The sequence below is a fragment of the Pseudomonas sp. BR20 genome, assembly GCF_050780135.1.
In the GTDB taxonomy this organism is placed as follows: Bacteria; Pseudomonadota; Gammaproteobacteria; order Pseudomonadales; family Pseudomonadaceae; genus Aquipseudomonas.
Genome location: NZ_CP172012.1, coordinates 3,735,963 through 4,197,335, shown reverse-complemented (window position 1 = coordinate 4,197,335; position 461,373 = coordinate 3,735,963). Strand labels below are relative to the sequence as shown.

348 protein-coding genes, 17 pseudogenes and 2 riboswitches (2 of these 367 running past the window's edge) are annotated in these 461,373 nt (G+C 62.0%); of the genes and pseudogenes, 203 read left to right on the top strand and 162 right to left on the bottom strand.

The window, feature by feature from the left end; all coding sequences use genetic code 11:
• On the bottom strand, positions 1–15 hold the 5' end (the start) of the coding sequence (locus ACHPFG_RS19130) for a LysR family transcriptional regulator (RefSeq protein ID WP_431700141.1). The gene continues 924 nt to the left of window position 1, outside the view; the window shows 15 of its 939 coding nt (coding positions 1–15); it begins with the start codon at positions 13–15; its stop codon lies beyond the left edge, outside the window.
• Between the two features lie 109 nt (positions 16–124).
• Here ACHPFG_RS19130 and ACHPFG_RS19125 point away from each other — a divergent pair, with 109 nt between their 5' ends.
• From ACHPFG_RS19125 to ACHPFG_RS19100, 6 genes and pseudogenes are all read left to right on the top strand, one after another.
• Entirely contained in the window at positions 125–1,624 is a 1,500-nt protein-coding gene (locus tag ACHPFG_RS19125; RefSeq protein WP_090402496.1) for a CoA-acylating methylmalonate-semialdehyde dehydrogenase, read from the top strand.
• Positions 1,625–1,867: 243 nt separating this feature from the next.
• Positions 1,868–2,806 carry a pectate lyase gene (locus tag ACHPFG_RS19120; RefSeq protein ID WP_431700140.1) on the top strand — a complete coding sequence of 313 codons (939 nt, stop codon included), beginning with the start codon at positions 1,868–1,870 and terminating at the stop codon, positions 2,804–2,806.
• 251 nt (positions 2,807–3,057) lie between these two features.
• Positions 3,058–4,308, top strand: coding sequence for a glycoside hydrolase family 68 protein (locus ACHPFG_RS19115; RefSeq protein WP_131698804.1), 1,251 nt, complete (start codon positions 3,058–3,060; stop codon positions 4,306–4,308).
• A gap of 284 nt (positions 4,309–4,592) precedes the next feature.
• Positions 4,593–5,720: pseudogene (locus ACHPFG_RS19110) on the top strand (HAMP domain-containing protein); the annotation flags it as partial.
• 144 nt (positions 5,721–5,864) lie between these two features.
• Entirely contained in the window at positions 5,865–6,578 is a 714-nt protein-coding gene (locus ACHPFG_RS19105; protein ID WP_390620716.1) for a methyl-accepting chemotaxis protein, read from the top strand.
• Positions 6,579–6,595: 17 nt separating this feature from the next.
• Positions 6,596–7,516, top strand: a complete 921-nt coding sequence (locus ACHPFG_RS19100) for a substrate-binding domain-containing protein (protein WP_431700139.1) — start codon at positions 6,596–6,598, stop codon at positions 7,514–7,516.
• Positions 7,517–7,611: 95 nt separating this feature from the next.
• Here the strand turns inward: ACHPFG_RS19100 and ACHPFG_RS19095 are convergent, their stop codons facing one another.
• The 4 genes from ACHPFG_RS19095 to xylA form a co-directional block, all read right to left on the bottom strand.
• On the bottom strand, positions 7,612–8,748 hold the full coding sequence (locus ACHPFG_RS19095) for a sugar ABC transporter permease (protein WP_431700138.1): 1,137 nt from the start codon (positions 8,746–8,748) through the stop codon (positions 7,612–7,614).
• Positions 8,749–10,293, bottom strand: coding sequence for a D-xylose ABC transporter ATP-binding protein (xylG, locus tag ACHPFG_RS19090; RefSeq protein ID WP_431700137.1), 1,545 nt, complete (start codon positions 10,291–10,293; stop codon positions 8,749–8,751).
• Positions 10,294–10,298: 5 nt separating this feature from the next.
• Positions 10,299–11,300 (bottom strand): D-xylose ABC transporter substrate-binding protein, encoded by a 1,002-nt coding sequence (gene xylF / locus ACHPFG_RS19085; RefSeq protein ID WP_141157367.1) that lies wholly within the window; start codon positions 11,298–11,300, stop codon positions 10,299–10,301.
• 101 nt (positions 11,301–11,401) lie between these two features.
• Positions 11,402–12,718: a xylose isomerase gene (gene xylA, locus ACHPFG_RS19080; protein WP_184746577.1), complete on the bottom strand. Its 1,317-nt coding sequence runs from the start codon at positions 12,716–12,718 to the stop codon at positions 11,402–11,404.
• A gap of 139 nt (positions 12,719–12,857) precedes the next feature.
• On the opposite strand from xylA, the gene ACHPFG_RS19075 reads away from it, so the two are divergent.
• Entirely contained in the window at positions 12,858–14,030 is a 1,173-nt protein-coding gene (locus tag ACHPFG_RS19075) for a XylR family transcriptional regulator (protein ID WP_431700136.1), read from the top strand.
• A 63-nt stretch (positions 14,031–14,093) separates the two neighbouring features.
• Here ACHPFG_RS19075 and ACHPFG_RS19070 read toward each other — a convergent pair whose 3' ends face one another.
• Positions 14,094–14,402: a DUF6124 family protein gene (locus ACHPFG_RS19070; protein WP_150676184.1), complete on the bottom strand. Its 309-nt coding sequence runs from the start codon at positions 14,400–14,402 to the stop codon at positions 14,094–14,096.
• A 423-nt stretch (positions 14,403–14,825) separates the two neighbouring features.
• On the bottom strand, positions 14,826–17,234 hold the full coding sequence (locus ACHPFG_RS19065; protein ID WP_431700135.1) for a glucose/quinate/shikimate family membrane-bound PQQ-dependent dehydrogenase: 2,409 nt from the start codon (positions 17,232–17,234) through the stop codon (positions 14,826–14,828).
• A 243-nt stretch (positions 17,235–17,477) separates the two neighbouring features.
• Here ACHPFG_RS19065 and ACHPFG_RS19060 point away from each other — a divergent pair, with 243 nt between their 5' ends.
• Positions 17,478–18,779, top strand: a complete 1,302-nt coding sequence (locus tag ACHPFG_RS19060; RefSeq protein ID WP_074846027.1) for an Nramp family divalent metal transporter — start codon at positions 17,478–17,480, stop codon at positions 18,777–18,779.
• A 49-nt stretch (positions 18,780–18,828) separates the two neighbouring features.
• On the opposite strand, the gene ACHPFG_RS19055 is transcribed toward ACHPFG_RS19060, so the two are convergent.
• Together ACHPFG_RS19055 and ACHPFG_RS19050 are read right to left on the bottom strand one after the other, a co-directional pair.
• The gene (locus tag ACHPFG_RS19055; RefSeq protein ID WP_064052580.1) at positions 18,829–19,872 is read right to left on the bottom strand and encodes an LLM class flavin-dependent oxidoreductase; all 1,044 of its coding nucleotides are present in this window, start codon (positions 19,870–19,872) and stop codon (positions 18,829–18,831) included.
• Positions 19,873–20,065: 193 nt separating this feature from the next.
• Positions 20,066–20,551 carry a flavin reductase family protein gene (locus tag ACHPFG_RS19050; protein ID WP_115489020.1) on the bottom strand — a complete coding sequence of 162 codons (486 nt, stop codon included), beginning with the start codon at positions 20,549–20,551 and terminating at the stop codon, positions 20,066–20,068.
• A gap of 322 nt (positions 20,552–20,873) precedes the next feature.
• Here ACHPFG_RS19050 and ACHPFG_RS19045 point away from each other — a divergent pair, with 322 nt between their 5' ends.
• Entirely contained in the window at positions 20,874–22,280 is a 1,407-nt protein-coding gene (locus tag ACHPFG_RS19045; protein ID WP_431700134.1) for a purine-cytosine permease family protein, read from the top strand.
• On the opposite strand, the gene ACHPFG_RS19040 is transcribed toward ACHPFG_RS19045, so the two are convergent.
• The 7 genes from ACHPFG_RS19040 to ACHPFG_RS19010 all read right to left on the bottom strand — a co-directional run bounded on the left by ACHPFG_RS19040 (position 22,268) and on the right by ACHPFG_RS19010 (position 29,979).
• Positions 22,268–22,834, bottom strand: coding sequence for a sarcosine oxidase subunit gamma (locus ACHPFG_RS19040; protein WP_431700133.1), 567 nt, complete (start codon positions 22,832–22,834; stop codon positions 22,268–22,270). The two genes, ACHPFG_RS19045 and ACHPFG_RS19040, sit on opposite strands and share 13 nt — an antisense overlap.
• 3 nt (positions 22,835–22,837) lie before the next feature.
• Positions 22,838–25,735 carry a 2Fe-2S iron-sulfur cluster-binding protein gene (locus ACHPFG_RS19035; protein ID WP_431700132.1) on the bottom strand — a complete coding sequence of 966 codons (2,898 nt, stop codon included), beginning with the start codon at positions 25,733–25,735 and terminating at the stop codon, positions 22,838–22,840.
• Entirely contained in the window at positions 25,732–26,031 is a 300-nt protein-coding gene (locus tag ACHPFG_RS19030) for a sarcosine oxidase subunit delta (protein ID WP_431700131.1), read from the bottom strand. The genes ACHPFG_RS19035 and ACHPFG_RS19030 overlap by 4 nt, the downstream gene beginning before the upstream one ends.
• 13 nt (positions 26,032–26,044) lie before the next feature.
• A complete protein-coding gene (locus tag ACHPFG_RS19025; RefSeq protein WP_131698785.1) occupies positions 26,045–27,286 on the bottom strand; it encodes an FAD-dependent oxidoreductase in 1,242 nt (413 codons plus the stop codon).
• The gene (gene folD, locus ACHPFG_RS19020) at positions 27,268–28,173 is read right to left on the bottom strand and encodes a bifunctional methylenetetrahydrofolate dehydrogenase/methenyltetrahydrofolate cyclohydrolase FolD (RefSeq protein ID WP_167654913.1); all 906 of its coding nucleotides are present in this window, start codon (positions 28,171–28,173) and stop codon (positions 27,268–27,270) included. Before folD (ACHPFG_RS19020) ends, ACHPFG_RS19025 begins: the two co-directional genes overlap by 19 nt.
• Positions 28,170–29,036, bottom strand: coding sequence for a formyltetrahydrofolate deformylase (gene purU / locus ACHPFG_RS19015; RefSeq protein WP_090402534.1), 867 nt, complete (start codon positions 29,034–29,036; stop codon positions 28,170–28,172). The genes folD (ACHPFG_RS19020) and purU (ACHPFG_RS19015) overlap by 4 nt, the downstream gene beginning before the upstream one ends.
• Positions 29,037–29,379: 343 nt before the next feature.
• Positions 29,380–29,979, bottom strand: a complete 600-nt coding sequence (locus ACHPFG_RS19010) for a helix-turn-helix domain-containing protein (protein WP_131698783.1) — start codon at positions 29,977–29,979, stop codon at positions 29,380–29,382.
• Between the two features lie 282 nt (positions 29,980–30,261).
• Here ACHPFG_RS19010 and glnT point away from each other — a divergent pair, with 282 nt between their 5' ends.
• From glnT to ACHPFG_RS18985, 5 genes are all read left to right on the top strand, one after another.
• Complete coding sequence (gene glnT, locus ACHPFG_RS19005) at positions 30,262–31,596, top strand: type III glutamate--ammonia ligase (protein ID WP_431700130.1); 1,335 nt, start codon at positions 30,262–30,264, stop codon at positions 31,594–31,596.
• Positions 31,597–31,618: 22 nt separating this feature from the next.
• Positions 31,619–32,524 carry a class II glutamine amidotransferase gene (locus tag ACHPFG_RS19000; protein ID WP_431700129.1) on the top strand — a complete coding sequence of 302 codons (906 nt, stop codon included), beginning with the start codon at positions 31,619–31,621 and terminating at the stop codon, positions 32,522–32,524.
• A gap of 11 nt (positions 32,525–32,535) precedes the next feature.
• Positions 32,536–33,210, top strand: coding sequence for a protein glxC (locus ACHPFG_RS18995; protein ID WP_027603580.1), 675 nt, complete (start codon positions 32,536–32,538; stop codon positions 33,208–33,210).
• Positions 33,211–33,224: 14 nt separating this feature from the next.
• Positions 33,225–34,553, top strand: a complete 1,329-nt coding sequence (locus tag ACHPFG_RS18990) for an FMN-binding glutamate synthase family protein (RefSeq protein ID WP_078732729.1) — start codon at positions 33,225–33,227, stop codon at positions 34,551–34,553.
• Between the two features lie 205 nt (positions 34,554–34,758).
• Positions 34,759–36,084 (top strand): ammonium transporter, encoded by a 1,326-nt coding sequence (locus tag ACHPFG_RS18985; protein ID WP_167654911.1) that lies wholly within the window; start codon positions 34,759–34,761, stop codon positions 36,082–36,084.
• Between the two features lie 486 nt (positions 36,085–36,570).
• Here the strand turns inward: ACHPFG_RS18985 and folD (ACHPFG_RS18980) are convergent, their stop codons facing one another.
• The 9 genes from folD (ACHPFG_RS18980) to ACHPFG_RS18940 all read right to left on the bottom strand — a co-directional run bounded on the left by folD (ACHPFG_RS18980) (position 36,571) and on the right by ACHPFG_RS18940 (position 47,492).
• Positions 36,571–37,563 (bottom strand): bifunctional methylenetetrahydrofolate dehydrogenase/methenyltetrahydrofolate cyclohydrolase FolD, encoded by a 993-nt coding sequence (gene folD, locus ACHPFG_RS18980; RefSeq protein WP_431700128.1) that lies wholly within the window; start codon positions 37,561–37,563, stop codon positions 36,571–36,573.
• Positions 37,564–37,579: 16 nt separating this feature from the next.
• Positions 37,580–39,259, bottom strand: a complete 1,680-nt coding sequence (locus ACHPFG_RS18975; protein ID WP_145338780.1) for an APC family permease — start codon at positions 39,257–39,259, stop codon at positions 37,580–37,582.
• 74 nt (positions 39,260–39,333) lie between these two features.
• A complete protein-coding gene (locus ACHPFG_RS18970) occupies positions 39,334–41,643 on the bottom strand; it encodes a DUF1989 domain-containing protein (protein ID WP_431700127.1) in 2,310 nt (769 codons plus the stop codon).
• Between the two features lie 2 nt (positions 41,644–41,645).
• Complete coding sequence (locus tag ACHPFG_RS18965; protein ID WP_131698776.1) at positions 41,646–43,013, bottom strand: NAD(P)-binding domain-containing protein; 1,368 nt, start codon at positions 43,011–43,013, stop codon at positions 41,646–41,648.
• A 20-nt stretch (positions 43,014–43,033) separates the two neighbouring features.
• Positions 43,034–43,900, bottom strand: a complete 867-nt coding sequence (gene purU / locus ACHPFG_RS18960) for a formyltetrahydrofolate deformylase (RefSeq protein WP_431700126.1) — start codon at positions 43,898–43,900, stop codon at positions 43,034–43,036.
• A 30-nt stretch (positions 43,901–43,930) separates the two neighbouring features.
• On the bottom strand, positions 43,931–45,061 hold the full coding sequence (locus ACHPFG_RS18955; RefSeq protein ID WP_092488268.1) for an aminomethyltransferase family protein: 1,131 nt from the start codon (positions 45,059–45,061) through the stop codon (positions 43,931–43,933).
• Positions 45,062–45,091: 30 nt separating this feature from the next.
• A complete protein-coding gene (locus tag ACHPFG_RS18950; protein WP_145338778.1) occupies positions 45,092–46,108 on the bottom strand; it encodes a heme-dependent oxidative N-demethylase family protein in 1,017 nt (338 codons plus the stop codon).
• Positions 46,109–46,119: 11 nt separating this feature from the next.
• Complete coding sequence (locus tag ACHPFG_RS18945; protein ID WP_431700125.1) at positions 46,120–47,049, bottom strand: PDR/VanB family oxidoreductase; 930 nt, start codon at positions 47,047–47,049, stop codon at positions 46,120–46,122.
• Complete coding sequence (locus tag ACHPFG_RS18940; protein ID WP_145338776.1) at positions 47,046–47,492, bottom strand: dimethylamine monooxygenase subunit DmmA family protein; 447 nt, start codon at positions 47,490–47,492, stop codon at positions 47,046–47,048. The genes ACHPFG_RS18945 and ACHPFG_RS18940 overlap by 4 nt, the downstream gene beginning before the upstream one ends.
• A 250-nt stretch (positions 47,493–47,742) precedes the next feature.
• Here ACHPFG_RS18940 and ACHPFG_RS18935 point away from each other — a divergent pair, with 250 nt between their 5' ends.
• The 3 genes from ACHPFG_RS18935 to ACHPFG_RS18925 are packed head-to-tail and all read left to right on the top strand — an operon-like array spanning position 47,743 to position 50,158.
• On the top strand, positions 47,743–48,789 hold the full coding sequence (locus ACHPFG_RS18935; protein WP_431703495.1) for an ATP-binding protein: 1,047 nt from the start codon (positions 47,743–47,745) through the stop codon (positions 48,787–48,789).
• Positions 48,758–49,417 carry a response regulator gene (locus ACHPFG_RS18930; protein WP_131698771.1) on the top strand — a complete coding sequence of 220 codons (660 nt, stop codon included), beginning with the start codon at positions 48,758–48,760 and terminating at the stop codon, positions 49,415–49,417. Before ACHPFG_RS18935 ends, ACHPFG_RS18930 begins: the two co-directional genes overlap by 32 nt.
• Positions 49,418–50,158 (top strand): PAS domain-containing protein, encoded by a 741-nt coding sequence (locus ACHPFG_RS18925; RefSeq protein WP_131698770.1) that lies wholly within the window; start codon positions 49,418–49,420, stop codon positions 50,156–50,158.
• Positions 50,159–50,791: 633 nt separating this feature from the next.
• Here ACHPFG_RS18925 and ACHPFG_RS18920 read toward each other — a convergent pair.
• The 5 genes from ACHPFG_RS18920 to ribBA all read right to left on the bottom strand — a co-directional run bounded on the left by ACHPFG_RS18920 (position 50,792) and on the right by ribBA (position 56,057).
• Positions 50,792–51,946 carry an ABC transporter ATP-binding protein gene (locus ACHPFG_RS18920; protein ID WP_431700124.1) on the bottom strand — a complete coding sequence of 385 codons (1,155 nt, stop codon included), beginning with the start codon at positions 51,944–51,946 and terminating at the stop codon, positions 50,792–50,794.
• Positions 51,947–51,963: 17 nt separating this feature from the next.
• Entirely contained in the window at positions 51,964–52,773 is an 810-nt protein-coding gene (locus ACHPFG_RS18915; protein WP_010567348.1) for an ABC transporter permease, read from the bottom strand.
• 6 nt (positions 52,774–52,779) lie between these two features.
• Positions 52,780–53,697 (bottom strand): ABC transporter permease, encoded by a 918-nt coding sequence (locus ACHPFG_RS18910; RefSeq protein WP_259245030.1) that lies wholly within the window; start codon positions 53,695–53,697, stop codon positions 52,780–52,782.
• Positions 53,694–54,719, bottom strand: a complete 1,026-nt coding sequence (locus tag ACHPFG_RS18905) for an ABC transporter substrate-binding protein (protein ID WP_027603596.1) — start codon at positions 54,717–54,719, stop codon at positions 53,694–53,696. Before ACHPFG_RS18905 ends, ACHPFG_RS18910 begins: the two co-directional genes overlap by 4 nt.
• 228 nt (positions 54,720–54,947) lie before the next feature.
• Positions 54,948–56,057, bottom strand: coding sequence for a bifunctional 3,4-dihydroxy-2-butanone-4-phosphate synthase/GTP cyclohydrolase II (ribBA, locus tag ACHPFG_RS18900; RefSeq protein WP_184746033.1), 1,110 nt, complete (start codon positions 56,055–56,057; stop codon positions 54,948–54,950).
• Positions 56,058–56,126: 69 nt separating this feature from the next.
• On the opposite strand from ribBA, the gene ACHPFG_RS18895 reads away from it, so the two are divergent.
• Positions 56,127–56,420, top strand: a complete 294-nt coding sequence (locus ACHPFG_RS18895) for a DUF1330 domain-containing protein (protein ID WP_431700123.1) — start codon at positions 56,127–56,129, stop codon at positions 56,418–56,420.
• A 138-nt stretch (positions 56,421–56,558) separates the two neighbouring features.
• Here the strand turns inward: ACHPFG_RS18895 and ACHPFG_RS18890 are convergent, their stop codons facing one another.
• The 6 genes from ACHPFG_RS18890 to ACHPFG_RS18865 all read right to left on the bottom strand — a co-directional run bounded on the left by ACHPFG_RS18890 (position 56,559) and on the right by ACHPFG_RS18865 (position 61,447).
• The gene (locus tag ACHPFG_RS18890) at positions 56,559–57,122 is read right to left on the bottom strand and encodes an NUDIX hydrolase (protein ID WP_131698765.1); all 564 of its coding nucleotides are present in this window, start codon (positions 57,120–57,122) and stop codon (positions 56,559–56,561) included.
• A gap of 2 nt (positions 57,123–57,124) precedes the next feature.
• A complete protein-coding gene (locus ACHPFG_RS18885) occupies positions 57,125–57,877 on the bottom strand; it encodes a GntR family transcriptional regulator (protein ID WP_027603600.1) in 753 nt (250 codons plus the stop codon).
• Between the two features lie 130 nt (positions 57,878–58,007).
• Positions 58,008–58,493 carry a flavin reductase family protein gene (locus ACHPFG_RS18880; protein ID WP_053139508.1) on the bottom strand — a complete coding sequence of 162 codons (486 nt, stop codon included), beginning with the start codon at positions 58,491–58,493 and terminating at the stop codon, positions 58,008–58,010.
• Positions 58,494–58,505: 12 nt separating this feature from the next.
• Entirely contained in the window at positions 58,506–59,987 is a 1,482-nt protein-coding gene (locus tag ACHPFG_RS18875) for an aldehyde dehydrogenase (RefSeq protein WP_431700122.1), read from the bottom strand.
• Entirely contained in the window at positions 59,984–60,817 is an 834-nt protein-coding gene (locus ACHPFG_RS18870; RefSeq protein ID WP_131698763.1) for an alpha/beta fold hydrolase, read from the bottom strand. Before ACHPFG_RS18870 ends, ACHPFG_RS18875 begins: the two co-directional genes overlap by 4 nt.
• Positions 60,818–60,856: 39 nt before the next feature.
• Positions 60,857–61,447, bottom strand: coding sequence for an amino acid synthesis family protein (locus tag ACHPFG_RS18865; RefSeq protein WP_431700121.1), 591 nt, complete (start codon positions 61,445–61,447; stop codon positions 60,857–60,859).
• Between the two features lie 98 nt (positions 61,448–61,545).
• On the opposite strand from ACHPFG_RS18865, the pseudogene ACHPFG_RS18860 reads away from it, so the two are divergent.
• A pseudogene (locus ACHPFG_RS18860) lies at positions 61,546–61,921 on the top strand (NAD(P)-binding domain-containing protein); the annotation flags it as partial.
• A gap of 11 nt (positions 61,922–61,932) precedes the next feature.
• On the opposite strand, the pseudogene ACHPFG_RS18855 reads toward ACHPFG_RS18860, so the two are convergent.
• The 4 genes and pseudogenes from ACHPFG_RS18855 to ACHPFG_RS18840 all read right to left on the bottom strand — a co-directional run.
• Positions 61,933–62,202: pseudogene (locus ACHPFG_RS18855) on the bottom strand (DeoR family transcriptional regulator); the annotation flags it as partial.
• A gap of 22 nt (positions 62,203–62,224) precedes the next feature.
• A pseudogene (locus tag ACHPFG_RS18850) lies at positions 62,225–62,740 on the bottom strand (methyl-accepting chemotaxis protein); the annotation flags it as partial.
• A gap of 348 nt (positions 62,741–63,088) precedes the next feature.
• Positions 63,089–64,012: pseudogene (locus ACHPFG_RS18845) on the bottom strand (HAMP domain-containing protein); the annotation flags it as partial.
• Between the two features lie 300 nt (positions 64,013–64,312).
• The gene (locus ACHPFG_RS18840) at positions 64,313–65,203 is read right to left on the bottom strand and encodes a bestrophin family protein (protein ID WP_259244928.1); all 891 of its coding nucleotides are present in this window, start codon (positions 65,201–65,203) and stop codon (positions 64,313–64,315) included.
• Between the two features lie 261 nt (positions 65,204–65,464).
• Between ACHPFG_RS18840 and ACHPFG_RS18835 the strand changes: the two genes are divergently transcribed.
• The 5 genes from ACHPFG_RS18835 to ACHPFG_RS18815 all read left to right on the top strand — a co-directional run bounded on the left by ACHPFG_RS18835 (position 65,465) and on the right by ACHPFG_RS18815 (position 68,963).
• The gene (locus tag ACHPFG_RS18835) at positions 65,465–66,343 is read left to right on the top strand and encodes a hypothetical protein (RefSeq protein ID WP_431700120.1); all 879 of its coding nucleotides are present in this window, start codon (positions 65,465–65,467) and stop codon (positions 66,341–66,343) included.
• Positions 66,328–67,356: a GGDEF domain-containing protein gene (locus ACHPFG_RS18830; protein WP_431700119.1), complete on the top strand. Its 1,029-nt coding sequence runs from the start codon at positions 66,328–66,330 to the stop codon at positions 67,354–67,356. The genes ACHPFG_RS18835 and ACHPFG_RS18830 overlap by 16 nt, the downstream gene beginning before the upstream one ends.
• A 122-nt stretch (positions 67,357–67,478) precedes the next feature.
• On the top strand, positions 67,479–67,742 hold the full coding sequence (locus ACHPFG_RS18825; RefSeq protein ID WP_201144007.1) for a hypothetical protein: 264 nt from the start codon (positions 67,479–67,481) through the stop codon (positions 67,740–67,742).
• Positions 67,739–68,494, top strand: a complete 756-nt coding sequence (locus ACHPFG_RS18820) for a Fic/DOC family protein (protein WP_431700118.1) — start codon at positions 67,739–67,741, stop codon at positions 68,492–68,494. Before ACHPFG_RS18825 ends, ACHPFG_RS18820 begins: the two co-directional genes overlap by 4 nt.
• Before the next feature lie 7 nt (positions 68,495–68,501).
• Entirely contained in the window at positions 68,502–68,963 is a 462-nt protein-coding gene (locus ACHPFG_RS18815) for a metallophosphoesterase family protein (RefSeq protein WP_431700117.1), read from the top strand.
• Positions 68,964–68,971: 8 nt separating this feature from the next.
• On the opposite strand, the gene ACHPFG_RS18810 is transcribed toward ACHPFG_RS18815, so the two are convergent.
• On the bottom strand, positions 68,972–69,283 hold the full coding sequence (locus ACHPFG_RS18810) for an ArsR/SmtB family transcription factor (RefSeq protein ID WP_093546722.1): 312 nt from the start codon (positions 69,281–69,283) through the stop codon (positions 68,972–68,974).
• A 78-nt stretch (positions 69,284–69,361) separates the two neighbouring features.
• Here ACHPFG_RS18810 and ACHPFG_RS18805 point away from each other — a divergent pair, with 78 nt between their 5' ends.
• Positions 69,362–70,453: an NADH:flavin oxidoreductase/NADH oxidase gene (locus ACHPFG_RS18805; protein ID WP_431700116.1), complete on the top strand. Its 1,092-nt coding sequence runs from the start codon at positions 69,362–69,364 to the stop codon at positions 70,451–70,453.
• 189 nt (positions 70,454–70,642) lie between these two features.
• Complete coding sequence (locus ACHPFG_RS18800) at positions 70,643–72,769, top strand: TonB-dependent siderophore receptor (protein ID WP_431700115.1); 2,127 nt, start codon at positions 70,643–70,645, stop codon at positions 72,767–72,769.
• 62 nt (positions 72,770–72,831) lie between these two features.
• On the opposite strand, the gene ACHPFG_RS18795 is transcribed toward ACHPFG_RS18800, so the two are convergent.
• Both ACHPFG_RS18795 and ACHPFG_RS18790 read right to left on the bottom strand, forming a co-directional pair.
• Positions 72,832–73,554, bottom strand: a complete 723-nt coding sequence (locus tag ACHPFG_RS18795) for a FadR/GntR family transcriptional regulator (protein ID WP_065926379.1) — start codon at positions 73,552–73,554, stop codon at positions 72,832–72,834.
• 48 nt (positions 73,555–73,602) lie between these two features.
• The gene (locus tag ACHPFG_RS18790) at positions 73,603–75,339 is read right to left on the bottom strand and encodes an IlvD/Edd family dehydratase (RefSeq protein ID WP_027603618.1); all 1,737 of its coding nucleotides are present in this window, start codon (positions 75,337–75,339) and stop codon (positions 73,603–73,605) included.
• Positions 75,340–75,532: 193 nt separating this feature from the next.
• Here ACHPFG_RS18790 and ACHPFG_RS18785 point away from each other — a divergent pair, with 193 nt between their 5' ends.
• Genes ACHPFG_RS18785 through araH form a run of 7 tightly spaced genes read left to right on the top strand, consistent with a single transcriptional unit; the run spans position 75,533 to position 83,850 of the window.
• The gene (locus ACHPFG_RS18785) at positions 75,533–76,855 is read left to right on the top strand and encodes an MFS transporter (protein ID WP_131698749.1); all 1,323 of its coding nucleotides are present in this window, start codon (positions 75,533–75,535) and stop codon (positions 76,853–76,855) included.
• A 15-nt stretch (positions 76,856–76,870) separates the two neighbouring features.
• A complete protein-coding gene (gene araD1, locus ACHPFG_RS18780) occupies positions 76,871–77,863 on the top strand; it encodes an AraD1 family protein (protein WP_431700114.1) in 993 nt (330 codons plus the stop codon).
• A 10-nt stretch (positions 77,864–77,873) separates the two neighbouring features.
• On the top strand, positions 77,874–79,454 hold the full coding sequence (locus ACHPFG_RS18775; protein ID WP_431700113.1) for an aldehyde dehydrogenase (NADP(+)): 1,581 nt from the start codon (positions 77,874–77,876) through the stop codon (positions 79,452–79,454).
• A 19-nt stretch (positions 79,455–79,473) separates the two neighbouring features.
• On the top strand, positions 79,474–80,337 hold the full coding sequence (locus ACHPFG_RS18770) for an SMP-30/gluconolactonase/LRE family protein (RefSeq protein WP_431700112.1): 864 nt from the start codon (positions 79,474–79,476) through the stop codon (positions 80,335–80,337).
• Positions 80,338–80,368: 31 nt separating this feature from the next.
• Positions 80,369–81,373 (top strand): substrate-binding domain-containing protein, encoded by a 1,005-nt coding sequence (locus tag ACHPFG_RS18765; protein WP_090405878.1) that lies wholly within the window; start codon positions 80,369–80,371, stop codon positions 81,371–81,373.
• A complete protein-coding gene (gene araG / locus ACHPFG_RS18760; RefSeq protein WP_431700111.1) occupies positions 81,370–82,872 on the top strand; it encodes an L-arabinose ABC transporter ATP-binding protein AraG in 1,503 nt (500 codons plus the stop codon). The genes ACHPFG_RS18765 and araG overlap by 4 nt, the downstream gene beginning before the upstream one ends.
• Before the next feature lie 9 nt (positions 82,873–82,881).
• Complete coding sequence (gene araH / locus ACHPFG_RS18755; protein ID WP_131700749.1) at positions 82,882–83,850, top strand: L-arabinose ABC transporter permease AraH; 969 nt, start codon at positions 82,882–82,884, stop codon at positions 83,848–83,850.
• 124 nt (positions 83,851–83,974) lie between these two features.
• Here araH and ACHPFG_RS18750 read toward each other — a convergent pair whose 3' ends face one another.
• On the bottom strand, positions 83,975–85,123 hold the full coding sequence (locus ACHPFG_RS18750; protein ID WP_431700110.1) for an aldose epimerase family protein: 1,149 nt from the start codon (positions 85,121–85,123) through the stop codon (positions 83,975–83,977).
• A 136-nt stretch (positions 85,124–85,259) separates the two neighbouring features.
• Between ACHPFG_RS18750 and ACHPFG_RS18745 the strand changes: the two genes are divergently transcribed.
• Positions 85,260–86,027: an SDR family NAD(P)-dependent oxidoreductase gene (locus ACHPFG_RS18745; protein ID WP_131700751.1), complete on the top strand. Its 768-nt coding sequence runs from the start codon at positions 85,260–85,262 to the stop codon at positions 86,025–86,027.
• 138 nt (positions 86,028–86,165) lie between these two features.
• On the opposite strand, the gene ACHPFG_RS18740 is transcribed toward ACHPFG_RS18745, so the two are convergent.
• Positions 86,166–86,762 (bottom strand): glutathione S-transferase family protein, encoded by a 597-nt coding sequence (locus tag ACHPFG_RS18740; protein WP_431700109.1) that lies wholly within the window; start codon positions 86,760–86,762, stop codon positions 86,166–86,168.
• Between the two features lie 113 nt (positions 86,763–86,875).
• Complete coding sequence (locus tag ACHPFG_RS18735) at positions 86,876–87,838, bottom strand: cupin domain-containing protein (protein ID WP_431703494.1); 963 nt, start codon at positions 87,836–87,838, stop codon at positions 86,876–86,878.
• Positions 87,839–87,938: 100 nt separating this feature from the next.
• Here ACHPFG_RS18735 and ACHPFG_RS18730 point away from each other — a divergent pair, with 100 nt between their 5' ends.
• The gene (locus ACHPFG_RS18730) at positions 87,939–89,174 is read left to right on the top strand and encodes an MFS transporter (RefSeq protein WP_095186022.1); all 1,236 of its coding nucleotides are present in this window, start codon (positions 87,939–87,941) and stop codon (positions 89,172–89,174) included.
• Positions 89,175–89,218: 44 nt separating this feature from the next.
• Entirely contained in the window at positions 89,219–90,046 is an 828-nt protein-coding gene (yghU, locus tag ACHPFG_RS18725) for a glutathione-dependent disulfide-bond oxidoreductase (RefSeq protein WP_431700108.1), read from the top strand.
• A 68-nt stretch (positions 90,047–90,114) separates the two neighbouring features.
• Here yghU and ACHPFG_RS18720 read toward each other — a convergent pair whose 3' ends face one another.
• From ACHPFG_RS18720 to ACHPFG_RS18710, 3 genes are read right to left on the bottom strand one after another with little or no spacing between them, the layout of a single operon-like run.
• The gene (locus tag ACHPFG_RS18720; RefSeq protein WP_053139452.1) at positions 90,115–91,041 is read right to left on the bottom strand and encodes a sugar ABC transporter substrate-binding protein; all 927 of its coding nucleotides are present in this window, start codon (positions 91,039–91,041) and stop codon (positions 90,115–90,117) included.
• Positions 91,042–91,060: 19 nt separating this feature from the next.
• Positions 91,061–91,840, bottom strand: a complete 780-nt coding sequence (locus ACHPFG_RS18715; protein ID WP_431700107.1) for a TIM barrel protein — start codon at positions 91,838–91,840, stop codon at positions 91,061–91,063.
• Complete coding sequence (locus ACHPFG_RS18710) at positions 91,840–92,856, bottom strand: Gfo/Idh/MocA family oxidoreductase (RefSeq protein ID WP_431700106.1); 1,017 nt, start codon at positions 92,854–92,856, stop codon at positions 91,840–91,842. Before ACHPFG_RS18710 ends, ACHPFG_RS18715 begins: the two co-directional genes overlap by 1 nt.
• Positions 92,857–93,041: 185 nt before the next feature.
• On the opposite strand from ACHPFG_RS18710, the gene ACHPFG_RS18705 reads away from it, so the two are divergent.
• On the top strand, positions 93,042–95,015 hold the full coding sequence (locus ACHPFG_RS18705; RefSeq protein WP_431700105.1) for a sigma-54 interaction domain-containing protein: 1,974 nt from the start codon (positions 93,042–93,044) through the stop codon (positions 95,013–95,015).
• Between the two features lie 342 nt (positions 95,016–95,357).
• On the opposite strand, the gene ACHPFG_RS18700 is transcribed toward ACHPFG_RS18705, so the two are convergent.
• A complete protein-coding gene (locus tag ACHPFG_RS18700; protein ID WP_053128775.1) occupies positions 95,358–95,654 on the bottom strand; it encodes a DUF6124 family protein in 297 nt (98 codons plus the stop codon).
• Positions 95,655–96,055: 401 nt separating this feature from the next.
• Positions 96,056–97,105: a LacI family DNA-binding transcriptional regulator gene (locus ACHPFG_RS18695; RefSeq protein WP_431700104.1), complete on the bottom strand. Its 1,050-nt coding sequence runs from the start codon at positions 97,103–97,105 to the stop codon at positions 96,056–96,058.
• Positions 97,106–97,268: 163 nt separating this feature from the next.
• Between ACHPFG_RS18695 and ACHPFG_RS18690 the strand changes: the two are divergent.
• The 3 genes and pseudogenes from ACHPFG_RS18690 to ACHPFG_RS18680 form a co-directional block, all read left to right on the top strand.
• Positions 97,269–98,273: pseudogene (locus tag ACHPFG_RS18690) on the top strand (NAD(P)/FAD-dependent oxidoreductase); the annotation flags it as partial.
• Between the two features lies 1 nt (position 98,274).
• Positions 98,275–99,093: a sugar phosphate isomerase/epimerase family protein gene (locus tag ACHPFG_RS18685; RefSeq protein ID WP_184745998.1), complete on the top strand. Its 819-nt coding sequence runs from the start codon at positions 98,275–98,277 to the stop codon at positions 99,091–99,093.
• A gap of 49 nt (positions 99,094–99,142) precedes the next feature.
• Positions 99,143–100,105: a Dyp-type peroxidase gene (locus ACHPFG_RS18680; RefSeq protein WP_431700103.1), complete on the top strand. Its 963-nt coding sequence runs from the start codon at positions 99,143–99,145 to the stop codon at positions 100,103–100,105.
• Between the two features lie 79 nt (positions 100,106–100,184).
• Here the strand turns inward: ACHPFG_RS18680 and ACHPFG_RS18675 are convergent, their stop codons facing one another.
• Entirely contained in the window at positions 100,185–101,057 is an 873-nt protein-coding gene (locus ACHPFG_RS18675; protein WP_339453476.1) for an undecaprenyl-diphosphate phosphatase, read from the bottom strand.
• 178 nt (positions 101,058–101,235) lie between these two features.
• Between ACHPFG_RS18675 and ACHPFG_RS18670 the strand changes: the two genes are divergently transcribed.
• Complete coding sequence (locus ACHPFG_RS18670; protein ID WP_145338740.1) at positions 101,236–101,742, top strand: GNAT family N-acetyltransferase; 507 nt, start codon at positions 101,236–101,238, stop codon at positions 101,740–101,742.
• Here ACHPFG_RS18670 and ACHPFG_RS18665 read toward each other — a convergent pair.
• Positions 101,720–102,664 (bottom strand): GlxA family transcriptional regulator, encoded by a 945-nt coding sequence (locus ACHPFG_RS18665; RefSeq protein ID WP_053128789.1) that lies wholly within the window; start codon positions 102,662–102,664, stop codon positions 101,720–101,722. The two genes, ACHPFG_RS18670 and ACHPFG_RS18665, sit on opposite strands and share 23 nt — an antisense overlap.
• A gap of 172 nt (positions 102,665–102,836) precedes the next feature.
• Here ACHPFG_RS18665 and ACHPFG_RS18660 point away from each other — a divergent pair.
• The 3 genes and pseudogenes from ACHPFG_RS18660 to ACHPFG_RS18650 all read left to right on the top strand — a co-directional run bounded on the left by ACHPFG_RS18660 (position 102,837) and on the right by ACHPFG_RS18650 (position 105,341).
• Positions 102,837–103,464, top strand: a pseudogene (locus ACHPFG_RS18660) (TetR/AcrR family transcriptional regulator).
• A complete protein-coding gene (locus ACHPFG_RS18655) occupies positions 103,461–104,138 on the top strand; it encodes a type 1 glutamine amidotransferase domain-containing protein (protein ID WP_131700766.1) in 678 nt (225 codons plus the stop codon). The pseudogene ACHPFG_RS18660 and the gene ACHPFG_RS18655 overlap by 4 nt, the downstream one beginning before the upstream one ends.
• Before the next feature lie 78 nt (positions 104,139–104,216).
• Positions 104,217–105,341 (top strand): alkene reductase, encoded by a 1,125-nt coding sequence (locus tag ACHPFG_RS18650; RefSeq protein WP_431700102.1) that lies wholly within the window; start codon positions 104,217–104,219, stop codon positions 105,339–105,341.
• Between the two features lie 944 nt (positions 105,342–106,285).
• Here ACHPFG_RS18650 and ACHPFG_RS18645 read toward each other — a convergent pair.
• Complete coding sequence (locus ACHPFG_RS18645) at positions 106,286–107,284, bottom strand: NAD(P)H-quinone oxidoreductase (RefSeq protein ID WP_431700101.1); 999 nt, start codon at positions 107,282–107,284, stop codon at positions 106,286–106,288.
• Positions 107,281–108,513: a YbfB/YjiJ family MFS transporter gene (locus tag ACHPFG_RS18640; protein ID WP_431700100.1), complete on the bottom strand. Its 1,233-nt coding sequence runs from the start codon at positions 108,511–108,513 to the stop codon at positions 107,281–107,283. The genes ACHPFG_RS18645 and ACHPFG_RS18640 overlap by 4 nt, the downstream gene beginning before the upstream one ends.
• A 112-nt stretch (positions 108,514–108,625) precedes the next feature.
• On the opposite strand from ACHPFG_RS18640, the gene ACHPFG_RS18635 reads away from it, so the two are divergent.
• Both ACHPFG_RS18635 and ACHPFG_RS18630 read left to right on the top strand, forming a co-directional pair.
• The gene (locus ACHPFG_RS18635; protein ID WP_131700659.1) at positions 108,626–109,501 is read left to right on the top strand and encodes a LysR family transcriptional regulator; all 876 of its coding nucleotides are present in this window, start codon (positions 108,626–108,628) and stop codon (positions 109,499–109,501) included.
• An 81-nt stretch (positions 109,502–109,582) separates the two neighbouring features.
• The gene (locus tag ACHPFG_RS18630; protein ID WP_092489609.1) at positions 109,583–109,969 is read left to right on the top strand and encodes a DoxX family protein; all 387 of its coding nucleotides are present in this window, start codon (positions 109,583–109,585) and stop codon (positions 109,967–109,969) included.
• 42 nt (positions 109,970–110,011) lie between these two features.
• On the opposite strand, the gene ACHPFG_RS18625 is transcribed toward ACHPFG_RS18630, so the two are convergent.
• The 3 genes from ACHPFG_RS18625 to ACHPFG_RS18615 form a co-directional block, all read right to left on the bottom strand.
• Positions 110,012–110,830 (bottom strand): alpha/beta fold hydrolase, encoded by an 819-nt coding sequence (locus ACHPFG_RS18625; protein WP_027607561.1) that lies wholly within the window; start codon positions 110,828–110,830, stop codon positions 110,012–110,014.
• A gap of 90 nt (positions 110,831–110,920) precedes the next feature.
• Complete coding sequence (locus ACHPFG_RS18620; RefSeq protein WP_145338734.1) at positions 110,921–112,312, bottom strand: alginate export family protein; 1,392 nt, start codon at positions 112,310–112,312, stop codon at positions 110,921–110,923.
• Positions 112,309–113,205: a VOC family protein gene (locus ACHPFG_RS18615; protein WP_431700099.1), complete on the bottom strand. Its 897-nt coding sequence runs from the start codon at positions 113,203–113,205 to the stop codon at positions 112,309–112,311. The genes ACHPFG_RS18620 and ACHPFG_RS18615 overlap by 4 nt, the downstream gene beginning before the upstream one ends.
• 146 nt (positions 113,206–113,351) lie before the next feature.
• On the opposite strand from ACHPFG_RS18615, the gene ACHPFG_RS18610 reads away from it, so the two are divergent.
• Complete coding sequence (locus ACHPFG_RS18610) at positions 113,352–114,419, top strand: NAD(P)-dependent alcohol dehydrogenase (RefSeq protein ID WP_431700098.1); 1,068 nt, start codon at positions 113,352–113,354, stop codon at positions 114,417–114,419.
• 265 nt (positions 114,420–114,684) lie between these two features.
• Here the strand turns inward: ACHPFG_RS18610 and ACHPFG_RS18605 are convergent, their stop codons facing one another.
• Complete coding sequence (locus ACHPFG_RS18605; RefSeq protein ID WP_431700097.1) at positions 114,685–114,984, bottom strand: hypothetical protein; 300 nt, start codon at positions 114,982–114,984, stop codon at positions 114,685–114,687.
• A gap of 216 nt (positions 114,985–115,200) precedes the next feature.
• Here ACHPFG_RS18605 and ACHPFG_RS18600 point away from each other — a divergent pair, with 216 nt between their 5' ends.
• Genes ACHPFG_RS18600 through ACHPFG_RS18590 form a run of 3 tightly spaced genes read left to right on the top strand, consistent with a single transcriptional unit; the run spans position 115,201 to position 117,351 of the window.
• On the top strand, positions 115,201–115,845 hold the full coding sequence (locus ACHPFG_RS18600) for a secretin and TonB N-terminal domain-containing protein (RefSeq protein ID WP_431700096.1): 645 nt from the start codon (positions 115,201–115,203) through the stop codon (positions 115,843–115,845).
• Positions 115,842–116,387: an RNA polymerase sigma factor gene (locus ACHPFG_RS18595; protein ID WP_027607555.1), complete on the top strand. Its 546-nt coding sequence runs from the start codon at positions 115,842–115,844 to the stop codon at positions 116,385–116,387. Before ACHPFG_RS18600 ends, ACHPFG_RS18595 begins: the two co-directional genes overlap by 4 nt.
• A gap of 37 nt (positions 116,388–116,424) precedes the next feature.
• Entirely contained in the window at positions 116,425–117,351 is a 927-nt protein-coding gene (locus ACHPFG_RS18590; RefSeq protein WP_339543360.1) for a FecR family protein, read from the top strand.
• Between the two features lie 61 nt (positions 117,352–117,412).
• On the opposite strand, the gene ACHPFG_RS18585 is transcribed toward ACHPFG_RS18590, so the two are convergent.
• The gene (locus ACHPFG_RS18585) at positions 117,413–118,024 is read right to left on the bottom strand and encodes a type II secretion system protein GspJ (RefSeq protein WP_340054387.1); all 612 of its coding nucleotides are present in this window, start codon (positions 118,022–118,024) and stop codon (positions 117,413–117,415) included.
• On the bottom strand, positions 118,021–118,473 hold the full coding sequence (gene gspH, locus ACHPFG_RS18580) for a type II secretion system minor pseudopilin GspH (RefSeq protein ID WP_092489619.1): 453 nt from the start codon (positions 118,471–118,473) through the stop codon (positions 118,021–118,023). The genes ACHPFG_RS18585 and gspH overlap by 4 nt, the downstream gene beginning before the upstream one ends.
• A gap of 93 nt (positions 118,474–118,566) precedes the next feature.
• Between gspH and ACHPFG_RS18575 the strand changes: the two genes are divergently transcribed.
• Positions 118,567–118,998, top strand: a complete 432-nt coding sequence (locus ACHPFG_RS18575) for a type II secretion system protein N (RefSeq protein WP_339543363.1) — start codon at positions 118,567–118,569, stop codon at positions 118,996–118,998.
• Here ACHPFG_RS18575 and gspI read toward each other — a convergent pair.
• On the bottom strand, positions 118,985–119,350 hold the full coding sequence (gene gspI, locus ACHPFG_RS18570) for a type II secretion system minor pseudopilin GspI (RefSeq protein WP_092489620.1): 366 nt from the start codon (positions 119,348–119,350) through the stop codon (positions 118,985–118,987). The genes ACHPFG_RS18575 and gspI overlap by 14 nt on opposite strands.
• Before the next feature lie 148 nt (positions 119,351–119,498).
• Between gspI and gspG the strand changes: the two genes are divergently transcribed.
• From gspG to ACHPFG_RS18475, 19 genes and pseudogenes are all read left to right on the top strand, one after another.
• Positions 119,499–119,948: a type II secretion system major pseudopilin GspG gene (gspG, locus tag ACHPFG_RS18565; protein WP_053140795.1), complete on the top strand. Its 450-nt coding sequence runs from the start codon at positions 119,499–119,501 to the stop codon at positions 119,946–119,948.
• A gap of 8 nt (positions 119,949–119,956) precedes the next feature.
• The gene (gene gspK, locus ACHPFG_RS18560) at positions 119,957–120,835 is read left to right on the top strand and encodes a type II secretion system minor pseudopilin GspK (RefSeq protein WP_431700095.1); all 879 of its coding nucleotides are present in this window, start codon (positions 119,957–119,959) and stop codon (positions 120,833–120,835) included.
• On the top strand, positions 120,832–121,902 hold the full coding sequence (gene gspL / locus ACHPFG_RS18555) for a type II secretion system protein GspL (RefSeq protein WP_431700094.1): 1,071 nt from the start codon (positions 120,832–120,834) through the stop codon (positions 121,900–121,902). Before gspK ends, gspL begins: the two co-directional genes overlap by 4 nt.
• Positions 121,895–122,407 (top strand): type II secretion system protein GspM, encoded by a 513-nt coding sequence (gene gspM / locus ACHPFG_RS18550; RefSeq protein WP_131700673.1) that lies wholly within the window; start codon positions 121,895–121,897, stop codon positions 122,405–122,407. The genes gspL and gspM overlap by 8 nt, the downstream gene beginning before the upstream one ends.
• Positions 122,404–124,722, top strand: coding sequence for a type II secretion system secretin GspD (gene gspD / locus ACHPFG_RS18545; RefSeq protein WP_431700093.1), 2,319 nt, complete (start codon positions 122,404–122,406; stop codon positions 124,720–124,722). The genes gspM and gspD overlap by 4 nt, the downstream gene beginning before the upstream one ends.
• 31 nt (positions 124,723–124,753) lie before the next feature.
• Entirely contained in the window at positions 124,754–126,172 is a 1,419-nt protein-coding gene (gspE, locus tag ACHPFG_RS18540; RefSeq protein WP_431700092.1) for a type II secretion system ATPase GspE, read from the top strand.
• Positions 126,172–127,383, top strand: a complete 1,212-nt coding sequence (gspF, locus tag ACHPFG_RS18535) for a type II secretion system inner membrane protein GspF (protein WP_131700676.1) — start codon at positions 126,172–126,174, stop codon at positions 127,381–127,383. Before gspE ends, gspF begins: the two co-directional genes overlap by 1 nt.
• A gap of 474 nt (positions 127,384–127,857) precedes the next feature.
• On the top strand, positions 127,858–129,042 hold the full coding sequence (locus tag ACHPFG_RS18530; protein ID WP_184745958.1) for a substrate-binding domain-containing protein: 1,185 nt from the start codon (positions 127,858–127,860) through the stop codon (positions 129,040–129,042).
• Between the two features lie 205 nt (positions 129,043–129,247).
• On the top strand, positions 129,248–141,511 hold the full coding sequence (locus ACHPFG_RS18525) for a filamentous haemagglutinin family protein (RefSeq protein ID WP_431700091.1): 12,264 nt from the start codon (positions 129,248–129,250) through the stop codon (positions 141,509–141,511).
• Between the two features lie 1,212 nt (positions 141,512–142,723).
• Positions 142,724–142,820: pseudogene (locus ACHPFG_RS18520) on the top strand (transposase); the annotation flags it as partial.
• A 265-nt stretch (positions 142,821–143,085) separates the two neighbouring features.
• Positions 143,086–144,675 carry a ShlB/FhaC/HecB family hemolysin secretion/activation protein gene (locus tag ACHPFG_RS18515; protein WP_431700090.1) on the top strand — a complete coding sequence of 530 codons (1,590 nt, stop codon included), beginning with the start codon at positions 143,086–143,088 and terminating at the stop codon, positions 144,673–144,675.
• Positions 144,676–144,699: 24 nt separating this feature from the next.
• Positions 144,700–146,499 (top strand): DUF2341 domain-containing protein, encoded by a 1,800-nt coding sequence (locus ACHPFG_RS18510; RefSeq protein WP_431700089.1) that lies wholly within the window; start codon positions 144,700–144,702, stop codon positions 146,497–146,499.
• A gap of 11 nt (positions 146,500–146,510) precedes the next feature.
• Positions 146,511–146,936, top strand: coding sequence for an ExbD/TolR family protein (locus ACHPFG_RS18505; protein ID WP_010211136.1), 426 nt, complete (start codon positions 146,511–146,513; stop codon positions 146,934–146,936).
• 3 nt (positions 146,937–146,939) lie between these two features.
• Positions 146,940–147,644: an energy transducer TonB family protein gene (locus ACHPFG_RS18500; RefSeq protein ID WP_131700694.1), complete on the top strand. Its 705-nt coding sequence runs from the start codon at positions 146,940–146,942 to the stop codon at positions 147,642–147,644.
• A gap of 46 nt (positions 147,645–147,690) precedes the next feature.
• On the top strand, positions 147,691–149,391 hold the full coding sequence (locus ACHPFG_RS18495; RefSeq protein ID WP_431700088.1) for a putative porin: 1,701 nt from the start codon (positions 147,691–147,693) through the stop codon (positions 149,389–149,391).
• Positions 149,392–149,409: 18 nt separating this feature from the next.
• Entirely contained in the window at positions 149,410–150,036 is a 627-nt protein-coding gene (locus tag ACHPFG_RS18490) for a DNA repair protein (RefSeq protein WP_167655408.1), read from the top strand.
• 20 nt (positions 150,037–150,056) lie between these two features.
• Positions 150,057–150,518, top strand: coding sequence for a YbjN domain-containing protein (locus ACHPFG_RS18485; protein ID WP_167655409.1), 462 nt, complete (start codon positions 150,057–150,059; stop codon positions 150,516–150,518).
• Positions 150,515–151,456, top strand: coding sequence for a peptidylprolyl isomerase (locus tag ACHPFG_RS18480; protein WP_431700087.1), 942 nt, complete (start codon positions 150,515–150,517; stop codon positions 151,454–151,456). The genes ACHPFG_RS18485 and ACHPFG_RS18480 overlap by 4 nt, the downstream gene beginning before the upstream one ends.
• 51 nt (positions 151,457–151,507) lie before the next feature.
• On the top strand, positions 151,508–152,485 hold the full coding sequence (locus tag ACHPFG_RS18475; protein ID WP_431700086.1) for a LysR family transcriptional regulator: 978 nt from the start codon (positions 151,508–151,510) through the stop codon (positions 152,483–152,485).
• 27 nt (positions 152,486–152,512) lie between these two features.
• Here the strand turns inward: ACHPFG_RS18475 and ACHPFG_RS18470 are convergent, their stop codons facing one another.
• Positions 152,513–157,123 carry a dermonecrotic toxin domain-containing protein gene (locus tag ACHPFG_RS18470; RefSeq protein ID WP_431700085.1) on the bottom strand — a complete coding sequence of 1,537 codons (4,611 nt, stop codon included), beginning with the start codon at positions 157,121–157,123 and terminating at the stop codon, positions 152,513–152,515.
• 158 nt (positions 157,124–157,281) lie between these two features.
• Here ACHPFG_RS18470 and ACHPFG_RS18465 point away from each other — a divergent pair, with 158 nt between their 5' ends.
• Genes ACHPFG_RS18465 through ACHPFG_RS18455 form a run of 3 tightly spaced genes read left to right on the top strand, consistent with a single transcriptional unit; the run spans position 157,282 to position 159,368 of the window.
• Complete coding sequence (locus ACHPFG_RS18465; RefSeq protein ID WP_431700084.1) at positions 157,282–157,836, top strand: histidine phosphatase family protein; 555 nt, start codon at positions 157,282–157,284, stop codon at positions 157,834–157,836.
• A gap of 45 nt (positions 157,837–157,881) precedes the next feature.
• Complete coding sequence (gene cobF, locus ACHPFG_RS18460; protein WP_431700083.1) at positions 157,882–158,637, top strand: precorrin-6A synthase (deacetylating); 756 nt, start codon at positions 157,882–157,884, stop codon at positions 158,635–158,637.
• Positions 158,638–158,648: 11 nt separating this feature from the next.
• Positions 158,649–159,368 (top strand): alpha/beta hydrolase, encoded by a 720-nt coding sequence (locus tag ACHPFG_RS18455; protein WP_145338849.1) that lies wholly within the window; start codon positions 158,649–158,651, stop codon positions 159,366–159,368.
• A gap of 131 nt (positions 159,369–159,499) precedes the next feature.
• Here ACHPFG_RS18455 and ACHPFG_RS18450 read toward each other — a convergent pair whose 3' ends face one another.
• The 3 genes from ACHPFG_RS18450 to ACHPFG_RS18440 form a co-directional block, all read right to left on the bottom strand.
• Positions 159,500–160,054: a hypothetical protein gene (locus ACHPFG_RS18450; protein WP_145337217.1), complete on the bottom strand. Its 555-nt coding sequence runs from the start codon at positions 160,052–160,054 to the stop codon at positions 159,500–159,502.
• 72 nt (positions 160,055–160,126) lie between these two features.
• Complete coding sequence (locus ACHPFG_RS18445; RefSeq protein ID WP_131700705.1) at positions 160,127–161,935, bottom strand: monovalent cation:proton antiporter-2 (CPA2) family protein; 1,809 nt, start codon at positions 161,933–161,935, stop codon at positions 160,127–160,129.
• A gap of 126 nt (positions 161,936–162,061) precedes the next feature.
• Positions 162,062–162,919: an EamA family transporter gene (locus ACHPFG_RS18440; protein ID WP_131700706.1), complete on the bottom strand. Its 858-nt coding sequence runs from the start codon at positions 162,917–162,919 to the stop codon at positions 162,062–162,064.
• A gap of 103 nt (positions 162,920–163,022) precedes the next feature.
• On the opposite strand from ACHPFG_RS18440, the gene ACHPFG_RS18435 reads away from it, so the two are divergent.
• The 3 genes from ACHPFG_RS18435 (at position 163,023) to ACHPFG_RS18425 (ending at position 166,813) form a co-directional block, all read left to right on the top strand.
• Entirely contained in the window at positions 163,023–163,805 is a 783-nt protein-coding gene (locus ACHPFG_RS18435; protein ID WP_431700082.1) for a helix-turn-helix domain-containing protein, read from the top strand.
• Positions 163,806–163,898: 93 nt separating this feature from the next.
• Entirely contained in the window at positions 163,899–165,452 is a 1,554-nt protein-coding gene (locus tag ACHPFG_RS18430) for a DUF726 domain-containing protein (protein ID WP_431700081.1), read from the top strand.
• 41 nt (positions 165,453–165,493) lie between these two features.
• Positions 165,494–166,813 (top strand): Nramp family divalent metal transporter, encoded by a 1,320-nt coding sequence (locus ACHPFG_RS18425; RefSeq protein ID WP_339543276.1) that lies wholly within the window; start codon positions 165,494–165,496, stop codon positions 166,811–166,813.
• Positions 166,814–166,834: 21 nt separating this feature from the next.
• Here the strand turns inward: ACHPFG_RS18425 and ACHPFG_RS18420 are convergent, their stop codons facing one another.
• The 3 genes from ACHPFG_RS18420 to ACHPFG_RS18410 all read right to left on the bottom strand — a co-directional run bounded on the left by ACHPFG_RS18420 (position 166,835) and on the right by ACHPFG_RS18410 (position 168,619).
• Positions 166,835–167,206 carry a type II toxin-antitoxin system VapC family toxin gene (locus ACHPFG_RS18420; protein ID WP_431700080.1) on the bottom strand — a complete coding sequence of 124 codons (372 nt, stop codon included), beginning with the start codon at positions 167,204–167,206 and terminating at the stop codon, positions 166,835–166,837.
• A gap of 3 nt (positions 167,207–167,209) precedes the next feature.
• Positions 167,210–167,569: a type II toxin-antitoxin system Phd/YefM family antitoxin gene (locus ACHPFG_RS18415; RefSeq protein WP_431700079.1), complete on the bottom strand. Its 360-nt coding sequence runs from the start codon at positions 167,567–167,569 to the stop codon at positions 167,210–167,212.
• Between the two features lie 117 nt (positions 167,570–167,686).
• Positions 167,687–168,619 carry a LysR family transcriptional regulator gene (locus ACHPFG_RS18410; protein ID WP_131700712.1) on the bottom strand — a complete coding sequence of 311 codons (933 nt, stop codon included), beginning with the start codon at positions 168,617–168,619 and terminating at the stop codon, positions 167,687–167,689.
• Between the two features lie 118 nt (positions 168,620–168,737).
• Here ACHPFG_RS18410 and ACHPFG_RS18405 point away from each other — a divergent pair, with 118 nt between their 5' ends.
• The 3 genes from ACHPFG_RS18405 (at position 168,738) to ACHPFG_RS18395 (ending at position 169,942) form a co-directional block, all read left to right on the top strand.
• Positions 168,738–169,226 carry a DMT family transporter gene (locus ACHPFG_RS18405; RefSeq protein ID WP_431700078.1) on the top strand — a complete coding sequence of 163 codons (489 nt, stop codon included), beginning with the start codon at positions 168,738–168,740 and terminating at the stop codon, positions 169,224–169,226.
• 4 nt (positions 169,227–169,230) lie between these two features.
• Positions 169,231–169,683, top strand: a complete 453-nt coding sequence (locus ACHPFG_RS18400; RefSeq protein WP_167655416.1) for a DMT family transporter — start codon at positions 169,231–169,233, stop codon at positions 169,681–169,683.
• 88 nt (positions 169,684–169,771) lie between these two features.
• Complete coding sequence (locus tag ACHPFG_RS18395) at positions 169,772–169,942, top strand: metallothionein (RefSeq protein WP_131700715.1); 171 nt, start codon at positions 169,772–169,774, stop codon at positions 169,940–169,942.
• A 45-nt stretch (positions 169,943–169,987) separates the two neighbouring features.
• On the opposite strand, the gene ACHPFG_RS18390 is transcribed toward ACHPFG_RS18395, so the two are convergent.
• Both ACHPFG_RS18390 and ACHPFG_RS18385 read right to left on the bottom strand, forming a co-directional pair.
• The gene (locus ACHPFG_RS18390) at positions 169,988–170,251 is read right to left on the bottom strand and encodes a hypothetical protein (protein WP_145337223.1); all 264 of its coding nucleotides are present in this window, start codon (positions 170,249–170,251) and stop codon (positions 169,988–169,990) included.
• Between the two features lie 16 nt (positions 170,252–170,267).
• Positions 170,268–170,510, bottom strand: coding sequence for a DUF6555 family protein (locus ACHPFG_RS18385; protein ID WP_131700717.1), 243 nt, complete (start codon positions 170,508–170,510; stop codon positions 170,268–170,270).
• A gap of 117 nt (positions 170,511–170,627) precedes the next feature.
• On the opposite strand from ACHPFG_RS18385, the gene ACHPFG_RS18380 reads away from it, so the two are divergent.
• The 3 genes from ACHPFG_RS18380 (at position 170,628) to ACHPFG_RS18370 (ending at position 172,637) form a co-directional block, all read left to right on the top strand.
• The gene (locus ACHPFG_RS18380) at positions 170,628–171,404 is read left to right on the top strand and encodes an AraC family transcriptional regulator (RefSeq protein ID WP_431703493.1); all 777 of its coding nucleotides are present in this window, start codon (positions 170,628–170,630) and stop codon (positions 171,402–171,404) included.
• Between the two features lie 69 nt (positions 171,405–171,473).
• Positions 171,474–171,647, top strand: a complete 174-nt coding sequence (locus ACHPFG_RS18375) for a DUF1427 family protein (protein ID WP_431700077.1) — start codon at positions 171,474–171,476, stop codon at positions 171,645–171,647.
• A gap of 30 nt (positions 171,648–171,677) precedes the next feature.
• Positions 171,678–172,637, top strand: coding sequence for a quinone oxidoreductase family protein (locus tag ACHPFG_RS18370; RefSeq protein ID WP_431700076.1), 960 nt, complete (start codon positions 171,678–171,680; stop codon positions 172,635–172,637).
• 16 nt (positions 172,638–172,653) lie between these two features.
• Here the strand turns inward: ACHPFG_RS18370 and ACHPFG_RS18365 are convergent, their stop codons facing one another.
• From ACHPFG_RS18365 to ACHPFG_RS18355, 3 genes are all read right to left on the bottom strand, one after another.
• Positions 172,654–173,682, bottom strand: a complete 1,029-nt coding sequence (locus ACHPFG_RS18365) for a purine-nucleoside phosphorylase (protein ID WP_431700075.1) — start codon at positions 173,680–173,682, stop codon at positions 172,654–172,656.
• Positions 173,683–173,696: 14 nt separating this feature from the next.
• On the bottom strand, positions 173,697–174,644 hold the full coding sequence (locus ACHPFG_RS18360) for a nucleoside-specific channel-forming protein Tsx (RefSeq protein ID WP_431700074.1): 948 nt from the start codon (positions 174,642–174,644) through the stop codon (positions 173,697–173,699).
• Between the two features lie 155 nt (positions 174,645–174,799).
• Positions 174,800–175,738, bottom strand: a complete 939-nt coding sequence (locus tag ACHPFG_RS18355; protein ID WP_431700073.1) for a helix-turn-helix domain-containing protein — start codon at positions 175,736–175,738, stop codon at positions 174,800–174,802.
• Positions 175,739–175,949: 211 nt separating this feature from the next.
• Between ACHPFG_RS18355 and ACHPFG_RS18350 the strand changes: the two genes are divergently transcribed.
• Positions 175,950–177,260 (top strand): ABC transporter substrate-binding protein, encoded by a 1,311-nt coding sequence (locus ACHPFG_RS18350; RefSeq protein WP_431700072.1) that lies wholly within the window; start codon positions 175,950–175,952, stop codon positions 177,258–177,260.
• A gap of 21 nt (positions 177,261–177,281) precedes the next feature.
• Entirely contained in the window at positions 177,282–178,055 is a 774-nt protein-coding gene (locus tag ACHPFG_RS18345; RefSeq protein ID WP_408013016.1) for an L-iditol 2-dehydrogenase, read from the top strand.
• A gap of 192 nt (positions 178,056–178,247) precedes the next feature.
• Here the strand turns inward: ACHPFG_RS18345 and ACHPFG_RS18340 are convergent, their stop codons facing one another.
• Entirely contained in the window at positions 178,248–178,874 is a 627-nt protein-coding gene (locus ACHPFG_RS18340) for a DUF1349 domain-containing protein (protein WP_431700071.1), read from the bottom strand.
• Positions 178,875–178,975: 101 nt separating this feature from the next.
• On the bottom strand, positions 178,976–179,212 hold the full coding sequence (locus ACHPFG_RS18335) for a hypothetical protein (RefSeq protein ID WP_408013014.1): 237 nt from the start codon (positions 179,210–179,212) through the stop codon (positions 178,976–178,978).
• A gap of 225 nt (positions 179,213–179,437) precedes the next feature.
• Here ACHPFG_RS18335 and ACHPFG_RS18330 point away from each other — a divergent pair, with 225 nt between their 5' ends.
• Complete coding sequence (locus ACHPFG_RS18330; protein WP_431700070.1) at positions 179,438–180,220, top strand: DUF4253 domain-containing protein; 783 nt, start codon at positions 179,438–179,440, stop codon at positions 180,218–180,220.
• Between the two features lie 192 nt (positions 180,221–180,412).
• On the opposite strand, the gene ACHPFG_RS18325 is transcribed toward ACHPFG_RS18330, so the two are convergent.
• On the bottom strand, positions 180,413–181,105 hold the full coding sequence (locus tag ACHPFG_RS18325; RefSeq protein WP_431700069.1) for an NUDIX hydrolase: 693 nt from the start codon (positions 181,103–181,105) through the stop codon (positions 180,413–180,415).
• A 146-nt stretch (positions 181,106–181,251) separates the two neighbouring features.
• Between ACHPFG_RS18325 and ACHPFG_RS18320 the strand changes: the two genes are divergently transcribed.
• Genes ACHPFG_RS18320 through nadE form a run of 3 tightly spaced genes read left to right on the top strand, consistent with a single transcriptional unit; the run spans position 181,252 to position 183,942 of the window.
• Complete coding sequence (locus ACHPFG_RS18320) at positions 181,252–181,899, top strand: nicotinamidase (protein ID WP_431700068.1); 648 nt, start codon at positions 181,252–181,254, stop codon at positions 181,897–181,899.
• An 11-nt stretch (positions 181,900–181,910) separates the two neighbouring features.
• Complete coding sequence (gene pncB / locus ACHPFG_RS18315; protein WP_431700067.1) at positions 181,911–183,128, top strand: nicotinate phosphoribosyltransferase; 1,218 nt, start codon at positions 181,911–181,913, stop codon at positions 183,126–183,128.
• Position 183,129: 1 nt separating this feature from the next.
• On the top strand, positions 183,130–183,942 hold the full coding sequence (gene nadE, locus ACHPFG_RS18310) for an ammonia-dependent NAD(+) synthetase (protein WP_431700066.1): 813 nt from the start codon (positions 183,130–183,132) through the stop codon (positions 183,940–183,942).
• Here the strand turns inward: nadE and ACHPFG_RS18305 are convergent.
• Positions 183,932–184,420 (bottom strand): Hcp family type VI secretion system effector, encoded by a 489-nt coding sequence (locus tag ACHPFG_RS18305; protein WP_431700065.1) that lies wholly within the window; start codon positions 184,418–184,420, stop codon positions 183,932–183,934. The genes nadE and ACHPFG_RS18305 overlap by 11 nt on opposite strands.
• 185 nt (positions 184,421–184,605) lie before the next feature.
• On the opposite strand from ACHPFG_RS18305, the gene ACHPFG_RS18300 reads away from it, so the two are divergent.
• The gene (locus tag ACHPFG_RS18300) at positions 184,606–185,520 is read left to right on the top strand and encodes an NAD synthetase (RefSeq protein ID WP_431700064.1); all 915 of its coding nucleotides are present in this window, start codon (positions 184,606–184,608) and stop codon (positions 185,518–185,520) included.
• An 8-nt stretch (positions 185,521–185,528) separates the two neighbouring features.
• Entirely contained in the window at positions 185,529–185,993 is a 465-nt protein-coding gene (locus ACHPFG_RS18295) for a hypothetical protein (protein WP_431700063.1), read from the top strand.
• A 42-nt stretch (positions 185,994–186,035) separates the two neighbouring features.
• Here the strand turns inward: ACHPFG_RS18295 and ACHPFG_RS18290 are convergent.
• Positions 186,036–186,278: pseudogene (locus ACHPFG_RS18290) on the bottom strand (ABC transporter substrate-binding protein); the annotation flags it as partial.
• A gap of 31 nt (positions 186,279–186,309) precedes the next feature.
• Between ACHPFG_RS18290 and ACHPFG_RS18285 the strand changes: the two are divergent.
• A pseudogene (locus ACHPFG_RS18285) lies at positions 186,310–186,411 on the top strand (IclR family transcriptional regulator); the annotation flags it as partial.
• A gap of 9 nt (positions 186,412–186,420) precedes the next feature.
• Here the strand turns inward: ACHPFG_RS18285 and ACHPFG_RS18280 are convergent.
• On the bottom strand, positions 186,421–187,086 hold the full coding sequence (locus tag ACHPFG_RS18280) for a response regulator (protein ID WP_131700164.1): 666 nt from the start codon (positions 187,084–187,086) through the stop codon (positions 186,421–186,423).
• Entirely contained in the window at positions 187,061–190,444 is a 3,384-nt protein-coding gene (locus ACHPFG_RS18275; RefSeq protein WP_431700062.1) for an ATP-binding protein, read from the bottom strand. Before ACHPFG_RS18275 ends, ACHPFG_RS18280 begins: the two co-directional genes overlap by 26 nt.
• A gap of 215 nt (positions 190,445–190,659) precedes the next feature.
• Between ACHPFG_RS18275 and urtA the strand changes: the two genes are divergently transcribed.
• The 14 genes and pseudogenes from urtA (at position 190,660) to ACHPFG_RS18205 (ending at position 203,636) form a co-directional block, all read left to right on the top strand.
• Positions 190,660–191,868, top strand: coding sequence for an urea ABC transporter substrate-binding protein (gene urtA, locus ACHPFG_RS18270; RefSeq protein ID WP_431700061.1), 1,209 nt, complete (start codon positions 190,660–190,662; stop codon positions 191,866–191,868).
• A 103-nt stretch (positions 191,869–191,971) separates the two neighbouring features.
• The gene (urtB, locus tag ACHPFG_RS18265) at positions 191,972–192,889 is read left to right on the top strand and encodes an urea ABC transporter permease subunit UrtB (protein ID WP_431700060.1); all 918 of its coding nucleotides are present in this window, start codon (positions 191,972–191,974) and stop codon (positions 192,887–192,889) included.
• Between the two features lie 10 nt (positions 192,890–192,899).
• Positions 192,900–194,051: an urea ABC transporter permease subunit UrtC gene (gene urtC, locus ACHPFG_RS18260; RefSeq protein WP_145337229.1), complete on the top strand. Its 1,152-nt coding sequence runs from the start codon at positions 192,900–192,902 to the stop codon at positions 194,049–194,051.
• Positions 194,048–194,806, top strand: coding sequence for an urea ABC transporter ATP-binding protein UrtD (gene urtD, locus ACHPFG_RS18255; RefSeq protein ID WP_431700059.1), 759 nt, complete (start codon positions 194,048–194,050; stop codon positions 194,804–194,806). The genes urtC and urtD overlap by 4 nt, the downstream gene beginning before the upstream one ends.
• A 10-nt stretch (positions 194,807–194,816) precedes the next feature.
• Entirely contained in the window at positions 194,817–195,506 is a 690-nt protein-coding gene (gene urtE / locus ACHPFG_RS18250) for an urea ABC transporter ATP-binding subunit UrtE (protein ID WP_145337231.1), read from the top strand.
• A 431-nt stretch (positions 195,507–195,937) separates the two neighbouring features.
• Positions 195,938–196,915: a hypothetical protein gene (locus ACHPFG_RS18245; protein WP_431700058.1), complete on the top strand. Its 978-nt coding sequence runs from the start codon at positions 195,938–195,940 to the stop codon at positions 196,913–196,915.
• 145 nt (positions 196,916–197,060) lie between these two features.
• Positions 197,061–197,138, top strand: a pseudogene (locus ACHPFG_RS18240) (GntR family transcriptional regulator); the annotation flags it as partial.
• Positions 197,139–197,154: 16 nt separating this feature from the next.
• On the top strand, positions 197,155–197,277 hold the full coding sequence (locus tag ACHPFG_RS18235) for a hypothetical protein (RefSeq protein WP_431703543.1): 123 nt from the start codon (positions 197,155–197,157) through the stop codon (positions 197,275–197,277).
• A 118-nt stretch (positions 197,278–197,395) separates the two neighbouring features.
• Positions 197,396–198,625, top strand: coding sequence for a formamidase (fmdA, locus tag ACHPFG_RS18230; protein ID WP_431700057.1), 1,230 nt, complete (start codon positions 197,396–197,398; stop codon positions 198,623–198,625).
• Between the two features lie 2 nt (positions 198,626–198,627).
• Positions 198,628–198,975 (top strand): FmdB family zinc ribbon protein, encoded by a 348-nt coding sequence (locus ACHPFG_RS18225; protein WP_431700056.1) that lies wholly within the window; start codon positions 198,628–198,630, stop codon positions 198,973–198,975.
• Between the two features lie 15 nt (positions 198,976–198,990).
• Complete coding sequence (locus ACHPFG_RS18220; RefSeq protein WP_431700055.1) at positions 198,991–200,034, top strand: aliphatic amidase; 1,044 nt, start codon at positions 198,991–198,993, stop codon at positions 200,032–200,034.
• Between the two features lie 3 nt (positions 200,035–200,037).
• Positions 200,038–201,030 carry an AAA family ATPase gene (locus ACHPFG_RS18215; RefSeq protein WP_431700054.1) on the top strand — a complete coding sequence of 331 codons (993 nt, stop codon included), beginning with the start codon at positions 200,038–200,040 and terminating at the stop codon, positions 201,028–201,030.
• 37 nt (positions 201,031–201,067) lie between these two features.
• The gene (locus ACHPFG_RS18210) at positions 201,068–202,423 is read left to right on the top strand and encodes an MATE family efflux transporter (protein ID WP_431700053.1); all 1,356 of its coding nucleotides are present in this window, start codon (positions 201,068–201,070) and stop codon (positions 202,421–202,423) included.
• A 40-nt stretch (positions 202,424–202,463) separates the two neighbouring features.
• On the top strand, positions 202,464–203,636 hold the full coding sequence (locus ACHPFG_RS18205) for an MFS transporter (RefSeq protein WP_131700176.1): 1,173 nt from the start codon (positions 202,464–202,466) through the stop codon (positions 203,634–203,636).
• Between the two features lie 31 nt (positions 203,637–203,667).
• Here ACHPFG_RS18205 and ACHPFG_RS18200 read toward each other — a convergent pair whose 3' ends face one another.
• Together ACHPFG_RS18200 and ACHPFG_RS18195 are read right to left on the bottom strand one after the other, a co-directional pair.
• Entirely contained in the window at positions 203,668–204,033 is a 366-nt protein-coding gene (locus ACHPFG_RS18200) for a type II toxin-antitoxin system HicB family antitoxin (RefSeq protein WP_431700052.1), read from the bottom strand.
• Positions 204,030–204,280: pseudogene (locus ACHPFG_RS18195) on the bottom strand (type II toxin-antitoxin system HicA family toxin). Before ACHPFG_RS18195 ends, ACHPFG_RS18200 begins: the two are co-directional and overlap by 4 nt.
• Positions 204,281–204,491: 211 nt before the next feature.
• Between ACHPFG_RS18195 and ACHPFG_RS18190 the strand changes: the two are divergent.
• The 8 genes and pseudogenes from ACHPFG_RS18190 (at position 204,492) to ACHPFG_RS18155 (ending at position 244,586) form a co-directional block, all read left to right on the top strand.
• Entirely contained in the window at positions 204,492–218,525 is a 14,034-nt protein-coding gene (locus ACHPFG_RS18190; protein WP_431700051.1) for a non-ribosomal peptide synthase/polyketide synthase, read from the top strand.
• 3 nt (positions 218,526–218,528) lie between these two features.
• Positions 218,529–219,932, top strand: a pseudogene (locus ACHPFG_RS18185) (condensation domain-containing protein); the annotation flags it as partial.
• 21 nt (positions 219,933–219,953) lie between these two features.
• Positions 219,954–221,672 (top strand): annotated as a pseudogene (locus ACHPFG_RS18180) (amino acid adenylation domain-containing protein); the annotation flags it as partial.
• Positions 221,673–221,822: 150 nt separating this feature from the next.
• Positions 221,823–225,893: pseudogene (locus ACHPFG_RS18175) on the top strand (amino acid adenylation domain-containing protein); the annotation flags it as partial.
• Positions 225,894–226,055: 162 nt separating this feature from the next.
• Positions 226,056–226,310 carry a phosphopantetheine-binding protein gene (locus ACHPFG_RS18170; protein WP_390897267.1) on the top strand — a complete coding sequence of 85 codons (255 nt, stop codon included), beginning with the start codon at positions 226,056–226,058 and terminating at the stop codon, positions 226,308–226,310.
• Positions 226,311–226,320: 10 nt separating this feature from the next.
• A complete protein-coding gene (locus ACHPFG_RS18165) occupies positions 226,321–240,468 on the top strand; it encodes a non-ribosomal peptide synthase/polyketide synthase (RefSeq protein WP_431700050.1) in 14,148 nt (4,715 codons plus the stop codon).
• A 146-nt stretch (positions 240,469–240,614) separates the two neighbouring features.
• Positions 240,615–241,877: pseudogene (locus tag ACHPFG_RS18160) on the top strand (condensation domain-containing protein); the annotation flags it as partial.
• Positions 241,866–244,586, top strand: coding sequence for an amino acid adenylation domain-containing protein (locus ACHPFG_RS18155; RefSeq protein ID WP_431703492.1), 2,721 nt, complete (start codon positions 241,866–241,868; stop codon positions 244,584–244,586). The pseudogene ACHPFG_RS18160 and the gene ACHPFG_RS18155, both read left to right, overlap by 12 nt.
• Before the next feature lie 157 nt (positions 244,587–244,743).
• Here the strand turns inward: ACHPFG_RS18155 and ACHPFG_RS18150 are convergent, their stop codons facing one another.
• Positions 244,744–247,131, bottom strand: coding sequence for a TonB-dependent siderophore receptor (locus ACHPFG_RS18150; RefSeq protein WP_431703491.1), 2,388 nt, complete (start codon positions 247,129–247,131; stop codon positions 244,744–244,746).
• 154 nt (positions 247,132–247,285) lie between these two features.
• The gene (locus ACHPFG_RS18145) at positions 247,286–248,938 is read right to left on the bottom strand and encodes a cyclic peptide export ABC transporter (RefSeq protein ID WP_167655429.1); all 1,653 of its coding nucleotides are present in this window, start codon (positions 248,936–248,938) and stop codon (positions 247,286–247,288) included.
• A gap of 200 nt (positions 248,939–249,138) precedes the next feature.
• On the opposite strand from ACHPFG_RS18145, the gene ACHPFG_RS18140 reads away from it, so the two are divergent.
• Positions 249,139–249,969, top strand: a complete 831-nt coding sequence (locus tag ACHPFG_RS18140; protein WP_259243693.1) for a N(5)-hydroxyornithine transformylase PvdF — start codon at positions 249,139–249,141, stop codon at positions 249,967–249,969.
• Positions 249,970–250,090: 121 nt separating this feature from the next.
• Here the strand turns inward: ACHPFG_RS18140 and ACHPFG_RS18135 are convergent, their stop codons facing one another.
• From ACHPFG_RS18135 to pvdM, 3 genes are read right to left on the bottom strand one after another with little or no spacing between them, the layout of a single operon-like run.
• Entirely contained in the window at positions 250,091–250,963 is an 873-nt protein-coding gene (locus ACHPFG_RS18135) for a formylglycine-generating enzyme family protein (RefSeq protein WP_431700049.1), read from the bottom strand.
• A 31-nt stretch (positions 250,964–250,994) separates the two neighbouring features.
• Positions 250,995–252,266: an aminotransferase class V-fold PLP-dependent enzyme gene (locus tag ACHPFG_RS18130; RefSeq protein WP_431700048.1), complete on the bottom strand. Its 1,272-nt coding sequence runs from the start codon at positions 252,264–252,266 to the stop codon at positions 250,995–250,997.
• Positions 252,267–252,284: 18 nt separating this feature from the next.
• Positions 252,285–253,634: a pyoverdine-tailoring dipeptidase-like protein PvdM gene (pvdM, locus tag ACHPFG_RS18125; RefSeq protein ID WP_431700047.1), complete on the bottom strand. Its 1,350-nt coding sequence runs from the start codon at positions 253,632–253,634 to the stop codon at positions 252,285–252,287.
• A gap of 142 nt (positions 253,635–253,776) precedes the next feature.
• Between pvdM and ACHPFG_RS18120 the strand changes: the two genes are divergently transcribed.
• Complete coding sequence (locus tag ACHPFG_RS18120) at positions 253,777–255,408, top strand: PvdJ/PvdD/PvdP-like protein (RefSeq protein ID WP_431700046.1); 1,632 nt, start codon at positions 253,777–253,779, stop codon at positions 255,406–255,408.
• Here the strand turns inward: ACHPFG_RS18120 and ACHPFG_RS18115 are convergent.
• On the bottom strand, positions 255,344–256,627 hold the full coding sequence (locus ACHPFG_RS18115; RefSeq protein ID WP_431700045.1) for a methionine gamma-lyase: 1,284 nt from the start codon (positions 256,625–256,627) through the stop codon (positions 255,344–255,346). The genes ACHPFG_RS18120 and ACHPFG_RS18115 overlap by 65 nt on opposite strands.
• Before the next feature lie 123 nt (positions 256,628–256,750).
• On the opposite strand from ACHPFG_RS18115, the gene ACHPFG_RS18110 reads away from it, so the two are divergent.
• Both ACHPFG_RS18110 and ACHPFG_RS18105 read left to right on the top strand, forming a co-directional pair.
• Entirely contained in the window at positions 256,751–257,221 is a 471-nt protein-coding gene (locus ACHPFG_RS18110) for an Lrp/AsnC family transcriptional regulator (RefSeq protein WP_090405514.1), read from the top strand.
• A gap of 107 nt (positions 257,222–257,328) precedes the next feature.
• Positions 257,329–257,766, top strand: a complete 438-nt coding sequence (locus ACHPFG_RS18105) for a carboxymuconolactone decarboxylase family protein (protein WP_053133396.1) — start codon at positions 257,329–257,331, stop codon at positions 257,764–257,766.
• A gap of 52 nt (positions 257,767–257,818) precedes the next feature.
• On the opposite strand, the gene ACHPFG_RS18100 is transcribed toward ACHPFG_RS18105, so the two are convergent.
• On the bottom strand, positions 257,819–259,981 hold the full coding sequence (locus ACHPFG_RS18100; RefSeq protein WP_431700044.1) for a TonB-dependent siderophore receptor: 2,163 nt from the start codon (positions 259,979–259,981) through the stop codon (positions 257,819–257,821).
• Positions 259,982–260,173: 192 nt separating this feature from the next.
• On the opposite strand from ACHPFG_RS18100, the gene ACHPFG_RS18095 reads away from it, so the two are divergent.
• Entirely contained in the window at positions 260,174–260,953 is a 780-nt protein-coding gene (locus tag ACHPFG_RS18095) for an acetoin reductase (RefSeq protein WP_431700043.1), read from the top strand.
• A 176-nt stretch (positions 260,954–261,129) separates the two neighbouring features.
• Here the strand turns inward: ACHPFG_RS18095 and ACHPFG_RS18090 are convergent, their stop codons facing one another.
• Positions 261,130–261,624, bottom strand: a complete 495-nt coding sequence (locus ACHPFG_RS18090; RefSeq protein WP_431700042.1) for a DUF1543 domain-containing protein — start codon at positions 261,622–261,624, stop codon at positions 261,130–261,132.
• Between the two features lie 106 nt (positions 261,625–261,730).
• Here ACHPFG_RS18090 and ACHPFG_RS18085 point away from each other — a divergent pair, with 106 nt between their 5' ends.
• Complete coding sequence (locus ACHPFG_RS18085) at positions 261,731–262,552, top strand: aldo/keto reductase (protein WP_431700041.1); 822 nt, start codon at positions 261,731–261,733, stop codon at positions 262,550–262,552.
• 53 nt (positions 262,553–262,605) lie between these two features.
• Here ACHPFG_RS18085 and ACHPFG_RS18080 read toward each other — a convergent pair whose 3' ends face one another.
• Positions 262,606–263,121 (bottom strand): Hcp family type VI secretion system effector, encoded by a 516-nt coding sequence (locus tag ACHPFG_RS18080; protein WP_048729440.1) that lies wholly within the window; start codon positions 263,119–263,121, stop codon positions 262,606–262,608.
• Positions 263,122–263,592: 471 nt separating this feature from the next.
• Between ACHPFG_RS18080 and tssA the strand changes: the two genes are divergently transcribed.
• The 16 genes from tssA to ACHPFG_RS18000 are packed head-to-tail and all read left to right on the top strand — an operon-like array spanning position 263,593 to position 283,486.
• Positions 263,593–265,149 carry a type VI secretion system protein TssA gene (gene tssA / locus ACHPFG_RS18075; RefSeq protein WP_431700040.1) on the top strand — a complete coding sequence of 519 codons (1,557 nt, stop codon included), beginning with the start codon at positions 263,593–263,595 and terminating at the stop codon, positions 265,147–265,149.
• 32 nt (positions 265,150–265,181) lie between these two features.
• Entirely contained in the window at positions 265,182–265,679 is a 498-nt protein-coding gene (gene tssB, locus ACHPFG_RS18070; protein ID WP_431700039.1) for a type VI secretion system contractile sheath small subunit, read from the top strand.
• A gap of 27 nt (positions 265,680–265,706) precedes the next feature.
• Positions 265,707–267,182 (top strand): type VI secretion system contractile sheath large subunit, encoded by a 1,476-nt coding sequence (tssC, locus tag ACHPFG_RS18065; protein ID WP_131699307.1) that lies wholly within the window; start codon positions 265,707–265,709, stop codon positions 267,180–267,182.
• Positions 267,183–267,196: 14 nt separating this feature from the next.
• A complete protein-coding gene (gene tssE, locus ACHPFG_RS18060) occupies positions 267,197–267,598 on the top strand; it encodes a type VI secretion system baseplate subunit TssE (protein ID WP_431700038.1) in 402 nt (133 codons plus the stop codon).
• Positions 267,588–269,375 carry a type VI secretion system baseplate subunit TssF gene (gene tssF / locus ACHPFG_RS18055; RefSeq protein WP_431700037.1) on the top strand — a complete coding sequence of 596 codons (1,788 nt, stop codon included), beginning with the start codon at positions 267,588–267,590 and terminating at the stop codon, positions 269,373–269,375. Before tssE ends, tssF begins: the two co-directional genes overlap by 11 nt.
• Positions 269,339–270,346 (top strand): type VI secretion system baseplate subunit TssG, encoded by a 1,008-nt coding sequence (tssG, locus tag ACHPFG_RS18050; protein ID WP_167655814.1) that lies wholly within the window; start codon positions 269,339–269,341, stop codon positions 270,344–270,346. The genes tssF and tssG overlap by 37 nt, the downstream gene beginning before the upstream one ends.
• A 12-nt stretch (positions 270,347–270,358) precedes the next feature.
• On the top strand, positions 270,359–272,926 hold the full coding sequence (gene tssH / locus ACHPFG_RS18045; RefSeq protein ID WP_431700036.1) for a type VI secretion system ATPase TssH: 2,568 nt from the start codon (positions 270,359–270,361) through the stop codon (positions 272,924–272,926).
• The gene (locus tag ACHPFG_RS18040) at positions 272,923–274,455 is read left to right on the top strand and encodes a sigma-54 interaction domain-containing protein (protein ID WP_431700035.1); all 1,533 of its coding nucleotides are present in this window, start codon (positions 272,923–272,925) and stop codon (positions 274,453–274,455) included. The genes tssH and ACHPFG_RS18040 overlap by 4 nt, the downstream gene beginning before the upstream one ends.
• A gap of 42 nt (positions 274,456–274,497) precedes the next feature.
• Complete coding sequence (locus ACHPFG_RS18035) at positions 274,498–274,629, top strand: type VI secretion protein (RefSeq protein ID WP_083236517.1); 132 nt, start codon at positions 274,498–274,500, stop codon at positions 274,627–274,629.
• 16 nt (positions 274,630–274,645) lie between these two features.
• Entirely contained in the window at positions 274,646–275,815 is a 1,170-nt protein-coding gene (tagH, locus tag ACHPFG_RS18030; RefSeq protein ID WP_431700034.1) for a type VI secretion system-associated FHA domain protein TagH, read from the top strand.
• Between the two features lie 5 nt (positions 275,816–275,820).
• A complete protein-coding gene (gene tssJ / locus ACHPFG_RS18025; protein ID WP_431700033.1) occupies positions 275,821–276,306 on the top strand; it encodes a type VI secretion system lipoprotein TssJ in 486 nt (161 codons plus the stop codon).
• 1 nt (position 276,307) lies between these two features.
• Positions 276,308–277,636 carry a type VI secretion system baseplate subunit TssK gene (gene tssK, locus ACHPFG_RS18020; RefSeq protein WP_431700032.1) on the top strand — a complete coding sequence of 443 codons (1,329 nt, stop codon included), beginning with the start codon at positions 276,308–276,310 and terminating at the stop codon, positions 277,634–277,636.
• Between the two features lie 5 nt (positions 277,637–277,641).
• Positions 277,642–278,505, top strand: coding sequence for a type IVB secretion system protein IcmH/DotU (icmH, locus tag ACHPFG_RS18015; protein WP_431700031.1), 864 nt, complete (start codon positions 277,642–277,644; stop codon positions 278,503–278,505).
• 15 nt (positions 278,506–278,520) lie between these two features.
• Positions 278,521–281,892 (top strand): type VI secretion system membrane subunit TssM, encoded by a 3,372-nt coding sequence (gene tssM / locus ACHPFG_RS18010; RefSeq protein WP_431700030.1) that lies wholly within the window; start codon positions 278,521–278,523, stop codon positions 281,890–281,892.
• Positions 281,889–282,617, top strand: coding sequence for a PP2C family protein-serine/threonine phosphatase (locus ACHPFG_RS18005; RefSeq protein WP_431700029.1), 729 nt, complete (start codon positions 281,889–281,891; stop codon positions 282,615–282,617). The genes tssM and ACHPFG_RS18005 overlap by 4 nt, the downstream gene beginning before the upstream one ends.
• Positions 282,614–283,486, top strand: coding sequence for a serine/threonine-protein kinase (locus tag ACHPFG_RS18000; protein WP_431700028.1), 873 nt, complete (start codon positions 282,614–282,616; stop codon positions 283,484–283,486). Before ACHPFG_RS18005 ends, ACHPFG_RS18000 begins: the two co-directional genes overlap by 4 nt.
• On the opposite strand, the gene ACHPFG_RS17995 is transcribed toward ACHPFG_RS18000, so the two are convergent.
• Positions 283,462–283,791, bottom strand: a complete 330-nt coding sequence (locus ACHPFG_RS17995) for a DUF6388 family protein (RefSeq protein WP_131699320.1) — start codon at positions 283,789–283,791, stop codon at positions 283,462–283,464. The two genes, ACHPFG_RS18000 and ACHPFG_RS17995, sit on opposite strands and share 25 nt — an antisense overlap.
• 207 nt (positions 283,792–283,998) lie before the next feature.
• Here ACHPFG_RS17995 and ACHPFG_RS17990 point away from each other — a divergent pair, with 207 nt between their 5' ends.
• Positions 283,999–286,074, top strand: coding sequence for an EAL domain-containing protein (locus tag ACHPFG_RS17990; protein WP_431700027.1), 2,076 nt, complete (start codon positions 283,999–284,001; stop codon positions 286,072–286,074).
• Here the strand turns inward: ACHPFG_RS17990 and ACHPFG_RS17985 are convergent.
• From ACHPFG_RS17985 to ACHPFG_RS17975, 3 genes are read right to left on the bottom strand one after another with little or no spacing between them, the layout of a single operon-like run.
• Complete coding sequence (locus ACHPFG_RS17985) at positions 286,071–286,904, bottom strand: metal-dependent hydrolase (RefSeq protein WP_131699322.1); 834 nt, start codon at positions 286,902–286,904, stop codon at positions 286,071–286,073. The two genes, ACHPFG_RS17990 and ACHPFG_RS17985, sit on opposite strands and share 4 nt — an antisense overlap.
• Positions 286,905–286,919: 15 nt before the next feature.
• Entirely contained in the window at positions 286,920–287,810 is an 891-nt protein-coding gene (locus ACHPFG_RS17980; protein ID WP_431700026.1) for an SDR family NAD(P)-dependent oxidoreductase, read from the bottom strand.
• Entirely contained in the window at positions 287,807–289,345 is a 1,539-nt protein-coding gene (locus ACHPFG_RS17975) for a flavin-containing monooxygenase (protein ID WP_431700025.1), read from the bottom strand. The genes ACHPFG_RS17980 and ACHPFG_RS17975 overlap by 4 nt, the downstream gene beginning before the upstream one ends.
• Before the next feature lie 275 nt (positions 289,346–289,620).
• Between ACHPFG_RS17975 and ACHPFG_RS17970 the strand changes: the two genes are divergently transcribed.
• The 10 genes from ACHPFG_RS17970 to ACHPFG_RS17925 all read left to right on the top strand — a co-directional run bounded on the left by ACHPFG_RS17970 (position 289,621) and on the right by ACHPFG_RS17925 (position 303,204).
• Positions 289,621–290,610, top strand: coding sequence for an alpha/beta fold hydrolase (locus ACHPFG_RS17970; RefSeq protein ID WP_431700024.1), 990 nt, complete (start codon positions 289,621–289,623; stop codon positions 290,608–290,610).
• A 294-nt stretch (positions 290,611–290,904) separates the two neighbouring features.
• The gene (locus ACHPFG_RS17965; protein WP_431700023.1) at positions 290,905–292,185 is read left to right on the top strand and encodes an alkane 1-monooxygenase; all 1,281 of its coding nucleotides are present in this window, start codon (positions 290,905–290,907) and stop codon (positions 292,183–292,185) included.
• Positions 292,186–292,303: 118 nt separating this feature from the next.
• Entirely contained in the window at positions 292,304–292,798 is a 495-nt protein-coding gene (praA, locus tag ACHPFG_RS17960) for an alkane oxidation protein activator PraA (protein WP_431700022.1), read from the top strand.
• A 122-nt stretch (positions 292,799–292,920) separates the two neighbouring features.
• Positions 292,921–293,424: an alkane oxidation protein activator PraB gene (gene praB, locus ACHPFG_RS17955; protein WP_431700021.1), complete on the top strand. Its 504-nt coding sequence runs from the start codon at positions 292,921–292,923 to the stop codon at positions 293,422–293,424.
• Positions 293,425–293,553: 129 nt separating this feature from the next.
• Positions 293,554–294,969: an outer membrane protein transport protein gene (locus ACHPFG_RS17950; RefSeq protein ID WP_431703490.1), complete on the top strand. Its 1,416-nt coding sequence runs from the start codon at positions 293,554–293,556 to the stop codon at positions 294,967–294,969.
• A gap of 290 nt (positions 294,970–295,259) precedes the next feature.
• Positions 295,260–297,785 carry an acyl-CoA dehydrogenase gene (locus tag ACHPFG_RS17945; protein ID WP_431700020.1) on the top strand — a complete coding sequence of 842 codons (2,526 nt, stop codon included), beginning with the start codon at positions 295,260–295,262 and terminating at the stop codon, positions 297,783–297,785.
• A gap of 151 nt (positions 297,786–297,936) precedes the next feature.
• The gene (locus ACHPFG_RS17940; RefSeq protein WP_431700019.1) at positions 297,937–299,280 is read left to right on the top strand and encodes a 3-oxoacyl-ACP reductase; all 1,344 of its coding nucleotides are present in this window, start codon (positions 297,937–297,939) and stop codon (positions 299,278–299,280) included.
• A gap of 3 nt (positions 299,281–299,283) precedes the next feature.
• The gene (locus ACHPFG_RS17935) at positions 299,284–300,174 is read left to right on the top strand and encodes a MaoC/PaaZ C-terminal domain-containing protein (RefSeq protein ID WP_431700018.1); all 891 of its coding nucleotides are present in this window, start codon (positions 299,284–299,286) and stop codon (positions 300,172–300,174) included.
• On the top strand, positions 300,171–301,469 hold the full coding sequence (locus ACHPFG_RS17930) for an acetyl-CoA C-acetyltransferase (RefSeq protein WP_431700017.1): 1,299 nt from the start codon (positions 300,171–300,173) through the stop codon (positions 301,467–301,469). Before ACHPFG_RS17935 ends, ACHPFG_RS17930 begins: the two co-directional genes overlap by 4 nt.
• Positions 301,470–301,500: 31 nt before the next feature.
• A complete protein-coding gene (locus ACHPFG_RS17925; protein ID WP_431700016.1) occupies positions 301,501–303,204 on the top strand; it encodes an AMP-binding protein in 1,704 nt (567 codons plus the stop codon).
• Positions 303,205–303,260: 56 nt separating this feature from the next.
• On the opposite strand, the gene ACHPFG_RS17920 is transcribed toward ACHPFG_RS17925, so the two are convergent.
• Positions 303,261–304,376, bottom strand: a complete 1,116-nt coding sequence (locus ACHPFG_RS17920; RefSeq protein ID WP_340054143.1) for a Gfo/Idh/MocA family protein — start codon at positions 304,374–304,376, stop codon at positions 303,261–303,263.
• A gap of 298 nt (positions 304,377–304,674) precedes the next feature.
• Here ACHPFG_RS17920 and ACHPFG_RS17915 point away from each other — a divergent pair, with 298 nt between their 5' ends.
• Both ACHPFG_RS17915 and ACHPFG_RS17910 read left to right on the top strand, forming a co-directional pair.
• Positions 304,675–305,703, top strand: coding sequence for a WD40/YVTN/BNR-like repeat-containing protein (locus tag ACHPFG_RS17915; protein WP_431703489.1), 1,029 nt, complete (start codon positions 304,675–304,677; stop codon positions 305,701–305,703).
• A 15-nt stretch (positions 305,704–305,718) separates the two neighbouring features.
• Positions 305,719–308,094, top strand: a complete 2,376-nt coding sequence (locus tag ACHPFG_RS17910; RefSeq protein ID WP_131700569.1) for an efflux RND transporter permease subunit — start codon at positions 305,719–305,721, stop codon at positions 308,092–308,094.
• Between the two features lie 94 nt (positions 308,095–308,188).
• Here the strand turns inward: ACHPFG_RS17910 and ACHPFG_RS17905 are convergent, their stop codons facing one another.
• Together ACHPFG_RS17905 and ACHPFG_RS17900 are read right to left on the bottom strand one after the other, a co-directional pair.
• On the bottom strand, positions 308,189–312,844 hold the full coding sequence (locus tag ACHPFG_RS17905) for a hypothetical protein (protein WP_431700015.1): 4,656 nt from the start codon (positions 312,842–312,844) through the stop codon (positions 308,189–308,191).
• A 42-nt stretch (positions 312,845–312,886) separates the two neighbouring features.
• Positions 312,887–317,743, bottom strand: a complete 4,857-nt coding sequence (locus ACHPFG_RS17900) for a hypothetical protein (RefSeq protein ID WP_431700014.1) — start codon at positions 317,741–317,743, stop codon at positions 312,887–312,889.
• Between the two features lie 139 nt (positions 317,744–317,882).
• Between ACHPFG_RS17900 and ACHPFG_RS17895 the strand changes: the two genes are divergently transcribed.
• The 4 genes from ACHPFG_RS17895 (at position 317,883) to ACHPFG_RS17880 (ending at position 319,968) form a co-directional block, all read left to right on the top strand.
• On the top strand, positions 317,883–318,173 hold the full coding sequence (locus ACHPFG_RS17895) for a DUF5629 family protein (protein WP_131700572.1): 291 nt from the start codon (positions 317,883–317,885) through the stop codon (positions 318,171–318,173).
• Positions 318,160–319,335 carry a lactonase family protein gene (locus tag ACHPFG_RS17890; RefSeq protein ID WP_431700013.1) on the top strand — a complete coding sequence of 392 codons (1,176 nt, stop codon included), beginning with the start codon at positions 318,160–318,162 and terminating at the stop codon, positions 319,333–319,335. The genes ACHPFG_RS17895 and ACHPFG_RS17890 overlap by 14 nt, the downstream gene beginning before the upstream one ends.
• Positions 319,336–319,491: 156 nt before the next feature.
• A complete protein-coding gene (locus ACHPFG_RS17885; RefSeq protein ID WP_131700574.1) occupies positions 319,492–319,671 on the top strand; it encodes a hypothetical protein in 180 nt (59 codons plus the stop codon).
• Between the two features lie 171 nt (positions 319,672–319,842).
• A complete protein-coding gene (locus ACHPFG_RS17880) occupies positions 319,843–319,968 on the top strand; it encodes a hypothetical protein (protein ID WP_259242710.1) in 126 nt (41 codons plus the stop codon).
• Here ACHPFG_RS17880 and ACHPFG_RS17875 read toward each other — a convergent pair.
• The 3 genes from ACHPFG_RS17875 to ACHPFG_RS17865 are packed head-to-tail and all read right to left on the bottom strand — an operon-like array spanning position 319,965 to position 325,431.
• A complete protein-coding gene (locus ACHPFG_RS17875; RefSeq protein ID WP_431700012.1) occupies positions 319,965–320,558 on the bottom strand; it encodes a glutathione S-transferase in 594 nt (197 codons plus the stop codon). The two genes, ACHPFG_RS17880 and ACHPFG_RS17875, sit on opposite strands and share 4 nt — an antisense overlap.
• Positions 320,555–324,193: an AAA family ATPase gene (locus ACHPFG_RS17870; protein WP_431700011.1), complete on the bottom strand. Its 3,639-nt coding sequence runs from the start codon at positions 324,191–324,193 to the stop codon at positions 320,555–320,557. The genes ACHPFG_RS17875 and ACHPFG_RS17870 overlap by 4 nt, the downstream gene beginning before the upstream one ends.
• Complete coding sequence (locus ACHPFG_RS17865; protein ID WP_431700010.1) at positions 324,190–325,431, bottom strand: exonuclease SbcCD subunit D C-terminal domain-containing protein; 1,242 nt, start codon at positions 325,429–325,431, stop codon at positions 324,190–324,192. The genes ACHPFG_RS17870 and ACHPFG_RS17865 overlap by 4 nt, the downstream gene beginning before the upstream one ends.
• A 171-nt stretch (positions 325,432–325,602) precedes the next feature.
• Here ACHPFG_RS17865 and ACHPFG_RS17860 point away from each other — a divergent pair, with 171 nt between their 5' ends.
• Positions 325,603–325,848, top strand: a complete 246-nt coding sequence (locus ACHPFG_RS17860) for a hypothetical protein (protein WP_431700009.1) — start codon at positions 325,603–325,605, stop codon at positions 325,846–325,848.
• A 126-nt stretch (positions 325,849–325,974) separates the two neighbouring features.
• On the opposite strand, the gene poxB is transcribed toward ACHPFG_RS17860, so the two are convergent.
• From poxB to ACHPFG_RS17845, 3 genes are all read right to left on the bottom strand, one after another.
• Entirely contained in the window at positions 325,975–327,699 is a 1,725-nt protein-coding gene (gene poxB / locus ACHPFG_RS17855; protein WP_431700008.1) for a ubiquinone-dependent pyruvate dehydrogenase, read from the bottom strand.
• A 604-nt stretch (positions 327,700–328,303) separates the two neighbouring features.
• Positions 328,304–328,798, bottom strand: coding sequence for a DUF934 domain-containing protein (locus ACHPFG_RS17850; protein WP_003235539.1), 495 nt, complete (start codon positions 328,796–328,798; stop codon positions 328,304–328,306).
• Positions 328,782–330,440 (bottom strand): nitrite/sulfite reductase, encoded by a 1,659-nt coding sequence (locus tag ACHPFG_RS17845; RefSeq protein ID WP_145337275.1) that lies wholly within the window; start codon positions 330,438–330,440, stop codon positions 328,782–328,784. The genes ACHPFG_RS17850 and ACHPFG_RS17845 overlap by 17 nt, the downstream gene beginning before the upstream one ends.
• 422 nt (positions 330,441–330,862) lie before the next feature.
• Here ACHPFG_RS17845 and ACHPFG_RS17840 point away from each other — a divergent pair, with 422 nt between their 5' ends.
• On the top strand, positions 330,863–331,930 hold the full coding sequence (locus ACHPFG_RS17840) for an ABC transporter substrate-binding protein (RefSeq protein WP_431700007.1): 1,068 nt from the start codon (positions 330,863–330,865) through the stop codon (positions 331,928–331,930).
• Here ACHPFG_RS17840 and ACHPFG_RS17835 read toward each other — a convergent pair.
• Positions 331,927–332,145, bottom strand: coding sequence for a DUF2970 domain-containing protein (locus ACHPFG_RS17835; RefSeq protein ID WP_027606482.1), 219 nt, complete (start codon positions 332,143–332,145; stop codon positions 331,927–331,929). The genes ACHPFG_RS17840 and ACHPFG_RS17835 overlap by 4 nt on opposite strands.
• 52 nt (positions 332,146–332,197) lie before the next feature.
• Complete coding sequence (metH, locus tag ACHPFG_RS17830; protein ID WP_431700006.1) at positions 332,198–335,908, bottom strand: methionine synthase; 3,711 nt, start codon at positions 335,906–335,908, stop codon at positions 332,198–332,200.
• Between the two features lie 166 nt (positions 335,909–336,074).
• Between metH and ACHPFG_RS17825 the strand changes: the two genes are divergently transcribed.
• A complete protein-coding gene (locus tag ACHPFG_RS17825) occupies positions 336,075–338,369 on the top strand; it encodes a fatty acid cis/trans isomerase (RefSeq protein WP_431700005.1) in 2,295 nt (764 codons plus the stop codon).
• A 93-nt stretch (positions 338,370–338,462) separates the two neighbouring features.
• Entirely contained in the window at positions 338,463–339,047 is a 585-nt protein-coding gene (nfuA, locus tag ACHPFG_RS17820) for a Fe-S biogenesis protein NfuA (protein ID WP_027606479.1), read from the top strand.
• 250 nt (positions 339,048–339,297) lie between these two features.
• Here nfuA and cobM read toward each other — a convergent pair whose 3' ends face one another.
• The 4 genes from cobM to ACHPFG_RS17800 all read right to left on the bottom strand — a co-directional run bounded on the left by cobM (position 339,298) and on the right by ACHPFG_RS17800 (position 341,408).
• Positions 339,298–340,044, bottom strand: a complete 747-nt coding sequence (gene cobM, locus ACHPFG_RS17815; protein WP_431700004.1) for a precorrin-4 C(11)-methyltransferase — start codon at positions 340,042–340,044, stop codon at positions 339,298–339,300.
• Between the two features lie 70 nt (positions 340,045–340,114).
• Positions 340,115–340,507 carry a cobalamin biosynthesis protein gene (locus tag ACHPFG_RS17810; RefSeq protein WP_431700003.1) on the bottom strand — a complete coding sequence of 131 codons (393 nt, stop codon included), beginning with the start codon at positions 340,505–340,507 and terminating at the stop codon, positions 340,115–340,117.
• Entirely contained in the window at positions 340,504–341,208 is a 705-nt protein-coding gene (locus tag ACHPFG_RS17805) for a CbtA family protein (RefSeq protein ID WP_431700002.1), read from the bottom strand. The genes ACHPFG_RS17810 and ACHPFG_RS17805 overlap by 4 nt, the downstream gene beginning before the upstream one ends.
• Before the next feature lie 11 nt (positions 341,209–341,219).
• Positions 341,220–341,408, bottom strand: a complete 189-nt coding sequence (locus ACHPFG_RS17800) for a CbtB domain-containing protein (protein WP_027606475.1) — start codon at positions 341,406–341,408, stop codon at positions 341,220–341,222.
• Positions 341,409–341,505: 97 nt separating this feature from the next.
• Positions 341,506–341,710, bottom strand: a riboswitch (cobalamin riboswitch).
• Positions 341,711–341,752: 42 nt separating this feature from the next.
• Positions 341,753–341,952, top strand: a riboswitch (cobalamin riboswitch).
• A gap of 93 nt (positions 341,953–342,045) precedes the next feature.
• On the opposite strand from ACHPFG_RS17800, the gene cobW reads away from it, so the two are divergent.
• Genes cobW through ACHPFG_RS17780 form a run of 4 tightly spaced genes read left to right on the top strand, consistent with a single transcriptional unit; the run spans position 342,046 to position 348,526 of the window.
• Positions 342,046–343,107, top strand: coding sequence for a cobalamin biosynthesis protein CobW (gene cobW / locus ACHPFG_RS17795; RefSeq protein WP_131696626.1), 1,062 nt, complete (start codon positions 342,046–342,048; stop codon positions 343,105–343,107).
• A gap of 3 nt (positions 343,108–343,110) precedes the next feature.
• Entirely contained in the window at positions 343,111–346,872 is a 3,762-nt protein-coding gene (cobN, locus tag ACHPFG_RS17790) for a cobaltochelatase subunit CobN (protein ID WP_431700001.1), read from the top strand.
• Positions 346,872–347,870: an ATP-binding protein gene (locus tag ACHPFG_RS17785; RefSeq protein ID WP_431700000.1), complete on the top strand. Its 999-nt coding sequence runs from the start codon at positions 346,872–346,874 to the stop codon at positions 347,868–347,870. The genes cobN and ACHPFG_RS17785 overlap by 1 nt, the downstream gene beginning before the upstream one ends.
• A 53-nt stretch (positions 347,871–347,923) precedes the next feature.
• Positions 347,924–348,526, top strand: a complete 603-nt coding sequence (locus tag ACHPFG_RS17780) for a vWA domain-containing protein (RefSeq protein ID WP_431703488.1) — start codon at positions 347,924–347,926, stop codon at positions 348,524–348,526.
• Between the two features lie 126 nt (positions 348,527–348,652).
• Here the strand turns inward: ACHPFG_RS17780 and ACHPFG_RS17775 are convergent, their stop codons facing one another.
• A complete protein-coding gene (locus ACHPFG_RS17775) occupies positions 348,653–349,600 on the bottom strand; it encodes a DUF1853 family protein (RefSeq protein WP_431699999.1) in 948 nt (315 codons plus the stop codon).
• 145 nt (positions 349,601–349,745) lie between these two features.
• On the opposite strand from ACHPFG_RS17775, the gene ACHPFG_RS17770 reads away from it, so the two are divergent.
• From ACHPFG_RS17770 to ACHPFG_RS17725, 10 genes are all read left to right on the top strand, one after another.
• Positions 349,746–350,636, top strand: coding sequence for an NAD(+) kinase (locus ACHPFG_RS17770; RefSeq protein WP_003190745.1), 891 nt, complete (start codon positions 349,746–349,748; stop codon positions 350,634–350,636).
• On the top strand, positions 350,633–351,607 hold the full coding sequence (locus ACHPFG_RS17765; RefSeq protein ID WP_167655527.1) for a metallophosphoesterase: 975 nt from the start codon (positions 350,633–350,635) through the stop codon (positions 351,605–351,607). The genes ACHPFG_RS17770 and ACHPFG_RS17765 overlap by 4 nt, the downstream gene beginning before the upstream one ends.
• Positions 351,604–352,473 (top strand): rhomboid family intramembrane serine protease, encoded by an 870-nt coding sequence (locus tag ACHPFG_RS17760; RefSeq protein ID WP_431699998.1) that lies wholly within the window; start codon positions 351,604–351,606, stop codon positions 352,471–352,473. The genes ACHPFG_RS17765 and ACHPFG_RS17760 overlap by 4 nt, the downstream gene beginning before the upstream one ends.
• A gap of 14 nt (positions 352,474–352,487) precedes the next feature.
• Positions 352,488–352,748 carry a YeaC family protein gene (locus tag ACHPFG_RS17755; protein ID WP_078824408.1) on the top strand — a complete coding sequence of 87 codons (261 nt, stop codon included), beginning with the start codon at positions 352,488–352,490 and terminating at the stop codon, positions 352,746–352,748.
• Positions 352,745–353,575: a DUF2797 domain-containing protein gene (locus ACHPFG_RS17750; protein ID WP_065941225.1), complete on the top strand. Its 831-nt coding sequence runs from the start codon at positions 352,745–352,747 to the stop codon at positions 353,573–353,575. The genes ACHPFG_RS17755 and ACHPFG_RS17750 overlap by 4 nt, the downstream gene beginning before the upstream one ends.
• 13 nt (positions 353,576–353,588) lie before the next feature.
• Positions 353,589–356,246, top strand: coding sequence for an aminopeptidase N (pepN, locus tag ACHPFG_RS17745; RefSeq protein WP_431699997.1), 2,658 nt, complete (start codon positions 353,589–353,591; stop codon positions 356,244–356,246).
• Between the two features lie 148 nt (positions 356,247–356,394).
• Positions 356,395–357,111 (top strand): helix-turn-helix transcriptional regulator, encoded by a 717-nt coding sequence (locus ACHPFG_RS17740; RefSeq protein ID WP_431699996.1) that lies wholly within the window; start codon positions 356,395–356,397, stop codon positions 357,109–357,111.
• 51 nt (positions 357,112–357,162) lie between these two features.
• Positions 357,163–357,498 (top strand): nuclear transport factor 2 family protein, encoded by a 336-nt coding sequence (locus tag ACHPFG_RS17735; protein WP_131696618.1) that lies wholly within the window; start codon positions 357,163–357,165, stop codon positions 357,496–357,498.
• Positions 357,499–357,513: 15 nt separating this feature from the next.
• The gene (gene zapE / locus ACHPFG_RS17730; protein WP_431699995.1) at positions 357,514–358,617 is read left to right on the top strand and encodes a cell division protein ZapE; all 1,104 of its coding nucleotides are present in this window, start codon (positions 357,514–357,516) and stop codon (positions 358,615–358,617) included.
• Positions 358,618–358,790: 173 nt separating this feature from the next.
• Entirely contained in the window at positions 358,791–359,282 is a 492-nt protein-coding gene (locus ACHPFG_RS17725) for a GNAT family N-acetyltransferase (protein ID WP_131696616.1), read from the top strand.
• Between the two features lie 103 nt (positions 359,283–359,385).
• On the opposite strand, the gene ACHPFG_RS17720 is transcribed toward ACHPFG_RS17725, so the two are convergent.
• The 4 genes from ACHPFG_RS17720 to ACHPFG_RS17705 form a co-directional block, all read right to left on the bottom strand.
• The gene (locus ACHPFG_RS17720; RefSeq protein ID WP_431699994.1) at positions 359,386–359,595 is read right to left on the bottom strand and encodes a hypothetical protein; all 210 of its coding nucleotides are present in this window, start codon (positions 359,593–359,595) and stop codon (positions 359,386–359,388) included.
• A gap of 142 nt (positions 359,596–359,737) precedes the next feature.
• Positions 359,738–361,963, bottom strand: a complete 2,226-nt coding sequence (locus ACHPFG_RS17715; RefSeq protein ID WP_431699993.1) for a TonB-dependent siderophore receptor — start codon at positions 361,961–361,963, stop codon at positions 359,738–359,740.
• A gap of 129 nt (positions 361,964–362,092) precedes the next feature.
• A complete protein-coding gene (locus tag ACHPFG_RS17710) occupies positions 362,093–363,835 on the bottom strand; it encodes a phosphoethanolamine transferase CptA (protein WP_431699992.1) in 1,743 nt (580 codons plus the stop codon).
• Between the two features lie 160 nt (positions 363,836–363,995).
• Positions 363,996–364,175: a DUF6026 family protein gene (locus ACHPFG_RS17705; RefSeq protein ID WP_431699991.1), complete on the bottom strand. Its 180-nt coding sequence runs from the start codon at positions 364,173–364,175 to the stop codon at positions 363,996–363,998.
• 270 nt (positions 364,176–364,445) lie between these two features.
• Between ACHPFG_RS17705 and gnd the strand changes: the two genes are divergently transcribed.
• From gnd to ACHPFG_RS17690, 3 genes are read left to right on the top strand one after another with little or no spacing between them, the layout of a single operon-like run.
• Positions 364,446–365,429 (top strand): phosphogluconate dehydrogenase (NAD(+)-dependent, decarboxylating), encoded by a 984-nt coding sequence (gnd, locus tag ACHPFG_RS17700; RefSeq protein ID WP_131696612.1) that lies wholly within the window; start codon positions 364,446–364,448, stop codon positions 365,427–365,429.
• Entirely contained in the window at positions 365,426–366,949 is a 1,524-nt protein-coding gene (gene zwf / locus ACHPFG_RS17695; RefSeq protein ID WP_431699990.1) for a glucose-6-phosphate dehydrogenase, read from the top strand. The genes gnd and zwf overlap by 4 nt, the downstream gene beginning before the upstream one ends.
• A complete protein-coding gene (locus ACHPFG_RS17690; RefSeq protein WP_339452850.1) occupies positions 366,946–367,770 on the top strand; it encodes an HAD family hydrolase in 825 nt (274 codons plus the stop codon). Before zwf ends, ACHPFG_RS17690 begins: the two co-directional genes overlap by 4 nt.
• Before the next feature lie 65 nt (positions 367,771–367,835).
• Here the strand turns inward: ACHPFG_RS17690 and ACHPFG_RS17685 are convergent, their stop codons facing one another.
• Positions 367,836–368,096 (bottom strand): hypothetical protein, encoded by a 261-nt coding sequence (locus ACHPFG_RS17685; protein WP_032887053.1) that lies wholly within the window; start codon positions 368,094–368,096, stop codon positions 367,836–367,838.
• Between the two features lie 343 nt (positions 368,097–368,439).
• Here ACHPFG_RS17685 and ACHPFG_RS17680 point away from each other — a divergent pair, with 343 nt between their 5' ends.
• Positions 368,440–369,765 (top strand): sigma 54-interacting transcriptional regulator, encoded by a 1,326-nt coding sequence (locus tag ACHPFG_RS17680; protein ID WP_431699989.1) that lies wholly within the window; start codon positions 368,440–368,442, stop codon positions 369,763–369,765.
• Between the two features lie 76 nt (positions 369,766–369,841).
• Here ACHPFG_RS17680 and ACHPFG_RS17675 read toward each other — a convergent pair whose 3' ends face one another.
• The 7 genes from ACHPFG_RS17675 to ACHPFG_RS17645 all read right to left on the bottom strand — a co-directional run bounded on the left by ACHPFG_RS17675 (position 369,842) and on the right by ACHPFG_RS17645 (position 375,866).
• Entirely contained in the window at positions 369,842–371,149 is a 1,308-nt protein-coding gene (locus ACHPFG_RS17675) for a hypothetical protein (protein WP_065927886.1), read from the bottom strand.
• Between the two features lie 49 nt (positions 371,150–371,198).
• Positions 371,199–371,942, bottom strand: a complete 744-nt coding sequence (locus ACHPFG_RS17670) for a hypothetical protein (RefSeq protein WP_431699988.1) — start codon at positions 371,940–371,942, stop codon at positions 371,199–371,201.
• Between the two features lie 38 nt (positions 371,943–371,980).
• Positions 371,981–372,661, bottom strand: coding sequence for a C39 family peptidase (locus ACHPFG_RS17665; RefSeq protein ID WP_431699987.1), 681 nt, complete (start codon positions 372,659–372,661; stop codon positions 371,981–371,983).
• A 61-nt stretch (positions 372,662–372,722) separates the two neighbouring features.
• Entirely contained in the window at positions 372,723–373,472 is a 750-nt protein-coding gene (locus ACHPFG_RS17660) for a hypothetical protein (protein ID WP_431699986.1), read from the bottom strand.
• A 67-nt stretch (positions 373,473–373,539) separates the two neighbouring features.
• On the bottom strand, positions 373,540–374,091 hold the full coding sequence (locus tag ACHPFG_RS17655; protein ID WP_431699985.1) for an adhesin: 552 nt from the start codon (positions 374,089–374,091) through the stop codon (positions 373,540–373,542).
• Positions 374,091–374,540: a hypothetical protein gene (locus tag ACHPFG_RS17650; RefSeq protein ID WP_431699984.1), complete on the bottom strand. Its 450-nt coding sequence runs from the start codon at positions 374,538–374,540 to the stop codon at positions 374,091–374,093. The genes ACHPFG_RS17655 and ACHPFG_RS17650 overlap by 1 nt, the downstream gene beginning before the upstream one ends.
• Positions 374,541–374,867: 327 nt before the next feature.
• On the bottom strand, positions 374,868–375,866 hold the full coding sequence (locus ACHPFG_RS17645) for a FecR family protein (protein WP_431699983.1): 999 nt from the start codon (positions 375,864–375,866) through the stop codon (positions 374,868–374,870).
• Positions 375,867–376,008: 142 nt separating this feature from the next.
• On the opposite strand from ACHPFG_RS17645, the gene ACHPFG_RS17640 reads away from it, so the two are divergent.
• Complete coding sequence (locus ACHPFG_RS17640; protein ID WP_431699982.1) at positions 376,009–376,278, top strand: PepSY domain-containing protein; 270 nt, start codon at positions 376,009–376,011, stop codon at positions 376,276–376,278.
• 20 nt (positions 376,279–376,298) lie between these two features.
• Here the strand turns inward: ACHPFG_RS17640 and ACHPFG_RS17635 are convergent, their stop codons facing one another.
• The gene (locus tag ACHPFG_RS17635) at positions 376,299–381,461 is read right to left on the bottom strand and encodes a dermonecrotic toxin domain-containing protein (protein WP_431699981.1); all 5,163 of its coding nucleotides are present in this window, start codon (positions 381,459–381,461) and stop codon (positions 376,299–376,301) included.
• A 179-nt stretch (positions 381,462–381,640) separates the two neighbouring features.
• On the opposite strand from ACHPFG_RS17635, the gene ACHPFG_RS17630 reads away from it, so the two are divergent.
• Entirely contained in the window at positions 381,641–382,675 is a 1,035-nt protein-coding gene (locus ACHPFG_RS17630; RefSeq protein ID WP_431699980.1) for an Ldh family oxidoreductase, read from the top strand.
• Positions 382,676–382,761: 86 nt separating this feature from the next.
• Here the strand turns inward: ACHPFG_RS17630 and ACHPFG_RS17625 are convergent, their stop codons facing one another.
• Positions 382,762–383,082, bottom strand: coding sequence for a DUF883 family protein (locus ACHPFG_RS17625; protein ID WP_032887039.1), 321 nt, complete (start codon positions 383,080–383,082; stop codon positions 382,762–382,764).
• Positions 383,083–383,246: 164 nt separating this feature from the next.
• Here ACHPFG_RS17625 and ACHPFG_RS17620 point away from each other — a divergent pair, with 164 nt between their 5' ends.
• Complete coding sequence (locus tag ACHPFG_RS17620; protein ID WP_053135090.1) at positions 383,247–383,501, top strand: hypothetical protein; 255 nt, start codon at positions 383,247–383,249, stop codon at positions 383,499–383,501.
• Here ACHPFG_RS17620 and ACHPFG_RS17615 read toward each other — a convergent pair.
• Positions 383,473–384,393 (bottom strand): LysR family transcriptional regulator, encoded by a 921-nt coding sequence (locus ACHPFG_RS17615; RefSeq protein WP_431699979.1) that lies wholly within the window; start codon positions 384,391–384,393, stop codon positions 383,473–383,475. The genes ACHPFG_RS17620 and ACHPFG_RS17615 overlap by 29 nt on opposite strands.
• 92 nt (positions 384,394–384,485) lie before the next feature.
• On the opposite strand from ACHPFG_RS17615, the gene ACHPFG_RS17610 reads away from it, so the two are divergent.
• Complete coding sequence (locus ACHPFG_RS17610; protein ID WP_431699978.1) at positions 384,486–385,412, top strand: carbon-nitrogen hydrolase family protein; 927 nt, start codon at positions 384,486–384,488, stop codon at positions 385,410–385,412.
• Between the two features lie 28 nt (positions 385,413–385,440).
• On the opposite strand, the gene ACHPFG_RS17605 is transcribed toward ACHPFG_RS17610, so the two are convergent.
• Genes ACHPFG_RS17605 through ACHPFG_RS17595 form a run of 3 tightly spaced genes read right to left on the bottom strand, consistent with a single transcriptional unit; the run spans position 385,441 to position 387,902 of the window.
• Positions 385,441–385,992 (bottom strand): GNAT family N-acetyltransferase, encoded by a 552-nt coding sequence (locus ACHPFG_RS17605; protein WP_431699977.1) that lies wholly within the window; start codon positions 385,990–385,992, stop codon positions 385,441–385,443.
• A 7-nt stretch (positions 385,993–385,999) separates the two neighbouring features.
• A complete protein-coding gene (locus tag ACHPFG_RS17600) occupies positions 386,000–386,461 on the bottom strand; it encodes an LEA type 2 family protein (RefSeq protein ID WP_145337296.1) in 462 nt (153 codons plus the stop codon).
• A 13-nt stretch (positions 386,462–386,474) separates the two neighbouring features.
• Complete coding sequence (locus tag ACHPFG_RS17595; protein WP_431699976.1) at positions 386,475–387,902, bottom strand: nucleobase:cation symporter-2 family protein; 1,428 nt, start codon at positions 387,900–387,902, stop codon at positions 386,475–386,477.
• 232 nt (positions 387,903–388,134) lie between these two features.
• Between ACHPFG_RS17595 and ACHPFG_RS17590 the strand changes: the two genes are divergently transcribed.
• Positions 388,135–389,760, top strand: coding sequence for a methyl-accepting chemotaxis protein (locus tag ACHPFG_RS17590; protein WP_431699975.1), 1,626 nt, complete (start codon positions 388,135–388,137; stop codon positions 389,758–389,760).
• Between the two features lie 54 nt (positions 389,761–389,814).
• Here ACHPFG_RS17590 and ACHPFG_RS17585 read toward each other — a convergent pair whose 3' ends face one another.
• The 5 genes from ACHPFG_RS17585 to ACHPFG_RS17565 all read right to left on the bottom strand — a co-directional run bounded on the left by ACHPFG_RS17585 (position 389,815) and on the right by ACHPFG_RS17565 (position 394,961).
• Positions 389,815–390,792: an NAD(P)-dependent oxidoreductase gene (locus ACHPFG_RS17585; RefSeq protein WP_431699974.1), complete on the bottom strand. Its 978-nt coding sequence runs from the start codon at positions 390,790–390,792 to the stop codon at positions 389,815–389,817.
• Positions 390,789–392,087, bottom strand: a complete 1,299-nt coding sequence (locus ACHPFG_RS17580; protein WP_431699973.1) for an MFS transporter — start codon at positions 392,085–392,087, stop codon at positions 390,789–390,791. Before ACHPFG_RS17580 ends, ACHPFG_RS17585 begins: the two co-directional genes overlap by 4 nt.
• 45 nt (positions 392,088–392,132) lie before the next feature.
• Positions 392,133–393,074 carry a sugar kinase gene (locus tag ACHPFG_RS17575; protein WP_431699972.1) on the bottom strand — a complete coding sequence of 314 codons (942 nt, stop codon included), beginning with the start codon at positions 393,072–393,074 and terminating at the stop codon, positions 392,133–392,135.
• The gene (locus ACHPFG_RS17570; protein WP_092488627.1) at positions 393,067–393,849 is read right to left on the bottom strand and encodes a sugar phosphate isomerase/epimerase family protein; all 783 of its coding nucleotides are present in this window, start codon (positions 393,847–393,849) and stop codon (positions 393,067–393,069) included. The genes ACHPFG_RS17575 and ACHPFG_RS17570 overlap by 8 nt, the downstream gene beginning before the upstream one ends.
• Before the next feature lie 92 nt (positions 393,850–393,941).
• Positions 393,942–394,961, bottom strand: a complete 1,020-nt coding sequence (locus tag ACHPFG_RS17565; protein WP_431699971.1) for a LacI family DNA-binding transcriptional regulator — start codon at positions 394,959–394,961, stop codon at positions 393,942–393,944.
• 244 nt (positions 394,962–395,205) lie between these two features.
• On the opposite strand from ACHPFG_RS17565, the gene ACHPFG_RS17560 reads away from it, so the two are divergent.
• The 3 genes from ACHPFG_RS17560 to ACHPFG_RS17550 all read left to right on the top strand — a co-directional run bounded on the left by ACHPFG_RS17560 (position 395,206) and on the right by ACHPFG_RS17550 (position 401,858).
• On the top strand, positions 395,206–397,182 hold the full coding sequence (locus tag ACHPFG_RS17560) for a hypothetical protein (RefSeq protein WP_431699970.1): 1,977 nt from the start codon (positions 395,206–395,208) through the stop codon (positions 397,180–397,182).
• Between the two features lie 151 nt (positions 397,183–397,333).
• Positions 397,334–399,400: a hypothetical protein gene (locus ACHPFG_RS17555; RefSeq protein WP_431699969.1), complete on the top strand. Its 2,067-nt coding sequence runs from the start codon at positions 397,334–397,336 to the stop codon at positions 399,398–399,400.
• Between the two features lie 193 nt (positions 399,401–399,593).
• Positions 399,594–401,858, top strand: a complete 2,265-nt coding sequence (locus ACHPFG_RS17550; protein WP_431699968.1) for an autotransporter outer membrane beta-barrel domain-containing protein — start codon at positions 399,594–399,596, stop codon at positions 401,856–401,858.
• 52 nt (positions 401,859–401,910) lie between these two features.
• On the opposite strand, the gene ACHPFG_RS17545 is transcribed toward ACHPFG_RS17550, so the two are convergent.
• The 6 genes from ACHPFG_RS17545 to ACHPFG_RS17520 all read right to left on the bottom strand — a co-directional run bounded on the left by ACHPFG_RS17545 (position 401,911) and on the right by ACHPFG_RS17520 (position 409,090).
• Positions 401,911–402,510 (bottom strand): LysE family translocator, encoded by a 600-nt coding sequence (locus ACHPFG_RS17545; RefSeq protein ID WP_431699967.1) that lies wholly within the window; start codon positions 402,508–402,510, stop codon positions 401,911–401,913.
• 54 nt (positions 402,511–402,564) lie between these two features.
• Entirely contained in the window at positions 402,565–403,404 is an 840-nt protein-coding gene (locus ACHPFG_RS17540; RefSeq protein WP_431699966.1) for an AraC family ligand binding domain-containing protein, read from the bottom strand.
• Between the two features lie 72 nt (positions 403,405–403,476).
• Positions 403,477–404,118, bottom strand: coding sequence for a DUF1345 domain-containing protein (locus tag ACHPFG_RS17535; RefSeq protein ID WP_431699965.1), 642 nt, complete (start codon positions 404,116–404,118; stop codon positions 403,477–403,479).
• A gap of 103 nt (positions 404,119–404,221) precedes the next feature.
• Complete coding sequence (locus tag ACHPFG_RS17530) at positions 404,222–404,653, bottom strand: hypothetical protein (RefSeq protein ID WP_431699964.1); 432 nt, start codon at positions 404,651–404,653, stop codon at positions 404,222–404,224.
• 162 nt (positions 404,654–404,815) lie between these two features.
• Positions 404,816–407,920, bottom strand: a complete 3,105-nt coding sequence (locus ACHPFG_RS17525) for a multidrug efflux RND transporter permease subunit (RefSeq protein ID WP_431699963.1) — start codon at positions 407,918–407,920, stop codon at positions 404,816–404,818.
• A gap of 12 nt (positions 407,921–407,932) precedes the next feature.
• Positions 407,933–409,090, bottom strand: a complete 1,158-nt coding sequence (locus ACHPFG_RS17520) for an efflux RND transporter periplasmic adaptor subunit (RefSeq protein ID WP_431699962.1) — start codon at positions 409,088–409,090, stop codon at positions 407,933–407,935.
• A gap of 171 nt (positions 409,091–409,261) precedes the next feature.
• On the opposite strand from ACHPFG_RS17520, the gene ACHPFG_RS17515 reads away from it, so the two are divergent.
• From ACHPFG_RS17515 to ACHPFG_RS17500, 4 genes are all read left to right on the top strand, one after another.
• Complete coding sequence (locus ACHPFG_RS17515; RefSeq protein ID WP_053135156.1) at positions 409,262–409,963, top strand: response regulator transcription factor; 702 nt, start codon at positions 409,262–409,264, stop codon at positions 409,961–409,963.
• Between the two features lie 3 nt (positions 409,964–409,966).
• The gene (locus ACHPFG_RS17510; protein ID WP_431699961.1) at positions 409,967–411,271 is read left to right on the top strand and encodes an ATP-binding protein; all 1,305 of its coding nucleotides are present in this window, start codon (positions 409,967–409,969) and stop codon (positions 411,269–411,271) included.
• A gap of 58 nt (positions 411,272–411,329) precedes the next feature.
• Positions 411,330–412,100 (top strand): methyltransferase domain-containing protein, encoded by a 771-nt coding sequence (locus tag ACHPFG_RS17505; protein WP_431699960.1) that lies wholly within the window; start codon positions 411,330–411,332, stop codon positions 412,098–412,100.
• A 91-nt stretch (positions 412,101–412,191) separates the two neighbouring features.
• Complete coding sequence (locus tag ACHPFG_RS17500) at positions 412,192–412,977, top strand: sulfite exporter TauE/SafE family protein (RefSeq protein ID WP_027606416.1); 786 nt, start codon at positions 412,192–412,194, stop codon at positions 412,975–412,977.
• A 302-nt stretch (positions 412,978–413,279) separates the two neighbouring features.
• On the opposite strand, the gene ACHPFG_RS17495 is transcribed toward ACHPFG_RS17500, so the two are convergent.
• The gene (locus ACHPFG_RS17495; RefSeq protein WP_431699959.1) at positions 413,280–414,518 is read right to left on the bottom strand and encodes an acyl-CoA dehydrogenase family protein; all 1,239 of its coding nucleotides are present in this window, start codon (positions 414,516–414,518) and stop codon (positions 413,280–413,282) included.
• Positions 414,519–414,786: 268 nt separating this feature from the next.
• Here ACHPFG_RS17495 and sfnG point away from each other — a divergent pair, with 268 nt between their 5' ends.
• Positions 414,787–415,872 carry a dimethylsulfone monooxygenase SfnG gene (gene sfnG / locus ACHPFG_RS17490; protein ID WP_032886892.1) on the top strand — a complete coding sequence of 362 codons (1,086 nt, stop codon included), beginning with the start codon at positions 414,787–414,789 and terminating at the stop codon, positions 415,870–415,872.
• Here the strand turns inward: sfnG and ACHPFG_RS17485 are convergent.
• A pseudogene (locus ACHPFG_RS17485) lies at positions 415,868–416,317 on the bottom strand (N-acetyltransferase family protein); the annotation flags it as partial. The gene sfnG and the pseudogene ACHPFG_RS17485 sit on opposite strands and share 5 nt — an antisense overlap.
• A 94-nt stretch (positions 416,318–416,411) precedes the next feature.
• Here ACHPFG_RS17485 and ACHPFG_RS17480 point away from each other — a divergent pair.
• Both ACHPFG_RS17480 and ACHPFG_RS17475 read left to right on the top strand, forming a co-directional pair.
• Positions 416,412–417,998 (top strand): RimK family protein, encoded by a 1,587-nt coding sequence (locus ACHPFG_RS17480; RefSeq protein ID WP_131696574.1) that lies wholly within the window; start codon positions 416,412–416,414, stop codon positions 417,996–417,998.
• 6 nt (positions 417,999–418,004) lie between these two features.
• Positions 418,005–418,937, top strand: a complete 933-nt coding sequence (locus tag ACHPFG_RS17475; protein ID WP_131696573.1) for a magnesium transporter CorA family protein — start codon at positions 418,005–418,007, stop codon at positions 418,935–418,937.
• 84 nt (positions 418,938–419,021) lie between these two features.
• Here ACHPFG_RS17475 and map read toward each other — a convergent pair whose 3' ends face one another.
• Positions 419,022–419,783 (bottom strand): type I methionyl aminopeptidase, encoded by a 762-nt coding sequence (gene map, locus ACHPFG_RS17470; RefSeq protein ID WP_431699958.1) that lies wholly within the window; start codon positions 419,781–419,783, stop codon positions 419,022–419,024.
• Positions 419,783–419,983: a ParD-like family protein gene (locus ACHPFG_RS17465; RefSeq protein ID WP_027606410.1), complete on the bottom strand. Its 201-nt coding sequence runs from the start codon at positions 419,981–419,983 to the stop codon at positions 419,783–419,785. The genes map and ACHPFG_RS17465 overlap by 1 nt, the downstream gene beginning before the upstream one ends.
• Before the next feature lie 270 nt (positions 419,984–420,253).
• On the opposite strand from ACHPFG_RS17465, the gene ilvA reads away from it, so the two are divergent.
• The gene (gene ilvA, locus ACHPFG_RS17460) at positions 420,254–421,276 is read left to right on the top strand and encodes a threonine ammonia-lyase, biosynthetic (protein WP_431699957.1); all 1,023 of its coding nucleotides are present in this window, start codon (positions 420,254–420,256) and stop codon (positions 421,274–421,276) included.
• A 233-nt stretch (positions 421,277–421,509) separates the two neighbouring features.
• Positions 421,510–421,779: a DUF1652 domain-containing protein gene (locus ACHPFG_RS17455; protein WP_145337315.1), complete on the top strand. Its 270-nt coding sequence runs from the start codon at positions 421,510–421,512 to the stop codon at positions 421,777–421,779.
• Positions 421,780–421,840: 61 nt separating this feature from the next.
• Here ACHPFG_RS17455 and ACHPFG_RS17450 read toward each other — a convergent pair whose 3' ends face one another.
• The 10 genes from ACHPFG_RS17450 to ACHPFG_RS17405 form a co-directional block, all read right to left on the bottom strand.
• Positions 421,841–422,110 carry a DUF2790 domain-containing protein gene (locus tag ACHPFG_RS17450; RefSeq protein WP_431699956.1) on the bottom strand — a complete coding sequence of 90 codons (270 nt, stop codon included), beginning with the start codon at positions 422,108–422,110 and terminating at the stop codon, positions 421,841–421,843.
• 84 nt (positions 422,111–422,194) lie between these two features.
• Positions 422,195–423,133: a carbohydrate kinase family protein gene (locus ACHPFG_RS17445; RefSeq protein WP_167655499.1), complete on the bottom strand. Its 939-nt coding sequence runs from the start codon at positions 423,131–423,133 to the stop codon at positions 422,195–422,197.
• A 12-nt stretch (positions 423,134–423,145) separates the two neighbouring features.
• On the bottom strand, positions 423,146–424,627 hold the full coding sequence (gene xylB, locus ACHPFG_RS17440; protein ID WP_431699955.1) for a xylulokinase: 1,482 nt from the start codon (positions 424,625–424,627) through the stop codon (positions 423,146–423,148).
• Positions 424,628–424,765: 138 nt separating this feature from the next.
• Positions 424,766–426,247, bottom strand: a complete 1,482-nt coding sequence (locus ACHPFG_RS17435) for a mannitol dehydrogenase family protein (protein ID WP_431699954.1) — start codon at positions 426,245–426,247, stop codon at positions 424,766–424,768.
• A gap of 15 nt (positions 426,248–426,262) precedes the next feature.
• Positions 426,263–427,366 carry an ABC transporter ATP-binding protein gene (locus ACHPFG_RS17430; protein ID WP_090405114.1) on the bottom strand — a complete coding sequence of 368 codons (1,104 nt, stop codon included), beginning with the start codon at positions 427,364–427,366 and terminating at the stop codon, positions 426,263–426,265.
• Positions 427,367–427,402: 36 nt separating this feature from the next.
• Positions 427,403–428,233 (bottom strand): carbohydrate ABC transporter permease, encoded by an 831-nt coding sequence (locus ACHPFG_RS17425; RefSeq protein WP_027606403.1) that lies wholly within the window; start codon positions 428,231–428,233, stop codon positions 427,403–427,405.
• A gap of 10 nt (positions 428,234–428,243) precedes the next feature.
• On the bottom strand, positions 428,244–429,134 hold the full coding sequence (locus ACHPFG_RS17420) for a carbohydrate ABC transporter permease (RefSeq protein ID WP_184745764.1): 891 nt from the start codon (positions 429,132–429,134) through the stop codon (positions 428,244–428,246).
• Between the two features lie 154 nt (positions 429,135–429,288).
• Entirely contained in the window at positions 429,289–430,599 is a 1,311-nt protein-coding gene (locus tag ACHPFG_RS17415) for an ABC transporter substrate-binding protein (protein ID WP_145337318.1), read from the bottom strand.
• 190 nt (positions 430,600–430,789) lie between these two features.
• The gene (locus ACHPFG_RS17410) at positions 430,790–431,695 is read right to left on the bottom strand and encodes a helix-turn-helix domain-containing protein (RefSeq protein WP_431699953.1); all 906 of its coding nucleotides are present in this window, start codon (positions 431,693–431,695) and stop codon (positions 430,790–430,792) included.
• Between the two features lie 72 nt (positions 431,696–431,767).
• A complete protein-coding gene (locus ACHPFG_RS17405; RefSeq protein WP_431699952.1) occupies positions 431,768–433,057 on the bottom strand; it encodes a glycosyltransferase in 1,290 nt (429 codons plus the stop codon).
• Between the two features lie 158 nt (positions 433,058–433,215).
• Here ACHPFG_RS17405 and tpx point away from each other — a divergent pair, with 158 nt between their 5' ends.
• The 5 genes from tpx to ACHPFG_RS17380 all read left to right on the top strand — a co-directional run bounded on the left by tpx (position 433,216) and on the right by ACHPFG_RS17380 (position 442,915).
• On the top strand, positions 433,216–433,716 hold the full coding sequence (gene tpx, locus ACHPFG_RS17400; RefSeq protein ID WP_259243836.1) for a thiol peroxidase: 501 nt from the start codon (positions 433,216–433,218) through the stop codon (positions 433,714–433,716).
• A gap of 232 nt (positions 433,717–433,948) precedes the next feature.
• Entirely contained in the window at positions 433,949–435,247 is a 1,299-nt protein-coding gene (locus ACHPFG_RS17395) for an MdtA/MuxA family multidrug efflux RND transporter periplasmic adaptor subunit (RefSeq protein ID WP_431699951.1), read from the top strand.
• The gene (locus ACHPFG_RS17390; protein WP_431699950.1) at positions 435,244–438,345 is read left to right on the top strand and encodes an MdtB/MuxB family multidrug efflux RND transporter permease subunit; all 3,102 of its coding nucleotides are present in this window, start codon (positions 435,244–435,246) and stop codon (positions 438,343–438,345) included. Before ACHPFG_RS17395 ends, ACHPFG_RS17390 begins: the two co-directional genes overlap by 4 nt.
• A complete protein-coding gene (locus tag ACHPFG_RS17385; protein ID WP_431699949.1) occupies positions 438,342–441,449 on the top strand; it encodes an efflux RND transporter permease subunit in 3,108 nt (1,035 codons plus the stop codon). The genes ACHPFG_RS17390 and ACHPFG_RS17385 overlap by 4 nt, the downstream gene beginning before the upstream one ends.
• Positions 441,446–442,915: an efflux transporter outer membrane subunit gene (locus ACHPFG_RS17380; protein ID WP_131696558.1), complete on the top strand. Its 1,470-nt coding sequence runs from the start codon at positions 441,446–441,448 to the stop codon at positions 442,913–442,915. Before ACHPFG_RS17385 ends, ACHPFG_RS17380 begins: the two co-directional genes overlap by 4 nt.
• A 7-nt stretch (positions 442,916–442,922) precedes the next feature.
• Here the strand turns inward: ACHPFG_RS17380 and ACHPFG_RS17375 are convergent, their stop codons facing one another.
• Entirely contained in the window at positions 442,923–443,390 is a 468-nt protein-coding gene (locus ACHPFG_RS17375) for a hypothetical protein (protein ID WP_431699948.1), read from the bottom strand.
• Positions 443,383–444,234, bottom strand: a complete 852-nt coding sequence (locus tag ACHPFG_RS17370; RefSeq protein ID WP_431699947.1) for an NAD synthetase — start codon at positions 444,232–444,234, stop codon at positions 443,383–443,385. The genes ACHPFG_RS17375 and ACHPFG_RS17370 overlap by 8 nt, the downstream gene beginning before the upstream one ends.
• Positions 444,235–444,558: 324 nt before the next feature.
• Here ACHPFG_RS17370 and ACHPFG_RS17365 point away from each other — a divergent pair, with 324 nt between their 5' ends.
• Both ACHPFG_RS17365 and ACHPFG_RS17360 read left to right on the top strand, forming a co-directional pair.
• On the top strand, positions 444,559–446,655 hold the full coding sequence (locus ACHPFG_RS17365; protein ID WP_431699946.1) for a putative bifunctional diguanylate cyclase/phosphodiesterase: 2,097 nt from the start codon (positions 444,559–444,561) through the stop codon (positions 446,653–446,655).
• 52 nt (positions 446,656–446,707) lie between these two features.
• Positions 446,708–447,454 (top strand): SDR family oxidoreductase, encoded by a 747-nt coding sequence (locus tag ACHPFG_RS17360; RefSeq protein WP_431699945.1) that lies wholly within the window; start codon positions 446,708–446,710, stop codon positions 447,452–447,454.
• 51 nt (positions 447,455–447,505) lie between these two features.
• Here ACHPFG_RS17360 and mapR read toward each other — a convergent pair whose 3' ends face one another.
• The 3 genes from mapR to ACHPFG_RS17345 form a co-directional block, all read right to left on the bottom strand.
• Complete coding sequence (gene mapR, locus ACHPFG_RS17355; RefSeq protein ID WP_027606390.1) at positions 447,506–448,915, bottom strand: GntR family transcriptional regulator MpaR; 1,410 nt, start codon at positions 448,913–448,915, stop codon at positions 447,506–447,508.
• A 100-nt stretch (positions 448,916–449,015) separates the two neighbouring features.
• Positions 449,016–450,425, bottom strand: a complete 1,410-nt coding sequence (gene ccoG / locus ACHPFG_RS17350; protein WP_431699944.1) for a cytochrome c oxidase accessory protein CcoG — start codon at positions 450,423–450,425, stop codon at positions 449,016–449,018.
• Between the two features lie 183 nt (positions 450,426–450,608).
• The gene (locus ACHPFG_RS17345) at positions 450,609–450,848 is read right to left on the bottom strand and encodes a DUF3203 family protein (protein ID WP_145337325.1); all 240 of its coding nucleotides are present in this window, start codon (positions 450,846–450,848) and stop codon (positions 450,609–450,611) included.
• A gap of 120 nt (positions 450,849–450,968) precedes the next feature.
• Between ACHPFG_RS17345 and ACHPFG_RS17340 the strand changes: the two genes are divergently transcribed.
• Positions 450,969–451,460 carry an MgtC/SapB family protein gene (locus ACHPFG_RS17340; RefSeq protein WP_131696551.1) on the top strand — a complete coding sequence of 164 codons (492 nt, stop codon included), beginning with the start codon at positions 450,969–450,971 and terminating at the stop codon, positions 451,458–451,460.
• On the opposite strand, the gene ACHPFG_RS17335 is transcribed toward ACHPFG_RS17340, so the two are convergent.
• Entirely contained in the window at positions 451,438–451,614 is a 177-nt protein-coding gene (locus tag ACHPFG_RS17335; protein ID WP_167655506.1) for a hypothetical protein, read from the bottom strand. The genes ACHPFG_RS17340 and ACHPFG_RS17335 overlap by 23 nt on opposite strands.
• 205 nt (positions 451,615–451,819) lie before the next feature.
• Here ACHPFG_RS17335 and ACHPFG_RS17330 point away from each other — a divergent pair, with 205 nt between their 5' ends.
• The 4 genes from ACHPFG_RS17330 (at position 451,820) to ACHPFG_RS17315 (ending at position 460,703) form a co-directional block, all read left to right on the top strand.
• On the top strand, positions 451,820–453,808 hold the full coding sequence (locus ACHPFG_RS17330) for an alpha-1,4-glucan--maltose-1-phosphate maltosyltransferase (protein ID WP_167655507.1): 1,989 nt from the start codon (positions 451,820–451,822) through the stop codon (positions 453,806–453,808).
• A gap of 95 nt (positions 453,809–453,903) precedes the next feature.
• The gene (gene treS, locus ACHPFG_RS17325; protein WP_431699943.1) at positions 453,904–457,251 is read left to right on the top strand and encodes a maltose alpha-D-glucosyltransferase; all 3,348 of its coding nucleotides are present in this window, start codon (positions 453,904–453,906) and stop codon (positions 457,249–457,251) included.
• Positions 457,248–459,485, top strand: coding sequence for a 1,4-alpha-glucan branching protein GlgB (glgB, locus tag ACHPFG_RS17320; protein ID WP_431699942.1), 2,238 nt, complete (start codon positions 457,248–457,250; stop codon positions 459,483–459,485). Before treS ends, glgB begins: the two co-directional genes overlap by 4 nt.
• A gap of 51 nt (positions 459,486–459,536) precedes the next feature.
• On the top strand, positions 459,537–460,703 hold the full coding sequence (locus ACHPFG_RS17315; protein WP_431699941.1) for a diguanylate cyclase: 1,167 nt from the start codon (positions 459,537–459,539) through the stop codon (positions 460,701–460,703).
• A gap of 8 nt (positions 460,704–460,711) precedes the next feature.
• Here the strand turns inward: ACHPFG_RS17315 and ACHPFG_RS17310 are convergent, their stop codons facing one another.
• On the bottom strand, positions 460,712–461,373 hold the final stretch of the coding sequence (locus ACHPFG_RS17310) for a GAF domain-containing protein (RefSeq protein ID WP_431699940.1). It continues 1,525 nt past the right edge of the window; 662 of the gene's 2,187 nt are visible here — the last part of the coding sequence; the start codon falls outside the window, past its right edge — the gene reads right to left on this strand; the stop codon is at positions 460,712–460,714.

The window sequence follows — 461,373 nt, the reverse complement described above, 5'->3', positions numbered from 1 at the left end:
CTCGGATTTTTCCATGGGCTTATTGTTCGCTTGTGAGGACAATCAGTTCTTGATTCTGCTCTGGTTTGGAACAAACTGAAAGCCTATCGTGTGTCCCAACGCAACCCACCTGGGATCTACTGCCATGACTACAACAATCGAGCACTACATCAACGACCAGCGCGTCAGTCGTGATGATCGCTATCAGGACGTCTACAACCCGGCCACCGGCGAAGTGACCGGCCGCGTCGCACTGGCCAGCAGCCAGACCGTGTCCGAAGCCGTCGCCGCTGCCCAGGCCGCTTTTGCCGGTTGGGCCGACACTCCGCCCATCCGCCGCGCCCGCGTGCTGTTCGAATACCTGCACCTGCTGCGTGAGCGCAAGGACGACCTGGCGCGCATCATCGTCGCCGAACACGGCAAGGTCTTCACCGACGCCCAGGGCGAAGTCGACCGTGGCATCGACATTCTCGAATTCGCCTGCGGCATCCCCAACCTGCTCAAGGGCGAGCATTCCGACCAGGTCTCCCGTGGCATGGACAACTGGACGATGCGCCAACCCCTGGGCGTCGTGGCCGGTGTCACGCCGTTCAACTTCCCGGTGATGGTGCCGATGTGGATGTACCCGATCGCCATCGCGGCGGGTAACACCTTCATCCTCAAGCCAAGCCCGACCGATCCAAGTGCTTCGCTGTTCATGGCTGAACTGCTGCGTGAAGCCGGCCTGCCCAAAGGCGTGTTCAACGTGGTGCAGGGTGACAAGGAATCGGTGGACGCGCTGATCGCGCACCCGGACGTCAAGGCCGTGAGCTTCGTCGGCTCCACGCCGATTGCGCAGTACATCTACGAAACCGGTGCGCGCAACGGCAAGCGTGTGCAAGGCCTGGGCGGCGCGAAGAACCACATGGTGGTGATGCCGGACGCGGATATCGAAAAAACCGTCGACGCCTTGATGGGGGCCGCCTACGGCAGTGCCGGCGAACGCTGCATGGCCATTTCCGTAGCGGTGCTGGTTGGCGATGTCGGTGACAAAGTCATCGCCGCCCTGACCGAACGCGCCAAGCACCTGCGCATCACCGACGGCCGCGACCTCAAGGCCGAGATGGGCCCGATTGTGTCCCGCGCCGCACTGGAGCGCATCAGCGGCTACATCGAACAAGGCGTGCAGGCCGGCGCGCAACTGCTGCTCGACGGGCGTGACTATGTACCCACCGAAGCCGGCCTGGAAAACGGTTTCTGGCTCGGCGCGACCTTGTTCGACCACGTGACCAAAGAGATGAGCATCTACCGCGAAGAAATCTTCGGCCCGGTACTGGCCTGCGTGCGCGTGAATGACTTTGCCGAGGCGGTGAAGCTGGTCAACGACCACGAATTCGGCAACGGCGTCAGCTGCTTTACCCGCGACGGCAACATTGCCCGCGAGTTTGCCCGGCGTATCGAAGTGGGCATGGTCGGCATCAACGTGCCGATCCCGGTGCCGATGGCGTGGCACGGGTTTGGTGGCTGGAAGAAGAGCCTGTTCGGCGACATGCATGCCTACGGCACTGAGGGGGTGCGCTTCTACACCAAGCAGAAATCGATCATGCAGCGCTGGTCGGAGAGCATCGAGCAGGGCGCGGAGTTTGCGATGCCGGTGTCCAAATAACGCTTGGAAGAACACCGTAGGGCAAAAGTGGGAGGGGGCAAGCCCCCTCCCACTTTTGGTTGTTTTTCACTTGAGGGTTGACGGCCAGGCGAATGAAGAATACTGTACATAAACACAGTGTTTAAGCGCTGATCAACCAGGATGGCAACATCAGCCACGCCAAACACTGTGTGCAAGTTAATGGATTAACTTAATGCACAGGCTCGTTCTACCGAGCCGTTTTTATGTATAGAGAGGGAACTCATGTCGTATCCAGAAAGCAAACTCACCGGCTTGACCGGTTTCGCCCTTGCGGCAAAAGTGACCGGCGGCTGGTCTGGCCCTGTGGTCAGTATCACCAGCCTGGATCAACTCAAGGCCAATATCGGCGACACTACCCCACGGGTATTGGTGATCAACAGTAATATCTCGGCGTCGAGCCTGACCAAAGTCAACATGGGCGCCAACAAGACCCTGATCGGTTCGTTCCAGAACCGTACGTTGGAGAATATTCACCTGCGTGCAACCGCGCAGTCGCAGAACATCATTCTGCAGAATATTATCTTCAAGCATTCGGCGAGCATTAAGGCCAATGACGATATTCAGGTGTACCTGAACTACGGCAGCAAGTATTGGATTGACCATTGCTCGTTTGTCGGGCACAGCTGGTCCACCACTGACGGCAGTGAAGACAAACTGCTGTATATCGGTGAAAAGGCCGATTACGCCACCATCAGCAACTGCTTCTTTGGCAACCACAAATACGGCCTGATCTTCGGTCATCCGGCGGATGATAATAAGGCGGAGTTCAACGGTTACCCGCGCCTGACGGTGTGCCATAACCGCTTCGACAACATGGAAGTGCGCGCACCCGGCTTGATGCGTTACGGTTATTTCCATGTCTACAACAACTATATCAATAACTTCCACCTCGGTTTTACCCTGGCGCAGAATGCCAATATCCTCTCTGAAAGCAACTATTTTGGCGAAGGCAGCCAAAACAAAGGCATGTTGGATGATAAAGGCACCGGGACGTTCACTGATACAAACAGTGTGCCGCCGATCACCAACCAAAAGTCGCCCAAAGCACAATGGACGGCAAGTTCTAACTACGCCTATACCTTGAAGACGGCGGCGCAAGCCAAGGACTTCACACAGAAGAATGCCGGGGCTCAGGCTGCGGCGCTGGTATTCGGTAGTTGAGTAGCTAGCTTTTTACTGAGCTGTCATTTATTGCAAGTGCCACTGTCTTTATATCAAGGATATAAATACAGTGATGGCCTTTGTAATCTAAATAATTCTTCATGTTGCGATAAGCGGGTGCCCATGTTAAACCTTGGTGTGCACTTGCAGGGTCAACTATCTCTTGCTCTTTCAGTCAGTATTAAGTTGCTGGCTGCCAGGTGCTATTTAATCTTCGCTTGTCACTTAAGCGTTAGCAAAAGGACATCATCATGAAACATGCGAATCACACACCCACTCGCTGGACACGGGCCGATGCGCTGAAAGTTAATGAGAATGACCCGACGACGACACAGCCGTTAGTGAGTCCTGACTTTCCTGTCATGAGCGACACGGTCTTTATTTGGGACACCATGCCATTGCGTGAACTGGATGGCACGGTGGTATCGGTGAATGGCTGGTCGGTGATCTTCACCCTGACCGCCGACCGTCGCCCCCATGATCCACAATTCATCAATGCCGATGGCCGTTACGACATCAAGCGTGATTGGGAAGACCGCCATGGTCATGCGCGGATCTGCTACTGGTACTCGCGCACCGGCAAGGACTGGATCTTCGGCGGCCGTGTCATGGCCGAAGGGGTTTCGCCGACCACCCGTGAATGGGCGGGCACGCCGATCCTGTTGAATAACAACGGTGACATCGACCTGTACTACACCTGCGTCACGCCGGGTGCCACGATTGCCAAAGTCAGGGGCCAGGTTGTCACTTCGGACACTGGTGTCGAGCTGCGAGGCTTTACTCAGGTCAAGTCATTGTTCGACGCCGACGGTACCTACTACCAAACCGAAGCGCAGAATGCGACCTGGAACTTTCGCGATCCCAGCCCCTTTATCGATCCCGTCGATGGCAAGTTGTACATGGTGTTCGAAGGCAATGTGGCCGGCGAGCGCGGAACTCACGAAGTGGGCCCGAATGAAATAGGCCTGGTGCCGCCAGGGCATGAAGATGTCGGCGGTGCGCGTTATCAGGTGGGCTGTATCGGCATTGCGGTTGCCAAAGACCTCAACGGTGACGAGTGGGAGATTTTGCCGCCGCTGGTGACTGCCGTCGGGGTGAATGATCAGACCGAACGGCCGCACTATGTGTTCCAGGACAACAAGTACTACCTGTTCACCATCAGCCACAAGTTCACCTATGCGGATGGCGTGACGGGGCCGGATGGCGTCTATGGGTTCGTCAGCGATCACCTGTTCGGCCCTTATACGCTGATGAATGCGTCGGGGCTGGTACTGGGCAACCCGCCTTCGCAGCCGTTCCAGACGTATTCCCACTGCGTGATGCCCAACGGCCTGGTGACGTCGTTTATCGACAGCGTGCCCACCACCGGCGATGACTACCGCATCGGCGGCACCGAGGCGCCGACGGTCAGGATCGTGTTGAAGGGCGCTCGTTCGTTTGTGCAGGAGGCTTACGACTACGGTTACATTCCGGCGATGCGGGATGTGGTGTTGAGCCAGTGACCGCAGTGCAAACGCCAGCCTGATTCATCAGGTATAAACCGATCCAAATGTGGGGGGGGCTTGCCCCCGATGGCGGAGTGTCAGTCACTGTAGATGTCGACTGATCCACCGCTATCGGGGGCAAGCCCCCTCTCACATTTTTAATCGCGTTTCAGGCCGTCTTCAACGCTCAAGTCCCCGCCCACCTGGCCGATACAGGCACTAGCACCACGAGTGATCCCGAACGCGTAGGTGCACACCTGGTCGTCGCTCAGGTCAACGAATAAAAATCAAAAGGGGTGGCCATGACCATATTGCAGCGTGTGATCGGCGGGTTCGCAGTGCTGGTGCTGTTACTGCTAGTCATGGCGGGGATCAGCTATCAGAACACGCAGTCCATCAGCAGTCGTTTGAACATTATCACCGGCGAGTCGGCACCCTTGAGCCGGGCCGCCAGTGAGCTATACGTGCATATCCTGCGCGCCAACCAGGCGTTGCTGGCCATTCAGATCAGCACCGACCCCAAGCAGATCGAGGACGGCAAGCGACCGTTCACCGAGAGCATCGCCCAGTTCAATCAATTGCTCGACAGCACCGTTGCCTATACCGGCGAGCATGAGGCGCTGCGCGCGAACCTGGCGCAGCAGCGCCAACAGGTAGCGGCCTACGCCGAGCAGTCGCAGGCGTTGATGACGTCCCACGTGCAACACGTGCAGCAGCTGGCGCTGACGCGGCAACTGCAAGGCTACAGCAGTGCGCAGGCGATACAGCTGACCAGCTATCTGCGCGATTACATTGCCCTTGCCCGCAGTGTCGGCGAGCCGCAACAGGTGGCCGCAGCGGAAAAGCTGCTGTTGGAAGTCAACAAATCCTACGATGGCTTCGCGGCTCATACCGTCACGCCCGCCATTGATAAATTACAGCGCGTGCTCAACCTGCAGGACGAAGTGATCAGCACCCGGGCCCAGGCCCTGACGGCGATTGATCCCAGGGTCGGGCGGATTGCCGGCGTCATGGTCAATCGCCTGCTGACTGACCTGACCGCCCCTGACGGGCTGTTCCAGGCTTATCAGGTGGAGGCGAAACTGGCTGCGCAGGTGCAGCAGCAACGCAATGCGGTTGACGCGACCCTGAAAGCCACCCTGGACAGGATTGGCGAGTTCGGCAGCCAGTCCCTGGAGGTCGCCAACCAGGCCAGTCAGTCGGCCAATGCCACCATCGGCACCAGCCGCAGCTTGCTGTTGATCGCGTGTGTGCTGGCGGTGCTGGCGGCGGTGGCGATTGGTACGTGGGTCGCCTTCAGCCTGCGGCGTCCGCTGGCGGCGTTTCGTGAAGTCCTCAAGACGCTCACGGCGGGGGACATGCGGGTCAGTTTCGATGTCAGCCGCAAAGATGAGTTCGGTGAGTTGGGCGGCTACCTGAACGAACTGACCACGGCCCTGCGCAAAACCTTTCGTGAATTGATCAGCTCTGCCGATGCGCTGGCCGTTACCGCGGGCAGCAACGCCTTGAACAGCGAGCAGACCACCCGTGTGGTGGATGAGCAGAAGGACCGGTTGCAATCGGCAGCCTCGGCCATGACGCAGATGGAAAGCACGGTCGAAGAGGTGGCTCGGCGTGCGCAGGACACCCGCCAGGCCGTGGACGACACGAGTGAACTCACGCACAAGGTGCAGGCGCGCGTGGCCGAGACCATCGTCAACATCCGCCAGCAGGCCGACCAGGTGAACAAGGCCACGCAGGTGACCGATGAGTTGCAGAAGTACGGGCAGAATATCGAGGGCATTGTTGTCGCCATTCGCACCATTGCCGAACAGACCAACCTGCTCGCCCTGAATGCGGCGATTGAAGCGGCCCGTGCCGGCGAGCAGGGACGCGGTTTTGCGGTAGTGGCCGATGAAGTGCGCTCCCTGGCCAGCCGGACCCAGACCTCGACCAGCGAAATCCAGGACATGATCGGGCTCATGCAGGAAAAGATTCACTCGGTGGTGCACGTGATGAACGAAAGCCAGGCGCAGTCCACCCAGTGCGTGTCCCTGGCCTCGGGCGCGGGCGACTTGCTGCTGTCGATGAGCGATTCGGTCGACAGTATCCGCGACATGAATATCCAGATCGCCGCCGCCACCGAGGAGCAGAGCGCCACGGTGCAGGAAACCAGTCGGATGGTCATCCAGATCAACGATTCGGCCCAGCAGACGGCAAATGGCGCCGAGCAGTCCGCCATCAGCAGCCACGAGCTGTCGGACATGGCCAAGGTGCAGCGCGAGCTGCTCCATCATTTCAGCGTTTGAGCCGCGGGAGTCAGAACATGAAAGCATGGTTAATCCTCGCCTTGGGGGCGACGCTGTTCATACCGGGCCCAGTCCAGGCCGCCACGCCCTTGCTGGGTGTGGGCATGGCAAAGTACGACGATAACTTCCAGACCCTGCTGCGCAATGGGGTGCAGCAACAGGCCAGCGTCATGAACGTCGACATCTTTATGGAGAACGGTCAGGACAGCGTCGACTTGCAGATGCGCCAATTCCGCAACCTGGTCAACGCCAAGGTGGATGCGATTATCGTCGCGATGGTCGACGGCAAAAGTGCGGCGCAGATGATGCAACTGGCCACGGACGCAAAGATCCCGCTGGTCTTCGTCAACCGCAACCCGAACCCGCAAAAGTGGCCTGCGCAGACCGCGTTTGTCGGCTCCAACGAGCTGGAGTCGGGTACTTTGCAGATGGAAGAGCTGGCGCGCCGCGCCGGTTACAAGGGCAACGTGGTGATTCTGGTGGGCGACCCGGCCAACGCGTCCTCCTTGATGCGCACCGAGGACGTGGAGAAAGTCGTCGCCAAATACCCCGATATGAAAGTCGTACAGAAAAAAGTCGGTAACTGGGAGCGTAGCCAGGCCGCCACGATTGTCATTGACTGGGTCAAGCAGGGCGTCGATTTCTCGATCATTGCGGCCAATAACGATGAAATGGCGATCGGCGCGATCATGGGCCTGGAAAAGGCCGGCAAGCAGGCCAAGGACTATTGGGTCGGCGGCATCGACGGCACCCCGGACGGGTTGAAATTGATGGCTGAGGGCAAGATGGCGGTCAGCGTGTTCCAGGATGCCGCCGGCCAGGCCGGTGGCGCAGTGGACACCGCGCTGCGCCTGGTACGCGGCGAGGTGCTGGAGTCGACGGTGGTCTGGGTGCCGTTCAAGTTGATCACGCCAGAGAATCGCCAGGCGTTTGAATAGGACTGACCACCTCGCTCCAACCTTGGAATGCAGTCAAATGTGGGAGGGGGCAAGCCCCCTCCCACAGGGTTATGGGGTGTTAGTGAGAGCGGGCGTCAGCGCCGCCCCGTGCGCGTACTCACGTCCACCCACACCGCCAGCACCAGAATGCTGCCCTTCACAATCATCTGCCAGTAACTGTCCACGTCCAGCATCGACATGCCGTTATCCAGGCTGGTAATCACCAATGCCCCGAGCAACGCGCCGTACACCGTGCCCGAGCCGCCGCGCATCGACGTACCGCCAATAAAGCACGCAGCGATGGCATCCAGCTCGCCCATGTTGCCCGCTGACGGTGAGCCCGCCGCGAGACGCGCGGTGTTGACCAGGCCGGCGAGGGCGCACATCACGCCCATGATGCCGAAGATCCACAGTTTTACCGCCTGCACGTTGATGCCCGACAGGCGCGTGGCTTCCATGTTGCTGCCCACCGCGTATACACGGCGGCCGAACACGGTCTGGCTGGTGACGTAGCTGAACACGCCGAGCAGGACCAGCAACAGCAGCACCGGTACGGGGATGCCGTCGTAGCTGTTGAGGGTGGTGACGAACCCGGCGAGCACCGCGCCGATCACCCCCACGCGCAGCACATCGCGCACCAGGGAGTGTGGCGCCAAGCCATGCAGCGCGCGGTTGCGGCGTTGTTTCCAGGTCAGGAACAGGGTCAGGGCAAACAGCAGAACCCCAAGGCCAATCCCCACCGAATGCGGCAAATACCCCTGGCCTACATACACCAGCGACGGCGACACCGGCGCGATGGTGGTACCGCCGGTGATACCCAGCAGAATCCCGCGAAACGCCAGCATGCCACCCAGGCCAACGATAAACGACGGGATACGCAGGTAAGCGGTCATGTAGCCGTTGGCCAAGCCGATCATCAGGCCGCACAACGCCACCAGGCTGAGGTTGGCCAGCAGCGGGATGTGATAGACCACATCGAGGATCGCCGCGAGCCCGCCCAATAATCCCAGCAACGAACCCACCGACAAATCGATCTCGCCGCTGATGATCACCAGCACCATGCCGCACGCCAGGATGCCGGTGATCGACATCTGCCGCAGCAGGTTGGACAGGTTGCGCGGGGTGAGGAAGCCGCCCTCGGTCTGCCAGCTGAAAAACAGCCAGATAAACGCCACGGCGATCACCAGGGCGAGCATTTTGTAGCGCGTGAATAGCTGTTTGACCTGATTCATCTACGCGGTTTTCCGATTGTTATTATTTTGGCTGAGTGCGGCGGCGAGCACCTGTTCCTGGGTGAGCCCTTCATTGATGAAATCGCCACGCAACTGGCCGTCGCCGATCACCAGCACGCGGTTGGATACGCCGAGCACTTCGGCCAATTCCGAGGAAACCATGATGATCGATACGCCTTCGGCCGCCAGCGCGCCCATCAGTTTGTAGATCTCATACTTGGCGCCCACATCCACCCCGCGTGTGGGCTCGTCAAGGATCAGCACCTTGGGCTTGGTCATCAGCATTTTCGCCAGCACGGCCTTTTGCTGATTGCCACCGGACAGGCTGGTGATCGGCAGGAACGGGCTGGCGGTCTTGAGGTGCATGCGCGCGATCTGCTGGTCGATGCTGCCCAGTTCGGCCTCGGCGTCGATGCGGGTCAGGTGGGCATAGGTGTCGAGCACCGCCAACGTGATGTTCTGGCCCACGCCCAGGTCAGGGATGATGCCCTGGCGCTTGCGGTCCTCGGGCACCATGCACAGCCCGGCGCGGATCGATTTGAGCGGCGTGCGCGTGTCGATCACCTCGCCGTCCAACCACACCTCGGCGCTGTAGCGGCCGGGGTAGGCGCCGAACAACGCCGACACCAGCTCCGTACGCCCGGCGCCCACCAGCCCGGCTATGCCGAGGATTTCGCCGCGCTTGAGCACGAAGGAAATATCGTCGACGCGCTTGCGCCTGGGGTTGTCGACGTCATAGCAGGTGACGTTGCGCGCTTCGAAAATCACCTCGCCGATGGCATGGGGTTCGGTGGGGTAGAGGTTGCTCATTTCCCGCCCGACCATCTGCGTGATGATCTGCGGGATGTCCATGTCGGCCATGGCCGTGGTCGCGATGTGCTTGCCATCGCGGATCACCGTAATGGTGTCGCACACGGCCGCGACTTCATCGAGCTTGTGGGAGATGTACACGCAGGCCACGCCCTTGGCCTTGAGGCCGCGGATGATGTCGAGCAGCACCTCGATTTCCGAGCGGGTCAGGGCCGAGGAGGGCTCGTCGAGAATCAGCAGGCGCGCCTGTTTGTTCAGGGCCTTGGCGATTTCCACCAGTTGCTGGTAGCCGCCGCCGTACTGCGACACCGGCAGCGCGACGTTCATGTCTGGCACCTTGAGCTCACGCATCAACGCTTCGGCGCGGTGGAGCATCGCCGGGTAGTTCATACGCCCGCCGGGCAGGGTCAGCTCGTGGCCCATAAAGATGTTCTCGGCCACCGACAGGTCGGGCACCAGGGTCAGTTCCTGGTGAATGATGACGATGCCGGCGGCCTCGGTCTCGCTGATGGACTGAGCCCTGAGCGGCTGCCCATCCCAGAGGATTTCGCCCTCCCAGGTGCCGTGGGGGTAGACCGCCGACAGCACCTTCATCAAGGTGGATTTACCGGCTCCGTTCTCGCCGCACAGGCCGACACATTCCCCCGGCCGCACCTTGATGTCGATGCCGTTCAGCGCGTGGACACCGCCAAAGGTTTTGACGATGCCGTTCATTTGCAGCAGGTAGTCGGCCATGGCGGTCACTGCCCGCCGATCTGCTCTTTGGTATAGAACCCGTCCTTCTCCAACAGGTCGATATTGGCCTTGGTCAGCGGGGTCGGGGTGAGCAGGATGGTGTCGACTTTCTTGCTGCCATTGTCGTACTGCGAGCTGTAGGTGGGCTTCTCGTTACGCGCCAGTTGCACCGAGAGCTTGGCGGCTTCGGTGGCGATCAGCTTGAGCGGCTTGTACACGGTCATGGTCTGGGTACCGTCGATCACGCGCTTGACGGCGGCGAGGTCGGCGTCCTGGCCGGAGATCGGCACCTTGCCCGCCAGCTTCTGCGCGGCCAGGGCCTGGATCGCACCGCCGGCGGTGGCGTCGTTGGAGGCGACGATGGCGTCGATCTTGTTGCTGTTTCGGGTCAGGGCGTTTTCGACGATGCTCAGGGCTTCGGTAGGGTTCCATTCCTTGACCCACTGCTGGCCGACAATCTTGATGTCGCCCTTGTCGATGGCCGGTTGCAGCACCTTCATCTGGCCTTCGCGCAGTACCTTGGCGTTGTTGTCGGTGGGCGCGCCGCCGAGCAGGAAATAGTTGCCCTTGGGCGCCGCTTGCAGCACGCCGTTGGCCTGCATCTCGCCGACTTTTTCGTTATCGAAGGAGATGTACGCATCGATGTCCGCGTTGAGAATCAGGCGGTCATAGGACACCACCTTGATCCCGGCTTTCTTGGCTTCGGCGACGGCATTGGTCAGCACAGTGGCGTTGAATGGCACGATAACGATCACGTCGACGCCCCGGGAGATCAGGTTTTCGATCTGCGATATCTGCTTCTGCTCGTTGGCATCGGCGGACTGCACAAAGACCTTGGCATCGAGTTTTTCCGCAGCGGCGACGAAGTAATCACGGTCACGGGACCAGCGTTCCAGGCGCAGGTCGTCGATGGAAAAACCGATTTTCGGGTGGGCGGAATCGGCCATCACCGGCAGTGCGAGCAGGGCCAGGGCGGTGGCGAGCAGGGTACGTTTGAATGACTTCATGGTGGTGCGTCCTTTTATTGTTGTTGGAAAGACACAGCGTGATGCGGGTAGAACTGTAGAGCGTCCTTCGACGCTCCGTGCACAGATTTGTCGCGCAAATGTCACCGATAAATAAACCGGTTGACCACTCCCTCCAGCATCTCCTGCCGACCGCTCACGGCCTGCGGGTTCAGTTCGTGGGCAAACGCATGTTCGGCCAGCGACTCCAGGCTGAACTCACCGGCCAGCACGGCTTGGCCCAGCGGCTGTTGCCAACCGGCATAACGCTGGTCCTTGAACTGCTGCAACTGGTCGTTCTGCACCATGGCCGCCGCTCGTTCCAGGGCCAGGGCGAGTACATCCATGGCGGCGACATGCCCGTGGAACAGATCCACCTCATCCAGGCTCTGACGCCGTACTTTGGAATCAAAGTTATAGCCGCCGTTCTTGAACCCGCCAGCCTTGAGGATTTCATAGGTGGCGAGGGTCATCTCCTCGACGCTGTTGGGGAATTGGTCGGTGTCCCAGCCGTTCTGCGGGTCGCCCCGGTTGGCGTCGATGCTGCCGAAGATGCCCAGGGACACGGCCGTGGCGATCTCGTGATGGAAGCTGTGCCCGGCCAGGGTGGCGTGGTTGGCCTCGATATTCACCTTGATCTCGTGTTCCAGGCCGTACTCATGCAAAAAGCCGAACACCGTGGCGCTGTCGTAATCGTACTGGTGCTTGGTCGGCTCCTGGGGCTTGGGCTCAATCAGCAGGTCGCCCTTGAAGCCGATCTTGTGCTTGTGCTCCACCACCATGCGCATAAAGCGCCCGAGCTGTTCGCGCTCGCGCTTGAGGTCGGTGTTGAGCAGGGTTTCATAGCCTTCACGGCCGCCCCACAGCACATAGTTGGCGCCCTTGAGTCGCAGCGTGGCGTTCATCGCGCTGAACACCTGGGCAGCGGCGTAGGCAAACACCTCCGGGTCCGGGTTACTGGCGGCACCGGCGGCAAAACGTGGGTTGCTGAAGCAGTTGGCGGTGCCCCACAGCAACTTGATGCCGGTCTGTTCCTGATGGCGCTCCAGGTGGTCGACCATCTGCGCAAAGTGGTTGCGGTACTCCTTGAGCGAACTGCCTTCCGGCGCCACATCGGTGTCGTGAAAACTGTAGTAGTCGATGCCCAGCTTGGAGAAAAACTCGAAGGCCGCCTCAGCCTTGCCGATGGCCACGTCCATCGGCTCGCCGCTGCGCTGCCACGGGCGTTTGAAGGTGCCCATGCCAAACATATCGGCGCCGGGCCACACGAAGGTGTGCCAATAACACGCGGCCATGCGCAGGTGCTCGCGCATCGGTTTGCCGAGGATCAGCTTGTTGGCGTCGTAATGGCGAAAGGCGAGGGGGGCATCGCTGCTGGGGCCTTCGAAGCGAACCTTCTCGACACCGGGGAAGTACGGCATGGCGTTTTCCTTATTGTTCTTGGCGGTGTCTGGATACTAGCAACGGCTCCTGGCCCGCTGATTATGAAAATCATCAAGGTGTAGTGCGATTTTGAGTGGCAGGGGCTAGTCTGGTGTGACTGGCCTCAGGACAAAAACAATGAAAACCCTACCGCCCGTCCACCGCATCGCCCTGTTGTTCAACGGCAGCAAAATCTACGACCGCGGCATCATCGCCGGCATCGGCAATTACCTGAGCAGCACCCGCGCGTCCTGGGATCTGTTCCTGGAAGAGGACTTCCTCTGTCGCCTCAAAGGCATCGAGCGCTGGCAGGGCGACGGTATCATTGCCGACTTCGACGACCCGCTGATCGGCGAAGCGCTGGCCGACAGCACGTTGCCGGTGGTGGCGGTGGGTGGCTCGTATGAAGACGCGCGCGCCTATCCCAAGGGCATTCCCTACGTGGCCACCGACAACTATGGGTTGATGAAGCTGGCGTACGAGCACCTGATCGAGGCCGGGCTGACGCGATTTGCCTGTTTCAGCCTGCCAGAGGCCCAGGCCAATCGCTGGGCCCAGGAGCGTGAAAAAGCCTTTCGCCGCCTGCTGCAACGCGATGGTTTGCACGTCGAGGTGTATCGCGGCCTGGGCACCAGCGCGCCGTTGTGGGACAGCGCGGTGGAACAGCAGATTGCCTGGCTGCACAGCCTGCCCAAGCCCATCGGCATCATCGCCGTCACCGACGCCCGCGCCCGGCAATTGCTGCAAGCCTGCCTAACTGCGGGCATCGCCGTGCCGGAACAAGTGGCGTTGATCGGCATCGACAACGACCCCCTGACCCGCACCCTCACACGGGTGCCGCTGAGTTCGGTGATCCAGGGCACGGAAACCATGGGGCGCACGGCCGCCGCCTTGCTGCACCAGATGCTGCACGGCAAACCGTGCGTGGGCACGCAGGTCCTGGTGCCGCCGGAGGCGATCAATGTGCAGGCCTCCAGCTTGCATCAACCCTTGGGTAATCCGTACGTGATGCAGGCGCTGCTGTTTATCCGCCAGTACGCCTGCCAGGGCATCAAGACCGCGCAGGTGGCGGCCTATGTCGGCGTGTCGCGCTCCTCCCTGGAAGCGCACTTTCGCAAGGTGCGCGGCTGCAGCGTGCATGACGAGATCCTGCGCTTCAAACTCGCCGCCGCCGCCAAGGGCCTGGAAAGCCACGAACTGGCGATTGCCGATATTGCCGCCAGGTGCGGCTTCAAGTCGGCGCAGTACCTGCACACGGTGTTTCGTCGCGAGTTTGGTTGTACGCCGCGGGAGTACCAGCAGGGTGCGTAGTATGCGTTGCCCGTGCCTGAGTAAGGCCTTACATACACCGCCCCTCCCACCTTTTTAACGCGTTCAGGCAGTTGCTTTAGCGGGCTTCAGGCATTCGATGGAGCGATCCACGGTGGTCTTGGCAATTTCCAGCAAATGCCACACGGCCAGAATCTTCGCCCGTTCGGGGTTTGGTAGCAGGTCACCGCAATCCAGCGCCGTGGCGGAAGCGCTGTCGAGCAAGCTGGCGGTGTAAAGCAGGGCGTCTTCGAAGCTCAGGTCTTCGTTGACCGAGTGGAGGCCTTGGGTGGGTAGGTAGTGGTCGATGGCGCGGTTGAAGGCGGCGCGGTCTTTGGCGGGGTCGTGGGGTGGATCGGGGATAACTTTATTCATGGTGTACCTTCGCGTTGGATGAGGGGCCGACACCCTTCGCGACTAAACGAGGGTGGCGGCTGTACGCAGGTTAGTCGACCGGCTCCAACGCGAAAATACCGGCGCACCCGAAGGTGCCCTGCGCACAGCCACCATAAAACTCATGGAGGACCATGCACGCGTTGGAAGGTCAGGCGACTAAACCCGATCACTGATTTGGCAGTGACGGACCGCAGACTAGCCAGCGATTCCAACAGGCACAAGGCGGCAGGGATTGTCTAGGAAACGTCCTGCAATTAAAAGCGACCCGACTTGCTGGCGCTTTACAAACCATGACCAAATGCCACTAACGATGCCGCTCAGCTATTGAAATGCAGGCAATGTGGGAGGGGGCTTGTTGCCGATGCCGGAGCGCGGTGCAGGGGCACCGCGCGGACAGAGGGGTTATGGCAGGGCGTAGGCGATCACGTAGTCGCCACGGTCGGTGGACTGGCGCGCACCGCCGGCGGTGACGACGATGTACTGCTTGCCGGTTTTCGGCGACACGTAGGTCATCGGGCCGCCCTGGCTGCCGACGGGCAGGCGGGCCTTCCAGATTTCATCACCGTTGCCGCTGTTGAAGGCGCGCAGGTAGAAATCCTGGGTGCCGGCGATAAAGATCAGGCCGCCCTGGGTCGACAGGGTGCCGCCGAGGGTCGGCAGGCCGATCTTGATCGGCAGGTGCATGCGGATGCCCAGCGGGCCGGTGTCTTCAACGGTGCCAACCGGTACTTGCCACGCAACTTTCTGGGTCTTCATATCGATGGCGGTGAGGGTGCCGAACGGCGGCGCCTGGCACGGAATGCCGGCCACCGACAGGAAGCGGTTTTTGTTCACCGCATACGGCGTGCCCTTGAGCGGGACCGCGCCCATGCCGGTGTTCAGCGCTTCGCCACCGGACGAAGACTGGGCCTTGTTCTGCGACGGCACCATCTGGATCCACAGGCCCAGGCGCATGTCGTTGACGAAGATAAAGCCATGCACCGGGTCGGTGGAAATACTGCCCCAGTTCATGCCGCCCAGGGAGCCGGGGAAGCTCAGGGATTTATCGGTGCCCGGCGCGGTGTACAGGCCGTCGTAGCGCATGCCCTTGAAGTCGATGCGGCACAGCAACTGGTCGTACGGGGTGGCGCCCCACATGTCCGACTCGCTCAGGGTTTGCGCGCCGATCTGCGGCATGCCCACGGATTTCGGCTGGGTTGGCGAGTAGGGTTCGTTGGGGATGTTCGCGGCTTTGACCGGGACTTCCTTGACGTCGGTCAGCGGCTGGCCGGTGGCGCGGTCGAGCACGTAGATCTGCCCGGCCTTGGTGCCGATTACCACCGCGGGTACCGCCTTGTCGCTGCCCGGTGGGGTGAAGTCGATCAGGCTCGGCTGCATCGGCAGGTCGAAGTCCCACAGGTCATTGTGGACGGTCTGGTACACCCACTTTTCAGCACCGGTGGAGGCATCCAGCGCCAATACCGAAGCGCCGTATTTATGGTTGAGCGGGGTGCGCTCCACGCCATAGATGTCGGTGGACGAGCTGCCCATCGGCAGGAAGACCGTGTTCATCAACGGGTCGTAGGACATCGGCGCCCAGCTGTTGGGGGTGCTGCGCACATAGGTGCTGCCGGCGGCCGGTGCTTGTTTGTCTTCAGGGTTGCCCGGGTCGAAGGCCCAGCGCATTTGGCCGGTGATAACGTCAAAGCCACGGATCACGCCGCCGGGCATATCGGTTTGTACGTTGTCGGCCACGCGACCACCGACCACCACGGTGGTACCGGCGATCAATGGCGCGGACGACAGCTGGTAGTAGCTGTCCGGCACATTGCCCAGGCCGGCTTTCAGGTCCACCTGGCCGTGGGTGCCGAAGTCTTCGCAGAATTTACCGGTGTCGGCATCTACTGCGATCAGGCGCGCATCGATGGTGTTGGTCAGCAAGCGGCGCTGGCATTGCGCACCGGCTGGAACGCTGGCGGCAATGATCGGCGAGCTGTTGGGCTGGCTCGGTTGGGCAATCGGCGCGGTGGCGTCGAAATACGCCATGCCCCGGCAACGCTGCCACACCGCCGACTTGGCGTTGACTTCGTTCTTCCACAGCTCTTTGCCGGTGTCGGCGTCGAGGGCGATCAGGTTGTTGTGCGGGGTGCAGATAAACACCTTGTTGCCGATCTGCAGGGGCGTGAGCTGGTCTTCGGCGCCATTGCCGTCGCTGAGAGCCACGTCACCGGTGTGGTAGGTCCAGGCCACTTTGAGCTGGTTGATGTTGTCGCGATTGATCTGGTCCAGCGCGGCGAAGCGGCTGCCACCTTCGGTGTTGCCGTAGTGGGCCCAGTCCTTCTGCGCGTCGGCCGCGGCCACGGGCGTGATGCCTGGGCCTGCACCGGTTGGGGCGACACTGGGGTGGGCGACAAACATATTGCCCGCCGCCACTGCCACGCCCACCGCCACCACGGCGGCAACGCCATAGGCACCGCGCGCAGGTCGGCCCGCCAGCAGCGGATACACCAGCGCCACCACCAGGCCGATGACCGCGAACATGAACAGCCGCGAGAACAGCGGCCAGAACACCAGGCCCACATCCGCCACCGCCCAGATGGCCGTGCCGATCAGGAACGCCGCGAACAGCCATGCACCTGCGGTCTTTTGCCGGGCAATCAGCAGGCCGGAAACCGCCATGGCCACGCCGCCGATCAGGAAGTACCAGGAACCGCCGAGGCTGACCAGTTTGGCGCCGCCAACGGCCAGCGCGAGGCCGAGCAGGGCGATGATCACGCCCAGACCCAGGAGTAAGAATCTAGAGACGCCAGTGGCGCGCGATGCTCGTTTCATGTCGAAAGGACTCGAGTGAGAGAGGGCAAAGATGCGATTTTAGCAAGATAAGTAACCAGGTAGTACATTTTGCCGTGTGCACAGCGATCCAATCCTCTTTCTGTGCGGGCAATCAGCACTCAAGGGGGGCGCCCGCCAGGAAACATTTATTAATAAATACGCGTGCTGATTGGTTGTACGACGTCATATCAACTGTGTTCGACTATCTCCGCTCTCACAAAAAAAACAACGGAGACTCCCCCTATGACCGATTTCCCTTCGATAGAAGGCAAGTCTGCCGCACCCGTAAGCGGCCATGTTGTACGACTACTCAAGCTATTAGGCCCAGGCGTGATCGCCGTCCTGTCTTGGCTGGGTGCTGGCGATTTGATTACTTCCTCCGTTGCCGGCGCCAATTACGGCTACGCCATGATGTGGGTGCTGGCAGTTTCTCTGCTGCTCAGGTACCTGATCGTCAACATCATTGCGCGCTTTCAGCTGTGCAATAACCAAGGCATGACGATCCTTCAGGGTTATGCCCAGTTGAACCCGTTCTTCGCCTGGTTCCTGCTGGTGTATGCGCTGCTGATGGGGCATTTGATGAATGCCTACATGATCAAGGGTGCGGGTGAAGCCCTGGCCATGCTGTTCAAGACCGACTACGCGCTGCTGTGTTCGGTGGCGGTGGTGTTGGCGGTGTGGCTGCTGGTGGGGCGCAATATCTATTCGATGATCGAAGGCGTGATGAAAGGCCTGCTGGCAATCATGACCCTGGCGTTCATTGCCTTGGCGGTGATGTCCGGGCCGGATATGGCGGGCATTGTCAAAGGGACTATCGGTTTCAGCATTCCGCCGGATGAGGGCGTACACGGGGCGTTGCTGGTGGCTGTCTCGGTGATCGGCGCGGTGGCGGGCTCGATTGCCAACTTCGTGCACCCTTATGTCATGCGCCAGAAAGGCTGGGTCGGCCCACAGCACAAGCGCATCCAGCGTAACGACCTGCTATTCGCCGTGTTCGTCGGCATTGTGATCAACCTGGCGATCTGGATTGTGGGCGCCGAAATCCTGCGGCCCAACGGTATTGAAGTGAAGACCTTGGGCGACCTGGGCAAGGCGCTCGAAATCTTCTTCGGGCCGATCGGCTGGTACATTTTCTTTATCGGTGTATTCGCTACGCTGTTTGCCAGCATCTCCGGCAAAACCACGGCCTTCCCGATGCTGATCACCGATGCCTTCCAGCACGTACGGCCTGGACGCCGTGAGCGTTACGGCAAAGAGTTCCACCATGACCCGATGCACAAGTGGTTCATGTTGTTCATTCTGGTGACCCCGCTGATCTGGTCGCTGCCGGGCATGCCGGACTTTGTCACGCTGACCATCGGCGTCAGCGCGTTGAACATCATTGGCTTGCCGGTAATTTCCCTCGGCTTGCTGATTATGTCCAACCAGAAGTCGCTGCTGAGCAAGGAATACCGCAATAACCTGTTCGAAAATATTGCGCTGCTTTTCGCCACGGGGCTGGCGCTGTGGGTCGCGTTCCAATTGGGTGTCGAACTGTTCAGTTGATGCCGGGCGGGCAGGCGTCGCACCTGTTTGGAGCGACGCCTGCAAGCGATCAACGAAACGCCGGCACCACCTGCTCGATAAACAGCGCCAACGACTTCTTCTTCTCGGCATGGGGCAGGCTGTTGTCGCACCAGAAGCTGAACTCATCCACGCCCAGTTCCTGGTAGTAGCGGATGCGCGGGATGATTTCTTCGGCGGTGCCGATCATCGCGGTCTTGTGCAGGCTGTCCAGTTCGAACTCCGGGCGGGCGGCGAATTTTTCTTCCGGGCTCGGTGCCAGGAAGCCATTCACCGGCACCTCTTTATTGCCGAACCAGGCATCGAAAGTGCGATAGAACTTCGAGATCGCCTTGGCCCCGACTTTCCAGCCGTCCGGATCATCGGCGGCATGCACGTGGGTGTGACGCAGCACCATCAGTTGCGGGCGCGGTACGCCGGGGTTGTTGTCGAGGGCGGCCTGGAATTTGTTTTTCAGGTCGAGGACTTCTTCGTCGCCCTTCATCAGCGGCGTGACCATCACGTTGCAGCCGTTGGCGACTGCGAAGTTGTGCGAGTCCGGGTCGCGGGCGGCGATCCACATCGGCGGGTTGGGCTGCTGGATCGGCTTGGGCACGCTGGTGGAGGTGGGGAATTTCCAGATGTCGCCGTCGTGGGCGTAGTCGCCTTTCCACAGCGCACGCACCACCGGCACCATCTCACGCAGCGCCTGGCCGCCGCTGGAAGCGGGCATGCCGCCGGCCATGCGGTCGAATTCGACCTGGTAAGCGCCACGGGCCAGGCCGACTTCCATGCGCCCGTTGCTGATCACGTCGAGCAAGGCACATTCGCCCGCCACCCGCAGCGGGTGCCAGAACGGCGCGATGATGGTCCCGGCGCCCAGGTGAATGGTGGTGGTCTTGGCCGCGAGGTAAGCCAGCAGCGGCATCGGGCTCGGCGAGATGGTGTATTCCATGGCGTGGTGTTCGCCAATCCATACGGTGCTGAAACCGCCGGCCTCGGCCATCAGGGTCAGTTCGGTCAAGTCTTCGAACAACTGGCGGTGGCTGACACTTTCGTCCCAACGCTCCATGTGTACGAACAGGGAAAACTTCATGACGCTTACCTCGGATCTATTGTGATCGGCCTGTCGACTGCGGGCCCTTAGTGCTCTCGCCAATGTGAAGCATGCCAGTGATGATGGCTGTTCGGCGGATTGATTGTTGGTATACCATAATACGGAATATACGCAAAAGTTTTCTCTCAACCGGTTACCGGGCTGACACCCGCAATCAAACTGTGGGAGGGGCTCAGGCCGGCATCGGCAACGCGCCCATCTTGCCGTGGCAATACACCAGTGGCCCGGCGTTCTGTCGGGGCACGATCAGGTTTTTCACTGCGCCGACCATGATCGCGTGATCGCCGCCTTCATATTCTCGCCACAACTCGCACTCGATCACCGCCGTGGCATTGGCCAGGATCGGGTTGCCCAACTCACTGAGCGTCCATTCGATGCCCTGGGCCTTGTCCTTGCCCTTGCGCGCAAAGGCATAGGCTTCGGTTTGCTGCCCACCGGAAAGCACATGAATGGCAAAGCGTTTGTTCTTGATCAACACCGGGTACGAGTCGGAGCTGTAGTTGGGGCAGAACAGCACCAGGGCCGGGTCCATGGACAGTGAGCTGAAGGCACTGGCGGTCAGCCCGACGATTTGCCCGTCGTCATCGAGCGTGGTGATCACGGTGACCCCGGACGGAAACGAACCCATCACTTGTTTGTAGATAGCGGCATCGATCATGGGGCGGTCCTCTGCGGGTAAAGCGGTTCTTATGAGTTTGTAGGTCTGATGGTATACCGTAATACAATCGATGCAACCGCTTTTTGAGTCGCCCGATGAACGTCAATCCTGGGTCTTATAGCCAATAAATACGGGAGCCATGGCAGGAAATAACAGGGCGCCCTGTGGCACACTTGCGGATCAGATGCGTGCTGAAACTACGGATCAGCCTTGTGAAAATGTTGGAATACCATAATATGGTGTTCATCTGAGGGGCGGCCAGAGAGCTCCCCCGGTTTGGCGTCAAACAACTATAAGATCAGACAAACGCGAGTTCATTTCCATGCCCCAGATGTCCCGGCAAGACCCCCTGATCGAGCATCACACGGTCGATTACGTCCCCCTCGCAGAGCGCCATGGAAAGGCCCGCGACCTGTTCACCTTATGGTTCAGCACCAACATCGCACCGCTGCCGATCGTCACCGGTGCCATGGTCGCCCAGGTGTTCCATCTCAATCTGGCGTGGGGGCTGCTGGCGATTGCCCTCGGGCATCTGCTCGGCGGCATCGTGATTGCCCTCGCATCGGCCCAGGGCCCGCGCATGGGCATCCCGCAGATGGTGCAGAGCCGTGGCCAGTTCGGCCGTTACGGCGCGCTGCTGATCGTGTTCTTCGCCGCACTGATCTACATCGGCTTTTTCATCTCCAATATCGTCCTGGCCGGCAAGTCCATCGTGGGCATCGCACCGTCGGTGCCGGTGCCGGCGAGCATCCTGATCGGCGCCCTCAGCGCCACCGCCATCGGCGTGATCGGCTACCGCTTTATCCATACCCTCAACCGCATCGGCACCTGGGTGATGGGCAGCGCGTTGCTGGCCGGTTTTATCTACATCTTTGCCCATGACCTGCCGGCAGATTTCCTGACCCGAGGCGGCTTCAACGCGGCGGGCTGGTTGGCCACCGTGTCGCTGGGGGTGATCTGGCAGATCAGCTTTTCGCCCTACACCAGCGACTACTCGCGCTACCTGCCGGCGGATATCGGCATCACCCGGCCGTTCATTGCGACCTACCTGGGCGCCACCCTCGGCACCATCCTGTCCTTTGCCTTTGGCCTGGTTGCCGCACTGGCCACGCCCGAAGGCACCGAAGCCATGGTCGCGGTCAAGCAAGCCACCGGCTGGCTGGGGCCAATCCTGATGGTGCTGTTCCTGCTCAATATCATCAGCCACAACGCCCTGAATCTGTACGGTGCGGTGCTGTCGATCGTCACCTCGATCCAGACCTTCGCCAGTCACTGGACCCCGAGCATCAAGGTGCGCGTGGTGCTCTCAGGCGTGATCCTCACCGGTTGCTGCGTAGTCGCCTTGGGCGCCTCGGCGGACTTCATCTCGCAATTTATCGGCCTGATCCTCGCGCTGTTGCTGGTGCTGGTGCCGTGGGCGTCAATCAACCTGATCGACTTCTACATCATCAAGCGCGGGGTCTATGACATTGCCTCGATCTTCCAGGCGGATGGCGGGGTGTACGGACGTTTCAACCTGCATGCGATCGTGGCGTACTTCATCGGCATCATCGTGCAACTGCCGTTTGCCAATACCTCGCTGTATGTGGGGCCGTGGGCCAACCTGGTGGAAGGCGCGGACTTGTCGTGGCTGGTGGGATTGGTGGTGACGTGCCCGTTGTATTACTGCCTGGCGACACGTCAACACACCCAAAAGGTCAGGGCGGCGCGGTTGGGCTACACCGACTGAGCCACCCCGCCGAACTCCTCCAACGCATCCCGCAACGCGCCCTCGAAGTATTCCTTCGAGGCGCGATCCCAGAGGATATGAAACGCCGGCAGCTCCACACTCCCTGTGTGGATGACAATCGCATTGACCCGCGCCACCGACGTCTGCGCTACCGCCCCCGGCTTGAAGGCCGGGAAACTCAGATCCACCCCGCACAGCTTGGCCATCACCTGCGCAATCACGCCTCCGCTGAGCAGCACGCAGGCATGGCTGTCCTGGCGCGGCAGCAGGTAATTGGCGCTGTGGTCCAGTTCCCAACGCGCTTCTTCATCGGCAATCCGCTGCCCCTGATCCTGCGGGCTGCCCAGTAGCAGGTATTCGTTCTGCGACAGGCGCGCCACCCAACTGCCGTCCGCTTGCGCGCTGGCTTGGTTGGGCGCGCCCGGCAACGTGAAGCCGCGCGCCGTGAGGTACTCGGCGCTTTGTGTGCCGCGAAAGCCGACCCGGGGCAGGTCGGTCTGGTCCTGCAGCTGGCAGGGCGGCGTGAACAATTCGTGGGCTTTCAGACTGGTCATGGCTTAACCCTCCTGGCGTTGGTTGGTGGGGTCGAAGAACGGCAGTTGCACCACCTCGGCCTGGACGACGATGCCGCCTTCGACGCGAATCGGAATGCGCTGCCCCGGTGTGCTCTGGTCGATCCCGGCGTAGGCCAGGCCGATGATGCGGCCCAGGCTGGTGGAGTATTCGCAGGAGGTTACGTTGCCGCTGATGTCCGCGCCGTTGAGCACCAGGTGGCCTTCCAGCGGTTGCACACTGCCCTTGGGCAGGCTGAAGCCCACCAGTTTGCGTTTCAACGGCTGGGCTTCGAGGATGTCCACCGAGCGACGACCGACGAAGAACGGCTTGTTGCGGTTGACCGCCCAGCCCATGTCGATTTCTGCCGGGTGAGTCATGCCGTCAGTGTCCTGGCTGATGATCACGTGGCCTTTTTCCAGGCGCAGCAGGCGTTGGGTTTCGACGCCGAAGGGGCGAATGTCAAAGGCCTTGCCGGCCGTCATCAACGCGTCCCACAACGCCAGGCCGTGGCGTGCCGGTACGTGGATTTCATAGCCCAATTCGCCGACGAACCCCACCCGCAGCAAGCGTGCCTTGATCCCGGCCACCGTGCCCTGGCGCACGCCCAGGTAAGGGAAGCCTTCGGCACTCAGGTCGATGTCGCTGCACACCTGCTCCAGCACTTTGCGCGAATCCGGCCCGGCGATGTTCACCGCACAGATCGCGGCGGTGACGTTGGTCACGTCCACGTCCAGGCGCCACTGCGCGTTCCACTTGAGCATCTGCTGGTAGATGCGGTCGACGCCGCTGGTGGTGGCGGTGACGTAGAAATGGTTGTCGGCCAGCCGCGCGCACACGCCATCGTCGATCACCACGCCGTGTTCGTTGGTCATCAGCGCATAACGCGAACGGCCCACCGGCTGCTTGAGGAACGCAAAGGTGTACATGCGGTTGAGCAATTCGGCGGCGTCCGGGCCGCGTACGTCCAGGCCGCCGAGTGTGGACACATCGATCAGCCCGACCTTGTTGCGCACGTGCAGCGCTTCGGCCTGCATGCATGCTTCGCGGTCCTCGGCCTTGCCGTAATAGGCCGGGCGCTGCCAGATACCGGCGGGCATCATCTTCGCTCCGGCTTGCACATGGCGCGCGTGCATCGGCGTTTGGCGGTAAGGGTCGAAGGCGCGCCCGGCGACATGCGCGAGTTTCTCCGCCACGAACGGCGGCCGTGCGGTGGTGACCCCGGTTTCGCTGATAGTGCGCTGGGTCGCCCAGGCCACCAGCCGTGCGGTCGGCAGCGCCGAGTGACGCCCCTGGGACGGGCCCATGCCGACCGTGGAGTAACGCTTGACCAACTGCACATCGCGGTAGCCGATGCGGGTGGCGTTGACGATGTCCGCCACCTGCAGGTCTTCGTCAAAATCCACAAAATCCTTGCCTTTGGGGTGCGGGAAGATCGGCCAGTGGAAGTTGACCTGGGCTTCGCTGCGCAGCGCTGCAGGCGAGCCGGCGCTGTTCAAACCGAGGGCGAGCAGGCTGTCGGCGGCGGCGTTGGTCGCATCCGCCAGCACATTGTCCAGTTGATGCCGCCCCTGTACGGAACCGGCCACGCCCAGGTTACGCGGCAGGCCACTGAGGCTGAACTCTGCCCGCGAGTCGTCATAGGCCAGCTTGCCACCGGCCTGGCATAGCAACTGATAGACCGGCATATAACCGGCCGACATGCACAACAGGTCGCAGTCGATCACTTGCCCGCTGGCGCTGACCTGGCCCTGGCCGGTGATCTGGCGCACGTCGACGCCTTTCACATGGCGCAGGCCTTTTTCATGCAGGGCTTCGAACACCGTGCTGTTGCTCAGGCACGGGATCTTGCGCTGGGCCAGGGCGCCCGGCAGGGCTTTGTCCGCCGGGGCGTGACGCAGGTCGATCACGGCGGCCACGTCCACGCCCTGGTCATGCAGGTCGAGGGCGGCGAGGTAGCCGTCATCGTTGCCAGTGAGTACCACTGCGCGCTTGCCGGGCTTGACTGCATACAGCTTCATCAGGCGTTGCGCGGCGCTGGTGAGCATCACCCCCGGCAGGTCGTTGTTGCGGAAGACCACCGGTTGGTCGAACGAACCGCTGCACACCAGGCACTGTTGCGCGCGCACTTTGTACAGGCGCTTGCCCTGGATCACCGGCAGGTAGTTGTCGATGAACCAGGCATTGCAGGTGGCGTCGGTGAGCACCTGGATATTCGCGTGTTGCTGCACCGCGCCGAGCAACTCGCGGCGCAAGGTGTCGGCGCGGGTGCCGGCAATATCGAAGCGCGCGTAGGTCAGCGACCCGCCGAGGATCGGCTGCTGCTCGATCAGCAACACCTTGGCGCCGGCATTCGCGGCGGTCAGCGCGGCCTGCAAGCCAGCGGGGCCGGCGCCGATCACGGCGAGGTCGGTGAACAGGTAGGCCTTGTCGTAGTACTCGGGTTGGAACGTCAGGTCGAGCACGCCCAGGCCGGCTTTTTTGCGGATGATCGGCTCCCAGACTTTCCACATGCCCTTGGGCTTGTAGAACGAACGGTAGTAGAAACCCACTGGCATGAACTTGGAGAACTTGCCCAGGTAGGCGTCCTTGTCGTTGTCCAGCGAGCCATTGACGTTCTGCGCCGTCACCGCCAGGCCGGCGGACAGCGCGTGGGCATCGGCCAATACGTTGGGTTCGCGGGGCAGTTGCACCAGGCTGTTGGCGTCATGGCCGGCCATGGTCAATGGGCCGCGTGGGCGGTGGTACTTGAACGAACGCGACATCAGGAAGCGCCCGTTGGCGAGCAGCGCGCTGGCGATGCTGTCGCCCTGAAAACCTTGGTAGGGCAGGCCGTCGAAACTGAAATCGAGTGGCTGGTCACGCTGGATCAGCAGGCCCATGGGGGCGGGGAGGCGGTTCATCCGGCGATCTCCTTGGCGGTGGTGAAGTCGACGCGGGTGGTGAACACTTCGCGCGGATCGAAGGTGCGGACGATCTCGTCGGTGACCGTATGGCGCTCGGCGAGGAACCAGTAGCTGGACGGCGTGTGCATCCACCATTCGCGCACCACACCGGCGAGGTTGTCGGTGTTGAACACGTAGTCGGCCCATTCGGCATCGCTGCAGGACACCGGATCGGGCATCGGTTTGAATTCACCGCCGTAGGTGAACTCGCTGATATTGCGCGGCCCGTTGAGCGGGCAAATCATGATTTTCATCGTCTGCTCTCCGTCAGTGGCTGGCCGCTGTGGCGCCCATTTCGTTGACTTGCTGGAAGGTCGAAAAGCGCTCGAGGCCGAAGGGCTTGATCAAGTCCGGCACCTTGCCGCCGCTGGCGACCAGCTCGGCCATGGTCTTGCCGCAGATCGGCGTGGCCTTGAAGCCCCAGGTGCCCCAGCCGGCGTCGAGGTAGTAATTCTTTACCGGCGACAGGCCCATGATCGGGCTGTAGTCGGGGGTCATGTCGGTGATCCCGGCCCACTGGCGCATCAACTTGGCGTTGGCCAGGAACGGGAACATCTCGATGGCATGGGCCAACAGGCTTTCCTTGAGGTCCAGGGTCGAGCGCGTGTTGAACAGCGGGTACGGGTCGGAACCGCCACCGAACACCACTTCGCCACGGCTGGTTTGCTGCACGTAGCAGTGCAGGGCCGAGGAACTCACCAACGGGTCGAGGAACGGCTTGAACGGTTGGGTGACCATGGCCTGCAACGGGAAGGTCTGGATCGGCGAACGGATACCGGCCTTGGCCATCAGCAGCGAACTGTGCCCGGCAATCGCCTGTACCGCGCAGCCGCAACGGATGGTGCCGCGATTGGTTTTCACCGCGGTGATGGTGCCGTTTTCGATGATCAGGTCCTGCACTTCGGTGAGCTGGTGGATTTCCACGCCACGCTTGGCCGCCTGCTTGGCGTAGCCCCAGGCCACGGCATCGTGGCGTGCGGTGGCGCCGTCGATATGCCACAGCCCGGCGAGCACCGGCAAGTGGCCGGGGTCGAGGTTGAGGCTGGGCACCAGCTCGCGGATCTGCTGGCGGTCGATCATCTCGGTACGCCCGCCGAAGTGCTTGTTGACCTCGGCGCGCTGGCGGAACGAACGCACGGTGGCGTCGGTGTGAGCCAGGGTCAGTTGGCCGCGCTCGGAGTACATGATGTTGAAATCGAACTCGTTGGACAGCGACTGGAACATCTTCACCGACTCGGCGTAGAAACGAACGCCTTCGCTGGTGAGGTAGTTGGAGCGGATCACCGCCGTATTGCGCGCGGTATTACCGCCGCCCAGGTAGGCCTTTTCCAGCACCGCTATATTGGTGATCCCGTGGTACTTGGCCAGGTAGTAGGCCGTCGCCAGGCCATGGCCACCGGCGCCGATGATCACCACGTCGTAACTCGACTTGAGTTCCTTGGGCGGTGGCAGGTCCACCTCCACCGGGTACTCCGAACTCAGCCCGTATTTCAATAGATTGAATGGCATACGGCCTCCGATTGGCTGCGTAGGGCGTGGTGTTGCGCCAGGGCGGCGGCCACGGTGTTTTTCATCAGGAAGGCAATGGTCATCGGCCCGACACCGCCGGGTACCGGGGTGATGGCGGCGACATGGGGCAGGGCGCTGTCGAAGTCGACATCACCCACCAGGCGGCTGCGGCCGTCGTCGTCGATGCGGTTGATGCCGACATCGATCACCACCGCGCCGGGCTTCAACCAGCTCGCGTCAATCAAGCGGGCGCGGCCCACGGCGGCGATCACGATATCGGCCTGGCGACACAGGGCCGGGGCGTCGTGACTGCGCGAATGCAGCACGGTCACCGAGCAATCCGCCTTGAGCAGCAGCGCGGCCATGGGCTTGCCGACGATGTTCGAACGGCCGATCACCACCGCGTGTTTGCCACGCAGGTCGCCGCAGGTTTGCTCCAACAGATACAGGCAACCGCTCGGGGTGCATGGCGTGAGCACCGCGCGGCCCTGGCTGAGGCCGCCGACGTTCTGGCTGTGAAACCCGTCGACGTCCTTCTCCGGCGCGATGGCTTCCAGGGCGCGCAGTTCGTCCATCTGCGCCGGCAACGGCAATTGCAGGAGGATGCCGTGGATCGCCGGGTCGGCATTCAATTGGCCGATCAGAATCAATAATTGTTCGGTGCTGGTATCGCCGGGCAGGCGATGCTCCACGGAGCGGATGCCCACCTCTTCGGCGCGCAGGATCTTGTTGCGCACATAAACCTGGCTGGCCGGGTCGCTGCCCACCAGGATCACCGCCAGCGCCGGTTGAATATCTTGCCCATGCAGCCGCGCCACGTCCTCGCGCACTTGCAGCAGCACTCGCGCCGCGGCGGCTTTGCCGTCGATCAGTTTATGCGCGCTCACCGGAACACCACCGTTCTGTCCTGATTGAGGAAAACCCGGTGCTCCAGGTGGTACTTGACCGCCTTGGACAGGGCCACGGTTTCGGTGTCGCGGCCGATGGCGACGAGGTCGTCGGGCTTGTACACGTGGTCGACGCGCTGCACTTCCTGCTCGATGATTGGGCCCTCATCCAGGTCGCTGGTCACATAGTGCGCGGTGGCGCCGATCAACTTCACACCGCGTTGATACGCCTGGTGATAGGGCTTGGCACCCTTGAAACCGGGCAGGAACGAATGGTGGATATTGATCGCCCGCCCCGACAGTTGCCGGCACAGGTCGTCGGAGAGGATCTGCATGTAGCGCGCCAACACCACCAGCTCGGTGCGGGTGTCATCGACGATCTTCATCAACTCGGCTTCCTGCGCGGCCTTGTTGTCCTTGGACACCGGCAGGTAGATAAAGCGAATGCCCTCGCGCTCGGCCATCGGCCGCAGGTCGAGGTGGTTGGAGACGATGGCGGTGATGGTCATGTCCATCTCGCCCTTGTGGTAGCGGTAGAGCAGGTCGGTGAGGCAGTGGTCGAACTTGCTCACCATCAGCATCACGCGCATCGGCTCGCGGGTGTCGTACAGCTCCCACTGCATGTCGAAGGCCTGGGCGACATCGGCGAAACCGTCTCTGATCTCTTGCAGGTCCCCTGTGTGCCCATCGTTGAAGCGGAACACGGCGCGCATGAAGAAGCGGCCGCTGAAGTCATCGTCGAACTGCGCCATTTCCCCGATGTAGCACGCCTTGTCCGCCAGGTAAGTGGTGACGGCAGCGACGATGCCGGACACGGCGGGGCACGTCACCTTGATGATGAAATGGTTTTTTTCGTGTTGCATGACACGTCCTCGGGATGATGGCGGCAGCTCATCGCATAGCGAAAAAACGTCTGAGGACAGCAGGCTCATTCCTTGAGCGCATTTTCTTGTGAGGAATAAAATATTCCTGAAGTGGCTTTATAGGGGAATGGGGGCAGGGCGTCTAGGGGTTTTGGGAAAGTTTTTTAACTGAGGGGAATTTTTAGCGGGCAGGGCGGTATCGAATGCAGTCAAAAATGTGGGAGGGGGCTTGCTCCCGATAAGGGTGGGTCAATGACAAATGCATTCACTGACATTCCCTTATCGGGAGCAAGCCCCCTCCCACAGTTGAATCTCTGTGCTTCAGGTGTATCGCGAGTTCGGATTATTCCTTGTCGTTGCCGTAGTTCATGATCGACAACAACCGAATCGGCACCCGCACCAACTGCTCCGGCCCGTGCGGAATCTCGCCCTCAAACGTCAAGCTGTCCCCGGCCTCCATCCGATACAGCTGGTTGCCATGCCGATAAATCAACTCCCCCTCCAGCAAATGCAAAAACTCCGTCCCCGGATGGGCAAAGGTCGGAAACTCCTCACTGGCGTCATCCATGCTGACCATGTACGCCTCGAAGCTCTTCTTCGGTCCGCGCGTGTGGTTGAGCAGGTGATAGGTATGCCCTTTCTCGGTCCCCCGGCGCACCACTTCCATGCCCTGGTCGGCCTTGACCAGCAAGGCGCTGCCATCCTGCTGGTCGTATTCGCTGAATAACTTCGATAACGGCAGCCCGAGCACATCGCACAGGCGGCTCAAGGTATCGAGGCTGGTGGAGACCTGGGCGTTCTCGATCTTGCTCAACATGCCCTGGCTGATATCGGCAATCTTCGCCACGTCGGACAGCTTCAGGTCCTGGGCCTGGCGCTGGCGTTTGATCTGCAGCCCCAGGTATTGCTCGAGCTTGAGGCGCGGGGCGGTTTCGGTGGACATGATCATCGGCTCCTGCACGGTTTCCGTTCAGTAATATTATTTTCGCACTGGGAAAGTGCAAGGTCTGGCGCTTGAAGGCCACCCCGCTGTGCGTATTCCTGCGGGGAAAAGAATTTTCCCATATATACAGCACAAAAGCGCAGCGCCACCCACTTCGATGTGTCGATCGCGATTCTGGCAAGGGTATTGCATTCCTGTAGGGAAACTAACTTTCTTTTTAGGAATAAAAAGACAGCCTAGGCCCACCCACACGGTTTTGCCTTTCGCGAGGAGTGACACGCAATGTTGCCAGCAGAAACCCAGCGCCTCATCGACAAGCACGGGATCAAGTACGTGCTTGCGCAGTTTGTGGATATACACGGTGCGGCCAAGACCAAGTCGGTGCCCATCTGCGGGCTCAAGACCGTGGCCGAAGAGGGCGCGGGGTTTGCCGGGTTTGCCATCAGTGGCATGGGTATGGAGCCCCACGGCCCGGACTTCATGGCGCGTGGCGATCTGTCGACCTTGACCCCGGTACCCTGGCAGCCAGGTTATGGCCGCGTGGTGTGCGTCGGGCATGTCGACGGCAAGCCTCATCCCTACGACAGCCGCTACGTGTTGCAGCAACAAGTGCAGCGCCTGCAGGACAAGGGCTGGACGCTGAACACCGGCCTGGAGCCCGAGTTCAACCTGATGCGCCGCGACGAGCAGGGCAAGTTGCAATTGGTAGACCCCAGCGACAACCTCGACAAGCCTTGCTACGACTACAAGGGCCTGTCGCGTTCGCGGGTGTTTCTCGAACGCCTGACCGAAGCCTTGCAGGCGGTGGATTTCGAGGTCTATCAAATCGACCACGAGGACGCCAACGGCCAGTTCGAGATCAATTACACCTACAGCGACGCCTTGACCTCCGCCGACCGTTTCACCTTCTTCCGCATGGCCGCCGGCGAGATCGCCAATGACCTGGGCATGATCTGCTCCTTCATGCCCAAGCCCGACCCGAAACGCGCCGGCAATGGCATGCACTTTCACCTGTCGATCAGCAGCGCCGAGAACAAAAACCTGTTCCATGACGCCAGCGACCCGAGTGGCATGGGCCTGTCGAAACTCGCCTATCACTTCGCCGCCGGCTTGCTCGCCCATGGCCCGGCGCTGTGTGCGTTCGCCGCGCCCACGGTCAACTCCTACAAGCGCCTGGTGGTCGGCAACTCGTTGTCCGGCGCCACCTGGGCCCCTGCTTTTATTGCGTTTGGCGCCAACAACCGCTCGGCCATGGTGCGCGTGCCGTATGGCCGCCTGGAGTTCCGCCTGCCGGATGCCGGCTGCAACCCCTATCTGGTCAGCGCCGCGATCATCGCCGCGGGCCTGGACGGTATCGATCGCCAGCTGGAAATCGACCACGTCTGCAACGAAAACCTCTACAGCCTGAGCCTCGAGCAGATCGCCGAGCGCGGCATCAAGACCCTGCCGCAATCCCTCAAGGAAGCCTGCGACGCGCTGGAAGCCGACGCGCTGTTCGGCGAAATGCTCGGCCCGCAGATCGTGGGCGAGTTCATCAAGCTCAAGCGCATGGAGTGGGTGGAGTACAGCCGCCATGTGAGCGACTGGGAAGTCCAGCGCTATACCGAATTTTTCTGACACCGTGTGACGGAGACTTGTTATGTGTGGAATCGTAGGCCTGTACCTGAAGAATCCGCAGCTGGAACCCCAGCTCGGCAAGCTGTTTGAACCCATGCTGCAAGCCATGACCGACCGTGGCCCGGACAGCGCCGGTTTCGCCATCTACGGCGATGAAGTCGCCGATGGCTGGGTCAAGCTGACCCTGCAAGCCACCACCGAAGCCTTCGATTGGAAAGGCTTGATGGGCGAGCTGGAAGGGCGCCTCGGCTGTTCCCTGGACTGGTTCCAGAACGCCAGCGCCGCCGTATTGAAGATCCACGCCGACGAAGCTCCGGTGCGTCTGGCCCTGACCGAACTGGCGCCGAGCGTGCGCATCATGAGCGCCGGGCAGAGCATCGAGATCCTCAAGGGCATGGGCCTGCCCCAGGAAATTTCCCAGCGCTTCGGCCTGGCAAACATGCAGGGCAGCCACATCATCGGCCACACCCGCATGGCCACGGAAAGCGCGGTGACCATGGAGGGCAGTCACCCGTTTTCCACCGGCGCCGACCTGTGCCTGGTGCACAACGGCTCGCTGTCCAACCACTTCCGCCTGCGCCAGGAACTCAAGCGCGAAGGCATCCACTTCGAAACCGACAACGACACCGAAGTCGCCGCCGGCTACCTGACCTGGCGCCTGCAACAGGGCGACTCGCTCAAAGAGGCGCTGGACCATTCCCTGGAAGACCTCGACGGTTTCTTCACCTTCGCCATCGGCACGCGCAACGGTTTTGCGGTGATCCGCGACCCGATTGCGTGCAAGCCGGCGATCCTCGCCGAGACCGACGACTACGTCGCCATGGCCTCCGAGTACCAGGCGCTGTCGAGCCTGCCGGGCATCGAGAACGCGCGGATCTGGGAGCCGGCACCGGCCACGTTGTACATCTGGGAACGCCAGTCAGCTTAAGGAGCGCACACATGAAAACCATCGATCTTTCCACCGCCACCGTGCGTGACCTCAACCAGGCGCTGCACGCCCAGGCCATCGACAACGAGTGGCGCGTGACCCATTCCAACGGCAAGCACAACCTTGCGGTGGGGGTGAACCAGGCCGTGTCCATCGATATCGAGGGCCACGCCGGCTACTACTGCGCGGGCATGAACCAGCAGGCCTCGATCACCGTGCACGGCAATGTCGGCGTGGGCTGCGCCGAGAACATGATGTCCGGCTCGGTGCGCGTCAAAGGCAGCGCGTCCCAGGCGGCCGGGGCCACGGCCCATGGCGGTTTGCTGGTGATCGAGGGCGATGCGGGCGCACGCTGCGGGATTTCCATGAAGGGCATCGACATCGTCGTCGGCGGCAGCATCGGCCATATGAGCTGCTTCATGGGCCAGGCCGGGCGCCTGGTGGTGTGCGGCGACGCAGGCGATGCGCTGGGCGATTCGCTCTACGAAACCCACATCTACGTGAAAGGCACGGTGGAGTCCCTGGGCTCGGACTGCGTCGAAAAAGAGATGCGCAGCGAGCACCTGCAAGAGTTGCAGGAGCTGCTCGACCGCGCCGGTTTCGCCCACCAGGCGGCGGATTTCAAGCGCTACGGCTCGGCCCGTCAACTCTACAACTTCAAAGTCGATAACGCCTCCGCGTACTGATCAGGAGCTCCACCATGACTGAACAAACCCCTCCGGTCCTGCGCGAGTCGGCCACCTTCGACCGCCTGACCATCCAGGAAATCCAGCGTGCCGCCGAAACCGGCATCTACGACATTCGCGGTGGCGGCACCAAGCGCAAGCTGCCGCACTTCGATGACTTGCTGCTGCTCGGCGCCAGCGTGTCGCGCTACCCGCTGGAAGGCTATCGCGAGAAGTGCGGCACCGATGTGATCCTCGGCAACCGCTTCGCCAAGAAGCCGATCCACCTGAAGATCCCGGTGACCATCGCCGGTATGAGTTTCGGTGCGTTGTCGGCCAACGCCAAGGAAGCCCTGGGCCGTGGCGCGACCATCGCCGGCACCAGCACCACCACCGGTGACGGCGGCATGACCCCGGAAGAGCGCGGCCAGTCCCAGCACCTGGTGTATCAGTACCTGCCGTCGCGCTATGGCATGAACCCGGATGATTTGCGCAAGGCCGATGCCATCGAGATCGTCCTCGGCCAGGGCGCCAAGCCCGGCGGTGGCGGCATGTTGCTCGGCATGAAAGTCACCGAGCGTGTGGCCGGCATGCGCACCTTGCCGATCGGCGTGGACCAGCGCAGCGCCTGTCGCCACCCGGACTGGACCGGCCCGGATGACCTGGCGATCAAGATTGCCGAGCTGCGCGAAATCACCGATTGGGAAAAACCGATCTACGTGAAAATCGGCGCGAGCCGGCCGTATTACGACGTGAAGCTGGCGGTCAAGGCCGGTGCCGATGTGATCGTGCTCGACGGCATGCAAGGCGGGACTGCCGCGACCCAGGAAGTGTTTATCGAGCATGTGGGCATCCCGATTTTGTCGGCCATCCCGCAAGCGGTACAGGCTTTGCAAGAGATGGGCATGCACCGCAAGGTCCAGTTGATCGTGTCGGGCGGGATTCGCAATGGCGCCGATGTGGCCAAGGCCATGGCGATGGGCGCGGATGCGGTCGCCATCGGCACGGCGGCGCTGATTGCCCTGGGCGATAACCACCCACGGCTGGACGCGGAACTGAAAAAGATCGGCTCGGCCGCCGGCTTCTACGACGACTGGCAGAACGGCCGCGACCCGGCCGGTATCACCACGCAAGACCCGGAGCTGTCCAAGCGCCTCGACCCGGTGGAAGGCGGGCGGCGGTTGGCCAACTACCTGCGGGTGATGGTGCTGGAGGCGCAGACCATGGCCCGTGCGTGCGGCAAATCGCACCTGCACAACCTCGACCCCGAGGACCTGGTGGCGCTGACAGTGGAATCGGCCGCCATGGCGCGGGTGCCGCTGGCGGGGACCAGTTGGGTGCCGGGTTCGGGTAGCGGTTACTGAGGCGGGAGAAGAACCTGTGGCGAGGGAGCTTGCTCCCGTTCGACAGCGCAGCTGGAGCCGGCTTTTTAGGGCTGCTTCGCACCCCAGCGGGAGCAAGCTCCCTCGCCACAATAGATAGGTAAATCAAGGAGCCCGCCTAGAGGCTCTCCAAACAACAACTGCTCGCTGCCCGACACTTCCCATTTCTTTTGCAGGAGCTTTGAACATGGTCAATCGTCTTCTCGGCAAATCCCTCTTCGGTTTATTGGTGGCCAGTGCCTTTGCACCCTTGGCCCAGGCCGCCGACGCCCCCACCTTGAACACCGGCAGCACCGCCTGGATGGTCACCGCCGCCGTGCTGGTGCTGTTCATGTGCTTGCCGGGGCTTGCGTTGTTCTACGGCGGCCTGGTCCGTGCGAAAAATATGCTCTCGTTGTTCACCCAGTGCTTCGGCATTGCCGGGTTGGTGGGCGTGCTGTGGGTGATCTACGGCTACAGCATGGTGGTCGACACCACCGGCATGGTCGAAGGGCAGGTGACCTTCAACAGTTTTGTCGGCGGCCTGAGCCGCGCCTTTCTGGCGGGCATGACCCCGGAAAGCCTGGTGGGGGATATTCCGGAAGGGGTGTTCGTGACCTTCCAGATGACCTTCGCCATCATCACCCCGGCGCTGATCGCCGGCGCCTTTGCCGAACGCATGAAATTCTCGGCGGCGCTGCTGTTCATGGCCCTCTGGTTCACCCTGGTCTATGCCCCGGTGGCGCATATGGTCTGGGGCGGTTCGGGGGCCTTGATGCATAACTGGGGCGTGCTCGATTTTGCCGGCGGCACCGCCGTGCACATCAATGCCGGTGTGGCTGCGCTCGCTGCGTGCCTGATCCTCGGCAAGCGCAAGGGCTACCAGAACACGCCGATGCCGGCGCATAACCTCAGCCTGACCATGGCCGGCGCGGCGATGCTCTGGGTCGGCTGGTTCGGCTTCAATATCGGCTCCGGTGGCGGCCTCAGCGGCACCTCGGGCATCGTCATGCTCAACACTCAGTTGGGCGCCTGCGCCGGGATTCTGGGCTGGATGTTCACCGAGTGGTTCAAGGTCGGCAAGCCCAGTGCCCTCGGCCTGGCCAGCGGCGCGTTGGCCGGTCTGGTGGGGATCACCCCGGCGTGTGCCTACGTGGGCGTCGGTGGTGCGCTGGCCATCGGCTTGCTGTGCGGGGTGTTCTGTTATTTGAGCGTGACGGTGTTGAAGCGCCGCTTCGGCTACGACGACAGCCTCGACGTGTTCGGCCTGCACGGCATTGGTGGGATGATCGGCGCGGTGTTGACCGGTGTGTTCTGTGTACCGTCCATGGGTGGCCTGGTGGAAGGTGTGACCATGGGCGCTCAGGTAGTTGCCCAGCTCAAGGGCGTGCTGCTGACCACGGTGTACTGCTTTGTGATCAGTTGGATCATCCTCAAGGTGGTCAATGCCCTGGTTGGCTTGCGTGCCCATGAGTCGGTGGAGGAGATGGGGTTGGACCTGGCCGAGCATAATGAGCGGGCCTACAACCACTGATCATTCCCCCTGAGTAAACGCAGCTCAAAATGTGGGAGGGGCGGTGCGACGATTCGACTTGCTCCCGATGGCGGCCTTTGGGCCGACCATTTGTTGGAGTTGGAATGAGTACATATCCGTTGCTGCGGTAACGGCCACTTAGGGTTCCGCTCTTACAGCGGGTCACTTTTGGAAAAGAGCCCCAAAAGTAACCAAAAGGGCTCTTGCCCCACCACTCGGCACCTCGCCCAGGCTCGGTGTGCCCGTAATCCGACAGTGATTCGGGGGGCCGCCGCCACGCGCCATCCATGGCGCGGGGCGGCTAAACCGGCATCCCTGCCGGTTTACCCCCCAAATCACTATCGGATTCCGGCCAGCGTGGTTAACGGGGCGCCTGAGATCAAGATCTACAGCAAGATCAAGATCAAGATCTACAGCAAGATCAAGAGCGGCTCGCTTCGCATCGTGGTTACCGTTGTGGATACCTCGCCGACAGCGGTCTGTCAGTCAGCTTGGTTGTAGCTGAGCTACGGCCATCGGGGGCAAGTCCCCTCCCGCATTTGCCTTGCTGCGTTGCAGCTGGCTCGCCACCAGGGTGTTCTTCAGCAAGTAGGCAATCGTCATCGGTCCCACACCGCCGGGCACCGGCGTGATTGCGCTGGCAACGGTGCGTGCGCTGGCGTAATCCACATCCCCCACCAACCGTGTGCCGGTCTCGGTGGTGATGCGGTTGATCCCCACATCGATGACCACTGCGCCGGGCTTGAGCCAACTGGCGTCGATCAACTGCGGCCGGCCTACGGCGGCGACGACGATGTCGGCCAAACGGCACAGCGCCGGTGCATCGATGCTGCGCGAGTGCACCACGCTGACCGAGCAGTTGGCCTGCAGCAGCAGGGTTGCCATGGGTTTGCCGACAATGTTCGAACGCCCGATCACCACCGCGTGCAAGCCGCTCAAGTCGCCGCAGGTTTCGTGCAGCAGGCGCATGCAGCCGCTGGGTGTGCAGGGTGTGAGCACTTCGATGCCTTGCACCAGGCCGCCGACGTTTTCGCGGTGGAAGCCATCGACATCCTTGATCGGGTCGATCGCATGGATCACCGCCGCTTCGTCGATATGCGCCGGCAGCGGCAACTGCACCAGGATGCCGTTGACCGACGTGTCGGCATTCAACTGGGCAAGCAGGTCGAGCACCTGCGTCTGGCTGGCATCCTCCGGCAGCCGGTATTCCAGGGAGCGAATCCCGACTTCCTTGGCCCGCAGCAGTTTATTGCGCACGTAGACGTGGCTGGCCGGGTCATCGCCCACCAGCAATACCGCCAGGGCCGGGTAGATTTGCTGCGAGGCAAGCAGCAGGACCTCTTCGCGAACCTCGTCGAGCACCTGGGCAGAGATGGCCTTGCCGTCGATATCGCGGGCAAGCGTGGGGAGAGAGCTGGTCAAAAGCGTCACCGTTGTCTGGGGAAATAAGACGCTGAGGGATAGGAATCCCTCAGCCATAGGCAGGCCAGAAGGCTCAGGCTACCAGTTGATGGCAGGCATACACCACCAGCACACCGGCGACCAGCGTGGCATAGGGCAGCCAGCCGGCGCGGCGTTGGCCGTCATCGGCCTGGATATACAGGTCAGTGAGCATGGCGGCGGGGAAGCGGCCCTTGTCCTGCACATAGTGGCGGTAGCAGAACACCGGCAGGATCAGCAGCGCCAACAGCAAGCCGGTGACCAGCGTGCCTGCGCCCCAGATGTCCGCGCCCAGGCCCATGCAGGCCAGGTTGACGAAACTCAGCACGCCGCCGGCCGCCAGCAGCACGGTGGGGGCTTTGTACGGGCGCACCCAGTCGGGGCGGTCCAGGCGGTGGATCCAGCCGGCATTGAGGTTGAGGAAGTTGAAGATGATGTAGCTGACGTTGGACGCCGCAAGCACGAACACGTAGTCCGACATCAGCAACAGCAGCAGGTTGAACGACAGGTCGGTCCACATCGCCGCCGTCGGCGCGCCATGTTCGTTGGTGCGCCCCAGGTACTTGGGCAGCCAGCCATCCACCGAAGCCTGATACAGGGTGCGCGACGAACCGGACATCGAGGTCATGATCGCCAGCAACGTCGCCAGCACCAGCATGATCAATACGATATTGGCCACCACCTTGCCGCCGCCGATGCTGTCGGCCAGCACCTGGCCAACGCCCATGCCGCTGTAGATCGCCGGCGAGAGCAGGCCGCTGTACACCGCGGGCGTCACGGTTGCGCCACTGGCGTCGAGCACCGCCGGCGTCACCAGTTGGCCCAGCCCGAGGCTGCCTTGAAATGCCAGCGGCACCAGGGTGAATACCAGGATGCACAGCAGGCCGGCGTAGAAGATCGCCTTGAAGGTGTCGCGCTTGGGGTCCTTGAACTCACGGGTGTAGCACACCGCCGTTTCAAAGCCGTAGGTGGACCACGCCGCCATGAACAGCCCACCGGCCATCAGTGACCAGCCGGATATATCCCACGGTCCATCGATGACTTGACCGGCCGCGTCATGGGCCAGGGGGTACAGCGGCAGGAAGTTGGCCTGGGTCGCATCCCCGGTGAACAACGGCACCACGCCCACCAGCAGCAGCGGAATCAACGAGGTGACGCCGAGCACCAGGGTCAGGCGCGCCGACCGCAGGATGCCGCCGTGCTGCACGGCAAACACCGTGAGCAAAATCAACAAACCTATGGCGAACGTCGCGTTGATGCGCAACGACAGACCGCTTTTCACCCAGCCCAGGTCCAGCAGGGTCAGTTGCCAGGTGTTGATCAGCGCATCGGCGGGAAACAGCGCCGTGAGGATATACCCCGCCGCGAGCCCCGAACCGATGGACAGCACCGGCGACCAGGCCAGCCAGTTGCACCACACCGACACCGGTGCGATCAGCTTGCTGTAGCGCACCCAGGCCACCGCGCCGTACACCGAGGCGCCGCCGGATTTGTGCGGGAACAGCCCGGCGATCTCGGCGTAGGTGAAGGCCTGGATAAACCCGAACAGGATCGACACGATCCACACGATCCACGCCGGTTTGCCCACCGTGGCGGCGATCGCACCGATGGAGAACAACACCAGCGCGGGCACACCACTGGCGACCCAGAATGCCCCGCGCCAATCGATCTTGCGGTGCAGGCTGCCCACCGAGCCGGCAGCCTGCGGTACAGCCTCGAACGTCGTCGCTTCCATCTTCGTATTCCCATGTCTGAATAGCGGTTAGGTTGGGGCAGTCAAAATGGGGTGGCACACACGTTTCGGGACGATCAGCTACGCACCCGGCTTTTGTCCGGGTCGTAGAAAATCGCTGCGCTGACCGTGGCGCTGATGCGCTTCTGCAGGCCATCGACTTTGCCAATCTCAAGTTCAGTGCCGGGCTCGGCGCAGCTCACGTCGACCCGGCACAGCGCGATATTGCTGGCCAGCAGCGGTGAGCGGCAGGCACTGGTGATCACCCCGACCTGGGCCCGGCCCTGGTACACCGGGTCGCCATGGTGGGCGGTCTCGTTGCCGCTCAGGTGCAGGCCGACCAGCTTGTGGCTGGGATGGGCGCTGCGCCGCAGCAGGGCGTCGCGACCGATAAAGTCATCGGTCTTGCTCTTGAGCGGCACGCTGAAACCGATACCGGCCTCGAACGGATCGGTCTGGTCGCTGAACTCGTAGCCGGCGAAAATCAGCCCGGCTTCGATGCGCAGCAGGTCCAGGGCTTCCAGGCCCAGGGGCACCAGGCCCAAGGGTTGGCCGAGTTGCCAGATGCGGTCCCAGACCCGTTCGGCGTCTTCGGGCTGACACCACACCTCAAAGCCCAGTTCGCCGGTGTAGCCGGTGCGCGAAATCATCAACGGGCAGCCGTCGAAACCGTCCAGCCGACCGACCAGGAAGCGAAACCAGCCGAGGGTTTCCACACTCGGTTGCGTGGGCGGAGTCCAGACCATCTGCTTGAGCAGCTCGCGGCTCAGCGGCCCCTGTACCGCCAGGTTGTGAATCTGTTCGCTGGCGGACTTGACCCACACCTTCATGCCCAGTTTCTGTGCCTGCTCGCGCAACCACACGCCGGCGTAGTCTTCGCCGCAGATCCAGCGGAAGTTGTCCGGGCCCAGGCGCAGCAGGGTGCCGTCGTCGAGCATGCCGCCGTGGGCATGGCACATCGCCGAATACACCACCTGGCCCACCGCGAGGCGCCGTACGTCGCGGGTCAGGCAGTACTGCAACAGGGCTTCGGCGTCGGGGCCGATGATTTCGAATTTGCGCAGGGCGGTCAGGTCCATCACCGCCACCCGTTCGCGGCAACCGAGGTATTCCTCGGTGACGCCGTAACCGTCGTAGCGCAGCGGCAGCCACCAGTTGCGGTAGTCGGTGAAGCTGCCGGTGAGGGCGCGGGTACGTGAGTGAAACGCGGACTCACGGGTGAGGATCGGGTCGGCATCCGCCGTGGTTCGAGTGCTCATGGCGATGGAAAAACGCTCCTTCTCGCTGTAGATGCGGACATGGATGTCGGTCGGGTTCCAGCCATTGGCCGGGTCAATGTCATCCGGGCACGAGGTACTGCCACACAGCAGGTCGGTCATGGCCCGCAGCAGCACGTAATCGCCGGGCCGTGACCAGGGTTCATCCAGGGTCATCTGCTGGTGCGCATCGATACCGGTGTTGAAGAAGAAATTGATCGCCGGCCAGCCGTTGCGCGCCTTCACGCCATGGGGGGCGAGGACGCGGCTGAGGTTGTCGCTGCAGTTGTCGTGCCCGAAATAGCCATGGGTTTCGTAGTAGCGCGCCGCGCAGGCCAGGGCGAATGAATCGTGGCGCCCGACGGTGTCTTGCACCACCTCCAGCATCGGTTGCATATGGCGGTCGAAAAACTTCGAGAACAGCCCCGGTGCCGGGTAGGCGCTGCCGTTCAGGGTGCGCGTGACGGTCTGGTCCAGGTCCAGCTCGACGCCGCGATCCAGGGCTCGCCGGTCGAGGGCGACGAAGTCCGAACACTGGCGGCCTGCGACGTCCAGCACCTGGATGTACTGTCCTTTGGCGACGGTGTAGCTGTGGGCCGTGCCCGCGCGCAGGGTGAATTCGTCGAGTACATCGCCCAGCGGCTCGGGCAGGGCCGGTACCAGCAGCGGCGAGGGGTTGGCCCGCGTCACCCGCAGGCGCAGCTCGCTGGGCCGGTATTGCCGGTCGACGGCGGTGGCCTCGGCGGGGGCGGCGACGATTACCAGCAGCGCGTCCTCGGCGACAAACTGTCGGCTGTGGCCGGGCGGGCTGTCGGTATCCCACAGCGAGGCAGCCAGCGGCAATGCCTGTGTGTCGATACCGCGCCGCTGGAGCGCCTGGCCGATACGCCCAGGCACGCTGCACGCCGTTGACCCGCTCAGGCCCCAGCTCGCCAGGGCGCTGCGGCCGCCGGCGTCGAGGGCCAGCAGTGCGCAGGTTTGCCGGCCTTCGACGTCGATCACTTGCAGGCCGTCGCCAGGCTGCAAGTCAACCAGGGTCACGCCGCCGACGGCCACGCGGTAGCGTTCCAGGTTCGGCGCGCGGGCAAACAGCCCGGGCTCTCGGGGATGGGAAACACGCGGTGCATTCATCATCAGCCGACCGACTTGATGGGGGTCGCGGGCTCGCCCAGGTACGCCGCCATCGAGTCATCCAGGGCCTGCAACCACGGCGTGTGGTGCGGCGGTGACTGAGTGCCGGTCATCAGCGAGCGATAGGACTTGTCGCGATAGCCCATGATGTTTTCCGCCTTGTCGTGCTTCCAGTGCAGAAAGGTTTCGTTGACGGCGGCGATGTCGAAATTCGGGTAGTCGGTGGCGTCCACCAGTTGCTGGATATAGGCGCCCTGGTACTCGAACATCTGCTGATTGGTTTCCAGGGTCTGTTCCCGTGCGTGCCACGCTTGGCTGTCGGCGACCATGTCGGCGTGGCCGGGCAGTTGAATGCGCCCGAGGATCACATCGCGGGCATACCAGGCCTGGGCGTCGAACATGTTGAAGGAGTACCACTGGTCCTGCATGCCGAGGTAGATCAGGCGTGGGTTGGGTTCCCAGAACACGCCCTTGTAGAGGTTCATCGGCCACAGGCGGTTGTCGGTCTTGAGGCTCAGTTCATCGGGCAGGAACGGGAAGTGGTGCTTGTAGCCGGTGCACAGGATCACCGCGTCGATGTGCTTGCTGCTGCCATCGATAAAGTACGCGCGGTTGTTTTCCAGGCGCTGGAGCAGCGGTTTTTCTTCCCAGTTATCCGGCCAGGCATAGCCCATGGGCGCGCTGCGGTAGCAACTGGTGATGCTGCGCGCGCCGTATTTGTAGCATTGCGAGCCGATGTCCTCGGCCGAATAGCTGCTGCCGACGATCAGCAGGTCTTTGTCCTTGAACTCCAGCGCCTCGCGAAAATCGTGGGCATGCAGGATACGCCCGGCGAACTGTTCGAAGCCTTCGAAGTACGGCACCTTGGGCGTGGAAAAGTGGCCGCAGGCGTTGATCACGTAGTCGAATTCCTCGCAGGTCAAGGTGTCGCTGGTGTAGTCGTGGGCGTAGAGGGTGAAGCGCTGGCTCTGTTCGTCGAAGGTGACTTGGCGCACCACATTGTTGAAGCGGATGTAGTCGCGCACGCCGGCCTTTTCCACGCGGCCCTTGATGTAGTCCCACAGCACTTCGCGCGGCGGGTAGGAGGCGATGGGCCGGCCGAAATGCTCTTCGAAGGTGTAGTCGGCGAACTCCAGGCATTCCTTGGGACCGTTGGACCACAGGTAGCGGTACATGCTGCCGTGCACCGGCTCGCCGTTCTCGTCGAGGCCGGTGCGCCAGGTGTAGTTCCACATGCCGCCCCAGTCCTGCTGTTTTTCGAAGCACACCAGCTCAGGGATGGCGGCGCCTTTGTCGCGGGCCGACTGGAACGCGCGAAGTTGCGCCAGGCCGCATGGGCCGGCACCGATGATTGCTACACGTAGGGTCATGAGCGTGCCTCCTGAAGGTTTCAGCGAAAGATCACTGTCTTGTCCTGGTTGATGAACACCCGGTGTTCCAGGTGGTATTTCAGGGCTTTGGAAAGGGCCACGGTTTCGGTGTCACGGCCGATGGCGACCAGCGAATCGGGCAGGTGGGTATGGTCGACGCGCTGGATTTCCTGCTCGATGATCGGGCCTTCATCCAGGTCGCTGGTGACGTAGTGGGCGGTGGCGCCGATCAGCTTGACGCCACGGTCATAGGCCTGGTGGTAGGGCTTGGCGCCCTTGAAACCGGGCAGGAACGAGTGGTGGATATTGATCGCCCGGCCCGACAGTTGCTGGCACAACCCGTCGGACAGGATCTGCATGTAGCGCGCGAGCACCACCAAGTCGGTCTGGGTGTCTTCGACGATGCGCATCAGCTCGGCTTCCTGGCCGGCCTTGGTGTCCTTGGTGATCGGCAGGTAGATGAAGCGGATGCCTTCGCGTTCGGCCATCGCCCGCAGGTCCAGGTGGTTGGAGACCACGGCGGTGATGTGCATGTCCATCTCGCCCTTGCGGTGACGGTAGAGCAGGTCGGTGAGGCAGTGGTCGAACTTGCTGACCATCAGCAGCACGCGGGTCGGTTGGCGTGAGCTGAACAACTGCCAGTGCATGTCGAAGCCACCGGCGAGGTCGCCGAGGCCTTTGCGCAGGGCGCCGATGTCGCCGCTCACGCCGGTGTTGAAACGGAACACTGCGCGCATGAAAAACTGCCCGGTGAACTCATCGTCGAACTGTGCCAGCTCGCTGATGTAGCACTGCTGTTGGGCCAGGCAAGCGCTGATCGCGGCGACAATCCCGGACGCCGCCGGGCAGGTGATCTTGAGGATGTAATGTTCGCTGGAGGCGTCCATCGAAGGCTCCTGAATTGCGTGAAGGAAGGTTCAGCCCTTGGCCGTGCGCTTGGTTTTTTGCGGGTCGTCGAAGGGCAGGGCGTGGGTGCTGGCGCTGGCCTCAAGGCTGCCGCGAACCTGCAAGGCAATACCGGGTTCGGAACAGGCGACGCTCATGCGCGCGATGGCCATCGAGCGTTTGCTCAGGCGCGAATACATGCCGCAGGTGATCACGCCGACTTGCTGGTTGCCCTGCCACACGGTGTCGCCGGCTTCGGCGGCGCGGACGCCCTCAAGCAGCACACCGGTGATCTTGAAGCGCTCCTGGCCGCGCAGGCGCAGGTGTTCTTCGGCGCCACGAAAGGCGTTCTTGCCAGGTGAAACAGTGAAATCCAGGCCCATTTCCCAGAGGGTGTCGCCGGCCTTCTGGTCGGCGAAGGGGTACATCTGCGAGTTGTCGTAGGGGAAAAACATCAGCGAGCTTTCCACCCGCAACCAGTCCAGGGCGGTGAAGGCGCAGGGGATGATCCCCAGGCTCGCGCCTTGTTCGAGGATGCTGTCCCACAGGAACGGCGCATCGGCGGCCTTGCAGAAAATCTCATAGCCACGTTCTCCGGTGTAGCCGGTGCGCGAGATCATCACCGGGCGGTCGAACAGGCGGGTTTGCAGGTGGTGGAAGTACGCCAGTTGGCGGATGCCGGGCACGTGTTCGGCGAGGAAATCCACCGCCAGCGGGCCTTGCAGCGACAGGTCGTGCAGGTCGTCATCGAACAGCACCGCCACTTGCCGGCCCTGGGCCGAGCGCACGAGCATTTCATGCCCGGTGCCGGCGCCATGCACCACCATGAACGCGTTGGGGCCGGTGCGGTAGACGATGCAGTCATCGACGAACTTGCCGTCCTCATCGAGCATCGAGGCATACACCGATTTGCCGGGGTAGAGCTTGGCGATGTCGCGGGTGGTGGCCCACTGCAACAGGCTCTCGGCGTGGGGGCCCACGTAGTGGACTTTTTTCAGGCCGGACACGTCCATCAGGCCGGCGCGGGTGCGGATCGCCTGGTGGTGGTCGGCGAGGTCACTGCTGTAGGTCCAGGCAGTGCCCATGCCGTTCCAGTCTTCGAGGTGGGAGCCGAGGGCGCGGTGCCGTTCGGCCAATGCAGAAATACGCCATGAGTGGGTCATGTGAGGTTCCTTGTCGTAGAAGAAGGGGCGTCAGGCCTGTGGGTCGAACTGGCTCAGCCACTCGACCAGCGTGTGGCGGTAGCGGGTCATGCCCTTGTAGTCGGCGATGGGGTCGGGCAGGTCGCGCAGCACGCGGTGCAGGCGACAGCCCCAGCCGGGTTGGGTGACCAGCTCGTCCAGGCTGATCAGGTAGGTGCGGATGCTGAACATCACCGCGTGGCTGCGCGGCAGGCGCGCCATCACTTGCAGCTCGACCCGCAGGTGCACCTGTTGCCCGACGTTCTGCGCGGTGATCTGGCCGCGATCGGCGCCCCATTCATGGAAGGTTTCCGGCGACGAATCCAGGCGCGGATTGATGGTCAGTGTCCAGTTCAAGCGCCGTACCGGCTGGCCGACCTGCAGGTTGAGCAGGTACTTCAGCGCCCGTTCGAACACGCCCATCTGATGGGCCATGGGCACCGGTGCGTGCCACTGCTTGAAACTCATGCCGGCGTCGAACGCCAGCGACCAGTCGGCCGGGCTGGTGACCAGGCCGGCGTCCATGTACAGGTCGCCGTCGCGCTGGTCGAGCAGGGCGAAATCCCCCTGCACCTGACGGCCGATGTACTCCAGCGGCGCGCAGGGCAGGCTGGTGGCATCGCCGAAGATGAAGTGCTGGTCGATGTCCAGCAGGTGGTTGCGCCACTGCCAGCGCTCGCCGTTTTGCGTCAGGCTGAACGACTGCGGGTAGTCGGCGGCCAGGTGTTCCATGATCATCTGCAGCGCATCCCAGGCCGCCACTTGCATGTGCGGCATCACCAGGTAGCGGCGCGGGTCCTTGTCCAGCACCAGGGCGCGCTCGGCCATTTCCGAGCGGTAGTGCTCGTCGATGTCGAAGGCGTGCTCATAGATCGAGCCGGGGTCGCGGGAGATGGCCGGTTCGATGTTCACCGAGTACAGGTAGCTGTCCTCGATAAAGGGAAAGGGAAAACGCCGGATCGCTGCCGGGCTGTTGCGAAAGCTGAAATCGTCGCGATAGCTCAGCACGGGGCTCGTTTGCAGGGGCATGGCACTCACTCCTATAGGTCCAGCGAAACGCAGGGGCCGCTGCCGCGCGAGACGCAGGGCATCAGAAAGTCGGCCTGCTCGGCCGGGCTGAGAAAGCTGTCGCGGTGTTCGATGGCGCCGCCCTGGTGGCGCGTGATGCACTGGCCGCAGACCCCGCCACGGCACAGGTTGGGCACCTGTAATCCTGCGTGCTCCAGGGCTTCGAGCAGGCTTTGCTCGGCCTCGACCCGCAGGCGCCGGCCACTGCGCAGCAGGTGCAGGTCGAATGGCTGGCCGGGTTGTGCGCCCTTGAAGGCTTCCGAATGCACACGCCTGCTCGGCCAACCGAGGCGTGTGGCGTGTTGCTCAACCGCCTCGAGCAAGGGCTGCGGACCGCAGGTGTAGACGTGGCTGCCCAGCGGTCGATTGCCGAGGATTCGGTCTAGGTCCGGGCGCCGATCGTAGGTGTGCAGGCGCGGGCCGAGGCGCTCTTGTAACTCGTCGAGATAGGCGTCGCTGAGGCCCGGACGGAACAGGTAATGCAGTTCGAAGTCGGCCTGCTGTTGTTCCATCGCGGCGATATAGGCCATGAACGGCGTGATCCCGATCCCGGCGGCGATGAGGATATGCAGGCGCGCGGTGCCATGGGGGGCGAACAGATTGGCCGGTGGTGAAATCTGCAAGGTGTCGCCGACCTGCACCTGCCTGTGCAGGTACTGCGAGCCACCGCGCGAGGCGTCTTGCAAGCGCACGGCGATGCGGTAGTGCTGGGGGTGCGCCGGGTCGCTGGTGAGTGAATAGGCGTTGCGCACCGTGCCTTCGGCCAGCGGCAGGTGCACCTGCACATGGCTGCCGGGCGAGAAGCCGGGCAGGCTGCCCGTGGCGGGTGTCAGGGTGAATTCGCGCACCACCGGCGTGAGCATGCGTGCGGCGCTGACCTGGACCTTGAGGGCCGCGCTCATGGCTGGAACCCCGCGTAGGGCTGGTCAGGGTTGATGCACACGCCGAGATACGCCCCCAGGCGCCGGGAAAAATGCGTGCGGACCTCCAGCCCGACGTGGCAGCCGATGCAGTTCAACAGCGGCTCCGGCCCGGCCGCCTGGGTCAGGCCGCAGTGTGCGCAATACACCTGGCGCAGGCCCGGCGTGGTGCAGGTCATGTCGATCTCGTCGTCTTCCAGGCCAGCGGCACGGGCCTCGCCGTGCACACGCCAGATAAAGGCTTCGTCGCCCAGCAGGTAGAGCCGGCAGCCCACGGTGGCGCTGGCCAGCGCCTGTTGCAGGCGCCGCGCAAAGTCGGGGTGTTCGCCGTTCAACAGTACGGGCATGTGCAGTTCGCTGATGAACGCTGCGCTGGCGGCGGCTGATTGCATCACCACGATGGGGCGGCTGCGGGTAGGCGTCATGCGGGCTCTCCACGGTGTGTATTTGTTTCCTGTTGGGAGAGATACTTTCCTATGGGGAAAATCTTCTCAATCTGGAAAAAGGGCTATGCCTTTGGAGATAAGCCTTGCGCGCCGGCCATTCGGGGCATGGAAGTTGCTGGGCCTTTCGACCATGCAGAGCAACCGGACGGGGAGTTATCAAAGAGTGCTGACACGACCAAAAGGCTGGCCGCTCTGGTTGGGGCCTATACGCCGCGAACAGGCGCGCAGCGTGCGCAGGTTGTTGGCCGAGTTACCCCTGCACGCTGACGGTGCCTTGTCGGGTTTCCTGGACCGTTTCGACGCACTGCTGCCGCCTGCCAGGCTTAACCTGATCCTCGGCGGCGAAGACCTGGGCCCGACGCGACGAGGGTGGGTCGACGGCTGCCAGGAGATCGCGCGTTGCCCCTGGCGCGACGCCAGCGTGACGGACGCCCCTCAAGCCTGCGGACCTTGCCGGCAACGGGGCGTGCACCGTCTGGTGTGCGCCTTGCCCGAGGGTGAAAAGGGCGCATTGCTGCTCGACACCCCCCGGCGCGCCGGTGCCAGTTGGCGCCAGTTACTGGAAGAGGCGGCGCAGGCGGTAGGCGTGACCGTACGCCTGCGCAGCCACAACCGTGAGCAGCAGCGCAAACAGGCGACCTCCCGTCACGGCGCCCTGGCCCGTGAGCTGCACGATTCGGTGGCGCAGCAGTTGGGCTACCTGTCGTTCCAGGCCCATGGCTTGCAGTCGCAGCTGGGCGAGCCGGCACTGCAGGACCTGTGCACCGGCCTGAGCCAACTGCAACGCCAGGTGCGCGAGCTGATCACCAGTGCGCGCCTGACCATGGACGGGCGCTCGCTGCGCCAGGCCCTGGCCGACTCGGTCGCGGAGTTCTCGCGGCGCTGCATCATTGTCTTCGAACTCGACAACCGCCTGGCCGACGACGCCCTGAGCCCGGAAACCGAATTGCAGATCCTGCAGATCATTCGCGAGGCCCTGGCCAATGCCGTGCGGCACTCCCACGCGCGCCACGTGCGCATCGAACTGCGCCAGACCCAGGATGGCGACGCCTCGGTGTCGGTGGAAGACGATGGCATCGGCTTGATCCCGGCCTGCGACGAGCACAACCATTTCGGCCTGGCGATTATCCGCGAGCGCGCCGCCAGCATCGGCGCACGGCTGAGCATAGAAGCGATCCGCCCGCACGGGGTGCGTGTGCACCTTGGCCTGCGTCGCCACCACGATCTGCCACAGGGGAGTCTCGATGGACTGCACGACCTTATTACTGATCGATGATCACCCGTTGTTTCGCAAGGGCCTGGCGCAGTTGTTCGATGCCAGCGGCGACTTCGAAGTGGTGGGGCAGGCGGCCAGCGGCCGCGAGGGCATCAACCTGGCCGTGAGCCTGACGCCGCAACAGGTGCTGCTGGATTTGCACATGCCGGGCCTCAGCGGATTACAGGTGCTGGATGAACTGCGCCAGTTGCGCCTGGATTGCCAGGTGGTGGTGCTTACCGCCTCCATGGACCGCGCCGAGTTGCTCACGGCCTTGCGCCTGGGCGCCAGCGGTTATGTGCTCAAGGAAACCGAGCCGGATGCGCTATTGGCGTATATGCGCAACTGTCACAAGGGCGCGATCGTGCTGGACTCGACCCTGATTGCCTTGCTCGCCGACCAGGCCGAGCCCACGCAAGCGTGTGAGGCAGCGGGCAGCGAAAACCTTACCGAGCGTGAAGGCCAGACCCTGGCGCTGATCGCCGCCGGCATGAGCAACAAACAGATCGGCCGGGAGCTGGGGATCAGCGACGGCACGGTGAAAATCTACGTGCGCAGCCTGTTGCAGAAGCTCGGCCTGCATTCGCGCCTGGAGCTGGCGGCCTGGGTGCACAGCGGCGCCTTGATGAAACACGAGGAGCGCCACTAGATGAGGGACAGCCCCGAAGCGTTTGCGCCGCCGCCAATGGACTTGATGGATTGCTTTCCCGCCGCCTTATTGCAACTGCGCGACAACGGCCAGATCGCCCACTTCAACCTGGCCTGGGCCGAGTTGATGGGCCCGCCCGGCGCGGAGCGCAACCTGATGGACTACGTGCACCAGGAAGACCGCCCGCTATGGCGCCAGGCCCTGAATGAACTGCGCCGCCGCCCCGACACCTCATTCAACCAGCGCCTGCGCTTTGTGCACCCCAACGGCGAATTGCGCTGGTTCGAGATCAGCCTCAAGCGCGGCCCCCAAGGTTTCTATCTGGTCGCCGGCGATGTCACCACGCACAAGCGCCGCGAAATCGCCTGGCAGGCCAGCCAGCGCAGCAGCATGAGCTTGCTCGACAGCATGCCGGGCCTGATCTATCGCGGCCGCAACAACCGCGACTGGACCATGGAATTCGTCAGCGCCGGCTGCCTGGAACTGACCGGCTACCCCGCCGAGCGCCTGGTGGACAACCATGAGTTCACCTACAACAGCCTGATCCTGGCGCAGGATGCCGACTATGTGTGGCGCGAGGTGCAATATGCGTTGTCACGGCAGGAGCCGTTCGAGCTCAATTACCGGATTCGCTGCGCCGACCGGTCGATCAAGCACGTGTGGGAGAAGGGCGTGGGGATCTATGCCGATACCCGTGAGGTGTTGGGGATCGAGGGGGCGATTTTCGAGCGCCAGCTTTAACGGGTAAATGCAGCTCAAATGTGGGAGGGGCGGTGCGACGATTCGACTTGCCCCCGATGGCGGCCTGACAGCCGACCAGGATGTCAGGCCGAGTACATATCCGTTGCTGCGGTAACGGCCACTTAGGGTTCCGCTCTTACAGCGGGTCACTTTTGGAAAAGAGCCCCAAAAGTAACCAAAAGGGCTCTTGCCCCACCACTCGGCACCTCGCCTAGGCTCGGTGTGCCCGTAATCCGACAGTGATTTGGGGGCCGCCGCCACGCGCCATCCATGGCGCGGGGCGGCTAAACCGACATCCCTGCCGGTTTACCCCCCAAATCACTATCGGATTCCGGCCAGCGTGGTTAACGGGGCGCCTGAGATCAAGAACAAGATCCAAAGCAAGATCAAGGGCGGCTCGCTTCGCATCGTGGTTGCCGTTGGCGACTAGAACGTTGTGTAGATAGCCATGCTCTTCTCAAACTTAAAATAACTTACTGATTTTAAAAGTTAAAATTTCACCCTAAAGTCTTGAGTTTTGCTTAAGCAATTTCAGTCGACAGCATTCTTGTGGCGAGCGGGCTTGTCCCGCGTTGGGCTGCGCAGCAGCCCTACTTCGAAGCGGGAGTGGGGCCTCCCTCCCACATGGGTGACTCAATGCGCGCCTGCGGCCTTGTTCAGATCACTCTCGGCCCACTCCGTATACACACACGCATCCGCCGTCGCCCAGCGCACACGCACCGGGTCGCCGGCCTTGAGGGGCATGTCCGCAGCGGACAGCGCCTTGACCGTCATTGACGTGCCGCCGAGGGTTTTCACTGTGCAGGTCTGGCTTTCGCCGAGGAACAGCACCTCACCCACAATCGCCGACACTTCATTCCAGCCCGCCGCCAACGGTTGTTCAGCGGCCTGTTCGACACTCAGCGCCAGGGCTTTTTCCGGGCGCACCATCAGCAGCACATCCTGCTCGGTGCGCAGCCCGCTGGTCAGGCGGATCGACAGGGATTGGCCTTCGAACGCTGCCGCCGCGTTGCCCTGGGCCTTGAGCTTGAGGAAGTTGGAGTTGCCGAGGAACGACGCCACGAACGCGTTCGGCGGGTTCTGGTAGAGGTCGAAGCCGCTGCCCAGGCCGACGATCTTGCCGTGGCTGAAAATCGCGATGCGCTGGGACAGGCGCATGGCTTCTTCCTGGTCGTGGGTCACGTAGACGATGGTGATGCCCAGGCGCCGGTGCAGCTGGCGCAGTTCGTCCTGCAGGTCTTCGCGCAACTTCTTGTCGAGGGCACCGAGGGGTTCGTCCATCAGCAGGATGCGTGGCTCGTACACCAGCGCGCGGGCGATGGCGACCCGTTGCTGTTGGCCGCCGGACAGTTGCGAAGGGCGGCGATGGGCGAACTGCTCCAGTTGCACCAGCTTGAGCATGGCGTCGACGCGCTTTTCGCGTTCGGCGCTGGCCAGTTTGCGAATCGCCAGGGGGAAGGCGATGTTGTCGCGTACCGACAAATGCGGGAACAGTGAGTAACGCTGGAACACCATGCCGATGTCGCGCTTGTGCGGCGGTACATTGACCAGTGATTGGCCGCTGACCAGGATCTCGCCGCTGCTTGGCGTTTCGAAGCCGGCAAGCATCGACAGTGTGGTGCTTTTGCCCGAGCCGCTGGAGCCGAGGAAGGTGAGGAATTCGCCGTCCTGGATGTCCAGCGAGATGTTGTTCACGGCAGCAAATTCGCCGTAGTGCTTATTCAGGTTGCGCAGGCTGACCAGGGGTTGGCCATGGCTCTGCGCGACATCGTTGATCACTGCACTCATGTTCTTCTCCTCGGCGCTCAAGCGCGGGTTTCGGTACGCCGGCGAACGGCGGCGGCAATCACCATGACCAGCACCGAGAGGCCGATCAGCAGCGTCGACGCGACGGCGATCACAGGCGTCAGGTCCTGGCGCAGGGTGGTCCACATTTTTACGGGAAGGGTTTGCAGGGTCGGGCTGGCCATCATCACGCTGAGCACCACTTCGTCCCACGAGACCAGGAAGGCGAACAACGCCCCGGCCACCATCCCTGGACGAATCGCCGGAAAGGTCACCTTGAACACCGCCTGCAACCGCGAGGCGCCGCAGATCACCGCCGCGTCCTCGATCGACTGGTCGAATAGCTTCAGCGAATTGATGATCGAGATGATGGTGAACGGCAGCGCCACGATCACATGGCTGACCACAAAGGCGAACATCGTGCCTGTGTAGCCAAGCTTGAGGAACAGCGCGTACACCGCCACGGCGATGATCACCAGCGGCACGATCATCGGCAGGGTGAACAGGCCATAGAGCAATTCGCGGCCGGGGAAGCGCCCGCGCACCAGGGCAAAGGCGGTGGGCAGGCCCAGGGCGACGGCGAACACGGTGGTCAGCACGGCCACCTTGAGGCTGGCCATGGCTGCGTTCATCCAGTCAGCGTTGGAGAAGAACTGGCCGTACCATTTCAGCGTCCAGCCCGGCGGCGGGAACACCAGCCATTGCGACGAGCCGAACGACAGCAGCACGATAAACACGATCGGCAGCAGCAGGAACAGGCCAATCAACCCGGTGGTGGTGTAGAGGCCCAAGCGCATCCTGCGACTCATGGCATTGGGGGTCAGGAGCATGACGGCTTACCTCGCGTTGCTGGCGCCAACCGGGGATTCCGGCTGAAGCTTCAGGTAGAAGTAGAACAGCACCAGCGTGATGAAGATCAGCAACGCGGCGCCGGCACTGGCCAGGCCCCAATTAAGGAACGATTGCACCTGCTGGATGATGAACTCGGGCAGCATCATGTTCTGCGCACCGCCGAGCAGCGCCGGGGTGACGTAGTAACCGAGGGACATCACGAACACCATCAGGCCGCCGGAAAACAGCCCCGGCCGGCACAGCGGCAGGAAGACGCGGAAGAAGTTGGTCCACGGGCTCGCGCCGCAGATCGAGCCGGCCTGCAGGATCATCGGGTCGATGGCCTGCATGGTCGCCTGCAACGGCAGCACGATGAACGGGATCATGATGTAGCTCATGCCGATCACCACGCCGGTGAGGTTATGCACCATCTCCAGGGGCACATCGATGATGCCCATGGCCATCAGCGCCTTGTTGATCACCCCGGAGGCTTGCAGCAAGACCAGCCAGGAATAGGTGCGGGCGAGCAGGCTGGTCCACATCGACAGCAGCACAATATTCAGGATCCAGCGCCCCCAGCCCCGCGGCACCAGGGTGATCGCCCAGGCCAGCGGAAAGCCCAGCAGCAGGCTGAACAGGGTCACCAGGCCCGCCACCGAAAAGGTGTTGAGCAGCACCCGTGCATAGGCCGAGTTGGCGAACAGCTGTTCATAGTTACCCAGGCCCGGCACCGGCTCCAGTACGCCGCGCAGCAACAGGCCGATCAGCGGCGCCAGGAAGAACAGGCCGAGGAACAGCAGGGCCGGGATCAGGTTGCTCGAGCCCCGCCAGCGCTGTGCCACGGACGGCGCCCCGGCCTTGGGCGAAACCGCGCCGGCAGCGCCGAGGGCGCTCCCGGTCGGTGTGGTTGCCGTCATTTTCATTTGACTAGCCATTCATTCCACCGTGTCGCAATGGCCGGACCGTTCTTGGCCCAGTAGGCGAAATCGAGGGTGATCTGGTCCTTGACGTAGGCGGTCGGCAGGTTCGGCGCGAGCACCGAATCCAGGCGCTGCACGCTGTCGATGTTCACCGGTGCATAGGCGGTCAGATTAGAGAAATCCGCCTGACCCTTGGCGCTGCTGGCGTTGGCGAGGAACTTCATCGCAGCCGCTTTGTTTTTCGACCCTTTAGGCACGACGAGGATGTCGGCCATGACCAGGTTCTGCTTCCAGCTCACGCCCACGGGCGCGCCGTCTTCCTGCAGGGCGTGGATGCGACCGTTCCAGAACTGGCCCATGCTGACTTCGCCGGACGCCAGCAACTGTTGCGACTGCGCACCGCCGCCCCACCAGACGATGTCTTTCTTGATGGTGTCGAGTTTCTTGAAGGCGCGGTCCAGGTCCAGGGGGTAGAGCTTGTCGGCCGGGACGCCGTCGGCCAGCAGCGCCAGTTCGAGCACGCCGGGGCTTGGCCATTTGTAGAGGGCGCGTTTGCCGGGGTAGGTCTTGGTGTCGAACAGCGCGGTCCAGTCCTGGGGCTTGCCGGCGCCGAGCTTGCCTTCGTTGTAGCCGAGCACGAAGGAGAAGAAGAACGAGCCCACGCCATGGTCGGAGACGAAGCGCGGGTCGATCTTGTCGCGCTGGATCACCGAAAAGTCGAGGGGTTCGAGCAGGCCTTCGGCGGCGGCGCGCAAGGCGAAGTCGGCTTCGACATCCACCACGTCCCACTGCACGTTGCCGCTTTCGACCATGGCCTTGAGTTTTCCGTAGTCGGTGGGCCCATCCTGGACCACGGTAATGCCGCTGGCCTTGCTGAACGGGTCGGCCCAGGCCTGCTTCTGCGCATCCTGGGTGCTACCGCCCCAGCTCACGAAATTGACGCTCTCGGCCGCCATGGCCGCGTGAGTGGCCGTGGCCAATAAGCCCGCGAACAGCACCGCGGTTGCACGTTTGTTCAACACCATTTTCACGCCCTCATTTGTTTTGTTATTGAGCGGGCTTGGTAATGCCCGCCTATCGGGAGCAGTAGGTCCATCGGGGGCGTCTAATCGAGACCCCAAAAGGCGACCGTGCCAAGGGCTGTTATTGGTGCTCTCCCTGGCGGGCGCACTTGGCAGAAGCGTTCGGTCTATGGAATATCATATTATGGTATTCCAAACTTTGTGCAAGCATTTTGCCTTACCGGTTATCCGTCATTCGGTGAAGGGAATGCTCTCGACCACCTCCAGGTCGTAGCCAGTCAACCCGGCGTATTTGAGGGGCGGGCCGAGGTGACGCAGCTTGCCGACGCCGAGGTCCTGCAAGATCTGCGCCCCGGTGCCCACTTCGGAATAGATGCGCGACTGCGAACGGTTGAACTGGCGCGGTGCCTGCGTCAGTTGCGGCACGCGTTCCAGCAGGGCCTGGGACGATTCATGGTTGGCCAGCACCACCACTACGCCACTGCCTTCAGCGGCGACACGTTGCAAGGCCGCCCACAGCGTCCAGTTGGACGGGCCGCTGTAGTCGGCACCGACCAGGTCGCGCAGCGGGTCGATCACATGCACGCGCACCAGCGCCGGGGTATCGCGGTGCAACTGGCCCATCACCATGGCCATGTGCACGCCGCCGTCGATGCGGTCTTCAAAGGTGATCAGGCGGAATGTGCCGTGCACCGTCGGCAGGTCGCGTTCACCGATGCGCACCACGGTGCGTTCGGTGCTGAGGCGGTAGTGGATCAGGTCGGCGATGGTACCGATCTTGATGCCGTGCCTGCGCGCGAAGATTTCCAGGTCGGGGCGGCGGGCCATGGTGCCGTCGTCGTTCATCACTTCGACGATCACCGAGGCCGGGGTGTGCCCGGCCAGGCGCGCCAGGTCGCAGCCGGCTTCGGTGTGGCCGGCGCGCGTCAACACGCCGCCGTCCTTGGCGCGCAACGGGAAGATATGCCCCGGCTGCACGATGTCGGCCGGCCCGGCATTGCTGTCGACGGCCGCTGCCACGGTGCGTGCGCGGTCGGCGGCGGAGATGCCGGTAGTCACGCCGCTGGCGGCTTCGATGGACACGGTAAACGCGGTGCTGAACACGCTGCCATTGCTCGGCACCATCTGTTCCAGGCCCAGGCGCTGGCAGTGTTCGTCGGTGAGGGTCAGGCAGATCAGGCCACGGGCTTCGCGGGCCATGAAACTGATAGTCTCGGCGGTGCAGCAGGCCGCAGGCAGCAACAGGTCGCCTTCGTTTTCCCGGTCTTCGTCGTCCACCAGGAGCACCATCTTGCCTTGGCGGTAGTCTTCGATGATGTCTGCGATGCTGTTGAAGGACATGGAGAGTGCTCGATTTGTTGGTTGTATGTATTATGGTATACCACAAAAACTCAACAAGAGGATGTCACGATGAAGGCCTACTGGATTGCCCATGTGGATGTGTCCGATGCGGAGCAATACACGCAGTACACCCAGCGCGCGCCGGCGGCGTTCGCAAAGTTTGGCGGACGGTTCCTGGCCAGGGGCGGGCGCAGTGAAGCGATGGAAGGCGGGCCGGCACGGCAGCGTAATGTGGTGATTGAGTTTGAGAGCTATGAGCAGGCGGTGGCGTGTTATGAGTCCGCTGAATATCAGGAGGCGAAGACGCACCGTGAAGGGGCGGGGGTGGCGCAGATCATCATTGTGGAAGGGTTGGCGCCCTGATTTTTCAGGTATAAACCGATTCAAATGTGGGAGGGGGCTTGCTCCCGATAGCAGTATGTCAGTCAATACATGAAGTGACTGAACTACCGCCATCGGGAGCAAGCCCCCTCCCACATTTGGACCCGGTTTACCTGAAGATCAGCGGATGAAGTGGATCTTGCCGCTGTCGTCATTGCCGATATAGATGCCATACACCCCAGCCTGGCGTTCCTCGATATACCGTTCGAGGATCTGCCGGATCGCCGGGTAGTAGATGCTGTCCCAGGGAATGTCCTCGGGCGCGAAGAACTTGTAGTCGAGGGTCTCCGGGCCGAACTGGCCGGTGATCTCCAGCGCGATGGCGCGGAAGATGATGTACACCTCGCTGATTTTCGGCACGCTGAAGATCGAGTAGGGCGAGAGGATCTCGGCACGTACGCCGCTTTCTTCCCAGACTTCACGCAACGCCGCCTGCTCAGTGGTTTCGCCACCTTCCATAAAGCCGGCAGGCAAGGTCCAGGTGCCCGGGCGGGGCGGGATCGCCCGTTGGCACAGCAGGTATTTGCCGTCCTGCTCGATGATGCAGCCGGCGATGATCTTGGGATTGATGTAGTGGATATAGCCGCAGCCCCGGCACATCAGGCGCTCATGGGTATCGCCCGGTGGCAGCTGGTGACCGAGGTCACTGCCGCCGCATGTCGGGCAAAAGCTGGGGCTGGCCAAGGTCAGTGACCTATGCGCGGTTCTTTGAGTGCGATGGGCAGGGTGATTTCCGGGATCTTGCCGGTTTCTTCCTGTTTGCGCTTGAGGTAGTCCAGGGCCACGGCGGCCGCAGCACGCACGTGATCGACGCAGGCCTGGTGGGCCGCCAGCGGGTCGCCGCTCTTGATCGCCTGGACCATGCGTTCCATTTCCTGGTTACTGGTGCCGCGACGGTTTTCCTGGGACACCGAGGTGGCGCGCAGGTAGCTGATGCGGGCCTGCAACTGGCGCAACTGGGTGGCCGCCACATGGTTGCCGGAACCTTCGAGCAGCACGTCGTAGAAGCCCTGGACCGAGTCGATGACCTGCTGCAGCTCACCGTCCTTGAGGGCCTTGCGGTTTTCTTCCAGGGCTTTTTCCAGGGCCTTGATGTCCTTGGCCTTGGCGCGCAGGGTGAACAATTGCACGATCAAGCCTTCGAGCACGCACCGCAGTTCATAGATGTCGACGGCGTCGGCCAGGGTAATGATCGCCACCTGCGGGCCCTTGGCATCGGCGAATTCCACCAGGCCTTCGGACTCCAGGTGACGCAAGGCTTCGCGTACCGAGGTGCGGCTGACGCCGAGGCGGTCGCACAGGTCGCGCTCCACCAGGCGGTCACCGGGCAGCAGTTGGAAGTTCATGATGGCGCTGCGCAGTTTTTCCAGCACGATTTCGCGCAGGGTGACCGGGTTGTGATTGACCTTGAAGCTGTCGTCGAGGGGCGCGCGTTTCATGGGGTCTGCTCTGAATTTAGCGGTTAACTGGAGGCCTCGGCCGGCCGGGGCCGATTGAGGGCCGAAAATCGTGCCCAAGTTTATCATGCTGCGTTCCTTAAGCGACAAACCCTCACGGCCCCCGCGCGCCTCAGGCCAGCGCCGGCAGCGGGCCCAGCTTGCCCTTGTGGTAGATCATCGGCGTGACCGGCTCCTTGGGCAGGATCAGGTTCTTTACCGCACCGACGATGATCGCGTGATCGCCGCCGTCGTATTCGCGCCACAGCTCGCACTCGATGATCGCCGTGGCCTTGGCCAGCAGCGGGTTGCCCAACTCGCTCAGGTGCCACTCGATGCCCTTGGCCTTTTCCTTGCCCTTGCTGGCGAAAGCATAGGCCTCGGCGGTCTGGTCGGCGGACAGCAAGTGGATCGCGAAGCGCTTGCTGTCGCGCAGGATCGGGTAGGTGTCCGACGCATAGTTAGGGCAGAACAGCACCAGCGCCGGGTCGATCGACAGCGCGCTGAACGCACTGGCGGTAATGCCGACGATGCCGCCGTCCGGGTCGAGGGTGGTGACCACCGTGACCCCGGAGGGGAATGAGCTCATGACGTCTTTGTAAATGCCGGGTTCGATCATGGTCGGGGTCTCTTAACGCATCACGAAAGGATCAGGCATGGGCGCCTGGGAGAGGTTGATCCACACCGTCTTCAGCTCGGTGTAGGCGAGCACCGAATCGATGCCGCTTTCACGTCCGTAGCCGCTGTTCTTGAAGCCGCCGATGGGCGCCATTGCCGACACGGCCCGGTAGGTGTTGACCCAGATGATCCCCGAGCGCACGTCCCGCGCCAGGCGGTGGGCGCGGCCGAGGTCGCGGGTCCAGATGCCGGCGGCGAGGCCGAACTGCGAGTCGTTGGCGATGGCCAGCGCTTCGGCTTCGTCCTTGAAACGGATGACCGAGGCCACCGGGCCGAACACTTCTTCCTGCATGATCTTCATCGAGTTGCTGTCGCACTCGAACAAGGTCGGCTCGTAGAACCAGCCTTCACCGAGGTTCTGCGGGCGCTTGCCGCCGGTGCGCAGGCGCGCGCCTTCGGCGATGGCGTCCGCCACCAGGCGTTCGACCACGGCCAGTTGCTGCGCGGTGGCCATAGGCCCCATTTCGCTGGCGTCGTCCTGGGGGTTGCCGATGCGGATGCGCTCGGCGCGCGCCACCAGGCGCTCGACGAATTCGTCGTAGATCTCATCCTGCACCAGCAGGCGCGAGCCGGACACGCAGCTCTGCCCGGATGCCGCATAGATGCCGGCAATCGCGCCATTGATGGCACTGTCGAGGTCGGCGTCGGCAAAGATGATATTCGGCGATTTGCCGCCCAGTTCCAGGGACAGCTTGGCGAAGTTCTCCGCGCTGCTGCGCACCACATGGCGGGCCGTGGCCGCGCCGCCGGTGAAGGCGATCTTGCGCACCAGTGGGTGGCGGGTGAGGGCGGCGCCGGTGCTGGGGCCGTAGCCGGTGACCACGTTGACCACGCCCGGCGGGATCCCGGCTTCGAGGGCCAGGCGCGCGAGCTCGAGGATGGTCGCCGAGGCGTGCTCCGACGGCTTGATCACGATGGTATTGCCCGCCGCCAGGGCCGGCGCGAGTTTGATCGCGGTCAGGTACAGCGGGCTGTTCCACGGAATGATCGCGGCGACCACGCCCATGGCTTCGTGCACGGTGTAGGCGAACAGGTCGGGCTTGTCCAGCGGCAGGGTGCCGCCTTCGAGCTTGTCGGCCAGGCCGGCGGTGTAGTGGAAAAACTCCGGCAGGTAGCTGACCTGGCCACGGGTTTCGCGGATCAACTTGCCGTTGTCGCGGCTTTCCAGTTGGGCCAGTTGTTCCTTGTTCTCGGCGATCAGGTCGCCCAGGCGGCGCAGCAATTTGCCCCGTGCGGTGGCGGTGAGGCCACGCCAGGCCGGGCTGTCGAAGGCGTTTTGCGCGGCCTGCACGGCGCGCTCCACGTCGGCTTCGTCGGCGTCGGGCAGTTGCGCCCAGGGTTCGGCCAGCGCCGGGTTGAGGCTGTCGAAAGTCTTGCCGGACAGGGCATCGACCCATTCACCGCCGATGCACATCTGGAAGCGTGCGAGTGTCATGCAACGATCCCCTTGATTGGATTGTTTTGGGCGTACACCGTGTCGAGGAAGCCCAGCAGCAGCTGGTTGACCAGGCGTGGCGATTCTACCGGCATCATATGCCGTTGCTCGGCCAGCACCGCAACGGTGGCGCCGGGAATACGATCGGCCAGTTGCCGGGCCATTTCCGGGGTTGAACCGGGGTCGAGTTCGCCGGTGGCGACCAGGGTCGGTACGCGCAGACCTTTGAGGTCGTCGGCGCGGTACATGTCCTGGGTCGCAAACAGTTCGTAGGTGGTCAGGTAGCCCTGGGGGTCGTTGCCCGCCAGGGTTTCACGCAGGGCGGCGATCTGCGCCGGGTTGGCCGCCTGGTATTCACGGCTGAACCAGCGCGACAGCGCGGCTTCGGCATTCGCATCCGGGCCGTGTTCGGCGGCCTGGGCGGTGCGTGCGATCACGCCGGCACGCTGTTCGGGGCTGCGGTTGAACACACTGTTGAGCACTACCAGGGATTTGAGGCGCTCGGGGTAGTGCAGGGCAAACGCCCGGGCGACCAGGCCGCCCATGGAAAAACCGATCACCGTGGCCTGGGGCAGTTGCAGGTGGTCGAGCAGCTCCAGCAACTGGTCGGCATACCCCAGCAGCGGCGTGCCGGCGGCCGGGCGCGGGCTGGCGCCATGACCGAGCATGTCATAGCTGATCACGCGGTAATTCGTGGCCAGGCCAACGACTTGCCCGCCCCACATTTCTTTATTCAGGCCCACGCCGTGGATCAAAACCACAGGCTGGCCTTGGCCGGTCGCCAGATAACTGGTGCCAGCCGGGGTGCGTTCAGCGGTGAGCCGAATCATGGAGCGCTCCTGCATGCTTTTTGTGTTGGCCGGTCTTGCTTACTGGGCGTTTTCAGCGGCCAGCTCTTCCAGGTCGATATAGCGGTTGCCGATACGAGGGTGCAGGCGGCCGCCATCGGCGCAGCCCAATACCACGACGATTTCATCGGCACGCGGCGCATCTTCGATGTGCATTTCCAGGGTGATGTAGTGCGAACGCAGGCCTTCGTCGTCCTTGTGCATCATCGGGATCTGGATCGAGGTGCCCGGACCGCCGCGCTTGTTGGTGAAGCTCAAGTAGCTTTTGGCCTTGACCGCTTCACGGTAGTGATTGCCGAAGCGCAGGGTGTGGATGATCGCGCTGGCGTGTTCGATCTCGCCATCGGCACCGACCACGGCGGCTTTGCCATACGCCTCGATGTTTTCGGCGCCGCCAATGATGCCCACCAGGCGCTCGACCATCAGCGCGCCGAGGTCGGAGCAGTTGGCCCGGATTTCCGGCTTGAGGTCTTCGACGAAGCCACGACCCAGCCATGGATTCTTCAGCACCACGGCGAGGCCGACCATTTTCACCGGGGTGTCTGCGGCCTTGCCGCCTTCGATAAAGGTTTCTTCTACGTAGCTGACGATCTTGCGGATTTCGAAACTCATGAGCGGCTCCATCAGGTGTGGGGAGTGGATTGCGTATGATGGTATACCATAATACGCAAAGCACAAGCGCCGCAAATGAGTTTGCGTGGGGTGAGACGATAAATAAGATTGTCGGTGTGATCGGTCTGGGCGCGGTGGGGCTGGGCATTGCCCGCTCGCTGTTGCGCGCAGGTTTCAATGTGCATGCCTGTGATGTACGCGAGGCCGTCACCCAGCAGTTCGTCGGCGAAGGCGGGGTGGCGTGCGCGTCACCGGCGTAGATGGCCGCCGCCGGTGAGATGACCATGATGACCTCTGGCCAGCAGGCGGCCTATGCCAAGGTCGATGGGGGGGCTGGCGGGCATGGCCGGCAAGGTCCATCGCCTGGGCGACGTCCATAACCAGTTGCTCGCGGGTGTGCACATCGCGGCGTCCGCCGAAGCCCTGGCCCTGGGCCTGCGCGAAGTCGCGGACGGGCTGGATGACGACGCCGTCGTCATCGCCCTCAAGTCGCGCACCACGCCGGTCGCAGAGGCGGTCGAGGAATCCCTGGCCGCGCTGGACTGGACCCCGCCGGTGACGGAGTCCGCCTGGCCTTCCTGCTCCAGCAGTGCAATATCACGGCGCACGGTCATGTGCGAGCAGGCGAGCATCTCCATCTACTGGGGCACGCTCATCACCTGATGTTTGCGCAACTGCCGCAGGATTTGTTCGCGACGTTGCTCGGGAATCATCAGGGTGCTGCCGTCGGCGGCCGTGTCCTTGGGGTTGGGCATTAAGGCTTCGGTGTGACAACGGTCAGAACTTGAAGCGGCCCACCAACCCCTTGAGCTGACCGGAAATATCCGTCAACCGACCTGATCCGGTCTGCGCCGAGTGGGCAAAGCCTTCGACCAGTTGCGCATCGGCATGGATCTGCGCGATGTGGCGGTTGATCTCCTCTGCCACCTGGTGCTGTTCTTCAGCGGCCGTGGCGATCTGGGTGTTCTGGTCGCGGATCGAGTCCACCGAGCCTTGGATCTTGTCGAAGCTGTCGCGGGCCTGCTGGATGCGTTCCACGCTGGTGTGGGACACCAGCAGGCTGCCCTGCATCTGCTGGGTGACTTCCTGGGTGCGGCGGGCGAGGTTGCCCAGCAGGCTGTCGATTTCACCGGTGGAGTCGGCAGTGCGGCGCGCCAGGGCGCGGACTTCGTCGGCCACCACGGCAAAACCTCGGCCCTGGTCACCGGCGCGTGCGGCTTCAATCGCCGCGTTGAGCGCCAGCAGGTTGGTCTGTTCGGCGATCGAGCGGATGGTGTCGAGGATGGTGTTGATGTTTTGGCTGTCCTGCTCCAGCAACTGCATGGTCTGGGTCGACTTTTGCAGGTCTTCGCTGAGCTTGAGCACGCTGCCGGTGGCTTCGCCGATATGCTGCTGGCCATTGTGCACGTCGCGGTAGCCTTCGTCGGCACTCGCGGCGGCGGCGCTGCAGGAGCGCGCGACTTCGTTGGCGGTGGCCACCATTTCGTTGAACGCGGTGCTCACCAGCTCCACGGCTTCACGCTGGCGACCGGCGGCCTGGTTCATGTTGTTGGCGACTTCGCTGGTGTCGGCGGCGGCGGTTTGCAGGTCGGAAGAGGCATTGCCGATGCGCTGCACCAGTTGCGCGATCATGCTCAGGAACTGGTTGAACCAGCCGGCCAGGCTGGCGGTTTCGTCCTTGCCTTGCACTTTGAGTTGGCGCGTCAGGTCGCCTTCGCCTTCAGCAATTTCTTGCAGGCCGTCGGCCACCCCGCGAATCGGGCGCACGATCATGCTGGCAAAGCTGGCGCCGACAATCGCGAATACCACGGCCAGGGCGGCGGCAATCGCGGCGATCAACCAGGTGAGGCGGGTGGCGTCGGCCATGACTTCATCGCGCTTGATCAGGCCGATAAAGCGCCAGCCCAGATCCTTGGAGCTGACCACGTTGGCCATGTAGGCCACGCCGTCGATGTCGATTTGGGTCACGCCGTCGCCGCGCTTGGCCAGTTCGGCGTAGTTGGGGCCCAGGTCGGCCATCGGCTTGAAGTTGTGCTTGGCGTCGCTGGGGTCCACCAGCACGTTGCCGTTGGCTTCCACCAGCATCAGGTAGCCGCTGTCGCCCAGCTTGATGTTGCGTACCAGCTCGGTGAGCTGCTTGAGCGACACGTCCAGGCCGACCACGCCGAGGATGTTGCCGGTAGCGTCGGCGACGGTGTGCACGGTGCCGATCAGCACCACGTCGTCCGGTGCCCAGTAATAAGCGCCCGTGCGCACGGTGGCGCCCGGCGCGGCAATGGCGGCCTTATACCAGGGGCGTACGCGCGGGTCGTAGTTGTTCAGTTTGGTGTCGTCAGGCCAACTGGCGTAACCACCGTCGGCGAGGCCCAAAGACAAGTAGGCGGTGCTCGGGTGGCTTTTGGCGAACTGATCGAAAATCGCCAGCAGGTCTTTGTTGGTCTGGGTCAGGGGGATTTGCGCGGCGTCAGCGCCGGCGTAGCTCTTGAGGTCCTTGGCGGCGACGACGCGCGGGTCCTTGGCCACGAAGTCGACGTTCTGGCTGATGCCATCGAAAAACTGCTTCATGCCGTTGTCGATCTGACGGATCTCGCGACCGCTGCTGTCGAGGAAATTGGCCAGGGCCCCCTCGCGCAAGTTCAGCACAACCATAACGGCCACCAGGATGACTGGCAGGCACGCGATAGCGGCAAACGCCCAGGTCAACTTTTGCTTGATATTCATGACTTCACCCGCGGGTATTTATATTTTTGGCAAGGAGAAAACAGTGGCGTCGAGCGTCGCATGTGTTGTTTTGAGGGGATGTAGCCCATGCGTACTCCCTTTGTATCGACTGCGGGAGCACGCACTTTAGGCCGAAGGGCATGTTTATCCGATGCGCTCGCCACCCAGCGCATCACGCTGCATCGACTGCAGGTTTTTCTCGATGGTTTCGCAGATGGCTTCCATTTGGATCTGGTGTTCGCTGGAGCGGAACGGACTTTGCAGGTCGGTGCCGATACGCTCGATGGCCAGCAGCATAAAACCCACAACGGTGGACGCCAGCGGAGTGAACCAGCCCAGGGATTCCACCAGGCCCACCGGCACGATCAGGCAGAACAGCGAAATGAACAGGCGGGGGAAATACACGTAAGGGTAGGGCAGTGGCGTGTTGGCGATCCGCTCCATGCCGCCCTGGGCGTTGGACAAATCCACCAGGGTCGACTCCAGCCGCGCCAGGCGAATGCTGTCCAGGTGCCCGGCCTTGTATTCCTTGGCCAGCAACGCCGCCGAGCCGGTGAGGATGTCATTGGCAAAGTTATTGGTGGCGCCGTTGCGGGCGAATTCCTCGGAGGGGATAAAGGCGCGTACTTCATCAGGGCACGGTTCGCCCTTGAGGTGCGCGGCCAGGCAATTCACATACGCCACATGGCGGCGCAGCAGGGTGGCCTTGACCGGGTTCACTTCGCCGTCGGGATCGTCCAGCAGGGTTAATACCTGCCGGGCAAAGCTGCGGGAGTTGTTGACCATCGCCCCCCACAGCGTGCGTGCCTCCCACCAGCGGTTATAGGCGCTGCTGTTGCGAAAACTGATGAGCACGATCAGTGCCGAGCCCAGCAGGGTAAGGGGCATCAGCGGCAAGTTGATCTTGGCGGTGAGGAACAGCATGAAGTCTACGGTGACGGCGACGTCCCACAGCAACAGCCAGAACAACGACCAGCCCACATAGCCCATGGTCTTGATGATCAGGCGGTACTTTTTGATGATGGCGGCTTTCAAACGACAACCTCGCGGCGAGCGGTAAGCAACAGTGCCTTAGCTCGGACGTCGGCTTGCAGGGAAGGTTCGCAGCGCTGACTGAAACGGTTAAGCCGCGTGAGTTTTCTGGAACAATTTTGGTAGCGACGATGTCCCCTGCGCTAATCACGATAGATTGCGCTCAAGGCGAAACGCCATTATCGGTGCTGCAATTGAGATCAGTGAATCCAAGTTGTTTTATCAGGGCTCTTTCTCATGTGCAGTGGTTCGTTGAAGTTGGCGATGGAACAGTCGGCGCGGGCGTTTGAGCGCCATGTGGATTTTGAAGCGTGTATTCGTACCCATTATTCGATTTTGTTGGAGTCCTATTCAAAAAGACCGTTTTTCTATAAGACCGCACTGAAGTTCAGTCGCTTGATGGTGTCCTTTACGTTATTGAGCACGTATTTCTCCAAGCCGGTGCCATTACTGTCCGAGGTGAAAGAGTTTTGTATGGCGCGTGGGTTCTGTTCCAGGAACAGCCTGGAGTCGATCTTCCTGCTGTTCAGGGCGTTGGGGTTCATGACGGTGTCGAGGCATGCGGATGACAGCCGTTTGCGGGTATTCAGCCCGTCATCCCAAGCCTGCGAGGAGATCCGGCTGATGCTCACGTCCGTGGTCGAGCCGCTGGGCGTGATGTGCCCGCAAACCGCGGTTTGCAGCTCAATGAATGGGTTGGATGATCGCGCTTACCTGGCACGTTATTTCAAAGGGTTTTCGGTCCTTCTGTCCCATAACGTGACCATTGACCTGTTGATGCCTGATTGTTATTGGCTGGTAAAGCGTGATGCAGGGCATATGTTGATGTTGGCGATCTATAACGATGCGTGTGCGCTGGATAACCAGGGGGCAAGCTTCAGGTCTTCGTCCTACCTTTCCATCGCAGAGCAACTCTCGGTGTCCAAGACCCATGTTATTCGCTTAGTGCAAGAGGGGGCCGACCGGGGCTATTTCAAGATTCATTCCAAGACACTGCTTGAAGTCCTGCCACCTTTTATGGTGTTGGTAAGACGCTTCATGGCGTATTCGTTTGCGACCTGTCTGCACAGTCTTCAACTGAGTCATGCCGATAACAAAGCGGCCACTCAAACACAGGGAGTGACGGGATGCCGGCTAATGTGAAACTCAGGCCACGAATGCAAAGGCTGTTGTCGCCCGCCATTGCCCAGGCCGAACTGATCGGGATTTTCGCCTGGCTGGCGGTGTTGCTGGTTGATCGCGGGGGGAGGTTCGGCTGGCCGGTCGTGCTGGTCACGATGGGGCTGTGCGTGGTGTATAGGGTTCACCGGGCGGTGAGTCGGTATGTGCTGTGGCGGGCACTGGGCGTGGCCTACATGGTGCTGCTGTCCGCGGGTTTTGCCTATGTGGTTCACACCCGTCCCGAGCTGCAGGTATTCGCCTTGCCGCTGGCCGTGACATTGGTGATGAGCAGCGCAATCCTGTTTATCGTGGTTCAGGATTTTCTGGTCTGCGCCGCCTTGGTCTGGTTACTGACATGGCCCAGCATTCAGATGAGCCTTTACGAAGGCGTCGATATCTACGTGTTTATCTTTTGCGCCGCGTCGGTGGCGATCGGCTTTATCTTGAATGTCTACTACCTGAAGAACCTGCGTTCCGTGTTACTGGTGGAGAGTGAGTTTCGGGAGTTGGCCGAGACCGATTACTTGACTTCCATCCTGAATCGGCGGGCCTTTATGGAGAGCTTCGCCAAACTGATTGCGGCCGGTGATACCGGCTACTTCATGATGCTGGATATCGACAGTTTCAAATTGAAGAATGACCAGTTCGGCCATGACGTCGGCGACAGGATTCTCTGCGCCATGGCCGCTTGCCTTAAATCCACCCCAGGCAGCCACAGTTTCGGCAGGATTGGCGGCGAAGAATTCGGGGTGCTGCTGGTGGGCGATGACCCTGATGTCGCCAGCGATTTTGCGCTGCGGCTGTTGCATGGGATTCGCCACAGTGTCGCACCGCCCCATCACTACACCTGCAGTGCGGGCATGACGCGCTTTATGGCCGGAGACGATATGTCGGCGGTCCTCAAGCGTGCCGACCGCAATCTCTACGCCGCCAAGGGCAACGGTAAAGACCGCGTGTATTTGGATGGCGCGCCGGTCTGCCATGGAGTGCCTTAGCTCGGACGCCGGCTTGCGGGGAAGGTTCGCCCTGAACCAGAAACGTTTAAGCGGCGTGCGCTTCGGTTGAGGTGGAAGGAGGGCACCATGCTATGCTCTGGAAGCTAATTGAGGGATTTCAGATGACTAAAACAGCCGATATCAGTATCGCCAGCCACGTGCGCCGCCTGGCCAGGGCTCATCACGTTACAGCTGAGCGTGATGGCATAAGCCGAATGGCTGCTGCGATTACTAGCCTGGCTGGCGATGTGGTCGAGTTGGATGGTGTGGAGCAGTTGTTGGTCAATCTCAAGAGGAAGGGTGTTCTGAGCAAATCGGAAACCCTGGCGCTTCAGGGCAGCTACCTCCAAGAGAAGCGGCGCTCCAAGAAGAAGTTAAGCGCATGAATTTTGATCCCTTCGGCGATTTTGAGACCGCTGGGTACCTTCAAAATGCTCTACAGCTTAAAGATCCCATCGAAGTAAAAGAGTCAGAGCATCTATCGTTCGAACTGAGCATGGAAGACGCGCTTCGATACTTGGCTCAAAAAAAAAGTATCGATTACTCGTCCGTACTCAAAGTGCACGAGCTCCTGTTCTCTGATTTTTATCACTGGGCGGGTAAGGATCGAACTGAGCTTGTTCCACATCTTGCCGTTTTCAAAGGTTCTCAAGACGATCCACACCATACCCCGTTTGAGCATCCGGCATCGATCAAGCTCTCCGTCGACTATGCATTTGAACTGGCGTCGAACAAGAAGCGCTTCAGGGATCGCCCTGGTGACGTCATGGGCCAGTTGGCATTTGCGCATCCTTTTCTCGATGGCAATGGGCGCACGATTCTGCTTGTTTTCATGGAACTTTGTTATCGAGCCAAGTTCGCCATTGAATGGTCAAAAACCAACAAGGATGATTATCTTCAGGCACTCAGTGCGGAAATTAAGGAGCCGTTTAAAGGGCATCTGAATGATTACCTGCAACCCTTCGTGGTCGATATTGCACATCGTGATGAATGGCCAGGAATGATAGGTGGCCTAAAAGGTCTGGATGGGCTTGATAAGGAAATGATTACCTACGAAAGTCTTGATAATCCTGAGGTTCAAAAGATTTACACAACCTATAGAGCGCAGGCGCTCGCTGCGCCTTCATCCGAAAAATAGGACCGCGATGTCCAGAGTTGGCGTGATTTCCGATACCCATGGCCTGCTGCGGCCTGAAGCCGTGGCGGCGTTGCAGGGATGTGAACAGATCATCCATGCCGGTGATATCGGCAGCCCTGAGATTCTTCAGCAATTGGCACAGATCGCGCCCCTGCACGTGGTGCGCGGCAACAATGACCAGGACGCGCCGTGGGCACAGCAGGTGCCCGACTATCTGATGCTGGATGTGGGTGGATGGCGGACGCTGGTGGTGCATGACATCGCCGACGTACCTGCATTACTCGATACGTCTACGCGGCTGGTGATCACCGGCCATTCGCACAAGCCCCTGATCGAATGGCGGGGCGCAACGCTGTATGTGAACCCCGGCAGTGCAGGGCGGCGGCGCTTCACGTTGCCGGTGACGCTGGCGGTGCTGGAGGTGCGGGAGATGGCGATCGAGTCGCGGCTGATCGCGCTGCTGGACTGATCCGGGTTTTATTGTTGCGCCAGGATGCTCTGCAACAACCCCGGAAACCGTTCCTCAAGCACATCGCCGCGCAATGAATTCATATGGGTGGTGCCCACGCTGCGGGTGTGTACCAGGCCGGCATCGCGCAGGACCCGGAAGTGGTGGGACATACTGGACTTGGGGCGCCCGCCGTCCAGTTCGCCGCAGGTGGCTTCGGGCACACCGGCCAGGCAGCGCACGATTTCCAGGCGCACCGGGTCACTCAGGGCGTACAGCAGACGCTCCAGGGTCAGGTCTTCAAGGGGAGGGTGTTTAAAGGCTCGCATGAAACGAATCATAACAGGGGGGTATCATCGAATACCATAGTTCGATTACCATCGAACTATCGAATCATCCACTCGCTCCCGGAGTTCTCAATGCCCGCTTTGTTCGAACCGTTCAAACTCAAAGACGTCACCCTGCGCAATCGCATCGCCATCCCGCCCATGTGCCAATACATGGCCGATGACGGCATCGTCAACGACTGGCACCTCGTGCACCTGGCCGGTATGGCGCGTGGCGGCGCCGGTTTGCTGGTGGTCGAAGCCACCGCTGTAGCGCCTGAGGGGCGCATCACCCCAGGTTGCGCCGGTATCTGGAGCGACGCCCACGCCGCAGCGTTCGTGCCCATGGTCAAGGCCATCAAGGCCGCCGGCTCGGTGCCAGGCATCCAGATCGGTCATGCCGGTCGCAAAGCCAGCGCCAACCGCCCGTGGGAAGGGGATGACCACATGCCTGCCTCTGATGCGCGCAGCTGGGAAACCATCGCGCCGTCGGCCATCGCCTTCGGTGCCAACCTGCCGCAAGTGCCACGCGCCATGACCCTGGACGACATCGCTCGGGTCAAGCAGGACTTCGTCGACGCCGCCCGCCGTGCCCGCGACGCCGGTTTCGAGTGGATCGAACTGCACTTCGCCCATGGCTACCTGGGCCAGAGCTTCTTTTCCGAGCATTCCAACCAGCGCACCGACGCCTACGGTGGCAGCTTCGACAACCGCAGCCGTTTCCTCCTGGAAACCCTGGCCGCCGTGCGCGAAGTCTGGCCAGAGAACCTGCCGCTGACCGCGCGTTTTGGCGTGATCGAATACGACGGCCGTGACGAGCAGACCCTCACCGAATCCATCGAACTGGCCCGCAACTTCAAGGCTGGCGGCCTGGACCTGCTGAGCGTCAGCGTCGGTTTTACCATTCCCGACACCAATATCCCGTGGGGCCCGGCCTTCATGGGCCCGATCGCCGAGCGCGTGCGCCGCGAAGCGGGCATCCCGGTGACCTCGGCCTGGGGCTTTGGCACGCCGCAACTGGCAGAAGGCGCGTTGCAGTCTGGGCACCTGGACCTGGTCTCGGTCGGTCGTGCGCACCTGGCGGACCCGCATTGGGCGTACTTTGCGGCCAAGGAACTGGGCGTGGAGAAATCCTCCTGGACCTTGCCGGCGCCTTACGCCCATTGGCTGGAACGCTATCGCTAAGGTAAGCCAGGCAGTCTATAGGCCACTCAATTGAGTGGCTTTTTTTCGTCTCGGCATTGATACAAAACGGATGCTCAAAAAACAACGAATGAGAATAGATATCAAACGAGAATTCATTGATATACCATGCGCCGCGAATTCTTGGCAGGTTTGCCGCCCCTTCTGGCTCTTTCACTAGGTTCAACATCCATGCGTCGTACCTTGATTTCCCTCTGTGTGCTTCAGGCGTTTTCGCCTTTTACCTGGGCAGAGGTTATCCCTGCCGACAAGGCCAGTCTTGAGCTGCAGGCCACCAATGTCACGGGCGAGGCGGACTACGAGACGGCGCAAGGGCCGGTCAAGGGCTACCACGCCACACGTTCGGCGAGTGCGACGCGCACCGACACCTCGATTCATGAAACCCCGCAGTCGATCAGTGTCGTGTCCAAGGATGTGGTCGAAGACATCGGCGCCACCCGCTTGCAGGACGCACTGGACTACGCCGGCGGCGTGGGTCGTGCCAACAACTTCGGCGGGCAGGGGCTCACCACCTTCACCGTACGTGGCTTCACCACCGGCGAGTTCTACCGCAACGGTTTCCCGATCAACCGTGGCTACCCGAACATGCCGGATGCCAACACCATCGAACGCCTCGAAGTGCTGCGCGGCCCGGCAACCATGCTGTATGGCCGTGGCGATCCCGGCGGCACCTTCAACGTGGTGTCCAAGCAACCGCTGGCTGAGCCGACCGTGACCCTCGGCAGTCAGCTGGATGACCAGGGCATGCAACGCGCCACCCTCGACGCCTCCGGCCCGCTGGACGAACAAGGTCGCCTGGCCTATCGCCTGAACGTGGTGGGCGAGGGCGGTGACACCTTCCGTGATCATGTCGAGACCGAACGCTACGGCGTGACGCCGGTGATCACCTGGCAGGCCAGCGATGACACCAAGGTGATCTTTGAAGGCGATTTCATGCGCAACAACCACCCGCTGGACCGGGGCCTGACGCGCTACCCCAATCAAAAAGGCACCGCCTCGCGCGACACCTTCTGGGGTGAAAAAGACGTCGGCAAACTGCACAACGACAACAGCATGGCCCAGCTGCGTTTCGAGCACCTGCTCAATGACAGCTGGACCCTGGGCGGTGGTTTCCAGTGGCTGGACGGCACCTTGCAAGGCAATGCCATTGAAGCCAACAGCCTGGGCGCCGACGGTCGCACCCTGAGCCGCAACTTCAACTACCGCAAACTGGAGTGGACCGATAAAGACACCCAGCTCAACCTCACCGGGCATTTCTCCACCGGCGGTTTCGACCACACCTTGCTTACCGGCGTCGAGTTCGAAGACTACGACTACAAGTCGATTATCCAGCGTTCCAGCGGCTTGGCGGGTAGCTATCCCATCGACATATTCAACCCGGTCTACGGCCAGGCGCGCCCGAACCTCACACGCACGCCGACCCACGACAAGGAAAACCTCAAGACCTATGCAGCCTTTGTCCAGGATCAAGTTGCTCTCACCGAGCGCCTGAAAGTCTTGGCGGGCGCGCGTTTCGAGCGTTTCGAGCATGATTACGAAAGCTATGTGACCGGGGTTAAACCTTGGCAAGCCGCAGATAACGCCGTCACCCCACGCGTCGGCGTGATCTACGACCTCACCGACACCGTCGCGGTCTACGCTGACGCCGCGCGTTCGTTCAAGCCCAACACCGGCGCCAGTCGCCAGGGCGGTGGTTTTGAACCGGAGAAAGGCAAATCCTACGAGATGGGCATCAAGTGGGAAGCCCTGGACCGTCAACTCAGCGTCGACGCCGCGATCTACCAGATCGAGAAGAAAAACGTGCTCACCACCGACCCTCTCGACTCAACCTTCAGCGTCGCCGCCGGCCAGGTCCGCAGCCGTGGTTTCGACTTGAACGTGGCGGGCAACCTCACCCCTGAGTGGCGTGTGATCGGTGGCTATGCCTACGTGGACGCCGAAGTGACCAAGGACAACACCCTGCGCAGCGGCACGCGCTTGCTGAACATCCCGCGCAACAGCTTCAGCCTGCTCAACGTCTACGAGTTCCAGGACGGCGCCCTCAAGGGCCTGGGCCTCGGCGCGGGTGGCAAGTATGTGGATGAGCGGGCCGGGCAGACCTCCAACAACGCCTTCTCGATGGACGCCTACACCGTGGTCGACCTGCTCAGCTACTACAAGGTCAACGATAAGGTGCGGCTGAACCTGGACGTGAAGAACCTGTTCAATCGCGACTATGAAGAAGGTGCGTTTGGCAACGTATACGCCTACCCCGGCGAACCGCGCACGGTGCAGGTAGGCATCGCCTACACCCTCTAACGGCCTGCACAGTTTCAATGTGGGAGAGGGCAAGCCCCCTCCCACATTTAATTGCGTTTACATTACAACGGCGTGAGCACATTCATCACCGTATCCAACGCCACCCGCGTGTCATCCAGCTGCACCAGCGACGCATGCCGGGCGCCGAGGGCGTCGCGGTTCTGGATCGCGGTGAGGATCGCCTTGTGCCGGGGCAGGCTCAGGCCCTGGATGTCCGGGCGGCGGTTGGTGATGTTGATCGACTCGCGCAGCGGCAACGACAGCATGTTGCACATATAGGCGAGCAGGTCGTTGCGGGTGGCGTCGGCAATGGCGCGGTGGAAGTCCAGGTCGGCCTGCAACAGCTGTTCGTGGGTCTGCGCGGTTTCCATGCCCTGGTAGGCTTTTTCGATGGTGGCGATGTCTTCATCGGTGGCGGTGGTCGCCGCCATGGCGGCAATCTCCGGCTCGAGGATGCGCCGCACACCGGCCAAGGTATTGAAGAATTCACTGTGGGGCGTTGACTGCATCAACCAGGACAACACGTCCGGGTCGAGCAGGTGCCATTTCAAGCGCGGCCGCACCACCGCGCCCACCCGTGGCTTGGAATACACCAGGCCCTTGGCGCTGAGCACCCGGGTCGCCTCGCGCAACACCGAGCGACTGACCTTGTACTCCTCGCAGAGCGTGGCCTCCATGGGCAGCCGTTCTTCGGGCTTGAAGCGACCTGAAACGATGTGCATGCCCAAGTCCTGAACGATCTGGGCATGCATGCTCTTGCGCGGCTTGGGCGGCTGGTGATCCATAACGACAGGGATGCTCTGACTTAAATTCGCGGCATCATAGCATCCCAATTAGTGGGAATGCCGGGGGACTTCAGCCCCACGGCAACCCACCAGGAAGTCAAAGTCGCAACCCTGGTCGGCCTGCAGCACATGGTCGATGTACAACTGGCGGTAGCCGCCGACGATCAGGTTCTGCGGCGGCTTCAGGTCGGCCATCCGCGCCGCCAGCTCTGCGTCGGGGATGTCCAGGTGCAGGCGGCCATTGGCGCAGTCGAGTTCGATCCAGTCACCTTCCTTCACCGTGGCCAACGGTCCGCCGGCCGCGGCTTCCGGCGCCACATGCAACACAACCGTGCCGTAGGCGGTGCCGCTCATGCGCGCATCGGAGATCCGCACCATATCGGTCACGCCCTGGGCCAGCAGCTTGGCCGGCAAGCCCATGTTGCCGACTTCGGCCATGCCTGGGTAACCCTTGGGGCCGCAGTTTTTCATGACCAGGATCGAGTTGGCGTCCACGTCCAGTTCCGGGTCGTTGATGCGCGCCTTGTACATGTCGAAGTTCTCGAACACCACCGCACGGCCGCGATGCTGCATCAGCTCGGCGCTGGCCGCCGAAGGCTTGAGCACCGCACCGAGTGGCGCCAGGTTGCCGCGCAGTACGCAGATGCCACCGTCGGCGCGGATCGGGTTGTCGAGGGTGCGGATCACTTCGTCCTGGCCGTAGATCGGCGAGTCCTTGGTGTTCTCGCCCAGGGTCTTGCCGTTGACGGTCAGGGCATTCGGGTGCGGGATCAGGTTGGCTTCACCGAGGCGACGCAACACGGCGGGCAGGCCACCGGCATAGTAGAACTCTTCCATCAGGAAGCGCCCGGACGGTTGCAGGTCGACGATGGTCGGCATGCCACGCCCGATGCGGGTCCAGTCGTCCAGGTCGAGCTCGACGCCGATGCGCCCGGCGATGGCTTTCAAGTGGATCACGGCGTTGGTCGAACCACCGATGGCGGCGTTCACGCGGATGGCGTTTTCAAACGCTTCCTTGGTGAGGATCTTCGACAGCTTCAAGTCTTCGCGCACCATCTCCACCGCACGCATGCCGGACATATGGGCCAATACATAACGGCGCGCATCCACTGCCGGGATCGCCGCGTTGTGGGGCAGGGAAGTGCCCAGTGCCTCGGCCATGCAGGCCATGGTCGACGCCGTGCCCATGGTGTTGCAGGTGCCCGCCGAACGCGACATGCCGCCTTCGGCCGCGAGGAAATCATCCAGGGTAATGGTGCCGGCCTTGACCTGTTCACTGAGCTGCCACACCACGGTGCCCGAGCCGATGTCCTGGCCCTTGTGCTTGCCGTTGAGCATCGGCCCGCCCGTGACCACGATGGCCGGCACGTCGCAACTGGCGGCGCCCATCAGCAGGGCCGGGGTGGTCTTGTCGCAGCCGGTCAGCAGCACCACACCGTCAATCGGGTTGCCGCGAATGGCTTCCTCCACGTCCATGCTCGCCAGGTTGCGGGTGAGCATGGCAGTAGGGCGCAGGTTGGATTCGCCGTTGGAGAACACCGGGAATTCCACCGGGAAGCCACCGGCCTCGATCACGCCCCGTTTGACGTGCTCGGCGATCTGGCGGAAATGCGCGTTGCACGGGGTCAGCTCCGACCAGGTATTGCAGATACCGATGATCGGCTTGCCATGGAACTGATGGTCGGCAATGCCCTGGTTCTTCATCCAGCTGCGGTACATAAAGCCGTTTTTGTCGGCGGTACCAAACCACTGGGCGGAGCGTAGGCCGGGCTTTTTATCAGACATGATCGATTCTCTTATTGTATGACTATATGTTCTATGCGTGCTTAAACATAAGCGCAAAATCGATGCTTTGGAAGAGTTGTTTTGTAAATAGTCCTACTATATAGTCTGGCTTAACTGAGGTATGACCCTGGCGGATTTTCGCGAGAGGCGTCCCCCGAGCTTCTATAAGAACAACAATCGGAGATCGACCCCCATGAGCCAGGAACTGCGGCTTATTCGGCGCATCACGCTGAAACTGATTCCCTTCCTGATCCTGCTGTACCTGATCGCCTACGTGGACCGCTCCGCCGTGGGTTTTGCCAAGCTGCACATGGGCGCCGACGTCGGTATCGGCGATGCGGCCTATGGCCTGGGCGCGGGATTGTTCTTCATTGGCTACTTCCTCTTCGAGATCCCCAGCAACCTGATGCTCGACCGCTTCGGCGCACGGCGTTGGTTCGCGCGGATCATGATCACCTGGGGCGCGATCACTATCGGCATGGCCTTCGTGCAAGGGCCGCACAGCTTCTATGTGATGCGCTTCCTGCTCGGCGCGGCCGAAGCCGGATTCTTTCCCGGCGTCCTGTACTACATCACCCAATGGTTCCCGGTGCGCCATCGCGGCAAGATCCTCGGGCTGTTCATCCTCTCCCAACCGATTGCGATGATGATCACCGGCCCCGTGTCCGGCGGCCTGCTGGGCATGGACGGCATTCTCGGCCTGCATGGCTGGCAGTGGCTGTTCATCGTGATCGGCACCCCGGCGATCCTGCTCACCTGGCCGGTGCTGCGCTACCTGCCGGATGGCCCCAAGCAGGTCAAATGGATGAGCGACGACGAAAAGGCCTGGCTCACCGGTGAGCTGGACAAAGACCTGCAAGCCTACGGCCAGACCCGCCACGGCAACCCGCTGCATGCCCTAAAAGACAAACGCGTGTTGCTGCTGGCGCTGTTCTACCTGCCGGTGACCCTGAGCATCTATGGCCTCGGCCTATGGCTGCCGACCCTGATCAAACAGTTTGGCGGCACCGACCTGGTCACCGGCTTTATCTCCGCCGTGCCGTACATCTTCGGCATCATCGGCCTGCTGATCATCCCGCGCAGTTCCGACCGCCTGAATGATCGCTACGGCCACCTGGCGGTGCTTTATGTGCTGGGCGCCATCGGCCTGTTCTTCAGTGCCTGGCTGAGTGTGCCGGTGCTGCAAATGGCCGCGCTGTGCCTGGCGGCGTTTGCGCTGTTTTCCTGCACCGCAGTGTTCTGGACCTTGCCGGGGCGCTTCTTTGCCGGCGCCAGTGCGGCGGCGGGCATTGCCTTGATCAACTCGGTGGGCAACCTCGGCGGCTATATCGGTCCGTTCGTGATCGGTGCGCTCAAGGAATACACCGGCAACCTCGCCTCGGGCTTGTACTTCCTGTCCGCGGTCATGGTGTTCGGGCTGGTCTTGACCGGCGTGGTCTACCGCGTGCTGGAGCGCAAGCACGTACTGCCCGCCGATCAATTCGCCGCCAGCGCCCGTGGCGCCACACGTACTTAATCTGGGAGAAGTTTCATGCGTTTAGTTCAGTTCGAGTCAAGCAACGGTGAACGCCGGGTCGGCGTTGTAGAAGGCGCCACAGTGCGCGAAGTGCTTACCGCGCGCAGCGTGCGCGAACTGGCGCTGGCTGCCATCGAGGCGGGCGTCCAGTTGCAGCAGCAGGTCGAGAGCCTGGGCCTGGGCGACAGCCATGACTACGCCACGCTGCTGGCCGACCTGAAGATTTTGCCGCCGTTGGATCACCCGGACCCGGCCCATATGCTCATCAGCGGCACCGGCCTGACCCATCTGGGCAGCGCCTCGGCGCGGGACAAAATGCACCAGCAGGCCGGCGATGAAAGCACCTTGACCGACACCATGCGCATCTTCAAATGGGGCGTGGAGGGCGGCAAGCCCGCTGCCGGCCAGGCCGGCGTGCAACCGGAATGGTTCTACAAGGGCGACGGCAGCATCGTCGTGCGCCCAGGCGAAGCCTTCCCGGTGCCACCGTTTGCCGAAGACGCCGGTGAAGAACCGGAAATCGGCGGCCTGTATGTGATCGGCCCGGACAGCAAGCCCTATCGCCTGGGGTTTGCAGTGGGCAACGAGTTCTCCGACCACATCATGGAGCGCAAGAACTACCTGTACCTGGCCCATTCCAAGCTGCGCAGTTGCAGCTACGGTCCCGAGCTGCGCGTGGGCGAGTTGCCCCAGCACCTGGCCGGCACCAGCCGCATCCTGCGTAACGGCGAGGAAATCTGGCGGAACGAATTCCTCAGTGGCGAGGCCAATATGTGCCACAGCCTGGAAAACCTCGAGTACCACCACTTCAAATACCGCCAGTTCCTCAAGCCGGGCGATGTGCACATTCACTTCTTCGGCACCGCCACGCTGTCATTCGCCGATGGTATACGTACCCAACCGGGCGATGTGTTCGAGATCAGCCAGGCCGAGTTCGGCGCGCCGTTGGTCAATGGCGTCGGCAGCAGCGATGCGGCATTTGAACCCGGCCAAGTCACCCCCCTTTAAGGAGATCAACATGACCCAGTTCCTCGGCCACAACTACATCGGCGGCCAGCGCAGCGCCAACGGCAGCATCAAGCTGCACAGCGTCGATGCCAGCACGGGCGAGACCTTGCCGCAGGATTTCTACCAGGCCACGCCGGAAGAGGTCGATGCCGCCGCCAAGGCCGCCGCCGCGGCGTATCCGGCTTACCGTGCGTTGAGTGCCGCGCGCCGTGCGCAGTTCCTGGACGCGATAGCCGACGAGCTGGATGCCCTGAGCGATAACTTCATCGAGCTGGTCTGCCGTGAAACCGCGCTGCCCGCCGCACGTATCAAAGGCGAGCGTGGGCGTACCAGCGGCCAGATGCGCCTGTTCGCCACGGTGCTGCGTCGCGGTGATTTCTACGGCGCGCGCATCGACAAGGCGTTACCCGATCGCCAGCCGCTGCCACGCCCGGACCTGCGCCAATACCGCATCGGCCTGGGCCCGGTGGCCGTGTTCGGCGCGAGCAACTTCCCCCTGGCGTTTTCCACCGCAGGCGGCGATACCGCAGCGGCGCTGGCGGCCGGTTGCCCGGTGGTATTCAAGGCCCACAGCGGGCATATGGCCACGGCTGAACAGGTGGCCAGTGCAATCATTCGCGCGGCAGAAGCGACCGAGATGCCGGCGGGTGTGTTCAATATGATCTTTGGTGGCGGCGTCGGCGAGGCGCTGGTCAAGCACCCAGCGATCCAGGCGGTGGGCTTTACCGGCTCGCTCAAGGGCGGTCGCGCCTTGTGCGACATGGCCGCGGCACGCCCGCAGCCGATCCCGGTGTTTGCCGAGATGTCGAGCATCAACCCGGTGGTCGTGCTGCCTCAGGCCCTGCAAGCGCGAGCGGAAACCGTCGCACGGGATCTGACCGCGTCGGTGGTGCAAGGCTGCGGCCAGTTCTGCACCAACCCTGGCCTGGTGATCGGTATCGCGTCGCCGCAGTTCACCGCGTTTACCCAACAGGTCGCCCAACTGATCGGCGAGCAACCGGCGCAAACCATGCTCAATGCCGGCACCCTGAGCAGCTACGGCAAAGGCCTGGAAAAACTCCTGGCTCACTCGGGCATTCAGCATTTGGCCGGTAGCACCCAGGCGGGCAATCAGGCGCAACCGCAGCTGTTCAAGGCGGATGTACGCTTGCTGATCGATGGCGATGAAGTGCTGCAGGAAGAAGTCTTCGGCCCTACCACGGTGTTTGTCGAAGTTGCTGATCAAGCCCAACTCAGCGCCGCCTTGCACGGCCTGCACGGCCAGCTCACGGCGACGATCATTGGCGAACCGGCAGACTTTCAAGAGTTCGCCGAACTCACGCCGCTGCTGGAACAGAAAGTCGGGCGCATCCTGCTCAACGGCTACCCGACCGGCGTCGAAGTCTGCGACTCGATGGTGCATGGCGGCCCGTATCCGGCGACGTCGGATGCCCGTGGCACCTCGGTCGGCACCTTGGCCATCGACCGTTTCCTGCGTCCGGTGTGCTTCCAGAACTACCCTGACAGCCTGCTGCCCGACGCGTTGAAAAACGCCAACCCGTTGCGCATCCAGCGCCTGGTGGATGGCACGCCATCCCGCGACTCGCTGTAAACACTCATCAGGAGGCGTCATGTCGTGTACCGCTGTCACTGAGCACCGTGCGCAACTGGGGGAAGGCCCGTTCTGGGACGTGCCGACCCAGGCGCTGTACTGGGTCAATATCGCCGGCAAACAGGCCCTGCGCCTGATGGGCGGGCAGTTGCAGATCTGGCAGTTGCCCGAGCACGTTTCGGCGTTTATCCCGTGTGAAAGCGGTGATGCGCTGGTGACCTTGAGCAGCGGTGTCTACCGCCTGGACCTGGCCACCGAAGCGCTGACCCTGCTCTGCGTGGCCGACCCGCAACCGGGTAACCGTGGCAATGAAGCACGCTGCGATGCCCAGGGCCGCCTGTGGCTGGGCACCATGCAGAACAATATCGGCGAACACGGCGAAGACCTGCCGATCACGCGGCGCTCCGGCGGCCTGTTTCGCATCGATGCGGACGCACAGGTCACGCCGTTGCTCCACGGCCTGGGCATTCCCAACACCTTGCTGTGGAGCGAGGACGGCCGTCAGGTGCATTTCGGTGACAGCCTGGACGCCACGCTCTACCAGTATTCGATCCAGGCCGACGGTCAACTCCAGCCGCCAAGCGTGTGGTTCGGACCGCACGCGCGCGGCGGGCCAGATGGCTCGGCCATGGACAGTGAAGGCTACATCTGGAACGCCCGTTGGGACGGCAGTTGCCTGCTGCGCCTGACGCCCGAGGGGGAGGTGGACCGCATTATCGAGTTGCCCGTGAGTCGCCCCACCAGTTGCGTATTCGGTGGCACCCACCTCACCACCTTGTATATCACCAGCGCCGCCAGTCCATTGGATCACCCTCTGGACGGCGCGGTGCTGGCCATCGAAGTCGATGTACCCGGCATGCCTTGCCATCGCTTTGCCGGTTAATGCCTAAAAACAACAACAAGGAGTCACCCGTATGAATCGTCGTCGTGGTATCCGTTCCCTGTGCTGCGCCGCTGTGGCGGTCTCGGCCATGAGCTTGAGCGGGCTGTTGCTGGCCGCTGAAGAAGTGAAAATCGGTTTTCTGGTCAAACAGGCCGAGGAACCGTGGTTCCAGACCGAATGGGCCTTTGCCGAAAAAGCCGGTAAGGAACATGGCTTTACCGTGATCAAGATCGCCGTGCCCGATGGCGAGAAAACCCTCTCGGCCATCGACAGCCTGGCCGCCAACGGCGCCAAGGGCTTTGTGATCTGCCCGCCGGACGTGTCCCTGGGCCCGGCCATTGTCGCCAAGGCCAAGGCCAACGGCTTGAAAGTGATTGCCGTGGATGACCGCTTTGTCGACGCCAAGGGCAACTTCATGGAGGACGTGCCGTACCTGGGCATGGCCGCGTTTGAAGTCGGCCAGAAACAAGGCGCGGCCATGGCTGCCGAAGCGAAAAAACGCGGTTGGGACTGGAAGGACACCTACGCGGTGATCAACACCTTCAATGAACTCGACACCGGCAAGAAACGCACCGACGGCTCGATCAAATCCCTCGAAGAAGCCGGCATTCCCAAGGACCATATCCTCACCGCCGCGCTGAAAACCCTCGACGTTCCCGGCAGCATGGACGCCACCAACTCGGCCCTGGTCAAGCTGCCCAGCGGCGCGAAAAACCTGATCATCGGCGGCATGAACGACAACACCGTGCTCGGCGGCGTGCGCGCCACCGAAAGCGCCGGTTTCGCGGCGGCCAATGTGATCGGTATCGGCATCAATGGCACCGACGCCATCGGCGAATTGAAGAAAGCCAACAGCGGCTTCTTCGGCTCGATGCTGCCAAGCCCGCACATCGAGGGCTACAACACTGCGCTGATGATGTACGAGTGGGTCACCAAGGGCACCGAACCGCCTAAATACACCGCCATGGACGAAGTGACCCTGATCACCCGCGCCAACTTCCAGGAAGAACTGACCAAGATCGGGCTGTGGAAATGACCGCTGCGGCCCTGAGTTTCGAGGGGATCGGCAAGACTTTTCCCGGGGTCAAGGCGCTGGACGGCATCAGCTTCACCGCCCATCCGGGGCAGGTGCACGCCTTGATGGGCGAGAACGGCGCGGGCAAGTCGACGCTGCTGAAGATATTGGGCGGTGCCTATATCCCCAGCAGCGGCAGCGTGCAGATCGGCGCGCAGACCATGGCGTTCAAATGCGCCGCCGACAGCATCGCCAGCGGCGTGGCGGTGATTCACCAGGAGCTGCACCTGGTGCCGGAAATGACCGTCGCCGAAAACCTGTTCCTCGGGCATTTGCCATCGCGCTTCGGCGTGGTCAACCGGAGCCTGCTGCGCAAGCAGGCCCTGGCTTGTCTCAAGGGCCTGGCGGATGAAATCGACCCCGAGGAAAAACTCGGCCGCCTGTCCCTGGGCCAGCGCCAACTGGTGGAAATCGCCAAGGCGCTGTCCCGTGGCGCCCATGTGATCGCCTTCGACGAACCGACCAGCAGCCTGTCGGCGCGGGAGATCGACCGGTTGATGGCGATCATCACGCGCCTGCGGGACGAGGGCAAAGTGGTGCTCTACGTCTCGCACCGCATGGAAGAGGTGTTCCGCATCTGCAACGCGGTCACGGTGTTCAAGGACGGCCGCTACGTGCGCACCTTTGACGACATGAGTGCGTTGACCCACGACCAGTTGGTGACCTGCATGGTCGGTCGCGACATCCAGGACATCTATGACTACCGCCCGCGCGAGCACGGCGAGGTGGCGCTCAAGGTCGACGGTTTGTTGGGCCCGGGTTTGCGTGAACCGATCAGTTTTGAGGTGCGCAAAGGCGAAATCCTTGGCCTGTTCGGTTTGGTGGGGGCAGGGCGCACGGAGTTGTTCCGTTTGCTCAGCGGTTTGGAGCGCGCCAGTGCCGGCAGCCTGGAGTTATGCGGGGAGGCCCTGCAACTGCGCTCACCCCGCGACGCCATCGCCGCCGGTGTGCTGCTGTGCCCGGAAGACCGCAAGAAGGAAGGCATCATTCCGCTGTCCAGCGTCGCCGAGAACATCAATATCAGCGCGCGTGGAGCCCACTCTTCGTTCGGCTGGCTGCTGCGCGATGGCTGGGAGAAGGGCAATGCCGACCAGCAGATCAAGGCAATGAAAGTCAAAACCCCGACCGCCGCGCAAAAGATCATGTACCTGTCCGGCGGCAACCAGCAGAAAGCCATTCTTGGCCGCTGGCTGTCGATGCCGATGAAGGTGCTGCTGCTCGACGAACCGACTCGCGGCATCGACATCGGCGCCAAGGCCGAGATCTACCAGATTATCCATAACCTCGCGGCCCAGGGCATTGCGGTGATCGTGGTGTCCAGCGACCTCATGGAAGTGATGGGCATCTCCGACCGCATCCTGGTGCTGTGCGAAGGCGCGATGCGCGGCGAACAAACCCGTGAACACGCGACTGAATCCAACCTGCTGCAACTGGCCCTGCCGCGCGGCCTGGCGAACTGAGAGAAGACCATGACGACTCAAAACAACGCGCTGCCGACGGCACGCAAACCCCTCGATATGCGCGCACTGCTCGACAACTGGGCGATGCTGTTGGCTGCGGTGGGCATCTTTGTCCTGTGCGCCTTGCTCATCGATAACTTCCTCTCGCCGTTGAACATGCGCGGGCTGGGCCTGGCGATTTCCACGGTGGGCATCGCCGCCTGCACCATGCTGTTCTGCCTGGCGTCGGGGCACTTCGACTTGTCGGTAGGCTCGGTGATTGCCTGCGCCGGCGTGGTGGCGGCGATTGTGATGCGCGATACCGACAGCGTCATGCTGGGCATCGGCGCGGCGCTGCTGATGGGCCTGGTCGTGGGGCTGATCAACGGCATCGTGATTGCCAAGCTGCGGGTCAATGCGTTGATCACCACCTTGGCGACTATGCAGATCGTGCGCGGCCTGGCCTATATCTTTGCCGACGGCAAGGCGGTAGGGGTATCTCAGGACCAGTTCTTTATCTTTGGCAATGGCCAGTTGTTCGGCGTGCCGGTGCCGATCCTGATCACCATCGTGTGCTTTCTGTTCTTCGGCTGGCTGCTCAACTACACCACCTACGGGCGCAACACCATGGCCATCGGCGGCAACCCGGAAGCGGCGCTGCTGGCGGGGGTGAACGTCGACCGCACCAAGATCCTGATCTTCGCCGTGCACGGTCTGATCGGCGCATTGGCCGGGGTGATCCTCGCCTCGCGCATGACCTCGGGCCAGCCGATGATCGGCCAGGGTTTCGAGCTGACGGTGATTTCTGCCTGCGTGCTGGGCGGGGTGTCGCTGAGTGGCGGCATCGGCATGATTCGCCACGTGATCGCCGGGGTGTTGATTTTGGCGATCATTGAGAACGCGATGAACCTGAAGAACATCGACACCTTCTACCAGTACGTGATCCGCGGTTCGATCCTGCTGCTGGCGGTGGTCATCGACCGCATGAAACAACGCTGAACCCCTGTCATGTGAGGCTCAAAATGTGGGAGGGGGCTTGCCCCCGATGGCGGTGTATCAGAAGCAAATATGCAGACTGACACTCCGCAATCGGGGGCAAGCCCCCTCCCACAGTAAAGCGGTTTTAATCGGCGGTGAATTTGAAGACGGTGTTCTGGGTGTAGGTCTGTCCTGGGTTCAGGCGAGTTGAGGCGAAGTTTGGTTGGTTAGGCGCATCCGGATAGTGCTGGGTCTCCAAGGTGAAACCACTCCAGTGCAGGTAGGTCTTGCCACCTTTGCCCTTCACCGAACCATCAAGGAAGTTGCTGGTATAGAACTGCACGCCCGGTTCGCTGGTGTAGAGCTGCAAGCGCCGGCCTGACGCCGGGTCATGCACCTCGGCGGCCAGTTGCTTGACGTCGCCTTTGGTGTCCAGCGCCCAGTTGAAGTCAAACCCACCCTGTTTTGGCTCGGCAAACTTGAGCTGCGGATGATCCTCCTTGATGTGCTGCCCAATCGGGGTGGGCTTGAGGAAGTCCATCGGCGTGCCCTTGACCGGTGCGAGTTCGCCGGTCGGAATCAAGGTGGCGTTCACCGGTGTGTAATGGCTGGCATGCAAGGTCGCGACTTGCTTGAGGATGTCGCCGTTACCCGCACCGGCCAGGTTGAAGTAGCTGTGGTTGGTGAGGTTGAGCACCGTCGGTTTGTCGGCGGTGGCTTTGTAGTCGATGTGCAGTTCGTTCTTGTCGTTGAGGCGGTAGGTGACTTCGGTTTTCAAGTTACCGGGAAAACCCATCTCACCGTCCTTGGACAGGTAGCTCAGCTTCACGCCGACCGAGTCCTTGTCCTTGACCGACTCGGCCTTCCACACCTGCTTGTCGAAGCCCTGGGCGCCGCCATGCAAAGAGTTTGGGCCGTCGTTGAGCGGCACCTGGAAGCGCTTGCCGTCGAGTTCAAAGGCGCCGCCGGCCAGACGATTGCCGAAGCGGCCGATGGTTGCGCCGAAAAACGCCGTACCGCTTTGATAGCCTTGCACGTCGTCAAAGCCCAGCACCACATCGTCGACCTTGCCGTTTTTGTCCGGCACTTTCAGCGACTGCAACACGCCGCCGTAGGTGATCACCGTGGCTTGCATGCCGTGACTGTTGCGCAAGATGTACTGTTCGACGGCAGTGCCGTCGTTGGTTTTACCGAAAGGTTTTTGCTCGCTGCTCAGACCGGCCGCCTGGGCGCCGCCGCTGGCGATCATCATGGACAGCGCCAGGCCGGACAGCAGGTATCGAGGGTGCTTCATGGTCGAACTTCCTTTTGTTGTTTTGAGTGGAATAGTTCTACTAATAGCGATATTTTGTCGTTGTGACAGCGAATTTATAGCCTTTTACCCCGGTTTCGTAAAATAAAATAAGACTAATTGATCGAGGCATCCTTTTATGAGTACTGAACACGCCGTTTATCCCGACCTCAAGGGCAAGACCGTATTGATTTCCGGGGGCGCCTCGGGGATCGGCGAATTCATGGTGCGGGCCTTCGCCGTGCAGGGTGCCAAGGTCGGGTTTGTGGACCGCGCGCAAAGCCAGGGCGAACGCCTGGCGGCGCTGTTGAGTTCCCAGGGGCATGCCGTGGAGTTCGTGTGTTGCGACATCACCGATGAAATCGCCTACAAGGCGGCGATAGGGCGCTTCGAGCATTCCCTGGGGCCGATCACCGTGCTGGTGAACAACGCCGCCAATGACGTGCGCCACACCCTGGAAGAAGTCGATTCGGAAACCTTCGACAAGCTGATTTCAGTCAACCTGAAGCACGCCTTCTTTGCCGCCAAGGCCGTGGTGCCAATGATGAAACGCGCCGGCAGCGGCTCGATCATCAACCTCGGCTCCGTCGGCTGGATGATGGCCTCCGCCGGCTACCCGGTGTACGCCGCCAGCAAGGCCGCCGCCCACGGCATGACCCGCGCGCTGGCACGCGAGCTGGGGCCGAACCGTATCCGTGTGAACACGCTGGTGCCGGGTTGGGTGATGACCGAAAAACAGCTGGCCATGTGGGTGGATGACGCCGCCAAGGAACTGATCAGCCGCAGCCAGTGCCTGCCCGGCAGCGTACTGCCGGAACACATCGCCAATATGGCGCTGTTTCTTGCTTCCGATGCGTCGGCGATGTGTTCGGCGCAGAATTTTATTGTGGATGGCGGCTGGGTCTGAGCCGAACACCCTCTCTCAGACAACACAGACCAATGTGGGAGGGGGCTTGCCCCCGATAGCAGTCTTTCAGTAATACATCTGCTGACTGACACACCGCCATCGGGAGCAAGCCCCCTCCCACATTTGAAACTGTGTCGCTTATTCGATGGGGTAACGCCTGAACGCCGGATGCTGCTCCAGCCTTTCGGCATGCCGTTGCAGGTTGGGAAACGCATCCGCCTTGACCACCGACGCCACGGTGAACTGGCTGAACGACCACGCCACCGCCGCCGTAATCGACGCCTGGGTCAGTGCTTCGCTGTCGCCCAGTTGCTTGTCCAGCAACCCATAGGCCGCGAGCAATTGGCCGCTCACGCGCTCAAGCCAAGGTGCATGCAGTTTCTCGGCCGGGCGCAGGTTGTGTTCATAGACGATCTGCACGCTCTTCTCACAGGCTGCCAGCGCCAATCCCAGAACGTGCAAGTCCTTGGCCAGTGCCGCCGGTTGTTGGGGCAGCAGCTTCCTGTCAGCCGGGGCCAGGGCTTCGAGGTACTCCAGGATCAGGCTGGAGTCCATCAATACCGTGCCATCGTCCAGCACCAGGGTAGGGGCCTTGACCACCGGGTTGATCTGCGCGAATTCGTTGAAGGTGCGGAACACGGACAAGGGTTCATGCACGAAATCCACCCCATACAGGTCCAGGGAAATTGCCACGCGGCGTACGTAAGGCGAGTCCAGCATGCCGACCAGTTTCATGAAGCCTCCATTGCTATCAGGGTGATGGGCTCAAGAGATTAAGGTTACTCGGTCACCCTGCGCAATGGCCGTTACGTCTCCACCCACTGCCCAATCGGTCGGCAAGGATGTCCTCATGCCGGGCTTCTGAAGCCTTGGCGGCTGGCACCCGGCGGTTGCCCGGTGATGCGTTTGTAGGCGCGACTGAAGGCCGCCTGGGAGGTATAGCCGAGGCGGTACGCCACTTCTTCGATGGGCAGCCGCTCCAGGGTCAGCCACTGGCTGGCGAGGCGCATGCGCAGCTCGGTCACGTAACGCAGCGGCGGTACCCCCAGGGTCGCCTGGAAACGATCCGCGAACACCGAGCGTGAGGTATGACAGTGCGCCGCCAGTTCGGCCACGCTCCAGTCGCGCCCCGGTTGCTGGTGCAGGGCGAGCAGGGCGCCGGCCAGGCGGGTGTCGCGCAACGCGGCCGCGAGGCCCGACGCATTGGCGCAGGCGCACTCGACCCAGCCCCGCACGATCATCGCCGCCACCACATCGGCCAGGCGCGCAAGGATGCCGGCATAACCGACGCGGGCGCTGGAGACTTCGCGTTCCATCACCGCCAGGATCGGCATCAAGCCGGGGTAACGCTGGCCGCCGGCGTCGATCAGCATCAAGGCCGGCATCAGGTTGCCGAGGCCCTGGATGCTGTCGAGCTCGAACTCCATGCAGGCGCTGAACAGCAGGGTGCTGGAGGGAGCAAAGGGCGAGGCATTCACCGCGCACACGGTATCGCCCAGCGGTGCAGCGTCGAAGCTGGCGATGTCCTGCACGGGGTCATCCGGTTTGGACAGCAACGCATGGGCGCCACCGTGGGCGATAAACACCGCATTGCCGGCCGACAACTCAAAGAGGCTGCCGTCGTGCAGGCGCAGGGTCGCGCAGCCGGCGGCCAGAAAATGGAAATACGCATGGCCTGGCTTGGCCGCAAAGCTGATGCCGAACACCGGCCCGGCCTGGATGCGCCGGTACTGCACGCCGCGCAGGCGCATGCTGCGCAGCAGCTCATTGATCAGCTCGGAGGACAGGGTGAATGCGTTGTCGGCTGGCATATTCGGGGTTTCAGTCAAGAACTCAAGGGTTTGAATCATAGATCATCCTGATGGGCAAACCTAGACTGGCCATCACGTAAATGCCTGAGGATGTCCTGTGATGAATGATTGTGTGTCCCATGCCCCTGTCGATGGCAGGGCAGAACCGACCACGCCGGCCTGGATGGCGGTGTTTTCTCTGGCGATGGGCGTGTTCGGCCTGCTCACGGCGGAGTATCTGCCGGCCAGCCTGCTGACGCCGATGGCCTTGGACCTGGGCGTGTCGGAAGCGTTGGCCGGGCAAGCGGTCACGGTTACGGCAGTGGTGGCGTTGTTCGCCGGTTTGCTGGTGCCTGGCCTGACGCGCGGCATCGACCGGCGCCTGGTGCTGTTGGGGTTCTCCACGCTGATGATTGCGTCCAACCTGCTGGTGGCGTTCTCGTCCAGCCTCCTGGTGCTGTTGTTGATGCGTATCCTGCTGGGCATTGCCCTCGGCGGTTTCTGGAGCATGGCGGCGGCCGTTGCGATGCGCCTGGTACCGGCAGCATTGCTGCCGCGTGCCTTGTCGATCATCTTCAGCGGCATTGCGGTGGGTACCGTGGTCGCGGTGCCGTTGGGCAGCTACCTGGGGGACCTGTATGGCTGGCGCAGTGCATTCGTGGCTGCGGCCGCCGTCGGCGTGGTGACCCTGGCCTTCCAGCTGTTCACACTGCCGCGCCTGGCACCCAGCGGCACCGCGCGCCTGCGAACCGTGCTGGATGTACTGCTGCGCCCCGGCATTGCCATCGGCATGTTCGGCTGCGTGCTGGTGCACACCGGGCACTTCGCGCTGTTTACCTACATTCGCCCGTTTCTGGAAAGCGCCACCGGGGTCGGCACCCAGGGGCTGGCGTTGATGCTGCTGGGGTTCGGCGCGGCGAATTTTGTGGGCACGCTGCTGGCCGGGTGGTTGCTGGTGCGCAACCCGCGGGGAACCCTGGTGTTGATGCCGGTCCTGGTGGGCGTCGCTGCGTTGGCCCTGGTGTTGCTGCCCGCGTCACTGCCGGGTCAGGCATTGCTCCTGGCGCTGTGGGGCATGGCCTTCGGCGGGGTGCCGGTGGCGTGGTCGAACTGGGTGGCGCGTGCGGTGCCGGATCAGGCCGAAAGTGCCGGTGGCATGGTGGTCGCTTCGGTGCAATCGGCCATCGCGGCGGGTGCGGCGGGCGGGGGCGCGATGTTCAGTGCCACCGGCATCGACGGGGTGTTTCTGGGCGCGGGTTGCTTGATGCTGCTGGCGGCCTTGTTGATCGCGCTGCGAGTGCAGGTGCCCCGGCACGCTGCGGCGGGGAGTGTGACGCACCACCCGTCTTTGGTTTAGTCTCAAGCGCTTAGCTGATCGCAAACGCTTCTGGAGCCGTAAGCATGACCGAATATGTACCCCCGAAAGTCTGGACCTGGGACGCCGAAAGCGGCGGCACCTTCGCCAGCATCAACCGCCCCATCGCCGGTGCCACCCATGAAAAGGAATTGCCGGTCGGCAAGCATCCGCTGCAGCTGTACTCCCTGGCCACGCCCAACGGGCAGAAAGTCACCATCCTCCTTGAAGAGCTGCTGGCCCTGGGGCACAGCGGCGCGGAGTACGACGCCTGGCTGATCAAGATCGGCGACGGCGACCAGTTCGGCAGCGGCTTTGTCGGGGTCAACCCGAACTCCAAGATCCCGGCCTTGATGGACCACAGCGGCGCCCAGCCGATTCGTGTGTTTGAGTCCGGCGCGATCCTGCAGTACCTGGCCGAGAAGTTCGGCGCCTTTTTCCCCACCGAGCCTGCGGCCCGTGCGGAGTGCCTGTCGTGGTTGTTCTGGCAGATGGGCAGCGCGCCGTACCTGGGCGGTGGCTTCGGGCATTTCTATGCCTATGCGCCGAGCAAGATGGAATACCCGATCAACCGCTTTGCCATGGAAACCAAGCGCCAATTGGACGTGTTGGATCAGCGCCTGGCCGTGAGCGAATACATTGCCGGGGATGAATACACCATCGCTGACATCGCCATCTGGCCGTGGTACGGCGGGTTGGTCAAAGGCCACTTGTATGGGGCGGCAGAGTTTCTGTCGGTGCACGAATACAAGCACGTACAGCGCTGGGCCGACGCGATTGATGCGCGGCCTGCGGTGCAGCGTGGGCGGCGGGTGAATCGGGTGTCGGGCGAGGAGCAGTTGCCCGAGCGGCATGACGCAAGTGACCTGGACTGAAGGCCTGCACTGTAAAAAATGTGGGAAGGGGCAAGCCCCTCCCACATTTGGATGTCCTTATCTTCGATTTACTTGTAGCGCTGTTCGAACACCGCCACCTGTTCCGGCTTAATGAGCTCGAACGGCACCCACACCTCCGACTCGATCGGCTCGCCCTTGATCATCTTGATCGCCGACTGCACCGCTTGCGTGGCCTGGGCCTTGGGGTCCTGGAACACCGAGGCGGTGAGCATGCCTCGCTTGATCGCCGCCAAACCGTCGGGCAAGCCGTCGATGCCAATAATCGCGATCTCACCCTTGGCCTTGCCCGACTGTTGCAGGGCCATGGCCGCGCCAATCGCCATTTCATCGTTGTTGGCGACGATGGCATCAAACTGCGTGCCCGCCAGCAGCCAGTTGCTGGTCAGGTCCATGCCCTTGCTGCGTTGCCATTCGGCGCTTTGCTGCTCGACCACCTTGATGCCGGGAAAGTCCTTGAGCACCTGCTTGGCGCCTTCGGTGCGGTCATGGGTGGCGTTCTGCGCGAGGTCGCCCATGATGATCGCCACATTGCCTTTGCCGCCGAGTTTTTCCGCGAGGTAGCGCATCTGCAATTGCCCGGCTTCGATATCGTTGGACGCCACGGTGACCACGCCCTTGGGCAAGGTGCGCTCATCCGGGTGGCGGTTGACGTACACCAGCGGCGTCTTGGCTGCCACGGCGGCGCGGGTCATGTTGGCGGTGGCGGCGGTGTCCACCGGCAGCACGATCACGGCGTCGACTTTCTGGTTGAGAAAGCCTTCGACCTGGTTGAGCTGGCGCACCACGTCGCCCTGGGCGTCTTCGAACTGGATCTGCACGTCCTGTTGTTTAGCGGCATTTTCCAGGCCGGTGCGCACGTAGGTCATGAAGTTATCGTCGACCCGCGCGATGCTCACGCCGATGCGATACGCGGCGAAGGTCCATTGGCTGAACAGCAGTAAAAACGCAGCAACAAGCAATGAATAGCGATGCATGAGGGTGTTCCTTTTATTGTTATAGGGTGAACGCTTGACGGAAACGCTCCAGGGCCAACTCGCTGTCGCCGCTGGCCCAGCCTTCGAGGCTGACCACGCCGTTGTATCCCATGGCGTGCAGGGCCCTGGCAATGGCCGGGTAGTGGATTTCGCCGGTGCCGGGCTCCTTGCGTCCGGGCACGTCGGCCACCTGGATTTCACCGATGGCGCTGCCTGCGCGCTGGATCAGCTCGATCAGGTTTCCTTCGCCGATCTGCGCGTGGTACAGGTCCAGGTTCATTTTCAGGTGCGGGCTGCCCACGGCTTCGATCAGCGCCAGGGTGTCGTCGGCCCGGGCGAACGGGGTGCCGGGGTGGTCGACCTCGGTGTTGAGGTTTTCCAGCAGGAACACGCGGCCGGCGTCTTCGCCCAGGCGCGCGATTTTTTCCAGCGCCTTGCACGCGCTCAACCACATGCGTCCGGTGGTCTGGCTCACGGGCTGCACCGGCAGGCCGCCGTCACCCAGGCCGGTGCCGTGCAGGTTGAGGCTGGGGCAGTTCAGGCGCTCGGCGACGCCGATGGATTCGCGCGCGCTGTCGAGCAGTTGGCGGATGCCGTCGGGGTCGGTGAGGGTGCCGGTGATATAGCCGGTCATCGAGGTGAAATCGGCGCCGGTGGCGGCCAGGGCGCTGATGTCTTTATTGGTCCAATTCCAGATCTCCGCGCTGAAACCCAGTGCATGGATGCGCTTCACGCGCTCGACGAAGGGCAGGTCGAGAAACACCATCTCGGCACTGATCGCCAGTTTGAACGGGCTCATCAGCGGGCTCCCTGCACGGCCACGGCCTTGCCGGTCTCGAACGACTCGATACAGGCGCGGGCGATCGCCAGGGCGGCACGCGCGTCTTCACCGCTGGCCATGGGCTTGGCGCCGCTGCGCAGGCAGTCGACAAAGTGGTTGAGTTCGGCGATGTAGGCGTCGCGCAGCAGGTCGGTGTCCATACGCTGGGTGTCGGCCTGGATGCCCTGGGCCAGGTAGCGCACCAGGTCAGAGTCGTTGAGGCTGCCCATGCTCAGCATGCCGGCGCTGCCGAACACTTCGCCGCGCACGTCGTAGCCGTACACCGCCTGGAAGTTGGCCTCGGCGGTGGCGATGGCGCCGTTGTCGAAGCGGATCGCGACCACGGCGGTGTCGAGGAAACCTTTGCTTTTGTATTCCGGCGCGATCAGTGCGTCGGCCATCACATACACCTGCACCGCTTCGGCACCGGGGTTGAGGTAGCGCAGGGTGTCGAAGTCGTGGATCAGGGTTTCCAGGAAGATCACCCATTGCGGCGAATTGGCCGGGTTGTTGAGTGCCGGGTCGCGGGTCAGCGAACGCAACAATTGCGGCGTGCCGATGCGGCCGGCCGCCACATCGAGGTGGGCAGTGCGAAAGCTCTTGGCGAAACGTCGATTGAAACCGACCTGCAGCGGCACGCGCGCGTCGGCCGCGGCGGCAATGGCGCGGTCGGCTTCGTCGAGGGTGATGGCCATGGGTTTTTCGCAGAAGATCCCCTTGCCGGCGCGGGCGGCGCTGATCACCAGTTCGGCGTGGCTGCGGGCGGGGGCGGCGATGATGACGCCGTCGATGTCCGGGTCGTCGAGCAGCTGCTGCGGGTCGGTGTAGACCTTGTTCACGCCCAGTTCGGCTGCCAGGCGTGCGGCTTGACCGGGAGTGGGGTCGGCGATGGCGGCGAGGGTCGCGCCGGGGATGTGTCGCGCGGCGGTCAGGCCGTGGAAACTGCCCATGCGACCAGCACCGATCAAGCCCAGGCGGATGTTCTGTGTACTCATGAAATGACCCCTTTTTATTGTTGGCCGCAGGACAGTCCTGACTGGCAAAGGGGCAGGAGCAAAGGTTATGCCAATTTACAAGTGCCTGATAATCAAGGATTTATAAAATACAATAAACAAAATGTGTTCATTCTGATGACATGCCTATACTGACATGTCAAAAACATGAACATGGATATCTCCCGATGAGCATGGCGTTCAGCGTACAAGACCTCGACTACCTGACGGCCCTGGGGCCTGCGGCGTTGAACGACGGCCCCGTTGCTGCGTTGGAACAGGCATGGCGCGCGTGCCTGGCCGGGCAGGTGCAGCGCCCGGCCGAGGTGCGGCAGGTAATCTGGGACTCGTGGCGGCGCAGCGTCGAAGCCGCTATCGACCCGCAGGACAGCCAATACCGCTTCGCCGCCGCCGACACGCTGGCGGCCACCCTGGCCAGCCATCGCGTGCTGATCGCCGCCGCCGCGCAAGTCATGCACGGCTTGTTGGCCTACAACCCTCGGGGCCATATCAACCTCACCGACGCCGATGGCATCACCCTGTATTTCTGCGGGCTGGACATCACCCCCGTCGGCAGTCGCCTGCTCGAATCGGTCCAGGGCACCAACTGCACCGGCCTGGCCCTGGCCGAGGACCGCCTGGTGTACGTGCTGGCCGAAGAGAACTTCGGCAGCGGCCTGCGCCAACGCCGCATGCACTGCGCCGCCGCGCCGATCAGGAATGCCCAGGGCCAGACCCTGGCGATGCTGACCCTCACCGCCGAACCCGGCTGGTTTCACTTTCACACCCTCGGCACCGTGCAAGCGGCTGCCGAAGCGGTCTCCCGCCAAATGGCCCTGCAGGCGCTGTTGGCAGAGCAGCAAACCGTGCTCGAAGTCCTTAACGAAGGCCTGGTGGTGCTCGATGAGCATGGCTGCATCAAGGCGCTCAACCGTTACGCCCGGCAACTGTTCGGGGTGGGGCTGGAACTGATCGGCAGCCCCTTCCAGCACCTGGGTCGCAGTGAGTTGAGTGACGCCATTCTTTTACGCGGCGGTGAGCCGGTGCGCGACCTCGATTGCACCTTTCACCTGCACGACCGCAGCCAGCTCGCTTGCCTGGTCTCGGTGTGCCCGCTGGAGCAGGGCGGGGTGATCGTGTCGCTGCGCGAGAACCGCCGCATCCGTGAAATCACCCGGCGCATCATCAGCACCCAGGCCCGCTACACCTTTGACACCATTCAGGGCACGTCGCGGGCGATCCAGGACGCGCTGCACCTGGGGCGCATTGCCAGTCGCAGTGAATCCACCACCCTGATCCTCGGCGAAAGCGGCACCGGCAAGGAGCTGTTCGCCCAGGCCATCCACAACGCCAGCGACCGCGCCAACGGCCCGTTCGTGGCGGTCAACTGCGGCGCGATCCCGCGCGATCTGGTGCAAAGCGAGCTGTTCGGGCATGTCGAAGGCGCATTCACCGGCTCGGCCCGGGGCGGGTCGGCGGGCAAGTTTGAACTGGCCGATGGCGGCACCATCTTTTTGGATGAGATTGGGGATATGTCCTTCGACGCTCAGGTCAGCCTGTTGCGGGTGTTGCAGGAAGGCGAGATCACCCGCGTCGGCGCGAAAAATTCACGGCCAGTGGACGTACGGATCATTGCAGCCACCCACCGCAACCTCAGCCAGGCGGTGGCCGAAGGCGCGTTCCGTGAAGACCTCTACTACCGCCTCAACGTACTGAACCTGACCGTGCCGCCGCTGCGTATGCGCCGTGAAGATATTCCGCTGCTGGCACGGCACTTCCTCACGCGCTGCGCCCGTTCGCTGCGCAAATCGGTACAGGGTTTTTCCCCGGACGCGCTGGAACTGCTGTCGGCCTACGGCTGGCCGGGCAATGTGCGAGAGCTGGAAAACAGCATCGAGCGCGCCACCAACCTGGCGACGGGCGAACTGATCCAGGCGGCCGACTTACCCCTGGAAACCAGACCGCGCGCCACGCTGCGCCACTACGAACCCCAGCCCGCCCAAGACTTGAGCAGCCACGAAATGCACGCCATCGTCGCCGCACTCAAAAGCACCGGCGGCAACATCCGCCTGGCCGCCCGGCAACTGAACGTATCGCGCGGTGGGTTGTACAACAAGATGAGTCGATTCGGGCTGAGTGCCGGCGATTTTCGCGGAGCGTAAAATCAAAATGTGGGAGGGGGCTTGCCCCCGATAGCCATAGGTATCTACACAACGTTGGCTCAACGCTGAAAGCGCGGCAGATAGGGCTGGTGTGGCGAGCGGGCTTGTCCCGCGTTGGGCTGCGCAGCAGCCCCAAAACCAGCCTCTACAGAGTATCTGATACACCGCGATCTTCTTGACTGGGGCTGCTACGCAGCCCAACGCGGGACAAGCCCGCTCGCCACAGGGAGATTTGTCAGGGGCTGAAAAGTTGTGTAGATACCCTTGCCCCGATAGCGGAGTGTCAGTTGACATCCACTTAACTGACCCACCGCCATCGGGGGCAAGCCCCCTCCCACATGTCTAACCGCGTTTCAGGCAGTTGATGGAGCGATCCACAGTGGTTTTGGCAATTTCCAGCAAATGCCACACCGCCAAGATCTTCGCCCGCTCCGGGCTTTCCAGCTGTTCCCCGCAATCCAGCGCAGTCGCCGACGCACTGTCGAGCAAACTGGCGGTGTAGAGCAGGGCATCTTCAAAGCTCAGGTCTTCGTTGACGGAGTGAAAGCCTTGGGTGGGGAGATAGTGATCGATGGCGCGGTTGAAGGCGGCGCGGTCTTTGGCGGGATCGTGGGGTGGATCGGGTAGGACTTTGTTCATGGTGTAATTCCAACTGGTAGGTAAGGAACCGAACCTTTCGCGACTAAACGTCGGGTGGCGGCTGTACGCAGGTTAGTCGACCGGCCAGTTGAACCCGGCGCACCCGAAGGTGCCCTGCGCACAGCCACCATGAACATGGCGACAGCTTGCGCAAACTGGTAACGGGCGACTAAACCCGATCACTGATGAGCAGTGACGGACCGCAGACTAGCCACCGATTCCAGCAGGCACAAGGCGGCCAGGATTGTCTAGGAAACGTCCTGCAATTAAAAGGGACCGGCCTTGCTGGCCCTTTACAAACCATGACAAAACGCCACCAAGCCAGCAATGGAACGCGGTCGATGTGGGAGGGGCGGTGCGACGATTCGACTTGCCCCCTCCCACATTTTGATCTCCATGTATCAGGCACACATGTTCTCCGACGTCACAATCTGCGGCGCGATATACACCCGATGTCGCCCCGGATCAAACCCCTCGGCACTCTGCAATTCCACCAGCAACTGCACCAGCGCGTTCGCTGTCTGCCGGGGCTGTGAATCCATCACCACATCGATCAACCCCTGGCTCAGCGCCTGGCGTGACAGCTGCGTGGACTCCTGCAAAATGCAGCACAACGCCGGGCGCTTGGGCAGTTGCGCCAGGGCGCTGATGATGCCGTCGCCGCCACCGCCCACCACGCACAGGCCACGCAGGTCGGTGTGGCGGGTGAGCAGGTCGAGGGTGGCTTCTTCGGTGATGTCGCAGTTGTCCAGATTGATCAGCGGCTCCAGCGGTTTGAGACCGGGGGCGTGTTCGGTGAGGTAGCTGTGCAGGCCTTCGACCCGTGCCTGGTGACCCAGAAAGCGATGGCCGCCGAGCAGGATCCCCACGCTGCCTTTGCGTGCGCCACAGGTGCGGGCGAGCAGCCAGCCCATGGTGCGGCCGACCACGTGGTTGTCCTGGCCCACATAAGGTTCAAGGGCTTGCTCGTGAATATCCGAAAGCAGGGCCACCACCGGCACGCCGGCCTCGCGGATCTGTGCCAGGCACGCGTTGATCAGCGGGTGGGCGAAGCTGACCACGGCGAGGGCATCGCACTGCACGGCCAGTTGTTCGATCTGCGCGACGATGGCGCTGGGTGTGCGGTCGTTGATGTAGTCGAATTGACAGGTCAGGTTGGCGGTGGCGTGATGCTGGGCGGCATCGGCAATCGACTGCGCCAGTTGGGCATAGAACGCTTGGGCGGTGCCCAGCAACAGAATGCCGAAGCGATAAGTCGGCCGGCGTTCGCGTATGCGTTGGCCGATCAGCCGCGCCGCAAAATACCCCACGGCTTCGGCGGCCTGGAACACCTGCTCGGCCGTCTGCGGATTGACTGGCGCACGCGCATTCAGCGCGCGGTCGACGGTGGCCACGCTGAGGCCCGCATGGGCGGCCACGGTGGCGATGGTCGGGCGTTTATTGTTGTTCATGACAGCCCCCTTGAGCGTCTTGATAGAAAACTATCAAGCCCCGCTGGGCCTGGATGATAGCTTGATAGGGAATGGATTCAAGGCCTTGAGGGTGATTTAGCCGCACTCTATCGTTGGTTTCGCAAAGCACCTGAAACCTCTCGCTTGCGGAGAACAATAACAATGCCTGAACACACCGCTCATACCGCTCGGCGCGACTACAGCCTCACCGGCCCCGAAGCCGCCCGCGCGGCGGAAAAAGGCCTGGTCTCGGCCCCAGTGGCTGTCCTACGCCGGCCTGTTGCTGGCCACCGGAGGCAGGGCGCGGCGTTTGCCCCAGGAGCAGGCCAACGTGCTGTACCTGCGCACCCATGATGAAGCGCTGGCGCTGAAGTCCGCGTTGCGGCCCGGAGCGCGGTTGGTGATTGTCGGCGGCGGGTTTATCGGCCTGGAAGTCGCGGCGACCGCCCGTGGCCTGGGCTGTGAGGTGACGGTGCTCGAAGCCGGGCCGCGATTGGCGGGCAGGGTGCTGGCGCCGGTCATCTCCGAAGCGCTGCTGCAGGTGCATCGTCAACACGGTGTCGACGTGCGCTTGAATGTGGCGCTGGAGTCGATCCATGCAGAGGCGGTGCAACTGGTGGACGGGCAGTGGCTGCCCTGCGATCGGGTGGTGGTCGGCATCGGCATGCAACCGAATATCGAACTGGCCGTGGCGGCAGGGCTGGAGGTGGGGCAGGGCATTCGCGTCGACGCGCACCTGCGCACCAGCGCGCCGGACATCTACGCGGCAGGTGACGTGTGCGAGTTTCGCCTCGGCGGCGAGTACCAGCGCCAGGAAACCTGGCGCAATGCCGAAGCACAAGGGCGGCATGCCGCACTGAACATGCTCGGGCGCGAGCTGGTGTTCGAAGCGCTCCCCGGCTTCTGGTCCGACCAGTACGACTGGGGCTTGCAGACCGTGGGCGTGATCACGCCGCTGACCGTCAGCCGTGCATTGCCGGACGCGGGTCTGTTGCTGTTCTACCTCGACGCGGGCCATCGCCTGCAAGGCGCCTGCGGCTGGGGCCTCGGCAATAGCGTGGCCAAGGATATCAAGCTGTGCGAACGGCTGATCAGCGCGCGCATCGCCCTGAACGCGGCCAGCCTGGCCGACCCCGACGTGTCCCTCAAACACCTGCTGCGAGGCTGATATGCGCCAATTCCTGGTATTTCAATCCCTCTGGGCGATGCGCACCGAGCCCGGCCCTATGGAGGCCCAACTCGACCGCATCAAAGCCGCCGGTTTCGACGGCATTACCGATCACTACTGGCAAGCCGCCGATGTCGCGCGCCTGCACGCCGCCGCCACGGCGCGGGGCTTGCAGATCGAGGGCCAGTTGTTCCCGCAAAGCGTCGACGACCTGGCGGCGGCACTGGATGTGATCAGCCGCCATGGCTGCCACCACCTCACCCTGCAAGCCGATGTACGCCCGCGCACCCAAACCGAAGCCGCCCGTTTGATCGAAGGCTGGCAACGCCTGGCCGAGCAGGTGGACTTTCCGGTGCTGCTGGAAACCCACCGCTATCGCCTGACCAACGACCTGCTGTTCACCCTCGACCTGCTGGCGCAGATGCCCGATTTGAAGCTGCTGGCGGACCTTTCTCATTACGTGGTCGGGCGCGAGTTACCCGAGCCCGGCGTCGTTGAAGACGATGAACAGATCCGCACGATCCTGCGCCACAGTTGGGGCTTTCATGGTCGTGTGGCCAGCAGTGAACAGGTGCAGGTGTCGCTGGACTTCCCCCAGCACCAGGCCTGGGTGCAGCGCTTTACCGCGTGGTGGCGCTACGGGATCGAAGACTGGCTGGCCCGCCCCGACACCCCGCACAGCCTGTCCTTCACCTGCGAACTGGGCCCGCCGCCCTATGCCATCACTGGCGCCGACGGGCGTGAAATCAGTGATCGCTGGGCCGAAGCATTGCAGCTCAAGGCATTGATTCGCGGCGTGTGGCAGGCGTGCCGGAAATGATCTGCTAATCTGCGCGGGTTCACTCCCGCCCTTCGCCTGGATTTGCCCCATGCCGACTTCCTCTGTTCAGCCGCCTCTTGAACCGCAGTCCGTCTGCCACCCGATCACCAGCAGCGCGATCTTTATGGTCGCCACCATCGCCCCCGGCAGTGAAGACAGCGTGCGCGCCTGGTGCGCAGACATCGCCGGGCTGGTGCGTTCGGTGGGCAAACGCGTGCCGGCGGGCAACCTGACCTGCGTCTGCGGCTTTGGCTCGCAGGCCTGGGACCGCTTGTTCGGCGCGCCGCGCCCGGCGGCGTTGCACCCGTTTCGGGAGTTCGGTGTAGAAGGGCGCATGGCGGTGTCGACGCCGGGCGACATCCTGCTGCATATCCGCGCCGAGCAGATGGACCTGTGCTTTGAACTCGCCACCCAACTGATGACAGCGCTGGGCGATAGCGTGAAGGTGGTGGATGAAGTCCAGGGTTTCCGCTACTTCGACATGCGCAGCATCATCGGCTTTGTCGACGGCACCGAGAACCCGGTGGGGCGCAAGGCCGTGGGCTTCACCATCGTTGGCGACGAAGACCCCGAATTCGAAGGCGGCAGCTACGTGCTGGTGCAGAAGTACCTGCACAACATGACCGCCTGGAATGGCTTAACGGTGGAAGCCCAGGAAAAGGTGATCGGGCGCACCAAGTTGTCGGATATCGAGTTAGGCGAAGACACCAAGCCGAGCAATGCCCACAGCGCGCTGACCGTGATCACCGACGAAGACGGCGAAGAAGTGAAAATCCTGCGCGACAACATGCCCTTCGGCCGCCCGGGTGCCGGGGAGTTCGGCACCTACTTCATCGGCTACGCACGCTCGCCGCAGCCGCTGGAATTGATGCTGGAAAACATGTTCGTCGGTCGCCCGGCAGGCAACTACGACCGCTTGCTCGACTTCAGCACAGCGGTCACCGGCGGGTTGTTTTTCGTGCCGTCGGCTGACCTGCTCGAAACACTGGCGGAGCGTACGGGCGGGCTGTAAGGCAAAGCAGTTCAAATGTGGGAAGGGGGCAAGCCCCCTCCCACATGAGATTTATGCTGGGTTGAGACGGGGGGTTGTATCAACTCAGCAGCCCGGTACTTACCGCCACTATCAGGAACACCCCCAGCAACGCGCGGTAGATCACAAACGGCCAGGTGGAGAACCGCTCGAGGAACTTCATCAGGCCCCAGATCGCGAAGAACGCCGAGACGCTGGCCACCAACAGCCCGAACAGCAAATGCGGCCAGGCATGGGCGGGCATATCGGCATGCAGCAGCACCCACAGCTCCTTCAAGCCGGCGAGGGCGATGGCGGGCAGGCCCAGCAGGAAGGAAAAGCGTGCGGCTTCTTCGCGTTTGAAGTTGAGGAACAAGGCGGCGGTGAGGGTCGAGCCGGAACGCGATACGCCCGGAATCAACGCGCCGATCTGCGCGACCCCGACGATCAGCGCATCGCGCAGGCGCATCTGGCTGACCTCGCGGGTATGCCGGGCACGCAGCTCGGCCGCCGCCAGCAACACCGCCATCACCACACAGGAAATCCCGATCACCAGCAGCCCGCGCAGCGGCGAATTGCAGGCGTTCAGGGTCGATGACAAGGCCAGCCCGGCAATCCCGATCGGGATAGTCGCCAACACAATCGCCACGGCCAGCTTGAACCATTGATCGTTGTAGTCGCCCCGGCGCACCGCGCCGATGCTGCCCGTGGTCACTTGGCGCACATCGCGCCAGAAGTAACTGACCACCGCCGCCAGTGCCGCCAACTGCATGGCCGCCGAAAACGCCGAGCCGGGATCTTGCCAGCCGAGCAGGGCGGGCACCACACGCATATGGGCGGTGGAGGAGACCGGCAACAGTTCGGTAATGCCCTGGATCACGCCCAGGATGAAGATCTGCAAGTAGTCCAGGGAGGCGAAGCCCACATCCAGGCCGGCGGAACAGACGTTCGTCAAAATACGTGTCCTTGAGGAAAGGTAGAGATCGGCGAATTCTATTCGAAATGTTTCAGAGCTTTGGCAGGGGCCGCCGCTATTTGCAATCGGTTCAGCAAGTAGAAAGGTTCGTGGCGCTATTGGACTGCGCCGAGGTTTTGTGAACAATGGCGCCCTGCGTTTTTTGACCGAGAGCCCAATGCCTGAAACTACCGTGGAACTGATCCAGACCGGCCCTGAAGAATCCGAGTTGATCCGCAATCTCTACCAGTACTACGCCTATGAGTCGTCGGACTGGGAGCAGGAAGATGTCGAGGCGGACGGCCGTTTCTACATTCATGACGAACACCTGACGCGCTACTGGCAAGACCCGCAGTGGAGCGCCAACCTGTTGCTGGTCGATGGTTATATCGCCGGTTTCCTGCTGATCGAAGGCAGCGAGTTGCCGGGCATCGACGCCTTGGAACTGGCCGACCTGTTTATCCTCAAGCGCTATCGCCGCAAAGGCATCGGCCGCGCCATCGCCACCCAGGTGCTGTGCAGCGGCGCGGCGGATTGGCTGGTGCGGTTTTATGATCAGGACGAAGTGTCCCAGGCGTTCTGGCGCTCGGTGCTGGATAACCTGCCGCGCCCGGTGCAAGCCCTTGAACTGGCGGATGATCCGCAGTTGATGAGTTACCTGGTTACGCGGGCGGTGTTGCATTAAAGGTTTGCTGCATCGCCTGCGGCGGCTGCCCGAACGCCCTTAAAAACGCCTGGCGCATGCGCTCGCGGTCACCGAAGCCGGTTTCGCGGGCCACCACTTCCACCGGGTGCCGGCTGGTTTCCATCATCGCCCGCGCAGCCTCAACCCGCAGGGATTCGATGGCCTTGGCCGGGGTTTGCCCGGTTTCTTCGCGGAATACCCGGCTGAACTGGCGCGGGCTCAGCCGGGCCACGTCGGCCAAGGCGTCCACCGACAGGTCGTGTGTGAGGTTTTCACGGGCGTAGGCCAGGGCCAGTTGCACGCGGTCGGACTTGGGGTCCAGCTCCAACAGTGCAGACAACTGCGATTGCTCACTGCCCCGACGCTGGGCGATCACCAGCTTGCGCGCGATGCGCCGGGCGAGGTCGCTGCCCAGGTCGTTCTCCACCATGGCCAGCGCCATGTCCACCCCGGCACTCATGCCGGCGCCGGTCCATACCTGGCCGTCGACGATAAACAGCTTGTCTTCTTCCAGGCGGATGTCCGGGTAGCGCTTGCGAAAGGCCGGCGCGTGGATCCAGTGGGTGGTGGTGCGCTTGCCGTCGAGCAAGCCGGCTTCGGCCAGCACGAAGATGCCCATGCACAACGAGGCGACACGCCGCGATTGGGCCGAGGCGGCCTTGACCAGTTCCAGCAGGTTGGCCTCCGGCAGGCGAAACTCCAGGTAACCGCTGACAATCAGCGTGTCATAGCCTTGTGGCCGCAGAGGCGAGGTGTTCACCGAAAACCCCTGCGACGTCATCACTGCGCCGCCGCTTTCCGACACCAGGTGAAACTCATAGGCAGGTTCACCGCGCAGCAGGTTCGCGCACTCGAACACCGAGCCGAGGCTGAGGCTCAGGGATTGGAAGTTCGGGTAAACCATCAGCGCAACGCTGTGCATCGCATGTCTCCAGGGGCGTGGGAGGGTGGATTGTCGGCGCGTGCCCGGTAAACGGCAACCCACTTCGGGTCATGTCCGGAATCCTTGCGCATATGACATTGTGAGGGTTTGGCGCCGCCCCTAACATTCCCTCAACGAACTAGACGACTGGTCTAATCGGACGGAGTGAAGCATGAACAGCGAAACTAAAAGTGCACGGCAGACCATTCTCGACACGGCGCAGTTGATTGTTGGCCGTAAAGGATTCTCTGCGGTGGGCTTGAACGAAATACTTCAAGCCGCCCAGGTGCCTAAAGGTTCGTTCTATCACTACTTCAACTCCAAGGATGGTTTCGGTGTCGTGTTGCTCGATACCTACTTCGACAACTACGTGCACGGCATGCAGCAACTGTTCGACCAGCCCGGCTTATCCCAGCACGCCAAGTTGATGCGTTATTGGCAGGCCTGGATCGACAATCAGACCGGCTGCACCGATGCGGGCAAATGCCTTGCCGTCAAACTGGGTGCTGAGGTGTCAGACCTTTCAGAGCCCATGCGCCTGGCGCTGGAACGTGGCACGTCGCGCACTATCGATTTACTCGCCATCGCCATACAGCGCGGCCTTGAGGACGGTTCCCTGAACGTCGATCAAGCCCCTGCAAGCCTGGCCCGGCGCCTGTACGCGCTGTGGCTGGGGACCAGCGTCATGAGCAAGATCACCCGTACATCCGCGCCTTTTGATGAGGCGTTGCTGCTGACCCGACAGCTGTTGGGTTGCCCTGGACACACTGACATTCACTGATCGAGGCACTGGAAAATGAAAGTATTAATGGTACTGACCTCTCACGACCAGCTTGGCGACACCGGCCGCAAGACCGGCTTCTGGCTCGAAGAGTTTGCTGCACCCTATTACGTGTTCAAGGACGCCGGCGCCGAACTGGTGCTGGCTTCCCCGGCCGGTGGCCAGCCGCCGCTGGACCCGGTGAGTGACGCGCCCGACGCGCAAACCGAGCAGACTCGCCGCTTTGCCGCCGACCCTGCCGCGCAACAGGCCCTGGCCAACACCGTCAAGCTGGACACAGTCAACGCTGACGACTTCGACACCGTGTTCTACCCGGGTGGCCACGGCCCGTTGTGGGACCTGGCAGAGTCGCCGGTGTCCATCGCCCTGATCGAGTCCTTTGAACGTGCCGGCAAGCCTGTTGGTTTTGTCTGCCACGCACCGGGCGCCTTGCGTCACGTCAAGGCCGTCAATGGCGAGCCGCTGGTCAAGGGCCGTCGCGTCACCGGCTTCTCCAACTCGGAAGAAGCGGCGGTGGGCCTGACCGAGGTGGTGCCGTTCCTGATTGAAAATGACTTCAAGGCACTGGGCGGCAACTATCAGAAGGGCGCCGACTGGCAATCCTTCGTGCTCGAAGATGGTTTGCTGATCACTGGACAGAACCCTGCCAGTTCCAGTGACGTGGCCAAGGCGCTGCTCAAACTCACCGCATAAGTTAATTAACCCTGCTAATCATTGGCGACTTGCAACAGTCGCCAATGCTTTTGTTCGTCTCGAATTTGGATTACCCCAATGACTAACAGCGTTTTAAATACCCCGGTAAAACTGGGTCATCACACCTTGAACAACCGTATCGTATTGCCGCCGCTGACGCGCCAGCGCAGCGCACAACCCGGCGACATCGCGACCGACCTGATGGCCAAGTATTACCGCCAGCGCGCTACGGCCGGTTTCATGGTCAGCGAAGGCACGCAGATCGAACCGCGTGGCCAGGGCTATGCCTGGACGCCGGGCATCTACACCCCGGCGCAGATCGACGGCTGGCGCAAGGTCACCGATGCGGTGCATGCCGAAGGCGGGGTGATCTTTGCCCAGCTGTGGCATGTGGGCCGTGTGTCCCATAACGCCTTGCAGCCTGAAGGCGCCGCACCGGTGGCACCGTCGGCCATTCAAGCCCAGCAAGCCAAGGCCTTTATCGAAACCGCCCCTGGCGCGGGTGAATTGAAGCAACCGCCGGTGCCTCGCGCCTTGAGCGTGCTCGAGATTGAAGAATTGGTCGGGCACTACGCCCAGGCCGCACGCAATGCCCTGGACGCCGGGTTCGACGGCGTGGAAATTCACTCGGCCAACGGTTACCTGGTCAACCAGTTCATCTCGGCCCATTCCAACCAGCGCGACGATGAATACGGCGGCTCGCTGCATAATCGCCTGCGCTTTTTGCGCGAGATCGTCGAAGCCGTCAGCAAGGTAGTCGGGCCGGAGCGCCTGGGTGTGCGGTTCTCGCCGTTGTTCAGCGGCACCGACCAGGACCGTGTGTACATCGGCCTGGTGGAAGAAGACCCGCACCACACCTACATCGAAGCGATCAAGGTGTTGGAGGCATCGGGCATCGCCTACGTGTCCATCGCCGAAGCCGACTGGGACAACGCCCCCGTGCTGCCCGACAGCTTCCGTGAAGCCGTGCGCAGCACCTTCAGCGGCCGCATTATCTATGCCGGTCGTTATACCGCTGAACGCGGCGCGAAACTGGTGGAAGCGGGACTGGCGGATTTGATTGCATTCGGCCGGCCGTTCATTGCCAACCCGGACCTGCCCCAGCGGCTATTCAAGGGCTGGCCGTTGAACCCGCTGCGGGAAGAGGGGATGTATGGTGGGGGTGAGGTTGGCTACATCGACTATCCCACTTACTCCGAGTAAGAACGCAGTCAATGTGGGAGGGGGCTTGTTTCCGTGGCGGCCTTCGGGCCGACCGTTTTTTTGGATTTTTAGCGAGTACATATCCGTTGCTGCGGTCACGGCCACTTAGGGTTCCGCTCTTACAGCGGGTCACTTTTGGAAGAGCGCCAAAAGTAACCAAAAACGCTTCGCCCCAACACTCGGCACCTCGCCTAGGCTCGGTGTGCCCTCACTCCGGCTTTGGAGCGTGGGCCGCCGCAATGGGCCATCCTTGGCCCAGCGCGGCTAACCCGGCGTCCTGCCGGGTTACCCACGCTCCAAAACCTGCGTTCGGCCAGCGTGTTTGACGGGGCGATTTGAGATCAAAAGCCAAAGCGCGGCGGCCTTAGAGCCGACCGGAGTTGGGTCTGGTGTACTCGGTAAAAAATGTGGGAGGGGCGGTGCGACGATTCGACTTGCCCCCGATGAGGGTGGGTCAGTGATACTTGGGTTGACTGACTCACCGCTATCGGGGGCAAGCCCCCTCCCACATTTGGATCTCCATCCAGCAGGTAGACCTCAGCCTGCTTTTGCTCTGCTTTTGCTCTGGCTTTTGATCTTGATCCTAGGCGCCCCGTTAACCACGCTGGCCGAACGCAGGCTTGAATCCGTGGGTAACCCGGCAGGACGCCGGGTTAGCCGTCCTGGGCCAAGGATGGCCCATGACGGCGGCCCACGGATTCAAGCCTGCGTTCGGGCATACCGAGCCTAGGCGAGGTACCGAGTGGTGGGGCAAGAGCCCTTTGGTTACTTTGGGGCTTTTCCAAAGTGACCCGCTGTAAGAGCGGAACCCTAAGCAGCCGTTACCGCAGCAACGGATATGTACCCGGTCCAATCCAAAAAAAATGGTCGGCCCAGAGGCCGCCATCGGGGCAAGTCGAATCGTCGCACCGCCCCTCCCACATTTGCTTTGTGTTGCCTGCTGATTACCCTACCCGCAACACAATCTTGCCGATATGGTCCCCACCTTCCATCCGCGCATGGGCCTGGGCGGCGTCGGTGTATTCGTACACCTTGTCGATGATCGGCAGGCAACGCCCGGCCTCCAGCACTGGCCACACATACTCGCGCAGCTGCTCGGCAATCGCGGCTTTTTCAGCCTTGCTGCGCGCACGCAACAGCGAGCCGGTAATCACCGCGCGTTTGCCGAGGATGGTCAGCAGGTCGACGTCGTTGGCCTTGGCACCGCCGAGGAAACCCAGCATCACCAGGTGGCCGTCCATGGCCAGGGCCTTGAGGTTGTTGTTGAGGTACGAGCCGCCCATGATGTCGAGGATCACATCCACGCCCTGGCCGTCGGTCTGTTGCGCGATGACCTCGGCAAAATCCTGCTCGCGATAATTGATCGGCTCGCCGCCCAACTGGGCGATGGCCGCGCATTTGTCGGCGCTGCCGGCGGTGGCGAAGGCCTGGATGCCGAACTCGCGGCACAGCATCAGCGCGGTCGTACCGATGCCGCTGGTGCCGCCGTGGATCAGCACGCGCTGGCCGGTGTGCGCATCGCCGAGGCCGAACAGGTTGGCCCACACGGTGAAGAAGGTTTCCGGTACGGCAGCGGCTTGAATCCAGTCCATGCCTTCGGGGATCGGCAGCGCCTGGCTGGCGGGCACCGTGCAGAACTGCGCATAGCCGCCGCCATTGGTCAGGGCACAGACCTTATCGCCCACGGCGAATTCGGTCACGCCGTCGCCCAGGGCGGCGACTTCGCCCGCCACTTCCAGGCCAGGCAGCGGGTTCATGCCGGGTTTCATCGGGTACTTGCCGGCGCGTTGCAGGGCGTCGGGGCGATTGACCCCGGCCGCGTGCACGCGAATCAGGATCTCGCCGGGGCCCGCCACCGGTACCTCCGCGCGGCGCGGCTGCAGCACCTCGGGGCCACCGGGGGTGGTGATTTCGATCAGGGTCATTTCTTTAGGAAGCGTCATTTCAGATTACCTGCAGCGATGAGCGTATGGGTTGGGACCGCGTCGGACGGTCGGCGGTTCAGCAGGCGCATGCCCGGTTCCAGTGCCAGGGCGACTACTATCGCCCCGGCAGCGATCATGAACAACAGCGCATGCTGACCACCGCTGACGTTGAACAGGGCGGAATAGGCAAACCCCGAGAGCGCCTGGGAAGTCGCAAAGGAGACCGTGGCACGGCTCCACGCGACCTGCTGTTGATGATGGTTGGGGAGCAGTTCGTGCACCCGCGCCAGCGCCAACGGCACGATGCCCGGCGGGAACGAACCGAGGATCACCGCGAGGGCCGCCAGGCCAGTCAACGAGCCGGCAAACGGCAACGCCCCGACGGCAATCGCCTGCACCACCAGCACCACGCGGATGCTCAAGCGCGCCCCCAGTTTGTCTGCCAGGAACCCGTAGGTGACCGGCCCCACAATCGACCCCAGGCCATACATCACCCAGATCATCGCGCCGATATGCGCCCCGGCCCCCAGGCCACGGGCGACGTAATCCACCAGGAACACCATCGCCGGTACCAGCCCCGCGGCCATAAAGGCGTATTGGGCGAACAGCAGGTACACGCCGGAAGGCGTCGCTACGGCCGTGTCGGATGGCGGTGTGTCCTCATGCAGCGTGCCCGAAGGCCAGGCGAACCAGCTGGCGGCGGTCAACACCACGGCCAGCAGGCCCAGGCCGAACCAGGTCTGCTGCAAGCCCAGGCTCAGCAGCGGCGGCACCAGCGTGCCGGAGCCGGCGATGCCCAGGCCGATGCCGAGGAAGATCGCCCCACTGGCCAGGCCCCGGCGTGCGGCCGGTACATGGGGCAACACGGTCGCCGCCACCAGCACCATGATTGCGCCACCGGCAATCCCCGACAGCAGGCGCCAAGCGAAGAACCACACCACCGACAGCGGGAAGCCACAGGCGAAGAACGCCAGGGTCACCGCCACCATCATGATGCGCAGTGCGGTTCTGTTCGAGGTGCGCTGGGCGATGGGCCGCCCGATCAGCGCGCCGATCAGGTAACCCACCAGGTTGGCGGCACCGAGGTACACCACGTCATTGGCGCTGAACCAGTGGGCCTGGATCAGTGACGGAATCAACGGCGTGTACGCAAAGCGCGCCAGGCCGATGCTGACCAGGCTGGCGCACAGGCCGGCGAAGATCGGCAGCCATACGGAGTGGCGGGGTGGGGCATGAGTGTCGAGCATGATGGCGGTCCTGGGTATTTTTCTCTGGTGCCCAGCATATCCAGGTTTATCGATGCAATAATGCAGCGATTAAGCGTCACAGTGATGCATATATGCAGCTCAAGGAGTCAGCATGAATTGGGATGATGCACGGGTGTTCCTGGCGGTCTGCCGCGAGTCGACGCTGCGCGGTGCCGCACGGGCATTGGGTGTCGACCAGGCCACCGTGGGCCGGCGGGTCAATGCCCTGGAAAAGTCCCTGAGTGCAACGCTGTTCCTGCGCACCTCCGAAGGCTACGCACTGACCGCCGTCGGCGAGGCCGCGTTGCTCTCGGTGGAAAAAATGGAACGCTCGGCGCTCGACCTGGAGCGTCAGATCCAGGGCCTGGATGACCGCCTGACCGGCACCGTACGGGTCAGCACCACCGACTCCCTGGCCATCGACTTCCTGATTCCTGCGATTGCGCGCCTGCACGCCCAGCACCCGGATGTGCGCGTGCAACTGGACGCGTCGACTCAGTTCCTGAGCCTGGCCAAACGCGAGACCGACATCGCCGTGCGCAACACGCGCCCGGACAGTCCTGACCTGATTGCCCGGCGTCTCGCGCGCTGGCCGGTGGGGTTGTTTGCGTCCCAGGCGTATATCGATCGCCAGGGTGCACCGGAGCCGGGCAGCCTCTTTGAAGGGCATGACCTCGTGGTCTATCAACCGTACCTGCAAACCCAGAAGGACATGACCCTGGTCTCCGAACCCCTGGGCCGTGGGCGCATCGTCGCCGCCCTGAGTTCCAGCCTGCTGGTGCGCCGCGCCATCGCCGCCGGGATCGGCATCGGCGAAATCCCCATCCTCACCGGCGAGCGCGACGGGCTGGTGCGCCTATGGCCTGCGCGCACGCGGCCGTTGCCCTACGATGTCTGGCTGGTGACCCACGCTGACCTGCGCCACACCGCGCGGGTACGGGCGGTGATCGATGAAATCGTCGCGGGGTTTGCCGGCACCGGGGAGTGAGGTCAGCACACGGTTGCAAGCGTACGTACCGCTCTGTGGACACAATCGACGTCGATAACGTGTCAACCCACCGGAGCGCATATGAACGAATCAAGACACCAGGACCTGGGGCTGTTGTTTCTGCGGGGCAGCGGGGCGTTGTTCCTGCTGTGGGTGCATGGCTTGCCCAAATTGCTCAACTACAGCGAGCAGTTGAAGCTGATCGAAGACCCGTTTCACCTCGGCGCCCATGTCACCTTGCTGCTGGCCATTTTTGCCGAAGTGCTGTGCCCGCTGCTGATCATCGCCGGGGTGCTGGTGCGCCTGGCGTGCCTGCCGATACTGGCGGTGCTGTTGATTGCGATGGTGGTGGTGCATCCGGAATGGACGTTGTTGGAAGGGCAATTCGGCTGGCTGCTGTTGATCATTTTCACCACGCTGCTGATCAGCGGGCCGGGGCGCCTGGTGCTGAGCCAGCGTTTCTCCTGAGCCAAAAAAGGCCGGGCGAGCCCGGCCAAAGGAGCGGGTGTTTCAGCGATTGAGGAACGCCAGCAGGTCCTCGTTCAGGGCCTGAGCGTGGGTAACGGCAAAACCGTGCGGCGCATCCTTGTACACCTTCAGCTCGGCGCCCTTGATCATCTCGGCTGCTACCTTGCCGGTGGTCTCGAACGGCACGATCTGGTCGCCGTCACCGTGGATCACCAGGGTCGGCACGTCGATCCTGGCCATGTCCGGGCGGAAGTCGGTCTCGGAGAAGGCGGTGACGCAATCCACGGTCGACTTGAGGGAAGCCAGCATGGCGATCTGCAGGGTCTGGGTCAGCGTACCTTCAGAAACGACCTGGCCCTTGTTGATGCCGAAGAACGGCGTGTTGAAGTCAGCGATGAACTGCGCACGGTCTTTCAGCAACCCGGCCTTGATGCCGTCAAACACTTCGGTCGGCACGCCCTGGGGGTAATCGGGCTTCTGGCCGAAGATCGGCGTGACTGCGCCCAACAGCACCAGGCCGGCCACGCGTGCACTGCCGTGGCGTGCGATGTAGCGGGCCACGTCGCCGCCGCCCATGGAGAAGCCCACCAGAGTCACGTCCTTCAGGTCCAGGTGTTCGATCAGCTGTGCGATGTCATCGGCGAAGGTGTCGTAGTCGTTGCCGGTCCACGGCTGGTCCGAGCGACCAAAGCCACGGCGGTCGAACGCGATGGTGCGAAAGCCACGGCTGCTGAGGTATTCCATCTGGTATTCCCACATGTCGGCATCCAGCGGCCAGCCGTGGCTGAACAGCACGGGTTTACCGCTGCCCCAGTCCTTGAAGTAGATCTGGGTACCGTCTTTGGCAACGAATGTGCTCATGGAAAACTCCTTGATTTGAGGGACTGAAAAACCAGCCTCACTATTGCCCTAAACCGGGCCAGGGGCTTGTATGGGTGTGCTTGCCTGGGGTCACCAACTGAACTTGAGCTCGACCCCCAGGTAATTGCTGTCATCGCCGCCGGCGTCGCGCAAGGTCCGGCCCACGGCGTAATGCACCGCTTCAACTGCGCCGGTGAGGTTCGGCGTAAACACATAGTCGGTACGCAGCTGACCATAGGCACCGGTCCAGCGTTCACCTTGGCCTGCGGTGCCGGCGACGGGCAGGTTCGGCTGGGTGTACACCGCGTCGCTGGTGGTCTGGCGCCACAACAGGCCAACGGCGGTCTGCACGCTGAGCTTGTCGATGGGCTTGACGGTGATCGACGGTTTGACGTGAATCAGGTTGCTGTAGCCCGTATAGCCGGCCAGGGAAAAATAGTAGCCGTTGGGGAACAGCGGGTTGAACGTACCCACGGTGCCGTCCCCGGTTTTGCGGTCGCCCGAGGCAATGTCCAGCTGCAGGCCGATGCGCGGTTTCCACGCCAGGCTGTCGAAGGTGTAGCCGGTGCGGCTGCCGCCGGCCCAGGCGCGAATATCCTTGCTGCCCACCGAGCCGCTTTGCAGCATGGCTTCGATGTCCCAGTCGAATCCCTGGGCCGCACCGCCCAGGCGCGCGTCGAACAGATGGCGGGTTTCATCGCCGTCCGCATCCAGATAGTGCGCAGCGCTGCGCTCGTATACGCCGTAGTAGGCCGACAGCTCATTCTTGCCGCCCACCAGCCGCTCGACCCGCAGCATGTGGAAGCGCGCGTCACGGTTGGATTTGTCGTCGAAGTGCCGCCCGTCCTGATACTGCACCGGCTGGCTGGCAATCCCGATAAAGCGCCAGTTGGACGTCTCCCAATCGGCCCACAGCGCATCGAAGGATTGCCGCACATTCGGGCCGTCCCGCGATGAGATGAAACGCTGCAAGTCGAAGGCGAAGTCCTGGCGCCCGACACGCGCCTTGAGCGTGCCGCTGCTGAACGCGTTGACGTATTCGGCAAAGGCCAGGCGCAAATCGACGCGGTTCTGATCGGCGCCGCCGACCGTGGTCTTGTCGTAGGCGCGTACGTCTTCGAGTTGGGTGAAGAGCCGCCAGTTTTCATTCAAGTGCAGGTCGGCGTGCACCTGGAAGCGCTGGATCAGGTAGCGATCTCGCTTCACGTCCTTCACGCCAAAACCACTGGCATCGTTCATCTCGAAGCGCTCACGCAGCGTCGCCCCCAATGACAAATAGGTGAACGGGTTGGCGCTGGACAGCGGGATGTACTTCAAGCTGTCCAGCGGCTGCGTGCGCAGCGCCGGATCCTTGAGCACCGACCAGTCCTCCTGCCAGCGGTTGGCCTTGATGGCCGGGCGTGTCGGTTGCTCGTCGGCATGCACGCCGCCGGTGAGCAACGGCCACAGCACGGCCAGGCCCCAGCCTGTACGGCGAATCATTTTGCGGCGTGGAGCTGGTGAATTTCCGCGACGTAGCCGCCGGGGAATTCAACCACGGCACTGCGACGGCCCTTGCTGTCAAAGGCCGGCACCAAGACCTTGGCGCCGGAGCCCGTGGCCTTGCCCAGCGTGGCCGTCAGGTCAGGCACTTGATAACCGGTGGTCTCGTGGCCGAAGGGGTAGGGCAGTTGGCCGTTGGTGACCAGCACCGCCATGCGTCCGAACGGTGACTCGATATCGACGCGACGATACGTGCCAGTGGCTTGACCCACATCGACGCCAGGCGCGTGCTTGTCATCGGCCAGGACTTTGCCGTGGGAGAAGCCCAGGAACGCTTTGATAAAGGCGTCAGCGCGATCGGTGGACAGGTACACGCGGTTTTCCGGTACGGTCTGGAACGCCGCGTAGTCCGGGGTCTTGGTGTGCCAGTAGAGCTGCATGTTCACGCCACCCGGCCATTGCACCACGGCGTCACGCCCGATCGGGTCCGGGAAGTCGCTGACGATAACGGCGGCGCCGTTTTCTCGCGCGGCTGTGAGCGCGGCGTCCATGTCCTTGACCAGGTAGCCGTTGCGTTCCTGCCCGAACGGGTGCGGGATGGGTGTGGTGAAACCGAACAGCGACACCGTGCCCGCCGGCGTCTGCAGCAGTTGCGAGGTGGTGCTGCTCGGCACCGGCAGCACGTTCACCACCACCTGGGGCGTGCTCTTGCCGCCAAAGGTGGCGAGGAAACTCTGGGCGAAACGGTCCACATCCGCCGGGGCCACATACACGTGGCTGGTGTCGTATTGCGGCGCCACCGCCACGCTTGGGGTTGCCGCGAAGGCATTGCCCATCATTGCGCTCGCCAGCAGCGTCAATGCCACAGATACCTTGATTGCTTTGCTACGCATGCCCACTCTCCAACACTTCTACGCGATTGAAGCCGTGAGGTTAGGGGCAGGGACGCGATGGAAATTGTACAAACGTGCTCGGTTGAACGGTTCAGCGTCTATGCTGGTCCACTGACCTCTACCGTCAGATCACACAGGTGAACGAAATGGCCAAGACTTACAGCTACGCCGCCCAGAACGCCAAGGATGCCCTCAAGCCCTTTACCTTCGAGCGCCGCGCGCCGGGGGCGGACGACGTACAGATCGACATTCTCTACTGCGGCGTGTGCCACTCCGACCTGCACACCGCGCGCAACGAGTGGAACAACACCCTGTACCCGTCGGTACCCGGCCACGAAATCGTCGGCCGCGTGACGGCGGTGGGGGGCAATGTGAGCAAATTCAAGGTCGGCGACCTCGCCGGTGTCGGCTGCATGGTCGACAGCTGCCAGCACTGCGCCTCGTGCGCCGAGGGCGAGGAGCAATACTGCGAGAGCGGTTTTACCGGCACCTACAACGGCCCGGTGTTCGGCGGTGAAAATACTTTTGGCGGCTACTCGGACAGCATCGTGGTCAAGGAGAAGTTCGTGCTGCGCATCTCCCACGACGATTCCAACCTGGCCGCCGTCGCGCCGTTGCTGTGTGCGGGCATCACCACCTATTCGCCGCTGCACCACTGGAAGGTCGGGCCCGGCAAGAAGGTCGGTGTGGTGGGCCTGGGCGGCCTGGGGCACATGGCGGTGAAGATCGCCCATGCCATGGGCGCCCATGTCACGCTGTTCACCACCTCACCCAACAAGCGCGAAGACGGCCTGCGCCTGGGCGCCGATCAAGTGGTGGTGTCGAAGAACCCGGACGAAATGGCCAAGGTCGCCAACAGCCTGGACTTCATCCTCAACACCGTCGCCGCACCGCATAACCTCGATGCGTTCCTCAACCTGCTCAAGCGCGACGGCACCATGACCCTGGTCGGCGCCCCCGACAGCCCACACCCGTCGCCGACGGTGTTCAACCTGATCTTCAAGCGCCGCAGCCTGGCCGGTTCGCTGATCGGCGGGATCCAGGAGACCCAGGACATGCTCGACTTCTGCGCCAAACACGGGATTGTCTCGGACGTGGAGATGATCGACATCCAGGGCATCAACGAGGCGTATGAGCGCATGCTCAAGGGCGATGTGAAGTATCGGTTCGTGATCGATATGGACAGCTTGAAAAAGGAAAGCCACGCGGCTTGAAATCTGCTCCGGGGAACACTGGGGGCAATGTGGGAGGGGGGCTTGCCCTAATGCCAGTCAGTTAAGGAGGAACACTGTAACTGTGGTGAGCGGGCTTGCCCCGCGTTGGGCTGCGCAGCAGCCCCAGGAAAGAAAAACGCGGTGTATCAGACACTCTGTAGAGGTGGGTTTTGGGGCTGCTTCGCAGCCCAACGCGGGGCAAGCCCGCTCACCACAACAGCCCTATCTGCATGGTGCTGTGTTGCTCAAACAGTTATCGAACAGCTCAAGGCCGCTGCGGCTTCACCGAGGTGCCGAACGTGTTGCCCATACGCACGCTGGTCGCCGCCGGGGTGGCCAGGCCGAGCTTGTTGGGCTGGCGCTTGTCCACGGCAATGCCTTGCGCCTCGCGGTTTTTCTTCGCGGCTTTGGCCGCATTCGTGTCGTTGCCCATCTGCTGGCTCAGGCAGCCATAGTCGGGCGCCTTGTAGCCATCCACCGAGACTTCGGCGCAGTTGCCGGCATGGGCGTGCAAGGGCAGGGCCGCGCACAGTAACAGGCTGGCGAGGATCGGTAAGCGTTTCATCAAGGCCTCCTGGCGGGCCCGAAGGAGTGGGCCGGCAGGTGTGCAAGTCTAGTGCAGCGGGCCCCTCGTCACCGTGATGTTTTTTTTGCTATCACCGTAACATCAGGTTCATACACTGGCCTCAGGATGACGGTTTTCTAGGGCGCGTCGGCCGTGCAGCGATGCAGAACAGGGGGTGAACAGGGGGCCTGGAGGCGCGCCGTATGCGCCCTGGTCTTGCTGTTGCTGCTGGCCGGTGGTCGCGTCGCGCAGGCAGAGTCACCGCTGCTGCTGTTGAACCTGCCGGCGCAAGACTTGGAACACGCACTGCAAGCGTACAGCCGCGCCACCGGAATGGCGGTGCTGGTCGACCGCGAACTGACGCGGGGCCGGCGTTCCATCAGTGTGCGCGGGCATTTTACGGCGCAGGAGGCTCTGGCGATGTTGCTGACGGGGAGTGGCCTGATGGCGCGTTATGCACGCAGTGATGCGTTCACCTTGCAGTTGCCCGAGGTCAGCCAGCCGCCTGCCACCCGTGGTGCGGCGGCACGCAACGCCGCGCGGATCAACAACAGTTACGCCACGGCCTTGCAGCAGGCCATTGAGATCAGCCTGTGCCGCTCGCCGCTGACCCGGCCCGGCAGTTTTCGGGCGCTGGTGCAGGTGTGGGTCAGCCCCCAAGGGCTGATCGAACACAGTCGGTTGGTCAGCTCCACCGGCGATGAACAACGCGATGAAGCACTGGTACGCAGCCTGGGCACCGCGCGGGTCGAACGCCCGGCACCAAGTTCCCTGCGCCAACCGGTGACTTTACTTTTGATGCCTGACACAACAGGAACGCGCATGGAATGCACAGCAGCAAACGGAGCCTGGGGCGGATGAAAAATACCGGGCACAGTACGATGGTCGGCTTGTTCCTGGCCTCCTACGATGACTTCAAGGTGCGTTTGCGCAAGCGCCTGGGCTCGGAGGACCTGGCCAACGATGTCCTGCACGAAACTTACCTGCGGGTCGACCGCATGGAAGTGCCGCCTAACCTGGCGCAACCCAATGCCTACCTGTACCGCATGGCCTTGAACATCGCCGCCGACCGCCGCCAGGCCGACGCGCGCCTGCTCACCGGCAGCGAGGTCGAAGAACTGCTGCAAAGCGCCGACGAAGCCCAGGACCCGTCACGGGTGGTGGGCGGCCAGAAAGAAATCCAGTCCCTGGTCAAGGCGCTCTACGAACTGCCGGCACGCCGCCGCAAGATCCTCATCGCCGCCCGCCTGGAAGAGGCGCCACACCTGGAAATCTCCCAGCGTTTCGGCATTTCCACGCGCATGGTCGAGAAGGAAATCAAGGCCGCCCTGGGCCACTGCGCCAAGCGCCTGGAAAGAAAAGTGATCCAGCGGTTCGGTCCCGGGGCCGGAAAACCGTCTTAGAGTCGAGTCCCTGATAAAACCGTGAGTATTTGCGCGCTTGAACATTTTTAGTTTCTCCACCGCCCGGCACTGCGCCGCCAGCCCCCTGCACGATGAAGCCCGCGACTGGCTGGTCCTGCTGACCTCGGGCCGCGCCACCGTGGCCGATGCCAAGGCGCTCAAAGCCTGGTGTGCGCAAAGCCCCGAGCACGCCCAGGCGTTCGAGCAGGCCAAGGCGATGTGGCAGCAGTTGGCACCGGCGCTTGAGCAGGTATCGCAACCGCGCAGTTTCGGGCGCCGTGCATTCCTGGGCGGCGCGATTGCCGCATCGGCCGCTGTGGTGATGGTGCAGGTCGGCTCCCCCGGTGGTTTTGCCGGCCTGACGGCGGACTATCGCACCGACGTCGGCGAACAACGCCAAGTGCTGTTGAGTAACGGGGTCAGCCTTGAACTCAATACCCAAACGCGCGTGAGCCAAGTGGGGCAGGGCCTTGAATTGCTTGAAGGCGAAGTCGAAGTGATCGCCCATTCCGCACAGCCGCTCAAGGTGCTGGCGGGCGAAGGCTGGGTGAGCGCGGCGCAGGCACGTTTTAACCTGCGCAACACCGACCGCACGGTGTGCGTGACCTGTATCGAGGGATGGCTGTCGGTGGACGTTGCCGGGCGCAGCGTGCGCCTGGAGAGCGGCCGGCAACTGAGCTACGACGCGGCCGGCATGGGCGAACCGGTGGTGGTGGACACCCAGGCGGTCGTGGCCTGGCGCGAACAGGTGCTGGTCTTCAACAACGCCACCCTGGCCACGGTGGTAGACGAGATCAACCGCTACCGGCCGGGGATGTTGGTGCTGCTCAACAAGGAACTCGGCCAACGACGCGTACAGGCGCGGTTCAGCCTGCAGCAGTTGGCGGGGGTGGCGTTGTTGATTCGGGATGCGTACGGGGCCAAGTGTACGGAGTTGCCGGGTGGGGTGGTGTTGTTGAGTTAGAAGTACCTGCCTATTTTCAATCTGATAACAAGGTATCTACGGGGGGGCGTGTTTGGGACGGCTATCTCAATGGCCCCACCACCTGCCGATACCTCTCCACCCCCTGCGGCGTCTCCCGCACCAAACTGATCTCCAGTCCCAACGGATCCTCACGCCGATTCCCGCTCAACTGCCGCCAGCCCTTATCCGCCTCCCACACCCGCACCTGCAGGTCACGGACCCCGCTCAACACCACCACGCCATCCTTCGCCGCCGGCAGCGGATAGCGGTCTCGCGCGGGGGCCGCAGCGCGATACAAACTGTCGCCCTTGAGCCACCAGCGCACCCGCTGCAGGCCATCGCCGGCGATGGGTGCGCTGCGAATGATGTCCAGCCGAAAGCCTTTGCTGTCGGAACTGCGCACGGTGACCGCCGCCAGTCCATCGAGCTTTTCTGCACTGTTCTTTGAGGGCTCCGGGGCGTTCAGTTCGACGCTGGCGCGCAGGCTGATGTCGCGCTGCAGTTGGTTGAGGGCGCGCAGCAGCACTTCGGTCTGTTCGCTGCTCGCCTGCAGGTGCTGGTCGGCGCGGGTGACGCTGTCCAGTCCGCGCCAGGCGATCACGCTGACTACGGCCATGAGCATGATCGCGACCATCACTTCGATCAGGGTGAAGCCTTGCTCGGATCGGTTCATGGCTGGCTCACCACGCGCATCAGGCCGGCGGCGTCGCGTTGCAGGCTGAGGCTGTGTTGGCCGTCGGACAGCACGATGCGCACGGGTGGGTTGATCCATTCGGCGTCGAGCACCAGGGTTTGCCGGGGTTCGATATTGATGTGCATCGGCGTGCTTTCCCACAGGCGCGGACGCAGTTGGGTGTCGCCCTGGAACGCTTCGACGCCACTGCCATCGTCGGTGCGACGGTTGAAGCGAAAGCCCTTGGCGTCGGCGCGCCAGGTGATCGGGCGGCCGTCCGCGCGGGCTTCGGCCTGGGCCACTTGCAGCAGTTGGCTCAGGCGCTCGGCGTCCTTGCGCAGCAGGTGCAGCGGGTCGGGCTTGATGGTCAGGCTGATGGCGGCGCTGGCGATGCCGATGATCACCAGCACCACCATCAACTCGATCAGGGTGAAGCCTTGCTGTTTCATCGGTAGGCCCCTCGAAAGCTGGTGAGCTTGTGAAATAAAAACGTGCGAATTGGCCTGTAGGCTGGTGCCATGGACAAACAGGAGGTCCTTTCCATGGCATTTACCCTGCGTTTCTCACCGGCCCACGGTGTGCAGATCGTGGCGTTGCTGGCGGCATTGGCCGGCGTGGCGGTCTGGACGCCGCTGCTGCTGACCTCCGCCGAGTCCCATACGCCCCAGGCTGCACCCCAGGTGCTGGCTGCGCGCAGCGATAACCCGGCGCTGCAATGGTTTTCCAATGCGCCGGCGGCGTTGCAGGTCAAGGTCTCTGGCGTGCTGGCCGGCGCCCGTGGTGCCGTGGCGATCCTCAGTCTCAACGACGGCCCGCCGCGCAGTTTCCTGTTGGGCGAGCGCCTCAGCCCCGGTGTACGGCTCACGGCCATCGAAGGCGATGGGGTCGAGATCGAGCGCGGCGGCGAGAAGCTGCGCGTCAACCTCGACAAGTTGCCCGATGGGCCTGGCTTGCCGCGGCTCACTCGGCCCTGACCTGTGTCTCCACGCGGGCCAGCGGCGGCGCCTCGCGGCTGGCGTCGAGCACCTGCACGTTGACTTGAAACAGGCGGCCATCGCGACTGATGGTTTGCTCACATCGCAGTTTCAAGCGCCCCTGGTCACAGCTGAAGGTCTTTGTGCCGTCGCGCAAATGCCCCTCCAGGCGCAACTCCGCCAGGCGACTCTGTGCCGCCAGCAACGCCATGGATTTGTCCCGCAGCAGGCCGTTGCCCTGGGTCATCAACCCCGCCACGCGAATGGCAGCGGCCATCGCCACAGCGATGATCGCCAGCGCCACCAGCACCTCGATCAGGGTAAAACCTTGCTCCTTGCGACGGCCGTACATGGCGTTCTCAAAGCCGGGAAACAGGCCCGCAGACTAGCGCCGGCAGTTGACCGATTGGCGACCGAAACTCCCGAGGATTTTCAATACGACTGACATGTGTTCTTGCAACACTGCGCCACGAAATGCACCCAAGCCAAGGAATGTCGAGATGGATATCGCACGCCTAACATCCCCATTGCCAGGCCCTCGCGGCCAGCGTGGCTTCACCTTGATCGAGATCATGGTGGTGGTGGTCATCCTCGGGATCCTCGCCGCGATGGTGGTCCCCAAGGTCCTCGATCGCCCGGACCAGGCGCGGGCCACCGCCGCGAAACAGGACATCGGCGGGTTGATGCAGGCGTTGAAGCTGTATCGCCTCGACCACGGCACTTACCCGAGCATGAACCAAGGCCTGAAAGTGCTGGTGGAGCGCCCGGCGGATGCCAAGAACAGCAACTGGCGCGCCTACCTCGAGCGCTTGCCCAACGACCCCTGGGGCCATCCTTATCACTACCTCAATCCGGGCGCCAACGGTGAAGTCGATGTGTTCTCCCTGGGCGCCGACGGCCAACCGGATGGCGATGGCGTCAATGCCGATATCGGCTCCTGGCAGTTGTAAGGCGCGCCATGAAACGGTATTCGCCCCCAGCGGCGAAGCAGCACGGCATGGCGATTATCAGTGCCTTGCTGATCGCGGCGGTGGTGGCGGTGATCGCCGGCGGCATGCTCACGCGCCAAACCATATTCACCCGCAGCCTGGAAGCCGAACAGTCGCGCGTGCAGGGCCAATGGCTGTTGCTCGGTGGCCTTGAACGCAGCCGGCAGATGCTCTGGGAAGCGCGCCAGAAGGACGTGCTGACCCGCCTTGACCAACCCTGGGCGCGGACCCAGGCCGGCGTGTTCGAGGGGCGGATAGACGATGAACAGGGCAAGTTCAACCTGCGCAACCTGGTTAACCGCCAACAGCCCGATGCCGAACAATTGCAGAGTTTCGAGCGCCTGTGCCGCACCCTGGGCGTGGCCCCGGCCGTGAGCCGGCGCATCAGCCAGCGGGTAATTGCCTCCTACGAACAGAACGGGTTGCCCGCCAAATACCCGATGCTGCGCAGTCTCGACGACCTCAGTGGCCTCGAAGGCCTGACCCCGGAGGTGTTGCAGCGCCTGCAGGCGTACGTCAGCGTGCTGCCCGGCAACACCTGGGTCAACGGCAACACCGCCAGCGCCGAAGTGCTCAGCGCGGTGGTGCCGCAGCTCAGCCTGTCCCAGGCCCATGGGCTTGTGGCCGAGCGCGACAATGGCCATTGGTTCATCAACCGGGGGGATTTTGTAAACCGCCTGCACTTGCCCCAGGTCGAGTTGGAATCGGTGCAGGTGGGTATCACCAGCGAGTGGTTTCGCCTGCAGGGCCAGGCGCGGCGCGAGCGCCGTCGGGTGACAATCGATGCATTGCTGCACCGCCCCGAAGACCGCGAGCCCAAGGTGATCTGGTCGCGGGTGGGCGTATGAAACGCTTGCGCATTGCATTGCCGCCGCTCGATCAGCTCGGCGCCGAAAGCCAGGTTAAATTTGCCTGGCTCGACCGCGGCGTGGTGGTGTCCGAAGGGCAGGAAAGCCTGGCGCAATTGGGCAAGCGCCGGCAGGCGGTGGAGTGTTTTCTGCACCCGCGTGACAGCCTGCTCACCAGCCTTGAGCTGCCGCCATTGCCCGCAGCAAAAACCCAGGCGGCGGTGGCCTGTGCGGCGCAGGCGCTGATCCTCGGCCCGGTGGAACAGATGCACGTGGCCCACGGCCCGCGTGAAAGCGATGGGCGCGTGCAGGTGGGCTGGGTGCCCAAGGCCGGGCTGGAACGGCTGGGCCAGGTCTTGGCACAGGGACAGCTCAAGCTACGCGGCCTGTACCCGGCGCCCTATGCCTTGCCGGTGGGGGCGGCGGCGTTGGACGACGGCTACCTGTTGACCCGCGACAGCCTGCAACAAGGCGCTGTGCACCCGCTGGGGTTGCAGGCGCTTGATGTGCCGCTGGTGGCAGAGGCGCAGCGTTGGAGCGGCGCGGTGCCGGCCTGGGGTTTGCACGCGCGCGTCAGCCAAGCGTCTGGCGCCGGATGGGGCAGGGCGCTGGCCTGTGTGGCGCTGGCCGCTGCCATCTGGACCGTCGGCCTCAACCTCTACGCCGCACGCCAGGTCGACGAAGGCCAACGGCTCAAGGCGTTGATGAACCAACAGGTGCGCCAGGCGTTTCCTGAATTACCCGTGGTGCTCAACCCCTTGCAGCAGGCCCGTCAACAGTTGGCCGCGCGCCAGAGCGGTGCGGCTGCCGATTCGGGCCAACGCTTCAGCAGCCTGCTGCAACTGGCGGGCAGCAACTTGCCCTTTATGGTGGGCAGCGTCGACAACCTGAACTTTGAACAGGGCACCTTGCACCTGGCGTTGCTCGCCGACAGCCGTAACCCGGCGGCCGAGGGCGAGTGGCAGGCCGCGTTGGCCCAGGCCGGTTTTGCCGCCACGCGCGATGAGCAGGGCTGGAGCATCGGCCCGGCGCCGGCCACGGAAAAACCGGAGGCCGGCGATGAATAGGTGGCTGCGCCTGCGCAACCAGGCCCAGGTGTTCTGGAGCGGCCTGGCCCTGCGCGAGAAACGCCTGCTGATCGGCGCCGGGCTGGTGTTGGCGAGTCTGCTGACGTGGCTGGTGCTGGTGCAGCCGGCGTTGAAAAAGATCGACTACTGGCAGGCCGAAACCCCCAGGCTGCGCGCCCAGGCCGAAGCCTTGCGGGTGCTGTTGCAGGATGTCGCCGCGCCGCGCCAGGCCGACGAAACCGCGTTGCGCCAGGCCCTGGACACTGCCGGGCTGCAAGGGCATTACCAGTTGCAGGTGCTGGACGCCGGCGGTTGGCGCCTGACCTTCGACAATGCCCCGGCCGACGCTGTGGTGGGCTGGCTGCTGGGCAATCCCCGTTCATTTTCCCTGGAGGTGTCCGAGGCGCGTTTGCAACGTGCTGCGGATGCCGTCGATAACTCGGCCGGCACTGTGTCCGGGACCGTTCGCATGGATCAGGCGCTTGGCGCTAAGGAAGCTTCATGAAGTGGTCAGTCCTCCCTTTTCGCAAGGCCGCGCCGTTGCTGTTACTGGCCTTGAGTGCGTGCAGCAGCCCGTCAACCACGCCGTTGCTGGTGGACAGTGAACTTGGCCAACCCCTGGCCGACACCCGTCGCAGCGGCGATACCCTGCTGGATCGCCAGCGCGACGAAGCGCCGAAACCGCGGGTCCAACACCCGGTGACCAACAGCGTGCGTGGCCAGGCCCCGGCGCCGGTCAAGGCGCGCAACCCGCTGGGTGACCAGCCGGTGCAGCTCAACTTTGTCGATGCCGATATCCAGGCAGTGGTGCGCGCGCTGTCCCGTGCCACCGGCCAGCAGTTCCTGGTGGACCCGCGGGTAAAAGGCAAGCTCACCCTGGTCAGCGAAGGCCAGGTACCGGCGCACCAGGCCTACGACATGCTGCTGGCGGCGCTGCGCATGCAGGGTTTCAGCGTGGTGGATGTGGGCGGCGTGGCCCAGGTGGTGCCGGAGGCCGATGCCAAGTTGCTCGGCGGGCCGATCTACAGCGCGGGCAGCAGTGGCATGCAGACGCGCACCTTCCGCCTGCAATACGAAAACGCGGTGAACCTGATCCCGGTGCTGCGTCCCATCGTGTCGCCGAACAACCCGATCAACGCCTACCCCGGCAATAACAGCATCGTGATCACCGACTACGCGGAAAACCTCGCGCGGGTCGCGCAGATCATCAGTGGTATCGACACCCCCAGCGCGATCGACACCGACGTGGTGCAGATTCAAAACGGCATCGCCGTGGACATAGCGGCCATGGTCGCCGAACTGCTGGAAACCCAGGGCGCCGACCAGACCCAGAAGATCAATGTGGTCGGCGACCCGCGCTCTAACTCGATCATCATCCGTTCCGGCAGCCCCGAGCGTACCGAGCTGGCGCGCAACCTCATCTACAAGCTCGACAATGCCCAGAGCAACCCCAGCAATATGCACGTGGTGTACCTGCGCAACGCCCAGGCGGCCAAGCTGGCCCAGTCGCTGCGCGGGCTGCTCACCGGTGAGAGCGATTCCGGCGTGAGCGACGACGCGCGTGGCAAGCTCAGTGCCATGGGCGGCAATGGCAATAACGGCCAGGGCACGAGCACTGCCCAGAACAGCAGCGGCACGCCCACCGGCAGTGGCGTGCAGTCGGGCTATGGGCAAACCACCGGTTCCAGCACCAGCACCAGCACCGGCAATACCGCCAACGAGCAGGACACCGCGTTTAGCGCCGGCGGCGTGACCATCCAGGCCGACGCCACCACCAACACCTTGCTGATCTCCGCGCCGGACCCGCTGTACCGCAACCTGCGGGAAGTGATCGACATGCTCGACCAGCGCCGCGCCCAGGTGGTGATCGAAAGCCTGATCGTGGAAGTGGGCGAGGACGATGCCACCGAGTTCGGTGTGCAATGGCAGGCCGGCAACCTGGCGGGCAAAGGTGGGTTCGGTGGTGTTAACCTGGGTGGCAGCGGTGTCGTGGGCACGCCCGCCAGTCCCACCAGCATCGATGTACTGCCCAAGGGCCTGAATATCGGCGTGGTCAATGGCACCGTGGATATTCCGGGGATCGGCAAGGTGCTCGACCTCAAGGTGCTGGCCCGTGCCTTGAAGAGCAAGGGCGGCACCAACGTGCTGTCCACGCCGAACCTGCTGACCCTGGACAACGAAGCGGCGAGCATTTTCGTCGGGCAGACCATTCCATTCGTTACCGGTAGCTATGTGACCGGTGGCGGCGGCACCAGCAATAACCCGTTCCAGACCGTGCAGCGTGAAGAGGTGGGGCTCAAGCTCAACGTGCGCCCGCAGATCTCCGAAGGCGGCACGGTGAAGCTGGATATCTACCAGGAGGTCAGCACCGTGGACACACGGGCGTCGGTGTCGGCGGGCACGGTGACCAACAAGCGCGCGATCGATACCAGCATCCTGCTCGACGACGGGCAGATCATGGTGCTCGGCGGGCTGTTGCAGGACGGCTATACCCAGAGCAATGACGCGGTGCCGTGGCTGTCGGATATTCCGGGGTTGGGGGCGTTGTTTCGCAATGAGAAGCGCAGTGTGAGCAAGACCAACCTGATGGTGTTTTTACGGCCCTACATCATTCGCGACAGTGGGGCGGGGCGTAGCATCACCTTGAACCGCTATGAGTTTATGCGTCGGGCGCAGAGCGGCTTGCAGCCGGATCACAGTTGGGCGATGCCGGATGTGCAGGCGCCGCAATTGCCATCGGTGGAGAAGGCGATTCCGGGCGGGCAGCAGCAAGGGCCGAGGGCGGTCATTCGCGCCGTACCGGTTGGTGCACGGCCATGAATTCAAATGAAGATCCAAATGTGGGAGGGGTATGAACCTGCTCCCCTACGCCTGGGCCAAATCCCAACGCATCCTCCTGCGCCCCGGCGAGGACGGCATGCTGCTCACCGTCTGCCCCTCGACCCCCGGCTGGTCCATCAGCGAAGTACAGCGCCAGTTCGGCCAGTCGCGGGTTGAGCAGATACGCGACGACGAACTCGACGGCCTGCTGGCCAGTGCCTACGCCGACACCGGCAGCGCCGCCGCTGTGGTGGGTGCGGCGGAAAACGAAGTCGACCTCGACCGCCTGATGCAGGACATGCCCGAAATCACCGACCTGCTCGACACCCAGGACGGCGCGCCGGTAATCCGCATGATCAACGCCTTGCTCACTCAGGCCGCGCGGGACGAGGCCAGTGATATTCACATTGAGCCGTATGAAACCCACTCCGTGGTGCGTTACCGCGTCGACGGCACCCTGCGGGATGTGGTGTCGCCGCGCAAGGCGTTGCATGGCGCGCTGGTGTCGCGGATCAAGATCATGGCCCAGCTCGACATCGCCGAAAAACGCCTGCCCCAGGATGGCCGCATCGCCCTGCGCGTGGCCGGGCGACCCATCGACATTCGTGTGTCGACCGTGCCCACCGGGCATGGCGAGCGCGTGGTGATGCGCCTGCTCGACAAGCAGGCCGGGCGTTTGCAGCTGGAGACCCTGGGCATGGAGCCGCAGTTGCTGGCGCGCCTCGACACCTTGATTCGCCAGCCCCACGGCATCGTGCTGGTCACCGGGCCCACGGGCAGCGGCAAGACCACCAGCCTGTACGCCGCGTTGGCACGGCTGGATGCGAGCACCAGCAATATCCTCACCGTGGAAGACCCGGTGGAATACGACCTGCCGGGCATCAGCCAGATCCAGGTCAACGCCAAGATCGACATGACCTTTGGCCTGGCCCTGCGAGCGATCCTGCGCCAGGACCCGGACATCATCATGATCGGTGAAATCCGCGACCTGGAGACCGCGCAAATCGCGGTGCAGGCCTCGCTCACCGGGCACCTGGTGCTGGCGACCCTGCACACCAACGATGCGGTGTCGGCGGTCAACCGCCTGATCGACATGGGCGTCGAACCGTTCCTGCTGGCCTCGTCACTGCTGGGCGTGCTGGCGCAACGCCTGGTCCGCCGCCTGTGCCCGCATTGCAAACAGGAAGACCCGGCCGCGCCCGGTACCTGGCGCCCGGTGGGCTGCGCGCAGTGCAACCAGATTGGCTACAGCGGGCGGACCGGTATCCATGAATTGTTTTGCGTCGACGACGAGGTGCGTAGCCTGATCCACCAGGGCGCCGGCGAGCAGGATCTGCACGTGGCGGCGCGCCGCGCGGGGATGTTCAGCATGCGTGAAGACGGCGAGCGCTGGGTACGCAGCGGCGCCACCGCACCCGAAGAAATCCTGCGCGTGACACGGGACGCCTGATGAATCGCTACCGCTATGAAGCCGCCGATGCCAGCGGCAAAGTCGAGGCCGGGCACCTGGAGGCCGACAGCCAGAGCGGGGCGTTTGCGGTGCTGCGCAGCCGTGGCCTGACCGCGTTGCTGGTGCAGGTCGAGGGCGGTCAGCAAAGCGCCGCCGGCAGCAGCCTGTTCAGCGCCAAACTGTCGGACAACGACCTGGCCTGGGCCACGCGGCAACTGGCGAGCCTGCTCGGCGCCAGCCTGCCCCTGGAGGCGGCATTAAGCGCCACGGTGGAGCAGGCGGAGAAAAAACACATCGCCCAGACCCTGGCTGCCGTGCGTGCCGATGTACGTGGCGGCATGCGTTTGGCGGATGCCTTGGCGGCACGACCACGGGATTTTCCGTCGATCTACCGCGCACTGATCGCGGCGGGGGAGGAGTCCGGTGACCTGGCCCAGGTGATGGAACGCCTGGCCGACTACATCGAGGAACGCAACAACCTGCGCGGCAAGATCCTCACCGCGTTTATCTACCCCGGCGTAGTCGGGCTGGTGTCGATCGGCATCGTGATTTTTTTGCTCAGCTACGTGGTGCCCCAGGTGGTCAGCGCGTTTTCCCAGGCGCGCCAGGATCTGCCCGGGCTGACATTGGCGATGCTCAATGCCAGCGACTTTATCCGCGCCTGGGGCTGGCTGTGTTTCGGCGCCATCGTCGGTGGTTTCTGGGGTTGGCGCCTGTACCTGCGCAACCCCGTGGCGCGCCTGAACTGGCACAGCCGCGTGCTGCGCCTGCCGCTGATCGGGCGCTTCGTGCTGGGCCTGAACACCGCGCGCTTCGCCTCGACCCTGGCGATCCTCGGCGGTGCCGGCGTGCCGCTGCTGCGGGCGCTGGAAGCGGCGCGGCAAACACTGTCCAACGAGCGCCTGAGCCAGTGCGTCAACGATGCCACAGCCAAGGTGCGCGAAGGCGTCAACCTGGCCCCGGCACTGGCGGTGGAAAAAGTCTTCCCGCCGGTGCTGATCCACCTGATCGCCAGCGGCGAAAAAACCGGCTCGCTGCCACCGATGCTGGAGCGGGCGGCGCAGACCCTGTCGCGGGATATCGAACGGCGGGCCATGGGCATGACCGCGTTGCTGGAGCCGCTGATGATTGTGGTGATGGGCGCGGTGGTGCTGGTGATCGTGATGGCGGTGCTGTTGCCGATCATCGAGATCAACCAACTGGTGACCTGATCACACCAAAAAACCAATGTGGGAGGGGGCTTGCTCCCGATGACGGTGTATCAGCTACCACTGAGCTGACTGACCCACCGCCATCGGGAGCAAGCCCCCTCCCACATTGGACCCTGTCTGTTCAGTTGATGTTGGGGCGGGCCGGTATCGCCAGACCCCAACCTCGGGTTCCTCATTCCGTCACATCCAGGCCCCGTGTCACAGCCCGCGCCGCCTTGACGAAACCCTCGCTGAAACCTCGCTGTCACCTGCCGCCAAACCGCTCAAAACCATGACCAAAACACCCGAGAATCTTTTTAAAAATCAAGCCCTTCCTCCCGAGGTTTTTTCCTTTTGCTGTCATCGGAAACTGCGACTTTCTCTCCATGGTTTTCACCCCCGGCCACCCCCGCAACATGGCTTGGGACCGAAGCCATGGCGTCATGCAAGAGCCATCTACCCCAAACGTACAAACACGACGAAAGGAGATTCTTCATGTTTAAGCGCAACGTTCTCGCGGTATCCATGACCCTCGCTGCACTGTGCTCGGCACAGGCTGCAATGGCTGACATCAACGGCGGTGGTGCCACCTTGCCACAAGCGCTGTACCAGACCTCCGGCGTACTCACCACCGGTTTCGCCCAGTACATCGGTGTCGGCAGCGGTAACGGCAAGGCAGCCTTCCTGAACAATGACTACACCAAGTTCCAGGCTGGCGTGACGAACAAGAACGTGCACTGGGCGGGCAGCGACTCCAAGCTGAGCGCCACTGAGTTGTCGACCTACGCGTCTGCCAAGCAACCGACCTGGGGTAAGTTGATCCAGGTGCCATCGGTGGGGACTTCGGTTGCCATTCCTTTCAATAAAAGCGGTTCCGCCGCTGTAGACCTGAGCGTTCAAGAGTTGTGCGGCGTGTTCTCGGGCCGTATCAAGACCTGGGACGGGATTTCCGGTTCTGGCCGTACCGGTCCGATCGTTGTGGTTTATCGCAGCGAAAGCAGTGGTACCACTGAGCTGTTCACCCGTTTCCTGAATGCCAAGTGCAACGCAGAAACAGGCAACTTCGCCGTCACCACCACCTTCGGCACCAGCTTCTCCGGTGGCTTGCCTGCCGGCGCCGTTGCTGCTACTGGCAGCCAAGGTGTAATGACTGCCCTGGCCGCCGGCGATGGCCGCATCACCTACATGAGCCCGGACTTCGCCGCCCCTACATTGGCCGGCCTGGACGACGCTACCAAAGTGGCTCGCGTGGGCAAAAACGTCGCCACCAACACCCAGGGCGTTTCGCCTGCCGCCGCCAACGTGTCTGCCGCCATCGGCGCAGTACCGGTACCGGCTGCCGCTGATCGTTCCAACCCGGACGCCTGGGTTCCAGTCTTCGGCCCAGACAACACCGCCGGTGTGCAACCTTACCCAACCACAGGCTACCCGATCCTGGGCTTTACCAACCTGATCTTCAGCCAGTGCTACGCCGACGCCACCCAGACCAGCCAAGTGCGTGATTTCTTCACCAAGCACTACGGCGCCTCCAACAACAACGATGCAGCCATCACCGCCAACGCTTTCGTTCCGCTGCCAACCGCTTGGAAAGCCACCGTTCGCGCCAGCTTCCTGACCGCGAGCAACGCCCTGAGCATCGGCAACACCAACGTCTGCAACGGTATCGGTCGTCCGCTGTAACCCACGCTTTCAACGACCTGCAACACCTGATCAGCAACGGCCTGTGCCGTTGCTGGTTTTTGCGTTTGTACGGGTTTTCGATCCGCTATCAGGCCTTTATGAACTTTGCATGACAGAAGTTCAGTCCCGCCCCTCGCCAACCGCCTAACCCTCATACGTGAGCCTGTCTTGCTCCCTGCGTGATAACAAAGAAGGAAGATCCCCGATGGTCCGCTGCAAATCGCCGGTTAATCTGAAAGCTCAAGAAACTGTGCTGCGCCTCAAACCCCTGGCCCAGGCCATTGCGTTGTTGATGGTGGCGGGCAATGCCCATGCGGCCACGGCGTTCAGTTCCAGTTGGTTTGCCGATAAAGGTGCGACCCAGGCGGCGACGGCGGCGCGGATCAGTGCCGGGCAGGTGCCGGGGGTTCCTTCGCTGAACCAGCAGGCGCGAGTCAACCAGCAGTTGGCGCGTTCCATCAGCACCTTGAACACCAGTGTCGCGGCGATTGCGGCGCAGCAGGCAGCACAAGCGGCGGGGCGTCAGGCGGCGTTCGGCCAGGTCTCGACGATTCCCGATGGCCTCGGCAAAGGCGGCCTGCAGGTGGATAACAGCCTGACCCAGGGCTGGACCAACGCCAAGGGCCCGACCCAAACCCAGTCCGGTGGCAAGACCACGGTGAGTATCGAGCAGACCGCCGACAAGGCGATCCTCAACTGGGAGACGTTTAACGTCGGGCGCAACACCACGGTGGATTTCCAGCAGCAGGCCAGCTGGGCGGTGCTCAACCGCGTCAACGACCCCGATGCACGACCGAGTGAAATCCAGGGCCAGATCAACGGCGCCGGTACGGTGATGATCGTGAACCGCAACGGCGTGGTCTTCAGTGGCACCAGCCAGGTCAACGTACGCAACCTCGTTGCCGCCGCTGCGAACATCACCGACCAGCAGTTCACCCAGAGCGGTATTTACGTGGATGGTAACGGCACCCAGCCGACCTTCACCGACGCGGCGGGCAAGGTCGCGGTGCAGCGCGGTGCGCTGATCCAGACCCACAACCCGGCCACTTCGACGGATGCGGGCGGCTATGCCTTGTTGCTCGGTTCGGAAGTGGACAACGCCGGCACTATCAGCACCGCCAAGGGGCAGACCACCCTGGCCGCCGGCGACAGCTTCTACATCCGCAAGGGTGTCGGTACCACTGGCAACGACCGCTCCACCACGCGCGGCAATGAAGTGGCGACCAGCCTCAAGGCTGGCAGCAGCGCCGGCAAGGTCAGCAACAACGGTCTGATCATGGCGTCCACCGGGGACATCACCCTGACCGGGCACCAGGTGCAGCAAAATGGCGTGGCCCTGGCCAGCACGTCGGTGGACACCCGTGGCACGATCCACTTGCTCAATTCCGCCACCGACACCACCGGCAGTGTGACCCTGGGCGAGGGCAGTACCACTTCGATCCTGTTGGACAGCAGTGGCAGCACTGCGCTGAACAGCCAGCAAAGCAATGGCCTGATCAAGCTCGACGGCATGCCCGCCAACTTGATCACCGGGCAGTTCAACAACCTCAGTGCGGTGGCCGACCGTACCGACCAGTCGCGCATCGAGATCGTCAGCGGCGGCACCGTGGATTTCCAGAAAGGTTCGATCACCCTGGCCACCGGTGGGCAGGTCGCGGTCAGTGCCGCCGGGCGTAGTCTGGTGCGCGATGGGGCGATGATTGATGTATCCGGGGCTGTCGGCGTCAAGGTGTCGATGGAGTCCAACAACATCAAGATCAACGTACAGGGCAACGAGCAGCGTGACGCGCCGGTCAACCGTGAAGACGGGAAGCTGATCAACAACGATGTGTGGGTCGACCTGCGCGATCTGGTGTTTGTGCCCGCAGGCACCAACGGCTATGCAACGGATCGCTGGTACACCGCCGGCGGCCTGCTGGAAGTCGGTGGTTACCTTGGCACCCAGGGCCACTCGGTGGGTGAGTGGATGGCCCAGGGCGGCACCGTGACGTTTACCGGCAAGGAGGTGGTGACTCAAAAGGTTGCGCAGATCAACCTCTCGGGCGGCACCGTGGATGTGCAGGCTGGCTACATCCAGCAGACCTGGCTCAAGGGCCCGGACGGGCGCCTGTATGAGCTGTCCAACGCGCCGGGGGATATTCTCTATTCCGGGTTCTACAAGGGCTACGAAGACACCAGCAAGCGCTGGGGCCAGACCGATTACTACTACAACCCGATGATCGCCAAGCAACTCCGTTTCGAGAGCGGTTACACGGTGGGCCGTGATGCGGGCAAGCTGGTGGTCGGCACCACCAGTGCGGTGCTGGAAGGCCAGGTGATCAGCGATGTGTTCCAGGGCGATCGCCAGACCCAGGCGCCGAACATCAACCTCGACGGTTACCAGCAATCCCAGAAGGCCATGGCCCAACGGGCGCAGTTGATCATTGGCGGGTACACGCCGGTTTACAACAAGACCACCGGCACCCTGCGTTATGCGCTGACGGGCACTGCCGATGAAGTGTTGATCGACCGCAACACGCAGAAAATCGCCGACGGCCTGGACCTCACCACCGCATTGCCGGCGGATCGCCAGGGCAAGTTGGTGCTCGACAGTGATCAGCTCAATGGCTATCAACTGGGGGCGATCAAAGTCGGTGTCACGCAGCAGATCAAAGCAGGTGTCACGCAGCAGATCACCGTCAAGGGTGCGCTCAATGTGGCGGACGGCGGCGAGATCACCCTGTTCGGGCCTGTGGTCAACATCAACGCCAACCTCACGGCCCATGGCGGCACCCTCAACGCGGGCAACATCCTCAATCAGGTTAATCTCAACTCCGGCAATACGGTCGGCGATGTGATCCTCGCGGGCAGCGGGCGGGCCGATGTGGCGGCAGGCGTCAAGCTGGACGCCACCGGGCGTTGGAACAACCTGATGCTGGGCCCGAACAACCGCGAAGGCGTGGCGTATGTGAACGGCGGCAAGGTATCGCTGCGCGGCACCGGCAACGTGAACCTGGCGGCCGGCAGCGTGGTGGATGCGTCTTCCGGGGCCACCCTCGGCGTGGATGGCAAGCTCACCGGCGGCAAGGGCGGCGACGTGACCTTGGGCGCGCTCGGCTCCTTGGTGCTGGACGGCGAGATTCGCGGCTATGGCGTCAATGGCGGCGGCACCCTGGCGTTGCAGGCGCGCAAGGTACAGATCGGCGAGAGCGCCACCGCGCCCGACGTCGGTACCGTGCAACTGTCGGGCGATTTGTTCAACAAGGGCTTCTCGGCCTATGACATTACCGGCAACGAAGGCCTGCTCGTCACGAATGGCACTCAGGTGGATGTCACTACGCCGGTCTACCGTTTGGGCGAGCAGACGCTGGCCGCGCCGAGTGGCAGCGACCCCGCCACGGCCTTGGAGCGCTGGACGCCGGCGCTCTACCAGGAAAACCCGACCCAAGGCGTGCTGACCCAGCGTCGCGGTGCCAGCCTCACGTTGACGGCCGGCTCCAAGGATTCCACCGCCGCACAACTGGCGACCACCGCCTTGACTGTGGGCCGGGGTGCGGTAATCAACGTCGACCCCGGCCAGGGCATCAACCTGCGCAGCGTCGGCCAGTTGACCCTCAACGGCAGCCTGAATGCCTGGGGCGGCAGTGTCAGCCTGGGTGGCCTGAACCTGGCGCCGCAGGCCTGGGAACAGCCGATTGCCGCCGGTCATGACCGCTCGATCTGGGTGGGCGAGAACGCGCTGATCGACGTTGCAGCGCGCGCGGTCACGGCGGTGAGCAACCGAGGCAGCGTGTATGGCCAGGTCCTCAATGGCGGCAAGATCAGCATCGGTGGTGATATCAACCTGGCCACCGGCATTGCCAGCGCCGGCGATGTGTTTGTGGTGGTGCGCGAAGGCGCGCGCCTGGAGGCGTCCGGTGCCCAGGCGGTGCTGGATGTTCCAGGCCAGGGTCGTGTGCCGGTCGCCAGCAATGGCGGCAGCATCAGTTTTGCGTCCAACAATGGTCTGTACCTGGACGGCAGCTTTGTCGCGCGTGCCGGGGGCGCCGGCGCGGCGGGCGGCAGCTTGTCGCTGGCGCTGGAAAGCCCCTATTACGCGAAAAATGCGGTGAACGACCGGGTGCTCAAGGTGCGCGAGCTGGTACTCAGCCAGACCCATCAACCTGGCGCCTTACCGACCGGCGCCAGCCTGGAGTACGGTCACGGCCGTCTCGGTGTCGACCAGATCACCGCTGGCGGTTTCGACAACCTGGCCCTGCTCAGCAACGGCTTGCTGAGTTTCGACGGCGATGTGTCGTTGAACATGGGCCAAAGCCTGCGGTTGTACAGCGCCAGTTACAACCTCAGCGAGGGGGCGGCGGCCAATTCGCGGGTCAGCCTGTCGGCGCCTTACTTGCTGCTGGCCGGCATTCTTGCGCCTGCGCAAAGCAGTAAGGAAGCCTATGTGCGTGCGGTGCCGCTGCTGCCCAATCCGTCGCCGCTGACAACGGCGGCGCAGTTGCGTGCCAGCGCCAACTTGATCGATGTACGCGGCAATGTGGTGTTTGGCAACAAGAGCAACGTGCCGCTGGCGAATAACGCTCAGGTCGCGGTCGAGCGTCGCGGGTTCGACAATGTGCAACTGACCAGCCAAGGCGACCTGCGCTTCCTGGCCGGTGCCGATGCGAATGTGATCTCACAGGGCATCAGCACGCAACTGGTGACCAGCGGCGACATGACCCTGCGCGCCGCGCAGCTGTACCCCGCGACGGAAGTCGGGGCGCGCGTGCTGGCGGGGTTTCAGAACGAGAACTCGGGTTTTGACCCGACGCGCACATTGAGTATCGAACGCATCGGCGACGCCACAGCCGCTGTACCGTACTCGGCCTTCGGTCGCCTGCAACTGGGCGGTGCCAATATCCGCCAGGGCGGCGTGGTGCGTGCGCCACTGGGGCTGATCGAAGTCGGCATCCTGAAGTCGGGCAAGGTTGAACTGTTGCCGGGTAGCCTGACCTCCGTGAGTGGCAAGGGCCTGGTGCTGCCTTACGGCGGCACGGTGGATGGTCAGGTCTATATGTACAACGGCAAGAAAGTCACATTCGTTGGCCAGGGCGCAACGGATAACAGCGGTGGTTTGTATATCGGGATGGTATTGGGTGGGCAGTCGGTGGCGGTGCAGCCGGAAGCAACGGTGGATTTGTCCGGCGGTGGCGAATTACTCGGGGCTGGGTTCATTTCCGGACGTGGCGGCTCTACGGATGCGCGCCTTAACCCGTTGGTGCAATTCGGCGCAAATGGCGGTTTTGTGTTGCCGGGCCTGAGCACCAACCCGATCTACGCGATTGTGCCGGGTGTGCAACCCGGCTATGCGCCGGTGGCGCCAGAAGGCGGTGCGGTAGATCCGTTGATCGGCCAGCAAATCAGCATCGGTGCCGGTGTGCCGGGGCTGGCAGCCGGTACCTACACCCTGATGCCTTCCACCTACGCGCTGATGCCGGGCGCGTTCCGGGTGGAGATCAACGGGCTGGCGGGGCTCGGCGGCGATGGCTCGACCCAACCGTTGCGTAATGGCTCATGGGCCAGCACCGGGCGCCTGTCCATCGCCAATACCGGCATCGGCAACAGCCTGTCCAGCCAGGTTATCCTGACCTCCGCCGACACCTTGCGCCGATACTCTCAGTACAACGAAACCGGTTACGCCCAATTCGCCGTGGCCGATGCAGTCAGGCTTGGCGTGCCCCGTGCCTTGCTGCCCGTGGATGCCAGGACCTTGCAACTGGCCTTGCGTCCGGGGGCGGGCGCGCAGGCCTTCTCGTTCGATGGCACCGGTCGCTTCGAGGCCGCTGACGGCGGTTATGGCGGTACCGTGGCACTGATCAATAAAGACGGCGGGATTGGAAGAGATATCGAGATCGTGGCGACCGGCAAGGGTGCCAGCGAGGGCTTTAACGGTGTCAGCGTGCATGCGCAAAGCCTGAACGCCCTAGGCGCTTCACGTTTGTTGATTGGCGGGATGACAGTGGTCAATTACGGCCAGGCCGGTAATTACATTAACGTCGCTGGTGGCACCACCGGCGCCATTATTCTACGTGACGGTGCCCAACTGACAGCGCCGGAAGTGCTGCTGCTGACCGGCATCGGAAGCATCGTTGTCGAGCAAGGTGCCTCGATCAACACCATTGGCCGTGGCAAGGCCAGTTATGACGCCCGTGACGGTTTTGTCTATAACGTGGGGAACATGCTGGCGGTGTCCAACGGTTTGCTCAACGTAGTCGCCGCGCCGTCATTGGGCGAAGTCATCAGTGGGGGCATCCAGTTAGGCGTGTGCAACAGCGCGCCCTGCAGCGGCCAGACAGCCCTGTATTCCGAAGGCAGCATCGTTACCTTGACCGACAGCTCCCTGCAGATGGGCGATGATGTGCGCTATGGCACCCGCCACCTGAACCTGGGTGTGTCCAGCATCAACGTCGGCAGCCCCGAAGCCCTGGCCGATGCAGCCGCCAACAATCGCCTGCCGGTGGGCATGACCCTCAACCAGCAAGTGCTGGAACGCCTGCTGCGCGGTGACACCCAATTCGGCGCCCCGGCGCTGGAAACCCTGCAACTGTCGGCGCGTGACAGCTTTAACTTCTACGGCACCACCACCCTGGACACTTATGACGCCGTGACCGGCAAGTCGTTGCTGAGCAACCTGATGCTGTCCACGCCGGCGATCTACGGCTCTGGCGGCTTGAACGACGTGGCGACTATCCACACCGCCAACCTGATCTGGCAAGGTGCCGTCGCGCCGCCTGTGGCGGCGTTGACCGGCGGTGCCGGCAGCGGCAGCGGGCGCCTGGACATCAATGCCGAGCGTATCGAATTCGGCTATGGGGATTTTGCCCAGCCGAGCACGACCAAGACCTTCGACCGCCTCGCCCTGGGCTTTGCCAACGTCAACCTCAATGCCAGTGAGCGCATCACCGCCAACCACAAGGGTAGCCTCTCGGTGTACCAGAGCCAGGGCGCGTTTGATGCGATCAAGGGCTTTGCCTACAGCGGCGGCAACCTGAATATCCTCACGCCGCTGATGACCGGTGAGGCCGGTTCGGTCAACCGTATTACCGCCGGTGGCGCGATTGATGTCAGCGCCTCGGCTGGCGCAGTAGGCAAGGTGGACGGCATCGGCGGCGAATTGTCATTGCAAGGCGATAGCCTTCGCCTGGCCACTGCCGTGGTACTGCCCAGCGGCAAGGTCACCTTGGGCGCGCGGGGCGACGTGGTATTGACCGATGCCGCCTCGATTGATGTGTCCGGCCGGGCCATTGCCTTCAATGACTTGACCAAATACAGCGCAGGCGGCGAGGTTTTGCTGGAGAGCCGTGCCGGCAATGTGCAGCAGGCCGCCGGTTCGACCATCGACCTGTCGGCGCAGCACAACCAGGCGGGCAAGTTGCGCGCGGTGGCGGTGGACGGCGCTGCGGGGATCGTCGACCTGGCAGGCAAGATCATCGCCGGCAGCAGCGGTGACTACGATGCCGGTGGCACGCGGGTGCCATACCTCGCGGGTGCGGTGGAGATCCAGGCCCAGCGTCTGGGCGGCAGCGGTACGCTCAGCGACCAGTTCGCAGCGCTCAACCAACGCCTCAACCAAGGCCAGGTCTACGGTGCGCGCAGCTTCCAGCTCAAGCAGGGCGACCTGACCATCGGCAATGACGTCAAGGCCAACAGCGTCAACGTCTCGATCGACAATGGCAGCCTGCGCGTGACCGGCCTGGTGGATGCCAGCGGCGAGCGCGTGGGCAGCATAAACCTGGCCGCCAAGCAGGGCCTGACCCTCGACGGCAGCGCCGTGCTGGACGCCCATGGCACACAATTGCGCGTGGACAGCTACGGCAAGATCATCGATTCGCCTAACCGCGCCATCGTGGTCCTCGGCTCTGGCCAGGGCCAGTTGACCCTGGCCAATGGTGCGCGCATCGACCTGCGTCACGGTACTGCTGCCGCGACCGGCAATGACGGGCGCAACCGTGGCACGCTGGAACTCAACGCGCCGCGCGTGGGCGGCAATGACATCGCCATTGACGCCAGTGGGCAGTTGACTATCCAGGGCGCGCGTTCGATTGCGCTCAATGGCATGAGAACCTACGACGATGCCCCGACCAACACCGATGAAACGCCCAATGGGCGCCCGTACCAAGTGATTGATCAGGACTACCTCACGAAAGTCGTCGATCCAGCAAATACGAATTTCATCAACGCCGCGCGTGTTAACAGCAACTTGCTGCAGAAGCTCGCCGGCTTGAACAACGCCACGTACGGCGATGTGTTCCACCTGCGCCCCGGCGTAGAGATCATCAGCAAAACCCCGGATGGCGACCTGGTGGTGCAGGGCGATCTGGACCTCTCCAGCTATCGTTACGCCAGCCTCAAATCAACGGCCAAGACCGAGTCCGGCAGCCTGACCCTGCGCGCCGGTGGCGACCTGAATATCTATGGCAGCATCAACGACGGCTTTGCCGCGCCACCGCCCACCGACGATGACAATGGCTGGGTGCTGCGCGCCGGTATCGACTACACCGGCGGCACCGTGGTGGTACCGGGCAGCGGCGTGACCCTGGAGGTGGGCACTGTGTTCCCTGCGGGCGCTGCGCTTAATTTCGATGTACTGACCAACCCCCTGTTTCTGCCGGCGGGCACCCGATTGCCCGTCGCGGCTACGCTCAAACAACCGTTGGTACTCCCGGCGGGTACGGTGTTGGCGGCGGCTGTTCGGGATGCCTCGGGCAATGTGCTGTTCGCGGCGGGCACGTTGCTGACTCAGAGCCAGACCCTCGCCATCGGCAGTGTCCTGGATGCCGGCAGCCTGTTGAGCACGTCAGCCAGTGTCGACGGCTTGATCTGGCCCAAGGGCGTGCCATTGGCCACCAAGGTGACCCTGGCCGCCAGCCAAGTGCTCCCCCGGGGCGCCCTGTTGCCGTCGGGGACAGACGTGAAGCTGCCGGGCGGCGTGGAGTCGGTGGCGTTGCGTGACGCCGGCCATCCGGGCAAAAACTGGGCAATTGCTCCCATGCTGGAGGAGGGTGCGCAGTCGTGGTCGATTCGCCTGGTTGCGGGGGCCGACACTGAGGCAGCCGACAGTCGCCTGCTGCAACCGCATCCGGTAAGCGGCAATCTGCGATTGGCGGACAGTCATTATGGTATGTACGGACAGGCAGCTGTGGTCTGGACCGAAGAGGGGTCCGTCGGCTGGTTTGGCGATGACAGCATGACGGGGCAGCCTATTGATTTTGCTGGTATTAACTACCCGGAGGTGTGTACTGATTTTCCTGAGTTCTGCTCCACGCAAGGCGATGGCTATACCCTGGTTTCGGGTAGCAGCACCCGCTTCAGCGTAATACGTACCGGTGCAGCGGATCTGGATCTGCTGGCCGCCGGTAACCTGAGCATGGAGTCGCTGTTCGGTGTCTACACTGCCGGCAACGCATCCGCCGGCACCTCCGCCAACGCCCCCTATAATCTCAAGCGCGCCTTGGGTAGCAATGACAAGGTTCTCGGGGACGCAGGGGCGAACGAAAAGCTGGTCAATGGTGGCACTGACAGCCTGTACCGCGCGTGGTACCCGGAGATGGGTGGCAATTTGCTGGTTAAAGCGGGTGGCAACCTGACTGGCAATATCACCAGCCCGTCGCTGATTAGCATCGGGCGTCCGTTAGGCGATCTCGGTGTGGACTCAACCAACGTCGGCAACTGGTTGTGGCGTCAGGGTAATGGCCTCAGTGGCAGCCAGGCGCAAGCCACCGCCTGGTGGATCAATTTTGGTTCCTATGTGGCAAGCCAGCGGTCGGACCAGATGGTCGGGTTCACCGGGTTCGGCACCTTGGGTGGCGGCAACCTCAATGTTGATGTCGGCGGCGATGCAGGGATCATCAGCCCTGTGTCGCCAACAGCCCAGAACGTCAGCGCCCGCAGCCAAGGCCTGGTATTGGCCGTCGGCAGCACCGGCCGCGTCGCCACCGATGGCAGCGTCCAACTGACCGGTGGCGGCGATCTGAACCTGCGGGTCGGCGGAGCGTTAAACCCAGCCAGCCAGATCAACACAGACCACCTCAATGGCGCACTGGTGAATACGCGAGGGCATGTACAACTCACTGGCGGCGCTCTGGGTAGCCTGACGCTGCTGTATGGTAACCAGGCCAGCTACCAGAGCCCGAGCGAAGTGCGCGCCTACGATCCGCTGCGTTCCACGTCCGCCAGGGCGGCTGGTGGTTTGAGCCTGTTGCCGGGTGACGCTACTTTCAGTCTGGCCACCCGCGGTGACCTGGTGTTGCAGGATGTCGCCGACCCGGGCCGCGCGCCGCAAGTCAACGCGTTGGCCTACGCGAGCGGTGGTATCAACGGGATTGGACACAGCTGGTTCAGTCTGTGGACCGACCGCACGGCGGTGGACCTGTTTTCCGCCGGGGGCAACCTCACGCCCCTGACCCAGACGCTGGACACCGACATGGCAGCCGTCTATCCCGCCACCTTGCGCGCCGTCGCCGCCAGCGGCAGCCTGTATTACGGCCGTGCATCAAGCGGTGACCCAAGTACGGTGCCGCCGCTCAGGGCAATGGTGCTGGCGCCTTCGGCCAACGGGCAACTGGAACTGCTCGCCGGCGACTCGATCTACGGCGGCGACCTGCCCATCAGCCGCTCCAGCGCAGCCCCGCAAAGCCTGGCGACGATTTTGCACCCGGCGTTTCTCGGCTTCCTGAGCAATCAGATCCCGGTAAGCGGTAGCGGTAATCTGTCCAGCGATGGCAGCAAAGCCACCTTCATGGTTTCCCCGCTGTTTGCCTTTGGCCCCAACACGGTCAGTATGGCCTGGGGTGACGCCCTGGAACCTGCACGTTTCTATGCGCTGAGCGGGGACCTGCTGGGCGTCAACAGTGGGCGTGCCCTCACGATCACGGGGGCAAGTGACGCTCGGCTCGGGCAAACCTTTTACGAAGGCGCAGGCCCGGTGTGGATGCAGGCCGGGCGCGATATTGTCGGCAGCGGCACGCGCTTGAGTGGTGCCAGCGGTGGTGTCACGGACACGGGGCAATACACCTTCATCGGCAACCTGTTCGTACACAACAGCCCCACCGATATCTCCATCGCCAGCGCCGGCCGCGACATCCTCTACAGCAGCTTCAACGTTGCCGGCCCCGGCACCCTGGAACTGACGGCGGGGCGCAACATTCAGATGGAAGACAAAGTCGCTGTGAACAGCCTGGGTGCTGTGGCGGCGGGCGATAGCCGCCCTGGCGCAAGCATTGTCATGCAAGCCGGCGCGGGCCTCAACGGCCCGGATTACCGTCGCTTCGTCGAGGCTTACCTAAACCCCGCCAACCTGGCGCAATCGGGTGAGTCGTTGCAGGGCAGCAAAGTCGCCAAGACCTACGAGAGTGAACTGGTGTCTTGGCTCACCGAACGCTTCGGCTTCGCCGGCGACAGCGAACAGGCCCGTACCTACTACGCTGAACTGCCCGCCGAACAACAACGGATCTTCGCCCGCGACGTGTACTTCGCCGAACTCAAGGCGGCCGGCCGTGAGTACAACCAGGACGGCAGTGTGCGCCAGGGCAGCTATGTGCGCGGCCGTACCGCGATTGCCAGGTTGTTCCCCGAGACCGACGTGGCCGGCAACCCGATTACCTACAAAGGCGACATCACGATGTTCGGCGGCGCGGGCGTGCACACCAACTTCGGTGGCTCGATCCAGATGCTCACGCCGGGTGGCCGCCAGACGTTCGGCATCGAAGGCGCCGCACCGCCGTCCACGGCTGGGGTGATCACCCAGGGCGCGGGAGATATCCAGCTGTACTCCCTGGGCAGCATCCTGCTCGGCCAGAGTCGCATCATGACCACCTTCGGCGGCTCGATCATGGCCTGGACCAGCGAGGGCGACATCAACGCCGGTCGTGGCTCCAAGACCACCGTGGTGTACACGCCGCCCAAGCGTGTCTATGACAACTGGGGCAACGTGAGCCTGTCGCCGTCGGTGCCGAGTACCGGCGCGGGGATCGCCACGCTCAACCCGATCCCGGAAGTGCCGGCGGGGGATATCGACCTGATCGCGCCGATGGGCACCATCGATGCGGGGGAGGCGGGCATTCGGGTGTCCGGCAACGTCAACATCGCCGCCTTGCGGGTGGTGAACGCGGCGAACATCCAGACCCAGGGCAAGTCGTCCGGGGTGCCGGTGTCGGCCACCGTCAATACCGGGGCCATGAGCTCGGCCAGCGCAGCGGGAGCGGCGGCGTCCCAGGCTGCAGAAGACGCGGCGCGCAGCCAGCAGGCGGCGGCCAAACAGGGCCGGCCGTCAATCATGACCGTGGAGGTGTTGAGCCTGGGCAGCGAGCCGTTGCCGCGCGATCCGGAGCCGCAGCAGAAAAACTCCAGCTACAACCCCAACAGCCCGGTGCAGGTGCTGGGCGCGGGGCCGCTGAGTGAACAGGCGCGGGCGCGGTTGACGGATGAGGAGCGTAAGCAGATCAGTTTGTAGAACTTCAGAAGGACCTCTCGATGTACCGTTCGGGGCGATCAATGATCGCCCCATTTTTTTGGGGGAAGCAGAAGGGCGGCGAGCTTCTTATTAGCCGAGCGGTAGTGGGGGGGCTCGGTTAAAACTGTGGGGGCGACGATTCGACTTGCCCTGTGGAGGCTCGGGAGCCGACGACTCTCTAACGGGTGCCCTGGGAGTGAAATGTGGGAGGGGGCTTGCTCCCGATGGCGGTGTGTCAGTACCAAATTCATCAACTGACACTCCCTCATCGGGGGCAAGCCCCCTCCCACATTTGGATCTCCATCCAGCAGGTAGACCTCAGCCTGCTTTTGCTCTGCTTTTGCTCTGGCTTTTGATCTTGATCTCAGGCGCCCCGTTAACCACGCTGGCCGAACGCAGGCTTGAATCCGTGGGTAACCCGGCAGGACGCCGGGTTAGCCGTCCTGGGCCAGGGATGGCCCATGACGGCGGCCCACGGATTCAAGCCTGCGTTCGGGCATACCGAGCCTCGGCGAGGTACCGAGTGGTGGGGCAAGAGCCCTTTGGTTACTTTGGGGCTTTTCCAAAGTGACCCGCTGTAAGAGCGGAACCCTAAGTGGCCGTTACCGCAGCAACGGATATGTACTCATTCCAACCCCAGCAAATGGTCGGCCCAGAGGCCGCCATCGGGAGCAAGTCGAATCGTCGCACCGCCCCTCCCACATTTCTAAGCGAGTACACCGGGCACAACTCCGCTCAGCTCTAGGGCCGCCAAAGCAGCCTCCCGAAAAATTGCCCCCCTCACAATTCCAAATGAAGCTTTCATGACAAAAGTTCGGTAGCTCATCGCCACTTCCGTCTTGCCTATGTAACGCGCTGGAGGCCGCCACAAGCCGCCTCCCCAGCCGTCAGCGGGACGCCAGGAGTGGGGCAATGGGAACTATGGAACGTTACTCGAAAGTCGGCATGCAGGAGCTCGACCAGCGCCTGTCGAAGATCGTCGAGGCCGCGCGCAAGAAGCCGGTTTCGGTGTACCGCTACGGCGCGCCGTGGGTGTGGATCGTCTCCCAGGACGACTGGCAGGGCGCGTTGAAGGAAGTGTCCAGCTACATCCCGGCAGGGCATTCGCTGGTGTTGTTGCGCCCGCAGATCGACGAGGTGCTCGAGCAGCACCGCGACCTGCTCCAGGCCGAGCCGGGCATGTTGATCGCGCCGCAGACCGTGGTGCAGATCCTGCTGCTGCAACTGCTGTATTCGGTGCCCAGCGAACAGCAGCTGCACGAGCAACTGAACTACAACCTGCTGTTCCGCTGGTTCGTCGGCCTGGAGCTGAATCAGAAGGTGTGGAGCATCCACGTCCTGCAGCGCGACATCGCCAGCCTGTTGAACAACCCGCAGGCCGTGCAGTTGATCCAGACCATCATCGGTGAAGTGTTCTGCGGCGCCTTGCTGCACATGCCGGAGTTCTCCCTGAACTTCGCCTTGCTGCACACCTGGCTGGCGCGGCACAGCCATCTTTCGACCAGCAGTAATTGAGCAGGCCAGACGCCGTGCAATCGGCGACGGCGAAAAATCTTAGACAGTTAGGGGGCGGTGTGGAGCATCTGTTCAAATCAACGCTGGCGTTGTGCTGCCTGACGCTGGGCGTCCTGGCGCCACCGGTGTGGGCCGAGGAGGGCGATGAGGCCCCGGCGCGCAAGGTGGACGTCAACGAGTACTTCGTGCGCGGCAATACCGTGCTCGATGCGGCGACGATCGAGGAGGCGGTGTACCCGTTTCTCGGCCCGCAAAAGACCCTGGACGATATCGAAGGCGCGCGCGATGCGTTGCAGAAGATCTACCAGGCGCGTGGCTATCAGTCGGTGTTTGTCGAGCTGCCGGAGCAGAAGGTCGATGACGGCATCGTCTATCTGCAGGTCAGCGAGACCAAGGTGGGCCGTGTGCGTGTGGTTGGCGCCAAGCACTACTCGCCGGTGGAGATCCGCGACGAAGTGCCGGGGCTCAAGGAAGGCGCGGTGCCGGATTTCACCACGGTGCAAACCCAACTGGCCGGGCTCAACCGCAGTGCCGGTCGGCAGGTTACGCCACTGGTACGCGAAGGCCAGCGCCCCGGCACCATGGACGTGGACCTGCAGGTCGAAGACCAGAACCCCTGGCACGCCAGCCTCGGCCTGAACAACGACTACAGCGCCGACACCGAAAAGCTGCGCTCGGTCGCCACCCTGGGCTACGACAACCTCTGGCAACTGGGCCACAGCATTTCCCTGACCTACTTCACCGCGCCTCAGGACACCGAGAACGCCAAGGTCTGGTCGGGCTCCTACAGTGCGCCGTTGAACGAACGCTGGACCTTGCAGTTCTCCGGTTACCAGTCCGACAGCAACATTGCCACCATCGGCGGCAGCAACGTGTTGGGCAAGGGCCACTCCTATGGCGTGTCCGCCATCTACAGCTTGCCGGCGGCGGGTAATTGGGCCAACTCGTTCTCGTTCGGTGTGGACTTCAAGGATTTTGACGAGCAGATGAAGTTCGGCTCCAGCAGCGACCAGGTACCGCTCAAGTACGCACCGTTCACCCTGGGCTACAACGGCTATCGCTACACCGAGCAATCCCAGTTGGGGCTGGGCTTGAACCTGGTGGTGGGCACCCGTGCATTCTTTGGCTACGGCAGCGACGCCGAAGAGTTCGATTACAAGCGCTACAAGGCCAGCGCCAGTTTCGCCGTGCTCAAGGGTGACCTGAATTACACCTACACCTTCGCCAACGATTGGCAGTCGGCCTCCAAGGGCGCTTTCCAGTTGGCCTCCGGGCCGCTGGTGTCCAACGAGCAGTATTCCGCCGGCGGCGCCACCTCGGTGCGCGGCTACCTGGCGGCCGAGCGCACCGGGGACGAGGGGTATTTGCTCTCCCAGGAACTGCGCACGCCGTCCCTGGCCAAGTTCCTCGGCAGCTACGTGCAGGAGTGGCGCTTCTATGCGTTCGCCGAAGGTGCGCGCATGCGCCTGCACGACCCGCTGCCCGAGCAAGAAGACGAATACAGCCTGGCCAGTGTCGGCCTTGGCACCCGCGCCAGTTTGAGCAAGTGGTTGTCCGGCAGCCTGGACTGGGGTTACCCGCTGCTCGATGGACCGAACACCCAGAAACAGGACTCGCGACTGCACTTCAGTGTGCAGGCGACTTTCTGACTTTTTCTTCCGGAGACTTCACCCATGCAACGCCTATTCCTGAGCCTGTTGATCTGCCTGGGCTTCGCGCTCCCGGCCACCGCCCATGCCTGGTGGCAGGACGATTGGCACTACCGCAAACAGATTTCGGTGGACACCACCGCCCAAGGCGCCGCGATCAATCAGGCCCTGGGCCGCACCGCGTTGCTGGTGCGCCTGCACACCGGCAACTTCACCTTTGACGGGGTCAAGGACGACGGCGCCGACCTGCGCTTTGTGAGTGCCGATGACAAGACCGTGTTCAATCACCAGATCGAAAGCTTCGACCCATTGATGGGCATGGCGTTGATCTGGGTCGATGTGCCCAAGGTCGAAGGCGGCCAGCGCCAGGACATCTGGATGTACTACGGCAACCAGAAGGCCCCGGCCACCGCTAACGGCCAACTGACTTTCGACCCGAATTACACCGCGCTCTATCACTTCGATGGCGCCAACGCGACGCCGCCACGGGACACCACGGCCTACGCCAACACCGCGTTGAACGCCACCGGCGCGAGCATCGACGGCGTGATCGGCCGCGCCTTGCAGTTCGCCGGCCAGCCGCTGCTGTTGCCGGCCAGCCCGTCGCTGCAACACGCCGCCGGCGCTGCCTTCACCTTCAGCGCCTGGCTGCGCCTGGATCAGGCCAGTGGCGAGCAAATCGTGCTGGCCCGGCGTGACGGCGCCCACAGCCTGTTGCTGGGCCTGAACCAGGGTTCGCCGTTTGTGGAGATCGACGGCCAGCGCGCGGTGTCGACCCAACCCCTGAACCCTGGTCAATGGCAGCACCTGGCGTTCACCGCCGAGGGTGACAAGGTCACGCTGTACATGAATGGCCGTGAAACCGCCAACCTCGCCGTGGCCATGCCCGCGTTCAACACGCAACTGGCGATCGGCGCCGACCTGCCGGAAGCCGGCAGCACGCACCTGCCGTTCGCCGGGGCCCTGGATGAGCTGCGCCTGTCCAAGGTGGCACGCCCGGCCGCGCTGTTGCTGGCTGACGCGAGTGCCCAGGGCGCCGAGTCGAAACTGGTGGCCTACGGCGTGGATGAAGAACAGTCCGGTTTCGGTTTCGGCAGCCTGGGCTTTTTGCTCAACGCCGTGCCGGTGGACGCCTGGGTGATCATCCTGGTGCTGGTGGCGATGATGTTCCAGTCGTGGGTCATCATGTTGCGCAAGAACCGCCAGGTCAGCCGTTTGAGCAGTGCCAACGAAGTGTTCCGCGAGCACTTCGCCCAGATCGGCACGCGCCTGGAGATGTATGCCGACGACGCGCAGTTGGCTGAGCGCCTGAGCCATTCTTCGCTGTGGCGCCTGTACCTGGTGGCGGTCAAGGAGATCCGCACCCGGCGTGCCCAGGGCGCCGACACTTCGTCGGTGTCGGCGGCGACCATCGAAGCGATCCGCTGCTCCATGGACGGCGTGCGCACCCGTGAGAACCAGGCCCTGAGTTCCAAGTTGTCGACCCTGTCCAACGCCATCGCCGGCGGCCCGTACATCGGCCTGCTCGGTACGGTGCTGGGGATCATGGTGGTGTTCCTCGGCACGGCCATGGCCGGCGACGTGAACATCAACGCCATCGCCCCAGGCATGGCGGCGGCCTTGCTGGCCACGGCCATGGGCCTGTTCGTCGCAATCCCCGCGTTGTTTGGCTACAACCGCCTGATCACGCGTAACAAGGAAGTCAGCGCCGACATGCGGGTGTTCGTCGACGAGTTCATCACCCGTCTGGCGGAGATGCACGGCGAGAGCCAGCACAGTGAAACCGCGCACCGTCGCGACCATCACGCATCGGTTCCGGCCTGAGGAGAATCGCCATGGCTTCCGTAAATGCCTCCCACGACGATGACGATGATGCCGCCGTTGACAGCATCAACATCACGCCCCTGGTGGACGTGCTGATGGTGGTGCTGGTGATGTTTATCCTCACCGCCACCGCCCAGGTTTCGGGGATCCAGATTCACCTGCCCAAGGCCAGCGCCTCGGTGTCGCTGTCGGAGGCCAAGACCAAGGCCATTTCCGTGAACGACGGCGGCCAGGTGTTCCTCGACGCGTACCCGGTGACCCTCGGCGAACTGGAAGAACGCCTGCGCATCGAGAAAGCGCTGAACCCGGACTTCCCGGTGATCGTGCGCGGCGATGCGATGGTGCAGTACCAGAAGGTCATCGAGGTGCTCGACCTGCTGCGTCGGCTGGAGCTGTCCCAGGTCGGGCTGGTCACCGGCAAACCGAGCCAGGGCTGAGTCATGACCGCACAGATCCCGATCGCGCCATTGCCGGTGAAGAACAAACCGCCGTTGCGCCCGTTGAAGTGGGGCGCCGGCCTGTTGCTGGGCGCCGTGGCGGCCTGGTTTCTCTGGCAGTGGGCCAATGACATGAGTGGCGTACGCCGTGAAGCGCCGAAGGTGCCGACGATTATCCCGTTGCCGCCACTGCCGCCGCCGCCCCCGGAAAAGCCCAAGGAGCCCGAGCCCCAGGTTGAAGAGAAAGTCCCGGAGCCGGTGCCGAGCCCCGAGCCCGAAGAGGTCAAGCCGGCCGAGGAAGCACCGCCTTCACCGAATGAAGACCTGGCCAACCCGATGCAGATCGACGGCGATGCGCAGTCCGGCAACGACGGCTTCAACATCGGTGCCGGCAAGGGCGGCGGCATGGCCGGCAGTGGCGGCGGTGGGCTGGGGACCGGCACGTACAAACAGTACCTCGCCGGTACGTATCAGCGCCTGATGCGCGAAGACCCTGAGCTGCGCAAGAAGGCGTTCTCGATACAGATAGACCTGTGGTTGGGCGCCGATGGCCAGGTGACGAAGGCCGTGGTGGCCAAGTCCAGCGGGGATGCCGAGACCGACGCGCAGATGCTCGCGTTGATCCGAGCGCCGCGTGCCACACAGAAACCTCCGGCGTCGCTGACGCTGCCCATGCGCCTGTCCCTCAAGGGCCGGCGCCCGGATTGATTGCACGAAACCTCTTATCTACGGTTTTTACAGGAGTTGCGTACACATGATTTCCCCCGTGAATCGACTGACCCTGGCGGTTGGCATGGTCATCGCGACCCTGGTCGGGCAAGCCGCGGCAGCCCCGGTTGCGCCTTCGGAAAACGTCACCATCAACCTGATCCGCCTGCTGGTGCAGCAAGGTGTGCTGACCCAGGACACCGCCAATGGGCTGATCGCCCAGGCCGAAAAAGAAGCCCAGCAGGCCCGCCAGGCCAATGCCGCGCCGGTGGTCGCCAGCGGCCCGGCGACCGCGCCTGGCGATGTGCGCGTGCAGTACGTGCCGCAGGCGGTGCGCGACCAGATCCGCGACCAGGTCAAAGCCGAAGTCATGTCCACCGCCAAGAAGGAAAACTGGGCGCAGCCCAATACCTTCCCCGACTGGATCTCGCGCATCAGCTTTGATGGCGATATTCGTCTGCGTGACGAGTCGCGCTACTTCTCGGGCAACAACAGCAACAACATCACCGACTTCGCCAAGCTCAATGATACGGGCCCGTACGACGTCAACAAAAACTCCAACACCAAGTTCCCACCGCTGATCAACACCCGCGAGGACCGCGAAAACCTGTTCCGCCTGCGTGCACGCCTGGGCATGAAAGCGGTGATCTCGCCCGAATGGACCGCCGGCATTCGTATCGCCACCGGCTCGGACAATAACCCGGTGTCCACCACCCAGACCCTGGGCGGCGGCTTTGGCAAAAAGGACATCTGGCTCGACCAGGGTTACCTGAGCTGGAAAACCACCGACTACATGACGTTGACCGCCGGGCGCATCGGCAACCCGTTCTATTCCACCGACATGATGTATTCCAACGACCTCAACTTCGACGGCGTGGCGGCGATCTTCAACCACAGCCTCAACAGCGAGTGGGGCCTGTTCGGTACCCTCGGCGCCTTCCCGGTCGAATACACCTCCGACACCGCCAGCACCAATGGCATCGACAAGGAAGACAGCGACACCAAATGGTTGTTTGGCGGGCAGATTGGCGCCGACTGGAAGATCAACCGCAGTAACCGTCTCAAGCTCGCCGCTGCCTACTACCAGTTCCAGGACATCGAAGGCGAGCGCTCCAGTCCTTGCTCCACCTGGCAGGGCGCGGCGGGTTGCGACACCGACGGCACACGTGTGGCCTTCATGCAAAAAGGCAACACCGTGTTCAACCTGCGCAACAACACCACCAACCCGGCTGATCCTGTCCGCACGCCCGACCCGCAATACGTAGGCCTGGCGTCCAAGTTCGATGTGCTGGACCTCAACCTGGTCTGGGACAGCGAACTGCCGAGCGACTTCAAGCTGCGCAGCCAGGCGAACTTCATCCACAACCTGGCCTACGACAAGGGCGAGATGCTCAAGCGCAGCGAAGGCGAGATCGTCAACAACCTCAACAGTAATGGCCAGTTTGAAAGTGGCGGCAATGCGCTGATGGTCTCGTTCACCCTCGGCAGCGCCCTGGAGATGCGCAAGCGCGGCGACTGGAACGTGTTGGCCGGCTACAAGTACATACAGCCCGACGCCTTGCCCGACGGCTTCAACGACTCGTCGTTCCACCTGGGCGGCACCAACGCCAAGGGTTATTTCATCGGCGGCAACTACGGTATCGACAAGAATATCTACGCCAGTGCGCGTTGGTTGAGCGCCTCCGAAGTGTACGGCCAGCCGTTCGAAGTCGATGTGATGCAACTGGAACTCAACACGCGCTTTTGATGCGCAGGGAGATGCCACATGAACACTCGAATCTGCGCGCTGCTACTGCTGCTGGTGTCCACCGGCGCGTCGGCCGAAGGCATGGAGGAACGCCTGCGGACGCAATTGCGCAGCACCACCCAGCAATTGCAGGCGCTGCAAAGCGAACAGGCCCAGGCCAGTGCCGCACGGCTGGCCGCCGAAAACCAGGCCAAGCAGGCCCAGGCGCAAATCAAGCAACTGACGGCCGAGCTGGAAAAGGCCCGTGGCACGGCTGAGCAACTGGCCGGCCAGCAACAGAGCCTGCACAGCCAGGCGCAGGCCCAGGTAGCGGCGAGCAACGAGCAGATCGGCAAGTTCAAGAAGGCCTATGACGAACTGCTGGTGCTGGCCAAGGGCAAGGAAGCCGAGCGCGCGCGCTTGCAGGCGGCCTTAAGCGAACGTGACACACAAGTGCAGCAATGTTCAGTCAAGAATCAACAGATGTACGGCGTGGCCCAGCAACTGCTCGCGGCCTACGAAAAAATCGATGTGGCCGAGGTGATGAGCATTCGCCAGCCGTTCGCCAGCAGCGCCCGGGTGAAGTTCGAGGAACTGGCCCAGGGTTTTGGCGATGATCTGTACAAGAGCCGTTTTGATGCGCCCCAGGCAACTGCCAATCACTGATAGACAAGGAAGAAATCACCATGAGCGAATTGATCACCAGCGTCACCGTCCAGAGCCTTACCGAACTGTTGCAGGACGCCGGCTACCGGGTTAACCAGAGCGAACAGAACGGCATCGTGCAATTGCTCAGCGCCAGCCAGGGCATTGGCTTCGCCGTGCGCTTTGGTAACCCGGCGGCGGAGCAGGGCAGCTATGTGGATTTCACCTACAGCTGCGCGCTGCGGGTGCAGGGTGAGTTGCCCGAAGGCCTGGCCCCGGTATGGAACGCCTCGCGGCGCTTTGCGCGGTTGTCGGTGCAGGGTGAGTTCCTGCTGATGGAAATGGACGTGGTGGTGGCTGGCGTTGGCGCCACGCACCTGCGCAGCCAGCTGGAATTGTGGGACCGCCTGTTGCAGGAATTTATCGTCTACCTGCGTGAGTACAGCCAGCAGGCCGCGCAGTTGCAGGCCGCCGCGGTGGGTGAAGGGGCGGCGGTCCTGTGAAAAAGCCAACCCTGATGGTCGGCGCGGGGGCGCTGGCCTTGCTGGTGGTGGCGGTGGGCTTGAGCCTGCGACCGGGCAGTGACCCGGTGGCGGCGCAGCAACCGGCGCCGGTGATCAATCCGGCAGCGAGTGGGCCGGCGGTGGCGCGCCTGGGCAATCAGCAGATCGACCTGCCGGAGCTGAAAAGCGTGCTGGCCAGCCTGCCGGCCGAATCCCGCGAGCAACTGCGCGGCAACCGTGGCGCCCTGGAAACCTGGATTCGCTCGCGGCTGGCGCAAAAGGCTGTGCTCGAACAGGCCGACGCCCAGGGCTGGCGCCAGCGCCCGGAGGTGGAGCAGCAGACCCGCACCGCTACCGAGCAGATCGTGTTTCGCGACTACATGCTCTCGGTCAGCCAGGTGCCGGCGGACTACCCCAGCGCCGCCGAACTGCAACAGGCCTACGACAGCGGCAAGGCGCAATGGGTGACGCCGCCGTTGTACCAGGTGAGCCAGATTTTCCTCGCGGTGAATGACCCGCAAACCCTCGACGCCGTACGGCGTCAGGCCCAGGAACTGAGCCGCAAGGCCCAGGCCGCGCCGGCTGATTTTGCCGCCCTGGCCACGCAGTTTTCCCAGGACCCCGACAGCGCCGCGCGCGGTGGTGACTCGGGGATGCAGCCGTTGCAGCAACTGGTGCCGGAAGTGCGCGGCGCGGTGGCGCGGCTCAAGGTCGGTGCGGTCTCGGACGTGGTGCAAAGTCCGGCCGGGTTCCATGTGCTCAAGCTCATCGGCCAGCAGCCGGCGCGTACCGCCACCCTGGACGAGCTGCGTGAACGCCTGACCCAGGCCCTGCGCGCCCAGCGCCAGGAACAGATCGCCAAGGCCTACCTGGAAGGCATGCTCAACACCGCGACCTTGAGTATCGACGGCGCCGAGTTGAACAAAGTGCTGGAGTAACACGCCTCAACCCGCATTGGATGCACAGACCAACCAGACAGGGAGTCTCCCATGGCATTTCTCGAACCGTCTGCCCCACAGGGGCCCTCTGCTTATCGCGCACCCTCCGAGCCACGCAGTGCCTGGTTGGCCCTGGCCAGTGAGATCGATCCGGAGGTGGCACGCTACTTTCTGGTGAGTGCGCGCTGCGGCTGTTTCATGCAGGCCGCGCGCAGCCTGAATATCAAGGCAACCCTGTTGCGCAAGCGCCTGGCCCAGCTGGAGGAACACCTGCGCCATGCGCTGTTCAGCTACCAGGGCAATGGCCTGGTGCTCAGCCGCGACGGCCAGCAATTGCAGGCCCAACTGACCGCCCTGGCCCACGAACGGCACCTGCCGGTACTGGAACAGCCGCTGATTCGCCTGGCGGTGGCCGAGCCGATCCTTCACGACATCCTCGGCCGCGACCTGATCGCCTTGCTGCGCCGCAATGCCAGCGTGCGCCTGGAGATCATCTCCCTCGACAGCCACTTGTCACTGCAAGCGGTGGACGTGGACGTGGTGCTGTGGCTGGCGGACACCGACGGCCAGGTGTCCGGCCCGAGCTTCGTCACCGAACCGCCGCGGGCGCTGGCGCGATTGCAGTACCTGCCGCATATCGCCAAGCGCTATTCACGGCTGATCACGCGCCCGGACAGCGTGGAAGACCTGGCCGACTACATGCTGGTGCAATGGCAGCCGGACGCCCAGGTCGAGGCTCTGCAGCCGTGGAACCAGGTGGTGCAACAGCGCCTGGCGGCGGTGGTGCAGGTGCATGCCTATTCGCTGATGCTGGAGATGATCCGCTGCGGCGCCTGCATCGGTTTGCTGCCCCATTATATGAGCAGCTTCGACCGGGGGCTGGTGGCGTTACCGGGGCTGTTGGCCGAGCGCATGCAGCGCCAGGTGTGGCTGGCGGTGAATGCGCAGGTGCGCCACCCCGAAGCGGTGCAGATGATCGTCGAGCTGATCGTCGGTACGTTCGAGGGGCGGCGGGAGTGGTTTGATTAACGCGCGTTGGCCGGCAAAAGGGTGTTGCTAGCCGGTCTTGGTATCAACCTTCAGTGTTTCGAGGTATTCCAGCTTGGTTTTTCCGCCCTCTACCTTGTAGGTAAAGACAGGGTATGACTTCCCATCGAACTCAGGGCCGGCTCGGTTAATGGCTTTCTGGAACTGTGGCTTGGCGGCCTCCCAGGTCTGACCGTTTGAACCATAGAAAACCAGGCCGACCAGTGCATCGGGTGGCACGCCTACCGTCTGTATTTCGCTGTTTTCAAGCGCGCTGCCGGGGTGCTCGCCTTGTTGGTTCTTCAGGTCATTCAATAAGCCTTGCATGCCTTCACGGGCCTTCTCCCGCCCCAGGTATCGCGTGTCGGCCTGGATGTTCCCAGAGAAGGCGTCTTTTTCATGTATGGCCGTGATGTTGTCCTGGAGTTTTTCCGGCAGCGCCAGGATGGCCATGTTTCGCGGCAGGGCTCCAGCGTTGTCACCCATTTTGTAGTAGTTGGGCAACAAGTCTGCTTGAGCCAGGCTCCATTTGCGCAGCCCGCCGTGTCCTCTATTGGCCTCGCCCTGCGCACGAATGCTGTCAAGGTTCTCACCGGTGTTATGAAACTCCAGATGCGCGTTCCTGAGCTGAAGGGTTCTGATCAGTAATCCGTCTTTTTGGAAGGCTTCAATGATGGGGCGATATTGTGTTCCATCTGTTGCAGTCGAGGTTGTTACTTCGGTGGTGGGTAAATGATTGTTTTCAACGACCGTTATGGGGGGGTTGGGCGGCACCTGCCTCGGTGGGGCAACGCTTGCCGGTTTGGATTGTCGCCGCACACTGGAATGAAGCACCAACGATGCCAGGTTGGCCAACAGATCCGCCATGGCCGCGTCCTTGTTGCCCTCCTTTTCACTGGCCAAGGTTTTAAGATCGCCGAGGATGCCCTGGGTCTGCAGTGCCAGGCCCACAACGGCCGCAGGCCCGCGAAGGGCCGGCAGTATTGCGTTGAGCAGCAGGAAGCCGCCTTCTTTGAAGGTCGCCCAACGGCTTTGCGAATTGGACACCGATTGGCGCTCGGCCAATGTTGCCAGGGCGTTGGCGTTGGCATCGTAGAGGTAGTCCATCAGTTGCCCGGATTGCACCTTCTCTGCAAGTTTGTCGATGGCATCGCCGTTGGTCGCCAACGTTGGGGCGGCAGGCCTGCGCGGTAACGTGAATTCATCGATAAACACTCTGTTTCTCGGTAGATGGGGCTCGCTGAAACCACCGTGATCATAAATGGTGCGGGTCGCTTCATCAGGTAGCCAGGCAACTACGTCATCTTGGAGCGACTTTGTTTTACGCAGTGCCTCCATTAACGCCTGGCGCGAAGGAAACTGTAGCAAGGGCTCTTCTGCTATCAAGGGGCGATAGAGAATATGCGGGCCTACCGAGCTGTCCTTGGGTTCGATCAGGAACATGTTTTCGACGACATCGGGCGTGGCGCCCGGCTCGCGTTCGAACGCCAAGGGACGCATCGTGATCTCGTTGCCATTGACATACTTTTTCCCCGGCGTGGGGTCAAGTATTGCCTGGAGGTACCGGTAACCCATGGCGTTATCAAACCCCTCAGCGCCTTTACTGGTCAGCTCCAAGGCTTTCATCTTCAACTCGATTGGCACTTGTTGCGCAAAGCGTAATTGACGTTCTGTCTTTTTGGCGGGGTCGTTGAGCAACTCGCGTTTAAGCAGCTCGGGATAGTTTTTGCCGGCATCTATTTTTTGAATCAGTTCTTTGAGAGCACCCTCTTGCCCCAAGGCGGGTATCAATGCCCCGGTCGGTTTGTGACGAACCTCTATGCGACCGCCCGGTAGTCCTGCAAGGTTTTGAATGAAGGCGTCGCTGAGGGGCATCCTGGTGGTTTGGATGGCTCCAAACCCGCTGACCGGCACGGCATACGGCGTGTGGAATACCACTTCCACATCATTGATGTCATAGGGGACGGGAGGCGGTGAGAGCGCGTTTAATTGGCTCTGGATAAAAGTACGGATGTCCGGGATACCGCTGTTATAGCTTTGCTCTTTGTGGTGGTACATATAACCCGCCAGTTCCAGGACGAGGTCGTGCAAGATGAAGCGGTTGGCATCGGAGGTATTTTTTATCCAATCGGACACCTTGTGCTGAGAGCGATCCGGTCGCTGCGTGTCGAGCAGTGTTGGCTCGGTGGCCACTGCTTTTGCTTCATGCCCGTTGATAATGATGTTCGCCTGGATATAGAACGCATCGACGTCTACCTTGGTCAAGTGGGTGCTGAATGTTTCGTGTGGTCTTGCCTGTTCGAGGTGTTGGTCCCATTTGTCTTTGACGGCAGCCAAGGAGGCATAAGGGGTTACCTTGCCGCTCGGTTCGCTGACCAATACGATCGTGCGCCCTGCGACCTTGCGTTCGATAACCAGGTTGGGGGTTTGAAACTCCGGGGTGCCTGAATGGTTATTCTCGGTGCTGGCCAGCATGTGCACGGCTACTTCAGAATCATCCGCCAGTTTGGGGCGTGTCGAGCCCTGGGGATACCTCACGAGCATGTCCAGGGTTTCGCGTTGCTCGTCATCCAGCCCCGGTTGCTTGATGCTGGCCAGGCGCAGGTTGTTACGTACCAGGTCACTGAGCATCAACCGGCGGTCTCCGGCGAAAATGGGCGTGACACTCACTGACGTGTCGGTGCCTGAACCAGGAATGGGGTCATTGAACGGTGGCCTGCCCCAATAATCGAGCCTGGCTGTCTGAAGTGCTTCGTTCAGTTTACCTGGCAACTGGCTGATGGCCTGTTGGACAGCCGCTTTATCGATGTCGAGCGCGGTGCCCGCAGGGTCGCCGGTACGTGCTTGTACATCCGCGCGGGTGTCGACAAACTTGCCGTCACTCCTGAACACCGGAGCATCAGCGCCTTCTACGTGGTTAATGGCCAACTCCATCAGCGGTGTTTCCAGGAATTGACCGGGATTGGCCGGGTCGGGGACGGCGAAGGCCAACTGCTGCACATCCACATTCAGTGCGGGCGATGCCTTGCTGATGGCGTCCTTGAGCAATCCGGCTACCACTGTTTGCCTGTTCGGTTCCCCTTCAAACAGACGCTGGCCGATGATGTCCACGGACCCAACGGGCGGTGGCGTGGGTATAGCCGCGTCGACCAGGTTGCGTCTGAACGGTGGCGTGGGCGTCTGGACGCTTGGAGATGGCAGGCCTTGGAGGCGCGTCAGGCGCTGCTTGGCTGTCTGTTGGCGTTCGCGAACCGCAAGGGAGGGGGCGTCGTTCGGAGGATTGTTTTTGAGCAGGGCGGGGAAACCGTCGCGAATGAGCCCCGCGTTTTGTTCGAGCCACTGCGGTGAGCCGTAATGCTCGCGGACTCCGTAAAACTCCATGATGCCCGCCATCGGGTAGCGATCCTCTACGAAGTTGTAGTTCGGTAAGCCCATCGGCCCGCTACCTCCTATCTCGCGGGCCGCTTTCAAGATGTCAGGTTGAACGGCTGCCCACGGTGCATATTCAGCGGGGAATGTCAGCCATTTGAGGCTGCCGTCTGAGTCTGGTCCCAAGGCCAACAGACTTCCATCCAAATTGATATGTACACTTCGGGGATCTAGATTTTGTGCGTGCATGAAGCGCTTAAACGCGTCGCCGGAGAGGGCCTCTTTATAGGCTTGCACTGCCTGTCCATAGGATGAGTCTTCAGGCGTGCCGATGATGCCCCCATTAGCGCCGGTGCCGGGGTTTATGGCTTTGTGTGTCACTATTCTGCTGACCAGGCGAGCAACTTCCCGGTCGGCTTCCTCGACACGTTCCGAAGGTGTCGGCGTGCGGTTAGCGTCCGCTATCCCCCTGGTATGGCTATAGGTTGCCGTGGCGATGGCGTTTTCTACTTCGGCTTGTGCCGCCCTGACGCGCGTGATTTGCGGCGTAAGTGGGCCGTTGAAGGGCATCAGGGATTTGAATTTATCGCTGTACTGTAAGTCGCTGATCGAACTGAGCAGTTCGCCTCGATGGTTCACGGGATCTTCGCCATAGAAGTTACCCACCACGTCAATGGGCGCGTTGTGTTCGCCGGTGTACTGGAACGATTCAAGTCGACCGGCGGCCACTTCTTTTGCCGCAGCCGCAACAGCAGCGGAGGCTTCTTTCCAACCAGGCGTATTACGCGAGAAGAGTTGAATTTTGCCGTTGATGCTGCACTCCATCGAATCCGCAGAAGGGAACCACCTCAGGCTTGAGATATCGATGTTGTTGTCTTTGGCATAGCGTGCAAATGGCTCTTGTTTGAGCGCCTGCGTGAAGAGTGCCCACGCCTGGCCGAAGGTGGAAAACGCTGGAATGTCAGTGACCGTTGGAGGTTGATCAGCATTTTTTCTCACTGACGTCTTGTGATGATCCAGCAACATCAATGCAGCGCAATACTGGCTTGCCATTTCACTGTCGCTTTTCTGCACAAGGTGTTTGCTTTGTTCCTGGATGCGTTGAAAACGTGCATCCGTAGGGGAGGGCTGTAGCGGATTCACAGGCCACTGTGTGATTGTCTGAGTCAGTGATCGTTTGGCTCTCGAATGTTCTGGCGCTTCACTGTTCTGACCGGACTGCTGCGCGACCGGATGCGGCTGTACGGCAAACGTCTGGGGCGCGATTTTCATAAGGCTTTCTCGTAATAATGAGGGAAAAGGCGACACCGTGATCGCGCTTTGATGCGTGTACCGTGTGGCTTGTAGGGAGTGGTGTGTTTAAACTCGGCGGTTCCGCACATGTGTATCAGGTGTATACAGAGCGCTATCCCGATGCAGAGTGAGCAGTGATGCAGGCCACCCGCTTGACCCTCATTTGCCATGCCGCCACACCCGCTCAAAAGTACGGGCGTTTTCCCGATAACGAGTCCGTGATGATGGATTGGCAAGCCGCAGCGCTATCCCTGGCCGGGCGCTATAAGAAAAACCTGCGTCTGGTGTGCGCGCCCGAGGCACGTGCCTGGCAGACGGCAGGGTTGTTCGGCGGTCAAGCAGTGATTGAAGACGCCTTGCGCGATGGCGACGTTGGCGACTGGAGGGGCCGAGCCATCAGCGAATTGGACAGCGATGCGTTGCTGGACTGGATGACCCACAGCGCCAGTGCGCCCCACGGTGGCGAGTCAGTTGAGCAAATTTGCGCGCGGGTCTCAGCGTGGATGAAAACCCTGGAGGCCCAACCCGGGCACGTAGTGGCCATCACCCATCCCTTTGTTATTCGCGCGGCGATGCTGTATGTCATGCAGTGTCCGGTCTCGATGTTCTACCGGATCGACGTCGAGCCCCTGTCCGCTACCGAGCTGCGCTTCAACACGGTGTGGCGCCTGCGCCTGGAAACTCACGCCTGAGTGCGTGAACATGGCAAAATCCATGCCCCGCAATGAGAGCAACCCATGAAACGCATCCTCATCATCGGCATTGGCGCCGGCAACCCTGACTACATCACGATGCAGGCCGTGAAAGCGCTGAACCGCACCGACGTGTTTTTCCTGATGGACAAGGGCCAGAGCAAGGACAAGCTGATCGATCTGCGCCGCGAGATCTGCGAGACCTATATCACCGAACCCGGTTACCGCTTTGTCGAGGCCGACTGCCCCGAGCGCGTACGCGGTGAGATCGACTACACCACGGCTGTGCAGGACCTCAACCGCAACAAGCAGGCCACCTTCGAGCGCATGATCAACGAGGAAATGGCCGACGGTGAAGTGGGCGCTTTCCTGGCCTGGGGCGACCCGGCGCTGTACGACAGCACCATTCGCATCCTGCAGGCGATCCTGGCCAGTGGCCGCTGCGCCTTTGAATTCGAGGTGATTCCCGGCATCACCAGCGTGCAAGCCCTGGCGGCCCAGCATAAGGTGGCGTTGAACCGTATCGGCAAGTCCATCGAGATCACCACCGGGCGTCGATTGGCGGCGGGGCAGGCCAGCGATGCCGATACCCTGGTGGTCATGCTCGACGCGGAAGATTCCTACCGTACGGTGGCCGATCAGGACCTGGATATTTACTGGGGTGCCTACCTGGGCACGCCGGATGAAATCCTGATCAGCGGCAAGGTCGGTGAAGTGGCAGAACAGATCGAACGGGTGCGCAAGGCGGCGCGCCTTGAGAATGGCTGGATCATGGACACTTACTTGTTACGCAAACCCTGAGGTAACGTCCCATGTTCAAACTGCTTGCCCTCGCGCTGACCCTGATGGCCAGCGTTGCCCACGCTGATTCCGAGTTGCACACCGATTTGCCGCTGGCGTACCTGGAACAGACCCAGGCCGATGCGCGCAACGAGCCGCTGGTGATTTTCCTGCACGGGTTCGGTAGCAATGAGCAAGACCTGTTCGGCATCAAGGACGCGCTGCCGTCCACGTGGACCTACTTGTCGGCCCGCGCGCCGACGCCGGTGCAGCCGAATGGCTTTCGCTGGTTTACCAAGACACCGGGTGACGGCGATTACGATGGCGTGACCGCTGATTTGCACAGCAGCGCCAAGCTGATCAAGGATTTTGTCGGCAAAGCCACCGCCAAGTATCACACCCAGCCTGACCGGGTGTTCCTGGTGGGGTTCAGCCAGGGTGCGATCATGTCGTATGAGGTGGCTCTACGTGACCCGCAGCTGGTGCGCGGCATTGCGGCGTTGAGTGGCAGCGTGCTGCCGGTGCTCAAGGCGGAGCTCAAGCCGGACGAACGCTTGAACAAACTGGCAATCTTTATTGGCCACGGCACCCTGGACCAGGCACTGCCGTATGCGTCGGCGACGCGGGCCAATGAGGTGTTGGTGGGGCTTGGGTTGAAGCCGGAGTTTCATGGCTATCCGGGGATGAACCACACGGTCAGTGAGGCGGAAGTGCAGGACCTGAAGGCTTGGCTGGAAACGAGTTTGAAGTGAGCGCGCTGAATAAAGGTGGGAGGGCGCTTGCTCCCGATAGCGCAGTGTCAGTGAACAGATTCATTAGCTGATCCATCGCCATCGGGGGCAAGCCCCCTCCCACATTTGATGGGTGTTGTCAGGACTATTTGTTATTTGCCACCAGTAATCTGCTTCACCAACTCGGCATGTCCCTTCGCATCATCCGCCCGCGAGATTGCCTGGATCACCAGCAGGTGATTGCCCGAACCACCGAGGAACGTGGAGTTCAACGTCTTGCCGCCGCCTTGGGTGGCGGTGCTGTCCACCTGGCGCAGGCCCAGGCCCTTGAAGGTCAGTTTCTTTTCGCTCAGCTTCTTGAAGTCGGGCAGGGCGGCGCTCTGGTCCTTGACGAAACCGGCCACGGCGCCGTCGAGGAACTGCGGGTCGTTGTCCTTGATGGTTACACCGTCGTTACGCACGGTTTCGGCGACGATCACCACGCTTTTCGTGGTCTGGTTGGCGTACATCGTGCCTTGGGTATCGGCGGTGCCGTCCTCGGCCTTGCCGGCTGGCAGGGCGTCGGCGGCGTAAGCCTTGGGCAGGTTGAAGTTGAACTTACCGCCCAGAGTGGAGATGGTTTGCGTGGCTGGCTTGGCGGCGGCGAACACGCTGCCGGCGGTAAGCGCGAGGGCCAACAGGACTGCGGTCTTGGTGAAATTGACCATGAAGCGCTCCAAGGATGAACGAAATTGCGGCGTATTCTGTCAGAAAATTCGCAATATCGTTCATCCTTAGCCTCACACCTTGTCGGACTCTTCCTCAAGCCGATCCATCTCAAACAGTCGCGCCAGTTCGGCGCGGGCTTCCTGGGCGGTTTGCATCACCTTGGCCGCATCGTCGTACACCGCATGCTGGGCGGCGAGCACTTGCAGGTCGTGGTTCTTGAAGCGGGTGATGCGGGCATCGGCCTGGGCTTGGCTCAACCCCAGGCCCACCAGGGTACGACGGCTCATTTCCAGGCTGGAGTAGAACGTCTCGCGAACCGGTGAGGCGTCGAGGTCCACCAGGCGGTGCACGTGCTGGCGGTTACGGGCGCGGGCGATGATCTTCATGTGCGGGTAGAGGTTGCGCACCAGTTCGGCGGTCTTGATGTTGATCTCCGGGTCGTCCATGGCGATCACGAAGAACTCCGCCTGGTCGACCTTGGCCGCGTGGAGAATCTCGGGGCGCTGCGGGTCGCCATAGAACACCGGCATGCCGCCGAAACTGCGGGTCAGCTCGATGGTTTCCACCGAGGTGTCGAGGGCGATGAAGGAGATGTTCTGTGCACGCAGGATCCGCGCGACGATCTGGCCCATACGGCCCATGCCGGCGATCACCACCCGCGGCGCATCGCTTTCGATGGTGCGGTATTCCTCCGGTACTTCCACCGGCTTGACCTTGGGCTTGAACAGCTTCGGGCACACCAGCAGCAACAGCGGCGTGACGGCCATGGACAGGGTGATGGTCAGCACCAGCACGTCGTAGAGGTGCGGTTCGAACAGGCCCTGGTCGCGGCCGATCTTGAACACCACAAAGGCGAACTCACCGCCCGCGGCCAGCACCACACCCAGGCGCAGGGCGCTTTCGCGGTTGAGATCACCCACCATACGCCCCACGGCGTACAGCAGCGGCAGCTTCAAACCGATCAACAGCAGGGTCAGGCCGATCACCACCAGCGGCGAGCTGAGCAGCAGGCTGAGGTTGGCGCCCATGCCCACGCTGATAAAGAACAGCCCCAGCAGCAGGCCCTTGAACGGCTCGATCTGGGATTCCAGTTCGTGGCGGTATTCCGAGTCCGCCAGCAGCAGGCCGGCGAGGAAGGCACCGAGGGCCATGGACACGCCCACCAGTTCCATCAACCAGGCGGTGCCGATGACCACCAGCAAGGCGGTGGCGGTGGACACTTCGCGCAGGCCGGTCTTGGCGACGATGCGAAACACCGGCCGCAGCAGGTAGCGCCCGCCGATGATCACCACGGCAATACTGCCGAGGATCTGCAGGACGTGTTGCAGGCCTTGGGCTTCGGTGGTCGGATGATCGCTGCCGGCCAGCAGCGGTACCATGGCAATCAACGGGATCGCGGCGATGTCCTGGAACAGCAGGATCGCAAACGCCAGGCGTCCGTGGGGCTGGTTCAGTTCCTTGCGCTCGGCCAGGCTTTGCAGGCCGAACGCGGTGGACGACAGCGCCAGGCCAAGGCCGAGCACGATTGCGCTGTTCCAAGACTGGCCAAACAGCCACAACGCCACCACGCCCATGACCAGGCCGGTGAGCAGCACCTGGGCCAGGCCGACGCCAAATACCGCCTTGCGCATCACCCATAAACGCTTGGGCGACAGTTCCAGGCCGATGATAAACAGCAGCAACACCACGCCCAGTTCGGAGAACTGCGCGACGCTTTGCGGGTTGCCGATCAGGCCCAGCACCGACGGACCGATGATCACACCGGCAAACAGATAGCCCAACACCGCGCCCAATTGCAGGCGCTTGGCCAGGGGCACGGTCAGCACGGCCGCGAGCAGGAACACCACGGCTGCTTGTAGCAGGTTGCCTTCATGGGGCATTTCGAACTCCAGGATCTTTAAAACCAATCGACAGGAGGGTATTAGAGCGCTTTTTACCTTTCGAAAATTGTGTTTTTGCTGCGTTTGAAGGGACAACACGCCAGTGCGTGTTTGGCGGCGGGCGGTTCACGCCGGCTTGCGGTACAAACCCACGGCCAGGCCGACGATGATGATCGCAATCGAGATCAGGTCCGGCGTGGAAACACGCTCGCCAATCAGCAGCATCGAACTACTGATCCCGAACACCGGAATCAACAACGACAGTGGCGCCACCGTGGACACCGGGTACAGCTTGAGCAGCGAGTTCCAGCCCCAGTAGGCAAAGTGCGTCGCCAGGTACACCTGAAACAGAATGGACAGGATCGCCATGATGTCGAGGCTCGACTGCAAGCCTTCGAACGGCGCGCTGCCATGCATCAGCCAGGCCATAAGAAATAACGGGATCGGCGGAAACAGGCTGGCCCACACCATGAACGAGAAGACCTCAGTGACCCCCGACTTTTTGATGATGACGTTGCCCACGCTCCAGGCCAGCGCGCTGAATACGATCAGCATCACGCCCAGCACTGCGTGGCTGCCTTCCCGGGTGGAGATGATAGCTGCCAGGCCGATCAGGGCCAGAAATGCACCTGCCATTTGCGTCCCGCGGAGTTTTTCCCTGAACAACACGCAACCCCAGCCCATGGTGAAAAATACGCTGAGTTGAATGATCAATGACGCGATGCCGGGGCTCACACCCCTCTCGATGCCATAGTTGATCACGCCCCACATGCCCAACCCGAAGATGACGCCGTAGGCGGCCACGTAGCTGAATTTGACGGCGGGGCGCTTGATGAAGAACACCAGTGGCAGGGCGGCGAGGGCGAAGCGGATGCCCGTGAGGACGAAGGGGTCGACCGAGCGCAGGCCCAGTTTGGTAATGGGGAAATTCACCCCCCATACCAAGGTGACGAGCACGGCGAGCGCCAGATGTTTTTTCAGCATGGAATGTTCCCTTGGTCATTACAGTTATCCAAGGGCGTGGATGTTAGGGGGGGGTTGGATGGCCCGCTTGCTATGTAAGGTCATCTTTTGACAGAATCAGGCCATGATTCCGACCTTTGACTCCGCCAGCCCTGAAGCCGTGGTAACACTGCGCGAATACCCTTGCGGCACCGTCTTTGAGCGGCACACGCATTCACGTGGGCAGTTCGCCTATGCCTCCACCGGCGCGCTGAAAATGTTCACCGATCTCGGCAACTGGGTGGTACCGCCGCAACGGGCGATCTGGGTGCCGGGTGGTGTGCCCCATGAAATGCATATGCGCGGGGATGTGGTGATGCTCAATACCTACCTGGACGCCGATGCCGCTAAGCGGGCCCGGTTGCAGGAGCGCTGCCAGGTGTTTGAAGTGTCGCCCCTGCTCAGGCATTTGCTCGAGGCGGCGTTGGCTATCGACTCCTCGACATTACCCAGCGTGAGGCATCACTGCGTGCTGACGCTGTTGATTGATGAAATCGGAGCCATGCCCGAGCTGCCACTTAGCGCGCCATTGCCGTGCGAGCCGCGGCTGGCGCGAGCCTGTCAGCGCTTCCTGGATGCGCCCACGCAGAAAATCACCCTCGATGAGATGGCTGATTGGTCGAACATGAGCCGGCGCACCTTCACCCGCCATTTCTACGAGGGCACGGGGATGACGTTCGTGTCCTGGCGCCAGCAGGTGTGCCTATTGGAAGCCACCGCGCGGCTAAGCCACGGCGCGTCCATCACCGAGGTAGCGCTCGAATTGGGGTTCAGCAGTTCCAGTGCATTCACCTCCGTGTTCCGGCGCAACCTGGGGGATTCGCCGGCGCGCTACCTGGCCAAATCAAAAGCTGCGGCGCAGTTCTGATCCTTCGCGACTGCCACGCCGGTCAGGATTCACCGTCCTACAAGCCTCCCTTTGGTATTATCGCCGTCCCTCGTCACCAGGAGTCACCGGCCCATGCAGCACCAGTGGGATGAAATGCACCGCACCCGCAAGCCCACGTTCGTATTGTGCGGCGAGCCTCAGGGGGATGTGCTCAATCTCTATGTTCACGGTTACTCGGCGTTCTTCAACCGGCAACAACTGGGCAATTTCAAGGCGCAGCTCGCGGGTATCGAGGGTTCGACCAACCTGATGCTGTTCTGGCCGGCGGGGCATTTCCTGGAAAACCTGTTTGCGCCGTTCAAGGATGTGATTACCGCGATGCTGGGTGGTGGCAGCATCGGTGCTGCGACCGTAGGCGTGGGCAAGGCGATTGCCTATTTTCTTGACCACTACAAAAGCGTCGAGGCGCGGGTGGACGAAGTGGCCAGGAGCTTGCTGCCGGAGCTGGCCAGCTACCTGCATGGCGAGTCGCTGGAAGTGCGGCGTATCAACCTGATCGGTCATTCCCTGGGGGCGCGGATTCTGGTCAAGAGCCTGCTGGCCAGCCCGGACACCGCGCGCGAGCTGCCATTGGACAACCTGCTGTTGATGGGCGGCGCGATCTGTACGTCGAGCCCTTGGGAAGAGGTGTGCGCGCCGCTCAAGGGGCGGGTGATCAATTGCCATTCCAGCAAGGACTGGGCCCTGGCGATGAAGCCGGACACCGAGCGGTGTATCGGCCGGTACGCGATCCCGGTGACGCCGGCGCTCAAGGCCAAGGTCACCAATGTGCACCTGGCCACCTTCGATCACGCCGCCTACTGGCCGCAGTTGCAGACCGTGGTGCAGTACACCGACCTGTTGCAGGAGCGGCGCGGCCTGATTCGTTCCGACCAGCGCAGCAGCGAGGTACGCTTTGCCGAAGAGGACGTCGACTTGTTTCCGGCTCTGGTGCAGGCGCGGCCGGAAGAGCTGAAGTTTCTCGCCGAATTGATGGCGCAAAAGCGCAGTGCATCAATCGACGCCACGGTGCGCGAGCCGCTCAAGCTGGCCATCGAGTTGCAGCGCATGGGCGGCGATAGCTTTATGAACCTGGCCCGTGGCCACGGCGTGAATTATCGCCAGATTGCCGAAGATGTGGCGCAGCGGCTGGGGATCAAGTTTTCCGAGCCCGTCGCAACCGTTGCGCTGGCTGACCTTGAAGCCCTGGTCGCGGAAAAACTGATTGAGCAGTACAAGGACAAACTCAGCAACGCCGACCGCCAGGTATTCGACGCAGAGCTCAAGGCGGCTGCACAGAAAGAGCAGGGGCTGTTCAGCCGTTTCGATGTCGGCCGCTCGGCCACTACGGCATTGAGTGGCACGGCGCTGGCCGGGTTGACCGGGTTTATCCTGCGTCGTGGTGCGGCCACGGCGATCCCTGTGGTGGGCCAGGCGCTGGCGGCGGCGATGCTGCTGGTGAGCGGTGTACGGGCGTTTTCCGGCCCGGCCTATTCGATTACCACCCTGGCGGTGTTGGTGGTCGGGGTGATTCGCCAGCGCATGGAGCGTGAAGCCTTGAACCAGGAGATGGACCTGGTGGTGCAGGTGGTGGAGGCGTTTGACCTGCCTCGGGAGACGGTGATGCGCACCGTTGCGTCTGACTGATAAGCTGAGCCCCTGTCGAGTGTGTTTGCCTGGGATACCGCGTGAAATTCAGCCTGCCGAAAATCGCTACCGCTCCATTCTGCCCGCCGGAAGTGGCCGGTTCCGTCGCCGTTGACCCCACGGCGTCGTTCTTCAAACGCATTCTTATGTTCGCCGGCCCCGGCCTGCTGATCTCCATCGGCTACATGGACCCGGGCAACTGGGCCACGGCCATCGAAGCCGGGTCGCGCTACGGCTACAGCCTGTTGTTCGTGGTGTTGCTCGCCAGTCTGGCGGGGATGGCGGTGCAGTGCCTGTGCTCACGCCTTGGCATCGCCACCGGCAAGGACCTCGCACAACTGTGCCGTGAGCGCTACAGCAAACGCTCCGCACGCACCCAGTGGGTGTTGGCGGAAATCTCCATTATCGCCACGGACCTTGCCGAAGTGCTCGGCTGCGCCCTGGCGTTTCACCTGCTGCTGGGCGTTTCCCTGACCACCGGCATTGTCATCACCGCCTTCGATACGCTGTTGGTCCTGGCCCTGCAAAACCGTGGTTTTCGCCGCCTGGAAGCGATCATGCTGGCACTGGTGGCGACCATCGGCGTGTGTTTCTTCATTGAGCTGGTGCTGATCAAACCTTATTGGCCGGATGTGTTCAGTGGTTTCACCCCATCCCTGTCGGCCATCAGCGATGCCGCGCCGTTGTACCTGGCCATCGGTATTCTCGGCGCCACGGTGATGCCCCATAACCTCTACCTGCACAGCTCGGTCGTGCAAACCCGCCTGATCGGCAAAGACCTCGCGAGCAAACAGGACGCGGTCAAGCTGGCCCGGATCGACACCATTGGCTCCCTGGCCCTGGCACTGCTGGTCAACGCCGCCATCCTGATACTCGCCGCCTCCGCCTTCTACAAGACGGGGCACACTGAGGTGGTGGAGATCCAGGACGCCTACCGCTTGCTCGACCCGCTGGTGGGCGGCGCCTTTGCCAGCATCCTGTTCGGCATCGCCTTGCTGGCGTCCGGGCAAAGCTCGACCTTTACCGGCACCATCGCCGGGCAAGTGATCATGGAGGGCTACCTCAACCTGCGCATTCCCTGCTGGCAACGCCGCCTGATCACCCGTGGGCTGGCGCTGATCCCGGCGTTTCTCGGGGTGTGGTTGATGGGTGACCAGGCCATTGGCAAGCTGCTGATCCTCAGCCAGGTAGTGCTCAGCCTGCAGTTGCCGTTCGCGTTGTACCCCTTGATCCGCATGACCGGCGACAAGCAACTGATGGGGCCGTTCGTCAATCGCCTGCATACCCGCGTGTTGGCGTGGTTTCTGTTTGCGGTCATCAGTGGGGCCAATGCGTGGTTGATTGGGCAGTGGGTGTTCTGAGTTCCGGGCAGTGGGTGTGGACTACACCAGAATGGCCAGGGATGTGTATTGGGCAATCTGCGCGTCGGCGGTCATTAGCCTCATCGGTTCACTGATGGCTGTCGCTACGATGAGCCGATCAAAAGGGTCTTTGTGATGATGCTCAAGATCCTTTACGGCAATCGCGTGTTCTGAGGTGATGGGCAGTTCGACGAAACCGCTTTCAAGGCAATATTCCCGGATTTCGTCCAGGTCTGCATCGAGTTTTCCAAGGCCGACCTTGATCGCCATTTCCCAGAAGGTTGCCGCGCTGACGTAAATTTCTGCGGCATTCTCGATCAGTCGTCGGGCTTTGCTGGATAGCTTCGGGTCATCACTCAGTGCCCAGAGCAGAACATGGGTATCCAGCAGCACCCATCATGGATGGCTGCCTGCAAACGCATCCAGCAGGTCATCTGGCAGGGGCGCTTCAAAATCCTCGGGGACAACCAGCTTTCCTTTCATCGCGCCAATTCGCTGACCTTTGGATTTCCCCACGGGGACGAGTTGCGCCATCGCACGTCCATGCTTGGCAATGGTGATAATTTTGCCGGCGGCGGCGTCATCCACCAGTTTTGACAGGTTATTTTTTGCTTCGCCCAAGGGTACGGTAATCATGAGGTGCTCCGCGTATTTTGGCCAAATATAGCCAAAACTGGGCGAGCTATCCAAGACGGGCCGACCGCTGGTTGCCGCCGCGCGTTCATCGCGCGATGGCTTTGGGTACATGAAAACCATGGCATCTCTCCAAAAAAGACATCGCCAAAGTCTGCCGCAATGCACCCAGTCCAAAATATAGTGGCCCGTTAAATCAGACCGAGCCTACTTTTACTACGCGGAAAATTCCTCAACCGCTCATCGATCCCAATACGGCACCGTCCCAAAACACTCCACAAAGTAATCAATCACCGTGCGCACTTTCAGCGACAGGCGCCGGCTCCCCGGCCACAACGCCGCAATCTGCTGGGGCTCGAGGGTTGTCGCCACATCGTAGTCCGTCAGCACCGCCTGCAAGGTGCCGGCGCGCAGGCCTTCGCCGATCAGCCAGGACGGAAACACCACCAGCCCCAGGCCTTGTTCGGCGGCGTGGGTGAGGGTGTCGGCATGGTTGCCGGTGATCGGGCCTTTGACGCTATAGGGTGTCCAGTCGTCCTGGCCCTTGCGGAAGAACCAGCGTTGCTGGCCGGTGATGCCCTTGTAGGCCAGGCACTGGTGGTGGATCAGTTCTTCAGGGTGTCGGGGCGTGCCATGCCGGGCCAGGTAGGCGGGGCTGGCCGCGAGGCGAAAGCGCTGGGGTGCGAAGATGCGTGCCTGCATGCTGGAATCGTTGAGCACGCCGATACGAAACAGCAGGTCGGTGCCGTCTTGCAGCGGGTCGACGAAGGTGTCGGTTTGCTGGATGTCCAGTTGCAGCTTCGGGTAGCGCCGGCATAACTCACCCAGCCACGGTGACAGGTGACGCTGGCCGAACACCATCGGTGCGTTGATGCGTACCAGGCCGCTGGGTTCGCTTTCCTGCTCCTGCAGGGCCTGGCCGGCGGCTTCCAGTTGTTCGAGCATCACGCGCGCGTGCCGTCCCAGCAGGCGCCCGGCCTCGGTGGGGCTCACCGCGCGGGTGTGACGATAGAGCAACTGCTGGCCGAGGGCTTGTTCCATCAGCTGGATCTGCCGGGAAATCGAGGAGGGCGCCAAGCCTTCACGGCGGGCTACTTCAGAAAAACTACCGTGATCCAGCACGGCGACGAACAGGCGCAGCGCCTTGAAACTCAATTCATTCAAACCCTGCATCGTGGCTCCATGCTGTGCGTTCTGCGCAAAGGTGTTGTCCGCATACTCCCATTTATCGCACAGGACGACCACCGGATAATGCGCGTCATCCAATTCTTTTTTGACGTGCAGGTGATGTATGCAAGCAAGTTCCATCGAGGCTGTGGCGCAAGCCACGCCGAAGAAAAACTTCCTACGGCTGCTGCTGTTGCCGCTGGTGATCCTGGCCGGCATGGGCTTGTCGGTCGAGGCAGGATTGCTCGGGCCGCTCGGCGTGCAAGTGGGGCACCTGTGGGCAACCTTGAGCATCTTCGGCGTGGGCTCGGCGATTCTGTTTTTGCTGCTGCTGTTCAGCGGCCCGCAGAAGGGGCCGGCGCTGTCCGAGCTGCCGCGCTGGCAATTGATCGGTGGGTTCCTGGGGCCGATGTATGTGGTGGTGCTGACCCTGGCCACGCCGCACATCGGTATTGCCATGACCATGATCGCGATTTTGTCCGGCCAGGTGGGCAAGAGCGTGCTGATCGATCATTTCGGTTGGTTCGGCACCGTACGCAAACGGGTCAATGGCGAGCGCTGGATAGCCCTGGCGTTGATTGTGGCGGCACTTGTTCTGATAGCACGAGGGTAAGGCGATGAATCTGATTCTGTTATTGGTGCTGGTGATTGCTGCAGGTGCGGTGCTGAGTGTGCAGGCGGCGATCAATGGGCGCCTCGGCCAGTCGGTAGGCGTGTTGCGCAGCAGTCTGCTGACGTTTGCGGTGGGCGCGCTCACCACCGCACTGCTGATTTTCTTCTTCGAACCGGCCCAGGCCTTCAGCCTGCTGGACGTGCCCAAATGGCAACTGACCGGCGCATTGTTCGGCGTGGTGTACATGATGGTGATGGTTGGAGCGGTGCCGGTGGTCGGTACCGCGGTGGCAACCGTTGCCGTGATCACCGGGCAATTGGGCATGGGCATGCTGATCGATAACTTCGGGTGGCTGGGCAACCCGGCCGTCGAACTGTCGAGCAGCCGCATCCTGGCGATGGTGTGTCTGGCGCTGGCCTTGGTGTTCATGTACCGCAGCAATACGCGTACCGACTGATGGTTTGAACCATCGCCGACGGCGGGCAGTCACTGCTTAAGGTGCTGGCAACCGCCGCACCGGACGACCATGAAGAAGGAGTCTGGCCATGCCTGATCAAACCTGTGCCTGCCCACATTGCAAGTGTGTGCTGGGCGTCGATGCGGTAATGAAGGACGGTAAGGGCTATTGCTGCCAGGGCTGTGCCGAGCACCATGCCCATGGCGAGCCTTGTTCGGCTGCAACGGGGTGCGAGTGCGCCAAGTCGGCCAAAGGCTGAATACGTTCGCAGGGAGCCTGAAATAGTGGGCTCCCTGCGTATCGATTATTGGGGTTCCAGCTCCAGGCGCAGGCTGTGGTCGGACAAATGCCGGCTGTCTTTTACCACGCCGCTGGTTCGCCGACCTTCGAGTGCCAGCACCAGGGTTTGCGCATCATGCAAATCGTCCGGCAACGGCTGGAACACCTTCAGCACCAGCCAGCCGGGTTTGTGCTGCACGCTCACCTGGCACTCGACATGCTTGGCCAATGGCCCGAACAACGTGTCCCGGGTGTAATCGATGCGCGCTTTGCCGTTGATTGAATCCATGCTCATTTCTCCTTGATCAAGCCTGGGCGCGCACATCCGAGCGGCGCCATTGCACGTTTTTTATGCCGAATTTCTCGGCCTGTTCCTGGCTGGTCTTCTTCACCTGCTCGCGGGCGAAGCGGCCGATACGGCCCACGCCAGCGTCACAGCTTGCCCAATGCCAGGCCTCCAAGGTATCCAGCTTTTCAAGACGAATAATGAATGACTTGGCTTCGCCATGGAGGGTGTAGTCGATCACAAACAGTTTTGCGTTATTCATTGGCCCATCAACCCTGGTGGTGTAAACAAGTGATCGCCCCAGGCGGCAAAAATTCACTCGGATTGTCGAGCGGTGGTCATTACCATGACGGCTTACCCATCGATAGACGTGCACCTCATGGCCCTGGCCGCGCCCCCCGACCTCAGTGATCACGCTGTCCCCGTGCAACCCCTGGCACGCACGTACCCGCGTGGCTTGTATGTGGAGCCCCATCGCCACGACTGGGGCCAATTGCTCTATGCCATGAGCGGCGTGATGTGGGTCGAGACGCCTCGTGAAGCCCTGGTGGTGCCGCCCCAGCGTGCGGTCTGGCTGCCGCCGGGCGTGGAGCACGGCATCCGGGTGGTGTCGGATTTGCAGATGCGCAATATCTACTTGCGCCCGGCCTTGGCGGCGACATTGGACAGCCAGGTGCAGGTGATTGAAGTCGGTGGGCTGCTGCGCGAATTGGTCGTCACGCTGGTGGAGCAGGGCGACCGCGGTGACGCGGGGTATTACGACGCGGTGGTCGGCCTGGCCCTGCTGGAGTTGCGCCGGGCACGCCGCTCGCAGATCCGTATCGCCATGCCGGTGGAGGCCGATCGCCGGCTGATCAGCGCGTGCCAGGCGGTGATGGCCGCGCCTTCGTTGGACATCCCTTTCGAGCAGCATGCTGAAGCGGCCGGTGCCAGCGTGCGCACCTTGGCGCGGTTGTTCCAGCACCACCTGGGCATGGGCTTTGCCGAATGGCGTCGCCAGGTGCAATTGGCCACGGCGGTGGCCGAGTTGATCCAGGGCCAGTCGGTCAGCGCTATTGCGCGGTCCCTGGGCTATTCGCCGAGCAGTTTCAGCGACATGTTCCGGCGTGAACTGGGGATGGCGCCTTCTCAGTATGTGAGTTGGCCGAAATCCTGAAGCGTTTGGCCGATGCTGCCGGGATGGGCTTCCTACACTAAGCCCATCAAATCACCAGGCGCTGCCCCCATGAGTTACCTGATCTCCCTTGTCATTGGCCTCTCTGTCGGCGTGATCTACGGCGCACTGGACTTCCGCTCGCCCGCACCACCCGCCATTGCGCTGGTGGGCCTGATGGGCATGCTGCTCGGCGAAAAACTCTGGCCCATGGGCCGGCAGTTGGTCAGCGGTTGGTTGTCCTGATTCCTTTTCTCCCTTCGATGGATACTGGCAATGAAAGCACTGCAATTTTCCGCCACTGGCGACCTCACCGCCCTGAGCTTCGTCGACGTCGCCAAGCCGGTGCCGGCCGCCGATGAAGTGCTGGTACAGATCAAGGCTGCGGGCCTCAATCCCAGCGATGTGAAGAACGTACTCGGGCGTTTCCCCTACACCAGCGTGCCGCGCATACCGGGCCGCGACTTTGCCGGCGTGGTTGTGCAAGGTCCGCAGGCGCTGGTGGGGCAGGAGGTCTGGGGCACCGGTCGCGACCTGGGCTTTTTCGCCGACGGTTCCCACGCCCAGTACCTCACCGTCTCGGCCAAAGGCGTGGCGCATAAACCCGCCCACCTGAGTTTTGCCCAGGCCGCCAGCCTGGGTGTGCCGTACACCACCGCCTGGGATGCGCTGGCGCGCAGTGGCGTGGGCAAAGGCACGCGATTGCTGGTGATCGGCGCCAATGGCGCGGTGGGCAGTGCGGCATTGGCCTTGGGGAGGGTTCTTGGTGCGCAGGTGTTGGCGGCGGTGCGCAAGGCTGACCAGGTCGAGGTGTTGCAGGCGCAAGGGGTCGACGCGATTGCGTTGGGCAAGCCCGAAGCGCTGGGCGCGCAGGTCAATGCGGTATTCAAGGGTGGCGCCGATGTGATCTTCGACACCACCGGTTTCTGGCTGCCGGCGGCCGTGGCGGGCCTGGCGCCGTTCGGTCGCATCGCGATCATTGCCGCGCCGGTGGACGGCCACGTGCAACTGCCGGCCCTGGCCCTGTATCGCAAGGGCGGCTCGGTGGTGGGGATCAATTCATTGCTCTACAACTGTGAACAGTGCGCGGTGATGCTGGAGCAGTTCGGGCGTTTCTTCGATGAGGGCCTGCTGCCGCTGCCGACCGGCCTGCGCGAAGTGGCGCTGGCCGATGGCGTGCAGTGCTATGAGGACGTGAATCAAGGCAGTGCGGACAAGATCATTTTGCTGCCTTGACACATTCTGATGTGCACTAGGCTTCTGGGACGCCTTTTTCCCATGCCGACCAGTTCTTGAGGATCGCCTGTACCAGCGGGTTACCCGTGCGGTACAGGTTTTCCAACGCCGGTACGAACCCACCCTGGTCGGCGTATTTGAGCAGGTTGTCCACTTCGCTGTAGCCAGGGTACGGGCGGTCGAAGTCCGATCCGGCACGTACGACGGCCAGGCGCTGGATGTCCACCAACCCCTCACGGCTGGCGCGCAGCAAGGCCTCGTACGTGGAGTTGTCCTCCTGTTGGGTGGTGCAGTACTCGCCTTTGTTATCCGTGAGCAACTTGGTCCACACCTCGGCGCGTTCGCTCAGGCGCGTGCCGGAGAACCAGGTATTGCCCGCCAGGGTGTCGCAGCGGGTGACTTGCGGCGGTTGGTTGGCGGGTGCGGCGGGGTAGTGTTTGCGCCAGGCGGCGGACTCTTTGCTTTCCGTAAGTTCGACTGTGTGCGACAGGGCGAACGCCTTGGCCTGCAACTTGGGGTTCAGCTCAAACACTTCAGTCTTGTAGTCCAGTGGCGGCTTTTCGTTGGGGCCCTTGGTGTTGATGCCAAGGTAGCCGGTCGGCCAATCCTTGGGTGCATCCCGCGAATCCAGTTCCCACTGGGTGCCGAATTCCACCAGGTAGTGGGCCCAGGCGGCGGTGCCGATAGTGCCGTGTTTCGGGCTGATCCCGGCAATCCCGGCGATCAGGAAATAGCTCTGGCGCAGGTCGAACTTGGGCGACAAGGCCAGGGCCAGGGTGGACGCGGCAGCGTTGGTCTGGCCCATGCCGGTCACCAGCAGGCACACGTCCCGGGTGTTGCAGCGGATCACCGGGTATTCGGCGGACAGGCCCGGCACGCGCACTTCCTGCTTGAGTTCCAGGCGGTCGATCCAGGTTTGCGCCTCGGGGGCGAACATGGTGATCAGCATCACCTTGGGCTTGATGGGGGCAGCAGAAGCAGCCAGCACTACATGGGGCAGCAGCGCCAGGCCGACGGCCATGGAGAGACGGGTAAACGTATTCATCTAATACTCCTTGATCAGAATTGGTAGCCCACGCCGGCGTAATAACCCCAGCCGTCGGAGCGGGCGCGAAAGTTACCCTCGCCGAAGTTCAACTCACTGCCATCTTCCCAGTTGCCGCCGTTATGAAAATAACGACCGACCAGGGTAAAGCGCAGGTGGGTGAACGAATACAGCAGCACGTTGGTCGCCACCAGGGCGTTGGCGGTGCGCGCCGGGTTGTCCTTTTGCAGGTCCGAGCCGAAATCGTAGTTGGTGAAACCGATATAGGTCAGCGAGGCGCCGTTGTCGAACTTGCCGATGGGCACGATGTATTTCATCTGCGCGCGGTAGCCGTCCCAGGAATACTCATTGCTGGCGCCGTAGTTTTCCCACTGGTAACGCCCGTAGAAATTTGCCGACAGGTTGACCCGCGAGTGGGTGTCGATGTCGGTGCCGAGGCCGCTGTACAGGGTGTTGGCTCGGTTGGCCTTATTGCTGCCGTGGTCGTAGATCCAGTCGAACGCCACATACCATTCCTTGAACGGGCCGATGGCCAGGCTGCGTCCGGCCAGGTAGTCGATGGAGATACGCGGCTCGTGCTCCATGAAGACCGGCGAGCCATGGTCCCACGCGCCTTTGTCGTTACTGTTGCCGATGCCGAGGATCTTCGGCACGTCGATGTAGCCGTACAACTCGAAGGGCCCCTTGCGGCCGAAGTACTCGTATTCCAGGTAGACATCATCCTGGGGCTTGGGGCCGAAGCTGATGTCTTTGCTGCCGATCAGTGTCAGGTCCTGGTTGAACCATTCCGACAGATAGACGCCTTTTTTCGCCGGGCTGGCCTCAGGGCTCAGGGTTTCGCCCTGTGCTGAGTCATCGACGGGTTTTTCCTGCGCCAAAATGGGCGCGCTGAGTACTCCCGTTACGGCGGCCAGTAGCAAGGAAACACCAAAGCAGGCACGGGGCCTTGAGGTTGGGTGCATTGAAAGTCCCTATTCGTACGCGGTTTGAACCCGATTCTTCGGGTCATGGGGAACTTGGCGGTCAAGTTCGTACCGCAAACGGTTGCACAGGCTGTACCAACTTTTCTTAATGGCTTGAATGTCATGGAAAAAAGCAGAATTACTCGACCTTTTGATCAGAAATGACTGGGTGTCATTTTCTCGATGGGGTTGAACAGGTGCATCGCCGTTTCACGGCGATATTCACTGGGCGTCTGGTGCATCTCGATTCGAAAGTGCCGGTTGAAGTTGGACAGGTTGGCGTAGCCCACTTCAAAACAGATATCCGCCACCGACATCTCGCTTTGCAGCAACAACCGGCAGGCGCGTTGCACGCGGAATTTGCGCATCAGGTCGATAAATCCATGGCCCGTGTTGCGCTTGAAGAAGCGTGAGAAGCCCGGTTCGCTCATGTCCAACTGTTGGGCGATCACTGACAGGCGCACGTCGCCGGTGAGTTCGCGCATCAGGTAGTCGAAGGCCTTGTTGATGCGCTCGGCGCTGCGGGCGTCCAGGGTCGGAGCGTAACAGGGGCTGGCCAGGGCCTTTATGTGCTGCGCCGGGGCGTTTTTCAGGCAATCGAGCAGTTGCAGGAACAGGGTCAGCCGTTGCAGGCCGTGGGCGCTGCCGATGGCTTCCATCAACCGTGCGGCCTGCACGGCGGTGTCGCCACTGAATTCCAGGCCGCGCCGGGCCTGTTCGAACAACGGCTGCAAGTCGCCGAGTTCCGGCAGGGTCTGGCGCAGGGCAAGCAGGGCGGCGCCGTCGAATTGCAGCACCACGTCGCGACCGCTCAAATGTTCGCCGGGGGCCAGTTCGCCGATCCAGTCATGGGGCAGGTAGGGGCCGATCAGCGCCACATGCCCGGCACCGAACGCACCGATATAGTCGCCCGCCACCAACTTGCCGCTGCCCTGGCGAATCAAGTGGATTTCGAATTCAGGATGGTGGTTCCAGCGCGCCAGATCGTAAGGGTAGTCGTGTTCGAACCAGCGAAAGCAGTGCTGCGGCTCGGGCAGGATCACCTCAAGCTCGGCGGGGCGGTGTTCGAACAGCGTGGCGCGACTGACGGGCATGGTGATGCCTCTTCTATGGGTGCAGTCGCCTCAAAATACGCGGGTTGGCTACAGCTGCGCTACTCCCGGTTTCGCACGGCACTGATACTTTTTTGCTCCTGATGCGGCGGTTAAAAAAGTATCAGGCAGGCATGCGTCAGGCGTTTGTGAGGGCCTGGCCCAAGCTGCTGTAATCGGCCCTCAACAACAAAAACAACAGGTGGAAACCGCTATGTCCAAGATTCCGCAAGCGTTGTTCCTGCTTTCCGGCCTGGCCTTGGCCATGCCCAGCCAGGCTGCCGACACTGTGACCATCGCTACCGTCAATAACAGCGACATGATCCGCATGCAGCGTCTGTCCAAGGTGTTCGAGCAGCAGCACCCGGACATCCAGCTCAAGTGGGTGGTGCTGGAAGAAAACGTGCTGCGCCAGCGCCTCACCACCGATATCGCCACCCAGGGCGGCCAGTTCGATGTGCTCACCATCGGCACCTACGAAACCCCGCTGTGGGGCGCCAAGCACTGGCTGGAACCGCTGACCCAACTGCCGGCCGATTACGACGCCGACGATATCTTCCCCTCGGTGCGCCAGGGCCTGTCGGTCAACGGCACCTTGTATGCCTTGCCGTTCTACGGGGAAAGCACCGTCACCTACTACCGCACCGACCTGTTCAGGCAAGCCGGCCTGAGCATGCCGGCGCACCCGACCTGGACGCAGCTCGGTGAATTCGCCGCCCAGCTCACCGCCAAGGACAAAGGCCAGTACGGCATGTGCCTGCGCGGCAAGGCCGGTTGGGGCGAGAACATCGCGCTGCTGAGCACCATGGCCAACGCTTTTGGTGCGCGCTGGTTCGATGAGCAGTGGAAGCCTGAGTTGACCAGCCCCGAGTGGACCGCCGCCGCCAACTTCTACGTCAACACCCTCAAGCAATATGGGCCGCCCGGCGTGTCCAGCAACGGTTTCAACGAAACCCTGGCGCTGTTCAACAGCGGCAAGTGCGCGATCTGGGTCGATGCCAGCGTCGCCGGCTCCTTCACCACCGACATGAGTCAAAGCAAAGTCGCCGACAGCGTAGGCTTCGCCGCGGCCCCCACCGAAGTCACCGACCAAGGCTCCTCCTGGCTGTACGCCTGGTCGCTGGCGATCCCGGCCACTTCCCAGCACAAGGACGCCGCCAAGGCCTTCATCGCCTGGGCCACGTCCAAGGACTACATCCAGTTGGTCGCCGATAAAGAAGGCATCACCAACGTACCGCCCGGTACCCGCCAGTCCACCTACAACGCGGCGTACCTCAAGGCCGCACCGTTTGCCCAGGTGACCCTGGAGATGATGCAGCACGCCGACCCCGCGCACCCGTCGGCCAAACCCGTGCCGTACGTGGGCATCCAGTACGTGACCATCCCGGAGTTCCAGGCCATCGGCACATCCGTCGGCAAGCTGTTTTCGGCGGCGCTGACGGGCGGCATGTCGGTTGAGCAGGCGTTACTCCAGGCGCAGTCCACCACCGAGCGCGAAATGAAACGCGCCGGCTATCCCAAATAATGTTCAAAGGACACATGCCTTATGAAACGACTCGAAGGTAAGAGCGCGCTGATCACCGGATCGGCACGCGGGATTGGCCGCGCGTTTGCCCAGGCCTATATCCAGGAAGGCGCGACCGTCGCCATCGCCGACATCAACCTGCAACGGGCCCGGGAAACCGCCGCCGAGCTTGGTCCACAGGCGTACGCGGTAGCGATGGACGTCACCGACCAGGCTTCCATCGACAGCGCAATTGCCGCCGTGGTCGCCCAGGCCGGCAAGCTCGACATCCTGGTCAACAACGCGGCGCTGTTCGACCTGGCCCCCATCGTCGACATCAGCCGCGACAGCTTTGATCGGCTGTTCTCGATCAACGTCGCCGGCACGCTGTTCACCCTGCAAGCCGCTGCCCGGCAGATGATCAGCCAGGGGCACGGCGGCAAGATCATCAACATGGCCAGCCAGGCCGGGCGGCGCGGTGAGGCGTTGGTGGCGGTGTATTGCGCGACCAAGGCGGCGGTGATCAGCCTCACGCAATCGGCGGGGCTGAACCTGATCAAGCAAGGGATCAACGTCAACGCCATCGCCCCCGGCGTTGTCGATGGTGAGCATTGGGATGGGGTAGATGCGTTGTTTGCCAGGCATGAAGGCCTGGCGCCTGGCGAGAAGAAGCGGCGGGTGGGGGCAGAGGTGCCGTTCGGGCGGATGGGTACGGCTGAAGACCTCACCGGAATGGCGATCTTCCTGGCGTCGAAGGAGGCGGATTATGTGGTGGCCCAGACCTACAACGTCGACGGCGGCAACTGGATGAGCTAAAGCGATCCCCCATTCAAAACTGTGGGAGGGGGCTTGCCCCGGTACAGACCGGAGACATCCTTTACGTTTGAAACCGGAGACATCGTTTACATGTATTAAGCATGGCCAGGAGGTAACTGGCCATGCCATGGAATCGAGAGTCCCCGATGGATCAATAATCCATCTGCTTGACTTACCTGCTCGACATACTGGCTAGCTCAAATCATGCAGGTCTCGCCCGAGAGGCTGACTCAAAGACCATTCAGAAAACTTTACCCTCAACCCTTGCCGTTCCGGTGTGCAGCACATAGGGCCAACCGTGTAGCTTTCCGCCTCTGGAAAGGGTGCAAGCCTGAGCAATGGCCAAGTCACGCCATCCGTTGAATACTGCAAGCGTAGCGTTCCATCGGAAATGGTTAAGCGAAGCCAGAAATCATTTGGGTTACCGGTGAAGCAGCTAGGCGCCCAATCCGACTGGCCTTGGGTCAGCACGCTGCTGATCATTGGCATTCCATCGTTATATTCTATCCCCGCCTTGAGCCAAGTCTCCTCATTGAGCCTGACCATAACTCCCGCTTGATCATAGAGCTCGCGAAAGTCGGCGTTAACTCTGACCTGAGCAGTAAAGCTTCCTGAGGTTGAAAACCCTAAGAAATGTCCGCTGTCGCGTATGAATCCGTAGTGCGTTTCACGCCAGAAGTCGGTTTGGGCGTCGGTAACCACTTCCAAGGTGCCGTCAGTAAAAACTTGGCAAAGGCTCGGTTTATTCAGCCAATCAGCAGTTCGCCAAATTGACGCTTCAATGTCCTGATTGACCTCTGCAGTGTGCTTTCTCTCCATCCTGTTACCTCCACAATTTATTGGGTGGATCTGCATTGCAAACCAGTGCTTTTTCTACACTGGCTTGAAGGTCACCTACCGAGCATCGGTACAGGCTCAAATCACAGGGAGCGTAGACGTTGCCATTCATTCCAGCAGTCCTCAGCGATGAGGTCTGGATAACCACGATCTTCTTCCATTGCCAACGCTGTGCTGAAAGGTAAAGCGATGCAGGTGGATGTGTCTCGGATCTCACATACCTCAACCTCGGTAAGCGGCTCGCCTTTTTTATCCTCGGCGGCTTGCAGCACTGCCATTAGAGCCGGCACAAAGACTAGACATAGCGGATCTGTAGTCATCGGTTGCTTCCCTGAGTCGATTAGACATTGCATGGTAAGCCAGTTTTGGACATCAACATTACCTCGGAGTACGAACGTCAACGTTAGCGTAGCGTGCTGCTATGTGATGGCAGGGGAGTCAGACCCAGTCCTGTTGTCGCTTGGAGGCAGATCTTCATATGATGGTCTTGGAGCGCTTAGGATTACTCACTTAATTCAGTAACACCACGGAGTAGATCAGGGTTTATGGATATCGAATTTCGCGGTAATGGCATGCGTGATAACCCGTCTGTAGGTACATGCGATGAGTACGGCGTGAGCGGAATTACCAGCTTTGACGATCTGGCCGACGCTCGTCGTAAGATTGCTGTGGCGCATCCAGGCTTTAAACCTCTGTTTTCGCTCGATGATCTGCACCAAGCCCGCTACACCTCGGGGCATGCGCGCAACAATTTAGGGATGGACGATGCATCGGAGCAGGACATAGCCGGCTTACCTCCAGAGTGCTTCGAGAATGGTGAATACATAGGCTATCCGACTACGAAAGCGGAGTTCGCAATCTGCCTTCGCAATTTCAAAAACCTGGTTTCAGCAACGTCTTTTGAAGATGCTTGCGCTCATGGTTTGACACTCGATGAGCAGGCCCTGCAAGAGTGGATCGATTACCAGAATGACCCTGTCTCTCTTCTAGAGCAGCCTCTTTCAGCGCTCCTGGTGCCCGTTGAGCAGTCTTGCCAGGCACTCGCGGCTTTTCCGAATGGCTATTTCACGTCCGACCTGGATCCTGCGAAAAACTTCGCGGTTGCGCGTCACTTTTCAGAAGCACATGGCTATGAGTTGATGGGCGTAGGGGCTTCTTACATCGGCTTCATTCGTGCTGAAACGCCTGATACATCCCTTGCTAACGTCGTAGCCAAAGACTTCTGTGCGCTCTACAACACTAGCGATGAAGACCTACAGACACGCGTTTCTGCAGTCGCACAGGCGATCTCCGGTCGGACGCATTTGTGGCTCCGTTACGTGGAATGAGCTCTGTGAGTAGCAAAAGCTCGGCTGAATGGATGCCCGAACTTTCTGGATGCGATCAATGGACGATGGGGCAGCACCGTAGATCAGGTAACTGTCAGATCAAGTCTGAGCGCCTGCAAACGCAGAAAGCGTCAACACATGCTAGTCCAGCCCCCTCCCACATTTGAACGTCATCGCCCTTGAAAAGGGTGCTTAGTCGGCAAAACTGCGATCAAAGAAGTAAACCGCCCCAGGCTTCAGGTTCTCCACCGTCGCCTGGGGCCTGCCGCCCTCGCCATGCTTCTTGCGCCCCGTCTCGCGTAAATATCCCGCCTCCGTCAGCTTCAACAAGCGCTGGCGAATACTGGTCTTGAGCACCGGTCGTTCCAGCACCAGGGAAAAGATCGTGGTCGCCTCCGGCGCGCTGAACTCATTGCCCAGGAACATCAGCGGCAAGCTGCTGTACAGCGACTTGGAAAACAGCCGGTCCTGCACCGCCGCGACGATGCTGTTGTGGTCGAACGGCAACTTGATACTGCCATCGGCCACCGCCTTCAACGGGAACCAGCCTTGATGCTCACTCGGCGCCACCTCATCCGCGATGATCGCCAGGTAGTACGTTGACGACGACCAGCAACGCGGATCGCGAAACGCATCGCCCACCGTGCCCACTTGCTCGCTCCAGGCCAGCTCCAGGCCGACCTTGCTGCTGGCGCGCAAGCGTTCCACCGCATCCTGGAGGCTCAGATCTTGCACGCCGCCATTCACCACCACGCCCGGCAGCGCCCAATGCCCGGCGAAGGGCTCGGCTTCGCGCTTGTTCAGCAACAACTTGAGTTCCCCGGCGGCGCGGCAGTAGCACAGCACGCACAGGTCGACGGTATGGAGGTAGGGGCTAAGGGGCATGTGACGTCCTTCTGAACAGCGGTGGGGCACAGTCTAACGGATCGGACAGATATGTCATGTACTGGCTCCAGGGTAGATAACCAAATGTTTCTTGCAATGAAAGTACATGACGTGTACTTTTGTTTCCAGGCCACAGGAGAACCGCCATGACCCTTGCGAAAACTGCCATTGCTTCATTCGACGTCGATGCCCAGAAGAGCTTCACGCCGCTGTGCCCCAACGAGTTGCCGGTGGTCGGCGGTGACCAGATCGGTGCCGAACTCAACTACATGGCCAGCCTCGCCGGCCATCGCGTCGGCAGCAAGGACGCCCACACCCCGCACGCACCCTGGGTGGTCACGCAGCACAGCGAGATGCTCCAGCCCACCGGCCTGGCCCATGCCGATGTAACCTGGGTCAGCCACTGCGTACCGGGCACCGAAGGCTTTACCTTGCTCGACGAGTTGCCCACGCCCTATGACTACGACTACTTCATCTGGAAGGGCGTCGAACCCGACCTGCACCCCTATGGCGCCTGCTACCACGACCTGCACGACAAACTCTCCACCGGCGTGATCGAGTACCTCAAGGCCCAGGGCGTCAGCCGCGTGATCGTCGGCGGCCTGGCCCTGGACTACTGCGTCAAGACCACCGCCTTGCAACTGCTCAAGGCCGGCCTGGAGGTGGTCCTGCACCTGCCGGGGTGCCGGGGTATCAGCGAGGAGGGCGGCGTACAGGCCGTCAATGAGTTGCTCAAGGCCGGTGCTGTCATCAGCAGCACCCGCGAAGAACTGGCCGCGATGGCCACGCGTTAAGGAGATACACCATGGAAAGTGCCTACGACTACGAAGCCCCGGTGATCCAGGGCTTGCTCGACACCGACTACTACACCTTCACCATGATGCAGGCGGTGTTGCACCAGCACCCGAATGTCGATGTGGAATACAACTTCATCGTGCGCTCCAAGGAAAAACTTGGCCACCTGATCCCCGAACTGCGCGTCGAGCTTGAGAACATGGCTGGCCTGCAGATGCGTGAGGGCGAGTTGCGCTTTCTGTTCAACCCACGCTTTCGCGAATACCTGACCCCCGACTACGAACGCTTCCTCGGCCTGTTCCGCTTCAACCTGCGCTATATCCACGTCAGCGAAGTCGACGGCCAACTGAACATCCGCGTGGTCGGGCCGATGCTGCACTGCATCATGTTCGAGCAACCGGTACTGGCACTGGTCAGCGAACTGCGCAACCGCGCCAAATACCCCGACGTGACCCTGGAAGACGTCACCCGCAAGCTCTACCAGAAGTTCGACTGGCTGGAGAAAAACCTCAGCCGCGACGAGTTGGCCGACCTGCGCGTCTCCGACTTCTCCACGCGCCGGCGCCTGTCGTTCAAGGCCCAGCGCGAAGTGGTGGACATCATGCGCCGCGACTTCCCCGGCCAGTTCGTCGGTACCAGCAATGCGCACCTGGCTTACGAATTCGACCTGCCGCTGATCGGCACCATGGCGCACCAGTGGATGATGGTGCACCAGCAACTGGGGCGGTTGCGAGAAAGCCAGAACGCCGGCCTGGAAAACTGGGTGCGTGAATACCGCGGCCGCCTGGGCATTGCCTTGACCGACACCATCAGCACCGATTTTTTCCTCAAGGATTTCGACCTGTACTTCGCCAAGCTCTACGACGGCCTGCGCCAGGACTCCGGGGACCCCATCGCCTGGGCCGACAAGGTGCTGGCCCGCTACAAACAGCTGGGCATCGACCCGATGACCAAGGACCTGATGTTCTCCGACGGCCTGAACTTCGAAAAATGCCTGCCGATCCTGCGGCACATCCGTGGCAAGGCCAAGTTCGGTTTCGGCATGGGCACCAGCCTGGCCTGTGATGTGGAGGGCGTGGAGCCGCTGAGCATCGTCATGAAGCTGGTGCGGGTGCACGGCGAACCGGTGGTGAAGTTCTCCGATGACCCGGTGAAGAATGTCTGCGAAGACCCCTCGTTTTTGCAGTACGCAGCGAAGGTATTCAATGTTGGCAACGTGGAGGTGTGACATGCAGGAACGTATCGCGCAGGAACTCAATATCGATCGCACATTGGTCAAGGGCGGTGAGACCCGGGAAATCCAACGGCGCATTGACTTCATCAAGACCACCTTGCGCCATTCAGGCTGCAAGGCCCTGGTACTGGGGATCAGCGGCGGCGTCGATTCCCTCACCGCCGGCCGCCTGTGCCAGCTGGCGGTGGAGCAATTGCGTACCGAGGACTACGTCGCGCGCTTTATCGCCATGCGCCTGCCCTACAAGACCCAGGCCGATGAGAGCGACGCCCAGGCCTCGCTGGATTTCATCACCCCGGACCACATCGACACCCTGAACATCGCCGCCAGCGTCGACGGCCTGATGGCCAGCCTGACCGCCACCGACGCCAGCGCCGCCCAGGTCGACTTCATCAAAGGCAACGTCAAGGCCCGCACCCGCATGATCGCCCAGTACGCCGTGGCCAACCTGCACAACGGCCTGGTGGTCGGCACCGACCATGGCGCCGAAGCACTGATGGGTTTTTTCACCAAATTCGGCGACGGCGCGTGTGACCTGGCACCGCTGTCGGGCCTGACCAAGACCCAGGTGCGCCTGTTGGCCAGTGCCCTTGGCGCGCCGGCGAACCTGGTGCACAAGCAACCCACGGCCGACCTCGAGGAACTGGCGCCGGGCAAGCTGGATGAACAGGCCTATGGCTGCACGTACGAAGAGATCGATGCGTACCTGATGGGCGAGCCGGTGAGTGAGCGGGTGCGGGCGATTGTCGAGGGGGCGTACAGCAAGACAGCGCACAAGCGGGCGCTGCCTGTCGTGCCTACACCTTGATATTTTCGCGAATGTTCCAGCCGAACCGGATGGGCCCGCCATCCTTGCCGCCATCGGCTTTTTGCGGCTGGTAACTGACTTCAACCTTGGCGAAGTTAAGACTGATTTCTTCCGTGAGTACGTCATTGGTTGCCGCTGCCCGCGTGTCGTAAGTGGCAACCATGACTTCCTTCAACGTGATCACCAGATACTCCACGCTGCTGTCGCCTCCAGCCTTGCGCACCACAATGCGTGCTTCGGGGTAATGCGTGCCGGTTGCGCAGGCCATCATCAGGTTTGGCGTGGATTTATCCAGTGTCTTCTCAATCGCGATATTCGCCATATTGACCTTGCACGCGCCGCCGCCCGTACCGCTGTGCATCGAGCCGGATTGAGACAAGCTCCAACCCCAACGGGTGATATCGATTTCATCACGATGCGCCTGGTCCCTGGACTCCCCCTTGATGTCTCCAATCTTCAAAAACATATCGGTTGCCATGTTCGCTCCTTGTCTGATCGTTCGCCTGTGGTGGCGCGGGGCGTACTTTTCCTATTCCCAGGATTGACTACAAGACGCTGAGGCCACATCGGGAAGTGCCTGTCTTGAAAAAGGAAACCTTCCTACATTCCTGGCAAATATTGATTCTTTACGCTCTGCGCTCTTGTGAATTCAGGAGTAAAGGAATGGCTACCAACGTATTGAAGGACGGTTTCCCCAAGGCCCACCTCGCCACCCGTGAGCGGGTAGAAAGCAGCATTGATCTGCGTCGACTGTTTGCTGTGATCGACGCTGATCCGGAGATTGCCGGGGCAGGGGTGGTTTACCTTGACGCCCAGTTGTGGCCGTTGACGCTGCGTGAGTTTCAGCCGATTTGCAGCGTGTTGCCCAAGCGCGTGATCTTGCGGGAGATGCCGAGGTCGATGGCGCGGTTGGATTTTGTGCGGCGCTTGGAGCATGAGCCGGTGGAATCGCAACTCGTGTTTGAGGCGCTCGGGATGGGGCTCGCATGCGGCAGTGCGATTTTAGGTTGGCTTGTGGCAGTCAGTGGTACCGCTGCAATCCCATTTACTGGCGGTATCAGCTCAGTGGTTGCAGTTGTTGGCTATACGTCTGCTACGGCCAGTTTCGCTCAATGCATTGTTGGCGGGTATCGTGTGTACAACGAATTGACCGATCCCTCGAAAAATCAATCGCTGGACAGTGATCCTTGGTATCAACATGCAGCCGCTGCTCTGGACGCTGTTGCGCTTGTGGGTGCCGGCACCTCCTTCCTAACGACTGTAAAGCTAGTCAGTTTGACGAAGGCAACCACCGGCAAAGGTTGGTACCCAGTACTCAAGGGGCTTACTCGACAGGAAAGAGCAAAATTGACGAAGGAGTTGTTGAGTATTCAACATCCGCTGTTGACTTCGAAAATGATCAAGTTGAAACAGCTGGCAGGTGATTTACCCAAGCGACTGACCCCTGCGAAGCTTCGTCATGCCACGGTTACTCAGATCAAGGATGTCGTAGGCGCTTCAATGACCGTGGGAGGTAGCATTGTAAATGGCAATTTTCGAACGATTGCCGTGGGGTTATATGAGGCGTTTGAAGAATGATATTTCTAATGACTTATAAGGAACTTCTGCGTTATTTGAAACGCTATTTTCCTGTTTCTATGGGGGCACTTTTTGCTCAAGGTTTTACGATCGCCATCGGTGTTCCGATGATGATTGGCAGTTACTTTGAAGTGCTACCCGCCGGTGAGAACCTCAGGTATTCCTATTTTTCGGTACTCGGTGCGTCTTTTCTTATTGCCCACTGCAACTTCATGGTTGTCCGTGGCTATCCAGGATGGATATGGGGCCCAGTTATCTTGATGTTCTTGTGCTTGGTTGGTGTTCTACCAACCATCGCCTATCGTCCTCATAAGGTTTTCTATGTGTCAGGCATTCTGTTTCCATTGCTTGCCCTACTACTGCTCAACAGCAAACTCCACCGCGAAGCACGAAATGAGTGGGTAAAACTGCGCGAAAAACGCCAGCGCGTCGGCAGAATAATCCGTACCCAGCGCCAACGATTCCGGCGCTAGGCGCGGGCGGTTATAAGGCTTTACCGCTCAATCGACCGACTCCACCGCGCCTTCCTTGGGCCGCGCATATTCCATCGGCACGCCGAGCAGTTTCTGGGTAGCGACCTGGGTCGGGGTGAGGGGCAAGAGTGCGGTTTCGTCGGCTTGCACCGGCTCGCAGATCTTCGCCGAGCTGGCGATGTATTCCAGCACGTTGGGGCCGACGGTTTTTGGCCAGGCCTTGAAGCCGGGCTCCACGTTGGTTTCGTCGCCGCCCTGCAGGCGGTTGAACATCAGGAAACCATGGTGCCGCCGTTCATGCCCAGGTACAGCGTGGGTGCTGGAAGGCATGGCGGGCTTGGCGGTGCCGATCCTCAATCGCGATGGGCATGCGGTGGCAGCGTTGAGCGTAGCGACCATCAGTGATCGCCTGGGGCCTCACACACATTCAGATCGCTGCCAGGGCCACTGATGTGGCCGCTGTCCGAGTCTCCACACCCAACTTCACGTACACATGCTCCAGGTGTTTGTTCACCGTGCGCGGACTCAACCCCAGAATATCGCCAATATCCCGATTGGTTTTCCCGCACGCCACCCAGCGCAGCACCTCCACCTCGCGCTCGGTCAGTTGAAACCTGGCCGATAGCAGTTTTTGCGCCGGCTCGTCTTCCAGTGTCAACACGTTCGACTGCTGCGCCTTTCGCGCCGACAACAAAATCCGTGACGTGCGCAAATGCGCCGCCACCCGCGCCAAGACTTCGTCGGTCTGGATCGGCTTGGTCACGTAATCACTGCCGCCCACCTCAAAACCGCGCACCACGTGTTTGCTGTCGGTCAGCCCGGTCATGAACACCACCGGGATATCCGCGCTGGCCGGTTGGGCCTTGAGCCGGCGGCAGGTCTCGAAACCGTCCAGGCCGGGCATCATCGCGTCCAGCAGGATCAGGTCCGGACGCCGGCGTTGCACGCGGTTCAGGGCGCTCAGGCCGTCGAGGGCCACCAGCACCATGTAGCCGGCGTCGTCGAGAGCGTCGGAGAGCATCGCCAGGTTGTCGGGCGTATCGTCGACGATCAGCACCACGCCGGGTTCAGTGCTGCGGGTGAGTGCATTCATCTTCGGCCTCCTTGAGGGTTCGGTTGAGTTCATCCAGGCGGAAACCCTTGAGCAGCCCGCGAACCTTGGTAATAAAGGGTTTGGTATCGGGGCGCTGTTCAAGGATCGTGTCGAGCTTTTCGTGCAGGCCGCGCACATAGCCGATGGCGCTGAGTTCGGTAAGTGCGGCAAGGTCGTCAGGGCTGGGCAGCACACTGGGTCGCGTCGGCGGTGTCAAGCTTCTGGTGCGCCGCAGCCAGTGCAGATCCAGATGCTGTTGCAGGCGCCCGAGCAGTTCCGGGGTGCGCACCGGCTTGGCCAGGTAGTCGTTGCAGGCGGCGGCGATGCAGCGTTCGCGGTCGTCGGTAAAGGCGTTGGCGGAGATCACGATGATCGGCGCGTTCGACAGCGCATTGCGGCGGATCAGGCGGCTGGTTTCCCAGCCATCCAGGGTCGGCATCGACAGGTCCATCAGGATCAGGTCCGGCGCCAGCAACGCCACCTGGCGGATCGCATCCTGGCCATTGCTGGCCTGGATCACTTCAAACCCCAGCGGCGTCAGCATGCCGCTGAGCACTTTGCGATGGTCCACATGGTCATCCACCACCAGGATGCGTCGGCGTACTCCGTGATAACCGATGATGTCGTGCTCCACATGCACCACGGCTTGCGGCGCGCGTACTTGGGACAGGAACAAACGCACCTGGAAGCACGTGCCCTTGTCCAGCTCACTGGTCACACGCAACTCGCCACCCATCAACGAGGTGAGCATGCGCGTGATGGTCAGGCCCAGGCCCACGCCCTTGTCCTGGCGCATCAGGTCACCACGTTCGAATGGCTGGAAAATCCGCTCCAACTGTCCCGGATCGATGCCGATACCGGTGTCGATGATTTCAAAATTGGCGGTCTCGCGCCGATAACTGACCCGCAGGCACACCTCGCCGCTGTCGGTGAAATTCACCGCATTGCCGAGCAGGTTGATCAGGATCTGGCGCACGCGTTTTTCATCGCCGCGCACCACTGCCGGGATCTTGCCCACGCAGTCCAGGCGAAAGCGCAGGCCCTTGTCACGGGCCTGGGGCGTGAACATTTGCTCCAGGTCATGGATCAGCTCGGGAAAGGGGATTTCGGTGAGTTCCAGGCGCAGCTTGCCGGCCTCGATCTTGGCCACGTCGAGCAGGCCGTCGATCAGCGACAGCAGGTGCGAGCCACTGCGCAGTATGGTCGCCAGTGCGTCCTGATGCTGCTCGGGCATGGCGCTGTCGCGCTGCAGAATCTGGGTGAAGCCGAGAATGCTGTTGAGCGGCGTGCGCAGTTCATGGGACAACCCGGTGACATAGCGGCTCTTGGCGGCGTTGGCGGCTTCGGAGGCTTCCTTGGCCTGTTGCAGGGCTTGGTCGGTGAGGCTGTGGGCATCGATTTCCTGCATCAGCAGCAGGGTCTGGCGGTCGGACTCTTCCTGGGCGACGCGCCGGCTTTCGCGGGTCAGAACCACCCACCACGCGAGCACGGCGGCCAATACCGAGAGGGTGAGAAAGGCCTTGAAGAACGCCTGGTAGAGGGTTTCCGAATGGGGCAAGCCTTGGGCAGCCTGGACATAGATCAACGCCAATGCCCCCGCAAGCATCAGCACCAGTGCGAGCAATAAACCCAGGTAATGCGCCAGGCGCGTGTGCAAGCGCGGCATCAAGGTGTTGGGCAGCAACCAGCGCAACACGCCTTCGAACTGGCTGACCAGTAGCCCGTGGGGTTTGCAACGGTCGCCGCAGCGCGCATCCAGCGAGCAACACAACGAACAGATCGGCGTGCTGTAGGCTGGGCAGAACGCCATGTCGGCGGTCTCGAACGGGTTGCTGCACAGCCCGCAGACCGCGTGGGTCGCGGGCGCCACCGGATGAATCAAGTGCACTTCGCTGGTGCGCGCAATGTAGTACTTGCCCTGGGTCAGCCACGCCAACAGCGGCGCCATGATCAGTGCCGTGCCCAGCGCAACGAAGGGCGGCGCGGCCTGGGCAAGGGCGCCGAACAGGCCGAAGTGGGCGAGGATCGACAGCAATGAGGCAATCAGCATCGAGCCGACCCCCACCGGGTTGATATCGTAAAGGTGTGCGCGCTTGAACTCTATATGCCTGGGCGACAACCCCAGGGGCTTGTTGATCACCAGGTCGGCCACCAGCGTGCCGATCCAGGCAATCGCGATATTCGCGTACAGCCCCAGCACCTGGTCGATCACATCGAATACGCCCAGCTCCATCAGCATCAGCGCGATCGCCACGTTGAACACCAGCCATACCACGCGCCCGGGATGGCTGTGGGTCACGCGGGCGAAGAAGTTCGACCAGGCCAGGGAACCGGCGTAGGCGTTGGTCAGGTTGATCTTCATCTGCGAGATGAACACAAACAGCACCATGGCGCCGAGTGCCCATTCCGGTGAGCTGAACACGTAGCGGAATGCGACGAGGTACATCTGGGTCGGCTCGGCGGCGCGCTCCATGGGGATTTCGTGTTGCAGGGCCAGAAACGCGAGGAACGCGCCGGCAAACATTTTCAACGCACCGGGGATGATCCAGCCGGGGCCGGCACAGAGCAGGGCGGCCCACCAGCGTGTGCGGTTGGCGGCGGTTTTTTCCGGCAGGAAGCGCAGGTAATCGACTTGCTCGCCGATCTGCGTGACCAGTGACAGGGCCACGGTACAGGCGGCGCTGAACGCCAACAGGTTAAAGCCGCCACCATCGCCAGTGCGCCCGACGAAGCTGGTCCAGTCGCTGAAGGCGTCGGGGTTTTTCCACCCCACAAAGCCGTAGGGCAACACCAGCAACAGCAGCCAGATGGGTTGCGTCCACAGTTGCAAGCGGCTGATCAGGGTCACACCGTACGCCACCAGCGGGATCACCAGCAGTGAGCAGATCACATAGGCGATGCCCAGCGGGATATGGAAATACAGCTCCAGTGCCAAGGCCATGATCGCCGCTTCCAGGGCGAAAAACAGGAAGGTGAAGCTGGCGTAGATCAGCGAGGTGATGGTGGAACCGATATAGCCGAAGCCGGCGCCACGGGTGAGCAGGTCCATGTCCACGCCGTAGCGCGCGGCGTAATAACTGATGGGCAGGCCGGTGAGGAAGATCACCAGGCTGATGGTCAGAATCGCCCAGAAGGTGTTGGTGAAGCCGTAACTCAAGGCCAGTACGCCACCGATGGCTTCCAGCGCCAGGAACGACACCGCGCCCAAGGCGGTGTTCGCGATACGCCACTCCGACCATTTGCGAAAGGACTTGGGGGTGTAGCGCAGGGCGTAGTCTTCCATCGTCTCGTCGGCGACCCAGGTGTTGTAGTCGCGGCGGATCTTGACGATGCGCTGGGTGCCGGGAGGGGATTGCACGGTGGGTAGGCTCCGGGAAGTTGGCGTGATTACTGAGCAAGTTCTATGCCTCAGCAGACGCTGAGGACCCACATGTGAAGTCGCTCGCCACAACCTGCCTTGAAACAGTGCGCAACGGCATACGTCAAATGACGTATGCCGTTACGTCAGGCTGCGTATACCCGCGCTGGCCGGCTGCCGCCATGCTGACCTCCTCATTGCAGAGGAGTCGCCCCATGGCATCACGATTGATTCGCTCCAAACCGCTGTTGGCCCTGTCATTACTGGCGGCCGCTTTGTTCAGTCAGGGCGTGCTGGCCGATAACGAAGGCCTGGCTGTGACCCCCACCGAAGTCACCGTCGGCCAGTTGCACTCGGCCACCGGCACCATGGCGATCTCCGAGACCGGCTCGATCCAGGCCGAGCGCCTGGCCATCGAGCAGATCAATGCCTCGGGCGGGATTCTGGGACGGCAGATCAAGGTGATCCAGGAAGACGGCGCCTCCGACTGGCCGACCTTCGCCGAAAAAGCCAAGAAGCTGCTGGTCAACGACAAAGTCGCCGCCGTGTTCGGCTGCTGGACCTCGGCCTCGCGCAAAGCCGTACTGCCGATTTTCGAGAAAGAAAATGGCCTGCTCTACTACCCAACCTTCTACGAAGGCCTGGAACAGTCGAAAAACGTCATCTACACAGGGCAGGAAGCGACCCAGCAGATCCTCGCCAGCCTCGATTGGATCGCCAAGACCAAAGGCGCCAAGACCTTCTATCTGGTCGGCTCCGACTACATCTGGCCGCGCACGTCGATGAAGATCGCGCGCAAGCACATTGAAAACGTGCTGCACGGCACCGTGGTGGGCGAAGACTACTACCCGCTGGGCAACACTCAGTTCGGGTCGCTGATCAACAAGGTCAAGCTGAAGAAGCCGGACGTGGTGTTCGCCGCAGTGGTCGGCGGCTCCAACGTGGCGTTCTATAAGCAGCTCAATGCAGCAGGTGTGAATGCGTCCAAGCAGACGCTGTTGACGCTCTCGGTGACCGAAGACGAACTGCTCGGCATCGGCGGCGAAAACATGGCCGGTTTCTACGCCTCGATGAAGTACTTCCAGAGCCTGGACAACCCCAACAACAAAGCCTTCGTCGATGCGTTCAAGGCCAAGTACGGCAAGGATGCGGTGATCGGCGATGTGACCCAGGCGGCCTACCTCGGGCCATGGTTGTGGAAAGCGGCGGTGGAGAAGGCCGGCAGTTTCGACGTGGATAAAGTCGTCGCCGCGTCTCCAGGCATCGAGCTGAAAACCGCGCCGGAAGGCTACGTGAAAATCCACGAGAACCACCATCTGTGGAGCAAGTCGCGCATCGGTGAAGTACTGCCCAACGGCCAGTTCAAGGTGATCTACGAGTCGGATCTGATCGAGCCGAACCCGTTCCCCAAAGGCTACCAATAAGTAACAGGCGGACCCAGATCCACATGTGGGAGGGCAAGCCCCCTCCCGCATACAGCAAAGCCAAAGCAGACTGCATTTTATCTCTTTGTAGGAGACCATCATCATGGAATGGCTATCGGAATTTGGAGCCATCGCGGCGATGCAGGGGTTCAACGGCTTGTCCGTATTCTGCGTGCTGTTGCTGATGGCCTTGGGGCTGGCGATCATCTTCGGCCAGATGGGCGTGATCAATATGGCCCACGGTGAGTTCCTGACCATCGGCGCCTACACCACCTACGTATGTTCCAGCCTTACCGCGCACTTTGCGCCGAGCTTCCAACCTTATTACTTCTTCTTCGCCATCGCCCTGTCATTCCTGGTGGCCGGTGCCGTTGGCTGGCTGGTGGAGTGGGCGATGATCAGTCGTTTGTACAAGCGCCCGCTGGACACCTTGCTCGCCACGTGGGGCTTGTCGCTGATGATGCAGCAAACCTTCCGCTCGGTATTCGGTGCCCGCGAAGTCAGCGCCGAACCGCCGACCTGGCTGATGGGCTCGGTCAACTTCACCGACGCCATCGAAATCCCGCGCAACGGCCTGTTCATGATGGCCCTGACCCTGCTGCTGACCGCTGTGATCTTCCTGATGCTGTACCGCTCGCGCTGGGGCTTGCAAGTGCGCGCTACCGTACAGAACCGCCTGATGAGCCGCGCGGTGGGCATCAATACGCGCAAGGTCGACCGCATGACCTTTGCCCTCGGCTGCGGCGTGGCGGGCGTGGCGGGTGCGGCGTTCACCACCATCGGCTCCACGGGACCCACGGTAGGTTCGCAATACATTGTCGACACCTTCCTGGTGGTGGTGTTCGGTGGTGCGCAAAGTCTGTTTGGCACCATTGCCTCGGCGTTCGTGATCGCGCAGACCCAATCGCTGTCGGAGTTTTTCCTCAGTGGTTCGATGGCCAAGGTACTTACGTTGTCCTCGGTGATTCTGATCCTGATGCTGCGCCCGCAAGGGCTGTTCTCCATCAAAGTGCGCAAGTAGAGGCGAGCAGATGAAGGCTTTAGACAAGCTGCTGGGCGGCCAGCAAAACATGATCGGCCTCGTGCTGTTGGCGCTGCTGATCCTGGTGATATTCCCCCTGACCCTGGACGCTTTTCGCCTGAATATGGTCGGCAAGTACCTGACCTACGCGTTTGTCGCCGTGGGCCTGGTGCTGTGCTGGGGGTATGGCGGCATCCTCAGTTTGGGGCAGGGCGTATTTTTTGGGGTTGGCGGCTACTGCATGGCGATGTTTCTCAAGCTTGAGGCATCGGACCCGCAGAGCACCAGGATCCAATCCACACCGGGCATCCCTGACTTCATGGACTGGAACCAGATCACTGAGTTGCCCTGGCTGTGGCAGCCGTTCCACAGTTTCAGCTTTACCCTGGCGGCGGTGATCGCCGTGCCGGTGCTGCTGGCGTTTGTCATCGGCATGGCGCTGTTCAAGCGGCGCGTAGGCGATGTGTATTTTTCCATCGTCACCCAGGCGATTGCGCTGATCCTCACGGTGCTGATCGTCGGCCAGCAAGGCCTGACGGGTGGCGTCAATGGCGTCACCGACCTCAAGACGCTGCTCGGCTGGGACCTGCGTACCGACAGCGCGAAGATGATGTTGTACTTCATCAACGCCGGCTTGTTGTTCGGCTGCATCTTTATCGGCCGTTTCATCCTCGCGTCCAAGCTCGGTCGGCTGTTGATGGCCATGCGCGACAAGGAAGAACGCGTGCGCTTTTCCGGGTATGACGTGGCCAGCTTCAAGATCTTCGTGTTCTGCGTGGCCGCCGCGTTTTCGGCGATTGGCGGGGCGATGTTCGCCTTGCAGGTGGGCTTTATGTCGCCGTCGTTCGTGGGCATTGTGCCGTCGATCGAGATGGTTATTTTTGCGGCGGTGGGCGGGCGCATGTCGTTGCTCGGCGCGGTGTATGGCGCGCTGCTGGTGAACTACGGCAAGACCTACTTTTCCGAATCCTTCCCCGAACTGTGGCTTTACCTGATGGGCGGGCTGTTTATCGCCGTGGTCATGTACTTCCCCAACGGTTTGGCCGGCTTGTGGGACAGTCATGGGCGCCAGGCGTTGGCGAAACTGCTGCGGCGCACACCTGTGGCGAACACCCCGGTTAAAGCCAAGGCCAACACCAAGATCCTGGAGACCCAGCCATGACCGCCGTCGGCTTTGAAATGAATAAACCGGTGCTGGCCATCGAAGGCCTCACTGTCTCGTTCGACGGCTTCAAAGCCGTCGACAACCTCAACCTGTATATCGACCGCAACGAAGTGCGCGTGGTGATCGGCCCCAACGGCGCCGGCAAGACCACGGTGCTCGACCTGATCTGCGGCAAGACCCGCGCCACCAGCGGCAGTATCCAGTTCGACGGCCAGGAACTGACCAAGATGCGCGAGTACAACATCGTGCGCGCAGGGGTGGGACGCAAGTTCCAGAACCCGTCCATCTACGAAAACCTCACAGTGTTCGAGAACCTGGAGATGTCTTACCCGGCAGGTCGCAAGGTGTGGGGGGCGCTGTTTTTCAAGCGTAACCCCCAGGTGATTGCACGGGTGGAAGAGGTGGCGCGGGAGATCTTCCTTGGTGATTTGCTGCAGCAACAGGCCGACCTGCTGTCCCATGGGCAAAAGCAGTGGCTTGAGATCGGCATGCTGCTGATGCAAGACCCCGAGCTGCTGATGCTCGACGAACCGGTGGCCGGTATGAGCGTCAACGAGCGCGCGCAAACCGCCGAGCTGCTCAACCGCATCAGCCGGGGCCGTTCGGTGCTGGTGATCGAGCACGACATGGAATTTGTCAAAAGCATCGCCCACAAAGTCACGGTGCTGCACCAAGGCAAGGTGCTGGCCGAGGGCAGCATGGAGTCGGTGCAAAGCAATCCGAAAGTCATCGAAGTGTATTTGGGCCACTGAGGAACCGCGCATGTTCAAGATCGACCAGTTGTCCTGCGGCTACGGGCAGAGCCAGATCCTCCACGACCTGGACCTGAGCGTGGCCAAGCGCGAGATTGTCGCGGTGATGGGCCGCAATGGCATGGGCAAGACCACCTTGTTCAAGAGCCTGATGGGCATCCTGCCGCAGTGGAAGGGCCAGGTCAGCGTTGACGGGCAGGATGTGTCGGCGCTGGAAACCCATGAACGGGTAGCGCGCGGGATTGCCTATGTGCCCCAGGGCCGCATGATTTTCCCGAGCATGAGCGTGCTGGAAAATATCCAGACCGGCCTGTCGGCGTCCGCGCGGGGGAAAGTGCCGGAGGATTTGTATGCACTGTTCCCGGTGCTCTACGACATGCAATCGCGCAAGGGCGGCAACCTGTCCGGCGGCCAGCAACAGCAACTGGCGATTGCCCGGGCGTTGGCAACCAACCCCAAGGTGCTGCTGCTGGATGAGCCGACAGAGGGTATTCAGCCGTCGATCATCAAGGACATCGCGCGCACGTTGAAGGAGATTCGCAACCTGCGGGATCTGACCATTGTGGTGTCGGAGCAGGTGTTGTCGTTTACCTTGGAGATCGCCGACCGCTTCCTGGTGATCGAGAAGGGGCGGTTCGTGATTGAAGAGACCCGGGATCGGGTGGATGAGGCGACGATCAGTCGGTACTTGTCGGTGTGAGCAGGGCGGCAAAGGCTCCGAGAATACAGGTTTATTCCAGGCGCTCTCCTACAGCCATGGCAGGTTTTATCGTATTGCTGCTCGGGGCGCATGCAGAGTTGTCCAAGTAGTTTTCCCGCGCTTAGTTGTACATCTACTTGGTTTTTTGGAACCGGCTTATTATCAGTCACCACAGAGAGGGGCGTTGATCCAGCAAGCAGTTTTATTGGATTGGCATTTATCGACCCCCATGACACTGAGGTGTAGCTATGGAACTGTATTGTCGTCAACAACCCCACTGTCAGCCAGTTGCCGGCACTGGCTTTAATCCAGTCACTAATGGCGCTGGAAGAGGTCATGGTTATAGCCGTTATGAGGGCGCTCAGTGCTCTAGAATCGCGCGAGACTTTTCAAGTAATTTTGATTACTTCAGAACCCCGGGAACGGCTTTTGTGTCGCGTGATTCGCTTCAGCACGCTGCCGGTCGTCCGCCGACGGGAAACCCCTATCATGATCAGATGACCCTGTTGGCCCGCTCGATTCTCAACAATCCGAAAATGGAACACCTGCTTGACGCAATCAACCACGGCGGCCAGGAGGATGGCGTTATCAGCCATGGGGACGTATCCGCCGTCGTTGACCATTATGAAGCGCAGGAGGCACCCTTCAAGCAGTCGCCGCGCTCGGGGCCTTATAACGGCGCCATGCAGCAGCAAAGGGTCAACCAGCAGTTTCCCCAGCCGCACTTCGGGCAATCGCCGGGGTATGACAATTCAAACTTCGCCGCGCAGCAACCCTACTACGGTGGGGGCCAGGTCTTGCGCATGCCTGATGCCGAGAGTAAGTCCTATACCCACCTCAGCAAGGAAGACTTTTCCAATCAGGTACTCTCCCATTTCAGTTCCCTGGAAGACCCGAATACCCCGGGCGCCATAACCGACAGGTCGCTGAATGCAGTGGCCTCGGGTTACCGTCTGGACGGTACACCTGCCACTCAGGATGAGATAAATATTGCCAAGGAACTGCTGGCGCGGGGGAGCTTGTTCAAGGAACTTGATGAAGGTAAAACAGGCACGCTGGATGGGAGTTTTACCCGGGACGACCTCGGTAATACCTCCAATAGATTTAAAGGCATGAGTGATGAAGAGCTGCTTAAAACAATTAAAGCGAACTTTGTCGAGTACGGTGATGGTGATGACTATGTCAACTTCAAGGAGTTGAAACAAGCAGCAGGGTTGTTGCCTTCGGATAAAACCTACAGTCCGGAAGCGCGCCAGGCGGCGGCAGAACTTCTCAAGCGCAAACAGCTTCTGGAAGATACGGATGTTGGCGTTGATGACAAAGGCGGCCCTGGGTACAAGGACGGGCGGTTTGATCTGGCGAACCTGGATCACGTGATCGATAAAAAGCGTGCAACTGCCGCTGGATGAACCGAGGGTGCCGCCGACCGTCTCGGTGGCACCTCGCTTCGTAGCGACGCGTTCATAGCCCAGTACGGGATTGAGTGCTGTGGCCATAAACGGTGAATGCGCTACGTTGTGGATCAGCACCGGCTTGACCCCATTCAACTCGAACGTACTCGATAGTGCGTTGGCCCGGCGACTGGGGCTGGAACCGGGGGGGCATTACTTCTGTGTGTCGAGCATCAAGGTCGACGCCAGCGCCGGTGATGCACTGCTTCAAAGCGCAAAGTGGCGCGCTGGGCCTGGCCATCATTCGTCAATATCGCGATGAGGCCGGTGGGCTGATCGCCGTGTCGGAATCGGTCTACCCACCGATCGTTTCACCCTGACCCTGCAGATGAAACGCGACAAGGTCTGACCTCATACGTCATCCAACGTATTCCCCGATTTACCTGGCTCCCCGAGACTGGATCGAACGCCCTACGTCATCCGTCCAGGAGCCAGTCCATGACCGAAACGCTGATCAAAGTCGACCTCAACCAGCCTGTTACCGAGAACGAGCAAATCCATAACCGCTGGCACCCGGATATCCCGATGGCGTGCTGGGTGAAGCCGGGCGACGACTTCATCCTGGAAACCTACGACTGGACCGCCGGCGCAATCAAGAACAACGACGACGCCAGCGATGTGCGCGATGTGGACCTGTCCACCGTGCATTACCTGTCGGGCCCGGTGGGTGTGCACGGCGCCGAGCCGGGAGACCTGTTGGTGGTGGACTTGCTCGATATCGGTGCCAAGGCCGATTCACAGTGGGGTTTCAACGGGTTTTTCTCCCGGCAGAATGGCGGTGGTTTTCTCACTGATCACTTCCCCAGCGCACAAAAAGCCATCTGGGATTTCAAGGGCATGTTCACCCGCTCGCGGCATATTCCGGGGGTGAATTTCGCCGGCCTGATCCACCCTGGTCTGATTGGCTGCTTGCCCGATCCGGTGATGCTCGCCGACTGGAACCGCCGTGAACAGGAGCTGATCGACACCAACCCAACCCGTGTACCGCCACTGGCCAACGCCCCGCTGGCCGCCACCGCGCATATGGGCAAGCTCAAGGGGCAGGCCCGCGACGATGCCGCCGCCACCGGCGCGCGCACCGTGCCGCCGCGTGAACATGGCGGTAACTGCGACATCAAGGATTTGTCCCGGGGTTCGAAGATCTTCTTCCCGGTCTACGTCAACGGCGCCGGGCTGTCGGTGGGCGACCTGCACTTCAGTCAGGGCGACGGTGAAATCACCTTTTGCGGCGCCATTGAAATGGCTGGCTGGGTGCATATGAAAGTCGAGCTGATCAAAGGCGGCATGGCCAAATACGGGATCAAGAACCCAGTGTTCAAGCCGAGCCCGATCACGCCGCACTACAAGAACTACCTGATCTTCGAAGGCATCTCGGTGGACGAGCAGGGCCAGCAGCACTACCTGGACGTCAACGTCGCCTACCGCCAGGCATGCCTGAATGCGATCAACTATTTGACCAAGTTCGGCTATTCGCCCGCCCAGGGTTATGCGTTGCTCGGCTCGGCGCCGGTGCAGGGGCACATCAGTGGCGTGGTGGATATACCGAATGCCTGCGCGACCTTGTGGTTGCCCACGGAAATCTTCGAGTTCGATATCAACCCCAACGCCAACGGGCCGACCCCATTTCTCGACGGCAGTATCGACTTGCCCATCGCTCCGGACCTGTAGCCATGCCGACCTACGAATACGCCTGCGACACCTGCGGCACGTTCACGATGTTGCGGCCTATCGCCCAGCGCCACGAGCCCAACCAGTGCCCTTACTGCGCCGGGCCCGGCGGGCAGCTATTGGTGTCGGCCCCGGCGTTGCAAACGCTGTCGGCCAACCAGCGCAAGGCCATCGCCGGCAACGAGCGCAGCGCCAACGCGCCGCACACCGTCGGTGAGTATCAGGAAAGCCGTCGACACCCGACCGGATGCAGTTGCTGTGGCACCCGCCAAAAGGTGCTGCCGAGCAAGGCCAACCCGTTGGGCCTCAAGACCAGGACCGGCCCGCGGCCGTGGATGATCAGTCACTAGAGCAGGAGCACTGCAATGCGTCATGGCGATATTTCCAGCAGCCCGGACACCGTCGGTGTCGCGGTGGTGAACTACAAGATGCCGCGTCTGCACAGCAAGGCCGAGGTCATCGACAACGCGAAGAAGATTGCCGACATTATCCTCGGCATGAAACAGGGCCTGCCCGGCATGGACCTGGTGGTGTTCCCTGAATACAGCACCATGGGCATCATGTACGACCACGACGAGATGATGACGACCGCTGCGAGTATTCCTGGCGACGAGACGGCGATCTTCTCGGCCGCCTGCCGCCAGGCCAATACCTGGGGCGTGTTTTCCCTCACTGGCGAGCGCCATGAGGTGCATCCGTACAAGGCGCCCTATAACACGTTGGTATTGATCAATAACTTCGGCGAAATTGTGCAGCGCTATCGCAAGTGCATCCCCTGGTGCCCCATCGAGGGGTGGTACCCGGGCGATCGCACCTACGTGTGCGACGGACCCAAAGGCATGAAGATCAGCCTGATCATCTGTGATGACGGCAACTACCCGGAGATCTGGCGCGATTGCGCGATGAAGGGCGCGGAGCTGATCGTGCGCTGCCAGGGCTATATGTACCCGGCCAAGGAGCAGCAGGTGCAGATGTCCAAGAGCATGGCCTGGGCGAATAACTGCTACGTGGCGGTGGCCAACGCGTCTGGGTTCGATGGGGTGTATTCGTACTTCGGTCACTCGGCGATCATCGGCTTTGACGGGCGCACGTTGGGCGAGTGCGGTGAGGAGGAGATGGGCATCCAGTACGCGCAATTGTCGGTGTCGCAGATTCGCGATGCGCGAGCCAATGACCAGTCGCAGAACCATCTGTTCAAGCTGCTGCACCGCGGCTACACCGGTATGCATGCCTCGGGCGATGGCGACAAGGGCGTGGCCGACTGTCCGTTCGAGTTCTACCGTACCTGGGTGCTGGATGCGCAAAAGGCGCAGGAGAATGTGGAGAAAATCACCCGCAGCACGGTGGGCGTGGCCGAGTGCCCGGTGGGGCAATTGCCCCATGGCGGTAAAGAAAAGACGCTGGAGTAGCGCATGCGCTTTACCTTTGAACCGGCGCAGGTGATGGCGTTGTTGCGCAGCCGGATCGTCGGCCAGGACGCTGCACTGGCTCAGGTGGAAGGCTTGCTCAAGGTGGTCAAGGCGGATATCGGTGAGCGTGATCGACCGCTAAGCGTCAATCTGTTCATGGGCCCGACCGGTGTGGGCAAGACCGAGGTCGTGCGCCTGCTGGCCCAGGCGCTGCACGGCCGCGCAGACGGCTTTTGCCGCATCGACATGCACACCCTGGCCCAGGAACATTACACCGCTGCGCTCACTGGCGCGCCCCCCGGCTATGTGGGCAGCAAGGAGGGTATCAGCCTGTTCAACAGCGAATTGATCCAGGGTACCTACAGCCGACCTGGCATCGTGCTGTTCGACGAACTGGAAAAGGCCAGCCAGGAAGTGCTGCGCAGCCTGCTGGGCATTCTGGAAAACGGCCAACTGACGTTGGCCGCAGGCACTCGCACCCTGGACTTTCGCAACTGCCTGATCTTCATGACCAGCAATATCGGCGCGCGGCAGGCGCGTCGTCATCGTCAGCGGTTCGCCCAAGGTTGGCGTCGGTTGCTGCGGGTATTTGTCCGGGATGAAGCGGCTGTATTGGAAGAGGCGCTGCATGGTCATTTTGAACCGGAGTTCCTTAATCGTATCGACCGCATCCTGATGTTCGAACCCATCGACGCTCAGTGGCTGGAAGCGCTGCTGGAGGTGGAGCTGGGCAAACTCAATCAGCGCTTGGCGGCGCAACAGTGCTCGTTGGTGCTGGATGAACACGCGCGGGCCTGGCTGTGCCGTCACCACGATGCGCGGTTCGGCGCACGTGCGCTGGGCCGGCGTTTGCGGGTGGAGCTGGAGCCGGCGATTGCCGAATGCATCTTGCAGGGCAATGCCCTGCGCCTGAATGCCACCGTACGCAATGCCTGCCTGGTGGTGGACGCGGTGCAAGGACAAAGCACAGGAAGATCGGATCCAATTACGGTATAACCCTCGGACGCTTTAGTTCTTCGAGGCCCCGTTTTTCATGCAAAGCCCTGTGCAACGCCCGCTGTGGCAGATCTATCTGATCTTTCTGGCACCGATGGTGCTGTCCAATTTCCTGCAAAGCTTTTCCGGCACCCTCAACGGCATTTATGTCGGGCAAATGCTCGGCACCCAGGCGTTGGCGGCAGTGTCGGGGATGTTTCCCATCGTGTTTTTCTTTATTGCCCTGGTGATCGGCCTGGGGGCGGGCGCCTCGGTGCTGATTGGCCAGGCGTGGGGTGCCCAGGAAACCGGGATGGTCAAGGCGATTACCGGTGCCACCCTGACCCTCGGCGCACTGGTGGGTCTGATCGCAGCGGTGCTGGGCAGCCTGTTTGCGCGCCCGGCGTTGCAGGCATTGGGCACACCGATTGATGTGCTCGATGATGCAGTGGGCTATGCCCAGATGATGATGTTGATCATGCCGCTGCTGCTGGTGTTTATCCTCTACACCCAGCTGTTGCGCGGTGTCAGCGACACGATCTCGCCGCTGCTGGCGCTGATGGTCTCGACCCTGGTCGGCCTGCTGCTGACCCCGGCGCTGATTCGCGGCTGGATCGGCCTGCCGCCCCTGGGTATCCAGAGCGCGGTGTACGCAGGCCTGGTGGGGAATGCCTCGGCAATGCTGTTTCTGGTCCTGCGCCTGCGCCATAAAAACCATGTGATGGCGCCCGATCGCGAACTGCTCGCGGCCTTGCGCCTGGACCGCGTCATCCTCGGCAAAGTCCTGCGCATCGGCTTGCCTACAGGCTTGCAGATGGTGGTGTTGTCGCTGTCGGAGTTGGTCATCCTCGCCTTGGTCAACGGCCACGGGTCCCAGGCCACGGCGGCCTATGGGGCGGTGACCCAGATCGTCAACTACGTGCAATTCCCGGCGCTGTCGATCGCCATCACCGCCTCGATCCTCGGGGCCCAGGCGATTGGGGCCGGGCGCCTGGAGCGTATCGGGCCGATCCTGCGCACCGGGTTGTTGATCAATACGTGCCTGACCGGTGGCCTGATCGTGCTGGGCTACGTGTTATCCCACTGGTTGCTCGGGCTGTTCATCACCGATGACGCCGCGCGAGTGAATGCCGAACACCTGCTGCACATCATGTTGTGGAGCATCCTCGTATTCGGCTTCCAGGCCGTGATCGGCGGGATCATGCGCGCCAGCGGCGTGGTGCTGATGCCAGTAGCGATTTCGATCTTCTGCGTGCTGTGTGTTGAGCTGCCGATGGCATACCTGCTGAATGCGCACTTCGGCCTGGAAGGCGTGTGGATGGCGTTCCCGGTGACGTACCTGGCGATGCTGGGGTTGCAGATCGCGTATTACCGGTTGGTGTGGCGGCATAAGCAGATCAAGCGGTTGGTGTGATAAAAGGATGCGCAATTTAAGGACAGAAGACGTTTAAATCATGGCAAACCCTTACGCCGAGTTGTTCCAGGTCCCCGGTGCCCGGGCCTTCGTATGGGCCGGCATGCTGGCGCGCATGCCGGTGTCCATGGCCGGTATTGGCCTGATCACCATGCTTTCCCAGGTGCACGGCGGCTATGGCCTGGCCGGATCGGTGGCGGCGGTGTTCGCCCTGGCCACGGCGTTTTGCGCGCCGCAGGTGTCACGGTTGGTGGACCGGTACAGCCAAGGCCGGGTGCTGCCGATTGCTGCCTTGATCGGCGGCGGGGCGCTGTTGATGCTGTTGCTGTGCACGCGGTTGCAGGCGCCGACCTGGACGTTGTTCCTGTTTGCTGCCCTGGCGGGCTGCATGCCGAATATGTCAGCCATGGTGCGGGCGCGCTGGACCGAGCTGTACCGGGGTCAGCCCAAACTGCAGACCGCATTCGCCCTGGAATCGGTGCTGGATGAGGTGTGCTTCATCATCGGCCCACCGATTTCGGTGGGCTTGAGCGTGGTGCTGTTCCCCGAAGCCGGCCCTTTGGTGGCCGCGCTGCTGCTGGCGGTTGGCGTTACCACGTTTGTGCTGCAACGTGCGACCGAACCCCCGGTGCATGAGCACCACGCTCACCATCGGGGCTGGCTGATCGCGTCACCGTCGGTGCTGATCCTGATGATCCTGCTGCTGGCCATGGGGGTGATCGTGGGCGTGGTGGATGTGGTCAGCGTGGCCTTTGCCCAGCACCAGGGCCAGCCGGCGGCGGCAAGCATCGTGCTCTCGGTGTACGCCATCGGTTCGTGCCTGGCGGGCCTGGCCTTTGGCACCCTCAAGCTCAAGGCGCCGTTGCCCCGGCAGTTCCTGTTCTGCGGCGTGGCCACGGCGCTGACCACCTTGCCGTTGCTGCTGGTCACCCACATTCCGGGCCTGGCGGTGGCCATCTTCATTTCCGGACTGTTCTTCGCCCCGACCCTGATCGTGTCCATGGCCCTGGTGGAAAAGATCGTGCCCGCGAGCCGCCTGACCGAAGGCATGACCTGGCTGATCACCGGCCTGAGCATCGGCGTGGCCATCGGTGCCGCCAGCTCCGGCTGGATGATCGACCATTTTGGCGCCGCCAGCGGATTCTGGGTGGCGCTGGCGGCGGGGGCGGTGGTGATGGGGTCAGCGGTGCTGGGCTATCGGCGGTTGGGTTGAGCGTCACACCCCACAATGAAACGTCGAAACGTCAGCCAATCACGGGGCAGGAGTCCGCTCGCTGGTGTTGCAGGAATTCGTTCAGCGCCTGGCGCGTCAGGTCGTTCAGGGTCACCTTTTTACGTGTCGCTTCAAGGGCGGCGGCAAGATGAAGGTCGTGGCCGACCCGCACGTTAAAAGAGCCTTTGCACGGCTTCTCCGGTGTTTGCCCAAGGGCCTGGCAGGTAGTGAGGTAGTCGTCCACAGCTTCGCGAAATGCAGCGTCCAGTTCGGCGACGGTTTTGCCTTCGTAGCTCACCAGTGCCTTGATGAACAGGATCTTGCCGAACAGGCAGTTGTCTTCGAGGCTGGCTTCGATAGAGCCGATGTAGCCATTGTGTTTCAGTTGGTTGTTCACTGAATCAGTTCTCCTGATTTCAATTGTTCGATGATCTGGCGCCGAATGTAGTGTTTCAGTTCGTTGCCGGGATGAGGCTTGTGCAAGGTGCTCATTGCACTCGGATCGCGGAGGTCGAACTTGACGCGGCTTCCAGCCCCTCAATCTGTGTGTAGCCAAGACGACGCAGCAGCGTGACGAGCTCTGGCCAGGTAAATGCCATCTGCTCGTTGAGCCATTTGGCGAGCAGCTTTTCATTTTTGGACACGGCGCTCCCTGCGTGTAACTAGATGTAGTTGCAAAAAAGTGGTGTTCGTCAATGCTAGCTGGGGTTCGTGTGTCTTTCCCGGGGATTGATGTAACCCCTGATGACAGCTCGCTCTACGCCGCCCATCCCCCGCTAATTTTTCCCTGTCCGGTTCGTTTTATAGGGACGACGTGCCTTTGTGCTTCCTGCCTATTGCTCCGGACTCCAACAAATGAATGCTGAAGACTCCTTGAAACTTGCTCGCCGGTTTATCGGGTTGCCCCTGGAAAAACGCCAGCTGTTCCTGCAGGCACTGCAGAAAGAAGGGGTGGATTTTTCGCGGTTTCCGATTCCGGCCGGCGTGGAGGCAGAGGACCGCCAGGCGCTGTCCTACGCGCAACAGCGGATGTGGTTTCTCTGGCAACTGGACCCGAGCAGCGGCGCCTACAACCTGCCGGGTGCGGTGCGCCTCAAGGGTGCGCTGAACCTTGGCGCCATGGAGCAGACGTTCGCCAGCCTGGTGGACCGGCACGAAACCCTGCGCACGGTGTTCCAGCGCCAGGCCGATGAACGCTTGATGCAGGTGGCCGTAGCGCCGTCGTTGGCCATTGAACAGCTCGATCTAACGGCGTTGGCCCCGGCCGAACGCGAACACGCCGTCAACGACGCGGCCACCCGCCAATCGCTGCTGCCGTTCGACCTGGAGCACGGCCCACTGCTGCGCTTGCAACTGCTCAAGCTCGATGCCCAGGAGCACGTGTTGCTGCTGACCCTGCACCATATCGTCTCCGATGGCTGGTCGATGAACGTGCTGATCGACGAGTTCATCCGTTTTTACGACGCCCACGAGCGCAACGAAGCGCCGCAATTGCCGGCACTGCCGATCCAGTACAGCGACTACGCCTTGTGGCAGCGGCGCTGGCTGGAAGCGGGGGAGCAGGCCCGTCAATTGGAATACTGGCAGGCGCGCCTGGGTGATGAGCATCCGGTGCTGGAACTGCCCACTGACCACCCGCGCCCGGTCATGCCCAGCTATCAGGGCACCCGCCACACCTTCGCGATTGACCCGGCGCTGGCCGCGCAGTTGCGCACCTGTGCGCAACAGCACAACGTCACCCTGTTCATGCTGCTGCTCGGCGCCTTCAATGTGTTGCTGCATCGCTACACCGGCCAGGGCGATATCCGCGTCGGCGTGCCGATTGCCAACCGTAACCGTACGGAAGTCGAGGGGCTGATCGGCTTCTTCGTCAACACGCAAGTCTTGCGCACTGAGCTGAGCGGGCAAACCCGGGTCACCGAGTTGCTACAAGCGATCAAGGAGCATGCCCTCGGCGCCCAGGCCCATCAGGAGCTGCCGTTCGAGCGCCTGGTGGAAGCCCTGAATGTCGAGCGCAGCCTCAGCCATACGCCGCTGTTCCAGGTGATGTACAACCATCAGCCGGTGGTGGCCGATATCGCCTCGGTCAGCACCGCCTCCGGCCTGGAACTGGCCCTGGTGGAGTGGCAAGGCCGCACCACCCAGTTCGACCTGACCCTCGACACCTATGAAAAATCCGGCACCCTGCACGCTGCGCTGACCTACGCCAATGACTTGTTTGACGCGCCGTCCATCGCGCGTATGGCGCGCCACTGGATCAGCCTGTTGCAGGCCATGGTCGCCGATGGCGAGCAGCGCATTGGTGAACTGCCGATGCTGGCCGCCGATGAACAACACATGCTGGTGCACGCCTGGAACCAGACCGCGCAAGCGTATCCGACCGAGCGCGGTATTCATCACCTGATCGAAGACCAGGCACAGCGCACACCGGATGCGCCGGCGCTGGTGTTCGGCGCGACCACGCTGACCTACGCGCAACTCGACGCCCGCGCCAACCAATTGGCCCATGCCTTGGGCGAGCAGGGGGTCGGCCCTGACGCCCTGGTGGGTATCTGCGTTGAGCGCTCCCTTGAGATGGTCATCGGCCTGCTGGCCATTCTCAAGGCCGGCGGCGCTTACGTCCCGCTCGACCCCGAATATCCCCAGGAACGCCTGGCCTACATGATCGAAGACAGCGGCATCCAGCTGCTGCTCAGCCAGCACAGCCTGTTGCCGCTGCTGCCTGTCGAAGGTATTCGAGTGATGCTCCTCGACCAGGCGCCAGGCTGGCTCGACGGTTACAGCGTCGCAGCGCCCGCCGTCGACATCCACGCGCTGAACCTCGCCTATGTGATCTACACCTCCGGTTCCACCGGCAAGCCCAAGGGCGCCGGCAACAGCCATCGCGCACTGGTCAACCGCCTATGCTGGATGCAACAGGCCTACGGCCTCGATGCCAGTGACGCGGTGCTGCAGAAAACCCCGTTCAGCTTTGACGTGTCGGTATGGGAGTTCTTCTGGCCGCTGATGACCGGCGCCCGCCTGGTGGTCACAGCCCCTGGCGAACACCGCGAGCCGGCGCGGCTGATCGAGACCATCGGCGAGCACGCGATCACCACCGTGCACTTCGTGCCGTCCATGCTCCAGGCGTTTATCCATGAACCAGGCGTGCAGGCCTGCATAAGCCTCAAGCGCATCGTGTGCAGTGGCGAAGCCTTGCCCCTGGACGCGCAATTGCAGGTGTTCGCCAAGCTGCCCCAGGCCGGCTTGTTCAACCTCTACGGCCCGACCGAAGCGGCCATCGACGTGACCCACTGGACCTGCATCGACGAAGGCCGTGACGCCGTGCCCATCGGCCGTCCGATTGCCAACCTTGGCACCTACGTGCTCGATGCGCAGCTCAACCCGGTGCCTGCCGGCGTGTCCGGCGAGCTGTATCTGGGCGGCACCGGTCTGGCCCGCAGTTACCATCGCCGTCCGACACTGACCGCCGAACGTTTTGTGCCCAGCCCCTTCGGTGACGGCGCGCGCCTGTACCGTACCGGCGACCGTGTGCGCCAGCGTGACGACGGTGTGATCGAATACCTTGGCCGCCTCGACCACCAGGTCAAGCTGCGCGGGCTGCGCATAGAACTCGGCGAAATCGAGACGCGCCTGATGCAACACCCGGCGGTGCGTGAGGCGGTGGTGCTGGTGCACGGCGGCAAGCAACTGGTGGCGTACCTGGTGCTGGAGGGCGAGGCGCCCACCGACCTCAAGGCCTGGCTGCTGGGCAGCCTGCCGGAATACATGGTGCCGACCCACCTGGTGCACCTGGCCAAGCTGCCGGTGACCGCCAACGGCAAGCTCGACCGCAAAGCCCTGCCGGTGCCCGATACTGCGCCGCAACAGGCGTATGTCGCTGCGGAAAACACCCTGCAAAAAGCCCTGGCGGCGATCTGGAGCGATGTGCTCGGTGTCGAGCAGGTCGGCCTGGATGACAATTTTTTCGAGCTGGGCGGCGATTCGATCATCTCCATCCAGGTGGTCAGCCGCGCGCGCCAGGCGGGGATTCGCCTCAGCCCACGCGACCTGTTCCAGTACCAGAGCGTGCGCAGCCTGGCATTGGTGGCAAGCGTCGAGCAAATCACTGTGATCGACCAGGGGCCTGCCAGCGGCGAGGTGATCCTCACCCCGGTGCAGCAGGGCTTTTTCGCCCAGGCGATCCCCGCGCGTCAGCATTGGAACCAATCGTTGTTGTTGACCCCGCGCGAGCTGTTGGAACCGGCACGCCTGGAAGCTGCCCTGACTCAGGTGATCAACCATCACGACGCCTTGCGCCTGCGTTTTGTGCAACAGGCCGACGGTTGGCAGCAAGCCTATGCCGCGCCAGTCACCGAGTCGGGCCTGTGGCAAACCCGCGCCGGCAGCGACGATGAACTGGCGGCGCTGTGCGATGAGGCCCAGCGCAGCCTCGACCTGGCGCAAGGCCCGCTGCTGCGTGCCGCGTTGGTGCGCATGGCCGATGGCAGCCAGCGCCTGCTGCTGGTGATCCATCACCTGGCGGTCGATGGCGTGTCCTGGCGTATCGTCCTGGAAGACCTGCAACAGGCTTACCGCAAGGCATCGCTACCGGCCAAAACCAGCGCCTACCAGCTGTGGGCCGAACAGTTGCAAGCCCATGCCCGCACGCTGGACGACCAACTGCCGTACTGGCAGGCGCAGTCGGTGGATGCGGACTTGCCGTGCGACAACCCCCAGGGCGGCCTGCAAAACCGCTTGGGCAGCAAGCTCGAAATCCGCCTTGATGCCGAACACACCCGTCAACTGCTCCAGGACGCGCCGGCGGCCTACCGCACCCAGGTAAACGACCTGTTGCTCACGGCCCTGGCTCGGGTGGTCAGCCGCTGGAGCGGCCAGAACGCCGCACTGATCCAACTGGAAGGCCATGGCCGCGAAGACCTGTTCGACAGCGTCGACCTGACCCGCACCGTCGGCTGGTTCACCAGCCTGTTCCCGGTACGCCTGCAAGCCGACGGTGAGCTGTCGGCCGCGATCAAGTCGGTCAAGGAGCAACTGTGTGCCGTGCCCGCCAAAGGCATCGGCTACGGTCTGCTGCGCTACCTCGGCCCGCCTGCGGCCCGCGAAGCCTTGGCGAACCTGGCCGCGCCACGCATCACCTTCAACTACCTGGGCCAGTTCGACCGCCAGTTCAACGAGTCCGCGCTGTTTGTTCCGGCCACCCACGGCAGCGGCCAGGCCCAGGATGCCGAGGCACCGCTGGCCAACTGGCTGACGGTCGAAGGGCAGGTGTACGGCGGTGAACTGGCCCTGCAATGGGGCTTCAGCCGCGAGATGTTCGAGGCGTCGACGGTGCAGCAGTTGGCGGATGACTACGCGGCAGAGCTCAAGGCCTTGATCGAGCATTGCCGAGCCACCCCGGCAGGGCAGGTTACCCCTTCGGACTTCCCACTGGCACGCTTGACCCAACAGCAACTGGACGCGTTGCCGGTGGCGGGGCCGGCGATTGCCGACCTTTATCCGCTGTCGCCGATGCAGCAGGGCATGTTGTTCCATACCCTCTACGAACCAGAAGCCCAGGCGTACATCAACCAGTTGCGCCTGGATATCGACGGCCTCGACCTGTTGGCTTTCGGCCGCGCCTGGCAGGCGGCACTGGACCGCCATGACATTCTGCGCAGCAGCTTCCACTGGCTGGGCCTGGACAGTGCGCATCAAGTGATCCAGCGTCAGGTCGACATGCAGTTGCATGTGATCGAAGACGTCGATGCCGACTTCGATGCGCTTGCCGAGGCTGAACGCGAGAAGGGCTTCGCGCTCAATGCCGCGCCGCTGTTTCGCCTGATGCTGGTGCGGGGCGCCGGTAACGCCTGGCACCTGATCTTCACCAGCCACCACATCCTCATGGACGGCTGGAGTAACGCCCAGTTGCTGGGTGAAGTCATCGCTCACTATGCCGGCCAGGCCTTGCCCGCGCCGCTGGGGCAGTTCCGCGATTACCTCGGCTGGCTGCAACAGCAAGCCTCGGGTGAGACGTTCTGGAAAGCCGCCCTGGCGCCGTTGCAAACGCCTACCTTGCTCGCGCAAGCGCTGCGCGCGCCGGTCGATGGCCTGGGCACGGCTGAGCATCAATTGATCCTCGAGGGCGAGTTCACACACGCCCTCGGCGAGTTCGCCCGTCGTCAGAAAATCACCCTCAATACCGTGCTGCAAGGGGCGTGGAGCCTGTTGCTGCAGCGCTACACCGGCCAGGATTGCGTGGCCTTCGGCGCCACCGTCGCCGGGCGTTCGGCACCGCTGCCGGGGATCGAGCAGCAACTGGGCCTGTTCATCAACACGCTGCCCATTGTCAGCGCGCCCTCGCCAGCCCAGCCGGCTGCCCAATGGCTCAGCGAGTTGCAAGCCCTGAACCTCAGCCTGCGTGACCACGAGCATGTGCCGCTGTACGACATACAAGGCTGGGCCGGCCAGCAGAGCGCATTGTTCGACACCTTGCTGGTGTTTGAAAACTTCCCGGTGGCCGAGGCCCTGAAGCAGGGCGCGCCCGCAGGCCTGACGTTTGGCCGTATGCACAACCATGAACGCACCCATTACCCGCTGACCCTGGGCATTGAGTTGGGGACCAGCCTGCGCCTGGAGTTCAGTTACGACCGGGCCCGCTTCAGCGCTGAGCAGGTCGCCCGCTTGAGCGCCAACCTGCAGCACCTGCTGGTGCAGTTGCTCACCAATGCCCAGGCGCCCCTTGGCAACCTGCAATTGCTTGACGCCACCGCACAACGCGACGTGCTTGCCCTCAGCCAATCACCGGGCGCGGCCCAGCCCCATTCGCGCGTGCACGAACGCATCGCGGCCCAGGCCGCTGCCACACCGCACGCGCTGGCGGTACAGGCTGGCGAAGCACGTTTGAGCTATGCCCAACTCAACGACCGTGCCAATCGGCTTGCCCATCGTCTGCTGGCGCTGGGCGTGGGCCCGGGCCAGCGCGTGGGCCTGGCGTCGCGGCGCGGCCCGCAACTGATCGTCAGCCTGCTGGCCGTGCTCAAAAGCGGCGCGGCCTATGTGCCTCTGGACCCGAACTATCCCGCTGACCGCCTGGCCTACATGCTGGCGGACAGCCGTCTGGACCTGCTGCTCAGCGAAACCGGGTTGCTGGCCGATCTGCCGCTGCCGCAAGGGCTGGCCCGTCTGGACTTCACCGTCTCCGGTACCGAGCTGGCCCGCTACCCTGCCAGCAATCCATTCACCCACGCTGCCGCTGCCGATCTGGCGTACGTAATCTACACCTCGGGCTCCACCGGCCAACCCAAGGGCGTGGCCATCGACCATGCGGCCCTCGGCCAATTCTGCGACAGCGCCGAGGTCTACAGCCAACTGTGTGCAGAGGACCGCGTGCTGCAGTTCGCGACCTTCAGTTTCGACGGCTTTGTCGAACAGTGCTATCCGCCGCTGTGTGTGGGCGCCGCGTTGATCATGCGTGGCGATGAACTGTGGGATGCCGGGCAACTGGCACGGGAAATCGTCGAGCAGGGCGTGACCCTGGCTGACTTGCCGGCGGCCTACTGGTACCTGCTGGCCAAGGAGTGCGCGGCCGATGGTCGTGCCCTGGGTAACCTGCGCCAGGTGCATGTAGGCGGCGAGGCCATGTCGGTGGAAGGGCTGCGCGCCTGGCACGCGGCCGGGTTGGGCGCCGTGCGCCTGGTCAACACCTACGGGCCGACCGAGGCCACCGTGGTGTCCAGCGTGCATGAGTGCCAACTGGCGGATGCCAGTGATGCGTTCGGCGTGCCGATTGGCCGGGCGATCGCTGGCCGCTCGCTGTACGTACTCGACAGCGGTTTCGAACTGTTGGCCACCGATGGCGTTGGCGAGCTGTGCATCGGCGCCGAGTTCGGCCTGGCCCAGCGTTACTTCGACCGCCCGGCGTTGACCGCCGAGCGTTTCCTCCCGGACCCGTTTTCGGCGGTGCCCGGTGCGCGGCTCTACCGCAGTGGCGACCTGGCCCGTTACAACGAGGCGGGCGCCTTGGAGTACGTGGGGCGTATCGACCATCAGGTGAAGATCCGCGGGTTCCGTATCGAAATGGGCGAAATCGAGGCCAGCCTGCAAGCCCTGCCGGGGGTGCGCGAAGCTGCCGTCGTTGCGCAGCCGAGTGCCACCGGCACGCAGTTGGTGGCGTACGTGGTCGCGGCCCACGGCCAGCCACTGGAGACCCAGGCGCTGGCGGCGTTCTTGCGCGAGTCCTTGCCGGACTACATGGTGCCGGGGCATTGGCTGGTGCTCGATGCCTTGCCGTTGAACAACAACGGCAAGCTTGACCGCCGTGCACTGCCGCTGCCGGACCTGAGCCAGGCGCGGCAGGCCTACCGCGCTCCGCAAAGCCCGCTGCACATGCAGTTGGCGGCGATCTGGCAAGCGGTGTTGCACGTCGAGCAGGTGGGGCTCGATGACCATTTCTTCGAACGCGGCGGCCATTCGCTGCTGGCCACTCAGGTGATCTCCCGCGTGCGTCACGACCTCAAGCTGGAAGTGCCGTTGCGAGCGTTGTTCGAACAGCCGACGCTGGAAGCGTTCGCGGCGGCCTGCGCAGGGGTGCAGGCCGGCACTGCAAGGCCGATGGTGGCGGTGGGGCGTGATCGGCCACTGGCACTGTCCTTCGCTCAGGAACGCCAATGGTTCCTTTGGCAACTGGACCCCGGCAGCGCCGCCTACCACGTACCGACCGCATTGCACCTGCGCGGTGAGCTGGATGTCCCGGCACTGGAACACGCATTCCAGGCCCTGGTGCAACGCCATGAACCGTTGCGGACCACCTTCGTGGAAGAGGCTGAGCACACCTGGCAGGTCATCCAGCCAAACCTGGCGGTGGTGATCCAACGCCAGCAGGTGCAAGACTCGGCCATCGAGCAGGCGGTCGCGCAAGAAATCCAACGTCCGTTTGACCTGCTCAACGGCCCGCTGATGCGCGTCATGCTGCTGGAGATCACGGCCGCGCACCATGTGCTGGTGATCACCCAGCACCACATCATCTCTGACGGCTGGTCGATGCAAGTGATGGTCGACGAACTGCTGGCGCTGTATCAAGGCCAGGCGCTGTTGCCGGCCTTACCGATCCAGTACGCCGACTATGCCGTGTGGCAGCGCGATTGGATGGCGGCCGGGGAGAAACAACGCCAACTCGATTACTGGCGGGCACGCCTGGGCAGCGAACACGCGGTGCTGGAACTGCCCCTGGACCACCCGCGCCCGGCGGTGCAAAGCCATCGCGGTGCGCGTCGGCGGGTACACCTGGACAACGCCCTGGTGGCCGAACTCAAGGCACTCGCCCAGCGCCAGGACGTAACCCTGTTCATGCTCCTGCTGGCGTCGTTCCAGACCTTGCTGCACCGCTACAGCGGCCAGGCCGAGATTCGTGTCGGGGTACCGATCGCCAACCGCAATCGCCTGGAAACCGAGCGTCTGGTTGGCTTCTTCGTCAACACCCAGGTGCTCAAGGCCGACCTGCACGGGCAGATGGCCTTCGAGCAGCTACTGGCCCAGGTCAAGCAACGTGCCCTGGAGGCCCAGGCCCATCAGGACTTGCCGTTCGAGCAACTGGTAGAAGCGCTGCAACCGGAACGCAGTCTCAGCCATAACCCGTTGTTCCAGGTGATGTTCAATCACCAGGACAACCTGCGCGCCGGCCCGGTGCAACTGCCTGGCCTGGATCTGCAGCCGGTGGATTGGACCGGTCACACGACCCAGTTCGACCTCAACCTGGAAACCGAGGAGTCCGTCGACGGCCTTTGGGCATCCCTGACCTACGCCACCGACCTGTTCGACGCCGCCACCCTGGAGCGCCTGGCTGTGCACTGGCAGAACCTGCTGCGCGCAGTGGTCAACGATGCCTCCCAGGCCCTGGACGAGTTGGCGATGCTCAGCCCATCGCAATGGCAGCAGATGGTCGAAGACTGGAACCACACGACCGTCGACTACCCACGCGAGCGCTGTGTCCACCAGTTGTTCGAAGCGCAAGCCCTGGCGCAGCCGCACGCCATCGCGCTGCAATTCAACGGCGAGGCCGTGAGCTACAGCGAACTCAACCGCCGCGCCAACCGTCTGGCCCATCGCCTGATCGCGGCGGGGGTCGGCCCGGACGTGCGGGTGGCGGTGCATGTGGAGCGTTCCCTGCCCATGGTGGTCGGCCTGCTTGCGACCCTCAAGGCCGGTGGCGCCTACGTGCCGCTGGACCCGCAATTCCCGGCGGAGCGCCTGGCGTTCATGCTCGAAGACAGCCGCGCCCAGGTGCTGCTGACTCAGTCGCCGCTGATCGGGCGCCTGGTGCAACCGCAAGGCCTGCAGGTGCTGTTGGTCGAGGACGCAGGCGGTGACGAACACAACCCGCAGGTCAGCGTCACGCCACACCACCTGGCCTATGTGATCTACACCTCCGGCTCCACCGGCAAGCCCAAGGGCGTGATGGTGCCGCACCAGGCGCTGTGCAGCTTTACCTGCGGCATGGCCGGCACCCTGGACATCGGCGCGCAGGCGCGGGTGCTGTCGCTGACGACGTTCTCGTTCGACATCTTTGCGCTGGAGCTGTACGTGCCGCTGACAGTCGGCGCCACGGTGCTGCTGAGTGGCCAGGAACTGGCGCTCGACCCGGAGGCGATAATCGACCTGGTCACCGCCCAATCCGCCAACGTGCTGCAAGCCACGCCGTCCACTTGGCGCATGCTGCTGGAAAGCCCACGTGCCGACGTGCTGCGCGGCATCAAGTGCCTGTGCGGCGGCGAAGCGCTGCCGGCCGACCTGGCCCAGCGCATGCTCGACCTGCAAGGCCCGGTGTGGAACCTCTACGGTCCCACCGAAACCACCATTTGGTCGGCGGCCCATCGCCTGCTGGAGGCGCAACCTCTGGTCGGGCGACCGATCGCCAACACCGCGTTGTTCATCCTCAATGCCGGGCTCAGCCCATGCCCGGTGGGCGCGGCCGGTGAACTGCTGATCGGCGGCGTCGGCCTGGCGCGCGGCTACCACGCGCGGCCAGCCCTCACCGCCGAACGTTTCGTGCCCAACCCGTACGGCGCGCCGGGCGAGCGCCTGTACCGCAGCGGCGACCTGGCACGCTACCGTGCCGACGGCGTGGTGGAGTACATCGGCCGGGTCGACCATCAGGTCAAGGTGCGCGGTTTCCGTATCGAACTGGGCGAAATCGAAGCCTGCCTGCGCGAGCATGAAGGCGTTCGCGAAGCCGTGGTGCTGGCCGACAACGACCGCTTGATCGCCTATCTGGTGACGTCTGCGGCACAGCCGGCGCACGCCTACACAGCGGCCTTGCGTGAGCGCCTGCCGGACTACATGGTGCCGGCGCACGTGATGTTCCTCGACAGCCTGCCCTTGACCCCCAACGGCAAGCTCGACCGCAAGGCCTTGCCCAAGGTCGATACCCGCCTGTTGCTGAAAAGCCATGTGGCCGCCGTCACCCCGCGCGAACAACAGGTCGCGGCGATCTGGTCCGAGGTGCTGGGCGTACCCCAGGTCGGCCTCGACGACCACTTCTTCGAGCTGGGCGGGCATTCGCTGCTGGCCACGCGGGTGGTATCGCGGGTACGCCAGGCTCTGGCGCTGGAAGTGGCGCTCAAGACCCTGTTCGAACACCCATTGCTGGGTGACTTCGTGGTGGCTCTGGGCGAGGAGGGCGTGGTCGCGCCGGCGCTGCTCAAGGCCGATCGCAGCCAGCCGTTGCCGCTGTCGTATGCCCAGGAACGCCAATGGTTCCTCTGGCAACTCGACCCCGAAAGCGCCGCGTACCACATCCCCAGCGCCTTACGTTTGACAGGCCCGCTGGACCTGGCGGCGCTGCAACGCAGCTTCGACACCTTGCTGGCACGCCATGAAAGCCTGCGCACCCATTTGCGCCAGGACGCCGCTGGCACGGTCCAGGTGATTGAAGACTCGGGCCTGATTGAAATCGATCTGGCCGACACCGATGAAGCCGGCCTCAAGGCACGGGTGGCTGACGTCGTTGCGCAGCCATTCGACCTGCTGCGCGGGCCGTTGCTGCGGGCCCGGTTGCTGCGCCTGGCCGAGGACGAGCATGTGCTGGTGCTGGTGCAGCACCACATCGTCTCCGATGGCTGGTCGATGCAACTGATGGTCGAGGAACTGGTGCAACTGTACGCCGCCTTCAGCCACGGGCAGACGCCAATCCTGCCGGCCTTGCCGATCCAGTACGCCGACTATGCTGTGTGGCAGCGCCAATGGATGGAGGCGGGAGAGAAGGCCCGTCAACTGGCCTACTGGCGTGAACAGTTGGGTGGCGTGCAGCCGGTGCTGGAATTACCTTTCGACTACCTGCGTCCGGCCGTGCAAAGCCATCGTGGCGCACGCCTGGGCATCGAGTTGCAACCGCAACTGCTGGCCGGTTTGCGTCGCCTGGCGCAGGGCGCCGGAGTGACGTTGCCGATGGTGCTGCTGGCGTCCTACCAGGCGTTGCTGCACCGCTACAGCGGCCAGGAAGACGTGCGTGTCGGGGTGCCGATTGCCAACCGCAATCGCCTGGAAACCGAGGGGCTGATCGGCTTCTTCGTCAATACCCAGGTGCTCAAGGCCGATATCCACGGGCAGATGAGCGTTGTGCAACTGCTGCACCAGGTACGCCAACGTTCCCTCGAAGCCCAGGCCCACCAGGACCTGCCGTTCGAACAACTGGTCGAAGCACTGCAACCCGAGCGCAGCATGAGCCTGAGCCCACTGTTCCAGGTGATGTTCAACCATCGCGTGACCTCGGCAGCCAATCACCTGCAGCGCCTCACCGAACTGGACGTCGAGGTGCTGAGCTGGGATGAAGGCGTGGCCCAGTTCGACCTGGCACTGGATGTGGAGGAAAGCCAGGCGGCCCTGCGTGCCTCCCTGAGCTACGCCACCGATCTGTTTGCCCCAGCCACTATTGAGCGCATGGCCGGCCACTGGCAAAACCTGTTGCAGGCGATGGTTGCCGACCAACAGCAAGCCATCAGCCAACTCAACCTGCTGGGCCAGGACGAGCAACAACACATTCTTCAACTGTGGGACCAGACCGACGCCGGCTTCTCGGCCAAGCGTCTGGTCCACGAACTGGTCGCCGACCGTGCCCGGGAAAACCCGGATGCAGTCGCGGTGAAATTCGACGCGCAAACCCTGAGCTACGGCGAGCTTGACCGCCAGGCCAACCGCCTGGCCCACGCTCTGATCGCCCGTGGCGTCGGCCCCGAAGTGCGCGTGGCGATTGCCATGCCGCGCAGCGCCGAAATCATGGTGGCGTTCCTGGCGGTGATGAAAGCCGGCGGCGTGTATGTGCCGCTGGATATCGAGTACCCGCGTGATCGCCTGCTGTACATGATGCAGGACAGCCGCGCGCAGTTGCTGCTGACCCACACCAGTGCGTTGCCGCAACTGCCGATCCCCGACGGCCTTGATAGCCTGGCGATTGATCGCACCGAGCAATGGGCCGATTACAGCGACACCGCGCCAAACGTGACGCTGGACGGCGACAACCTCGCCTACGTGATCTACACCTCCGGCTCCACCGGCCTGCCCAAAGGCGTAGCGGTGTCCCACGGCCCGTTGGTGGCGCACATCATCGCCACCGGCGAGCGTTATGAAACGTCCCCGGCCGATTGCGAACTGCACTTCATGTCCTTCGCCTTCGACGGCTCCCACGAAGGCTGGATGCACCCGCTGATCAATGGCGCCAGCGTGCTGATTCGCGATGACAGCCTGTGGCTGCCCGAGTACACCTACGAACAGATGCACCGTCACAACGTGACCATGGCGGTGTTCCCGCCGGTGTACCTGCAACAACTGGCCGAGCATGCCGAGCGTGACGGCAACCCACCGAAGGTGCGTGTGTACTGCTTTGGCGGTGACGCAGTGGCACAGGCCAGCTACGACCTGGCCTGGCGCGCGCTCAAGCCGACCTACCTGTTCAACGGCTACGGCCCGACGGAAACCGTGGTCACACCGTTGCTGTGGAAGGCGCGCAAAGGCGACCCCTGCGGCGCCGTCTACGCGCCAATCGGCACGCTGCTGGGCAACCGCAGCGGCTACGTGCTCGACGCGCAACTCAACCTGCAACCCATCGGCGTCGCCGGTGAGCTGTACCTGGGCGGTGAGGGCGTGGCCCGTGGTTACCTGGAACGTCCGGCGCTGACCGCCGAACGCTTCGTGCCGGACCCGTTCGGCAAGCCGGGCAGTCGTGTGTATCGCAGCGGAGACCTGACCCGTGGGCGCCCGGATGGCGTGGTGGATTACCTCGGTCGCGTTGACCATCAGGTGAAAATCCGTGGCTTCCGTATCGAGCTGGGCGAGATCGAAGCGCGCCTGCGCGAGCAGGACAACGTCGGTGAAACCGTGGTGGTGGCCCAGGAAGGCCCGACCGGCAAGCAACTGGTGGCCTATGTGGTGCCGGCCGACGCCAGCCTGGTCAACGAAGCCGAGTTCCGCGACCACCTGCGCCGCGCCCTGAAAACCCGCCTGCCGGATTACATGGTGCCGACGTACTTCATGTTCCTCGCGCAAATGCCGCTGACGCCCAACGGCAAGCTCGACCGCAAGGGCTTGCCCGAGCCGGATGCGAGCCTGCTGCAACAGGCCTATGTAGCCCCCGAAACCGAGCTTGAACAGAAGATTGCCGCGATCTGGGCCGAGGTATTGCGCCTGCCGCAAGTGGGCCTGAACGACAACTTCTTCGAAGTCGGCGGCCACTCGTTGCTGGCGATCCAGATCACCTCGCGTGTCCAGGCCGAACTGGGCCTGGAAGTGCCGTTGGTGGAAGTGTTCCAGACCGAAACGCTGCGCGCCTATGTGCAGGCCGCTGCCACCTTCCGTGCAGGCACTGCGGAAGATTTTGATGACCTTCGTGACTTTTTGAGCGAACTAGAGGCGATTTGACCCATGCTTTCCAACCCTAATATCGATCTGGTTTCGCGCTTTCTTCGCCTGCCTCTGGAACAGCGCCAGCAGTTTTACCAGCGCCTGCAAAGCCGGGGCATGAGCTTCGCCCAGCTGCCGATTGCCTCGATCCGCGAGGACGGCCAGATGCTGCCGTTGTCCTACGCCCAGGAACGCCAGTGGTTTCTCTGGCAACTGGACCCGGACAGCGCCGCCTATCACGTGCCGGGCGCCCTGCGCCTGAGCGGGCGCCTGGACAAGGTTGCGCTGCAAAAGAGTTTCGACACCCTCGCGGTGCGCCATGAAAGCCTGCGCACGCGCCTGCACCTGGATGATGAACAGCGCTCCCAGGAAGTGCTGGCCCACGGCGTGATCGAGATCGCTGAAAGCTCGGTCGACGAGACCCTGCTCAAGGCCCGCGTCGAAGCCGAAATCGCCCGTCCGTTCGACTTGCAGCAAGGCCCGCTACTGCGCGTCAGCCTGCTTACCCTCGGTGAAAACGAGCACGTGCTGGTGCTGGTGCAGCACCATATCGTCTCCGACGGCTGGTCGATGGGCGTGATGGTGCAGGAGCTGATGCAGCTCTACGCCGCCTACAGCCAGGGCCATGACTGCGTGCTGGCACCTTTGCCGATCCAGTACGCCGACTACGCACTGTGGCAACGCAGTTGGATGGAAGCGGGGGAGAAGGCCCGCCAACTGGACTACTGGCGTGAACTGCTCAGCGGCACGCAGCCGGTGCTGGAGCTGCCATTCGACCAGCCGCGCCCGGCGCAACAGAGCTACCGTGGTGCGCGTCTGGACATCGCGCTGGAACCGGCACTGGTTGCAGGGTTGAAAGCCCTGGCCCAGGTCGAAGGCGTAACGATGTTCATGTTGCTGCTGGCCTCCTTCCAGGCATTTCTGTACCGCTACAGCGGCCAGCAGGATATTCGCGTCGGCGTGCCGATTGCCAACCGCAACCGCGTCGAGACCGAATCGCTGATCGGCTTCTTCGTCAATACACAAGTGCTCAAGGCTGACCTCGATGGTCAGATGAGCTTCGCCCAGCTGCTGCAGCAGACCAAGCGCCGCGCACTGGAAGCCCAGGCCCATCAGGACTTGCCCTTCGAGCAATTGGTGGAAGCGCTGCAACCGGAGCGCAGCCTGAGCCATAACCCGCTGTTCCAGGTGATGTTCAGCCACCAGGCCAATTCCCCTGCCGCCGCGCAGCAACTGCCGGGCCTGCGCGTGGCCAACCTCGAATGGGACAGCCACAGTGCCCAGTTCGACCTGAGCCTGGATACCCAGGAGAGCGGCGACGCGATCTGGGCGTCCCTGACCTACGCCACCGACCTGTTTGGCGCCGCCACCGTCGCGCGCATGGCCGAACATTGGCTGAGCCTGTTGCGTGCGGGCGTGGCGAACCCTGCCTTGCCCTTGCAGGATATGGCGACACTCAATGCCGAGGAGCGCGAGCAAATCCTCTCGCAATGGAACGCCACCGCGCGCGACTACCCCCAAGGGCAGTGGGTGCATCAGTTGATCGAAGCCCAGGCGCTGGCACAGCCGGATGCGCTGGCGCTGCGCTTCAACGACCTGTCCCTGAGCTACGCCGAACTGAACCGCCGAGCCAACCGCCTGGCGCATCGCCTGATCGAAGCCGGCGTGGGGCCGGACGTACTGGTGGGCCTGGCGGTGGAGCGTTCCATCGAAATGGTCGTCGGCCTGTTGGCGGTGCTCAAGGCCGGTGGCGCCTATGTGCCGCTGGACCCGGAATACCCGCGCGAACGCCTGGCCTACATGCTGGACGACAGTGGGGTGAAACTGCTGCTGACCCAGGCGCATTTGCGTGAGCAGTTGCCGATTCCCCAGGGCCTGGAAACCCTGGTGCTGGGTGAATCTGCCTTCGAGGGCTACAGCGACGCCAACCCAGGGATCGCCCTGGACGGCGAGAACCTTGCCTACGTGATCTACACCTCGGGCTCCACCGGCCAACCCAAAGGCGCCGGCAACCGTCATTCGGCATTGCTGAACCGCCTGCAATGGATGCAGGAAGCCTATGGCCTGGACGCCAGCGACACAGTGCTGCAAAAGACCCCGTTCAGCTTCGACGTGTCGGTGTGGGAGTTCTTCTGGCCGTTGATGACCGGCTCGCGCCTGGTGGTCGCCGCGCCGGGGGATCATCGCGATCCGACCAAACTGGTGCGCCTGATCAATGCCGAACACGTCACCACGCTTCACTTTGTCCCGTCGATGTTGCAGGCGTTCCTGCAGGACCCGACGGTTGCGACCTGTCATACCTTGCGCCGCATCGTATGCAGCGGCGAGGCCTTGCCGGTGGACGCCCAGCAGCAGGTCTTCGCCAAGCTGCCGCAGGCCGGGCTCTACAACCTGTACGGCCCGACCGAAGCCGCCATCGACGTAACCCACTGGACCTGCGTGGACGAAGGCCGCGATGCGGTGCCGATTGGCCGCCCGATTGCCAACCTGGGTTGCTACATCCTCGACAGCCACTTCGAGCCGGTGCCGGTCGGCGTGCTGGGCGAGTTGTACTTGGGCGGTATCGGCCTGGCCCGTGGTTACCACCGCCGCCCGGCACTCACCGCCGAACGTTTTGTCGCCCACCCATTCATCCAGGGCGAGCGCCTGTACCGGAGCGGCGACCTCGCACGCTACCGCGCAGACGGCGTGATCGAGTACGCCGGGCGTATCGACCATCAGGTCAAGCTACGCGGCCTGCGCATCGAACTGGGGGAAATCGAGGCGCGCCTGCTGGAGCACGAATGGGTCCGTGAGACCGCCGTGCTGGCGGTCGACGGCAAATACCTGGTGGGCTACCTGGTGCTGCAAAACGCCGGGGACGATTGGCGCGATGTGCTCAGCACCCATCTCGCCCAGCAGTTGCCGGACTACATGGTGCCCGCCCAATGGGTGCTGCTGGAACAGATGCCCCTGAGTCCCAACGGCAAACTCGACCGCAAGGCGCTGCCCAAACCCGAAGCCACCCACCCCTACGAAGCTCCGCACAGTGTGCTGGAGCAGCAGATCGCGGCGATCTGGGCCGAGGTGCTGGGCGTCGAACAGGTGGGTTTGAATGACAACTTCTTCGAGCGCGGCGGTGACTCGATCATCTCCATTCAAGTGGTCAGCCGCGCCCGTGCCGCCGGTATCCATTTCACCGCCAAGGCGCTGTTCCAGCATCAGACCGTGCGCAGCCTCGCCCGGGTGGCGCAGTTGCAGACAGCGCAGGTGATCGACCAAGGCCCGGTGCAGGGCGAGACGCCGTTGCTGCCGTTCCAGCAGTTGTTCTTCGAGATGGACCTGCCGGACTGCCACCACTGGAACCAGTCCTTGCTGCTGGTGCCACGCGAGCCGGTCGGGGCAGGTCGACTGCAAGCGGCTTTGCACGCCATCGTCCAGCACCACGATGTGCTGCGCCTGAGCTTCAGCCAGCACGCCGAAGGGTGGCAGGCCGAGCATGCAGCCGCCACCCCTGAGGTGCTGTGGCAAGCCACGGTGAAGGATGCCGACGAACTGGCCGCGTTGTGCGAAAAAGCCCAGCGCAGCCTCGACCTGCATCAGGGACCCTTGCTGCGTGCGGTCCTTGCCGAACTGGCCGACGGTACCCAGCGCCTGCTGCTGGTGATGCACCACTTGGTGGTGGATGGCGTGTCCTGGCGGGTGTTCCTTGAGGACCTGCAACGCCTGTACCGCCAACAGCCGTTACCGGCCAAGACCTCGTCGTTCAAGGCCTGGGCCGAGCGTTTGCAGGCCCATGCCCGCAGCGAAGCGGTACAGCCGCAGAAACACTTCTGGCTGCAACAACTCCAGGGCGTGCCTGCCGATCTGCCATGCCGTGATCCGCAAGGCGCGCGTCCTGTCCGCCTGGCGCAGACCGTGGTCAGCCAGCTGGACGCCGAGCACACCCGGCAATTGCTGCAACAGGCGCCTGCGGCCTATCGCACCCAGATCAACGATCTGCTGCTGACCGCCCTGGCGCGCGTCATCTGCCAGTGGACGGGGCAGAGTTCCAGCTTGATCCAGCTGGAAGGCCACGGCCGCGAAGACCTGTTCGACGATATCGACCTGACCCGCACCCTGGGTTGGTTCACCAGCCTGTTCCCGGTGCGCCTGACCCCGGCCGAATCCCTTGGTGCTTCTATCAAGCAGATCAAGGAGCAACTGCGCGCCGTGCCGGACAAGGGCCTGGGCTTCGGCGCGCTGCGCTACCTCGGCGACGAGGCCACGCGCCAGGCGTTCAGCGCATTGCCGGTGCCGCGTATCACCTTCAATTACCTGGGCCAGATCGACGGCAGCTTTGACCAGCCGGACGGCTTGTTCGCGCTGGCCGCAGAAAGTGCCGGTGCCGAGCAGAGCCCGGAGGCGCCGCTGGGTAACTGGTTGACACTCAACGGCCAGGTGTTCGGCGGTGAGCTGCACCTGGGTTGGACCTTCAGCCCGCTGATGTTCGAGGTGTCGCAGATCGACGCCTTGAGCCAGGCCTTCAGCCGTGAACTGACGGCGTTGGTGGAACATTGCTGTACCCCCGGCAACCACGGCGTGACGGCCTCGGACTTCCCGTTGTCGCGCCTGAACCAGCAGCAGCTTGAATCCTTGCCGCTGGCCGCTGATGGGATTGAAGACATCTACACCTTGTCGCCCATGCAGCAGGGCATGCTGTTCCACACCCTGTACGAACAGGCCGCCGGCGACTACATCAACCAGATCCGCGTGACGGTCGAGGGCCTGGATGTAGCGCGGTTCCAGCAGGCCTGGGATGTCACGGTGCAGGCCCATGATGTGTTGCGCAGTGGGTTCTTCTGGGAAGGCCAGTTGGAATGGCCGTGCCAGGTGGTGTATCGCGAGGCCCGGTTGCCGATCGAACACCTCGACTGGCGCGCCATGCCGGAGCGTGAGCTGGCGTTGCAAAACCTGCAGCAAGCCCAGCGTCGCCAGGGCTTTGACCTGGCCAAGGCACCCCTGGTCCGTCTGGTGCTGGTGCGCACCGACGAGCAACGCCATGAGCTGATCTACACCAACCATCACATCCTGATGGACGGTTGGAGCAATTCGCGACTGTTCGGTGAAGTGCTGCAACGTTACGCCGGTGTGGCGGTGCCTGAAGCGGCGGGTCGCTATCGCGATTACATCGGCTGGTTGCAGCAGCGGGATGCCGGTGCGACCGAAACCTTCTGGCGCGAGCAGTTGAGTGCATTGCAAGCGCCGACCCGCCTGGGCAGCAGCCAGACAATCGCGGCGAATGGGCATGGCGAACACCAACTGAGCCTGGATCGCCCGCTGACGGGGCGCCTCGAGGCCTTTGCGCGCAGCAATAAGGTCACGCTCAATACCCTGATCCAGGCGGCATGGCTGGTCCTGTTGCAGCGCCATAGCGGGCAGGCGGTGGTGTCGTTCGGCGCCACCGTGGCCGGGCGCCCGGCAGACCTCGTGGGGGTGGAGCAGCAGATTGGCCTGTTCATCAACACCTTGCCGGTGATCTGCGCAGTGGAGGGCCAGCAAACCGTGACCGACTGGTTGCAAGCGGTGCAGGCGCAGAACCTGGCTTTGCGCGAGCATGAACATACCGGGCTGTACGATATCCAGCGCTGGGCCGGGCAGGGCGGTGAAGCCTTGTTCGATAACATCCTGGTGTTCGAAAACTACCCGGTGTCCAAGGCCCTGGAGCAGAGTGGCGGCAGCGGTATCCGTTTTGGCCTGCCGGATTCCCGCGAGCAAACCAGCTTCCCGCTGACGGTGCTGGTGGACGTAGGAGACACGCTGTCGGTGCAGTTCAGTTTCGCGCGTGCGCATTTCGACCTGGGCACGGTGCAAACCTACGGCCGCCATCTGCTCAATCTGCTGCAAGCCATGCTCGAGGGCGGCCAGCAGCGTCTGGGTGACCTGGCCATGCTCGATGTGGCTGAACGCCAGCAGGTGGTACAGGACTGGAACGCCACGGCGCGGGACTACCCATTGCAGCACTGCGTGCATCAACTGATTGAACAGCAGGTGGGGCGCACGCCGGACGCTGCGGCCCTGGTGTTTGCCGAGCAGCGCTTGAGCTACGCCGAACTCAACCGCCGCGCCAACCGCCTGGCGCATCGCCTGATCGAAGCCGGCGTGGGGCCGGACGTGCTGGTGGGCCTGGCGGTGGAGCGTTCCATCGAAATGGTCGTCGGCCTGTTGGCGGTGCTCAAGGCCGGTGGTGCCTATGTGCCGCTGGACCCGGAATACCCGCGCGAACGCCTGGCCTACATGCTGGACGACAGCGGCGTGAAACTGCTGCTGACCCAGGCGCATTTGCGTGAGCAGTTGCCGATTCCCCAAGGCCTGGAAACCCTGGTGCTGGGCGAGTCTGCCTTCGAGGGCTACAGCGACGCCAACCCAGGGATCGCCCTGGACGGCGAAAACCTCGCCTACGTGATCTACACCTCGGGCTCCACCGGCCAACCCAAAGGCGCCGGCAACCGTCATTCGGCATTGCTGAACCGCCTGCAATGGATGCAGGAAGCCTATGGCCTGGACGTCAGCGACACAGTGCTGCAAAAGACCCCGTTCAGCTTCGACGTGTCGGTGTGGGAGTTCTTCTGGCCGTTGATGACTGGTGCGCGCCTGGTGGTTGCAGCACCCGGTGATCATCGTGATCCGGCCAGGCTGATCAACCTGATCAATCAACAGCGGGTCACTACGCTGCACTTCGTGCCATCGATGTTGCAGGCGTTCCTGCAGGATCCGGCGGTGTCGACCTGCCAAAGCCTGCACCGCATCGTGTGCAGCGGCGAGGCCTTGCCGGTGGACGCCCAGCAGCAGGTCTTCGCCAAGCTGCCGCAGGCCGGGCTCTACAACCTGTACGGCCCGACCGAAGCCGCCATCGACGTGACCCACTGGACCTGCGTGGACGAAGGCCGCGACGCGGTGCCGATTGGCCGCCCGATCGCCAACCTCGGTTGCTACATCCTCGACAGCCACTTCGAACCCGTACCGGTCGGCGTCCTCGGCGAGCTGTACCTGGGGGGCGTGGGCCTGGCCCGTGGTTACCACCGCCGTCCGGCACTCACCGCCGAACGTTTTATCGCCCACCCGTTCATCCAGGGCGAGCGCCTGTACCGTACCGGCGACCTGGCGCGCTACCGAGCAGACGGCGTGATCGAATACGCCGGGCGTATCGACCATCAGGTCAAGCTGCGCGGCCTGCGCATCGAACTGGGGGAAATCGAGGCGCGCCTGCTGGAGCACGAATGGGTCCGCGAGACCGCCGTGCTGGCGGTCGACGGCAAATACCTGGTGGGCTACCTGGTGCTGCAAAACGCCGGGGACGATTGGCGCGATGTGCTCAGTGCCCACCTGGCTCAACACCTGCCCGACTACATGGTCCCGGCACAGTGGATGCTGCTGGAACAGATGCCTCTGAGCCCCAACGGCAAGCTGGATCGCAAGGCCTTGCCCAAGGCGGACGCCAGCTTGCAAGCGCGGGAGTATGTCGCGCCGCAGAGCGAGCTGGAACAGCAGATCGCCGCGATCTGGGCCGAGGTCCTGGAGGTACCGCGCGTGGGTTTGAACGACAACTTCTTCGAACTGGGCGGGCACTCGCTGCTGGCGACCCAGGTGGTGGTGCGCCTGCGTGAGCAGCTGCACGCCGAATTCGACGTCAAATCGATCTTCACCACCCCGACCCTGGCCGACTTCAGCGCCTATGTGGCTGGCCAGCAGACAAATAATTCGCCGGTGCAGGACGCATTGGCTAAATCCTTGGAGGCTCTCAAACGTCTATCAGCAGAAGATTTGGATAAATTGATTTCCTGAGGGGCGTGGCGTGCAAGCATTAATCGAGTCGGTAGGGTCACTTTCAGCGCAACAAAAGAAAGCGTTGGCGGTAATGCTCAAGCAGCAAGGCATCAACCTGTTTGAGATTGCCCCGGTTTTCAAGCGCCAGGAAGGTGAGCCCCTTCGACTCTCTTATGCCCAGGAACGGCAGTGGTTCCTGTGGCAGTTGGAGCCGCAGAGCACTGCCTATCACGTGCCAAGGGCCCTGCGCCTGACCGGCCAGCTGGACGTGACCGCGTTGCAGCGCAGCTTTGACACACTGGTGATGCGCCATGAAAGCCTGCGCACGCATTTGCAGGAGGACGGCGACAGCGCCCTGCAGGTGATTGCCGATCAGGTCCGGGTGGAGATCGCCCTGGTCGAGGCCGAGGAATCCGAACTCAAGGCGTTGGTGGAAGCCGAGATCGCCCAGCCGTTTGATTTGCAGCAAGGTCCGCTGTTGCGGGTCAAGCTGCTGCGCCTGGCGCCCCAGGAGCATGTGCTGGTGCTGGTGCAGCATCACATCGTTTCCGATGGCTGGTCGATGCAGGTGATGGTCGACGAGCTGGTGCAGCTGTACGCCGCCTATGTGCAGGGCCAGGACCTGCAACTGCCGGCCTTGCCGATCCAGTACGCCGACTACGCGCTGTGGCAACGCAGCTGGATGGAGGCGGGCGAGCGTGAGCGCCAGTTGGGTTACTGGAAAGGCATGCTCGGCGGCGAGCAGCCGGTACTCGAAATGCCCATGGACCGCCCGCGGCCAGCGGTACAGAGCTACCGCGGGGCCAGGCTGGACCTGACCCTGGAAACCTCGCTGGTGGCGGGCCTCAAGACCTTGGCACAGCGCGAAGGTGTGACCGTCTTCATGCTGTTGCTGGCGTCGTTCCAGGCCGTTCTGCACCGCTACAGTGGCCAGGGTGACATCCGCATCGGCGTGCCGGTGGCCAACCGTAATCGGGTGGAGACCGAGCGCCTGATCGGCTTTTTCGTCAACACGCAAATCCTCAAGGCCGATATCGACGGCCAGATGACCTTCCGTGAATTGCTGCAGCAAACCCGCCAACGTGCGGTCGAGGCCCAGACCCATCAAGACTTGCCGTTCGAGCAGCTGGTGGAAGCGCTGCAGCCCGAGCGCAGCCTGAGCTACAACCCGTTGTTCCAAGTGATGTTCAACCACCAGACCGACACCCAACGCGGCGGTGGCAGCGTCACGGGCCTGCAAGTACAAGGGCTGGAGTGGGAAAGCAAGACGTCGCAGTTTGACCTCAACCTCGACACCCAGGAATCGGCTGATGGTATCCAGGCGTCCCTGACCTATGCCACCGACGTGTTTGATGCGCCGGGCCTGGAACGTTTCCTCGGCCACTGGCACCGTTTGTTGCATCTGGTGGTCCAGGATTGCAACGGCCGGGTCGGCGAGTTGCCGTTGCTGGACGATACGCAGTGGCAGCAACTGGTGCATACCTGGAATCACACGCACCAGGCGTTCCCGCAGGATGTGGGTGTACACCATTTGCTGGAAGCCCAGGCCCAGGCCCGCCCGGACGCGACCGCGCTGGTCTGCAATGGCCAGGCGCTGAGCTACGCAGAACTGAACCGCCGTGCCAATCGCCTGGCCCATCGCCTCTGTGCCGCCGGTGTTGGCCCGGACGTGCTGGTGTCCATTGCCCTGGACCGTTCGGTGGACATGGTGCTGGCCTTGCTGGCAACCCTGAAGGCCGGTGGTGCCTATGTGCCGCTCGATCCGCAGTTCCCGGCGGATCGGCTGGCGTTCATGCTCGAAGACAGCCGCGCACGCGTATTACTGACTGCCGGCGACCTGCACGAACGCCTGCCACTGGCGGCTGACCAGCAATTGTTGCTCATGGACGCACAGGAAGATGCGCGCTACAGCAGCGCCAACCCCGACATCGAACTGACGGGCGAACACCTCGCCTATGTGATCTACACCTCCGGCTCCACCGGCAAACCCAAGGGCGTGATGGTACGTCATGGCGCACTGAGCAGCTTCACCCAGGGCATGGCCAGCACCCTGTCCATTGGCGCTGACGCGCGGCTGTTGTCGTTGACGACGTTCTCGTTCGATATCTTTGCCCTGGAACTCTACGTGCCGCTGGCGACAGGTGCGACGGTGGTACTGGCCGACAAGCACGTGTCCCTGGACCCCGAGGCGATTCTGGATCTGGTACAGCGCGAAGCGATCAGTGTGGTGCAAGCCACGCCCTCGAGCTGGCGCATGCTCCTGGACAGCGAACGCCGCGCCTTGCTGCGCGGGGTCAAGTGCCTGTGCGGTGGCGAGGCGCTGCCGGCCGACCTGGCCCAGCGCATGCTGGCCCAGCAGGGCACGGTGTGGAACCTGTATGGCCCGACCGAAACCACTATTTGGTCGGCGGCCCATCTACTGGTTGAACCGTTACCGTTTGTCGGTCGGCCAATCGCCAACACCTCGTTGTTTATCCTCAATGCCGAGCTCACCCCGAGCCCGGTAGGCACCAGCGGTGAGCTGCTGATCGGCGGTGTCGGCCTGGCCCGTGGTTACCACGGCCGCGCAGCGATGACTGCCGAACGTTTCGTGCCTAACCCGTTCGCTACTAACGGCGAACGCCTGTACCGCACCGGCGACCTGGCGCGCTATCGCGCAGATGGCGTGGTCGAGTACATCGGCCGCGTCGACCATCAGGTCAAGGTGCGTGGGTTCCGTATAGAGCTGGGAGAGATTGAGGCGTGCCTGCGTGAGCAGGCCGATGTGCGCGAAGCCGCCGTGGTGGCTGAGCATGACCAATTGCTGGCCTTCCTGGTCACCCGGCAACCGGTGTCGGATGAGGAGCAGGTCACCCTGCGCGAGCGGTTCAAGGCCGCCCTGCGCGAGCAGTTGCCGGAGTACATGGTGCCGGCCTACCTGGTGTTTTTGGAGCGGATGCCACTGACGCCCAATGGCAAGCTCGATCGCAAGGCGTTGCCCAAACCCGATGCCGCTGCCCTGCTAAAACGCTTTGTGCCGCCTGTCACCGAACGCGAGTGCCAGGTCGCGGCTATCTGGGCTGAGGTGCTGGGGTTGCCGCAGGTTGGCCTGGAGGATCACTTCTTCGAAATCGGTGGGCACTCGTTGCTGGCCACGCGGGTGGTGTCTCGTGTACGCCAGTCACTGGGCATCGATGCACCGTTGAAAGGCCTGTTCGAACAGCCTGTGCTTGGCCGGTTCGTGCAGGCGTTGTCAGGCACCGCGCTGGACTCGCCGCCGATCCTGCGGTTGGCACGTGATCAAGCCCTGGCGCTGTCCTATGCCCAGGAGCGGCAGTGGTTCCTCTGGCAACTGGAGCCGCAGAGCACCGCGTATCACATCCCGGCGGCCCTGCGCTTGCGCGGCGCCCTGGATCGCCGGGCCCTGCAACGCAGCTTCGATAGCCTGCTTGAACGGCATGAAACCCTGCGTACCGTGTTTGTCGTGGATGGCGAGCGCACGGTACAGCGGATCGCTGCGCCGACCGCGTTGCTGATCGAAAACGAGACCCTGCACAGTGATGAACCGGGCAGCTTGAAGGTCCGGGTCGAAGCAGAAATCGCTCGTCCATTCGACTTGTGCAGAGGCCCGCTGCTGCGGGTCAAGCTGTTGCGCCTGGCCGCGGACGATCATGTGCTGGTGCTGGTGCAGCACCACATCATCTCCGACGCCTGGTCGATGGAGGTAATGGTCGATGAGCTGGTGCAAGCTTATGCTGCGTTCAGCCAGGGCCTGGAGCCTCAGTTGCCAGCGCTGCCGGTTCAATATGCCGATTATGCGGTGTGGCAGCGTGGCTGGATGGAGGCGGGCGAGCAGGCCCGCCAGCTGACCTACTGGGTTGAACGCCTGGCCGGTGAGCAGCCTGTGTTGGAGCTGCCGCTGGATCATCCGCGCCCGGCGGTACAAAGCCATCGCGGCGCACGCCTGGACCTGGTGCTGGACGCCGCGCTGGCGAGCGAACTGCAGGCCTTGGCCCAGCGTCAGGGCGCGACCCTGTTCATGGTGTTGCTGGCGTCCTTCCAGGCCTTGTTGTATCGCTACAGCGGCCAATCGGATATTCGCGTCGGCGTGCCGATTGCCAACCGCAACCGGGTCGAGACCGAGCGTCTGATTGGTTTCTTCGTCAATACCCAAGTGCTCAAGGCCGATATCACCGGTGAGTTGTCGTTTGTCGAATTGTTGCAGCAGGTCAAGCACACGGCCCTGGACGCGCAAGCGCATCAGGACCTGCCGTTCGAGCAGTTGGTGGAGGCGTTGCAGCCGGAACGCAGTCTGAGCCATAGCCCGTTGTTCCAAGTGATGTTCAACCACCAGTCCGACGTGCGCGACGAGGCGGGCGCGCAGTCGATTCCGGGTTTGCAGGTCGAAGGTCTGGAATGGGATAGTCACACTGCACACTTTGACTTGAGCCTGGATACCCAGGCGTCCGCGGACAGGCTCTGGGCATCGTTGACCTACGCGACAGATCTGTTCGAGGCGTCCACCATTGGACACATGGCCCAGCATTGGCTTGGCCTGCTGCGGGCGGTGGTGAAGACACCGTCCCATCCTATTGCGTGCTTGCCGCTGCTGACGGCTGAAGAACAGCACGCGCTGCTGCAGGCCTGGAATACCAATCGCCCGGCGGCTGCGTGGCAGGCCGGCGTCCATCGCCTGTTCGAGGCCCAGGTGCTGAAACGCCCGCAAGCAGTGGCACTTGTACTCGATGGCGAGTCCCTGACCTATGACGCGCTCAATCGGCAAGCCAACCGTCTGGCTCATTGCCTGGTGGCAGAGGGCGTGGGTCCGGAAGTGTTGGTGGGGGTCGCAGTAGAGCGCTCCTTTGCCATGGTGGTCAGCCTGTTGGCGGTCCTTAAGGCCGGTGGTGCCTATGTGCCGCTCGACCCGCAGTACCCGCGCGAACGCCTGGCTCATATACTCGAAGACAGTGGCGTGCGCCTGGTGCTGATCCAGTCCCGTGTGCCGATAGCGTTGCCCGCAGGCGTTGCTGTATTGGCGATCGATACGGTCTCGCTGGCGTCGTACGCCGAGGAAAACCTTAGCGCAACAGTCGGGCCGCACAACCTTGCTTATGTGATCTATACCTCCGGCTCGACCGGCAAACCCAAGGGCGTGGCGATTGACCATGGCGCCTTGAGCGAATTCGCGAGCATTGCCGCCGGTTATTCCAAGCTGACTGAGAATGACCGCGTACTGCAGTTTGCGACCCTGAACTTCGATGGGTTCGTCGAGCAGCTGTATCCGGCGCTGACCCACGGCGCTGCCGTGGTACTGCGTGGCCCGGAACTCTGGGACAGCGGGCGCCTGTACCGCGAAATCCTGCAACAGGGCATTACCCTGGCCGACTTGCCGACCGCCTACTGGAACCTGTTCCTGCTCGACTGTCTGGCAGCCGGATCGCGTACCTATGGTGCCCTGCGGCAAGTGCATATCGGTGGCGAAGCCATGCCGCTGGACGGTCCAGCACAATGGTTGCGTGCGGGCCTGAGGCATGTGCGACTGCTCAACACCTACGGACCGACCGAGGCCACGGTGGTCTCCAGTGTGCTGGACTGCACCTCGGGCGATGAAGTCATTGGCGTTACCGCCAGCCCGATTGGTCGCTCTCTGCCGGGGCGTGCTTTGTACGTGCTGGACCGGGACCTCAACCTCGCGCCGTTGGGCGCCGTGGGCGAGTTGTATATCGGCAGCGCCTGTGGCCTGGCGCGCGCTTACCTGAACCGGCCATTGCTGACGGCCGAACGCTTCGTCGCTGATCCTTTCAGCGGTAACGGCGATCGCCTGTACCGCACAGGGGATCTGGCGCGTTACCGTGCCGACGGCGTGATCGAATACGTAGGACGGGTCGATCATCAAGTCAAGATCCGCGGTTTCCGTATCGAGCTGGGTGAAATCGAAGCCCTGTTGCTGGCCCAGGCGGGTGTTCGTGAGGCCGTGGTGTTGGCGGTGAACAACCAGTTGCTGGCCTATCTGGTGGCCGAACAGCCAGACACCCGCGCATTGGACGAAGCCCTCAAGACGGTGCTGCGTGAGCAATTGCCGGACTATATGGTGCCGGCCCACCTGATGTTCCTTGAGCGCCTGCCGCTGAACCCCAACGGCAAGCTGGAACGCCAGGCATTGCCAAAACCGGATGCGAGCCTTTCGCTGCAAACCTGGGTCGCACCGGTCAGTGCACTTGAGGTGCAAGTGGCGGCGATGTGGGCGGATATCCTCGGGGTGGAGCGCGTCGGCCTCATGGATCACTTCTTCGAGCTGGGCGGGCACTCGCTGCTGGCCATGCAAGTGGCCTCGCGACTGCGCCAGGCGCTGGCATTGGAAGTGCCGCTCAAGGTGCTGTTCGAACAGCCGCGCCTGCAAGGATTTGTCGCCGCGCTGCTCGCGCTCGAAGCGAGTGAGGGTGTCAAGGCGCCGGCGCTGGTTCCCGTGGCACGTGACCGCGGCTTGCCGCTGTCATATGCCCAGGAACGGCAGTGGTTTCTCTGGCAACTGGACCCAGGCAGCGCCGCTTACCATGTGCCCAGCGCGCTGCGCCTGAAGGGGCGGTTGGATCAAGCTGCGCTGCAACAAAGCTTTGACCGCCTGGTGGCGCGTCATGAGAGCCTGCGCACTCTGTTGCGCCAGGAAAACCACGGCGCCGTGCAAATCGTGGCTGAGCCTGCACCTGTCGCCATCACCCGTAGCGACGTGCTGGAGGCTGACCTCCAAGCCACCGTGGAGGCGAAGATAGCGCTCACGTTCAACCTGGAGCAGGGCCCGCTGCTGCGTGTTGAGCTGCTGCGCATCGCTGATGAAGACCATGTACTGGTGCTGGTGCAGCACCATATCGTTTCCGATGGTTGGTCGATGCACGTCATGGTCGATGAACTGGTGCAACTGTATGGTGCCTTCAGCCAGGGTCAAGACCTGCAGTTGCCTGCACTGCCGATTCAATATGCCGATTACGCCGTATGGCAACGCGACTGGATGGATGCTGGCGAGAAAGAGCGCCAACTCGCCTACTGGCTTGATCTGCTGGCAGGTGAGCAACCCGTGCTTGAGTTGCCGTTCGACTTCCAGCGCCCGGCGGAACAAAGCCATCACGGTGCGCGTTTGCACCTGGAGTTGCCGACCACACTGGTGTCCGGCCTCAACGCCTTGGCCCAGCGCGAAGGCGTGACGATGTTCATGCTGTTGCTGGCTTCGTTCCAGACCTTACTGCATCGCTACAGTGGCCAGGAAGACATCCGCGTCGGTGTGCCGATTGCCAACCGCAATCGCGTTGAAACTGAACGGCTCATTGGCTTTTTCATCAACACTCAGGTGCTCAAGGCTGATATCGATGGGCAAACCACCGTTGCCCAGTTGCTGCAGCAGGTCAAGCAGCGCGCGCTGGACGCCCAGGCCCATCAGGACTTGCCGTTCGAGCAATTGGTAGAGGCGCTGCAGCCGGAGCGCAGCCTGAGTCTGAACCCGTTGTTTCAGGTGATGTTCAACCACCAGGTGGCCAACCGCCAGGCTTTCGCGGAGCACGCATCGAGTGAGCTGCGTGTCGAAGGGCTGGCCTGGAACAGCCACACCGCGCATTTCGATCTTGACCTGGACGTCCACGAGTGGGGTGAGGGGCTGAGTGCTTCACTGGGGTATGCCACCGACCTGTTCGCCCCTGCGACCATCGAGCGTATGGCCGACCACTGGCAGAACCTATTGCAGGCGATGGTTGCCGACCAACAGCAACCCATCAGCCAACTCAACCTGCTCGGCCAGGATGAGCAACAACACATCCTGCAACTATGGAACCAGACCGACGCCGGCTTTTCGGCCGAGCGCTTTGTTCACGAGTTGGTAGCCGACCGCGCCGCCGAAAACCCGGATGCAGTCGCGGTGAAATTCGACGCGCAAACCCTGAGCTACGGCGAGCTTGACCGCCAGGCCAATCGCCTGGCTCACGCCCTGATCGCCCGTGGCGTCGGCCCCGAAGTGCGTGTGGCCATCGCCATGCCGCGCAGCGCCGAGAGCATGGTGGCGTTCCTGGCGGTGATGAAAGCCGGTGGCGTCTACGTGCCGCTGGACATCGAATACCCGCGTGATCGCCTGCTGTACATGATGCAGGACAGCCGTGCGAAGTTGCTGCTGACCCACACCAGTGCGCTGCCGCAACTGCCGATTCCCGAAGGCCTGGACAGCCTGGCGATTGATCGCACCGAGCAATGGGCCGATTACAGCGACACCGCGCCAAACGTGACGCTGGACGGCGACAACCTCGCCTACGTGATCTACACCTCGGGATCCACCGGCATGCCCAAAGGCGTGGCGGTCTCTCATGGGCCGTTGGTGGCGCATATCATTGCCACTGGCGAGCGTTATGAAACGTCCCCGGCCGATTGCGAACTGCACTTCATGTCCTTCGCCTTCGACGGCTCCCACGAAGGCTGGATGCACCCGCTGATCAATGGCGCCAGCGTGCTGATCCGTGACGACAGCCTATGGCTGCCCGAGTACACCTACGAACAGATGCACCGTCACAACGTGACCATGGCAGTGTTCCCTCCGGTGTACCTGCAGCAGTTGGCCGAACATGCCGAGCGTGACGGCAACCCGCCGAAGGTTCGGGTCTACTGCTTCGGCGGTGATGCTGTCGCCCAGGCCAGCTACGACCTGGCCTGGCGCGCGCTCAAGCCGACCTACCTGTTCAACGGCTACGGCCCGACGGAAACCGTGGTCACGCCACTGTTGTGGAAGGCGCGCAAAGGCGACCTCTGTGGCGCCGTCTACGCGCCAATCGGCACGCTGCTGGGCAACCGCAGCGGCTACGTGCTGGACGCGCAACTCAACCTGCAACCCATCGGCGTCGCCGGTGAGCTGTACCTGGGCGGCGAGGGCGTGGCCCGTGGTTACCTGGAGCGCCCGGCACTGACCGCCGAACGCTTCGTGCCGGACCCGTTCGGCAAGCCCGGCAGTCGTGTGTATCGCAGCGGCGACCTGACCCGTGGGCGCCCGGATGGCGTGGTGGATTACCTCGGTCGCGTCGACCACCAGGTGAAAATCCGTGGCTTCCGTATCGAGCTGGGCGAGATCGAAGCGCGCCTGCGTGAGCAGGACAACGTTGGCGAAACCGTGGTGGTGGCCCAGGAAGGGCCGAGTGGCAAGCAACTGGTGGCTTATGTGGTACCGGTAACCGCTCAGGTCAACGAAACCGAGTTTCGTGATGCCTTGCGCCGCACACTCAAGACTCGATTGCCGGATTACATGGTGCCCGCGCACTTCATGTTCCTGGTGCAGATGCCGCTGACCCCCAACGGCAAGCTCGACCGCAAGGGCCTGCCGCAGCCGGATGTGAGCCAGATGCAGCAAGCATATGTCGCACCGCAGAGCGAGCTGGAACAGAAGATCGCTGCCATCTGGGCCGATGTACTGCGCCTGCCGCGTGTGGGCTTGAACGACAACTTCTTTGAGCTGGGTGGCGACTCGATCATTTCGATCCAGGTAGTTAGCCGTGCACGGCAGGTCGGTGTTCGATTTACGCCCAAGGACCTGTTTCAGCATCAGACTGTACTGAGCCTGGCAGCGGTTGCCCAGGCGGGCGGGGAGGGCCTTGTGATCGAGCAAGGGCCGGTCACCGGCGAAGCGTTGCTGTTGCCGATACACCAGTACTTTTTCCAGGCAGACATTGCCGAGCGTCACCACTGGAACCAATCCGTGGTCCTGCGCCCGGGCGAACGACTGGATGGCGCGACATTGCGCGCCGCCCTGGCAGCGCTGCTGGCGCATCACGACGCATTGCGCCTGAGTTTCAGCCCGCAAGCGGCCGGCTGGCAGGCTCACTACCGAGGGGTTGAAGCCCAAGACGAGCTGCTCTGGCAAACCGCCCTCGATACCATTGAGGCGCTTGAGCCCTTGGGCCTGCAGGCACAACGCAGCCTGGACCTGTCAGAAGGGCCGCTGATGCGTGCGGTGCTGGTCGAGTTGCCGGATGCATCGCAACGGCTGTTGCTGGTGATTCACCACCTGGTGGTGGACGGCGTGTCATGGCGGATCCTGCTCGAAGATCTGCAGACCGCCTACACCCAACTGCAGACTGGGCAGGCGGCTGTGCTGCCAGCTAAGAGCAGTTCGATCCAGGCTTGGGGCAAGCGATTACAGGCTCATGCGCATAGCCCGGCACTGCAGGAAGAACTGCGCTTCTGGCAGGCGCAGCTGCAAGGCGTCGAGGCCGATCTGCCTTGCGATAACCCGCAAGGTGGTTTGCACAATTCACTGGCTCTGAGCGTGGGCACGCACCTCGATCAATCCTATACCCGACGCCTGCTGCAAGAGGCTCCGGCGGCATACCGTACGCAGATCAATGACCTGCTACTGACCGCGTTATCCCGGGTCATCACACGGTGGACGGGCGGCGAATCGCTGTTGGTCAAACTTGAAGGGCACGGTCGTGAGGATCTGTTCGAGGACGTCGACCTGACCCGCACAGTCGGTTGGTTCACCAGCATGTACCCGCTGGCGCTGACCCCGGCCACGTCCCTGGCCGACTCGATCAAGGGTATCAAGGAGCAATTGCGCGCTGTCCCGGATAAAGGGATTGGCTTCGGCGCACTGCGCTACTTGGGCGATGACCAGGCCCGGCAGGTATTGGGCGGGCTGGTGCAGCCACGGATCACCTTCAATTACCTGGGGCAGTTCGACGGCAGTTTCAATGATGCTGCGGCACAGGCCTTCTTCACCCCTACGGGCGAAAGCGCTGGCGCTGACCAGAGCGAGCACGCCTTGCTGGGTAACTGGCTGGAAATCAACGGGCAGGTGTACGGCGGTGAACTGAACCTGGTCTGGAGCTTCAGCCGCGAGATGTTCAGCGAGGTCACCGTACAACGCCTGGCCGATGCCTATGCGCAGGAACTCAAGCACTTGATCGAGCATTGCTGCCTGGCCGCACATCAGGGCGTAACGCCGTCGGACTTCCCGCTGGCCCGACTCAGCCAGGCACAGCTGGACCAGTTTGCGTTGGCTGCCGTCGATGATGTGTACCCGCTGTCGCCGATGCAGCAGGGCATGTTGTTCCACGCCTTGTACGAGCCCCAGGCGGGCGACTATGTCAACCAGATGCGCGTGAATGTTGAGGGCCTGGACATCCCGCGTTTCCGTGAAGCCTGGCAGGCAGCGCTGGATAACCATGACATTCTGCGTACCGGCTTCATCTGGGACGGGGATCTTGCGCAGCCTCTGCAAGTGGTGCATCGCCAGGTGCAAATGCCGTTTATCGAAACCGAGTGCCCAGAAGGTGCCGATCAGCAGCAGCAACTGGATCAGTTGGCCGATGCGCAGCGCTTGCAAGGCTTCACACTGGAGAGCCCGCCGTTGGTGCGCATTGCCCTGGCGCACACCGGCCCGCAACGTTGCCATCTGATCTACACCAGCCACCATATCCTGATGGATGGCTGGAGCAGCTCCCAACTGCTCGGCGAAGTTCTGGGGCGTTACGCCGGCCATGTGCCGCAGGCTCAGGTCGCGCGTTACCGGGACTTTATCGCCTGGCTGCAATCCCAGGATAAAACCCTGCGCGAAGCCTTCTGGAAGACCCAGCTGGCCAGCTTGGATGAGCCGACACGTCTGTTCCAGGCGCTGCCTCGCAACAAGGATGTGAGGGCGTCCGGGCTGGGTGAACACGCCCATGAGCTGGATGCCGTGGGCATGGCCCGCCTCAAGGCCTTTACCCAAGGCCAGAAGATTACCCTCAACACCCTGGTGCAGTCCGCCTGGTTGCTGTTGCTGCAACGCTACACCGGGCAGGACACCGTGGTCTTCGGCGCCACAGTATCGGGCCGCCCCGCGGACCTGCGTGGTGTTGAGCAGCAAGTTGGGTTGTTCATCAATACCTTGCCAGTGGTAGCAACTCCTCGCCCAGATATGCCCGCGTCGCAATGGATGCAACAGATCCAGCAACAGAACCTTGCGTTGCGCGAGCATGAACACACGCCGTTGTTCGAGCTGCAACGCCTGGCCGGGCTGGGGGGCGAGGCGTTGTTCGACACCATTCTGGTGTTCGAGAACTACCCTGTATCGGAGGTGCTGGAGCAGGGTGCCCCGCAAGGGGTGCGGTTTGGCAGTGTCAGCAGCCGGGAACAGACGCACTATCCGCTGTCGATCGCCGTCGGTGTCGGCGAAACCCTGACGTTGCACTACAGCTATGACCGCAGTGAGGTCGACGGCCCGACGGTTGAACGTCTCAACCGGCATCTGCTGCACCTGTTGGCAGAGCTGGTCGCCAAGCCCCATGCGGCCCTGGCACAGTTGACGCTGTTGACAGAGTCGGAGCACCTGGCCCTGCTGGAGAAAGGCAACGGGTTGCCGAGCGAGACCTCTTGGCAGTGTGTCCAGCAGCAATTCGAACAGCAGGTGCGCCGCACGCCGCAGGCAACCGCTGTGATCTTCGGCGAGCAGCAGTTGACCTACGATGCGCTGAACCGACGTGCCAACCGCCTGGCGAATGGGCTGATCAAGCAAGGTGTAGGCCCGGATTCGCTGGTAGGTATCGCGCTGGAGCGTTCTTTCGACATGCTGGTCGGGTTGCTGGCGATCCTCAAGGCCGGTGGTGCGTATGTACCGCTTGACGCCGACTATCCCGAAGAGCGCTTGGCCTACATGCTCAAGGACAGCGGCGTGAAGTGGCTACTGACTCAGTCGCACCTGAACCTGCCGTTGGCCGATGGCGTACAGTGCCTGAGCCTTGAAGGTGATCAACGCTGGTTAAGCGGGTGCGGTGAAACTGATCCGCAGGTGCCCGTCAACGGTTATAACCTGATGTACGTGATCTACACCTCCGGCACCACCGGCAACCCGAAAGGTGTGGGTGTGACACACGAAGGATTGGCGCAACGCTTGCAATGGATGCAGGACACCTACGCATTGCAGGCCGACGATGTGCTGTTGCAGAAAGCCCCGATGAGTTTTGACGTATCGGTATGGGAGTGTTTCTGGCCGCTGATCAGCGGCAGCCGGCTAGTGATAGCGGCCCCGGGCGAACATCGGGATCCGGTGCGCCTGTTGGAGTTGATCCAGGCATTTGGCGTGACCACGCTGCATTTTGTGCCCTCGCTGTTGCAATTGTTCATGGATACGCCGGGCGTCGCCCAGTGCACCCGCGTGCGTAGGGTGTTCTCAGGCGGTGAAGCGTTGACCGCCGATTTGCGCGATCAGATCCTGCGGACCCTGCCAGGCGTAACATTGCACAACCGTTATGGGCCGACCGAAACGACGATCAACGCGACCTGGTGGGCGTGCTCCCTTGAGGACGGCACCCGTTCGCCGATTGGCCGGCCATTGGACGGTGTGATTTGCCGGGTACTGGACGGTGATCTGAACCCGGTCCCGATCGGTGTTGCCGGCGAGTTGTGCGTGGGGGGAGCCGGTTTGGCGCGCGGCTATCTCGGACGTCCGGGGTTGTCGGCCGAGCGCTTTATCGCGGACCCGTTCGGCGGCGCCAGTTCACGCCTGTATCGGACCGGCGACCGTGTGCGCTGGGCCGAGGATGGCGCGCTGGAATACCTGGGGCGCCTGGACCATCAGATCAAGATTCGCGGCTTCCGTGTGGAACTGGAGGAAATTCGTGCGCTGGTGCTGCTCCAGGCCGGAGTGGCCCAGGCCGAGGTCGTCCTGCGCCAGGACGGTGGTGGCGGCCAGTTGATAGGCTACTACGTGGCCCTCCCAACGGTACTCGATGAGATCGATCACGCTCAGGCGTTGCGCCATGCCCTGCAGGCGCTACTGCCGGACTACATGGTGCCCAAACAGTTCGTGCGCCTGTCGCACATGCCGTTGAGCCCCAGCGGCAAACTGGACCGCAAGGCCCTGCCGGAGCCCGACAGCCATGTTGTGCAAGGCGAATATGTGGCGCCTTGCAGCGACCTTGAACAGCAACTGGCGGCAATCTGGCAAGACGTGCTGGATGTTGAGCAAGTGGGGTTGAATGACAACTTCTTCGAGCTGGGCGGGCACTCGTTGCTGGTGATCAATGTGATGTCGCGCATTCAGCTGGAGCTGGGCGTGAAGATCAGCGTGCATGAGCTGTTCCAGCATGCCCAGCTCAGGGAACTGGCAGAGCATTTACAGGGTCAGGGCGGCGGTATAAGCACTGAGAAACTGTCGTTCCTCGATTCACTCCTCGACGAAATGGAGCAGCTGTAATGGACGGCCAGATGGCGTACAAAATCATGCAGCGCTTTATCGGGCTGCCGCTGGAACAGCGCAAGGTGTACCTGCAGAGGATGCTGCAGGAAGGCGTTTCGCCGGGCAACCTGCCGATCCCGAAGGTACGGCGAGAGGCGCCCTTCCTGACGCTCTCGTATGCTCAGGAGCGGCAATGGTTTCTCTGGCAATTGGATCCGCAGAGCGCTGCATACCATATCCCCAGCGCCTTGCGGCTCAGGGGACATCTGGATATTACGGCGCTGCAAAAGAGCTTTGAACACCTGATAGCCCGACACGAGAGTTTGCGCACGCGGTTTCGCCAGGTCGGTGAAGGCATGCAGCAGGAAGTCCAGCCCGCATACCTCGTGACACTAGTGCCTGAAACCATTGACGAAAGCCAGTTGAAAGCGCGCGTCGAACAGGAAATTGCGCAACCCTTTGACCTGGAGCGCGGCCCGTTGCTGCGCATGACGCTCCTGCGTCTGGCAGAGCAGGACCATGTGCTGGTCCTGGTGCAGCACCACATCATTTCCGACGGTGCTTCGATGCAAGTGATGGTGGAGGAAGTGATACAGGCCTATGGCGCCTACACCCATGGGCGTGAGTTTGAGTTGCCTGAACTGCCAGTCCAGTACACCGACTACGCCCTGTGGCAGCGCAGTTGGATGGAAGCGGGGGAAAAGGACCGCCAACTGGAATATTGGCGCAGCCTGCTCGGCGGCGACCAGCCGGTGCTGGAACTGCCGTTGGACCGGCCACGCCCGGCGGTGCAAAGTTTTCGCGGTGCTTCCCTGGACCTGGTGCTGGATGAGCGCGTGGTAGCGGGTGTCAACGCCTTGGCTCAGCGTGAAGGCGCCACCGGTTTCATGGTGCTGCTGGCCTCCTTTCAGGTGTTGTTGCATCGCTACAGCGGGCAACAGGACATCCGTATCGGTGTGCCGACCGCCAACCGTAACCGGGTCGAGACGCAGCGCCTGGTCGGCTTCTTCGTCAATACCCAGGTGCTGAAGGCCGAGGTGGACGAGCACACCAGCGTGCTGGCGCTGTTGCGCCAAGCCCGTCAACGGGTGCTGGAAGCCCAGGCGCATCAAGACTTGCCGTTCGAACAACTGGTGGAAGCGCTTCGTCCCGAACGCAGCTTAAGTTACAGCCCATTGTTCCAGGTCATGTTCAACCATCAGAACCGTGGCGCTGGCAGTACAAGCGAGTCGGGAACCTCCGGCCTGGTGTTGGAGGGCCTGGACTGGGAGAGCCGAACCGCTCAGTTCGACCTTAGCTTGAATGTTGTGCAGGAGGCATCGAGCATTCGGGCATCCTTTGGCTACGCGACCGACCTGTTCGACGCAGCAACCATCGAGCGCATGGCGCAGCACTGGCAACGACTGTTGAGTGCAATGGTTGCAACGCCGGAGGCCCTGGTCGACTCTCTGGCAATCCTGGACGCAGCAGAGCGCCGGCAGATCGTCGATGGCTGGAATGCCACCGCTGTCGATTACCCCCTTGAAAAGACCGTGCACCAACTGTTTGAAGCCCACGCCGAACATGACCCGCATCGGCCAGCCCTGGTGTTTGGCGCGCAGCAGTTGAGCTATGCCGTCCTGAACCATCGCGCCAACCGCCTGGCCCATGCCTTGATCGCACGTGGTGTCGGTCCGGACGTGTTGGTGGGCGTGGCAATGGAGCGTTCCGTGGAAATGGTCGTCGCCTTGTTGGCGATCCTCAAGGCCGGAGGTGCCTACGTGCCTGTGGACCCGGATTACCCCGCGGAGCGCCAGGCCTATACGCTGGAGGACAGTGCGGTAAAGCTGTTGCTCAGCCAGTCGCACTTGAGCCTGCCGGCCGCCGACAGCGTGTTGCGTATTGACCTGGACCGCGATGAGCTTTGGCTGGACGCGTACAGCGAGGCCAACCCTGACGTAGCCCTCAGCGGTGAACACCTTGCCTATGTGATCTACACCTCCGGTTCCACCGGCAAGCCCAAGGGCGCGGGCAACAGCCATGCAGCCTTGACCAACCGCTTGTGCTGGATGCAACAGGCGTATGCATTGTGTGCCGGTGATACGGTGCTGCAGAAGACGCCGTTCAGTTTTGATGTGTCGGTGTGGGAGTTCTTCTGGCCGTTGCTCAGCGGCGCGCGATTGGTGATGGCGGCACCCGGCGATCACCGTGATCCGACGAAGCTGGTGGAGGTGATCACGCGTGAATCTGTCACCACGCTGCACTTTGTGCCGTCGATGCTGCAAGCCTTCCTGCAGGACCGCCTAGTGGGCCGTTGCAGTAGTGTGCAGCGCATCATCTGTAGCGGCGAAGCCTTACCGGCGGATGCGCAACAACAAGTCTTCGCCAAGCTGCCTCAGGCCCACCTGTTTAACCTCTACGGGCCTACGGAAGCAGCTATTGATGTCACCAGCTGGGCCTGCATTGACGAAGGCAAGGACGCGGTGCCCATCGGCAAACCCATTGCCAACCTGAGGTGTCATATCCTGGACGCTAACCTTGAACCGGTGCCGATCGGTGTGCTCGGCGAGTTGTACCTGGCAGGCAAGGGGCTGGCACGTGGGTATCATCGTCGGCCAGTGTTGACCGCCGAGCGATTTGTCGCCAGCCCGTTCGGGGGCGGCGAGCGCATGTACCGCACTGGAGACCTGGCGCGTTATCGTCCTGATGGGGTGATCGAGTACGCCGGGCGTATTGACCATCAAGTCAAGCTGCGCGGCCTGCGGATCGAGTTGGGTGAGATCGAAGCGCGCCTGCTTGAGCATGAAGGGGTTCGCGAGACCGCGGTGCTGGCGCTGGACGGCACGCAATTGGTCGGCTACGTGGTGCTCGATCAGCCAATGCCGCACTGGCGAGAAACCCTCACGGCCTATCTATCGACTCATCTGCCGGCCTTTATGGTGCCGGCCCAGTGGGTCTTGCTGGACAGTATGCCGTTGAGCCCCAACGGCAAACTTGAGCGCAAGGCACTGCCGCGCCCCGAAACCGCCGTTCAGCGACGTGAGTACGTGGCGCCGCATACGGCGCTCGAACACCAGGTCGCGCAGATCTGGCAACAGGTGCTGGGTACCGAGCGGGTTGGCCTGGACGATAACTTTTTTGAGCTGGGCGGGCATTCATTGCTGTTGCTGGTGGTGAAAGAACGCCTGGCGGCTCAATGCGGGTTGATGCTCACGGTCAACCAATTGATGACGCGCCCAACCGTTAGGGCGTTGGCGGGCAGCGCGTCGGATGAACGAGCGCGCTCGCTGCTCGTTGAATTGAATGGCCAGCAGGGCGGGCCGTCATTGTTTCTGTTTCACCCAAGTTTCGGTTCAGTACACTGCTACAAGGCGCTCGGCATGGCCTTGCGCTCGGAGATGCCGGTACAGGGCGTTATTTGTCGGGCTCTGCTTGATCCGCAAAGCCAGGTGCCGACTTGGGATGCCATGGTTCAGGACTATACCCATCAGGTTCTTGCGAGCCAGCCGCAGGGGCCGTATTACCTCGCTGGGTGGTCGCTGGGTGGGAACCTTGCGTTGCAGGTGGCTGGCAGACTGGAGGCGAAGGGGGCCAAAGTGGCGTTCCTGGGGAGCATCGATGCGCCTCCGCCGATGCATGTCACTGCGTTCTGGGACAGGGACAAAACCCTGCGGCCGGCGTTTGAATCACTGGAAGCAGGCGATAAGCGCGTGGAGTTGCTGACGGTCATGTTCCCTGACTCGGCCCAGGATATTGCACAGGCCTGGCAGGATATCGAGCACTCGGGCGCCACGGTGGACCAACGGTGGGAGGCACTTTGCGAGTGGGGACAGTCGGCTTTGGGCGAGGTATTTGTCAGCTTGCGCAACGAGCTGCAACAAGGCGGAGAGCTGGAGGTTTCGTGGGCGTTGAAACGCACACTCGATGAGCGCTTGAAGGACGCCGCCTATACGCGCCTCGCTGCTCCTGTGAGTTGCTGGTGGGCAGCACAAAGCAAATCTGCCAGTGATCGGCAAGTCATCTGCACGGCACTTGAAGAGGGAATCGGCCATGGACTGGACACTTCGGTGGTCATCGATACGACCCATGATCGAATCGTCGACAACCCTGAGTTCATTGCCTCGTTCGTAGCGGCCCTGACGGCTGCCAGGCACTAGCCCGGGCGAGCACGCTTACACTGGACACCGGCCTTGCGCCGGTGTTTTTTGCGTGGTGTTCCAGTCACGGCGCTACGCGCCATGCCTGGCGCACAACAAAGAAAACCCCCGCCTGATGGCGGGGGGCTAAGTGCTGTTTGCACGCAACTGCCGGGGGCTAGAAGTCCCAGCGTGTGCTCAGCATGACGTTGCGTGGGTCACCATAATAGGCCGTGTTATAGAAGCCAATGTTGGTGTAGTAGTACTTGTCGAAGATGTTGTTCACGTTCAGTGTCGCGGAGACGTTGTCGGTGATCTGGTACTTAGCCATTGCGTCCACGACCCAATACGCTTCCTGGGTGAAGTCCTCCTGCCGTCCCTTGCCACTGTTGGTCACTTCCTGCCAGGACTTGCCCTGCCAGCGAGCGCCACCGCCGATGGTCAAACGGTCCAGCGGCCCGCTGAGCTTGTACGAGGTGAAGAAGCTGACCTGATCCTGAGGCTCCCAAGTAGATACTTTTACACCATGCTCATCCCGGATGACTTTATGGGTGTAACCAGCCTGGGCCTGCCAGCCTGGGGCTAGCTCACCGGACATTTCGGCCTCGAAGCCTTTGGTTTTGGCGGCGATGCCTTTATAGGCATACAAAATCGACGGGTTGGTCGGGTTGGCGTTGTAGTCAGAATCAGGGTCAGCCCTGTTGGTTTCATGCACTTCGAAGTAGGCCAGACTGGTGTTCAGACCACCGTTGAAAAACTCGCCTTTCAAACCCAGTTCGTAATTCTTGCCCTCATCCGGTTCGAGCAGTTTGTTCTCTCTGTCGCGGTTATACACCTGCGGCATGAAGATCTCGCTGTAGCTGGCGTACGCGGTGAAGTTGTCGTTCAGGTCATAGGTTACGCCGGCATAGGGTACGAGCTTGCCGGTTTCGGTGGACTTGTTGTCGCCAGTCAGCCAGTAGTTGGCCACGCGGGTGCCCATGAAGACGTTCAGGTCATCCGTGAGGTTGAAGCGGGCGGTCATATAGCCAGCGGTTTGCCGGGTGGTTTCATCAATGATTCGAGTCGGTGTGCCCCAGTTTGGCTCCGGGAAGTTACCGTCGAAGTTCCAGAAGTCGACAATGCGCCCATTGGCGTGAATCGGCGCGCCGTAATCCTTACCTTTCCACTGGGAATTGGACGCAGAGGCGCCCACCACCAACTGATGCTCGCGGCCGCCCAGACTGAATGGGCCGCTGGCGTAGATATCGCCGGAGTCGGATCGGGTATCGCCGGTGAATTTGTTCGCGTAGAGCGTCGACAGACCGGTTGCCGTGAATGGGCCCAGCTGGATCGCACCCATCGGCGCGTCATAACCGGAGAACTGGTGTGTGTACTGGCCTTTGACCACCCAGCCGTTGTCGAAATTGTGCTCCAGGGTTGTGAAGAAACTCTGAGTGAACTGTTCCCAGCTGCTCCACTTCGCGCCGTTGTTGTATGAGCGCTTTACATCGATGCGGTTGCCGCTACGGTCAAACAGCGGGCGGCTGCCCGACCAGCCAGAACCTTGAGGATCGCTGTTCTGGTAGTCGAAGCCGATGGTGAGCAGGGTGTCCTCGTCCAGGTCCGCTTCCACGGTGCCGAAGTACACGTTGGTCTTGCGCTCGTAGCGGTCCATGAACGAATGCTTGTCCTGGTACGCGGCTACGGCACGGGCGCGGATGTTGCCGCTCTCGGTGAGAGGGCCACTTACGTCGACCTGGGAGCGATAGTTGTCCCAGCTGCCGGCACCCAGCTCCACGCTGCCTTTGAAATCACGGGTAGGCTTTTTGCGGATCAGGTTGATGGTTGCGCCCGGTGCCCCGGCACCCGTCAGCAGGCCGCTTGCGCCCTTGAGGACTTCCACGCGGTCGTAGATCGCCATGTCGCTCAGGGTTTGCCCGGACGAATAGGCCGAGTTGCGCAGGGTAGGGATGCCGTCGTACTGGAAGTTCTCGATCGAGAACCCACGGGAGAAATAGTTAGTGCGTTCGCTGTCCAGGGCCGACAAGGTAATGCCCGGTGTATGACGCATCACATCATCAATGGAGTTGAGTGCGAAATCATCCATATGCTGGCGCGTAATCACGCTGATCGACTGCGGTGTTTCACGCGGGGTCAGCACCAGTCGCGTGGCGGTAGCGATAGTGCCTGGTGTGTAGGAGCCCGTGCCTTCGGTGACCGTACCCAACTGGTTGGCGGTCACCTGGGTGGCCCCCAGCTCCAGCCCGGAGGTCGCGCCCGCCGTGATGGTCACTGCGCTGCCTTGCAGGCCGTAGCTGATACCGGTGTCCTTGAGCAGGGCGGCGATGGCGTGGGCTGGCTCTAGCTTGCCCTTCACCGTCGTGCTGTTTTTGCCCTGTACATCCGTCGGGCTGTATAGCACCTGCAAGTTGGTCTGACGGCCAAATTCCTGGAGCGCTGTCCCCAACGGCTGTGCAGGAATGTCGATCTCGATCTCTTGTGCCTGCACGTAACTCGATAGCGGTAACGACACCGCTAGGGCCAAGGCGCAAGGCTTGAGGTGGATGTTCAAGGTCCTGCGCATGGAGAGCGCTTTGCTCAGGGGGCTGAGACCGAGTCGTACTGACATGGGTGCTTTCTCTTCTATATTTTAGTTAGGCAGTTTATAGGTATTTATGAGGTTGGTTCTCATTACCACTAGTGAGACGTTCCCACCTGGAAAAACCGGAAAAGAAAATTCATGCTGGCTCCATTTCGTGCACCACCTTGCCAGCGCGCAGGCGCACCAACTGGTCGGCGATGTCGAAATAGCGGTCGTCGTGGCTGATCACGATGATGGTTTTGCCCAGGCGCTTGAGGTCTGGCAGCAGTTCCGTGTAGAAGATGCGGCGGAAGGCCGGATCCTGGTCGGCGGCCCATTCGTCGAACACCAGTACCGGGCGTTCCTCCAGCCAGGCATTGACCAACGCGAGGCGCTTGCGCTGGCCGGTGGACAGGTCGGTGGTGCTGAACGCGCCGTCCTTGATCGTGACCTTGTGGGCGATCTCCAGGCGGTCCAGATACTGGGCCGCACTGTCCAGAGACTTCTGCCCACCCCCTTGGACGAGATCGTCGAATAGGTAATAGTCGGCGAATACGGTGGTGAACAGTTGGCGGTAGTCGTCGCGGGTAGGGGCAATCACAGCTTCGCCATTGAGGTGTATTTCACCTGATTGCGGCTGATAAAGCCCCAGCAACAGCTTGATCAGGGTGGTTTTGCCGCAGCCGTTTTCACCGACGATAAACACGATATCGCCTTGCTTGATGCTTAGGTTGATCGGGCCCAGGTGGAACGGCTCGCTGCCTTCCACCGGCGGAGGGCTGTAGGTCACGCCGCGCAGCTCAAGGCTGTGCACTTGGGGTTTTGGCGCTTCACTGTCTTCCAGCAGCAGGTGCGGTTCGGGGGATGAGAACCGCTCGGACAGCTCGGCGATGCGCGAGAACGCGATCTGTGCGCGGCTGACGATCGGCAGCGCGGTCACCACGTGCTCCAGCGGGCCCTTCATGTACAGCAACACCAGCACAAAACCGGTGATCACGGCCGGATCGGGGTTTGGGTTATAGGCCTGGAAGGCCAGCGCCAGGCCGATCACCACGAAAAACAGCATGGAGCCGAACGTCTTGGCGACAATGAAGATGTTGACCGAGCGGATCTGGATATCGCCGATACGATCAGCAGTCGCCTGGATGCGATGGGTATTCATGCGATAGCGGCGTGGCCGATGAATGCGCAGCTCCTTGGCACCCGAGGCGATGGCGGTATAGTAGCGCTGCAGCTCGTCTTCCTGGTCGCGAGCGGCTTCGAACCCCTTGATGCCCGCCGAGCGTGCCGCGTACTGCACGGCGGTACCGATGACGATAGCCACCACCATCATCAGGAACATCGGCACCGACAGGTACGCCAGGTAGCCCAGGCAGCCCAGGGTCACTGTGGTTGCGATGGCCAGTGGGGTGAAGGAGAAGGAAAAATCACTGATGGTATCGACGTCGTGCGTCAATACTGGAATCAGTTTATGGGTTCGGTAGCGTTCGATCTGCTCGATGGGCGCCGACAGCACCTTTTCGCCGAGATCCTTGCGCAGGGCGGCAATGATCCGCTGGCCCACGTAGTTGGTGCCGATATCGGAGACGATCGAACTGGTCAGCGCCAGCACGCACAGCGCAGCAAAGCTCAGGATCACGCCTTGGGTCATACCGGTCGAAGAGTGCAGCGCGTTGTTGATGGTCGCCAGCAACAGCGTGATGGCCAGGCCGCCGGCCATGCCCAGGGCGATGGAGACCGTCACGATGGTGCGAAACGGCCTGAGCAATGCAAGCAAACCTTTGAAGGCGCCGCGCTTGGGGTCGGTCATAAGTACTTCCCGGAAAGTGAAAAAGAGGGGGCTGGGCACACAGACCCTTACCCATGACAAACGAAAGATTGGCGCGACTATTTACCTCGGCATGCCCGGCGGTGTGGTGGGTGGATAAATTGCCCGGCGGCTGGTTCGTTCTTGTGGTGTAGGCGCACGCGTATCGGCGCGTGCCTGATCTTTCCAGCGAGAGCGAAACAATGACGAAAAAGAACCTGGTGTACGTGTGGTCCCTGCGCAATGCCGCCGCCGACAAGGCCGGGCAGCCGGTGGCGTACAAGGACCATGAGCGCTACATGATGTCGGTGCTGGAATCCCTGGCGGGAGCGCTGAACGACACGCCCCTGGGCGACGCCTACAACCTGGTGGGCGTGGTGTATGACGACGATGAGCAGAACCCGCGCGACCAGCAGTTGGTGGCTGACTATGGGTTTGCCTATAAACCGGGGCGCCAGTGGCTCTATCCGGCGGATTTGCAGGTACAGGGCAACCTGGTCAACGACCTGCTGCTGAGCGTGCCGTCCACCTATCGCCGCCTGCCACGGGGCAGCGCCGAGCATATCGCCGGCAAGCAGGACTTCGAACGCCGCCTGCATGACACGCTGGTGGAATTGAAGGCCGATATCGTGGTGCTGGACGGCCTGCTGGTGATCCTCGATGAACTGGTGCGCCCCGGTGCGCCGTTTGCCCGTCGGATCATGAACATTCACCCCGGTATCACCCGTATCGAATCGCCCTATGAGCGCCGGGGTGCCTACGCCACCTGGAATGCCTTGTACGGTGCCCGTGGACAAGCCGTGGTGGATTGGGCGACCAAGCAGACGCAGCCGTGTGAACCGCTGTACCTCACTGGCGCATCGTTCCACTACGTGGACAACGGCATCGACTCCGGCGAAGTGTTCCACGACGTGCTCAAGACCGAGATCTCGCCGGACGACACCATCCTCGAGCTGCGCTGGAACAACTTCAACAACAGCCTGTTCCCGGCGCTGCATGAAGGCCTGGAGTTGTTGGCGCAGAAGGGGGTCTAAGCCGCGCACGATTTGACTGTGGGAGGGGGGCTTGCTCCCGATGGCGGAGTATCAGTCAATGGCGATGTCGACTGCCGCACCTCATCGGGAGCAAGCCCCCCCACATTAAATCCCGTCAGCTTCAGAGATCGCGCACGACCCTGAAGCCAATCCAATCCCCCCGCGTCTGCGGATAGATGGTGTTGCGGTTGCCCGAACGCGAGAACACCGGCGCTTCGCCCCAGTCATTGCCGCGAATCATGTAGCCCTCGCAGTTCGGCTCCATCCAGGCGCTGCCATCCGTCGGCGCGCCGACATAGTTGGGGTGCTCGCAGTCGGCCACCCGCTCATAGACATTGCCATGCATGTCGTACATGCCAAACGCATTCGGCGGGTAGCTGCCTACGGGCGAAGAATAGCTGTACCCGTCCGCCGGCCCGTAGGTGTTGGCATGCTCGGCGATGCTGTAGCCCTTGCCCTCGTCGAACGGGAAGGGGAATGGCCCGGTGGAACCGGCGCGCGCGGCGTATTCGCGCTGGGCTTCGCTGACCATGTGGTACTGCTGGCCGGTCTTTTTCGACAGCCAGGCCACATAGTGCTTGATGTCGTCCATGTCCATGCACACCGCCGGCTGGCGCGGGCCCTGGGGGTAGCGCGGCTTGCTGGCGATGCATTCGCGGCCGGGGCGCGTGTCGCCGTCGGCGATCTTCACCCCGGCCTGGCGGATATAGCTGTCCCATTCAGCGGCGGTGATGTGGAAGCGGCTCATGGCGAACGGCTTGGCAAAGGTCACGTCATGCATCGGGCCTTCGTCCGGCTCGCGGCCGACTTCGTCTTCCGGTGTGCCCATGGTGAAGGTGCCGGCAGGGAGTACCACCATTTCCGGGCAGTCCTTGCAGTCCTTGAACACTTTGCCCGGTTGCGGTGTGGCGGCCTGGGCCAGGCCAGGCAGCAGCGCGCCGCACAGGGCGGTCAGCGCCAGGGCCGTCAGGGGTTTGAGTCGCAATGGCGTCATGTGGGCCTCTCGTTCAAAGGGGAAAGGGGTGTCACAACCGCTGGCTGAGCAGGGTCATGAAGCGCTGGATTTCTTCGGAATTGTTGAGCAGGCCGGGCGCCGTGCGGATCACCGGGCCGACGTCGCGGTCCACCGCATCGATCACCACGCGGTTTTTCAGCATGTGGGCCGCCACCGCATCACTGTCCTGGCCCTTGACCCGGAAGAAGGTGAAACCGGCCGACAGTTCGGGGCTGCGCGGCGTGACCAGTTCGATCTGCGAGTGCGTCAGCAACTGGTCCTTGAGTTCGGCGTTCAGCCCATGGATGCGCGCCTGCACCGGCGCCTTGCCCAGTTGCAGGTGCAGCTTGAAGGCCTCATCCGCCGCCCAGCGATGCTCGAAGGCGTGATAGCCGCCGGGGGTCATGATGGTGGCGAAGTCCTTGTCCTCGGAGAAGGTCGGCACCATGGGCGTGACGTACTTGTTTTCAGGGTTGCGGGCGCAGACCAGTCCGGTGCCGCGGGGGCCGAACATCCATTTATGGGTGCCGGCAATAAAGAAGTCGCAGTGCATGTCGGGGAAGTCGAGGTTTTCCACGCCGAAACCATGCACGCCGTCCACCACATAGAGGATGCGGTCGCTGTCATCGCGGTTGCGGTTGTGTTCATCCACCAGCTTGCCGATCTCACCGATGGGCAGTTTCACGCCGCTGCCGGACTGTACCCAGGTCATGCCCAACACGCGGGTGTTGGGGCGGATATTGCGCTGGATGTTTCCCACTACTTCGTCGGCAGAGACCTGGCTGGCGCGCTCGAACAGTGTGATCCGGCGTACCTGGGTGCCTTCCTTGAGCACGCGAAAATCCAGCACGTTCTGGGTGGCGTAATGCTCATGCACGGTGGTGAGGATTTCCTGGTCCGGGCGCACCTTGATGCCGCCATAGATCATCGCCAGGCCTTCGGAGGTACTGCCGGTGAGGGCGATCTGCGGCGGGGTGGCCTTGAGATAGCGGCCGGCCCATTCGCGTACCTGGCCTTCGCGTTTCCAGGTTTGCTCCAGGTCCCAGTCCATGGCGAGCCCCGGGTTGCGGTCGATCTGTGCGCGGTAGCGCTCGATGGCTTCGCGTACCGGCCTGGGGTGCGAGGCCACCAGGAAGTTGGAGAAGTGCAGGTAATCCGGATCCTGGTTGAACAGCTGCTTGAACCCCGTCCATGGGGCATCCGGTGTGTTGACAGCCAGTGCTTGCGGGATGAGTGCAGCGCCCAATGGCAGGCTGGCGGCGAATACCCCGGCCTGCTTGAGAAACGTACGGCGGTCAGTCATGGACTTGCTTCTAGGTGATTAGCGGTTGGCCAAGGGTTTGGCGGCTTTTTGTACCTGGTCCCACACCCGCAGGAAGTTGCCTCCCCACAGTTTGGCGATGTCGGCTTCGGAGTAGCCGCGCTGGATCAGCTCTGCGGTGACGTTGCGGATTTCGCCGACGTTGTTCCAGCCGTCGATGCCGCCGCCGTCGTTGAAGTCCGAAGCGATACCGACGTGATCGATACCGATCTTGCGCACGGTGTAGTCGATGGCGTCGCCCAGGTCCTTGAGCGTGGCCTTGGGTTCCTCATCGAGGATCGCGTACAGCGCGCTGGCGTACTCGCCGAACCTGTGCTCGGGCCAGGCGGCGATGATCGCGTCACCCGGCATCAAGGCCACGGCCAGGTTGGGCAGGGGGGGCAGGTCGAAGCGGGCGCGCAGGGTGTTGAGCTTGTCCTGGGTCGGTTGGCTCAGCGGGCGCAGGTAGGCCGAGAAGCCCACGATTTGCACCACGCCGCCGCTGCGCTTGATCAGTTGCAGTTCCTTGTCGCTGAGGTTACGCGGGATGTCCACCGCTGCGCGTGGCGCCGAGTGCGACGCCACCATCGGCGTGCGGCTCAACTGCGCCACCTGCTCCAGGGCCTTGGTCGACATCTGTGACACATCGATGATCACCCCCAGGTCATTGAGGCGCTGCACCGCTTGTTTGCCGATGTCCGACAGCCCGTCGAGGGCATCCACCGAGTCGTTGAAAAACGGCAGCGGGCGCGATGAGTCCGACCAGGCGTTATTGCCCACATAGCTGAAGCCGAACATGCGCATGCCACGTGCCGCCCACAGGTCCAGCTGGTTCAGGTCATTGCCCAGCGGGTAGGCGTTGAGCATGCTGATAAAGATCGCAAACTTGCCTTCGCCATGCAGGCGCCGGAAGTCGTCCGGGGTATAGGCGATGCCGACTTGATTGGGAAAATCACGCACCATGCCGGAGATGATCTTGTAGCGCACCTCCTGCTCGTGGCGGGCTTCCTCGACAAAGCCGTCAGTGGGCTTGTGCGGCGCGTTGGGGCCATTCCAGATTTCCGGCCAGCCGAAAATCGTCAGGGCTGCACCGGACAAGCGACCGCGTGCCGCTTTGGCCAGGTCGAACTGGCCGCTGCCGTCCTTGTCGGCCTCGTTGCCGGCGGTGCCGAAGTCCATGGGGACGGTGATGTGGCTGTCGAACGACAGCAGGCGGTCCTGCATTTCATTGGCCTGCTTGATCACTGCGAGCGGGTAGCCGGCATTGCCCTTGAACCAGTGATCCCAGGCCAGGAAGCCTGCGCCGGCACCAATGGCCAATGCCAGCGGCAAGCCGATGTACAGCGCCTTTTTCGAACGTGGTTTTGTCATTGCCATCTCAGTCAGTTGAGGCCTTCGCTATCAGGGAGGAACGAGTGATGCGCGCGGAAATTTAGGCGGCGCGGGCAGGGCGGTAAATTTCCCTGGCCTGCAAACGTTCTAGCTCTGATAAAGCCGTTTCCTAAGGTAGACAATGACCATCTCTCGACGTGGGTTCATCGCAGGCCTGGCGCTGACCGGCGCGGCTGTGCCGGCCGCCTTCTATGCCCATCGCGAGTTGACGCGCGAAGAAGAATTCCCCATCACTCCCGGCGAAGCCACCGTTGACCTGGCCGACACCACCGGGCAGCACTTGGCCAACACCTTGCGCGGGGTGTGGAGCCTGCGCCTGGAAGGCCGCGACGCCGGCCTCAAGGGCTTGCCGCTGCAAGGCCTGGAACTGCTGCTCGACATCGCGCCCCGTGGCCGTGGCCTGCGCGGCTACCTGGACACCGCCGCCAACCTGCGCAGCGAAGGCGAACCGCGCTACCGCGTGCTCGGTGACCTGCTGACGGGCGAGGGCGCGTTGCTCTACTGGCGCCTGATTGACCGCGATGCCCTCGACGGCAGGCCCGCCTATGAGTTCAAGATGACCCTCGATGAGGTCTGGGCCGACTTCGGCAATGCCGGCAGCGGCACCCTCAGTGGACACATCCTCGACCTGGATCGGCCGCTTGCCCTGACCGAGCGCGACAACCGCTTTATCGCCCACAAACAGCTGTTTCCCGAAGCCCGCCAACGCATCGGCCTCAATCCGACCCTGTTGGCCTGGCTGATCGCCCCCGAGCACCGCCTGTTTCACCAGCTATGGCACGCCACCCGTGACCAGTGGCACAAACTCTCCGAAGCAAAACGCGACGCCCTGCGCGGCATCGGCTGGCAACCCGGCCCGCGCGGTAAAGAGCGTGACGCCCGCGGCAAGCTCAAAGACCGCAACGGCTCGGGCATCGACTTCTTCTTCATGCACCGCCATATGCTCGGCACCGCGCGTTCCATGCAGGACTTGCCCTCGTGGCCCGCATTCCCCGAACCGCAACCGGCGCTGGAGCGTGATCGCCTTGGTTTCCTGCGTTACTTCGACAACCACGACGGCTTCGCGCTGCCGCCCACCTGGTCGGAGCCGGATGACAGCGAGTACACCCAGTGGGTCGCCGACATCAAGGCCGCCGAGACGTACCACAGCAACTTCCAGGTCTGGGAATCCCAATACCGCGACCCGCGCTACCTGGCCAAACGCACCCTTGGTCAACTCGGCTCCGAAATGGAACTGGGCCTGCACGACTGGCTGCACATGCGCTGGGCCTCGGTGCCCCGCGACCCGTCCAACGGCGCCCCGGTACCCCTGGCCCGCGACCCGGCAGACTTTGCCGCGCGCTGGTACGCGGCAGAAAACGACTTCCTCGGCGACCCGTTTTCATCCCACGTAAACCCGGTGTTCTGGCACTTCCACGGCTGGATCGACGACCGCATAGAAGACTGGTACCGCGCCCACGAACGCTTCAACCCCGGCGAGGTCAGGCGCCTGGACGTCAATGGCGTGGCTTGGTTCGCGCCGGGGCGCTGGGTCGAAGTCGGCGACCCGTGGCTGGGCCCGGACACTCATGGCTGCAGCACCACACCGGGGTTGCAGATGGGCAAGTCGATGGAGATGGACCCGGAGACCATGAAGCTCGCATTGCGCATTACCTTTGGCGAGGACGAGAACCTGTTGCAGGGCCTGTTCAAGCGCGTGCCGCAGCGGCCTTGGTATGCGCGGCATTTGAAGGTGAAGGTGCGGGAGGCTTGAGCGTTTGGCGCGGCACGGTGCGGCTGCACTTGGCCAGCGCCTGCTGCACGTCCGCCAACAGGTCGGCAACGTCCTCAAGCCCCACTGATAAACGCACCAGGCCTTCGCTGATACCGTGATGCGCGCGTTCTTCAGGGGTGTAGGTGCTGTGGGTCATGCTCGCCGGGTGCTGGGCCAGTGACTCGGCGTCGCCCAGGCTGACTGCGCGGGTGAACAGCTTGAGGGCATTCATGAAGCGTCGGCCGGTGTCGATCCCGCCCTTGAGTTCGAACGCGATCATGCCGCCGGCCTGGCTCATCTGCCGCGCCGCCAATGCGTATTGCGCGAAGCTGCGCAGCCCCGGATACGTCACCCACTCCACGGCGGGATGCGCCTGCAGGGCTTCGGCCACGGCCTGGGCGTTGCTGCAATGGCGGTCCATGCGCAGGGCCAGCGTCTTGAGACCGCGCATCAACAGCGAAGCGTCCTGGGGCGACATCACCGCGCCGGTCAAGTCCTTGAGGCCTTGCAGGCGAATGCGCTGGGCCAGGGCCTGGTTGCTGACGGCAATACCAGCGGTGATGTCGCCATGGCCGCTGAGGTATTTGGTGGCGGAGTGCACCACCACGTCGGCCCCCAGTTCCAGGGGCCGTTGCAGGTACGGCGTGCAGTAGGTGTTATCGACCACCACGGTCACATTCGGCTGTTGATGGGCGAGGGCGGCCACGGCGGCGATGTCCACCAGTCGCAGGGTGGGGTTGGCCGGGGTTTCGCAGTAGATCATGCGCGTCGCGGGGCTCAGCGCCGCTTGCAGAGCGGCCAGGTCGGTGAGGTCGACGTGGCGCACCTTGATGCCGAACTCGCCGATACCGTGATGCAGCAGGGCGAAGGTGCAACCGTAGAGTGTCTGGCTGACGATCACCTCATCGCCTGGGCGCAGCAGGGTCCAGAATGTCGCGGCAATTGCGCCCATGCCGGAACTGAACGCTACCGCTGCCTCGCCGTTTTCCAGGGTGGCCATGCGGGACTCCAGCAGCGCCAGGGTCGGGTTGGAAATGCGTGTATAGAAATGCCCGCTGGCCTCACCGGCAAAACAGGCGGCGCCGTATTCGGCAGTGGGAAAGGCAAACGTGGCCGACAGGTAGATCGGCGGCACGAGTGCGCCATGGTGGTCCTTGGGGTCGTAGCCGTGGTGAATGGCACGGGTGGAAAAGCCGAATGCATTGTGTTTATTGTTCATGTCGGACGCTCCTTATTTCCTACAATGCTATGCTCATAACCACGGCTGTATTTTCCAAATATTGCCGACAAGTCCCCTGTCCTGGGATGAAAAATCGCTAAAAACAATAAACAGAGGCACATCATGCCCGTCACGCTGGATCGCACCGACAAAGCATTATTAAACGCCCTGCAAGGCAACGCCCGTTTAACCGTGGCCGAGCTGGCCGACCGCGTGTCCCTGACCACTTCACCGTGCTGGCGGCGGGTCAGGAACCTGGAGGAGAGCGGGGTGATCAGCGGCTACCAGGCGATCCTCTCGCCCAAGGCACTGGGGTATGGGGTGACGGCGTTTGTCAGCATCATGATGGAGAGCCACACCCAGGAAATTGCCCGGGCGTTTGAGCAGCGGTTGTTGGATATTCCGGAAATCGTGGCCTGTCATAACGTGTCGGGGCGCTATGACTTTTTGCTGGAGGTGGTGGCGAAGGACCTGGAGTCGTTCGGCGAGTTTGCGCGGGAGGTGTTGCAGACGCTGCCTTGCGTCAAGGAGATCTATTCGAGTTTTTCCTATAAATCGGTGAGGCCGTTGCGGGTGATTCCATTGCCGGGTTGATCACACACCGCCCCATTGGTCACCTGTTCTTCCCCGCAATTGGCTATTTCTCCCGTACGGCCCGGTGGCTAACCTAGCCACCACTTCCCACCGTTCCGGAGTTCCTCATGCAAGCCCGTACCGATTTCTACACCGCTTCCCCAGACGCAATGAAAGCCATGCTCGCCCTGGAAGCCGCCGTCGGCAAACTGTCCATCGAGCTGCCATTGCTGGAACTGATACGCCTGCGTGTATCACAGATCAACGGCTGCGCGTTCTGCCTCGACATGCACACCGCCGATGCCCGCAAGGGTGGCGAGACCGAGCGTCGCCTGTACACCCTGTCGGCCTGGCGCGAAACGCCGTTCTTCACCCCGCGTGAACGCGCGGCGTTGGCCTGGGCCGAGAGCCTGACGCTGCTGAGCCAGACTCACGCCCCGGACGCAGACTTCACTGCGCTTGCCGCTGAGTTCAGCCCCCAGGAGCAAGTCGACCTGAGCGTGGCCATCGCCACCATCAACAGCTGGAATCGACTCGCGGTAGGGTTTCGCAAGATGCCTAAATAAGAAGGTTGAAGACGGCTCTTTGTGGCGAGCCCGCTCGCCACAGGGGTAAGTGTCAGAAGTTTACCGAAGCACTCAGGCGCGCCGTCAGTGGTGCGCCCATGAACAGATAGTCATCGCCCATGTACTCGCCCGCGTCGCGCCAGTAGCGCTTGTCGAACAGGTTGTCGACGCTCAGGCGCAGCACCGTCTCGTAGCCGTCGACCTTGGTGGTGTAGCGGCTGCCGACGTTGACCACCGCATAATCCCCCACCTCCACATTGCCGCTGCGGTTGGCGTACTTCTTGGCGCTGTATTGCACGCCGCCGAGCACCGCCAGGCCATTGACCCACGGCAACGCATAATCGGCGTACACACTGGCGCGCAGCTTGGGTACGTTGATCGCCTGGTGCTCTTCGTATTCCGGCGTGCCGCTGCCGTTTACCCGGGCACGAATCGCCGCCACGCTGGTGGAAATCTGCAGGCGCTCGGTGGCCCAGCCGTTGGCCGACAGTTCCACCCCGGTGTTCTTCTGCTCGCCCTGTTGCACATAGGTAAAGGTACCGGCGCCCTCCGGCTTGGCGTACTGGTAGGCCTGGCGCGTCTGGAACACGGCGGCGGCGAAGCTGATGCGGCGCCAGTCGTATTTCACCCCGGCTTCGATTTGCCGCGAGGTGGTCGGGGCCAGGGTTTCATCGGCGTTGTTGGCAAACCACGGCGCAGTGCCGCCCAGGGACAGGCCTTTGCTGTAACTGGTGTACAGCGAGATATTTTCTATGGGTTTGTAGATCAATGCCGCCTGGGGCAGAAACACGTATTGCTGGGTATGGCGGGCTTGGTCGCCCGTCACGCCGTCGAAGGCTTTTTCATCCAGGCGCACTTCGCGGCCGCCGAGGATGGTTTGCCATTGCTCGTTGAAGCGGATGCGGTCGGTGACGAACAGGCCGTACTGGCGGCTGTCGAGGGTGCGATGGCTGTCGTTCAACGGCTTGTCGGTGGGCATGAACGTCGGTGCATCATCGTCGATATTGGTCGTGCCGATGTACTCGTTGACGGACTTGCGCTTGTCGATCACCCGGCGAAACGCGCTGGTGCCGAAGGTCAGTTCATGGCCGATGCCTGCGGTGTCGAACAGGCCGGTCATCGCCGCCTGGACTTCATCGTCACGGCGGGTATCGTCGGGGCTGCGGTAGTCGTAGACGTCGTAGTTGCCTTCGGGGCTGAAGTAGTTCGGCACGCTGGAGGTGCAACTGGTCGAGCCATAGCAGCCCCAGGCAAACGAACTGTAGTCATCAATCACCACCTTGCTGCGCGCGGCGCTGACGCTGCCTTTCCACTGGTCGCTGAAGCTGTACTCGAACGTGCCGTTGAGGTTCAACGCGTCGATGCCGACTTGCCTGGAACCGCTCTGGTGGCCCAGCAGTTTTTTCGGCGAGGCATCGTGGGGCACCTCGTTGCCGCCCAGCAACTGGTAGCCCGGCACCGAGCGTTGTTGCTTGTTCTGGTATTCCGCGTCGAGTTGCAGCACGGCGTCGGGGCTGATGTTCCAGTCGAAGGCCAGGGACACGAAATCGCGCTGGCCGTTGGCGTGCTCCACATAGGAATTGAGGTCTTCATGGGCGACGTTGGCGCGCAGGCCGAATTGCTGCTCGCTGCCAAACCAGCCGCCGACGTCGGTGGCGATATAGCCACTGCCACGGTCATCGGTGGACACCGTCACCGAGCGTACATCCTCCGGGCGCTTGGTCACGTAGTTGATCACGCCGCTGGGTTCGGAAATCCCGCTCTGCAAACCGGCCAGGCCCTTGAGCACTTCCACCTGCTGCTTGTTTTCCAGGGCAACGTTCTGCTCGCCGGTGATGGTGTGCCCGTTGATCTTGTAGCTGCTCGCCGCATTCAGCGAGAAACCGCGCACCACGAAATTTTCGTAGTAGCCGATGGGGGCGTAGCTGTCGCCCACCGAGGCATCGTTGCGCAGCACTTCACTGAGCAGGCGTGCTTGCTGGTCCTTGATCAACGCGGCATTGATCACCGTGATCGAGGCCGGGGTGTCCAGCAGCGGCGCCTCATTGAAGCCACCGACCGAGGCGGTGTCTGCGCGATAGCCGGACGCGTCCTCGCCCTGGACCTGCACCGCCGGCAGTTCGATCTGCGCCGCCCAACTGTTGCCGATACCGCCGCTGAGCAGCAGGCCGAGAGCGAAACGTGTACTGACGACGGGACGAAAACGCAAAACCATGGGGGCAGAGCCTTAAAGCGCAGGGCGGGGGGCGCATAAACTAGGCATAACGGCCAGGTTTTACAAGCGTTCGGTACCGGCGCGTGCGCTGAGACAGTGCGTCTCAACGCCTACGCCAAACCCTTTGCGCCTCGACAGCCCGTGCGCGCACCTGCGATAGACAACGCTCTCTCATCGTTGCAGGAGATTGTCATGAGTATCGCTGGAAAAGTTGCGCTGGTGACCGGCGCCGGGCAGGGCATTGGCCGGGCCATTGCCCTGCGCCTGGCACAGGACGGTGCCGACATCGCCCTGGTCGACATCAATGGCGCCAAGCTCGAAGCCGTGGCCGCCGAAGTCGTGGCCCTGGGGCGCAAGGCCTCGGTGTTTATCGCCGACGTGTCCAAGCGCGATCAGGTGGTGGCGGCGGTCGAGCATGCGCATCAGACGCTCGGTGGCTTCGACATCATCGTCAACAACGCCGGGGTCGCGCAGATCGACTCGCTGCTGGACGTCAGCCCGGAACAGGTCGAGCGCACCCTGGGCATCAATGTGCAGGGCGTATTGTGGGGCATCCAGGCTGCCGGCAAGAAATTCAAGGCGCTCAAGCAGAAGGGCAAGATCATCAATGCCTGCTCCATCGCCGGCCACGAAGGCTTTGCGCTGCTGGGCGTGTACTCGGCCACCAAGTTTGCCGTGCGGGCCTTGACCCAGGTGGCGGCCAAGGAGCTGGCGAGTGCAGGGATCACGGTCAACGCCTACTGCCCTGGGGTGGTGGGCACCGATATGTGGGTGGAGATCGACAAGCGTATGGCCGAGATTACCGGGGCTGAAGTGGGGGCGACCTACAAGAAGTATGTGGATGGGATTGCCTTGGGCCGTGCGGAAACGCCGGAGGATGTGGCGGGGTTGGTGGCCTACCTGGCGGGACCGGACGCGGATTACATGACCGGGCAGGCGCCGTTGATCGATGGCGGGCTGGTTTATCGCTGATCTCCTAAGGCCTGCGGTGTCAAATGTGGGAGGGGTGGTGCGACGATTGCGTTAGACCAGCGTGTTTGACGGGGCGCCTAGGATCAAGATCAAAAGCCAGAGCCAGAGCCAGAGCAACAGCAGTGTTACGCTTGACGTTGCCGCGATCATCTGATGTCAGGTCAAATAAGCCCCCATCAATTCAGGACGATATAGTCGTTCTGCTGAATGATCGGCCGATGCGCGCCTTGCACCAGGTGCAGGTAGCGGCCGCCCACCAGGTCGATGGGCAGGCAGTCGTCGATATCCATCACACCGTCGGTGTGGGCCTGGGACCAGTGGCGCAACATTTGTTGCTTGCCCTTGCGGGTTGCCTCCTGTTTGTTGCGGGCGACCACCAGCAGGTAGTGGTGGGCTTCGCCAAAGCTGTTGGTTTCATAGCCGCCAAGGTTGATGAAGTACAGGTGATGGGCGTCGGCAGCGGGGGCCAGTTGGCTGAGTTCGACCTTCCAGCCGTCGACGCCATCCACCGCCATCCACGAATCAATATGCACGCCCTTGGGGCTGCCAAACCAGCCCTCGCGCAATTGCGGGTAGGTGCCTTCCAGCGTGTCCGCTACGGCGAACACCACATCGTGAACTTCAATTCTTGCCCGTGGGTGCTTGCCCCCGAGCATCACGACAAACAGCATTGCAGGTCCTTCCTGGCGACTTGGGAAAGGGTAACCATACTTCGATTGAACCCTTTTGTCCGGGCAATGCCACACTGTTAATCCGCGAATTCATCAGGAGGTTGTCATGCGCACCATTGATCTGGCGGGCGTTCCCGTCCCTGTCATCGGCCAGGGAACCTGGCGCATGGGCGAAGACCCAGACCGGCGCCGCGCCGAAGTTGCGGCATTGCAACTGGGGATCGACGAGGGCATGACCTTGATCGATACCGCCGAGATGTATGGCGAGGGTGGCGCCGAGGAGGTTGTCGGCGAAGCCATCAGCGGCAGGCGCGACCAGGTGTTCCTGGTGAGCAAGGTCTACCCGCACAACGCCAGCCAAAAGGGCGTGCCCCGTGCGTGTGAAGCCAGCCTCCAGCGCCTGGGCACGGACTACATTGATCTGTATCTGTTGCATTGGCGTGGCCAGTACCCCCTTGAAGAAACCGTCGAAGCGTTCGAGCGCCTGCGTGAGGCGGGCAAGATCGGCCGCTGGGGCGTCTCCAATTTCGATGTGGCCGACCTGCAGGAACTTGCATCCCCGGCCTGCGCGACCAATCAGGTGCTGTACAACATTGAAGAGCGCGGGATCGAATTCGACCTGTTGCCCTGGTGGCAACAACATCATTTGCCGCTGATGGCGTATTGCCCGATTGCCCAGGGTGGGGCGTTGCTGTCCAGCCAGACCCTTAAGCAGATCGCCCGCCGCCACGAGGTCACGCCAGCCCAGGTCGCCCTGGCCTGGGTGCTGCGCCAGGACGGTGTGATCGCCATCCCCAAGGCGGTCACCCCGGAGCATGTACGGCTCAATGCGGCCGCCGCCAAGGTGGTGCTGGATGAGCACGACCTGGATGCCATCGATCGGGTGTTCGGCGCACCCAAGCGCAAGCATCCCTTGGCGATGGTGTAGCTGTCTGGCAGAAACGGTGCCATCCCTGGCACCCGTTCCTGCACAGGTCCGACTTAACCCGCTACCGGGCTGCGCCAGTCATCCGATCCGGATGTGCCGGACACTTCGTGGGTCCATACGATCTTGCGATAGGTGAAATACACATCCTCCAGGTGAGTGAAGTGGGCATTGTCCGGGTCCTGGCAATTGGGCATGCGGGATTGGATGTCCACGAGCGTCGCGCCCTCCAGTTCAATCGTGAAGTAGTGCTCCTGGGTGCCGGCCGATGATGTACGGAACCACTCCAGTCGGCATTTGACCTCTTCACCGCTGGTCAATGCGCTGAACAGCAAGGGCGATGACTTATCGAAGACCTTGCTGATCATCAACGGCTTGTGGACCCTCTGGCCCGTCGGCTGACCCGACTGCGGGTCGCGGGGGATGATCACCTGATGAGCAAAGGCCTGGACCAGAATCTGGTCTTCATGGCCTTCCTGATAAATGTTGCCTACCGAGTCCTGGGTAAAAGTGCCTGCCGTAATCAAACCTTGTTTGACACCGGTGATGGAAAGATACGCGGGTGTTGGCATGACGGGTTTCCTTGCCTGATTGATGAGGTCGTTCCAACCGGTAATGGTGCCGGTCGGGCAACTCTCATTAACAAGAAGCGTGCCCGAAAGTATCAGTCCCAATAAAAACAGTGGGGCCGGCGGTTAGTGGGGTGGTTTTTTGATTGGCGGTGCATGATTTAATCGAATATATGCAGGATACGTTGCGCATAAGTGCGCATTTAGTTGCTCATGTAATTTGGTTTGTTGGTATTGGAGTTGGCAGGGATATTCGGAAGCAGATGAAGGTTTAACTGCGCAAAACCCTGCGCAGGCCTCGAATTACAGTGGTTGTAGGAAATTGCTTAAGTGTCGGGGCGCTGCTTGTTGAATGCTGTTTGCATGGCTAAGGTTTACGAACTTTGCGGTGGTGCTGGCGAAGATTGGATGGCGCTTTGATATATGGTTTAAATGTCAATGCTTTGAACTTTTTGTTTTGGGTAGTTGTGCCGAATGTCTTATTCAAAAAAACTTTATAACGATTACCTTGAACTTGCACGGTCGCCCTGCACGCAGACGAATTTTGCCGGCAGCGATATGCGCTATTCAAGTGAGTATGAAGTTCTGGAGTTCGAATTGGGCAAGGCGCAATCGATTCATGGGGGCGTCCAGACCGACTGGCAAAAGGTCCTGGAAATCGGCGAGTACCTGTTGCGTCAACAATCCAAGGATCTGCGGGTCGTCGTCTGGCTGACCTGGGCATTGTATCAACGGGAATCCTTTCCAGGGCTGTTGGCCGGCCTTGGGTTATTGCGCTATCTCTGTGAGCATCATTGGTCTGCGGTCTATCCCGAAAAACCGCGTACTCGTGGCGCAGCCTTCAGTTGGCTGGCGGGGCGCCTCGAGTCCCTCTTCGCGCAAAGCCCGTCGCTGCAGGGCCAGCAGCCCTTGTTCGAATCCGTGCTTGAACATCTGGTGTGTCTCGATGAGTGCTGTGTCGAGCATCTGGAAGATAACGCGCCGCTGTTCCTGCCGATTCGCAGGCAACTGGCCCAGCGGTTGGAGCGTGTTGCGCAAGACGATTCTCCGGTCGCGAGCTTGGGCGATATTGCCGGGCAGGGGCAGGTCAAGCAGGTGACCACCCTGTTGCAGAATGCCGAGGTTGTGGTGGGCTCCGAGAAAGATGCCCACAAGTTGCTGCGCGCCTTACAGGATCAGGCCCGTCCTTTGTGTGCCTGGTGGTTGCGCCAGAACGCCGCTGACCTGCGCGCACTGCGCCTGAATCGGGCGCTGACCTGGCTGACCCTCGTCAGCTACCCGGACGCTGACAGCGAACGGATCACCACCTTGCGCGGGCCTGCACCCGACAAACTCAAGCGTTACCAGGAGCGGCTTGCCCAAGGCCATTACACCGACTTGATGCTCGAACTCGAGGCCAGTCTCGCCAGTGCGCTGTTCTGGTTTGACGGGTTGTACATGGTCTGGCAGTGCCTGGAAGCGCTGCAGGCCGACCTGGCCATGACTGAGTTGGAAGTGAACTTTGCCCTGTTGCTGCAGCGCTTGCCCAACCTGCCCGAGTTTCGTTTTCACGATGGTGCTCCCTTTGCCGATGTCCCCACGCGTAACTGGATCGCGCAGCAGGTTGCCCGTCATCTGCGGTTGCCCGAATCACTGACGGTGGTGGATGCCGATGCCGAGCCTTGGGAGGCGGCCTTGCAGGCGGCACGACTGCGGCTGCGCAAGGACGGGCTCAAGGCGGCCGTCCATGAACTCAAGGAGGGCATGCATGCCGCTCACAGCGATCGTGCCCGTTTTCATTGGCGACTCGCGCAGGCGCGTCTATGTGGGCAGGCGGGCAAACACGAGTTGGCGAAGATCCAGCTCGAACATCTGGACAACGAGCTGCAGCGCAGGGGCCTGGAACACTGGGAGCCGGAGTTGGCCTTGCAAGTGACCCAACTGCTTCATCGTTGCTGTGACTTGTTGCCACAAAACCAGGCCGTGCGCGAGCGTAAGGAAGACACCCATCGCAGGCTATGCCTCTTCGATCTTGAAGCGGTACTTGAATAGGCTTTCGAGCCACTTGGAAAAGGAGAAACACAATGGCCAAAGAAGGTTCGGTAGCGCCCAGGGAACGTATCAATATCACCTTCAAGCCCGCCATCGGTGGTGCGCAGGATGAAGTCGAACTGCCGTTGAAGCTGCTGGTGCTGGGTGACTTCACCCAGCGTGAGGATGTACGCAAGCTTGAAGACCGCAAGCCCATTGCCATCGACAAGAACACCCTTGATGACGTGCTGGCCAAGCAAGCGCTAGGCCTGACGCTGAACGTACCCAATCGCCTGCAGGAGTGTGCTGAGGTCGAGGAGCTGGCCATTGAGGTGCGTATCAATGCCATGAAGGATTTCAATCCCGCGAACCTGGTGGAGCAGATACCCGAATTGCACAAACTGATGGCATTGCGTGAAGCACTCATGGCTCTCAAAGGACCGCTGGGCAATACACCAAGCTTTCGCAAAGCCATTGAGCACGCCCTGGCGGATGACGAGTCCCGCGCCCGGGTATTGGCCGAGTTGGAACTGGGCAACCACACCGCCTGACATTTTCAGTAAAAGGACACTGACCGCATGACCACCCAACAGAATCCGATACCGGAACACACCAGTGAGGATTACAGCATCCTCGACAACATCATTGCCCAGACACTGCTGAGTGCGGATGACGAGGCCTATGCCATCGCCAAGCGGGGTGTCTCGGCGTTTATCGAGGAGTTGATCAAACCACAGAACCACGGCGAGCCCGTCAAGAAGCGCCTGGTCGACCGAATGATTGCCGAGATCGATACGAAGCTCAGCCAGCAAATGGATGAAATTTTGCACCACCCGGAGTTCCAGGCCCTGGAAGCTTCCTGGAAAGGTTTGCAATTGCTGGTCGACCGCACCAATTTTCGTGAAAACATCAAGATCGAACTGTTGAACGTCTCCCGGCAAGACTTGCTGGATGATTTCGAAGACTCACCGGAAATGACTCAATCCGGGTTGTACAAACATGTCTACAGCGCTGAGTACGGTCAATTTGGTGGTCAGCCTGTGGGCGCGATCATTGCCAATTACTTCCTGTCCCCCAGCGCGCCCGATGTGAAACTGATGCAATACGCTTCAAGTGTCGCGTGCATGGCGCACGCGCCTTTTATCGCCGCAGCCGGGCCGGCGTTCTTCGGACTGGAAAGCTTCACGGGACTGCCTGACCTCAAGGATCTCAAGGATCATTTCGAAGGGCCGCAATTTGCCAAATGGCAAAGCTTTCGCCAGAGCGAAGATGCGCGTTATATCGGTCTGACCGTGCCGCGCTTCCTGCTCCGTACGCCCTATGATCCCCTTGAATGCCCTGTCAAGACCTTTGCCTACCAGGAAAACGTGGTGAGCAGCCACGAGCATTACCTGTGGGGCAATACCGCCTATGCCTTCGCCACACGCCTGACCGAAAGCTTCGCGCGGTTCCGCTGGTGCCCGAACATCATCGGTCCGCAAAGCGGAGGGGCCGTGGAAGACTTGCCGTTGCATCACTTCCATAGCATGGGCGAAATCGAGACCAAGATCCCCACCGAAGTGTTGGTGTCCGATCGTCGCGAATACGAACTTGCGCAAGAGGGCTTCATTGCCTTGACGATGCGCAAGGGCAGTGACAATGCCGCGTTTTTTTCCGCCAGTTCGGTGCAGAAGCCCAAACAGTTCGGCATCAGCGCAGAGGGCAAGGACGCCGAGCTGAACTATCGCCTGGGGACCCAGTTGCCCTACATGATGGTGGTCAACAGGCTGGCCCATTACCTGAAGGTATTGCAGCGTGAACAGTTGGGTTCGTGGAAGGAGCGCACAGACCTCGAGCTGGAGCTCAACAAGTGGATTCGCCAGTACGTCGCCGACCAGGAAAACCCCAGTGCCGAAGTGCGTGGGCGGCGTCCGCTGCGAGCGGCCCGCATCGTTGTCAGTGACGTAGATGGCGAGCCTGGCTGGTACCGCGTCAACCTGAGTGTGCGACCGCACTTCAAGTACATGGGGGCGGACTTCACTCTGTCTCTGGTTGGCAAGCTCGACAAAGAATGAAAGAAGGTCAGGGGATGCTCCACAAACATAGCCTTTTCGAGCGCCTCGAACGCCCGGCGGCCGCACATGCCTGTGGCGTGACGTCCATTGCCAGTCACCTGGGGAAAATGCTCAGTATCCGTGCGGGCAGTGTTCAGACATTGCCGGACTACGGCTTGCCCGATCTTAATGATATGAACCAGAGCCTGCATGAGTCATTGAGCCGGTCGCGCTTGTTGATCGAGCGATTCATACGGGCCTACGAGCCACGATTGCAGCAGGTGCAGGTTACTGCATTGCCGCGCGATCACGACCCTCTGGCCCAGGCGTTCTCCATTGAGGCCACGCTGATGGTGGCGGGTGTCAAGCAGCCCGTGGTGTTCGTTGCGCGACTATGCGAGCCCGGACGAGTCGAGGTTTTGCCGGATGTCCTTTAATCGTTATTACCAGAGCGAGCTGAGTGCGTTGCGTCAACTCGGGCGGCGTTTCTCCGAACGTAACCCTGCGCTCGCGCCGTTTCTTGCCGACCCAGGGCAGGACCCGGATGTGGAACGGTTGTTGGAGGGCTTCGCGTTTCTCACCGGTCGCTTGCGCCAGAAACTGGATGATGAGCTGCCTGAGCTGACTCATTCCTTGATGCATTTGCTGTGGCCCAACTACATGCGGCCGATGCCCGCCTTCAGCATCTTGCAGTTTGATCCGTTGAAGCACGTCGGCCCTGGGGTGATGGTCGCGCGGGATACCCCGGTCGAAAGTGCTGCCCTCAAGGGTGAGCGTTGTCGCTTCCGTACCTGTTACGCCACGCAAGTCCTGCCGCTGCAACTGAGCGCTCTGGAATACAGCCTCCAGGGCGAGGTTGCGCTGTTGAGCCTGCACCTGGACATGAGTGTCGAGGGCAACTTCAGTGAATGGACGCTCGATCAACTACGCCTGCACCTGGCGGGTGACCGCTGCATCAGCCAAGGGCTGTACCTGAGCCTGTTGCGTCATCTCGAGGGTATCGAGTTGCTACCTTTGGGCCGCGATGGCTTGCCGGTCAGTGGGGAGGATGGGCAACCCCTCTCGTTGCGATTGGGCGCCGACCGGGTACGCCCGGTGGGATTCAGCGAGGAGCAGGCGTTGATACCGTATCCAATGAATACCTTTCGTGGATATCGTCATTTGCAGGAGTACTTTGCCTTTCCTGACAAGTACCTGTTTGTCGACGTGGTGGGCCTGGATGTACTGCACGGTTTGCCCCATGAGTTGCTCAAGCAGGTGCGTGCGGTGGTGCTGCGTTTCAAACTGCGTAACCCATGGCGTGATCCCCATCACCCCACCCTGGACAACGTGAAGCTGTACTGCACGCCCATCGCCAATTTGTTCAAACATGACGCCGTGCCGATCCGCCTGGACGGCAAGCAGGACGAATACCTGGTGATACCGGGGGAATACTCACGGGAAAACGCCTGTGTATTTTCCGTGGACAGTGTCACGGGTTGGCGCCCCGGCGGGTCGGGATATCGGACCTACGTACCGTTTGAGTCCTTCGAGCATGACAGCGATGACGCACTGTCGGCGGCCTCCGCCAGCTACAGCATTCGCCAACATGCATCGGCACACCACGCGGGCCTCGATACCTGGCTAGGGTTTTCCAACGCTCCGGAGCATGGCCCGGAAACCCTGTCGATCGAGCTGACGTGTACCAATCACGACCTGCCTCGGCTGCTTCAGATCGGGGAGATCAACCAACCTTGCGAGCAGACACCGGAAGGGTTGTCGTTTCGTAATATCTGCATGCCGACCGCGAGCTATTCGCCACCCCTGGAGCAGGACTTTCTCTGGCGGCTCATCAGCAACATGTCGCTCAACTACCTGTCATTGACCGACATCAATGCCTTGAAGGTCATTCTCGAAACCTACGACCTGCCGCGCTACCACGACCGACAGGCGCAGAAAGTCAGTGAGCGAAAGCTTGGCGCATTGCGATCCATCAGGCACTCGGCTGTCGACCGACTGCACCGTGGCTTGCCGTTCAGGGGCTTACGAATCGACCTGACGATTGATCCACAAGGTTTTCTTGGCCAGGGCGAGGTGTTTGTGTTCGCGTCGGTGCTCAACGAATTCTTCGCGCTTTACGCCAGCCTTAATACCTATCACGAATTGCGAGTCATCAGCACACAAGGAGACGTGTACCTATGGCCACCCCGGATGGGCCAGCAGCCCCTGCTTTGACGGCACTGTCCAGCGTCATCCGCGAATACTCGCTGTTCCAGGCGGTTTTGCAGGTGATCAGGCGTTTGCGCGATGCTCATCCGATGCTGGATGACGACGCGCTGTATGACTTGTTGGAGTTTCAGGCCAACCCAGGTCTTGGTTTCCCCGGTCACGATATTGAGCGGGTGGAGTTTTTTGTTGAACACGGTCAATTGCGCGCGCGTCTTTGCCTCAACGTGTTGGGGCTGTGCGGCGCTTGTTCGCCATTGCCGGCGTTTTATGGCGAACAAGCGATTGTTGACGGTGCGGGCGGCAAGGCTACCCGGGACTTCCTCGACCTGTTTCATCATCGGTTACAACGGCTGATGCTGCCGATCTGGCGCAAGTACCGCTACCGGGCGTTTTTTCAGGCTGGCGCCCGGGATGTCTTTTCCGAGCAGATGTTTGCCTTGATCGGGTTGAAGGGCCAGCACCTCCGCGCGACTACCCAATTGAACTGCAAACGGCTATTGCCCTACCTGGGGTTACTCAGCCTGCGAGCCCATTCGGCAGCCTTGATCGAGACGGTGCTGCGTTACTACTTCAAGCACACCCGCTTGTTCGTCGAGCAGTGGGTAGAACGCTCGGTGGTCATTGCCGTCCCCCAGCAAAATCGGCTGGGTGCCACCAACAGTGTGCTCGGTCATGACCAGGTGCTGGGTAGTCGGGTCACTGACCGCAGCGGCAAGTTCAGGGTGCATGTGCAGGGCCTGGGCTGGCAGCGTTTTCATGAGTTTTTACCCACAGGTGGGGACTATCCGTTGCTGTGCGCATTGCTACGGCTGACGGCACGCGACCCTCTGGCCTATGACCTGCGCCTGGTACTGCTCAAGGAGGAAATCAGGCCATTGCACATCGGCGAACACAACGTCTGCCGCCTCGGCTGGACAACTTGGCTGGCGCATGGGTGTGCCGACGGTGTGGTCATTGTGACCAGCAATGCTGATTAGGGATGAATGATTATGATGAATGTGGACCTGCAACAACTTATCCAGACATTGGCTCCCCAGGCGCGCCGAGACCTTGAACGCTCGGCGGAACGTTGCGTGGCACGCGGCGGCAGGGAAGTGTTGGTGGAGGACCTGCTGCTGACCCTGCTGGAATACCCCCACGGCATTCTGGTGCGGGCGTTGGTGGATGCGGGTGTCGAGCCAGGCGAGCTGCAGGCGGCCCTGCATCCCCAAGCTGGCACGAGTGCCTCGCGTAATCCCGTGTTTACCCAGGCTCTGGTGCAATGGCTGCAGCAAGCCCTGATGTTGGCCCGCCTGGAGCTGCGGCAGGCGGACGTTGATCACGGCGCTCTATTACTGGCGCTGTTGCGTCATCCGTTACAACACGCCGGCAGTGGTTATCAGGCGGTACTGAACCGGTTGGATGCACAGCGTGTGTGCAGTTATTTGTTGAGCCTGGCGCCTGAGGTCGACCCTGTGTCGAGCGGCGATGCGTTGCTGGCGCGCTTTACCCATGATTTGACCCGACAGGCCCGGGAAGGCGGTATCGACCCGGTGTTGTGTCGCGATGCCGAAATCCGCCAATTGATCGACATACTTGTGCGCAGGCGCAAGAACAATCCGATCCTGGTTGGCGAAGCCGGGGTGGGTAAAACCGCCGTGGTTGAAGGGCTTGCCCTGCGTATCGCCAGCGCAGAGGTGCCGGAGCCGCTCAAACACGTACAGGTGTTGACCCTGGATATGGGCCTGCTTCAGGCCGGCACGGGTATCAAGGGGGAATTCGAACGGCGCCTCAAAGGCGTGATCGATGAAGTCAACGCCTCACCAACACCGGTGATCCTGTTTATCGACGAGGCTCATACACTGGTGGGCGCGGGCGCCCAGGCAGGTGGGTCCGATGCTGCCAATCTGCTCAAGCCAGCCCTGGCCCGTGGCGAGTTGCGCACCATCGCCGCCACCACTTGGTCGGAATATAAGAAGTACTTCGAAAAAGACCCGGCATTGGCGCGGCGTTTCCAGCCTGTGCAGGTCGGCGAGCCCAGTGTTGAGCAGGCGGTTTCGATCCTGCGCGGCCTGGTTCCGGCGTATGAGCGCAGCCATGGCGTGTATGTGCGGGATGATGCCATTGTCACGGCAGCCCACATGAGCGCGCGCTACCTGGCTGGGCGGCAGTTGCCCGACAAGGCGGTGGATGTGCTGGACACCGCCTGCGCCCGCATGAGAACCAGCTGGGAGACGGCGCCCGAGGCATTGCAACGCCTTTACGCCGAGCAGGCGGAAGGCGCGCGCCAGCGCCAGGCGTTGAATCGCGACAGGGAGGCCGGGTTGCCTGTGGACGAGCAGGCCTTGCACGCGTTGAACCTGCGCCTGGAGACCGTGGAGCGCGAGCGTGAACATCTGGAGCAACACTGGTTGGAACAGCGAGCATCTGCGCAGCAGGTGCTAGCGCTGCGCCAGCAATTGGATGCTGCTCGTGGTGCAGGGCAGAACACTGAGACCCTTGAACATGCCTTGGCCCAACAGCGCCAGGTACTGCACGCGCAACAAAACGGCCAGCCATTGGCCAGCCTCGAGGTTTGTCCAGGTCTGGTGGCACAGGTCGTCAGCGCCTGGACCGGTATTCCTGTCGAACGACTGGCCCTGGAAAGCAGTGAAAGGGTGTTGGGCTTTGCCGACGCATTGCGTTCGCGCATCCTCGGCCAGGAGCACGCAGTGAAGATACTTGAACGCAACTTGCGCGCGGCTGCCACCGGGCTCAATAAGGCGGATGCCCCGGTCGGCGTATTCCTGCTGGTTGGCCCAAGTGGCGTGGGCAAGACCGAGACGGCCCTGGCCCTCGGCGACCTGCTGTACGGCGGGCGGCGTTTTGTCACCACCCTTAACATGTCGGAGTTCCAGGAAAAGCATTCCCTTTCCCGGCTGATTGGCGCTCCACCCGGTTATATCGGTTTTGGCGAGGGCGGCGTGTTGACGGAGGCTGTGCGCCAACGCCCGTATTCGGTCGTGCTGCTGGACGAGGTCGAGAAGGCTGATCCGGAAGTAGTGAACCTGTTCTATCAGATTTTCGACAAGGGACTGGCCAATGACGGGGAAGGTCGGGAAATCGATTTTCGCAACACGCTGATCCTGATGACCTCCAACCTGGGCAGCGAGTGCATCGATCAATTATGCGCAGGCGACCGGCGACCTGCTGAGGAGGTCCTGCACGAAGCCATTCGCCCGTTGCTGCGCAAGCACTTCAAGCCTGCCTTACTGGCGCGAATGCATGTCGTGCCGTATTACCCGATCACGGGCGAGGTTCTGCATGACCTGGCAAGGCTCAAGCTGGACCACTTGGGGCAAAGGTTGCAACTGCGCAAGCTCACCTTCAGCTATACGCCCGAACTGGTTGCGTGCGTCGCCGAGCGTTGCGCTGAGGGTGACAGCGGTGCCCGCTCTATCGATCAATGGATCGACGCACACTTGCTGGCGCAGGTGGCGGATCGGTTGCTGGAGGCCATGGCCGGGGGCGAATCGCTGTCCCGGGTGCATGCCGGCCTGGATGGCAGCGGTTGTCCTGTCTGTGAGGTCAGCCAATGACGGAAAATTCTTTCAACCGGTTGCCCCATCCCTCGGAGTACGCCGACGCGATGCTGAGTTGGTTCACCCGCCTGGGGATCGAAGGTGACGCGACAACCTTGCCGGACCTGTGTGTCGCGGCGGTAGCCCAACTGAGCCAGTGCGAACTCAGCCAATTGTATTGGCGCGACGAGGCGACAGGTCGGCTTGCCCTGATTGCCCAGCATTTGCCAGGCGTGCGGCCACCCGACGAGCTGGCTTCAGGCGCGGATTTCCAACATGAGCAGGTGTTGCAGTATGTGCTCAGTCAGCGCACTGCCTTGAGCCTTGAGCATCTGGAAAACAGCTTCTATGAACGCCAGTTCCTTCCCGCGATGGCGACGCCTTGGCAATCGTTGACGTGCATGCCGTTGTTCGGTCGGCACAGGACTCTCGCGGGCGTGTTGCTGTGCGCCAGCCAGCGTCCGAAACAGTTGGAGCACTACACCCACTCATTGACCCAACTGGGCAGCTTTGCCTTGAGGCAACTTGCACTGATGCAGCGTCTGAGTCCTGCGGTGAGTGTCACGCCACCTACGTGCGGCACGCCGGGCACCTGTGCCACGTTCGGATTGATCGGCAACAGCAAGGCCATGGATGAAACGTGCCGCTTGATCGGCAAGGTGCTGAATACGCCCTACACCGTGCTGCTGCATGGCGAGACCGGTACCGGCAAAGAGGTGGCGGCGCGTGCCATCCATACCGCCGGTCCACGCAGTGGTAAAGCCTTCGTGGTGCAAAATTGTGCAGCCTTTCCCGAAGGGCTGCTGGAAAGCGAACTGTTCGGCTATCGCAAGGGGGCGTTCACGGGGGCTGAACGCAACTACACCGGTTTGTTCGACACCGCTCACGGCGGCACATTGCTACTCGACGAAATCGGCGATATGCCGTTGTCGTTGCAGGCCAAGTTATTGCGGGTTTTGCAGGAAGGCGAGATTCGCCCATTGGGTGCCAGTACGGCCCATAAGGTCGATGTACGCATTATCGCTGCGACGCACCGTGATCTCCCTGCGATGGTGGCCCAAGGCAGCTTTCGCGAGGACCTGTATTACCGGCTCGCGCAGTTCCCCATTGAGTTACCGGCCTTGCGTGAGCGTGATGGCGATGCGTTGCTGTTGGCTCGGCATTTTGCGCAAAAGGCCTGCGCTGCGCTGGGTCGCGTATCGGTGGGCTGGTCAAGTGCGGCGTTGGATCAACTGTCCAGCCATGGCTTCCCTGGCAATGTGCGAGAACTCAAATGCCTCGTGGAGCGCGCGGTACTGCTCTGTGACGACGGTGTGATCCTGCCGGCGCACCTGTCCCTGTCATCGGCACCCGCCAACGATGCTGTCGATGCAACGTTGCGTCAACGCCTGGAGCGAGTGGAGCGGGTGTTCCTGATTGATTGCCTGCACAAGAACCGTGGCAATCGTACCCGTACCGCGCGGGAGTTGGGCGTCGCACGCCGCACGCTGCTCTACCGTCTGGCGCGCTTGAAGATTCCGGTTGGCGATGCCCGAGAGGAATGCTGAATAGCGTATGCGTGGACACCTTACTTTCATGGGAGATTCCTGATGCCTCTTCGTCCGTGGCAAGCCGTGGCGCTTGTGCTGTGTTTGCTGGGTGGCTGTAACGCCAATTATGTCTTTGACGATGCTGACTACCGTCCACTGGGTGACCCCCAGGCGAGCCGTCGTGGTCATTGAACAGGGGAGCCTTGCCATGCAATTAGTGCTTGAAGTGTGTTCCGCCAGTGGCGAGCCGCCAGCCCGCAAAACCTTTGATGGCGTCGGCGGTGTGATCGGCCGTGGGACTGCGTGTGACTGGGTCATCCCCGACACCGCGCGCTTGATTTCCAGCCACCATGGCTTGGTCAGTTTTCGCGACGGCCATTACTTTTTGACGGATATCAGCAGCAACGGTATTGGCGTATCCGGCAGCCTGGAGCGCTTGCGCAAGGGGCACGCGCGGCAGATCAGTGATGCAGACGTATACCAACTGGGGGCGTTGGAAATTCGTGCTCGACTGGTCGAGCATCAACGACCGCCGCTGGGGCGGAGCGAGGTGATTCCAGACGATGCTTTCCTGGGGCTCGACCCGATTCAGGCGCTGGATCGCGAACAACGACGCGGCGAGTCATCGCAAGAGCTGGAGGCATTGAACACGTTGACGGAGTCGACCGCCCAGGCATTCTGTCCGGGAACCGTGGACCAGGACCACCTGGTCGTACCGCAATGGGCTGAGCCTGTCAGTGACGTAGCACCTGCACAGCCTGTTACGGCTGCATCCGCAGTCCCTGAGACGTTCTGGGCGCAGTTCGGCGAGGTGTTGGGCATGGAGGTGGGGGCGCTCGATACGCCGGCCCGCGAGGCCCTTGCGATCAAGGTGGCCGGGTTGTTCAGGCAAGCCATCGAAGGTTTGCAGCAAAGCCTGCGAACTCGCGACGAGCTGAGCAGTGAGGTGCATCTGGATTGGACCTCCCCGGCGCTTATGCGGCAGAACCCCTTGGTGGATTGTCCAGACGCCCAGGCGGCCTTGACGGCGCTGTTGGGGGGCGGTGAGTGGGGGCGTCTGCCGCCCGAACGGGCGGTAGCCCACGCCTGCCGGGACTTGCAGATTCATCAGCTGGCCTTGGTGGTGGCCTGCCGTGCCGTCGTTCGCAGCGCGCTGGCGGCCTTTGCTCCAGGTCATCTGCTGCTGTGCTTCGAGCGCGAGGACAAGCCGCCCAGGCTCCTCACCGATGGCGCTCATTGGCGGGCGTACCAGCGCTATTACCGACGGCTGACCGACGAGGCGTCGTGGGGCGATCAATTATTACGCAACGACTTCTGCAAAGCCTACGAAGAGCAGGTGCGCCTGGTCTCCAGCCTGCATGCGGCTTACCCGGGATGACGTTCATGTATCTAACCACCGTTGCATCAACACTGCTGGCACTGGGCATGTTGGCCGGCTGCAGCAGCGTTTCACCCTTTTCGACCTTGACCAAGCTGGACCTGGCGTTGATGGCCAGTGACGAGGTCAACCCCGACCTTCATGGTCGTCCTTCACCTGTGGTGGTGCATTTGCTTGAACTGCGGCACCCCGTGGCATTCGAGAATGCCGACTTTTTCAGCCTCTATGGGCGGGCCGAGCAGACCCTGCCCAAGGACTGGGTCAGCAGCGAAGAGCTGGAGCTGCGGCCCGGTGAGCGGTTGGTGCTCAAGCTCAGTATCGAGCCGCAAAGCCGCTATGTCGGCGTACTGGCGGCCTATCGCGACCTGCCCAATGTGCAATGGCGACTGGTGCTGCCTGTTGCCCCCCAGCAACGGACACGGGCCCGAATAATGCTGGACCAGAGCGGTATTCGTATTGCCGCCCCGCAAACCGACCGGGCGGAGGATTGAGATGCACATCCATAACGTTATCTGGCAGGAAGGCATGTTGCTGCGGCCCCAGCACTTGCAGCACAACGACCGCTACTACCATCAGCAGCTCAACCGTACGCGCTTGCTGGGCTGCGACGCCTGGGGGTTCCTGACCCTGGACATCGATGTGCAGTACCTCAACCTGGGCAAGGTGGTCGTCAACCAGGCCAGCGGCATATTGCCGGACGGCAGCCTGTTCGAGCTCAATGGCGCGATGGAACCTCTGGTATTGCAAGTGCCTGCCAACGTCGGCCGGCAAGCCGTGTACCTGGCGTTGCCGCTGGTCACCGACAATCAGATTGAAGTGCGCAGGCCGGAGCAACACGAAATCCTGGCGCGCTATGTTGCCTGTGAAATGGAGATCGGGGACTCCAATGCCGGTGTCGATGCCCGTTGCCAGATCAGCTGTGCGCGTCCGGATCTGCGCCTGATGCTGGGGGAGCATTCCGGTGAGCCGTTCCACGTGAAGCTGCAGGTCGCTCAGGTGCTGGACTGCACCCGTGAAGGCGGCGTGCGACTGGATATCGATTTTGTGCCGACGTTCATTTTTTTGCAGGGCTCCGGGTATGTGTCGTCGTGCGTCAAGGAGGTCATCAGTCTGCTGGCCAGCCGTGGAGATGCGATTGCCGCGCGCATCCAGGGTAACGGCGCGTCGGCCGGGGCGCAGGTTGGCGACCTCCTGATGCTGCAACTGATCAACCGCGCTGAATTGATGTTGCGCCACTTTTTGAGCCAGGCCCAGGTGCGCCCGGAGGCGTTGTATCGCGAGCTGCTGTCGATCCTTGGTGAATTGGCCACGTTCGCCACCGACAGCAAGCGCGCCCAATTGGAGGTGCGTTACCAGCATGGTGATCAAGGTGCGAGCTTTCGCGAATTGATGGAGCACCTGCGCGCAGTGTTGTCGCGGGTACTGGAGCAGCATGCCATCGAGTTGACGCTGCAACCACGTCAGTACGGTGTGCTGGTATGCCCGGTGAGTGACCTCAAATTGCTGGGGACGGCGACGTTCATCCTGGCGGCAACCGCCCAGTGTGATTCGGAAACGCTGCGTCATCGGCTGCCGGCGCATCTCAAGATTGGCCCGGTGGAGCGCATCCGCGAGTTGGTCAACCTGCACCTCACCGGTATCAGGATCAAACCGTTGCCGGTAGCGCCGCGACAGATTCCGTTCCACGCGGGCAAGACCTATTTCATGCTCGAACTCAGCGCCCCGGATATCGCGCAGTTGGAGCAGTCAGGTGGATTCGCCTTGCATGCCAGCGGCGAGTTTACCGAGCTGGAACTCAACTTCTGGGCTATCAGGAACTGAACCCCATGATGATGGACAGTGAATACCCGCAGGACGAGAAAACCGTCTTGCTTGACCGCGAGGGACGCGGTCCGGCGCAGGGGGCGGTGACGGACTTCCCATCGCCGCCGCGCTTCGAGCAGTTGGAGGACAGGATGATCTATACCGCCCGGCTGCACAGCGCGCAGAGTGTGAATGTGGGCCCCAACACCCTGGTGGCAGCGGCTTGGGAATTGTTGTCGCAGGTGGTGCAGCTCAAGGGCAGCTCCGGCCGTGAGAGCCTGCAGACCCTCAACGACCGGTTGTCTTCGGGCATCACGACGTTTGAAGCGCACGCCCTGCACCTGGGGGGCGAGGAAGGTCAGGTGATGTCTGCGCGCTATGTGCTGTGCAGCTTCATTGACGAGGCGGTGGTCACCACCGCGTGGGGCGGTTGCAGCGACTGGTCCAGGTCCAGCCTGTTGAGTCGCTTTCACAACGAAACCTTTGGCGGCGAGAAGTTTTTCCTGCTGCTGGAGCGATTGTCCCGCGACCCCGTCAAGCACGTGGCCATGCTGGAGCTGATGTACCTGTGCCTGTCGCTGGGGTTCGAAGGCCAATACCGCGTAATGGAGCGGGGAGGCGCTCAGCTTGAAGGGGTACGCGACGCGCTGTACCGGCAGATCAGGCATGTGCGGGGAGATCGGCTCTCGATGGCCGCGCCATCGCAGGCAGGGAACGTCCGCGCCGTGCCGGTGCGCATGCTCTGTGCCAAGTGGCTCATGGCTGTCGGGCTGGCCTGTTTGCTGGTGATGTACTCAGGGTTTGCCTGGGTGCTGGGCACGGAGCGCATGACGGTGCTGCAACCTTTTCAATCGTTGGCGTCGGACCAGGCTCGGACGCCCTTGTAACGCTGGGAGCAATGAATGAACGCATTCTTCAAGGGCGCGGGCACGGTGCTGCGCAAGATTTGGTTATGGAGCCTGTTGCTGGTGCTGTCCAGCGCGTTGCTGGTGTGGTTTTTCGGGCCCTTGCTGGCGGTGGATGACTATCGGTTCTGGCAAGGCGCGACGGCTCGCTTGCTGACCATCTGTGGCCTGTTCCTGCTGTGGGGCCTGTCGATGGTGGTGGTTGGCGCGCGCCGCGCCGCACGGCTCAACCAGCCGGAACACCAGGCGCATCATCAGCACCTGGGGCTGATCCACGATGAGCAGAGGCAGGTACGCGGGCGATTCAAGGAGGCGCTGCAGACCCTGAAAACCTCCCGCCGCTACGGTGATCGCAGTGAGCGTTGGCGAAATACGCTGCCCTGGTACCTGTTGATCGGCCATCAAGGCAGTGGCAAGACCCATCTGCTGGCCGCCAATGGATTGCAGTTTCCACTCGATCGGGCCGAGTCGCCAACCCCGGGAACAACGGCCTACTGCGACTGGTACTTCGCCGATGACGCCGTGCTGCTGGAGACTGCCGGGCGCTACCTGGACCAGCCTGACCGTACGGTGGATGCGGCGGGATGGTCGACGCTGCTCGGTCTGCTCAGGTCGCGCCGCCGGGCTCGCCCGCTCAACGGTGTTGTAGTGACGTTGTCGGTGGACACGCTTTGGGGGGGCAATGAGCACGACCTGGAACTCCATGCGCGTCATGTCCATACCCGCTTGCAGGACATCCAGCAGACGCTGCATGTAGATGTGCCGGTTTATCTGGTGTTGACCCGGGCCGACCGTTTGCCAGGGTTCGCCGAGTTCTTTGATGCGCAGCAGGGCGACGGCACGGAAGACATATTGGGCGGGTACCTGGTGGCGGGCAAGACCGGAACTGACATTGCTCAGGTGCGCGAGGCCTTCGAGGCGCTGCTGCAGCGCCTGGGGGCGGAGCTGATCCCACGCTTGCATCAGGAGCGCAGCGGCGAGCGCCGCGGTCGTATGCTGGATTTTCCTCGGCAGGTCGCACGCCTGGGCGACCGCTTGGGCCTGTTTGTCGAGACGGCGTTTTCCGCCCCGCGCTATCAGCGCATCAATGGCCTGCGAGGGTTCTACCTGACGTGTGCGAACGTGGGCGATACGCGCTCGCGGTTTGTCCAGGGCTTGTTCCGCCGGGTGATTTTCGCCGAGGCCGATCTTGCCGGGCTGCATACCCCCGAGCGGCGGCGCCTGCATCGACGCCAAGGGGGGCTGGCGCTGGCCACGGCGCTGGTCATCGGTATGGCGGGGTGGTTATGGGCGCACAGTTATTCGTTCAATCATCAGCGTCTGGTGCAGTTGCAGGCGCTGAACATGCCTGCGCCTGCTCAACCTGATGCGGACGAGAGCCGGGTATTGCTGGCGCTGCTGGACAGTCGTCTGGCAGCGACACGGGTGTTTCCACCCGTCACCGAGGTCCGCTGGGTCGATCGAGCCGGCTTGTATCAAGGGCAGGTGAGTCGTCCGTTATTGACTGATGCCTATGACGAGAGCTTGCGCCATCAGTTGCTGCCGCACGTGGCAACCCTGCTCGAAGAACAGGTGCAGGCCAGCCTTGGCGAGCGCGAGCGGTTGCTGGACAGCTTGCGGGCGTACCTGATGCTCAACCTGCGCGAACGGCGTGATAACGCGTGGTTGGCGGAGTACATGGCAGGCCATTGGTCTGCCCGTTATGCGGGGGATACCTCGATGCAGAAGCGTTTGAACGAACACCTCGGGCGGTTGCTGGAGCAACCGTTCGCAGCCCCGTTGAACGATGCACTGGTGGCCCAGGCCCGCCAGGCATTACGCGGCGAGTCGCTGGCAGAGGTGGTCTACCGCGCGCTGCGCGAACAAGCCCGCAGCCTGGAGCCTCTGCGACTGGCCGATGGCGGCGTGTTCGCCAACCTTGAACCGCCCATACCCGGCTTCTACACCAAAAGGTACCAGCAGTATTTCGAAAAGCAGGGCCCTGCGCTGGTCAATGCCATTGCCCAGGATAACTGGGTGCTTGGGGAAGGTACCGACCTCAGCGCCGTGGATATGCGCCGGTTGCTGCAGGCCCTGGAACAGCGTTATTTGAGTGAGTACGCCGATGCCTGGAGTCACGCTCTCGGTCGTGTCCGCCTGCAGGAAAATGACAGTCTGCGGCACAGCGCCGAACAGTTGGCGAGCCTGATATCCGCCCAGTCGGCGTTGGTACGCCTGTTGCAGCAGGTTCGCGAAAACACTCGGCTGTTACCGGCCCATGATCGGGTCGAGGCGCTGAGCCAGCAGGCCGGCGAGTTAAGTGCCGCGGTGTCCGGTGCGTTGGTCAAACCGTTGCAGGGCCAACTACTGCCTGACACGGCCCGGCGTGCGTTGCAGCGCCGCTTCGAACCGCTGCACCAGCTACTCGATGAAGAGCAGAACCCGGGGGCTGAATTGACACAGGCATTTCGGCTGCTCGACGAATTACACCTGCAATTGTCGTCGCTGAGCCGGGAGAGTTCCCCGGAGCAGGCAGCGTTCACCTTGGTCAAGCAGCGCATGGAAGGGCAGCAGCCTCTTCTGGCCAACCTGCGTAATGCCGCCGCACGCTTGCCGCTGCCGCTCAAGGGCTGGCTCGAAGACATTGCCGACCACGTCTGGCGTCATCTGCTCGATGGCACCTATGTCTACGTGAACCAGCGTTACCAAAGCGAGCTCTATGGTTTTTACGCCAAGGCCATCCAGCGTCGCTACCCGTTCAATGCGCATGCCACCAGTGACGTTGCCCTGGGCGATTTCCAGGCATTTTTCAAACCCCGAGGTGCTATGGCGCGCTTTTATGAAACGTACCTGCGGCCTTTTGTCAGCGTTGATGGCAACCGGTATCGACTGCGGGGCCTGGACGGTCGCAGCGTGCCGATATCGCGCTCGCTGTTGGACCAACTGGCCAGGGCCCAGATGATTCGGCAAGGTTTTTTCACCGAGGAGCAGGGGGAGTGGGCCGTTCGATTCACCTTGGCGCCCTACAGTCTCGATCAAGCCGTCAGCCGGGCGATCCTGCGGGTGGGTGACCAACAACTGGAATACCGTCATGGGCCGATTGTGCCTATGGCCTTCCACTGGCCAGGCGAGGCGCCTGGCAGTCGCAGCAGCCTGGTGCTGGAACGGGGTACGGAGCGACCGCTGGGGATCGAAAAAAACAGTGGCGAGTGGTCGTTGTTCCGCTTCTTCGACCTGTTGCAGAGTGAGCCGGCAAATGGCAGGGATGCGCACATTCTCAAGGCCGATCTGGCCGGCCTGCGCGCCAATTACCTGCTGACCAGCCAGCGCAACCCGAGCCCGTTCCAGATGGCGGCATGGCGCACCTTCCGCCTGCCGGAGCAACTGTGAACCCGGCGCACACCTGGCGAAGCGCCGGGCGCACGGTTCAAGGCAAGTTGCGTTCGCGCAACGAGGACGCGTTCCTCGATTGCCCACAGCGTGGGTGTTGGGCGGTCGCCGATGGAATGGGGGGCCACCAGGCCGGGGATGTGGCCAGTCAATGGGTAATCAGCAGTCTTGCCGCGCTGCCAGATCAGGGCAGTTTTGATCAGCGTGTCGAGGCAGTCCGGCGCTGCCTGCGCGGGCTCGACAGCCAACTGGGGCAGGCGCCGATTGCGCCGGCCGACGGCCTGGCAGGCATCATGGGCAGTACCGTGGTTGCACTGTTGCTCGAAGACCAGCGTGCGGCCTGCATTTGGGTGGGCGACAGCCGTTGCTACCTGTGGCGCGGGCAGCGGCTGTACCAGCTGTCCCGTGACCATACCGTGTTGCAGCAACTGATGGATACGCGGCAGTTGAGCCTGGAACAAGCCCAGGTCTATCCGGGCGCCAGGGCCTTGACCCGTGCGATCGGCGCCCGACAGGCGCTGAGCCTGGAGGTACTGGAACTCAGTACCCAGCCTGGGGATGTATTTTTGTTGTGCAGCGACGGCCTGTACCAGGGGCTCAGCCTTGGCGAACTGGGCAGCGCCATGAGCGTAGGCACGCCATGGCGGGTGGTGGATCGATTGTTCAGCGACGTGTTGCGTGGGCCGGCGCGGGATGACCTTACGGCCGTCGTGATCCAGCCATGAGCGAGGAGGCACGCCCGCCGAACTTGCTTGCCGGGCGCTATCAGCTTGAGCGCAAGCTGGGCACAGGCGGCATGGGGGTGGTCTATCGCGCCCGGGACCTGCTGCATGAGGCGTTCGGTGAGCCCGCCTCCAGCGTGGCCCTGAAACGCTTGGACGAAACATTTTCCGCGTGCCCTGACGCCCATGTGCTGCTGTACAGCGAGTTCGCCCTCACACGCCGCTTGCGGCATGACCATGTGGTGCGGGTGTTTTCCTTCGAAGTCGACACGCTGCACCAGGTGGCATTCTTCACCATGGAGTTGCTGCACGGCATGACCCTGGATCGGCTGCTGATGGAGTGTCCACAAGGAGTGCCCTGGCAGGAGCTGCAGCCCATCGCCTTGCAACTGCTGGACGCGCTGGCGTACACCCACCAGCAGGGCATTCTCCATGGCGATGTGAAGCCTGCCAATATCATGATGGGTGAGCAGGGACTGCGTTTGTTCGATTTCGGCCTGGGCCGGTCGAAAATGCAGCAGACAGCCGGGCTGCCGGGCTTGAACCGCAGCCGTTTGAACGCCTGGACGCCCGCGTATGCAGCGCCGGAACTGATGTCGGGTGGGGGCTTGTCAGCCGGCGCCGATTTGTATGGCGCGGCCTGCGTGATCTATGAGTTGGCCCAGGGCCAGCGCCTGGGCGAGCGCCAGCCCGATCGACCACTGCCGCGGCCGCGCCGATTGCCCAGGCATTGCTGGTCGGCGCTGCACTCAGCGTTGGCCATGGATCCGCAGCGGCGCAGCGTTTCCGTCGCCGAGTTGCGCGAGGCGCTGGATGGCAGGCGGCACTGGTACCTGCCGTTGCGGGTTCAGCCGGGCAAGTCATGCAATTGACAGTACTCGGCCCAGCTCAGGCCGGCCATCTGCGCCACTTCCTTGTGCACTTCAAGACGCTGGGCCTCAAAGGCTTCGCGGGAGTCCGCAGTCAGCTTGAGGGTCAATTCCCAGGCAAACAGGCCCTGGCGCTCGGCTTCAGCCTCGAAGGCTTCATGCAGGCGTTCATCGCGGTACTGTGCGAGGGTTTCGCCCTTGGCTTGGGCGGCAAGCGGGTTAAGGGTGTTGAGTTCAAGGGCCACGCCCGGATGTTCGCTCAGGAATCTATCCAGGGCGCGTTGGTGGTTATCGCCAGGTGGTGTCAAAGGTTAACTCCTGAAAGGGAACGGTATCGGGGCCTTCGGCATGTTCTCGGCGTCGGGGCGCCAATCGTCCACAAGGGCCTAAATTGATTTGGAATAATGACCGGTAGTGTGGCAAAAGTCTTTCGCTCACGGCATCAGGGCGTGTAGCGTTACAGGGGTTTTGGGCCTGCCCCTGGGGGCAGAGAGCGATGGGCAGAGGGATGGGGCATGGCGCAAACGCTATTCAAACTTTTCCTTACTCAGCGCCTGGCGGCTTTGGCCAGCACCGAGTCGTTGCGTGCCATCCGTGAAGGGCTGCTGTGGATCCTGCCGTGCCTGCTGGTGTCGGCAGGGTTTCTGATCCTGTCCGAATGCGCCCGAGTGCTGGGCTTCGACCCACAGGTAGTGACATTCCTGGCCGGGTTGCACAACCAGATCAGCTCAGTGATCCCGCTGCTGGTTGCCGCCTCCATCGGTTACATGCTGGCTATCCAGCACCGCCTGCCACAGTTGCCGGTGGCATTCCTGTGCCTGGCTCATGTGGTGGTGGCGACGTTCATACTGCGCGAATACCCCCGAGCCTCGGCGACGTTCGTGCTGTTCATTGCTATCGCCTCGCCGTTGCTCAATGTGCCGGCCATTGCCTGGCTGCACCGTTTCCGTTGGACCCGCCTGGTCAACGAGGACCTGGTGGGGCACAACCTCAGGGGCACGATCAATATGGTGGTGCCAGGCCTCATCACGGCCCTGTTGCTGGTGGTGGTGCTGTCCTCGCTGTTGCAGGTTCCGTCTGTGGCGCAGCTCCAGGGGCCTCAGGTGCTGGATGCTCTGGAGTCGCCCTATGGCAGCGGTTTGTTCGTGACCCTGATGAACTCATTGCTGTGGTTTTTCGGGATCCACGGCGTCTACGCCATGCAACCACTGTTTGATGTGCTGGACCAGGCCGTGGTGCTCAATAACGCGGCGTCGGCGGCGGGCGAGCCGATCAGGTATGTGTTGAACAGCGGCCTGCTGGGCAGCTTTGCTTTTATCGGCGGCTCGGGCGGTGCGTTGTGCCTGCTGCTGGCGATCCTGCTGTTTTCCAAGAGCCAGTCCATGCGTCTGCTGGCGGTGGCGAGTTTGCCGCTCTCGCTGTTCAACGTCAGCGAGGTGCTGCTGTTCGGCTTGCCGATCATTCTCAACCCGCGCTTGTTCATACCGTTTCTGTTAGTGCCCGCCGTCAACGCCATGGTGGCGTTGACGGTGGTGCAGATGGGGTGGGTGTCGCCGGCGGTAGCCAGTGTACCGTTCACTGCGCCGGTACTGCTTAATGCCTACCTCAGTACCCACGGCGACCTGGCGGCGGTAGCGCTGCAACTGGCGTTATTGGGCTTGGGCACGCTGGTGTACGCACCCTATGTGCGCGCGATTCATCGCCAGGCTGCCGAAGGTGGCACGGTGTACCTCAAGTCTCTGGATATGACCTTCCGCGGCTTGGAAGAAAAAGGCCGACTGCGCGAACTGGACCCGGTCCTGGCCTCCCACAAGACCGTGGCGCGCCAGGCCAATGAACTGAGCCGCATCCAGCAGATCAGCGATTATGAGTTCTATCTTGAATACCAGCCGCAGGTCTCGACCCGCACCGGCCTGTGTACGGGCTGCGAAGCGCTGATGCGCGCCCGCGATGCGCAGGGCACGGTGCATTCACCGTGGGAGTTCCTGCAGTGGCTGGCCCAGGCTCGGTTAATGCCGGACGTGGATGTGTGGGTGGCATCCCAGGCGATTCGCCAGTACCAGAAATGGCAGAAGCTCGGCTTTGCTCTGCCGATGACCATCAATATCTCCAGCGCCACCCTGACCGACGCCGCCTACGGCGAACGCCTGGTGGAGATCCTCGCCCAGGCCCATGGTCAGGTGTCGGTGGAGATCACCGAAGACGCGCTGGTCAGTGACATCCCGGCCACGCGGCAGAATATCCAGAAATTGCAGGCCATCGGCGCCAAGGTCTACATCGATGATTTCGGCACCGGGTTTTCGGCCTTGAGTTACCTGCACCAGTTCCCGGTGGACTTCATCAAGATCGATCGCAGTTTCGTGGTGGCGCAGCACGATCCCAAGGGCGCCCAGGTCCTGACTGGCATGCTGCGTTTCTGCGAAGCGCTGAACCTGGGCGTGGTGGTGGAGGGCGTGGAGACCGCCGAGCAGTTGGCCTTCTTGAACACCGGCGTCGAGCTGATCATTCAGGGCTGGTATTTCAGCAAGGCGCTGCCGGGCGATCAGTTGGAAGGCTTTGTGCGCGAGCGTGCGGCGATGGCGCAGGTCTAGTAGCCGCGCTGGGTCTGTTCGATCTCCTCGACCAAGCTATCGATACCCGTCAGGCGTGCACGGTTGTCGTGATCCCAGGGGTGAAAGCCGGGTTTGAAGTAGTGCAGCCACGGCCGCAGCATGCGTGGGAAAACGCCCTTGGGACCATAAAGAAATTTCAACATGCGCCAGAAGCCTTTGAGGTGCCCACCCGCCTTGCGGTCGGCAATCAATAGGCGTACATGAAAATCCAGCACCACCAGCCAAAAAAACACTGTGGTGGTGAGCATGGCGCCCGTGCGCAGCAGGTAGCGTTTGGGCCCAGGCTCGATCACCGTATTCCACACATCAAATGCCACGGCTTTGTGTTCGGTTTCTTCCAAGGCGTGCCAATACCACATCTGTTGGTAACCCTTGAGCGAATCGCCAAAGCGTGACGGATCGCTCAGCAGGATCTCCGCGAGCATCGCCGTGTAGTGCTCAAGGGCAATGGTGATCGCCAGGTTGAACGACGGCGCGAAGTGTTTCTTCTGCAGATCGAGGATGAACTTCAGCCGACGGTCCAGGGTGTGCGCCGGAAGTCCGGCTGCTTGCATCAGGTCGTTGTAGGCCACATGTTCGCGGCTGTGCATGGCCTCCTGGCCGATAAATCCCTGGATCTGTTTCTTTAGCTCCGGGTCGTCGATGCGTTGGCGGTAGTGGCGCACGCTGTCCATGAAAAACAGCTCGCCCTGGGGGAACAGCAGCGACAAGGCATTGAAGAAATGCGTGATGAACGGACCCTGTTCGTGCCAGTCGGTGATGCGCTCGGCGGGCAGGGCAAAATGGAGGTCGCGGCGGATCGGCAACATAATTCGTGCTCCTGTTCAGAGACGGGGCTCGTCGTTGGTTTCAAACACTGGCCTGCGTTGCTTGGGGGCCATGCGCTTGCTGGCGAGCACCACCAGCGCTTGATAGGCCGCCGGCAGGCAACGGGCGAGCAGGTCGAGGAAATACGCGTCGCGGCCAATCAGCACACGACGCTTGTTCTTGCGTACGCCTTGCAGGATCACCTTGGCGGCCTGGTCGGCGTCGGTGATGAAGAGTTTTTCGAAGTCGGCGCGGGCCTGTTGTTCGCTGTGGATCAGGAAGCCGGTCATGTTCGCGTCGATACGGCTGCTGCGACAGATATCGGTGCGAATACCGCCCGGGTGTACACAGGTGGCCGAGACGCCGCAGCGTTGCAGGTCCAGTTCCTGGCGCAGGGCTTCGGTAAAGCCGCGCACGGCGAATTTGGTCGCGTTGTAACCGCTCATGCCGGGCTGGGCAAACAGGCCGAATACACTGGAGGTGTTGATCACATGGCCTTCGCCGCTGGCCTTGAGGTGTGGCAGGAACGCCTTGGTGCCATGGACCACGCCCCAGAAATTGATGCCGACGATCCATTCCAGGTCGGCGTAGTCCACGCCTTCGACGGTACTCGACAGGGCCACGCCTGCGTTGTTGAACACCAGGTTGACCTGGCCATGCTCGGCCACGCAGCGCGCCGCCCAAGCCTCCATGGCCTGGCGGTCGGCAACATCCAGCACCTGGGTGGTGACCGTCACCGGCGCCAGGGTTGAGGACTTGATCAGTACCAGGGTTTGCTCCAGGCCCTGGGCGTTTTTGTCCGCCAGTGCCAGGTGGCAACCTTCGCGCGCGAGTGCCAGGGCCAATGCGCGGCCCATGCCGGACGCCGCGCCGGTAATCGCCGCCACGCGGCCGTTGAATGACTTCATGAGAGGCTGCCTTCTGCGCTGGAGTGGGGCGCCGCTTCCGGACGGAGCGGGGTATTGAGGGGCAACAGGTCGACCACATAGTCCTTGAGTGCAAACTGCCGGGTGACCCGCTTGAAGCGCCATGTCGACGCGGGCCACAGGGTGGTGTTCTTGCCGGTACGTGGGTCCAGGTACCAGCTCTGGCAACCGCCGGTGTTCCAGATGGTGCGCTTGAGTTTGTCTTGCAATTGACGGTTATAGGCCTGTTCCACCGTCGGTTTGACGTCCACCGTGGCGATGCGATGGCGCTGCATCTGCCTGAGCGCGTCGAGGATGTAGGTCACCTGCGCCTCGATCATCAGAATCATCGAGTTATGGCCCAGGCCGGTGTTGGGCCCGATGATCAGAAACAGGTTGGGATAGCCCGGCACTGTGGTGCCCTTATAGGCGTGTGCACCGTCGCGCCAGGTGTCCATCAGGTCCACGCCGTCGCGACCGATGATGCAGTCGCGGGGCAGCGGGTCGGTGGCCTGGAAGCCGGTGCCGAAGATCAGGCAATCAGCCGGATGCTTGAGGCCGTCGGCGGTGATCACGCCGTCGGCTTCGATGCGCAGCACCGGCTCGGTGACCACCTCGACATTGCTGCGCGACAGCGCCGGGTAGTAGTCATTGGAGATCAGCACGCGCTTGCAGCCGATGGTGTAGTTCGGCGTCAGGGTCTTGCGCAGGGAAGGGCGGGCCACCTGTTTGTGCAGGTGGCGTAGGGCGATTTTCTGTACCATTTTCATCAGGCGCGGGTGCAGGGAAAAGCCCACCACGCGGCCTTCCAGGGCCCAGTAAAAGGCAGCGCGCACCAGGCGCTGGGTGAAAGGCAGGTGCTTGAACATCCAACGTTCGAAGGACGAAATGGCTCGGTCGGGCTTGGGCATGATCCACGGCGGGGTACGTTGGAACAGGTCCAGGTGGGCCACCTGCGGCGCGATCTGCGGCACGAATTGAATGGCACTGGCACCGGTGCCGATCACCGCCACGCGCTTGCCTTTCAAGGCGTACGCGTGATCCCACTGCTGGGAGTGGAAACGCTTGCCCTTGAAGTTCTCCAGCCCCGGTATGTCCGGCAGCGCCGGACGCGACAGCCCGCCCATCCCGGATACCAGCACCCGCGCGCTCACCTGGCGACCATCGCTGAAGTTCAACTGCCAGCGCTGTTGCTGGTCGTCGAACACCGCGCGCTCAAGACCCATGCCGAAGCGCAGGTACGGCGCCAACCCGAAGCGCGCAGCGCAGTGTTCCAGGTAGGCGCGGATTTCCGCTTGCGGCGCGAACTGCCGAGTCCAGTCCGGGTTGGACGCAAAGGAAAACGAATACACATGGGACTGCACATCGCAGGCACAACCTGGGTAATGGTTGTCCCGCCAGGTGCCGCCGAGGGTATCGGCCTGCTCGGCGATAAAGAAGTGGGTGAACCCCGCTTCCTTGAGCTTGATGGCCATGCACAGGCCGGCAAAGCCAGAGCCGATGATGGCGATGTCGATGAAATCACTGTGGGCATTCATAGGCGGTCCTTCGTGGGCATCGGATGTGCTCCTGTTTTTGTTTTGTCTTTTAGATAGAACACCATTGCAAAGAAAAATTGAATTAATTATTTTAAAAAAGATTTTAAATAATCTACCTGAAAATAGCGCCTACGCTAGGAACTTGTGCCTTGTGTGCGACTTGTCCGACGGACGAGCGTGGTACGCACGCCGTCAGGTCCAGGGTGTGGACGTTGGCCGAGGCCTTGATCAATTCCGGTCAGGTCGCCGGCAACAGGGAAGCTGAGGACCGAGCTATGGCTGTGGAGTGGGTTGCCGCTGCGGCGGGTGTGAGTGCGGTGCTATGGGGTTTCAGCGCCTGGATGACACGGCGCATCGAAGCCGCTGTTCCAATCAACGGGCGCTTCGTAGAGGTGGATGGCGAGCGCTTTCATTATGTGGAAGAGGGCAAGGGCCCACCCCTGGTGATGATTCACGGGCTGATGGGCAGCAGTCGCAACCTGACCTATGCCTTGTCCGGCCAGTTGCGTGAGCACTTTCGGGTGATCACCCTCGACCGATCCGGGTCGGGTTATTCCACGCGGCATAAAGGTACCGCTGCGGACTTGCCGGCCCAGGCACGGCAAGTCGCGGCCTTCATCAACCAGCTGGGCCTGGACAAGCCTGTGGTGCTGGGGCATTCCCTCGGCGGCGCGATTTCCCTGGCCCTGGCCCTCGATCATCCCGAGGCTGTATCGGGCCTGGTACTGGTGGCACCGTTGACCCATCCCCAACCCATGTTGCCGCTGGTGTTCTGGTCGCTGGCGGTACGACCGGCCTGGTTGCGACGCTTTGTTGCCAACACCCTGACCGTGCCCATGGGCTTGTTGACCCGACGTTCCGTGGTCAAGGGCGTGTTTGCGCCGGACGCAGCTCCCGCGGATTTCGCCACCCGGGGCGGCGGCTTGCTGGGGATGCGCCCCGACAACTTTTACGCTGCCTCCAGCGAGATTGCGTTGGTCAACGACTGCCTGCCCGGGATGGTCAAGCGCTACCCCCAACTGACCCTGCCCATCGGCCTGATCTATGGCGCGCGGGACAAGGTGCTGGACTTTCGCACCCATGGCCAGGCCCTCGCCGATAAAGTGCCAGGCCTCAAGTTGCAAGTGGTGGAAGGGCGCGGCCACATGCTGCCGATCACCGCCACGGCGCGGGTGGTCGAGGCCGTATTGCACGTGGCCAAGCGCGTGCGCCCAGTGGAAACGGCCACGGTCTTGCATCCGCCCTTTGCCTTGGCGAACAAATAATCGTGGCCCTCATTGTGAGGTCGAGCGTTGCTAATGCCTGCCCTAGAGACCTGACTAAACGGCTGAAAAAGAGACTGCTCGGTCACGCCAAAAAGGCTTCGAAAAAGTAGTTGACGACCTAACGGTTCCGCGTTATTTATTTAAAAAAATATTTCAATATTTATTTTGAAATGATTTTTGAAATGCCTAAGAGCGAATAAAAATGAAAAAAACGTCTTTTATCGCATGGTTGATTTCCCGGAGCATCCAGTGCTCCCTGAACCTGTTTTCCACCTGCCTGTCACGGAGGCTGCCATGAACCAGACTCTGGCAGCGCCAAGCGTTTGGACCGACGGCAAACGCCACCTGTGGTGGTTGGGCATCATGCCGTTGGCTACCCCTCTGTTGTCCGGCGCACTCGCCATTACCACCGGCATTCAACAACTGTGGTGGGTCGGTGTACTGGTGATCTTTGGCCTGATCCCCCTGATCGACGGCCTGCTCGGCGAAGACGTCAGCAACCCGCCCGAATCTGCCGTCAACCACCTTGAATCCCAAAGCTACTACCGCTGGATCGTCTACACCGGTGTGCTGTTCGTCATCTCGTCGGTAGTGATTACCGGATGGCTGGCCGCCGGCGGCATCGACTGGATCATCCAGGGCGGCCTGTTGCATGCCACCGCCAACCTTGAGCCTTCCAGCTGGCTGGCCCACGCCGCCGGTTACATCACCGACCGTACGCAACTGCATGGCGAACCGAGTTGGTTCACCTATCTGGGCATGGCCATGTCGACCGGCGCCGCCACCGGCATCGCCATCAACACGGCCCATGAACTGGGGCACAAGCCCAATGCCCTGGAAGTGTTCCTGGCCAAGGTCACTCTGGCGCCGACGTTCTACGGGCACTTCTACACCGAACACAACCGTGGCCATCACGTGCGCGTCGCGACGCCGGAAGACCCGGCCAGCTCGCGGCTGGGTGAAAGTTTCTGGGCCTTCCTGCCGCGCTCGGTGTGGTTCAGCGCACATTCGGCCTGGAACCTGGAACGCGAGCGCCTGCGCAAAATCGGCCTGCCGGCCTGGCACTGGAAAAACGCTGTACTCAGTGCCTGGATGTACAGCGTCGTGTTGTGGGGCGCCATGATTGCCTGGCTGGGGGCAGCGGTGATTCCGTTCCTGGTTATCCAGGGCGTCTACGGCTTCTCGTTGCTGGAAGTGGTGAACTATGTGGAGCACTACGGCCTTAAACGCCAGAAGTTGCCCAACGGTCGTTATGAGCGGTGTTCGCCTCGGCACTCCTGGAACAGTAATCGGATTGTCACCAATATCTTTCTGTTCCAGTTGCAGCGGCATTCCGATCACCATGCCAACCCCACCCGTAGTTATCAGTCGTTGCGTCATTTTGATGAATCGCCACAACTGCCTTATGGCTACGCGAGCATGATTGTCTGGGCCTATGTGCCGTACTTGTGGCGGAGGCGCATGGATCATCGAGTCCTTAATCATTATGCCGGGGATATAACCCTGACCAATCTTCAACCTTCACAGCGTTTGAAGTACTTGGAAAAGTACAGCGGCAGTGCCAAGCCGTTTTGATCTGAAATAACACTTAGTTTTTGTTGTGTGCTCGGGGCCTGATTGCCGCGCAGGATTTTATCGCCCAGAGAAAGTGCTTTGACCCGAACAAAAATAATTAAAGGGAAGGACGTACACCATGCAAGCACCTGCCAAGTTCACCACCCATATCGTATTGGCCGCGCTGGGCTTGATCGCCTATCACCAGGCCCAGGCCGCACGTATCGAACCGGCCGGCAGCGCGTTTACCGCCCAAGGCCCGATCAGCTTCTCCAAAGGCGCGCTGATCAGTGCCGACTGCACCATCAAGGTCGCCGGCAAAGTGGCGCCTGACGGTACCTCGGTCAATGTCGACAAAGTCGAATTCGACGGCGGCCTCAAATGCAGCCGGGTCGAAGCCATCAACTTGCCGTGGATTCTGGTCGCCAAAGATACCAAGAGCGGTTCCATGTCGAAGATCAGCGTCGATGTTCACGCCTTCGGCCTGGGCGGCAAGTGCGGGCCTTCTACCGCCGATGGCACCTGGGATAACGCCACCGGCAAGTTGGAAGCCGCCAATGTACCGATTGGCGAAGACTGCAAGATCAAGACGGTGTCGATCAAGATGCCGCCAAACTTCAAAGTTGTTGAATAACGTGCTGCGGTAATTGAATTGAAATTTGGCTGGAAAGGGAAGTTCTGCAGTTTCACCGTGACCTCTCGTTCATGGCCATTACCCCCTGGCGAATGACTCGCCATTACATGTGAGGAAAAACAATGAAAAGCTTGAAAACCCTCGTTTGTGCAACTTCTTTTGCTCTGTGCTTCGGCGCTGTTTCGATGGCCAATGCGGCGACCATTGCACCTGCCGGTGCCGCTTTTACCACGGCGGGCTCCATCACCGTAAAGTCGCCGGCGTCCCTGAATATCCCGGTCACTTGCAACATTATCTTCACCGGCACCGTGGCTAGTGGTGGTGCAGGTGCCTCGATTACCGGCGCCACGGTCAGCGGTTCCAACCCGCTGTGCGGTGTTCCGGTGTTGAGCAACCTGCCATGGCCGCTGACCGTCGCTGGCACGGGGCCTGATGCGTTCACCGGCACTGTTTCGGGTGTGAAATTCAAAATCTCGTCCGACTGCAGCTCTACGCCGGTGAGCATCGCGGTCAACTGGAAGAACTCCACCAACACGCTGGGCATTTCCACGCCTCAACCCGTGGGCGCTTGCTCAATTACTGCCCTCACCGCCGTTCCAACTCCGGCGTTTACCGTTAGCCCATAAGTACGCTGAGTACTTGACGTGATGATCACACGTTGAAACAGGCAGGTGCCTCGCAAGAGGCACTTGCTGAGGTAAGCCGGGTTCGTAAAAAAAACGATGTCGGTGCTTAACAACTTGAAGGAGTGGGGCATGAATAATAAGAAAGCACACGCACGCACGTTAATGAGTCTGGCCGTTATCGGCGGCCTGATGGTTATAACTGGCAGTGCGCAAGCCGGCGGGTTCTCTACTCCGACGTTCGGGGCGGAAGGCTGGGGCCGCGCATTCGGTGGTGGTTCGATGTTCAAAGATGATCCGTCATCGGCCTATAACAACCCGGCGGCGATGGCGTTCATTGATCACAATATTTCGCAGCTCAACATTGACTACGCGCGGATCAATATCCACTACAAGGGTACCGCCAAAGACTATGCGGGCAACCCCACTTCGACAACGACCGTTGACCCCGATACCTTTGCATTCAATTCCGTGCCCCGCGAAGGTGATGGAGGACAAGGCGGTTTCACCGCATGGGTGCCGACTGGGTTCATGGTCATGCCCATCGGTGACCGTTTCGCCTTTGGTCTCAGCCAGGTTGTGCCGATGGGCGCGCGTACCACTTGGGACAATGACTGGAAAGGAAGGGATTTCGCGGTTGACACGCGTATCGAAACCGTTGGCTTGACGGGGTCGCTTTCGTTCAAGGTCAACGATGAGTTTTCCATCGGCGGTGGCGCGATTGTTCAGCACACCAAAGGGTTCGTCAGCCAGAACGTTGACCTCTATGCCGCCGCTGCACTTGCTCCGAATTCGATTCCATTCCCTGCGGGCATAGGCTATTCGTTGATGCGAGTCAAAGTCGACAATACCTCGGTGGGCTGGTTTGCCGGCCTGGCCTGGAAGCCAACCCCACAAGACACCCTGGGGTTGAACTACCACGCCAAGATCAAGAACAAACTCGAAGGCAAATACAACATCTACGCTGACGAAGGCTCCAAGGGCCTGATCGAGGGGGGATTGCCGGGCATTTTGTATCCAGGTCTGAACCTTCAGATGAACGGTAAAGCCAGCGCCCAATTGGACGTTCCTGCCAGCGCAGCGATCGATTGGGTTCACCAGTTCAATGATCGTTTTACCCTCGGTGCCAGTGTCTTGTGGACCCAATGGTCTTCATTCAAAAACCTGACCTTGAAGTCTGAGGGTTCGACCATCGTCGCCATCCCTTACAACTACAAGGATGTCTGGATGGTCTCCCTCGGCGGCGACTACAAGCTCACCGATGATTTCACGTTGCGCGCCGGTGTGGCGACGGACCAGACGCCTACCCGTAACTCTACCCGCGACCCTCGTATCCCGGATGGCGACCGGATCTTCACCTCGCTGGGCTTCGGTTACAAAATCAGGGCTATTCCAGGTCTGGGCATCGACGGTTCCTACTCCCACCAGTTTGTGGAAAAGGCCAAGTTGAAAACCCAGAACCAGGATCGTCTTGGGGGTGCAACTCTGGACGGCAAGGCCGATGCCTATGGCGATGTCGTGAGCCTGGGGGTCACCTACAACTTCTGATCCTGCGTCACGCCATGCCGCTGAGAAACCCGCAGTCAGCGCATCTTTCTGCAGGTTTCACACCGGTAGCGCAACGAGCGGGTCGCCCACGCGGCCCGTTCCGATATTCGTTCAATACGCATTGATTCGGCTGACAGGTTCAGCCACCCATTTTTTCGCCCAAGCATTAAATAAAAATTTCAAAACAAAATTTGAATTTAGCTTTCCAAGTTTGTAGTGTGGCTTTACGCCGCAGGTCAATCCGACCTTCCGCACGTAAACCACGCCCTGAATCGAGTAGAGGTATCCCCATGGTTATCTGGTTATTGGTGGGTTTCGCAGCTGCGATTGCCCTGGCGTATCGACAAGCCGCTGCCACCCTGTGGTTGGGCGCTGGCCTGGTCTGGTTGGCGATTGGTTACCTGTTCAACGTGGTGGCGGCTTTTGGTGCCACCGTCGCGGCGGTGCTGGTGGTGTTACCGGCTTTGCTGATGACCCTCAAACCGCTGCGCCGCACGTTGTTGACCAGCAAGGCCCTCGGCCTGTTTCGCACGATCATGCCGGCGATGTCCGACACCGAACGTGCCGCGATAGAGTCCGGCACCGTGTGGTGGGACGCCGAGCTGTTCAGCGGCAAGCCCGACTGGCAGCGCCTGCTGCAAGCCGCCCCGGCGAGCCTCAGCGCCGAGGAACAAGCCTTCCTCGACAATGAAGTGGAAACCCTGTGCGACATCGCCAACGACTGGGAAACCACCCAGGTCTGGCAGGACATGTCCCCCGAAGGTTGGCAGTACACCAAGGATGCCGGCTTCCTAGGCATGATCATTCCCAAGCAGTACGGCGGCAAAGGCTTCTCCCACTATGCGCACTCGCAGGTGGTGATGAAGCTCTCGACGCGCTGCTCGGCGGCGGCGATTTCGGTGATGGTGCCCAACTCCCTGGGCCCGGCCGAGTTGCTGTTGCACTACGGCACCGACGCCCAGCGCAATTACTACCTGCCGCGCTTGGCCCGTGGCGAAGACATCCCGTGCTTTGCCCTGACCAGCCCGTATGCGGGCTCCGATGCCGGGGCGATTCCCGATCTGGGCATCGTCTGCAAAGGCACCCATGAAGGCCAGGAAGTGCTGGGCTTTCGCGTGACCTGGGACAAGCGCTATATCACCCTGGGGCCGATCGCCACGGTGCTCGGTTTGGCGTTTCGTGCCGAAGATCCGGACGGTTTACTGGGGCCAAAAGGTTCCCTGGGCATCACCTGCGCCCTGATTCCTACCTCCCATCCAGGCGTGAACAGCGGCCGTCGCCACTGGCCGCTCAATGCGGTGTTCCAGAACGGTCCGACCACCGGCAAGGATGTGTTCATCCCGCTGGAATGGGTCATCGGTGGCCGCGAGCAAGTGGGCAATGGCTGGCGCATGTTGATGGAATGCCTGGCCGCCGGCCGCGCGATTTCCCTGCCGTCGGCCAACGTCGGCCTCGGCAAGGTCGCGGTGCGCGGTACCACGGCCTATGCGGCGATGCGCAAACAGTTCGGCCTGCCCATCGGCAAGTTCGAAGGCGTGCAGGCGCCGCTGGCGCGCATGGCCGGGCACCTGTATGCCTGCGATGCGGTGCGCAAGGTCTCGGTGGCGTCCCTGGATGCGGGTGAGAAACCCTCGGTGATCTCGGCCATCGCCAAGTACCACGTCACCGAACGCGCGCGGATGATCGTCAACGACGGCATGGACATTGTTGCCGGCAAGGGCATCTGCATGGGCCCCAATAACTTCCTCGCCCGCGCCTACCAGCAAAGCCCCATCGCCATTACGGTGGAAGGCGCGAACATCATGACGCGCTGCCTGATCATCTATGGCCAGGGCTTGATCCGCTGCCATCCCTATGTATTTCGGGAAATGGAGGCCGCCCGCAACCCGGATCGGCGCAAGGCGTTGGAGGAATTCGACAGCGCGATGTTCGGTCATGTGAGCTTTGTGCTGGCCAACACCGTACGCGCGGCGGTGCATTCTCTGACCGGCGGGCGGCTGATTTCCGCACCGGCCAAGACCGACCCGGCTCTGGCAACCTACTATCGCCAGGCCAATCGTCTGTCGGTGGTGTTGGCACTGGTCTCGGATATTTCCATGGGCGTGCTGGGCGGTGCCCTCAAGCGCAAGGAAAGTATCACCGGGCGTTTGGGCGATATTCTGTCGCAGCTGTACATCCTGTCCTGCGTGCTCAAGCGCTTTGAGGACGACGGCCGGCCCCAGACAGACCTGCCGCTGGTGCATTGGGCGGCACAGGACGCGTTGCTGCGTGCCCATGAAGCCCTCGCCGAAGTGCTGGATAACTACCCCTCCACAGCGGCGGCTGCGGTGCTGCGAGGCTTGACGTTCCCGTTCGGTATCCCGCTGCGCAAACCCTCGGACCACCTGCTGGCCCAGGTGGCCGATGTGGTGCAGACCCCCGGCGAAACCCGCGACCGCCTGCTGGCCAATTCCTACATTCCGCGCCCGGAAATCGACAAGCTGGCCTATGGCGAACTGGGCTTCCGCCTGTTGCCGCAGGTGGAGTTGATCGACGCCCGACTCAAACCGGCCATCAAGCAAGGCCTGCTCGAACCGATGCCGATCTCCACCACGGCCTTTACCCCCTGGCGCGTCAAGGCGCGGGCGCTGGACCTGATCAGCGACGACGAAGACGCCTTGCTGGCGCGTTATGTGGAATACGCCGACCACGCTATCCAGGTGGATGACTTCCCCCAGGACTTCGGTTTGCTGGAGGCGTTGCAGCAGCGCAAGCAGGCGTTGGAGCCGGCGCCCAAACGCCGCAGCAGCCAAAGCGAAAACGCCTCGGTCAACTAGGACAAACGCGGTCAATGTGGGAGGGGGCGTGCTCCCGATAGCAATCCATCAGTCACCGACTCATTGGTTGAACCACTGCTATCGGGAGCAAGCCCCCTCCCACATTGGATCGGGTTTACAAGGTCAGAATGTGTTGTGAGTGAATGCGGATATGAGTGACAGCTACCTATCGTTCGTCAATTCCCCCTGGGGCCGTCGCCTGGCCCAGGCGGTGGGCTTGCCTCAGCCCGTGCCGTTGCAGCGCCATCGCAGTGGCCAGGCAGGCCTGGCCAACCCGGTGATTGTCGCCGGGGCAGGGCGCCTGGTTGCGCAGGTGCAACAGGTGTTCAGCGCCACCGACACGGTCACCGCCACCCCGGCGACGCTCAAGGCGCCGTCCACGGTCAAGGTGCAGGGCGCAGTGTTCGATGCCAGCGCTGTGGTCGACTTGAAACAGTTGGATGAGCTGTACGAATTCTTCCACGCCAACGCCAAACGCCTTGGCCAGCACGGTCGGGTGGTGGTGTTGGGCACGGCGCCCGAACACTGCGCGAACGTGCCCCAGGCCATCGCCCAGCGTGCCCTCGAAGGGCTGGTGCGCTCGCTGGCCAAGGAGCTGCGCCGGGCGATCACCGTGCAGTTGTTGTACGTGGCGCCGGGTGCGGAAAACGCGCTGGACAGCAGCCTGCGTTTCTTCCTGTCGCGCCGTTCGGCCTACGTCTCCGGGCAGGTGGTGCGCCTGGAAAAACCCGTGGATGGTCATGTCAGCGTCAATTGGGACAAACCCTTCGCCGGCCGACGCGCGCTGGTCACCGGCGCTTCCCGTGGCATCGGCCTGGCGATTGCCCAGGTACTCGCCCGCGACGGCGCCCATGTGGTCTGCGTGGACGTGCCCCAGGCCCAGGCATCGCTGCAACAGGCGGCCGCCAGTGTGGACGGTTCGGCGCTGCCATTGGACATCACGGCGGCGGACGCCGCTGTACAGCTTCAAGCCCACGTCAGCCAATACGGCGCCTTCGACGTGGTAGTGCACAACGCCGGGATTACCCGCGACAAGACCATCGCCAAGATGACGGAGGCGGCCTGGCGCAGCGTGCTGGCGGTCAACCTCGAAGCACCGTTGAACCTGAGCAACGCCCTGTTGGAATGCCAGGGCCTTAACCCCGGTGGGCGCATCGTGTGCGTGTCGTCGATCTCCGGCATTGCCGGCAACCTCGGGCAAAGCAACTACGCCACCTCCAAGGCCGGCGTGATTGGCCTGGTGCAAGGTCTGGCGCCGCATGCGGCGGCGGCCCAGGTCACGGTGAATGCCGTAGCGCCGGGGTTTATCGAGACCCAGATGACCGCAAAAATCCCGCTGATGATTCGCGAGGCGGGGCGGCGCATGAACTCGATGTCCCAAGGCGGGCAGCCGATCGATGTGGCCGAAACCATTGCCTGGCTGGCGCACCCGGCGTCGGGCGGGGTCAACGGCCAAGTCGTGCGGGTGTGCGGCCAAAGCCTGCTGGGAGCCTGAGCCATGGACTACGTGACGCAGATCATCGACCCACCGCCATCACGCACGCGCCTGTTGCTGGACGGCGTGCGTGGCTTGCGCAAGCCCAAGTTCGACGGCGCACCGCTGTTGCCCAAGGAGCGCCTGGTGCGCTCGGCGGTGGAGTTGTCCGCCGCCGGTATCGCCGCTTATGGCCGTGCCTGTGGCTTTCGCCGCGAGCAGGGTGTGCCGTTGTCCTACCCCCATGTGCTGGCGTTCCCGCTGCACCTGATGCTGCTGACCCGTCCGAGTTTTCCTTACCCGGCCAGCGGCATGGTGCACCTGGCCAACCGCATCCGGCAGCACCAGCGCCTGCATGAAGGCCAGGCGCTGCGCCTGGAAGTTTTTTGCGAACGCTGGGTGGCCCATGCCAAGGGCCAGGCGCTGAGCATCGCCACCCGTGCCTACAGCAGCGGCACCCTGGTGTGGGAAAGCGACAGCCTGTACCTGCGCCGCGAGGTCAAAAGTCCCGTCGGCGAGCCGTGGGAGGACGCGCTGGCGTTGCAGGAGGAAGGCCTGGTGCGCACCCAGCGCTGGGTGTTGCCGGCCGATCTGGGGCGGCGCTTCGCCAAGGTCTCGGGGGACTTCAACCCGATCCACACCTCACTGATCGGCGCCAGGCTCTTCGGCTTTCGCCGCGCCATCGCCCATGGCATGTGGACCCTCGGCCGCGCATTGGCCGCGCAACAACCACCCGGTGGCCTGGATCAGGCCCAAGCCCATTGCGACTTCAAACTGCCGATCTTTTTGCCCGGCCAGGTCGCCCTGTGGCAACACCCCGTGAGCGGCCCGCGCCGCGAATTCGAAGTGCGCAATTTCGCCGGCGACAAACCGCATATGCGCGGGCTATTTGTCTGGAATGAGAGCCCTACATGAGTGACTACAGCTTCAATCCGGCCCCGACCCGCCGCGTGGCGATTATCGGCGGCAACCGCATCCCGTTTGCCCGTTCCAACACGGTGTACGCCCACGACAGCAACCAGGACCTGTTGGTGGCGGCGCTGCAAGGCCTGGTCGACCGTTACAACCTGCACGGCCAGCGCCTGGGCGAGTTCGCCGCCGGCGCGGTGATCAAGCATTCGCGGGATTTCAACCTGGCGCGTGAGTCGCTGTTGTCGACCACCTTGTCCCCGCAGACCCCGGCCTACGATGTGCAGCAAGCCTGCGGCACCGGCCTGGAAGCAGCCTTGCTGGTGTCGAACAAAATCGCCCTCGGCCAGATCGAGGTGGGCATCGCCGGTGGCGCCGACACCACCTCCGACGCGCCCATCGGCATCAATGAATCCCTGCGCCACACCTTGCTCGCTGCCAACCGCGCCAAGGGCATGGGCGACACGTTGAAGGCGCTGCTGAAGGTGCGCCCGTCGATGTTGTTCAAGCCGCTGTTGCCGCGCAATGGCGAGCCGCGCACCGGCTTGTCCATGGGCGAGCATTGCGAGGCAATGGCCCAGCGCTGGCAGATCAAGCGCCTGGCCCAGGATGAGCTGACCCTCACCAGCCACCAGCGCCTGGATGCCGCCTATCAGCGCGGTTTCTTCGACGACCTGATCAGCCCCCATCGCGGCCTGGCGCGGGACAACAACCTGCGCGCCGACGCCAGCCTGGAGAAACTCGCCGGGCTGTCCCCGGCCTACGATCGCCAGCACGGCACCCTCACGGCGGGCAATTCCACGCCACTGACGGATGGCGCCTCGGTGGTGCTGTTGGCCAGCGAAGAGTGGGCGACCGCCAATGGCTGGCCGGTGTTGGCCTACCTGCGCACGGGCGAGACGGCGGCGGTGAATTTTGTCGACGGCAGCGAAGGCCTGTTGATGGCGCCGGCCTATGCGGTACCACGCATGCTCAAGCGTGAAGGGCTGAGTTTCGCCGACTTCGATTTCTTCGAGATCCACGAAGCGTTTGCCGCCCAGGTGCTGTGCACGCTCAAGGCCTGGGAAGACGCCGATTACTGCCGCGAACGGCTCGGCCTGGACGCGTCACTGGGGGCCATCGACCGCGCCAAAATGAACGTCAACGGCGGCTCCCTCGGCTGCGGTCACCCGTTTGCCGCCACCGGTGGCCGGCAATTGGCGGCGCTGGCCAAGGCCATTCACGAGCGGGGCGGCGGTCGTGGCCTGATATCCATCTGCGCGGCGGGCGGGCTGGGCATTACCGCCATCGTCGAAAAGTAGCGCCAACAAAAACAACAACAAGGAGACTGCCATGAACGCTATCAGCCTGGAACACACCGAACGGGTCTGGTTGAACGCTTACCTGCCCGGCGTCCCGGCAGACATCGATGCCGCTATCGAGGACTACCCGTCGCTGCGCGAGGTGTTCCTGGAACACCTGGAGAAATTTCGCGAGCGGGTGGCCTACGTCAGCATCGGCACCGAAATGACCTACGCCGACTGGCAGGTGCAAGGCATTGCGTTTGCCGCCTGGCTGCAGGGCCAGGGCGTGAAGAAGGGCGACCGCGTGGCGCTGATGATGCCCAACTGCTTGCAGTACCCGATCTGCCTGCTGGGCACCATCCTGGCCGGCGCGGTGGTGGTCAACGTCAACCCGTTGTACACCTCCCACGAGCTCAAGCACCTGCTCAAGGACAGCGGCGCCGAAACCGTGGTGATCTTCGAAAACTTCGCCCACACCCTGGAAAAAGTCATTGCCGGCAGCCGCGTCAAGCGCGTGGTGGTGGCCGCCATCGGCGACTTGCTTGGCACCTTCAAGGGCGCGGCGATGAACTTCATCCTGCGCCGCGTGCAAAAGCAGGTGCCGGCCTTCAACCTGAGGGGCTCGGTGCGTTTCAACCAAGTGCTGAAACAGGGCCGCACGCTCAACCACCTCCCGGTGGACATGCACCTCGACGACCTGGCCTTCCTGCAATACACCGGCGGCACCACGGGGGATGCCAAGGGCGTGATGCTCAGTCATCGCAACATCATCGCCAACCTGTTGCAGGCCAAGGCCTGGGTCGGCGATCAACTGGACCAGGACAAGCAGGAAACCAACGTCACCTTGCTGCCGCTGTACCACATCTTCTCGCTGACGGTGAATTGCCTGATGTTCATGTGCCTGGGTGGGCGCAACATCCTCATCGCCAACCCCCGGGATGTGAAACGGGTGCAGATGATCCTGCGCAAGGAGCGCTTCAATGGCATTGCCGGGGTTAATACGCTGTTCAACGGCCTGCTGGAGAACAAGGAGTTCTGTGCGCGGGACTTTTCCGACCTGCGCATGGTGATTGCCGGCGGCATGGCCACGCACACGGCGGTGGCCAAGCGCTGGAAGGAAGTCACCGGGCTGCCGATCATCGAAGGCTACGGCCTCACCGAATGCTCGCCGGTAGTGAGCATCAGCCCGATCAACATTGCGCGCATGCGCGAAATGGAATTCACCGGCAGCATCGGCGTTCCTTTACCGTCGACTTGGGTGCGGTTTATGCGTGAAGACGGCGAACTGGCCGATATCGGCGAGCAGGGCGAACTGCAAGTGCGCGGCCCGCAGGTGATGCAGGGGTACTGGCAGCGGCCGAAGGAAACCGCCGAGGTGCTGGATGCCGAGGGGTGGCTGTCGACCGGTGATATCGGCGTGATGGACGAACGTGGCTATATCCGCCTGGTGGACCGCAAGAAAGACATGATCCTGGTCTCGGGCTTCAACGTGTACCCCAATGAAATCGAAGACGTGGTGGCGCTGCACCCGGGCGTCGGTGAAGTGGCGGCCATTGGGGTGGAAGATGGCGTGACGGGGGAAAAGGTCAAGATCATCGTGGTGCGCAAGGACCCGAACCTGACCCAGGAGCAGATCCTCGCCCATTGCCGGGAATACCTGACGGGTTACAAGGTGCCCAGATATGTGGAGTTTCGCACTACCGAGTTGCCCAAGACCACTGTGGGTAAAGTACTGCGCCGAGCCTTGCGCTGATTTAAAGGTGTGTAGGTGATCTAAATGTGGGAGGGAGCAAGCCCCCTCCCACATGTTCAGAGCGAGTTCACGTTGACCCAGCGTTCTTCCTGGGCAGCCACACGAATCGCCGTCGCCAACCGCTCCACTTCCCACGCGGCTTCAAAGTCGGTGCCATCCGCGCCTTGCCCCGTCACGGCCATGATCAACTCCTGCACCTCCAGGGTCTTCAGCTCGTTGTACCCCAACTGATGCCCCGCCGCCGGGCTGAAGGCCGCGTAGCCGGGCAGGGCAGGGCCGGCCAGCAAACGCTGGAAACCGTCCTGGCCGACACGGCACAGGCGCAGTTCATTCAAGCGCTCCTGATCGAACGCCAACGTGCCCTTGGTGCCGCTGATCTCGAAACTCAGGTGGTTCTTGTAACCATGCTTGAGCCAACTGCTGCTCACCGTACCGCGCGCACCGTTGGCGAAGCGCAGCAGGGCGTGTACCTGGTCATCCACGGCGATGGCTTTCTGCTCGGCGCTGCCGTTGACGGCCGGGCGTTGGGCGTGGACGGTCTGGGTGTCGGCGCATACGCCGGTCACATCGCCCACCAGGTAACGCGCCATTGCCAGCAAGTGGCTGCCCAGGTCCGCCAGGGCGCCACCGGCGTGCCCCACTTCACAACGCCACGACCACGGTGACGCCGGGTCGGCCATGAAGTCTTCACTGAACTCGCCCTGGAAGCTGATGATGTCGCCGAGGTCACCCTCGGCAATCAGTTGCCGCGCCAGGCCGATCATCGGGTTGTGCTGGTAGTTGTAGCCGACCCGCGTCACCACCCCGGCTTTGCGGGCGGCTTGGCGCATGGCATCGGCCTGCTCCAGACTGACCGCCAGGGGTTTTTCGCAGTACACCGCCTTGCCCGCTGCAATGGCCGCCATCGCCATGGGAAAGTGCAGGTGGTTCGGTGTGGTGATGGCCACCACATCCACGGCAGGGTCGTCGATCAGCGCCTGCCAGTCGCCGTGGGCCTGGGCAAACCCCCAGGCCGTGGCACAGCGCTGGGCGCGCTCGGTGTCGGCATCGGCCAGCGCGGCCAGCTTGAGGTGTACCGGCAGTTCAAATACCGCCCGGGCATTGTTGAATGCCAGGGCGTGGGCGCGGCCCATGAAGCCTGTGCCGATCAAGCCGATTCCGAGTTCACGCATAGCCGTGGTCCTTTGGATTATTGTTTTCAGGAGGGCTATTAATGGAATAAAAATTCAAATAATTCAATAGATGGAATAAAAATTCATTAATCAGCCTGGCTAATACCCTCCTATTCAGGCATGGCCAAACGCCGTCAGTTAACAAAAGATAACGTAGCACCGATTGTCAGACGATTCGAAAGCCCGATAGGATGGCCCCTGCTTCCTCCAGGCGCTCTAGATTGCAGGTTTCAGGGCCCGGGAAGGCGAGACGACCTAACAATAATAAATGGGAGAAAGGTCTATGAGTGAGCCTGTCATGGGTTGGGTTGTTTGCCGCCCACGCGCCGCACGCAGGGTTGCGTTGCTGGCCGCAGCGCTCTCGCTGTTTGGGACTGTCGCGTTGCCGACTGTCGTCCAGGCCGCCAGCGATACCCCTTTTGCGATTGAATCCCCCAAGGCCGCCAAAGGCCTGATGATCGATGTCGTCCACGCCGGCAAGCGCCTGGTGGCGGTCGGTGATCGCGGGCACATCCTCTATTCCGATGACCAGGGCAACACCTGGACCCAAGCCAAAGTCCCCACCCAGCAGTTGCTCACGGCGGTGTATTTCGTCGATGACAAGCAGGGCTGGGCGGTTGGCCATGATGCGCAAATCCTCGCCAGTACCGACGGCGGCGCCACCTGGACCCAGCAATACCAGGACCTCAAGCGTGAATCCCCGCTGCTCGACATCTGGTTCAACGACGCCAGCCACGGCCTGGCCGTGGGCGCCTACGGGGCGCTGATCGAGACCACCGACGGCGGCAAGACCTGGAACGACGTCAGCGACCGCCTCGACAATGAAGACCAGTTCCACCTCAACGCTATTGCCCGGATCAAGGACGCCGGCCTGTTTATCGTCGGCGAGCAGGGCAGCATGTTCCGCTCCAGCGACGACGGCCAGACCTGGGAAAAACTCGAAGGCCCCTACGAGGGCTCGCTGTTTGGCGTGATCAGCACCGCACAACCTCAAACCCTGCTGGCCTACGGCTTGCGCGGCAACCTTTACCGTTCCACGGATTTCGGCAGCACCTGGGAACAGGTCGAACTGAATGCCGCACGCGGCGCATTGGAGTTCGGTTTGTCGGGGGCGACGTTGCTCGAAGACGGCGCCATCGTTGTCGTCGGCAATGGCGGCAGCGTGGTGGTCAGCCATGACGACGGCGAGACCTTCAGCGTGTTCAATCGCCCGGACCGCATTTCGTTGTCGGCCGTCACGGCGGCAGGCAATGGCAACTTGATTCTGGTCGGGCAGGGTGGTGTTCGCGTCGCCACACCCACTGGCGCCGAACCGACACAACAATAAGAAGGCGGGGAACGCATGAGCAGTCATCACAACGATAAAGCGACCTTTCTTGAGCGCCTGATCTTCAACAACCGCCCGGCAGTCATCGTGATCTGCCTGTTGGTGAGCATTTTCCTGTTCTGGCAGGCGACGTTGATTCGCCCGTCCACCAGCTTTGAAAAGATGATCCCGCTCAAGCACCCCTTCATCGAAAAGATGATGGAACACCGCAACGACCTCGCCAACCTGGGCAACACGGTGCGTATCTCGGTGGAGGCCAAGGACGGTGACATCTTCACTCAGTCATACATGGAGACCCTAAGGCAGATCAACGACGAGGTGTTCTACATCTCCGGCGTCGATCGTTCGGGCCTCAAGTCGCTGTGGAGCCCCAGCGTACGCTGGACCGAAGTGACCGAAGAAGGCTTTGCCGGCGGTGAAGTGATCCCGCAGAGCTACAACGGCTCGCCGCAAAGCCTCGATCAACTGCGCAACAACGTGCTCAAGTCCGGCCAGGTGGGGCGTCTGGTGGCCAACGATTTCAAGTCGAGTATCGTCGACATCCCGCTGCTGGAGTCCTACCCGGACCCGCAGGACCAGGGTAAGTTGCTGGCCCTGGATTACCGCAAGTTTTCCCATGAACTCGAAGACAAGATCCGCGACAAGTTCGAAGCCCAGAACCCCAACGTCAAGATCCACATCGTCGGCTTCGCCAAGAAGGTCGGCGACCTGATCGACGGCCTGGTGATGGTTGTGCTGTTCTTCGGCGTTGCGTTCGTGATCACCCTGGTTCTATTGCTGTGGTTCACCAACTGCCTGCGCAGCACCATTGCGGTGTTGAGCACCACACTGGTGGCGGTGGTCTGGCAACTCGGCCTGATGCACTTCTTCGGCTTCGGGCTGGATCCGTATTCGATGCTGGTGCCGTTCCTGATCTTCGCCATCGGGATTTCCCACGGTGTGCAGAAGATCAACGGTATCGCCCTGCAATCCAGCGAGGCAGACAACGCGCTGACCGCCGCGCGGCGGACTTTCCGGCAACTGTTCCTGCCAGGGATGATCGCGATCCTCGCGGACGCCGTGGGCTTTATCACGCTGCTGATCATCGATATCGGCGTAATCCGCGAACTGGCCATTGGCGCGTCCATCGGCGTGGCGGTGATCGTGTTCACCAACCTGATCCTGCTGCCGGTGGCGATTTCCTATGCGGGCATCAGCAAGCGTGCCATCGCCCGCAGCAAGAAGGACGCGCACCGCGAACATCCGTTCTGGCGCCTGCTGTCGAAGTTCGCCAGCGCCAAAGTGGCGCCGGTGTCGGTCTTGCTGGCGCTGGTGGCGTTTGGCGGCGGCCTCTGGTACAGCCAGAACCTGAAGATCGGTGACCTCGACCAGGGCGCCCCGGAACTGCGTCCCGACTCGCGCTACAACAAAGACAACAACTTCATCATCAGCAACTACTCCACCAGTTCCGACGTGCTGGTGGTGATGGTCAAGACCAAGGCCGAAGGCTGCTCGCGCTATGACGCCATGGCGCCCATCGACCAGTTGATGTGGAAAATGCAGAACACCGAAGGAGTGCAGTCGGCGATCTCGCTGGTGACCGTGTCCAAGCAGATGATCAAGGGCATGAACGAGGGCAACCTCAAGTGGGAAACCCTGTCGCGTAACCCCGACGTGCTGAACAACTCCATCGCCCGTGCCGATGGCCTGTACAACAACAATTGCTCACTGGCGCCGGTGCTGGTGTTCCTCAACGACCACAAGGCCGAAACCCTCGACCGCGCGGTGCATGCGGTGCAGGACTTCGCCAAGGAGAACAACAAGGACGGCCTGGAATTCATCCTCGCCGCCGGTAACGCCGGGATCGAGGCGGCCACCAACGAGGTGATCAAGGAGTCGGAACTGACCATCCTGATCCTGGTGTACCTGTGCGTGGCGACCATGTGCATGATCACCTTCCGTTCCTGGGCAGCGACCCTGTGCATCGTGCTGCCGCTGGTGCTGACCTCGGTGCTGGGCAACGCGCTGATGGCGTTCATGGGCATCGGCGTCAAGGTCGCGACCTTGCCGGTGGTGGCCCTGGGCGTGGGGATCGGCGTGGACTACGGCATCTACATCTACAGCCGCCTGGAAAGCTTCCTGCGGGCAGGTTTGCCGTTGCAGGAAGCCTATTACCAGACCCTCAAGTCCACCGGTAAAGCCGTGCTGTTCACCGGTTTGTGCCTGGCCATCGGCGTGTGCACCTGGATCTTCTCGGCCATCAAGTTCCAGGCCGACATGGGCCTGATGCTCACCTTCATGCTGCTGTGGAACATGTTCGGTGCACTGTGGCTGCTGCCGGCACTCGCGCGTTTCCTGATCAAGCCCGAGAAGCTGGCGGGGCAGAAGGGCAACTCGTTGTTTGCCCACTAAAGCCTGGGTAAAAAACAATCTCCATGCCCGTTACGGTGAGCGGGCTCGCCACAGAAAGCCCGCTCGGCACTGCAAGCGGGCTCGCCACAGTTTTTCAGGAGGCCAGCGGCAGGAACCAGCGCTCCGCCAGCGCCTTGCCGATCAACCCGCGATGCACATCCACCACCGCCTGGGGACTTTGCGCCCTGGCCAGCTGCGAGTAGTAGCTCACCCGGCGTTGCTCGCGGATTTTCAGGTGCGCGGCGGTGTAGTTCTGCTTGGGCGTGTCAGCCGCCGGGTAATGGAAATGGGCGTACCACAAGGGGTAGCCACCCTGGTCGTTGACCGCGTATTCCTGGACAAAGTCCCGCCGGTCGCCACTGAGCTGGATACGCTCGCCCAGCAGCGCCATGTTCGCGCGCTTTTGTTCGATCAGGAATTCCAGGTTGCCGTGGGTGGGAGGTAATTCGAGGCACAGCTGAATGCGCAGCGCCAGGCCACGCTCATTCAAGCGCACCGCGGCCTGGCGCATGTCGCGCTCCAGCGTCTGGTCTGCGGGCGTACGGGCCTCGGCTGGTTGGGCCTGGATGGCCCGGTACAGTTCGTTGGCCAATTTGTCGTAGCGTACCGACTCATGTTGCAGCACCTCCTGGACCTCTTCCGGATGCCTGGAGATTTTCATGTATTGATCGCCGCGCTTGAGGTGTTCTTCGAGCATGGCCAGCAGCTTGCGGGCTTCACCCTTGACCAGGCTCAGGCTGCGGGGAGCCGGTGCGGCTGTCGGCAGTACCGATTCCTTGAACTCGATCCATTGTTCGCCTCGTTGCGCATAAGTACCCAGCACCTCGCCGGTGACTTCCGAGCGAACCTCGACGGTTTCCAGGGTACCCAGGGGTTTGACTTCGCCGATAAAGGTGCCTTTTTTGGGCGTGCGTATGACTTTTTTCTGCGGTCGGCCCACGGCCGTCGGGCTGCGCCGATTCGGGCGCCGGGGGGGCCGGGCAATCGGCTTGATTTCGCCGGCCAACTGCCTGGCCGCCTCCTGATACAGCTCCCTCACCAGCGTGACCAGCTTGGGGAAATAGTCGCCGTCGAGCTCATCGGCGTTGACGATGCCAACCCCCTGCAATGAGTCCAGGCCTCGCCCATAGTGCTCCACCAGGCTTTCCAGCACGTTGATGCGTTCCTCTGCCGACAGTTCCAGGTCGTTCAGGTCACTGTGGGTACGCAAGTGCTCCTGAAGCGGCTCGAGGATATCGATCAGCACACTCACCAAGGGATGATCAGGGTGTTTATGGGTCATCAGTTCATAGTTGCGCATCAGCAGGGCCTTGACGGCCAAGGCACTGATTTCCTGCGGGCGTTCCCAGGTCAGGCGCTTGTAGTATTCAGCCCCGGCGTCGCCGAGGCTGAACAGCTGGTCGAGATAGCGGTCACGCCGTTCGAGCCAATGGGCCGAGCGTTCATTGATGGCAGTCATTGCGCGGATGAACTCGCGGTAAGCCGCGAAGTCGGTCAGTACCGCTTCGGCCAGGCGTGCGCCCTTGACGGTAAAGCGACTGTTGTTGTGGTAAAGCGCTGTACGGTCTTTTTCGGCCACCACCACATGTTTGCGCGCGTTGTTGACGATATTTTCCAATAAGCTCGCCACCGACTGAGGCGGCAAGGCAATCCCCAGCGCGCTGCGCTCTTGCAGGCTGTCCAACTGTTGCTGGTAGGCCTGCGTCTGTTCCTGCAGCGCCGTATCGAAGCGTTGGCGACTGTCGGCCCGTTGCGTTTCGCTGAAGCGTGGGTCCTCGTCGGTTCTGGTCATCACCCCCAGGATAATGTCGATCCGACTCTGCTGGGCCGCCTGGCCCTGGATGAACTGTTCGAAGCTGAGCTTGAGTTCGCTGATGCGCTGCGCCTGGCGCTGGCGTTCGGCGGCAATCCGCTTGGGCGGCATGCCACCACGCAGGCGCAGCCGCATGTCGACCGACCAGGTCCCGTTGCTGTCGCTGCTCAAGTAGGGGCCGTGGTGCGTCGCGTCGCCAGGCATCACCACGCGGATATCGCCCTCCGGCTCCAGGACCACCTGCAGCCACTCGTCCTCCACCAGGGCATGCCAGGTGTTCTCCACCAGGTAGAGCCCGCGACGTGGCCCGTTCAATACCGGTTGGGGCAGGGGCGTCGGGCGAGGCGCGCGGAAGCTGGTCAGGCGGCTGCGCTGGATCGTGGTCAGACGCTGGCGTGCCTGGGTAAAACTCAAGTCCAGTAGAGTTTTGCCCGTCTGCGCTGGCGCGCCCGGCAGGATGACAGCGCCTTCACGGATCCTGGGCGGTGGCGGCAGCGGCCACTGCTCGGCGATCCACGGGGCCAGGGGCTCGGGCAATGCTTCGTCCTTGAGCCCTACCTCCAGCGCAGAGGGTGCGGCGATCACCACGGGAACGGCCTCAAGCAACAGCAAGCCGAGGTTGAGCAGCAGGTCGACGGTCGCCAGTTCTCGGGTTTGCGGGTCTTGGGAGGCCAGCGCCGGGATGTCCTGGTCCAGGCTGGCCATCAGGCCCCACAGCCAGCCGGTCAGCATGGCCGGCCCACGCAGCAGTGGCAGCAACAGGTTACCGAACAACAAGCTGCTGCCTTCGCGCAGCACCTGCCAGCGGCCTTCGCTGTTGGACACCGATTCACGATTGGCCTGTTCCACCAGGGCCCGCGCGTGGTCGCTGTACAAGTAGCTCATCAGGCGCCCGGTCACCCGGCATTGTTGCAGCTCGTCATTGATACCATCGACGGACAGCGTGGCCGGCACCGGTTTACTCAAGAGGGCGAATTCGTCGCCCTGGCCAAAGCGCAGCGAGTGGGGCTCGCGGAACCCGCCATTGGCGTAGATGGGCCGGGCTTTGTCACTCAGCCAGGTCAACACGCTGTCCTGCAAGGGGCCGCTCTCCGCGATGGCCTCGAACAGGGCCTCGCGGCTGGCAAATTCCTGGAGTGCCTCGGCATACAGCGGGCGGAACAACACATGGGGGCCGACGCGGATGTCTTCGGCCTCGATCAAGTACATCGCGGTGACCGTGTCCGGTTGGGCGTCGGGCGTCCGCAGCAGCGCCAGGTGGCGAATCACCACGGGCTGTTGGTCGACCCTGTGGTTGGCAGCATCAGGCTCCATCAATGCCGCTACCAGGCGCGCGCCCGTGGCGCTCAGGCCCGCTTGCTGCTTGAGGTTCAGCTCCAGGGCCAGCAAGGGCAACTGCACGGCCTGTTGTTCGGCGAACAGGGTTTCACGTTGGCGTGCCTCTGCGCTTTCGCCAAGCAGATGTGTTTCCAGCAGGCGCGGGTAGTACTGGCCGATGTCCGCGCGTGCCACCGGGCCGTCGGCACCCATCAGGTAGTCGGCGGTCAGCCAGGCCGGTAGTGGCAAGCCGAGCCGGTGGGTGAGGGTCACGCTGCCGCTGGGGCGGCTGGACACGTTGTCGATGGCCAGGTCGGTCAGGCTCATGCGTTCATGCCGGATGATCCCGGCGGTGCCCGGATAGCCGGCGGCGATGGCGAAACTCAGTTGCAGGTCATCGGGATGCAGGGCGGCGACCGAGGGCGGCGTGAGCGCCGACATGCCCAAGGTCACGGCATCCTGCTGCAAGGCTTGCAACAGCGCGTTGACGGTGTAGGTACGCAGGTCATCGATGTCGCTGAAGGCGTTACGCCCCGCCGCCCGCCGTTTGGCCCCGGCGAGCGCCAGGGTATAGCGCCTGTACGTGGCCTGGTCGTCGGAACTGGCGTCGCGCAGCCAGGTCGGCAGGTGCTGGCGCAAGCTGTCCAGGGTTCGCGCTGGGGCGGCCGGCGCATCGCGCAAAAAACGCCCCGGGTCGGTGATGTCGGCGTACAGCGCCTGCCAGGTGCTGAAGGGCTGGCCGGTGGGCAGGCGCAGGTTGCCCAGGTCTTCGAGTTGGCGATTGAGGATCATCGACGCTTGGTGCTCGAAGGGATCGCCGTCGGGCTCGTAGCGTTGAATCAAGATGTCATCGACCTGGTACCGGCGGCCCAATTGTTGGCCGTAGGCCTGGATCAGTGCGTCCATGCTCTCGAACGTCTCGATGGTGTGTTCCGGGCTGCACAACAGCACCGAAACCTTGCCGTTGAAGGCGCGGACCAGAGCCAACTGCGGCCCGATCAGGGTCACGCTGCGTTCGGCGGTTGTGAGGGTGGCTTCCAGGCTGTACGCAATCACGGCATTCGCCCCATGACGTGCGATGCGTGCCTCGCGGTCCGGCCTCTCGAGCAACTGCTCGAGGGTCTCCCTGGCGGGTGGGTCCAGACTGGCCTGGCTCAGGGCACTGATGCGCAGGGTGTCTTTCAATACGCCAGCCAGCCAGCGCCAGGGGCCGCTATCCCAGTATTCGGTCAGCGCATTTTGCAGGGCGATGGGCAGGATGCGTGGCAGTTCGTCGACCAGCGTCGCGATGACCTGCATATCGAGTTTTTCCCCGGTCACACCGGGCAACTTCAGGCGCTTGGGTGGCTCGTCCGAGAGGTACCAGGGCGAGCCGTTCACGTCGCTGAAGTCCAACGCCACACCACTGGCCAGGGCGTCGTGGACCACCTGCATAAAGGGCTGCAGCAGCCAGCCTCGGCGTTGTGGCCTGGCCAGGCGTGTGCGGCTCAGGTCCAGGCTCAGGCTGGGGTATCCGGCGCCGATGGCCGTGGCGAGTTGCTGGCGAATCACGCTGTCCAGTGTCGGTCGATCAGCGAAGCGAGCGCTGACGGCGTGGGCAATAGAATGAGGGGCTTGCATAAACATCCTTTTTGGCAAAGCGATGCCGTTCATGGCGGGATTTCAGCTGGGCAGCAGGCTTAGGAACAGGCGCTGATCCAGCGGTGCGGTGATCGGGTTGTACAGGTCGCGCACGATGCTTCGGTTGTCTGCCCCGGCCTGGGCGATCAGGTCCTTGAGGGTGACAAAGCGCTGTTCGGGACGCTTGAGATGCGCCGCCGTATAAGCGCCCGGTGGGCTGTCGGCCTGGCTGTAGTGAAAGTGGGCATACCACAGCACCGTGAGACGGTTCTTCTCGCGCACGGCGAACTCCGACACATAGTCCTTGGCGGCGGTGCGTTGCGGGCCGTGGACCAGGCCGATATCGATCGCGGCATGGGCTCGCAGGAACTCGATGTTTTCCTGGCGCGGGCGTTGAGCCTTGTAGCCCTCGATGCAATGCTGGCGGCCTTGGCTGCGCAACTCGTCGGCGCGCAGGCGCAGGCGCTCGCCGGTCTGGAGCACGTCCGGCTTGTCGGCCGTGTGGCTGGACAACTCGGCGGCGACGCTGTCGAGGCGCTCGGCCTGGTGCGCGAGCATGTCGTGCCAGTCACGCGGGTTGAGATCATCGCGACGCGTCGGGTCGCCGAGTTTCTTCTTCTGGAACTCGATGGAGCGCTCGATGGCCGGCACTTCTTCCAGCAACCGTTGCGCCTGGCTGCGCAGCGTGGACAGCGCGGGGGCCTGGGGTGGCTCGACGGGGCGGCTGGGCCTGGCCTCGATAATCTCCACCCACCCCTCGTTGGGGTGCTCCATGAAGCGCCCACTGACCTGCTGGGTAATGGGGTTGCGGGTCACGATGGTAGGGAAGGGCTGGTCACTTTGTGCCGGCTCCAGTTCACCGACCAAGGCGCCTTTGTCCCGTGACTTGAATACGCGTTTGGTTCTTGACGGGGATCGCACCGGTTTGAAGGCGCCCGGTTGCGGCGGCAGGAATTCATCTTCGCGCAGCAGCGCGGCCAGGTCGGCCTCGGCGCTGTCGCGCACGGTGTACAAGCGCTCGATCAACAGCGGCATATGCCGCGGGTGCACCAGGGGCGAGTCGAGCTCCAGCAGGCTCTGGTAAATCTGCAGGCGCCGGTTGTAATGCCTGACCAGGTTGGCCAGCACCTCCTTGCGCTCGGTCGTGGTGAAACCCTCGGTGGTCAGCAGGTCCAGGTGTGAGTCTTCCAGGGAGGACAGGGAGGATTGCAGGTGCTCATGGCGGGCCAGGAAATACTGCTCCTGGGGCGTTGTGGCCGGGATCGTCTGGTCGATGCTCAACTCGGTTAGTACATCCAGGGATTCCAGGGTGGCATTGAGGCGGTTGTAGAACCGGCGCTTGGGATGCCCGTTGAGGTAGTTCAGGCGCTGCGCCGCGCCGGTTTTCAAGCGTGTGGCCATCGCCTCCAGGGTGTCCTCGATGGCGATCATCGCCTGGGCATGGCGCTCGGACACGGCGAAGTTGGTTTCCAGCAGGTCTTTGACATAGCGGATTGCCTCCGCGTCCTGGGCGCGGCTTTGCAGGTCGATCAGCGACTCACCCTGCTCGGACACGAACGTCGCCAGGTACAGGGACGACAGCTGGCTGACACGAATTTCATCGGTGGCCAGGATCGACTGGTATTGCTCCACGCACAGCCCTTCGTAGTCAAAGCGGCTGTCCACCGCCTTCATCCGGGCGTAGGCCTCGATCAACGTGTGCCGTTGTTGCAGCAACTCGGCGGCGGCCACGTCGAAGCGCTCCTGAAATGCCTGGAAGCCGGCCCTGGCCCGAGAGCGCTGAGCGACGCTGGCCAAGTGCTCGGCCACCCGCGTCGGGTCGTCAGGTGCGCCGCGCAAGCGGTTGCGGGCCAGGCCCAAGGCATTGTGGGCCTGCTCGAACTTCAGGCGGGCGGCATCCAGCACCTGGTCGATAGGCTGCAGGCGTTTGATCAGGCTGCTGACCTCATCACTGATGCGATTGATTTCATCCGACACTTGGGTGCGCTGCTGGTCGATCTGCGCCAGCTTGGCCTTGAGCCGGTTTTTCGGCCCGCCACCGCGCAGTTTCAGGCCCAGGTCCAGGCCCCATTGGCCACGAGCATTGCGTGCCAGTGCAAACCCCGGATGTTGCGGTTTTTGCGGGTGGATCAGCGTCACTTCGCCGAATTCCGGCACGATGGCGACCCGAAACAGCAGGCCGGCCACGGAGGCATGCCATTGCTGGTCGATGCGGTACAGCCCTTTGAACATGCCGACTTCCAGCGGCTCGGGCGCCGGCACCGGCCATGGCACCCGCAGCTCGCGCAGGGCATCGAGCAGTCGTCGACGGCTGGCGTCGCGGGCGTTGGAGTGAATGAAGTCGACCAGGGTCCGGTCGCCGGCCGGCGGCTCCGCGGGCAGGCCCACCGGCCCCAGTTCCACCGGTGTGGTCGGGTGTGGCGCAAGGCCTGTGGGGCGCTGCAGGGCCGCGAGGGTGGCCGGCAAGGCGGGCTCCGAGGGTAACTCGATGGTCGGGTGTTGCCGGGTGCCCATGTGCAGCAGGATCAGGCCGATATTGAGCAGCACGTCGACCCAGGCCAGCTCGCGGGCGGCGGCATCGTCGCCTTGCAGGGCGGCCATATCGTGCTGGAGGCTGACCGCCAGTTGCACCATCCAGCCGGCGACCATCGCCGGCCCGCGCAGCAGCGGCATCAGCAGGGCGTTGAACAACAACCAGCCCCCTTCGAGCAACACCGCCCAACGGCTTTCGACATTGGACACCGAGTCGCGGTCCGCCAGGTCCACCAGCGCCCGGGCGTTGCTGCCGTAGAGATACTGGGTCAGGTTGCCGGTGGCCAGGCATTGGGCCAGGGAACCCTGGACCTCGTCGCTATTGGCGTCATGTGCCAACTGTGCGGGCGGCGGTGCTGGCCACTGCACCGTGTCGTCGCCCTGGCCGAAGCGCAGGATATGCGGGCTGCGGAAGCCATCGTGGCTGTAGATCGGCCGGGCCTTGTCGGTCATCCAGGCCAGCACGCTGTCTTGCAGTGAACCGGGTTGGGCGATGGCGTCGAACAGGGCCGCGCGGCTGGCGAATTGCTGCAACGCGTCCGAGTACAGCGGGCGGTAGAGAATGGACGGCCCGGCGTCGATGTCACGGGCTTCGATGATAAACATATTGCCGACGATATCCGGCACGGCAGCGGGCTTGCGGGCGAAGGCCAGCGGGCGCATCACGATGTCGAGGGTATCGACCACGCGCCCCGCCGTGCTGGCGTGCAGCACGGCCTTGACGTAGCGATAACCCAGGAAGCTGAAGCCCTGTTGCCCGCGAATCGCCAGTTCCAGGGCCTGGCGCGGCAGTTGCACCGTCAGCGCCTGGCCGAACAGCATCTCACGCCGGCGTACCTGTGGGGTGTCGCCCAGCAGCAGGCCGCGCAGCTGTTGCGGGTAGTGCCGGCCGATATCCACTTGGCGGATCAGGCCGGGCGTGCTGTGGAACAGGCCTTTTTCCCCGAGGATGTAGTCCTCGGTCAGCCAGGCCGGGAGGGCGGCCCCGGACGTGTCCTGCAAGGTCATGCGGCCGTGAGGCGCGGCGGCGAGGTTCTTGATGGCCAGCTCGGTCAGGCCCAGGGTCACCGGTGCCAGGTAGCCGCCGTGCAAGTCACCCACCGGGACGTGGAAGGTCAGCCGCAGGTTGTCCGGCTCCACGGTGGAGCCGGGGTGGTCGCGACGCATCTGCTCGCGCAGGGTGCGGGAGGCAAAGGCCGGCAGGCTCTCGACCCCGTCCAGGAACGACGCCCCGGCCTGTTGGCGCTGCAGGTGTGCCTGTTCCAACAGACCCTGGCGGTAGGCGAAGCGCTGCTGGGCATTGGCGGTCTGCAGCCAGGCGGGCAGCGCCGTCTGGATGGCGTCCTGATGTGTCGGGTCGGGCGCCGGCGCAGCGATGAAGGCTGAGCTGGGGTCCGTCGCCTGGGCAAATCGCTGCTCCAGACTGCGCACGCCGTCGCAGGCGGGCAGGGCGATGGCTTCGAGGTCGTCCAGTTGCTGGTTGAGCAACAGGGCGGCCTGGGTATCGAAGAGATTGCCATCGGGCTCGTAGCGCCTGACCACCACATTGTCGACCTGCAACCGCTGGCTCAGGCGCTGGCCCCAGGCTTGGGTGAAGGCCTCCAATGAAGCAAATGGCTCGACGCTGCCCGACGCCTGGCACAGCAAGGCCTGGTGGCCTTGTACCAACAGCAGGTCGGTGCTCAACAGGCGAGCTTCGCGTTCCTGCCGGGTCACACAGGCTTCCAGGCAGTAAGCATGCACAAAGCCGCCGGGCCCCGCCTGGCGTTCGCGCCGGTCAGGCTGGCGGGTCAGGCTGTCCAGCATGTCTCGCGGCGTACCGGCGGGCAGCAGACTTGCGCTGCTTTCGAGGGTATCCGCCAGCAGATCGCCGAGCCATTGCCAACGGCTGGTGCCCGTGTCGGCATCGCCGTTCCAATAGGTGGCCAGGGCTTGTTGAAAAGCGATGGGCAGGGTGAAGGCCAGGTCCAGGATCAGCCGTTCGATCACCGCCATGTCCGGCTCGCGCGGGCCGTTGGCCTCAAAGGTCAAGCGTGAGGGCGGGCGCTGGGACAGGAAGCAGCGGCGCTGGTCGACCGCCTGGGTCAGGTTCAGGACCGTGCCATTGCCCAAGTGTTCGAGGACCACATCGGTCAAGCGCCTGAGGTCCCAGCCGCGCCGTTGGTTGGGGGTGGCCAGCTTGAGGGTGGACAGATCCAGATGCAGCGATGGGAACTGTTCCTGCAGGCGTTCGTGCAGGTGCAGTTCGACCACCTGGCGCAACGTCGGGCGTGTGGCGAACTGCTGGGAGACCGCCAGGGCGGGGGTGTTGCTGCGGTGTGCGAACTGCAGGGGCCCCGTCGGCGGGGCGATTGAAGTGTCTGGCATAGGAGATTCCGTTCTGTGGGGAGTTCGCCCCCAGAATGGCAAGCGCCGGCCGCCGCGGTGCGGTAGCCCGCTATCGCGGCACGACGGCATCGCCGGATTGGCCTATCATCAGCGTTTTTTCCAGCGATGAATGACCCTGATGACTGCCGCCTCCCTGCTTACTGAACTCCAAACCAGCGACATGCTCGAAATCGATGGGCTGCATGCCTTTGATTTCACGCTCGACGATCAACAGCTGCTGATCAAGAGCATGGACGGTCGGGCCGAGAAACGCTGGACGTTCAGCCTGGCGCAAATAGAGGCTGCGACCTTTGATGACGCCTTGCAAAGCTGGACCCTCACCGGTGATTCGGGCGAGCACCGCCTGGTGTGCATGGCCGCCTTCACCGGCAACAATAACGACGAGGAAGACGAGCATGATGATGCGTAAATTCTGGCCGCTGCTGATGGCCGGCAGTGTGGGCGCGATGTCGGTGCAGGCTGCACCGGCTGACACTTATGAGTTGTTGGTGGGCAGCTACACCGCCGGCTCCAGCGAAGGCATTTATCGCCTGCAATTCGACAGCCGCACCGGTCAGTTCCAAGGCAAGCCGGTACTGGCCGCGAAGGCCGCCAACCCGTCGTGGCTGACGGTCTCAAAAGACCAGAAGCATCTGTTTGTGGTCAATGAGAACGGCCCTGGCCAGCAAGACCCGGTCGGTCGCGTGAGCAGCTACAGCATCGACCCGAAGAGTCATCAGCTCACCCTGATCAACCAGGTGCAGAGCCTGGGCAATGAGCCGACCCATTCCAGCGTCGCCGCGGATGGGCGTTACCTGTTCGTCGCCAATTATTCGGTGGTGGAAGATCCGGGTGGCAGTCTGGCGGTCCTGCCGGTGGACGCAGCCGGCAAACTGTCGGCGCCGGTGCAGTTGAGCGGGCACCCGGCCAGCCGCGTCAATCCCGAGCGCCAGGCCTCCAACCACGTGCATTCGGTGGTGTCGTCGCCGGATGGCAAGTACGTGTTTGTGCAGGACCTGGGCGCGGACAAGGTCTTCGCCTACCGTTACGACCCCAAGGCCAATCACGAACTGCCGCTGACCCCTGCCAACCCGGCATCGGTGCCCTTGCCACCGGGCAGCGGCCCGCGCCACCTGCTGTTCAGCGCCGATGGCAAGCATGCCTGGCTGACCACCGAGATGAGCGCCCAGGTCGCGGTGTTTGATTACGCCGACGGCACGCTCCGCCAGACCCAATTGGTCGACTACGCCGCCGGGCAACCGGTGTCCGACAAGGCCGGCGCCGCCGTGCATGCGTCCAGTGATGGCAAGTTCCTCTACGTGAGCAATCGCGGTACCGCCAACCAGATCATCGTATTTGGCGTGGACCCGGCCACCGCCCACCTCAAGGAGTTGCAGCGCCGCAGCGTCGAAGGCGACCACCCGAGGGAGTTCAGCCTCGATCCGAGCGGCAAGTTCCTGCTGATCGCCAACCAGAAGAGCAACGAAATCGTGGTGGTCGAGCGTGACCCCAAGACCGGCCTGCTGGGTAAAACCGTGCAGAAATTGCCGATCAATGCCCCCAGCGACCTCAAGTTCCTGGTGCGTCAATAAGCCACAGGCCCCGCAGTGCGGGGCCTGACCCTTAGTATTAATTGTATTAATAGCGGCTACTGTTTCAAAGCATTTCTAAGGTTCAACCCTCGGGCGTAAGTTGGGTTCCAAGGCCTTCCCCGGCCACCCAACCAAACGAATACAAGGGTTACCGACATGAACTTGAATCTCTTCTCCGTCATCGCCGCCTCCGCCGTTTCCGCCACCGTGGCCCTGCCTGCTGCCGCCAGCGTGGAAGTCAGCGGCACAAAATCCAGCACCAGTGCCTACACCCAGAAATACCTGCAACAAAGCGCCAACTTCTACGCCGCCCTGGATCACAAGACCCAGCAATGAGCGCTGATTGACCCTGCACACAAGCAGACGCCAAACCACTGGAACGTAAGCGCGCGTTCGAGTGGTTTGGCGTTTGTGTATCTGTCAAAGAAAAAAATGAGGTAGTGGCGTATTGCCATGCGTTTAAATTGACGCTTAAATATTGACGCCCTCTTTCATGGAATCGACAGCATGGCACTTCGACTCGCCGCACTTATCCTCGCCCTTTATTCCACCCCGATCCTGTCATCCGTGCAGTTGTCGGACGGCGAACCGGAGATCGCCCGCGAGCGGTTGTTGAGCCTGATCGAAGGCTAAGCCTTCGCCATCACGCCGATAAACAGGGGGGATTGCAGGAAGTCTTCCAACCAGCGTTGCAACGCTTTGTACGGCGTACCGGCAAACCATTCGCGGTCCACGTGGGCAAACTGCCGTATAAACGGCGCAAGCGCCATGTCCGCCAGGCTAGGGTGGTCGGCCAGCAGATAGGCGTGTTGGGCCAGCAACCCCTCAAGCTTCTGCAAGAACACCTCGCCTTCGGCTCGATAGTGTTCCATCGGCTGCTCGGGGTAGCGTTCGGCGTACTTGTATCGATTCAAGTGATGTTTGAACGTTGAGTCGTTCTCGGTGATCAGCTCAGGCACCGCCGGATTTCCCTGCAACAACCAGTCATCCGGGTCGTGCCGGGCCAAGGCCCACTGCATGATCGCCAGGCTTTCGTCGATCACTTCGCCATCCACCACCAGCACCGGCACCGTGCCCTTGGGCGACAGCGCCAGCATCTCGGCCGGCTTGGCCTTGAGGCTCACCTCGACAATACGCACCGCCACCCCCGAGTAGCGCAGCGCCAGGCGTGCGCGCATGGCATAGGGGCAGCGCCGGAACGAATACAGCAGCGCCTCGTTCACTTGACCTCCAGGGTGCTCAAGCCATTGCCCTGGCGCTTGACCTGGATCTGCACCGGGATGCGTTCGTGCATTTCCTGCACGTGGGAGATCACTGCCACTTTGCGCCCCTGGGCCTGCAACCCGTCGAGGGCGTCCATCGCCAATTGCAGGGACTCGGGGTCGAGGCTGCCGAAGCCTTCGTCGATAAACAGCGACTCGATCTTCAACGTGCTCGAGGCCATCGACGCCAGACCCAGCGCCAGCGCCAGGGACACCAGGAACGTCTCGCCGCCGGACAACGAGTGCACCGAGCGCAGTTCATCGCCCATTTCCGTGTCCATCACCAGCAGGCCCAACATGCTGCCGCCGCGCTTGAGGCGGTAGCGGCGCACCAGTTGGCGCAGCTGCACGTTGGCGTGGTGCACCAGCAGGTCGAGGTTGTAGGCCTGGGCGATCTTGCGGAAGGTGTCGCCGCTGGCTGAGCCGATCAGCGCGTTCAGGCGCGCCCAGCGTTGCCACTCTTCATAGGCCTTGGTGATTTGCTCGGCCAGGGCACTGTTGGCGTCCTGGCGACGCTGGTCTTCGGACTGGCGCGCGCGCAGTTCGGCGCAGTGTTTTTCGCCCTCGGCCAATTGTTGATTGAGCGCGGCCAGGGCGCCATCGAGTTGTTCGGCGTCCAGGTTGCCGTTGTGCAGGGCCTGGTGTTCGGCGAGGCGTTGTTCGCGCTCTTGCAGCAACACCTTGGCTTGCTCGACGGCTTTTTCGCTGCTGTGCAGATGCTGGCGCAGCGCGCTGATGTGCGCGTCATCGAAAGCCAGCAGACGCGCCAGGCCCTCGTCATCCAGTTCGGGGTGCAGGGCGCGCCATTCGTTGGTGCGGGCCTCGAGGGTGTGCTGTTCGGCTTCGAAGGATTGCTGGCGCTCCTGCTGGGCCTTGAGGTCGGCGGCCAGTTGGATCAGCTGGTTGCGGATGTCCTGCAACTGTAGGTTGGCGTCGGCCTCGCTCCGGCGTGACTGCACCACGGCCTGTTCCAGTTGCTGTTGCCAGTGTTCGGCGCTGGCGTGCTCGCCCAGCAAGGCACTGAGTTTTTCCTGGGCGGCCTGTTGCTGCGCTGCCAGTTCGGTAAATTGCTGGTTCAGGGCGTCGAGTTGCTGCTGGCGATGCAGCTGATGGGTGTGCTCTTTCTCGATGGCCTGCTGGCGTTCCTGCTGCTCGGCGAGCTCATCCTTCTGGTGACCCAGCTGTTCAAGGCGTTGGCTGACCTGCTGGTCCAACTGCATAAAGGTCGCGGCCGGGTCGCTGCGCAAGCCTTCCAGTGTGTCGGCGGGCAACAGGTGGGCAAAGGCGGTGAGTTCTTCGTCGAGACGTTCACGGTCGTTGGACAGCTCGCGCTGCTGGTCCACCAGCAATTGGCGCGCCTGCTGGCTCGCGTCCTGGGCGGCTTGCAGTTGCTGCTGCAAGCGCCCGGCGTTTTGCTGCAGGTTGAGCAGGGCGCCCTGGCGTTGTTCGTCCTGGGTGATGCTTTGGGTCAGTTGGCTGAGTTGCTGGGCCAACCAATGGCTGCGTTTGGCTTCGTCCTGGTTGAACAGCGAGGCCGCCAGCGGATGGGCGTCCAGGCTGGGTTTGAGCGCTTGCTGCTGGGTGGCCAGTTGCTCCTGTTGTTGCAGGAACTCCTTCTGTTGGGCAATCAAGCCACCGACTTCGCCGCGCAACTCGGTGAGTTTTTCCTTGAGGGTATCAACGGTATTCTGCGCCGTTGCTTCTTCTTGGTCGTCGTGGCGGCCAAGGCTTTGCAGCAGTGCTTCGGGCTGGTGATACGGATGCTCGTGGCTGCCGCACACCGGGCAGGGCTGGCCGTCCTGCAATTGCTCGCGCAGTTCCTCGACGCTGGCGCTGCGCGCCAGGCGCTGGCGTTCCAGCACCTGCTTGGTCACCGCCAGGGTCTGTTCGGCGACGGTAAGTTCGGCTTTGGTTTGCAGGCCGGTCTGGTTCAGTTGTTCGCGCTGCTGCGCGGCATCGACGAGCTTTTGCGCGACGGCAGCGGCTTGCTGGTCCAACTGCTGCTGGCTGTCCCACAGACGAGTCAGGTCTTCGAAGGCGCGTTGCTGCTTGCGATTGTCTTGCAGCAGGCTGGCCAGCAGTTGGACCTGCTCGGCCACGGCGTGCGGCTCGGCACCGGCTTCCTGGTACAGCAGGTCCAGCGCGTCACGTTGTTGGGCGAACTTTTCCGCGGCGGTCGTGGCGCGCTGTTCCAGTTGCGGCAGTTCGGCCTGGCCTTTCTTCAGGCGATTACCGATCAGCATCAGTTGTTGCAGGCGATCGCGGTAGGCGTTCCAAGCCTCGCTGAGCGGGGCGAGGGCGCTGCTGCGTTCAAGTTCGGCGGCCAGGCGTTGCAGGCGTTCGGCAACGTGGGTGTGCTTGGCCTGTAAGCCTTGGAGCAGCGTCTGGCCTTCGGCGCAGGCGGCTTCGTGTTGCTGCTTATCCTCGCTGCGCTTGGCCAGGTCCTTGTTCAAGTGGGTGAGGGTGTTCTGTTCGGCGAAGGCCTGGTGCAGCAGCGGGGCGGCGTCGGTCTGTTGCTTCACGGCCTCGGCCAACGCGGCTTGGGCTGAGGCCTGCTGTTGCAGGGCCTGTTCCTGGCGAGTCTGCAACTCGGCCTGTTGCTCGATATGCGCCTGAATTTGCGTAGCCAGCGGCGTGAGCAAGGTGTCGAGTTCTGCCTGGCGCGCAAACTGATGTCGTTGCGGCGCCAGTTGGTCCAGGCGGCTCAGGTCTTGGCGCTGTGCACCCTGGCTGTCCCACTCCGCTTGCGCGCGCTGCAACTGTTCGGTGGCACTGCGCTGGCGGTCCTGCCATTCGCGCAATTCCTTGAGCCAGGTGTGCTGCAACTCCAATTGCTTGAGTTGGGCCTGTTGGGTCTTGAGCTGTTGCTGGGCCGCGTCGAATTGCTCGTCCAGTTCGGCGCGCGCTTCAGGGGCCAGAGGCACCACGCCGGTGGCCTGGTCCTGCAAGTGTCTGTGCGCGTCCTTGGCGTCCTTGGCCTTGTCGAACGCACGGCGGCCGAGCTGGGTGTACAGCGCGGTGTCGGTGAGCTTTTCCAGCAGTTCGCTGCGTTCGTTGTCATTGGCCTTGAGGAAGGCGCTGAACTCACTCTGTGCCAGCAGCACGGCGCGGGTGAACTGCTCGAAGTTCAGGCCCAGGGCCAATTCCAGCTGGGTCTTGTATTCGGTCTTCTGGCTGGCCAGCAGTTGGTCGCTGTCCAGGTCGATCAGGCTTTGCCGACTGTTCTGCAGCTTGCCGCTGGCCTTGTCGCGGGCGCGATTGGCTTCCCAGCGCGCACGGTAGCGACGGCCGCTGACGCCGACAAAGTCCACCTCGGCATAACCGCCACCGGTGCCGCGACGGATCAGGGTGCGTGGGTCGCCGATGGAAATATCGCTGTCGGCATCCGGCATCTTGGCCTGGCCGGTATCGCCCAGACGTGGCACGGCGCCAAACAGCGCCAGGCACAGGGCATCCAGCAGGGTACTTTTACCGGCCCCGGTCGGCCCGGTGATGGCGAACAGTCCGGCGCTGGCCAGGGGCTCTGCGGTAAAGTCGATCTCGAACGGCCCGGCCAGGGACGCGAGGTTTTTCAGGCGGATGGCGAGGATCTTCATGGCTGTTCACCTGCCTGTTGCACTTCCTGGAGCAGCACGGCGAAATCCTTCAAGGTCTGTTCATCCACTTCACTGCCGTAGCTGTCCTGCCAGGCGCGGCTGAACAACTCCTGGGGCGTGAGCTGGTCGAGTTCGATCAGGCGCTCATCATCGGTGGTATCGCTGCCACGTTTGCCGGCGTACTCGGCAGCGATGCGCACCAGGCGCACGGCCTTGCCTTGCAGGGCGGTTTCGATCTGTTGGCGCAGGTCCGGTTGCGGCTCGTCGAGGCGCACGCGCACTTCCAGCCAGGGGTGGCGCTGGGTTTCGGCGAGCAGGTCGATATCGGGCAAGTCCGCCAGGGCCTTGAGGATGTCGGCCAGGGGCGCGGCTTCCAGGCGTTGCAGGTTGACCGAACGGGGAATCAGCAGCGGTTCGACGCTGACCAATCGTTCGCCCTGGAACGTCACGTCGAGAATCTGGTGCTTATAGCCAATTTCGGAAAACGACAGCGGAATCGGCGAACCGCTGTAGCGAATGCGCTCCTCGCCATTGACCTTTTGCGGCTTGTGCAAATGGCCGAGGGCAACATAGCTGATACTTTTGTCGAACAGTTTGGCCGGCAGCGCCTCGGCATTGCCGATGATCAGGCTGCGCTCGGAGTCTTCCGACACCGAGCCACCGGCCATGTGCGCATGGCTGATGGCAATCAGCGCCTGGCCTTTTTTACGCTTGGCGTTAGCCGCGGCGATCAACCATTCATGGACCTGGCCGATGCCGTGCAGGTAATCATCGCCCAGGTGCGCACCGGTAACTTCCGCCGGGCGCAGGAACGGCAGCGCCAGGCACCACGCGGCGACCTTGCCCTTGGCATCCGGCAGGGGAATCAGCAGGCGTTCGGCGTCCAGCTGGCCGTCGTCCAGCCATAGCACGCGGCCCAGCGCATGAGTGCGCAGGCGCCGCATCAACGGCGCGGGCAGTTCGATCCGCGAGCCGGAGTCGTGGTTGCCGGCAATCATCACAATGGTCAGTTTCGGGTTTTGTTCGTGGGCGCTGATGATGAAGTCATACAGCCGCTCCTGGGCCTTGAGCGGCGGGTTGACGGTGTCGAAAATGTCGCCGGCGATCAACAGTACGTCGGGTTGCTGGGCCGCTATCTGGCGCAGCAGCCACTCGAGGAAGCAGGCGTGTTCGAAGTCGCGTTCCTGGCCGTGGAGGTTTTGGCCCAGGTGCCAGTCGGAGGTGTGAAACAGACGCAAGGCGAACTCCGTAGAGGAAAAGAGGATGAATGGCCGCCGAAACTAAAGAGTGGCGATAAAAGCAGGAGAGTTTACCTGTAAATACCGCGTTACCCATCGGGCTTGGAACTGACGGCTGACAAGGATGCACTTAAAACAGGTCCCCATCTGAACGGGGCCCCTATGAACTGTATGAAGGCCGTACTGCATATGAGTGTAAATTTCCCCGGTGGCAATCACTTTCTTTACTCAAACACCATACCTGTTACAGCTGGAAAGAGGCCGCAAACAAAAACTGAGCCACAGGCAACACCAGAGCAGTCCAGGCGCTGGCTTGAAGATCTGACCTCGGAAAAGGGCGATTCAAAAATGGCGAATGCGGGAGGTCATAACGCGCTTTCGATGCTCAAATGGATGACCTCGGTGCAAGGCAAATAAGGCCAATGCTGGTGCGTTCACCGGCGCAGGCAAGGTTCAAGTCCAGCGCATCGGAATGCGAGCTTGCTGCTCCAGACGAAGCAGATCCACTGTGGGAGGAGGCTTGCCCCCTCCCACAGTATTGGATCAGCGCAACCAGTTAGTCCGCGCCAACTCGATCACCTCATCGCCGCGCCCACTCATCACTGCCTTGAGCATGTACAGGCTGAAGCCCTTGGCCTGTTCCAGCTTGATGCTCGGCGGCATCACCAGTTCCTGGGTGGCCGTCACCACATCCACCAGCACCGGGCCATCATGGGCCAGGGCGCGGCGCAGGGCCGGTTCCAGGTCTTCGGATTGCTCCACGCGAATGCCGAGGATGCCCATGGCGTTGGACATGGCGGCGAAGTCCGGGTTTTTCAGCTCGGTACCGGCATCCAGATAGCCCGCAGCCTTCATTTCCATGGCGACAAAACCCAGGGACGAGTTATCGAACACGATCACTTTTACGGGCAAGTTCAACTGCGCCAGTGAAATGAAATCCCCCATCAGCATGGCAAAGCCGCCGTCGCCGGACATCGAGATCACCTGGCGCCCAGGGAAGGCCGCCTGCGCGCCAATCGCCTGGGGCATGGCATTGGCCATGGAGCCGTGGTTGAACGAGCCGATCAGGCGACGCTTGCCATTCATTTTCAGGTAGCGCGCGGCCCACACGGTCGGCGAGCCCACGTCTGCGGTGAAGATTGCATCGTCGTCCGCCAGTTCGCTGAGCACACGCGCCACGTATTGCGGGTGGATCGGCCGGTTGGCCTTTGACGGTTGCGCCAGGTCGTCCAGGCCCTGACGGGCTTTTTCGTAGTGCTTCAGCGAGGTATCGAGGAAGCTGCGGTCGGTCTTGCGGGTCAGGCGCGGCAGCAGCGCGCCGAGGGTCTCGCTCACATCGGCAGCGATGCCCAGGTCCAGCGTGGCGCGACGGCCCAGGGCCTGCGGGTTGCGGTCGACCTGGATGATTTTGGCGTCGGTAGGGTAGAACTGGCGGTACGGAAAGTCAGTGCCGAGCATGATCAGCGTGTCGCAGTCGAGCATGGCGTGGTAACCGGAGCTGAAGCCGATCAGGCCGGTCATGCCCACGTCGAATGGGTTATCCCACTCCACATGCTCCTTGCCGCGCAGGGCGTGCACCACCGGCGCCCCCAGCGTGTCGGCCAGGGCCACCACTTGATCGTGGGCACCGGCGCAGCCACTGCCGCAGAGCAGGGTGACTTTCTCGCTGCTTTCAAGGATCTCGGTCAGGCGCAGCAGGTCCTGTTCCGCCGGCAGGGTGCGCGGTGCGTGCAGGGCCGGCCAGGGCTTGAGCTTGTCTTCCACCTCCAGCAACGACACGTCCCCCGGAATCACCACCACCGCCACGCCGCGATTGAGGATCGCCGAACGCATGGCACGGTGCAGCACGTGGGGCATCTGCTCGGGGTTGGTGACCAGTTCGATAAAGTGGCTGCATTCCTTGAACAGTTCCTGGGGATGGGTCTCCTGGAAGTAGTTCAGGCCGATCTCGGAGGAGGGGATTTGTGCGGCAATCGCCAGCACCGGGACATGGTTGCGATGGCAGTCGAACAGGCCATTGATCAAGTGCAGATTGCCCGGTCCGCAACTGCCGGCGCATACGGTCAGTTCACCCGTGGCCGCCGCTTCGGCACCGGCAGCGAATGCGGCGACTTCTTCGTGGCGCACGTGCATCCACTCGATGCTGTCCATGGTGCGCAGGGCATCGGTGAGGCCGTTGAGGCTGTCGCCGGTCAGGCCCCAGATACGCTTGATGCCCGCTTGTTCAAGGGTGGTCGCCAATTGCTGGGCCAGGTTGATTTTCGCCATGAAGAACTCCAATCGTCAGTGAGGTTAAAAGCGGCTGATCAATAGGGGACAGTTCGATCACGGCGAATGCTCCGCCTTTAATGTGAAGATTGCGTCATGGCGACGCGGTATTGCCGGGTGCGCCGGGGGATAAACCATTGGTCGCGCACCAGCGCCAGCCAGGGGGGCGCCCCAGCGGTCAGTGCAGGGAAAGGAACTGGCTGAGCAAGTAGCCGTGCGCCTCGTGGATCTGCGATGCGAAGCGAGCCGCCCTTGATCTTGCTTTAGATCTTGATCTCAGGCGGCCCCCCCCAAAAATCGCTGTCGGATTACGGGCACACCGAGCCTGGGCGAGGTGCCGAGTGGTGGGGCGAAGCGTTTTTGGTTACTTTTGGCGCGCTTCTTCCAAAAGTGACCCGCTGTAAGAGCGGAACCCTAAGTGGCCGTTACCGCAGCAACGGATATGTACTCATTCCAACCCAAGCACATGGACGGCCCAGAGGCCGCCATCGGGGACAAGTCGAATCGTCGCACCGCCCCTCCCACATTTAGCGCGGGGCATCAGTTAGAGAGTCATCAGCTCCCGAGCCGCCACGGGAGCAAACCCCCACCCCACATTTGATGCTCAGCGACGACGGAACAGCGGCAGCGGTTCGTCCGTAGCCGCCTGGTACGTCACCGAGAAGTCCTTGAGGCTTTCCAGCGCTTCGTACGGGTCTTTGTCGGCGCGCAAGGCGAAGGCATCGAACCCGCAACGGCGCAGGTAGAACAGCTGGTCGCGCAACACGTCGCCAATCGCCCGCAGCTCGCCTTTGTAACCGTAGCGGTCACGCAGCAGGCGTGCGTTGGAGTAGTTGCGACCGTCGGTGAAGGCCGGGAAGTTCAGGGCGATGACCTGGAAGTGTTCCACGTCTGCGCCGATCTCCTCGGCTTCTTCATCGGCGTCCAGCCACACACCCAGGCCGCCGTCGCGAGCCTTGAGGGCGTGGCCATGTTCGCGCCACAGCGCCAGCGGCACGATCAGGTCGTCGCAGTTGGAAATGCCGTCGAAGCTCGCGTCCTTGGGCAGCAGGTGCCAGGTTTCGTCGAGGACTTCGTTGTTCTTAATGATTCGCTGCATAGACGCGCTCCTTGAACAGGTCAATGCCGATGCGCTGGTAGGTGTCGATGAAACGCTCATCTTCGGTGCGCTGTTCGATGTACACGTCGATCAGCTTGCCGATCACCTCGGGCATGGCTTCCTGGGCGAAGGATGGGCCAAGGATCTTGCCCAGGCTCGCATCGCGGCTGGCGCTGCCACCCAGGGACACTTGGTAGAATTCTTCGCCTTTCTTGTCCACGCCCAGGATGCCGATGTGGCCGACGTGGTGGTGACCACAGGCGTTCATGCAACCGGAGATGTTCAGGTCCAGCTCGCCGATGTCGAACAGGTAATCCAGGTCGTCGAAACGGCGCTGGATCGATTCGGCAATCGGGATCGACTTGGCGTTGGCCAGGGAGCAGAAGTCGCCGCCCGGGCAGCAGATGATGTCGGTCAACAGGCCGATGTTCGGCGTGGCGAAACCGCCTTCGCGCAGCTCGCCCCACAGGGTGAACAGTTGGCTCTGCTCAACGTCCGCGAGAATGATGTTCTGCTCGTGGGAGGTACGCAGCTGGCCGAAGCTGTAGCGCTCGGCCAGGTCGGCGACGGCGTCCAGCTGCTTGTCGGTGATGTCGCCCGGTGCCACACCGGTGGGTTTCAGCGACAGGGTCACCGCCACATAGCCCGGCTTTTTGTGCGCCAGGGTATTGCGGGTGCGCCAGCGGGCAAAGCCTGGGTGCTGCTGGTCGAGCGCTGCGAGCTCGGCGTCCTGATTGCTCAGGGCCTTGTACTCAGGATCGACGAAGTGCTTGGCCACACGGTGCACTTCGGCTTCGGTCAGGGTGGTCTGGCCGCCGCGCAGGTGCTCCATCTCGGCATCGACTTTCTGGGCGAACACCTCAGGGGTCAGCGCCTTGACGAGGATCTTGATCCGCGCCTTGTACTTGTTGTCACGACGGCCGTAGCGGTTGTAGACCCGCAGGATGGCGTCGAGGTAGCTCAACAGGTCCTGCCATGGCAGGAACTCGTTGATGAAAGCACCGACCACCGGGGTACGGCCCAGGCCGCCGCCCACCAGGACACGGAAACCCAGCTCGCCGGCCGCGTTGTACACCGGCTCCAGGCCGATATCGTGTACTTCGATGGCTGCACGGTCCGAGCTCGAGCCATTGATGGCGATCTTGAACTTGCGGGGCAGGTAGGCGAACTCGGGGTGGAAGGTGGTCCATTGACGGACGATTTCACACCACGGGCGTGGGTCGATCAGCTCGTCGGCGGCAACTCCGGCGAATTGGTCGGTGGTCACGTTGCGCAGGCAGTTACCGCTGGTCTGAATGGCGTGCATCTGCACGGTGGCCAGTTCAGCCAGGATATCCGGCACATCTTCCAGGGCCGGCCAGTTGAACTGCACGTTCTGGCGGGTACTGATGTGGGCATAGCCTTTGTCGAAGTCGCGGGCAATCTTGGCCATCATGCGGGTCTGGCGCGAAGTCAGTTGGCCATAAGGCACGGCCACCCGCAGCATCGGCGCAAAGCGCTGAACATAAAGGCCATTTTGCAGGCGCAGAGGGCGGAACTCTTCTTCGCTCAGTTCACCTGCTAGGTAGCGTCGGGTCTGATCACGGAACTGCTTGACGCGGTCCTCGATGATGCGCTGATCGTATTCGTCGTATACGTACATATAGGTCCTGTTCTCGGCAAATCTGCGCGCACGGCCGCGCACTCCCAACGGAGCCGGCGCACGATACCAGTTTGCGTTTATGCGCAAAAGTGATGTTTGAGTATATGCACATAACCAAAATGACTAATGAGAAGGGTTATCGTGATACCCACATTTGTCATGCGGGCAATCGTGAACTTTACTGTGAGCGTGTTTGAGTGCAATCACCTATAAAACCGACAAGAGGCGATGCAATGAGCAATCCGACAAAAGCCCGTAAACCTGACAGTACCGTCGATGCCTGGGCCATTCTGTTCTTGATCATTCTGGTGGTGGGAACGGCCGTATTCTGGGTCAGCCACCAATAAAGGACGTTGATTGAGCCTCGATTGGTTCAGGCATTGCCACTATCATGGCGGCCTATTTTCGAGGCTCAAGCATCCATGTTGAAGGTGTTGATTACGTGTGTCTGGTTGCTGGGATCGACGTATGGGGTGATGGCTCATGCAACGTCGGTGGTGTTTCTCAATCCGGGCATGTCGACGGAAACCTTCTGGGTCAGCTACACGCAATTCATGCAGGCCGCCGCCAAGGACCTCGGCCTGGACTTGCGTGTGCTTTATGGCGAGCGTAGTGCCGACAACACGCTGCTCCAGGCGCGTGAGGTGCTGCAAGGCAGCCAGCGGCCTGATTACCTGGTGCTGGTGAATGAGCAATACGTTGCACCGCAGATCCTGCGCATGGCCGAGGGCAGTGGCGTCAAGCTGCTGGTGGTGAACAGCGCGCTGACCCCCGACCAGGTGCAATTGCTGGGAACCCGCCGTGGCATTCGTTTGATCGGCAGTCTGGTCGCTGACGATGAACAGGCTGGCTACCTGATGCTCCGCGACTTGCTGCGCCAGCACGGCCCGGTTGGCCCCGGCCAATCCCTCGATCTGCTGGCCTTCTCCGGCGTCAAGACCACGCCGGTCGCGCAACTGCGTGAGCGAGGCATGCGGCGGGCGCTGGCCGAGCATCCCGAGGTGCGCCTGCGTCAGTTGGTCTACGGTGAGTGGAGCCGCGAACGCGCCTTTGAGCAAGCGACTCAGATGTTCAAACGCTACCCGCAGACGGCGCTGGTGTGGTCGGCCAACGATCAGATGGCGTTGGGTGCCATGCAGGCGCTGCAGGGCAGTGGGCGGTTACCGGGCAAGGATGTCCTGTTCAGCGCACTCAACAGTTCGCCGGAGATCTTACAGGCGCGATTGGACGGACGCTTGTCGTCCCTGGTCGCCGGGCATTTCACCGTCGGCGGCTGGGCCATGGTATTGATTCATGATGATGCCAAGGGCCTGGACATTGGCGCATACGGCGGGCGCGACCGTCAGTTGGCGTTGTTCCAATTGATCGATGCCGGCCAGGCGCGGCGCTTGTTGGGGCCGACACCGTCGGTGAATTTTCGCGCGCTGTCCGCCCAGGGTAAGCCGGTGTCCTATCGTTACCCGTTCAGCCTGCACCTGTTACTGCGCTAGACGCCGGCCAGGTGCAGCACCAGCTTGACGATGCCGAACAGCGTCAAGGCGAACACCGCCGTGAACAGAATGCCCAGGATCACGAAGTGGCTGGGCTTGCCGTGGGTGAAGTCCCGCGCGCGATTCTTGCCGCTCTGCACGCCAAAGGCGGCGGCCATGACGCTGTGGAGCATCTGCCAGAAGGTCGGCGGCTTGTTGTTGACTGGATCGTCCATACATCCCTCGACACAAGGTGTGTGAGGGACAGCATAGACAATCCAGGCCGGCTTAGTTGTCGTAACCCAGGTTCGGCGCCAGCCAGCGCTCGGTCACGGCCAGGTCCTGGCCCTTGCGCGCGGTGTAGCTGGTTACCTGGTCCTTGTCGACCTTGCCCACGGCAAAGTACTGCGCCTGCGGGTGGGCGAAGTACCAGCCGCTGACCGCCGCCGCCGGGAACATCGCGTAATGCTCGGTGAGGAACACTCCGCTGCGCCCGGCGTGCATTTCGCGGGCCTCGGGGTCGAGCAGTTGGAACAACTGGGCTTTCTCGGTGTGATCCGGGCATGCCGGGTAACCGGGGGCAGGGCGGATGCCGCTGTATTGCTCCTTGATCAGCGCCTCGTTGTCCAGTTGCTCGTCCTTGGCGTAGCCCCAGTGTTCCTTACGCACCTGCTGGTGCAGCCACTCGGCACAGGCCTCGGCCAGGCGGTCGGCCAGGGCCTTGACCATGATCGAGTTGTAGTCGTCGCCGGCGTCCTGGTAAGCCTTGGCCACTTCTTCGGCGCCGATGCCGGCGGTGGTGATGAAACCACCGATGTAGTCGGTCACGCCGCTGTCTTTTGGTGCCACGAAGTCGGCCAGGGAGAAGTTCGGCTTGCCGTCGGTCTTGATGATCTGCTGGCGCAGGTGATGCAGCCTGGCAATCGGCTGGCTGTCTTCACCGTAGACTTCCAGGTCATCGTCCTGCACCTGGTTGGTCGGCCAGAAACCGAACACCGCACGGGCGCTGATGAGTTTTTCGTCGATCAGCTTCCTGAGCATTTCCTGGGCGTCGGCGTACAGCGCGGTGGCGGCTTCACCCACCACTTCATCGGTAAGGATGCGCGGGAACTTTCCGGCCAGGTCCCAGGAGATAAAGAACGGGGTCCAGTCGATGTACTCGGCAAGGACGTTGAGGTCGATATTGTCCAGCACCCGGGAACCGGTGAAGGTGGGCTTGACCGGCGCGTAGGTGCTCCAGTCGAACTGCGGCTTCTTGGCGATGGCCGCCGGGTAGCTCAGGCGTTCGGTGCGCGCACTGCGGTTGGAGGTGCGCTCACGGACATCGATGTATTCCAGGCGGGTCTTCTCGACGAAGCCGGCCTTCAATTCCTTGGACAGCAGCTGCGTGGCCACCCCCACCGCGCGGGAGGCGTCGGTGACGTAGATCACTGCATCGTTGCTGTACTTGGGCTCGATCTTCACCGCCGTGTGCGCCTTGGAGGTGGTCGCGCCGCCGATCATCAGTGGCAGGTGGAAGTCCTGCCGTTGCATCTCGCGGGCCACATGCACCATCTCGTCCAGGGACGGCGTGATCAGGCCGGACAGCCCGATAATGTCGCACTTCTGCTCCTTGGCCACCTGCAGGATCTTCTCGGCCGGCACCATCACGCCGAGGTCGACGATGTCATAGCCGTTGCAACCGAGCACCACGCCGACGATGTTCTTGCCGATGTCATGCACGTCGCCTTTCACCGTGGCCATCAGGATCTTGCCCTTGGCTTCCGGCTTGTCGCCTTTTTCCAGCTCGATGAACGGGATCAAGTGGGCCACGGCCTGCTTCATCACACGGGCGGATTTCACCACCTGGGGCAGGAACATTTTGCCGGCGCCGAACAGGTCGCCGACGATGTTCATGCCGGACATCAACGGGCCTTCGATCACTTCGATCGGACGCGCGAACGACTGCCGCGATTCTTCGGTGTCTTCGACGATATGGGTGGTGATGCCCTTGACCAGTGCGTGTTCCAGGCGCTTGTTGACCGGCCAGCCGCGCCATTCTTCGGTCTCGGCCTCTTTTACGCTGCCGTCGCCCTTGTACTTGTCGGCGATGGCGAGGAGGGCGTCGGTGCCTTCCGGGGTGCGGTTGAGGACTACATCTTCCACGGCATCGCGCAGCTCGGCCGGGATCTGGTCGTAGATCTCCAACTGGCCGGCGTTGACGATACCCATGGTCAGGCCGTTGCGGATCGCATACAGCAGGAACACCGAGTGGATCGCCTCACGCACCGGGTTATTGCCGCGGAACGAGAACGACACGTTGGACACCCCGCCGGAGGTCAGCGCGTACGGCAGCTCGTCGCGGATATAGGCGCAGGCGTTGATGAAGTCGACGGCGTAGTTGTTGTGTTCTTCGATACCGGTGGCGACCGCGAAGATGTTCGGGTCGAAGATGATGTCTTCCGGCGGGAAGCCGACTTCATTCACCAGGATGTCGTAGGAGCGTTTGCAGATTTCCTTCTTGCGCGCTTCGGTGTCGGCCTGGCCGGCTTCGTCGAAGGCCATCACCACCACGGCGGCGCCGTAGCGCTTGCACAGCTTGGCGTGATGGATGAACTGCTCGACGCCTTCCTTCATGCTGATGGAGTTGACGATGCCCTTGCCCTGGATGCACTTGAGGCCGGCTTCGATCACTTCCCACTTGGAGGAGTCGATCATGATCGGTACGCGGGAGATGTCCGGCTCGCCGGCAATCAGATTGAGGAAGGTCACCATGGCCTTCTTCGAATCGAGCATGCCCTCGTCCATGTTGATGTCGATCACCTGGGCGCCGGCTTCCACCTGTTGCAGGGCGACTTCCAGGGCTTCGGTGTAGTTGTCTTCACGGATCAGGCGGGCGAAACGCGCAGAACCGGTGATGTTGGTACGCTCGCCGACGTTGACGAACAACGAACTGCGATCAATCGTGAACGGCTCCAGGCCCGACAGGCGGCAGGCCTTGGGGATGTCCGGGATCGGGCGCGGCGCGTAGCCGGCCACGGCCTTGGCGATGGCTTCAATATGGCCCGGAGTGGTGCCGCAGCAGCCGCCGACGATATTGAGGAAGCCGCTCTGGGCGAACTCTTCGATGACCTTGGCGGTTTCCGACGGCAGTTCGTCGTATTCGCCGAACTCGTTGGGCAAGCCGGCGTTCGGGTGCGCAGACACGTGGGTGTTGGCTTTGTTGGACAGCTCTTCCAGGTAAGGGCGCAGCTCGCTGGCGCCGAGGGCGCAGTTCAGGCCCACGGAAATCGGCTTGGCGTGGGCGACCGAGTTCCAGAAGGCTTCAGTGGTCTGGCCCGACAAGGTACGGCCGGAGGCGTCGGTGATGGTGCCGGAGATCATGATCGGCAATTCGATGCCGAGCGCTTCGAACACACCCTGCACGGCGAAGATCGCGGCCTTGGCGTTGAGGGTGTCGAAGATGGTCTCGATCAGGATCAGGTCGGCGCCGCCCTCGATCAGGCCTTTGGTGGCCTCGGTGTAGTTCTCCACCAGTTCATCGAAGGTGACGTTGCGGTAGCCGGGGTTGTTCACATCGGGCGACAGCGAGCAGGTGCGGCTGGTCGGGCCGAGGACGCCGGCAACGAAGCGCGGCTTGGCCGGGTTCTCGGCCGTCTTGGCATCGGCGATCTTGCGTGCCAGGCGTGCGCCTTCGACGTTCAGTTCATAGGCCAGCTCTTCCATGCCGTAGTCGGCCATGGAGATACGGGTGGCGTTGAAGGTGTTGGTCTCGAGGATGTCGGCACCGGCGTCCAGGTAGGCCTTCTCGATTCCGCCGATCACGTCCGGGCGGGTGAGCACCAGCAGGTCGTTGTTGCCCTTGACGTCGCTCGGCCAGTCGGCGAAGCGCTTGCCGCGGTAGTCGTGTTCTTCCAGTTTATAGCTCTGGATCATCGTGCCCATGCCGCCGTCGAGGATCAGGATGCGTTCCTTGAGGGCGTGGTGAAGGGCTTGCAGACGAGCGCTACGATCGGACATGGGACTACTCTGGTCAGGCATTACGGAGGGCGTGGATCATAACAAACCTGTGCGGATTTGCGGCATGCCCAGGTTTTGCATGAATATCGCTCATGTTGAGAGGGGGCATGGCCCGGTAGAATCACCGCGACTTATAAATCGCACGTATTGAATCGGGACCGGATACATGTCACTTCGTCTTATCGTCAGCGCCGTCCTGGCCTTGATAGCCAGTACCGCGTTGGCGGAAGGTCCCCCTCAGGCGATCTCTTATACGCGCGACGTTCAACCCATCTTCACCGAGAAGTGCGTGGCTTGCCATGCGTGCTACGACTCGGCCTGCCAATTGAACCTGGGCAGTGCCGAGGGTGCGACGCGGGGCGCCAGTAAGGTGCCGGTCTACGACGGCGAACGTAGCCAGGCGACCAAGCCGTCCCGCCTGTTCTATGACGCATTCGGCAAAGCTGCCTGGCAGCGCGAAGGCTTCAGCTCAGTACTTGACGCCCAAGGCAGCCAAGCTGCGCTGATGGCGAGCATGCTCGAACTCGGTCATCGCCGCGCGCCGTTGCAACCCAACGCCAAATTGCCCGCTGATATTGTGCTGGGCCTTAACCGCGAGAATATGTGCCCGTTGCCGGGAGAGTTCGACGCTTACGCCGGTGCTCACCCCAATGAAGGCATGCCTCTGGCCGTAACTGGCTTGAGCGACCAGCAATACCAGACGCTGCAACGCTGGCTGGCCTCCGGTGCACCGATTGACGAGCAAGGTGTGGCCCCCAGTGCCCAGGAAGCCGCGCAGGTGCTGCAATGGGAAAACCTGTTCAATGCCCCCGGCGCCCGGGAAAGCCTGGTGGCCCGTTGGCTGTTCGAGCATTTGTTTATTGCGCACCTCTATTTCGAAGGCGGTGAGCCGGGGCATTTCTTCCAGTGGGTGCGCTCGCGTACCCCCAGCGGCCAGCCGATTGACCTGATCAACACCCGTCGTCCCAATGACGATCCCGGCACCCGCGTGTACTACCGCCTGTGGCCCGTACAAGGGGTGATCGTCCACAAGACTCACATCACATACCCCCTCAGCGCAGAGAAAATGGCGCGGATCAAAGCCTTGTTCTACAGCGGTGACTGGCAGGCGAGCGCCTTGCCGGGCTATGGCCCCGGCCGTCGGGCCAATCCTTTCGAGACATTCGAGGCGATTCCCGCCCATGCGCGCTACCAGTTCATGCTGGATAACGCCGAGTACTTCGTGCGCACGTTTATTCGCGGGCCGGTGTGTCGCGGGCAAATTGCCACGGATGTGATCCGCGACAATTTCTGGGCGCTGTTCCAGGCGCCCGACCACGACCTGTACATCACCGATGCTCGCTATCGCGGCCAGGCCACGCCGTTGCTGGCGATGCCAGGGCAGAATGACGACGTGGGCAGTGTGCTCAGCCTGTGGCTCAAGTACCGTGATAAGCGCAACCAGTACGAAGCGCTGCGGCGGGACAGCTATGCCGAGCTGCCGGCGCCCAGTTGGTCGACGCTATGGGTCGGCAACGACAACGCGCTGTTAAGCATCTTTCGCCACTTTGACAGCGCCTCGGTCAATAAAGGCCTGATCGGTGAAGTCCCGCAGACGATGTGGTTGTTCGACTTTCCATTGCTCGAACGCACCTATTACCAGTTGGTGGTCAACTTCGACGTGTTCGGCAACGTATCGCATCAGGCCCAGACCCGCCTGTACTTCGACCTGATCCGCAACGGCGCCGAGCAGAACTTCCTGCGCCTGATGCCCGCCGATAGCCGCGACGCCTTTATGGATGATTGGTACCAGAACAGCGGCAAGATCAAGCTGTGGCTGGACTATGAGGCGATCGATGACGATAAGCCCACCGGCCTGCATCTGGATGAAAGAGACCCGAAGCGTGACTTTGCCAACCAATTGCTTACCCGCTACGGCTACCTGAACGCCAGCCCGGACCCGATCAACCGTTGCGCCGGGGCGTACTGCTCGCGTGATGGCATCGACCCGGCGTTGCAGGATGCGGAGCAGGCGCTCAGCCGCCTGACCTCGCGCCCGGCGGCGGGGCTCAAGGTGATCGATCAGTTGCCCGAAGCCACGATGCTGCGCATCGAAACCGCCAGCGGCCAGCGTGTGGTGTACAGCCTGCTGCGCAACCGCGCTCACAGTAACGTGGCCTTCCTGCTCGGTGAGGCCTACCGTTATCAGCCGGGCTTGGACACGCTGACCCTCTATCCGGGCGTGCTCAGCAGCTACCCGAACTTCATGTTCAATATTCCGGCACAGGAAGTGCCGGAGTTCGTGGCTGAAATGGAGCGGGCCAAGGACGCCAAGCGCTTTGAAAAAATCGTCGATCGCTGGGGCGTGCGCCGTAGCCATCCGTTGTTCTGGCAGTATTTCCACGATTTGTCCCAGTACATCCGCGAAAACACGCCAGTGGAAGAGGGGGTGCTGGATATGAACCGTTATGAAAACCTCTGACTGGGGCGAGAGTCTTTTCCGACAAAATTACTAGGACTTTGTACCTGCGTAATATTTTGGCGTAAACTGCCGGCAAGCCTGTGAGGAGTTTCCATGACTGCCATAACCATTACCGACGCCGCCCACGATTACCTGGCTGACCTGCTGTCGAAGCAGAACACCCCGGGTATCGGCATCCGCGTCTTTATCACCCAGCCTGGCACCCAGTACGCCGAGACGTGCATCGCCTACTGCAAGCCCGGTGAAGAGAAACCTGAAGACACCGCCCTGGGGCTGAAAAGCTTCACCGCGTATATCGACAACTTCAGCGAAGCCTTCCTGGACGATGCCGTGGTCGACTACGCCACCGACCGTATGGGCGGCCAGTTGACCATCAAGGCGCCCAACGCCAAGGTGCCGAACGTCAACGCCGACAGCCCGGTCAACGAGCGTATCAACTACTACCTGCAAACCGAGATCAACCCGGGGCTGGCCAGCCACGGCGGTCAGGTCAGCTTGATCGACGTCGTCGATGACGGCATCGCCGTATTGAAGTTCGGCGGCGGCTGCCAGGGCTGTGGCCAGGCGGACGTGACCCTGCGTGAAGGCATTGAGCGCACTTTGCTGGAGCGCATTCCGGAGCTCAAGGGCGTCCGTGACGTGACAGACCACACGCAGAAAGAAAACGCCTACTACTGAGTAAGGCGTTCACTGCGAACATAAAAAACGGCGCCCGTGAGCGCCGTTTTTTTATGCTTTTAATTCAAGCTCTTACACCATCTATCTAACAATAAAGATCAAGTGTGGGAGGGGGCTTGCTCCCGATAGCGGTGCCTCAGTCGTCTCATGAGGAAGCTGACACACCGCTATCGGGAGCAAGCCCTCTCCCACATTTTTTGTGTTTATTCAGTTTAATCAATGTTTTATTGGTTATTCGTGAAGTAAATAATCAAGGTCGATAAAGGTGCGCATGCCCGGCCCGATACAGTGATGACTCACTGAAACTGTCACTGGCCAGCACCCGGCCCACCACGATCAGCGCCGTACGCCGAAAGCCCTTGGCGGCGACTTTGTCGGCAACATCGCTGAGTGTGCCAACCACCCAATCCTGATCCGGCCATGTCGCCCGGTGCACCACCGCAATCGGGCAGTCCGCGCCATAGTGTGGCAGCAGTTCGGCGACGATCTTCTCCAGATGATTGACCCCCAGGTGAATCGCCATGGTCGTGCCATGCCGGGCCAGGCTGTCGAACTCTTCCCCGGCCGGCATGCTGGTTTTATCGGCGTAGCGGGTCAGGATCACGCTTTGGGCGATGTCCGGCAGGGTCAGTTCCGTTTCCAGCAACGCGGCGCAGGCTGCCACCGCCGTTACTCCGGGAATGATCTGGAAAGGGATGCCCAACTCACGCAAGTAACGGATCTGCTCGCCAATCGCGCCATACAGGCTCGGGTCGCCGGAGTGCACGCGGGCCACATCCTGGCCGTTGGCGTGGGCGGTGTTGATCAGTTCGATGATCTGTTCCAGGTGCAGTTCGGCGCTGTTGACCACCTGTTGCGCCTGATGTCCTTCCAGCACCGCCGCCGGCACCAGCGAGCCGGCATAGATGATCACCGGGCAACTGCGGATCAGGCGTTGGCCTTTGACGGTGATCAATTCCGGATCGCCGGGGCCGGCGCCGATGAAGTAGACGGTCATGGAGAATTCCTGTGCAAAAGCGGGCGAGCATGAAGATTGCTCATGATCGGGAAGGGCGATTATCGGGATTTTAGCTGGCGCAGGCCAATGCAAAGGTGGCCTGGGCGGTTTTCTGGCGAGTGATCAACAAGCGGGCAGGACCGCCGCAGAGCTGTTCGGCCAGGGCCAGGGCAGCGCTTTCCGCGATGCCATAACAGCCGGTATGGGCAAAGGCGACGTTGGATTTGTGGCTCAGCCGGTCTTCATACGCCGCCAGTTGCGCGGCGCTGAAGCACTGCAACGGCAGATTGAGCAAGCGGGCCAGGGCGAGCAACCCAGGCTCGTCCTGTTTACGGTCGATGCTGGCCAGTGCCGTGACACGCTGGCGCTCAATCCCGCCATTGGCGAGGGCGCTGTCAAACAGGCCCAGCAGGGTGTCTACATCACAACCCCGCTGGCAACCCAGGCCGACCACCAGGGTCATGCCGAGTATTGGTCGTCGCGGTTGCGGCGGAACAGCCAGGCACTGATCAGGCCGAGCGCCAGCCAGAACGCCACGTTGGTCAACTGCGAAGCGATCTTGAACTGCGCTTCGAGGGCTTCCGGCGCCAGCATGGAATGGGTTTCCGGCTGCGGCGCGCCGATCACATGCGGCACCACCAGGATCGCCACGCCTAGGACTTTCAGCAGCCAGTTGCGCCCAAACACGATCAGGGCAATACCGGCCGCCGTCGAGGCAGCGGTGCCGATCCACCAGATTTGCCGTTGCGCCAGGTCAGCGGCGGCAGTGCCCGGCAGCTCCGGTGGCAGGCCCAGGGTGGGCGCCAGTACAAAGGTGGCGTAACCGGCCAGGCCCCAGAGCAAGCCTTGGGCCGTACGGGTAGGGGCGCGCAGGGTATAGAGGCCGGCGAGCATCAGGGCGAAGCCGACGGCGACCACGAGGTTGCCGCCGGTGGTCGACAGCACGCGTTGCCAGCCGTCTGCCGGCTCCCAGGCTTCGGCGTCGTGGGTGTGCGCGGCGGCGCCCGCGGCGTGCTCATGCACGACTTCAGTCGCGGCTGGGGCCTTTTCAAAGGTTTCCGCCTGAAGAATCAGCGGCGCGACCCAGAAGCTTTGCAGCAAGGTCAGCAGCAGGGCGGCCAGCAAGCCGGTGAACCCTGCGGTTTGCGCAATACGCTTGATCATGTCGGCAGACCTCAGTGGCACGGGAACGCGGCGCTGTGGCGGGTATCGTGGGCCGCGTTGTGCACCGCCTCGATATGCGAGAAGCCGGCAAAATACACCAGGCACGCGCCGAGGATCGACGCACCGATGGCGGCGGTCAGGCGTTGGCTGAGGGTGGCGGAGCTGCTGGCGGTGTGCGAGGTGCTGCTGATGATCGACATGGCGCGTCCCTTTCAGGTGTCAGGGTGAAACGAGCGCATGCAAACCCCGCGAGCCAGGCACGCAGGGTTTTAACAGCGCCCGCCCACCGCGGGTTTGTTATTCGATGTTATTCGGGCCGGTCTCCGGGCTTGCGAGGGACACTGGGTCTATAAAGCGTCGCCTTCCCATGCCATACAGGCACAGTGGATCTGACGCTTCACTCGCTTACCGTTGCGGGGGCAGCACCGGACTCGTCATAACGCTATGACTCACCGGTTTCCCGTTTCACCCTGTGAAGGGCACCCGAAACAAGATGTGTAGGAGAGCATGGGCCGGGGACGGTAGTCAAATGCGGCGAGCCCCTGTAGCCTTGCACCTTCGAGGTTCTTCGGCCCAGGCCGAAGCTAAGAAGGGAACGCGGTCCAAGCCGCGGCTGCCCCCGCAACTGTGAAGGGTTTATCTGACTGCCACGCCACTGCCATTACGGCGGGAAGGCGCAGTCAGCGCCGGTCGCAAGACCCGCAAGCCCCAAGCCAGGAGACCTGCCTCGTCACCGATTTTCCAATTCAACCGGGCGGGGTGATCCGGTGACGAAATCTGCTGCTGCGCGCCGCCGCAGGGCCTATCGTCCCGTATGCCCGCCCCAAAGGGCATCCGATGAAAACACTGGCCAAACTCCCCGTCACCATCGTTACCGGCTTCCTCGGCTCGGGCAAAACCACCTTGCTGCGCCATATGCTCGACAACGCCCAGGGCCGTCGCATTGCGGTGATCGTCAACGAGTTCGGCGAGCTGGGCATCGACGGTGAGATCCTCAAGCAGTGCTCCATCGGTTGCACCGAAGAAGAGGCCAACGGCCGCGTGTACGAGCTGGCCAACGGCTGCCTGTGCTGCACGGTGCAGGAAGAGTTCTTCCCGGTGATGCGCGAACTGGTCGCCCGTCGCGGCGACCTCGACCATATCCTTATCGAAACCTCGGGCCTGGCCCTGCCAAAACCGTTGGTACAGGCCTTCCAGTGGCCGGAAATCCGCAGCGCCTGCACGGTTGATGCCGTCATCACCGTGGTCGACAGCCCGGCCGTGGCCGCCGGCACCTTTGCCGCGTTCCCGGACCAGGTCGATGCCCAGCGCAAACTCGACCCGAACCTGGACCATGAATCGCCGCTGCACGAGCTGTTTGCCGACCAACTGGCCAGCGCCGACCTGGTGATCCTCAACAAATCCGACCTGATCAGCGCCGAAGACCTGGCCCGTGTACGCCTGGAAGTCGCCGAAGAACTGCCGCCGGCTGTGAAGGTCATCGAAGCCAGCAGCGGTCGCCTGCCGTTGGATGTATTGATCGGTCTCGGCGCGGGTTCCGAAGAACATATCGACGGTCGCCATAGCCACCACGATCATCACCACGATGGTGAAGACGATCATGATCACGATGCCTTCGATTCCATCTCCATCGACCTGCCCCAAGCCGACGAGGCGCTGCTGCTCGACGCCCTGACCCAATTGGTGGTTCAGCACGGCATCCTGCGCGTCAAAGGCTTCGCCGCCATCCCGAACAAACCGATGCGCCTGCTGATCCAGGGCGTGGGCACGCGTTTCGACAAGCACTTCGACCGTGCCTGGGGCGCCGACGAAGCGCGCATCACACGGCTGGTGCTGATCGGCCAGGAGCTGGACGCGGCGGGCCTCGAAGCGCAACTGCGCGCCGCCCTCAGCGTTTAACCCATGCACCTGCTCAGGACTCAGCCCGGTGGTTTCGTCGCGGACGACAATATTGCCGACCTTGGCCAAACCCCCGCCGAACTGGTGATTCTGTGCAGCGGCGATTCCAGCCTGGCGCTGCTGGCCGAAGCGGCCCAGCAGTTGCCGGAGGACTACCCCAGCCTGCGCCTGGCCAACCCGATGCAGGTGCAGAACCATGCCTCGGTCGACCTGTATGTAGACGAAGTGCTGCGCCACGCCAAGGTCATCCTGATTTCGCTGCATGGCGGCATCGGTTACTGGCGCTACGGCATCGAGCGTCTGGTGGAGCTGGCCGCGCGCGGCGTCACCCTGATCCTGGTGCCGGGGGATGATCGCCCGGACCCGGAACTCAGCGGCCTGAGCACGGTGAATGCCGAACAGCGCGACCGCCTGTGGCGCTTCCTTCGTCAGGGTGGTTTGGGCAATGCCCTGGACTTCTATCGCTGCCTGGCCAGCGGCTACCTGGGACGCGACTATGCCTGGGCCGAGCCGCAAACCCTGCCGCGCACGGCGATTTATCACCCGCATAAAGCCAACCCTCGTCTCAATGACTGGCAGACCGAGTGGCACGCGGATTGGCCCGTGGCGGCGGTGCTGTTCTACCGCTCGCACCTGCAGGCGGCCAATACCGGTTTTATCGACGTGTTCTGCCAGCGCTTGCAGGCGGCGGGCCTTAACCCGTTGCCGATGGCGGTGGCCAGTTTGAAAGAGCCCGGCTGCCTGACGGTGGTCGAGGACCTGCTGGATGAGGTCGGCGCGGCGGTGATCCTGAACACCACCGGTTTTGCCCAATCCAGCCCCGAGGCCCCGCATCTGCGGCCGTTTCGTCGCAATATCCCGGTGATCCAGGCGATTTGCGCCCAGGATAACCAGCCGGGCTGGCAGGCCAGCGAGCAAGGCCTTGGCCCTCGCGACCTGGCGATGCACATTGCCTTGCCCGAGCTGGACGGGCGGATTATCAGCCGGCCGATCAGCTTCAAGGATCTGGCCTGGCGCAGCGAGCGCAGCCAGTCGGACGTGGTGTGCTACCGCGCAGCGCCCGAGCGCATGGATTTCGTCGCTGAATTGGCGCGCCGTTGGGTCGAACTGGCACGGCTGCCGAATGCGGATAAACGCATTGCCCTGATCCTCGCCAACTACCCGACCCGCGACGGTCGCATCGGCAATGGCGTGGGCCTGGACACCCCGGCCGCCGCGCTGAATATCCTGCGCGCTCTGCAAGCCGCAGGTTATCCGGTGCCGGATCAATTGCCCGAAAGCGGCACTGCGCTGATCCATGATCTGCTCGGCGGCGTCACCAACGATCTCGACAGCCTCGACCTGCGCCCCTGCCATCAAAGCCTGGGCCTGGACGACTACGAGGCGATGTTCCAGCGCTTGCCTGAGTCCAATCGCCAGGCGGTGCTGGAGCGTTGGGGCGCTCCCCACAACGATCCGATGTTCCGCGACGGCCGCCTGATGATCGCCGGACTGCGCCTGGGCCTGACCTTCGTCGGCATCCAGCCGGCCCGGGGTTACCAGGTGGATGCCAGCGCGGTGTACCACGACCCGGACCTGGTGCCGCCCCATGGCTACCTGGCGTTCTACTTCTGGTTGCGCCACACCTACGGCGCCCATGGCGTGATCCATGTGGGCAAGCACGGCAACCTGGAATGGCTGCCAGGCAAGGGCGTTGGGCTCTCGGAAAACTGCTGGCCGGATGCGCTGCTGGGGCCGCTGCCGAACATCTACCCGTTTATCGTCAACGACCCGGGCGAGGGCGCCCAGGCCAAGCGGCGCACCCAGGCGGTGATCATCGACCACCTGATGCCGCCGCTGACCCGCGCCGAAACCTACGGGCCGCTGCGTAATCTGGAGCTATTGGCGGACGAATACTACGAAGCCCAACTGCTCGACCCGCGCCGTGCCCGTGAGCTGCAAAAAGACATTCTCAAGCTGGTTCGCGAAACCCGTATCGACCAGGAGCTTGAACTGGATGGCGAAGCCGATGCTGCGATTTGGCTGCCGCGCCTGGACACCTACCTGTGTGACTTGAAGGAATCGCAGATCCGCGACGGCCTGCATATCTTTGGCGAGTCCCCGCAGGGTCGCTTGCGGATTGACACCCTGCTGGCCTTGCTGCGCATCCCGCGTGGCGATGGCCGTGGCCCGCAATCGAGCCTGCTGCGCGTGTTGGCCAAAGCCTTCGAGTTGGGCTTCGACCCGCTGGACTGCGCCCTGGCTGAGCCCTGGACCGGCCGCCGCCCGGCGGTGTTGCAGACGATCGATACGCAGTTGTGGCGTACCGCTGGTGATACCCGCGAGCGCCTGGAACTGTACGCCGCGCGACTGATCGAGCAGGCATTGGAAGGGCCGCTGGAACAGCTGGAAGAGCCCGGCTGGGAGGATGTGAAGGCGGTGATCGAAAGCCTGCGCATTGTGGTCGCGCCACGCCTGGATGCCTGCGGCCCGGCGGAAATGCACGGCTTGCTGGATGCCCTCGGCGGGCGTTTTGTGCCGGCTGGGCCAAGCGGCGCGCCGAGCCGTGGGCGCCTGGATGTGCTGCCGACCGGGCGCAATTTCTTCACGGTGGATGTGCGTAACCTGCCAACGACCACCGCGTGGCGCATCGGTTTCCAGTCGGCCAACCTGATGCTTGAGCGGCACCTGCAGGACCACGGCGACCACCTGCGCCAGCTCGGCCTGTCGGTGTGGGGTACGGCCACCATGCGCACCGGTGGCGACGACATCGCCCAGGCCATGGCGCTGATGGGCGTACGGCCGGTGTGGGCCACGGGCAGTCAACGGGTGGATGACTTTGAAATCCTGCCAATCAGCCTGTTGGACCGCCCGCGCGTGGACGTCACGCTGCGCGTGTCCGGGTTTTTCCGCGATGCGTTCGCCAACCTGATCCGCCTGTTCGACGCGGCGGTGCAAGCGGTGGCGGCCCTGGATGAGCCGGACGACATGAACCCACTGGCCGCCAAGGTGCGCAGTGAGCGCGCGGCGTTGCTGGCGTCCGGCCTGGATGACGAGGCAGCGGCGAAACAGGCCGGCTGGCGTATCTTCGGGGCCAAGCCCGGTGCCTATGGCGCGGGCGTGCAGGGCGCCATTGACGGGCGTCTGTGGCAAAGCCGCGAGGACTTGGCCGAGGTCTACCTGAACTGGGGCGGCTACGCCTATGGCGGTTCCGATGAAGGCACCGCCGCTCGCGAGCAGTTCGCCCAGCGCCTGAGCCAGGTGCAGGCGGTGTTGCAGAACCAGGATAACCGCGAGCACGACCTGCTCGACTCCAACGACTACTACCAGTTCCAGGGCGGCATGCTCGCTGCCGTGGAAACCCTGAGCGGCGACAAGGCGGTCAGCTACCATGGCGACCACAGCCAGCCGGACCTGCCCAGGATTCGCACCTTGAAGGAAGAGCTGAACCGGGTGATCCGTTCCCGCGCCGCCAACCCCAAGTGGATCGACGGGGTGAAGCGCCACGGCTATAAAGGTGCGTTCGAAATGGCCGCGACCGTGGACAATCTGTTCGCCTTCGACGCCACCACTGAGCTGATTGACGATCATCAATATGCATTGCTCGCCGACGCCTACCTGCTCGACCCTGACACCCGGGCCTTTGTGCAGCAGCACAACCCCGCGGCGCTGCGCGACATGACCGAACGCATGCTGGAGGCCCAGCAGCGAGGCCTGTGGCAGGAGCCGGGGGCGTACCGCGAGGCGTTGGAAAACCTGTTGCTGGATATAGAAGAAGACAGCTGATGACCGATATTCCCCATTTCCCGCTGTCCGCCGTGGTCGGCGCCGACGACCTGAAACTGGCGCTGTGCCTGACCGCCATCGACCCGAAGATCGGTGGCGTGCTGATTGAAGGCCCACGCGGCATGGCCAAATCAACCCTGGCCCGTGGCCTGGCGGACCTGCTGGCCAGCGGGCAGTTCGTCACCTTGCCGCTGGGCGCCACCGAAGAGCGTCTGGTCGGGACCCTGGACCTCGACGCCGCGCTGGGCGAAGGCCGTGCGCAGTTTTCCCCTGGCGTGCTGGCCAAGGCGGACGGCGGCGTGTTGTATGTGGATGAAGTCAACTTGTTGCCTGATCACCTGGTGGACCTGTTGCTCGACGTCGCCGCCAGCGGCACCAACCTGATCGAACGCGACGGCATCTCCCATCGGCATTCGGCGCGTTTTGTGCTGATCGGCACGATGAACCCGGAGGAGGGCGAGTTGCGCCCGCAACTGCTGGACCGCTTCGGTTTCAACGTGGCGCTGAGCGGGCAGACGGTGCCGTCCGAGCGCGGGCAGATCATCCGGCGTCGCCTGGATTTCGACAGCGACCCCGCCGCTTTCTGCTCGCAGTGGAGCGAACAGCAGGCAGCGTTGCGCGAGCGCTGCACCCAGGCGCGGGCGCGGCTGGACGGTATCGAGCTGGATGATCAGGCCTTGGCGCAGATCACCGAGCGTTGCTTTGCCGCAGGTGTCGACGGCTTGCGGGCTGACCTGGTCTGGCTGCGCGGCGCCCGGGCCCACGCGGCGTGGCGGGGCGCGGATAAAATTGCCGAAGAAGACATCGAAGCGGTTGCGGAATTTGCCTTGCGCCACCGTCGCCAGGAGCAATCCCCACCGGCCAGCCCACCCAATCAAGGGCAGTCGCCGACACCCTCGAACACGTCGCCCGGGCAAGGCCAATGGGGCGACATGCCCGCGCCGGCCCTGCCCACAGGCACACGCCGAGACGTGCCCACCTGGCCAAAAAAGCCCTAGGCATTCGCCCCCGACCTGACGCGGGGGCGGATGCCCGCCCCAAGGCTGGGCGACTGGACAACGGCAGGCAGGGCAAGGCACGCAGTGCGCAGCAGGGTTCGATCAACTGGCCGGGCACCTTGCTCGGCGGCCGGCCGCACTCCCGTGAAGACCTGCGCTACCACCTGCGCAGCCGCTCGGCCCATGAGTTGTGGCTGGTGATCGTGGATGCGTCGGCGTCCACCCGACGGCATCGTGCATTAACCGATGCGAAGGGATTGCTCGCCCAGTTGTTTGACGACGCCTACCGGCAACGCGCACGCATGGCGTTGTTGACCGCCAGCGGCCAGGCACCGAAGTGGCAGGTGCAGGGGTTGAAAGCAGCGAAAGGCCTGGCGGGCTGGCTGGATCAGTTGGGTGCAGGCGGTGGTACGCCGTTGCTGGCGGCGCTGACCGAGGCCGGGCATTGGCTGCTGGCGCGGCGCAAGCGTTATCCGGCGGAGCAGCAGCGTGTACTGGTGATCACGGATGGGCGACTCAAGGACATTGCCGAGTTGCCGTTATTGGCGTGTTCAGGGTTGCTGGTGGATATCGAGCGCGGGCCGATCAGGCTGGGGCGGGCCCAGGCGTTGGCGGCGGGGTTGCAGTTGGATTATCGGCATCTCGATGACTTGTAGTGCCGGTACCGTCGCCATCGGGGGCAAGCCCCCTCCCACACTCGACTGCATTCCAAAGGGTGTACTCGGTCAAATGTGGGAGGGGGCTTGCCCTCGATGAGGCACTCACATACACCACACCCTCCATCAGCCAGCCCCCGGCACATTCGGCCAAAGATCCGCCACCAGGAACAACCGCTCGGCTTCCTCCCAATCCTCGCCGTTCTGCACCATGCGCACGAGCAACTGTGCGGGCGCCATCGGATCAAGGTCTGCCAGCCAGGCCTGCATCTGTCCTTCACTCCACACTTCATCCGCCGGGTAGTGCGCCGGCGCCAGCCACGCATGCCGGGGCAACGGTTGCCAGCGACCTGGCGCGCTCGCGCTGACAAAATCCCGCCAATCACGTTGATGCAACCAGCGCCCGCGCAAATGCTGCGGATGGGCGCCGTGGGGCGATTCGGCCAGTCCAGGCCAGGGATAGAGCAAATACCCGCCGAGCCACAGGTGCGCGTCAAACTGCTGAATATCCAGGGCCGCCAACACCTCACGGCTCTCCGCCCGCGCCGAAATCGGCAATTGATGCTGGGCCAGGTGCGCGAGTTTGCGGTCCAGCCGGTCATGGCAGCCTGGGCCCAGCCACTGCGCGGTGTCCCGGCCGTTGCCGTCCTGCGGGCCGAGATAGAGCTTGATCGCCAGTTCCAGGTGGTGCACGCCATCGCGGTCGCGCAGCAGCATGTCCAGCTCGCCCAGGGTGTGCCCGGCACGGCGGATCGGCAGGTTGGCGGCGAGCAATTCCACCCCCGGCGCGTGCTGCACGGCGAACTGCCACAGGCGTTCGTAGTACAGGCCCAGGCGGCGCGTGCGGGACAGGCTCAACCAATGCTGCAAGGCGTGGCTGTCCTGGTCGAGTGCGCGTAGCCAGTGTTCAAGCCGCTCGGGCGCCTGCACCCAGTCGCTGCCCGCCAGTGGGTGGCGCTGCGGCCAAGGTGTTTGCGCGAGCATCGGCGGGGCAAGCATCACCCACGCCAGGTCGCGCACCTCGGGGTGGCGCAGTTGGCGGGGCAGGTTGTGCAAATCCGGGAACACAGTCATGGTCCGAGCATAGCCCTTTAACGGTTGCGCAGGTGGGCGAGAACCGTTGTCATCAAGGCTTCACGGCGACAAAGGATTTTGCCTGAGGCGGCCTTTCGCCCATAATCGTTTCTTTTTTGCCGCCCCCCAATCCCGCAGGAGCCCCATGGAGCACTTTCGCAATATCGGCATTATCGGTCGCCTGGGCAGTACCCAGGTGTTGGACACCGTCCGCCGGCTGAAAAAATTCCTGCTGGAACGCCACCTGCATGTGATCCTCGAAGACACCATCGCCGAAATCCTTCCCGGCCACGGCCTGCAAACCTCCTCGCGCAAGATGCTCGGCGAAGTCTGCGACATGGTCATCGTGGTCGGCGGCGACGGCAGCCTGCTCGGCGCGGCCCGGGCCCTGGCGCGGCACAACGTGCCGGTGCTGGGGATCAACCGCGGCAGCCTGGGGTTTCTCACCGATATCCGCCCCGACGAGCTGGAAGTCGAAGTGGCCAAGGTGCTCGACGGCCATTACCTGGTGGAAAACCGCTTCCTGCTGCAGGCCGAAGTGCGCCGCCACGGCGAAGCCATCGGCCAGGGCGATGCGCTCAATGACGTGGTGCTGCACCCGGGCAAATCCACGCGGATGATCGAATTCGAGCTGTATATCGACGGCCAGTTCGTGTGCAGCCAGAAGGCCGACGGCCTGATCGTCGCCACCCCGACCGGCTCCACCGCCTATGCGCTGTCGGCCGGTGGCCCGATCATGCATCCCAAGCTCGATGCCATTGTGATCGTGCCGATGTACCCCCATATGTTGTCCAGCCGACCGATTGTGGTCGATGGCAACAGTGAGCTGAAAATCGTGGTGTCCAAAGACATGCAGATCTACCCGCAAGTCTCCTGTGACGGGCAGAACCATTTCACCTGCGCCCCCGGTGACACCATCACCGTGAGCAAGAAGGCACAGAAGTTGCGGTTGATCCACCCGCTGGATCACAACTACTACGAAGTGTGCCGCACCAAGTTGGGCTGGGGCAGCCGCTTGGGGGGTGGAGGCGACTGATGCTCGATCCCGCGCGTAGCTACGACCTGATTGGTGACGTGCACGGTTGCGCTCATACCCTTGAGCACTTGCTCGAGCAGTTGGGCTACCACAAGCAGGCTGGCACCTGGCGCCATCCGTCGCGCATGGCGGTGTTCCTGGGCGATATCATCGACCGTGGCCCTCGCATTCGCGAGGCGCTGCATATCGTCCACGACATGGCCGAGGCCGGCCAGGCGCTGTGCATCATGGGTAACCACGAGTTCAATGCCCTGGGCTGGGCCACCCCGGCGCCGCCGGGCAGTGGCAAGCAGTTCGTGCGTGAGCACACCCCACGGCATGAACGGCTGATCCACGAGACCCTGACCCAGTTCGAGCACCACCCGGCCGACTGGCACGACTTCCTCGGCTGGTTCTACGACATGCCGCTGTTCGTCGATGCCGGGCGTTTCCGCGTGGTGCATGCGTGCTGGGACGACGGCTTTATCCAGCCACTGCGCGCGACGTTCCCGGATGGCTGCATCGACCAGCACTTCCTGCAGGCCGCCGCCGTGCCCGGCAGTTTTGCCTGCAACGCTTTCGACCGTCTGTTGCGCGGCACCGATATGCGCCTGCCGGACGGCCTGACGCTGACCGGTGGCGATGGCCTGACGCGCTCGTTCTTCCGCACCAAGTTCTGGGAAGACGACCCGAAAACCTACGGCGACATCGTGTTCCAGCCCGACGCCTTGCCTGAGCCGGTGGCGCGCACGCCCTTGTCGCCCCATGAAAAAAATTCCCTGCTGCGCTACGGCGCCGACGAACCGTTGCTGTTCGTCGGCCATTACTGGCGCAGCGGCAAACCGGCTCCGATCCGCCCGAACCTGGCGTGCCTGGACTACAGCGCGGTGCTGTACGGCAAGCTGGTGGCGTATCGGCTGGACCAGGAAACCCGACTGGATCCGCATAAGTTCGTATGGGTCGACGTTGAGCGGCCCGAGGTGATTGTATGAGTGCCGTGCCCGTATTGCGCTTGCCTTTGAGTGTCGACCTGGGCGGTTTCGTGAAACTGCTGCAACGCATGCAAGTGCCCCATCGCGTCAGCGAGGAAGCCGGCGAGCAGGTGTTGTGGGTGCCCGAGACCATCAGCGACGACGTGCGCGTGCTGTACCAGCGCTTCCCCGCCGGCGATCCGGACCAGACGCTGGATATTCCCGAGCAGGCGCCGGTCACGCGTCCCGGCTTTGCCCAGCAAGTGCGCCATAGCCCGGTAACGGCGCTGGTGCTGCTGGCGAGCATCATTGTCGGCGCCTTGACCTTGCTGGGTGAAAACCTGCAGGCCATGAGCTGGCTGACCTTCCTGCCGTTCCGGGTGATGGGCGAGTACATCCAGTTCACGCCGTTCGCCGAGATGTTGGCCTCCGGTCAGTGGTGGCGGCTGGTCACGCCGATGCTGATCCATTTCGGCATCCTGCACCTGGCCATGAATGGCATGTGGTACTGGGAGCTGGGCCGGCGTATTGAAGTGCGCCAGGGCAGTATCAACCTGCTTGGCCTGACCCTGTTGTTCAGCCTGGTCTCCAACTACGCGCAATATGCGTACGGTGGCCCGGGTCTGTTCGGTGGCTTGTCCGGCGTGCTGTATGGCCTGCTCGGGCATTGCTGGATCTTTCAATTACTCTCGCCCAACCCGGCCTATCGCTTACCCCGCGGGGTGCTGGTGATGATGCTGGTGTGGCTGGTGCTCTGCCTGTCAGGGCTGGTCTCGATGATCGGTTTCGGCGAAATTGCCAACGCTGCCCACGTCGGCGGCCTGGCCATCGGTTGCCTTACCGGTTTGCTGGGCGGTTTGTATAACCGTCGCAAATCCTCTCTTTGATAAGGAAGAGCCTTATGTCCTCTTTTGCAGAAATGATCGAAAACATCACCCCGGACATCTACGAGAGCCTCAAGCTCGCCGTGGAAATCGGCAAGTGGTCCGATGGCCGCAAGCTCACCGCCGAGCAGCGCGAACTGTCCCTGCAGGCCATGATCGCCTGGGAGATCCAGAACCTGCCGGAAGACCAGCGCACCGGCTACATGGGCCCGCAGGAATGCCAGTCCAAGTCGACCACCGTGCCGAACATCCTGTTCAAGTCGGATGCGATCCATTGATTGAAATTGGTCGCGGTGCAGTCAGCAAGATGTCGGCGCAACTGGGTGAGCCGACCGTTCAATACGCGTTTCGTTTGGGCGATACCGAAGTGCCGGTCAACCCCCTGATAGGCACCCATGTGCGCCTGGAATACCTCGGCGCCATCCATTGCAGCCATTGCGGCCGCAAGACCAAGACCAGCTTCAGCCAGGGCTATTGCTACCCGTGCATGACCAAGCTGGCTCAGTGTGACCTGTGCATCATGAGCCCCGAGCGTTGCCATTACGACGCCGGCACTTGCCGCGATCCAGGCTGGGGCGAGACATTCTGCATGACCGACCACGTGGTGTACCTGGCCAATTCGTCGGGGATCAAGGTCGGCATTACCCGTGCCACGCAATTGCCGACGCGTTGGCTGGACCAGGGCGCCAGCCAGGCGCTGCCGATCATGCGCGTGGCTACACGCCAGCAATCCGGGTTTGTCGAGGATGTGCTGCGCAGCCAAGTGGCGGACAAGACCAATTGGCGTGCGTTGCTCAAGGGCGACGCGGCGGCGGTGGACCTCAAGCAGGTGCGCGACGAGTTGTTCGCCTCCTGTGCCGACGGCCTGCTGCAATTACAGGAACGCTTCGGCCTGCAGGCCATCCAACCGGTAACCGACCTCGAACCGTTGGAAATCCGCTACCCGGTGGAGCAGTATCCGGCCAAGATCGTCAGCTTCAACCTGGACAAGAACCCGATTGCCGAAGGCACGCTGCTGGGGATCAAGGGCCAATACCTGATCTTCGACACCGGCGTAATCAATATTCGTAAGTACACGGCCTACCAGCTCGCCGTGCATCAGTAGAAGGATGCCACCCATGCGCACCGAACAACCGAAGATGATTTACCTGAAGGACTATCAGGCGCCGGACTACCTGATCGAAGAGACGCACCTGACCTTCGAGTTGTTCGAGGACCACAGCCTGGTCCACGCGCAGCTGGTAATGCGCCGTAACCCCGAGCGTGGCGCCGGCCTGCCGCCGCTGGTACTCGACGGCCAGCAGCTGGAGTTGCTGACCGTCAACCTCGGCGACCAGGAACTGAGCGAGGCCGACTACCAGCTTACGGACAGCCACCTGACCCTGCATCCGACCCGTGAGACCTTCACGGTCGATACCAGCGTGCGCATCCACCCGGAAAGCAACACTGCCCTGGAAGGCTTGTACAAATCCGGCAGTATGTTCTGCACCCAGTGCGAGGCCGAAGGTTTCCGTAAGATCACCTATTACCTCGACCGCCCGGACGTGATGAGCGCCTTCACCACCACGGTGATCGCCGAGCAACACCGTTACCCGGTGCTGCTCTCCAACGGCAACCCGATCGCCAGCGGCCCTGGCGAAGACGGCCGCCACTGGGCAACCTGGGAGGATCCGTTCAAGAAACCCGCCTACCTGTTCGCGCTGGTGGCCGGTGATTTGTGGTGTGTCGAAGACAGCTTCACCACTATGACTAACCGCGAAGTGGCGCTGCGCATCTACGTCGAGCCGGAAAACATCGACAAGTGCCAGCACGCCATGACCAGCCTGAAAAAATCCATGCGCTGGGACGAAGAAACCTACGGCCGCGAGTACGACCTCGACATCTTCATGATCGTCGCGGTCAACGACTTCAACATGGGCGCCATGGAGAACAAGGGCCTCAATATCTTCAACTCCAGCGCCGTGCTGGCCCGGGCCGAAACCGCCACCGACGCCGCGCACCAACGGGTCGAGGCCATCGTCGCCCACGAATACTTCCACAACTGGTCGGGCAACCGTGTGACCTGCCGCGACTGGTTCCAGCTGTCGCTCAAAGAAGGTTTCACCGTGTTCCGTGATTCGGGCTTCTCCGCCGACATGAACTCCGCCACGGTCAAGCGCATCCAGGACGTGGCTTACCTGCGTACCCACCAGTTCGCTGAAGACGCCGGCCCCATGGCCCATGCGGTGCGCCCGGACAGCTTTATCGAGATCTCCAACTTCTACACCTTGACCGTGTACGAAAAGGGCTCGGAAGTCGTCGGCATGATCCATACCTTGCTCGGCGCCGAAGGCTTCCGTAAAGGCAGCGACCTGTACTTCGAACGCCATGACGGCCAGGCCGTGACCTGCGACGACTTCATCAAGGCCATGGAAGACGCCAACGGCGCCGACCTCAGCCAGTTCAAGCGCTGGTACAGCCAGGCCGGTACGCCACGCCTGGCGGTGAGCGAGTCCTACGACGCTGCGGCCAAGACCTACAGCCTGACCTTCCGCCAGAGCTGCCCGGAAACCCCGGACAAGGTCGAAAAACTGCCGTTCGTAATTCCGGTCGAGCTGGGCCTGCTGGACGGGAAGGGCGCGGGCATTGCGTTGCGCCTTGTCGGTGAAGCGACAGCTGGCGGCACGTCCCGCGTGATTTCGGTGACCGAAGCCGAGCAAACCTTCACCTTCGTCGACATCGCCGAACAGCCATTGCCGTCGTTGCTGCGTGGTTTCTCGGCACCGGTGAAACTGAGCTTCCCGTACAACCGCGACCAACTGATGTTCCTGATGCAGCATGACAGCGACGGCTTCAACCGCTGGGATGCGGGGCAGCAGCTGTCGGTGCAGGTGTTGCAGGAACTGATCGGTCAGCATCAGCAGGGCAAGGCGTTGCAGATGGACCAGCGCCTGATCACGGCATTGCGCAGTGTGTTGAGCGACGAAAGCCTGGACCAGGCCATGGTTGCGGAAATGCTGTCGTTGCCGGGCGAAGCGTACCTGACGGAAATCAGCGACGTGGCGGATGTGGATGCCATCCACGCCGCGCGTGAGTTTGCGCGCAAGCAACTGGCTGACAACCTGCATGAACCGCTGTGGTTGCGTTACCAGGCCAATCGCGAGCTGTCCAAGCAGACGCCTTATGTAGCCGCCGCCGAGCACTTCGCCCGGCGTGCCTTGCAGAACATCGCGCTGTCGTACCTGATGCTCAGCGGCAAGCCCGAAGTGCTGGCGGCGACGCTTGAGCAGTTCGACACCAGCGACAACATGACCGAGCGCCTGACCGCGCTGGCGGTGCTGGTGAACTCGCCGTTCGAAGCGGAGAAGACCCAGGCGCTGGCGGTATTTGCCGAGAACTTCAAGGACAACCCATTGGTCATGGACCAGTGGTTCAGCGTGCAGGCCGGCAGCACATTGCCCGGCGGGCTGGAGCGGGTCAAGGCGTTGATGGAGCACCCGGCGTTCACTATCAAAAACCCGAACAAAGTGCGTGCACTGATCGGCGCGTTTGCCGGGCAGAACCTGATCAACTTCCACGCCGCCGACGGTTCGGGCTACCGCTTCCTGGCGGACCTGGTGATCCAGTTGAATGCTTTCAACCCTCAGATCGCTTCGCGCCAGTTGGCGCCGCTGACCCGCTGGCGTAAATACGACAGCGCGCGCCAGGCGTTGATGAAGGCGGAGCTGGAGCGCATTCGTGGGTCGGGCGAGTTGTCCAGCGATGTGTTCGAGGTGGTGAGCAAGAGTCTTGCTTAAATAAACCGCTTCGGTAAAAAAAAACGGCCTGTTCAGGCCGTTTTTTTTGCCTCGGAGCTTCGTTCAAGGAGCGCTTTTTTGCTGCTGACGTTTCCTGGCAGAAGGCTCTGCTAAGCTTCGGCACTTTTCCTTATTCGGCAGGATCAACGTGTCGCGTACCACTCGTCTACTCACTTTGTTGCAGGCCCTGCGGGGCAAGAAACGCCCGGTGACCGCCGCCGTGCTGGCGGCGCAGTTGGAGGTGTCGGAGCGCACGCTGTACCGCGACATTGCCGAGCTGACCGCCCTGGGCGCGCCGATTTTCGGTGAGGCCGGGGTAGGGTACGTGCTGCGCAGCGGGCTGTTTCTACCGCCCTTGATGCTCAACGCCGAGGAAACCGAAGCCGTGGTGCTGGGCTTGCGTTATGTCGATCAGCGCGGGGATGAGGTGTTGAGTCGAGCCGCCGCCAACGCGTTGGCCAAGATTGCCGATGTACTCGACCCTGCCGCCCAGGATGCCTTGCGCAACCCGACGCTATTGCCCGGCCCGCCAGGGTTCGGCTACCCGGAAAACCGCGTGCCCCTCAATGTGTTCCGCGAGGCCATCCGCAATCAGGCCAAGTTGCATATCGACTACGCCGATGCCAGCCAGACCCAGAGTCAACGCCTGATCTGGCCCCTGGCCCTGGGGTTCCTCAATGAAGTGCGGGTGGTTGTGGCCTGGTGTGAGCTACGCGGCGCCTATCGCACCTTTCGCACCGACCGCGTGGCGAGTGCCAAGGCCCTCGGTGAACGTTATCCGGGGCGGCGCAGCGACTGGCTGCGGGCCTGGCGCAAGCTGATGGAGCAGAATGAAACCGGGCCGTTTACTCCTGACAAGAACTGACACACCCCTGGCTTAGCATGGTGCCACAACCACCTAAGAAGGAGCTTTGCCATGTCCCAGCCTGAACTGGCCCCAGCCATCGCGGCTTATATCGCGGCGACCAATGCCCGCGACACCTCGGTCATTGCCCACTGTTTTGCCGACGACGCCAATGTGTTCGATGAAGGCCAGCACCAGGTGGGCACCGCCGCCATTGCGCGCTGGATGGAAGACACCGGGCGCCGTTACCAGCCGCGTGTCGAGGTGCTCAAGGTGCAGCACCGTACCGGCAAGGTGCTGGTCAGCAACGCGGTTTCCGGTAATTTCCCCGGCAGCCCGCTGGAGTTGCGCTACACCTTTCGCCTGAACGCGCAGGGCAAGATTTCCCGGCTGGACATCTCCCTGTAGGTCATAATCGCGGACATGACTTTCGACTCGCCCCTCGCTGCCTACCAACACGCCATCGCCCAACAGGGTTTCGTCGTCGACGACGCCCAGCGTCGGGCGGTGGACGCCCTGCAAGCCTGCCATGCGGCCTTGCATCAAGGCCATTCGCCCGTGACTGGCGTTTACCTGTGGGGGCCAGTGGGCCGTGGCAAGACCTGGTTGATGGATCAGTTCTACCAAAGCCTGCGGGTGCCCGCACGGCGTCAGCATTTTCACCACTTCATGGGCTGGGTGCACCAGCGTCTGTTCCAGCTCACCGGCACCCATGACCCGTTGCAGGCGCTGGCGCGGGAATTGAGCCGGGAGGTGCGGGTGTTGTGTTTCGACGAGCTGTTCGTCAATGACATCGGTGACGCGATCATCCTCGGCCGGCTGTTCCAGGTCATGTTCGAGGACGGTGTGGTGATGGTCTGCACCTCCAATCAACCACCGGCCCAGCTGTATGCCGATGGCTTCAATCGGGAGCGCTTCCTGCCGGGCATTGCGGCGATCGAGCGGCATATGCAAGTGGTGGCGGTAGACGGTGGTGAGGATCATCGCTTGCATCCCGGTATTGGCCTGCAGCGCTATTGGGTGAACCGACCCGAAGCGCTGGCGAATGTGTTCGAACAATTGGCCGAAGGGCAAGCGGTAAGTCGTGGCCCGGTCACCGTTGGCCATCGTTCCATCGTTTGCGTGCAGGCCAGTGACAGCGTGCTTTGGTGCCGCTATGCCGACCTCTGCGAACAACCCCTGGCGGCGATGGATTTCATGCTGCTGTGCGATCGCTTCAAGGTGATCCTGCTGGGGGAGGTGCCCAACCTGAGTGCGCAGCAGCGCCCAGGCCGGATTGCCCGTGGCACCGAGGATGGGGTCGAGCGTGTGGTGGCCGGTGATCGCGAGCTGCCGCAGTTGTCGGTGCACGATGACAGTGTGCGTCGGTTCATCGCCTTGGTGGATGAGTGCTACGACCGCAAGGTGCCGTTGTTTATCGAAGCCCAGGTGCCGCTGGAGCGCCTGTATACCGATGGTTACCTGGCGTTTCCTTTCCGTCGCACCCTCAGCCGGTTGCAAGAAATGCAGCTGCAGCGCTTCGGCTGAGACCTGTACGAAAAAAGCCCTGAATTAGCACTTTGCGCTTTTTTAGCGCTAAAGCCTTCGCGCTTTCGGGCGCACATTTGTAGTTAATCTCCTTCATCTGGTGCTGACTCCACGCTTACAATCGTGCCCCTCAAAGGGAGCAGATTCCCTTGTAGTCGTGATCGAGGACGGAAATGGACACCCCAGATATCCTGGTGCTGCAAGCCAGCTACACCAATCCTGTGCATGCCGAAGCCATTCGCCGCGTGCTTAACCATTACGCAGAAGACCCGATGGGTGGCGGCCACAGCCTGCCCGCCGATCTGCTGGAGCAACTGCCGGCCGAGCTGGCCAAGCGCCCCCATGCCTTCAGTGTATTGGCGTTTGTCGGCGGTGAGCCGGCCGGTCTGGTGAATTGCTTTGAGGGGTTCTCCACCTTTGCAAGCCGACCTTTGGTCAACGTTCACGACGTGGTGGTGATGAATGAGTTTCGCGGCTTGGGGCTGAGCCAGAAAATGCTGCTGAAGGTCGAGGAAATTGCCCGCCAGCGGGGTTGCTGCAAGATCACCCTGGAAGTGCTGGAAGGTAATGCCGTCGCCCAGTCGGCGTATCGAAAGTTTGGTTTTGATGATTCGAAGTTTGATCCCGCCCATGGGCGTATGTTGTTCTGGAACAAACCGCTTTAATAAATAGCGGGCGAAAAAAAGGGCGCCTTTAGAGGGCGCCCAATAAACCGTTTGCCAACGGAGCGGAGTGGCTCCGGGTAGTGCGGATTAACCAAAGATTAAATTAACTCTTGGGTTGTTCCTGTTCGGCAGTATTGGTTTTCGGTGTCTTGCCGTCGGCGGACGCCGTTTGTTCAGTCGTGCCGTGAAGCGTCTGCTGCGTGAAGGTGAAGTTGTTGTAGAACTCCTTCGAACGCTCGGAGCCGCCTTCTGCAAACGCGGCGGCGGAGGTCAGGGTCATCAGGCTGGCAAGCATCAAGGTAGCAAGTTTCATCGCAGTGTTCCCATTAAGAATGATCGGTATCCGGTCGCTCCTTGATCAGAATCATGGAGCGACTATGGCGATATCTTATTAAGTGGGAGTTAACATGAGGCTGATCGAAAGTTAACGATTTCGTTAACTTCGCAGACGCAGTTTATAGTCTCCAGTCCAGCGCAAGCGTGACGGCCCTTGGGTCACCCCAGTACACGCCGTTATAAAAGCCGACGCGTTCGTAATATTTTTTATCAAATAGATTATTAATGTTAAGCGACGCCGAAAGATGCTCGTCGAATTGATAACGGGACATCAGGTTGACCACGGTATAGGCCTGTTGCGTGATCTTCGCCCGTTCGGTCACCCGCGTGTTGCCGACGCGGGCCCCTGTGGGTCGATCACTCCAATCGTAAATGTCGCTCTGCCAGTTCACCGCACCGCCGACCGTGAGGTTGCGCCACGCACCCGGCAACCGGTAGGCGCTGGAGACCTTCAGCAGGTTCAGCGGCTGCCCGGTGTTATTGCGTTTGCCCGAGCCGTTGACCGAATGGGTGTAGGTGTAGCCCGCCGTCACGTTCCAATCGGGCATGACTTCCCCGGCAGCCTCCAGTTCGAAGCCATTGACCTTGTTACCTTTGCCGCCGGACTTGTAGTACTCCTCGCCAGTGGTCGGGTTCCGCGCTACCGAGTCGTCCCGCTCTGCGACGTTGTCCTGGGTGCTCCAGAAGTACGCTGCCGCCAGGTTCAGGCGCTCCTCCAGCACGCTGCCCTTGAGTCCCACCTCGTAGTTGCTGCCGACCACGGGCTCCAGGTACTTCTTGTTGGCATCCCGCAGACTCTGGGGTTTGAAAATGTCGGTATAGCTCGCGTAGACCGTGTACTCCGGCGTCAGGTCGTAGAGCAGTCCGGCGTAGGGCGTCCACATATCGTTGTGGGTCTGGGAGGTCTTATTGGTGGCCGTCAGTTGGTCGTTGGCGTTGTATTCGGGGGCCGCGCTTTTCAGTTCCCAACTGCCATAGCGGCTGCCCAGCACTGCATGCAAGCGCTCGGTAAGGCTCAGGCGCGTGGCCAGGTAGCCGGCCTTTTGTTGCTTGCTGCTGTGTTCGCCCTTGAGGTCGGTGACGGTGTCGCCGAACTTGGCGATCCCGCCCATGTATTTCCAGTCTTCGATGGTGTAGTAGCCGGCAGGTATGTTGCTGCGCATCACGGGTGAGACATCCCGCTGCGTGGCCTCGCCATAGCCCATCATCAGTGCATGTTCGCGGCCCAGCAGCGCATAGCTGCCGGCGAGGTTGAGGTCGACGGCCTCCATTCTGGAGGTGCCGCGCATGTGGCTCGCCCAGGCGGTCATGCCGCTGCGATCATCGTTGGGGAAGCCCGCGCCGCCGTAGTACACCTTGCCATCCGTGTCGCTCTGGCGATGGGTGTAGGCGGCCTTCACGTGCCAGTCGCCGCCCAGCCGATGGTCGAGGGTCGCGAAGGTGGTCTTGTCCGTCAGCGGCCAGGAACTCCAGTGCGCCGCCATATTGGTGGAGCGCGACAGCCCGGCCTTGCCGCCCTGGCTGTTCCAATACGGCACGGTGCCCCATGAGGTGCCTTGGACCTGCTTGTTCTGGTAATCGAAACCTACGGCCAGCACGGTATCGTCTGAAAGATCACCTTCCAGAATGCCGTAGCCGACCGCCCGCTGCAGGCCATAGTTGTCGCGGAACGATTGGCTGTCACGGTAGGCCAGCACTGTGCGCCCGCGCAGCTTGCCGTCTAACGCCAGCGGGCCGCCCACGTCCAGGTAGCTGTAGTAGTTGTCATGGCTGCCGGCGCTGACGCCGGTTTTCGCCTGCCATTGGGCAGTCGGGCGCTTGCGCACCATATTGATGGTGGCCGAGGGGTCGCCGGCGCCGGTGGTCAATCCCGTGGCACCGCGTACCACCTCGATGTGGTCATAGATGATGGTGTCGGCGTCGGACTTCATGTAGCCGAAGGTATTGAGCATCCCGTCAATCTGGAAGTTGGTGATGCCGTAGCCGCGGGAGGAATAGGACACGCGGTCGGAGTCGTTATGCTGGACGTTGATCCCGGTGGTCTGACGCAGCACGTCGGTCAATGTATTGAGATTGAAGTCATCCATCTGCTGGCGAGTGATCACCGAGATCGATTGTGGGGTTTCCTTGACCGACAGGTTCAGGCGGGTGGCGGTGCTCATCGAGCCGGTGGTGTAGGCACCGGTGTGTTCGGTGGTGGCCCCCAGGCCTTCGGCAGAGATGTTGGTCGCGCCAAGTTCGAGCGGGGCATGTTCGGGGTCGGTTTCAGCCAGCAGGTCCGGGCTTAACGCGACGCCGCACAGGCCGAGTGTGAGGGTCATGGAACGGGTAAAAGGCGCGAACATCGCGGAAGACTCCTTGTCGTCTTTGTGGCCACCCCGGAAAGGGAAGGCCTTGGCTCAAAGACGAAAGGAGCGGGGAAACTTTAGGCTTAAACGAGAATGATTGTTATCTATCTAGTGCAAAGCCTATTTTTACTGAAGGACCACATCGGCCGGATTAACCTTTTTTGGCTTGATCAGGCTGAAGTCAATCAAGGCCTTTTGCGGGCGCATGTAGGGGTTGCCGATCATCAGCGGGCGCGGCGTGAAGCTGTCGCTCACGACGCTCTTGCTGCGGTCCAGTTCGTTGAAACTCAGCCCGGCGAGGTCAGCCCAGGTATGGATCAATTGCGAGCTGCTGTAAGGGCGTTGCAAGTCGCCTGCAAACTTCCAGTCATGGGTTTCGCGCCATTTCGGCGAGGCATAGGCCATGAACGGAATGGTGTACATCGGCGCCGTCGGCTTGCCTTCGTTACGTCCCAGGGTGGTGTGGCCAGCCGAGTCGAATACATCTTCACCGTGGTCAGACAGGTATAGCAGGAAGCCGTTGGGATCGGTCTTGGCGTAGTCCTTGATCAGGCTCGACACCACGAAATCGTTGTACAGCACCGCATTGTCGTAGCTGTTGTAGGTGGGCAGTTGATCGTCACTGATCCCGGCAGGTACACCCTGGCGGTCGGTGAATTTGTCGAAGGTCGGCGGGTAGCGGTACTGGTAGCTCATGTGGGTACCGAGCAGATGCACCACGATGAACTTGCGCTCGGCCGGATCGGCCAGGGCCTTGGAGAACGGTGCAAGGACGTCGCCGTCGTATTGGCGGGCGTTCTGGTTGCGGTTGTTGTTCAGGTACACCTGCTCGTCGGCCTGTTCGGAAAAGGTCGTGAGCATGGTGTTGCGCTTGGTCATGGTCTGCTGGTTGGTAATCCAGTAGGTCTTGTACCCGGCTTGTTTCATCACGCTGACGATCGACGGTGTCTTTAGGTAAAGATCGGGGTTCTCCTCGTCGGCGAACGTCAGTACCTGTTGCAGGGCTTCGATGGTATAGGGGCGCGGGGTGATGACGTTGTCGAACACCGCCAGTTGGTCGCGCAGCTTGTCCAGCTCCGGCGTGGTGTTGCGCGGATAGCCGTAGAGGCTCATGCGCTGACGGTTGGTGGACTCGCCGATGACCAGCACCAGGGTCGAAGGCTGGCCGGCCATGGTGTCCTTGAGGTTGGTCAAGGGTGGGATCTGGCTGGCGCTGTCAAGCATGCCTTGCATGTTGTCCAGCTGTTCGGTGTAGCGGTGGTAGGCAACGATCATCTGCCAGGGCACAGCCGGTTCGATGCGCGATTCGAAGCGGTCGATGGCGTCGTCCAGGGTGTCGCTGCGGGCAATCTGCTTGACCAGCGGGTAACCGATAATGGCCACCAGGATCGCCGTTGCCGCCACCAGGGCCTGGCCGCGCGGCAAATACACCGGGCGTACCCGGGTCCACAGGAAAATAGCCACGGCGGTGTGGGCAATGAACGCCAGCACGATCCACCAGGCGAAGTATTGGGTGGCGTACTCGCCGGCTTCAGAGATGTTCGACTCGAACATGATGAAGATGACGCTTTGGGAAAATTCCTGCTGGTAGATGAAGAAATAACCCAGGCTGGCCATGGAACAGGCCCACAGCACCACACCGATCAGGGCGGCAAGCAAGCGCGTACGCCGGGGGAATACCAGCAGCGGCGCGAGCCATATCGCGCTCATGAAGAAGGCTTGGCGAAAACCACTGAAGCCGGAAGTGCCGCTGAGTTGGATCAGCAGTTGGGTAATGCCGGAGAAGTACCAGAAAAACAGGAATAACCAGCCAAGGCCGGCCCAATCAAAGCCTTTCGCAGACTTGGTGCTGCGTTCGAACATCGCCATCCAGCGCTCCAACCCGGTAATTTGTCAGTCTACGCGCAGGGCTGCACGCAACATGGGCCACCCTTGCATGGGATGGCCCTTGGGGGCGGGAGTATCGGGAAGGGCGTGTGAAAACTTTGTGAGATTTATGTAGCCGTTATCTTACAAAGTGATGACGGGCTCAGCAGAGCGCAGGCTGCACACCGGAAGTCTGATCAAGCTGGGCTTGAATGATATGAGCACGCAGGCGCATGACTTCCTGCTGCAACTGATCGCGTTCGTCTTTCAACTGGTGCAACTCATCACGACGGAGTGTGACGTAGAGGGTCTGTGGAGGACGGGTCATCTGTGCTGTGCTCATTGCTTACCTCGCAAATAGCCGGTGTGTCGCGGTGTGCCAGAACGCTTGAGTCGAGGTTCTCGGCAACAGTCGGAAGCAATTCTGAATTCTTTTTCACTTCAATGGAACTTTTTTATTTTTGATGGTCGTGTGACTTTCGGGGGCGTGATGGTGAAACGATGGCAATTTTTTCCCATGAAACTACACGGTTCTGCCCTGGACTAACCCTCATTAGCCTCATTGCGCTATAAACTATGTCACACATTTTTTAGCAGTTAGGAGCATCAGCACATGCAACTGGGGATTATCGGACTAGGCCGCATGGGCGGGAATATTGCACGGCGCCTGATGCTCAATGGGCATACCACCGTTGTTTACGACCGTAACGAAGCATTTGTCAAAGGTTTGAGCGAAGAGGGCGCCACCGGCGTTGCCGACCTGAAGGCCCTGGTGGCCGGGCTGCAGAAACCGCGTGCTGTCTGGGTGATGTTGCCGGCAGGCGACCCCACCGAAAACACCATCAATGAACTCAGTGAGCTGCTGGAAGACGGTGACGTGATCATCGACGGCGGCAACACCAACTATAAGGATGACGTGCGTCGCGGCAAGGCCCTGGCGCAAAAAGGCCTGCACTATGTCGATGTCGGTACCTCCGGCGGCGTATGGGGCCTGGAACGTGGCTACTGCATGATGATCGGCGGCGACACCGAGACTGTGCAGCGCCTCGACCCGATCTTCGCCAGCCTGGCACCGGGCCTGGGCAATATCCCGCGCACCAAGGACCGTTCCGCTGCGGCTGACAAACGTGCCGAGCAGGGCTACATCCACGCCGGCCCGGCGGGCTCCGGGCATTTCGTCAAGATGATCCACAATGGCATCGAGTACGGAATGATGCAGGCGTTTGCCGAAGGTTTTGACATCCTCAAGACCAAGAACTCGGAAAACCTGCCCGAAGACCAGCGCTTCGATCTCAACGTTGCCGATATCGCCGAAGTCTGGCGCCGTGGCAGCGTGGTCTCGTCCTGGTTGCTGGACCTGACCGCCGACGCCCTGGCCACCGACCCCAAGCTGGACGGTTACTCCGGTTCCGTGGCCGACAGTGGCGAAGGCCGCTGGACCATCGAAGCCGCCATGGAACAAGCCGTGCCGGTGCCGGTATTGTCCACTTCGTTGTTCGCGCGGTTCCGCTCGCGCCAGCAGAGCACCTACGGTGACAAGATGCTGTCTGCCATGCGCTTTGGCTTTGGCGGCCACGTGGAGACTTCCAAAAAATGACCGCCAACGGCAAGAAACTCAAGGCCGAACCTGCTCCACCCACCACCCTGTTTCTGTTTGGCGCCCATGGCGACCTGGTCAAGCGCCTGCTCATGCCGGCGCTGTACAACCTCAGTCGTGATGGGCTGCTGGGCGACGGCTTGCGCATTGTTGGCGTTGATCACAACGCAATCAGCGATGCCGACTTCGCCAAGAAGCTCGAAGACTTCATCCGCACCGAGGCGGCGAGCAAGGTCAAGGGCAATGCGGATAACGCCTTGGACCCCGCCTTATGGGCGCAGTTAGCCAAAGGCATCAGCTACGTCGAGGGCGACTTCCTCAATGACAGCACCTACGCCGACATCGGTAAGAAGATCGCTGACAGCGGCACCGGCAACGCGGTGTTCTACCTGGCCACCGCACCGCGCTTCTTCAGTGACGTGGTGCAGCGCCTGGGCAGTGCCGGCCTGCTGACGGAAACCGATGACAGTTTCCGTCGCGTGGTGATCGAGAAGCCCTTCGGCTCCGACCTGGCCACCGCCGAAGCGTTGAACGCCAGCCTGCTCAAGGTGATGAGCGAGAAGCAGATCTATCGCATCGACCATTACCTGGGGAAGGAAACGGTGCAGAACATCCTCATCAGCCGTTTCTCCAACGTGCTGTTCGAAGCGTTCTGGAACAACCATTACATCGACCACGTGCAAATCACCGCCGCCGAAACCGTCGGCGTGGAGACGCGGGGCAATTTCTTCGAAAAAACCGGCACCCTGCGCGACATGGTGCCCAACCACCTGTTCCAGCTGCTGGCGATGGTGGCCATGGAACCCCCGGCCGCTTTTGGTGCCGATGCGGTGCGCGGTGAAAAGGCCAAGGTCATCGGTGCGGTACGCCCGTGGTCCTTGGAAGATGCGCGAGCGAACTCGGTGCGCGGGCAATACACCGCTGGCGAAATCGCCGGCAAGGCACTCCCCGGTTACCGCGAAGAAGCCAACGTCGCTCCCGATAGCAGCACCGAGACCTTCGTCGCCCTCAAGGTGATGATCGACAACTGGCGCTGGGTCGGGGTGCCGTTCTACCTGCGCACCGGCAAGCGCATGAGCGTGCGCGACACCGAGATCGTGATCTGCTTCAAGCCGGCGCCCTATGCGCAATTCCGTGACACCGAGGTGGACGAGGTCAAGCCCACCTACCTGAAAATCCAGATCCAGCCCAATGAAGGCATGTGGTTCGACCTGTTGGCGAAAAAGCCCGGGCCGACCCTCGACATGGCGAATATCCAGTTGGGCTTTGCCTACAAGGACTTCTTCGAGATGCAGCCGTCGACCGGGTACGAAACCCTGATCTACGACTGCATGACCGGCGATCAGACCTTGTTCCAGCGCGCCGACAACATCGAGAACGGCTGGCGTGCAGTGCAACCGTTCCTGGATGCGTGGAAGGAAGACGATGGGATCCAGGCTTATAAGGCCGGTGAAGACGGGCCGGCAGCGGCTGACGAGTTGCTGGCGCGCGATGGCCGCACCTGGCACTCGCTCGGATGAGTGATGCAGCGATTCATCCCATCCGTTTTATCCTCAGCGACGTGGACGGCACCTTGCTGCATCCGGATCACAGCCTGAGCCAGCGCACCGCCGATGCGGTGAGCGCCCTGCGCGAGGCCGGGGTGTTTTTCAGCCTGGCCAGCGGGCGACCGCCCAAGGCCATGCTGCATCTGATCGAGACATTCGGGATCGATATGCCGGTGGCGGGCTTCAACGGCGGCACCTTGATCAACCCGGATGGCAGCATCCTGGTTGCCCACCACCTGCCGGCGGAGGCGGCGCTGGTGACCCTGGCGCTATTCTCGGCCGAGCCGGATGTGGAGGCGTGGGTGTTTGCCGACGGTGACTGGCTGCGCCGCGGCCCACCAGGGCCGGTGGAACCGCGCGAAGCCCATGGCCTGGGATATGGACCGGTGGTGGTGGAGAGTTTCGAGCCCTACCTGGATCGTATCGACAAGATCGTTGCAGCGAGCAACAACGCCCAATTGCTGGTGGCGTTGGAAGCGCAATTGCAGCCCAAAGTCCAGGGCTTGGCCCAAGTGTCGCGTTCGCAGCCGATTTATCTGGATGTGACGGCCATGTTGGCCAACAAGGGCGAGGCGTTGAAGACGCTGGCGGCGCACCTTGGGGTGCCGCTGGAACAGACGGCGGCCATCGGTGATGGGGGCAATGATCCGGCGATGTTTCAGGTGGCCGGGTTGTCGATTGCCATGGGGCAGGCGGAAGAGGTCGTCAAGCGCCAGGCCAGTGTCGTTACCGGCAGCAATGTCGAGGATGGCGCTGCCGAAGCAATCGAACGGTTTATTCTCGCGGCGCGATAAGCGTCTTAAATTGTATTGCGCAACTTGCGACCACTGTTTTGCAGCGATCGCAAGTTGGTCGCGATTTACTTCGGCATGGCCCAGGACTGCAACTGGTAGCCATCCTTGTCGAGCTCGGCGCGGGCTTGCAACAGCAAGTCTTCCAATTGCGCCGGGTCGCTATAAGTGTTCGACGACAGTTGTTTGCTGCCGATACGGGTATTGGTGCGGTCGATGACGCTCAGGCTCAGGGCGCCATTGCCATCGTGCCAGGCCACGCATTGAAAGGGCTGAAAAGCACGGTCTGCGATCAAAAGAGCTTCGTTGATGCGGAGCGGGGCGTTCATGTGGGTCTCTCTCTAAATGCCCATTCAAGTGAGTACCGGCGGTTGGGCTGACCGTGCGGCGGGTTACTTGTACTGATGCGCGATGGCGGGGTACGGGTCACATGTTAGAGCAACAAATTTCAACTATTCCTGATGAGCGTCATGTAAGCGGCTGTTTTGAAAGCTGAATGAATGTATTGGCGCTGCTCAACTTTTTTGCTCGATGCATTGCCTGGTGGCTTTTTGCCCGGACTTATAGCGAAACGGTACAAGGCAGGCGTCAAGATCTTGCTAGTGTAAGCGCTGGTCGTCACAACACATTGTTTCTAAATAACTTTAACAATTTTGACGCCAAGGAATAGTCATGGTTGTTACACCCGTGCAGCGCCGCTTACTCGTGGTTGACCCCTGTGACGACTGCCATGGCTTATTGCCCGGTTTGCGCACGGCAGGCTGGGAGGTAGACAGCTGTGCCCTGGAGGCGGTAGGTGACCGATCCTGTGACGTCGGCTTGCTGCGTCTACAGCCTTACCACCTGGAGCGTCCGGAAGCGGTCAAGGAGCTGATTGGCCGCAGCGGCACCGAATGGATTGCCGTGCTCAGCCAGGACGTACTGCGTTTGCAAAATGTCGGTGATTTTGTTTGCGAATGGTTTTTCGACTTTCATACCTTGCCTTTCGACGTGTCTCGGGTCCAGGTCACCTTGGGCCGGGCATTCGGCATGGCGCGCTTGCGCGGCAAAGGGCATACCCCGGTCAATGAGCCCGAGCATGAGTTGCTCGGTGACAGCCGACCGATTCGCGACTTGCGCAAGTTGTTGTCCAAGCTGGCGCCCACGGAGTCTCCGGTGTTGATCCGTGGCGACAGCGGCACCGGTAAGGAGTTGGTGGCCAAGACCCTGCACCGCCAGTCCCAGCGCCATGCCAAGCCCTTTGTCGCGATCAACTGCGGCGCCATTCCCGAACACCTGATCCAATCCGAGCTGTTCGGCCATGAGAAGGGCGCGTTTACCGGTGCCCATCAGCGCAAGGTCGGGCGGATCGAAGCGGCCAATGGCGGCACCCTGTTCCTCGATGAAATCGGCGATTTGCCCATGGAGCTGCAGGCCAACCTGCTGCGCTTTCTTCAGGAAAAGCAGGTCGAGCGGGTCGGCGGCAGCCAGCCCATTCCGGTCGATGTGCGAGTGCTGGCGGCCACCCACGTCGACCTCGAAGCGGCTGTCGCCAAGGGCTCTTTTCGTGAAGACTTGTACTACCGGCTCAATGTGCTGCAGGTGGTCACCGCGCCTTTGCGTGATCGCCATGGTGATGTGGCGATGTTGGCCAATCACTTTTCGCGCTTCTACAGCCAGGAAACCGGGCGCCGCCCTCGCAGCTTCAGCGATGACGCCTTGGTGGCCATGGGGCAACACCCGTGGCCGGGCAATGTGCGCGAACTGGCCAACCGCGTGCGGCGCGGCCTGGTACTCGCCGAAGGGCGCCAGATCGAAGCCGCCGATCTGGGATTGGTGGGCGAACAGGCAATTTCGCCACCCATGGCTACACTGGAAGACTACAAGCACCGCGCCGAACGCCAGGCGCTGTGCGATGTGCTTAACCGGCACAGCGACAACCTGAGTGTCGCGGCCCGCGTGCTGGGCATTTCCCGGCCGACGTTCTACCGGTTGTTGCACAAGCACCAGATCCGCTAGGGCGGGTAAACCGAAAAGCCCCGCAACGACCCTTATCGTTGCGGGGCTTTTCCTTATGGATGTTGCGTCAAGTTAATCAGAAGTAATACGGGAATTTCAGGCTGAACGTAAAGTCCGGCGCATCATCCGTCATGCCGATTGCAAGGTTCGGCACGATCGTCAGGTTATCCGACGCCGCAATGGTCATCCCCACGTTGAAATAGCCGGCGTTGGCATCGCTGGACACCACCGATTGCCAGTCGCCGCCGTTGGGCTTGAGCCTGCTCTTGCGCTGCACCAGGTCGGACACCGAGAACGACATACTCATCTTCTCGTTGAGGGCGAAGGCCACGCCGACACCGAACTGGAAACTGTCGCCCAGGCTGACCTTGCCGCCGACCTTCTGGTTGACGTCACTGCTGATGTCATCAAACGATTCTTCGAAGTTATGGGTGTAGGACAGCGAACCAAACAACACGGCAGGGTCGAAGGTCTTGACCAGGGAGATCCCCGGCGTGATCGACCAGACCCCATTGCCCGTAGGCAGGCTTTCCGGCACGAACAGGTTGTCGTTGCCGGGTGTATTGATCAGCTTGATACCAAACGGTTCTTTACCCGTAGGGGCCTTGACCCGCACCGATACCACGGCATCCGGCAGGGTGGGGGTTTCGTCGAGGAACTTGTAGGCCACGCCGAAGTTGACGTCGCCGATGGTCGGGTCGCGGGTGACCGACTGTTCCGACGTCGCGGTACCGTTGTTGCCGGCACCGGCAGACTGGTAAGTCGATTCGCGGTACACCACCGGCACGTTCACGTCGAACTGCCAGCGGTTATCGACGTTGTAGCGCCCGGTCAGGTCCAGGGTCCAGTTATCGGACTTGATTCGGTCCAGGTTGATATTGCCGAGGAAAATCGAGTCCAGCGCCAGGAAGCCGTTGAGGGTCAACTGGCGGGCGTCGTAACGGGCATAGGTGACGCCGGTTTCGAAGCTGAACTTGCCATTGCCGAAAAAGCCGCTGGCTTCGTTATAAAGGTTGCTGACACTTTGTGCCGGGGCGGAGTCGTCCTTGAGGGACTGGCCGTAGGAACTGCCGCCGCCACCGCCCGCGCCACCGGATGCCGCTGCTGCGCCCGTACCTGCGACGGTGGTGCCGTTGGCTTTTTGAAAGTCTGCCGGGGACTTGGCCAGGCGTTTGGGAGCCGGGGTCGCCGGTTGGTCTTCGACCTGACGCACACGCTGCTCCAGGACGGCCAGGGCTTTTTGCTGCACTTCGTATCGCTGCTTGAGTTCCAGAAGTTCCTGTTTGAGGGTTTCGATGTCGCTATCTGGCGCTGCATACAGAACGGATGCGGGCAAGAGCGTACTTAAACAGATCACAGCACGGAGCGATAACGATCGATGCATGAAATAAGCCGTCCTTTTATAATGCGTAAGTGTCGACGGTCAGCGTAGTTCAATAACCAAGCGTGCGTAGGGCTTTTAGTTGATCCAAGTTGCAGTTCAACGCACCGTTATTCAACCCGTTATTGTTCATCACGACGTTGAGCTGGGTCATGTTATTGACGAAGTTAGTGTTGCCGGTCAGGACCGTGCCTTGCAGCACATTCCCGCCACCAATCTGCTGCAGGCTGTTGCCCTGGTTGTGGTTGGCCTGGATCGCCATCTGCAAGCCACCGTTGTTGGCCGACACGCTCACGCGGCCTGCCGCGCTGTCACCGGTCACCGTACCTCCGGCGACCAGCGCTTGCCCCGATTGCACGATGTTGGAGGGCGCAAAACCGTTCTCCACGCTGATGCCCACATTGTTATAAGCGGTGTTGCCATCGCCGGCGGTACGCACGCTCTGCGTCACGCCCTGGCCGCTGCCCAGGCCGGCGCCACCGGTGACCGTGCCGGTGCCGGTGTTCGGGTTCGTGCCGTTGCCGGTCGAGCCAGTGGTTTGTACGTAGAACTGCGGGGTAATGGTCGACGAATCGACCTGCATACTGGCCTTGCCGGTGATGCTGTCACCCACGGCATTGGTCCAGGTGCTGCTCATGACAATGCCGAAGCTGATGATTCGCCCGGGCATCACGTAACGGCCGCGCAGGTCGGCCATTTCCGAATCCTTGAGTTCGATGGGTTTGAACCCCGACGAAGCATAAGCGGGCATTGAGGCTGCCAGACACAAGACCGTCAGCCAACGGGAAGTGTTCATCTGCTGCTCCTGGAGCGTCCTGCCCCTTATTGCGCTTCTTAGAAGAAGTCGCTCTGGATAAAACCGAAATCCATCAGCTCGGCATCGCCTACGGGCCTGAACTCATTCATCTGGCTTTTGGCGGTCAGCGGTGTGGGCGGGTCGAGCAGGGCATTCGCCTTGTCATAACCTTCACCCAGCACGGCGAAGACGATGCCATTCCAGCCCTTGAGGAAGTCGTCACGCGAATAGCGCTTGTGGCCCAGTACCGGGTCGCCGATATAGACCCAGTCCTTGTCGGCGCGCTGCATCACCACGAAGTGCTTGTAGCCACGAATTTCCAGCAGCACCACCACAGGGATCTTCACGGTCACCAAGGTGTCTGGTCCGATCTTGTAACCCCGGGCACGCATGCCGATGCTTTCGAGGTAGCGCTTCATGTCCAGCATGGAAAACCCCTGGGTACGTACCAGGTCCTGGTCTGCATTGACCAGCATGCCTTTGATGACGTGATCTTCGTCTACGTCCAGCCAATAACCCTGGCGCAGGATGGTGGCGAGTGCCGCCGCACCGCAGCTGAAATCGGTTTTCTGTTCCACCAGGTTGGCGAACCGGCGCTCACGAATACTCTCGACCTTCTTGTAGATTACTGTACCGCCAGGCAGGGCGGAGATCGCCATGGTGCCTGCCCAGGTCGGGCCGGTGAGCAGCATCAGGAGGGTGAGGGTCGCGAGGCGCATGATCATGTGACCTGCTGGACACTGGAATAAAAAAGGGCCTTGTTGCCAAGGCCCCGTTGGATCAGAAGCGCACGCCGCTGGCGCAGACGCTGCAACCTTGACCGATCGACAGGCTGTTGCTGCCTTGGTTGCCCGAGCCGGACTGCAGGTTCACACCTACGTTGCCGGAGTTGCGGTTAACCGAGTTGTCGAGGCTGGAGTTGTTGGACACGTATTGGGCTTTGCTGCCATGACCATACCCGTAGCTGGTAGCGGCAGCGTTCAGGTAGCTGTTGGCGAGCGAGTTTTGCTCGGTGTTGGCGGCCGCTGCGATGTTTTTGCCATCAGCGGTGGTGATTGCCAGGTTGTTTTTACCCTGGTTGCCTTGACCGGCCTGGCCGTTGTAACCCAGGTTGCCGGAGTTACCGTTAGCCGAGCCATCCAACGAGGCGTTGTTTTGGGTGCCTTTGTTGACGAAGTTGTTGAGCCCGCTGTTTTGATTGACATCGACGACAGCGAATACGGTTGCAAAGTCACCTTTGGCACTGGAGATGGCGCCGGAGTTGTCTGCCTGGTTACCACTGCCCGACTGAACGTTAACTCCGGTGTTACCGCTGTTGCTGGTTACCGAGCCGTCGGCAGAGGCATTGTTTTCGGTTTTGGTGTCATCGAACTTGTTGCCGCCGCTGTTTTGTACGTCTGTAACGACAGAGGCAACAACCCCCGTTGGTTGAGGCGCAGGGTGCCAGCCACTACCATTTGCTTGAGCAGCAGCAGCCATGAGTGCAGCCAGAGCGAAAACCATTGGTTTCAGAGCCATTTGAGGTTTCATGGTGTTTCTCCTTGCTTCTAATTAGTTGGTTAAGTGTTGGTACGGTCTAACAAGTGCTACCAAGCGTTTACTTGATAGTGATGCCCAGGGTGTTAGCCACTCGGTTCCCCACCCCGGCACTCTGGTTCACCTGAATCACTCCTCGGCTGCCTGTGAAGGCCTGGTCGCTCGTAACGACAAGGCGGCTGCCAGTGGCGGGGGTGAGCCCTGAGTCGGTTGCCAGCGTCGTGGTGTTCTGTTGCAACAGGACGCTGTCATCGATGCTTTGCGGGCCAGGGTTGATGCTGATCCGCACGGCATTGATTGTTTGGTTATTGGCCCCGGCCGACTGGTTGATGCCCAGTACACCGTTGCCATTGGTAAAAGAGCTGCCCTGGATCGCCGCCTTGGCGTTCAGGGACGGGTCGACACTGCCGTCGAGGCGCTGGATGTTGACGTTGGTGGCCTGGCCACCGAGCGCGATGGCGCGGCTGTTGGACATCTGTTGCTGGTTGCCGGCCGCCTGGTTGATCGACACGACACCCTCGTATTGTTGGCCGCTGTTGTTGATCACCGCCGTGTCGTCGGCGAATGCCGGGGCGCTGGCCAACAGGGCGAGAACGAGCAGGGAACGATTCATTACTTGCCCCCCAGCATGCTGCCGATGTTGTTCAACGGCGCCATGCCGCGCTGGACCGAGTCGCTGATCTGCCCGCCCATGCTGCTGCCCGCACCGTGGCCGGCGGCAGAGCCGGCCCCCAGGGTGGACATGCTGCTTTGTGTGGGGTGCAGGCCGGTCAAGGTGCCATTGGTCTGAACAGCGCGGACGATGCTTGAGCCGCTGCTGACGCTGCCGATATCCATGTCACTGAGCTCGCCAGTGGCGCCGATGATTTCCCGGCTGGGATTGGCGTTGGCAGTGGAGGGGTAGGGGTCTTTACCGAAGGCGGCGCGGCCGTACATATGAGCCTGTACGTTGCGCCCTGTCACGATCACGCCATCATCTGCAAAGCTTGGAGTACTGATGCCGGTGCTGAGTACACAGCTGATCAGCAGTACGTTCATCGAACCTTGAGTGAGTGTGGCCACGGCGGCATTCCTTATTCGTCGCGCTGACCCTAAACAGCGCTGTAAGGGATAGAGCAGAAGCCGTGCCGCTTTTTATTTACTGTTGTTATTCAATGGGTTGGAGTTATTTGTGGGCAAAGTGATGTCAGTGCTGTTTCATCGCTGAGACACCTGCCGTCCAGGCACACACACAGCGCCGTACCACAAACGATTCACCCCGCTGTATCGGCGATGTAACACTGCGTATGACAAAACGAAGAATCCGCACAACACGGGCGATCCAGGGGAGTCGAGTGTTTCAAAAATGGACACTTCAGGCGCAACGACGCCCGGGCTGGAGGGGCAGGCTCAGCCTTTGGGGGGGTTACGCGGGATGGAATTGAGTACAGGGTTGCCATCCTGGTTCTGGGTCAGATAGACCGGCAAAACCTTGGGCAACGAGGGGATGAGGTTATTCACCTCGGTGATGTTGTAGATGCCGCCGATCCGAATCGTCCCGGTGTGGGCGTCTGCCAGCATCACCGGTTTGTTCAGGTAGCGGTTGATCAGCGGCAACGCATCGACCAAGGCCAGATTGTCGAGCACCAGCTTGCCCTGGCGCCAGGCCAGGGCGGTGTCATTGGCGGTGATTGCCTGTACGCGCGGCGTTGCATCGCCTTGTTGGTAGCTGGCCTGCATGCCCGGCGTCAGGGGCACGCTGCCGTGTAACGAGTCGCTGGCAATCTGCACCGAGCCTTCGAGCAACATCACCCGCACCTGGTCTTCATACTTCCAGACGTTGAACTGGGTGCCCGTGACGAGCACCTGGCCTAAGCCTGCGTGCACGATAAACGGGTGTGCGCTGTCATGGCTGACCTTGAAGAACGCCTCGCCTTTTTTCAGCGTGACGCGGCGCTGATCCTTGTAGTTGCTGTAGACCAGTTCGGTGCCCAGGTTGAGCTCCACCTCGCTGCCATCGCCCAGGGTGACGTGGCGCAAGCCATTGGCGGCCTGGAAACGTTCATAGGAACTCGGCAACCAGCCGGCTTCCCAGCCTGTAAACGCGACCAGAGGCAAGGCGGTCAGGCAGATCGCCGCCGCTACCGCGTAGGTGCGCAAGCGGCTGCGTGGCTTCTTGAAGGGCACCACCAACGCCGGAGTTTCGTGGCGGGGCAGGTGGTCGGCGACGTCCCAGATTTCCAGCATCGCTGCGTATTCAAAGGCATGCAGCGGGTGGGAATCATGCCATTGCGCAAAAGCCTGACGCTCACCTGGGGTGCAATCACTTGCGTGCAGGCGCATGCACCAATGCGCGGCGGCGTCGGTGATGGCGTCATATTCGGCTTCTGAAAGGGACTTTTCGCTCATTAACTCATCCTGATTTCGCACATTCTAACCTCCTGAGGTGGACCGCGAGAACAGGCGTCATGGCGATTGCACATCAATTGGAACTTATTCTTGTTTGGCGCGACCTAAAAAATTCAGAACATTCCCACAATGGAGTACGAATATGCTGAAGAAAACCTTAGTCGCCCTGTGTGCAACCACCGCCCTGCTGAGTGCAGGCGCCGCCCTGGCCGATAAGCCCGGTGCGGGCTGGATCACCATTGAAAAGGCGATTGAAGTGGCGAAGACCAAGGCCGGCTACATCGAAGTCTATGCGGCCGAAGCCGATAACAACGGCTATTGGGAAGTCAAAGGCCGCAAGTCTGACGGCACCGTGTATGAAGCGCGCATCGATGGGGCTTCGGGCAATATCCTGCGTGACCAGAAAGACTGATAGACCCGCCGGGAGCCTGTTCAGGCTCCCGCATCCAGTTCCCGGCCGAGTTGACTGATCAGGTAAGTGACGGAATCGGCATTGGCCAGAATCGTGTCGATACGCTTGTCGGCGTTGCTCATGAACATTGACCGTGCGTCATCGAGGGTCCGGCAGCCGGTGGTGCTGAGGACTTTATCCTTCAGATCCGACGTCACGTGGCTGCTGCCGAAGTCCTCCCATTCCTGGGTGAACTCGTCCCATGTCTTGAACAACAGGGTGGCGGGCGTCAGTGTCGACAGTGCGGTATCACGCAAGTTGCCAAGGTCGGTCTGCATCAGTTGGGCGCCGCAAATCTTTACGTTAATCAGGTCATGGAACGGTCGCATGGTGTCCAGATACGCCAGGTCTTCGGTCAAGGACTTGATGTGCGTGATTTCATGAATCAACACCGTTGCCCGTGCATGGGCCGAGAGGTTGAATGGGGTGTTCAATCGGTTTTGGTAGATATCCATGTGCGGATCAAAAAAACGGTCCAGCAAGTAGATCTTCTGCTCCGCATCATCGGGCAGCACAAAGGCAAATGTATCCTGTTGGCTGTAGCGGCGCGTGCCGCTGACAAACCGCCGGGAGTCCGGGCTGATCAGGGTGTGATTGGTCAATTCATCGAGCACCTCGTCGACGCGCCGCTCGACTCGTTGCACCTGATCGGACGTCAGCGTGACAACCCCGAACAACTCACTGAAAAACCGCCCCGGCCGGCTGTTGGGCTTCAGGTGTGTGGCAAAGTGCAGGAGGTTGCGCTTGCAGGTGACCGCATAGTACGTCGCAACATTGAGTGCTTCATCAATGCACTGGGCTTTCCAACTGGATAACGCGGCAATTTTCCGCATGCCTACGGCTTCGATATTGATGGTGTCCCGTTCGGCTGCCCGGGTTTTGGCCCTGCCTGCGTAGCGACTCAAGGTTTTGCCGTAGCGCGGGTGGTGCCGGCCAAGGTCCAGCGTCCACGCGCCCTGGGCATTGCGTTGCACATAAGGGCCATGCAGTTCGTCATTGCTCACGCGCCAGTGTTCACCGGCTTTTTTCACCGGGTACACCTTGCCTGCCAATGGCACGAAATGACCGCTGCCAGTCTTGTCCCTGTACAGGCCGCTCTGCGTGTCTTGCTCCAGATCCTTCAAGGCAATTGCGTGGTTTTCAAACGCTTGCAATTGGGTGCGGGCAGGGGCGGTCAGGTCCAGGTCGGCCAGTGTGGCGGCGGCCGGCGCAGGGGCTTGCAGCCATTGCTCCAGCGGGATTTGCTCCTCGGTTGAGGCGGTCTGCGGCACGAGTTTGTCCAGCGCCTTGCGCAAGGAGGCCAGCTCGGCCACGCCACCGACAAAGGTTTTGAGCGCGTGTTGCCAGCGGTGTCGCTGCAGGTCTTCAGCCGAGGCCAGGAACAGTTTGTGGCTGCGCCACACGGCCAGCGGGTACGCCAGTTTGCCGGCCATGAACTGCAATCCTTTAGGGATATCTTCGGTGAACAGGCTGGTGACTGCGCTCCACTGCACCTTGCCCGACGGAGAGAACTGGCTGGCCAACATCTGAAGCAGCATCTCGAGGTTGTCCTCAAAGAGCTGGCTCAACAGGTTGCCGGTAATGGGCGAGGCGTCGAGTCGGATTTCCGAGTGCCCCTGGCTCCAGCGTTGGCCCAGCAAATTGCGGTAAGTGGCCTGATGAGGGGCTGGCATCTGGCCGATTACCCAGTCCTGCAGCGCACCGGCGGTGGTGAACTCATTGAGTAGCGCCGCCTCATTGGCGTACTCCTTTAATAAATGCTTGGGACTGTAGGGCGCATACAGAATCAGGGGGCCGGACGCGCCCGCTTTGGGACCGATCAGGTAGCAGCCCAGTGCCTTGACCTGGGCCGCGCCCGCAGTGGCGATCAGTTCAAGGGGCCGTATGATCGCCGTTGCGCCAGCCACGGCGGCACGCGCCACGGCATCTGGCATGTCGAATATTTGCTGGACGAAGCTCCAGGCTGATGCGGACAGCCGCTCCTGCAGTGTTTGTTCATGAGCGTATTGCAGCAATTGCCAGGGCAACTGCCGGCAGAACAATTGGCGGCGCTCACGGGCGTCTTCGGTCTGACCTTTGAGGCGCGTGGTCAGCCGTGTCTGGTAAAGGCTTTTCAAGTCCAGTTGGCGAACCAGTTGCACCACCGCATTGCCGTCCAATGCGGCAGGCAACGGCGTCGCTGTGCGCGATTGTGGCCGGATGTCTTCGGCGCGTAGATCAGGCAGGTGTCGCAGGGCGAAATCCGTCAGGGTTTCAGCGTGCCCCTCCAGGTCAATACGGCCGGGAATCAGAACGGTGTCCGGGTTGACGATTTGCCCGGCAAAACGCGCATCGAGCAGGGTCGAAAGGGTGCTTTTGGCCAGTTCGCGCATGGGCGTGATGCCGTGCAGGTAGTCACGCTCGTCCGCGCTGTTGACGCGATACTGCTCAAGCAATTCGGCCTGCAGAAGCTGTTCTTGGGGCTGTGCCATGCCCAGCCACACAGGCAGTGCTTGCTGCCGGACCATGGCGCGCGCGATGGCAATGGCCCTGGGCAGGTTGCTCGGTGGTGCCCGACGGATAAAGCTGTCCATGCAGTCCTGAAAGCGCCGGGCGCTCAACTTCATCGAGAGTAGATGGTCAATCGCGTCACGCATGAAGTCGCTGTAGGACTGTTGGCGGTTGTCCAGCAGGTGGTCGTCGATCCGTCGCAGTGGGCCGAGCTGACAGGCCTGATGGGGCGCGCGCCTGGAAACCGGCAAGTTCTCCATCAGCGGCAACCGCCCGAAGGGGTCGTGTAAACGTTGTTTCAGGGCTTCGCACAGCACCTTGATCGACGCAAATGCCTCATAGCCGCAACGGGGTGTCCACAACAGTGCCGCCCCTGAATGGTCTGGGTCTATGCCGCCGCGTTCAGTCAGCACAAAGCAGTTGGCCAGGGCCTGGGGGATGGTGTCAGTGCCGATCTTGAGGGTCAGGCCAAACGCATCCGGGATGAAGCCGTTGAGGCCTCGGCGGGTCAGGCGGGTCAGGCTGTTGGCATGCAGGACGCTGTCCAGCAGTGCGAGACCGGGGGGTGACAAGCTTTTGTCCAGCCGCCTCAGTCGCGCTTCGCCGCTCAGCCCCTGCAGCATTGCATCGCTGAGGTGGGCCCGGTTGTTGTCCAGAAACAGATGTGGCAGCCCACGCAAGTCGCGTTCTGCAAAGGTGGTCAGGACCTGCTCGATAACCGCATTGAAGCCAGCAGTTGTGAGGTTTTGCAGCTTGTTGGCGACGCCCGCGCTGCGCCTGCCATAAAACCCGCTCAGGGACGAGTCCGTCAGCGCAATGGCCTGCTTGGCCAGGCGCGCAATGAAGTGCTCGACCATGCTGGAGGACCGTTGGGGCAAGCGCTCTTCGCGGTCACTGGCGTGTGTGGCATAGGTATTGATATAGACATCGTCGGCGTTAAGGTTCAACCGGCGCTTGGCCAGTTCGGCGTCCAGCGCATGGGCTACCAGGTCGCGCAAGGTCGGCTGTTTGCTGCGTTCCAGCGCCATGGCCGCCTCGACGGCTTGCAGGCGCTGCAGGTGTGCCTTGGCCTTTTCGGCATGCACCGTGGACGGGCGGCCATTGCCAAGGGTAATGGGGTGGACGCTCCAGCGGCCGTCCGTTTCCAACGCCATCAAGCGGCTGTCGAGCATGGTGCGTACGTCCAGGGCACTGTCGAGCAGCGCGTCCAGGTCGATCTCCCCCGCGCTGCGCCGAAAAAGCCCCAGCGCGTACTCCAGGTTGTCGAACTGCTTGGCGAGAATGTCCTCAACCATTTCGAGAAATAGATCGCCAGCGACAGGGTTCCCGGTCACCTCAATGTGATCCATGCCGATAAACACACTGCGCTCGTCCAGCGACAGGAAATTGAGCAGCTCATCTTCATGCCCGGCGGTTTTGAGCATGGTCAGTAGGATGTCCTTGAGGTCATTCAGGTTCTCGAGCACCTGCAAGCCACGCGATTGGGTATACAGATACGCCTGGGCATTGCTGATCATCAGGGTGCCGCCCAGTTCGACGTAGTGTTGAAAAGGTGCGTGAACCCGCACTTTTTCTATATTCAACGGGCCGGCGAAGGCCGTACGCGAAGCGTGGTCCGGAAGGAACAACGCCCGCAGTTTTTGACTTTCATCGGTGGACAGGACCCTGTCCTGGTGCTTGAACAGCAGGTCGGTGCGGCACTTGTCACTCATGACCCGGGCGCAAAACTGCCGACGTGACTGACCTGCGTTGAAGTCTTCATTCCAGTAGGTCTGCAACAGGCTGTTCAACAGCGTTGAAAGAATCCCGCTGGTTTGCTCGATCACGCTGTCCCAGCGTTGCAGGTCGTCGGCCAGTTGCGCCTGGGTAAAAGCGCGGGTGTCATGGCCGATGTTGAAAAAGGAGTGGGTCTGGCCCGCGGGCCAGGCATGGGAGACGTAAAACCGTAACAGCGCGTCGCGCAACGGTAGCGAGTCGACCCAGCGGCTGTGCTCTCCCACGGACGCGCGGCTGAAAAAATTCACCCGAGTGTCGGCCTGGTTCAGGCCAGGGAAATAGGGGCGGGCCATGATGCTGAGCAAGGTGTCGAGCATCCCGTTGAGGCTGGGAAATTTGCGCAGCTCATCGAGCAGGGCCACTGCATTTTTTTGCTGACTGGCCAGGACGGTGTTCTTCTGGTCTTCCATCACGGCGCCTTCGATGACGCTCGCCGTCACCGTCAGGTGCACCGTCACCGGCAACGCGTCACGCTCGGCAATCGACAGAAATTGCAGCAGGTCGGTGCGCGAGCTTGGTTGCTTCAAACGCTCCTGCACTTCACTGAGCAGCGCGGTGCGGCTCTCGAATAACTCCAGCCCGTCATACGGGGTGTACAGCACGGCTTTGTGGTCGTCCGGGGTCGGGCTCATCATGAAGGCGCCGGCCATCGGGAGGGCGGCTTGGCCCGGTGCGTTGATCAACAGCCTTTCCACCCGCATCGGGTAGCGCTGCAGGGTCAGGTCCGTACGTGCCGTATGAGTGGCGTAGTACAGCGTATGCAGCCAATCGAGATCCTTGACTGTGAACCCCAGTGCATGTTCCCGTGGCGTGGGTTGCTTGCGTCGGGTCGGCAGTAGGAACTCATCGAAAAAATACGGCGGGGTGATGGTCGCCAAGGTGTGCTCTCCGTTCAACAAAGGGGAATGGAGACCAGGGTAGGCGGCGCCGCGGCGTGTGTGGCGGTAGATAACTGGACCCGGCTTCAAGCGCCCGTTGACAGCAGGCACATGGGCCGTTGTTTAATCAACGGTCTGGATTCTTGTTGTCTCTTCCAATTATAAAATCGGAGCTACAGATGTCTGCCCAGTCCCCGATAGTTGAACGTGCTACAGCGCTCATTGGTTTCAACGACCTGGTGGGCTTGCTCCACGCCGTGTTTGTGAAGCACGGCACGTCGCCGGAAGTTGCCGCGATCCTGGCACGCAATTGCGCCAGTGCAGAGCGCGACGGTGCCCATAGCCATGGCATTTTTCGTATCCCCGGTTACCTCAGCACGCTGGCCAGTGGCTGGGTCGACGGCAAGGCTACACCGGTGGTCACGGATGTCGCGTCGGGTTTCGTGCGGGTGGATGCCGGCAATGGCTTCGCCCAGCCGGCCCTTGAGGCCGCGCGTCCGTTGCTGGTGGCCAAGGCGCGCAGTGCCGGCATCGCGCTGCTGGCGATCCACAATTCCCATCACTTCGCCGCGTTGTGGCCCGATGTCGAACCCTTCGCCGAGGAGGGGTTGGTGGCGCTGAGCGTGGTCAATAGCATGACCTGCGTCGTGCCCCATGGCGCCGACCGCCCGTTGTTCGGTACCAACCCCATTGCCTTCGCGGCGCCGCGTGCCGATGGCGCCCCTATTGTTTTCGACCTGGCCACCAGCGCCATTGCTCACGGTGACGTGCAAATCGCCGCGCGCAAAGGCGAGCGCCTGCCGCCGGGCATGGGTGTCGACAGCCTCGGCCAACCCACCACCGACCCCAAGGCCGTGCTGGAGGGCGGTGCGTTGCTGCCGTTTGGCGGGCACAAGGGTTCGGCGTTGTCGATGATGGTCGAGTTGCTGGCGGCGGCCCTGACGGGCGGCAACTTCTCTTTCGAGTTCAACTGGGCGGATCACCCCGGTGCACGCACGCCCTGGACGGGCCAACTGCTGATCGTGATCGACCCGAGCAAAACCGCCGGGCAAAGCTTCGCCGAGCGCAGCCAGGAGCTGGTGCGGCAGATGCATGCGGCAGGGTTGCGGCGCTTGCCGGGGGATCGACGTCATCGCACGCGGGCGAAGTCGTTGGAGGCGGGGGTGGAGGTGGATCTGGAAGCATTGAACCAGCTGCGAGACTGGGCTGCGTAGATGCTGTCTTATCCCGCTCCGCGCAAATCCGCAGCGGCCTCGCTTGCGCTCGGCAGCTGCGTACGCATGGAGCTATACGGAAGGTGTCAGTTACGGCGACCCAGCAGCAGGCCAACCACCAGGCCAAAGCCCGCGGAGATGGCCACGGTCTGCCATGGATGGCCGCCGATGTAGGTTTCGGTGGCATCGACTACCGGCTTGCTGCGCTCGCGCACGTTGGACACCGAGTCCAGTGCCTGCTTGAGTTTGATGGCGACCTGTTCGCGCAGGGTTTCGCCTTCTTCGCCCACCAGGGCAGCGCTGCTTTTGAGCAGCTTGTCCGATTCTTCGATCAGGGCCGTCAGTTCACTGAATGCTTGATCCTTGATTTGATCTTCAACAGCTTGGGCGGCAGTTTTGCGGGCCATGGGTGTGACTCCTTGCAGGTGAATGTGACAGTGAACAATGGAGTGCCGGGCGGCGGAAAAAGTTGCAGTTTTTTGCCGGCTCAGCACTGGCGAGCGAAATCCAAATCTGGAAAATTCGACCTACAGTGTAAGATGTCGTCTATTTGTGCAGCAGGAATTTTGACATGAGCTTCAATCTCGCCAACAAGACCCTCGCCGAACGCGCCGAGCTGGAAGATGAAAAGTCCCGCCTCTACGACCTGTGGCAAACCAACCTGGGCAAGGCCAAGGGCGAAGCCGCACGGTTGTTCGGTGAGCGCGCCAAGCGCAAGGGCAAGTGGTCCGAATGGGTCCGCGCCGAACTCGACGGCATGTCGCCACCGGAGTTTTCCAACATGGTGCGCAGTGAAGTCAACAAACTGATGGCGGCAGCGAAGTAAAGCTGGCGGCAATCGCCTCGCGGACTTTAAGCAACATCGGGTCAAGCTGGGCCTGGGTTCGCCAACCCAGTTCCACCGGGTAGCGCGGCAGCGCCAGCGGGCAGGGCAGTACCCGCAGGCCGGTCATCTCGGCGATGGCCTGCGCCGCATGCCCGGGAATGGTCGCCACCGCCTGGCTGCCCTTGAGCAGAAACGGCAGCGCGGCAAAATGACTGGTCGAGGCGCACACCTGGCGGCTCAGCCCCTGCGCCGCCAACCCTTCGTCCGTAATGCCGATAAAACCGCCCGACGACACCAGCACATGCTCGCGGGTGACAAATTCATCCAGGCTGATGCTTTCCTGGCCCGGCGCCAAGCTGCGTGGGTCCACGACGCAGCGATAATCCCCCTCTCCCAGTACCTGCCGACTCAGCCGGCCTTGCGCAAAGCCGCCTGCGGTAATCGCCAGGTCCAGGCTGCGGTCGAGCAGAGCGCCGGCAACGATCTGGCTGTGGGTCTGGCGGAAAATCACCCGCAGCTTCGGCAGACGTTGTGCGATGGCGTCCATCAGCCGGCGGCCATAGGCAATCTCGAAGTCGTCGGACAGGCCCACCACCACCGAGCGGCCTTGATAGTTCGGGTTGTCCGGATTGACCATCGCCAGGCTTTGCCGACAGCGCTCCAGCGCCTCGCTGATCACCGGTTTCAACTGGTTGGCCCGCAGCGTGGGCGCCAGGCCCCGGCCGGTGCGCACAAACAGTTGGTCGCCATAGACGTCGCGTAAACGGCGCAAGCCTGCACTGATGGCCGACTGCGTAACACCCAGGCGTAACGCCGCGCGGCTGGCGCTGGACTCATCGTGCAGGGCTTCGAAGGTTTTCAGCAGGTTCAGGTCGACCTGGGCGATATTCATGTGGCTCATATCATTCAGCACTGAAGTGGGCTTTATTCATGATCGAGCCTGGCGAGAGAATGGGCAACCCCCCTTTATTTGGAGTGATCGTGATGCCAGTTTCCACTGTGGCGGCCCTGCAAATCGGTTCCCTGCCTGGCGGCAAGGCCGACACCCTGGCGCAAATTCTCGCCTATGAACACGAGATCCTGCGCAGCGGCGCGCAATTGGTGGTGATGCCCGAAGCGCTGCTAGGCGGCTATCCCAAGGGTGAAGGTTTTGGCACCCAATTGGGCTATCGCCTGCCCGAAGGCCGCGAAGCCTTTGCCCGCTATTTTGCCAACGCCATCGATGTGCCAGGCGCCGAGACCGAGGCCTTGGCCGGCTTGTCGGCACGTACCGGCGCCAGCCTGGTGCTGGGCGTGATCGAGCGCAGTGGCAGCAGCCTGTATTGCACCGTGCTGTATTTCGAACCGTCGGGTGGTCTGGTGGCCAAGCACCGCAAACTGATGCCCACCGGCACCGAACGGCTGATCTGGGGCAAGGGTGACGGCTCCACCCTGCCAGTGATCGACGCGGCGGTAGGGCGTATCGGCGGTGCGGTGTGCTGGGAAAACATGATGCCGCTGCTGCGCACTGCGATGTACGCCAAGGGCGTCGAGGTGTGGTGCGCGCCGACGGTGGATGAGCGCGAGATGTGGCAGGTGAGCATGCGCCATGTGGCGCATGAAGGGCGCTGCTTTGTGGTCAGTGCCTGCCAGGTGCAGGCCTCGCCTCAGGCGCTGGGCATCGAGGTCGCCAACTGGCCTTCGGAACGCCCGTTGATCGCCGGCGGCAGCGTGATTGTCGGCCCCATGGGAGACATCCTCGCCGGGCCACTGCTGGGGGAGGCCGGGCTGCTGACGGCGCAGATCGACACCGATGACCTGGTACGCGCGCGGTATGACTATGACGTGGTGGGGCATTACGCCCGGCCGGATGTGTTCGAGCTGGTGGTGGATGAGCGCGCCAAGCCAGGCGTGCGCTATATCACCGACTGAACCACGGTCGAACTGTGGGAGGTGGCCCTCAGCGTTTGGGCGATTGGGTTTCCAGCCATTCCTCGCGGGTCATTTCCCAGATATCCCGTGGGAAAGTCCCTTCAACAAACTCACCTTCATCCGTCCTGATCAAACGCATGCCCGTACGCTCGGAAATCCGCCGTGAGCCCAGGTTGGGTGCGGCCTTGGGCACTCGCAGCACGGGGCGCTTGAGCACGCCGAACCAGTAGTCGGTCACCGCCGCGCTGGCTTCGGACATCAAACCTTGCCCCTGCCATTGCGGCCCTAGCCAGAACCCCCGGTTGTTATCCTGCTCGTCCATCAAGCTGACGTTACCAATCAACTGTTCAGGTGCGCTTTTCAGGCGCAGCGACCAATGCCATTCCTCGCCACGGGCCATGGCGGGTAGGGCGATGTGCTCCAGGTAGGTGCGCGCGCCGTCGGCCGGGTAGGGCCAGGGCACCAGGGCGTTGAGGTAACGCACCACGTCCCAGTGCGGAAATTGCTGCTGGATCCCTTCGGCATCGTCCAGGGTCAGCGGGCGCAGGATCAGGCGTTCGGTAAAGAGTGTCGGTTGCATGGTGTCATTACCAGGTCGCGGTATTCGGCAAGTCCAGCGTGCCGCGGTCCACAAAGCGCATCGTGCCGAACAGCCCACCCGCCAGTTTGCCCCGCAGCACATAGGGCAGGTTGTTCAAGCTCTGGGTCTGGCTCAGGCCCAAGGTCTGGCGCAGCACTGAAAACGCCGAAACACTCACCGGCACCACCAGCACGGTCTCGGAAAAACGTGGGATGCTTCCGCTCTGGTCACTCACTCCCGACGCCAGCGGCCGGCCGTTGACCTCCAGGTCCAGGGCCACGCCGTTGTAGTCGATCGCCGTTTCATTGGGGTTCTGCACCCGCAGCTTCACGGCGAAGCGCACTTCCAGGTCCTGGCTTTGCAGCGGCTCGATGCCCACCACATTGATATTCACCGGGTCGCGGTTGGGGAACAGCGCGCAGGCGCTCAAGCTCAGCAGCAACAGCGATAGAACCATGAGCTTGCGCATACAAAGGGTGCTCCTATTTCGTGACGTCCGGGTCCTGCATCACTTTGAGGGTAGAGGACTCCGGATCAAATTCATCTTCTTCCAGCTCTATGAACGCTTCCGGCAGGAAAATGTTCAGCAGGATTGCACAGAACGCACCCACGGTGATCGGCGATTCGAAGATGTTGTGCAGCGCCTTGGGCAGGTCGCGCAACACTTCCGGCACGGCGGCCACGCCCAGGCCCATGCCCAGGGAGATCGCCACGATCAGCACATTGCGGCGATGCAGCCCGGCTTCGGCGAGGATCTTGATGCCGGCTACGGCGACGGTGCCGAACATGATCAGGGTCGCGCCGCCCAGCACCGGCTTGGGCATCAGTTGCAGCACCGCGCCGATCATCGGGAACAGGCCCAGCAGCACCAGCAGGCCGGCAATGAAGTACGCCACGTAGCGGCTGGCCACGCCGGTCAACTGGATCACGCCGTTGTTCTGGGCGAACGTCACCATCGGCAGGCTGTTGAAGGTCGCGGCCATGGCCGAATTGAGGCCGTCGGCCAGCAGGCCCGACTTGATGCGCTTGATGTACAGCGGGCCCTTGACCGGCTGTTGGGAAATCATCGAGTTGGCCGTCAGGTCACCGGCCGCTTCCAGGGGCGAAATCAGGAAGATCACCGCCACTGGGATAAACGCCACCCAGTCGAACGAAAATCCGTACTTGAACGGCACCGGCACGCTGATCAGCGGCACCTGGGGCAATGCCGCCATATCGACGCGGCCCAGGCACCAGGCCACCACAAAACCCAAGGCCAGGCCGATCACGATCGAACCCAGGCGCAGGAACGGGTTATTGAAGCGGTTGAGCACCACGATGGTCAGCAGCACCAGGGCTGCCAGGCCCATGTTGCTTGCCGCGCCCAGGTCGCTGGCGCCAAAGCCGCCGGCCATGTCGGTGACGGCCACTTTGATCAGCGACAGGCCCATCAGGGTAATGATGGTGCCGGTCACCACCGGGGTGATCAGCTTGCGCAGCTTGCCGATGAACTGGCTGAACACCACTTCGATAAACGCTGCAAAAAAGCAGATGCCAAAGATCGTCGAGAGGATCTCATCGGTGCCGCCGCCCCGGGCCTTGACCATGAACCCCGCGCTGAGAATCACGCTGATAAACGAGAAACTGGTGCCTTGCAGGCACAGCAGCCCCGAACCAATGGGGCCGAACGTGCGCGCCTGGACAAAGGTGCCGAGCCCCGACACAAACAGCGCCATGCTCACCAGGTAGGGCACTTCGCTTTCCAGGCCGAGCACGCTACCGACGATCAGGGTGGGGGTGATGATGCCGACAAAACTGGCCAGCACATGCTGCAACGCGGCAAACATCGCTGCGCTGAAGTGCGGCCGATCTTCCAGGCCATAGATCAGGTCGGACTTATAGCGGGGGCGGGGGGCTTGAGCGTCAGACAAAATGAGGGCTCGGGTCAGAAAAGGGAGGCGCAGGATGCCAGAAACTGCTCAGCGTCAGAAGTGTAAAAAAATATTTATAAAGACCCTGCATAAAACCCCGACTCCTGCCGATACTGCTTATAGGCCCACCTTCAAAAACAACAGTGATGGCCGAGGTCAGGCAGTGCGTTGACGCTGGCTGGTCATTTCGTGGCATGGACGCGCGCCGCCACTTCATATCGAGATCACCCTTATGTCGCTCCGTCACCTGAATATCGCCCCTCGAGCTTCCCTCGGTTTCGCCTTCATCGCCCTGTTAGTGGTGGTGTTGGGCGGGTTCGCGGCCAACCGCATGACGTTGATCCGCCAAGCCTCGGTGGACATGAGCGCGAACCAACTGCCCAGCGTGACGTACCTGGGGCAGATGACGGAGAACGTCCTGCGCATGCGTATTCTGTCATTTCGAGTACTGGTCAACCGCGAGCCCGCCGCCCTGCAGGAAGCCGAAACGCGCATCGGCGTGCTGGTCGACAAGGTGAAGAGGGCCCAGGCCGGCTACGCGGCATTACCTGCCGGTACCGAGGAAGCGGCGCTGTACAAGACATTTGTCAGCACCCTGGATAACTACTTCAAGGCCCAGGCGGACATGCTGACGTTGTCCAGGCAAGGCAACGTCGAGGAGATGCGCGCCCTGATCAATACCCGTGTCAAGGAAGGCACCGACCAGATGGGCGAGCAGTTGAACAAGCTGATTGCGATCAATGCCGCCAACGCCAAGCAAGCCGACGACCACGCAGGGCAGAGCTACACCAGCGCCATCACCGGGATTATCGTGGTGTCGGTCAGCGCTGCGCTGCTCACGGTGCTGCTGGCCTGGTTGCTGACCCGCAGCATTGTCATGCCTTTGCGTAGAGCTGTTCAGGTGGCTGAAACCATCGCCGGTGGCAACCTGACCAGCGTCGTTGAAGATAATGGCAACGATGAACCCGCGCGCCTGATCAACGCCTTGTCGAGCATGCAAACCAACCTGCGTCAGACCATCCAGCACATTGCCGGTTCGGCCACGCAGCTGGCCTCGGCGGCTGAAGAGTTGAGCAACGTGACCGAGGAAGCGTCCCGGGGCCTGCAACAGCAGAACAATGAAATCGACCAGGCCGCAACGGCGGTCAACGAGATGACCGCTGCGGTGGAAGAAGTGGCGCGCAATGCGGTGTCCACCTCCGAGGCCTCCAACCAGTCCAACCAGGCTGCGCGCGAAGGCCGCGACCGGGTGGTGGAAACCGTCGGGGCGATCCAGACCATGACCCAGGACGTCCAAAACACCGCCGCGATGATCGAAGGCCTGGCCACCCAGGGCCGTGACATCGGCAAGGTGCTGGACGTGATCCGCGCGATTGCCGAACAGACCAACCTGTTGGCGCTCAACGCCGCCATCGAAGCGGCGCGCGCCGGTGAAGCCGGTCGCGGGTTCGCGGTGGTGGCTGACGAAGTGCGGGCCCTGGCCCATCGCACGGCGCAGTCGACCCAGGAAATCGAGAAAATGGTCGCCGGCATCCAAAACGGTACCGGTGAAGCCGTGCAGTCGATGCAACAGAGCAACCAGCGCACCCAAAACACCCTGGAATTGGCCCGTGCCGCCGGTGTGGCCCTGGAGCAGATCACCCAGTCCATCAGCCTGATCAACGAACGCAACCTGGTGATCGCCAGCGCGTCCGAAGAACAGGCCCAGGTCTCCCGCGAAGTGGACCGCAACCTGGTAAACATCCGCGACCTGGCGACTCAGTCGGCGGCGGGCGCCAACCAGACCACTGCCGCCAGCCATGAACTGTCGCGCCTGGCGGTGGACTTGAATGGGATGGTGGCGAGGTTCGTTATCTAAGTATTTGGAATACTGGCAAAAATGTGGGAGGGGCTTGCCCCCTCCCACATGTGTTTATTGCTTCCAAGCACCCGGGTTGACCAGGTTCTTCGGTTTTTCACCCGCCAATGCCTGCAACAGATTATCCACCGCACACGTGGCCATCGCCTCCCGCGTCTCATGGGTTGCGGAGCCGATATGCGGGGTCGCTACCACATTGTTCAAACGCAGCAACGGCGAGCCGTGATCAAGCGGTTCCTTTTCGAACACATCCAAACCCGCCGCCCGAATCGTACGTTGTTGCAAGGCGTCGACCAGCGCCGCCTCGTCCACCACTTTGCCCCGCGAGATATTGATAAAGATCGTCTCCGGGCCCATCAGCGCAAACTGCTCGGCGCCGATCAGCTTCTCGGTTTCGGCGGTCAGCGGCAGGGTCAGGCAGACAAAATCGGCCTGTTGCAGCAAGTCGTCGAGGCTGCGGTACTGCGCGCCAAAGCGCTGTTCCACCGCCGGCTTGGGCGAGTGGCTGTGGTAGAGCACCGGCATGCCAAAGCCGAAATGCCCGCGCTGGGCCAAGGCTTCGCCAATGCGGCCCATGCCGATGATGCCCAGGGTCTTGCCATGCACGTCGCTGCCGAAGTGTGCCGGGCCGATATTCTTGTTCCACTGGCCGGCGCGCACCATGTCCGCCAGCTCGACCACTCGGCGGGCGGTGGCGAGGATCAGCGCAAAGCCGGTGTCGGCGGTGGTTTCGGTGAGCACGTCCGGGGTGTTGCTGAGCAGGATGCCGCGTTGGGTCAGGTAGTCGATATCGTAGTTGTCGACCCCCACGGACACGCTGGCCACGGCTTCAAGTTGCGGCGCGAGATCGAGCAGCCTGGCATCCAGGCGCAGGCTGGCACCGAGCAGGCCATGGGCGGTGGGCAGGGCGTCGCGCAGCTTGGCCAGGCCGGTCTCGTCCAGCGCTTCGATCAGCGTGACCTCGGCGTGTTCATGCAGGCGCGCCATCAGCGGTGCGGAGAGTTTCTTGTATAAAACCACAGATTTTTTCATTGAGTTTTTACCTTCAATTCGAGGGTAGGCAGCGGCGCGCGCTCACGGTCACTGGCGCCGGGCTTGAGGAAAATCGTCAGCACCACCGACAGCATCAGCGCGCCGCTCATCAGCAGGTACGAGGCGCCGGGCGAGCCGGTGCTGCTATTGAGGTAACCCACCAGGTACGAGCCGCCGAACGAGCCGAGGGCGCCCATGCTGTTGATCAGCGCCATGGCGCCACCGGCGACGTTGGCGGGGAGGATTTCCGGGACGATGGCAAAAAACGGCCCGTACGGCGCATACATGCAAGCCCCGGCAATCACCAGCAGGGTGTAGGACCACCAGAAGTGTTCGGCGCCCAACACGTAGGAGGCGTAGAAGGCGATGGAAGCAATCAGCAGTGGCGGCCACACGAAGCGCTTGCGCTTTTGCAGTTTGTCCGAGCCCCAGGACACCGCCAGCATGGCGATCACGGCGGCGAGATAGGGCAGGGCCGAGAGCCAGCCGGCTTCCACCATGTCCATCTGCAGGCCTTTCTTGAGGATTGACGGCAGCCACAAGACGAAGCCGTACACGCCGATGCTCCAGCAGAAAAACTGCAGCGCCAGGATGATCACCTTGGGCGAACGGAACGCTTCGGCGTAGTTCTTCACCGCCTTGATACCGACCTGTTCGGCGGCCAGTGCGCTTTCCAGGTCTTTTTTGTGCTGTTCGCTCAGCCATTTGGCGTCTGCGGGTTTTTCATCCGCCAGCTTCCACCAGATAAACGCCCACAGCACCGCCGGCAGGCCTTCGATGATAAACATCCAGCGCCAGCTGAAATGCTGCACCAGATAGCCGGACACCACCGACATCCACAGCATGGTCACCGGGTTGCCGAGGATCAGGAAGGTATTGGCCCGCGAGCGCTCGGCACGGGTGAACCAGTGGCACAGGTACACCAGCATGGCCGGCATCACGGCGGCCTCGACCACGCCGAGCATGAAGCGGATGACGATCAGCATGTAGGCGTTGGACACCACGCCGGTCAGGGTGGCCAACCCGCCCCAGAGGATCAGGCTGACGAAAATCAGCTTCTTGACGCTGCGCTTTTGCGCATAGATGGCGCCCGGCACCTGGAAGAAGAAGTAGCCAAGGAAAAACAGTGCCCCCAGTAATGACGACATGCCGGGGGTGATCATCAGGTCTTCGGCCATCCCGGAGGCGGCGGCGAAGCCGTAGTTGGCGCGGTCCAGGTAGGCCAGGCTGTAGGTGATAAAGACGATGGGCATTATGTACCACCAACGGCGGGTGGCGAGTTTCACGGTTTCCATAAGGTTGCTCCTGAGCTTGTTGTAGTTGTGGCAACAGGGTGTGGGTCAAGCGACGGATCGGGTGGGTAATTCAGAGCGGGTGGGCAAACCTTCCATATCGCCGCGACTTTGCACGGCGCGGCTGCCGATCCAGTTGCCGCGTTGCACCGCCTCGGGGAAGCTGAGGTTTTCCAGCAGGGCGCTGATCATGCCCACGGCAAAGCCATCGCCGGCGCCAACGGTGTCCACCACCTTGTCCACGGGCACGGCAGCGACGAATCCCTGGTCCAGCTGGGTGCGGAAGTAGGCGCCGTCCGGGCCGAGCTTGATCGCCACGGCTTCGGCGCCCTGGTCGAGGTAGAACGCGGCAATATCCGCCGGGTCGTCGAAACCGGTGAGCAGACGGCCTTCGCCCAGGCCCGGCAAGACCCAGTCGGCGAGGCTGGCGAGGGCGTTGATTTCGTCGATCATCTGCGCCTGGCTGGTCCATAGCGACGGACGCAGGTTCGGGTCGAACGACACGCTGCGCCCGGCTTTGCGCATCTGGGTCATCAACTCGCGGGACAGCTCGCGGGTGGCCTCGGACAAGGCCGGCGGAATACCGGTGGCATGCAGATGGCGGGCCTGCAGCAGCGCAGGGCTGATGGCGGCCACGGACAACTGACTGGCGGCCGAGCCCTTGCGGAAGTACTCCACCTGCGGGTCATCGCCGGCTTCTTCGCGGGACTTGAGCTGAAAACCGGTGGGGTGCAGCGGATCGACCGCCACATGCCGGCAATCCAGGCCTTCTTTTTTCAGCGTGTCGACCACAAAGCGCCCGAGGGAATCATCACCCACCCGGCTCAGCCAGGCGACGTTGAAGCCCAGGCGCGACAGGCCGATGGCGACATTACTGTCGGCGCCGGCAATGCGTTTGTGAAACTGCGCCACCTGGGCCAGGTCGCCGGTCTGCTCGGCGACAAACATCGCCATGGTTTCGCCAAACGACAGAATATCGATCTCAGACATGGGCATTCTCCCCACGAGGTTGGCCAAGGAGGGCGAGGGCCGCCACTTGTTGCGCAGTGACGTCGACCAGGTCATCGCCCTGCAGCGGAAATTCCACCGCCCGTGTAATGCCTTGAGTCATGTGCTTGAGCAGTTGTTCCCACAGATGCAGGTCGGTGGCGCCGGGCGGCAGCGCTACCAGCTTGCCGTCTGCGCGGCGCGCCACAGCCTTGCAGTGCAGGTAGTCGACGTGCCGGCCCAGCAGGCGTGCGGCGGTCAACGCGGATTGGTCCTGCCACTGCCAGTTGCCGATATCGAAGGTCATCTTCACCGGCAGGCCCAGGCGCTCGACTTCAGTGAAGAAGCGCTGCATCGGCTCAATGCGTCCACCGTGCAGGGTCTGGTCGTTTTCCACCAAGAGCTTGACCGGGTGGCGGGCGAGCAGGGCGTGCAGGCTTTCCAGGTCGTTGGTGTCGGTGAAATAACCGAGGGAGACTTTCAGCCAGCGCGCACCAAAGGCCTGGGCACGGTCGAGGGTGGCGTTCAGTTCGGCATTCGGCTGGGCGCGGCCGGCGACCCACAATTCAAGGGGCGATGAGAACACGCACTCCAAGCCCTGTGCGGCGGCTGCCTGGGCCAATTCGGCGGGTTGCTCAACGGTCAGCAGTTCTTCGCGCCATTCGATGCGCTGGGCACCGGCGGCGGCCAGCAGCTCGACAAAACTCAATTGGCCTTGCTGGCGGACCAGGTCGGCGCCGTAGCTGGAAAGGCTGATGGAAACGGGGTATTTGTGCATTGTTGTTTACCTCTGAAACCGGTTTCATTTTTTCACGTTAAATATCGAATCGACTCTGCCGTTGCCGCTGCCGAGCCTTGGCGAGGCTGCGGCTACGTGTAGGGGCGCTGGGTTGAGCCTCGGATGATCAACTGGGGCAAAAAATCCAGGGTGCGGGTCGGTTCGGTGTCACCGCGCAACCGCTTGAGCAGGCAATCGAACGCACTGGCGCCAATCGCTTCGGTGGGTTGGGCGAGGGCGGTGATGCCGTTGCCCACCAGCGGGTACCAGTCCAGGTCATCCAGGGCGATCAACCCCACGTCGTCGAACAGGTTGCAGTCCAGCGCCTTGAGCGCGCGGGTGCAGGCCAGCGCGGCGATGCCGTTGGCGCAGAACAGGGCCTTGGGGCCGGGGTTGGCGAGAAAGGCTTGCAGGCGTTGTTCCAGCGCATCATCGAGCTCCAGCACCGCGCCGGTCAGCGCCGGGTGCCGGGCGATTTCGCCCTTGAAGCTGTCCAGGCGTTCCTGCCGTGAACTGGTGCCATCGCAGGCCTCACTCACCAGCAACACCTCGCGGTAACCCTGCTGTTCCAGATGCTCCACCGCCATGCGCACCGCCGCCGGGTTATCCAGCCCCACCAGGTCGCTGTGCAGCGGCTCGACCTTGCGGTCCACCAGCACCAGGGGCAATTCCCGTTGCAGTTCCAGCAATTGGTCGAGGTGATGGCCGAGGGTGTTCACGATCAGCCCTTCGATGTTGTAGGAGCGCAGCGCCGCCAGGTGTTGGCGCTCCTGTTCGTCATCGCGGTCGGTGTTGCACACCACCAGGCTGTAGCCGTGCCGGCGGCAGGCGGTTTCGACGCCGTGCATCACGGCAATGGAGTAGGGGTTGCGGATATCGGCCACCAGCATGCCGATCAAGCGCGTGCGGCCACGTTTCAACCCGCGGGCCATCTGGTTGGGGCGGTAGCCGAGTTGTTCGATGGATTGTTCGATGCGCAGGGCGATGGCATCGGAGAGCAGGGCGCGGTCTTCGCCGATAAAACGGGACACGCTGGCCTTGGATACGCCGGCGTGCTCGGCGACGTCGAGCATGGTCACGCGGCTGCGCTGGGCGGCGGAAAATGGAGTCACGGTAGCGCCTTTCTTATTGGAGTTGAGTTGCACTGAAACCGGTTTCAGAAAACACCATGTACCCAGTGGACGTCAAGTTAATCTTCGGGCCTTCCTGTGATGACCATTCAGGCAAAGCCGACGAATGGCACCCTCCACCTGTGAGTTTTGACAGTATCCGGAACGGGTGATCGGGCGTTTACTTTCCTTAAACGTGATGGGACGACGCTTCTGCAGCCCACCATTAAATTAAAAGGGAACGATAATGTCCGTATCAAAGCTGACTCCCCCCCCTGTACGACGTGACGGCGTGCTCGCCCTGGATCCGATGGACATTCCGGGGGTCGATCCTCTTGACCCCAGGGGGCTGGTGCGGGCCTCGCTGTTACTGGCGCCTTTGCTGGTCAGGATCCCCATGTGGCTCCCTTCGCCCGAACCGCTGGACACCCCTCACAGGTTGCAGCTTCTCTGGTTGCGTGGTGGCAGCGAAAGACAGGCTGATTTCAAAATCGTCAATGCGCCTCCTCCGCCATTACCGGCGTTCATTGATATGCACGTGCCATTGCAAATGCTCATAGAGCCGCCTTCCGGCACCGCGCAGCTGTTTTATCGAGTGATTGATTCGGAAGGTCAACTGAGCGAGCTTGACCCAAAGGTTACGCTGACCATTGATTTGGATTCGCCGGAATTGCTCAGGCCGGATGATCAACTGAGCTTTGTCATCCCACCGATCAACGGCGTCGATGAGGCCTACCTCGCGGTCAACGACCCGGTGCGGTTCAACATGCCGCCTTACCTTAGGCGAGCGAACAAGGATCGTATTGAAATTTTTCTCTCCAACAGTCCAAACCCGCCTGCGGCTGCTCCCGATGGGGATTACGTACTTGAAAACATCTCGGACCCATTGGTCATCGAGTTACCCGCTGACGCGTTTCGTCGTTTGAACAATGGAATGGCTTATATTTTTTATCAGGTGTTCGACGAGGCCGGTAATTTCAGCACGCGCAGTGCCGGTTTACCGTTCGTGCTGGACGTGATCGCGAGCCCGGGTACGCCTCTTCCCAGGCCTAATATCCGGCCGCCAGCCTACAACGATAATCTGATCAAGCGTGATGACGCGCGAGACGGTGTCGTTGTGTTAATTGACCCTTACCTTAATTGGGCCCCAGGCGACCAGGTTCGGGTGTTCTGGGACGAGCGCGCGGTGGTCGATGTGCCGGTTCTGGATGGCGTAGTCACCGAGGTACCGATCCCCTGGTTGACCCTGCGCGGGCCGGCGCCGGTCCTGGTGGCAGAGGAGGTGCGGGTGCGTTACGAGATCATCCGTGGCCTGGTGAGTTTCCCTTCATTTGCCCTTCGTATACAGCAGGACTTCACCGTTGCCGGGCAGGACCATGCGGGGGCCCCTGCGTTGCTTAACCTCAATCTGCCGCTGGCTGAAGTGCGCGGCCTGGTGTCGGACGAACCCAATGTGGTTGATCACCGAGACAAAGATGTAGGCGCCCGTGCACGTGTGTTCCTTTATGACAACCCGCAGCCCGGCCAGATACTGCGGTTCTTTTGGAATGGTATCGGCCCTATAGCGACCAAGACGGTTCAAGTGGGAGAGGTAGAAGGTCAATTGGTGTTTTCCAGCGTTATTCCGTGGGCTGTTATGGAGGGCATCATCAACCCGGCGTTGCCGGTCTATTACACCACTGATAATGGTGTTAACCAGCAGCAGTCGGGGAACACCCCGGTCGATGTCAATACGGGCGCTTTGCTCAGCTTCCCTCAACCGGTTATCCGGCACACGTTGCTTGGCGGCACGAACACCTTCCTCACGTGTTGCTCCTCCCCGGAAATCTTTCATGGCGTTACGTGGGATGTGGTGCCCCATGCGGACTTCGAGCTGAATGATGAAATCCGCTTCTTCACCCATGGCTATAACAATAACGGTTGGGTTGATCCGGTGGTGGAAGCCAGCCGGTTCACTGAGCGTCGGTCATTCACAACCCCCGCAGACTTGGCCAATGGGTTGAGGTTTGTGGTAACGCCCTACGATCCGGTGGTGTTTTCGTTACGCCATCAAAGCACCGCCCGAGCCTGGTATGAGGTGTGGCGCGGTCCGTCGAAGATAGGTGAATCGATCATCCGAAATATCAGGATTGATCTGGCGTACCCCGCCGGCGGGTACTGCCAGGCTGGCGATGTCATCAGTTGCACCTCTGAAGGCGTTCCGACGCTGACCGGACAGAAGTAACGTGACCGGCGCATGCCCGGGTGCAGATGTGCAGGCGACACGTGTTGATGTTGGTTGGCTGGAAAGTCGTAAAGGATGAAGCAGGGTTAACACGAATAGGTCTATCGCTGTTGTTCGTCACCCACGAAGGAAAACTGACTGGAGATTGATGATGAATAAAAAAACGCGAGATTATTTTGCCAAACTCAATGCTGCCAAGAATCCGCCCCCGGTGTTATTGGCGGAGTTGGCGGCGCCGGAAGCTGATTTTGTACTTGGTTTTCCCGGGTTGATCAGCCGGCAGCAGGCGTTGGCCGAAAACCTGGAACTGCGTATTCCGCGCTGGGAAGACTACAGCAATGATCCGAGCAGCCCTGACACCGTGCGTGTGTTTATAAAGCCGGCGGATGAAGCTGAGTACGGAGACCCGTTTATAACGTTCCAGTTCAGTTTCGATGCGACGTTACCCCAAGCCTTTGCAACTACAAATATCGTTCGCGGCCGGCGGCCCCCCGGCTTTTGGGATATCAAGTACGAGGTGTATATCGTCCGGATTCCGAACTTGAGTGAGTCGGATCCCCTGCGCTTGATTGTCGATACCGATGCGCCGTACGCATCCTCTGCGAATAATCCTCCGGCGCCGATCCTGCCGCCTGGCCTGACACTGCCGCTGGACTTGGCTGACTTCCCGCCGGCCCCCAACGATCGGTTGTTTTTTTCGATTCCGGACTACGTCACGCAGGGGCGGGCACCCGGGGACAGGCTGAGGATGTACTACAACGGCTCCGACACCCCTTATGCGCCTGATCCGCCTTCTACCGAGGTGGATTGGCCAGTGACGGACTTGAGGTTTCCATTTCCCAAGAGTGTCGTGGAGGCGGGCGAGGACGGCTTCAACACCCTTCGCTATGAACTGCTGGACGCGGCCGATAACGTCAGTCGGCTTTCGTTGTCCCTGTCTTTTGACGTTGCATTCATGCCCGTGCCCAGGAACCTGAGACAGCCTTTGATCAACAGGGCGTTCCCGGGTGACAGCCTGTTCGACCGCGTCGATGCTTCCCTGGACCTGGGGATGATTATACGAATCCCGGCCTATGATGATTTCCAGCGGGGAGATGACGGTGATTACTTTGACATCACGTTATCGACCAGTATCGGTACTGAAACCCTTGCCGGCAACCCACTGGGAAGCAGCACCTTTCCGGTCGCTATAACGGTTCCGTTCCATATCCTGGTGGCCCTGTATGGGGCATCGATGGGGGACCTGCCACTGACCGTTACTTACGTCGTCAAGCGTCGATCCGTCACGTACCCGCCGGCGCCGTCGACGACCATCAACTTGAACCTGCACGTGGTCGGGCCGACCCCCACCGACCCACCCGACCTGGTGAACACCGACCTGAATCCCGTTGTGATCAGGGGGGTGAATTCGGTTGGGGACGAGGGTGGTGACAACGAGTTGTTGCCGATCCACGCGAACCGGCCTGCCAATGCCTATATCAGGTTATGGAGTGCAGCCCCTACCCCTGACACCGAGGATTTTGTCATCCGGCTTTTCTACGAGGGCGAGTTGGCTGCCACCCGGCTCATCACGGGGGGGATGGCCGATGAGGAGGTCACGCCTGCGCTACAGATTCCATGGCCGTTGATCGCCAAGCATGGCAACGCGCCGCCTCTGAAACAGGTGTATTACACCATCGGTACGGCCACCAGCACGAATCGACAGGAGTCTATCGTGACGCCGGTGGACGTTAAGGCCAACGTCCTGGCGCTTGCCCAGCCAGAGGTGCGCAACCTGGAGTTGATTGGCGGTCCGCCCGGCATCATCAACTGCAGTACGGTAAGGCCGTTGAATACGGATGGGAACGTCACCGTGTATATCCCGCCGTCAAACCTGTTCGAGCAGTTCATGGTGGTTCGGGTGAATTGGAGGGGCTTTAGCGACAATACCGGTACGATTGAAGTGCCCGCAGCTGCAGGTTTCACTGATTCCATACCGCTGACGCCAGCTATGATCGCGCTGGGGTTTGAAGTGAACCTCGGGCCTTTCTCCACCATCATGAAGTTGATCCAGCCTGACCAGGGGTCACGGTTGATGGGGTCGGCAAGGATCGACTACACCATTCAAACGCCCTCAGGGCCTTTGACGTCGAGTGATGCGTTGCACTTGTCACGTGCGATCAAGACCGGTGCAACGCCGACCTACTGTGACAACACTCCGGTGCCTACGGCACCCTGAATGGCGCAACTAAGCCGAGGAGCAGCAAACTGCTCCCCGGCTTTTTATCGACATTGAGACAGATCAATTAAGACTAATCCTACATAAACAGGGAACGACTCTCGGTAATTTTGGCGCCGCTTGATTGGCAGGGTCCCACGCTCTTCGGTACCGGCCATTTGTTAAGGAATGCCAAACCCCAGAGGTTCGTACAATGTCGTCAATTTTCAATTTCAAACTTAATCCTTTAAGCGTTGCCTTGAAGGCAAACGCTGTCTCTTTGATGGTGCTCATGGCGGGTGTCGCCGAAGCCCGAGTGGTAACGGGGCCCAATGAAACCGTGCGACCAGGCCCGCCGCCGGACAGCTTCGAGCTGCAGCCTGGCTCCGGCCTGACGGTTGAAGGTGCCATCACCCGGCAAATTCGCGCCCAGTCTGCGACCTTGACGGTTAACCCAGGCAGCCAGACTCAAGACATTACGGCATTCAATTCGAACGTGAGTCTCAATGGCGCCGAGGTCACTGCCCGTGCCACGCAGCCCGCAGCGGTCTTCGTGAGTGGCGGCACGCTTTCGATCCAGAACAGCACACTCACCCACAGCAACGGGATCGGCCTGGTCGTTTCCCGCGCAGTCGGCGGCGAGGACGGCGCTGACGCCTGGGTGTCCAACAGCACCATCAGCGGTACCACGCGTGGCGCCAGTGTCAGCGGTAACAGCACGCTGACGCTCAACAGAACCGAACTGCAAGGCACTGCCGAAAATGGTACGGGCCTGTATTTGTTTGGCCAGGCCGTTGCGAGCGATAGCCTGATCACCGGTGGTCGCAATGGTGTGCGGATGGATATGGACCGCAGCACTGATGCGCCCAACCTCCTGGTACTTGAGGGCTCGCATGTAGAAGGAAAAAGCGGTGCTGCGATCCTGGTCGAAAGCTCGAAGGCCGGCGAGCTGGTTGATGCGGATATTCACGTTCGCAACGGTTCGACCCTCAAGGGCGGCAACGGCAATATCCTGGAAGTCACCGGCGGTTCCTCCGCCAACATGAACGTCGACCACAGCTTCCTGGTGGGTGACATCGTGGTCGAAGACGGCAGCAGCGCGAAAGTGCAGCTCAACAATGGCTCCTGGCTGACCGGCCAGTTGACGAACGTGGCCGAGTTGAGCGTGAACACCGCGTCCAACTGGATGCTGGTGGGCGACAGCAATGTCGACGCCTTGAAGATGGGCGGCGGCGCCGTACACTTTGGTGGGCCGGATGAGTTCTACCAGTTGGACGTGAAGAGCCTGGAAGGCAATGGCACCTTCGTCATGCACACCGACTTCTCCACCCACCAGACCGACTTCCTGAACGTGGAAGGCAAGGCCGAGGGTAACCACAGCCTGTTGCTGGACGCCACCGGTTCGGAACTGGCCAGCGGCCAGCCGATCAAGGTGGTGCACACCGAAGGCGGCGACGCCCACTTCTCCCTGGTGGGCGACACCGTGGACATAGGCGCCTACGCCTATGGCCTGCAGAAGGATGGCACCGACTGGCTGCTCGACCCGACGCGTCGCGGCACCAGTACCAGCGCCCATTCGGTACTGGCCTTGTTCAACAGCGCGCCGACCGTGTTGTACGGTGAGTCGTCCATCCTGCGTACGCGCATGGGGGAATTGCGTTTCAGCGATGGCAAGGACAATGGCCTGTGGATGCGCAGCTACGGCAACAAATATGAGGTCGCCGCCAACAAGAACGGTGCCGGGTATGCGCAAACCCAGAAGGGCTTCACCATTGGTGCCGATGCACCGTTGTCCAGCGGCGACGGCCAGTGGCTGGCGGGTGTGATGGCTGGTCACAGTACCTCGGACCTGAGTCTGAACCGCGGCAGTAATGGCGAGGTCAAGAGCTACTACCTGGGCGCCTATGCCACGTGGTTGGATGATGAGAGCGGCCTGTATTTCGACGGTGTCGCCAAGCTCAACCGTTTGCACAACGACGTCAATGTGACCATGAGCGATGGCAAGAAAGCCAAGGGTAGCTACGCGCAAAACGCGGTGGGCGTGTCGGCGGAATTAGGTCGCCATATCCAGCTGGATGACGATTTTTTCGTCGAGCCTTACGGCCAGTTGTCGGCAACCATCACCCAGGCGCAGAGCTACGAGCTGTCCAACGGGCTGCAGGCTAAAGGTGATCGTTCCAGCTCCGTGGTCGGTAAGGTGGGCGTGACGGCAGGCAAAAACATTCAGCTGGACAGCGGCGGAGTGTTGCAGCCGTACCTGCGCACCGCGCTCGCCCATGAGTTCGACCAGAGCAACAAAGTGTTCGTCAACGATCAGAGCTTCAACAATGATCTGTCGGGCTCGCGGATCGAGCTGGCGGCTGGCGTGGCGATATCTGTATCGAAAAACGTCAAGCTGCACGCCGACGTCGAAACCAGCAAAGGCAAGAAGATCGATCAGCCCTGGGGTGTCAACTTCGGTCTGCGTTACGATTTTTAAGGCACGCACTCACTTGAACAGGGGAAGCTTCGGCTTCCCCTTTTTTTTGCCTTCAGATCATTACGCCCAGCCAGGTCGACCCCAGCAAGAGCAAGGCCATGCAGCGGTTGAAGCGTTGCATGGCCTGCGCCGAGCGCAAGACCCGGCTGGATCCCGCGCCCAGCACAGCCCAGGCGCCGAGACAGGGCAGCGATATCAGGAAAAATACCAGGGACAGGGTGAGCACCTGGCTCTGGCGTTCGGCGCCATTGCCGGCAAACACGCTGACCACCGCCAAAGCCATCATCCAGGTTTTCGGGTTGATCAGTTGCAGGCTGGCGGCACCGGTCAAGCCCAGGCGCTTTTGCATCGATTGCGCATCGACCGCGGGTACCGGTGCGCTGAAGATCTGCCAGGCCAGATAGCTCAGCCAGGCCACACCGGCCCACTGCATTGCCGTTTGCACCTTGGGCAATTGCACCAGGGTTTGCCCCACGCCCGAGCCCACCAGCAGCACAATCCCCGCCGCACCGACGCAGGCGCCCAGGATGATCGGCAAGGCGGCCTTGAAGCCATATCGGGCGCTGTTGCTCAGCACCAGGAGGTTAGTGGGGCCGGGTGTGATGGAGGCGACGAAGGCGAACAGCATGAACGGCAGCAAGGTGGACAGCATGGCGGGGGACTCCGGTAAACCAATCGATGGAGTCGATCTTCACAAGCCGGCGCCTTACCTGTCTGGAAGATTTGAGCAGCGCTTGCGGTACGCGGCGGGCGTGAGGCCGTAAGCGCGGATGAACCAGCGGCCCAGATGGCTCTGGTCGGCAAAGCCCAGGGCAATCGCCACGTCCGCCGGTTGTTCGCCCTTAGCCAGTAAATGCCGGGCGCGGGCCAGGCGCAGTTGCACCAGGTAGGCGTGGGGCGGCAGGCCGAAGGCGCTCTTGAAGGCGCGGGTCAGGCGAAAGCGGTCGACGCCGCACGTCAAGGCCAGTTCGTCCATGCCCACGTCTTGCTGCAGGTGGGCATGCAGGTAGTCCCGCGCCTTATAGGCCACCAGCGGCAAGCGCGGGTCTTCACGGTAGCGGGTGCGCCATAGGAGTTGGGCCGTAAGGCGCTCCAGCAATTGGTCCATGGCGCGCTGGCGCACAATGCGCAGTTCGCCGCTGTGCAGGGTCTGGAACGCACGGCTGGTGGCCAGGGCCAGGCGCGGGTCGCTGGTCACGGTGCTGGCAAACCCCAGTTGACTGTTGAGGGGCGCCTCTTCGAATACCGCACTCACTTCCCGCGCCAGCCACTGCGGGTCGAGGTACAGCATGTGGTAGGTGAAGCCGTCCGCAGTGGGGGCGTCGCCGTCATGCAGTTCGCCAGGCTCTACCAGGAACACCTGGCCCGGTACGCTGTTGTGCCGGGTGCGGCGGCAGTTGAATTGCTGCACCCCTTGTTCGGTGACGCCGACCAGATAGCTGTCATGCCAGTGGGGGTCGTAGGCGTGACCCTCGAAATGCGCGCGCAGGGTCTCGATGCCGGTGTCGGCGTCCTGGGACAAGTCGATCCAATTGTGCGCGGCCATAAAACACCAGCATGCAATGTGTAAGGGTATTAGCGCCTGCCGGCGCCATTGCGTCTAGAAGGTTTGTGCAGCCTAGCCGAACAGCCCGGCGGCGATGTTGATCGAGAACCCCAGGATCGCTGTATTGAACAAAAAGCCGATCAGCGACTGCCCCAGCACCACCTTGCGCATGCCGCGCGTGGCGACGCCGACGTCAGAGGTTTGCACCGCCACGCCGATGGTGAAGGAGAAATACAGGAAGTCCCAGTAGTTCGGCGTCAACAGCCCTTCGGCAAAACGCAGCGCCGGTTCCTTGCCGTTCCAGGTGTAATACAGGCGGGCGTAATGCACGCTGAAAATTACCCCAATCAACAGCCATGAACCGATTACCGTCAGCCCGGTGAACCCGTAGTGCAGCAGGCGCTCGGAAGTGGCCAGGTCTTTGCTGCCCACCAGTTCGAAGGTGATGGTGGCGAGGCTCGCGATGGCGGCGATGCACACGGTGAACAGTACCAGCCCGGCGTTCTCGTCCTCGATTTCGGCGATGCGCTTTACATCGTCGGCCCTGGCACGGCTGGTCAGCCACAGCATCAGCACCAGGTAAGTCCAGACTCCGGCGTTCCAGCCAATGAGGATTTTGCTGGCGAGGGTGTCGGCTGGTGCCAGGATGCCTACGACAAGGCCGAGCACGGCGGCGGCGGAGAGGCGAGGGTGGGTGCGGGCAAGGAAAGGCATAGAGGCTCCCCGAAAGACAGGGGAGCCACTATAGCGTATTCACACAAAAACAGAGGGAACTCCATGATAGTGTGTGATTGTGGCAGGTGACGCACCGAAGCGGTTATTTGACGGGCTGAACTGAGAACTCCAGCTTTTCAAATGTGTACTCGTGGCCCAAGTCATCAGATCGAACCTTGAAGTGGCCAGTGCCGCTCACGGTATTGCCTTGCTGATCATATTCAAATGTGATTTTCCCGCTCTCCGCATATCCACGGACAGGCTCTTCTCCACCCAAAAAACGATTAAAGTGAATGCGAGCTTTGTTGCGCTCATAAGATTCGGATACTTCAAGTGATCCTGAAGTCTGATTTTGGACTGGTATTAAAAGGACGAGAAAATTTCCATCCCAGTTAGCGTCATCGCCCCTCACCGCCAACAAAGCACCATCGGTTGATGAGTACCGCGACATCATGACTTCCGTCGCGCTGAATTTTTTAGTTAGCGTGGTATCAGCGGTAATACTGCCCTTATATTGATTGTTGTCAGTCGTCATTTTAAAACCCTCTACTTGGTTTTGAATGAGTGACGTAACTGGACCCGCATGGCACTGGGTTATTACGCGCCAGAGCAGCTTAGAGCAATGTAGAACATTTCAAAACTGTCAAATATGACAGTCTTGAAATGTGCCTCTTCAGACCCAAAAGATATAAGTGATTCAGGGCTTGTTGATCGCAACCTTACGCTTTGTCAACTTCATCACCACTACAAAGAACACCGGCACAAACACCACCGCCAGGGTCGCGGTGATCATCCCGCCGATCACGCCGGTACCAATCGCCTGCTGGCTCGCCGAACTGGCACCGGTGGCAATCGCCAATGGCACCACGCCGAGGATAAACGCCAGCGAGGTCATGATGATCGGCCGCAACCGGAGTCGTGCGGCTTTGAGGGTGGCGTCGATCAGGTCTTCGCCCTGGTCATACAGGTCCTTGGCGAACTCGATGATCAGGATCGCGTTCTTCGCCGACAAACCGATGATGGTGATCAGGCCGACCTTGAAAAACACATCGTTGGGCATGCCCCGCAAGGTCACCGCCAGCACCGCGCCGAGCACGCCCAGCGGCACCACCAGCAGCACTGAAGTCGGGATCGACCAGCTTTCATACAGCGCCGCCAGGCACAGGAACACGATCAGCAGCGACAGGCCCAGCAGTATCGGCGCCTGTGAGCCAGACAGTCGTTCCTGCAATGACAATCCCGTCCACTCCTGGCCCAGGCCCGCCGGCAGCTGGCTGACCAGGCGCTGGATTTCTTCCATCGCCTCACCGGTGCTGTGGCCGGGTGCCGCCTCGCCGGAAATGGCGATGGCGGGGTAACCGTTGTAGCGCGTCAGTTGTGCCGGGCCCTGGGTCCATTTGGCGACAACGAATGCCGACAGCGGCACCATCTCCCCGGCCTTGTTGCGCACGTGGATCTTCATCAAATCCGCCACCTGGCTGCGCTGGTCACCTTCGGCCTGCACCACCACCCGCTGCATGCGGCCCTGGTTGGGGAAGTCGTTGACATAGGCCGAACCGATGGCGGAAGACAGCACATTGCCCACATCCGCAAACGAGACACCCAGCGCGTTGGCCTGCTTGCGGTCGACCTCAAGCTGCACTTGCGGCGCCTCGGCCAGGGCACTTTCGCGCACGTTGGTCAGGATCGGGCTTTTCTCGGCAGCGGCGAGCAATTCGGTACGTGCCGCCATCAACGCCGCATGGCCAACACCGCCACGGTCCTGCAGGCGGAACTCGAAACCGCTGGAGGTGCCCAGGCCATCCACGGGAGGCGGCAGGACTGCATAGGCGATCGCGTCCTTGAGCGCGCTGAAGGCCATGTTGGCGCGGTCGGCAATCGAGGCGGCGGAGTCATCGCTGCCGCGTTCCGACCAGTCCTTGAGCGTAGTAAACGCCAGCGCGGCGTTTTGCCCGGAGCCGGAGAAGCTGAAACCCATGATCATGGTGGTGTCACCCACCCCGGGCTCACCGGCGTTGTGCGCTTCGATCTGCTCGGCCACCTGCACCGTGCGGTTCTTGCTCGCACCCGGCGGCAGCTGGATGTCGGTGATGGTGTAGCCCTGGTCTTCCACCGGCAGGAACGAGGAGGGCAGGCGACTGAACATCAGCCCCAGGCCCACCAGCAGCACCAGGTAGATCAGCAGGTATCGCCCGCTGCGCTTGAGCGCATAGGCCACCCAATCTTCGTAGCGGTCGCTGAGTTGCTCGAAGCGTTTGTTGAACCAGCCGAAGAACCCGCCCTTGTTATGGTGCTCGCCCTTGGCAATCGGCTTGAGCAGCGTGGCGCACAGGGCCGGGGTCAAGGTCAGGGCAAGGAACGCCGAGAACAGGATCGAGGTGGCCATCGACAGCGAGAACTGCTGGTAGATCACCCCCACCGAGCCGGCCATGAACGCCATCGGCAGGAACACCGCGACCAGCACCAGGGTAATGCCGACGATGGCGCCGGTGATCTGGCCCATGGCTTTTTTCGTCGCGTCCTTGGGCGACAGGCCCTCGGTGACCATGATCCGCTCGACGTTCTCCACCACCACAATTGCATCGTCCACCAGGATGCCGATGGCCAGCACCATGCCGAACATGGTCAGCACGTTGATCGAGAAGCCCAGCAACAGCATGGTGGCGAAGGTGCCCATCAGCGCGATCGGCACCACCAGCGTCGGGATCAGCGTGTAGCGCACGTTCTGCAGGAACAGGAACATCACCGCAAACACCAGCGCCATCGCTTCGAGCAGGGTGTAGACCACCTTGGTGATCGAGACCTTGACGAACGGCGAGGTGTCGTACGGGATCTTGTATTCCACATTGGCCGGGAAATAGCGCGACAGCTCGTCCATCTTCGCCCGCACCAGGGTCGCGGTGTTCAGCGCATTGGCCCCCGGCGCCAGTTGCACGCTGACGGCGGTGGACGGCTTGCCGTTCAGCCGCGTGGAAAACTGGTATTCCTGGCTGCCCACTTCTACCCGCGCCACATCGCCGATGCGTACCGTGGAACCGTCCGGGTTGGCCTTGAGCACAATGTCGGCGAATTCCGCCGGCGTGGACAATTGGCCCTTGACCAGGATCGCGGCGGTAATTTCCTGGGTCCTGGTGCCCGGCAAGTCGCCGATGCTGCCGGCCGAGACCTGGGCGTTCTGCGCACTGATCGCGGCGTTCACGTCGGCCGGTGTGAGGTTGAAGCCGATCAGCTTCTGCGGGTCGATCCAGATGCGCATGGCGCGTTCGGCACCGTACAACTGGGCCTTGCCCACCCCGTCCAGGCGCTTGAGTTCGTTCATCACGTTGCGCGCCAGGTAATCGCTGAGCGCCACGTCGTCGAGCTTGCCGTCGCTGGAGGTAAGGGTGACCAGCAGCAGGAAGCCGGCGGAGACTTTCTCCACCTGCAAACCCTGCTGGGTCACGGCTTGGGGCAGGCGTGGCTCCACCGCCTTGAGGCGGTTTTGCACATCGACCTGGGCCATTTCCGGGTTGGTGCCGGGCTGGAATGTGGCGGTAATCGTCGCCGAGCCGAGACTGCTCTGGGATTCGAAATACAGCAGGTGATCGGCGCCGTTGAGCTCCTGCTCGATCAGGCTGACCACGCTTTCATCCAGGGTCTGGGCCGAGGCGCCCGGGTACACCGCGTAGATTTCCACCTTCGGCGGCGCAACGTTGGGGTACTGGGCCACCGGCAATTGCGGGATGGCCAGCAAGCCGGCCAGCAGGATAAACAGAGCGACCACCCAGGCGAAGATCGGGCGGTCAATAAAGAACTGCGGCATTGTCAATGATCCTTATTGGCCGGAAGCCTGGGCAACGGGTGTGGGGCTGTCATCGACCTGGACTTTTTCACCGGGGCGCGCGTGCTGCAGGCCTTCGACGACGATACGGTCGCCGGGCTTGAGGCCGTGGCTGACCACCCAGCGGTCAGCGATCACCGCACCCAGTTCTACCGGCTGCTGGCTGACGGTCTGCTCGGCGTCGAGCAGCAGCACCATGGGGATGCCGGCGCTGTCGCGGGTGATGGCGCGTTGCGGCACGCTGATACCTTGTTTGTCGACGGCTTGCTCCAGGCGTACCCGCACGAAGCTGCCGGGCAGCAGGTCGAGGTCCGGGTTGGGAAACTCGCTGCGCAGGATGATCTGCCCGGTGCCCGGGTCGACGCTGATCTCGGCGAACAACAACTTGCCCGGCAGCGGGTAGAGGCTGCCATCGTCCTGGATCAACGTGGCCTTGGCCTGGTCCTGGCCCACCTGCTTCAAGCTGCCGGCGCGGAAAGCGCGACGCAGGTCGTTCAGCTCGCGGGTGGACTGGGTAAGGTCGGCGTGGATCGGGTCCAGTTGCTGGATGATCGCCAGCGGCGTGGCTTCGTTCTGACCCACCAGTGCGCCTTCGGTCACCAGGGCACGGCCGATGCGCCCGGAAATCGGCGCGGTCACGGTGGCGTAGCCCAGGTTCAACCTGGCGCGCTCGACGGCGGCCTTGTTGGCGGCGACTTCGGCGTTGGTCTGGCGCACGGCGGCGCGGGCGTTGTCGTAGTCCTGGCCGCTGATGGCGTTGCCTTCCACCAATTGGCTGTAGCGCTGCTCCTGCAGGCGCGCCTGGAACGCATTGGCCTCGGCCTTGCTCAGGTTGGCCTGGGCGCTGTCCAGGTCAGCCTTGAACGGTGCCGGGTCGATGCGAAACAACACGTCGCCCTGTTTGACGTCATGGCCTTCCTTGAAGACCCGTTGCATCACCACGCCAGCGACCCGTGCGCGTACTTCGGCGATGCGCGGCGCGGCGATGCGTCCGCTCAATTCGCTGGTGATGGAGAGGGGCTTGGCCTCAAGGGTTTCGATGCGCACTTTGGCCAGGGGCATTTCTGGCGCTTCGTCGGCGGATTTGTCACAGGCACTCAGGGCCAGCGTCAGGGCCAACAGGCAAAATGGCGCAAACAGATTCTTCGACATGCTCTTATCCCAATATTGACTGGCGCATCCTAAGGTCACCTGCGCCGTGGTGCTGTGAAGCTGTGTAGGTCGTCTGTGAAGAAATGTAAGGTGCGGCGCGCGGGGCGTCGAGGGCGTATATCCTTGCACAATCCTGCAACACACCAACAAACCGCATTATTTGGAAACACCATGCCCAACATCCTCCTGGTGGAAGACGACGCCGCACTGTCCGAGCTGATTGCCAGCTACCTGGAACGCAATGGCTACCACGTCAGTGTGCTCAGTCGTGGCGACCACGTCCGCGAACGCGCGCGCCTCAACCCGCCGGACCTGGTGATCCTCGACCTGATGCTGCCCGGCCTCGACGGCCTGCAAGTGTGCCGCCTGTTGCGCGCCGACTCGGCGGGCCTGCCGATCCTGATGCTCACCGCGCGCGACGACAGCCACGACCAGGTGCTGGGCCTGGAAATGGGCGCCGACGACTATGTCACCAAACCCTGCGAGCCGCGGGTGCTGCTGGCGCGGGTGCGTACCTTGCTGCGGCGCAGCAGTTTGTCCGAGCCGCAGGTGGCCAGCGACCAGATCCTGATGGGCAACCTGTGCATCGACCTGTCGGAGCGCACCGTGACCTGGCGCGAGCAGGCGGTGGAGTTGTCCAGTGGCGAATACAACCTGCTGGTGGTACTGGCCCGGCATGCCGGCGAGGTGCTCAGCCGCGACCAGATCCTGCAACGCCTGCGCGGTATCGAGTTCAACGGCACCGACCGTTCGGTGGACGTGGCCATTTCCAAGCTGCGCCGCAAGTTCGACGACCACGCTGGTGAAGCGCGCAAGATCAAGACCGTGTGGGGCAAGGGCTACCTGTTCAGCCGTTCCGAGTGGGAATGCTGACCGATGTTTCGTGTACTGGTACGCCTTTACCTGATCACTATCATCACCTACAGCGCGGCGATCTTCCTGATTCCCAAGCTGGTGGTCCAACTGTTCGAGCACCGCTACCTGGACTACACCGTCGAGCAGTCCCGGGGCATGCAGAAGCTGATCGTCAAGCAGTACCTGCGCGCGCCGGTGGAACGCTGGTCCCAGGTGACCGAGCAACTGGGCAGTGACTTCGCGCCACTCAAAGTGCAATTGCTGTTGCGCCAGGACGCCAGCTACACCGCGCAGGAAGCGAAACTGCTGGAGCAGGGCAAACCCGTGATTCACCTGGGGGAGTGGGGCTGGATGGAGGACATCAGTTCGCCGCTCAACGAGCAGTTCGTGGTCAAGCTCACCGTCCCGCCGGACCCGCTGGACATGAACCTGTTGTACTGGTCGATGAACGTGCTGGTCGGCGCCGCGCTGCTGGCCTGCCTGCTGTTCTGGCTGCGCCCGCACTGGCGCGACCTCGAACGCCTGAAAAGCACCGCTACGCAACTGGGCAAGGGCAACCTGGCCGAGCGCACACACATCCCGCCCAGCTCCAACATCGGCAGCCTGGCGGCGGTGTTCGATACCATGGCCGACGACATCGAACACCTGCTCAACCAGCAGCGCGACCTGCTCAACGCGGTCTCCCATGAACTGCGTACACCGCTCACACGCCTGGATTTCGGCCTGGCCCTGGCGCTGTCGGAGGATTTACCAGAGGCCAGTCGCGCACGCCTGCATAGCCTGGTGGCGCATATTCGTGAGCTGGATGAACTGGTGCTGGAGTTGCTGTCCTACAGCCGCCTGCAAAACCCGGCGCAATTGCCGGAGCGGGTCGAAGTGGTGCTCGATGAGTTTATCGACAGTGTGCTGGGCAGCGTCGATGACGAACTGGAAAACCCCGAGATCGTCATCGATGTGGCACTCGATTGCGCCGTGGAACGCTTCAACCTCGACCCACGCCTCACCGCCCGCGCCTTGCAGAACCTGCTGCGCAATGCCACGCGTTACTGCGACAGACGCATTCAGGTGGGGGTCAAGGTCTGCGCCAAAGGTTGTGAAATCCGGGTGGATGACGATGGCATCGGCATTCCGCTGGACCAGCGCGAGCGCATCTTCGAGCCCTTTTACCGCCTCGACCGCAGCCGCGACCGCTCCACCGGCGGCTTTGGCCTGGGCCTGGCCATCAGCCGGCGCGCCATGGAAGCCCAGGGCGGCACCCTGACCGCATTGGCCTCGCCGTTGGGGGGCGCACGGTTCAGGGTGTGGTTGCCCACTGCTGCCGATTAGAAAATCCCCTTGGGAAGGCGCACACTGTGCCCCCGCTTTACCCGAGGAGAGATTGGCAATGACTGGTGTTCACGCGTCTGCTCAACAAGGTTTCTCTACCCAGGCCGTCACCTACGCCCAAGGTCGGCCGAATTATCCCAGGCAGCTCACCGGCTGGCTCACGGATGTGCTCGGCGTCGATGCGCACTCATTGGTGATCGACCTGGGCGCCGGCACCGGCAAGTTCACACGCCTGCTCAGCACCCTGGCGCCTACGTTGATCGCCGTCGAGCCGGTGCAGGCCATGGGGGCGCAGTTGACCCGTCTGCTGCCGGACGTGCGCCTGGTCAATGGCACCGCCGAAGCCATCCCCCTGGAGACTGCCAGCGCCGACGCGGTGGTCTGCGCGCAGGCCTTCCACTGGTTCTCCACCCAGGCCGCGCTGGCGGAAATCCATCGCGTACTCAAGCCCGCAGGGCGCCTTGGGCTGGTGTGGAATGTGCGCGATGAATCGGTGGATTGGGTGGCGGCCATCACCGCGCTCATTACGCCTTACGAAGGTGACACCCCGCGCTTTCACTCCGGGCGCTGGCGCGAAGCGTTCAACGGCGAGTACTTTTCCGACCCCGAAATGACGTGTTTCCCCTATAGCCATGTAGGCAGCCCACAGGAAGTGATCATGGATCGCTTCCTCTCCGTGAGCTTTATTGCCGCGTTGCCCGAGGCTGAAAAAGCCCTCGTGACCGAGCAGTTGCGTGGCTTGATCGCCACCCATCCGGCACTGAAAGGCCGTGACACAGTGGCGTTTCCCTATCAAACCCAGGCGTATGTCTGCCGCCGACTGCCATAAAAGGCATAAAGTCAGATCATATTGATATAAGTCGTTATAAGAAAAATCGCTATCCTGCGGCCAGAATTTTATAAGGCCGCAGGTAGCTTTGATGGAAGTGGGTAACTTTGGTTTTGTAATCGCGGGCCTGATCGTTGGTTTTATCGTCGGCATGACCGGTGTAGGCGGGGGCTCGTTGATGACCCCGATCCTCTTGTGGTTCGGCATCAACCCGGCCACGGCCGTGGGCACTGACCTGCTGTACGCGGCCATCACCAAGTCCGGTGGCGTGCTGGTACACAGCAAGAACAAGAACATCGACTGGACCATCACCGGCTGGCTGACCCTGGGCAGTGTGCCTGCGGTGTTGCTGACCCTGTGGTTCCTCGCCAGCCTGCACACCGACCCCAGCGCCATGAACGCGGTGATCAAGCAGGCCCTCGGCGTGGTGCTGCTGCTGACCGCCCTGGCGATCCTGTTCAAGCAGCGCCTGTTGGCGTTCGCCCAGCGCCATGCGGGCGATCACTACCATATGAACCCGCGCAACCTGAATGCGTTGACCGTGGTGACCGGTGCGGTGCTGGGGACCATGGTTGCACTGACCTCCATCGGCGCCGGCGCCCTCGGCACGGTCGCGTTGTTTATCCTCTATCCGTTCCTGGCCACGCGCCGCCTGGTCGGCACCGAGATCGCCCACGCCGTGCCCCTGACCCTGGTGGCGGGCCTGGGCCATGCCGGCATGGGCAATATGGACTGGCACCTGCTGGGCTTTTTGCTGATGGGGTCGCTGCCGGGCATTTATTTCGGCAGCCACATGACCGGCAAAGTCCCGGACGGCGTATTGCGCCCGTGCCTGGCGATCATGTTGATGACCATTGGCTACAAATTGGCCTTCTGAGGCGTACACAGGATTCAAATATACAAGGGCCAAATGTGGGAGGGGGCTTGCCCCCGATGAGGGAGTGTCAGTCACTTATTGGTTAACTGACCCGGCGCTATCGGGGGCAAGCCCCCTCCCACATTTGGATCTTTATCCAGCAGGTAGGCCTCGGTCTGTTTTTGCTCTGGCTTTTGATCTTGATCCTAGGCGCCCCATTAAACACACTGGCCGAACGCAGGCTTGAATCCGTGGGTAACCCGGCAGGACGCCGGGTTAGCCGTCCTGGGCCAGGGCCGCCACAGTTTTGACCCCGCTCAGCCTCAGGCTTTCGCCGGGCCATTGCCGATCTGCCACACAAACGGCGGCTCGGTGCCATTGATCACCCAGTCCCCCACGATCCGCGCCTTGTAGATCACGGGGTTGTGCGACGACACGGTCCGCGCATTGCGCCAATGGCGGTCGAGGGATTTGCCCTGGCGCACATCCGACGCCCCCAGTGCGTTGAACAACTCACTGGTGGCGCGCTGGATCAGCTCCGACACCACCACCTGCGCTGTGGCCGACTCGATTTCGGCCGCTACGTTGGCTTCGCGCTCGACACCCTCATCCCCACCGAAACGCGCCAGGTACGCCCGCTGTGCCGGCACTGCGGCCTTCAACGCGCTGGCTTCGGCGGCGTAGACCAAGGCCGCGACTTCGCCCACCACCTGCTGGATCTGGGCGTCCTGGCTGACATGCTGGGCATTGCCATGGCTGTAGATGCGCTTGCGGCTGCGCACCTGGTGGGCCACATCGCGCAACGCGGCACGGCCGATACCGGCGAGGCTCGCTAACAGTACGAGCTGGTAGAACGCGGTCTGGTATTTGAAGCGGGTCGCAAAGTCGATGACGTTTTCCGCCTCCACCACTGCATCGGTAAAGCGCGAGGTGCCGCTGCCCGTGGTGCGCTGGCCAAAACCGTCCCAGTCATCGCTGTGTTCCACGCCGGGTTGGCGCGCGCGGGTGGCGGCGATCACATCGCTGCCGGTGTCGCTGCGCTGGGCGTACACGTCGATCCAGTCGGAGAAAATACTGCCGGTGCTGTAGAACTTTTCACCGTTGAGTTTCCACCGATCGCCGTCCGGACTGACCTGGGTGACAACGTCACCGATGGCCACGGCGCCGATTTCAGTCCAGGCACAGCCGACGATGTCGCCGTCGACAAAGCGCTTGAACCACAGGTCGCGGCCGGCACTGGGCGGCGCATTCAGGCGGTCTTCGGCAAAGGCGAAATGCCCGCGCAGGGCCTGGGGCACATTGGAGTCGGCCTCTGCCAGTTCGATCAGCAGTTCGAACAGTTGCGGCAGCGAAGCACCGCCACCGCCGTATTCCACCGGCACCCGCACCGCGCCGAAGCCGGCCTCCTTGAGCCATTGGATCGGCTCATGGGGCAGGGCGCGGGTTTGTTCGCGTGCCACCGCGCCATCGGCGATGCGCTGGAAAATCGGACGAAAGCGTGCAGCCAACGTGGGGTAGTCGACGCCGACAGACAGCGGGTTGATAACGTGGTGTTCGGTCATGAGCAAGGCTCCGGGGCAGTGATCGGTACCGGGAGTGATTGCACAGTCCGTGCCGGGTGCCAGGGCCAATGTTTACGGGGGGATGCACGCTGTTTGCTGTTGCTCCAGCAACAGCAAACCGACAAACCGTTGCAATCCCTGACATTGGCATTCCAAGCCTCCCAGCCCCGAATTTGCGTCGCAACCCTTGTGGCGCGGGCGTTTGCCCGCGCCTGGCACGCTTGCTGCTCAACCCCTCAGTACATTCCTTTGTGCGAGGTACCGTTCGATGAGTCAGCAAGCCGTGAAATTTGCCTATTGGGTGCCCAACGTCAGCGGTGGGCTGGTGGTCAGCAAGATCGAACAACGCACCCACTGGGGCATCGACTACAACCGCAAACTGGCGCAATTGGCCGAAGAAGCCGGCTTCGAGTATGGCCTGACCCAGATCCGCTTCACCGCCGGCTATGGCGCCGAGAACCAGCATGAATCCGTGGCATTCAGCCATGCATTGCTGGCCGCGACCACCAAGCTCAAGGTGATTGCGGCGATCCTGCCCGGCCCGTGGCAACCGGCGCTGGCGGCCAAGCAACTGGCGACCATCGACCAGCTCACCAACGGCCGCATTGCGGTGAATATCGTCAGTGGCTGGTTCAAGGGCGAGTTCCAGGCCATCGGCGAACACTGGCTGGAGCACGACGAGCGCTATCGCCGTTCCGAGGAATTCATCCGCGCCCTCAAAGGCATCTGGACCCAGGACGACTTTACCTTCAAGGGTGACTTCTACCGTTTCAACAACTACACCCTCAAACCCAAGCCGCTGGGCCAGCCGGAAGTGTTCCAGGGCGGCAGTTCACGGGCCGCGCGGGACATGGCGGCGCGCGTGTCGGACTGGTATTTCACCAACGGCAACACCCCGGAAGGCATCAAGGCCCAGGTCGATGACATTCGCACCAAGGCTGCCGCGAACAACCATTCGGTCAAAGTCGGCGTGAACGCATTCATCATCGCCCGCGACACCGAGGAAGAAGCCCGCGCCGTGCTCGCAGAGATCATCGACAAGGCCGACCCGGAAGCCGTGAATGCCTTTGGCGACGCGGCCAAGCAGGCAGGCAAGGCATCACCCGAAGGCGAGGGCAACTGGGCCAAGTCCAGCTTTGAAGACCTGGTGCAGTACAACGATGGCTTCAAGACCAACCTGATCGGCACCCCGCAGCAAATTGCCGAGCGCATCGTCGCGCTCAAGGCCGTGGGCGTGGACCTGGTACTGGCGGGCTTCCTGCACTTCCAGGAAGAAGTGGAGTACTTCGGCAAGCGCGTGTTGCCGCTGGTGCGCGAGCTGGAAGCCAAGGCCGGGATTAAGCAGGTGGCCTGACCAAGGTTTTTTCCAGGCGCAGGGCAGGGGTGTGGTCTGCGTAGTAGTCGTTGACCTGGGCGAAGCGCCGGTAGCCGTTGCGTTCATACAGCGCCAAGGCGCCGGGGTTGTCGGTGCGCACCTCCAGGCGCAGGTGCCCGCACCCGTGCGTCACCCCGCAGGCCTCGACATGGCTGAGCAACTGCTTGCCCAGCCCGAGGCCACGCGCGTGCTCGGCAATGGCGATGGAATACAGGCGCGCGAACGCGCTGCGACGACGAAACAGCACCAGCGCATAGCCGAGCAACTGCCCGTCCTGTTCCGCCACCAGCAACTGGCCGTGGGCGCGGCTGATCATCCAGTGAAAACTGCGCGATGAAAGCCGGTCGGTGGTGAAACACTGGTGCTCCAATGCGACTAATGCCGGTACATCGTTGGGTAATGCAACGCGAGAGAAAAGAGCCATATAACCGCCGTAAAAGTTGCGTAACGAAACGGGACTTCCCTAAGAGATCGTGCTTAATAGAAAAGGTCGAGTTCTCTAAAGCGGATCAAATATTATGTCGGCGGTACAAGGTCATTGGCGTGAAGTATCCGAGCAAATCGTCGCGGCGACAATAACATCGAAGGGCTTTTTTTCTGCGCCGCCTCGAAGTAACAGTCAAGTGGTGATCATTGTTGAGCGCAAGGAAGATTGGGCCTCCTACTTTCCCAGCGAAGACATCGTCACCGCCCAGGAATACCTGGAGCAAACCTGGCAGAACGACACAGGCAAGCGTGTGCAGGTGATCAATCTGTGCCGCAGCTACAAGTACCTGGGGCACGGCTACTACTGCTCGTTGCTGGCCGAAGCGCGCGGGCACAAGGTGATTCCCTCGGTGCGCACCATCAGCGAACTGACTAAGAAGTCGCTGTACGGCCTGGCGCTGGATGACTTGGATAAAACCCTTGATAAAGCCTTGAGTCATCACCTCTACAGTAATACCGAAGGGTTTACCCTGACTCTCTACTTCGGCAGGACCAATATAGAACCGTTGCAGGAATTGGCCCGTCAGTTGTTTGAAACCTTTCCAAGTCCGATTCTCTTAGTTGAATTCAGAAAGAACAACGGTTGGCATATCGAAGGGGTGAAGTCCGGCGTACTGCACAAGTTGCGCGACGACCAGGAAGATCAATTCGCCCATGCCCTCGATAACTTCAGCCGCAAGATCTGGCGCCAACCCCGTTCGCGGCGCCTGGCCCGTTATGACCTGGCGATCCTGCACGATCCACAGGAGCAGCTGCCACCGTCCAACGCCCGTGCCTTGGAGAATTTCATCCGCGTGGGTAAGGGCCTGGGCATCGATGTGGAGCTGATCGAGCGCAAGGACTACGCGCGTCTGGCCGAATACGACGCCTTGCTGATCCGCGAGACCACCAGCGTCGACAATCATACTTACCGCTTCGCGAAAAAAGCCGAAAGTGAGGGCCTGGTGGTGATGGACGACCCCGCCTCGATCCTGCGCTGCACCAACAAGGTCTACCTCACCGACCTGCTCAACAGCCATCACCTGGGCATGCCCGCCACCGAGATTCTCTACAAGGAGCGACCGGAAGATTTCGAACGGGTCGGCGAGCGCCTCGGGTTTCCGCTGGTGTTGAAGATTCCCGACGGGTGTTTCTCCCGTGGCGTGATCAAGGTCGAAAGCCAGGAGGCCTTGCTCAAGGCCACTGCCGAGTTGTTCGAGCATTCGGTGCTGCTGCTGGCTCAGGAATTCTTCTACACCGAGTACGACTGGCGCATCGGCGTACTCAACCGCAAACCGATCTTCGCTTGCCAGTACTTCATGTCCAAGGGCCACTGGCAGATCTATAACCACAAGGCCATCGGCCAGGCCATCAACGGCGAATGCCGCACCCTGGCCGTCCATGAAGCGCCCAAGGCGGTGGTGGAACTGGCGGTGAAAACCGCCAACCTGATCGGCGACGGCCTGTACGGTGTGGACCTCAAGCAGTCCGGCGACAAGGTGGTAGTGATCGAGGTCAACGACAACCCCAACCTCGATGCCGGCATCGAAGATGCCTACTTGCAGGACGACCTGTACAGCCTGGTGCTGGAAGAGTTCGTGCGGCGCCTGGAGTTGAAACGCCAGGGCCAGGTCTGGTGACGCGCGATGATTCAGCGCTTTGAACTGACCGATGGAAAGCTGCGCAGCGGGGATAACGATGCGGCCCCGATCCTGTTGTTCAACAACCCCGACCTGGCCGAGCGCGAATGGCTGCGCGATCACCACAAGCTCGACGAGCACGCGTTGGCGTCGGCGCTCGACCCGGACGAAGTCTCACGCATCGAATTTCATCCCGACAACCTGTTCCTGATCTGGAAACGCCCGGAGAACTATTCCGGTGGCGGCAACCTGGTGTTCGAAGTGGCGTCGTGCGGCCTGCTGTTTTCACCCGGCCGCCTGCTGGTGATCGCCACCGATGAAACCCCACTGAGTGGCCTGGGCCAGCGCCGGCCGTTGCACACGCCGCTGGACGTATTGCTCGACCTGCTGCTCAACAACATCCATCACTACCTGGGCCACCTCAAGGTGATCAAGCTGGTTGCACGGGAGTTGCAGCAGCAGTTCAACGCGTCCATGAGCAACCATCACCTGATGCAGATGTTCAGCCTCAGCGAAAGCCTGATCTATTACATCAACGCGCTGCACAGCAACGGCGCCGTGCTGTCGCGGCTGCGCAACCATGGGGAAAAGGAGCACTTCAGTGCCGAGATCCTCGGCCTGATCGATGACCTGATCATCGAGAACCATCAGTGCTACAAACAGGCGGAGATCTATTCCAACGTGTTTTCCGGGCTGATCGATGCGCGCGGCAACCTGATGAACAACAGCATGAACAACCTGTTGCGCAAGCTCACGCTGATCAACGTGGTGTTCCTGCCGCTCAACCTGATCGCCAGCATTGGCGGTATGTCGGAGTTCAGCATGATGACGGCGGGTACGCCGTGGTGGGTGTCGTACCCGTTGTTCCTGGCTGCGATGGGGTTGGGGGCAGGCTTGATGGTGCTAGTGCTCAAGCGGATGGCGGGCGCGACGATGTAAAGGTGGCAATGCATCAGGCACGCCTCTGCGCCTGGTTTGGGGCTGCTGCGCAGCCCAACGCGGGACAAGCCCGCTCGCCACAGGTTATTCGCCTGGCTGTGTTTGCAGGGTCAGCACTTCAAAGCCATCCGCCGTCACCGCCACGGTATGTTCCCACTGCGCCGACAAGCTGTTGTCCTTGGTCACCACCGTCCAGCCATCTTTCAGGCTGCGCACCTTGGAACTGCCCTGGTTGAGCATCGGTTCGATGGTAAACACCATGCCTTCGCGCAGTTCCAGCCCGGTACCGGGCCGGCCGAAGTGGAGGATTTGCGGCTCTTCATGCATCTGCTTGCCGATGCCATGGCCGCAGTATTCGCGCACCACGCTGTAGCCATTGGCCTGGGCATGGCTCTGGATCGCATGGCCGATATCACCCAGGCGTGCGCCGGGCTTGACCTGGCGGATGCCGGCCCACATCGCCTCAAAGGTCATCTCCACCAGGCGGCGTGCCTTGGGGGCGACGGTGCCGATCATGTACATCTTGCTGGAGTCGGCGATAAAGCCGCCTTTTTCCAGGGTGATGTCGATGTTGATGATGTCGCCGTCCTTGAGGATCTCATTGGCGCTGGGCATGCCATGGCACACCACCTCGTTGATCGAGGTGTTGATGGAGAACGGGTAGTCGTACTGCCCGAGGCTGGCGGGGCGGGCTTTGAGCTCGTTACGGATGAAGGCTTCGACGGCGCTGTCCAGCTCCAGGGTGGAACGGCCGGCGGCGACAAATCCGTCGAGCATGTCGAACACTTGGGCCAGCAGGCGCCCGGATTCGCGCATCACAGCCAGTTGGGCGGCGGTCTTGATCATCAGCTGCGCCCCCGGATCAGGTCGGGCTTGTCCAGCAACAGTTTGTTGATCAGCTCGTGGTAGGGCAGGCTGGGGTTCAGTTCGGCGAGCAGGCCGACCTTGATCCAGAACTCGGCCTGGGCGTTGATGGAACGGTCCATGGCCGCGCTGGCCAGGCGAAGTTGTTCGTGCAGTTGGTCGCTGATCTTGACGATGCCCATGGTGTTCTCTGTGAAGGATGGATATACAAAGCGTATATGGTTCGTATATCCATCGTAAACCCCCCCGAGGCTAAATGGCGCATGGCCATTGACTTGCCTGGTCACCGCCGGTTAGTTTCGTGACATGACATTTCAAACCTTCCGCAGCCAGCCAAGCATTATTTCCGCCATTCCTCATCTGGCGGGATAGCACACGGCTGCACCCAAACCCGCCTTAGAGGCGGGTTTTGTTTTTCCGTCTCCAAGGCCCTTAAAAACCAGGAGACACCCATGAGCACGTGCCCCGTCCCCCACACCGCTGATACGGCATTGCTTGAACACTATGTGAAGAAGATCCTCGCCGCGCCGGTCTATGACCTGGCGGTGCGTACGCCCCTGCACGCCGCGCCGGCGTTGTCGGCAGTGCTGGGCAACCAGGTGCTGCTCAAGCGCGAAGACCTGCAACCGACCTTTTCCTTCAAGATTCGCGGCGCCTACAACAAGTTGGTGCAGCTCACCGCCGAGCAAAAGGCGCGTGGTGTGGTGACGGCGTCGGCAGGTAACCATGCGCAAGGCGTGGCACTGGCGGCGAAGGAGTTGGGGATCCAGGCGCGGATCGTCATGCCGTGCAGCACTCCCGAGTTGAAGGTGCTGGGCGTGCGCTCCCGAGGCGCCGAAGCGGTGCTGCACGGCGAGAGCTTCCCATTTGCCCTGGCCCATGCGCTGCAGTTGGCCGAGACATCCGGGTGCACGTTCGTGTCGCCTTTCGATGACCCGGATGTGATCGCTGGCCAAGGCACGGTCGCCATGGAGATCCTGCGCCAGCAACAGGGCCCGCTGGACGCGATCTTCGTGCCGGTGGGCGGCGGCGGCCTGATCGCCGGCATTGCCGCCTACGTCAAATACCTGCGGCCCGAGGTGCGCATCATCGGGGTCGAGCCCGAAGGCTCCAGTTGCCTGCTCGCCGCACTGCAGGCCGGGGAACGGGTGGTGTTGCCCAGTGTCGACGGGTTCGCCGATGGCACCGCAGTCGCGCAGATCGGCGCCTATGGCTTTGAGATCTGCCGCGATTGGGTCGACGAAGTGATCACCGTCAGCAATGACGAACTGTGCAGCGCGATGAAGTTGATCTACGACGATACACGTTCCATCACCGAGCCCTCCGGTGCGCTGGCGGTGGCGGGGGTTCGCAAGTATGTGGCCAGTCGTGGGGTCAGTGGGCAGACCTTGGTCGCAGTTAATTCAGGCGCCAATATCAACTTTGATAGTTTGCGATATGTTGCTGAAAGAGTGGCGGCACAAGCTGCAGTTTAATTCGAAGCGTGGGGTTAAACGATTAATCGAAGCGGTTCGACGATGATTTAACGGGGGTGACCTAAGCTGTATAAATTCCTACATTGCTTATGAGGAAAAGTTACAACAAAAACGGAATTTGCCGAGTAGGCTGGTAAGGGTAAGCGTCTTCCAGGGTTGGCAAGACGTAGCAGGCAAGCGCCTGCAGACCTACAACAATCGATTGGCAAGTCTCAGACAAGGAGAGGTTGGCCATGCTTTCGGAATTAGAACTTCGCAGCATTATTGAAGGAAGTTTCCTGCCTAAACGGTGCGAATGCACCAAAGCCGAAGATGCTTCGCTGACGATCAAGGTCTATGACGACCGCGACCGTGACCGGGTGGATTTGGAGGTCAAAGGTATAAATGCTGACAAACTCGACAGCAGTCGAGCTATTTGCAACCTTATCACCGGGTTGCGTGAAGACCTCAAGCACAGCCATGCACCTGCCCAGCAAAGGGCTGGAGGGCGCGGTTACTACTGATCGTTGGTTATGAACGGTGGGCCTGGTAAATGCCAGGCCCAATGCTGTGTATGTTTGCCCATCAATTCTGGAAATCGCAGGCTTCGGACATTTTCCGGTAGCTCACGTCTTCCACTTTGCCCGCCTTGTCCAGGAACTTGATATCCGCCTTGATGACTTTGCAGTCGTTGGTTGGGGGTTCGTTCATGGCCAGGACCTTGGCAATGTTCATCGGCATGCCGTAATGATAAGGCACGGGTTTGACCGCCGGTGTTTGATCGTCAGCCTGGGCCAGGCCCGACACTGCTGCCAGCGCCAGGGCGCTGCCGAGCATTAAGGTGTGCAGTTTCATGGTGGTGCTCCGCAAGTGAGTAGAACTTCACTCTCGACTTGCGGGATTAACCATCGATTAATGTTTTCCTGGCTGACAAAACCTTCATCCAAGCTGCTGGCGATACGGCAGGTCCGGCCCGGTCTTGCCGCACGTCAGTGCCGCAGCGCGGATGGCAAAACCGAGCATGGCGTCGATCTGCACGCGGGTCAGTTGTTGCAGGCCTTCCACCGAGTCCAGCTGTTGCTCGGTCAGCCAGGCAATCAACGCGGCCTGGAAGGTATCCCCGGCACCCACGGTATCCGCCATCACCACGCTCTGTGCCGGTTGCGACCAGGTGCCATGCTGACGGCTGAACACACTGGCGCCATCGCCGCCACGGGTGAGGAACACCAGTTGGCAACGGTGCTGCAGCCAGCCTTGCAGCACGCTTTCCGGCGACTGGCCGGGGTAGAGCAGGTGCAGGTCTTCGTCGCTGACCTTGATCAGGTCGGCATGCTTGGCCAACTCGGCCACACGGTCGCGCCACAGCTGGATATCCGGCTGCGGATTAAGGCGCACGTTGGGGTCGAGGCTGATCAGGCGCTTGCCGCTTTCGCGTTTGACCAGGTTCAGCAGGGTGTCGCCGATCGGTTGCACTACCAGCGAAAACGAGCCGATATGCAGGCCGCGAATATCAGACCCCAGTTCCGGCAGGTGGGCGACTTCCAGCAGTCGGTCGGCGCAGCCTTCACCCCGGAAGTTGTACTGCGGTGAACCATCGGCGCCCACGGCGACCATCGACAAGGTCGTCGGCGCGGCGAACTCCACCAGGAACTGCTCGCTGACGCCTTCATCTTTCAGCACCTGCAACAAGCGCCGGCCGAGGAAGTCGGTGGACAGGCCGCCGAACAACCCGGCCTCGATGCCCAGGCGGCGCAAACCCACCGCGACGTTGAACGGTGAGCCACCGGCAATCGCCTTGTAATTGACCTTGGAGGCTTGCCCGCTGGCATCTTCCTCACTGAAAAAATCAAACAGCGCTTCACCACACACCAAATACATAGTCGTTCGCTCTTAAAGGGTTGCCACGTGCTGTTGATAGCGCTCGTAAGCCAGTTGATAGGCGCTGACACTGGCCGCCACCGGCAGGGTCCGGCTGGCCGGGTCGACGCTCACGCATTTGTCGCACAGGCTGGCCAGGGATTCGCCGGACTGGCTCCACGCCGCCTGGATCGCCGCGCCCAGGGCGGCGGCTTCGCTTTGTTCGGTGCAGATCACTTCGGTGTTCATGATATCGGCGACCATCTGCCGCCACACCGGGCTTTTCGAGCCGCCGCCGATCAGGCGGATGCTCTGGCTTTGCAGGCCGGTCTGGCGCAGCAGGTCGAGGCCATAGCGCAGGCCGAAGGTGGTGCCTTCGACCACGGCCCGGCACAAGTTGGCACGGGTCAGGTTGGTCATGGTCAGCCCATGCAGGCTGCCGGTGGCGTGGGGCAGGGCGGGCACGCGTTCGCCGTTGAGGAACGGCAGCATGCTCACGCCATCGGCGCCAATCGGGGCTTGCTCGACCAGCGTGTTGAAGGCGTTGAGGTCCAATTCAAACAGCTCGCGAATCACCCCGGTGGCGTTGGTCAGGTTCATCGTGCAGATCAACGGCAACCAGCCGCCGCTGGACGAGCAGAACGTGGCGACCGATGCCTGCGGGCTCACGTTGGGCTGGTCGGCGAAGGCATATACGGTGCCGGACGAGCCCAGGCTCATGGTGATCACGCCGGGGGCGATATTGCCGGTGCCGATGGCGCCCATCATGTTGTCGCCGCCGCCGCTGGACACCATGGCCTTGGGGTTGATGCCCAGGCGTTCGGCGATGGCCGGCAGGATGCTGCCCACGGTTTGATCGGCTTCGATCAACGCCGGCAACGCCGCTTCGAGGCGGCCGCTGGGATCGATGTGTTTGAGCAGCGCCACATCCCAGGCGCGAGTGCGCACGTTGAAGTAGCCGGTGCCCGAGGCATCGCCGTATTCGGCGACGGCGCGGCCGGTAAGCCAGTAGTTGAGGTAGTCGTGGGGCAGCAGGACATGGGCGATGCGCGCGAAGATGTCCGGGTGCTGCTCAAGGGTCCACAGCAGTTTCGACACGGTGTAGCCCGGCGCAATCGCCACGCCCAGGCGTTCCAGCGAACCGCTCTCGCCGCCCAGGTAGGCCAGCAGGCGCTCGTTCTCCGGTGCGGTTTCGGTGTCGCACCACAGCTTGGCCGGGCGCAGCACCTGGCCGCTGTCATCCAGCAACACCAGGCCGTGCTGCTGGCCGGACACGCCGATGCCGAGGATGTCCTGGCCGTCCACGCCGGCCTGTTGCAAGGCGCGGTGGGTGGCTTCGGTAAAGGCATCCAGCCATTCCTGGGTGTGCTGCTCGCGCCGGCCATTGGCGCCGCTGATCAGGGTGTGCGCGGCGGCGCCCAGGCCCAGCACCTTGCCGCTGGACGCGTCGAGGACGATGGCCTTGGTGCCTTGGGTGCCGCAGTCGATGCCGAGGAACAGGTTTTGCTGGGTCATGAGGGTGTGCTCAGCGGTGTTATTTTTTTGGATTGGCAGCCCGGTCCAGTGTGGGAGGGGGCTTGCCCCCGATGGCAGTGGGTCAGTGAAGGATATTTGCCTGACACACCCTCATCGGGGGCAAGCCCCCTCCCACATTTAAGCCGGTTTCTTCAGGAGGTTCTGTAGGGTTTCGGTGACGCCGTTATCACGCAAGCTCCCATAGCAACGCTCGAACGCTGCCACAAACTCAGGCGAGTTGGGAATAGCTATCCCGAAAATCTCTTCCACCCCCAGCAATCGCTGGCTGATCAGTGCATCGTCACTCACCAGCCCCTGGCAGAACGCCGCGCGCGGATCGGGGATCGTGTAGCTCACGCCATTCTCATCCACGCCCTTCAAATACAAGGCCCAGGCCGCGACCACCAGCGCCGCGCGCTCGGTCTCGCGCCCATCGGCAATCAGGCGATTGATGGTCGGCACGGTGAACTTGGGAAACTTCGACGAGCCATCCGAACACACCCGTTCCAACTGGTCGGCAATCGCCTGGTTGGAGAAGCGGTCCACCAGGGTCTGCTTGTAGTCGGTCAGGTCGATGCCCGGAACCGGCGCGAGGTTTGGCGTGACGTCGAGGTCCATGTAGGCGCGCATGTAAGCCACGAACAGCGGGTCGTTCATGGTCTCGTGTACAAACCGATAGCCCTTGAGAAACCCCAGGTAGGTCAGGGCGAGGTGGCTGCCGTTGAGCAAGCCGATCTTCATTTCTTCATAGGGTGTCACATCGTCGGTGAACTGCACGCCGACCTTTTCCCATGCCGGGCGGCCGTTGACGAACTTGTCTTCCAGCACCCATTGCACAAAGGGTTCGCAGACAACTGGCCAGGCATCGTCGATGCCGTGTTCATCGTGCAGTTGCAGGCGGTGGGCAGTGCTGGTCATCGGCGTGATGCGGTCGACCATGGCGTTCGGGAAGCTCACATTGGCCTTGATCCAGTCATGCAGCTCGGCATTGTGCAGGGCGGCGAAGGCCAGCAGTGCCTTGCGCGTGACGGCGCCGTTGTGCGGCAGGTTATCGCAGGACATCACGGTAAACGCCGGGATGCCGGCCGCGCGGCGCTGGGTCAATGCCGCACAGATAAAGCCAAACACGGTTTTCGGCGCACCGGGGTGCGCCAGGTCATGCTGGATCTGCGGCAGGTGGGCCATGAACTCGCCGTTGCTGTCGTCGATGCAGTAGCCGCCTTCGGTGATGGTCAGCGAGACGATGCGAATCTCGGGGCTGGCCAGTTTATCGATCAATGCCTGGGCGCTGTCTTCGGCCAGCAGCATGTCGCTGATCGAGCCGATCACGCGCACTTCGGTGTCGTCGGTGTCGCCCAGTTCGTACAGGGTGAACAAGTAGTCCTGGCCGGCCAGGTCGTCGCGGGCCTTGCGGTCCTCGGCGCGCAGGCCAACGCCGCAGATGCTCCAGTCCAGGCCCTCGCCGGTATTCATCAGCGCATCGGTGTAATACGCCTGGTGCGCGCGGTGGAAGCCGCCGACGCCGATATGGGCGATGCCCTGGGAGGTACTCGCAATGGCGTAGGCCGGCAGTTTGACTTCCGGCCGCAGCTGGGTGAGGTTCTGTTTATTCAGTTTCATCACAAATCTCGCAAATCAGGCGGCGGCGCGCAGTGGACGGGCCACGGCAACACCGTCGGTGTCGAACAGATGGCAGTGCGCCGGGTCCAGGTGCAGGTGCAGCGTTTCGCCATACTGGCTGGCCATGTCGCCGCGAATCCGCATGGTCAGCGGCTCGCCGTTCGAGGTGATGACGTGGCAGAAGGTGTCGCTGCCCAGGCGCTCGCCGACGTCGGCGGTGACGGTCAAGGTGGTCTGCCCAGGCGACGCGATTTCCAGGTGCTCCGGACGAATGCCCAGGGTCACCGCGCTGCCCACGCTCAAGCTGGCGCCGCTCAGCGGCAGGCTGATCAGGGTGCCGGCGTCCAGCTGCACCTCACAGCCCTGGCCTTCGACGCGGGTGACCTTGCCCTTGAGGAAGCCCATTTTCGGCGTGCCGAGAAAACCCGCCACAAACAGGTTGGCCGGCTGGTGGTACAGCTCCAGTGGCGAGCCGACCTGCTCGATGCGGCCGCTGTTGAGCACCACTACCTTGTCGGCCAGGGTCATGGCTTCAACCTGGTCATGGGTCACGTAGATCATGGTCGCTTGCAGCTCTTTGTGCAGGCGCGCCAGTTCCAGGCGCATCTGTACGCGCAGGGCGGCGTCGAGGTTGGACAGCGGTTCGTCGAACAGGAAGATCTTCGGGTTGCGCACAATCGCCCGACCGATCGCCACGCGCTGGCGCTGGCCACCGGAGAGTTGCTTGGGCTTGCGCTCCAGCAGCGGGCCCAGTTCGAGAATACGTGCGGCTTCGTTGACCTTGCTTTCCACCAGCTTCTTGTCGACACCGGCCAGGTCCAGGGCAAACGACATGTTCTTGCGCACGCTCATGTGCGGGTACAGGGCGTAGGTCTGGAACACCATGGCCAGGTCGCGTTTGGCCGGCGTGACTTCGGTGATGTCGCGGCCATCCAGTTCGATGGTGCCTTCGCTCACTTCCTCTAGGCCGGCAATCAGGCGCAGCAGGGTGGATTTACCGCAGCCCGACGGGCCAACGAAGACCACGAATTCCTTGTCATTCACTTCCAGGTCGATGCCCTTGATGATCGAGAAGCCTTCGAAGCCTTTTTGCAGATTCTTGATTTTCAGGTTGGCCATGGGATGGGCCTCCTTTTGAATTTTTATAGGAAACCGTTATTTCACGGCGCCGAAGGACAAACCGCGCACCAGCTGTTTCTGGCTGATCCAGCCAAAGATCAGGATCGGCGCGCAGGCCAGGGTCGAGACGGCAGACAATTTGGCCCAGAACAAGCCTTCGGGGCTGGAGTAGGAGGCGATCAGTGCGGTCAAGGGCGCGGCGTTGGACGAGGTCAGGTTCAACGACCAGAAGGCCTCGTTCCAGCACAGGATCAGCGACAGCAACACCGTGGAGGCCAGGCCGCCCTTGGCGATCGGCAGCAGCACCCGGACCATTTCCTGCCACAGCGTGGCGCCGTCCAGGCGCGCGGCTTCGAGGATGTCCTTGGGGATGTCCTTGAAGTAGGTGTAAACCATCCAGACCACGATCGGCAGGTTAATCAGGGTGTAGATGATGATCAGCGCGATGCGCGTGTCCAGCAGGCCAAAGCTCTTGGCCAGCAGGTAGATCGGCATCAGCACGCCCACCGGTGGCAGCATCTTGGTGGACAGCATCCACAGCAGCGTGCTTTTGGTGCGTTTGGTTTCGTAGAACGCCATGGAGTAGGCGGCCGGCACCGAGATCAGCAGGCACAGGGCGGTGGCGCTGAATGAAATCAGCACCGAATTCCAGGCATAGCTGAAGTAGTTGCTGCGCTCATTGATGTGCAGGTAGTTCTCCAGCGTCGGCGTGAAGATAAACTGCGGCGGCGTGGCGAACGCGTCGATTTCGGTCTTGAAGCTGGTCAGCACCATCCAGAAGATCGGGAAGAAGATCAGGATCGCGATGGCCCAGGCCAGGGTGCCGAGCAACAGGCTTTGCAGGCGGCGGGATTGTTGAAGCGTCATGGCGCGGCCCTCAAGGCTTGTCAGTCAGGTTTTTGCCGATCATCCGCACCAGGATGATCGCCGCGATATTGGCGATGACCACGGCAATCAAGCCGCCGGCCGAGGCCATGCCCACGTCGAACTGCACCAACGCCTGGTTGTAGATCAGGTAGGCGAGGTTGGTCGACGCGTAGCCGGGGCCACCGTTGGTGGTGGTGAAGATTTCGGCGAACACCGAGAGCAGGAAGATCGTTTCGATCATCACCACCACGGCAATCGGGCGGGCCAGGTGGGGCAGGGTCAGGTGCCAGAAAATCGCGATGGCGCCGGCACCGTCCAGGCGCGCAGCTTCCTTTTGTTCCTGGTCGAGGGACTGCATGGCGGTCATCAGCAACAGGATGGCGAACGGCAGCCATTGCCACGACACAATGATGATGATCGACAGCAGCGGGTAGTGCGCCAGCCAGTCCACCGGCTCGGCGCCGAAGAACTTCCACACGGCGGCGAGAATCCCCGACACCGGGTGGAAAATCAGGTTCTTCCAGATCAGCGCACCGACGGTGGGCATGATGAAGAACGGCGAAATCAACAGCACCCGGACGATGCCCCGCCCGAGGAACTCACTGGCCTCCAGCAGGGCACTGATCAACACGCCGAATACCACGCTGATCAGCAGCACGCTGCCCACCAGCAACAACGTATTGGTGGCGCCGGGCAGGAAACCCGAGTCGGTGATGAAGTAAGTGAAGTTCTCCAGCCCGACGAATTGGTTTTCACCGGGGTAAAGCAGGTTGTAGCGGATCAGTGAAAAGTACAGGGTCATGCCCAGCGGCACGATCATCCACAGCAGCAGCATGGCAACCGAGGGCGTGACGAGGAACCAGCCGGGGTTGGCCAGGCGGTTTTTGGGTGGTGTATTCATGATAATCAAGACCAGTGCGGAGCAAGGATCGGAGTGCGGTCAGTGTGGGAGGGGGCTTGCCCCCGATAGCGGTGTATCAGTCACAAAATCAGCAACTGGTAGATTGCTATCGGGGGCAAGCCCCCTCCCACACTGAACTGTGGTGAGGCCCCGGTTACTTGGGGTAACCGGCCCGCTTCATTTCACGCTCGGTGGTGGTCTGCGCGGCGGTCAGTGCAGCATCGACCGTTTGCTGGCCGGTCAGCGCGCCGGAGAAGAACTTGCCGACCTGGGTTCCGATCGCCTGGAACTCAGGAATGGTCACCAGCTGGATACCGATATACGGCACCGGCTTGAGGGTCGGTTTGGTCGGGTCGGCGACTTTCAGCGATTCCAGGGTCACCTTGGCGAACGGTGCAGCCTTCATGTACTCGTCGCTGTAGGTCGACTTGCGCGTACCTGGCGGCACATTGGCTACGCCGTCGGTCTTGGCGACCAATGCGCCATATTCCTTGGAGGTGGCCCAACTGGTGAACACCTTGGCGGCGTCCTTGGCCTTGGAGCTGGTCGGGATCGCCAGGCTCCAGGAGTACAGCCACGACGTGCCTTTGTCGGTTTTTTCGTGCGGGGCAAAGGTGAAACCGACATGGTCAGCCACTTTGCTTTGGGTCTTGTCGGTGACGAACGAGCCGGCGACGCTGGCATCGACCCAGATCGCGCACTTGCCGCTGTTGAACAGCGCCAGGTTCTCGTTGAAACCGTTGCTGGAAGCACCGGGCGGGCCGGATTTCTTCATGTTGTCGACGTAGAAGTTCAGCGCGTCCTTCCACTCGGGGCCGTTGAATTCCGGCTGCCATTTCTCATCGAACCAGCGCGCGCCGTAGCCGTTGGCCAGGGTGGTGATCAGCGCCATGTTTTCACCCCAGCCGGCTTTACCACGCAGGCACAGGCCGTATTGCTCTTTGCTCTTGTCGGTGAGTTTGGCCGCGAATTCGCCGATCTGGCTCCAGGTCGGGTGCTCGGGCATGCTCAGCCCGGCGTTCTTGAACAGGTCGGTGCGGTAATAGGTGATCGAGCTTTCAGCGTAGAACGGCAGGGCGTACAGCGAGCCCTTGACGGACAAACCGTCACGCACGGAAGGGAATACGTCGTCGAGGTCGTAGGAAGCCGGCAAGTCCTTCATCGGTTCGAGCCAACCCTTGGCGCCCCAGAGTGCGGCTTCGTACATGCCGATGGTCAACACATCGAACTGCCCGCCCTGGGTGGCGATGTCGGTGGTCAGGCGCTGGCGCAGTACGTTTTCTTCGAGCACCACCCAGTTCAGCTTGATCTCCGGATGCTCGGCCTCGAAGGTTTTCGAGAGCTTCTGCATGCGGATCATGTCGCTGTTGTTGACGGTGGCAATGGTCAGGGTTTGCGCGCCAAGGCTGACGGCGCTGAGGGTCATACAGGTACAGGCAAGCAGAGCTTTTGCTGTGAACTTCATCGCGCACTCCATTTCCGCGCCCAGAGGCTACAGAAGGACAGTTATTGTTGTTGTGTCTTCCTACGAGCAGTCAGGAAGAGTGTGCGTTGATTACAGCCTTCAAACGGGGCTGTGACAAATCCTTGGGAACACTTGGACTGATACTTTTTTGCACTCGAGGATCGTGTCCACTACGTGGGCGCGATCACCATTAGGCCAGGTTCTGCTCGGTCAAGCGCTGTACCGCCAGGCGGCGGTAGTGAGAGGGTGTCATGCCCTTGAGCTGCTGAAATCGCCGGTTGAAATTGGAGATGTTGTTGAAGCCCGATTCAAAACACACATCCGTCACGGCCTTGTCGCCATCGGCCAGCAGCTCGCAGGACTTGCTGATGCGCAGCCGGTTTACAAACTCGATAAATGTGCGCCCGGTCGCCTGCTTGAACACCCGGGAAAAGTACGTCGGCTTCATCCCCAGGTGTTCCGCCACTTCCTCCAGGGGCAACTCGCGCGCGTAGTGGGCGAAAATGTAGTCCACCGCGCGGTTGGTGCGGTCGATACTGTGTTCATCGGCCAGTTGCGGCGTGGTCACACCGGACAGCAGGTGGTAGTCCTCACAGCTACTCAGCACTTCCAGCAAGATAAAGAAGTGCCCCAGGCGCGCCATGCCCTGGGCGTCTTCGATACGTTGCATCAGGGTCATGGCCTGGGCGATGGTTTTTTTGCAGCGGAACTCGATGCCGTATTGAGCGCGCTCCAGCAACGGTGTCAGCATTTTCAGTTCGGTAAAAATGTGGCTGCCCTGCTCGAACAGCTCATCGGTGAAGTTCACCAGCATGTCGCGCTTGGGCACCACTTCGTCTTCCTCCACCTGGCTGATCCAGTTGTGGGGCAGGTTGGGGCCGGTAAGAAACAGGCTTTCGGGGTAGAAGTTGCCGATGTAGTCGCCAATAAACACCTTGCCCGAGCTGGCGACGATCAGGTGCAGTTCGTATTCCTTGTGGAAATGCCAGCGCACCAGCGGGCAGGGGAAACCATGCTGGCGATAGATGATGGACAGACCGTTGTGATCGTCCATCAGCTCGTAGGAAGGGTCGGTGATTCGCGTTGCTCGGGTCATGCTGCCGTCGCTTTATTGTGGTTGCTGCTTGGGATAATGCCCCCTCGCGCACGACCTCGCCAGCACCGGCGTTTACACGGTCCGGTTTTTTGCCTCGATCCATTGGGACATGTACTGCGTACTTTTATGGGCGTGGTGGCGCAGCATGCTGCCCGTGAAGTTGTCCCGACGATGGGCGGCGAGATGGCTGCGGCAGCGTTCCAGGCTCTCCACCAACGCGGGACCATGCACGTTTTGGTCATAGCGGCGCGCCAGCAGCTGACGGCCGTGCTCCTGGGCCTGGGTCCAACGCTCGCGGTCCTGGTACAAACTCACCGCGGCAGCGGCCAGGGCGGCGGCGCTCGGTTCGATCACGCCAGGCCAGGGCTGTTCATCGCCCATGGCCTCGGCACCCACCGGCGTGGTGATGTTGGGCGTGCCGCACAGCATCGCATCGGCCAACTTGCCCTTGATGCCCGCGCCAAAGCGCAAGGGCGCCAGGCAGATACGCGCAGCGGTCATCACTTGCAGGGCATCCTCGGCCCAGTTCATCACGTGAAAGCCTTGCGCCGGGTTATGCAGTGCGGTGGCCTTGGGCGGGGTGTAGGCACCATAGATATGCAGTTGGGCGCCCGGCAGTTGCTGGCGAATCAGCGGCCAGAGGCTGTTCTTCATCCACAGCACGGCGTCCCAGTTCGGCGCGTGGCGGAAGTTGCCGATGCTGAGGAAGTGCGCACGTTCTTCGAACGGTACGAAGGCGTCGGTTGGCGGCGTCATCATCAGCGGGCACCAGTGGAGCAGGGCGGCCGGCACCTTGAACTGTTCGGTGAGCAGGCGGATTTCCACGTCGGAGATCATCAGGCTGATGTCGCAGCGGTAGATCGCGGCGATTTCGCGTTTGGCCAGGTCGGTGTCGGCCATCAGTTGGAATTCTTCCTCCAGGGCCGGGGCGAACAGCGCAGTGAAGTCGTCGCTGCCCGGATGGGCCTTGAGGTGCTCCTTGAGACGCTGGTGACGGGCGTCGCGCAGGCTTTGCAGGTCGGCGGTTTCCAGCACGCGCAGGGCGTCGGGGCAGCATTTCTCCACGCGCCAGCCAAACTGCTCTTCCATCATGAAACGGTCGAACAGCACGATGTCCGGGGCCAGTTCGCGGATAAAATCGTCGAAACTGCTGTTATTGAGCTCAATCGCGCATTCGGCGATGCCCAGCGCAGGCAGGTCGGCCTTGTGCTCGCCCAGCGCTGCGGGGCTGCTGAAGGTAATGTCCCAACCTTGCGTAAGAAACGTTTCGAGGATCTGCATCATGTGCCCGCCCGCGGCCGAGGAACGCGGCTCCGGCCAGACATAACCAATGACCAGGACTTTGGTGGCGGGCTGATTCATCAACAACGGTTTCCTTGGAGGCAGGCGCAAAGCGCGCAATTAAACCACAACCGCGTGGCATGACAATTTGTGTCTGGCGGTAGGTAGCCACGGCACTTTGTGGTTAACTTCCGCCTCTCGAATTCGTTTAACCAAAACCCAGCATAAGGATTCTGTTCATGGCTCAAGTCACCCTTCGTGGGAACCCTGTCCAGGTTGAAGGCGAATTGCCGAAAGTCGGCTCTGAAGCTGCAGACTTCACCCTGACCGCCGGCGATCTGTCGGATGCAACCCTGGCTACCTTTGCCGGCAAGCGCAAAGTGCTGAATATCTTCCCAAGCGTCGACACCCCGACCTGCGCGACTTCGGTACGCAAGTTCAACGCCCAGGCCAACGAGCTGAACAACGCCGTTGTGCTGTGCATCTCCACCGACCTGCCATTCGCCCAGGCGCGTTTCTGCGGCGCCGAAGGCCTGGAAAACGTGAAGAACCTGTCGGACTTCCGTGACCCTGGTTTCGCAGTCGATTACGGCGTGGCAATTACTGATGGCCCACTCAAAGGCCTGACCGCCCGTGCTGTCGTGGTACTGGACGAAAACAACAATGTGCTGCACAGCGAACTGGTTTCGGAAATCGGCCAAGAGCCGAACTACGAAGCGGCCCTGGCTGTTTTGAAGTAACTGTTTCGGCGCATTACTGTCGTTTTGCAGTAACACGTTCGATACATGATTGCGGCCTGGCCTAGTCCAGGCCGTTTTTATTTGCATGTCAGGCGCTTAGCGACATAGCTGTCGGACTAAGCCGCAGAAGTTAAAAGTTGTAAGCCCAAGGTAAATAGCCGGTAAAGGCGCTTTTCTTAACGCGCTCCAGTGCTTATCTTTCAGCCTCCCGAAGAAGAAGCTCTCGCGCCCAATGGTTGATCACTCCATGCAATCCTCCCCCCGCAACTCCCGCCGCTGGCTGTTCGGCCTGCTCGTGCTGCTGGTTATCGCCGGCCTGTGCTGGAAATTCTGGCCCAGCGGCGCCGCCCACAAAGACGCACCGGCCGGGCACACCGGTAAAACCGGCATGGCGCGCCCGGGCTTCGGCGGGTCCACCGGCCCGGTGCCGGTGCGTGTGGCGCCGGCGGTGCTGGGGGAGTTCCCGGTGTACTACAAGGCCTTGGGCACGGTCACCGCGCTCAATACCATCAATGTGCGCAGTCGGGTGGGCGGCGAGCTGGTCAAGATCGCTTTTGAAGAAGGGCAGATGGTCAAGGCCGGCGACCTGCTGGCCGAGATCGACCCGCGCAGCTACCAGAACGCCTTGCTCCAGGCCCAGGGCACGCTGATGCAGAACCAGGCCCAGTTGAAAAACGCCCAGGTCGATGTCGAGCGTTATCGTGGCCTATATGCCCAGGACAGTATCGCCAAGCAAACCCTGGACACCGCCGAAGCGCTGGTCCTGCAGTACCAGGGCACGGTCAAGACCAACCAGGGCGCGGTGGACGACGCCAAGCTCAACCTCGAGTTCACCAAGATCCGCGCGCCTATCAGCGGTCGCGTCGGCTTGCGCCAGGTCGACGTGGGTAACCTGGTGGCGGCCAACGACACCACCTTCCTGGCCGTGATCACCCAGACCCAACCGATCAGCGTGGCCTTCACCCTGCCGGAAAACACCCTCGAAACCGTGCTCGCCCGTTATCGCGCCGGCAACAAGCTGCCTGTGGAAGCCTGGGACCGTGGCGACGTGAAACAGCAGGCCACCGGCGTGCTGCAGAGCCTGGACAACCAGATCGACGTCACCACCGGCACCCTGAAATTCAAGGCGCGTTTCGATAACAAGGACCAGGCGCTGTTCCCCAACCAGTTCGTCAACGTGCATTTGCTTGCCGATACCTTGCACAACGTGGTGCTGGCGCCGTCCGCCGCGATTCAGTTCGGCAACACCGGCACCTTTGTCTACAAGCTCGATGGCGACAAGAAGGTCAAGGTCCAGCCGCTGGTGGTGGGTGACACCGATGGCGACAACACCGTGATCAAGGAAGGCCTGGTCGCCGGCGACCGCGTGGTGCTTGAAGGCACCGACCGCCTCAAGGACGGCAGCGAGATCGAAGTGGTCAACGACAGCAGCGAAGTGCCGACGACGCCAACCGAACACCTGCAAGGCAAGCCAGCGGCTAAAGGGGAGACCGGCACCACCGCCGGCAAGGCGCAAAAGGTCGGTTCATGAACCTGTCGCGGCTGTTTATCCTTCGCCCGGTCGCCACCACGCTGAGCATGCTGGCGATTGTTTTGGCCGGCATTATTTCCTACCGCTTGTTGCCGGTCTCGGCGCTGCCCCAGGTGGATTACCCGACAATCCGGGTGATGACCCTGTACCCCGGCGCCAGCCCCGATGTGATGACCAGCGCGGTCACCGCGCCGCTTGAGCGCCAGTTCGGGCAGATGCCCGGCCTTACCCAGATGGCGTCCACCAGTTCCGGCGGTGCGTCGGTGCTGACCCTGCGTTTCAACCTCGATGTCAATATGGATGTCGCCGAGCAACAGGTGCAGGCTGCGATCAACGCCGCCACCAACCTGCTGCCCAAGGATTTGCCGGCGCCGCCGGTGTACAACAAGGTCAACCCGGCGGATACCCCGGTGCTGACCCTGGCCATTACCTCCAAGACCATGCTGTTGCCCAAGCTCAACGACCTGGTCGATACGCGCATGGCGCAAAAGATCGCGCAGATCAGCGGTGTCGGCATGGTCAGCATCGCCGGTGGCCAGCGCCAGGCCGTGCGCATCAAGGTCAACCCCGAAGCCCTGGCGGCCAACGGCTTGAACCTGTCCGACGTGCGCACCCTGATCGCCGCGTCCAACGTCAACCAGCCCAAGGGCAACTTTGACGGCCCCACGCGGGTGTCGATGCTCGATGCCAACGACCAGTTGGTGTCGCCGCAGCAATACGCCGAACTGATCCTGGCCTACAACAATGGCGCGCCTCTGCGCCTTAAAGATGTGGCACAGATCGTCGACGGCGCGGAAAACGAACGCCTCGCCGCCTGGGCCAATGAAAACCAGGCCGTGCTCCTTAATATCCAGCGCCAGCCGGGTGCCAACGTGATCGAGGTGGTCGACCGCATCAAGGCGCTGCTGCCGAGCATCACCGACAACCTGCCGGCCGGCCTCGACGTGACCGTCCTCACCGACCGCACCCAGACCATCCGCGCCTCGGTCACCGATGTGCAGCACGAATTGCTGATCGCCATCGCCCTGGTGGTGATGGTGACGTTCCTGTTCCTGCGTCGGGTCAGCGCGACGATCATTCCGTCGATTGCCGTGCCGCTGTCGCTGGTGGGCACTTTTGGCGTGATGTACCTGGCCGGGTTCTCCATCAACAACCTGACGCTGATGGCCCTGACCATCGCCACGGGGTTTGTGGTGGACGATGCCATCGTGATGCTGGAGAACATCTCGCGCTATATCGAGGAAGGCGAGACGCCGCTGGCCGCCGCGCTCAAGGGTGCCAAGCAGATCGGCTTTACCCTGATTTCCCTGACCCTGTCACTGATCGCCGTATTGATCCCGCTGCTGTTCATGGCTGATGTGGTCGGGCGGCTGTTCCGCGAATTTGCCATCACCCTGGCGGTGGCGATCCTGATTTCCCTGGTGGTGTCCCTGACGCTCACGCCGATGATGTGCGCGCGCTTGCTCAAGCGCGAGCCCACGGAAGAAGAGCAGAGCCGTTTCTACAAGGCCAGCGGCGCCTGGATCGACTGGCTGATCGAAGCCTACGGGCGCAAGTTGCAATGGGTGCTCAAGCACCAGCCGCTGACCCTGTTGGTGGCCATCGCGACCCTGGGCCTTACGGTGGTGCTGTACCTGGTGGTGCCCAAGGGCTTTTTCCCGGTGCAGGACACCGGGGTGATCCAGGGGATCTCCGAGGCGCCGCAGTCGATTTCATTCGCCGCCATGAGCCAGCGCCAGCAGGAACTGGCGAAAATCATCCTCACCGACCCGGCGGTGGAAAGCCTGTCGTCCTATATCGGTGTGGATGGTGATAACGCCACCCTCAACAGCGGCCGTTTGCTGATCAACCTCAAGCCCCACGGCCAGCGCGACTTGAGCGCGGCCCAGGTGATCACCCGCCTGCAACCGCAGATCGACAAGCTGGTGGGCATCCGCCTGTTCATGCAGCCGGTGCAGGACCTGACCATCGAAGACCGTGTCAGCCGCACCCAGTACCAGTTCAGCATGTCCTCGCCGGACGCCGACCTGTTGGCCCTGTGGAGCGGCAAGCTGGTGCATGCGCTGAGCCAGATGCCGGAACTCACCGACGTCGCCAGCGACCTGCAGGACAAAGGCCTGCAGGTGTACCTGGTGATCGACCGCGATGCGGCCTCGCGCCTGGGCGTCAGTGTGTCGACCATCACCGATGCCCTATATGACGCGTTCGGCCAGCGGCAGATTTCCACCATCTACACCCAGGCCAGCCAGTACCGCGTGGTCTTGCAGGCCCAGTCGGGAGAAACCCTGGGCCCGGCCGCGCTGAACCAGATCCACGTGAAAACCACCGACGGCGGTCAGGTGCGCTTGTCCAGCCTGGCCCATGTGGAACAGCGCCAGGCGCAGTTGGCAATTGCGCATATCGGCCAGTTCCCGGCGGTGATGATGTCGTTCAACCTGGCCCCCGGCGTTGCGCTGGGCAAAGGCGTGGAGCTGATCAACCAGGCGCAGAAGGACATCGGCATGCCGGTGGGCGTGCAGACCCAGTTCCAGGGCGCGGCACAGGCGTTCGAAGCGTCGCTGTCGAGCACCTTGCTGCTGATCCTGGCGGCGGTGGTCACCATGTACATCGTGCTCGGTGTGCTCTACGAGAGCTACATTCACCCGATCACCATTCTGTCGACCTTGCCGTCGGCAGCGGTAGGGGCCTTGCTGGCCTTGCTGCTCAGTGGCAACGACCTGGGCATGATCGCGATCATCGGCATCATCCTGCTGATCGGTATCGTGAAAAAGAACGCGATCATGATGATCGACTTCGCCCTCGACGCCGAACGCAATCAGGGCCTGGACCCGCAGACCGCGATCTACCAGGCGGCGCTGCTGCGTTTCCGGCCGATCCTGATGACCACCCTGGCTGCGCTGTTCGGTGCAGTGCCGTTGATGCTGGCCACCGGCTCCGGCGCTGAATTGCGCCAGCCCCTCGGCCTGGTGATGGTCGGCGGCTTGCTGGTGAGCCAGGTGTTGACGCTGTTCACCACGCCGGTGATCTACCTGTACTTCGATCGCCTCGGCCGCCGCTGGCGCAAAGAGCCGCAAAGCCTGGAGCCGGTTGAGTCATGAACCTGTCCGGACCTTTCATCCGCCGACCGGTCGCCACCATGCTGCTGAGCCTGGCGATCATGTTGCTGGGCGGTGTCAGCTTCAACCTGCTGCCGGTGTCGCCGCTGCCACAGATCGATTTTCCGGTCATCGTGGTCTCGGCCAGCTTGCCCGGCGCCAGCCCCGAGGTGATGGCGTCCACCGTGGCGACGCCGCTGGAGCGCTCCTTCGGCGCGATTGCCGGCATCACCACCATGAGCAGTTCGTCGAGCCAGGGCTCCACCCGGGTGATCCTGGCATTCGATTCAGACCGTGATATCAACGGTGCCGCGCGGGAAGTGCAAGCAGCCATCAATGCCTCGCGCAACCTGCTGCCCAGCGGCATGCGCAGCATGCCCACCTACAAGAAGATCAACCCGTCCCAGGCGCCGATCATGGTGCTGTCGCTGACCTCGGACGTGTTGCAGAAGGGTCAGTTGTACGACCTGGCCTCGACCATCCTCTCCCAAAGCCTGTCCCAGGTGCCGGGCGTGGGCGAAGTGCAGATCGGCGGCAGCTCCCTGCCGGCGGTGCGTATCGAACTGGAACCCAAGGCCCTCGACCAGTACGGCGTGGCCCTGGACGACGTGCGCAACACCATCGCCAATGCCAACCAGCGCCGGCCCAAAGGCTCCCTGGAAGACAATGAGCGCAACTGGCAGATCCAGGCCAACGACCAGCTGGAAAAAGCCAAGGACTACGAACCGCTGCTGATTCGCTACCAGGACGGCGCTGCCCTGCGCCTGAAGGATGTGGCGAAGATCAGCGACGGCGTGGAAGACCGCTACAACAGTGGCTTCTTCAACAATGATGCGGCGGTGTTGCTGGTGATCAACCGCCAGTCCGGCGCCAACATCATCGAAACCGTCAGGCAGATCAAGGCGCAACTGCCGGCGTTGCAGGCGGTGCTGCCGTCCAGCGTCAAGCTCAGCCTGGCCATGGACCGCTCGCCGGTGATCACCGCGACCCTGCATGAAGCCGAGATGACCCTGCTGATTGCGGTGGGGCTGGTGATCCTGGTGGTGTACCTGTTCCTCGGCAACTTCCGCGCCTCGCTGATTCCAACCCTGGCGGTGCCGGTGTCACTGGTGGGCACGTTCGCGATCATGTACCTGTACGGTTTCTCGTTGAACAACTTCTCGCTGATGGCGCTGATCCTGGCCACCGGCCTGGTGGTGGACGATGCCATTGTGGTGCTGGAGAACATCTCCCGGCACATCGACGCGGGTGTGCCGCCGATGAAAGCCGCCTACCTGGGCGCCGAGGAAGTCGGCTTTACCCTGCTGTCGATGAACGTGTCGCTGGTGGCGGTATTCCTCTCGATCCTGTTCATGGGCGGGATCGTCACCAACCTGTTCCGCGAGTTTTCCATCACCTTGTCGGCGGCGATCATCGTGTCGCTGATCGTCTCGCTGACGTTGACGCCGATGCTCTGCGCCCGTTGGCTCAAGCCCCACGTGAAAGGGCAGATGACCGGCCTGCAGCGCTGGAGCCAGAAGATCAACGACCGCATGGTCGCCGGCTACGCCACCAGCCTGGACTGGGTGCTGCGCCACCGCCGCCTGACCCTGCTCAGCCTGTTGCTGACCATTGGTTTGAACGTGGCGCTCTACGTGGTGGTGCCGAAGACCTTTATGCCGCAACAGGACACCGGCCAATTGATCGGCTTTGTGCGCGGCGATGACGGCCTGTCGTTCAGCGTCATGCAGCCGAAGATGGAAATCTTCCGCAAGGCGGTGCTCAAGGACCCGGCGGTGCTCAGCGTGGCCGGCTTTATCGGTGGCAACAACGGCACCAACAATGCGGTGATGCTGGTGCGCCTCAAGCCGATCAGCGAACGCAGGATTTCTGCCCAGGCGGTGATCGAGCGGCTGCGCAAAAACGTACCGCTGGTACCGGGCGGGCGTCTGTTCCTGATGGCCGACCAGGACCTGCAATTTGGCGGCAGCCGTGACCAGACCAGCGCGCAGTATTCCTACATCCTGCAAAGCGGTGATCTCGCAGCGCTGCGTCTGTGGTACCCGAAAGTCGTGGCCGCCTTGCGTGAGTTGCCGGAACTGACGGCCATTGACGCCCGTGAAGGGCGCGGCGCGGCCCAGGTCACGCTGATTGTCGACCGCGACCAGGCCAAGCGCCTGGGCATCGACATGGACATGGTCACGGCAGTGCTCAACAACGCCTACAGCCAGCGGCAGATTTCCACCATCTATGACAGCCTCAACCAGTACCAGGTGGTGATGGAGGTCAACCCCAAATACGCCCAGGACCCGATCACCCTCAACCAGATGCAGGTGATTACCTCCAGCGGCGCGCGTGTGCCGTTGTCGACCATTGCCCATTACGAGAACAGCCTGGCGGACGACCGCGTCAGCCACGAAGGCCAGTTCGCCTCGGAAAACATCGCCTTCGACATGGCGCCTGGGGTTACGGTGGAGCAGGGCACGGCCGCGATCGAGCGGGCGATTGCCAAGGTCGGCCTGCCGGAAGACGTGATCGCCAAGATGGCCGGCACCGCCGATGCATTTGCCGCCACGCAGAAGGGCCAGCCGTTCATGATCCTCGGCGCGCTGGTGGCGGTGTACCTGGTGCTGGGCATTCTGTATGAGAGCTACATTCATCCGCTGACGATCCTCTCGACCCTGCCGTCGGCCGGTGTCGGCGCCATGCTCGCGATCTATTTGACGGGTGGCGAGTTCAGCCTGATCTCGTTGCTGGGGCTGTTCCTGCTGATCGGTGTGGTGAAGAAGAACGCGATCCTGATGATCGACCTGGCCCTGCAACTGGAGCGTAACGACGGCATGGGCCCGCTGGAGTCGATTCGCAGTGCTTGCTTGTTGCGTTTGCGGCCGATCCTGATGACCACCCTGGCGGCCATCCTCGGTGCCTTGCCGTTGCTGCTCGGCGCTGGCGATGGCGCGGAAATGCGTCGTCCTTTGGGCCTGACCATTATCGGTGGCCTGATCTTCAGTCAGGTCCTGACCCTCTACACCACCCCGGTGGTCTACCTCTATCTCGACCGCGCGCGCCACCGCTTCAACGCCTGGCGCGGCGTGCGTACCGATGCTGCCCTGGACACTGCGCTATGACCGATTCAACCTTTGCCAAATTGGCCATGATCCGTGGTTCCCGTGTTGCGAGTCTGGTGCTTTGCGGCGCACTGCTCAGCGCCTGCGCCGTCGGCCCGGATTACAAGCGTCCGGAGGTCGTCGAGCCCGCGCAATTCAAGGAAGCCCAGGGCTGGCGCCAGGCCACCCCCAGCGACTCGCTGGCCCGTGGCGCCTGGTGGGAGCTGTATGGTGATCGCCAGCTCAACGACCTGGTGCTGCGCCTGAATAATTCCAACCAGACCGTGGCCCAGGCCGAAGCGCGCTTTCGCCAGGCCCAGGCGCTGGTGCGCAGTTCACGCGGGGCGTTTTACCCGAGCGTCGACCTGAGCGCCGGTAAAACCCGTGCCAGCCAGGGCACCGGCAGCAGCAGCGCCAGCCTCAGCAGTTCCAGCAGCGGGATTCGCGACACGCTCAACGCGCAGTTGGGCGTGAGCTGGGAAGCGGACATCTGGGGCAAATTGCGCCGTGGCCTGGAGGCCAACGAGGCCAGCGCCGAAGCCAGCTCGGCGGACTTGGCCGCGATGCGCCTGAGCCAACAGTCGGAACTGGTGCAAAGCTACCTGCAACTGCGGGTCATGGACGAGCAGACACGCCTGCTGCAAGCGACCCTTGAGACCTACCAACGCTCCCTGCAAATGACCGAAAACCAATACCGTGCCGGCGTCTCCGGCAAGGACGCGGTGGCCCAGGCGCAAACCCAGCTCAAGACCACCCAGGCCAGCCTGATCGACCTGATCTGGCAGCGCGCCCAACTGGAAAACGCCATCGCCGTATTGATTGGCGAGGCACCGGCCAACTTCAACCTGGCGGTGAGCAAGGACATTCCGGCGCTGCCGCAGATTCCGGTCAGCCTGCCGTCGCAGTTGCTTGAACGTCGCCCGGACATTGCTTCGGCCGAACGCTCGGTGATCGCCGCCAACGCCAATATCGGCGTGGCCAAGGCCGCCTATTACCCGGACCTGACGCTGAGCCTGGCCGGTGGGTATTCCAGCAGCACCTATGCCGACTGGATCAGCCTGCCGAACCGCTTCTGGTCGGTAGGGCCGAAACTCGCCATGACCCTGTTCGACGGCGGCCAGCGCTCGGCGGAAGTCGACCGCACCGTGGCGTCCTACGACGAGACCGTGGCCAAGTACCGCCAGACCGTGCTCGACGGCTTCCGTGAAGTGGAAAACTACATGGTGCAGCTCAAGGTGCTGGAAGACGAGGCGGTAGTCAGCAACGAAGCGCTCGAGGCCGCCCGAGAATCGCTGCGCTTGACCCAGAACCAGTACAAGGCCGGGTTGATTGCCTACCTCGACGTGGTGACTGTCCAGGCCACTGCGCTGAGCAACGAGCGTACCGTGCTGACCCTGCTGCAGAGCCGCCTGGTGGCCAGCGTGCAACTGATCGCAGCACTGGGCGGTGGCTGGGATGGGCAGACGCCGATTGCCGAGAAGGATTGATTACGCGTCAAGTGGGGGCGTTGACCTGGCTGAGGGCCCGGAGTTTGCGCCGACGCTTTACCCGCAACATGCTGGTGTAGCGGCGGTGGTTTTTTGAGTTGAGGACCAGGATATAGATCAAGGCCGAGATAAGCGTGGATAGGTTGAGCAGCGTAGGTGGGTGACTGGTGAGATAACCGGTCGCCAATAGAATATTCACGATTGCTACGAACATGAGTAATCGGAGCGCATAACGAAACCCTTGGCATAGCATTATTTGCCCAGCGTTAAAGACTAGACAAAGTGTCATGCCGGTTGCAAAAGCATATTCATTGGGCAAGTGATGGCTTTCTGCGTAGTACGCCAGGCTAAGTGACATGTTGGCGGCGATATTGTTGAGACTAAGCAATAGAGCACCGCCGAACGACGGCAAGAATCGATAGGCGTAACGGCGCCATATTCGATACTCGCGCAGGGGGTCGGTGTAATCAGTCATGGCTGTCGAACTCCTCATACAGGGCAATAATCATTTGGCTGATATTCCCTGACAGCGTGCTGCCAGTAACCGATAGGGTCGCTCCGATTTGATCTTTGATTTGAGTGAGGATGTCCTGGCGTAATTGTGGATTGCTATACCGTTTGGGCAACTCCCCGGCCAGCTGTTTCAGCCGGACGATTTCGTATGGATGGCGTGGATTTTTAAGCCGCAGGATTTCGTCCGTTAACTGTGCCCGTTCCTGGCGGCTCATGGGCCGTAGGATGTCTGTCACCTGGCGCCCCGTCGAACGCCGTATGGCCAACACTGATTTGACCGCGGCGAAGCTGCTGGAGCCTGTTCCCACAAGTGAGATGCCGTCTAAGGCAAGCGTCGTTGCCTGATACCACCTTAACGTGTCGTAGTGATCATTCAGGGCGGGATCGATTAACTCGTTTCGGGTCCTCCATAAACTGTTCACACACTGTGCCCCGCTGGCCGCTGTCCCGACAAAAGCTATGTAGGTCAATACGAGACTCGCACCTAGGGTAAATGGAGATGCCGCGATACCCGTTTTCGCCACGATGTAACTAATCACAGCTCCGCTGCAGGAAATCGCCACCCCCGGTGCCTCCTTCCACAGCTGTGATTCACGCGGCGAACTTGCCGCCAGTTCTGCATATTCGTCGGCAGTCTTAATAGGCCCGGCCACCTCACGCAAAATCACCCGTTTGGGCTTGATACTGCACAGCGGCACAAACTCGCGTAACACTGTCACCTGATAGTCGCTGCCAATGAGCACCACTCCAGCACCAACGATGCCGGGGTCGGCGTCGATGGTTCGATAGAGTTCGGGCAGGTCCAACAGACTCATGAGTCATTGAAGGTTAGTGGAGTGCGCATCCGGCACACCGCTACGCAGGAAATCGCTTGGCATCCTTTCACCGGTGAGTCGATAGAGGTGAAAGAGCCTGGGGAATAGTTCCCAGTTTTTATGTCAGGCCGTTCGCTATGTTTTGTAGGATCATGCCTGCCAGTGATCGGGTGTTTTTGAGTCGGTGAATTGGCGTCAAATTGCCATTAATGGCCCTCTGATAATTAATCAACTATCCAATAATTATTCTCGCTACAATCGCGCGCTTTGCCACTTGGCACGGGCGTTTCAGGTCCGCTGCCCGCGAGAAGTCCCATGCTCATCGGTAGTTATTCACCCTCGTTGGTCGTGATCTCCCTGTTTGTCGCGATCCTGGCTTCCTACACCGCGCTGGACCTCAGCGGCCGCATCGCGACGGCCAAAGGGCGCGCTGTTTATTTATGGATAGCCGGCGGTGCCCTGGCGATGGGCGTGGGGGTGTGGTCCATGCACTTCATTGGCATGCTGGCGTTGCGCTTGCCGTTCGCGCTGGGCTTTGACGTGGGTATCACCGGCCTGTCGTTGTTGATCGCGGTGCTGTCCAGCGGCTTTGCGTTATGGCTGGTCAGCCAAGCCCGTTTGCCCGCCTGGCAACTGGCGTTCGGCGCGCTGGTCATGGGCAGCGGTATTGCCAGCATGCACTACACCGGCATGGCCGCGATGCGCATGACCCCGGGTATCGATTACGACCCCACGTTGTTCGGCGCTTCGTTACTGATCGCGGTGGCGGCTTCCGGTGCCGCGCTGTGGATCGCATTCAACCTGCGCCGTAATACCCCGTTTGTGCGCCTGGCCCGAGGCGGGGCGGCGATGGTGATGGGGTTCGCCATTGTCGGCATGCATTACACCGGTATGGCGGCGGCACGTTTTGCCGATGAAAGCTTCTGCGGTGCGGCGTTGGACGGCTTGAGCGGCAAGGGCCTGGATAACCTGGTATTGGTCACGACACTGGCGGTGCTGGCGATTGCATTGCTCACTTCGTTGCTCGACGCCCGCCTGGAAGCGCGCACCGCCGTGCTCGCCGACTCGCTGACCCTGGCCAACCAGGAACTGACCCACCTGGCGCTGCACGACATGCTCACCGGGCTGCCCAACCGCACCTTGCTGGCGGATCGCATTCAACAGGCCATCGAGGCGGTGAAGGAACAGGGGGGTTGCTTTGCCCTGATGTTTATCGACCTGGACGGCTTCAAACCGGTCAACGATGCCTTTGGCCATCACCTGGGCGACCAGTTATTACGTGAAGTCGGCCTGCGCCTGCGCGAGGACTTGCGCAGTCACGACACCCTGGCGCGCATCGGCGGTGATGAGTTTGTATTGCTGGTGCAGTTGACGCAGCCCGATGATGCGCTCGGCCTTGCCGAGCGCCAGGTGGTGCTGATCAACCGCGCGTTCCGGGTGGCCGAGCATGAGCTGAAGATTTCCGCCAGCGTCGGCATCGCGATGTTCCCAGGCAACGGTAACAACCCCCAGGAACTGTTGATGAACGCCGACGCCGCCATGTACCACGCCAAGGGCATGGGCAAGAACGGCTACAGCTTCTTTGATGTGTCGATGAACACCAATGCGCGCAAGCAATTGCAGTTGCTGCAAGACCTGCGCAATGCCCTCGAGCAAGAGCAATTTCGTCTGTACTACCAGCCCAAGTTTGATGCGCTCAGTGGCATCCCGGTGGGGGCTGAAGCGCTGGTGCGCTGGGAGCATCCGCAACAAGGCCTGTTGTTGCCGGCCTCCTTTATCGAGTTGGCGGAAAAAACCGGCTTGATCATCCCCATCGGCGAATGGGTGCTCAATGAAGCCTGTCGCCAGATGAGCGTATGGTACGCCCAGGGTTATGAGCACTGGCGCATCGCGGTGAACTTGTCGGCGTTGCAGTTCTGCCACGCCGGGTTGGTCAACAGCGTGGCCGGCGCACTCGCCCGGCACCGGTTGCCGGCCAACAGCCTGACCCTGGAAATCACCGAGACCACCGCCATGAGCGATGCCGATGCAAGCATGACGGTGTTGCAGCAGCTGTCGGACATGGGCGTGGACCTGTCCATCGACGACTTCGGTACCGGCTATTCGAGCCTGATGTACCTCAAGCGTCTGCCCGCCAACGAGCTGAAGATCGACCGTGGGTTTGTGCGTGACCTGGAGCACGACAGCGACGACGCGGCCATCGTCTCGGCCATCGTCGCCCTCGGCCAGGCCCTGGGGCTGCGGATTGTCGCTGAAGGGGTGGAGACGAATGTGCAGCAGAGCTTTCTCACGCGGCTGGGCTGCAACTCCCTGCAAGGCTACCTGCTCGGCCACCCGCTGCCGGCGGACAGCTTCATGGCCGATATCCAGCGCGCCGAAGACGCAGCAATGCCTGACAAAAGCCTTGCGTGACGGTTAGTATTGGATCCACCCGTACACCCGCTTCGATCAGGAGACCGCACGCATGGACAAAGTTGTCATCATCACTGGGGGCAGTCGCGGCATTGGCGCCCAAACGGCCTTGCTGGCGGCGCGCGAGGGCTATCGCATCTGCATCAACTACCACTCCGACGAAAAAGCCGCCCATAGCGTCCTGGAACGGGTACGCGGCCTGGGTGCCCAGGCCATTGCGGTGCGCGCGGATGTCAGCATCGAAGATGAAGTGATTGCATTGTTCCACCGTGTCGACGCCGAGCTGGGCCGCGTCACGGCATTGGTGAACAACGCCGGCACCGTGGGGCACAAGTCGCGGGTGGACGAGATGTCCGAGTTCCGCATCCTGAATATCCTCAAGACCAATGTGCTCGGCCCGATCCTGTGTGCCAAGCACGCGGTGCTGCGCATGTCGCCCAAGCATGGCGGGCAGGGCGGCAGTATCGTCAACGTGTCTTCGGTGGCCGCGCGCCTGGGTTCGCCGGGTGAATACGTCGACTACGCCGCATCCAAGGGTGCGCTCGACACCTTCACCCTGGGCCTGTCCAAAGAAGTGGCCGGCGAGGGCATTCGCGTCAACGCAGTGCGCCCCGGCTACATCTTCACCGACTTCCACGCCCTGAGCGGCGACCCGGACCGGGTCAGCAAGCTGGAGTCCGGGATTCCCATGGCGCGTGGCGGTCGGCCGGATGAAGTGGCGGAAGCGATTATCTGGTTGCTGTCGGACAAGGCTTCGTATGCCACGGGGACTTTTTTGGATTTGGGTGGCGGTCGCTAGCTCATGCAGTGCCTGCACCGGCGCCATCGGGGGCAAGCGCCACGCCACAACTTAAAACGACCGCACAATCCGCCCCAACGTCTCCATCGCCTTCTCCGAGGCCTCGGTCCATGGGCTGCCGTAGTTCAGGCGAATACAGTTTCTGAAGCGCTGCGTCGCCGAGAAAATCGGCCCCGGTGCAATGCTGATGCCTTGCGCCAGCGCCATCTGGAACAACTTCAACGAATCGGTCTGCTCCGGCAATTCCAGCCACAGGAAATACCCGCCGGCCGGTTGGCTCACCCGCGTCTGTGCCGGGAAGTAGCGGGCGATGGCGGCCAGCATCGCGCTTTGCTGTTCTTCCAAGGCATAACGCAGCTTGCGTAGATGCCGGTCATAGCCGCCGTGTTGCAGGTAGTCGGCAATCGCCGCTTGTGCCGGCATCGAGGGGCACAGCGAGGTCATCAACTTCAAGCGCTCGACTTTCTGCGCATAGCGCCCAGCGGCCACCCAGCCGACGCGATAGCCCGGCGCGAGGCTCTTGGCGAAGGAACCGCAGTGCATCACCAAGCCTTCAGTGTCGAAGGCTTTGGCTGGCTTGGGGGCCTGCTGCCCGTAGTACAACTCGGCGTACACATCGTCCTCGATCAGCGGCACCTGGTGGCTACGCAGCAGTTCCACCAGCGCCTGTTTTTTCGCTTCCGGCAGCGTCGCGCCCATGGGGTTCTGGAAGCTGGTCATGGTCCAGCAGGCCTTGATCGGGTAACGCTCCAGGGTTTGCGCCAGGGCACCCAGGTCGATGCCGTCGCGCGGGTGCACGGGGATTTCCACCGCCTTGAGCTTCAGGCGTTCCAGCACCTGCAGGCAGGCATAGAACGCCGGGGCCTCGATGGCGACCAGGTCGCCCGGTTCGGTGACGGCTTGCAGGCACAGGTTCAGCGCTTCCAGGGCGCCGTTGGTGATCAACAGTTCTTCCATGGGCAGCATCAGGCCGCCGACCATATAACGCAGGGCAATCTGCCGACGCAGTTGCGGGTTGCCCGGCGACATGTCGGTGACCACCAGGCGCGGGTCCATTTCGCGGCTGGCACTGGCTAGGGAACGGGCCAAGCGTGGCAACGGGAACAACATGGGGCTGGGGAAGGCCGAGCCGAAGGGCACGGTATTGGGGTCTTTGATTGAGTCGAGTACTGAGAACACCAACTCGCTGACATCGACTTCGGTGGACTCATGCACCTGCTCGCTCACCACCGGCTCGGAGAACGGGCTGGGGGCATGGGTGTTGACGAAATAGCCGGAGCGCGGCCGTGCACGGATCAACCCGCGCCGCTCCAACAGGTAGTAGGCCTGGAACACCGTGGACGGGCTGACGCCATAGGTCTGGCTGGCATAGCGCACCGAGGGCACACGCTGGCCGGGGCCGAGCACGCCGGAGCGGATCAGTTCTGCGATGTCGTCGGCGAATTTTTCGTAGCGTTTCATTTTGGCCTTAAACAGATGTTTTGTATGAGTGGAGATCCCTCTGCGGGAGGGGACTTGCCTCTCCCACATGTGACCTTCATCATTTTTCGATACCGAGGTCTCAGCGGTTGAGCGGCGCCACGAATCGGCTATCGGCAAGGCTGTAAATGCTCGGTGCATCCACGTCTGTCACCTTGAACCGCAACGTCTGCGAACTGCTCGCCGGCTTGTCGGCCAGCAACGCCACCGAGACCGGAACGTCACTGATTTCACCAGGCGCCAGGCTGATCTCGGTCTTGCCCTGCAACTGGAAGTCTTCGGCATCCACCAGTTCCAGGCGGTATTCCTGGCGCTGCTGGGTCTTGTTAATGACCTTGAGGCTGTAGATGTTTTCGATCTGACCCTGGGCGTTCTCGCGGAACATGCCACGGTCCTTGGTCACGTCCAGCGAGACCATTGGCCGCTCCACCAGTGCCACCACCAGCGCGGCAATCATCACCAGCAACACGGCACTGTAGCCGATCAGGCGTGGCCTGAGCAGATGGGTCTTGCCGCCTTGCAATTGATGCTCGCTGGTGTAGCTCACCAGACCACGGGCATAGCCCATCTTGTCCATGATCGAATCACAGGCGTCGATGCACGCCGCACAGCCGATACATTCCATTTGCAGGCCGTCGCGAATGTCGATGCCGGTGGGGCAGACCTGCACGCACAGCTGACAGTCAATGCAGTCGCCGAGGCCGACATCGGCCGGCGTGACCTCGCGTTTACGCGGGCCGCGATGCTCGCCACGGGCGCTGTCGTAGGAAATAGTCAGCGTGTCTTTATCGAACATCACGCTCTGGAATCGCGCATACGGACACATGTGCATGCACACCGCTTCGCGCAGCCAACCGGCGTTGATGTAGGTAGCACTGGTGAAAAACAGCACCCAGAACAGACTCACGCCACCCATTTGCCAGGTCAGCAGTTCGGCGGTCAGTGGGCGGATCGGCGTGAAGTAGCCGACAAAGGTCAGCCCGGTGAGCACGCTGATGCTCAGCCACAACGTGTGTTTGGCCGAGCGCCGCGCGAGCTTGTTCAGGTTCCAGGGCGCCGCTTGCAGCTTGATGCGCTGGTTGCGCTCGCCCTCGGTGACCTTTTCGCACCACATGAACAGCCAGGTAAACGAGCTTTGTGGGCAGGTGTAGCCACACCACACGCGACCGGCGAACACCGTGATCGCAAACAGGCCGAAGGCGCAGATGATCAGCAAAGCCGATAACAGGATGAAGTCCTGGGGCCAGAAGGTGGCGCCAAAAATATGAAATTTGCTTTCGGCCAAGTCCCACAGCACGGCTTGCCTCCCACCCCAGTTCAGCCACACGGTGCCGAAGAACGCCAGGAACAGAAAGCCCGCGCCGCCCACGCGCAAGGTGCGGAACAGGCCGGTGAAACTGCGGGTATGGATCAGGTTGTCGCTGGATTTGGCCTTCACCTTCTTTGGGTGCATCGGCTCAAAGGTTTCCACGGTTGGGATTCGTTCGCTCATGTCGTTCGCTCATCAGCCTCCATCAGGCCGATGAACTATGGGCGCCGGTCTGTTTGCATAACAGACTCAGGTGTGTCGATAAAAAGCGGATCAGATGGGTTTTGTACAGGCGCCTGCGTCAATGTGCTGCACCCCGTGGCTGAAGGGGTGCAGCCCTGTCAAAGCAGTACTGATACAGATCAATTAAATCAGCGAACCAGGTTCTTCAGTCTTTACATGTTGGCGGCCATCGTGGGCACCTGCCACCGTCAGGGCGTCGGCCTCGGCTTCGGTGATATAGATCCGCTCAGCTGCCAGTTCCACGTAAGACATGGATTTGTCGGTGTCGGTAACGATATTGACCCTTGTCGCCGGCACACTCTGTTCCTGGCCGTTGTCATCAAGCATGAAGTAGCACAGTTGGTTTTCGATACGTAGGGGCATGCCGATCTCCTTTTTCTTGGGCTATGAAGGTTAGGGGTCGGCAATGTGCGTGGGTTCAAGGCAACTGACTGGCGGTCGCGGCTGTCCATTCTTTATCAATAAAGACAAAGGACAGTGTTCATGGACGCTTGGTGGCATGAAGTGTGGCAAACCCTGCAGGCCGAGTTCGCCGACCTGGGCGACGCAAAACAGCTCACTCAAATTACCGTTCGCCTGCTGATCGCGGCGCTGTTGGGGGGCATCCTCGGGTTTGAGCGCGAGCACAAGGGCAAGGCTGCCGGTGTGCGCACCCATATGCTGGTCGCAATGGGCGCCGCATTATTTGTGCTGGTGCCGCAGATGTCCGGCAATCAGGCAGATGCCATGAGCCGCGTGGTGCAGGGCGTGATTGCCGGGATTGGTTTCCTGGGCGCCGGCACCATCATCAAGGGCAAGGATGATGACGAGGGGCATGTGAAGGGCCTGACTACGGCCGCCGGTTTGTGGATGACCGCTGCGATTGGGGTCTCGGCCGGATTGGGTCGGGAATCGACAGCGGTGCTGAGTACCTTACTGGCGTTGGCGGTGTTCAGTGTGATGCCAAAAATCGTCAAGCAGTTTGAAAAGGACTGACGATCACCGGCGGCATGGTTGTCGGCGGTTCCTCCACCGGCGGCGGCTCATTTTCCGGCGGTTCTTTCTCGGGAATCGGTTGCGGCTCGGTAGGCGGCAGGGTCGGGTTGTCGATATTCGGGTCTGGGGTTTCCGCGGGGATCGGGATATTCATCGGTGTGGCCTCCTTTGTGCTTTGCTCTAGCGGTGGACATTCGCAGGGGCCAATTGATTCCCCCGCCCGATGGAGTCACATCCAGCTGAACTTTTAACCTCGGCCCAAGCTCGGACCTATAGCGGCCCTGCTCAGGGAGAGCGCTGCCGTATCAGAATTTGGATCAAGCAAAGAGCGTCCACAGGGCGTAAGGGGAAGATGCTCGATGACTGCTGAAACACTGGCTACAGAAGACTCCATATTGCCGCTGTCCCAGGCGCTGTTGCTGCCCAGGATCGCGATCGAAAGCACCTCACCCGTGATCGACGGCGGCGAATTTGCCGTCAAGGCGGTAGTGGGCCAGCGGGTCAACGTCACCAGCAAGGTATTCGCCGACGGCCACGACAAGCTGGCCGTATTGATCCGCTGGCGCCCCCTGCATGAAGAAAGCTGGCACAGCGTGGTCATGAACGACGTGGGCAACAATGGCTGGGAAGGTGGGTTTACCGTCACCGTCCAAGGCCCTCACGAATACTGCATCGAGGCCTGGATCGATACCTTCGCCAGCTTCTGCTACGAACTGCGTAAAAAGCATGAAGCCAGCGTGCCGGTCAGCCTGGAATTGCAGGAAGGCCGCAGCCTGGTGCTGCAGGCCGCCGAACGCAGCGACAACGAACTGCGCGACCGCCTGATGCTGTTGCATCACGAACTCTCAGGCCTGCTGGAAACCGAGCAGGTCGCGCTGTTTTTGCACGAAGACAGTGCACACTTGATGACCCAGGCCGACCACCGCGCCTACTTGAGCATCAGTACCGTCTACCCGATTGATGTGGAGCGCGAGGCGGCGCAGTTTGCCAGTTGGTACGAGCTGTTTCCCCGCTCGATCACCGACGATCCTGCACGTCACGGTACGTTTAATGACGTGCACGCGCGGTTGCCGATGATTCATGACATGGGTTTCGACGTGCTGTACTTCCCGCCGATCCACCCGATCGGCCGCAGCCACCGCAAGGGCAAGAACAATTCCCTGACCGCAGGCCCCGATGATCCGGGCAGCCCGTATGCCATCGGCAGCGAGGAGGGCGGCCACGAAGCCATTCATCCGCAGTTGGGCAGCCGCGAGGACTTCCGTCGCCTGGTCAAGGCCGCCGCCGAGCATGGCCTGGAGATCGCCCTGGATTTTGCCATCCAGTGCTCCCAGGACCACCCGTGGCTCAAAGAGCACCCGGGCTGGTTCAACTGGCGCCCGGACGGCACGATCAAATACGCCGAGAACCCACCGAAGAAGTATCAGGACATCGTCAACGTCGACTTCTATGCGGCGGATGCGATCCCGGGCCTGTGGACTGAACTGCGCGACATCGTGGTCGGCTGGGTGGAAGAGGGCGTGAAGACCTTTCGCGTCGACAACCCCCACACCAAGCCACTGCCCTTTTGGCAGTGGCTGATCGCCGATGTACGGGCAAAGCATCCCGAGGTGATCTTCCTCGCCGAAGCATTCACCACCCCGGCGATGATGGCGCGCCTGGGCAAGGTCGGTTACTCCCAGAGCTATACCTATTTCACCTGGCGCAACAGCAAGGCCGAGTTGGGTGAGTACCTGACGCAATTGAACGAGTCGCCGTGGCGCGAATGCTACCGGCCGAATTTTTTCGTCAATACACCGGATATCAACCCAGGCTTCCTGCACCAATCCGGCCGCCCGGGTTTCTTGATCCGCGCGGCGCTGGCCACCATGGGCTCAGGCCTGTGGGGCATGTATTCGGGCTTTGAGCTGTGCGAGGCGGCACCCGTGCCCGGCAAGGAAGAATACCTGGACTCGGAGAAATACGAGATCCGCCCACGGGATTTCACCGCGCCCGGCAACATCATTGCCGAGATCGCCCAACTCAATCGCATCCGCCGCCAGAACCCGGCGTTGCAGACACACCTGGGCCTGAAACTCTATAACGCCTGGAACGACAACATCCTCTACTTCGGCAAGCGCAGCGAGGATGGCAGCAACTTCATCCTGGTGGCGGTCAATCTCGACCCGTTCAATGCCCAGGAAGCCAACTTCGAGTTGCCCTTGTGGGAACTGGGCCTGCCGGACGATGCGCAAACCCAGGGCGAAGACCTGATGAACGGCCACCGCTGGACCTGGTATGGCAAGACCCAGTGGACGCGGCTGGAGCCGCAGATGCCGTTCGGGATCTGGCGCATCAGCACCTCCTGAGCCTGGTGAAGATCAACATGTGGGAGGGAGCTTGCCCCCTCCCACATTGACCCGGTTCAGTCTGCAAGCTTTTTCGAGTATTTCAGGAGCCTCCAATGGCGAAGAAACCCAAGGCTGCCACCTTTATCAAAGACCCGCTCTGGTACAAGGACGCGGTGATCTACCAGGTTCATGTCAAATCCTATTTCGACTCCAATAACGACGGTATTGGTGACTTTCCCGGCCTGATCGCCAAGCTCGACTACATCGCCGACCTGGGCGTGAACACCATCTGGCTGCTGCCGTTCTACCCTTCGCCACGCCGCGATGACGGCTACGACATCGCCGAATACCGTGGCGTGCACAGCGACTACGGGACCATGGCCGATGCCAGGCGCTTTATCGCCGAGGCCCACAAGCGCGGGCTGCGGGTGATCACGGAACTGGTGATCAACCACACCTCCGACCAGCACCCCTGGTTTCAGCGCGCTCGCAAGGCCAAGCCGGGCTCGGCGGCGCGGGACTTCTACGTGTGGTCCGATGACGACCAGAAATACGACGGTACCCGCATCATTTTCCTCGACACCGAAAAGTCCAACTGGACCTGGGACCCGGTCGCCGGCCAGTACTTCTGGCACCGCTTCTATTCCCACCAGCCGGACCTCAACTTCGACAACCCGCAGGTAATGAAAGCGGTTCTGTCGGTGATGCGCTATTGGCTGGACATGGGCATCGATGGCCTGCGGCTGGACGCCATCCCGTACTTGATCGAGCGCGATGGCACCAACAACGAAAACCTGCCGGAGACCCACGACGTCCTCAAACAGATCCGCGCCGAGATCGACGCCCATTACCCCGACCGCATGCTGCTCGCTGAAGCCAACCAATGGCCGGAAGACACGCAGCTGTATTTCGGTGACCGCAAGGGCGATGACGGCGACGAATGCCACATGGCGTTCCACTTCCCGCTGATGCCGCGCATGTACATGGCGCTGGCCCAGGAAGATCGCTTCCCCATCACCGATATCCTGCGCCAGACCCCGGAAATTCCCGCCAACTGCCAGTGGGCGATCTTCCTGCGCAACCACGATGAATTGACCCTGGAAATGGTCACCGACAAAGAGCGCGATTACCTGTGGAACTACTACGCCGCTGACCGTCGCGCACGCATCAACCTGGGTATTCGCCGGCGCCTGGCGCCCTTGATGGAGCGTGACCGCCGCCGGGTCGAGTTGCTCAACAGCCTGCTGCTGTCGATGCCCGGCACGCCGACCCTGTATTACGGCGACGAAATCGGCATGGGCGACAATATCTACCTCGGCGACCGCGATGGGGTGCGCACGCCGATGCAGTGGTCCATCGACCGCAACGGCGGCTTCTCCCGCGCCGACCCGGCCAGCCTGGTGCTGCCACCGATCATGGACCCGCAATATGGCTACCTGTCGGTCAACGTCGAAACCCAGGCCCAGGACCCGCACTCGCTGCTGAACTGGACCCGCCGCATGCTGGCGGTGCGCAAGCAGTCCAAGGCGTTTGGGCGTGGCAGCCTGAAGATGCTCTCGCCGAGCAACCGTCGCATCCTGGCGTATACCCGCGAATTCACCGGTGACGACGGGCGTACCGAGATCATCCTGTGCGTGGCCAACGTCTCGCGCAGTGCCCAGGCCGCTGAGCTGGACCTGTCGGCCTTTGCCGGCATGGTCCCGGTCGAAATGCTCGGCGGCAATGCGTTCCCGCCCATCGGACAGCTGAATTTCCTGCTGACCCTGGCGCCTTACGGCTTCTATTGGTTCGTGCTGGCGGCGGAAAACCAGATGCCCAGCTGGCATGTGGAACCGGCGCAAAGCATGCCGGACTTCACCACCCTGGTCCTGAAGAAACGCATGGAAGAGCTGCTCGATGAGCCATCTCGCAGCACCCTGGAACAGACCTCGCTCCCGGCCTGGCTGCCCAAGCGGCGTTGGTTTGCCGGCAAGGACACGGCCATCGACAGTGTGCGCATCGCTTACGGCGTACGCTTTGGCGACCCGCAGCACCCGGTATTGCTCAGCGAACTTGAGGTCACCGCCGGTGGCCAGGTGAGCCGTTATCAGTTGCCGTTCGGTTTCCTTGGCGAGGACCAGTTCACCAGTGCCTTGCCGCAGCAATTGGCCATGGCCCGCGTACGGCGGGTGCGTCAGGTGGGGTTGGTGACCGATGCCTTCAGCCTCGAGCACTTTATTCGCGCGGTGATCCAGGGCTTGCAGGCCGGTACCGTATTGAACAGCCAAGACGGCGACCTGCGTTTTGAAGCGACGGCGCACCTGGCCAAGCTGCAACTGACGGATGAGTCGCCCGTGCGCTACTTGTCTGCCGAGCAGTCCAACAGCTCGGTGGTGGTGGGCGAGAGCCTGGTCCTCAAGCTGATCCGCAAAGTCAGCGCCGGGGTGCACCCGGAGCTGGAAATGAGCGCCTACCTGACGGCGGCGGGTTACCCGAATATCTCGCCGCTGATGGGCTCGGTGATTCGCCATGATGCCGCAGGCCAGGACAACCTGCTGATGATTGCCCAGGGCTACCTGAGCAACCAGGGTGATGCCTGGGCGTGGACCCAGAACAACCTGGAGCGTGCCATTCGCGATGAACTGGCCGAGGCCATCTCCGAACAGGAACAGCATTACAACGCCCTGGGCGAGCTGGCGGACTTCGCCGGGTTGCTCGGCCAGCGCCTGGGTGAAATGCACGGGGTGCTGGGGGCCAAAACCACCAACAAAGACTTCAAACCCGAGCTCACCACGGCCAAGGACACCCAGGCCTGGGCCAAGGACGTTGGGGCACAGATCGACCGTGCCCTGCAATTGCTCAAGCTTCATCAAAGCCAATTGAACCCTGCCGATCAGGCATTGGTCAGTGAATTGCTGGGCCAGAAAAAAGCCATCGGCGCGCATGTCCAGGCGCTGGCGAAAGCCACGTTGGGCGGGTTGCGCATTCGGGTCCATGGTGACTTGCACCTGGGCCAGGTGCTGGTGGTCAAAGGTGATGCCTACCTGATCGACTTTGAAGGCGAACCGGCGCGGCCGCTGCATGAACGACGCGGCAAGCACAGCCCGTATAAAGATGTGAGTGGTGTGCTGCGCTCCTTTGATTACGCGGCGGCCATGGCCTTGAACGTACAAGGGGTGGACCACTCGCCCGAAGCAGACCTGGCGCGCAGACGCGTGACGGATCGCTACCTGAAAGAGGCCCGCCAGGCATTTATCCAGGCTTATCAGGCTGCTGCGTCTACACTGGCGCATGACTGGCAGGATGCCAAGGGCCAGGATGCCGCGCTGACGTTGTTCAGCCTGGAGAAGGCCGCGTATGAAGTGGCTTACGAAGCGGAAAACCGCCCAACCTGGTTGCCGGTGCCTCTACAGGGCTTGCACGGGTTGTTGAGCGGGCTTACATCTAAATCGAACACTGCACGCGGTGGGGAGACGTCATGAGCTTTACGAATAAAGAACCGCTGCAACCGAAGTTGACAGCCATGCCGGCGTCCAAGGACGTCGAAGCGCTGGTGCGCGCCGAGCACCACGACCCGTTTTCCATTCTCGGGCCACACGATGACGAGCAGGGCGGGCAATTTATCCGCGCGTTCCTGCCCGAAGCCTTGAGCGTCCAGGTGCTGAGCCGCGATGGCGGCGAACAGCTCGGCAGCCTGGACGCGACCCAGGTGCCGGGTCTGTTCGTCGGGCAGTTCAACACTCGCCAGGCGTACGTGCTGAAAATCCAGTGGGCTGGCGGTGAGCAGATCACCGAAGACCCTTACAGCTTCCAGCAACTGTTACTGGGGGAGATGGACCTTTACCTGTTTGCCGAAGGCAATCACCGTGACCTCAGCAGTTGCCTGGGGGCTCAGGTGACCAGCGTCGATGGCGTCGACGGCGTGCGCTTTGCCGTGTGGGCGCCGAATGCGCGTCGGGTCTCGGTGGTGGGTGACTTCAATATCTGGGACGGCCGCCGCCATCCGATGCGCCTGCGGCATCCGTCGGGCGTGTGGGAAATCTTCATTCCACGCCTGCAACCTGGCGCCGCCTACAAGTACGAAATTCTCGGCGCCAACGGCATTCTGCCGCTCAAGGCCGACCCTATGGCGCTCGCGACCCAGTTGCCGCCCGATACCGCCTCGAAAGTCGCCGCGCCATTGCAGGTGGACTGGCAGGACCACGAGTGGATGCAATCGCGGGTCGAGCGGCAGAAGGCCACGGCGCCGCTGTCGATCTACGAGTTGCACGTCGGCTCCTGGCAGTGCGAGCTGGACGAGGCGGGCGAAGTGGCGCGCCAATACAACTGGCGTGAACTGGCCGAATGGTTGGTGCCCTATGTGCAGCAACTGGGCTTCACCCACGTTGAACTGATGCCGATCATGGAACACCCGTTCGGCGGTTCGTGGGGTTACCAGGCGCTGTCACAGTTCGCCCCGACCGCGCGCTTTGGCTCGCCGGAAGATTTCGCCTACTTCATCAACGCACTTCACCAGGCCGATATCGGCGTGATCCTCGACTGGGTGCCGGCGCATTTTCCCACCGATACCCACGGCCTGGCGCAATTCGACGGCACCGCGCTGTACGAATATGCCAACCCACTGGAAGGCTTCCACCAGGATTGGGACACGCTGATCTACAACCTGGGCCGTACTGAAGTCCACGGTTTCATGCTGGCCTCGGCGCTGCATTGGCTCAAACACTTCCACATTGACGGCCTGCGTGTGGATGCCGTGGCGTCGATGCTGTACCGCGACTATTCGCGCAAGGCCGGCGAATGGGTGCCGAACCGCCATGGCGGGCGCGAGAACCTGGAAGCCATCGACTTCCTGCGCCACTTGAACGACGTGGTGGCGCTGGAAGCCCCCGGCGCGCTGGTGATTGCCGAAGAGTCCACCGCCTGGCCCGGTGTCAGCCAGCCCACCCAACAGGGCGGCCTGGGCTTCAACTACAAGTGGAACATGGGCTGGATGCACGATTCGCTGCATTACATCCAGCAGGATCCGGTCTATCGCGTCCACCACCATAACGAGCTGAGCTTCGGCCTGGTGTATGCGTGGTCCGAGCGGTTCATCCTGCCGATTTCCCACGATGAAGTGGTGCACGGCAAGCACTCGCTGATCGACAAGATGCCCGGCGACCGCTGGCAGAAGTTCGCCAACCTGCGCGCCTACCTGGCGTTCATGTGGATGCATCCGGGCAAGAAGCTGCTGTTCATGGGCTGCGAATTCGGTCAGTGGCGCGAGTGGAACCACGACCAGCAACTGGACTGGTACTTGCTGCAGTACGCCGAGCACAAAGGCGTGCAAAAGCTGGTGGGTGACTTGAACCGCCTGTATCGCGAAGAACCGGCCCTGCACGAGCAGGACGATGCGCCCCAAGGTTTCCAGTGGCTGATCGGCGACGACGCGATCAACAGCGTCTACGCCTGGCTGCGCTGGAGCAAGGACGGCAAGCCGGTGCTGGTGGTGGCCAATTTCACCCCGGTGCCCCGTGAGGCCTACAAGGTGGGCGTACCGTTCGGCGGGCGTTGGAGCGAGGTGATCAACAGTGACGCCGATACCTACGCGGGTTCCAATTATGGCAATGGCGGTGGCGTGTTCACCGAGGATGAGCCACGCCATGGGCAACCGGTGTCGCTATCGTTGAATCTGCCGCCGTTGGGGGTGCTGATTTTGCGGCCTGAAGCAAGTTAAAGGCTCTACCCTGCTGGATTCAGTTGTCCACGCTGGTGGCAGGGTGCCACAATGGCGCCTTTGTCATGGCAGTCGAATCAGGCGAATTTCATGAATGGCCTTGGGCATGGGCAGGACCAGGATTGTTTTATAGAGGCACAGGTGCGAACCGACCGTTTGCACCAGTTGTTTCGCCAGTCATTTGCAGCCATTTTCGGCAGCTACATGGCAGCCGCCATGCTCTGCTGGCTGTGCTGGGAGCGCTTCGATCACACGTTTATGCTGGTGTGGCTGGTGCTGCTGGGCGCCTCGTCGCTGCTGCGGGTCAAGATGTTCGTGGACTGGTTCCGCTGCCCCCACAGCGAACGCACGCCGGACCGCTGGGAGCGCCGTTACTGGATCACGCTGGTGCTGTCCGCGAGCATTTGGGGGGCTGGGGCGTTCGCGCTGATGCCCACCGATGATCGGCTGTCCCAGGCGCTCGTGATGCTGTTCACCGTGGGGATGTCGGTCAGTGCCGTGTCGTGTTATTCGGCCTATCGCTACATGACCCTGGTGTCCATCGGCCTGGTGTTGCTGCCGTGCACGCTGTGGCTGCTGTTCCAGCCGACATCGATGCAAGTGGGCATCGCCATCGCGGTCCTGGTGTTTTCCACGTATGTGGCCAGCGCCACGTGCAAGTTGTCCGATGCTCTGGAAAAGGCCTTTCGCCTGACCCGGCAAATGGAACTTGCCCACAATATCTCGACCCGTGTCGCACAGACCGATGAGCTGACCGGCCTGATGAACCGCCGGGCGTTTTTCGAACATGCCCAATTGCTGTACGCGCAATGCCGTCACAACCAGCAGCCGTTGTGCGTGCTGATGATGGACATGGACCACTTCAAGCAAATCAACGACACCTACGGCCATCAGGCCGGCGATCAGGTATTGCGCCAGATTGGCGGGGTGATCAGTGCGTCGTTCCGTAAGGCCGATGTGTATGGGCGCTTGGGCGGCGAAGAGTTTGCCGTGTTGTTGCCCAATACGTCGTTGGAAACCGCTCGGAATATTGCCGAGGAGCTGATCAAGGCCATAGCCGGTTTGGCCGCCGAGCCGGTCAAAGGACTTTCAGCCAGCCTTGGAGTGGCGTTCACCCATGCCGTGGATGAGGACCTGCACACCCTGATGAATACCGCGGACAAGGCGCTTTACCGGGCCAAGGCGCTGGGCCGCAACCAGGTGGCCGTGGCGGAGTAGGGCGAGGCTCAGTCCTTGTGCATGGCCTTGATCAATACCCGCGAAACCTGCTCGGCAGAGTAAGGCTTGGGCAGGAACTCGAAACCCTCATAGCCGCTGTCTGCCAGCTCTTCGCTGTAGCCCGAGGTCAGTACCACGGGCAGGTCCGCCCGGCGCTGGCGCAGCAGCTTGGCCATGGCCACGCCGGTGATACCGGGCATGACCACGTCGGAGAAGATCACATCGAAGGCCCTCCCATCGTGCCCCGCAAGGGTCAGGGCCTGTTCGGCATCGGTGACCCAGGTGGCCTGGTAGCCCAGGTCTTGAAGAATCTGGCTGGCAAACCGCCCGACCTCCAGGTTGTCCTCCACAATCAGCACCCGGCATTGTGATGTGTCGTGGGACGAAGCCAGCGTTTCCTCGCAGGGGGGTGGCAGCGCTGCTTCGGCTTCGACCTGGGGCAGATACAAGGTGAATACGCTGCCTTTGCCGGGCTTGCTGGTCACATCGATATTGCCCCCCGACTGCTTGGCGAAGCCGAAGACTTGCGACAGGCCCAGGCCGGTGCCTTTACCCACTGCCTTGGTCGTGAAGAACGGCTCGAAAATGCGTTCGACGGTCTCTTCGGGAATGCCGGGGCCGGTATCGGCGAGCGAAATAGCGACATACGCCTTACCCGACCCGGCGTCGC

Excerpts from the sequence above, each read along its gene's own strand:
- ACHPFG_RS18810 (WP_093546722.1), bottom strand. The coding sequence starts at position 69,283 with ATGATTCGTTTCATGCGAGCCTTTAAACACCCTCCCCTTGAAGACCTG.
- ACHPFG_RS17540 (WP_431699966.1), bottom strand. The coding sequence starts at position 403,404 with ATGGCCGCGCACAATTGGATCGACTTGTCCCAGGACGCCGACACCGGC.
- ACHPFG_RS17835 (WP_027606482.1), bottom strand. The coding sequence starts at position 332,145 with ATGGACGATCCAGTCAACAACAAGCCGCCGACCTTCTGGCAGATGCTC.
- urtB (WP_431700060.1), top strand. The coding sequence starts at position 191,972 with ATGGAATGGCTATCGGAATTTGGAGCCATCGCGGCGATGCAGGGGTTC.
- ACHPFG_RS18485 (WP_167655409.1), top strand. The coding sequence starts at position 150,057 with ATGAGCGAATTGATCACCAGCGTCACCGTCCAGAGCCTTACCGAACTG.
- ACHPFG_RS18410 (WP_131700712.1), bottom strand. The coding sequence starts at position 168,619 with ATGCAGGGTTTGAATGAATTGAGTTTCAAGGCGCTGCGCCTGTTCGTC.
- ACHPFG_RS18135 (WP_431700049.1), bottom strand. The coding sequence starts at position 250,963 with ATGACGCCATTGCGACTCAAACCCCTGACGGCCCTGGCGCTGACCGCC.
- ACHPFG_RS17505 (WP_431699960.1), top strand. The coding sequence starts at position 411,330 with ATGACTGGTGTTCACGCGTCTGCTCAACAAGGTTTCTCTACCCAGGCC.
- ACHPFG_RS18475 (WP_431700086.1), top strand. The coding sequence starts at position 151,508 with ATGGCATTTCTCGAACCGTCTGCCCCACAGGGGCCCTCTGCTTATCGC.
- ACHPFG_RS17655 (WP_431699985.1), bottom strand. The coding sequence starts at position 374,091 with ATGAATCGTTCCCTGCTCGTTCTCGCCCTGTTGGCCAGCGCCCCGGCA.
- ACHPFG_RS18390 (WP_145337223.1), bottom strand. The coding sequence starts at position 170,251 with ATGGATTCAATCAACGGCAAAGCGCGCATCGATTACACCCGGGACACG.
- ACHPFG_RS18920 (WP_431700124.1), bottom strand. The coding sequence starts at position 51,946 with ATGAGTGCAGTGATCAACGATGTCGCGCAGAGCCATGGCCAACCCCTG.
- urtE (WP_145337231.1), top strand. The coding sequence starts at position 194,817 with ATGTTCAAGATCGACCAGTTGTCCTGCGGCTACGGGCAGAGCCAGATC.
- ACHPFG_RS18945 (WP_431700125.1), bottom strand. The coding sequence starts at position 47,049 with ATGAGCGCGGCCCTCAAGGTCCAGGTCAGCGCCGCACGCATGCTCACG.
- ACHPFG_RS18430 (WP_431700081.1), top strand. The coding sequence starts at position 163,899 with ATGCAGCACCAGTGGGATGAAATGCACCGCACCCGCAAGCCCACGTTC.
- ACHPFG_RS18300 (WP_431700064.1), top strand. The coding sequence starts at position 184,606 with ATGGCTACCAACGTATTGAAGGACGGTTTCCCCAAGGCCCACCTCGCC.
- gspH (WP_092489619.1), bottom strand. The coding sequence starts at position 118,473 with ATGAAACAGCAAGGCTTCACCCTGATCGAGTTGATGGTGGTGCTGGTG.
- ACHPFG_RS18830 (WP_431700119.1), top strand. The coding sequence starts at position 66,328 with ATGCCGGCTAATGTGAAACTCAGGCCACGAATGCAAAGGCTGTTGTCG.
- ACHPFG_RS18975 (WP_145338780.1), bottom strand. The coding sequence starts at position 39,259 with ATGGAAGCGACGACGTTCGAGGCTGTACCGCAGGCTGCCGGCTCGGTG.
- ACHPFG_RS18775 (WP_431700113.1), top strand. The coding sequence starts at position 77,874 with ATGACCCAGTTCCTCGGCCACAACTACATCGGCGGCCAGCGCAGCGCC.
- cobF (WP_431700083.1), top strand. The coding sequence starts at position 157,882 with ATGAAACGCATCCTCATCATCGGCATTGGCGCCGGCAACCCTGACTAC.
- ACHPFG_RS18525 (WP_431700091.1), top strand. The coding sequence starts at position 129,248 with ATGGTCCGCTGCAAATCGCCGGTTAATCTGAAAGCTCAAGAAACTGTG.
- ACHPFG_RS18105 (WP_053133396.1), top strand. The coding sequence starts at position 257,329 with ATGCAAGCCCGTACCGATTTCTACACCGCTTCCCCAGACGCAATGAAA.
- ACHPFG_RS17680 (WP_431699989.1), top strand. The coding sequence starts at position 368,440 with ATGGTTGTTACACCCGTGCAGCGCCGCTTACTCGTGGTTGACCCCTGT.
- ACHPFG_RS17525 (WP_431699963.1), bottom strand. The coding sequence starts at position 407,920 with ATGCCGCAGTTCTTTATTGACCGCCCGATCTTCGCCTGGGTGGTCGCT.
- ACHPFG_RS19105 (WP_390620716.1), top strand. The coding sequence starts at position 5,865 with ATGACGCAGATGGAAAGCACGGTCGAAGAGGTGGCTCGGCGTGCGCAG.
- ACHPFG_RS18965 (WP_131698776.1), bottom strand. The coding sequence starts at position 43,013 with ATGACCCTACGTGTAGCAATCATCGGTGCCGGCCCATGCGGCCTGGCG.
- pncB (WP_431700067.1), top strand. The coding sequence starts at position 181,911 with ATGGAAAGTGCCTACGACTACGAAGCCCCGGTGATCCAGGGCTTGCTC.
- ACHPFG_RS17430 (WP_090405114.1), bottom strand. The coding sequence starts at position 427,366 with ATGGCCAACCTGAAAATCAAGAATCTGCAAAAAGGCTTCGAAGGCTTC.
- ACHPFG_RS18610 (WP_431700098.1), top strand. The coding sequence starts at position 113,352 with ATGGCCAAGACTTACAGCTACGCCGCCCAGAACGCCAAGGATGCCCTC.
- glgB (WP_431699942.1), top strand. The coding sequence starts at position 457,248 with ATGAGCTTTACGAATAAAGAACCGCTGCAACCGAAGTTGACAGCCATG.
- ACHPFG_RS17410 (WP_431699953.1), bottom strand. The coding sequence starts at position 431,695 with ATGACCCGAGCAACGCGAATCACCGACCCTTCCTACGAGCTGATGGAC.
- ACHPFG_RS18585 (WP_340054387.1), bottom strand. The coding sequence starts at position 118,024 with ATGAACCGATCCGAGCAAGGCTTCACCCTGATCGAAGTGATGGTCGCG.
- ACHPFG_RS18320 (WP_431700068.1), top strand. The coding sequence starts at position 181,252 with ATGACCCTTGCGAAAACTGCCATTGCTTCATTCGACGTCGATGCCCAG.
- tpx (WP_259243836.1), top strand. The coding sequence starts at position 433,216 with ATGGCTCAAGTCACCCTTCGTGGGAACCCTGTCCAGGTTGAAGGCGAA.
- ACHPFG_RS17770 (WP_003190745.1), top strand. The coding sequence starts at position 349,746 with ATGGAGCACTTTCGCAATATCGGCATTATCGGTCGCCTGGGCAGTACC.
- ACHPFG_RS17720 (WP_431699994.1), bottom strand. The coding sequence starts at position 359,595 with ATGAAACTTGCTACCTTGATGCTTGCCAGCCTGATGACCCTGACCTCC.
- ACHPFG_RS18145 (WP_167655429.1), bottom strand. The coding sequence starts at position 248,938 with ATGACCGACCCCAAGCGCGGCGCCTTCAAAGGTTTGCTTGCATTGCTC.
- ACHPFG_RS18470 (WP_431700085.1), bottom strand. The coding sequence starts at position 157,123 with ATGAAAATCGCGCCCCAGACGTTTGCCGTACAGCCGCATCCGGTCGCG.
- ACHPFG_RS18605 (WP_431700097.1), bottom strand. The coding sequence starts at position 114,984 with ATGAAACGCTTACCGATCCTCGCCAGCCTGTTACTGTGCGCGGCCCTG.
- ACHPFG_RS18785 (WP_131698749.1), top strand. The coding sequence starts at position 75,533 with ATGAGCCAGGAACTGCGGCTTATTCGGCGCATCACGCTGAAACTGATT.
- ACHPFG_RS17360 (WP_431699945.1), top strand. The coding sequence starts at position 446,708 with ATGGACAAAGTTGTCATCATCACTGGGGGCAGTCGCGGCATTGGCGCC.
- ACHPFG_RS17495 (WP_431699959.1), bottom strand. The coding sequence starts at position 414,518 with ATGACCGAACACCACGTTATCAACCCGCTGTCTGTCGGCGTCGACTAC.
- ACHPFG_RS18925 (WP_131698770.1), top strand. The coding sequence starts at position 49,418 with ATGAGGGACAGCCCCGAAGCGTTTGCGCCGCCGCCAATGGACTTGATG.
- ACHPFG_RS18750 (WP_431700110.1), bottom strand. The coding sequence starts at position 85,123 with ATGAAGCACCCTCGATACCTGCTGTCCGGCCTGGCGCTGTCCATGATG.
- ACHPFG_RS18800 (WP_431700115.1), top strand. The coding sequence starts at position 70,643 with ATGCGTCGTACCTTGATTTCCCTCTGTGTGCTTCAGGCGTTTTCGCCT.
- ACHPFG_RS17845 (WP_145337275.1), bottom strand. The coding sequence starts at position 330,440 with ATGTACGTATACGACGAATACGATCAGCGCATCATCGAGGACCGCGTC.
- ACHPFG_RS19010 (WP_131698783.1), bottom strand. The coding sequence starts at position 29,979 with ATGTCCACCGAAACCGCCCCGCGCCTCAAGCTCGAGCAATACCTGGGG.
- ACHPFG_RS18205 (WP_131700176.1), top strand. The coding sequence starts at position 202,464 with ATGGCAAACCCTTACGCCGAGTTGTTCCAGGTCCCCGGTGCCCGGGCC.
- ACHPFG_RS17575 (WP_431699972.1), bottom strand. The coding sequence starts at position 393,074 with ATGTCTGAGATCGATATTCTGTCGTTTGGCGAAACCATGGCGATGTTT.
- gspE (WP_431700092.1), top strand. The coding sequence starts at position 124,754 with ATGAACCTGCTCCCCTACGCCTGGGCCAAATCCCAACGCATCCTCCTG.
- ACHPFG_RS18635 (WP_131700659.1), top strand. The coding sequence starts at position 108,626 with ATGAATTGGGATGATGCACGGGTGTTCCTGGCGGTCTGCCGCGAGTCG.
- gspK (WP_431700095.1), top strand. The coding sequence starts at position 119,957 with ATGAAACGGTATTCGCCCCCAGCGGCGAAGCAGCACGGCATGGCGATT.
- ACHPFG_RS17620 (WP_053135090.1), top strand. The coding sequence starts at position 383,247 with ATGAGCTTCAATCTCGCCAACAAGACCCTCGCCGAACGCGCCGAGCTG.
- ACHPFG_RS19075 (WP_431700136.1), top strand. The coding sequence starts at position 12,858 with ATGAAAACCCTACCGCCCGTCCACCGCATCGCCCTGTTGTTCAACGGC.
- ACHPFG_RS18645 (WP_431700101.1), bottom strand. The coding sequence starts at position 107,284 with ATGACGCTTCCTAAAGAAATGACCCTGATCGAAATCACCACCCCCGGT.
- ACHPFG_RS18715 (WP_431700107.1), bottom strand. The coding sequence starts at position 91,840 with ATGAGCCCGTTCAAACTGGCGATCAGTGCCGAGATGGTGTTTCTCGAC.
- ACHPFG_RS18670 (WP_145338740.1), top strand. The coding sequence starts at position 101,236 with ATGCCTGAAACTACCGTGGAACTGATCCAGACCGGCCCTGAAGAATCC.
- ACHPFG_RS18000 (WP_431700028.1), top strand. The coding sequence starts at position 282,614 with ATGAGCGAGGAGGCACGCCCGCCGAACTTGCTTGCCGGGCGCTATCAG.
- ACHPFG_RS18330 (WP_431700070.1), top strand. The coding sequence starts at position 179,438 with ATGGATATCGAATTTCGCGGTAATGGCATGCGTGATAACCCGTCTGTA.
- ACHPFG_RS18110 (WP_090405514.1), top strand. The coding sequence starts at position 256,751 with ATGCCCGTCACGCTGGATCGCACCGACAAAGCATTATTAAACGCCCTG.
- ACHPFG_RS18225 (WP_431700056.1), top strand. The coding sequence starts at position 198,628 with ATGCCGACCTACGAATACGCCTGCGACACCTGCGGCACGTTCACGATG.
- tssJ (WP_431700033.1), top strand. The coding sequence starts at position 275,821 with ATGTATCTAACCACCGTTGCATCAACACTGCTGGCACTGGGCATGTTG.
- ACHPFG_RS19095 (WP_431700138.1), bottom strand. The coding sequence starts at position 8,748 with ATGAATCAGGTCAAACAGCTATTCACGCGCTACAAAATGCTCGCCCTG.
- ACHPFG_RS17600 (WP_145337296.1), bottom strand. The coding sequence starts at position 386,461 with ATGCGCAAGCTCATGGTTCTATCGCTGTTGCTGCTGAGCTTGAGCGCC.
- ACHPFG_RS17480 (WP_131696574.1), top strand. The coding sequence starts at position 416,412 with ATGTCGGCGGTACAAGGTCATTGGCGTGAAGTATCCGAGCAAATCGTC.
- ACHPFG_RS17610 (WP_431699978.1), top strand. The coding sequence starts at position 384,486 with ATGCCAGTTTCCACTGTGGCGGCCCTGCAAATCGGTTCCCTGCCTGGC.
- ACHPFG_RS17975 (WP_431700025.1), bottom strand. The coding sequence starts at position 289,345 with ATGAATGCCCACAGTGATTTCATCGACATCGCCATCATCGGCTCTGGC.
- ACHPFG_RS17590 (WP_431699975.1), top strand. The coding sequence starts at position 388,135 with ATGTCGCTCCGTCACCTGAATATCGCCCCTCGAGCTTCCCTCGGTTTC.
- gspM (WP_131700673.1), top strand. The coding sequence starts at position 121,895 with ATGAATAGGTGGCTGCGCCTGCGCAACCAGGCCCAGGTGTTCTGGAGC.
- ACHPFG_RS18680 (WP_431700103.1), top strand. The coding sequence starts at position 99,143 with ATGCCGACTTCCTCTGTTCAGCCGCCTCTTGAACCGCAGTCCGTCTGC.
- ACHPFG_RS18770 (WP_431700112.1), top strand. The coding sequence starts at position 79,474 with ATGTCGTGTACCGCTGTCACTGAGCACCGTGCGCAACTGGGGGAAGGC.
- ACHPFG_RS18280 (WP_131700164.1), bottom strand. The coding sequence starts at position 187,086 with ATGAATGCACTCACCCGCAGCACTGAACCCGGCGTGGTGCTGATCGTC.
- ACHPFG_RS19100 (WP_431700139.1), top strand. The coding sequence starts at position 6,596 with ATGAAAGCATGGTTAATCCTCGCCTTGGGGGCGACGCTGTTCATACCG.
- ACHPFG_RS18095 (WP_431700043.1), top strand. The coding sequence starts at position 260,174 with ATGAGTATCGCTGGAAAAGTTGCGCTGGTGACCGGCGCCGGGCAGGGC.
- nfuA (WP_027606479.1), top strand. The coding sequence starts at position 338,463 with ATGACTGCCATAACCATTACCGACGCCGCCCACGATTACCTGGCTGAC.
- ACHPFG_RS18085 (WP_431700041.1), top strand. The coding sequence starts at position 261,731 with ATGCGCACCATTGATCTGGCGGGCGTTCCCGTCCCTGTCATCGGCCAG.
- ACHPFG_RS18500 (WP_131700694.1), top strand. The coding sequence starts at position 146,940 with ATGACCGCACAGATCCCGATCGCGCCATTGCCGGTGAAGAACAAACCG.
- ACHPFG_RS18825 (WP_201144007.1), top strand. The coding sequence starts at position 67,479 with ATGACTAAAACAGCCGATATCAGTATCGCCAGCCACGTGCGCCGCCTG.
- ACHPFG_RS18295 (WP_431700063.1), top strand. The coding sequence starts at position 185,529 with ATGACTTATAAGGAACTTCTGCGTTATTTGAAACGCTATTTTCCTGTT.
- ACHPFG_RS18790 (WP_027603618.1), bottom strand. The coding sequence starts at position 75,339 with ATGTCTGATAAAAAGCCCGGCCTACGCTCCGCCCAGTGGTTTGGTACC.
- ACHPFG_RS18385 (WP_131700717.1), bottom strand. The coding sequence starts at position 170,510 with ATGAATAACGCAAAACTGTTTGTGATCGACTACACCCTCCATGGCGAA.
- ACHPFG_RS18355 (WP_431700073.1), bottom strand. The coding sequence starts at position 175,738 with ATGCCCGTCAGTCGCGCCACGCTGTTCGAACACCGCCCCGCCGAGCTT.
- ACHPFG_RS18440 (WP_131700706.1), bottom strand. The coding sequence starts at position 162,919 with ATGCTGAAAAAACATCTGGCGCTCGCCGTGCTCGTCACCTTGGTATGG.
- ACHPFG_RS19055 (WP_064052580.1), bottom strand. The coding sequence starts at position 19,872 with ATGAAGTTTTCCCTGTTCGTACACATGGAGCGTTGGGACGAAAGTGTC.
- ACHPFG_RS18685 (WP_184745998.1), top strand. The coding sequence starts at position 98,275 with ATGCGCCAATTCCTGGTATTTCAATCCCTCTGGGCGATGCGCACCGAG.
- gspI (WP_092489620.1), bottom strand. The coding sequence starts at position 119,350 with ATGTACGGCCGTCGCAAGGAGCAAGGTTTTACCCTGATCGAGGTGCTG.
- ACHPFG_RS17530 (WP_431699964.1), bottom strand. The coding sequence starts at position 404,653 with ATGACGACTGACAACAATCAATATAAGGGCAGTATTACCGCTGATACC.
- ACHPFG_RS18745 (WP_131700751.1), top strand. The coding sequence starts at position 85,260 with ATGAGTACTGAACACGCCGTTTATCCCGACCTCAAGGGCAAGACCGTA.
- ACHPFG_RS19030 (WP_431700131.1), bottom strand. The coding sequence starts at position 26,031 with ATGAAAATCATGATTTGCCCGCTCAACGGGCCGCGCAATATCAGCGAG.
- ACHPFG_RS18495 (WP_431700088.1), top strand. The coding sequence starts at position 147,691 with ATGATTTCCCCCGTGAATCGACTGACCCTGGCGGTTGGCATGGTCATC.
- ACHPFG_RS18985 (WP_167654911.1), top strand. The coding sequence starts at position 34,759 with ATGGTCAATCGTCTTCTCGGCAAATCCCTCTTCGGTTTATTGGTGGCC.
- ACHPFG_RS17880 (WP_259242710.1), top strand. The coding sequence starts at position 319,843 with ATGGCACTTCGACTCGCCGCACTTATCCTCGCCCTTTATTCCACCCCG.
- ACHPFG_RS17925 (WP_431700016.1), top strand. The coding sequence starts at position 301,501 with ATGAACGCTATCAGCCTGGAACACACCGAACGGGTCTGGTTGAACGCT.
- ACHPFG_RS18340 (WP_431700071.1), bottom strand. The coding sequence starts at position 178,874 with ATGGAGAGAAAGCACACTGCAGAGGTCAATCAGGACATTGAAGCGTCA.
- ACHPFG_RS18035 (WP_083236517.1), top strand. The coding sequence starts at position 274,498 with ATGCCTCTTCGTCCGTGGCAAGCCGTGGCGCTTGTGCTGTGTTTGCTG.
- ACHPFG_RS18930 (WP_131698771.1), top strand. The coding sequence starts at position 48,758 with ATGGACTGCACGACCTTATTACTGATCGATGATCACCCGTTGTTTCGC.
- ACHPFG_RS18380 (WP_431703493.1), top strand. The coding sequence starts at position 170,628 with ATGGCCCTGGCCGCGCCCCCCGACCTCAGTGATCACGCTGTCCCCGTG.
- ACHPFG_RS17705 (WP_431699991.1), bottom strand. The coding sequence starts at position 364,175 with ATGAGCACAGCACAGATGACCCGTCCTCCACAGACCCTCTACGTCACA.
- ACHPFG_RS17630 (WP_431699980.1), top strand. The coding sequence starts at position 381,641 with ATGTCTGCCCAGTCCCCGATAGTTGAACGTGCTACAGCGCTCATTGGT.
- ACHPFG_RS17825 (WP_431700005.1), top strand. The coding sequence starts at position 336,075 with ATGTCACTTCGTCTTATCGTCAGCGCCGTCCTGGCCTTGATAGCCAGT.
- araD1 (WP_431700114.1), top strand. The coding sequence starts at position 76,871 with ATGCGTTTAGTTCAGTTCGAGTCAAGCAACGGTGAACGCCGGGTCGGC.
- ACHPFG_RS18220 (WP_431700055.1), top strand. The coding sequence starts at position 198,991 with ATGCGTCATGGCGATATTTCCAGCAGCCCGGACACCGTCGGTGTCGCG.
- ACHPFG_RS18710 (WP_431700106.1), bottom strand. The coding sequence starts at position 92,856 with ATGAGTACACAGAACATCCGCCTGGGCTTGATCGGTGCTGGTCGCATG.
- ACHPFG_RS18395 (WP_131700715.1), top strand. The coding sequence starts at position 169,772 with ATGCCTGATCAAACCTGTGCCTGCCCACATTGCAAGTGTGTGCTGGGC.
- urtA (WP_431700061.1), top strand. The coding sequence starts at position 190,660 with ATGGCATCACGATTGATTCGCTCCAAACCGCTGTTGGCCCTGTCATTA.
- cobM (WP_431700004.1), bottom strand. The coding sequence starts at position 340,044 with ATGACCGTCTACTTCATCGGCGCCGGCCCCGGCGATCCGGAATTGATC.
- cobN (WP_431700001.1), top strand. The coding sequence starts at position 343,111 with ATGCACCTGCTCAGGACTCAGCCCGGTGGTTTCGTCGCGGACGACAAT.
- tssC (WP_131699307.1), top strand. The coding sequence starts at position 265,707 with ATGACCACCCAACAGAATCCGATACCGGAACACACCAGTGAGGATTAC.
- ACHPFG_RS18695 (WP_431700104.1), bottom strand. The coding sequence starts at position 97,105 with ATGAACAACAATAAACGCCCGACCATCGCCACCGTGGCCGCCCATGCG.
- ACHPFG_RS18650 (WP_431700102.1), top strand. The coding sequence starts at position 104,217 with ATGACTAACAGCGTTTTAAATACCCCGGTAAAACTGGGTCATCACACC.
- ACHPFG_RS17940 (WP_431700019.1), top strand. The coding sequence starts at position 297,937 with ATGAGTGACAGCTACCTATCGTTCGTCAATTCCCCCTGGGGCCGTCGC.
- ACHPFG_RS17990 (WP_431700027.1), top strand. The coding sequence starts at position 283,999 with ATGGCGCAAACGCTATTCAAACTTTTCCTTACTCAGCGCCTGGCGGCT.
- ACHPFG_RS17885 (WP_131700574.1), top strand. The coding sequence starts at position 319,492 with ATGAACTTGAATCTCTTCTCCGTCATCGCCGCCTCCGCCGTTTCCGCC.
- ACHPFG_RS18235 (WP_431703543.1), top strand. The coding sequence starts at position 197,155 with ATGCACTGCTTCAAAGCGCAAAGTGGCGCGCTGGGCCTGGCCATCATT.
- ACHPFG_RS18375 (WP_431700077.1), top strand. The coding sequence starts at position 171,474 with ATGAGTTACCTGATCTCCCTTGTCATTGGCCTCTCTGTCGGCGTGATC.
- ACHPFG_RS18350 (WP_431700072.1), top strand. The coding sequence starts at position 175,950 with ATGTCCAAGATTCCGCAAGCGTTGTTCCTGCTTTCCGGCCTGGCCTTG.
- ACHPFG_RS19065 (WP_431700135.1), bottom strand. The coding sequence starts at position 17,234 with ATGAAACGAGCATCGCGCGCCACTGGCGTCTCTAGATTCTTACTCCTG.
- araH (WP_131700749.1), top strand. The coding sequence starts at position 82,882 with ATGACGACTCAAAACAACGCGCTGCCGACGGCACGCAAACCCCTCGAT.
- zapE (WP_431699995.1), top strand. The coding sequence starts at position 357,514 with ATGACTTTCGACTCGCCCCTCGCTGCCTACCAACACGCCATCGCCCAA.
- ACHPFG_RS17405 (WP_431699952.1), bottom strand. The coding sequence starts at position 433,057 with ATGAATCAGCCCGCCACCAAAGTCCTGGTCATTGGTTATGTCTGGCCG.
- ACHPFG_RS18510 (WP_431700089.1), top strand. The coding sequence starts at position 144,700 with ATGCAACGCCTATTCCTGAGCCTGTTGATCTGCCTGGGCTTCGCGCTC.
- ACHPFG_RS17850 (WP_003235539.1), bottom strand. The coding sequence starts at position 328,798 with ATGCAGCGAATCATTAAGAACAACGAAGTCCTCGACGAAACCTGGCAC.
- ACHPFG_RS18655 (WP_131700766.1), top strand. The coding sequence starts at position 103,461 with ATGAAAGTATTAATGGTACTGACCTCTCACGACCAGCTTGGCGACACC.
- ACHPFG_RS19025 (WP_131698785.1), bottom strand. The coding sequence starts at position 27,286 with ATGCCATTCAATCTATTGAAATACGGGCTGAGTTCGGAGTACCCGGTG.
- yghU (WP_431700108.1), top strand. The coding sequence starts at position 89,219 with ATGACCGAATATGTACCCCCGAAAGTCTGGACCTGGGACGCCGAAAGC.
- ACHPFG_RS19115 (WP_131698804.1), top strand. The coding sequence starts at position 3,058 with ATGAAACATGCGAATCACACACCCACTCGCTGGACACGGGCCGATGCG.
- ACHPFG_RS17905 (WP_431700015.1), bottom strand. The coding sequence starts at position 312,844 with ATGCAAGCCCCTCATTCTATTGCCCACGCCGTCAGCGCTCGCTTCGCT.
- ACHPFG_RS19050 (WP_115489020.1), bottom strand. The coding sequence starts at position 20,551 with ATGATCGATGCCGCTATCTACAAACAAGTGATGGGTTCGTTTCCGTCC.
- ACHPFG_RS18835 (WP_431700120.1), top strand. The coding sequence starts at position 65,465 with ATGGAACAGTCGGCGCGGGCGTTTGAGCGCCATGTGGATTTTGAAGCG.
- ACHPFG_RS18450 (WP_145337217.1), bottom strand. The coding sequence starts at position 160,054 with ATGGTCAATTTCACCAAGACCGCAGTCCTGTTGGCCCTCGCGCTTACC.
- ACHPFG_RS17775 (WP_431699999.1), bottom strand. The coding sequence starts at position 349,600 with ATGACTGTGTTCCCGGATTTGCACAACCTGCCCCGCCAACTGCGCCAC.
- ACHPFG_RS17535 (WP_431699965.1), bottom strand. The coding sequence starts at position 404,118 with ATGCCTTTCCTTGCCCGCACCCACCCTCGCCTCTCCGCCGCCGCCGTG.
- ACHPFG_RS17435 (WP_431699954.1), bottom strand. The coding sequence starts at position 426,247 with ATGAAACTGAATAAACAGAACCTCACCCAGCTGCGGCCGGAAGTCAAA.
- ACHPFG_RS17375 (WP_431699948.1), bottom strand. The coding sequence starts at position 443,390 with ATGACTGATTACACCGACCCCCTGCGCGAGTATCGAATATGGCGCCGT.
- ACHPFG_RS17920 (WP_340054143.1), bottom strand. The coding sequence starts at position 304,376 with ATGCGTGAACTCGGAATCGGCTTGATCGGCACAGGCTTCATGGGCCGC.
- ACHPFG_RS18370 (WP_431700076.1), top strand. The coding sequence starts at position 171,678 with ATGAAAGCACTGCAATTTTCCGCCACTGGCGACCTCACCGCCCTGAGC.
- ACHPFG_RS18630 (WP_092489609.1), top strand. The coding sequence starts at position 109,583 with ATGAACGAATCAAGACACCAGGACCTGGGGCTGTTGTTTCTGCGGGGC.
- ccoG (WP_431699944.1), bottom strand. The coding sequence starts at position 450,425 with ATGAGCGAACGAATCCCAACCGTGGAAACCTTTGAGCCGATGCACCCA.
- ACHPFG_RS17935 (WP_431700018.1), top strand. The coding sequence starts at position 299,284 with ATGGACTACGTGACGCAGATCATCGACCCACCGCCATCACGCACGCGC.
- ACHPFG_RS18400 (WP_167655416.1), top strand. The coding sequence starts at position 169,231 with ATGAATCTGATTCTGTTATTGGTGCTGGTGATTGCTGCAGGTGCGGTG.
- ACHPFG_RS17555 (WP_431699969.1), top strand. The coding sequence starts at position 397,334 with ATGAATAAAAAAACGCGAGATTATTTTGCCAAACTCAATGCTGCCAAG.
- ACHPFG_RS17500 (WP_027606416.1), top strand. The coding sequence starts at position 412,192 with ATGGAAGTGGGTAACTTTGGTTTTGTAATCGCGGGCCTGATCGTTGGT.
- ribBA (WP_184746033.1), bottom strand. The coding sequence starts at position 56,057 with ATGTCCTTCAACAGCATCGCAGACATCATCGAAGACTACCGCCAAGGC.
- ACHPFG_RS18455 (WP_145338849.1), top strand. The coding sequence starts at position 158,649 with ATGTTCAAACTGCTTGCCCTCGCGCTGACCCTGATGGCCAGCGTTGCC.
- ACHPFG_RS18615 (WP_431700099.1), bottom strand. The coding sequence starts at position 113,205 with ATGCGTAGCAAAGCAATCAAGGTATCTGTGGCATTGACGCTGCTGGCG.
- ACHPFG_RS17395 (WP_431699951.1), top strand. The coding sequence starts at position 433,949 with ATGGTTGATCACTCCATGCAATCCTCCCCCCGCAACTCCCGCCGCTGG.
- urtC (WP_145337229.1), top strand. The coding sequence starts at position 192,900 with ATGAAGGCTTTAGACAAGCTGCTGGGCGGCCAGCAAAACATGATCGGC.
- ACHPFG_RS17415 (WP_145337318.1), bottom strand. The coding sequence starts at position 430,599 with ATGAAGTTCACAGCAAAAGCTCTGCTTGCCTGTACCTGTATGACCCTC.
- ACHPFG_RS17895 (WP_131700572.1), top strand. The coding sequence starts at position 317,883 with ATGACTGCCGCCTCCCTGCTTACTGAACTCCAAACCAGCGACATGCTC.
- ACHPFG_RS17640 (WP_431699982.1), top strand. The coding sequence starts at position 376,009 with ATGCTGAAGAAAACCTTAGTCGCCCTGTGTGCAACCACCGCCCTGCTG.
- ACHPFG_RS17520 (WP_431699962.1), bottom strand. The coding sequence starts at position 409,090 with ATGTCGAAGAATCTGTTTGCGCCATTTTGCCTGTTGGCCCTGACGCTG.
- mapR (WP_027606390.1), bottom strand. The coding sequence starts at position 448,915 with ATGAAACGCTACGAAAAATTCGCCGACGACATCGCAGAACTGATCCGC.
- xylF (WP_141157367.1), bottom strand. The coding sequence starts at position 11,300 with ATGAAGTCATTCAAACGTACCCTGCTCGCCACCGCCCTGGCCCTGCTC.
- ACHPFG_RS18950 (WP_145338778.1), bottom strand. The coding sequence starts at position 46,108 with ATGCCCCTGCAAACGAGCCCCGTGCTGAGCTATCGCGACGATTTCAGC.
- ACHPFG_RS17685 (WP_032887053.1), bottom strand. The coding sequence starts at position 368,096 with ATGAACGCCCCGCTCCGCATCAACGAAGCTCTTTTGATCGCAGACCGT.
- ACHPFG_RS17785 (WP_431700000.1), top strand. The coding sequence starts at position 346,872 with ATGACCGATATTCCCCATTTCCCGCTGTCCGCCGTGGTCGGCGCCGAC.
- ACHPFG_RS18575 (WP_339543363.1), top strand. The coding sequence starts at position 118,567 with ATGGCATTTACCCTGCGTTTCTCACCGGCCCACGGTGTGCAGATCGTG.
- ACHPFG_RS17605 (WP_431699977.1), bottom strand. The coding sequence starts at position 385,992 with ATGCAACCGACACTCTTTACCGAACGCCTGATCCTGCGCCCGCTGACC.
- ACHPFG_RS18940 (WP_145338776.1), bottom strand. The coding sequence starts at position 47,492 with ATGACGCCTACCCGCAGCCGCCCCATCGTGGTGATGCAATCAGCCGCC.
- ACHPFG_RS18870 (WP_131698763.1), bottom strand. The coding sequence starts at position 60,817 with ATGATTCGGCTCACCGCTGAACGCACCCCGGCTGGCACCAGTTATCTG.
- praB (WP_431700021.1), top strand. The coding sequence starts at position 292,921 with ATGAAAAGCTTGAAAACCCTCGTTTGTGCAACTTCTTTTGCTCTGTGC.
- urtD (WP_431700059.1), top strand. The coding sequence starts at position 194,048 with ATGACCGCCGTCGGCTTTGAAATGAATAAACCGGTGCTGGCCATCGAA.
- ACHPFG_RS18990 (WP_078732729.1), top strand. The coding sequence starts at position 33,225 with ATGACTGAACAAACCCCTCCGGTCCTGCGCGAGTCGGCCACCTTCGAC.
- ACHPFG_RS17840 (WP_431700007.1), top strand. The coding sequence starts at position 330,863 with ATGTTGAAGGTGTTGATTACGTGTGTCTGGTTGCTGGGATCGACGTAT.
- pvdM (WP_431700047.1), bottom strand. The coding sequence starts at position 253,634 with ATGACAAAACCACGTTCGAAAAAGGCGCTGTACATCGGCTTGCCGCTG.
- tssF (WP_431700037.1), top strand. The coding sequence starts at position 267,588 with ATGTCCTTTAATCGTTATTACCAGAGCGAGCTGAGTGCGTTGCGTCAA.
- ACHPFG_RS18720 (WP_053139452.1), bottom strand. The coding sequence starts at position 91,041 with ATGCATCGCTATTCATTGCTTGTTGCTGCGTTTTTACTGCTGTTCAGC.
- ACHPFG_RS17545 (WP_431699967.1), bottom strand. The coding sequence starts at position 402,510 with ATGCTGTCCACCTTGCTGCCGTTCATGCTGTTCGCCTTCGTCGCCTCC.
- icmH (WP_431700031.1), top strand. The coding sequence starts at position 277,642 with ATGATGATGGACAGTGAATACCCGCAGGACGAGAAAACCGTCTTGCTT.
- ACHPFG_RS18620 (WP_145338734.1), bottom strand. The coding sequence starts at position 112,312 with ATGATTCGCCGTACAGGCTGGGGCCTGGCCGTGCTGTGGCCGTTGCTC.
- sfnG (WP_032886892.1), top strand. The coding sequence starts at position 414,787 with ATGAGTCAGCAAGCCGTGAAATTTGCCTATTGGGTGCCCAACGTCAGC.
- xylA (WP_184746577.1), bottom strand. The coding sequence starts at position 12,718 with ATGCCGTACTTCCCCGGTGTCGAGAAGGTTCGCTTCGAAGGCCCCAGC.
- ACHPFG_RS18735 (WP_431703494.1), bottom strand. The coding sequence starts at position 87,838 with ATGCCAGCCGACAACGCATTCACCCTGTCCTCCGAGCTGATCAATGAG.
- tagH (WP_431700034.1), top strand. The coding sequence starts at position 274,646 with ATGCAATTAGTGCTTGAAGTGTGTTCCGCCAGTGGCGAGCCGCCAGCC.
- ACHPFG_RS18150 (WP_431703491.1), bottom strand. The coding sequence starts at position 247,131 with ATGCGCAGGACCTTGAACATCCACCTCAAGCCTTGCGCCTTGGCCCTA.
- ACHPFG_RS18730 (WP_095186022.1), top strand. The coding sequence starts at position 87,939 with ATGAATGATTGTGTGTCCCATGCCCCTGTCGATGGCAGGGCAGAACCG.
- ACHPFG_RS18345 (WP_408013016.1), top strand. The coding sequence starts at position 177,282 with ATGAAACGACTCGAAGGTAAGAGCGCGCTGATCACCGGATCGGCACGC.
- tssA (WP_431700040.1), top strand. The coding sequence starts at position 263,593 with ATGTCTTATTCAAAAAAACTTTATAACGATTACCTTGAACTTGCACGG.
- ACHPFG_RS17985 (WP_131699322.1), bottom strand. The coding sequence starts at position 286,904 with ATGTTGCCGATCCGCCGCGACCTCCATTTTGCCCTGCCCGCCGAGCGC.
- ACHPFG_RS17570 (WP_092488627.1), bottom strand. The coding sequence starts at position 393,849 with ATGCACAAATACCCCGTTTCCATCAGCCTTTCCAGCTACGGCGCCGAC.
- ACHPFG_RS17930 (WP_431700017.1), top strand. The coding sequence starts at position 300,171 with ATGAGTGACTACAGCTTCAATCCGGCCCCGACCCGCCGCGTGGCGATT.
- ACHPFG_RS17425 (WP_027606403.1), bottom strand. The coding sequence starts at position 428,233 with ATGACGCTTCAACAATCCCGCCGCCTGCAAAGCCTGTTGCTCGGCACC.
- ACHPFG_RS18740 (WP_431700109.1), bottom strand. The coding sequence starts at position 86,762 with ATGAAACTGGTCGGCATGCTGGACTCGCCTTACGTACGCCGCGTGGCA.
- ACHPFG_RS17760 (WP_431699998.1), top strand. The coding sequence starts at position 351,604 with ATGAGTGCCGTGCCCGTATTGCGCTTGCCTTTGAGTGTCGACCTGGGC.
- ACHPFG_RS17805 (WP_431700002.1), bottom strand. The coding sequence starts at position 341,208 with ATGATCAAGCGTATTGCGCAAACCGCAGGGTTCACCGGCTTGCTGGCC.
- ACHPFG_RS17380 (WP_131696558.1), top strand. The coding sequence starts at position 441,446 with ATGACCGATTCAACCTTTGCCAAATTGGCCATGATCCGTGGTTCCCGT.
- ACHPFG_RS17550 (WP_431699968.1), top strand. The coding sequence starts at position 399,594 with ATGTCGTCAATTTTCAATTTCAAACTTAATCCTTTAAGCGTTGCCTTG.
- ACHPFG_RS18865 (WP_431700121.1), bottom strand. The coding sequence starts at position 61,447 with ATGAGTTTCGAAATCCGCAAGATCGTCAGCTACGTAGAAGAAACCTTT.
- ACHPFG_RS18820 (WP_431700118.1), top strand. The coding sequence starts at position 67,739 with ATGAATTTTGATCCCTTCGGCGATTTTGAGACCGCTGGGTACCTTCAA.
- ACHPFG_RS17465 (WP_027606410.1), bottom strand. The coding sequence starts at position 419,983 with ATGGGCATCGTCAAGATCAGCGACCAACTGCACGAACAACTTCGCCTG.
- ilvA (WP_431699957.1), top strand. The coding sequence starts at position 420,254 with ATGAGCACGTGCCCCGTCCCCCACACCGCTGATACGGCATTGCTTGAA.
- nadE (WP_431700066.1), top strand. The coding sequence starts at position 183,130 with ATGCAGGAACGTATCGCGCAGGAACTCAATATCGATCGCACATTGGTC.
- metH (WP_431700006.1), bottom strand. The coding sequence starts at position 335,908 with ATGTCCGATCGTAGCGCTCGTCTGCAAGCCCTTCACCACGCCCTCAAG.
- ACHPFG_RS17390 (WP_431699950.1), top strand. The coding sequence starts at position 435,244 with ATGAACCTGTCGCGGCTGTTTATCCTTCGCCCGGTCGCCACCACGCTG.
- ACHPFG_RS18795 (WP_065926379.1), bottom strand. The coding sequence starts at position 73,554 with ATGGATCACCAGCCGCCCAAGCCGCGCAAGAGCATGCATGCCCAGATC.
- ACHPFG_RS17560 (WP_431699970.1), top strand. The coding sequence starts at position 395,206 with ATGTCCGTATCAAAGCTGACTCCCCCCCCTGTACGACGTGACGGCGTG.
- fmdA (WP_431700057.1), top strand. The coding sequence starts at position 197,396 with ATGACCGAAACGCTGATCAAAGTCGACCTCAACCAGCCTGTTACCGAG.
- ACHPFG_RS17860 (WP_431700009.1), top strand. The coding sequence starts at position 325,603 with ATGAAGGCCGTACTGCATATGAGTGTAAATTTCCCCGGTGGCAATCAC.
- ACHPFG_RS17910 (WP_131700569.1), top strand. The coding sequence starts at position 305,719 with ATGAGCAGTCATCACAACGATAAAGCGACCTTTCTTGAGCGCCTGATC.
- ACHPFG_RS17515 (WP_053135156.1), top strand. The coding sequence starts at position 409,262 with ATGCCCAACATCCTCCTGGTGGAAGACGACGCCGCACTGTCCGAGCTG.
- purU (WP_431700126.1), bottom strand. The coding sequence starts at position 43,900 with ATGGACGCCTCCAGCGAACATTACATCCTCAAGATCACCTGCCCGGCG.
- tssH (WP_431700036.1), top strand. The coding sequence starts at position 270,359 with ATGATGAATGTGGACCTGCAACAACTTATCCAGACATTGGCTCCCCAG.
- ACHPFG_RS17870 (WP_431700011.1), bottom strand. The coding sequence starts at position 324,193 with ATGAAGATCCTCGCCATCCGCCTGAAAAACCTCGCGTCCCTGGCCGGG.
- ACHPFG_RS18700 (WP_053128775.1), bottom strand. The coding sequence starts at position 95,654 with ATGAACAAAGTCCTACCCGATCCACCCCACGATCCCGCCAAAGACCGC.
- ACHPFG_RS18815 (WP_431700117.1), top strand. The coding sequence starts at position 68,502 with ATGTCCAGAGTTGGCGTGATTTCCGATACCCATGGCCTGCTGCGGCCT.
- ACHPFG_RS17690 (WP_339452850.1), top strand. The coding sequence starts at position 366,946 with ATGAGTGATGCAGCGATTCATCCCATCCGTTTTATCCTCAGCGACGTG.
- ACHPFG_RS18335 (WP_408013014.1), bottom strand. The coding sequence starts at position 179,212 with ATGACTACAGATCCGCTATGTCTAGTCTTTGTGCCGGCTCTAATGGCA.
- cobW (WP_131696626.1), top strand. The coding sequence starts at position 342,046 with ATGAAAACACTGGCCAAACTCCCCGTCACCATCGTTACCGGCTTCCTC.
- ACHPFG_RS18970 (WP_431700127.1), bottom strand. The coding sequence starts at position 41,643 with ATGAATGCACCGCGTGTTTCCCATCCCCGAGAGCCCGGGCTGTTTGCC.
- gspF (WP_131700676.1), top strand. The coding sequence starts at position 126,172 with ATGAATCGCTACCGCTATGAAGCCGCCGATGCCAGCGGCAAAGTCGAG.
- map (WP_431699958.1), bottom strand. The coding sequence starts at position 419,783 with ATGATCAAGACCGCCGCCCAACTGGCTGTGATGCGCGAATCCGGGCGC.
- ACHPFG_RS18040 (WP_431700035.1), top strand. The coding sequence starts at position 272,923 with ATGACGGAAAATTCTTTCAACCGGTTGCCCCATCCCTCGGAGTACGCC.
- ACHPFG_RS17915 (WP_431703489.1), top strand. The coding sequence starts at position 304,675 with ATGGGTTGGGTTGTTTGCCGCCCACGCGCCGCACGCAGGGTTGCGTTG.
- ACHPFG_RS17580 (WP_431699973.1), bottom strand. The coding sequence starts at position 392,087 with ATGGAAACCGTGAAACTCGCCACCCGCCGTTGGTGGTACATAATGCCC.
- ACHPFG_RS18325 (WP_431700069.1), bottom strand. The coding sequence starts at position 181,105 with ATGCCCCTTAGCCCCTACCTCCATACCGTCGACCTGTGCGTGCTGTGC.
- ACHPFG_RS18435 (WP_431700082.1), top strand. The coding sequence starts at position 163,023 with ATGATTCCGACCTTTGACTCCGCCAGCCCTGAAGCCGTGGTAACACTG.
- ACHPFG_RS18530 (WP_184745958.1), top strand. The coding sequence starts at position 127,858 with ATGTTTAAGCGCAACGTTCTCGCGGTATCCATGACCCTCGCTGCACTG.
- ACHPFG_RS18365 (WP_431700075.1), bottom strand. The coding sequence starts at position 173,682 with ATGAATACGTTTACCCGTCTCTCCATGGCCGTCGGCCTGGCGCTGCTG.
- ACHPFG_RS17510 (WP_431699961.1), top strand. The coding sequence starts at position 409,967 with ATGTTTCGTGTACTGGTACGCCTTTACCTGATCACTATCATCACCTAC.
- ACHPFG_RS18190 (WP_431700051.1), top strand. The coding sequence starts at position 204,492 with ATGAATGCTGAAGACTCCTTGAAACTTGCTCGCCGGTTTATCGGGTTG.
- ACHPFG_RS17665 (WP_431699987.1), bottom strand. The coding sequence starts at position 372,661 with ATGCGCCTCGCGACCCTCACCCTCCTGATGCTGCTCACCGGCCCGACC.
- ACHPFG_RS18915 (WP_010567348.1), bottom strand. The coding sequence starts at position 52,773 with ATGCTCCTGACCCCCAATGCCATGAGTCGCAGGATGCGCTTGGGCCTC.
- xylB (WP_431699955.1), bottom strand. The coding sequence starts at position 424,627 with ATGACCCAGCAAAACCTGTTCCTCGGCATCGACTGCGGCACCCAAGGC.
- ACHPFG_RS18140 (WP_259243693.1), top strand. The coding sequence starts at position 249,139 with ATGACGAAAAAGAACCTGGTGTACGTGTGGTCCCTGCGCAATGCCGCC.
- ACHPFG_RS18995 (WP_027603580.1), top strand. The coding sequence starts at position 32,536 with ATGAAAACCATCGATCTTTCCACCGCCACCGTGCGTGACCTCAACCAG.
- ACHPFG_RS18955 (WP_092488268.1), bottom strand. The coding sequence starts at position 45,061 with ATGACCCACTCATGGCGTATTTCTGCATTGGCCGAACGGCACCGCGCC.
- ACHPFG_RS18465 (WP_431700084.1), top strand. The coding sequence starts at position 157,282 with ATGCAGGCCACCCGCTTGACCCTCATTTGCCATGCCGCCACACCCGCT.
- ACHPFG_RS18155 (WP_431703492.1), top strand. The coding sequence starts at position 241,866 with ATGGTTGCAACGCCGGAGGCCCTGGTCGACTCTCTGGCAATCCTGGAC.
- gspD (WP_431700093.1), top strand. The coding sequence starts at position 122,404 with ATGAAGTGGTCAGTCCTCCCTTTTCGCAAGGCCGCGCCGTTGCTGTTA.
- ACHPFG_RS18210 (WP_431700053.1), top strand. The coding sequence starts at position 201,068 with ATGCAAAGCCCTGTGCAACGCCCGCTGTGGCAGATCTATCTGATCTTT.
- ACHPFG_RS18665 (WP_053128789.1), bottom strand. The coding sequence starts at position 102,664 with ATGCACAGCGTTGCGCTGATGGTTTACCCGAACTTCCAATCCCTGAGC.
- gspG (WP_053140795.1), top strand. The coding sequence starts at position 119,499 with ATGGATATCGCACGCCTAACATCCCCATTGCCAGGCCCTCGCGGCCAG.
- purU (WP_090402534.1), bottom strand. The coding sequence starts at position 29,036 with ATGCAACACGAAAAAAACCATTTCATCATCAAGGTGACGTGCCCCGCC.
- xylG (WP_431700137.1), bottom strand. The coding sequence starts at position 10,293 with ATGGCCGACTACCTGCTGCAAATGAACGGCATCGTCAAAACCTTTGGC.
- ACHPFG_RS17420 (WP_184745764.1), bottom strand. The coding sequence starts at position 429,134 with ATGAATACACCACCCAAAAACCGCCTGGCCAACCCCGGCTGGTTCCTC.
- poxB (WP_431700008.1), bottom strand. The coding sequence starts at position 327,699 with ATGGCGAAAATCAACCTGGCCCAGCAATTGGCGACCACCCTTGAACAA.
- ACHPFG_RS18405 (WP_431700078.1), top strand. The coding sequence starts at position 168,738 with ATGCAAGCAAGTTCCATCGAGGCTGTGGCGCAAGCCACGCCGAAGAAA.
- ACHPFG_RS17455 (WP_145337315.1), top strand. The coding sequence starts at position 421,510 with ATGCTTTCGGAATTAGAACTTCGCAGCATTATTGAAGGAAGTTTCCTG.
- tssK (WP_431700032.1), top strand. The coding sequence starts at position 276,308 with ATGCACATCCATAACGTTATCTGGCAGGAAGGCATGTTGCTGCGGCCC.
- gspL (WP_431700094.1), top strand. The coding sequence starts at position 120,832 with ATGAAACGCTTGCGCATTGCATTGCCGCCGCTCGATCAGCTCGGCGCC.
- ACHPFG_RS18215 (WP_431700054.1), top strand. The coding sequence starts at position 200,038 with ATGCGCTTTACCTTTGAACCGGCGCAGGTGATGGCGTTGTTGCGCAGC.
- ACHPFG_RS19125 (WP_090402496.1), top strand. The coding sequence starts at position 125 with ATGACTACAACAATCGAGCACTACATCAACGACCAGCGCGTCAGTCGT.
- tssB (WP_431700039.1), top strand. The coding sequence starts at position 265,182 with ATGGCCAAAGAAGGTTCGGTAGCGCCCAGGGAACGTATCAATATCACC.
- tssE (WP_431700038.1), top strand. The coding sequence starts at position 267,197 with ATGCTCCACAAACATAGCCTTTTCGAGCGCCTCGAACGCCCGGCGGCC.
- ACHPFG_RS17585 (WP_431699974.1), bottom strand. The coding sequence starts at position 390,792 with ATGAAAAAATCTGTGGTTTTATACAAGAAACTCTCCGCACCGCTGATG.
- ACHPFG_RS17645 (WP_431699983.1), bottom strand. The coding sequence starts at position 375,866 with ATGAGCGAAAAGTCCCTTTCAGAAGCCGAATATGACGCCATCACCGAC.
- ACHPFG_RS17715 (WP_431699993.1), bottom strand. The coding sequence starts at position 361,963 with ATGTTCGCGCCTTTTACCCGTTCCATGACCCTCACACTCGGCCTGTGC.
- ACHPFG_RS17315 (WP_431699941.1), top strand. The coding sequence starts at position 459,537 with ATGGCGCCTTTGTCATGGCAGTCGAATCAGGCGAATTTCATGAATGGC.
- ACHPFG_RS17335 (WP_167655506.1), bottom strand. The coding sequence starts at position 451,614 with ATGAATATCCCGATCCCCGCGGAAACCCCAGACCCGAATATCGACAAC.
- ACHPFG_RS18305 (WP_431700065.1), bottom strand. The coding sequence starts at position 184,420 with ATGGCAACCGATATGTTTTTGAAGATTGGAGACATCAAGGGGGAGTCC.
- ACHPFG_RS18910 (WP_259245030.1), bottom strand. The coding sequence starts at position 53,697 with ATGAAAATGACGGCAACCACACCGACCGGGAGCGCCCTCGGCGCTGCC.
- ACHPFG_RS18505 (WP_010211136.1), top strand. The coding sequence starts at position 146,511 with ATGGCTTCCGTAAATGCCTCCCACGACGATGACGATGATGCCGCCGTT.
- ACHPFG_RS18595 (WP_027607555.1), top strand. The coding sequence starts at position 115,842 with ATGAAAAATACCGGGCACAGTACGATGGTCGGCTTGTTCCTGGCCTCC.
- ACHPFG_RS17365 (WP_431699946.1), top strand. The coding sequence starts at position 444,559 with ATGCTCATCGGTAGTTATTCACCCTCGTTGGTCGTGATCTCCCTGTTT.
- ACHPFG_RS17340 (WP_131696551.1), top strand. The coding sequence starts at position 450,969 with ATGGACGCTTGGTGGCATGAAGTGTGGCAAACCCTGCAGGCCGAGTTC.
- ACHPFG_RS18080 (WP_048729440.1), bottom strand. The coding sequence starts at position 263,121 with ATGCCAACACCCGCGTATCTTTCCATCACCGGTGTCAAACAAGGTTTG.
- ACHPFG_RS18905 (WP_027603596.1), bottom strand. The coding sequence starts at position 54,719 with ATGGTGTTGAACAAACGTGCAACCGCGGTGCTGTTCGCGGGCTTATTG.
- ACHPFG_RS18115 (WP_431700045.1), bottom strand. The coding sequence starts at position 256,627 with ATGAACAATAAACACAATGCATTCGGCTTTTCCACCCGTGCCATTCAC.
- ACHPFG_RS17445 (WP_167655499.1), bottom strand. The coding sequence starts at position 423,133 with ATGTATTTGGTGTGTGGTGAAGCGCTGTTTGATTTTTTCAGTGAGGAA.
- ACHPFG_RS17660 (WP_431699986.1), bottom strand. The coding sequence starts at position 373,472 with ATGAAACCTCAAATGGCTCTGAAACCAATGGTTTTCGCTCTGGCTGCA.
- ACHPFG_RS17980 (WP_431700026.1), bottom strand. The coding sequence starts at position 287,810 with ATGAAGTCATTCAACGGCCGCGTGGCGGCGATTACCGGCGCGGCGTCC.
- folD (WP_431700128.1), bottom strand. The coding sequence starts at position 37,563 with ATGGCTGAGGGATTCCTATCCCTCAGCGTCTTATTTCCCCAGACAACG.
- ACHPFG_RS18640 (WP_431700100.1), bottom strand. The coding sequence starts at position 108,513 with ATGCTCGACACTCATGCCCCACCCCGCCACTCCGTATGGCTGCCGATC.
- ACHPFG_RS19060 (WP_074846027.1), top strand. The coding sequence starts at position 17,478 with ATGACCGATTTCCCTTCGATAGAAGGCAAGTCTGCCGCACCCGTAAGC.
- ACHPFG_RS18445 (WP_131700705.1), bottom strand. The coding sequence starts at position 161,935 with ATGCCCCATGAAGGCAACCTGCTACAAGCAGCCGTGGTGTTCCTGCTC.
- ACHPFG_RS17950 (WP_431703490.1), top strand. The coding sequence starts at position 293,554 with ATGAATAATAAGAAAGCACACGCACGCACGTTAATGAGTCTGGCCGTT.
- ACHPFG_RS18130 (WP_431700048.1), bottom strand. The coding sequence starts at position 252,266 with ATGACTGACCGCCGTACGTTTCTCAAGCAGGCCGGGGTATTCGCCGCC.
- ACHPFG_RS19040 (WP_431700133.1), bottom strand. The coding sequence starts at position 22,834 with ATGACCAGTCTGAAAGCCCACGAATTGTTCACGCCGCCCTGCCAGCTG.
- ACHPFG_RS17710 (WP_431699992.1), bottom strand. The coding sequence starts at position 363,835 with ATGGCGATGTTCGAACGCAGCACCAAGTCTGCGAAAGGCTTTGATTGG.
- ACHPFG_RS19120 (WP_431700140.1), top strand. The coding sequence starts at position 1,868 with ATGTCGTATCCAGAAAGCAAACTCACCGGCTTGACCGGTTTCGCCCTT.
- zwf (WP_431699990.1), top strand. The coding sequence starts at position 365,426 with ATGACCGCCAACGGCAAGAAACTCAAGGCCGAACCTGCTCCACCCACC.
- ACHPFG_RS18090 (WP_431700042.1), bottom strand. The coding sequence starts at position 261,624 with ATGCTGTTTGTCGTGATGCTCGGGGGCAAGCACCCACGGGCAAGAATT.
- ACHPFG_RS17385 (WP_431699949.1), top strand. The coding sequence starts at position 438,342 with ATGAACCTGTCCGGACCTTTCATCCGCCGACCGGTCGCCACCATGCTG.
- glnT (WP_431700130.1), top strand. The coding sequence starts at position 30,262 with ATGTTGCCAGCAGAAACCCAGCGCCTCATCGACAAGCACGGGATCAAG.
- tssG (WP_167655814.1), top strand. The coding sequence starts at position 269,339 with ATGGCCACCCCGGATGGGCCAGCAGCCCCTGCTTTGACGGCACTGTCC.
- ACHPFG_RS18885 (WP_027603600.1), bottom strand. The coding sequence starts at position 57,877 with ATGAAACGCGCGCCCCTCGACGACAGCTTCAAGGTCAATCACAACCCG.
- ACHPFG_RS17330 (WP_167655507.1), top strand. The coding sequence starts at position 451,820 with ATGACTGCTGAAACACTGGCTACAGAAGACTCCATATTGCCGCTGTCC.
- praA (WP_431700022.1), top strand. The coding sequence starts at position 292,304 with ATGCAAGCACCTGCCAAGTTCACCACCCATATCGTATTGGCCGCGCTG.
- ACHPFG_RS17810 (WP_431700003.1), bottom strand. The coding sequence starts at position 340,507 with ATGACCCTGGTGGTCGGCCTGGGTTGCCAGCGGGGTTGTGATGTAGAC.
- ACHPFG_RS17675 (WP_065927886.1), bottom strand. The coding sequence starts at position 371,149 with ATGCATCGATCGTTATCGCTCCGTGCTGTGATCTGTTTAAGTACGCTC.
- ACHPFG_RS17900 (WP_431700014.1), bottom strand. The coding sequence starts at position 317,743 with ATGCCAGACACTTCAATCGCCCCGCCGACGGGGCCCCTGCAGTTCGCA.
- ACHPFG_RS17725 (WP_131696616.1), top strand. The coding sequence starts at position 358,791 with ATGGACACCCCAGATATCCTGGTGCTGCAAGCCAGCTACACCAATCCT.
- ACHPFG_RS18765 (WP_090405878.1), top strand. The coding sequence starts at position 80,369 with ATGAATCGTCGTCGTGGTATCCGTTCCCTGTGCTGCGCCGCTGTGGCG.
- ACHPFG_RS18895 (WP_431700123.1), top strand. The coding sequence starts at position 56,127 with ATGAAGGCCTACTGGATTGCCCATGTGGATGTGTCCGATGCGGAGCAA.
- ACHPFG_RS17475 (WP_131696573.1), top strand. The coding sequence starts at position 418,005 with ATGATTCAGCGCTTTGAACTGACCGATGGAAAGCTGCGCAGCGGGGAT.
- ACHPFG_RS18705 (WP_431700105.1), top strand. The coding sequence starts at position 93,042 with ATGAGCATGGCGTTCAGCGTACAAGACCTCGACTACCTGACGGCCCTG.
- ACHPFG_RS18120 (WP_431700046.1), top strand. The coding sequence starts at position 253,777 with ATGACCATCTCTCGACGTGGGTTCATCGCAGGCCTGGCGCTGACCGGC.
- gnd (WP_131696612.1), top strand. The coding sequence starts at position 364,446 with ATGCAACTGGGGATTATCGGACTAGGCCGCATGGGCGGGAATATTGCA.
- ACHPFG_RS17965 (WP_431700023.1), top strand. The coding sequence starts at position 290,905 with ATGAACCAGACTCTGGCAGCGCCAAGCGTTTGGACCGACGGCAAACGC.
- ACHPFG_RS18415 (WP_431700079.1), bottom strand. The coding sequence starts at position 167,569 with ATGGTTTTCATGTACCCAAAGCCATCGCGCGATGAACGCGCGGCGGCA.
- ACHPFG_RS17345 (WP_145337325.1), bottom strand. The coding sequence starts at position 450,848 with ATGCCCCTACGTATCGAAAACCAACTGTGCTACTTCATGCTTGATGAC.
- ACHPFG_RS17945 (WP_431700020.1), top strand. The coding sequence starts at position 295,260 with ATGGTTATCTGGTTATTGGTGGGTTTCGCAGCTGCGATTGCCCTGGCG.
- ACHPFG_RS17450 (WP_431699956.1), bottom strand. The coding sequence starts at position 422,110 with ATGAAACTGCACACCTTAATGCTCGGCAGCGCCCTGGCGCTGGCAGCA.
- ACHPFG_RS18805 (WP_431700116.1), top strand. The coding sequence starts at position 69,362 with ATGCCCGCTTTGTTCGAACCGTTCAAACTCAAAGACGTCACCCTGCGC.
- ACHPFG_RS18875 (WP_431700122.1), bottom strand. The coding sequence starts at position 59,987 with ATGACACTCGCACGCTTCCAGATGTGCATCGGCGGTGAATGGGTCGAT.
- ACHPFG_RS19035 (WP_431700132.1), bottom strand. The coding sequence starts at position 25,735 with ATGAACCGCCTCCCCGCCCCCATGGGCCTGCTGATCCAGCGTGACCAG.
- ACHPFG_RS17755 (WP_078824408.1), top strand. The coding sequence starts at position 352,488 with ATGTCCTCTTTTGCAGAAATGATCGAAAACATCACCCCGGACATCTAC.
- araG (WP_431700111.1), top strand. The coding sequence starts at position 81,370 with ATGACCGCTGCGGCCCTGAGTTTCGAGGGGATCGGCAAGACTTTTCCC.
- ACHPFG_RS19000 (WP_431700129.1), top strand. The coding sequence starts at position 31,619 with ATGTGTGGAATCGTAGGCCTGTACCTGAAGAATCCGCAGCTGGAACCC.
- ACHPFG_RS17735 (WP_131696618.1), top strand. The coding sequence starts at position 357,163 with ATGTCCCAGCCTGAACTGGCCCCAGCCATCGCGGCTTATATCGCGGCG.
- ACHPFG_RS17970 (WP_431700024.1), top strand. The coding sequence starts at position 289,621 with ATGGCTGTGGAGTGGGTTGCCGCTGCGGCGGGTGTGAGTGCGGTGCTA.
- ACHPFG_RS17890 (WP_431700013.1), top strand. The coding sequence starts at position 318,160 with ATGATGATGCGTAAATTCTGGCCGCTGCTGATGGCCGGCAGTGTGGGC.
- ACHPFG_RS18360 (WP_431700074.1), bottom strand. The coding sequence starts at position 174,644 with ATGCACCCAACCTCAAGGCCCCGTGCCTGCTTTGGTGTTTCCTTGCTA.
- ACHPFG_RS17615 (WP_431699979.1), bottom strand. The coding sequence starts at position 384,393 with ATGAATATCGCCCAGGTCGACCTGAACCTGCTGAAAACCTTCGAAGCC.
- ACHPFG_RS17625 (WP_032887039.1), bottom strand. The coding sequence starts at position 383,082 with ATGGCCCGCAAAACTGCCGCCCAAGCTGTTGAAGATCAAATCAAGGAT.
- tssM (WP_431700030.1), top strand. The coding sequence starts at position 278,521 with ATGAACGCATTCTTCAAGGGCGCGGGCACGGTGCTGCGCAAGATTTGG.
- ACHPFG_RS19070 (WP_150676184.1), bottom strand. The coding sequence starts at position 14,402 with ATGAATAAAGTTATCCCCGATCCACCCCACGACCCCGCCAAAGACCGC.
- ACHPFG_RS19045 (WP_431700134.1), top strand. The coding sequence starts at position 20,874 with ATGCCCCAGATGTCCCGGCAAGACCCCCTGATCGAGCATCACACGGTC.
- ACHPFG_RS17800 (WP_027606475.1), bottom strand. The coding sequence starts at position 341,408 with ATGTCGATCATCAGCAGCACCTCGCACACCGCCAGCAGCTCCGCCACC.
- ACHPFG_RS18100 (WP_431700044.1), bottom strand. The coding sequence starts at position 259,981 with ATGGTTTTGCGTTTTCGTCCCGTCGTCAGTACACGTTTCGCTCTCGGC.
- pepN (WP_431699997.1), top strand. The coding sequence starts at position 353,589 with ATGCGCACCGAACAACCGAAGATGATTTACCTGAAGGACTATCAGGCG.
- ACHPFG_RS18880 (WP_053139508.1), bottom strand. The coding sequence starts at position 58,493 with ATGATCGAACCCGGCATTTACAAAGACGTCATGAGCTCATTCCCCTCC.
- ACHPFG_RS17670 (WP_431699988.1), bottom strand. The coding sequence starts at position 371,942 with ATGAACACTTCCCGTTGGCTGACGGTCTTGTGTCTGGCAGCCTCAATG.
- ACHPFG_RS18490 (WP_167655408.1), top strand. The coding sequence starts at position 149,410 with ATGAACACTCGAATCTGCGCGCTGCTACTGCTGCTGGTGTCCACCGGC.
- ACHPFG_RS18625 (WP_027607561.1), bottom strand. The coding sequence starts at position 110,830 with ATGAGCACATTCGTTGCCAAAGACGGTACCCAGATCTACTTCAAGGAC.
- treS (WP_431699943.1), top strand. The coding sequence starts at position 453,904 with ATGGCGAAGAAACCCAAGGCTGCCACCTTTATCAAAGACCCGCTCTGG.